Raw genomic sequence first — 333,770 nt, 5'->3', positions numbered from 1 at the left:
AGTCACCCTATTATGCACCATTGCTGGTATAACTAGAAGTGGGTATTACATATTACAAGTGGATAAAGCGGCACTTAGTGCCTTCTGAAAAACAACTAGAGGACACTAAAATCAAGAAAAAGATATTGGAATGTCATAAAAAACTAAGAGGGATTTATGGATATAGAAGAGTGCAAGTGTGGCTGAAAGCCACATATAGCCTTCATTTGAATCATAAGCGCATACAAAGATTGATGAATGAATTAGACATCAAAGCCGTAATTAGGAAAAAGAGACCTTATTACAGAAAAAAAGGGGCATCTGTGATTTCAGATAACCATCTGAATAGGGACTTTCAAGCTTCAAAACCAAATGAGAAATGGGTAACAGATATAACCTATTTGATTTTCAATGGACAACGATTGTACTTATCTGCTATTAAGGATTTTTACAATAATGAAATTATTGCCTATGAAACCAGTCGTAGAAACGACTTAAAGCTTGTATTAGATAACACTTAAAAAGGCAAAGAAAAAACGAAATGTAACGGGAATCCTCTTACATAGTGATCAAGGATCTCAGTATACATCTCGTCAATATAATCAATTACTTACAAAATATCAGATGAAGGCAAGTATGTCTCGAAGAGGCAACTGTTGGGATAATGCTTGTATGGAAAACTTCTTTAGTCACTTTAAGACAGAGTGTTTTCATTTAACCTCCTTCCGTAAAGCGAGTGAGGTTAAACTTGCCGTGCGCAAATATATTTTTTTTTATAATCATCAAAGATTTCAAAGGAAATTAAATAACTTGAGTCCATATAAATATAGAACTCAGGTTACTTAGTTGCGCTTTTTAAATACTGTCTACTTGACAGGGTTCACTGCAGAACCATACTCTCTTATTTATTATTTTAGAATTAATTTTGTTTAAATCGGTATTTGATAACCTAAAATCATATTTAAAGTTAAGAGTATCTTTTGAATGTCTTTTAATAAGAAAATGAATTAGAGTTCAATTGGAATTGTTTAATTTCTCTCTAAAATTATTTTTTAGAGTAGTGGAAAATTAATGCATCCTTAATAATATTAGAGTAATTAATTTCCCTCTAATTTTGTTTTGTATATAACGTTATGTGAATGAAAAAAAAGTTACAGATCACTACGCTATTATTCCGACAGAGCAAGTTACAAATCCAAGTAAACTATCAGGTGATGAAAAGAAAATTTACGATATGATCGTAAGAAGACTGATTGCGGCGCATTATGAAGTAGCAATCTTTGACTACACAACGATTACAACTCTTGTAGACGAACGTGCTGAATTCATTTCAAAAGGAAAACAGCAAATTCAAGAAGGTTGGCGTAAAGTTATTTTCCAAGACGATAAAGATGACGAAACAATTCTTCCAATTGTCGCAGAAGGTGAACAAGGAAAAGTTGTAAAGGTGAAAGTGAAAGAAGGAAAAACACAGCCGCCGAAGCGTTATACAGAAGGACAACTTATTACGTTAATGAAAACGGCCGGTAAGTATTTAGAGAATGAAGAGCTGGAGAAAGTATTAAAGAAAACAGAAGGTTTAGGTACAGAGGCAACGCGTGCAGGTATTATTACGATGCTGAAAGACCGTAAATATATAGATGTGCAGAAGAACCAAGTGTATGCAACCGATAAAGGGAAAGTATTAATTACCGCAATAGGAGACAAAATATTAGCTTCACCAGAAATGACAGCGAAATGGGAGCAGCGCCTTGCGGAAATTGGTGAAGGCACAGCTTCACCAGCTACATTTATGGAACAAACGAAAAAGCTATCAGCTAAAATTATTGAAGATGCGGTAGAAATGTCGGAGAAATGGGATTTCACTGGATTACATGTTGAATCAATTGAACGAAAAGGATCGAAATTTACAACAGGTAAAAAGGTAGGTAGCTGTAAAAAATGTGATGGCGATGTGATTGATAAGTCAACGTTTTACGGTTGTTCTAACTACAATACGACGCAATGTGATTTTACCATCTCAAAGAAAATATTAAGCAAAACAATTTCGCAAAAAAATATGACAAAGCTCTTAAAAGGTGAAAAGACCGATTTAATTAAAGGCTTTAAAAAGGGCGAGAAAACATTTGATGCGAAGTTAGAGTGGAAAGATAATAAGATGAATTTTGTATTTGAGAATTAAGTGGTGTCAATAAATAAAAAAGTTCTTTCTTGAGTAAAAGCTTCTGTAACAGACTAGGTTTGAAAAAATATTTATAGAAAAGAAAAAGCATGACAAATTTATGTCATGCTTTTTCTACAATTAGTCAAGCTATATTTATCTGGAACATCTGGGTATGAAGGTGCATTGTATATGGTGGAAACAATTTTCCACCATATTAATTTAATATAGCTTGGTCCAATTGAAGTGTCCAAAAGGAAAAATTAATTAGACTGGGGAACAATTAACTAGGCTAGAGGAAAATCAGAAGGAAATAATTTTCCGTTAATTCTGTTAAAATTCTGATTTGAACATTAAATAAAATCTCATGAATGGAAGGCTTGATTTCAAAATAAATTATATGAATGGGAGTGTTGTAAATTAGGTAGAAGTATAAATATTAACAAAGAACATGTTTTGAATAAAGCTACGTATTTATTCTGGAAAAAGGGTTATGAAGCTACATCCATTTCATATCTTTTCAACATAGTGACCTAATACATAACAATTGAGATAATTATGATAAATACTGTCTTTAGCTGGTTATTTGTAAATTCTAGGAACTCTCTGACCCAAGTTACAAGCAACTTCATACGATATGGTTCCTAACATATTTGCCACTTCATCTAATGATATGAAATAATCCCCTTGACCTCCATAAACTACCACTTCATCACCAATATTTACATCCTTAATATCAGTAACATCAATCATACAAAAATCCATACATATTCTACCAAAAACAGGAGCTATTTGTCCGTGTATAAGGACATAAGCCGTTCCAGATAATCGCCTCGAATACCCATCTGCATAACCAATTGGAATAGTTGCAATAATTGCTTTATCTCTTTCAACGCTAGTTGCTCCATATGATACGCCATCTCCCTTCTCAAGTGTCTGGATATAGATGACTTTGGTTTTTAACTGCATTGCTTGTTTAAGATTAACTTTTGTTTTATTCACCTCTTTAGATGGATAAAGGCCATACATTGAAATACCAATACGAACCATATCGTAGGTCATATCTGGCATTTCTATTGTTGCAGCACTATTGGCAATATGAAATATGGGAATAGAAACTTTTTGTTTCTCCAATTCTTCCAATAACCTTCTCCATCGGTTCTTTTGCTTTTCTGCATACCGTATGTCGGCTTCATCTGCGGTAGCAAAATGCGAGTAGACTCCTTCTAGATAAAGGCCATCCATTTTTGACACGATATGGATAAAATCACTTGCTCCTTCTGCTTGAAGTCCCAATCGTCCCATTCCTGTATCGACTTTGACGTGAACCTTTGCCTGTTTTCCTAAGATTTGCCCAGAATTTGATAAAGCTTCTGCATGTTCCATATCAAAAATTGATTGTGTTAAATCCCAATAAACAACATGATTCGATGCTGATGGAGGTGTGTATCCAAGTATAAGTATAGGTGCCTGAATATCTGATTTTCGTAGTTTAATAGCTTCTTCTAAACTGGCCACCGCTAGATAATCCACTCCACTATTAATCGCTTTTTGGGAAACCTCGACAGCACCGTGCCCATAACCATTCGCTTTTACGGTGGCCATTATTATTGTTGAGTTAGGTATTATTTTTCGAAATTCACTAATATTATGTGAAATATTACTAAGGCTAATTTCAGTCCATATTGGTCTATACATCATTTCCCCCCACTTTAGGTGAATTTTCAATGATCGTTTCAAGTAGCTCATTAAACCGATTGCCCACTGATTGTGAACTTTTTAAGAGCAGACTTTTTTTCGTCTTCCTAGGGAATTAATTAACTTCCAACGCATAAGGGAGACAATACAGGACGGCCGTCTGTAAGCTTAAAGGCGTTAAACACTATATTCATACCATTGCTAAAATTTTTACATACCTGCACTAATCCAAAAAGGTCCACACAATAAGTATTTTTACGGTCTTATGGTAGGGTGTGGAACCACTATGATAGATGGTAGCTAGAAAATATGATGGTGGGTCATCCCCCTTTAGATTAATTAAATTCAAATAAATTGTATAAGGAGTTATTCTATTAAATGGCCCAATTGTTAAATAACATGACCAGCATTTTTTAAACAAATTTATTATGTTTTAAAAGAATTTATTGTAAATTAAAATTCTTTTTTATCTCTGGACATTTTCATTTTCTCTTACATTTTGAAACTTTGAGTTTTGTTCTTCATCTTAAATATGTGTTAGAAAATAAATTTAGTAATAAAAGAGCTACTATTGCTAAAATAAAAATGTTAACGAGCCTATATCAAGGGTTGAAACCAGAAGTAGCGAAATACTTAGAAGAAAAAGTCTACTTTCATAATAAACAAATTTCTAATGTGGTAAATAAAATGTGATTATTTTAAAAGATACTGATTCATAAAAGAGTAGTAAAAAGCAAATCGAAGTTGCTGTTATCTTATTTAAAGTGGATGAAAATATATAAAGGAAGATTAGATATTTTAGGATTGCTTAGAGTTTATTTTTGGCTAGGAAACTTATATATTTATCATTACTATTTCGTGAGTCATAAGGTACATTTTACAATTTACAGGTGAAAAAATATTCCTTTATAGGTGAAGGTACTTTTTATGTCAGATATTTTAATTTTAAAAAACTATGAAGCATAAAAATTCGGAAGAAAAAGTTCTTTACTTTGGGACAAGTGGTTTCAACAAATAAAAAAGTATGCCAATTAAACTGTACCCTATAGAGTAGACACTGAAAAAATCTATTTTATAGGGAACTTCTTTTATATAAAGGGAAAATAAGGAATTAGAAAATGGAAATAAGCAATTAAGAGCACAACCGAAAGTAGCTTACACTAATATTTGTGAAAATATGCAATAAAAATATCGTATGAATTAATAAAAATTTATTGTAAAACGATAAAAATTATATTAAAATCAAAAACATAATAAATAAGTGTGGTGCTTTTTATGGAAAAGGTAACAACTTTATTTTTTAATTAGAGGAGGTATAAATATGGACATTAACAATTTGATTATTGAAAATATGGATAATCCTCATGAGTTGGAGAGAATGTATAGAAAAGACCCGAAAGCTTTTAAAAAGTCATTCTCACAAGCATGGGATAAAAATCCTGATTCTCAGGTGCTAGCTGCTTGGTATGAAAGGTTGCATTTCAAGGAGACGGCAGATAAAGAAAAAATATCGCTGTTTCAAAAAGGTTTCTTATTCATGGGCATGTTAGCTATTCTAGCTGGGCTAAGCACTAGAATCATTTTCCACTTTGTCGAGCAGGAAGCAATTGCTCCAATTAACTTGGCTTTTGGTGTAATTCCCTTTATTGCTGCTTATTTTATTTACAATAATACTCCGAAAAAAAGTATTATTTATTTCCTTGCAGCGTTGTTCCTAATTGCCGGGTTGTATCTTAATATGTTGCCATTAAATTATAAAGACAGCAGTATCCTTGCGTATTTACATCTTCCTATATTGTTATGGGTCTTATTGGGACTTGCGTTTACGGGAAATGAATATTCAAAAGGCAGTACAAGATTAGCTTATATTAAATTTAATTTAGAATATTGTCTTCTCTACGCGAGCATGGCAGTGAGCGGAATGATACTAGCAGTATTCACCATGAAGTTATTTAGCTTTGTTGATTTGGATATAGGAGAATTCTATTTTAGTAATGTTGTATTATTTGGAGCTGCCGCTCTCGCTGTAGTGGCTGCATACTTAGTATCATTGAATCTTAAACTTGCTAAAAATATTACACCATACATATCTAAAATTTTTAGTCCTCTCGTCCTGATCACATTGTTTATTTATCTTATAACGGTAATTTGGGTCACGAAAAATCCATTCTTGGATCGTGATTTCCTAATGGCCTTCAACGTAATACTCCTTGGTGTATTGGCTGTTACTATATTTTCTATCGTTGAGAGTGATTCAGACGAGAAAAAGAGCATTTCAGATTATATAAATTTTGCCTTAATTGTTCTGGCGCTTATTATTGACACTGTCGCATTATCAGCCATCGTATTCAGACTTTCTTCTTACGGGATTACACCTAATAGACTTGCTGTTTTAGGCGTAAACATACTGATTTGGGCAAATCTCATTTGGATTATGTTTTCCTATATGCGTTTTCTACAAAACAAATCAGGACCGACAGCTATTCAAGATGCTGTTACGAAGTATTTGCCAATCTACGGACTTTGGGCAGCTTTCGTAATATTTACTTTTCCTATAATTTTTAATTAGAAAGACATAGTAAATGTAACGACAAGCTAATTTTCTATCACGTATAAAATCCTTAGAGTCGATAATGATCGTTACTTCTATAAGTTCTCTAAAATAAAAAAACGTCCCAAAGTAGGACGTTTTTTTATTATGTATATTGCTTATTTTTCTTAATAAGTAATAACACTTGTGACACACAAGCAAGTACTGGTAGTTCTATTAATGGTCCAATCACTAATGCAAGTGCAATAAGAGGTTCGTCTGGAAAAGCTGTTACAGCAATAGCGAGTGCAACAGGCGAGTTTCTTGCTAATGTTGTTAAGCTTAGACTAACTGTATCTTTATAAGATAAACGCATCATGCGTCCGATAAATTGTCCAAGTATAAAATTAATGATGAAGAACAATAGAACAGGAATGAGTAATAGTAAAACAACATTCATATTTTGTAGTAAATATTTACCTTGTGATGCAAACATCGCTACAATTGCTAAACTTAAAAATACAATTTGCGCAGAGCTGAAAAACGGAATGAGTTTATTCTCGAGTGTTTCAGTTTGTTTCATTTTATACATAATGAATTTTGTAGCGTGTGCAAGTACAAATGGTAAGACGATTACGATAACAATACTTTCTACTAAAACAGAAACCGCTACAGTCTTCATGACACCAGCAAATAAAAATAAATAAATGGGAAGGAGTAGTACTTGCAAAATTAAATTTACAGGCAAAATGGCAGTAGAAAGTGCTACATTTCCTTTCGCTATTTCAGTAAAGATTAAGTACCAGTCTGTACATGGAGTAACCATTAACATAATAAATCCAACCCAAAGTGCTGGATGGTCGGAAAGAAATAGTGCTCCTAATCCCCAAGCGAGTAAAGGTGTCCATAAAAAATTAATAGTAAGGCTCGTTCCAGCAAATTTTAAATTGCGGAATCCATTTTTTATTTCTTTCAATGGAATGCTGAGGAATAATCCATACAGCATGAAAAATAAGAAGGGGACAATAAATTGCTCTGAATACATATGTATCAAATGAAATTGTCCGAGTACGATGCCGCATGTAACAGCAAAAAGAATAATAAAAGTTTGAATCTTTTCTATAGTGCTCATGAGTAAATCCTTTCTAAATATGAATTGCCCTCTCTACATCCATTATACAAACAATAAAGTTACAATTGGTGTATGAATTGTATTGTGGTCATTATTTTTAATCCGAGATATTATTTTTTATTTAAAGTTACTTGACTAAAGTAAGTTACTGTATTACAATCACTTACATAAGGTAATTAAATAACAAAAAGTTTTTTTGTGTTTTTACTTAAGGTATCTATTGGAACTTTTTACTAGAATAAGAATTTTTATGATGATGAATAATGAATATGATAAGAAAGTTTAGGTGAAGAAAGTGGGATTATTTAGCTCATTATTTGGTAAAAAAGAAGAAAATACAAAAGTAGAGGGGAATAAAACAATGTCAAAAGTATTATTTGTAAAAGCAAACGATCGTCCGGCGGAGCAAGCAGTTAGTTCAAGAATGTATGAAACATTTGTAAGTGCTTATAAAGAAGCGAACCCAAATACAGAAATTACGGAGTTAGATTTATTCGCATTAGATCTGCCGTATTACGGAAATATCGCGATTTCAGGTGGATATAAACGTAGTCAAGGAATGGAGTTAACAGCAGAAGAAGAGAAGGCTGTAGCTAAGGTAGATCAATATTTAAATCAGTTTTTAGAAGCTGATAAAGTTGTATTTGCGTTCCCACTATGGAACTTCACAGTGCCAGCACCATTAATCACATATATTTCATACTTATCTCAAGCTGGAAAAACATTTAAATATACAGCAAATGGCCCAGTAGGTTTAGCTGGTGATAAGAAAGTCGTTGTATTAGGTGCGCGTGGTTCGGATTATTCTTCAGAACAAATGGCTCCTATGGAAATGGCGGTTAATTATGTAACGAATGTGCTTGGGTTCTGGGGAATTACAAATCTAGAGACTGTTGTAATTGAAGGGCACAATCAATATCCAGATCGTTCACAACAAATTGTTGAAGAAGGTTTAGAGAACGTTAAGAAAGTAGGGGCAAAATTTTAATTGATAGTAAATGTAAAAAACCAACATGGATGACCATGTTGGTTTTTTAGTCTATTTCTATGTTAAAAAATGTATATTTATAAAATAAATGAAAAGTTTGAAAATAGTATTGCAAAATATTATATGACAAACTATAATAAGTTCAAGAATAGTTGATAGTCGAATTGAATATTCAGAAAATTCAATTAGTTAAAAATGGAAAATGAGATAAGGAAATTTGAATGGGGGTTATATTATGGCGAATAAAGTACCGTTTTCGTTCATAGTAGTTATTGGATTAATGTTATTTGCACTATTTTTTGGAGCAGGAAATTTAATATTCCCGGCAATGCTCGGTCAATCGGCAGGAGAGAATGTATGGATTGCTAACGCTGGATTTTTAGTAACTGGTGTTGGATTACCACTACTAGGTGTACTGGCATTTGGTTTTTCGGGTAAAGATGATTTACAGTCATTAGCAAGTCGTGCTCACCCAGTATTCGGGATTGTGTTTACAACAGTTTTATACTTAGCGATTGGCCCGTTATTTGCAATACCAAGAACAGGAAATGTTTCTTATGAAATTGGTCTTAAACCGTTTATGCCAGAAGGATTAGGTTCTACACCTTTAATTCTTTTCACAATTGTATTCTTTAGCATCACTTGTTTTTTTTCGCTAAATCCTGCGAAAATTGTCGATATTGTTGGAAAAATCTTAACGCCAATTAAGTTAACTTTCATTGGTATTTTAGTAATCGTTGCTTTTATACATCCGATTGGAGATATGCAAGCACCAGTGGAAGCTTATACATCACATGCATTCTTTAAAGGATTCCAAGAAGGATACTTAACAATGGACACGCTTGCATCATTCGTATTTGGAATCATCATCATTAATGCAATTAAAGAAAAAGGTGCAAAAACGAAAACACAGATTATGATCGTTTGTGCAAAAGCGACAATCATTGCAGCATCTATTTTAGCAATTATCTATACAGCTCTTTCTTATATGGGTGCTTCAAGTGTTGCGAAGCTTGGACATTTAGAGAACGGTGGAGAAGTATTAGCGAAAGTTTCTAACTACTATTTCGGATCATATGGTGGAGTATTATTAGGATTAATGATTACAGTAGCGTGTTTAACAACTAGTGTGGGACTTGTATCAGCATGTTCTTCATTCTTCCATAAGTTATTCCCAAGTGTTCCTTACAAAGCGATTGCCATCACGCTATGTGTATTTAGTGCAATTGTTGCAAACGTAGGATTAACACAATTAATCGCAGTTTCTGTTCCAGTACTAACAGCAATTTATCCACTAGCAATCGTATTGATTTTCTTAACATTCTTCCATTCATTATTCAAAGGAAGAGCTGAAGTTTATCAAGTGAGCTTAATCGTAACATTTATCATCAGCTTATTCGATGGATTAAGTGCAGCTGGAGTTAACATTGAAGTAGTAAGCCGAGTGTTCACTAAATTCCTTCCGATGCAAGAAGTAGGATTAGGATGGATCTTCCCAGCGATTATCGGTGGATTTATCGGATATGGCATTAGCGTTTTAAAAGCAAAAAATCAAGTTCAACCAGCTAGTGCGAATAAGAAAATAGGTTAAATAAAAAAGTTATAGAACTTGTTTCTATAACTTTTTTTGTTACTATTGATAAGGATAGAAAAAATAAAGTAGTAGGGGAAATAAAATGAAAAAAACAATTGATCATATCGGCATCGCAGTTCGAGATATAAATAGTACGATACGTTTTTATGAAAATGTGTTACTAGGAACTTTAATAGATCGTTACGTAAGTGAAGCTCCTGGTGTGGAAAGCGAAGTAGCCATTCTTGAAGTGGATGGAGATAGAATTGAATTACTTGCACCGACGAATAATACGACATCTCCAATTGCCCGTTTTATTAAACAAAAAGGTAAAGGTGTTCATCACGTTGCGTATCGTGTCGATGATTTAGATGTGGCTCTAGAAGAGTTAAAAGAACAAGGTATTCGGACATTAGAGCATACACTTCGGATTAATAAGCACGGTAGAAGATTAATATATCTTAACCCAGCGGATACAGAGGGAACAATCATTGAGTATTGTGATTATCCGGAAGAGAAGTAGAGGAATTTTATGATTGAAAAAGGGTGTTGCGTAATTGCGTGACGCCTTTTTAATTTGTGTATTTTCTTTAGGTGGAACATCCTGCTATAGAGTTCCTTATATTTAATGAGGTTAAATTCTTAGGATGGGAATATAGTTTAGGAAGTATATGTAAGAAAAGTATAGTGATGAAAAATAAGTGAAGTGTGAAAGTAATAAGAAGGCTAGAGGCATAGTTGCTAATAGAGTGCATTTTCATTATAGGGGTACCAAAAAGTGCCGCTGCTCATGGGTATGTTGTGGAATCGAACCCTACTGAAAATGAAATGTTGAAGAAGCGCTAACTGTTGTGAAAATTAAATGCGGTGAGGCTATAACATTTATCATCAGTTTATGTAATAGATTAATTGCAGCTGGAGTTAACATTGAAGTAGTAAGCCATCTGTTCACGATGCAGGTAGTAGGGTTAGACTGGATTTTCCTCGCGATTATCGGTGGATTTATTGGGGAGGGTATTAATGTTTTAGGAGTGAAAAATCAAGTTCAACCAGCAGCTAGAGAGAATAAGAAAATAGGTTAAGTAAAAAAAGGTTATAGCATTTAATCCTATAACCCTTATATATAGAATACATCATCATGGCAGTTTATATTATAGGTAGTTGTATGATAAATGTAGGATTCATATTAGTAGAGAAAGCCAGTAACTGTAGACTACGCTTTAAATGAGAGCATTTAAAGCGTAGTTTTTTAATCATTCTCTTTGTAGAGGAAGAGTGCAGCAGCGAAAAGATCCACCAGATTTTATAATCTCTCCAAAGTCAATTTCAATAACCTCATAACCTCTACGTCTCAGTTCGTTATTTGTTTTAGTATTACTGGGTAAACTAATAATCTTTTCATTGCCTAAAGATAATACATTGGTTGCTAAAGTAAATTGCTCTTTTTTAGATACCTCTATTAAATTATAACGATCTGATAACATGTTTAGTGTACTATTACTAAATGCATGTGGATATATTAAAGCTTCTTCCTGTGAAATGATATTAAAAACACAATCTAAATGTAAAAAATCTTTGGAAAAAGGAACGGGAATTATTTCATAGTGTGTGAGCAACTGTTGAAGTTTTATTACAGAGTTAAATAACGTTCGATTGCTTACGCCAATATATACAATATCTTGATCGATAATGACGTCGCCGCCTTCTATATGACTATTAATACAATCTATATAAGTAATATCTTTTTCTAATAATATTTTCTTGAAAATTTGCTCTTCTCCTTTACGAACTTCATTTTTCATGTTAGAAATGAAAACAGTTTCCCCTACAGTAAAACCGATATCTCTCGTGAAAACTTGTTCGGGAAAGCGTACTTCAGGAGGTAGCATTAAAGTGTGTATTCTATTTTCTTTAAGTATATCAATAAATTTTGAGTATTGTTCTCTCGCTAGATTTACATTAAAGCCTAAATTGATAAAATATTTTTGGGTCTTGTTTATACCGCTAGAAATATTCATATATAATGGTTCGCATAGTACAACTTTTTTTAATGTACTATATTCACTTGAGCAATATGACTTTAAAATACTCATTCTAATAATCCTCCAATATAGGTGATTTTTAAATTGTTATACGATGATTGAAGCTTAAAATATTTTTGGATACAGAAGATAAAACGTAATAAAATATGAACTTAAAAAAGATTGAGCTTATAATAATTAAAGTGATTATTATAAGTTGTAGTTTTCTGTATTTTCAGTTTTTTTGTAACGCCGGGTGTATCATTGTTCTAGAAAAAACGTAAAATAATTATAGGAACTCAGAATAATCTAGTATCTTTATAGATGAATTGTTTATCTGTTCCCAATCTGTATAACAAACCGCGATAGTGTAATTTTGCTCTAACCGATTTAGGTAGAAATAAAATTGACTAAAAGTGGAATTGGTGTTCCGTAATGTTATTTTATTTTGGGACCAATCGTCCATATTGAAGCCGAAACTATCTAATGGATATAGAAGTCCTTTTCCGATCGCTTTAACAAATGATTCTTTTAAAGTCCAAATATCAAAGAAAAACGATAACTGTCTATCGTGAGGAATATGCTGAAAATAGTCAAGTTCTTCTTGAGTAAAGCATAGTTCGGTTATGGAAAAATCTATAGGTTGAATTTTTTCAATGTCTACACCAATTCTTCCATTTGAAGTAAGTCCACATATAATCCATTCTTCAGAATGAGATAAATTAAAATCCCCCTTCCAACCATGATATTTATTTAAAAAAGGGCGGCCTGCTCGATCTCTGTTTATAGAGATAGCATCTGCAGGTATGAGTAAAATTTTTTCTAAACATTTTCTGATGCATAGATGAGCTAATAATGTTCTTTGTTGATCTTCTAATTTATGAAATCTTAAAATTCTTTCCCTTTCATTTTTAGGTAATTTTGTGAGTTTCAGCTCTATGTCTTTGTAGGGTAGTAAAATTCCTAATTTAACTGCAATAATTTCTAAGTAACTATCAATTTTTTTCATAATGACCTCACTAACAATATAAATAATAGTCTCAAGAGAATTTAAATGTATAATTAATTTTATTATTTATCAACTACCATTACATTATAGAGAGTGATATAAGATTTATTGAGAAATCATGTGAATTATATTAAGTGTTATTGTATAGCTATTTTGAAGAAATGAACAAACTTATGTTTTATTTTTTTTTGAAGTCAATTCAATTATTAAAAAAGTTTCTCAAGTTTTGTTATGTATTTTAGATTGCTTTGAAAATTAAATGAAGTTACAATTAATCCTGTTTAATAGTTGGAAAAATCAGAAAAATAAAAGGGGATTGGGTAAGTGATAATTTCTGGAGAAATAAAAGAATTTATAAAGAATTATGATGATAAATTACCATTCTCAGGTGCGATTTTAATTCAAAATAAAAAAAAGATCTTTGAAGATGGATTTGGATATGCGAATAGAAGTGAACAAATTTTTAATACATCACGTACTCGGTTTGGTATGGCTTCTGGGTGTAAAATTTTCACTGCAGTGGCAATATGTCAATTAGTTGAAAAGGGTGTTTTAACTTTTGATACCTGTTTGAAAGAGTGTTTAGAAGACCCATTCCCACATTTTTATGAAGGTATTACAATTCATCATTTATTAACTCATACTTCGGGCATACCAGATTATTTTGATGAAGAAGAAATGGATGATTTTGAAGATTTATGGAAGGATACCCCAATGTATTCTATTAAATCTCCTGCAGATTTTCTGCCTATGTTTCAAAATTATCATATGAAGTTTAATCCTGGAAGTAAATTTTCTTATAGTAATGCAGGTTATATTTTACTTGGTTTGATTGTAGAAAAATTGACAGGGATGAAGTTTGCAGAATATGTAAAAGAGCATATATTTCAAGTTTGCGGCATGTCAGATTCAGGATATTTCCGGATGGATCAACTGCCGGAACGAACTGCACTTGGATATATAGATAATAAAGATGATAACACTTGGAGAACTAATATCTATTCGGTCCCTATAGTTGGTGGGCCAGATGGAGGGGCTTTTACAACAGTTTTAGATTTAGGAGAATTTTGGAATGGATTATTTAATGGGAAACTCTTAAATAAAGAGTACACTAATCAGTTGTTAACTCCTTATGTGAAAAATAATAGTTTACATTATGGATATGGTGTTTGGATTTCAATGGAAAATGATGAGATTCTCAAATATTTTGTATTTGGATTTGATCCAGGTGTGAGGGTTCATTCATCTGTAAATGCAAAGTCTAAGATGCAACTCCATATTATGTCTAATGTAGAACAAAATGTAGTTCCTATTAAAAATGGGATTGATAAATTAATTTCTGAAAAAAAGATTTAGTTTTTGAGATTCATGGATTTTTTTTGATACCTACAAAATAAAAAAGGATATGAATATTTAACTAAGAGTTAATTAGCTTATAAAAACTGTTGGATTGTTCGCTTTAAATGATTAATTAGAGTATAAATTTTGAGAGCCTAAGGGTGTTTGTTAAGGATTTAAATGAAGGATTCCTGATATAAATCAACAGCATTAATTTCTATATAAAGGAGTTAATAATATGATTAGAGGAACTACCGATTTAGGGGAAAGTCAAAAGAAAGAGTTAGAGAAGCATCGTTTTTCGAAAGAAATCAACTTGGAAATTCGCGAATTACAAAAAACCAACAATTGGTATAATTTTTTTGCTATAGGGTTGGATTGGGGTATTGTGTCCTTAGTAATTGCATTGAATTATTTTATCCCTACTATGTGGATGTATTTAATTAGTATTGTTATCATTGGTAGCCGTATGCGTGGCCTTGATATTATGATGCATGAGTCAAGTCATCGTATGCTTTTTAAAAATCGTAAATTAAATAAGTGGGTTGCATGTTTCTTTGCTGCTTATCCGATAATGATTTCTTATAAAGCATATTGTAAGAGTCACATGAATCACCACAGGTATTTATGGAGTGAGATAGACCCTGATAAGCAAAGGTATCAAATTGTTGGGTTAGATAAACCGACTAAAAATAAAATGAAATTTTTTATTCAGCATTGCTTAAAGCCTTTGTTCTTAGTACATGTGCCGAATTATTTGATTGGAATGATCAAAGTAACAGCATATGCAAAAGAGGAACCTAGATTTGATCAAATAATCAGGACTCTATATTGGGGCGCTATCATTATTTGTTCAATTGTTTTCGGTTTCTGGCAAGAGTTGATTTTATTTTGGGTAGTTCCGTTTTTAACAACTTTTCAAATGTTAAAATATTGGGCTGAAATGGCCGAACATGCAGGACTAGAATCGGAAAATGAGATATTTGCATCAAGAAATTCTTTTGGGAATTGGTTTGAGCGCTTTCTCATTCATCCTCATAGAAACTCATACCATTTGGTACATCACTTGTTCCCTGCTGTTCCACACTTTAACATAAAGAAAGCTCATCTTATTTTAATGAAAGATGAAGAATATCAAAAAGCGCATCATTGTACAGGGTTCTTTTTTTCCACTGCACCAGGATTCTCCTCTGTAATAGATGATATACAAGGACGGATACCATTTTGGAATAAAGTGAAAGGGAAATAGATCATTATACGTGTTGTGCTACATAGGCTGTATGGAAATTTAATGGTTTACCAAAGATAATTCCTGATTGCACCCTAAAATATAAATGGGAGCTAGATTAATAAAAAAATTGGGAGATGTTAGGTGGCTAATTAAGTTCTATAGAGCCTTTTAAAATTTAGTAAATAATTTTGATTCATAGGAAAGGAGAGTATATGAATAACACGATGCTTTTTTGTTTTCCTTATGCTGGTGGATCCGGTTCGATATATAGTAAGTGGAAAAATTACTTACATCCTAGTATTGAATTGAAACCAATTCAATACGCAGGAAGAGGTAAAAGATTTCAAGAAGATTGTTATGATGATATGAATCACGCGGTTAACGATATATTTGAATATGTATATAGAGTTGTAGGTAATTGCGATTACGCGTTTTTTGGTCACAGTATGGGAGGGCTTATCGCTTATGAACTTTGTAAGGAAATAGAAAGTAGAAATCTTAATGCTCCTGTGCATATTTTTCTATCAGGTGTAAAACCGCCTAATTTTATTAGAGAACAAAAAGTGTCTAACTTACCAGAAAAAGAATTTAAAGATGTGATATTAAATTTAAATGGTACTCCAAAAGAAGTTCTTAATAATCAACAGTTAATGGATATGTTTATACCAATTTTAAGATCTGACTTTAAAGTGATAGAAGAATATAAATTCAGTAATGAATTGTACAAGTTAAATACGTGTATTACTGCAATGTACGGTAAGATGGACGATGTTACTGAGGAATACATGGAAAAATGGTGTGAGTTTACTTCGAGAGATACTGTTGTTTATGGCTACCCAGGAGATCACTTTTTTATTAATGAAAATTACATTGATATTATAAATCTTATTAATTCAACATTGGTTGGGAGAGGAGATTATTATGAGCAATGATGTTTATAATACAGATTTGTTAACTAAAGAGGAGAAATTTTGGTTGGATCAACTATCAACGGATTTAGAAATGAGTAGTTTTTTAAATTTTAATAAAAAAATTGGTGTGAAAAATCAGGGAGAAAAAGTATTTACATATAGATTGTCAGAAAACATATCACATAAAATTAGTGAAATAAGTAATCATTCTGAATATGGAATATTTATCATTTTGATTGCTAGTGTGAAATATTTACTCTCAATATACACGGATAGTAAAGATGTTTCTATTGGAACGCCAGTAATTCAATCAAAATCTGGCACAGCATATTATGATCATCTTTTGATTATAAGAAGTAATGTCCATAGTAATATGACATTTAAGGAGCTTCTATTAAAAGTACAACAAAACATTTCAGAGGCAAATAAAAATCAGAAAGTATCGCATAAGCGATTAGCAAAACTTTTAGGAGATGAGAATGCAAATTCTAATAAACTGAATCCTCGTACAGTCATACAGTTTGAAAATATTCAACATAATATTTCTAATCATTATACAAATGCAGATACCGTCTTTAATTTTAAATGGCATGGAGATAAAATAGAGTATTGTGTCACTTGTAAAGAAAGTGTAGAAGACTTGATTGGAAGAGTTATAGATCAACTGACTCATTTGTTAAAAGTGGTAGTAGCTAATCCTAGTATAAGGCTCTCTGAAATCGACATTTTATCCAATGAGAGAAATCGTATTCTAAATGAGTTTAACAACACAACATCAAGTTTTCCTAAGGATAAATCTGTTGTTGATTTGTTTGAATTTCAAGTAGCTAAAAGTCCACATAAGCTAGCAGTCTTTTATCAAAATCACAATTTAACTTACGAGGAATTAAATAGAAAAGCAAATCATATAGCACATAAATTAGTTGAATTAGGAGCTAAAAAAGATTCTGTAATAGGAATTATGTTGGATAGATCGCTTGAACTTCCAATTGGTATATTAGGTGTTTTAAAGGCAGGAGCTGCATATTTACCCATTGATCCAAACTATCCAAATGAACGAATTAATTATCTCCTAAGTAATTCTAATGTAGATATCATATTGAAGTACAGCAATAATGAATTTAATTTTATAAATGAAAACACTAGATTTATTGATATAGATACAACTTTAAGAGACGGTACACCTATAGAAATGAGTGGGAATTTAGAATTGAAAATCCCATTAGAGAGCTTAATGTATGTTCTTTATACATCTGGAAGCACTGGTGAACCTAAAGGAGTTATGGTGAAAAGAAATTCATTTATGAATTTGCTCAATTGGTATACCAATGAATTTGATATGAATCCAACCGATAATGTATTATTAATTGCCCCAATTAGTTTCGATACAGCACATAAAAATTTATTTGCTCCATTGATAAAAGGCGGGCGATTGCACCTTTTTGAGTCAGGTATGTATGATTACAATAAAATGTCTGATTATATAAATGTTCATGAAATTACGAGCGTTAATTGTACCCCAAGTGGTTTTTATCCATTGGTTGAGTATAATGAGAGAACTAATTTTAGTAGGTTAATCACGTTGAAGCGTATTTTTTTAGGTGGTGAATCGATAAATTGTAAAAAACTCAAACCTTTAGTTAAATCAATAAATTTCAAGGGCGAAATTATAAATACGTATGGTCCCACGGAATGCACGGATTTAGCCACTTTCTATAGAATTAGTAATCAAGAGATAGAACAATTGAAGGTGATTCCAATCGGAAAGCCTCTTAATAATGTCGAAATATACATTGTGGATCAAGAAATGAATCTTGTACCTATTGGTGTAACGGGAGAACTGTGTATTGCTGGGGTTGGATTGGCACGTGGGTATTATAATGCTCCAGATTTAACGAGAGAAAAATTTGTAGAGTTTCCGAAAATTACCGAAAAAAAAGTTTATAAAACAGGCGATATGGCAAGGTGGATGCCTGATGGGAATATTGAATTTATTGGAAGGAAAGATGATCTTACGAAAATAAGGGGGTTTCGGGTAGAAGTTGGGGAGATAGAGACTTGTCTTATGAAGCATCCAGATGTAGATGAAGTTGTTGTTGTTGCAATCGAAGATACTTTCGGTACGAAAGTATTAAGTGCTTATTTTGTTGCCAATGTGCATATAACAAACTCAGAATTAAGAAATTTCCTTATTAAAAGTTTGCCGAATTTCATGGTGCCAACCTACTTCACTCAACTGAAAAAAATGCCACTCAATCAAAACGGGAAAATTGATCGTAAAGCATTGCCAGTGTCCAACTTGGATCCAGTATCAGACTTCGACTATATTGCACCAGAAGGCGAATTGGAAAAAAAGGTTGCACATATATGGAGAGATGTTCTTAACATTCAAAAGATAGGAGTGTATGATAATTTTTTTGAGTTAGGTGGGCATTCTTTAAATGCTGCTTCAATCATATTGAAAGTTAATCAAGAATTTGACGTGAATATACACTTGAGTGAAATGTTTAAAAAGCCAACTATAAAAGAATTTACAACTCTAATACTGGATGGGGAACAACATAAAAGTTCAATTATATTACCTGTTGAAGTAAGAGAATCCTATCCTGTTTCATCACAGCAAAAAAGGCTATTTATTATGTGGCAACTTAATCGTGATTCAGTAGCTTATAATTTACCGTCTGGGACAATTATAGAGGGTGATCTCGAATATGATATGTTGGTGAGAGCTTTCCAACATCTTGTTGATCGTCATGAATCTTTACGTACATCGTTTTCATTCATCAATGGACAAGTGGTGCAGTATGTACATCCTACATTAAAGGTTATTGTTGATATCGTGGAAGCATCGGAAGAAGAATTAATGGAGTATGTACATGGGTTTGCTACACCTTTTAATCTGGAACAACCGCCTCTATTTAAAGTTAAAGTTATTAAAATCAGAGAAAATAAGCATTTACTGTTAACTGATGCTCATCATATTGTCTTTGATGGTATATCGATGGACATAATTATGGAGGAATTTTATGATAGTTATTTAAATAAAGACTTACCTCCGGTTAAATTACAATATAGAGACTACGCAGTATGGCAGGGAGAATTTTTTCAGACTGATGATTTTAAGAGCAAAGAAAAGTATTGGCTAAACATATTTAAAGATGAACCTCCATTGTTAGAGTTAAATACAGATTATCCACGACACCCGGTGCAACTTTATGATAGTGATTATGTACCAATTATGGCGGGATACGATTTGACAAAGCGTTTGAAAAGGATAGCGAAGGAGAATGGGACAACCCTATATACGGTGCTACTTGCTGCTTTAAATGTATTATTTTTAAAATATACGGGTCAAGAAGATATTACGATTGGTACCCTTACAGCTGGCCGATCTCGTCCAGGTTTGGAACGGATTATTGGTATGTTTGTGAATACGGTAGTAATAAGAAATTTCCCATGTCGCAAAAAGACATTTCTGAATTTTCTGAACGAAGTGAAGGATAATACAATGAAAGCTATCGATCATGAAGAATATCCATTTGAATTGTTAGTAAATGAAGTTGATGTTTATCGAAATACAGGGAGAAATCCAATATTTGATATTATGTTTTCTTTGGATAATGATGAGTATTTCTTTAAGGATACAGGGGGGATCACTTTACGTAAATTCCCATTTGAAAGTAGTATGACTCAATTTGATATGTTCATTCATGTATTGGAAATTAATGAAGATATGCATTTTAAGTGGAAGTATCGTAAGGATATATTTAAGAAGGATACAGTACAAAGATTAGCAGAACATTTTATTTATCTACTTGATGAGATTACCAAAAAGATGGATATACCATTACAAGATATCCAGATGATGTCTGAAGCAGAGATGAAAACCGTTCTTTATAAATTTAATAATACGACGGATGAATATTCGTATCAAATGACGGTGCATGAGATATTTGAGCAGAAAGCGAAAGAAAATCCATCAGAAAATGCCATCGTATATAAAGAGATGACACTAACGTACTCTGAGCTAGATGCAAGGGCAAATCAACTGGCCCGCACTTTAAGAAAAAAGGGAGTGCAAAGAAATAGCGTTGTTGGACTTATTGTAGAGCCTTCCTTAGAAATGGTCATAGGAGTTCTCGGTGTGCTAAAAGCAGGAGGTGCATTTTTGCCGATTGATCCCACTCTTCCAATAAATAGGATAAAATATTTTTTGGGAGACAGTGATTGTCAGTTGGTTCTGGCCCGAAATAATATGAAGGAACGCTTTACTTTTGAACAGGAAATAATTAGGTTGGATGATGAATTAAACTGTAAAAAAGATGGTTGTCATCTTGAAAGCATAAACCAGCCCGACGATTTGGCATATGTAATTTATACCTCTGGAACAACCGGTAACCCTAAAGGGGTTATGGTCGAACACAAAAATATTGTGAATCAGTTGATAGGACTCATTCAAAAATTAAAATTTAATCAAGAAATGAATCATTTATTACTGGCGAAAATCACATTCGATGTTTCTGTTCAACAAATTCTTCTCCCGATTCTCTCTGGGGGGAGGTTATATATTCCTGAGGAAGAGCTAATCGCTGAGCCAAGAAATATGTGGAACTTTATTGAGAGAAACAAAATTAATGTCTTGGGAGCTGTACCTACCCATTTGAAAGTGTTGATAGATAATATTGTCACAAGTCAATCTCTTAACTATGTTCTTGTAGCCGGTGAGGTCTTTACAAAGAGTCTTTATAATCAATTAAAGAGTACTGTTAATGCAGAGATGATTATTAATCTGTATGGTCCAACCGAGACGACGATTTTTTCAACATACTATATTTGTCATGAAAATGAAGAGAGTTCGAGCATACCAATAGGTAAGCCTCTAAGTAACTATAGGGCATATATTTTAAATCAAGATTATTATCCTGTACCTATTGGTGTGACTGGGGAGTTATATATCGCTGGAGCAGGTGTAGGAAGGGGATATATCAATAAGTCAGATTTGACAGATGAAAAATTTATGCCTGATCCATTTATTCCAGGTGAGAAAATGTATAAAACGGGAGACCTTACAAGGTGGCTTTCTAATGGGGACATCGAGTATATTGGAAGGGTTGACCATCAGGTAAAGGTTAAGGGAGTCCGAGTAGAGCCAGATGAAATAAAAACCCATATTTTAAATCATAAATCTATTGAGAATGCAATTGTTGTTGCAAAACAAAATCAAAGTAATGAAAGCTATTTGTGTGCGTATCTAATTGCAAACCAAGAGGTTACCAGTACAGAATTAAGGAATTATTTGAGGAATAAGTTACCTGAATATATGATTCCTTCACATTTTGTGCAATTAGAGAGTATGCCTTTAACGAATAACGACAAAGTCGACGTAAGGGCCTTGCAAGAAAGGGATGATGAGAATTATATATCGTTAGGTACTACTTATATAGCACCTGGAACGAATCTAGAAAAAATGATAGCGGAGATCTGGAAACAGGTACTTGGGGTAAATCAGGTCGGTATTTATGATCATTTCTTCGAACTTGGTGGGAATTCACTGAATATTATTCAAGTAAATGAACGGTTGAAAAATGATTTGAACATTGACATAACTGTGATGATGCTATTTAGATTTCCTACAATTTATTCTCTATCCCAGCAATTAAAGATGACCGCTGAGAGCAGGGGACAGGAAGAAGTGAACTCAAATAGAGTTCAGGTAATAAAGGAATCAAAAAATAGGTTGAAACAGAGACGTCAAAGAAAGAGGGATTCGAATGAATGATAGTGCACAAGAACCGATAAGAAATGGTATAGAGATTGCTATTATTGGAATGTCTTGCAGATTTCCTGGTGGAGATACTATAAATGAATTCTGGGAAAATTTGAAGAATGGTGTAGAATCGGTAACTTTCTTCACAGATAAGGAGTTACAGACAGGAGGAATTGATCTAGAAACGATCCAGAGTTCCAATTATATAAAGGCTGGTGGGGCTATTACAGGAACAGAATGGTTCGACAATAAATTATTTAATTACTCACCTAGGGAATTAGAGGTAATGGATCCACAGCTGAAAATTTTGCACGAGTGTGCTTGGGAGGCATTAGAGAGTAGTGCTTACTTTCCGGATACCTTTAATGGTTTAATTGGTACTTATATTGGAGCAGCAACAAACTTATATTGGTTAGAAACGGTATATCATGGAGCGAAAGATTTTATAAAAGAAGCGGAATTTTTAAATGGTTCTCAATTTTTCGGCACCAGATTATCACATAAATTAAATTTGAGAGGTCCTAGTTATACAGTTCAAACTGCATGTTCATCTTCGTTGGTTGCTGTGCACTTGGCATGTCAAGCGCTATTAAGTGGAGATTGTGACATTGCTTTGGCTGGAGGAGTTTCACTTACATTACCTGAGAAAAGAGGATATTTATACAAGGAGGGTATGATTCTTTCACCAGATGGGCACTGTAGACCTTTTGATGCTAATGCTAGAGGAACGGTCAATGGAAATGGAGCGGGAATTGTTGTTTTGAAGCGTATGGAGGATGCGATTGCCGATGGAGATTTCATCCATGCTGTTGTGAAAGGATCCGCAATAAATAATGATGGCGCTGATAAGGTTAGTTTTAATGCGCCAAGTGTAGAGGGACAAGCTGCTGTTATTAGAGCAGCCCATCACATGGCCGAGGTAGAATCTGAAAGTATATCATATGTAGAGGCTCATGGTACGGGAACAATGCTAGGTGACCCGATTGAGGTTGAAGCTTTGAAGTTGGCATTTAATACAGAGAAGAATAATTTTTGTGGTATTGGATCGGTTAAAGGGAATATTGGACATCTTGATAACGCTGCAGGTATAGCAGGTTTGATAAAAACTGTAGTTGCTTTGGAGCATCGCATGATTCCACCAAGCATTAATTACGAGAAAGCAAATGAAAAAATTAATTTTGGTAATAGTCCATTTTATGTACAGGATACATTGGCGGGATGGAAGAACCGAGAGTTTCCTTTAAGAGCGGGAGTAAGTTCATTTGGTATGGGGGGAACAAATGCCCATGTTGTACTTGAGGAACCTCCCCAAAGAGAAGCTTCGGAGCGGAGCAGGAGATATCAATTGCTTTCTTTTTCTGCACAAACGAAAAAATCTCTTGAAGAGCAAACTAAAAGGTTAGCTGAATATTTAACTCACAACAATAATGTGAATTTGGCTGATGTAGCTTATACACTTTTAAATGGAAGGAAAAATTTAAAATATCGAAGAGCATTAGTGGTTTCGGATATAGAGGAAGCGAAGCAAGAATTTTTTAATCAAAATTCTGCTAAGGTTCAAACTAATCTTTGTGATGGCGGTAGTAAGCAAATAATTTTCATGTTTCCCGGGCAGGGTGCGCAATATGTAAATATGGGATTGGATTTATATAAAGAAGAGAAGAGATTTCGAGATGAAGTGAATCTTTGTTGTGAGATTTTAGAAGAGATTAGTGGGGTCGACTGGAAGGAAGTCTTATACCCAAAGGATTTGGACGTTAGAATGAGAGATGATATAAATCAAACCTCTAATACTCAGCCTGCAATATTTATTTTTGAATACTCATTAGCAAAAACACTAATGGAATGGGGCATCTACCCGGACGGCATGATTGGACATAGTATAGGGGAATATGTGGCTGCTTGTTTGGCGGGAGTGTTCTCATTAAAGCAAGCGCTTCAGTTGGTGTATGAGCGGGCGACCTTAATGCAACAATTACCTAAAGGAAGCATGATAAGTGTAATGGCTTCGGAAAATGAAATTTTACCACTAATGAATCAAGATGTATCTATTGCCGCAGTGAATAGTCCAATATCATGCGTAATCTCAGGTTCTGATGAGGCAATCTATACTTTTGAGGGGGAATTGATTAGGGAAGGTTTTCAGTTCAAAAAACTTGCAACCTCCCATGCCTTTCATTCATCCATGATGGACTCAATTTTAGATACCTATGGAAAGAAGTTAAAAGAAATTAATTTCCATGACATTAAAATACCGTTTATATCCAATTTGACAGGAGAATGGATTACGGAAGAACAAGCAAAAAGTGCAGATTATTGGGTGAATCATCTGCGACATGTAGTGAAATTTTCTGAGGGCGTTAAGCATCTACTATCGGGTACGGAAAATGTTTTTGTGGAAGTTGGACCAGGTAGAACATTAAGCAGTTTTGTTAGACAACATACTCAAGGAAAATCTATATGCCCGATTGTAAATACTGTAAGGCATCCAAAAGAAAAAACTTGTGATGACAAGTACTTGCTTCAAAGTATTGGTAAGTTGCATATTCATGGCGTGAAGATTGAGTGGTCCAAGTATTTTTCGCAAGAAAGAAGATATCGTGTTCCGCTCCCTACGTATCCTTTTGAACGGCAATTCTTTAGCCTGTCTAAAGATATTGAAATGGAAGAGAGTTCCCCTTTATCGCAAAGCGACTATGTAGAAGAGCTAAAGAGGAATATTGTTCCGAAAGATGATAAACAGCGGAAAATTATAGAATCATATAAGAGAGTTACGGGAGTAAAACAAGTTAGTATCCATGATGATTTCTTTGAATTAGGAGGTAGCTCACTAACGGCTATCAATGTTGTTTCGAGCTTGCAGAAGGATTTTGATATTTCTATTAATCATTTATTTGAATACCCTAGAGTTTCTGATCTAGCGCAACATATGACATATAAAAAGGAGAAGACTATTCCAGATGCATTAGCAACTTATCTGATTGCTAGAGGAGAAAGGCATCGGTTGATGGAGGAGAAGGTAAGAGGAGACATAGCGATAAGAAGTTTATATGATGATAGAAACAAAAAGTATTACGAAATCAACCTTTCTTGCCAAGTCAGTTATAAAGAAGTTCTATTGACAGGAAGCACGGGATATTTGGGTGTTTACTTATTACATGATTTATTAACTGAATTAGATTGCAATGTACATTTAATTGTAAGAAGTGACAATTGTATACAAGCAGAAAATCGCATTAAAGAAAAAGTTTGCTCTTATTTTGGAACATCTTTTTATGATAAGTATAAGAAAAGAATTTTTGTATATAGTGGCGATCTGACAAAAAAATATATGGGCTTAGATCTGCCGAACTATCAATATTTGAGTGAAACAATCCAATGTATTATACATTCAGCAGGCAGTGTTAGTCATTATGGGAAATATGAAAAATCCTATGAAGCAAACGTTCTAGCCACGAGAAATGTAATTGATTTTTCGCTTAAGGGAGTAAAGAAAGATGTGAATCATATTTCTACATTAGCTGTAGCTTCTGGTGTGGTAAAGAATAACGAAGACATATTGTATACGGAGTATGATAATGATTTAGGGCAAATTATTGAAAATCCTTATCCAAAGACAAAGTTAGAAGCTGAAAAGATTGTACTGGAAATGAGGGGTAAGGGAATAAATGTAAATGTTTTTCGAGTGGGAAACATTGGTTTTGATTCTAAAACAGGAAGGTTTCAAGAAAACATAGAGCAGAATGCATTATACTCAATGATGAAATCATATATAAGAATTGGATTGGTTCCAGAAATGGAAAGAGATATAGATTTTGCATGTGTGGATGATGTTAGTCAGGCAATTATTAAGTTGTTTAATAAAAAAGAATTAATGAATGAGACTCATCACATTTTCAATCCTAACTATGTAAGCTTATCAGCTCTTTTAACAACGTATGGATTAGACATAGATGTAAAAGAAACTTCAATTGATAAATTTATAGATTATATCTTTGATGAAAAGCAATTTAATCAATATGCATCAGATATATATAATTTACAGCTGCATTGTATAGGAGATGAATTGAAAACATTTAATGATGTCGAACAAACATTGTTCCATATAATGGGGGATAAAACGAATATGCTGTTAAGAAAAACGGGTTTTGTATGGAATAATATTACGGATGAAATGACGAAAAAAATGATTAGATATGGTCAAAAAGTGAATTATTTCGAAAAACATTAAATATAAAGTGGTGATAATTTGAAGTATAGAGAATATTTTTCACTAACTCATCCTCAACAAAGGATTTGGTATATGGAGAAAATTAATCCTCATCAGCCATTGCATAATATTGGGGGAACAGTAAAGATACAAGGAGAAGTGGATTTTGTTTGTCTTGAGAAAGCAATTAATTATTTTATAAAAAAAAATGATGGAATCAGGCATCGATTTGTAGAATCGGATGAGAAGGTTCATCAATATGTGGAGGAATATCATAAATATCAAGTTCGATATACTATTTTTAATAGTCAGAACGATTTAGATGCCTGGGTTCAGCAGGAAGCTGCAAAACCTTTCGATATCAATGAACAAGACTTATTTGATTTTGCTTTGTTCAAGTTACAAGATACTAAAGAAGGGGGATATTTCGTTAAGGTCCATCATATTATTTCTGATGGTTGGTCTATGAATCTTTTAACTGAACAGATTTGTAATGCATACACTCAAATTTTGAAAGGTGAAAAAATAACAGATCAGCTTAATAGTACCTATATGTATTGCCTTGAGAAGGAAGAATCCTATTTAACTTCAAAAAGATTTATGAAGGATAAAAATTTTTGGAATGAGAAGTTTAGTAAGCTCCCAATTGTGAAGCGGAAGAACGAAGTAGATTGTGCAAAGGCAAATAGAAAAACATATTCTTTAACAAATAATCAATCGGATGAAATTAAACAATTTGCTACTGGCATAAATGTTTCTGTGTACGCATTCTTTGTTGCCCTATATTATATTTACTTAAATAAAGTAAATGGGCAGGATGATTTAATTATTGGAATGCCTGTGCTTAATCGAGCGGGGAAAAATGAAAAAAATATTGTGGGGATGTTAACAAGTACTATGCCATTTCGTCATACTGTTGATAGTAAAATGACAGTCTTAGATTTTATAAAAAGCATTAATCGTGAATTGGTTCGCTGTTATTATCATCAAAAATATCCATATGATGTATTGGTGAAAGATTTGGAATTAAAGAAAAAGGGATACGGTGATTTATTTGATACATGTATTAACTATTACAATACAAAACTTCCTACTGAAATTAATGGTACACCAATAGAAAATGAAGAATTTTACAATAGGAATCAGATTTATTCAATTCAATTGATTATTCGAGAATGGTCTAGATTAGGAGGATTCAATCTAGATATAGATTATAAGGATCATATGTATACAGAAAAGCAAATTGAACAAATGTATCTTGGAATCAGTCATTTACTGAATCAGATGTTGGAGTCGCCTAATAAAAAGTTGATGGAATTAGAAATTTTACCAGAAGATATGTGGGATAAGTTGGTATATGAATTTAATGCAACGAATAGGGAGTATCCAAAGGACAAGACAATCCATCAGCTTTTTGAAGAACAAGTAGAAAGGACACCAGATAGAGTTGCGATTTGCCTGGAAGATAAGGAACTTACGTATCGTGAATTGAATGATAGATCTAATCAATTAGCGAGATATATATTAAAGAAAAATGTAACAAAAGGTACAGTAATAGGAATATCAACTACGCATTCTCTAGAAACAATTATTGGAATTTTAGGGATTTTAAAAGCAGGAGCGGTATATTTACCTATTGATCCACAATATCCATCTGAACGGGTCAATTATATGCTGCAAGATTCAGATATCAATATTCTGTTCACTAATTTTGATATTTCGCATCAATGGGATCTTTCTTTGTATGCGGTTGAGGTTATCCATATAAATGCAGCTCATATTTATATGGGAGATACTTCTAATATTAAAAATAGAAGTGAGCCGACTGACCTTGCTTACATCATATATACATCGGGTTCTACGGGAAACCCTAAAGGTACAATGATTGAACAGAAAGGATTGGTTAATTATATTTCTTGGGCAAATCAAGTATATGTAGGCGCAAGTGAAAATGAAGTTTTCCCATTGTATTCATCTCTTGCTTTTGATCTTACTGTTACAACTATATTTACCCCATTAATTAGTGGTAATCAGATTATTATTTATCCTGCTGATGCAAACGAATATGTATTATATAGGATATTTAAAGAAAAAAAAGCAAGTATTATTAAATTAACTCCATCTCACCTTTCTTTATTGAAAGATTCAGACTTTTTAGGGTGTTCAATTAAAAAAATTATTGTTGGTGGAGAAAATTTAACAGTAGACCTTGCCGCAAACATACAGAAAAAGTTAGGTAGAGAAACAAAAATATATAATGAATATGGGCCCACAGAAACAGTTGTAGGATGTATGATTCATCAATTCGATATTGAAAAAGATAAAGGGGTATCTGTCCCTATTGGTGTACCTGCACAAAATATGAAAATATATGTGTTGGACTCCGATCTTCGCCCAGTACCAATGGGAGTTGTTGGAGAAATTTATATTTCTGGGGAAGGTGTTGCAAGAGGATATTTTAACAATCAGGATTTAACAAGAGAGAGATTTATTGTAAATCCATATTCGGCAAAAGAGCAGATGTATAAATCGGGTGATTTAGCTAGATTTATTGAAGGAGATAAGATTGAGTATTTGGGAAGGAAAGATGATCAAGTAAAAGTTCGTGGGTTCCGCATAGAACTAAAAGAAATCGAAATAAACTTGCAAAAATATCCGAGCATTAAGGAAGTGGTAGTGATTGATCAAGAGGATTATGATGGAAACCGCTATCTTTGTGCCTACTATACTGAGAATGCTAAGGTGAAGACATCCGAACTATTTAGATTCTTAAAAGAGATCTTACCAGTTTATATGATTCCTTCGTATTTTATTGTGTTGAAAGAAATACCGTTGACGTTTAACGGAAAGCTGGATAGAGAGGCCTTGCCGAAACCTGAAGTTAAAATAGAGAAAAAAACTGAAGGTGAGATAGAAAGTGATTTAGTAGGTATTATACGTGAAGTATTAAATGTTGAAAAAGTAAGTATAAGAGACAACTTCTATCATCTAGGCGGGGATTCCATTAAAGCAATTCAAATTTCTTCTAAGATACGTGAGAAAGGAATTAAAATAAAAACAAAGGATATTTTGGCTAATCCAGTTATTGAAGATATGATTTTATATTTAGAAATGACTAGCACAAAAGAGCAGAAGAGTAATCAACAATGTGTTGGTAGTATTGAAACGATACCATCTATCTCATGGTTTTTTTCGCAAGATTTGAACAATATAAACCATTATACACAGTCAGTGTTAGTCAAAGTAAAGGATGACGTTGAGGTTGGGATACTTGAATCGGCATTTAACTTATTAGTTTGTCATCACGACGCTTTTCGCTTGAGTTACCGGATGGAAACGAAGGAATTATTTTATAATCAAAATAATTACAATAAAAAAATAAAAATAGAATCATTTGATTTATCTGAATTATCAAAAACAGAGCAAAGTATTCGTATTGCTAGTATTGGAGAAATATTGAAATCGAGCTTTAATATTGAAAATGAAATTCTTCTTAAAGTTTGTATATTTGATTTAGGTGATTTTGGTAAAAGACTATTGATGACAGCTCATCATTTAGCTGTTGATGGTATATCTTGGCGAATTATTTTTGAAGATATAAATCAATTATATAAACAGATAGAAAATAAGCAGAAAACTTCTTTGCCGCCAAAAGATAATTCGGTACAGGATTGGGCAATTGAGTTAAAGAGAATGAGTAAAAAAATTCCAGAATCAGAAAAGCGATACTGGGAGCATGTATATCAATATGAAGAGAATTCATTTCATGATTTTGATTTAGGATTGGATCGTATGGAATTTTGCGAGAAAATGATTAAGAAGTTAACAGAAGAAGAAACTATGCAGCTGTTACAAAAAGCAAATGAAGCTTATCGAACAAAAGGTAATGAACTAATGATTATAGCGCTATCATTGGTAATGGCTAAGTATATTAAAACAAATGATGTGATTATTGAAATTGAAGGGCATGGGCGTGAAGAATTAAATGATGAAATTGATGTATCGCGAACTATTGGATGGTTTACGAGTCTATTTCCAATTCGGTTACAATTTGAGGATGTAGATATATCACAACAAATTAAACAATTAAAAGAGCAATTGCGTAGCGTTCCAAGTAAAGGTCTAAATTATGGAGTTTTAAAGTATATTTCGAAGGAATTAAGTTCCGAATCTCGAAAATATGTTCGTTTTAACTATTTAGGTGATTTTAATGCTACATTTTCCAATGGAATTTTTGAATTTGCGTATGAAAATTCCGGTCAAGATAACAGCAATAAAAATGAGATGGATTGTTTGCTAGATATCGTTGCGTATACAGTAGATAAAAAGTTGAATTTGTCGATTACGTATAGCAAAAACAAATTTAAACAAGAAACAATATCGCAATTTTTCATGGAGTATATGAATCAATTGAGAGATTTGATTCAACATTGTTGTCAGAGAAAACATGCTGAATTCACCCCATCTGATTTTGAAACGGCAAACCTCTCGAGTGAAGATCTTGAAAATATATTTAATATATGATATTAGAGAGGAGTCATTCAATCATGATGAGAGTAAAAATTGTTTTGATTACCCTTGTAATATTATTAAATGTACAGATGCTATTTGGGATTCAAATAGCAAATGCAGAGAATGATAGAATGTTTACGGAAAACGATAAAGAACAACTAGACTCGCTTATAAAAAAACAAATGCAAGAAGCCAAAATTCCTGGAATGTCAGTGATAGTAGTCAAAGGTGATCAAGCTGTATATAAAAAAAGTTTTGGCTATTCAAATCTTGAGACAAAGCAACGTGTAACGGAAAAAACATTATTTGAAATCGGTTCGAATAGTAAGGCGTTTACAGCTCTCGCAATATATCAACTTGTTCAAAAGGGGTTAATTGATTTAAAGGACCCTGTTAGCAAATATTTGCAGTGGTTTCAAATGATATATGAAGGTAATTATAAAGGACAACAACTTAATAAAAATGTTGAAATAACTCTTGAACAGCTTTTATATCATACGAGTGGGATCCCTTTTCATACCATTGGGGACATACCTATCTCAAATGACAATGATGCGTTGGAAAATACAGTTAGAGAAATATTAAATCAAAAATTGGAGACATATCCAGGAGAGCAATTCAATTATGCCAGTATTAACTACGATATTCTAGGATTAGTTATACAAAAAGTTACCAATCAATCTTTTGAACAATACGTTCAGAATAGTATATTAAACCAATTTAATATGGGTAATACTTTTTTGTTTAGAAAAGATGTCGCTAAATATGATATGTCAAAGGGATATAAAATAGGTTTTTTAAAGCCTATAGAGTTTAATGCACCTATTTATCGAGGAAATACACCCGCAGGTTATTTTATCTCAAATAATGAAGACATGGAAAAGTGGCTTCGTATGCAGCTTGGGATATATGGACTAAATGATGATCAGCAAAAGGCAATTTATAGTACACATATACCAAACAGATCAGTTCCACCATCTGAGGATGGCTCTTCTTATGCCGGAGGGTGGCAAGTTTTTCAAAATGGTCCTGGTGAAATATCACATGCAGGAAGTAATCCGAATTTCTCTTCTTTCGTTGTATTTCATCCTCAAGAGAAGTTAGGAGTTGCGGTGATGGCTAACATGAACTCCGATTACACTCAAAATATTGGCCAGGCTATTATGGACACACTTGTGGGAGAGAGTGTGGTGACAAACGGTAAAGATACGTATAAGAGTATTGATGCCTTTTCTGTTACTGTACTTTTGTTTATGGTTCCTTTTTCAATTATTACTCTATACTTCATTTTCATAGTTATGATTCAGGTGTATAAGAAAAAAAGGAAGTTGGAAAAAAATAAATTTAAAAGTATTTGTATTCCCTTTATAACGTTTCTATTTGCGTTCTTAGCTGGGTATGCCCTTTATAAAATTCCATTTGTATTTTTCGGGAGACTTTCTTGGGATTTTGTTAATGTTTGGTTACCTATCAGTATGAGTTTTGCGGTATGGGCTACTTTAATTAGTATTGTACTGTTCTGCCTATATTTATCTTTAATAACTGTTTTTCCTTTGCATAATAAGAAAAATTTTTTTTCGATTTTTGTGTTGAGTGTAACCAGTGGTTTTGGAAATGCGATGATTATTTTTATTATTAATGAAGCTTTAACTAGAAGTAATTATTCAAGCAACAATAGTTTGTTTTTATATTTTTTGCTAGGAATTATTACTTATGTATTAGCGCAAAAATTGGTACGGACGCAGTTGATTACCATTACGAATAATCTGATTTATGAAAAAAGAATCCAGTTAATTAACGATATATTAAAAAATCCTTATGAAAAAATTGAAAAAATAGAGTCAGAAAGAATTCAAACCACCTTAAATAATGATACAGAAGCTATCAGTAATTATGCTGCCACCATCATTACTGGTTTGACTGATTCAATTACACTTTTATGTTGTTTGGTTTATTTGGGAGTAATTAATGTTTATGGACTGCTTGTTTCTATTGCAGTTATTTTGGTTGCAGCAGGTATGTATTATGTAGCTGGAAAATCAGCTAATAATCTTTGGGAACAAACAAGAAACATCCAAAACACTTTTTTTAGATATATAAACGATCTCATTGGCGGTTATAAAGAGTTAAGCATAGGAAAGTCAAAACGAGAAGAGTTTGGACAAGGGATGCAAGAGAGCTGTGAGGATTATAAGGATAAGCGGATTCAAGGTGGTCTTAAGTTTGCTAATGTTTTTATTATTGGTGAATTGCTGTTTGTTATGGTAATTGGGGCTGTTACATTTTTATTTCCGCTTTTATTTAAAGGGGTACAGAGTGAGTTTTTAAGAAGCTATGTTTTTGTTTTTCTTTATATGACAGGACCTCTACATAGTATACTCAATACGATCCCTAATGCGATTCAAATGAAAATTAGTTGGAAGAGAATAAATGATTTTTCAAGGTATTTAAAAACCGAAACTAATAAGACAGACGTAAACAGTACTTTGATACCTCAAAGTAAAATAAACATGGAGATTAAAGAGGTAGTATATCAATACGAAAGTGAACATGGAGAAGCTTTTCAAGTTGGGCCAATTAATTTTGAACTTAAATCAGGAGAGGTTGTATTTATAACCGGTGGCAATGGTAGTGGTAAATCAACTCTTGCTAAACTAATTACAGGTTTATATTCTGCAAATAGCGGAAACATATTTGTTAACAATCAAGAAATAAATCAGGAACAGTTAAGAGAGCTATATTCCGCAATATTTAGTGATTTTTATTTGTTTACAAAAGTCTATGGTATTGACTATAGCTCAAAGGAAGAAGAAATAAAAAAATATTTGAAAATATTACGTATCGATGAAAAAGTACAAATTCAAAATGGAGAATTTAGTACAACTAAACTTTCAACAGGACAACGAAAAAGACTAGCACTATTAATTAGCTATTTAGAGGATAAATCTATTTATCTATTTGATGAATGGGCGGCAGATCAAGACCCTGAATTTAGACATTTTTTCTATACAGAACTATTGGCTGAATTAAAGGAAAAAGGAAAAGCTATCATTGCTATTACTCATGATGATAGGTACTTTCATATCGCGGATAAAGTTATCAAGATGGAAAGAGGAGAAATTATAGAAAATATGAAGAAGCATAATTATTTAGATTCATTTGATTGTCTCAAGGAGGAGCTCAATGATGATAAAATTGGATAAACAAAATTTGGAAGATATTCTTGGTTTAACACCAATGCAGGAAGGGTTGTTATTTCACTACTTAAAAAATCCTCAAAGTGATGAGTATTTTGAACAGATATGTTTGGGGATTTTAGGTAGTGTTGATGCAGGATTGTTTATGAAAGCTTGGGACGCGGTTGTCCAAACAAATGAGCAGTTACGTACACTATTTCGTTGGGAAAAAGTGAAAACTCCTGTTCAAATAGTATTGAAAGAACATACCCCTCATATTAAAATAATTGATCTTACACACAAGAGTGAAAGTGAAAAAAATATTTTACTAGAAGAGATAAAAGTTAAAGATCGTGAAAAAAAGTTTGATCTTCAAGAAATACCATTTAGGGTTACTTTGTGCATATTAGCAGAAGAAAGACATGAAATGATTATAAGTAATCATCATATTATATATGATGGCTGGAGTAATGGAATTATTTTAAAAGAATTCCTAAACGCATATCGATGCCTTAGTGAATCAGAAACTTACAATCTGCCTACTAAAAAAAAATATAAAGATTTTATTAAATATATTCAAAAACAGGATAAAGAAAGGCAGAAAGTATTTTGGCAAGAGTATTTAAAAGGATTTAACTCGCAAAATAGTTTGGAAGTAACAAAAAAGAAACATAAATCAATTCGAAAAGATCATCAGTATCGCATTCAATTTTCAAGGGATAAGTTGGAAGGATTTGCGAAGGGAAATGAAGTTACTCTTGCCGCCCTTGTTTATAGTTTATGGGGAATTGTGCTACAAAAGAATCATAATATCGATGACATTATTTTTGGCGCAACTATTTCGGGTAGAGCAGGAACATTTAATGGGATTGAAGAAATGGTAGGCCTATTTATAAATACAGTTCCATTAAGAGTTAAAAAGGATTCTGGCGAAACATCTATAGAACTTATCAAAAAGTTAAATAAGACATTGCAGGATTGGGAATTGTATGGGACATCATCTTTAGTAGATATAAAAAAATATAGTGAATTGGATACGGAAATCGATCTTTTTGATACTATTGTTGTTTTTGAAAACTACCCTTTAGATCAGACGATACTGACAAACAAAAATAGAATCGCTTTGAACTCATATTCCACCTTTGAAATGACTAATTATGGCTTATCTATTAGTATAAGTTTGCACAAAGATATTGAGATATGTTTCAGTTACAACGAACAATTATATGAATCATCTAAAATTGAGCGTTTAGCTCAACATTTTACTAAAATTGCAGAAGCAGTCATAAAAAATCCTCATAAAAAAATAGAAGAGATTGATATCGTATCTATTGAAGAGAAAAAACAAATCCTTTTGGAATTTAATAATACTCGTAAAACATATTCACATCAGTTGACGATTAGTCAGTTGTTTGAGCAACAAGCGATGAAAACCCCGGATAATGTTGCGATTGTATATAAAAATAGGACTATGACTTATGAAGAATTAAATAACATATCCAATAACTTATCAAATGAACTGCTTAGAAAAGGAGTGAAAAAGGGTGAGATTATTGGAATCATGACGGATCCATCAATTGAAATGCTAATAGGGATAATTGCTATTTTAAAAGTCGGAGCTGCATACTTGCCAATTGATCCAGAATATCCAGAGTCAAGGAAAATGTATATGATACAGGATAGTCAAACAAAGTTCATATTGACCAGTAAGGATGTAATTAATAAAAACGACTATGTAATTGGAAAATTCAACAATGATTGTGTTTTTATATTGGATAATAGTAGAAAATTTTCGGGTGAGACTCTTCTACCGAAAGTAAACCTTAGTCCGAATGATTTATTTACGGTTTTGTATACTTCAGGTACTACAGGAAAACCTAAAGGTGTAATGATAGAAAATCGAAATGTTGTTAATCTTGTTCAGTGGTTTGGAAAAACATTTAATATAACGGAAAAAACAAATCTATTACAACTAACAAATTATGTGTTTGATCCGAGTATTGAGGATTTTTTCGGTACATTACTTTATGGAGCGACATTACATATAGCCGAAAAGAATTTAATTTTAAATAAGAAGCATTTTTGTGATTATGTTGATCAACATGAAATTCATATTATTAATTTCATACCGACTGTATTAAAAGAATTATTATGTCATGATCGCAAATTACAGAGTTTACACACAGTTATTTCAGGGGGAGAAAGACTAGAAGAATCATTAAAAGATGCACTGATTGATAGAGGATATAAATTATATAATAATTATGGTCCAGCAGAAACAACAGTGGATGCTTTAAGTGTTGAATGTTCAGAAAATGCCGTCTCTTTAGGGCGGCCGATTTCAAATGTTAGATGTTATATATTAGATAAAGATAAAAATATTAGTCCAATAGGTGTTCCTGGTGAGTTGTATATTGCTGGGGACGGTGTAGGAAGAGGGTATTTGAATCTACCAGAATTTACAAATGAAAAATTTATGAATGATCCCTTTAATCCAAATGATCGTATGTATAAAACAGGGGACTTAGGAAGATGGCTTCCAAACGGAGAAATCGAGTTTCTTGGAAGAGAGGATCATCAGGTGAAAATCAGAGGGTATCGGATTGAACTTTCAGAAATTCATAATTTAATATTAAAAAGGAACTACATTGAAGATGTTGCTGTAATTGATTGGGAAATTAATAATGGGAAAAAAGTTATCTGTGCATATATCGTTTCCCATGTTCAGGTTAACATGGAGGAACTTAAGGGATTTTTAGCAAAAGAATTACCAGATTATATGCTTCCATCATACTATATTCAGCTAGAGAGTCTGCCCTTAACTTCAATAGGAAAGCTTGATCGAAGGAACTTACCGGCTCCTCAAATTCATACTTATAAAGGTTACGTTGCTCCAAAAAATAAAGTTCAAGAAGAACTAGTAGAGGTATGGTCTGCAGTATTGGGTCTACATCAGGGGGAAATTGGTATACATGATAACTTCTTCGAGTTGGGAGGAGACTCAATTTTAAGTATTCAAATAGTAGGTAAAGCGCTTCAAAAGGGTATAGAGATTACCGTGAGTCAGATGTTTGAGAACCAAACGATAGCAGAACTGGCGGATTGTATTGCAGATATTAAAGAAAGCTATAGTGAAGATCAAATAGAAGAACCTGAGACTGGAGAAGTGCTTCTTACACCGATTCAAAAGTGGTTTTTTGAGCAAGATTTGGAAAATTATCATCATTGGAATCAATCTGTGCTATTGGAAACACGAGCAGGTATAAATCCGAATTTGTTGCATGAAAGTTTTCGTATACTTACAAATTATCATGATAGTTTTAGGCTCCGTTATTATCAAAGGGCTGGAGAATGGATTCAAGTTTATTCAGAGTCCGATGAGAATGTGTTATTTGAATTACATGATTTTAATAATAGTCATATGCATGAAATTTTATCAAAATTGCAGTATGAATTAAATATTACAGATGGTCCATTAATTAAAGTTGCATATTTTGATTCTGGGGATCAGGAAAAAGGAAGGTTGTTTATAACAGTACATCATCTTGTAATAGACGGATATTCATGGAGACTTATGCTGGACACTCTACAGATGATATATGAACAGCTTACAAATAGTGGATCTGTTCAACTTCCAGTGAAAGGCCTCTCTTTTAAAAAATGGTCTGAGCATCTCTATGAATATGCTTATTCCAATCAATTAAAAGATGAACTTGCTTTTTGGAAGAACAATGTCTCTTCTTCTGTAAATACTATACCTATTGACATGGAAGGGGGGAGAAATGATGAAAAATCTGCTCGTACACTTTCTTTTATGTTGACGGAGAAAGAAACAAAGTATTTACTGCATGACACGTATCAATTATTTAAAATGAGAATTGATGATATTCTGCTTTCCGCACTTTCTAGTACATTAGCAAATTGGAGTGGTGAAACACTAGTTGATTTGGAGGGCCATGGTAGGAATCCTTTGTTAAAAGAGTACGACACTTCAAGAACTATAGGATGGTTTACTTGTGTATATCCTATTGTTATGGGCGACATTGAAAAAGAGAAGGGCATAGCAGAAATATTGAAGCAAGTAAAAGAGCGGTATCGTGCTATACCAAATGGTGGAATTGGTTATGAAATTTTATATTACTTAGCAGAGAAAGAGATGCGAGGGCAAATTTCGTCTAGGAAAAGGGCACAAATAAGCTTTAATTATTTAGGACAGTTCGAACAAGCAATTAAAAAACAGCAGTTATTTAATATATCGGATGTGAATACAGGACCAACCCGTGATTTGAATGGAATTAGAAGTCACTTGCTTGAAATTGAATGTATGATCGTTGATAAAAAATTATGTGTAGAATGGAAATATAGTACGAATAGTCATTTAGTTGAAACCATTCAAGGCTTGGCAAAGGACTTCGTCAACAATTTGAAGGATATAATTGACCACTGTCAAACAAAAGAAGGTACATATTTGACGCCTTCAGATTTCCCACTTGTCTCCATAGATCAAAAGAAAATTGATGAATGGCTTGAGGTATATAAAAATATAGAAGATATATACATGCTTTCACCTGTACAACAAAGTATGGTTTTTCATCATATCTATTCACCAAAATCGTCAGTAACTGTGGAGCAAACAATATTTTCAATAAAATCAAAACTAGATATTGAGATATTTGAAAAGGTTTGGCAAAAACTTTTAGATAGACATGAAAGTTTAAGAACATCATATCATTGGGAAGGACTAGAAGAACCTGTACAGATTGTTCATAAAAATCTGAAAATCCCTTTTCAAGTTTTAGATTGGACAAATGTTTCGAAATCTGAAGGATTGCAAAAGTTAGAACAACTTATTGAGGAAGATCGTAAGAAGGGATTCGACCTTTCAAAACCACCACTTATGAGAATTTTGGTCATTAAGCAAGACGAGTATGCCTATGATGTAGTATGGACGCATCATCACCTTCAGTTAGATGGTTGGTGTAATAGCATCCTCTTTAAGGAACTGGGTCAGTGTTATGAAGCGTTATGCGTTGACGAAAAGATAACATTTGGACATGTATATTCATTTAAAGATTATATCGACTGGTTACGTAGGCAAGACAAGAAGAAAGCGGAACAATTTTGGAGAACCGAGTTAGATGGATTTAAAACACCTATACGATTCAATAATATTTTTCCTGCAAAAAATTCAAATCAGTTATCTGCTTTTGGAGATGTAGTATACGAAGTGTCTGAAGACAAACAGCAGATAATTCAAGACTTTACTAGAAAGAATCGGATTACACTAAATACTATGATTCAGGGGGCTTGGGCAATTCTTTTAAATCGCTACTCCCAAGAAACAGATATTATTTTTGGGGTAACTTCATCAGGGCGTCCAGCTGAGTTAGAAGGTTCGGATTCAATAATTGGTTGCTTTATGAATACTCTTCCTTTTAGGGTAAAGATAAATAAAAATGTAAATTTGATTAAATGGCTTAAAGATGTACAACTGAAGCAGGTTGAAATGCGTCAATATGAATATACCTCACTCGTTGATATAAGAAGTTGGATTGATATGCCAAGAAGCTCTGCCTTATATGATTTGTATGAGAGTATTGTAATTGTTGAAAACTATCCATTCGATGTGAAATTGAAAGACGGAATTGGTTCATTACAAGTGAAATCAGTACGTATAGATGAACAAATGGATTATCCTTTGGTTGTTTATTGTAATCTACAACCAAAGCTTCAATTGAAGCTACTATTCAATAGTTCCTTTTTAAATGAAACAGAAGCAAATCAGATACTTTCACATTTAATCAATATTTTGTGGGAAATACTTGTTAGCGAAGATGGTAAGTTAGAGAATATCTCAATGATTTCTGAGAAAGAACTTACACATATTTTAAGTGATAATAATTCTACTTCATTGGATTATCCTAAGAATCAATGTTTCCAGGATTTATTTACTGATCAAGTAAAATTAAATTTAAACAAACCTGCTGTTATACAGGGGAATGAAAGTGTATCTTACACAGAATTAGATATACTTTCAAACCAGTTAGCGCATAAGCTCATTAAATTAGGAGTAGGGCCTGAAATACCTGTGGGAGTGTATGTTGAACGTTCACCTAAAATGATTGTAGGAATTTTAGCTGTTTTAAAAGCTGGTGGAGCTTTTCTACCTATAGATATGGATTATCCTGGCGAAAGAATAAATTTGATGTTGAAAGATGCCCAAGTACCTATATTACTCACCCAAAATAATTTACAGTCGAAGATTAGAGATTATCAGGGGCATACTGTTTGTCTTGATATAGAATGGGATTCAGTGCTCGAAGAACCAAAAAACCAACCGAGTGTTAGAATTGAACCCCAGAATTTGGCATATATCATCTATACTTCGGGTTCTACTGGTCGACCAAAAGGTGTAATGATGTCTCATGAAGCAGTTGTAAGCCACTCCATTGATATTTGCAAACGTTATGAGCTGACACCGGAGGATCGTGTTCTTCAGTTTTCTTCGATAAGTTTTGATATTTCACTTGAACAAATTTTTACAACACTAGCTGCAGGAAGTTCTCTTGTTTTGCGTGATAAGAATATATGGACTCCTTATCAGTTTTCTCAGAAATGTGTTGAACTTGGACTCTCAGTTGTTAATCTACCTACAAATTATTGGGGCGAAATTGTACAAGAATGGTATACAAGACCAGAAATAATTCCAGATAGTAACCTCAGACTCGTCATAGTTGGTGGGGAACAAATGCCAGCGGAGAAAGTAGGGATGTGGGAACAGTTACCTTTAGAAGATATTATTTTGTTAAATGCATATGGACCTGCTGAAACGGCGATGACAAGTACTTTATATGAAGTGTCTGGAAAAGGAACTAAAAGTGCCGACTTAAAAGTTATTCCCGTGGGAAAACCACTTGCTAACAGGCGCATTTATATCCTTGATGAGAACATGCACCCTTTGCCGATTGGAGTGAAGGGGGAAATATTCATAGGTGGCATACCTTTAGCTAGAGGTTATATTAACAATTCTAAGTTGACGAAGGATAAGTTTATTCGAGATCCGTATTATCATAATTATGGAAAAATGCTTTATAAAACAGGAGATATGGGGAAATTACTTTGCGATGGTAACATTGAGGTTCTGGGGCGGAAGGATGACCAAACAAAAATACGAGGGCATCGAATTGATATAGGAGAGATTGAAGTTGTGTTAAACAAATGTGATAACATAAAAAACTCTATAGTTGTCGTGAAGAATGGAGTAGCAAATGATAAGTATCTTGTTGCATTCTATGATTCCCCCTCGCATGGTACAAATAATCAATGCAGTATAAGGGGGTTTTTGCGGAAGAAACTTCCTGAATATATGATTCCTTCTTATTTTATTCAACTAGGAAGTCTTCCGCTCAGTCCGAATGGAAAAATTGATCGGAAGTCCCTAGAAAATATGGAGATTAAAGTAGAGTTTGATGAAGAGTATCAAAAACCTTATAATACGATACAACAAAAACTTGTAAGTATTTGGAGAAAGATACTGGGAATTGATGGTGTAGGTATTAATCATCATTTCTTTGAAATTGGGGGACAATCATTAAAAGCAATAACACTTGTTTCTGAAATTCATAGGGAATTTGAAGTTGAACTTCCACTTGGAAATATATTTGCATTTCCTACTATTAAGGAATTGGCTGTAATCATTGAAGAAATGATGGGGAAAAAAGAAACATATGAAGCGATTCGTTTAGCACCACCACAGGAGTATTATGAAGTCTCTCCAGCACAAAAAAGTATGTATATTGTTAGTCAATTGAATGATGCATCTACAAACTATAATATTACCGGAGCAGTATTTCTTGAAGGGGAAGTTAATATAGTACAGATAGAAAAGGCATTGCAAGCTTTAATTAATCGCCATGAAAGTTTGCGAACATCATTTAAACAAGTACAAGGGAAAATAGTTCAAAAAATCCATCAAAATCCTGAATGGAATATGCAACACTTGTATGCAGATGAACAAAATTTTGAGAGTGTTGTTGAAACATTTATTAGACCATTTGATTTAGAGAAAGGGCCCTTGTTCAGAGCAGCAATTGTGGAGGTGCTACCATCATCGAAATATTTGCTTGTTTATGATATGCACCATATTATATCCGATGGTTTATCAATGGGAATTTTAATTAGAGAGTTTGCATCTCTTTATCAAAAAAATAATTTGCCAGACGTAAGAATTCAATACAAAGATTTTTCAAACTGGCAAAACAAAATGATAGAATCCGGGAACTGGAAACTAAAAGAACTGTACTGGCTTGAAATATTTTCAAAAGAAATACCATTACTCAATTTACCAACTGATTATCCAAGATTAGATGAGCCAATGTCTGAAGGTGATGTAGTTCAAGTTAATTTGGATGCATATTATACATCTAAATTAAATGAAATCTCAAGCCGAAAAGGAGCTACTCTGTACTCATTATTACTTTCGGCATTCAATATACTATTGTTTAAATATAGCGGACAAGAAGACATTATAATTGGAAGCCCGGTAGCAGGAAGACTGAATTCTGAATTAGAGAATGTGGTAGGTATGTTTGTTAATACACTTGCGCTCAGAAATTATCCTACTTCAGAGAAACGGTTTGAGGATTTTTTGAAAGAAGTTGCAAGCCACACACTTCAAGCTCTCGAACATCAGGAGTATTCATTTGAGATGCTCGTTGATAAGCTACAATTGCAAAAAAATGTGAATCGTCATCCTCTGTTTGATGTGATGTTTGCTTTTGAAAATGTTGATGCAGTAAGGGCGGAAATAGGTGATTTTGAAATTAAACCGTACGAGTATACGAATCGTACATCTAAATTTGATTTAGAGCTGAAAGTAACTGAGCAGGATGGACAACTTCGTTTTATATTTGAATATAGTACAGGTTTGTTCCGTAAAGAGACGATTGAACGAATGGCGGAACATTTCGTTAAAATTATTGATACTATCATAGAGGACATTACTATTCCAATTGAGGAAATTGATCTAGTAACCATGATAGAAAAAAATAGAATAGGTGTTTTTAATAATACTGATACTTTGTATCCAGAAGAAAAAACGATTAAACGTATATTTGAAGAACTGGTGGAAAAACATCCGAATCGTACTGCTGTAGTGTTTGGACAGAGAACGATAACTTATAAGGAATTAAATGATAAAGCAAATCAATTAGCTAAACACTTGATAAAGAAGGGGGCAGGAAGTGATACAGTAATCGCTTTATTAGCTGAGCCTTCTATTGAAATGATCATTGGACTATGGAGTATTATTAAAAGCGGGGCAATTTATTTACCTCTTGATCCGGAGTTTCCATTAGAACGAATAAATAGCATGATTGAAGACAGTGATACAATTCTTCTTTTGACCCAGTCTCACTTAGTAACTTCTAATGATTTTACTTGTGAGGTTATGGAATTGGAAGATAAGAGCTTATTTTTTGAATGTCCTTCAAATATAGAGGAAAGAAGTACAGTTGATAATCCAATATATATTATTTATACATCTGGTACCACTGGGCTCCCAAAAGGGGTACCGATTAAGAATCAAAGCTTGGTAAATTATATTTCATGGTTCACACGAGAAGCAAGTATAACGCATAGGGATAAAACACTACTATTATCTTCCTTCGCATTTGATTTAGGATATACAAGTTTGTATACAGCTTTATTAAATGGGTGTGAGTTACATTTAATTCCAAAAGAACATTATATGCTCCCAGAAACCCTTATCACATATTTGAAAGAGAAAAAGATCAGTTATATAAAACTGACTCCTTCACTATTTAATTATTTAGTTAACCATCGTATGGTTGAAGATTATGAGAATTGCATGGCGCTAAGGTTAATCGTATTGGGCGGTGAAGAAGTGAAGTCAGCTGATATTAGTAAGTTTAATAGGGTGTATCCGCAAACTGTAATTATGAATCACTATGGACCTACAGAAACTACTATTGGCGCTCTATTTCATAAATTTAATGCTACTGATTTTGACCTTGTATCCAAGGGAACGGTTATTGGAAAACCAGTAGATAACACGAAAATATTCATTTTGGATAGAGGTCAAAAACTTGTTCCACTTGGAATGGCTGGTGAAATTTGTATTGGGGGAGTAGGAGTGACAGAAGGTTATTTGAATCAAATTGATTTAAATAGCGAAAAGTTTATTACGGTTTCACCTTTGGGACATGAAAAAATCAAACTCTATAGAACGGGAGACTTAGGGAGGCTCACATGCCATCAAGAAGTAGAATTTCTCGGAAGAATCGACAATCAATTAAAAATTCGAGGATATAGAGTGGAGTTAGAAGAAATAAATTCAGTACTGTTGCAACATGATATGATACTTGATGCAATTGTTGTTCCAAAAAAAGATAAAGAAAATAATAATATACTATGTGCTTATATTGTGTTGAAAGAGAATGAGAATGGGTGGGGAATAAGGGAATACCTTTCAAGTAAGATTCCTTACTACATGATGCCCTCTATCTTTATTAAGTTAGATAGAATTCCTTTGACTCCAAATGGTAAGCTAAATGTTAAAGCACTCCCAGAAATTAAGGATGAATTATTGATAAAAACTAATTATGAACTGCCTGAGGATCCAATTGAAAAAACTGTTGCACAAATGTGGGAAGAAACTCTTAATGTTAAGCAAATTAGTATGAATGACTCGTTTTTTGAAATGGGTGGAAACTCATTGTCGTTAATGCTTTTAATGGCAGAAATTCATAAAAAGTTTAGTGTAGATATATCGTTAAGAGAAGCGTTTAAAGCACCAACAGTAAGAGGTATAAGTAAGCATATAAAGAAAAGATCTGAAAATAAGTATGTGTCATTACAACCTGTGGAAAAGTGCGAATATTACGACCTTTCTTCAGCCCAGAAAAGGATATATACACTACAACAGATGGAGGGGATTGGAACTAGTTACAATATGCCAAGAGCAACCTTACTAGAAGGTGAAATCAATCTGGATAAATTGGAAAAAGCTTTTTGTGAGATTGTAAAGAGACATGAGGCATTTCAAACATCTATTGAAGTAGTAGATGGTGTGCCTAAACAACGAATTCAGGGAGACGTGGATATAGAAATTAGTTATTCTGTTTTAGATGAACATTTATGTTCTAATCTATCAAGGAAGCTGAATGTCGAACTGGAAAATATAATTGATGAATTTATTGAACCTTTTGACTTAAGTAAAGCACCTTTAGTAAGAGTTAAGATCATTCGCTTAAGTAGTCATAAACATGTGCTTTTAACAGATATGCATCATTTGATTTCAGATGGATATTCAGTCAATATTTTACTGCAGGAGTTATCGGAATTATATCAAGGAAAACTGTTACAGGAAAACCCTATTCAATATAAAGAATTCGTTTATTGGCAGAATGAGTTTTTAAAGACAAGTGCTGCAAGTATACAAGAAAAATATTGGTTAGATGTACTTTCAGGGGATCTTCCAGTATTAGATATGCCTACGGATTTTCCTAGACCAATTATACAAAGTTTTGAAGGAAATAGTTTTATTTTTGAAGGAGGAAATGAATTAAAGCAACGTTTAGACAATTTAAGTTTAGAAACAGATACGACATTGTACATGATTTTGTCTGCAGCTTATAGTATTTTGTTATCAAAATGTTCCTCGCAGCACGATATAATTGTAGGAATGCCTATTTTAGGGCGGACACATTCTGATTTGAAAAATATCATTGGTATGTTTGCAAATACTATTGCAATTAGAAGTTTCCCTATTGAGAAAAAAAGCTTTACAGAATTTTTGTCAGAGATTAAAGAACAGTTAATTAAAGCGTATGATAATCAAGATTATCAGTTTGATATGATTATTGATAAGTTAAAAATTAAGAGAGACTTAGGGAGAAACCCTATATTTTCTACAATGTTAGCTTTTCAAGAATCTCAAATCAATGAAAGTATAATGGGGAATTTGAAAATGACGCCTGTTGAATATAGAAATAAAATTTCGAAATTTGATTTAACCTTATTTGTAGAAAAAGGAAAAAAAGAGTTGTTTTTTGAATTTGAATATGCGAGTAGTTTGTATAAAATGGAAACCATTAAAAAATTAGCGGAGAATTTTTTAGGTATCTTAGACGCGATTAGCTCAAATAAGGAAATAAAATTAGAAAATATTAAGATTGAAGGGTTAGTAATCGAGAATACAGAAATTGAAAATGTCAAATTTAATTTTTAAGCTAGATAAGATATTTTTTATTGAGGCTATTCCTAATGCGATACTTTAGGAATAGCTGTTTTATGTAAATGGATTCTTTAAATATATATGAAAAATAAAAGGATATATTGTATAGAAAAGATTGGCTTTTAATTATAATTAAAACGATGATATAGAAGTAGCGATATAAAGGGAGCCCTCTATCATGGAGAGACTTAAAGAAGTGTTTTGGGGATAGCGGTATCGCAGTAGTACTATATGTTTTTACGAAAAGGTGTTACGTAATAACGTAACACCTTTTTATTTATGTATTTCACATTTTCTTCACAAATGATTCACGATAACTTTTCTTCTTCAGGAACTTACATAAATATATTTTATGATATAATAACAATCGACTTTAAAAATGTAAGTTGTATCTATGAAGATAGTTACTATTTTATTAGAAGTTTAGAGGTGAGAGAGAAATAAAGAGTTCTACTGTATAGAAGTTTATATTTAATCAGGTTAATATTTCTTCAAGTAATCGACTTGGGAAGTAGATGTAATGAAAATAGAGCGATGAGGAAGAAAGAAGTGAAATGATTGTGAAAGTAATGAGAAGGTTAGGGGCATGGTTATTAATTGCATGCGTGCTTATCATAGCAATACCGAAAAGTGCATCTGCTCATGCGTACATTGTGAAATCAAACCCTGCTGAAAATGAAACGTTGAAGAAAGCACCAGCTGTTGTGAAAATTGAATTCGATGAGGATATACAAGTTTCACATTTTAATACATTGTTTGTAAGAGATACCTCAGGTACAAGAGTAGATCTAAAAGATGCTTATATCGATAAGAAAAATAAAAAAATATTAGAAGCAGGGTTAAAAGAAAATTTGAAAAACGGACTCTACTCTATTCAGTGGAAAGTGATTTCTGCTGACGGGCATCCTATTCAAGGGGTTATTCCGTTCCGAATTGGATCAGCAGAAGCGGGAGCAGACGATATACAAGTAGAAGAGATGGGGTATGTCCCGCAAATAGATATGATTATGGAACGTGGAATTCTATATACAAGTTTCTCACTATTTATAGGCGTGCTATTCTTTAATCTTATTATGTATAAAGGGAATGCAACCTCGGTTCGGTCAAGAAGTAAAAAAATAATATGGATCTCATTAATTGGCATATTCATTAGCTTACTATTCACTCTACCGCTGCAAGCGAAAATAAATGCTGATGTTTCATGGTTAGAAGCATTCCATCCTTTACTATTAAAAGAAACGTTACAACTTTCTGTTTTTAGTTACGTATGGCTCACTCAAATGGCTCTTATTAGTTTGCTTATAATCGTTACGTATTTTGCGATGAAGCGCGAGAAGCTGTCATCGTTTAAAGTATGGAGCATTCCAATAGTATTGTTTATCGGGATACTTGTTATGAAAGCCTTTAATAGCCATGCATATGGTTTGAAGTTTAAAGATATTGCTGTCGTTATGGATTTTTTACATTTATTCGCAGCTTCATTATGGATTGGTGGTCTATCATCCATTATTCTTCTTTTACGTAAAGAGGATGATAAGTGGAATATGTATTGGGATATGATTAAGCGTTTTTCACCGTGGGCAACAGGTGCTGTCATCGTGATTTTAATAACAGGTCTTTTTAACAGTACATTCTTTATTCCAACAATCCATTCGTTATTTGATACGAAGTATGGATTAGCTTTATTAGCAAAGATACTTTTATTCATTTTCATGGGGATATTGGGAATTGTTCATTATGTGAAAGGGAAAATGAGAGCGGAGCAACGATTAGGCGCTACGGTGAAAGTAGAGTTTATCATTGGAATTATCATTTTCGTCATCGTAGCTTTTATGACAAACGTACAAACACCACCGATGCCTCCTACGGGACCTTTTACAGAGAGTAAGCAATTAGATAATGGGTATGAACTTACTTTACATGTAAGTCCTAATAAAGTAGGACAAAATACATTCCATATTACTTTAAAGGATGAGAACGGACAACCTGTTACCGATATGGAGCAACTTATTTTAACTACGCAATCATTGGATATGAACATGGGAAAAGGTTCATTTAAAGTTTCGGCCGTTTCACCAGGAGAATATGAAGCGGAAGGTATGTATATTAACATGATAGGAAACTGGAATATAAAAGTGCACGGATTAACAAAATCTCTTGATAGCTTTGATGCGGATTATAAATTTATAGTAGGCGGCAGGTAAAGAGAAGGTATAGATAAAAAGGAGCGAATAGAAAATGAAACGTATAAAAAAATTTGGCACAACAATGATCGCAACAATAATTGCAATGGGGATTTTTTCGTTACCTGTTAGTGCGCACGTCACTGTGAAACCAGAAGCTTCGGACGTTAATTCTTGGGAGACTTACACGATAAAAGTACCAGTTGAGAAGAATGTAGCAACGACAAAAGTTACATTAAAAATACCGTCTGGAGTAGAGTTCCAACAGTATGAACCAGTGCCAGGATGGAAAGTGGAAGAGCAGAAAGATAATGCCGGAAAAGTTAAAACTGTAGTATGGGAAGCAACAGGAGAAGGGATTTTACCTGGTCAGTTCCAGCGATTTACTTTCGTCGCTAAAAACCCTGATAAAGAACAAAAAATAGCTTGGGATGCATATCAACAATATAAAGATGGAGAAATTGTTGAATGGACAGGCGATGAAAAAGCTGAAAAACCACATTCACTTACTACAATTGCAAAAGGTACGTCATTAACAGGAGAACATGGTGAAGTGTCTAGTGTAGAAAAGAATGAAGGCACTAGTAATATGCAAGTAATAGCGATTGTCTTATCTATTTTGGCGATTGTATCGTCGGTTGGTGCGTGTGTTTTTGTAGTACGTCGTAAAAGATAAGTAAGATTGAAAGGTCTCATCGTAAATAATGAGACCTTTTTTATTAGGTCTATGGATTAGAAGGAATGAGGATATCGGCACTATTATAGCCACTCTATAATGAAGTTTATCGATGTCTGGAATTTAATTGATGATTATGAAGTCTTCCGGCAGGATATCATGTTCGAGCCAGTTTTCAATTATAGTATTAAATAGTATGGGATTTGCTAAAGAGATTCCATGACCAATTTCAGGAATGATAATACCTGTGCAATTCGTATTATTTTCAAGGATTTCAGTCATTGAGTCCTTCATAATTCTTTTTTCTTTGTCTCCAACAGTTACTAATATATTACTATTAGCATCTTTGAAACTTTTTGGTATTGTAAACGACATATTTTCTTCTAATATCCTTACAAATGTATTTTTGTTTATTTGACAACTGTCATGATAATAGTTATCAAGCTGTGTTTCATCTATGTACATTGATTTTGCTTGTATTTTGGAAAATCTCTTACTCTTTATTAAGAAGTAGGTTAAGCTAAGAGAGCTTATTAATGTTTTAGCGAAAGGAATTGGTTTAACTAATGCGCTATTGACCATAGCATATTGAATTAAGTTTGGTTTCATGCTTAGCATAGCAATTAATACTTGAGCGCCTAATGAAAACCCAATTACTATAACAGTCTTCCCTTGTCCTTTTTCTTCAATTAGTTCTATGATTTTTTCAGCACTAAAGTTTATTGAGAAATGTTCTTTACTTCTGTTTTTTCCTTGCTCAGGTAAATCAGGAACAAGGCAGTGAAAGTTAGTAAAATGTTTAATTTGCTTGTCCCACATCCATCCACTGACTCCGCCCCCATGAATAAAAACCATAAGTGGAGAGCTTGAATCTCCAAATTCTTTATACTGTAAAACCATATAATTCCCCCTTATGATTAGAATTGTTAGTTCATCCATGTATAGTAGAAGTAATATTTTTATTACTTAAGTATTATCATACAATAAGAAAGAGCCTACAAATAGTAGGCTCTTTCTCATATTTATTTCACTTCAACTTGCTGCCCTACAGTAAGCGTTTTTGGCTTTATATTTACGAAACAAATACTTACCACAATAAATAATAGTCCGATGAATAAGCTAATAGTAATGGCCTCATGTAAGAAAATTGAACTTACAATAATAGCGATTAATGGAATAAGAAATGTATAAGCCCCAACTTTACTTGCTTCACCAGCTCCAACAAGAGTAAAGTATGCAAGCCATCCCATTGCAATAACAAAGAATGAAATAAAGAGTAGTACGCTAACAAATGGTATACTCCAAGCGATACTAGACCAGCTTTCAAACTCTGAACCAAATCCAATTAAGCAAAGCCCGCCAATAATGAGCTGAAGTGTTACCATCCAAATGGAATTAACGCGGTGCCCAGTCTTCTTAATAAATACTGTTCCAAGTGCCCAGCCAATCGCGCATCCTATCGCGAGAAGGATTCCGATAATAGAAATATGTCCAGTTAAACTACTAGAGCTAATGACACCCACGCCAATAAATCCAAGAACAAGCCCAAAAATTTTTAAGCCGTACATAGATTCTTCAAGCCAAATCCATGAGAAAATGCCGAGTAAAACAGGTTGTAGAAATACAATGGCGGAAAATAACCCAGCGGGCATATATTGAAGGCCTACAGTTTGTAATCCGTAAAATATAATGATGTTAAGTAAAGAAGAAATAACGTATAAATGCCAAGTTTCTTTTAAGTGTAACTCTTTGTATTTCGGTAATGCGAAAAGGAGTAAAATGAATCCTCCAATTAAAGTTCGAACGCCTGCAAATAAAACGGGTGGTGTATAATGCAGGGCAAACTTAGATAAAGGCCAATTGATTCCCCACATGAAAACGAGAAAGGTAAGGATTATGGCCGTCTTAGTTCGAGAAAGCTGTGTCACGGTAAGACCTCCTTGTTGTTATTCATTTCACTATGATATGATATCGACTGTAATAAATAAAATGAATCTTTTTTATGGGGAGTATAAGTGATTAGTTATGACCATTACAAAACTGCAAGTATTAATAAAAACTGTTGAGTTAGGTAGTTTTACGAAGGCTGCTCGGGTGTTAAATATGACGCAGCCAGCTGTAAGTCATGCAATTTCAAGTATTGAGTCAGAGTTAGGAGTTACGATTCTTATACGTGATAAACGAAAAGGGCTAATCGTGACGGATGTAGGAAACAGAATTCTTGTGCATATTAGAGAGATTTTGAACGGTGTAGAGAAAATTGAGCAAGAAGTTGCGATGGAGAAAGGACACGAAGTTGGGACGATTCGAATTGGGAGTTTTCCGAGTGCCTCTGCACATTTCTTACCCAAAATGATAAACCTTTTTAAGGAGAAGTATCCGAACTTAGAAGTCGTTCTTTGTGAAGGAGCGATTAAAGAAGTTGAAGATTGGTTAGTATCGAGGGTTGTTGATATAGGAATTGTTATTTTGCCTAATAAAGAGATGGAGATTGTCCCATTAACGAAGGGGAAAATGGTTGCTATCTTAAGAGATGATCATCCTCTTTGTAAGAAGGACTCTATTACAATTAGTGATTTAGAGAATGAACCGATCATATTATGTAAGGGTGGATACGAACCACCCATTATTGATATGTTTAAACAAGCAAACGTACCACTTCGGGCTGAGTATGTAATATCAACCGTTACTACAGCTTTAAACATGATTCAAGAAGGGCTAGGTATTGCAATATTAGCCGAATTATCTTTAACGAATTTACCACAGAATGTGCAAACGAGAGAATTGGAACCACAAGTATGGAGAGAAATTGCTTTAGCTGTTCCTTCATTAAAGGATTCCTCAATCGCTGTGCAGCTATTTATTGAAGAATTTCAAGCGCTATTTGCAGAATAAAAAGAGGTGTCTCATATATCATAATGGGACACTTTTTTATTTGCTTATAAAAAATCTATGAAAAGGATTGACTTATCTTTTTGTTGTAACTATAATGATTACATCAGGGTGGTGATCACGATGAAAATTAGTAGCCGCTTTTCTATAGCTGTTCATATTTTATCTATTTTGAAAAACAATCCATCTTCACTTTGTACTTCAGACTATATAGCTGAAAGTGTAAACACAAATCCAGTAGTCATTCGTAAAATTATGTCGTACTTGAAACAAGCTGGTTTTGTATATGTAAATCGCGGTCCAGGTGGTGCGGGATTATTAAAGGATTTACATGAAATCACATTGTTAGATGTATACTATGCAGTAAATGTAGTCGAAGAAGACAAACTATTTCATATTCACGAGCAACCAAATCCAGATTGTCCAATTGGAGCAAATATTCAAGCGGTGTTAGAAGTTATATTAATACAAGCGCAATCCGCGATGGAAGAAGTTTTGAGAAATATTACGATGGGGCATTTGTTTGAAATTTTGCAAGAAAAAATGAATGCTTAAATCATATTTATATTTTTTTGTTATCGATGTAACTGATTTGATTACAACTATAAAGGTAAGGTGTAAAAGTATGACTGTAAAAATGAAAGTATACTCAGATTTTATATGTCCATTTTGTTTTTTAGCAAAAGGTCCATTAGATGAAGTAGCGAAAGAGAAAGATGTAGAAATTGAATGGATGCCATTTGAATTACGTCCAAGTCCATATTCAAAAATAGATCCATGGAATGAGCCAGAAAAATTAGGCTCATGGGATGCTTTTATTCTTCCAACTGCGAAGAAGTTAGGAATCGATATGCGTTTGCCACGTGTTTCTCCGCATCCATATACACATTTAGCTTTCGAAGGGTGTCAATTTGCGAAAGAACGTGGACTAGGAAATGAGTATCATCACCGCGTATTCACAGCATTTTTCCAAGAAGAGCAAAACATTGAAGATATTGATGTTTTAACAAAATTAGCGGTAGAAGTAGGTCTTCCTGAAGCTGAATTTAAAGATGCGTTAGTAACTCGTAAATATAAAGAAAAGCATCAAGAAGCAATTCAGCATGCATATGATGAAGCGAATATTATGGCTGTTCCAACTGTCATGATTGGAGATGAAGTCATTCAAGGGCTAGCTAGTAAAGAAACGCTACAAAGAGTCATTGATAAAGAAATTGAAAAGGATAAAACAAATTCATTTGAAGGTATGCAATGTAATACAGATGGATATTGCTAATTCGCTTGTTATGAAATAACAAAATAAATTATAAAACAAATATTTGGAGGAATTAAAATGTCAGCAACTACAACAAACTTAAAAGAAGCAATTGTGAACCGTCGTTCTATTCGTAAAGTAACAAAAAACGATGCAATTACGAAAGAAAGAATTGAAGAAGTTTTAAAAACAGCGTTACACGCACCAACATCTTTCAATATGCAAAGTGGTCGTATGGTTGTATTAATGGATGGAGAGCATGAAAAGTTTTGGGATATTGTTAAAGAAACACTAAGAGCTCGCGTACCAGCAGAAAACTTTGAAGCGACTGTAGAAAGATTAAAAGGTTTCCATACAGGTGTTGGGACTGTGTTATTCTTTGAAAATCAAGCAACAGTAGAAAAAATGCAAGAAAATGCACCATTATATAAAGATCAGTTCCCATTCTGGTCTCATCAAGGAAATGCAATGTTACAACATACTGTATGGATGTTATTATCGGCTGAAGGAATTGGTGCATCATTACAACATTACAATCCAATCGTAGATGCTGAAGTGAAAGAAACTTGGAACATTCCAGCAGAGTGGAGTTTAGTAGGACAAATGCCATTTGGTGAGCCAAATGAACAACCAGGAGAAAGAACTTTCTTACCTACTGAAGATGTAGTGAAATTTTATTAAGAAATTTAATGTATAAAAAGTTAAATAAAAGGAGAGTACATATTAGCCATATATGTACTCTCCTTTCGTATGCAATGTTAAACTCTTACTGCAAGAACGATTTCCTTCATATGAATTGAAGTTTTTCCGTACAATTAAAAATCTGTTATGTTTATTGTTTTGTAATGACAGTAAACATCCCCGTCATGTTTGGTGAGTAATCCTTAAAATCAAATTTTTCATAGAACGATTCTTTACCTTGTGATGCAAATAAACCGACAAACGCCTTATCAGGGGCATTCTCATGTAAGTATGCAGCTAAACGATACATGATTTCTTTCCCGATACCATGTTTCTGATAATCTGGATGAACTACTATATCTTGAATATAGAAATAGATAGATCCATCGCCGACAATTCTTCCCATGCCGATAATTTGTTCATTATCTTTGACTGTGATGCAGTGAATAGAATGCTTCAGTGAAGTTTCCGCCACTTCAAAATTCATATAATTAGACCAACCAACAGAATCACACAAATATTTATACTCTTGTAGAGTTGGAATGTTATGTTTAAACTCATATGTATTCAAAATATATCCTCCAAGTCCTTAAATTCAACAAGTATATAAATTCGACATTTTTTTGTCTTTTCCTCTTACGTAATTGCCTTCACCTATTGAGTTTCGTACAGTTTCCTTATTTATATTTGTGTTAATTTATAAGAGTTTAGGGGAAAAATATAAGAAATAATGCAGTAGAAAGGGAAGTGGAAAAATGAATGATGAGAAAAAATATACAGTGGTAGGTACTAATGTTGAGGAAGTAAAACGTTTAAATAAAGATTCAGGATTAACGTATAATCAAGTGAAGGAATTATTAGCGAAGCAAATGCAAAAAAGAATGAATTAAATTGAAATTCTTCATTTTTTCATTTAGCATTTTAATAAGAGAGGGTTATAAGGATAACTCTCTTTTTCAATACAATTTATCAACTTTTAGAGCGGAGGAAACAGCATGAAAAAGTGGGTAAAGATAACGCTGTCAATTGCTGGGGGTATTGTCCTATTGGCATGTGCCGGAGGATATTACGTGTATAAAAATTATTTTCCAAAGGAACCTGAGCGTATCGTATATGATAAAGATAGAGTGTTAAAACCGATACATAATCAGCTGAAAGGAATCAACATAGATAAAGTAAAGATAAAAGAAAAAGAGGTTGTAAATGCGACTGTGAACGAGCTTCAAAAAATGATTGATGATGGAAAATTATCATATGAAGAATTAACGAGTATTTATCTTTTTAGAATACAAGAACATGACCAAAATGGAATATCATTAAATGCTGTTACAGAGATTAATCCAAATGCAATGGAAGAAGCGCGAAAGTTAGATAAAGAAAGGTCTTCAAATAAGAAATCGAACTTATACGGTATGCCGGTTATCGTAAAAGATAATGTACAAACAGAAAAGGTGATGCCGACAAGTGCGGGCACGTATGTGTTAAAAGATTGGATTGCAGATAAAGATGCGACAATCGTGAAGAAGTTGAAAGAAGAAGGTGCTTTTGTTTTAGGGAAAGCGAATATGTCTGAGTGGGCAAATTATTTATCCTTTACAATGCCTAGCGGATATAGCGGGAAAAAAGGAAAAAATTTGAATCCATACGGTCCGATTACGTTTGATACATCGGGATCAAGTTCTGGATCTGCTACAGTAGTTGCGGCAGATTTTGCACCACTTGCAATCGGGACGGAAACGACTGGGTCAATTGTAGCACCCGCGACGCAACAATTAGTAGTTGGGTTACGTCCATCACTAGGTATGGTGAGTAGATCTGGCATTATTCCGTTAGCTGAAACACTTGATACAGCAGGGCCGATGGCAAGAACACTGAGGGATGCGGCAACGTTATTTAGCATAATGGTAAGTTATGATGAAAAAGATGCTATGACAGAAAAAATGAAAGATAAAGAAAGAGTTGATTATGCGAAGGATTTATCGATAGATGGATTGAAAGGGAAAAAATAGGAGTTCTTTTTTCAATAGATCGACAAGATGAAAATAGAAAAGAAGTAGCAGAAAAAATTAGAAAAGACCTTCAAGATGCAGGTGCAATATTGACTGATGATATTCAGTTAAACGCTGAGGGTGTAGATAATCTACAAACATTAGAATATGAGTTCAAACATAATGTTAAGGATTATCTTTCACAGCAAAAAAATGTGCCGGTAAAATCGCTAGAAGAGATTATAGCGTTTAATAAAAAGGATAGTAATAGACGAATAAAATACGGACAAACATTAATTGAGGGATCTGAAAAATCTGCTATAACGAAAGATGAGTTTGAAAAAATAGTGCGATCGAGTCAAGAAAATGCAAGAAAAGAGCTAGATAGATATTTAGTAGAAAAAGGTTTGGATGCTTTAGTTATGATTAACAACGAAGAAGTTCTTCTATCAGCTGTAGCTGGCTATCCAGAATTAGCGGTGCCAGCAGGATATGATAACAATGGAGAGCCGGTAGGTGCAGTGTTTGTCGGGAAGCAATTTGGTGAAAAGGAACTGTTCAATATGGGATATGCGTATGAGCAGCAGTCTAAAAATAGAAAATCACCAAAACTGTAAAAGGATAAACGAAAAATAGAGCTCCACTGAAATATGTTGGTGGGCTAATATGAAAAGAATCTAACAATATAAAAAGAAAAAAAGGATTCTTCTCAATTAGTAAGAAAGATTGTCTATAGAAGTTCATAAAATGTAATATATTCAATTTCCATCCATTGAAGGGGGAGGTTAAATTTTAATGAATGAAGTGAAAAATTTCTTTCGAAGTAGAGGGTTCCAACGGTTTCTCGTTTTAATAATAGTAGCGCTTGTATTATATGGATTAAAAAGTATGATCAATTTAATATTAATTACGTTCATACTGACATTTTTAATGGATCGGTTTCAACGTTTTATTTCAAAGAAATTGAAAGTGAATCGGAAAATTGTTATCGCATGTTTGTATATAATATTAGTTACTTTTATCGGCACAACATTATATAAATATTTACCTGTGCTAACGATACAAATTTCCCAATTGATTTATCAGTTTAGGTTGTTTTTTCAAAATCCACCTGATAATGAAATCATTAAATATGCACTTTCAACAATTAATGGGATGGAAGTATCAAAATATGTAGAACAAGGTGTAGATGTCATATATCAATCGATTGCAAATATAGGAAAAGTCAGTTTGCAAATACTACTTTCTCTTATTTTAAGTTTATTTTTCTTATTAGAAAAAGAACGCATAATATCATTTACTTCGAAATTTAAAGATAGTAGTCTGAAGGTTTTTTATGAGGAGATTGCATATTTTGGTGAAAGGTTTGCAAGATCGTTCGGTAAAGTAATTGAAGCACAGTTTTTAATTGCGGTTGTCAATTGTGTACTCACTGTAATTGCACTTGTGATTTTAGGATTTCCGCAGCTTCTTGTATTGGCCGTCATGGTCTTTCTACTCGGTTTGATTCCAGTTGCTGGTGTTATCATTTCCTTGTTTCCACTTTGTATTATTGCTTATAACGTAGGCGGAGTAATGTACGTTGTATACATACTTGTGTTCATTACAGTAATCCATGCTCTTGAAAGTTATTTTTTAAACCCAAAATTCATGTCTGCGAAAACGAATTTACCAATCTTTTATACATTTATGATTCTCATCTTCTCAGAACATTTCCTTGGAATATGGGGGCTTATTATAGGGATACCAATCTTTATCTTTTTATTAGATGTACTTGATGTAAACAATGAGGAACAGTTTAAAAAATAGGAAAAGATAGAAAATAACTGATGTTTTTAAGGAGCAATCAAAAAAAGCAATCCAAAATAAATTGGATTGCTTTTTTGCATACACGATTACAGAACAGGAGCCATTGTTTCTTTCAAAACTTGAACAGAGTGATCGAATTTTAATTCTTCTTCTTCACTTAATTCCACTTCTAAAATTTCACGAACACCGCCGCGATTTAATACAGCAGGTACACCGATATAAACATCTTTTTGACCATATTGACCTTCTAAGTAAGCTGATACTGTTAATACGCTATTTTCGTCGTTTAAAATCGCCTTTGTAACACGTAGAAGTGACATACCAATACCATAGTAAGTTGCACCTTTTCGCTCAATAATATGGTAAGCTGCGTCACGAACGTTTATGAAGATTTTGTCTAAATCTTCTTGCGTGTATGTGTTGTCTTTATCAAGAAGCGTTTGTAGTTTTTGAATACCAATTGATACGTGACTCCAAACAGGAAGTTCCGTATCACCATGTTCTCCGATAATATAAGCATGAATGTTGTGTGGACCAATATCGAAATACTCACCTAACATATAGCGGAAACGAGCAGAATCAAGAGTTGTACCAGAACCGATTACGCGTTCTTTTGGTAAACCAGATTCTTTCCAAGTTACGTAAGTTAAAATATCGACAGGGTTAGTTGCGATTAAGAAGATACCATCAAATCCGCTATCCATAATACTACGAACGATTTGTTTAAAGATTTTCGCGTTTTTCTCAACTAAATCTAAACGTGTTTCGCCTGGTTTTTGTGGTAATCCAGCCGTAATGACTACAAGGTCAGCATCTTTACAATCTTCGTAGCTACCTTTCCATACTCTAGTTGGAGCTGGTGCAAAAGGAACAGCATGACTTAAATCCATTGCTTCTCCTTCAGCTTTTGCCTCGTTTACATCAACTAAAACAAATTCTTCAGCTACAGCTTGGTTAATCATACAGTAAGCATAACTACATCCAACTGCTCCTGTTCCTACTAATACTACACGGTTAATACCCTTTTTCATTTCAAAATTCCTCGCAATTTCATTGATTTTATTATGTAAGATAATACGTCTTACTTCTATAGATTCATATCTAGTTTATTACATTTTATAAAAGATATTCAAGTTTTTGAAAATGTATCCGTGCAATTTCGTGCACGAAACATAGGAAGTAAGTGAACCGAATATAATGCAATAAAATCCTTTATCGAAGGGGAAAAGGGCATGATGCAGCCATTAACGATGGAAAGAATGCTTCATATTATTAATGTGGGACTCGTAAAAACGAAGAATCCAAAGCAAATTATTATTGCTGGTGCAGGAATTTCAGGATTAGTTGCAGCCTCGTTATTGAAAGAATCAGGGCATAGCATAACAATTTTAGAAGCGAATAACCGAATAGGCGGTAGAATATATACGATCCGTGAACCGTTTAGCAGAGGCTTATATTTTAATGCAGGGCCAATGCGAATTCCTGAAACGCACGAGTTAACTTTAGCTTACATTCGTAAATTTAAATTACCGTTAAATCTTTTTATAAATAAAACCGCTTCAGATATTATTTATACGAATAATATTAAAACGAGATTGAATGTGTTTGAAAAAAATCCAAGTATACTTGGATATCCAATTTTAGAGAACGAAAATGGAAAAACGGCAGAAGAGTTAATGTTAGTAGTATTAGAACCAATACTTAATTTTATAAAAAAAGATCCTAATAAAAACTGGATCATCGTTGAAAAAAAGTATAAAACATATTCACTCGGATCATTTTTAAGTGAGTATTATTCAGATGGAGCAATAGATATGATTGGGGTACTTCTAGATATGGAAGCATATATGGGAATGTCTTTAATCGAAGCATTACGTGAAATGATCTTTTTTACTTCAACGACAAAATATTATGAGATAACGGGCGGAATGGATACATTACCAAATTCATTTTTACCGAAGTTAAAAGATAATATTTTTATGTCTTATAAAGTAGAAAAAATTATACAGGAAGATAATAAAGTGATGATGCAAGTAACAAATGAACAAACGTCACATCCATTTATGGTAACAGGCGACATTGCTATTATCACAATTCCATTTTCAGCGTTACGATTTGTAGAAGTTCAGCCATATCATTTATTCTCTTATTTTAAAAGACGAGCAATTCGTGAATTAAATTATATTGCTGCAACTAAAATTGCGATAGAATTTAAAAGTAGATTTTGGGAGAAAGCGAGACAATGTGGTGGAAAATCTATTACAGATTTACCTATACGATTTACATATTATCCGAGTTATGGTATTCATACACAAGGGGCAGCTATCGTTTTAGCGAGTTATACGTGGGCAGATGAGGCGTTAACATGGGATAGTCTCCCGCAAAGAGATCGTATTCGTTACGCATTGAAAAATTTAGCGGAAATATACGGTGACATCGTCTATAGTGAGTTTGTTACTGGAACATCTTTTAGCTGGAGTCAAAATTCATATTCTTGCGGCGCATTTACAGCTTTCGAACCAGGCCAAGAGTTAGAGTTATTTCCGTATATTACGCCGCCAGCTGGCAAAGTACACTTTGCAGGAGAGCATACGACATTAACGCATGGATGGATGCAAGGAGCAATAGAGTCTGGAATTAGAGTTGCTTATGAAGTAAACGAACAGTGAAGATATATTTACAAATCACAATTCTTTTAATAAAATAATAAATATAAATCGTAATTATTACGCTTTGAATACGTTTGAAATAAAGAAATGGATGGTCGATCAAATGAAAAAAGTAGAAATTCATATATTAGGTGGCTTTTTAGGTAGCGGAAAATCAACATTATTACAAAATTTATTGTTAGCGGAGAAAAAGAAGAATAGAAAAGTTGCAGTATTAATGAATGAAATTGGTGAATACTCGGTAGATACGGATATTATTGGAAAAGAGAATGTGTTAAGAGAACTTCTGAAAGGATGTATTTGTTGTACGCTAAAAGAAGAGCTTGAAATACAATTACACTCGTTATATCAGCAAGAAAGACCAGATGTCATTTATATAGAAACGACAGGTGTTGCACATCCAATTGAAGTGTTAGATGCATGTGTATCACCCATTTTAGCACCTTTCTTAGAAGTGAAATCAATTGTAGTCGTTTTAGATGCAGTAAGATGGTTAAATCGAAGAGTATTAAGTGCAAACGTTCAGCAATTACTGCATGAGCAACTGAAGTTTGGTAGCCACATTTTAATTAATAAATCAGATTTACTAACAGATGCGGATAAGAACAAAGTAATTGAAGAAGTGAAAGCAATAAACAATCATGCGAAATTGTTTGAAACAAAATATTGTAATATATCTTTAGAAGACATAGAAGAAGCTGAATTTACGAATGATGGGGAACATGAGACACTACATGTCAAACAGCATTTACATATACAAACGATGACGTATCAATTTACGAAATCGATTGATCAAGATAAATTATACGAATGGCTTTCGAATGTACCAGATAGTATTTATCGCGTAAAAGGATTTGTGAAATTCCATGGAGATAAATACCCGCACCTATTCCAATATTCGTTCGGGGTACCGACTTTATTGGAACAAGACTTCGGTTTCCCAACGAACTTGGTAGTAATAGGAGAAGGGCTAGATAAGAAACAATTGGCTAAAGGATTAGAGAAAGTGGAACTTAATTCTAATTAAGATTAAAGGAGCTGCCCCACAAGTCGTTGAAACCGACTTGTGGGGCAGCCTTTTTATTTCTTATGAGAGCTACTTGTATTCATGTTAAATAGTCACTCTTTTAGTATTTTTGTTTTCCAAGATAAACATTTACACTAGTACTAGAGTCTCTACTAAATTCAATTTTGCGACCATCTAATTTTATTGTTCGAGAGCTTGTAGTAGGATTTTTAATTAGACTATACAGATAATCTGCTTTAGTTGGTAGTAGTGTATTTAGGATTTTTTTCACCGGCTCGTTTAATACAGGATCATCACTATGAATAGACATTCTATATGCGCTGTCATCATAGGGAGAAAAATTAAAATACATAATGCCATCATATGTTCGACCAGTTTTAGTATATACATAGTTATAATCTGTTTTTAAAAATCCAGAATCAATCAGTATATTCTCAATTTCTTTATACTTATCCTCATCTTTCGCAGGAATAGAATCAGGAACAAAATAAGGGTTTACATTAATTGCGTTATACATAAACGTTGCAAATTGTTCTCTTGTTACATTCATTTCTCCGCCGTATCGATAGTTTCCAATTCCTTTTGTAATTCCATTACTATACAATGAACGAACAGAGTCTGTTGCCCAAAAATTATTTGGAACATCATAGAAAAGGTCGTTTGTTTTTACAGGTAGATGAAACGCTTTTTGTAAGATAACAGCCATTTCGTATCGAGTTAATGTATCGTCTGGTCTAAACTTGTCAGTGCTATTGTCCCCTGTCATGAGTCCTTTTTGAGCAACTGCTTTAATATTGTTTTCAAACATATGCCCATGAATATCAGAGAAATGTTTAATTGTAGATCCAGTATTTTCTAATTTTAAGTATCTTGAAATAATCGCAGCTACTTGCCCACGAGTTACATTGTCCCCAAATCCAAATTTTCCGTTGCCATAGCCACTAATGACCTTTTGTTCAGTTAAGTAGTTAATCGAATCTTTAGACCAATGTTCCTTTGGTACATCAATGAAATGTTCAGTTTGTGCATGAGCATTCGTTGCACCAAATAGTGTGGCGGTAATTAAGCCTGTTGCAAGTACATGTTTAAAATTCATTATGATTCCTCCTAAGTATGTAAAACAATATCTTCTCACTTATATCAGTTCCTTTTAAGTGATAATCACTTATCTATTATATTAGCATATTTTGTTTTTGTAAAATATGGATTTACCTTCGTAATGTTGTTTAAATATATGTGGTGTTATAAGAAGGAGGGGAGTGCAAAAAGGTTAACTGACGGGGGCGTTTATTCATTTTGATTAGGGATATGCTATAAAATTCTGATAAATTAACAGATGGTTCATTTCATGACGATGTTCGTATTCCAGCTGGTGGATCGAAGTAGGTTGCGAGCTATGATACAGTTGAGAATCGACAACATTATATTGATGTAATAGATCCTAATAGTATGAAAGAACGTCTAGACCGGGTTTCAATCCCTAATTTTGACAAGGTTATTAGGGAGGCGTTAAGAAAAAGTGGATGTACTCCTAAAGATATTAAAGTATTGTTACCACTGCATACAAAACGTTCCATGTTAATAGAATTGATACAGGGACTAGGGCTAGAAGAAGAACAAGTTGTATATTTAGATCATTATGGACATATGTCAGCGCTTGATCCTTGCATTGGTCTTCACTTTGCAAATGAACAGGGAAAATTACAGGCCGGAGATATTGCAGTAGTAGTTAGTGCCGGGACTGGGTATACATGGGCAGCGACTGTAATTAGGTGGTGAAAAATACTAGATGAATATATGATAAATGGAGGTATTTGGAAAGAGGCGGCGAATGTAAAGGTACTTCATTAAATTTTTCAAACAGCTGTGTTTGTATGATTCAAAGGAAAAGTCATAATTACGGATGGGTAACTTTGGCGTGTTTGACTCTATCAGAAAGTAAAGTATGGGGAGGATCACAATGTCGATAAAAAAACGTAAATGGCTAAGAATGGTGGCTACTGGTTGTGTGTTAGGTTCGTTATTAATAACGGCAGCTTGTTCAGGAAAGAAAACAAGTACTGAGGATGAAAAGACGATTAAGGTAGGGGTTCTTGCTTCATTAACAGGTCCATTAGAATCATATGGAAAACAAACAGTGAATGGATTTGAATTAGGGTTAGACTATGCGACGGATGGAACGGGGAAAGTGGAAGGGAAGAAGATTAAGTTTGTTGTAGAAGATACGGAAACGAAAGCAGAGGTAGCAGTTAAAAAAGCTACGAAATTATTAGAAGAAGAGAAAGTGGATTTTTTAGTCGGATCGTCTAGTTCAAGTGATACATTAGCGGTTTTACCACTAGCTGAAGAATATGAAAAAATAATGGTTGTAGAACCGGCAGTTGCTGATAGTATTACCGGAAAGAATTGGAATAAATATGTTTTTAGAACAGGAAGAAGCTCTTCGCAAGATGCGATTGCAGGAGCAGCTGCAATTGCAAAAAAAGATATAAAGATTGCGACGTTTGCCCCGGATAATGCATTTGGCCGTGAAGGGATTGCAGCGTTTAAAGCTGGAGCGAAGAAATTAGGTGCGAATATTGTAAACGAGCAATATGCAGATACAAATTCGACTGACTTCACTGCAAATATTCAAAATATCATTAGCTCAAAACCAGATTATTTATTTATCGTTTGGGCAGGGGCAAACTCACCTTGGAAACAGTTAAAAGATATGAATGTGGAAGCACAAGGTATTAAAATTTCTACAGGTGCACCAGATATACCGGCATTAAAAACGATGGATGCGTTAGTAGGAATGCAAGGTTTTTCTGTTTATTATCATACACTCCCGAAAAATAAGGTGAATGATTGGTTAGTTGAAGAACATAAAAAACGATTTAATGGTGCGGTGCCAGATTTATTTACAGCGGGTGGAATGTCAGCGGCAATTTCTATTGTAGAAGCTTTAAAGAAAACAAAAGGTGATACAGATGTAGATACATTGATTAAGAAAATGGAAGGAATGGAATTTGATACACCGAAAGGAAAGATGAAGTTTAGAGAAAAGGATCACCAAGCGATGCAGACACTGTATTCTATCACATTGAAAAAGCAAGATGGTGTTGACTATCCGGTGCCAGTATTAGAGCGAGAATTAACGATCAAAGAGACAGAACCACCAGTTCAGAATAAATAAACTGAATTTTCTGCTGATTTTGTATAAAGAGGGGGACGCCCTCTTTATACGTATTTCTTTTGTACTTAAAGCTTTAAAAGGAGGGATTTCGTGACACATTTGCTAGAAACGAAAAATCTTTGCGTATCTTTTGGCGAGCATCATGTTATTAAAGATGTGAATGTAACAGTACAAAAAGGAAAGCTCATTTCCATTATTGGACCTAATGGTGCAGGAAAGACAACGTTATTTAATTTACTAAGTGGACAAATTTCTCCAACAAAGGGGGAAGTATATTTTAAAGGACGAGAGATTACAAAATTATCAATTTCGGATCGAACTCGATTAGGAATTGGTCGTTCTTTTCAACTTACAAATATATTCCCAGAGTTAACGGTACTTGAAAATGTTCGTTTAAGTGTTCAATCATTTGTGCAAGATTACTATAGTTTTTTTCCGAGTTCGGCAAAATTTAAGCAACAAGTGGGAGAGGCGAGACGTGTCTTAAAAACTGTATTACTTCAGGAAAAAGAACATGTATTAGCGAAAGATTTAGCGCATGGAGAAAAACGAAAGTTAGAGCTTGCAATGTTATTAGCTTTAAAAACAGATGTGTTACTACTTGATGAGCCGACGGCAGGTATATCAGTTGAGGAAGTACCGGCTATTTTACAAGTGATTGAAAATATTAAGAAACATCCAGAGAGTACAATTGTACTAATTGAACACAAAATGGATATGGTACTAGGTTTGTCAGACCATCTTATCGTTTTATTCCATGGAGAGCTATTGGCTGAAGGTTTGCCCGAAGAGATTATGAAAGATGAGCGTGTACAAAGTGCTTATTTAGGGGGATTATATAGTGGCACTATTACAAGTGAATAATATAGAGACGTATTTAGATCAGTTTCATATTTTACAAGGGGTATCTCTTGCTGTTGAGAAAGGAACGATTACTGTACTGTTTGGAAGAAATGGGGCAGGGAAGACGACGACATTACGTTCGGTTATGGGATTTCACCATATCGCACATGGTGAAATTTATTATGATAGTACACAAGTAAATGGATTATCTACACATTTAATTTCAAGAAAAGGAATAGGGTATGTACCAGAAAATCAAGGTATTTTTCACGATTTGACAGTAGAAGAAACATTCGCTCTTGCTAGGGGTAAGGGAGAAGAAGCGGAAGAGAAAATTGAGTGGATGCTTGAACTATTTCCAGATTTAAAGCAGTTTTGGCACAAAAAAAGCGGACTATTAAGCGGAGGACAAAAGCAAATGCTAGCAATTTCAAGAGCATTTATTAATAGTGATGGTTTATTACTTATCGATGAGCCGAGTAAAGGCTTGTCCCCTATTATGATAGAAAAATTAATGATAGCCATTTTGAAAATGAAGAAGAAAACAACAGTTTTACTCGTTGAACAAAACTTTATGATGGCTAGTCAAATTGGTGATTACTTTTATATTATGGATAACGGAAAAATTGTTCATAACGGTTTTATGCATGAATTAAAAGAGGATAAGGAAATGTGTCACAAATATTTAGGAATCTCTTAACATGAATCCGAGGTGAGAAGGATGGATGTGTTAATCAATTTATTTGTAAATGGGATTTCAACAGGGATGCTCATTTTTTTATTAGCATCAGGTCTTTCACTGATTTTCGGTTTAATGAGCGTTCTAAACTTCGCACATGGTGGTTTATTTGCCTGGGGAGCGTTTACAGGTGTTTGGCTATTTAATATGACAGGTAGTTATGTATTAGCGTTAATTGGAGCAATTGCTATGGGAATGTTTCTTGGATTCATTTTAGAAAGATTCCTTATTAGACCGGTATATGGAAATCATGTTCGCCAGCTTCTTGTGACGCTTGGAGGAATGCTTGTACTTAGTGAATGTATTAAAGTATTTTGGGGGCCAAATCCAATTGGTGCTAAATTACCGTTATGGTTACAAGGTAGTTATACATTTGAAGGTATTATATTAATTAAATATCGTCTATTCGTAATTTTAATTGGGATCATCATTTATATTGCCTTACTATTATTGCTTAAAAAAACAAAGATAGGTCTAATGATCCGTGCAGGTGTAATGGATAAAGAAATGGTTCAAGCGCTCGGTATTAACGTAAAAGCGATATTTTCTTTCGTCTTTTTATTAGGAGCAGGGATGGCAGCGTTGGGAGGCTTCTTATTAGCGCCGTATTCAGGAGTTATTTTCGCCGAGATGGGTATGCAGTATGCGATTTTAGCTTTCATAGTAGTAATCATTGGAGGATTAGGAAGCGTACAAGGTTCAGCAATCGCATCTTTAATTGTCGGATTAGCTGGTGCTTTTACAGCGTATTTTATACCGGATTTCTCACTTGCAATCAATATGTTAATGTTACTATTTTTCTTAATCGTGAAGCCAAATGGACTTGTTAGTGAAAAGGGGTGAAATGGTGAACAGCACTTCAAATCGAATTAAAGTATACTTCGGAGTATGTATGCTCATTTGTTTAAGTGTATTTCCATTCGTAAATGATTCACGGAGCTTGTTAATTTTGTTCACTCAAATCTTCATCTTTGCTATTTTTGCAATGAGTTTTGATGTATTGCTTGGATATACAGGAATTGTATCATTCGGTCATTGTATGTTCTTTGGAATAGGGGCATATGGCGTAGCACTTTTATTTGATCGGCAAGGAGTATCCATAACGAACTTTTTAATAGGGCTAGTAGCTGCAATTATCATTTCAGCAATTGTTAGTTATATAATCGGTTTGCTTTCGTTACGACTGAAAAGTCATTTTTATGCAATGTTAACACTTGCTATTTCACAGTTGTTTTTCGTACTTGCTGAAAAATGGCGTGGGCTCACTCACGGAGGGGACGGTTTTACATTTGGTGTACCAGACTTATTCCGTGATCGTTTTACGTTTTATTATGTAACACTTATATGTTTAATTGTCATTTTTATTCTGTTACGTCTTTTCACAAAATCTTCTATCGGAAAAGTATTAAAGGCAATTTCACAAAATGAACAACGTGTTGAAGCATTAGGATATAAAGTTCTTCATTATAAAATTATTGCTAGTATTGTTGCAGGAGTAGTTGCTACGATTAGCGGTGGTTTATTTGTTATCACACTACGCTTTGTTAATACAACTGTATTTTCAATTGAAATGACATTAAATGCATTATTGATGACAATGATTGGAGGCGTTGGAACGTTAATTGGAGCAATTGCTGGAGCTGGAATTATTGAATCACTGAAATATTATTTATCAGAATTAGCTACAGCGTATCCGATTTTTGAACGATGGACGATTATTCTTGGTTTATTGTACATTATCGTCTTGCTAGTTTTCCCGAAAGGATTAGTTGGAACGGTAAAGAGTTTGAAGAATATGAAACGGAATAAGAAGGAGAAAAGTGCAGAAGTGGAGCAAAATGTGTGAAAAATCAATTGTATAGAATATGAAAATCCCTCTTTTAGATTCGTAAAGGAGGGATTTTTATTGGTGTATGTAATTAGTTTATAGCTATTCTATTAATTAAATAGTTCATCAGGGATTTGTTTTAAAGAGTGTTGATTCGTAAAAAAATGAACAGCTAATTTCTCAATTGGAACATCTTCAATTGGTACCAATGTATCATTTCTAATCGGCAAAAAGGCTATTCCTTTTCCATCCTGAATAAACTCTTCCATAAGCGAATAAGAATCTAATTGTTGAAGTTGACGCTGAGATAAATTATTTTCTTTTAAAAATTGTATTGTCTTATTTCTAAAAGGGCACCTTTTGTCATTACTAACGAAGAAGAGTTCCTTTGAATAGTCAATGGTAGGCGTTTCTTTCGCTTTTAATAAGCCTACAGAAATTGAAGCAGTAAATACTTTTTTAAAAGCTGCGTCGGGATCATCCTCGTAAGTAATGACCATATCAACTTTTTGTTGTTGCAGTAATTTTTGCAAATGACTACTATTTTCTACATATATTTGATAATTCCTGAAATTTTCTTTAATGCGCTTACTTACATAATTAGTCAAAATAGATTGTGACGTCGCGATTATATAAGAAGAACTACTCGTTTTAATTTTATCTTTCGCTTCTTCTACTAGAGTTAATATTTGATTCGTGTAGTCTAATAAAATATCACCAGAAGGTAACAAGGATACTCCTTTGTTATCTCTATGTAGTAAAGGCGTTTCTAATTCTTGTTCTAATTTTTTGATTCGCTCAGTTACGTTCGGTTGAACATATCCTAACTCTTTCGCAGCTTTACTAATAGAACCTTCGCTGGCTACAGTTTTGAATATAATAAGATCATTTATGTCCATATATCACAGCCCCTTATTTGATATCATTATAAATGATATCAAATATAATTTATACCTATTTTACGTTAGTCAATCATCGGTTTATCATTGTGTATATAAGATTGAAAGTGAGTGATAAACATGATTGGAATGCAATATAAGGTCATTTTGCCAAAGGATTATGACATAGAGATTATTAAAAAAAGGGTAAAGGATAATGGATATAAAACGGATGGTTTTCAAGAATTGAATTTCAAAGCATATTTAATTACTGAGACAGGTAAGGATGGGAATTTCTATAACTGTTATGCACCTTTATATATTTGGAATGGCCATGAAGGAATGAACAAATTTATCTTTGAAGGGTATTACGATAATATTTTACAATCTTTTGGGTGGCAACAAATAAATATAGGTGTTCCATTAGTTGTTAATCTAAGTGATGATTTTAAGAAAAGTAAATATGCTGTTGAATATGTAGGGAGTATTTCTCAAAGTAATTCACTGAGGGAGACTCAATTAAAAACTATGAATGTGTACAAAATATAGAAAAGTGTTTAGGAAATGTAATGATTTATAATCCAGATAAATGGAGGTATAGTCAGTTAAATTTTTATGAAGAAAAGCCTGAAATGGTAACAAATAAAGGTGTTACAGTATATGAGATTTTGCACATTTCACGATGAAAACTTGTTGAAGTTAAATTAGGAAAAAGGAATGAAAATGTATGCCTTTTGTGAACGTTTATTATCATGAAAATATATTAAATAAAGAAGAGTTGAAAAAGATAGGTGAATGTATTCATCTGTCATTAATTGAACATTTTAACATCCTTGAAAATGATTTTTTTCAAATGTTTTTACCTTATCAACAAAATCACTTTTTATATAATCCATATTATTTATTAGAAAGAGGAGAAAAGAGAACAGAGAAGATGATTTATGTTTCTATTACATGCGGACCGGGAAGAACGATAAAACAGAAAATGAATCTATATCAGTCGATATCCTTGAAGATTTCTGAATGTTCTAGTATAAAAAGTGCAGATATTTTTATTACGCTAAATGAGACATCTGCTGAAAATTGGTCATTTGGTCAAGGATTGACACAATTGGTAAAAGTGAAGGGAGAGTGAAATGATGAATGAATCAATTAAATATTGTATTCAAGAGAGAATGAAAGAAATGGCACCTGCATTTGCTCATTATAGTGAAGAGATATTGTTCGAGGAAGTGTGGCGGGATGACACTTTAACATTAAGAGAAAGAAGTTTATGTACAGTGTCGGTATTAATCAATCTTGGTCATACAGAACAATTACCATTTCATTTGCGACTGGCCAAGCAAAATGGAATTGGAGAAAATGAAATGATCGCATTAATAACACATATGGCTTTTTATGTTGGTTGGCCCAAAGCAGTGGGAGCTTTAAATATAGCAATGAATGAAATGGAAAGTTAAGAATAACGATAAGAAAGAATTCATTTAAATATGAATTCTTTCTTATCGTTATTTATGCAATACTCTAATCAGATTATTTTTCACTTTTTCTCTTGCTTTTTTATCACTTGCGTAGTAAAGTGATAGTAAGATTCACGATAGGAAGTGATCAAACATGCGTGATAATACGATAGGGTCATTAATATGGTTACGCTTAATACGATTTACGAACCAAAGTAATCAGATGTCAAATGAGTTTTTAAAACGGTTTGATTTAACGACAGCTCAATTTGATGTGCTTTTGCAAATACGTACGTATCAGCCACTCACACAAATGGAGTTAGCTGAAAAGGTAACTGTTACACAAGGCGGTATTTCTCGAATGTTAACTCGTCTTGAAAAAGAAGGATATATTGTACGAAAACAAGATTGGAAAACGAAAACAATTAGTCTTACAGAGCAAGGGGAAGCAGCTTTAGAGAGAGCATTGCCAGAGCAACTTGCATTTCAATCATCGTTTTTTGATGATGTATTAAATGAAGAAGAGCAGAAAATATTATACGAGCTAATGACGAAAGTTCATAAGCATAGCGAAAAAAAAGAATTGCCGCAAGAGTAATTTTTTTTACACTATCAATTGACTAATCAAGTGAAAAATAATTGAAGAATATGAATACGACTGAATTAAAGGAGAGAGCAACTATGGAAAAATACCGTATGGATACAAGTAAAGGAATAGAGTTTGGATTATATTCAATTGGGGATCATGTTTTAAATCCGCATAATGGAGAGAAAATTAGTGCAGAACAAAGAATTCATGAATTAATTGAAACAGCTAAGTTAGCGGATGAAGCTGGACTTGATGTATTTGCTGTCGGTGAAAGTCATCAAACTCATTTTACAACGCAAGCTCATACAGTTATTTTAGGAGCTATTGCACAACCTACGAAAAATATAAAAATTGCAAGTTCAGCAACGATAGTAAGCACATCTGATCCGGTACGAGTATATGAGGATTTTGCTACAATTGACTTGATTTCTAATGGACGTGCAGAAATCGTGGCTGGTCGTGGATCTCGTATTGGGGGATATAGTTTACTTGGTTATGACGTGAATGATTATGAAGAGTTATTTGAAGAGAAGATGGATCTTTTATTAAAAATTAATAACGAGGAACATGTAACATGGAACGGACAGTTCAGAGCGCCGCTTGCACATGCATCGGTGATTCCGAGAGCGAAGAATAATAACTTACCAATTTGGCGTGCAGTTGGTGGCCCGCCAGCTAGTGCGATTAAAGCAGGACGTGCGGGTGTACCTATGATGATAACAACACTAGGTGGTCCAGCTATTAACTTTAAAGGGTCAGTAGATGCTTACCGTGAGGCTGCGGCGCAAAGTGGATTTAATCCAGCAAGTTTGCCAGTTGCAACGACGAGTTTATTTTATACAGCAAAAAATTCACAAGATGCATTTAGTGAATACTATCCTCATATTAATGCTGGTATGCTTACACTGCGTGGTGGTGGGTATCCGAAGCAACAATTTACAAATGCAGTAGATTACCGTGACGCATTAATGGTTGGTAGCCCGCAACAAATTATTGAAAAAATGCTTTACCAATATGAATTGTTTGGACAACAACGTTTTATGGCACAAATTGATTTTGGTGGTGTACCACTTAATAAAATTGAGAAAAATATTGAATTAATTGCTACTGAAATTTTACCGGCTGTTAGAAAACATACAGCGAAATAATTTAAAAAATACCGAGAGTCTAATCGATTCTCGGTATTTTTTATGTATGAATTCAGTTTGAAAAAATGATAAAAAATGAATTTTCAGTCTAGAAAGAGGGAGGGGATTTTCTATTTTCGAATAACAATATTTTGTGTTTGAATTTTAAAAATACATTTTCTTCTTGACAAAAAACTAACTGATTTCTCCGTTAGTTTAGAGGACATTTTTCTGCGTGAAAGTCAAGTGTATGAAGAGGGAAATGATTATTTTATTGATATGGAAGTAAGTCTTATATTAAAAAAATACATTTTATTAATGAGAAAAATATAATTCAAAAAAATGACAAAAGACATATTTCAGACAAAATGATGTCAATAATACGTCAAAAATCAGTTGAATTTACTATGCAGGTATATTATACAATTCGATTAACGGATAAAACACTACTGAAATAGTGAAAAGGTAAATTTTATGAGAAAGTTCTTTTGTAATGATTTTGAAAACTGAAAATTTATATTTTCTAAAAGTACATAAACAAATTTATCTTTCTATATTTCTAAGATTTGAGTTGTTTTATTCATACAACTCAATCGAAAATACGATATAAAAAATTATGAAGGAAGTGATTGTAGTATGGAAACGCTCGAATTGGCACGAATACAATTCGCATCAACAACGATTTTCCATTACTTTTTTGTTCCGCTGTCTATTGGTTTAGCTTTTATCATTGCATTAATGCAAACGTTATATGTGGTAAAGGGACAAGAAATTTATAAGAAGATGACGAAGTTTTGGACACAAATATTCCTTGTAAACTTTGCGGTAGGTGTAGTAACTGGTATTCTACAAGAATTCCAGTTTGGTATGAACTGGTCAACCTATTCACGTTTCGTAGGTGATGTGTTTGGTCCATCACTTGCGATTGAAGGTTTATTAGCATTTTTCATTGAGTCTACATTCCTAGGTTTATGGGTATTCGGTGAGGATAAATTGCCGAAGCGTGTTCACCTTTTATGTATTTGGCTCCTTTCAATTGGAACAATGTTATCAGCATTTTGGATTTTAACTGCAAGTGCATTTATGCAATCGCCAGTAGGGTATGAAATGGCAGCAGATGGACGTGCACAAATGAATGATTTCTTAGCGATTATTCAAAACCCACAATTATGGGTACAATTCCCGCATACAATTACAGCGGCAATTGCAACTGGTGCATTCTTTATTGCAGGTGTGAGTGCATGGAAAATAACAAAAGCTCAAGAAACTGAAGTGTTTAAAAAATCGTTCCGCATTTCTATCATTGTTGGAACACTTACAACTGCGCTAGTATTATTCTTCGGTCATGCGCAAGCACAACAATTAATTAAGACACATCCAATGAAAATGGCAGCAGCGGAAGCGTTATGGAATACGAGTGAGGATCCAGCGCCATTTACAGTATTTGCGAAAATTGATGCAGAGAAGCAAGAAAATTCGTTTGAAATTCAAATCCCTTATATGCTAAGTCTATTATCATTTGATAAATTTAGTGGTCAAGTAGAAGGAATGAATCAAATTCAAAAACAATATGAAGAAAAATATGGGCCTGGAGATTATATACCGCCAGTACACACTATGTTCTGGAGTTTTAGAGCGATGGTAATGAGTGGAACATTTATGCTTCTTCTAGGAGCATACGGATGGTTCTTATCAAGAAAAGATCGTTTAGCTGAAAAAACTTGGTATTTAAAATTAATGGTGTATGCAATTGCACTACCGTTTATCGGTAATACAGTAGGATGGATTATGACTGAAATGGGACGTCAGCCTTGGGTAGTTTTCGGTGTTATGAAAACGGAAGATGCTGTATCTCCAAATGTTACGTTCGGAGAAGTATTATTCTCTTTAGTTTCGTTCACATCACTATATTTAATTATAGGTGGAATTACTATTTACTTATTCGTTCGTGTCATTAAAGGACATGAGAATAAGAAAACGAAACAGGATTCTCAAAGCCATGATCCATTTGATAAGGAGGATGAGTATGTTATCTCTTAATGAGTTGTGGTTTATCATTATTGCAATTTTATTCGTAGGCTTCTTTGTACTTGAAGGTTTCGATTTCGGTGTAGGTATAGTTTCAAGGTTTTTAGGGGAAAACGATTTAGAGAAAAGAATATATTTAAATACAATTGGTCCATTTTGGCACGCGAATGAAGTATGGCTTGTTTGTGCTGGTGGAGCTATGTTCGCAGCATTCCCGCACTGGTATGCAACTTTATTTAGCGGGTTTTACATTCCGTTTGTATTTATGCTTCTTGCTTTAATTATAAGAGGGGTTTCCTTTAAATTCCGTGCGAAAATAGATAATCATAAATGGAAAGGTTTTTGGGATTGGGGTATGTTTTTAGGAAGTTTACTACCACCTATCCTTTGGGGAGTTGCAATTGCTAACTTTATGGTAGGTATTCCAATTGATGAAACGAAAAATGCTGTAGGTGGATTCTTACCATTACTACATCCATTTGCATTACTTGGAGGAGTTATGTTCCTTCTGCTATGTATTGTTCACGGATTGCAATTCCTTACTATACGTACAACTGGTAAGTTAAGAGAACGTGCACGTATTGCTGCGTTGAAAATTGCACCGCTTGCAATTATAGCACTCCTTATTTTTGCCGGATTGGGATTATGGAAAACAGATATTTTCACTGCCCATGGTACAGAGTGGATTATGGTTCCGATTGGAGCTTTTGTAGCATTATGTGCGTCAACATTATTAAATAAAAGAAGAAGAGATGGTTGGGCTTTCGTTATGACGAGTTTAACAATCATTTTACTAAGTGCGAGTGTGTTCGCCGGCATGTTCCCACGTGTCTTAATTAGCTCGTTAGGGTCAATATACGATTTAACAATTTATAATGCAGCATCAGGAGATTATGCACTAAAACTGATGACGTATTTTTCAATTGCTATATTGCCATTTGTTTTGGGAAGTCAAATATGGAGTTTCTATGTGTTTAGACAACCTGTTAAGTCAGATAAAGATTTGGAGTACTAATGAAAAGAAAAAGAGGACTTCCGTCGTATCCTGGTAGCCGAGTTTTATATGTAGTGTTAACAATCATTAGCATTTTAGAAGCTGTAAGTATTATTGCGCAAACAGTGTTTTTAGCGCGGGCTATTACGTTTTTATTTCAAGGAGAAACTGTGCAATCTTTGTTAAATGAAACGGTTTATTTTGGGATCACGTTTGCAGTACGTCATATGCTAGTGCGAATATCGCAAATATTAGTGGAACGTTTCGCTGAAAAAACAGGATCACTACTGAGAAAACAATTAATAGAGGCGTATTTCACATTAGGTCCACGTTATGTTCAAACTGCTGGAACTGGTCATCTGGTTACCTTATCGATAGAAGGTATTGAGAAGTTTAAAACATATATAGAATTAACAATTCCTAAAATGATTAGAAGTAGTATCGTACCGGGGCTAATTGTACTATATGTTTTTACGCTAGATATTGAGTCTGGAATCATTTTAGTTGTAACGATTCCTATCGTGATTATATTTATGATCCTACTAGGATTAGCAGCGCAAAAGATGGCGGATAGTCAGTATGAGTCGTATCGTGTACTTTCTAATCATTTTGTAGATACGTTAAAAGGGTTAGAAACATTAAAGTATTTAGGTAAAAGTAAACAGCACGAAGGAAAGATTGAAAAAGTAAGTAAAAGATATAGAAAAGCAACGATGCGTACTTTGCGAGTTGCTTTTCTTTCTTCTTTTGCATTAGATTTCTTTACGAGTTTATCAATCGCATTTGTGGCGGTCGGATTAGGGATACGTTTAATAGATGGGACAATTGTACTATTGCCAGCCCTTACGATTTTAATTTTAGCTCCGGAATATTTTCTGCCGATTAAACAAGTTGGAGCGAATTATCATGCTACGTTAGATGGACAACTTGCAATGGAGCAAATAGAAGAGATTTTACAGCAACAAAAAGAAATAGGAACGAAAGAATCAAATGTAGGTCTAATATGGAATTCCTCTAGTAACTTGAAATTACAAGATGTAAAAGTAAAGAATGATGAATCGGAAAAATCTATATTAGAGGGAATTGATTTTACTTGGAAAGGTACCGGTGCTATAGGTGTAATTGGTGAAAGTGGGGCAGGGAAATCGACGTTAATTGACGTATTAGCAGGATTTTTAACTCCTTCGGGTGGAAAGCTGATAGTAAATGGTGTGGAAATTGACGGGGCTACTCGAGAAGATTGGCAAAAGAATATTGCATATATTCCACAGCAACCTTATATTTTCCCGCTTTCATTAAAAGATAACATTTGTTTCTATGAAACAAATACAACTGATGCAGAAGTGGAAAGAGTTATTAATGAAGTTGGTCTTCGTTCACTCGTTACATCGCTTCCGAACGGGATGTATGAAAGAATTGGAGAAGGTGGACGTATGCTTAGTGGCGGGCAAGAACAACGTGTCGCTATGGCGCGTGCTCTTTTAAGTAAAAAGCCAATTATTCTATTAGACGAGCCTACAGCACATCTTGATATTGAAACTGAATTTGAAATAAAGCAAGCGATGTTACGTCTGTTTGAAGGTAAGTTAGTATTTCTTGCAACACATCGTCTTCACTGGATGAAACAGATGGATCATATTCTTATTTTAAATAAAGGGGAAATGATAGAAAGCGGAACGTATGAAGAACTTTTAAAGAATGAGGTATTACATTTTCACAGGAAAGAGAGGGGATAGAGATGAGTAACTGGATTAAACCTTATATACAGCAAAATAAAGGTAGAATGACTTTAACTATTTTCCTTGGTCTTCTTGGAGTTAGTTCAGGTGCGATGTTACTTTTCATTTCAGGTTATTTAATCTCTAAATCTGCTCTTAGACCAGAAAATGTAATGGCTGTATATGTTCCTATCGTTGCAACACGTGCGTTTAGTATAGGACAAGCGGTATTTCATTATTTAGAGCGTTTAGTTGGACACGATGTCGTACTACGCATATTAGAAAAGATGAGAACGAAACTATACAGAATAGTAGAACCGCAAGCGTTATTTTTCCGTTCACGATTTCAAACGGGCGATATGTTAGGTATATTATCCGAAGATATAGAGCATTTGCAAAACCTATATTTACGTACAATATTTCCTAGTCTATTAGCATTAGTTGTATATAGCATATTCGTACTTGTTATCGGTGCATTTGACGTAGTATTTGCACTTATTGCAGCATGTATGTTGGCTATTATCGTTTTTCTGCTTCCGTTTGTATCATTACTTTTAATGAAGCAACATCATGTTACTTTAAAACAAGGAAGAAGCCGTTTGTATCAACAATTAACAGACGCTGTTTTTGGATTATCAGATTGGCAAGCAAGTGGTAGAAAAGATGAATTCATCGATAAGTATGTAGAGCAAAATAATGAGTTGTTAAAAACGGAAAAAAGAATGAAACGCTGGAATCATATTCGGGACAGTATCATTCAATTAGTAGTGGGGATTGTAGTTATTTCAATGATCATATGGACTGGAAATGAGGCGGCAAGTGAACAGATTGCACCTACCGTTATTGCGGCTTTCGTCTTAATGACGTTATCAGTCACAAACGCGCTTATCCCTCTTTCAGATGCTATCGATCGAATTCCATCATATGTAGAATCTGCTCATCGTCTAAATAAAGTAGAAGCTAATGATGTTTTACAGGATGAAAAGGAATTACATGAGGATAAAGATTATGTTGCATCAAAACATATAGACATTGAATTAAATAATGTATCGTATCGTTACCCAGATAGTAATGAATTTGTATTGAAAGAAGTATCACTGCAAATAAAGGCAGGAAAGAAAATCGCCATTTTAGGAAGAAGTGGAACAGGAAAATCTACTTTGTTAAAATTGTTAGCAGGTGCGCTAAGCCCGTTACATGGTGAAGTTTTATTGAATAGTGAACATGCTCATACGAATCTTTTATCAAAATATATCTCTGTATTGAATCAAAAGCCGCATTTATTCGATACGACAATTGGAAATAATGTGCGAATCGGTAAACCAGAGGCTACGGATGAAGAGATATGGACAGCTTTAGAGAAAGCACAATTAGCTTCGCATATAGCTTCTCTTCCAGATGGATTGCAAACAAAAATGCATGAAATGGGAAAAAGGTTTTCTGGTGGAGAAAGACAACGGGTTGCTTTTGCTAGAACGCTAATGCAAGAGGCTCCAATTATTGTACTTGATGAACCTACGATCGGCTTAGATCCAAAGACAGAACTATCTTTAATAGAAACAATGTTTTCTGCAACAGAAGAAAAGACTGTTATTTGGATTACACACCACCTTGTAGGAATTGAACATGTAGATGAAGTTATATTCCTTGATCGTGGCCAAATTGTGATGCAAGGCAGTCATGAACAACTTCTGAAAGAAAACGAGAAGTATCGTAAGCTGTATGAGTTAGATAAAGGAATATAGTTTGAATAAGTAATAATTGTAAAATAGCTACGCCTAATGGTGCAGCTATTTTTTTGTTAAGAAATATATTCTTTTTAAGGTATAGATTTATCTCGCTATTTGCAGGGCAAGATCCGGCTGATGTGAGGAAGTTAGGCGGGAGATTAACTGTACGTAAAAGTCCGATTGGTGAGGGGGATAATCAGAAGGGATGGAGAAGCTCCCCTGATTAAAGTTTCGTTTTATTTGTCTTACATTATTTTATGATAGAAATCAAATGTATAAAAAACAGCTAATCAAATACTTAAATTATTGAATATGTATATTTTGGAGTGAAAAGTAGGATATTTTGTTATGGGCTTGCATAAAAGTATAAAGGTTTCATACGGTTTAAGTAATGTGATATTATGTCGCGTATATAAATAATATGCGAAAAGGTGGAGGGAAAAGATGGGGAATCGTTTTGAAAAAAGTGAAGAGGCGATAGAGCGAATTCCGTTGGTAAGTGTATTAATTCCTACTTATAATCGTCCTGGCTACTTTGAAAAAGCATTGTGTAGTGTATTACAACAAACATATTCTAATATAGAAATTATTGTTGGAGATGATAGCACGAATGACGAAACGGAAAATGTGTTACAAAAATACTTATGTGATCATTCAAATATTATTTATATAAAAAACAGGTCAACTCTCGGACAATTTGAAAATGCGCTAATGTTATTTAATGAAGCGAACGGTGAGTATATAAATTTTTTAATGGATGATGATATATTTCATATGAATAAAATTGAAAAAATGATGAAGTATTTTTTCAATGATTTAGATAATGAAATCAAGCTTGTAACATCTCATCGTCAAGTAATTGATGATAAAGGGAAAGAACTACGACATATTTATTCAACTGTCCGTTTATTTGAAGAGGATACGATTATAGAGGGAACAGAATTAGGAAATAGGGTAATTGTGGATCAAAAAAATTATATTGGAGAACCGACAACAGTTTTATTTCGTAAAAATGATTTACAAGAACCGTATGGGATTTTTGATAAGAGGAGGTATCTATGTAATGTAGATATAGCCTCATGGTTATCTTTATTAAGTAAAGGAAAAGCAGTATATATAGCAGAGACACTTAGTTACTTCCGATTACATTCAGGTCAACAGTTGAATGAATCTAATAAACTTATGGATGGAGTAGAGGATTTTTCACATAGTATTATAGTTGGAGAAAAGTATGGTTTTTTATCTACTGAAAAAGAGTTATATAAAGCGATAACTAATTTCCTAGACTATGCAAAAAAATTAGTTCCATCATCAATATTATATACATTAGACTACTACCGACAAATTAAGCGAAAGGAAATAAATATAGAAAAGAAAAAACAGTATCGGAATAACAACTCTCATTTACCGAAAGTCAGTATACTTATTCCTGCCTATAATAAACCTCATTACTTGGAATTAGCTCTCAAAAGTGCTTTGAATCAAACATATGAAAATATTGAAATAATAATTTCTGACGATAGTACAAACGGTGAAATTCAAGCGATGATCCAACCATATTTAAGTGAATATGAATGTATTACATATGTTAAAAATAAACCTCGATTAGAAGCAGAGAACTTTAATAAGTGTATAGAACTTGCAAATGGAGATTATATAAACTTTTTATTAGATGATGACTTATTTCATCCTGAAAAGATTAAAAGAATGATGAACTGTTTTTTTAGACTAGAAAACATTTCATTTGTGACGTCATATCGGGAATTAATTGATGAGAATGGAAAAGTATTACCACCATCAACATTGAATATGAAAATTGCAAAAGAAACTACACTTTTTAAAGGGAAAGAATTAGGTAATTATATGTTAAAAAACTTAAAAAATGTAGTTGGTGAGCCTACAACAGTTCTGTTTAATCGGAAATTTTTTGAAGGGGCTTTTGGGTGTTTTAAGGGAAAGGGTTATTCAGCTATTAATGACATTGCAACATGGCTAGATATGATGAAGAAAGGAAATGTAGTTTATATAGAGGAACCTCTTAGTTATTTTAGACAACATGGTGGGGAAAATCAAAAACAAATGCAATTTACATTAAGGGCAATTGAAGAATGGACTGAATTAATAATAGATGCATATAATAGTGGGTTTTTAAATCGTGAGCAAGATTATAAAACGTGTTTAACTCATTGTTTGGAAAATGTGGTGTCAATAATTAAGGATGCGGTAAAAAATGGACAATTAAATCAAATTGATAATGAAAAGATGGAGAGGGAATTAAATAAGTTAGTTAATCGTATATTTGAGGAAGAAGTATGCTATTGTCAATTTTGCAATCAACAATTTAAAAAATTTTCTCCTTGGCCAGAACATTATGATTTTCCAAAATATAAATTTGAGATGTGGAATAAAGATACGGGAATTTGTTCGGTATGTGATTCGATGGATCGTGAAAGGTTATATCGTGTATATATTGAAATGGAAACGGAGTTATTAAGTGGAAATGATACTATGCTTCATATTGCACCTGAAGCGAAGTTAAGAAGTTGGTTTGCCCAGTATAAAAACATTACATATGTATGTGGAGATATTGAACCAAAGGATCCATTAATGCAGGAAATTGATGTTACTAGAATTCCATATGAAAATGATACATTTGATGTGATTTTATGTGGTCATGTATTACAGCACGTTCAAGATGATGAAAAAGCGATGAGAGAGTTATATAGAGTATTAAAGACAAATGGATGGGGAATTATTCAAGCGCCAATCGTAATGAATGTAGATAGTATTATAGAGAATGAATTAATTTTAACGCCAAAATTGAGAAGATTAGCTTTTGGTCATGAAGAACATGTAAGGATTTATAATCGATCAGGATTTATACAACGATTAATGAATGTAGGATTTAAGGTGGAATTGTATAACATAGCTGAAAAACAAGGAATGAGAAGTGCTAGGAAATTTGGTTTATCTGAAACTGATGTACTCTATATTGTCCGGAAATGAAGAATTGAGAGGAATTGAAATAATTCGCATAATACGGATTATGGGCAGTTAAATCGAAGTTTTGAAGAAGCATTAACCTTAAAAAAAGAATTAATGCTTCTTATTTTAATTATAGAGCGATGTGCATCTTATTTTTAGGTTTTAAATTTAGCTGATAAAGGCAATACTGAGCCATAGTGAATGTAAAGTTGGAGGGCGAGCGTATATGTTTGATGAGGATGGGATTGTTTTAATTATGGAACCAGCTGATGAAAGAAACTTGAGGAGATTTATTTTTTCGGTGCCAAAGTCAGTGTATGAAAAAAAGGGGCTTACATTACACTATGGAGCAGCTATAGGACAAGGATATATGGATATAATTGAAGATATTATTAGCGTACACATAGAAGTAGATGTGGTAACGATTATAGGACATGTAAGAGTCTAGATAGTTATTTAAAAAAGGGTATAGGCAATTTGGCTAGAAGTTATGATAGAGAAAATTGTAGACAATTATAAAGACGAAGGGAGTCTAAAATGAAAATCAAATCAATTTTATTAGTATTTATAGTTTCAATTGGTTTAATGGGATGTTCACTAGTAGAGCAAGGAAAGAACTCTTTAGATTATGCTCAGAAAGCGACAGACTACGTAAATGAAATAAGTGCATTTGCAAATGATGCACCAGCATTAGCTGAAAAAGCCGTTAATGATAGCGAAGCTCGAAAAGAATTAGAAACGAAGCTTAGTGAAATTAAACAAGATATACCCGCTTTCAATGAATTAACGCCACCTGATGTAGCAAAGGATCTTCATCAGCAAATCGTCGGATATAACGAAAAGTTAAACACATTAATTGATACGGCGATGGCAAAGATAGAAGAAGGGAAAGTGGATGTAGAGCAATTTAAAAACTCTGAGCTTATGCAGACGATAGATCAAGTTCGTGATTTGAAAGACAAGGTTCAAAATTTAGGACAATAATAAAAAGGCTCCGTTTGTGATGAACGGAGCTTTTTTCTGTTTTCTAATGGAAAGTTTATAATATTTTCTTCCTATAATATAAGCGTTTTTTAATTCTTCCATTTCTCTAAAATATGTATTGTTTTATTGGTTGCATCCATGTTCACTTGAACACCTATCGGCATAGTGATCATCGGATGGGTATGACAACAATCAAAGTCAGCTAGTAAAGGGATTCTTTGATTTTGCAGTACTTCCAATAATATTTCGTAAGGTTTGCGATTTGTACCACAATCATCAAACTGCTCATGTTTTCCAAGAATAATACCTGAAACTTTATCAAATACGCCGTTAACCTTAAGTAATGAAAAGCTTCTTTCAATAGTAGCTGCATCTTTTGAGCTATCCTCAATAAATAAAATATCGCCTTCTTGAATGCTTGGCATATAAGAGCTACCCCAAATTCCTTCTATTGTATTTAAGTTCCCACCAATAATACGTCCAGTAGCTTGTCCGTTTGTTACAGAAATCCAATTGTTTGGTCTAAGTTCTTTTTCTTTCGTCTTCTCTTCCCAATTAATAAATTCATCTGACCAAAATAAAGGTTGTTTTATGTTGTAAGGAAGCAATTGATCATGTAGTAATGTTTCTACAAAATATTTGTATGTATTATCTACAAAAGGCTCAAATTCTCCAAAGGAGGGAATGAGTGCTGGACCGTAAAATGTAGGGATTCCTGTTTTTGCATAAATCCCTAATAATAAAGCTGTTGCATCTGAATAGCCAATCATTATTTTAGGGTTATTTTGAAAAGCATCATAATCAATATAAGGTAATAAGGAATTAGAATTCATACCGCCAATTGTTGACATAATACAAGATACATTAGGATTCCTTATTAAAGCATTCAGTTCCTCGGCACGCTCTTGTATACTGCCAGAGCGATAATAATCATATCGACCTGTTAGGGAACCTTCTAATATGTGGAATCCTTTCTGTTGTAAATAAGATTTCGCTCGTTCAAATCTTTTTGGAGAAGTGTATGTTGCTGGTGAAGAGGGCGAATAAATGCCGATTGTGTCTCCGTATTTTAATGTTTTTGGAAGTAGCATCGTAAGAATCCTTTCTATTAAGTAGTTAAATTAAGATAATATAACATTGAATATTCTTATATTTCGGTATTTTAATTGTAACATAAATGTATTAGATGAATAAATATGCCTTTTGCCTTGACGATATAAAGTAATTATTGTTATGGTTAAACGTGAGTGTATAAAAGGTTTGCTAAAGGAGTTTTGAAATGAAGCGGTTAAAATGGGGAAGGCTGACGATCCTAGTAGTCATTATTTTAGGGATATGTTGGTTCTTATTCCAAGGAACTCAAAAGAGTGCAACAAATATAGAGGGACAACCTTTACAAGTGGCAGAACTACCTCAAACAGGATTAGCTGAAAAAGTAGTGCCACCAAAGTACATACCACCTGAAATTGATGCAAAAGCAGCTATGATTATCGATGCGAGTAATGGAGATATTATTTATCAACATAATGAAAATGAAGCTTTTGCGCCAGCAAGTATGTCTAAGATGATGACAGCGTACCTTCTATTAGAAAATGTACATAATGGGAAAGTTCGCTGGGAAGATCCGGTGAAAATGAGTGCGAAAGCGGCACAAACAGAGGGTGCGAGAATCCCAGTCCAAGTGAATGACACATTAACTGTTAAAGATTTGTACCATGCATTAATGATTGAATCAGCAAATAATTCGGCTGTAGCTCTAGCAGAACATATGGCTAAGACGGAGAAAGATTTCGTGCAGCTTATGAATGAAAAAGCAAAGCAGTTAAAAATGTCGGATTATGCTAAATTCGCAAATGCATCAGGACTACAAGAACCTGATGGAAGTGAGACGAAGATGACAGCTGCTGATGTAGCAAACTTGGCGTATCATCTAATAAAAGACTATCCAGAAATATTAGAAGTGACTCACTTACGTCAAAGTCAGTTAGCATTTAATAATATTAATGTTGTAAGTACAAATGATATGTTAAACAAAAATAATAAAGCTTTATATATAGAAGGAATAGACGGATTAAAAACAGGATTCACAGATAGCGCAGGGTATTGTTTTACGGGTACAGCAAAACAAGGTGATACTCGTATTATTACAGTTGTAATGGGAACGAAAGGTAAAACGAAGCGTTTTACAGAGACGAACAAGCTAATGTCTTATGCATTTGGCTTAGTTAATTAAGTGAAATACTGAGTTGGATCATCATATAAGAAAGGCAATTTGTTGTTACTTATTATCGGTAACAATAAATTGCCTTTTTATTTTTAGCATTAGGAAGTAAAAATGTGAGTGTAATTATTTGAGTTTATTATTGTTTGTTGATAGTCTAAAGTTAGAAACTTATTAATGATAAGTTTTAAGAGGCGAAACATGATGTATACATATGAAAAAGCCTCAAATGAAAATTGGAGGGAATTATGATGGCAAAAGATTTTTACACAGCAATTGAAGACAGAAGATCTATTTACGCGATTAGTAAAGAGCAAGTAGTTTCTGATGAAAAAATTCAAGAAGTGATTTATCATGCTGTAAAACATACACCTTCAGCTTTTAACTCTCAGAGCGCTCGCGTTGTCGTCTTGCTAGGAGAACAACATGATAAGTTATGGGATATTACGAAAGAAACGTTACGAAAAATTGTACCTGAAAATAACTTTGCATCTACCGAAGAAAAAATGAATGCATTTAAAAGTGGTTATGGAACGGTTTTATACTTTGAAGACAGTCAAGTAGTGGAAAAACTGCAAGAAAACTTTGCATTATACAAAGAGAATTTCCCAACGTGGTCACAGCAATCCTCAGGAATGTTACAATTTGCAATTTGGACAGCTTTAGAAATTGAAGGATTTGGTGCTACATTGCAGCATTACAATCCATTAATTGATGAAGAAGTGAGAAAAGAATGGGAAGTTCCAGAAAGCTGGAAACTTACTGCGCAAATGCCGTTTGGTAAACCGGTGGTACCTGCAGGTGAAAAAGAATACCAACCTTTAGAAAATCGTGTAAAAATTTATAAATAATGTAGGAACTATAAAAGGTGAACAGGGATACAACCTGTTCACCTTTTATAAGTAATAAGGATTTTTTTGATAGGAATTTTTCATCTGATTTTTTAATTCGTTTTTACGTGTTTCAATAGTTGATACTTTTTGTAAGGTAATAAATGAAACGAATTGGAAAAAAGCATAGTACAATTCTATATTTTTATTTATAGGATCATCTATTATGTTTTTCATAAATATACCTCCTTTTTTAATCCCAATATTTGCGGGCAATAAGACTTCCATCTTAAAATTCAATGTACCGACCTGTAAAAGTTCGATAGGTTTCAGTGTAGGGTAAATAAAATTTGTATTGGTTAACATACCACTATATATATGATAATATAAATATCCTAGAAATTCCATAGTTGGTGAAAAGTAGGTAGTGAGGTGTGTGTTTTCGCCAAATTAGAACAGGATTCTTGAAGTTAAATCTTACAAATCGTCAAATCTTTTAAAAGCGATAGATAGTATCAAAAATAGTTTTCTAAAAATATTATACTATTGATAAAAAAAGTATTTTTTGTCATGATAAGAGTATGCTTCATGGAAGGAACTTTACTAGGAAATACATTCATTGCATTGGATTAGATAAATAGAGTTTTTCAAATTGGATAGAAAATGTATATTAAGATAATGAATGAAATGTCGAATTTTCAATAAAATACATAAGAGAATTGAAAAAAGCATTGCAAAAACAATAAGTTTAATGGTAAAGTTCACATGAAGTTCACACGGAATTCACTTCATTCGTTTAAAATGAACTCTGTGTGAAAAATAAAACTCTTGTTAAAAAATGGAACTTAATGAATATTTTACTTTGATAATATTGTAATGTATTAAGTTTATAAGTTTTTTTAAGAGGATAGTAGGGAAAGGAAGTAAAGACAACTTATGAAAAAAGTAATTGCAGGTTTAGCAGCAGCTTCTGTAGTGGGTGTTGCAGTTCCAGGTATGGATTCTGCTCAGGCACAAGTTTCAAATGAGGCGCTAAAAGAAATTAATGGACAAACTCAAACTCAAACTCAAACGACTGTAACTGAAACAAAAAAGGTAGAAACAACTTCTGAATTAAAATACACGGTAACAGCTGATGTATTAAATGTACGTTCAGGTGCTGGTACAGGACATAACGTTATTTCTAAAGTGAAATCAGGTCAAGTACTACAAGTAATTGGACAAGAAAACGGTTGGTTCAAAGTAACTGTAAACGGTCAAACTGGTTATGTAAGTGGTGACTTCGTAACGACTGGTGGTAAAACAGGAACTACTGTTCAACAAGGAACTGGTACTTACACAGTAAACGTTTCTTCACTTAACGTACGTACAGGCCCAAGTACATCTCATACAGTATTAGGCTCTGTAAATAAAGGTAAAACAGTACAAGTTGTAGGTGAAGTACAAGATTGGTTTAAAATCAACTTCAATGGTGGAACTGGATACGTAAGCAAAGACTTCGTAACAAAAGGTGGTTCTGCTGTATCTAACGAAACAAAACAACCAACTACAAACAACAATACTACTACAGTTCAAACTGGTGGTTCTTATGTTGTTAACACTGGTGCTTTAAAAGTACGTACAGGCCCAGCTACATACAACGCTGTAATCGGTGGCGTAACAAACGGTACAGTATTAAACGTTACTGGTGCTGAAAATGGTTGGTACAAAATTAACCATAACGGCCGTACAGGTTACGTAAGCGCAGACTTCGTTAAGTTTGTAAAAGGCGGAGTAAACAACGTTACGAATAACAATAACAATAACAATAACGTTACAAATAACGTTCAACAACCAGGTAAAGACGTACAAAAACCAACAACAGGTGGAGATACATCTTCAATCGCTGGATTCGCTAGATCTTTAAATGGTTCACCATACAGAACTGCTGGTACAACACCTGCTGGTTTTGACTGCAGTGGATTCATTCACTACGTATTAAATCAAACTGGTCATAAAGGCGCTCGTCAAACAGTTGCTGGATACTGGAGCTCTAAAACAAAAACTAGCAATCCACAACCAGGTGATTTAGTATACTTCCAAAATACTTATAAATCAGGTCCTTCTCACATGGGCGTTTACTTAGGAAACGGTCAGTTCATTAGTGCAGAAACTGATGCAACTGGTGTACGAATTAGTTCTGTAAGTAACTCTTACTGGAGCAAGCACATGTTAGGTTACACAAAAGCATACTAAGAAAAAGTAGTTTTATATACTTTTCGTATAGAGAAAAGGCTTTCCAGGGAAACTTGGGAAGCCTTTTTATAGTTGAATAAATTGGGAGTGTAGTAGTTTTTACTGTAACTTCCCATTTAAAAATCGAGCGTATAGGTCATGAAAGTAGTTCGGACGAAATAAGTTTGCTGCATGTCCTGCAAGCGGTATTTCTTTATATAAAACGTTAGGAAGAATGGATTTTAAATCAAAAAGACAAGATTTATAGAGATGATCATGTTCACCCATTACCCATAGAATAGGATGGGGAAGTGATTTTAATTTAGATTTCAAATCAAATTCTAACCGGTGTCGTAATGATTGGGCAATAATTGATGAATGTAATTGCAATCCGAAACGGTAATAAATATTTCTTGAAATGACTGCGAACGGATTTGCCTTTAATATGCCACTTGGAAAAATAGTATTTGCGTATTGAGAGAGCCATTTAGAGTAATCGTCTCCTCGCTTCTCCCAAAACTTTTGAAATACGTTATATAAAAGGGAAGGGTTATTATAATGTCCACCAATATGACAAATGCTCAAAACTTTTTCTGGGTGCATTTGTGCAAAAATTGTAGAGATATAACAGCCGTAGCTTAAAGCGCAAATATGGGCCTTTTTAATGCCTTCTTTTTCGTATAAATTCAATAATTGATCTACGAGACGCTGTAATGAAAATTCGATAGCTTCTCCTTTATCGTCGCCGTGACCTAATAAGTCATAGGTAATAATGTTGTAAGAGGTGGAAAATCGTTTATGCTCTTTTTTGAAGGCACGACGATTGCCAACTAATCCATGAATAAAAATGATTGTTTCTTTTTCGGAATGTATACTTGTTTGCAAAAAGGATACTCCTTTCAATAACGGGAGATTTATATAGTATCGTAAATTGGTTATTTATAATTCACATAGAATAATATTTAGTACTAGGTAATAATATCAGATGTTTATATCTGTTGTAAAGATGCGTTTTTATGTATATTTTGTAAAAATAGAAAAAGTGTGTTTACATTCAGTTTACATTCGTATTGTATTCTATTTTTAGAAAGAACAGTTTGGTTTAACACGAGGAGATGAACAGGAATGGAAGTTAGAAATGAGATGAAGAAAAAAGGGAGCTGGAGGCAGTTTTTACGCCTTATTCAAGATACAAATCCTCCGAAAGGGATTCTTGCTTTTGCATTATTAATGAGTTTGCTTTCTACGGGAGCGAGTTTATTTATTCCGATGTTAACGAAGGGGTTAGTAGATAATTTTTCACTTTCTTCAATTAGTACAGGGCAAATTGTTGGGCTAGTTGCATTCTTTATTATGCAAACTATAGCTGCAGGATTGTCTATATATTTATTAAATTATATTGGACAGAAGATTGTAGCTGGACTGAGAGAACGTTTGTGGAAAAAGGTGCTTATTTTACCGGTAACTTATTATGATCAAAATAGAACAGGCGATACAATTAGTCGTATGACAAATGATACAGGAGTTGTGAAAACGTTAATTTCTGAGCATTTGTCAAATTTATTAACAGGCGGTATTTCAATTGTTGGATCATTAATTGTATTATTTGTTTTAGATTGGAAAATGACACTTTTACTTTTAACGGTTATTCCATTATCAGTACTCATTTTAGTTCCGCTTGGACGAAAAATGTATAAAATTTCAAAAGCACTTCAAGATGAAACAGCATCTTTTACTAGTGTATTAACACAAGTGTTATCAGAAATTCGTTTAGTGAAATCTTCGAACACAGAAAAAAAGGAATATGAAACTGGAAATAAAGGTATTGAAAAGCTATTACAATTTGGTTTGAAAGAGGGAAAAGTGCAAGCGTTAATTTCACCAGTTATGTCGTTTGTTTTAATGGCATTGCTTGTTATTATCGTAGGGTATGGTGGAATGCGAGTTTCTAGCGGTGCATTAACAACAGGAGAACTAGTAGCGTTTATTTTATATTTAGTTCAAATTATAATGCCAATGAGTCAATTATCTATGTTCTTTACACAATTTCAAAAGGCGATTGGTGCAACGGAAAGAATTAATACAATTTTAGAATATGAAGTAGAAGATCATGAAACTGGTGTGAAGGTCACAAATGCTAAGCAGCCGATCGTTCTTGAAAATGTACATTTCGAGTATAACGAAGAAGAGCAAGTTTTAAAGAATATTGATTTCACAATTGAATCAGGAAAAGTAACAGCAATCGTAGGACCAAGTGGTAGCGGGAAAACGACGTTATTCTCACTATTAGAACGTTTTTACGAGCCAACTAGCGGTGCTATTAAATTAGGAAAAGACTCAATTACGAGTTATTCATTGCAATCATGGCGACGTCAAATTGGTTACGTTTCACAAGATAGTCCGTTAATCGATGGGACAATTCGTGATAATATTTGCTACGGTGTTGAGGGTGAAGTGACAGATGCAGAAATTGAAAAAGTAGCAGCGATGGCATATGTTGATGCATTTATTCATGATTTGCCAAACGGATACGCAACAGAAGTTGGAGAACGTGGTGTGAAGCTTTCAGGAGGGCAAAGACAACGAATTGCGATTGCTCGAGCGTTACTTCGAAATCCACAAATTCTTATGTTAGATGAAGCAACTTCAAGTCTAGATAGTAAATCAGAGTCTGTCGTTCAGAAAGCGTTAAATAACTTAATGAAAGGCAGAACAACGTTAGTTATTGCACATAGACTTTCTACTGTTGTGGATGCAGATAAAATTATCTTTATAGAAAAAGGGAATCTTACAGGAAGTGGTACACATGATGAATTATTACAGACACATGATATGTATCGTGAATTTGCAACGCAACAATTGAAAATTAAAGAGGGCGTATTATAAAATGAATCATCAGTGGGGTTTTTACTCCACTAATGATTCATTTTTAAAAGTTTTATAAAGGATGCGAATTAGAAAGGAAATGGTTTCTTTGATACCTAACATTTTAATAGTAGACGATGATCCGCATATTAGAGAACTTGTTTCTGTATTTTTAGAACGAGAAGGTTTTCAAACATATGAGGCAATTGATGGACTAGATGCACTTCAGAAAATAGACGAAGTAAAAGTTGATATGGTTATTCTTGATATTATGATGCCAAATATGGATGGATTTGATGTATGTTTTGAATTAAGGAAGTACTATGATATTCCGATTTTGATGCTAACTGCTAAAGGGGAAACGTCTCAAAAAGTAAAAGGATTTCACCTTGGCACCGATGATTATCTTGTAAAACCATTTGATCCTATAGAACTAGTAGTGAGAGTTAAGGCGTTATTGAAACGTTACCAAATTACAGTGTCGCAATCGATTCAAATTGGGAATGTACTGTTAAATCGTAAAACATTTGAAGTTACAGCCGGAGAACAAACGGTCACATTACCGCTAAAAGAATTCGAATTGCTCTTTACTTTAGGTTCTAAAGCAGGAAGAACATGTTCGAGAGAGCAGTTAATTGAAGATGTATGGGGATATGATTTTGAAGGGAATGAACGTACACTGGATGTTCATATTAATCGTCTACGTGAGAAGTTTCAAGAAGAGAAATCGAAATTTAGTATTAAAACGATAAGAGGATTAGGGTATCGCTTAGAGGTAAGTAAATGAGGAAAAGAAAACGAATGAGTAAGGTGAAGATGTTGAAAGTAACGGGAGCGGTATTAGCGCTTTTTTCTTTTCTCACTATAATTTGGTCTATCGCATTTTATGTAGCAACTAGTATATTGAATGCTTTTGAAGTAAACGTATCGTCGTTTGTTGCCTTTCTAATTAGTGATATGGTCGGTTTTATATTTATTGTTCTTATCTGGACATTGATTGGGATATTAATGAGACCAAAACGAGAGGCAATGATTTGGACTATTATTGAACCGATACAAAAAATTGCAAAAGGAGACTTCTCCGTAAAAATACGAAATGAAGAAAAGTATGATGGAGAAATTGGTGTACTCGTAAAAAGTATAAATGATATGACAGATGAACTGAATGCGATGGAGAAAATGCGCCAGGAATTTGTATCGAATGTTTCTCATGAAATACAGTCACCTTTAACTTCTATAAAAGGATTTGCTAGAGCACTACAAGATAACAATCTTTCGGAGGAAAAAAGAAAGCATTATCTTACCATTATTGAAACGGAAACGACGAGATTATCTAAACTAAGCCAAAATTTACTGAAACTAACTCTTTTAGAGTCAGAGGAGTATACACCAGAAAAAGCGACTTATCGATTAGATCAACAGTTAAAGCAAATTGTGTTAAATAGTGAACCGCTCTGGGCTGAAAAAGAAATTGAATTAGACCTTGATTTAGAAAAAGTGCATATAACTGCCGATCAAGAAAGTATGAGTCAAGTGTGGATTAATTTAATTCATAATAGTATTAAATTTACTCCAAGTCGTGGCACAATTACAATTCAGTTACAAGAACATGAGAAATTCGTAGAAATACGTATTCGTGACACTGGAATTGGTATATCTGAAGAACAGAAACAACATATTTTTGAGCGTTTTTATAAAGCGGACTCTTCACGAAATCGTACTTATGGAGGAAGTGGATTAGGTTTAGCTATCGTAAAAAAGGTACTCGACCTTCATCAAGGAAAAATAAAAGTCGAGAGTGAAGAGGGGAATGGGACAGAATTTATTGTTTGTATTCCAAATTCTGAAGAGAAATAGTGTTAGGAGGATATCTTCTAACACTATTTCTCTTTAAAAATACATTTTCCATTACTGCAACTATATTGATAAGCTTTTCCTTCGTTATTCATACGGTGTGAATAATCTGATTTTTTATCTTTCTTAAAGTCAACATATGCTTCTGCACCGTTTTTATCATTATCGATATCAATGAATTGAACGTAGCGTATAGAATAATCTTTCTTTTCACTTAAACCTCTTTTTTTGCAGGTTTGTATGAATACCGTCTACTAACTCGTCAAACAATGACCAGTTTAAATTAAGACTTTCAAATGACTCAGTATGTCTTCCTAAAATGCCGTTGTCTTGTATTATTTTCTTATTCTTATCGTATGTATAAGAGTATGTAAAATAAGGTTCGTCTTTATATACGACCTCTGCATAATAGCCGATATTATAAATGAGAGTATATTTTCCGGTTATGCTTTGTATTTCTTTTTGCTTATAGCCTTTTATAGTATAGAGGTAGTCGCTAGTATCTTTTTCTATTACTTTATAATGTAATGGATTACCAAATATAAAGTACATAGCCAAAAATATGATACATAGTCCGACTGCAGTTAGTGATAAGAACCATTTTTTTCTTTTCATACACATGCACTCTCCTATGCAGGATTTATTTTTATTTTACATGAATTATGGCAAAAACATGAGACTTATCAATAAAAACTTTCCATAGTTACCTATAAGTAACCTACGCACATGAAAGTGCATCATTGCCTTTTTACATAAACACAGATACAATTTTAATATAATACATAACTGAGATGATTAAGGAGTGTTATACTTGGCAGAATTATTACAAGGTAAAAATGCTTTAATTACAGGAGCAGGTAGAGGGATTGGTCGTGCTGTAGCGATCGCATTAGCGAAAGAGGGCGTAAATGTAGGTCTTTTAGCTCGTTCAGAAGAAAACTTAAAAGCTGTAGCGAAAGAAGTAGAAGCAGAAGGCGTAAAAGCTGTTATTGCGACTGCTGATGTATCTTCATATGAAGAGGTAACGACTGCAATTGAAACGTTAAAAAATGGTTTAGGATCTATCGATATTTTAATTAATAACGCTGGTATTTCTAAATTCGGTAAGTTTTTAGAACTAGATGTTGCTGATTGGGAAAAAATCATTCAAGTAAACTTAATGGGTGTATACTATGCAACTCGTGCAGCTTTACCAAGCATGATTGAACAACAATCTGGTGATATTATTAACATTTCATCTACAGCAGGACAAAAAGGTGCACCTGTAACAAGTGCATATAGTGCTTCTAAATTTGGTGTTCTTGGCTTAACGGAATCGTTAGCGATGGAAGTTCGCAAACATAACATTCGTGTAACAGCTTTAACTCCAAGTACTGTAGCAACTGATATGGCTGTAGATTTAGGATTAACTGATGGGAATCCAGATAAAGTAATGCAAGCAGAAGATATTGCAGAGTTTATCGTAGCGCAGCTGAAATTAAATAAACGTACATTTATTAAATCAGCAGGACTTTGGTCTACTAATCCGTAAGGGATAAATGTATAAACAAAAGAAGGGATATTTATTCTGTAATGGAGTAGATGTCCCTTCTTTATTTTTGTTTATGAGACGGAATTTTCGGTATAATCAAATGTGAATAGTAGAAAAGTATTGAAAGGGATGGTATTTACATGAGTACGATTGAGAAATGGACGGCTGTTGATCAATATGTGAGTGATGTATTAATACCGAAAGATTCTACATTAGAAGAAGTACTTCAAGCAAACGCTGCAGCTAATTTACCAGCACATGATGTATCGCCAACGCAAGGGAAGTTTTTGCAACTATTAGTACAAATTCAAGGAGCTCGAAACATTTTGGAAATTGGTACTCTAGGTGGATATAGCACGATATGGCTTGCAAGGGGATTGCCACCTGGAGGCAGAGTTGTTACATTGGAGGCAAGTGAAAAGCATGCTGAAATTGCACGTAGCAATATTGAGCGTGCAAATTTGAATGATATAATTGAAGTGCGAGCAGGATTAGCTTTAGATTCTTTACAGCAAATCGAAAATGAGAATTATAAACCTTTTGATTTTATTTTCATAGACGCTGATAAACAAAATAACCCTACCTATTTTGAATGGGCACTGAAACTATCACGCCCTGGTACTATAATTATTGGTGATAACGTAGTACGTGAAGGAGAAGTTATTGACAATACGAGTAACGATCCTCGCATACAAGGGATACGTCGCTTCTATGAATTAATAGCTGCAGAGCCACGTGTAAGTGCTACTGCGCTTCAAACTGTCGGAAGTAAAGGATACGATGGGTTTGTAATGGCAGTCGTAAAAGAGTGACACGGTTCGAAAGTCTATTACACTTATAGTAGAGTTTAGGGGAGTGAGAGATAATGAATGAAGCAGCGCAACAATACTGGACGGAGTATTGGAAAGATGCTGAGATACCAAAATCGGTGAGTGCATGGAAATTTGGTGATACCCCAAATCGTCTTGCTAAGCAAGTAGTTGACGGAACGAAAACCGCAACTTGTTCTGCATATCTCTTCTATGAATTAAAGAATATACCGTTACCAACTACAGAGGACTACTCTGTTATTTTGGATCACGATGAAAATCCGGTAGCAATTGTAAAGACGATTGAAGTAACAATAGTACCTATGAATGAAATTACAGAAGAATTTGCAATTGCTGAAGGGGATGAAAGCTATAAAAATTGGAAGGAGATCCATGAAAGATATTTCAGAAGTAAATTGAATGAAGTGGGTCATGATTTTTCTGATGATATATTGCTTGTATGTGAACGATTTAGAAGAATAGATATAAAAAAATAGGAGGAGAGAAAATGAAAAAGATGTTTCAAAAATTATAACATGTATCGTGTACAACACAGCTAGCTCGTGGACCTCCAATATACTTGAAAATATAAGCTTATATAAAAATTGGAGGTTAGGAATAGATGAGAACTGAAAAAGACATGCTAGACTTAATTATTAATACAGCAAAAGAGGATGAAAGAATTCGAGCTGTCATCATGAATGGATCACGTGTAAATCCAAATGTGAAAAAAGATTGTTTTCAAGACTATGATATTATGTATGTTGTAAATGATATACAATCTTTTACGTCTAATCATAATTGGATACGTAGATTTGGAGAAATAATGATTGTACAAATGCCAGAAGAAATGTCATTAGTTCCAGCGGACGAAGACGGGAAATTTCCGTATTTAATGCAGTTTATGGATGGAAATCGAATTGATTTAACGCTCGTTCCATTTGATTTGATAAATAAGTTTGTTGGACAAGATAGTTTAAGTGAACTGCTTCTGGATAAAGATGATTGTATTGATGAATTTCCACCAGCAAGCGATAAAGACTACTTAATAAAAAAGCCTACAGAAAAAGAGTTTTTAGATTGCTGTAATGAATTTTGGTGGTGTAGTACGAATGTGGCAAAAGGACTATGGAGAGAAGAACTTTCTTATGCGAAAGGAATACTTGATGGCCCGGTGCGGGATATGTTTATCGTAATGTTAGAATGGCATATTGGTATGAAAACAGACTTTACAGTTAATGTAGGGAAGTTTGGAAAGCTTTTCGAGCAATATATTGAAAAAGATATGTGGGAGCAATTTAAACGGACCTATTCGGATGCTGAATATGAAAACATATGGGAGTCATTTTTTGTAATGGGCGATTTATTTAGAAAAGTTGCGAACGAAATTGCTAACACATATGGGTATCAATACCCGCAAGGTGATGATGACAGAGTGACAGGCTATTTAAAACATGTAAAAGCTTTGCCGAAAGATAGTGCATCGATTTATTAATTGTATAAAGCAGTAAGACTGTCCTAATTATGGACAGTCTTATTTTTGTTCATGAATAATAATTTCTCTAACAAAGTGCAGATGAATCACATATGAAATTTTAGGGAGGTTTTTATCATGTATTATTTTTATTCGTCAGAAATGTTTGCCCCATATCAATGGGGACTAGAACGAGATGTTTCGTACGCCTATATGCCATATCACTCATTTTATTATGGAGACTATATAAGCTCATTGCCATACGCATATATCCCTCAAAACTATACAGTACAAATGAAAGTATATGAGCGTGGATCGTGGACACCATTTTCTTGGGTCGAAAAATATGCGTATGCATTTTCAGGGTCGTACAATAAAGCGGAAGTCGCTCTTACATTTGATGATGGACCAGATTTAGAATTTACGCCGAAAATTTTAGATAAGTTAAAACAACATAATGTGAAGGCGACTTTCTTCTTGCTTGGTGAAAACGCAGAAAAGTATCCGAATGTAGTAAAACGTATTGCAAATGAAGGGCATGTAATTGGTAATCATACGTACAGCCATCCAAATTTAGCGAAAGTAAATGAGGCGGAGTATCGTAATCAAATTATAAAAACAGAAGAAATATTAAATCGTTTAGCTGGTTATGCACCGAAATTTATTCGTCCGCCATACGGTGAAATACTTGAAAATCAATTGAAGTGGGCAACAGAGCAAAATTTTATGATTGTACAATGGAGTGTTGATACGGTTGATTGGAAAGGAGTAAGCGCTGATACGATTACAAATAATGTGTTAGGGAATTCATTTCCAGGTAGTGTCATACTTCAGCATTCAACTCCAGGCGGGCATTTACAAGGATCTGTAGAGGCGCTAGACAAGATTATTCCGCAGTTAAAAACGAAAGGGGCACGCTTTGTAACGCTGCCAAGTATGTTCCAGACATCGAAAGAGAGAAAATAAAATGGATTTTAAATCACTCGGATTGTGTCTGTTATCTACTGATTATTAGCCCACTCGTACGGGCGCCCGACTTCAAACTCACTCATTGCATTTACAGAAATTTGAGGTGGGATTCTTATTGCACGCAAATAGCAGGATAAAGAATAGGAGTCCCAAGTACTTTAAAATGGGACTCCTATTTTATTTATAAACTATTATTTTTTAGTAATTCTTTTCCTTGTTCTACAACGAATTCATAGTATGCAAGATCATACGGATAAATATCTTCAAATGTTATCGTTATCGGTGTATTGCTTAAAACAGAAATAGCCGTAAAAGATGAAATCTCTCTTTTTAATAGTTGTAGAAAAGGAGTTGCATGTATTTTCATCACATCGTCTACTTCTTCACCTGGTGCAAATGGAAGTGTATTGATGACATTATGAAAATACATATGACAAAATTCACGATCAGTAAGATTTGAAATTTCATAATCTATTTTAAAGATTCCTTTGTATGCTAAATCGGTAGTTTGAAAGAAAAGCCCTAGTTCTTCTTCAATTTCACGAAGACCGCCAATTTGTACATCTTCATTATGCATAATATGTCCAGCTGAAGTAATATCCCATATACCCGGAGCTTCTTTTTTATTTTTAGAGCGTAATTGGAAATATAAAAACATATCTTCAGCATCTTTTTCTACAAACCAACAATGAAATGTTTCGTGCCAATCACCGTCGCGATGCACTTCATCACGTAATTTCTTCCCAAGTATATTATTTTCAGTATCAAATATTGTTAACCACTCTGTCATTTAAATTCCCCTTTCTGCCAATTATATTATACAATATTTGTATTGGATTTTGGGAAAATAAAGAAAAAGGGGTGGGTATAAGTGGGGATAGAGAATAAGGAAATAAAATCGATTATTTCAACAGAGGAAGAGTTACGAAAAATATTGGGGCGACCAAGTGAGCGAGCTTTGAAAAAAGTTATTTCATCATTAGACCATCATTGCATAGATTTTCTGTCTAAATCTCCTTTTCTAGTATTATCTACTGCAAATAAATTAGGAGAGTGTGATGCTTCGCCGAGAGGAGACGCACCTGGATTTGTATACGTATTAAATAATAATAAAATTATCATTCCAGAAAGACCAGGCAACCGTCGTATAGACTCCATTTTGAATATTATTTCAAATCCGCACGTAGGGTTACTCTTTTTGATCCCTGGTCTTGGGGAGACACTCCGAATAAACGGCCGAGCATTCATTACAAACGATGAAGAAATTTTGCAAGAAATGCAGGCAAATGGACGCAATCCGTTACTTGGAATTGTTGTTGAAATAGAGGAATGCTATATTCATTGCGCAAAAGCTTTTATTCGTTCTAAGATGTGGGATTCAGAGTCATGGCTAAATAAAAAAGAGTTACCTTCAGCAGCAAAAATGTTGTTGGAGCATGCGAAAGTGAATGCTTCAGAAGAAGATATTGCACGTTCTTTAGAAGAAAGTTATACGAAAAGATTGTATTGAAAAAAACTTTAGTAATATATTTTTAAAGGCGGATTTCTAATCGTTTTGGAATGGAATATTTATATATGAACTGTTGATTTACAAACTGGAGAAATAATGAAATAGGTAAATCGAGAGGTAGTTACATAATGTTATTGTGAAATATAATAAAATAGTATCTTGAAAATAGTTAGTAAAAATAGGCTTGCTTTTTAAAAAGTTGATAACTATAATAAGTTAACAAATAGACATGAACGAAAAGTAACGATAAGGACACGGAATCATTTTTACGGTTTACAGAGAGGGGAGCCAAGGGTGTGAGCTTCCTAACACGAGAAATGATTTTACCACCTTTGAACTTCAATAGTGAACGAGTAATCTAGTAATTATTGACGGAATCAGCCGTTATCTGAACTTGAGCAATCTAGAAGGAAATAAGTCTGGATTGGAACAAGGGTGGAACCACGAAAACACATTCGTCCCTTTCCTAGGGATGAGTGTGTTTTTTTATGGAATTAGAGATTGAAAATTAAAAATAATTAAAAAATAGTATTGATTTTGTTGTTTATACGAGTATAATGAGTTAACAAATAAACATGAACGAAAAAGTAACGATAAGGACACGGAATCATTTTTACGGTTTACAGAGAGGGGAGCCAAGGGTGTGAGCTTCCTAACACGAGAAATGATTTTACCACCTTTGAACTTCAATAGTGAACGAGTAATCTAGTAATTATTGACGGAATCAGCCGTTATCTGAACTTGAGCAATCTAGAAGGAAATAAGTCTGGATTGGAACAAGGGTGGAACCACGAAAACACATTCGTCCCTTTCCTAGGGATGAGTGTGTTTTTTTATTACTTTGAAAGGAGGTGCTGTAACATGAAACGATTTGTACGTACGGAAATAACCACCACCTGCATGATTAAAAAACAGAGCAAGGTGATTGATAGAGATAAAAAATAAAATTGTAGGAGGAGATTAGAAGATGAATAACGTTATTAATATTGGAGTGTTAGGCTTAGGTACGGTCGGAAGTGGTGTTGTCCATATTTTGAAAGAACATTATAAAAAAATTGCACTTGATACAGGGTATGAAGTGAAGGTAAAGACAGTCGTTGTACGTGACTTAGAAAAAGAACGTGATGTTTGCATTGATGGGATCGTAGTAACAAGTCATGTTGATGAAGTTCTAAATGATTCAAATATTGATATTGTAGTAGAGGTAATGGGCGGAATTGAAGAAGCAAAGCAACATATTGTTAAGGCTTTACGAAATAAGAAACATGTCGTGACAGCAAATAAAGATTTAATGGCTGTATACGGTGCAGAACTTCTTCAATTAGCGAACGAAAATGATTGTGATCTATGTTATGAAGCAAGTGTAGCGGGCGGTATTCCGGTGTTAAGAGGATTAACAGACGGATTAGCTTCAGATCAAATTGAAAAAATAATGGGAATTGTAAATGGAACAACAAATTACATGTTAACAAAGATGAGTCAAAAGGGATGGTCGTATGAAGAGGCTTTACAGGAAGCGCAAAAATTAGGTTTCGCAGAATCGGATCCAACAGCGGATGTAGATGGGTTAGATGCGGCGAGAAAGGTAGCCATTCTTGCAAACTTAGGTTTTTCGATGAATGTTTCTTTAGATGATGTGCAAGTAAGAGGGATTCGAAAGGTCGAAAAAGAAGATTTACAAATGGCTGAAAAGTTAGGATTTACTATGAAATTAATTGGTAAAGCAGAGAAACAAGGGTCAGCCATTCATTTAAGTGTAGAACCGACTCTTTTACCAAGTCATCATCCATTATCGAATGTAAATAATGAATTTAATGCAGTATATGTTCACGGTCAAGCAGTAGGAGAAGTAATGTTTTACGGGCCTGGAGCTGGGAAGTTACCAACTGGTTCTGCTGTAGTAAGTGATATTATTTCAATCGTTAAAAATATGAATCAAGTTCCGAAAAGTAAAAGTGCGTTAAAAGAACCAGAGCCATATGAGTTACAAGGGGATGAAGAAGTCGTTTCGAAATATTTCTTACGTATTTCATTACGAGATGAACCTGGGATGTTGCAAAAAATAACAGAATGTTTCGTTAATTATTCTGTAAGTTTAAAAGAAGTGATTCAATTACCTTTAAATCGCGAACTTGCAGAAGTCGTTGTTGTGACACATCAAACTTCAAAGTATCAATTTCAACGAGTACTAGGAGCGATAGAAGATGTCGCAAGTGAAATAAACAGTTATTACATTATTGAGGAGGAAAAACAATATGTATAAAGGATTATTAAAACAGTATGCTTCTTATTTACCGGTGAATGAAAATACACCTGATGTTAGCTTAATGGAAGGAAATACACCTCTTATTCCGCTATTAAATATATCAAAACAATTAGGGATTAAGTTATACGGTAAGTACGAAGGAGCGAATCCGACAGGTTCTTTTAAAGATCGTGGTATGGTAATGGCAGTCGCGAAGGCGAAAGAAGAAGGGTCAGAGGCAATCATTTGTGCATCAACAGGTAATACATCAGCATCGGCCGCAGCATACGCGGCACGCCTTGGAATGAAATGTATAATCGTAATCCCGGAAGGAAAGATTGCACATGGAAAATTAGCGCAAGCAGTCGCTTACGGAGCTGAAATCATTTCAATAGAAGGAAATTTTGATGATGCACTTAAGGCTGTAAGAAATATTGCTGCGGAAGAGCCGATTACATTAGTAAACTCAGTGAATCCTTATCGAATTGAAGGGCAAAAGACAGCAGCATTTGAAATTTGTGACCAGTTGCAAAGTGCACCAGATGTTTTAGCGATTCCTGTTGGGAATGCTGGGAATATTACAGCGTACTGGAAAGGTTTCTGTGAATATGAGAAAGAAAAAGGCTATAAGAAGCCAAGAATTCACGGATTTGAAGCGGAGGGAGCAGCTGCTATTGTAAAAGGACATGTCATTGAAGAACCTGAAACAATTGCAACAGCGATTCGTATCGGTAACCCCGCAAGTTGGTCATATGCAGTAGAGGCTGCTGAACAGTCTCACGGTGAAATAGATATGGTATCAGATGAAGAAATTTTACATGCGTATAGATTATTAGCAAAAACGGAAGGGGTTTTCGCTGAGCCGGGATCAAATGCTTCATTAGCAGGTGTAATTAAACATGTTCAATCTGGAAAAATCAAAAAAGGAGAGACAGTTGTTGCAATTTTAACTGGAAACGGCTTGAAAGATCCTGATATCGCAATTTCTTCTAATACATTAGACATTGCAAGTGTTTCAAATAATATAGAACAAATTAAAGAGCATATTAAAGGGGTGATTATGTCGTGATACCATTAAGTATTCGTGTTCCTGCTAGTACAGCGAATGTTGGACCAGGATTTGATTCAGTAGGAATAGCTTTGTCATTATATTTAGATGTGGTGGTAAAAGAAAAAGCTGATAGATGGCAAGTAATCCATTCCTTTGAAGAATCAATTCCGACAGACGATAAAAATTTAATCGTTAGCACGGCATGTAAAGTATGTCCTTCTTTATCACCTCAAATAATAGAAGTTACTGGTAATATCCCGCTTACAAGAGGTCTAGGAAGTAGTGCATCAGCAATTGTAGCAGGGATAGAGCTTGCGAATCAACTTGGTAATTTGAACTTAACGACTGATCAAAAAGTTCAAATTGCAACAAATTTTGAAGGGCATCCAGATAATGTTGCGGCTTCTATATTAGGAGGAACTGTAATCGGAGCACTTGATGGAAAGAATGTTTCGGTTGTAAGAATTGAAAGTAAGGAATTAGGTGTAATTTCTCTTATTCCAAATGAAGAGTTAAATACAGAGGAAAGCCGATCTGTATTACCAGATGTGTTTCCTTTTCATGAAGCAGTTAAGGCTAGTGCAATCAGCAACGTATTAGTAGCTGCGTTTTGTCAAAAGAAGTGGGAAGTTGTAGGGGAAATGATGGAAAGAGATCATTTTCACGAGCCGTATCGTTTAGAACTCGTACCGCTATTACCCTCAATTCGTAAATGTGCAAAAGAGTTTGGCGCATACGGCACAGCGCTTAGTGGTGCAGGTCCATCTATTTTTATATTAACGCCATATGATAAACGTCAAGAAATTGCTGAACAGTTAGCGAGAGTATTTACGTCTATGAAAGTGTGTGAGCTAGAAATCGATCATAGAGGAATTACTGTAAATAAAGAAGAACATATAGAACTATAAAAAAGCTAGCATTGCTAGCTTTTTTTGTTGTAAATATCTTTTCAGTTGGCATATATAAGAAAAGTAATAATGTATAATTTAGTAAAGCGTGTATTAATTTGGAGGTGATTATATGAATAAAGAGTCACCAGAAGAAAAAAGAGAACGTGTAAGGCAAAGTGAATTGAAAAATAATCCTACCGGTTCTTTACATGATGGACTCAACAGAGCTGAAACAGGTAGTCCAGTTGATATGGCGGGTGGTATGAATTGGAAAGGTACAGCGCTAGTAATTTTAGTGCTAGTTTTAGGGTATATTATATACACTTATTTTTTTAGTTAAGAAATGCATGTTAAAGCTTCGAATTATTTGCTTTTATATTTAGTGGAGATGAAAAAACACGGTTATTGTACTACATATACTTTAAGCAGATTATAGGTGTTCATACACATTTATTTATAATACTCAAAATAGAGCTAGCATTATGCTGGTTCTATTTTTTTGCCACATTCCTGTAACAAAGCTCCTGTATATTCAGTGGTGGAGGTGCAGAAGATGAAAAAAATGATAGCAATATGTCTTCTTACAACGATGCCATTTTCGACTTTAGTCGGGTGTGATGTAAAAGGTAGCAATACTGTACAAGAGTCTAAGGTAAAGAAAGCGACCTATAAAGAGTTCACTTACGATGTAAATCCAGAGACTTTCACGTTAACTGTAGAACATGATGGTGTAAAGGAACAGGCATCACAGCCGTTACCGAAAATGAAGGTGTCGAATGTAAAAAAAGACAAGGGTCGCACATCTTGGGAATATCCAGATCAAAAAGTAAAAGTGAATCTAGAAAAGAAAAAAGATCACTTAAATATTGAAGTGGAATCGACTGGTGCAGAAAGTTTTACATGGCCGAAAGTACAAGCTGAAAATTATACACTTCCGTTATGGGAAGGAAAGCAAATTCCGAGTAATGATGAAAATTGGAAGAAGTTTTTAAAGGATGATGCATATTCATTTGCTGAATCATTTTCTATGAAGTTTTTTGCGTTAAATGGTTCGAAATATTCCATTGTATATATTGCGAACAATATGTTTAATAATGAATTGAAATTTCATTCCGATCCGAAAATAGGATTTGATTTTATACATGAATTCCCGCGTATAAATAAAAATAAAGCATATGGATTTCAATTATATGTGACAAATAATGATGCAGTCAGTATTGCTAAACTGTATAAGGATAATATTGCTCAAAAAGGTGAATTTAAAACATTACAAGAAAAAGCTAGAAAAAATAAAGAGATTGAAAAACTTTATGGTGCGGCTCATTTTTATTTTTGGAATCAAAATGGTTTGTCTGACAGTAACATAAATTGGCCGAAGATAAGAGAACAAATAAATAGTCCTGTGTTTAGTCATATAAAAGGGCTTATTCAAAAGAATAGTTCGGAGCCTGGAGAACTGAGTGTGTTTGAGCAAGTAAGTAAACAAGATTTCATTGATAAGTACCAAAAAAATGTTATTTTGCGTTATGTAAATGAAGTATTATCAATGAAGGAATTGTATAAAAAGGATATTTTCCAAAATGTTGATCAGAAGGCTAGTGAGTTATTAAACAAAGGGGTAGATCACTTATCGAAGATGGAGTTATATAACTTAAATAAGCATGTATTAAAGTCGGCGCTCGGTGATGCGGTTGAAGAAGTAAGTAAATGGGGTAAGGCAGATGGAACGGATATTATAAAGGAAATGAAAGAATCAGGAATAGACAATGCATGGATTGGGCTACCGAACTGGGAACAAGGGTATATGCAGCCTGATTTCGTGACAGAAGCTAAGAAAATAGGATATTTAGTTGGTCCGTATGATTCTTATCATTCTATTCACGAAAAAGCTGATAAAAATTGGAATACAGCTTCTTTTCAGGATTCATCGCTATATGAAGAGGCAACTGTGACGAAGAAAAATGGAGAAAAAGTGCAAGGATTTTTAGGTAGAGGGCGAAAATTAAATCCAACTTTATCTCTTCCTAGTGTAAAAGAGCGAATGAACGAGATATTACAAAATGGACCTAAATATAATTCATGGTTTATTGATTGTGATGCAACAGGTGAAATTTATGATGATTATTCGGCCAAACATATAACGACACAAGAACAAGATTTAAAAGCAAGGTTGCAACGAATGGATTATATTGCGCAAGAAAAAGGTATGGTAGTTGGCTCAGAAGGCGGAAATGACTTTGCAAGTAGCACGATTGCATTTGCTCACGGCATTGAAACGCCTGTTATTAAATGGGACGATGAAGATATGAGGAAAAATAAAACAAGTCCGTATTATGTGGGCGGATATTGGTCGCCGAATCAAAATGTTCCAGAAAAATATGCAAAACAAGTACCGTTAAAAGAAGAATATAAACAAGTATATTTAAATCCAGTATATTCGGTACCGTTATATAAATTAGTATACAACGATTCTGTAATTACAACGCACCACTGGGAATGGGGAAGTTTGAAAGTAAAAGATGAGGTAGGAAACCGAATGTTATATGAGTTATTGTATAATGTGCCTCCGTTGTACCATTTAGATGAAGTAGAGTGGAATAAACATAAACAAGAAATTACGCAGCATCTAAAAGTTTGGAATGAAGTTCATGAAAAGGCAGTAAAAGAAGAAATGACGAACTTTGCATATTTGTCAGAAGATAAATTAGTCCAATCTGCCTCATATGGAAAAGATATTAAAATTATTGTGAATTTCTCAAATGAAGAGATAGAAATAGATAAGGTGAAACTAAAAGCAAAATCCGCTTTCATTTATAATCATGGGAAGAAAACAATGTATACACCGTTCGAGAAAAAATAAAATGCAATGTATTGTTGCATTGCTGATTTTTTAGGTGAAAATTGAAGGATTCGAAACGGATAAATTTATAAATCTGTAATTTCGGATGTTGCGAAGTGTTAAATATTTGAAGTTGGAAAATAGTGACTTGCCAAAAATAAGCACGAGAGTATAATGTGAAATGGAATACATATTGGATTCATCATGTAACCTTACAAAAATGTAAGGTGTTTGAAAGGAAATTCAATATGAAGAATACTAGACATACATTATACTAGGGAAAGAGAAAGAGAGGCGAATGAAGATGAGCTCTGAATTAGAACAAAATACGAGAAGTAATAAAAAACGTTCTAAAAGAAGGTCAATAAAATGGTTCATTTTAATTCCATTTTTCCTACTTATTTTTGGAGGAGTAGGATATGGATCATTAATATATAATAAAGCAAAAGCTGTTGTAAGTGATGCGTATGCACAAATTGATAAGTCATCGAAGCGTGATAAAGAAGTTGAACCTTTAAAGGATAACATTTCAATTTTAATCATGGGTGTAGATGGTAGTGAAATGCGAAAAAGTCAATATGGTGAAGCTGTTCGCACAGATGCACTTTTATTAGCAACAATTAATAAAGATGATAAATCAGTTAAATTAGTAAGTATTCCGCGTGATTCACGTGTATATATCCCATCTAGAAAGAAATTAGATAAAATTACACACGCACACGTATTTGGTGGTGTTGAAAGTACACGAGATACAGTGGAAAGATTTTTAAATGTTCCTGTTGATTATTATGTGAAGTTTAACTTTGAATCATTCGTACAAATTGTCGATTCACTTGGTGGTATTGATATTGATGTACCTGTTACTTTCACAGAGCAAGATAGTAAAGACCAAGCGGGTATGATTCATTTAGAAAAAGGCTTCCAACATTTAAATGGAGAACAAGCACTTGCACTTGCAAGAACGCGTAAAATTGATAGTGACGCAATGCGTGGACAAAGACAACAACTTGTAATAGAAGCAATTGCAAAAAAAGCGATGTCTGTGCAATCAATTAGCAAAATGGGCTCTTTACTTGATGCGGTTGATAAAAATATGAAAACGAACTTAACTTTCGATGATATGCTTGCAATTACAAAAAATATGGCAGGATCTAATTTGGAAATGGAAAAAATGCAAATAGAAGGTACGGATAAACGTATCGGAGGTATTTATTATTACATTCCAAACGAAAAAAACGTAAAAGATATTTCGAAAAAATTAAATGAGCATTTAGGTGTAACGCCAAAACCAGTTCGAAATGAATAATAAAAAAAGATTGGCTTTCGCCAATCTTTTTTTATCGGAATGGATTTGTAACTTTTCTGTAACGATTTTTTATTTTAGAAAAATTATACTCATATGTATGAGAATATTGGAGAAGCAAAAAGTAAAGAGAAATAATGAAAATCTGTAATAAGGAAAGATATCATATGCAGAAATGGATAGGCATTATGGGAATCATTTTTATGTTGACTGGATGTAAAATGTCTGAAGCTCCAACAAGTTTAATGAGTGCTCCCGCCAATGAAAAATGGATTAATGAACTAAAAGAGCAAATAGATAAAGATTTGCCTGTTAATTATCGATTGCTTACTCCAATGTCTAATAAAGATAAACAGATGATTTGGTCAATGGATTTTAAACAAGATAATAAGAAAGAAGCCATCTTATTTTATAAATTACCGAATGAAGATCATAGCGTATATTTAGCTGTCTATGAAGAATTTGGAAATGGCTGGAAAGTAAAGTCCACGCATAGATTTGATGGTGGAGATGTAGATATCGTTGAAGTCGGTGATTTTACAGGGAACGGGAAGCGAGAGTTATTAATCGGAATTTCTGTAAGTCGTGAATCGTTAGAACATGTTATGTATGTTTTTTCGGAAGAAAATGAAGATATGAAGGAAATATATAATCGAAGTTATACGAAGTTATTCATAGAGGATTTAAATAAAAATGGACTGAAAGATATAAGCCTTGTTACGTATGAAAAAGATGAGAAGTTGACAGTTGAGTTTATGGAACAATTTAAAACTTTATCTGAAGCATCATTCGATCCATTTATAAATAGCATTCAAAGAATACAAATGGGCCGCATTTCTGAATCACTAAAGGCGGTTGTAATTGACGCAGGTGTTGGCGCTCATTCAGGGATAACATATGTAGCAAAATTTGATAAGGGTCATTATGAGGTATTGCCTATAGATGGGAAAGAAGATTTGTTCAATGAATATGTTGTAGAAAGTAAAGATGTTAATGAAGACGGCATTATTGAATTTGTTCGTACAGTGCGTCCGCAAGGTTGGGAAGATAAATCACATGGTGATAGTCCGCTTTTTGAACGTTACATACAGTGGAGTGAATCTGGAATTAAACCAATTGAAGAAAGATATATCGATATAGAAAAAGGATATTATGTGAAAATTCCTGAAGAGTTAATTGGAAAAATTACGATAGCAGATGAGCAAAAGGAATCAAATTCTCAAAAGTTTTTGGAGACAAGTACAAATGAACTATGGCTTGAAGTCCATATATTTAAGCGGAAAGAATGGTTCAAAATAAAAGGATACGAAGCAACAGTTAAAACAGCTTCTCACGTATATGCTGTACCGAAACAATCACATTTTGAAAAAGTGAAAGCATATGTAAAACCGCTAGCGGATTATCAACAAGAGTAGGGAGGTGGAAATTATGCCAACAATTTTAGTTTTAGAAGATGAAATGCCTATTCGTAGTTTTATCGTCTTGAATTTGAAACGTGCTGGATTTTATGTGTTAGAAGCTAGTACGGGAGAAGAGGCGTTACAGATTTTATGTGAACATACTGTTGATGTAGCATTACTTGATGTAATGTTACCAGGAATTGATGGTTTTCAAGTTTGTAAATCCATCCGGGAAGAAAATAAGAAAATAGGTATTATTATGTTAAGCGCACGCGTACAAAATGAAGATAAAGTACAAGGACTAGGAATTGGTGCAGATGATTATATCGCAAAGCCGTTTAGTCCAGTGGAACTAACTGCACGTATACAATCGTTACTAAGAAGAATAGAAGTACATGATGAAAAAGCGAATACGATCATATCTGGCCCGTTTTCGTTAAATGTTATAGAAGAAAGATTATATAAAAGTGGACAGTTAGTTGATTTAACCCCTACAGAGTATATGATATTACAGTATTTGATGAATCAGGCTTCAAAGCCGGTTTCACGTGATGAAATTTTAAATATGATTTGGGGAACGAATTATGTAGGTGAGACGAAAGTAGTAGATGTAAATATGAGGCGGTTACGCCAAAAGATAGAATGTAATCCATCAGAACCTGAATTTATTCTTACTGTGTGGGGAAAAGGATATGTGTGGAAGGAAAGTATAAGATGAAAAGAAAAGTGACTTTATATTTTATGACGGTCATTATACTTATGCTTGTATTATTTGAAGTCGTATTTTCAGTCTCCATTTATCGATATTATTATAATGGTATTGTGCAATATATAGAATCTCATGCGAAGACAAGTACACGATTTTTCTCTGAATACAATTCCCTATACTTTATTCGTTTGCAAGAATACAGCGGGGATATAATTGAGAGCTTTCAGTTAGAAGGAACTGAATTACAATTAATTGATCGACATGGTACGATTATACAATCGTCAAGTGGACAAAAGGTAGAAGGTAAAGTAGTTATTCCGTATTCGTTACTAGAAGGAGAAATGTATCATCAAGTGACTGCTACGAAAGAAAATGTGAAACAATTAGAAGTGATTAGTCCACTTATTCATCAAGGACAAACGATAGGTGTTTTGAAATATACGACTGTTTTAACGAGTGTAAATGCAAAGATTATTGAAATTATTATGTTTACTATTTCAGTTGGAATTGTCATTTCTGGTATCGTATTCTTAATCAGTAGACGATTAGCGAATTCGTTTGTTAAACCTATCGAATCTATTATTCATGCTTCTTCACAAATTGCAGAAGGTACATTAAAGAAGAAAATTAAAGAAGATTATCCAGGTGAATTAGGTGAGTTAGCATATAGTTTAAATCATATGTCTAATAAAATAGAAAAAGCGGAACAGATGAAAAATGAATTCATTGCTTCTATTTCTCATGAAATACGAACGCCTTTAACTGGAATTAAAGGTTGGAGTGAGACGTTAAAAACGGTAGATCATTTAACAGAAGAAGAGATAAAGCAAGGCATGGGAATTATTTCAGGTGAGACAGACCGATTGATTCATTTAGTAGAAGAATTGCTAGATTTTTCAAGATTACAATCAAATCATTTTAATTTATATAAACAAAATGTACAAATGTACGATATACTAGAGGAGACGATTTGGCAATTAACTCCAAACGCTGAAGAGAAACAAATTCAATTTATTAATACGATAGAAAGAATTGAATTGATGGGAGATCGAAATAGGCTAAAGCAAATTTTCTTGAATATCGTTCAAAATGCTATTAAATATTCACATGAAAAAGGTACAATTCATATTGAAGCGACTAAAAATGAAGGACAAGCAGTGATCAAGGTGAAAGACGAAGGGATTGGAATTGCTAAAGAGCATTTACCGTATATAGAACAGTCATTTTACCAGATTAATAACAATGCTACAGGTGCAGGTCTCGGTTTAGCCATCGTTAAAAAAATGATAGAGCTTCATGGAGGCACACTTAATTTTATAAGTAAAGAAGGAATAGGAACAACCATTTTGATAAAACTCCCACTATAATACATATATAGGTCTGTTTATATAGTGTAATAAAATAAATAGATGTATAATTATATTGGGTGATTTATATATAAGATTAATAGGGAGAGGAATTCGATAGAATGGAAAAAGCTTTTAAAATTAAACGAGTAGTAGTCGTTTTAATAGCGATTGCAGCAGTAGCTATTGGGTATTTCATGTTTCAATCCATTACTTCACCAGCAAAGGCTGTTGCAAAACAAGAAAACGTAGTACAGCTTGCAAGTGAACAACCGAAAGTAGAAATGAATAAAACGGCACCAAGTCGTTTTAATGGAAAAGAAAGAAAAGTTGCTTATCTTACATTTGATGATGGCCCAGGGAAATATACGGCTGAATTGTTAAATATGTTAAAACAGCATGATGCGAAGGCGACGTTCTTTTTAATTGGAGCGAATGTAAAAGAATTTCCGGATATAGTGAAACGTGAAAATGCAGAGGGTCATTATGTAGGTATGCATAGTATGACACATAATTTTGCGAAGTTATATAAAAATGGCGAGTATGTAAATGAAATGAAAGAAAATCAAAGCTTAATCGCAAATATTATTGGAAAATCACCTAAATTAACACGTCCACCATACGGTTCGAAGCCTGGATTAAATGAAGGTCTTCGAAATAAAGTGGTAGAGGGCGGTTTTAAAGTATGGGATTGGACAATTGATTCATTAGATTGGAAATATAACAAAATGCAAGTTGATGCAGCGGCAGCACAAATTGCTCAAAACGTATTAACAAATGCAACAAAACCACAGGAAGTTATTTTAATGCATGACATTCACCCACAATCAGTTGCTGCTGTGCCAGCAATTTTAAAAGGGTTAAAAGAAAAGGGTTATGAGTTTGAAGCTTATCATGAAGAGAGTCACTTCCCAGTGAATCTCTGGCATGATAACCGTATGTAATGGAGGAATGAACGTTGAAGTATGGAAAAGTAGCAGTAGTTGGAGCACTATCAGTAGGACTATTAACAGGTTGTTTCGGTGAAAAACCAGAAGAAAATCTATACACAGCTTTTGAAACAGCAGCGACACAAGAAAAATCATTAGTTGATGAAGCGAAGAAATTAGAGAAATTAGAGAATGAAGGTCAAGAGCTATATTCTCAAATTTTACAAGAAGGTAAAGATCATAATGACGCTGTTATGAAGAAAATAGAGCAAGCTACTGCAAATGTAGATGACCGTGAAAAAGTATTGAAAAATGAGAAAGAAATGCTAGAAAAAGCTCAGAAAGAAACAAAATCTGTTCAAGGAAATATAGAGAAGCTTGAAGATAAGAAGTTACAAAAACAAGCGAAAGCGGTAGAAGAGTCGTATAAAAAACGTTATGATGCATTCCAAAAGATGAATGAAAATTATACGAAGGCGTTAGCGACTGAAAAAGAACTGTATGAAAAATTAAAAGTAAAAGAAACGAAATTAAAAGAGATTGGTGAAAAAGTTAAGGCTGTTAATGAATTAACTGTGGAAGCACAAAAATCAAAAGAGCAATTTAACAATTTTACAAAAGAGTATAATGACAGTAAATTAGCATTCTACAAAGATGCAGAGATTAAGATTAAAGATCAGAAATAAAGAAGAATCTTAAGCATAATAAAAAGCCGGAGAAACATCGTTACAAATGTTTTTTCGGTTTTTTACGTTGAATGAATAGAAAAGACTGGAATTGATATCATAAAAGAGTTATAGTGAATTATTCCAAGGGGAATATTGTAAAGTAAGGAGAATGGAAATATGTCATATGAATTTTTACTCAAATTAGGTTTAGCACTCTTTTTAGGATTATTCATCGGGATAGATAGGCAGCTAAAGAATAAACCGCTTGGTGTGAAAACAAGTATGGTTATTTCTGTAGCAAGTTGTTTAATTACGATGGTTTCAATTGAAGCCGTACATGTATATTCTGTTCCAGGGCATACAAATATGGATCCAATGCGTCTAGCTGCTCAAATTGTGAGTGGGATTGGTTTTCTTGGGGCAGGTGTTATTTTACGAAGAAGTAATGATGTTATTTCTGGATTAACGACAGCTTCTATGGTGTGGGCTGCTTCAGCTTTAGGTATAGCAATTGGGGCAGGCTTTTATTTACAAGCGACGGTTGCAATGATTTTAATTATTTTAGCAATTAACGTACTTCCACAACTTGTGAAAATTGCAGGTCCGTATTCATTAAGACAAAAAGATTTATCTATAAAAATTACTGTAAAAGAGCATCATGAGTTAGATGGTATATTTAAGCAAATTAAAAATTTAGGTATGCATGTGAAACGCGTGAAAATTAAAGATATAGATAGTGGAGCATTTCAGCAACTGGAAATGGTTATTTTAGCTCCAGAAGATTTATATACAACAGAGTTATATAGTTCCCTGAAAGAGATTGATCGTGTTGTTTCAGTTGAAGTGGAAAGTAGATAATTGTGATAAAAAAGAGTGAAGTGCATTCACTCTTTTTTATTTGGATTTTTAAGGGAAAAAATTGATATAATGATGAATAACAAGGGGGAGAAATGATGGAAATACATATTAGAAGAGCGATAAAAGATGATATACGAGGTATAGCAAAGGTGCATGTTGATAGCTGGAAAACAACGTATAAAGGGATATTTGCTGACGAATTTTTAGAAAATATAACATATGAGCAACGAGAAAAACAATGGGAAAACATTTTTCAACAAGAAGATAAATACCAATATAGATTTGTAGCAGAGACGTCAGATGAAACAATAATCGGATTCATTGACGGGGGAGTGGAAAGAAGTGGTGCATATAATTGTGATGGGGAATTATATGCGATCTACCTTTTACAAGAGTATCAAGGAATGAAAATAGGACAAAAGTTATTTCAATCTCTATTATCAGAATGTATAAATAATGATATGCAATCACTTTTAGTATGGGTTGTTACGAATAATCCTTCTAAAAATTTTTATGAAAAATTTAATCCAGAAAAAATTGATACAAAATTTTTAGAGCGAGTACAGGTAGAAGAGACAGCCTATTGTTGGAGAGATATAAATAATATTATTATGTAAACTTATTCTTTGAAAGAGGTATGCCAATTAAGGTATATCTCTTTTGTTTAACTATTTTGGATGGATTACTAATGAAAAATAGTAAGTATGTAGTTTGAAATTGAGTATTTTTTTCGTGAATTTTTAACTAGATTAAAGAAAAGAGAGAAAACAAGAAAAATTAAATTAGATAAAAAAATTCTGAAATATACTATTGAATTGAATATCGTTATCAATTAGAATCATAATTGATAACGATATTCAATTGTTGTTTATTATATAAAATTTCGATAGCTTTAATATAAAGAGGAGGACCAATATGCAGCATGCGAAACAAATCGCAGAACATGCAACATTACAAAGTTTTTTAAACTGTTATTTAAGAGAAACAGGGAGTGGAGAATGGATTACAGAGGATGAAAAAATGAAAAGTATCTTCAGTAATACGTTGAATAGAGATATAGTCCCCACATATTTATATTGTCGGCTATCGGCACAACACATTACTTTGTATGGAGAAGTTATATATAAATCAGCAACAGATCGCCATTTGTTTGGAGAACAATTTTATTATCAAATGGGAGAAAATAAGAATGTTATAAAAGCAGATTATGTTACAGTTATTACGTTCTTAATAAAAGAGATGTCTATCAACTACGGAGAAGGGACGAATCCTGCTGAACTTATGCTTCGAGTTATCCGTAGTTGTCAAAATATTGAAGAATTTACAAGGGAGAGAATAGAAGATACATCTGCATTATACGGTTTCCATACATCCTTTATAGAAGCGGAGCAATCTTTATTATTTGGACATTTAACGCATCCAACTCCAAAGAGTAGACAAGGTATTTTGGAATGGAAAAGTGCCATGTATTCTCCAGAATTAAAAGGAGAATGTCAGCTTCATTATTTTAGGGCACATAAAAGTATAGTAAATGAAAAATCATTATTGTTAGATTCTACAACAATAATTCTAAAAGAAGAGTTACGTAATGATGAGATGGTTAGTAAAGAATTTATATCGAAGTATTGTAATGAAGATGAATATTCATTACTTCCAATTCATCCGCTTCAGGCAGAATGGCTATTACACCAATCATACGTACAGGATTGGATAGATCAAGGAGTACTTGAATATATCGGTCCTGTCGGTAAGTATTATATGGCAACATCATCACTTAGGACGTTATATCATCCCCAATCAAAATATATGCTTAAGTTTTCATTTCCAGTAAAAGTAACAAATTCAATGCGTATTAATAAATTGAAGGAACTAGAGAGTGGTCTTGAAGGAAAGGAAATGCTAAATACAGCAATTGGTGAAGTGTTAGAGAAGTTTCCAGGTTTTGATTTTATTTGTGATCCAGCATTTATTACATTAAATTACGGGGCAAAAGAATCTGGATTTGAAGTAATTATACGAGAGAATCCTTTTTATGGTGAACATGCAAATGACGCTACTTTAATTGCTGGATTAGTGCAAGATGCTATACCTGGGGAACGTACTCGTTTATCGAATATTATTCATCGACTAGCAGATTTAGAAGGTAGAAGCTGTGAAGAAGTAAGTTTAGATTGGTTTAGACGATATATGAATATTTCTTTAAAGCCGATGGTATGGATGTACTTACGTTATGGTGTTGCATTAGAAGCGCATCAGCAAAATAGCGTTGTTCAGCTAAAGAATGGTTATCCGGTCAAATATTATTTCCGTGATAATCAAGGGTTTTATTTCTGTAATTCAATGAAAGAGATGCTTAATAATGAGTTGGCTGGCATTGGAGAGCGTACTGGAAATTTATATGACGATTATATTGTAGATGAGAGATTTCGTTACTACTTAATTTTCAATCATATGTTTGGTCTCATTAACGGTTTTGGCACAGCAGGATTAATTAAGGAGGAAATTCTTCTCTCTGAATTAAGGTCTGTACTTGAATCGTTCCTTCCGTATAACCGTGAACCTTCTACCTTTTTAAGAGAATTGTTAGAAGAGCATAAGTTGGCATGTAAAGCAAATTTATTAACGAGATTTTTCGATGTCGATGAGTTAAGTAATCCTTTAGAACAAGCAATTTACGTACAGGTACAGAATCCGCTCGTTAGAGAAGTGGCTGTACGTTCATAAATAACGTTAAAATTTCACGTAATACAAATAATGGTATTTTTTCGTAAGGCGGGGGAGTTATGAGAGTGGACATATATCATACGAGAATATTGAAAGCGCTTGAATCAGAAGATTACATTTCAGTACGAAGAAGAGTGTTACGTCAATTAGTAGAGTCGTTAATTTATGAGGGAATTATTACGCCAATTCGCATAGAAAACGAAGAACAAATTCTTTTTCTTATACAAGGACTTGATGAGGACAACAAAAGTGTCACGTACGAATGTTACGGAAGAGAACGAATGACATTTGGACGTATCTCTATAGATTCATTAGTAATAAGAGTTCAAGAAGAAAAACAAGAAATACAATCAGTTTCGCAATTTTTGGAAGAAGTTTTTCGGATTGTTAACGTGGAAAAAACGAAATTAGATTCTTTTATTCATGAATTAGAACAAACGATATTTAAAGATACAATTGCACAATATGAAAGACATAATAAGGTGAAATATACTCAAAAATCGTACGATGACTTTGAAAGCCATTTAATAGACGGTCATCCATATCATCCTAGCTATAAAGCGCGCATTGGATTTCAATATCGTGACAATTTTCAATATGGATATGAATTTATGAGATCAATAAAAATTATATGGATTGCAGCGCATAAGAAATATGCGGCTGTAGGTTATGAAAATGAAGTGATTTATGACAATATTTTAAAAGGTGAGATAGGCGCGCATACATTAGAAGCGTATATGGAACAAATTCACAGTGCGGGATGCGATTCAAAGCAGTACGTGTTTATACCTGTTCATCCTTGGCAGTGGGAGAATTTCATCATTCCCAATTACGCTGATCATTTACAGGATAAAAATATTATTTATTTAGGAAAATCAGAGGATGATTATTGCGCGCAACAATCGATGAGGACGTTAAGAAATGTTACGAATCCAAAGAGACCATATGTGAAGTTATCGCTGAACATACTTAACACTTCAACACTCCGTACGCTGAAACCATATTCAGTTGTGAGTGCACCAGCTATATCGAATTGGTTAAGTGATGTCGTAAGTCAGGATTCTTATTTAAGGGATAAATCGCGCATTATTTTGCTAAAGGAATTTTCGAGTGTAACGTATGATACGAATAAGAAAGCCACATATGGTTCATTAGGATGCATTTGGCGTGAAAGCGTTCATAAATATTTAAATGAGAAAGAGGATGCGGTTCCCTTTAACGGCTTATATGCAAAAGAGAAAGACGGGACACCAGTTATTGATGCATGGTTAAACAAATATGGGATAGAAAATTGGCTACGATTACTGATTCAAAAAGCGATCATACCAGTTATACATCTTGTTGTAGAGCATGGAATCGCATTAGAATCACACGGACAAAATATGATTTTAGTTCATAAAGAAGGGCTACCTGTCCGTATTGCATTAAAGGATTTCCATGAAGGACTTGAGTTTTATCGTCCATTCTTAAAAGAAATGAATAAATGTCCAGACTTTACTAAAATGCATAAAACGTATGCGGATGGAAAAATGAATGATTTCTTTGAAATGGATCGTATTGAATGTTTACAAGAGATGGTATTAGATGCACTGTTCTTATTTAATGTAGGAGAATTAGCTTTCGTACTTGCAGACGAATATGATTGGAAAGAAGAAAGTTTTTGGATAATAGTTGTCGAAGAAATTGAAAATCATTTTAGAAAATATCCACACTTGAAAGATAGATTTGAAAGTATTCAGCTATACACTCCTACATTCTATGCTGAGCAATTAACGAAGCGTCGATTATATATGGATGTGGAATCGCTTGTTCATGAAGTTCCAAATCCATTGTATAGAGCAAGACAACTTATGAAACAAAAATCAGTTGTTACAGGGGGAAATTATGCTAATCGTTAATAAACAAGAGTATAGCAAAAGTGATTTTGATTTGAGATTACAAGTTTATGAGGAAATGGAACAATTTAAAGAAGCAGAAGGAAATAGATTTGCGCTTTGTCTGAAAGATCCATTCGATATTATTACGCTTGTGTTTTTCTTAAAAGAAAAGAAATTATCAGTATTGCTTATACATGAAGATACGCCAAAAGAAACGGCTATTGAAATGGCAAAGCGTGCAAATTGTATCGGGATATTATATGGAGAATATGGCGATTTTACGAAATTAGAAGTAGTGAACGCTTTACTCGAAGAGCCTTCTTTATTGCAATATAGTTCTGGAACTACGGGAGAACCAAAACTGATTCGTAGAGCATGGGCGGAAGTGGATACAGAAATTACGGCTTATAATGAAGCTTTAAACTGTGAAGTAGATGAAGTGCCGATTGTTATGGCTCCTGTTTCACATTCATACGGACTAATATGTGGTACGTTATCTGCAATTACGCGGGGAAGCAAACCTATCATCATTACAAATAAAAACCCTAAATTCGCCTTAAATATAGTTCGCAATACAGAAAAACATATCATATATGCAGTACCACTTATGTTACATATTATGGGGAGTTTCCCGCAAGGAACGTTTCAGTTTCATAAAATTATGACATCCGGAGCGCCTTTGCCAGAAGCATTGTTTTATAAACTAAAAGAAACGACAACATATATGATGCAGCAATACGGTTGTTCTGAAGCAGGTTGTATTAGTATATGTCATGATATGAAAAGCCATTTAGATTTAGGAAATCCACTACCTCATGCGAGTATAAGCATAGGTTCAGATGAAAATATGCCTGAAGAAATCGTAGTGAAAATGAACGATAAGGAAATTTTCACGAAAGATTTGGGGTATAAATCTGAGCGCGGCCTTCATTTTATGGGGCGCATGGATGATGTGATTAACGTTTCAGGATTAAAAGTCTTTCCTATAGAGGTAGAAGAAACGATGCTTCGACTAGAAGGTGTTAAAGAGGCAATTGTATATCGAGGGAAACATCCTGTGATGGGCGAAATAGTTAAAGCGAAAGTAATCTCTCATATTGATCCGGTTCGAATAAGAGAATGGTGTATACAGCATTTACCAGCTTATAAAGTTCCACATGAGATTGAAAGTGTAACTGAAATTCCGAAAAATAAAACTGGAAAAGTAAGTAGAAAGTTACTAGAGATGGGAGAGGTTACAACATGAGACGTGAAACATTAAAAAATGAAGTATTGAAAATTATGAAAGAAAAAATGGAACTAAAAAATGTAACGCATTTAGAAGAAACGATGCGTTTAAACCAAGATTTATATATAGATTCGGTAATGATGTTACAACTCATAGTTTACATAGAAATGGATGTAAAGCTATGCGTTCCAGAGGATGAGGTAGATCCAAAGGCATTTCTTACTGTAGGATCTTTACTTGATTTTATGGAGGAGCTACAGCCGGTATAAGAAGTAAATGTGAATAATTAACCTTTAGGAAAGTGGATGAGAATATGACTTCAATTAAAGTTCACTGTTTAGTGAGTTGTTTTTGTGAAATTATAAAAAGGCGTAGCGATATAGATTTCCGTCCATTTTATTTTGGATTATGGGACGGCGATTTTGATATAACAGAAGGCGGAATTATTTCGTATCACTCTGAAAACATTAACCATGATAATTACTTACTATGGTATGAAAAATTGTATGGTATGAAAGTGAACGAATGGTATGATCATGCAAAAGATAAAGATATCAATGTAGAGACGTTTTTACAATTAGTAGAAAACAAGCCAGAAAATCGCTATGTCATTGTAATGGTTGATATGTCTCTATTGCCAGAGAGGGAAAATAAATTCCATCAAAAACCGTTTCCGCATTATTTAATGATATCGAAGACAGAGAAAGAAGAAGAATGGTTCATGCTAGACCCTGATTTTCGTTGGGAAGGGAATATGGAAAGAGAAAAAGTGCTTCACTCTGTTCAAGATAACCCATTTGGTGGAGGGTATTTCATTGATGTAGAAGAAATTCAGGAGCCAACAGAAGAAATGGTAGCGAGTTATTTCATAGAAACTTTCAAAAGAAATGACAATGAACTGACTATGGAGCTGAAAAATTTAATTATAAAAATGGCAAATGAAGAAGATGGGTATTCGCTTTCTGGTCTTGTAGCGGCAGTCAAACAAATACCAGTACTTGCGATTCGTAAATATAGTTATGAACATGCCTTTGCATACTTCCGTGAAACGTTGCAATATTCGGAGCAAGAGTTTGATTATTGGTGTGATCGGGTAGAGGATATTGTACAAGGATTTACAAATGTACAGTATCGAGCAATTAAAATGGCAATGACGAATAATAAAGGTATGTTATTATCAATTGTTGAAAAGTTGGATGAAATGAATGCAATTGAACTGCAAATTAAGGCTGAATTAGAGAGACAGTTTTTATCATGGAAAGAAATGAAAACAAACCAGTCTGTCTTAGCATTTTAAAAACCTAACTGAATTTAAGATAAGGGAGTTCAAACCTATGAAATATTCATTATGTACTATTTCCTTTCGTCATCAATTAATTTCATTTACTGATATTGTTCAATTTGCATATGAAAACGGTTTTGAAGGAATTGAATTGTGGGGGACTCATGCACAAAATTTGTATATGCAAGAGTATGAAACGACAGAACGAGAATTGAATTGTTTAAAGGATAAAAACTTGGGAATTACGATGATAAGTGATTACTTAGACATATCACTATCGGCAGATTTTGAAAAAACGATAGAGAAATGTGAACAACTTGCAATATTAGCTAATTGGTTTAAAACGAACAAAATTCGTACGTTTGCTGGACAAAAAGGTAGCGAAGATTTCTCGGAACAGGAGAGAAAAGAGTATGTGAATCGTATTCGCATCATTTGTGAAGTATTTGCTCAGCATAATATGTATGTACTTTTAGAAACACATCCAAATACGTTAACGGATACGCTGCCTTCTACTTTGGAATTATTAGGAGAAGTAGATCATCCGAATTTGAAAATAAACCTTGATTTTCTTCATATATGGGAGTCTGGTGCAGATCCAATAGACAGCTTCCATCGACTAAAGCCGTGGATACAACATTACCATTTTAAGAATATATCGTCAGCAGATTATTTGCATGTGTTTGAACCACATAATGTATATGCAGCAGCGGGAAGTCGAATTGGTATGGTTCCATTATTTGAAGGTGTGGTAAATTATGATGAGATTATTCAGGAAGTGAGAGATACTGACCATTTTGCTTCACTCGAATGGTTTGGACATCATGCGAAAGATATATTAAAAGAAGAAATGAAAGTATTAACAAATAGAAATTTAGAAGTAGTAACTTCTTAATATAAAATGATGTAAGAGTCTCTCATTGTAGAGACTCTTTTTTAAAAAATATAAATAACCAAAAATTACCATGTATTTAAATTGAAATTTAACACAATTTATATATAAATAAGGAGGTGATTGGTAATGGCTAGAAATCGTAATTCTAATCAATTAGCATCACATGGAGCACAAGCAGCTTTAGATCAAATGAAATATGAAATTGCACAAGAATTTGGTGTACAACTTGGAGCTGACACTTCTTCACGTGCAAACGGTTCTGTAGGCGGTGAAATTACAAAACGTCTAGTAGCGATGGCAGAACAACAACTTGGTGGCGGATATACTCGCTAATTGTAGAAGGTTATAGGAGAAAGGAAGGATTCTTCCTTTCTTTTTTTTTCAATTAATTGGTATGAATATATTGCGAACTGAATTCAAAGAATAGGAATAATACTATATTTTCCCCAATTTCTTTTGTTGTAAATGGGAAGTAGTAAAGATGTAATAGCCCTGGTGGAATGAAAAATTACGTTCCAGCAGGGCTATTATATGGTCAGAAATATACGATGAAAGGGTTCCGAAGCCAACATGTTAAAAAAAGAAAACTGTTGTTTAATTGCGCTTGCATCAGTTCCACTTGTTATGACATTAGGGAATTCAATGCTCATTCCAATCCTACCGACTATCGAAAAGGAATTACATATTTCATCGTTTCAAGTATCCATGATTATTACAATTTACTCTATTGTAGCCATTTTACTTATACCGATTGCTGGTTATTTATCAGATCGATGGGGACGAAAGATGATAATGGTTCCGAGTTTGCTGATTGCGGCTATAGGAGGAGCGATAACTGGTTGGGTATCATGGAAAGTTGATAATCCCTACACTTGGATATTGATTGGTAGAGCGATTCAAGGTATTGGTGCTGCTGGTGCAATGCCAGTTGTTATACCGTGTGTTGGTGATTTATACAAAGATGAAAAACAAGTTAGTACAGGTTTAGGAATCATTGAAACATCCAATACATTTGGAAAAGTGCTGAGCCCTATTTTAGGATCTGCTCTTGCTGCCATTGTATGGTTCTTACCATTTTGGGCGATTCCAGTTTTATGCGTAGTATCAATTGTTTTATTACTTGTTCTAGTAAAGGCAAAGAAACAAGAAGGAGAAGTACCGCCACTTAAAGAGTTTATAAAATCTATTATCTCTACGTTTCGAGAAAAGGGAAGATGGTTAATTGCCATTTTTGTATTAGGTGCAATTATTATGCTTATTTTATTCGGAATTCTCTTTTATTTGTCGACTATACTGGAATCAAAGTATGACATACATGGTATATGGAAAGGTTGTGTACTTGCCATCCCGTTACTTGTACTGTCACTTAGTTCATATATGGCGGGTAAAAAAATTGGAGATAATCAAAATGTAATGAAGAAGTGTATTTATATTGGTTTTTTAATGGCAGCTGCATCAGTCATCATTCCTTTATTTATAAAAGGGATCTATTTACTACTTCTTTGTCTCGTTATTATGGGGATAGGAATTGGTATGGCACTCCCATGTTTAGACGCCCTAATTACACAAGGAATTGAAAAGGAGCAAAGGGGGACAGTTACGTCATTTTATAGTTCAATGCGATTTATCGGTGTAGCAGCTGGACCACCTCTATATTCTTTTTTCATGAAGGGTGCTGACCATGAAGTGTTTTATGTAACTAGTATTTTCGCTGGTATTGGTGCTGTTATAGCAATGATTTGGATTAAACCAGCAAAAGATGCAAAGACGGTAAAACAGAAAACGGAACCTACTTCATAATCTGTAAGAGAATTGCATGGTGTTTTAAGGAACATGCAATTCTCTTTCGTTCATTAAGAATACATAACTTGTTTTAACATATAAAGCGCGACGCCCCAAATGATGAGACCCGAAAACTTATTTAATAATACGATTGTCTTTCCAGTTGAGTCTATTCTTTTTAGAAATTTCCCCGCTAAGGCTAAGCTTATAAACCAAATCCAAGAAACGATAATAGTTGCAAGTGTGAAAGCCCATTTTTCACTTCCTATGTATTGAATAGAATTTGTTCCGATTACACCGATTGTATCTAAAATTGCATGTGGATTTAATAACGAAACCGATGCAGCAAAAAGGATTTGCTTTTTTAATGGCATACTGTTTTCTTTTTTTATATCGTTGGAAGGGTTACTTCTCCAAATAACAAAGCCCATATATAGGAGAAAGAAAAATCCAATTATATATAACGTGTTAGTTAGCCAAGAAAAAGTAAGGAGTATAAGGGAGACACCCTGCACTGCAATCAATATGAGTAACGTATCACATATAGAGGCAGTTAATACTACAGGGGCTGCCCTCCAAATGTTTGGTTGGCTCGCACCTTGGTTAAAGACGAAAATATTTTGGACACCTAATGGAATGATAAGACCAAATGCAAGAATGATACCATGAATAATTGCTTCACTCATCATATTACCTCCTATTTTAATTCAGTATGATAGTGTATATTGTATAGAAGAAATGAAAATTTGTATCCATCCATATGGTTGGAGAGGTTACCAACCAAAAAGAATATAAGGTGATATGATGGAAAGATTCGTTTGGAAACCGAATATGTCTCTAGCGACTCCTCTGTATAAACAAATAGAAACGTATATAAAAGAAAGAATCGTTAATGGAGAATGGACTGTTGGAACGAAATTACCTTCACAAAGAGATTTGGCACATACATTCGGTGTGAACCGGAGTACAATTGTAATGGCTTTCGATGAACTAGTGGCAAAGGGATACATTGAAGGAAATGGCAGGAAAGGAACAATTGTTGTAAATAATAATGAGAATGCTTCAACGTACGCGCCCCCACCTAATTGGCAGTCTTATGTAGAAACAGGACTTCATTATCCGAATCTGCCTGCTATTCAAGAGATTAATCAAGCTGAATTTTATCCGCATGTAATTCGTTTAGGAACCGGGGAGCTCGCGCCAAGTCTTTTACCTGAAAAAAAGATGAAAGAGATTATGAATAAGCTTTTAGCATCAAAGGTGACACTTGGCTATGAAGAGCCGAAAGGAAGTCTCTCTTTAAGGGAAAAGATTGCGGACTATTTAAAAGGACATGGTATAGATGTAACTCCTGATTCTATATTAATTGTTTCAGGAGCGATTCAAGCGTTGCAACTTATTTCTATGGGGCTTCTTCCAAAAGGGGCATCCATCTTATTAGAAAAACCATCTTATTTATATTCTCTTAATGTTTTTCAATCAGCAGGAATGCGTTTAATTGGTATACCAATGGATGAGAACGGTTTACATGCATCATATATTACGAAATATAAGAAGCAATTTAATGCATCTATTTTATATACAATCCCGTCTTTTCATAATCCGACGAACTTTAGTATGAATGCGAAGAAACGAATAGAAGTGATGGAAATATGTAACGAAATTGGTTTGCCTATTATAGAAGACGCGGTGTACCAAGACTTATGGTTTGATGAGCCTGTTTCAAAGCCTTTAAAAGCATATGATAAAAACGGAATTGTACTACATATTGGGAGTATGTCTAAAGTTATTAGTCCAGGGTTAAGAATTGGATGGATTGTTGGATCTGAGCCAGTCATTCAAAGATTGGCAGACATAAAAATGCAAACAGATTATGGTTCAAGTTCTATATCCCAGCAAATTGCAGCGGAATGGTTTGCAGATGGATTGTATGATGAACATTTACAGTTTGTAAGAACTAAGTTGAAAAAACGTAGAGATTTTATGTTGCAAATGTTAGAGAAATATTGTCGTGATATAGCAACATGGTATGAACCGACAGGTGGTTTTTATATTTGGTTACATATGAATGTACCCGTTTCGAACCGTAGCTTATTCGACAAAGCTTTGAAAGAAAAGATTTTATTAAATCCAGGTACTTTGTATGATAGAAGTGCAAACCAATTTTTGCGTCTATCCTATTCATACGCAACGTTAGAAGAAATTGAAATAGGTATCAAAAAACTTGCACAACTAATGAAAAAGTAAGAGGAGAAAATAATGAAACAATACGTAATTTGCCAAATTATCAATGGAGAAAAATATTTAGCTGCTTATGCGGAGTCGAAGCAGGATGCAATTGAAAAAGCAGAATTGTTAGGATTACGAACGGGAAATCGATACACAGTTATTACTGCGGAAGAAGCTGAAGGGTTAACGTATCCTTAAGCAACGAATAATAATGATGCAGCAGGAAGTAAATAAGCCTAGTAATCTATGATATTACTAGGCTTATTTTTTTGAAAGCGTTACGTGTTCTCGTATGAAAAATAATAGTATTATGAGTCAAGTTGACGGAAATACCGATTTGTTTTTCGGTCCTGATTTCCGTTTCTATAGTCATCAATATATTGTCTGAAGTTCCAAGATTGTAAAAACTTATTTGCGGCGTTATAACCAGAATTGTAAAGCCACTCTTTTTCTTCCTTTGTTAACTCAAAGTTTGTACTTGTAATGGATCCTGTTGGAATTGTAATTGTTCTTGCTTTTGATTCCTTATCTAAATGACGTAAATCATGGGCTTGCATCATTGTTTTAAAAAGTCCTTTGAACATGGAGATAGGCTCGTTATAATGGGCAGGATCAGCTTGAATCTCATCTTTTACGAAATGAAATCCAAATGTTGGCCAGCGAGGAGAGGAAGGTGAGTCGAAAATCCAAATTGGGTAATTGCTTAAAATCCCTCCATCAACCATATAACAAGGTTGCTTCCATTTTGGGGTTCTCCATTTTACCGGTTCAAAGAAGAAAGGGATTGTACTACTCATTCTTACAGCTTTAGCAATAGAGAAGCGATAATTTAAAAATCCGTAGTTTGGTAAGTCATCAGGAAAGATAACCATTTTACCATTACTTATATCAGAAGCGATAATTTTAAGTTTATTTAAATCAGGTAAATCTGTAAATAAGTGAACTCCTTTTTTTCGAAGTAATTCTTCAATCCATTCTTCTATAAATATATTAGAGTAAATACCAAGAGTAGTCCATGCGCTTAATCCTTTTCCGATAAAGGGGATTCTGTCAATAAAGGTTCTCTTCGTAAATGTATTATAATCGATATCAGTTATAATCGTTTTTAACTCTGAACAAGAATATCCTGCTGCTAGGAGCGCAGCGATAATGGAACCAGCTGATGTTCCAGCTACACGCTCCCATTCATAGCCTTTTTCAGCTAACGCGCAAATTGCCCCTACATGTGCAATCCCGCGTACACCGCCTCCTTCAAAAACACCATCAATCTTCATCAATCATACTTCCTTTCGAATAAAAGATTTGAAAATGGAAAAAAAGCACGTATTGTACGTGCTTTTTTACAATAGTTTTTAAATTTACTAGCAGCCTACAAAGCCGCCCCAACAGCTAGCTCCGATGATGATTAGAAGGATAAATAAAACGATTAATAAAGCGAAACCTCCATAACCACATCCACCACAACTACCGCCGTAACCGTAACCGCCGCAACTATATCCGTAACCCATGTGGAATTCCTCCTTAAATTAAAAATAAAAATGAACGAGGGGAAAATGTACTGGAAGAAATAATGAACTATCGTGTTTGTAGGAACAATGTATACTATGCTTTTTTTAACTTGTTCGCGTATGAAGGAAGAGCCCGTTTTTTTGGAGGCTTGTTGTTTTTACAAAGAATGGAGTATAATTTTTGTGCGATGATACAAATAAGTATGTAAATATAAGGAGAATTTATGAATAAACAAATTGAAGTATTAATTGATAAATATGGGCTGACACATTTAAAAGAAGAACTTATTAATACTGTATTTCCTAGTGTGAAAGTTGTGCCAAAGCAGGAGGAAACAGTTGCGGTAGGTAGTTCGAAAATGGGAGGAGTTCCTGATTTACCATCTGCATTTGAATACCCAATGTACAAAGGAAACCCGTTACAGTTTATCGCTCAATTTAATTTAAATGATTTACAAAATGTTGGTATGGAGTACAATCTACCTAAGACAGGAATATTATACTTTTTCAGCGTTGAAAATTACTTTGAAGAAGATGTGAATCCAACTGAAGCGGGACGTGTACTTTATTATGATGTTCCTGTAGAGCAATTACGAAGGGCCGATGAATTGCAAACAAATTATAACCAGTGTGCAACTACTTTTGAACTGACATATAAATTGCCAGAGCTTTTCATTGAAGATGAGGCTGATTCAGATCGTTTCTTACAATTGCTTGAAGAGTTAATTCCAGATAACTACGATAACCATCAAATGTTTGGTGAGCCATTCTCTGTACAAGAGGAAGTATTATATGAGACAGGAGAATATATGGGGATCGACCCGCAGCAAATGACACTTTTATTCCAAATTGACTCAGATACTAAAAATTGTAATATGATGTGGGGAGATTTAGGGATGCTTTATTTCTGTATTGGAAATGAAGACTTGAAAAATCAACGTTTTGAAAATGCATGTTGCGTATTACAAACTTGTTAAGAAAAAAGGTTGTTCTTGTAAAAAGAACAACCTTTTTACAATGTTAAATATGCATAATCTCATATGACCTATACGAAAAAGTATTGTATACTCTGAAACTATACGATACTTTTTTCGTATAGTTATAGAATGTAAGGAGTGACGAGATGGGAAAGACAAGTAAGTATGTGACAGCTACCCTGCTTTGTTCAACAATAGTAATGGGAGGCTTACAGGCGTCATCTGTATCTTATGCAGCTACGAATTCAACTGTAGCGACATCACAATCAGATGCAAAGTTGTTAAATGATGTTAGAAAAGAATTAAAACAACAGGTTGATAATCGAGAAGAAAATATTACAATCACATATAAATCAAAAGATAGAAATGCTAGAAATGTTATGGACCAATTGTATGGCGAGTTTAATAAAGTTGTAGACGCAGATGAGTATGTAAAATATAATGTAGCGTCTACTAAATATTCTATTAAAGGGTTACCAGGAAACTATACGTTTACACTGCAAGTGAAATACCGTGAATCAAAAGAGCAAACACAATATGTGAAATCTCAGGCAAAAGCAATTATCGGTTCAATTGTAAAACCAGGAATGGATGAGCATGAGAAAGTAAAAGCTATTCACGATTATGTTGTGAAACATGTATCTTATGATACGTCTTATAAAGCGTATACAGCATATGAAGCATTAGCGAATCGTTCTGCCGTTTGCCAAGGATATACGTTATTAACATATGAATTGCTACAAGAAGCGGGTATCCAAAATCATATTGTAACAGGTACAGGAAATGGACAAGCTCACGCATGGAATATAGTGAACATTGAAAACAAATGGTACCACCTTGATACGACATTCGATGATCCAGTACCGGATAAAGCTGGGCGCGTAACATATTCATATTTTAATATGTCTGACGAGCAATTAAGTAAAGATCATGAATGGGATCGTAGTAAATACCCGGCGGCAACTACAAGTTACTTTAATGAATTAACAAACAAAATAAAAGCGGATAGTTCAAAAACTGCTACGTATGAACAAATGTTAAAAGAAACAAATTTAAAATATTTGTCTGCACAATACGGAGCAGATAATTATAGTGAATTTAAGAAAAAATTACAGCAACAATTCGCTTCTAAACCAGAAAAGGTAGAAGTACGATATAAGCAATCTATGGATGGAACGATGCAAGATATAAAGAAAGTGTTAAATGAAATAAATTGGCCAAAAGGTGCAAAACGTGTATCTTATGAAGTAGCACCATATAGTGCAATGGCAGATTATTCATTAGCGACAATTACATTTACTTATTAATTAAGAAGAGCATCTTGGAAAGGTGCTCTTTTTATATTTTATCACTTTAAAAAACAGAATTGTGTGATAAAATATAAAAAGGAAGGATGTGGGATTTGAATGGATTTGTTCGAAAGTAATATTTTTACATTGATATATACTTGTTTAGTAATCGGACTTATCGTTTTGTTTTTCCTATCATTTACTTTGTTCCATAGAAGATTATTGCAAAACAGCGCTGCAAAAAAACAACATGTAATTAATATGAATAAGAAGCTAGATCGAATGATTGAATTGCTTGAAAAAGATAAGAAATAATGATAGAAGATGTATGAAAAGGGGAAGAGGATGGCTAATTATATAAAAGAATTACGTGAAAAAGTAGGTCACGACTGTGTTCTCATAAACTTTGCGGGTGGTTGTGTGTTGAATGAACATGGAGAAGTATTACTACAAAAAAGAGGTGATTTTAACGCTTGGGGATTTCCTGGCGGTGCAATGGAAATTGGAGAATCTGCCGCAGAAACCGCGATTCGAGAAATAAAAGAAGAAACAGGTTATGATGTGAAAATAAATGAGCTTATCGGGGTGTATACAAAATATTTTCAAGCATATCCAAATGGAGATAATGCCCAGTCAATTTTAATATTCTTTTCATGCTCAATTGCCGGAGGAGAGCAAAAAGTAGACGGTGATGAAACGTTGGAATTGAAGTTTTTCCCGCTAAACCAAATGCCACCATTGTTTAATCAACAACATGAGGATTGTTTACAGGACTTACTAGAGAAAAGAGTAGGGGTGTATCGTTAACATAAAAAAGAAGCTAATGAGGTTAGCTTCTTTTTTTATATAATTTATTTCCACCAATCATCAAACATAGACGCTGGTACTTGTCTTTTATGTTCGCTCACTGTGTAACGTTTTTCAATTTTTTCTGCAACGTCAGCTGGAACTACTTTACCTTCTAAATAATCATCTAGTTGATCATATGTAATGCCTAACTCTGTTTCATCAGCTTGACCTGGTTTTTCATCTAATAAATCAGCTGTTGGCATTTTTAAGTAAAGTCGCTCGTCTGCATCTAATTCTTGTAATAGAGCGCGTCCTTGGCGTTTCGTTAATCCCGTTAATGGTAATAGGTCTGCACCACCATCTCCGAATTTTGTAAAGAATCCTGTAACAGCTTCTGCCGCGTGATCAGTTCCAATCACAAGTAGCCCTTGTTGACCACCGATTGCGTACTGCGTAACCATACGGATACGTGCTTTCACGTTACCTTTATTGAAATCTGTTAATGATTCACCTAGTACGTTTTCGTATTGATTTGAGAAAGTATCAACTGTTGACGCAATATCAAATGCAACAGATTGATCAGCTTGAATAAATTGTAATGCTAATTGCGCATCATCTTCGTCTTTTTGCACTTTATAAGGAAGGCGCACTGCGATAAACGTTGCGTTACCACCTTCATTACGAATTTCCTCCACTGCAAGCTGAGCTAAACGTCCAGCTAATGTAGAGTCTTGTCCGCCACTAATTCCAAGTACAAATCCTTTCGCACCCGTTTTTTTCACATAATCTTTTAAGAAATCAACACGTTTACGGATTTCTGTTTTCGGATCAATTACAGGCTGAACATGTAATGCTTTCATAATCTGTTCTTGTAATGTCATTATGTTTCCTCCTATTCGTATTAAAGCGGTAAATAAGTTTATATGTATATTGGCACATACTTCTATCCTTTATTATTTCGCAAAACTAACGAATATACAATAGGATGCGTGTATGAATATGAATGTAGTCATTATAATGAAACTGCTTCATTTAAGCAATTTTTTTGAAACCTTTCAATAATGTAAGGTTTTTGTCATTTGAATCGATGGAAGCTATTTCCGCATTTTACTAATATAAGAACATAGTTAGCAGAAGGGCGGAGAAGTAATATGAACATTAGAGAACTCGCATACCGGAATGTAACACGAAATAGACGAACATACTCAGCATATTTTTTAAGTAGTGCATTTGCAATTATGGCCTTTTTTGTGTACTCATTTTTTGCGTTTCATCCGGCATTAAGCGCTGGAGAATTGGGGCAGTATGTATTCGTAAGTATGTCTTTTGCACAGTCCATTATTTACTTATTTACGTTTTTCTTTATTTTATATTCGATGGGAATGTTTTTAAAAACGAGAAAGCGTGAATTAGGAATTTTAATGATGTTAGGTATGACGAAATATCAATTAAAGCGTCTTATCTTCTTTGAAAATATTATGATTGGAATAGGGGCCATTATTTTTGGGATACTTGCTGGAATGCTGTTTTCCGGAATATTAATATTTGTAGCTCCGATGATATTAAAGTTAGATATTTCCTTAGCTTATTACATACCAATGAAAGCCATTGTTGTAACGAGTATTATGTTTTTCGTATTATTTATGATCATTTCATTGTTTAGTGCAGGAATGATTCGGAAAAATAAAATTATGAAATTGTTTAGAGGATCAGCAGAAGCGAAGCCGGAACCGAAAGCTTCCATTATTTCTTCTATATTAGCAGTCATATTGCTTAGTGCGGGATATGCAGGAGCGCTTCTGTCACACGGCGCAATGGTATTTGTCATGATGATTCCTGTTACAACGGTAGTCATTATTGGTACGTATTTGCTGTACAAGCAGTTGAGTGTCTTTATTATTAGACTATGTAAAAAAAGTAAACGTTTCTATTGGACACAGACAAATATTGTTACGTTATCAGATTTAGCTTACCGTATGAGAGACAACGCCAGAATGTTCTTTATTGTAACTATTATTTCAACTGTAGCATTTTCAGCAATAGGTACATTAGTTGGTTTTGCATCAATGACGAAAGGAATTATGGAGAGACCAATTGCGTTTCAGTATCATTCTAAGCAAGGAAATAGTAATGAATCACAACATTTGAAGCTGATTGACGAAGGATTAAAGAAGCATAGTATAGCAGCTGTTAAAGCTACTATTTCAACGAAAAGGACAGAGGAGCAGTCGCTAAGAAGCGTCATTTTCATAAAAGCATTAGATTATAAGGAGTATGCAAAGTTAACAGGAGAACCATTTCAAACTGTTGCAAATAAAGAAGCTTTATTTTTATCAGTCGATATACCAGGACCACCGATGAAAGAAAGAAAAGAAATTACTTTACCACATTTGAATGAATCTTTAAAAGTGAAAAAAGTTAATACTTCTTCATTAAGTAAAATACTAAGAGGTAACGTTTATGTAATCTCTAAAAATCAATATGACGCATTACAAGATGGATTTAAAGAGGAAAAAGATTATGTGTACAAAACAGAAGGAACGAAAGATGAAATAGAGGTTGGTAAAGAACTTACTCATCAAATGAAGACTTATGAAGAACATGCAACGTTTAGTGCAGAAGAGTATGAACAAAACCAAAGTTTACAAATCGCAGGACCAATTCTATTTGTAGGTTTCTTTATCGGTATAGTATTTTTCGTATGTGCAGGAAGCTTCCTTTACTTCCGTTTGTTTTCTGATTTGGAGGATGATACTCGTTTGTTTGAAATGATTCGAAAAGTAGGCTTAACGAGTGGAGAATTATCGAAAGTAGTTACAATTCGATTGGCACTTTTATTCTTCGTTCCAATAGGTGTTGCAACATTACATGGAGCAGTAGCGTTAACTGCTCTGGGACAGATGTTTGAGTATTCACTATTTAAAGAAAATGCGATTGTATTAAGTATTTTCGTAGGAATTCAAATTGGTTACTTTTTACTGATAAGATCCCGTTATTTAAAACAATTGAAAGAGAGATTACGCATTCGTTAAATGTGTTTTTTTAACTTGAGTACAAAATTTTCTAAAAAGAGACAAGTATTACCAAAAAGTGATAAAATGGAAAGAGCGAGGTGGAAAAACTAATAGAAAGTAAGGGGGAATTAATATGAAAGCAACAGGAGTTATTCGAAAAGTAGACGAATTAGGACGAATTGTTATTCCTAAAGAATTACGTGATGTATTGGGAATACAAATCAAATCACCACTTGAAATTTTCGTAGAAGAAGATAAAGTCATTTTACAAAAATATCAACCTTACAATGCTTGTCAAATAACAGGTGATGTTTCAAATCAAAACATATCATTAGCAAATGGAAACATTACTGTTAGTATAGATGGAGCGAAACATTTAATAAAAGAAATAGAGAAGTTTTTAAATAAGAGTGAGGTTTAGTCTTAATTTAATTTATTTTTAAAATTTCATATCATTCTTTAAAAACTATAAAAGGACCATTAAATTGGTTCTTTTATTTATCTCGTAATTTTTCGTGTCTAAAAATTACGAGATAAATAAAAGAGTAGTATAAAATTAGTAAGCTATATTGAGAAATATTTTTAAGGAAGGAAAACGAAACGAATAAAACGAATGTTACATTTAAACCTTTTCAAAAGTGGTCTGAAATGAAAATAATATATTTTCAGGAGGGATTACGATGAATAGTAGTACAGCGAATAAACAAAAAGGTATACAATTGATTCCTTTTACAGTAGATAAGGTGGTTGAACAAGTAAATGAAATTCCACCAGGTGTACAACTCATTCATGCTCCACAAGTATGGGAGAAGAGTGCGAAAGGAAAAGATATTGTTGTTGCCGTATTAGATACAGGTTGTGATGTGAATCATATAGATTTAAAGGATCGTATTATCGGTGGAAGAAATTTCACGAAAGATTACGAAGGGGATCCAAATATTTATCTTGATAATAACGGACACGGTACTCATGTAGCGGGGACAATTGCAGCGACTGAAAATGGGGTCGGTGTTTTAGGAGTCGCACCACTTGCTAAAATGTTAGTGTTAAAGGTTTTAGCGGGAGATGGTTCTGGAAGTTATGAGCAAATTATTGAGGCGATTCATTATGCTGTAAATTGGAGAGGACCTAATAAAGAAAGAGTTAGAGTCATTTCAATGTCACTTGGTGGCCCGCAAGACGTTCCAGAATTACATGAAGCAATTCAAAATGCGGTAAGGCAAGATGTTCTCGTCGTATGTGCTGCTGGGAATAATGGAGATTGTAATGATAACACGGAGGAACTGGACTTCCCAGGTGCGTACTCAGAAGTAATTGAAGTCGGCGCTGTTAATTTAGAACGGAAAATCACATGTTTTAGTAATTCGAATCAAGAAATTGACTTAGTGGCGCCAGGCGATGAAATTTTATCTACGTATCCTGAAGGGAAATATGCGGTATTAAGTGGAACTTCTATGGCGACACCGCATGTCGCTGGAGCGCTCGCATTGCTTATTAAGCAGTGTGAGAGAGAATATGGTAGAAAATTATCAGAGCCAGAAATATATGCACAACTTATTAAAAGAACTATACCTTTAGGGTATGAACGTACATCTGAAGGGAATGGATTAATAGATTTATTAAAAGAATAGCAAATACGAAAAAACATCTCATATGAATATGAGATGTTTTTTCGTATGGTTCTGTCGCATATACAAGGGAATCTAGTATTTAATTCTTTTTCATGCAACGTATATTAGAATGGTGGTTATCCCATACGTCTGTTCATAAAATTATAAAAGGTACATAAGAACTTGCATCGTAACAACGAAAACCGCTATAAGGTTAGAGGAGGTATATACGGATGATATATCAAGCTATCCAGCAGTTAATTGATCGTGCTATTGAAGTTCAATTGATTGAAAAAGAAGATGAAATATATACAAGAAATCAAATCCTTTCCTTACTTCGTTTAGATGACTTTGTAGTGGAAGCGTCAGCGCCCGCAAAGAAAGCAATTTCGGAGTTATTGGAAGAGTTAATTGAATATGCTTGTATGCATAAAGTCATTGAGGCAGTAATGGACGAGAAGGAGATTTTAGCAAGTGCAATTATGGATGTATTTATGTCCAAACCGTCCGTTATCAATTCGCTATTTTATGAAAAATACGAACAAAATCCGAAGGCTGCGACAAATTACTTCTATGAGTTAAGTAAAAACAGCAACTATATCCAGATGAAGCAAATTTCCAAAAATATAAATTATAAAGTAAATACGGAATATGGACCCATTGATATAACGATTAATTTATCAAAACCGGAAAAAGACCCGAAACAAATTGCTAGAGAGAGAGTATTGGAAAGTACAAATTATCCAAAATGTTTACTCTGTATTGAGAATGAAGGATATAGAGGCAGAATTGGACATCCAGCACGCTCGAATCATCGTATGATTCGTATGAATCTTACAGATGAAAGCTGGTTTCTACAGTATTCTCCGTATATATATTTCAATGAACACTGTATTGTATTGTCTTCAGAACACCGTGATATGAAAATTGACCGTCAAACATTTTTACGTTTGTTAAAATTTGTAGAAAAATTCCCGCATTATTTCCTTGGTTCTAATGCAGATTTGCCTATTGTAGGAGGATCTATTCTAACACATGACCATTATCAAGGTGGAAATTATGAATTTGCTATGGCAAATGCATCAATCGACTTAATTTTTGAACTCACTAACTTTCCAGAAATGCAATGTTCTATTATTAAATGGCCTATGTCAGTTATTCGCTTAAGAAGTAACGACATAGAACAAATAGTAAATGCAGGGGAGTACATATTAGAGAGGTGGAAGGGATATAGTGATCCTTCTGTTCATACATTTGCATTTACGAATGATGTTCCACATAATACGATTACGCCGATTGCCCGCTACCGGAATAATATGTACGAATTGGACCTTGTTTTGCGAAACAATCGTATAAGTGAAGAACATCCGCTAGGTATTTTCCACCCTCATGCAGAAATACAACATATTAAAAAGGAAAATATCGGACTGATTGAAGTAATGGGGTTAGCTGTACTTCCGGCGCGTTTAAAAACAGAACTTCAGGAAGTGGAAAAATTCTTACTTAACATTCCAAGTGATATTCCAACGCCTCATATACGATGGGCAGAACAATTAAAAATCAAATATGAAAATCGGATACATGAACAAAATGTACAGGAGATTATAAGAGAAGAAGTGGGACGGAAATTTATACAGGCGCTTGAAGATGCTGGTGTTTTTAAACGAGATGACGAAGGGATATCGGCATTTAAACGTTTTATTCAGAAGTTAAATAAGGAATGAACTTAGTAGTGATGGTGATTACAAAATGACCTAATTATATGATAAGGGAGGTAATAATATGGAGGAGTGTGAGCATAAGCAACTACAGGAATTGAAACAGATAGGCGGCCCTATATTAATGATGTGTATAAAATGTAATCAAATAATTAAAGTGTCCAAAGGATCCAGTACAAAAATAAAGTGAAAAAGAATGAAGTGTGTATATTCCTAGTGTGTGATGAACAAAGTTCCTGCTGATTAAAATTGCATTTTATTAAAAGAATAGAAAAAACTAAAAACATCTCATATGAATATGAGATGTTTTTAGTATGGTTCTGTCGCATGTAATACGACGTCTAATAAACCGGGAAATCTAGCATGTAAGTCATCTTCACGAATTGAAATGAAACGCTGTGTTCCTTCAATGCGTGTATACATAACACCGGATTCACGTAAAACCTTGAAATGGTGAGATAAAGTTGATTTCGCAATTGGAATGTTTAACGCACCACAAGATTGTTCATTTTTCTCTAATAGCATCGTTACAATTTGTAAACGAATTTGATCGCTAAGTGCGTATAAAACAGAAGAGAATTGAATTTCTTCTCGATTTGGATGATAGAGAGTACGCATTTTTTCACCTGCTTGTATAAGTTAATATAGTTTGCACTATAACATATAAAGTGGTATATTTCTATTGTTCGAATATAATCGAACAATAGAAATATAGGGGGAGAAAAAATGAAATATACCAAATTGCAAAAGGCAGGACTACATATTTCGAAGTTGGGGTTAGGAACAAACGCTGTAGGGGGACATAATTTATATGCTGATGTGAATGAGGAGGAAGGAAAACGATTAATAGAAGAAGCTATCCAGCAAGGGATTACATTTTTTGATACAGCAGATTCATATGGTTTCGGTAGATCAGAGGAATTAGTAGGAGAAGTATTGAAAGGAAGACGCCAAGAATTTGTACTTGCTACAAAAGGCGGAATACAGCCGTTATTAAATGGAGAGGTTTATATTAATAATGAACGAAGCTATTTAAGAAATGCTGTGGAAAATAGCTTAAGAAGATTACAAACTGATTATATTGATTTATATTATTTACATTTTACAAATCCAGAAACAAGTTACATAGATTCAATTGGAGAGCTTGCTCGTCTAAAAGAAGAAGGGAAAATTCGTGCAATTGGAATATCTAACGTAAACGTAGAGCAATTAAAAGAAGCGAATCAGCATGGACAGATAGATGTTGTACAAGCACCGTATAATATGTTGGATCGTGCTGTTGGGGAAGAACTTTTGCCGTATTGTATAGAATCAGGTATTTCATTTATTCCATACGGGCCTCTTGCTTTTGGGATATTAGGTGGTAAATATACAGAAGATTTTAAATTGAATGAAGGAGATTGGCGTCAAAGTGTAAGTTTATTTGAAGAAAATACATATAAGAGTAACTTTAAAAAAGTTGAGAAGTTAAAAGGCGTAGCTAGAGAAGAGAGTGTCGAAGTATCGCATTTAGCTTTAGCGTGGCTATTAAACAAAAAAGGAATTGATACTGTTATTCCTGGTGGGAAACGGGCGGAGCAAATAAGAGAAAGTGTAAGAGCGGTGGAAGTTTCATTGAATGAGAAGGTTATGAAAGAAATTGCATCTATTTTAGAAGATTAGTTGAGAAGAGGGGTACTTCCCTCTTTTTATCCCGCATTAACGGGCAGTAAGACACCCACCTCAAAATTTAGCGGAAGCAAAGAAGTTAGGTGGGGGATCAACTGCCCGTAAAAGCCCGATTGGTTCAACTAATAATCAGTGGGGGATGAATAAAACCCCCACTGATTAAAGTTTCACTTTATATAAAAGGAGAAGGTTTAAATGAAAAGAGTACTAGCTGTATTCTTTATGATAATGTTTATGATAGGTACAGATACTTTCTTAATTTCGCCACTTTTACCGACATTACAACAGGTGTATCATGTTTCAACTGAGCTATCAGGATGGATGGTGAGTTCATATGCTTTAGGATACGCTGGATTTGCGCTTATTGCTGGTCCTATATCAGATGGCTTAAATAGAAAAAAAGTGATGGTAATAGGAATGAGTTTTTTTGCGTTAAGTACGTTTTTATGTGGAATGGCACCGAGTTTTCTATGGATGCTAGCATTGAGATTTTTAGCAGGTGTAAGTGCAGCCTTTGTATCTCCACAAGTGTGGGCATCTATTCCGCTCCTTATAGAGAAGGAGCAAATTGTAAAGGCAATTGGAATTGCAACAGCAGGGTTAGCAATCTCTCAAATTTTAGGGCTGCCAGTTGGATCGTATTTGGCAATGATACACTACACAATACCATTCTTCATCATCGGTATATTATCAGCACTACTTGTCGTTCTTATCTATGTAGTATTACCAGAAATACAACCGGTTTATATAGGTGGAAGTAAAACAAACATCTTAAAGCGCTATAAACAATTACTTACAGATTCAAAGGTTTCACTTTCTTATTTTGCATATTTTGTTTTTCAAACTGGTAATTTTGCTGCATTTTCATTTTTCGGTGTATGGCTTTCCATTCAATTTGGTTTACAAGTTCATGAAATAGGAACAGCTATGCTTGTATTAGGGTTAGGAAATTTAACAGGGAATATTTTTGGCCCAAGAATCGTAAATAAAATTGGTTATAACCTTTCTTTCTATGGTGGAATTATATTTACAGCAGTGCTATATGTAGTACTTCCTCATGTAAAGAACATTATATTTGTGGAGCTATTATTCTTTGTTTTATTTTTTGTGACAGGAATTTTGTTTGTATTGATGATGAGGCACTTACAAAACCTGTCTAGTGTAGCAAGAGGAACAGGAGCCGCGCTTGCTAATGCTTCTATGTATATTGGTCAAATGATTGGAGCGGCAATAGCAGGACTGCTATTTGCAGCATCTCACAATTTTATACTTATAGGTAGTTTTACTGCGTTACTATATATAAGAGCTTTATTTTTGTTTAGAAAAAGTGAAAAGCTTAATGAAGATAGTGAAACAGGAATTGCATCATAAAGCCTGTATAAATATTTCGCAAATCAGAATTAATCAGAGTGTGAATACATGAATGTGCTTTTAATTACAGTGGTTACTAAAAGTATAGAAATAGTAGAAGAAATGTATTGTAACAATGTTATGAGGACTTCAAAAATAAAAAATCCCTACAAAGATAGGGATTTATATATCGGCATATAGTTCCTTGGAAAAGGATATATGTAGTTTAACATATAGGACTACTTATATTTGTGAAATAGATGTGAAAGTAATGTGAAAAATGCTGAAAGAAAAAACTATTTAAATAGAGGATAATTTAGATGAGGATATGGATTTTACATAAATGCTGTGTTATATTTCTACTTATCTGTTAATAATTACATGTTTTAATTTTATTGGGGATAAAAGGGAGAGATTTAAATGCAATGGTATTTGAAAGCTCTAAAGAATTATGGGAATTTTAGTGGTAGAGCTACGCGAAAAGAGTACTGGACTTTTAGTTTATCGAATATCGTAATTTTTTGGTTATTGGTATTTTTCTCATCATTTTCAGAGGTGTTAGTTGCTATTATTGCGTTGCTATTTATGTTAGTAATGATTATACCAAGTTTTTCGGTTGGTGCACGACGATTGCATGATATTGGGAAAACAGGATGGTGGCAACTATTAAATTTTGTACCGTTTGGTAGCGTTGTTTTACTTGTATTTTTTATCATTGAAAGTGAAGAAAGTGACAATCAATACGGACCAAATCCGCATTCAGATTTAAAAGAAGCGATTTAATAAACCTATTATTAAAATGGTTTGCACAGGCTAATATTATATAGCATAGCAAGAAGAAAAAATTCTAAATAAAAAGCACTGTTTTAGTTAATGTAACTAAAACAGTGCTTTTCTCTTTGATTGAACTGTTGCTGCATTTTCATCATGTATGCCTGCATCTTTAATAATTCGTTGTTTTGCTTTATTTAATAGATGGTCTACTGCTTCACCAAAATAATTAGCTTCGCTTTTTGTGCGGGCTTCTCGTAAACATTTATAGTTTTCTAGCAGTTCCTCTTTTTCAGTGTTTGTTAAGAAATCTTCTATTTTCTTTTTTGTCATACGAAACACCCTTTCTTCTGACAAACGACGCAATAGAAAATATTTATTGTTTATTATAGCAATAATTTTTAAAGAAAGTATAGACTAACGTCGTAATAATTTGTCAATTTCTTGAATCTTCTCATCAGCTTTCCCAATTTGTGTATTTTTAGCCTGTTCACCACCAAGCGCTTGGTGCAGTAAGAAAGTCTGACCGGAAATAGCAGTCACAATGGATACTTTTATAATTTCTTTTATTAAGGTGACATCGAATAGAACGAGTCCAAGTAGTGCAGCTAGACTACCAGTGAAAATATCAGTCAAAAACCCAAAGTGAAAAAAAGTTTTCAAACGGCGTGGAAGCAATAACTTGCCTTGGTTATTGATAAGATGGGAAACGAAACCAGTAATGCCACCAACGAGAACAGCAGTTAGCCATTGATACATTTCCATCGAATCCACTCCTTTTAGTGAATAAGATTCGATTCTTTTATATTGATTCCTTTTAATATTTCATATAAACATATTGAGAAAGTTTGTTTGGGTTTATTACGTATTCAATTTAATTATAACAGAAAAATCTGATATTTTTCAGTCTATTATATGAAGCGGTTATTCCTTAATATGAATGTAGAAAGGGGTGCGTGATATGAATATAGATTATCGAATAAGAAGTGTAGATGGTTATACAAAAAATATAGGGGAATTAGTAAGCATGCTGGAGCATACGAGGGCTGTAACATTACAGGAAATAAACGATCTATCTGTTGAGCAATTAGATTTCATTATGACGAGTGGAGGGAATTCCATCGGAGCGTTACTAAAGCATATAGCAGCTATAGAAAAAGCCCATCAACTTATTTCATTTCAAGAGCGCGACTTTACAAAAGAAGAATTAGAAATATGGGAAGACGCACTATATTTAGGGGAAGCGGGGAGAACAATCCGTGGTCATGAAATACAGTATTATGTACAACTTCTACAAAGTGTTCGAGAAGAATCTCTGAAGTATTTGAATGAACAAAATGATGAATGGCTTATGTCAGAAAGAAAGTGGCCCAACGGTGTAGCGTATAACCAGCACTATCTGTGGTTTCATGTGCTAGAAGATGAGGTTAGTCACCGTGGACAAATTAGAATGATGAAAAATAAAATATTTGAAAATTGCGTTAAATAAGGTAGCTTTTTGAAAAAATATTCCATATAATGAGAGTAATTAAAATGAGAACGGGGTGATGTATTATGGCGAAAATAACGTATATGAATAATAAACCAAATACAAAGGTGGATGGAAAGGGCGAGACTGTATAAGTGAGCGCACGATCCTTCCGCTTAGCTTAAACTAGGGAGGATATCAATTTGAATCAAAATATTTTAGAATCGTTCGGCTGGGATTCTTTTTTTGAGGAACAAGCTGTAGAGAACTTTGAAGTAGGGCGTATTTTACTTGAGCATAAACATATATATCGAATTATTTGTAATGATGGTGAATATATGGCAGAGCTGTCTGGAAAGTTTCGGCATGAAGCAGTAACGAAGGGAGATTATCCAGCGGTTGGTGATTGGGTGTATATAAAGAAAATAGAGAATGAAAAGAAAGCAATTATTCATCGTATTTTTCAAAGAAGAAGCTCTTTTTCTAGACAAGAGGCTGGTAATCGAACGGAAGAACAAGTAATAGCAGCAAATGTAGATTATCTATTTTTAGTAAATGCACTTAACCATGATTTTAACGTAAGAAGAATAGAACGTTATTTACTATTAGCGTATGAAAGTGGTGCAATGCCTGTTATTGTTTTAACAAAGAGTAGCTTATGTGAAGATGTGGAACAGAAAATTGTTGAAACGGAAGCTGTGGCAATTGGTGTTCCGATCTTCATCGTGGATAGTTTAGAGCATACTGGTATTGAATCGTTGCAGCAATTTGTTTCATCTGGGAAAACAATTGCTCTAGTCGGATCATCCGGGGTTGGAAAATCGACTTTGCTAAATGCACTTATAGGAATTGAAGTAGCAAAAACGGGAGATATTCGTGAGGAAGATAGTAAAGGAAGGCATACGACAACTCATCGTGAATTGTTCCGATTACCGAGTGGTAGTTTAGTTATTGATACTCCGGGTATGAGGGAACTGCAGCTTTGGGAAGGTAGCGATGCAATTCAAACAACATTTTCTGATATTGAAGAATTAGCAAAAACGTGCCGTTTTAGGGACTGTAAGCATGAAAATGAGCCAGGATGCGCAGTGCATCATGCAATTGATAACGGAATTGTTACGATAAATCGTTTGCAAAGCTATAAAAAATTACAAAAAGAACTGGCGTATTTTATGAGAAAACAAGATGCTGTTCTTGCAAGAGCAGAGCGTGATAAGTGGAAAAAGATTTCTAAACAGCATAAAAAAATGTAAAAAGCCAAAGGGTGGTTCCCTTTGGCTTTTTTTTGTATTTGTAAATTTTATAATAATATTATTCAAATATATAGACAAAGGGAATTTAATTGTTTAAACTTTACAAAGTATTCATCGTAATAGATTATGAAAATAATAATTTAGGGATGGGAAATGTTTAGAACTCGCTAGATTTAACTTTTGAAATTGAAAAGCAGGAGGTTTGTAATGGGTAGACTATTAAATTGGTTTCGTGATATGAAAGTAGCAAAAAAACTACTAATTTCGTTTTTTATCATTTTAATTGCGGCTGTCTCTATTATTGGAGGTATGTCTTATCAAACAGCTAAAAAGAATTTTGAATCACAAATTACGAGCAGTGCTCACGACAATATAAAAATATTAGATAATTTAATCAATCAAATGATTGAGGCGAAATTTAATGATGTGAATAACTTTGCACGGGTGATTCAAGGTAATATGTATCAAGGGGATAATCAAGAAGAATTAAGAAAGATGTTATCTCAATATATCAATTTGAATAAAGATGTTGAACAAGTATACGTTGCTGGGAATGATAAGAAATTTGTGCAAGAACCAAATATACAAATGGCAGCAGACTATGATCCAACAGAACGTTCTTGGTATAAAGATGCAGTGGCAAAACAAGGTGGTATTGTAATTACTGAGCCCTACAAAGCGAAGGGGAATGGACATATTGTCGTAACGATTGCAAAACAAGTAGAAGATAAAAACGGTGTTGTAGCGGTAGATTTAAGTTTAGATAATTTATTAAAAACAACAAAGTTAATCAATATTGGTAAAAAGGGATATGCTTTCATTTTAGATGGGCAACAAAAAATAATTGCACATCCTCAAGAAAAATCAGGGGGAAAAGCAGCTGATTCTTGGGCGAAGAAAATTTATGAAGATAATCATGGCGCTTTTTCATATATGTATGATGGCAGCGAAAAACAAATGGTATTTGCTACAAATGTAAAAACAGGTTGGAAAATCGGTGGGACGATGTACTCAAATGAAGTAATTGAAGCTGCGCAGCCTGTATTTTACAATATGTTAATCGTTATGTTCATTTCATTAGTTATAGGTGGGTCACTTATTTATTTTGTGACACTTTCTATAACGAAGCCATTAAAGAGATTAGTTATTACTTCTAAAGAAATAAGTGAGGGAGATTTAACGCAAACAATCGAAATTTATTCTAATGATGAAATTGGCCAACTTGCAAAAGGATTTAATGAGATGACAGATGCATTGCGAACGTTAATTGGAAGAATTAATACTTCGGCCGGGCATGTTGCAGCAGCATCAGAAGAGCTAACGGCAAGTGTAAGACAAGCGAGTGAAGCGACTGAGCAAATTACAATGGCAATGGATGAAATATCGAGTGGGGCAACTACGCAAACGACAAGTGTAGAAAATGGTGCAATGTTACTATTTGATGTAACAGAAGGAATTCAGCATGTAGCAAATAGTTCATCATCAATTAGTACGGCTTCTGCTCATACTCGTGAAAAAGCAGAAGATGGTGGAAAACTAGTCGGAAAAACAGTAAATCAAATGCAGTCTATTGCAGAATCTGTTTCACAATCAGATGAAGTTATACAGTTGCTAAATAATAAATCAAAACAAATTGGTGACATACTAGAAGTCATTCAAAATATTGCAGATCAAACAAATCTTCTAGCTTTGAATGCGGCAATTGAAGCTGCAAGAGCAGGAGAGCATGGAAGAGGATTTGCAATTGTTGCAGATGAAGTACGTAAATTGGCGGAGAAGTCTAGCGAATCTTCTAGTGAGATTAGTAAATTAATATGTGAAATACAAGATGACATGAGTAAGACGGTAAAATCTATGGGTCATGTAAATGAAGAAGTTCAATCTGGACTTGTTATTGCGAATGAAACGAAGCAAAACTTTACTGAGATTTTACAATCTACAAATGAAATTGCAGATCAAATTAAAACGATGGTTGAAACGGCTAATGGGATGTCGAAAGGTGCAAATGAAGTGTCTATTTCAGTAGGTCAAATTGCAATGACAGCACAGCATAATGCGACGAGTACCCAAAACGTTGCAGCATCAGCAGAAGAACAACTAGCGTCCATTGAGGAGATTAGTTCTGCGGCGGGTACATTATCTCAAATGGCTGAAGAGTTACAAGGATTAATTGAAAGATTTAAAGTGTAACAGAGGACAGACTACTCCAAAATAGCAGTATGCGATTTTGGAGTAGTCTGTTTTTATTATGTAACATGAAATGGGATAGAGAGTATTTTTATGATGTTTAAAGGTATATCATGTATAATATTTGTCGAAAAATAGAGGTATTTGTTAACTTTATGTATAATTATAATCATATAGAATGCAAATAAAGGAGATTATTAATATGGGAGTGTACTGGGGGACCAAAAGACATTCTTGGCTTAGTTATGTCTCATTTTGGTTAAGTATTTCATTTTTTATTGTTTTTCTAATTGAAGTGTTTATTTTAAAAACACTTTCGAATAGTTCGGTGCAAATTGTTAAATATTTTTATTTTATATTTGTACCAGTAAACATCTTTCTTAGTTTAAAATTACTCTTTAAGAAGAATGAAAAGAAAGCATTACCTATTTTTAGTTTCATTGTATCATTATTATTTACAATTTTAATACTAGTATTAGCGTTAGCAGCTACTGGGAAATTCTTTTAAGGAGAGTGATATAAGTCACTCTTCTTTTTTGTTGTTGCAAGCAAATAATAAGTGGAGGATGGACAAAAAGTGGATTTGCTTAAGTGTGATATTATTTGAAAGCTATAGAAGAGTATTAAGAAATGAAATAGGAGATAACTCACACCGCAATGAAGAGAATCAGGTATTTTATATGCATCTATGAAGCAAATGAATACGGTAAAAACGGCGATATATGGTACAATACATATGGAAAGTGATAGAGATAAAGGGTATATAAAATACTCATCGTTTTTTAGTAAGAGAGGGGTTATCTTATGCTATACGAGGATTTGATGACATTATTTCAAGCAGCTCCGAAAGAAGAAGGTAGAGGCGGCTGGAAATATATAATCCAGGAACGAAATGATAAATATGAAATTGTTGATGAAATGTTGAAAAATCAAATGAGTGTTGAAGTGTATTTTAATGAATATGATGAGGTGAAAATCACTTTATATAAAGATGGAATGCCTATTTCTATTATGCAAAGAATTGCGATTGCAAAAGTTGAATTAGACGAAGATGAAGAAGGGATTCAATTCGTTTTAGAACGTATGCCTAGTCGGATGATTCGCTTGCAATTAAAGCCATATTTAGCACTCGAAATGGGGCCGTACTGGGAAGTATGCGATGATTGTGAATGAACATAAAAGAAGCATCCAATAACATGGATGCTTCTTTTATGTTTTTTGAAGTTGTTTAAAAGCAATAATTGGCAGTAAAATGATGCTGACCCACCCGATTATAGGGTATAGAATGTGGAGTAATTCACTGTAACCAATGTAACTAAAGCAATAACTAATTAGTAAAATGAAGAAAATAATATTGTTACTTTTCCATCCGGTGATGGATTGCATTTGTTTTGTCATTCCGAACACATTACCAACTAAAGTTGTGAACACTTCACCGAAAATGATAAGAACAAAGAAAAAGTGAAAAGTTGCATTGAATTTTCTTATGACTTCAGCCATTGGGATATTATATTGATAAAATTGATCGACTGATAAGATAGCTAAATGGCTACATAATAAAATTAAAGAAAGTCCTGCACCGCCTAAAATACCGCCCCATAAAATGGCCTTTCGATCTTTTACTTCACTGGCTAACGGGACGAGAACGCTTTGGGCGAGAGAAAGATTTAAGGCGACATATGTAATAGGACTAGTAATCCACTTCATATTCCAGCTTTCTGCAGGAATAGTGTCACTAATAGAAGTTGTACCGTGAAAAAAAGTTGTAATAGCAAGTCCGATAATAAAAATCATCATAATAGGTACGACAAGTGTATTAACTTCAAAAACCCCTTGTAACCCGCGACTACCTATAATGAGACAGGCGATCAATATAATGAAAATACCAAGTTGTCTTGGTAAACGAAGTTGCTCTTCAAATACCGCCCCCGCTCCTGATAACATAACGCTCGTTACACCAAATAATACGAGTAATAATAGTGTGTTTACAACATTGCCAAATACATCCCCAAATAAATATTTGTTAAATTCTTGCGCTGAAAATGCACCAATTTGTGATGAAAGTAACATCATCTTTGTGCCAAGCCAAATAAAAAAAAATCCACTTACACATATGCCAATTGTTCCATATAATCCGTTCACTGTGAAAAATTCAACAATTTCTCGTCCAGTAGCAAATCCAGCTCCAACGACTGTTCCAATATAAGTAGCAGCGACTTTCTTTGCCACTTGCCATTGTTGATTGTCCATGTTATCCCTCTTTCTACTACGATGAGCTTGATTTACTATTATGCATATGTATGAGCTTGGACAATTAGACGTATGAAGTGTTTGAAAACATACATGAATTAAAAGATATTAGGGAAGTATTAAAGGTGTTAAAACTTTGTTACATATGAGCCAATCGTTCGAAAGGATAGGAAATGTATGGTAACATGTAACTAGGTTATTAAAAGATAAACATTATGAAATGATAAGAGGAGTGGATTGTATGAGTACGAAAACAAATGTTGTTGAAGTATTAAACAAGCAGGTAGCAAACTGGAATGTGTTATATGTGAAACTACATAATTATCACTGGTATGTGACAGGACCACACTTCTTTACGTTACATGAAAAATTTGAAGAGTTTTACAATGAAGCTGGAACAAATATTGATGAATTAGCAGAACGTATTTTAGCGTTGGAAGGTAAACCGCTAGCGACAATGAAAGAATATCTTGTAACATCTAGTGTGAATGAAGGGACAAGCAAGGAATCTGCAGAAGAAATGGTGCAAACATTAGTGAATGATTATTCTGCACTTATTCAAGAATTAAAAGAAGGTATGGAAGTTGCTGGTGAAGCTGGCGATGAAACATCAGCGGACATGTTGTTAGCGATTCATACAACATTAGAACAACATGTATGGATGCTAAGTGCGTTCTTAAAATAAATATAAGTATATAAAGAAAAAAGGCATTGAAAAATTCTTTCAATGGCTTTTTTTGTAATTTTTCAGTTTTCTTTTATGCTATAATATAGTAAAAAGGAGGCGATGCGATGTTTCGCTTTTTCAGAACTGGAAAAGAAGAGCGTGAAATTACGAAAGATGAATTAGAACAAGCGATGGCTAAGTTTCTAGAAAAGAATGCTAATATTGTTTATACAGTATTAGTAAATGATAATTATACAGTAAATTATGATTTGTTAAAGCCGTATTTACTTGCATTTCCAACAAATAGTTTTCTTATTACGAAGGAAACGCTTGAGGTATTTGAACATACAGAAGAAAACCTAAACCTAGTTAAAGAAATTGATATCGTACAAAAAGCAGTAGATCAGTACGTAACAGAAAAAGAAATGTTTCCAATTGTTGAAGGTAGTGAAGAGCGTCTTATATGCGGGATGAAATTAGGACCGTATTTAAATCGTATATTAAAAAGAGATTTATATATTTCAGAAAAACATTATTTAGTTTCAAGTAAACCAGACAGAAAAAAACAAAAGAGTGGGTAGATGTATTGAAAACAACAATAAATATATTGTTGTCTTTTTTTGTTTATAAAAATATTGATTTTTCAGTCTATTCAATTTTATACTAAACTTATTGGACGAAGGGGAGTAATGATTAAGTATTGTTAGCTTGAGTTATATACAGTGATTACAGAATGGTATAAAGGTTTGAGAACTAAATATTATAAAAGATTACGGGGGAATGGGTGTATGAAAAATAGTATGACTTACATTCAATTATTAAATGAAACGTTACATTGTTACGCAAATAAAGGAAGTTTGGAAGCATACACTTATATAATGGAGCATGCGAAAGGCATAGTGGGGAATGAGGCGCAAATATATAATTTCAAATATGCACTAGCGAGTGCAGCGGGGCTTGAAGAAGAAGCGTTACAGTTAATGAAGGAAGCTATTATAGACAATGGATTTTGGTACGGAAATGAATATTTAATTACCGACGACGATTTAAAATCACTACATAAATTTGAAGAGTTTCATAAAATGGTTCAATTATGTAAAGAGAGAGAAGAATTAGCAAAGAAAACAGAACGAGCAGACGTGAAATTTATAGATGGTAAGAAAAAAGAAAAACTATTTATTGCAATGCACGGAGATCAAGAAAATATAGAAATAATAGAACCATATTGGAAAACTGTTTTGACACAAGACTATACGTTAGCTTTACCACAGTCTTCGCAAATTCAGTTTTCAGATGGGTTTGTTTGGGATGATATACATAGAGGGAAAGAAGAATTAAAAGAGCATTACGTTAATTTTAAAGAAAATCATACAGTAGAAAGTGTAATAATTGGTGGTTTTTCTGCTGGTGCAAGAGTAGCTTTGTATACGATTTTACAAAAAGATATAGATGTAGATGGTTTTATTTTTGTGGCGCCGTGGCTTCCAGAGATTGAAGAATGGAATGAGTTGTTAGGAGTGCTACAAGATAAAAATATAAAGGGATATATAGTGTGTGGGGAACAAGATGAAGATTGTTTCGAATGTACGCAGCAATTTGTACAATTATTAAAAGATAGGAACATTGAACATAAGTATAAAGTTGTACCTAACTTAAATCATGATTACCCTAATCATTTTGATGAGTTATTAAAAGAGGCTATTGAATATATAGAAAATGAAAACAAGAAGTAGTAAGAAAGGGAGATGCATCGTAATTGATGTATCTCCCTTTTATCATTATAAATGAAAAGCATTTGCTAGTAAGCGATAGGAATTCAATTTATCTTCAAATCGATGGGTAATTGTGACAATCATAAATTCTTCAGTATTGTACGCTTTGCTTAAGTTTACGATTTTTTCTTTCACAGAAGATGGATCACCGACGATCATACGTTGACGATTTTCTTTTATACGGAATAAATCATAAGCGCTGTATGAATAATTTTGTGCAGTTTCAATAGAAGGAGTACCAGTTGTACGCTTTCCTTGTTCTAGTAATAAGATTGATAAATCTAAACTAGAAGCGATTTTTTCAGCCTCTTCATTTGTTTCTCCGCAAATAACAAAAATAGCGACGATTGATTTTGGTTTATCTCCTAAATAGGAAGGTTGGAATTGTTCCTGATAAGCTTCCATTACTTCAGGGCCACCGTATCCGTTAATGAACTGTGCGAATACAAAAGAAGCACCTTGTTTTGCAGCAATCATTGCACTCTCTCCGCTAGAACCGAGCATCCACATCTCAGGAGATGTTGTAATTACAGGAGTAGCCTTTAAATTTGCATAATGATGGTTTTCTGGTACTTGATCATGTAAGTACATTGCCACATCGGCAATTTGTTCTGGATATTGATCAAGTGAGACCATTTTCCCTTCTTGAAGTGCGCGAGTTGCAATTGGCATACCACCAGGTGCTCTGCCGACACCAAGGTCAATACGATTTGGATAAAGCGCTTCTAAAACGCGGAAATTCTCAGCAACTTTATATGGGCTATAGTGCGGCAACATAACACCACCTGAACCCACTCTCATACGATCTGTTTTTGCTGCAATATGAGAAATAAGTATTTCAGGACTTGAACCAGCAAGGCTGACAGAGTTGTGATGCTCCGATACCCAAAAGCGTGTATATCCGAGTTTTTCAACTTCTTGTGCAAGCGTAACTGTATGTGAAAAAGCTTGGGCTGCTGTACTTCCATCTGAAATAGGTGATTGGTCTAATACACTTAATTTGATCATAGAATATACCTCTCAATCTTAATGTACATCCTATTATATATTTACTTACGAAAAATGCGTAATAAAATGCTCAAAATATAAAGTGGATAAATTCTATATTTACTTTTAACGAGAAAATCCTCGTTCATAATGATTCATTTCAACTAAATTTAAAATATATTCGTAGTTATCAATCTCAAGTTTTAGTTGTTCACGCTCTTTTTTAGATAGATGCTTACAACTAAGTTTGTTGCATAGTTGGTGTTTCTTTCCTTCTAAATATTTCTTTGTAGCGTGGTAGTCGTAAGTTTGTTTCATTTTCAACCACTCCTTCTTTGCTGTTGCTATATTATACGAAGCGTGAAGAGATGTGAAAGCTACCTCTTATGTACTTTTAGTGAATATTCCACTTGCTATGTTGTTATGTTTATAGGAATTTATGAATAAAATGCACTAAACCACTAATGCCCATTTTATGAAGTAAGGGGTGGAATTGTGCAGAAAGATATAATGTATAACATTGAGATGGATGAAGTGTTGAAAGTGATAAATCAAGGGTTAAAGAAGACGACACGTTCGAAACAAATTATAGTAGTAGGGGCCGGTATGGCTGGGTTGGTTTCGGCATCTTTATTAAAGGCTGCAGGACATGATGTGAAGATTTTTGAAGCAAACAACCGGGTAGGTGGCCGCATAGAGACGGTTAGAATGGAAGATACCGGATTATATTTAGATGTTGGGGCAATGAGAATTCCGTATTCGCACACATTAACGATGGCATATATAAGAAAATTTGGGCTACAGGTGAGCCCGTTTATTAATAGGAATGAGACGGATATCATTTTCGTAAATGGCCGGAAAACGACATTAAAACAATACGAAAAAGATCCAAGTATATTAAAGTATCCTGTAGAAATGAATGAGGTCGGAAAAACGTCTGAGGAGCTATTATTGCTAGCGGTACAGCCCATTATAAATTTTATAAAAAAGAACCCAGAGAAAAATTGGGATGTTGTAGTAAAGGATTTTGGGAGATACTCTACAGGACAATTTTTAAAGTATCATCCTTATCAATATAATACGTATTTCTCGCCAGTAACAATTGAGATGATCGGTGTTCTATTAGATTTAGAAGGTTTTTTGGAAAGGTCATTTGTTGAGACACTACGCTTTTTATACATTATGCAGGAGGAGAGTGGATTTTGTGAAATAGTAGGCGGGAATGATAGATTACCAAAGTCTTTCTTACCACAATTAGAAGAAAATATTATATATAATCAAAAATTAATGAAGCTACATCAACACAATAACGGTGTGACAGCTTTCTATCGAAACGAGGAAACTTTTGAGTATAGTAGTATTACAGGGGATTTAGTTATTATTACAATTCCATTTTCGACAATGCGCTTTGTGGAAGTAGATCCATTTGATTCTATATCTCATGAAAAATGGAAAGCAATTCGTGAATTGCATTATATGCCAGCGACAAAAATAGGAATTCAATTTAAAAGTCGATTTTGGGAAGAACAAGGACAGTTAGGTGGCAGGATTATAACGGATTTACCAATTCGTTACGCCTATTATCCAAGTCACGGAATTGGAGAAAAAGGACCTGCTATGATGTTAGGCAGCTATACATGGTCTTATGATGCGTTGTTATGGGATGGGTTATCAAAAGGTGATCGTATTTATTACACATTACAAAATTTAGCGACAATATTAGGCGGTCAAGTATATGATGAGTTCATGTCTGGCATATCAAAAAGTTGGACATTGGATCCATATGCACTTGGAGGGTTTGCGCTATTTCAGGCAGGGCAAGAATCTGAGCTACAACCAGCGATTATAAAACCAGAGGGGAGATTATACTTTGCAGGTGATCATACAACGTTATATCACGGATGGATACAAGGTGCAATTGAATCTGGAGTTCGTGTAGCGGTAGAGGTAAATGGTTAAAATGTGTAAAATTCAGAAATTTCTTTACTGTATGGTTTGAGATGGATATTATTATATATAAAAGCATTAAAAGGAGTGTTGAAAGTGAATCCGTTATTATTCGATTTTCCTTCTGAATTTTATACTGATAGGCTATTTATTCGAATGCCGAAACCGGGTGACGGTAAAGCTGTATACGATGCAATTCAAGCTTCTATGAAAGAATTAAAACCATGGATGGTTTTTGCACAGAAAGAGCAAACAGAGGAAGAAGTAGAGATGAGTATTAGAAAATCGCATATTCAATTTTTGCAACGTGAGGATTTAAGATTACTAGTTTTTTCGAAAGAAACAGGTGAATTTATTGCATCAGCTGGATTGCATCGCATTAATTGGGATATACCTCAATTTGAAATTGGGTATTGGATTGATTCAAGGTTTAGTGGAAAGGGTTATATGCTAGAGGCTGCAAAAGGTATAATGGAGTTTGCTTTCACTGAATTGAAAGCAAACCGCGTAGAAATTCGATGCGATTCTTTAAATAAGAAGAGTAGAGCGATACCTGAGAAATTAGGCTTTAAGTTAGAAGGCACATTGGAAAGTGCGAGTGTAGCGGTAGATGGAAATGGATTAAGGGATATGTGTGTATTTGCCATGACTAGAAATACATATGAAAAAGAAGAGCTGTAAAGAAACAGCTCTTCTTTTTGTGTATTATGGTACAGGATGTCCATTAGAGCTTTCGAAAATTGTAAACCATTGTTGACGATCTAAATTAACTTTTGTAGCAAGAGCGGCTGTTTTAACACGGTCTAATTTACCAGATCCAACGATTGGCATCATGTTAGCTGGATGAGCAAGCAGCCATGCATACATAACTGTATCGATGCTAGTAACATCTAGTTCAGTAGCAACCTTTTGTAACGTTTCACGTAAACGTACGGCACGTTCTGATTGACCAGTAAAGATTTCTCCGCCAGCAAGAGGCGACCAAATCATAGGATTGATTCGCTTTTCTTGGCATAAATCAATTGTCCCTTTTTCGAAATGTTCAAGCTGCATCGCAGATACTTCAATTTGATTTGTAATGAGCGGGAAATCTAAATAAGAACTTAACATATTAAACTGTGAAGGTAAAAAGTTAGATACACCGAAGTGACGGACTTTTCCTTCTTGCTTTAAGCGTGAGAACGCTTCTGCTACTTCATTTGGATCCATAAATGGATCAGGGCGATGAATGAGCAGTACATCAATATAATCAGTATGTAAGTTTCGTAATGAGTCTTCCGCGCTTTTTATTATATGTTCAGTACTCGTATTGTAGTGCGCAACATATCGCTCTGGAAATTTTGGTGATGGGGGAGCGATTCCACATTTTGTGATAATTTGCATGTCTTCGCGTAAGGAAGGCTTGAGTTGTAATGCTTCTCCAAATAATCCTTCACACGTATATCCGCCATAAATATCAGCATGATCGAAAGTAGTAATTCCCATATCCATACAAGCTTCCATAAAAGAGAGTAACTCTTGCTTTGTCATATTCCATTCTCCTAAACGCCAAAAACCTTGAATAATACGAGAAAATTCTAGTGTTTCGGCCATTTGAACTCGTTCCATTATAAGTACCTCCTTGATGAATGAATCATTTTTTGAAAAGGCTTTCTTGCTACATATTATTATATAGTTACAGTGTCGTACATACAATAAATATGTTTTGCTACAAAAACGATTTTCCCTATATGCTATAATGTAAAAACATATAGCTATAAGGAGATGTACGAAATGATTCCAGTAACGATATTAACTGGTTTTCTTGGATCAGGGAAAACGACATTATTAAATCGCATTTTATCAGAAAATCACGGTCATAAATTAGCAGTGATAGTAAATGAAATAGGGCAAATTGGTATTGATAATCAGTTAATTATGAATGTCGAAGAAGAGATTATGGAGATGACGAATGGATGTTTATGTTGTACTGTACGTGAAGATTTACTAGTCGCTTTAAAACAATTACTGGACGTAAAAGCAGAAGGTAAAATGGAATTTGATGGATTAGTAATTGAAACGACTGGTCTTGCAAATCCAGGTCCGATTATTCAAACATTCTTTTTAGATCCTGTGATTCAATCTGCATACCAAATTAACGGCGTTGTAACAGTAGTAGATAGTTACCATATACATAAACATTTTGAAAAAGGACTAGAAGCAAAGGAACAAATTGCATTTGCTGATGTCGTTTTAGTAAATAAATTAGATTTAGTGGATGAAAGTGAAAAGGAAAATCTATTGCAGGAACTGCAAGGTATTAACCCAACTGCAGAGTTAATCGAGGCGACTAACTGTGATGTAGATATTCCATCGTTACTACAAATTCAAACGTTTAAAACGAAAGATACGTTACAAATTTATCCTCATAAAGAGCATAATCATCTAGAAGGGGTAAAGTCGTTTGTACTACGCGAAGAGCGACCGTTAGATTTACAAAAACTAAATGAGTGGATGTCAGCTGTCGTTCAAGAGCTAGGGGAGTATTTATATCGCTACAAAGGAATTTTATCGATTGATGGAGTAGATAAACGTATCGTTTTCCAAGGTGTGCATACACTGTTTGCTGCATCATATGATAGAGAGTGGCAAGAGGGCGAAGAACGAGTAAGTGAAGTTGTGTTTATCGGAAAAGATATTAATAAGGAATGGTTCCAAGAACATTTCGGGGAGTGTGTGAAATAAGTCTGCATATATTGCAGGCTTATTTTTTTGACTTAACTAAGTATTTTGTAGAAAAATGCTAGATTGCAAAAAACGAAGGATAATAAAAAGCCTGTTTTCACAGGCTTGTATGTTCATCTAATAGTAACTCCATTACAACACCTACAACTGGACCATCGTCATCAATATCACCATTTAAACGGAAACCAAATGACTCGTATAACCCCATTGCGAGTTTGTTGTCTGGATGTAAACTTAAATAAATTATTTTACATTCATATTTATCTTGTAAGAATTGAATGAGTATGCGAAGGAAACGTTTTGCATATCCTTTTCCTTGATATTGTTGGTCAATCATAAATCGATCTAACCATACGCTTTTGCGTTTTTCCAAATACCATCCATACATTGCATACCCTACAAGTGTTTCTCCATCATATAAACCTACTGACGTTCCGTTTCCTTCAAATAATGATTCTGCTAGAGAAAACGCATTGCTTTCAATAAATTGCTGCTGGTCTTTTGCAACGTTTAAAGCAGCTACTGAACGCCAATTTTTTTCTGTTACTTCACGAATGTGAAGAGTCATAATTCCAACTCACCTTCTAAATTAATAAAGCTTAAAAGCTAATATGGATAATTTTACTTGTTATTTTAGTCAAGTCAAGTAAGAACAAATAAAAAAGAAGCTGAATGAAATATTCAGCTTCTTTTAAAAATTTGATTAGTTAGTAGCTTCTTTTAATGTATTTACGTTTTCTTCCATTAAAGTGAAGTAATCTTTATTGTTCTTCGCATCATCTTCAGAAATAGTAGCAAGATGATTTAAGCGTAAAATTTTTGTACCTGTCTCTTTCTGAATTACGGATGCTACCTTTGGTGTAGAGAATGTTTCAAATAAAATATATTGTAGATTATGTTCTTTTACTGTTTTTGTAATGTCAGCAAGCTGTTTTTGAGATGGTTCATTAGAAGCTGAAATACCAGCGATAGCAATTTGTTTCAGGCCATAGCGTTGTTCCCAGTATCCATAAGCCGCATGAGAAACTAAAATATCTTTCGTTTTTGCATTCGAAACAGCTGCTTTAAATTGATCATCTAAATCAGTAAATTTTGTTTGCAGTGCTGCGAAATTTTTTTCGAACTCTTGTTTATGATCAGGCTGTAATTCTACAAGTGCATTTTTTATTTTTTCTGCCTGTTTCATTGCTAGAGTAGGGTCTAACCAAATATGTGGGTCTTTATCGTGATGATGTTCATCCTCTTTATGGCCGTCTCCGTGATCATGATGCTCTTCTTCAGTAGAAGTACGCAGTTCAATACCTTTTGATGCATTTACAATTTTAACATTCTCTTTTTGTAATGCTTTTTCCATTTTTTCAGCAAATGGTTCTAATTCAGCGCCGTTATAAACGAATAAATCGGCTTTTGCAACTTGTACTGTTTGTTTTTGACTTGGTTCAAATGTATGTGAATCTGCACCAGGTGGGTAAATCGCTTCAACAGTTACATAGTCGCCACCAATTTTTTTTGCAAAATCTGCAAGAGGAAAAATAGTAGTATAAACAGTTAGCTTTCCGTCTTTCTTGGCATTACCTTCTTTTTTATTTGAGCAGCCAGTAAAAATTAAAGTGAAAATAAGTAAGAATGAAAATATAGTCAATCTTTTAGGCATGAAGTTCTCCTCTTTTCTTTTTTTACGGATATATTTTCCCCAATTATAGAAGAAAAATATCATTTTAATACAAAACGGAATAATTACGTTTTAGTTTGCGAACTTAGTATAATACATCTTTTATAAAGTTGCAATAAATAATAATCATTCCGATTTGTTTTTGTTATAAAGTTGTCAAATTTGGATGTATTATTTTTAGGAATGCATGCATATGTGACAACGCTACGTTCATATATTTGAAAGGAGGGTGTAGAGGGGGATGAGTGTTTGGGTTACTTAATGGAAGCTATTTTATTGATATTAGCGGTAGTATTACCATTAGTCTTAGTCTTAATTTTTTTAAGAAGATTAATAAGTAATTTAGGAGATGCATCAACAGTAACAAAATTGCGAGAGAAAGATGAGAAAAAAGAGTGAGTAAAGCACTATGCGTACGCATAGTGCTTTACTTGTGGTAAAATGAGAGAAGGAAACTCCTAAAAGTTGTATTTTACTGAAGGAGAGAAAAGTAAAATAAGAGGTATATGCATATATGAATAAGCGAACAGCGTTAGTACTTGGTGCAAGTGGTTTAGTTGGACAAGAGATAACGCGTCTATTACTTGAATCAGATTACTACGATTCGGTTACTATTTTTGTAAGGGAACCAATGCAATGGCAACATGAAAAGTTACAGCAAAAGCAAATAGATTTTTCGATGTTAGAGGAATATAAAGAGTTTTTTGCTGTAGATGACGTATTTAGTTGTCTAGGAACAACAATCAAAAAAGCAAAAACAAAGGCAAATTTCAAAAAGGTAGATTATGAATATACGTTACGAGCTGCTTGTTTAGCTGAAAAACAAGGGGTACAAAATTTCCTTGTTGTGTCCTCAATGGGAGCAAAACCTAAATCGTTCTTCTTTTATTCGCAAGTTAAAGGGAGAATGGAAGAGGAATTACAAAAGTTAGTCATTGGTGGTATTCACATTTTTAGGCCATCTTTATTAGTAGGAAATCGACAAGAATTTCGTTTCGGTGAACGAATGGCTGAAAAGCTGTCTCGTATCATTCCTTTTATATTTAAAGGGGCTTTCAAAAAGTATAAACCAATTTCAGCGAAAGATGTGGCGAAAGGGATGTATATCACTGCATTGCGAGAAGAAACGGGTATTTATATTTATAACTCAAATGAAATTACAACGATAGAATAAAAAACGAAAAAATGGCATGTATTTAAAAAAAGTTTGAATCTTGAATGAATAGTAAATACATGTAGTTTAACAATTATAAGAAAGTAAAAAAGGAGTGGGAAGCCCACTCCTTTTTTACGATAATTTATTATGCAAATCGCATTTTTATCCCGCTATTTGTCGACAGCAAACCCCCGCGGATTAAAGTTTCACTTTATACGCCTCCAACACTCTTGATCTTATACGACAAGTGACCTCGTTTATTGCAATGCTATTTTTAGAGTCGTATTATACAAACGGATGATTTCGTGTTATAAGAATGTTTCACCTCATTTGAAAATATACTACTATTATATATCCATTGTTTGTAATGCCAATAAATCAAATAGAATATACTTTCTATTTGGAAATAATCTGTTTTTATATCTGTTTGAGTAAAACCTGAAGGGAACTGGGTTCCGAAGATATAAAAGTCCTATATGTACTATTCCGTATTTTGGGGAGATTTGCAAAAGGAGGATATACGAATGAGTAAAAAAGAAATGGTGCAAAATGGAATTAAGCAAGTGTTTTACGAAGAAGAATGGTATCCACCTTGTTCATGGCCAGTGCATCGTTCTTATTTGTAAATGATAATTAAAATTGTTGGAGTTTCAAACTAAACACACGAATTAATATGTAGAATACTACTATATCAAAAAACAATTTCTCACTTAATCTGAGAAATTGTTTTTTTCGTAATCACGATTGTGGAATTCGATTTTTAACTCTGTCACATATTCAGAACGGGAGATAAATACATAAAAAAATAGGTGTATCAAGCAAAATGTTGATTCACCTTAAAACGATATTATGAAATAACATACGTTATCTTATAGTATACTTTTTATTCTTCTAGATTCAGTAGTACATATTATTCTCGGTTTTATTTATTCGTATGGATTTTCCCCGGTGCTCGTTTGTATTGATACGGTTCTTCTAACTCAAAGCTAAGTTCATTGGCGGCTATTCTTGGGAAGTAAGGATTGCGAAGTAACTCACGTCCGATAAAAATTAAATCTGCTTCGTTATTATTTAAAATTTGTTCTGCCTGTACTCCAGTCGTAATCAAACCAACAGCCCCAGTTGCAATGTTAGCATGTTCTTTAATATGTTTAGCATATTGCACTTGATACCCGGGATATACATCGATGTGTGCCGGAACAACAGCTCCAGAACTACAATCAATTAAATCTACTCCTTGTTCTTTCATCCAGTTTGTATATGGAACGTAATCTTGAACCGTTAAACCGTCAGGATGATAATCGTTTGCTGAAATACGAATAAATAACGGTCCGTTCCAAACTTTATTTATTGAGTCAATGATTTCACGTAAGAAACGATAGCGATTTTCAGGTGAACCTCCATATTCATCAGTCCGTTTATTAGAAAGTGGAGAAAGAAATTCATTAATAAGATAACCGTGAGCGCCGTGTATTTCAATAACGTCAAATCCAGCTTGTTTGGATCGTATTGCAGCCTCTTGAAAAGCTAATATGGTCTTTTTTATTTGCTGTATACTCATTTCTACCGGGATTTTCATAGTTTCATTAAACGGAATTGCGGATGGAGCGAGAGCATCCGTTTCTAATTCAGCTTTTCTTCCGGCGTGAGCAAGTTGAATGGCGGCTTTTGCGCCGTTATCATGTATAAAAGTTGTCGTTTTATGTAAGCCTTCAATTAGGCTATCATCCCATATACCTAGGTCTTTATTAGAAATTCTTCCTTCAGGTAACACGGCTGTTGCTTCGATCATAACTAAACCAACTTGACCAGCAGCTCTTGTTCCGTAATGAACGTGATGGAAATTAGTTACTTGGCCATCCTCGTTTTCTGATGAATACATGCACATAGGTGACATAACGATACGGTTTTTTAATGTAACGTCCTTAATTGTATAAGGTGAAAAAAGTTCAGAATTCATCATAGCCTCCTAGATCGAATTTTCTTACATTGTATCATTCTTGTTTTTGTTTCCCTAATAAAACGCTTATACGAAAAATTTTGTCTATTCGTGTTACAATAATTAATATGAATTGAATTGGAGGATGACATATGTACCAGGCTTATTATGAAAGTGAATTAGGCTTGCTGGAAATTACAGCGAACGATAAAGGAATTACGTCTGTTATATTTGTTGATGAGAGACAAGAAGAACATAAAAATGAAATAATAGATCAATGTATAAATGAGCTAGATGAATATTTTAAGGGGAAAAGAAAAGAGTTTACGGTCCCGCTGTCTGCTGAGGGAACAGCATTTCAAAAAAATGTATGGGATGCGCTCTATACTATCCCTTATGGCGTAAGTGCTTCATATTTAGATATTGCAGAGAAGGTCGGAAATACGAAAGCTGTACGAGCGATAGGAGGAGCAAATAGTCGTAATCCAATTTCAATTATCGTTCCGTGTCATCGTGTAATAGGAAAGAGTGGGAAGCTTGTTGGGTATGCGGGCGGTTTATGGAGGAAAGAGTGGTTATTAAATCACGAAGGTATTTTGAAATGACGTATGGATGGGAAGAGGGATTGTTTTGAAATGTATAAATTGTGGGCAACTTTGTGAGGGAGATCAGTTGAATTGTGAAAGTTGCCAGTGGACTTTGCATTCTGAACAAGGTGAAGGATGCTCGCTAATAGACAAGGAATTAGAAGTATATGTAGGTAGACAATATCGGTATTACAAAAAGAAATGGGAACTTGAGGATAAGCGGATTGCTAGGTGGAGCTGGAATGGTTGGGCTGCTATTTTCAATGTGGGTTGGCTTGGATATCGTAAGTATTATGTACCAGCAGCATTATTTTTACTGTTATTAGTAGCATGTGATGCGTTTTCTTATTATATGGGCTTCAACGTAGCGTTACCAATCATTAATATGGTGCCTCTTACGTTTCTATTACTCGTTTTTATTTTATTTGGAATGGCGATTTTTGCGAATGGATTATATTATCAATTTGCAGAAAGGCGTATATATCGAATAAAAGCACGAGAAATTCAAGATGAATCGGTTGAAAATTATCTCATCCGTGATAGTGGTGGAACGAGTAAAATGGGAGCAACGATCGTTACGATTTTAGCGGTTGCTAGTATTTTTTTCAGCCATTTCTTTTTCCCGACGGATCGAGATATTATTCAAAAAGTTCGTACAAGCTCGCTTTATGAATATCCGTTCTTTTCCATTGGTGAATCGTTTGAAAGTTACTTTAGAAATCCAGGTTGGGTATATTATCGTGGAACGGAAGGGTTAGAATTAGTAGAATTTCAAGGGACTAGTCCTGATATGCCAAGGAAAAAGGTGAAAATCCAATTTATTGTTGATTATAAATTGGGTGAGATTGAGCCGTACTCACTTACGATTAACGGCGAATCTAAAAATGAGGAAGAATTTTTGAAGATAATGGACGAAATATTTAAAGTTCAAAACCCATTTGATATAGAGGATGGATTACAAGTAAAAGAAATAGAAAAAGAAGTGGATAGAAGAGTTTTCTATCAGCTTCTTTTTTTACTGTACAAAAATAATATTTGAAATAATCTGAATCTTTTGTATAATAATATATATTATACTGGCTTTCATTTATACATATAGATTGGGGGAAGGAAGAATGAAGAGAAAGACAACAACAATTGCTGCACTTGCGTTAACGACGAGTGTATTGGTTGCAGGATGTGGGAATGGTGAGAAGGCTTCGACAACGAAGAAAGAATCGAATAAGGGAGCAGCAGATAAGCAAGTATTAAACTTACTAGAAACAGCAGAAATCCCTTCAATGGATACGTCAAAATCAACAGACTCTGTATCATTCCGTGCCTTTGTAAATGCAATGGAAGGGTTATATCGTTTAGATAAGGATAATAAACCAACACCAGGCATGGCAAAAGATGTGAAGATTAGTGAAGATAAAAAGACATATACATTTGAATTACGTGATGCGAAATGGTCAAATGGTGATCCAGTTCGAGCACAAGATTTTGTATATGCATGGCAACGTACATTAGATAAAGCAATAGCGGCAGAATATGCATTTATTTTATTTGATGTGAAAAATGCACAGAAAGTAAATAAAGGAGAATTACCGCTAGATCAATTAGGAGTGAAAGCGAAGGATGATAAAACGTTAGTAGTAGAATTAGAACAGCCAGCACCATATTTCCTTGAGCTTACTTCATTCCCTACATTTTTCCCTTTAAATGAAAAATATGTGAAAGAACAAGGGGATAAATATGCATTAGAAGCAGATAAACTATTATATAATGGACCATTTACGATGAGTGAATGGAAACATGAACGAAGTTATCAGTTAAAGAAAAACCCTAATTATTGGGATAAAGATACTGTGAAGTTAGAAGAAATTAATGTAAATATTGTGAAGGAAACGAGCACGGGAGTAAACTTATATGATAGTGATCAAGCGGACCGTGTTATTTTAAGTTCTGAATTTGTTGATAAGTATAAAAAGAATAAGCCGGATGAATTTAAAACGAAGTTAGATCCACGTATGTATTTCTTACGTTTTAACCAGAAAAATGCAACGTTTAAAAACCAAAAAGTTCGTGAAGCGATTGATCTGGCATACGATAAAAAAGGAATTGCAAATGTTATTTTAAATGACGGATCATTACCAGCATATTTCTTAGTACCTGAGAAATTTACGACAGGACCAGATGGGAAAGATTTCCGTACTGTAAATAAAAATTTCCGTGACAGCAAAGATAATGCTGAAAAAGCAAAAAAATTATGGGAAGAAGCGAAGAAAGAGCTTGGCCAAGATACAATTACAGTAGAATTTCTAAATGATGATAACGGTAGCCGTAAAAAAGTGGGTGACTTTATTAAAGAAGAGTTAGAGAAAAATTTACCTGGTATTAAAGTGAATTTGAAACAACAACCATATAAGCAAAAGCTAGAGTTAGAAAAGAAATTTGAATATGAATTCTCATTATCTGCATGGAGTCCGGACTATCCAGATCCAATGACTTATATTGATATGTTTGTTACTGGAAGCTCATTTAATGAAATGGATTATTCTAATCCGAAGTATGATGATTTAGTAGCGAAATCAAAAGGAGAGCTATTAAAAGATGATAAAGCACGCTGGAATGCCCTTGCAGAAGCTGAAAAAATCTTAATTGGTCAAGATGCTGCCATTTCTCCTACGTACCAACAAAGTACGGCTTACTTAGAGAAGCCATACGTAAAAGGTATTGCGAATCATACGTTTGGTGGGGACTTCAGTTATAAATGGGCATATATTACAAAGAAATAGTATAATAAAAGATGAGTGAATTTTCGCTCATCTTTTATTTGTATAGGAGGAATTAGAGTTGTTAAAGGGAATCAATCATCTTTGTTTTTCAGTGTCTAATTTAGAAAAATCTATTATATTTTACGAAAAAGTACTAGAAGGAGAATTATTAGTTAAAGGGAGAAAACTTGCGTATTTTAATATATGTGGGGTATGGGTAGCACTTAATGAAGAAACACATATTCCGAGAAATGAGATTCATCAATCTTATACGCATATTGCGTTTTCAGTTGAACAGAAAGACTTTGAACGTCTACTGCAACGATTAGAAGAAAACGATGTTCATATTTTACAAGGAAGAGAACGGGATGTAAGGGATTGTAAGTCTATATATTTTGTTGATCCTGACGGCCATAAGTTTGAATTTCATTCAGGGACATTGCAAGACCGACTGAACTATTATAGGGAAGATAAGTCTCATATGACATTTTACTAAGGGTGGAAGAAGTTGCATGCGCTAGTAATTGGTGGAACAGGAATGCTAAAGAGAGTTTCTATGTGGCTTTGTGAGCAAGGATTTCATGTTTCTATTATTGGACGAGATAAAGTGAAATTAGAAAATGTTAAGCGAGAGAGTGCTGCGCCAGAAAGTATCACATGTCTTCCGTTAGATTATCATAATGATGACGATGTAAAGCTAGCTATTAAAAGTACAATTGAGCGGAATGGCCCCATGACATTAGTTGTCGCATGGGTACACGCAAGTGCGAAGGATACGTTGTCATTCATTTGTAGAGAAGTGGATTTGTTGTCTGAAACATACAACGTTTTTCATATTTTAGGTAGTAAAGCGTCGCGTATACCCGCACAAAAAATAGGTGGTACGCGATGTAGCTACCATAGAATAATATTAGGTTTTATATTAGAAGATACATACGGGAGATGGCTTACCCATGAAGAAATATCGGATGGGGTAATAAAAGGAATTGAGAATAAATGTGATGAATGGATTGTAGGACGAGTAGAACCGTGGGAATTGCGGCCAAAATGATAAGGGGGAATGTGAAATGAAGACAACTGTATATGTAACAAGGCACGGTGAGACGGAATGGAATGTATCGAAACGAATGCAAGGCCGGAAAAATTCTGCTTTAACTGAAAATGGTATGTTACAAGCAAAGCAATTAGGAGACCGAATGAAAGATTTATCTATCCATGCGATCTACAGTAGTCCGAGTGAAAGAACCCTTCATACTGCAGAGTTAATAAAGGGCGATCGTGATATACCGATAATAGCGGATGAGCATTTCTATGAAATTAACATGGGTATATGGGAAGGACAGACAGTCGCTGATATAGAAAGGGAATACCCAGATGAAATACAATTGTTTTGGTATGAGCCACATCTTTTTCAGTCAACATCAGGAGAAAATTTTGAGTCTGTTTATAAAAGGGTAATTGAGGGGATACAACTTCTTTTAGAAAAGCATAAAGGAGAAAGTATATTAATTGTTTCCCATGCGGCAGCGGCAAAACTACTTGTAGGACATTTTGCAGGTATTGAAATAGAAAATGTGTGGGATGATCCATTTATGCATAGTGCTAGTCTAAGTATAATAGAATTTGAAGAAGATAAAGGTGAAGTGAAGCAATTTGCAGATATAAGTCATTTTCAATGAACGTAAAAAAGGCCGCAAAACGGCCTTTTTTTGTAGGCATAAAAACTAGCAATTACGTTTTTTATACCAGAAGTGATCGAATTTCTTGTTTTTGCAAGATGGGAATTTATGTCCGCCTTTGCAATCATTCCATTTGTGTCCATTATCGTGACAGTCTCTGCCATGATCACATGAATCATCGCACGAGTGACCGTCTCTATGCGGGAAGAATTCGCATTTTTTACAGAAACTTCGTTTTGTCCAGAAAAATTTCTTTTCAAAGCGTATGCATTTTGTAACGAAAGTACAATGTTTTCTACGAGTACGTTTTGTAACTAAAACGCATTCTTTTCTACGAGTCACTTTCGTAACGAATGTCCATTTTTGAACGCGCACACGAGTACATTTTGTAACAAATGTCCATTTTTTTACGTGCGTACATTTTGTAATAAAAGTACAATGTTTCACGCGAGTACATCTTGTTCTTGGACATTTACCCCCAGTTGTACATTTACAACCTGTTGTACATCGATGATGAGAGAATTTATCATCATCGCACTCAAAAGTACTTGGATCTTGGTGTAAGAAATCCTCCATCCCAGCACTTTTGATTTCTTCAACAGCTTTTCTAATATCACGTTTCATAGAAATCCTCCTTATCATGTATTCAGGTGAAAAGGTATTCTTTTTCCTTAACATGATATGAGATATGACGTCTTTCTGAACAAGACAAGAGTGTAATTTTATATAAATGGATGATAGCGGATGTATGGACAAGACAAGGCGCATACATTGAATGAAGAGAACTGAGAAGGGATGAGAAAACATGCTACCTTCATATGATTTTTTTATTCATCCAATGTACTTAGTGGAATTAAAAAAAGACATTTGGTCAGATAGTCCAGTGCCAGCAAAATTAACTTATGGAAAAAAGAAGTATGATATTGATATCGTATACCGGGGGGCTCATATTCGTGAGTTTGAGAAAAAGTCTTATCATGTTATGTTTTATAAACCGAAAAAATTTCAAGGTGCGAAAGAAATTCATTTAAATTCTGAGTTTATGGATCCGTCTCTCATACGAAACAAATTATCTTTAGACTTTTTTCATGATATTGGTGTACTTTCACCAAAATCACAACATGTATTTATAAAAATTAATGGTCAAATTCAAGGTGTATATTTACAGTTAGAATCAGTTGATGAAAACTTTTTGAAAAATAGAGGATTACCAAGTGGTTCTATTTATTATGCAATAGATGATGATGCGAATTTTTCTTTAATGAGTGAGAGAGATAAAGATGTTAAGACCGAGCTCTTTGCGGGTTATGAATTTAAATATTCGAATAAAAATAGTGAAGAACAACTGAGTGAATTTGTATTTCAAGCGAATGCTTTGTCGAGGGAAGCTTATGAAAAAGAAATTGGAAAGTTTCTACATGTTGATAAATATTTAAGGTGGTTAGCTGGCGTTATTTTCACACAAAACTTTGATGGTTTCGTTCATAACTATGCACTATATCATAATGATGAAACAAATTTATTTGAAGTGATACCGTGGGATTATGATGCAACTTGGGGGCGAGATGTACAAGGGAGACCACTTAATCATGAGTATATTCGCATTCAAGGCTATAACACGTTAAGTGCAAGATTGTTAGATATACCTGTATTTAGAAAGCAATACCGAAGTATTTTGGAAGAAATACTAGAAGAACAATTTACCGTTTCGTTTATGATGCCGAAAGTTGAAAGTTTGTGTGAATCGATTCGTCCATATTTACTACAAGATCCATATATGAAAGAAAAATTAGAAACATTTGATCAAGAAGCTGATATGATCGATGAATATATAAATAAAAGAAGAAAGTATATACAAGACCACTTACATGAATTAGATTAATTTTGAAAGAGATTGGAACATTATCAATCTCTTTTTTTGTATAATAAAGATGTATCAACAAAACTGACTTACTATTCACTTAAAAGAGTATGGGGGATGTGGAAACATGACGGTAAAATGGATTGATTGGGTAAAACAAATACAAGCTATAGCCCAAGCGGGTTTAACGTATTCTAAAGATGTGTATGATATAGAGCGTTTCCAACAATTACGGGATATTTCCATTTCGATGATGTCACATTACACAAAGACAGATTGGGAAATAGTAGAGAAATTATTTGCAAGTGAGACAGGCTATCAAACACCAAAAGTTGATATAAGAGCAGTCGTTTTTCAAAATGAAAAGTTATTATTTGTGAAAGAAAAAAGTGATGGGAAATGGGCATTGCCAGGTGGATGGGCCGATATCGGTTATACGCCAACAGAAGTAGCAGCAAAAGAAGTTTTAGAGGAGACTGGTTATGAAGTAGATGATTTTAAGCTATTCGCTATATTTGATAAAGAAAAACATCAACCATCGCCTTCAGCAACACACGTATATAAAATTTTTATTAGCTGTAAGATTATTGGTGGCGAAAAGAAAACTAGTATTGAAACAGAAGATGTGGAGTTTTTTGGTGAGAATGAATTGCCTAATTTATCGATTGCTAGAAATACAGAAGAGCAAATTAAAGAAATGTTTGCCTACATGAAAGAACCTCAAAAAGACACTTTAATAGATTAATCATGCTTATGCCGATAATATTGTTGAAATGAAGATATTGGCAGAATGCGACCTTTATGTAATAATGGGATGGTATGTGAAGAAAAAAGGAGATAGAAAATAAAATGTTAGCAAGCATAATAGATCAGTTATTGCAATTTTTTGCAAGCTTAGGTTACTTTGGAGTAGCGCTAGCTTTAATGATTGAAATTATCCCGAGTGAAATTGTACTTTCGTATGCTGGATTTTTAGTAGCGGATGGTAAAATTAGTTTTGTTGGTGCAGTTATCGCCGGAACTATTGGTGGTACTTTAGCCCAAATCTTTTTATACTGGCTTGGATATTACGGAGGGCGTCCGGTTGTAGAGAAATATGGGAAATATCTACTTATTAATAAACACCATTTAGACATAGCGGAAGGTTGGTTTAAGCGTTACGGAGCAGGAGTAATCTTTTCTGCACGCTTTATCCCAGTAGTACGTCATGCAATCTCTATTCCAGCAGGATTAGCTAAGATGCCATTAAAACTATTTACACTGTATACTGTGGTTGCGATTATTCCATGGTCAATACTATTTATCTACTTAGGTGAAAAGCTTGGTGGAAATTGGAGACACATTAAAGAGTATGCATCTGATTACACACATTACATAATTATAGGAGCTGTTCTCTTTGTTGCTTTATACTTCGGTTTAAAGTATTTCAAAAAGAAAAAAGCAGCGCGTTAAAGTCAATGATTGTTCATTGGCTTTTTTTATTTGTTTCGGTTCTAAAAAAAAGGAGTTGTCCATAATGTGTAATAATAAAGCGTAGCGGAGGAATGTGATGAAAGGGTCACCGTTTATACGTGGAACGATATTTTTAACGATGGCAACGATGATATCTAAAATGTTAGGGTTTATATATGTTATACCGTTTACAGCAATGGTCGGTACGAGTGGGTACGTTTTATACACGTATGCTTATCGCCCATATACGATTATGCTCAGCATTGCGACGATGGGACTACCACTTGCCGTTTCAAAAATGGTATCAAAATATGATCAACTGAATGATTATCATACAGTTAAGAGAGTACTTAAGAGTGGTATCTTTTTTATGTTAATAATGGGAGTCATCTCATGTTTAGCGCTATATATATTAGCTCCACATTTAGCTAAACTTGTAATCGATGGAAATGATCAAACGGGGAATAGTATAACAGCGGTTACTAATAATATTCAAATTGTAAGTTTTGCGTTAATACTTGTACCAGTAATGAGTTTATTAAGGGGCTTCTTTCAAGGGTTTCAATCGATGGGGCCTTCTGCTTTAAGTGTAGTTGTTGAGCAATTTTTTCGGGTCTTAACCATATTAATAGGAAGCTTTGTCGTTTTATATATTTTAAAAGCTTCTATCTCGCTAGCGGTTGGTATTTCAACGTTCGGTGCTTTTATGGGAGCGATAGGTGGATTAACAGTTTTAAGTGCGTATTACATAAGGAGGAGAAAGCACTTAAAGAAAAAAGAGATGGCAAGTATACCGCAAACAACGAAATCTTTCTTCTCGCTGTATAAGGAGCTCTTTACATATTCAATACCGTTTGTTGTGGTTGGTTTAGCAATTCCGTTGTATCAGACGATTGATACATTTACAATTAATAAACTACTTATACAAATAGGGTATATGCAAGGAGAAGCGGAGAAGATTAATGCAATAATTGGTCTTGTCCAGATGGTTGTACTTATCCCGGTTTCCGTTGCGACTGCTTTTAGTATGTCTCTCGTACCTGAGATGACAAAAGCCTATACAGCAGGGAATGTGAAGTTACTGTACAAACATTTTACGAGGACGAATGTATTAGTAGTAGCAATTACGGTACCAGCGGCAATTGGAATGATGTTGTTAGCAAAACCAGTATATACTCTTTTATTTGGTGCCGGAAATGATCCGGAGATGGGGAGAGTTATTTTACAGTATTATGCTCCTGCCTGTATACTATTTTCGCTTTTTACAGTTACAGCTGCGATGTTACAAGGAATTAATCAACAACAGAAAACAGTGCTAGGATTAGTAATTGGTATTATTGTGAAGATAGTTTTAAATATCGTATTGCTTCCTTATTTCGATTATGTAAGTTTTATTATTTCAACATACGCTGGTTATACGATTTCAGTTGGCTTTAACTTGTGGATGCTTTCTAAATATGTTATAAAGGCAACATAAGCTTTTTAAGGCAGAGAGCACTCTGTCTTTTTCTTTGTTTAGAATATTTTTCTTATAAAAACGTTTTCAAAATAATTTTTCTATTGAAATTTAAACGTATGTTTCATATGCTGAGAATGGCGGTTCAAAAACTGTTATGTAAGAGAGGTAGATTCCTACATGTAAAAAGAATCGGGGTGATAGTATGTTAAATATTTATTTAACAGACCGAAACGGAAAACTACAAGAGGTTGAGGAAATGCAAAAGGGTTGCTGGATTAATGTACTTCATCCAACGGAAGAAGAAATTCAATATCTAGTACAAACTTTAAATGTAGACTTAGATTTCATTAAAGACCCTTTAGATGATGAAGAACGCTCTCGTATTGAAAAGGAAGACAATAATACTTTAATAATCGTGGATATCCCAACAGTTAGACATGATGAAGAAGGAAATTCGATTTATGACACGATTCCAATAGGTATGATTGTAATGCCAGATTGCTTTGTGACAATTTGTTTAGAAGAAAACCCAATTTTTGAACGTTTTATTAATCAACGTATTAAAGAATTTTATACGTTTAAAAAGACACGCTTTGCACTTCAGCTCTTATATACGATTTCTACTTATTATTTAAGATACTTAAAGCAAATTAACAGAAAAACAATCGATTTAGAGCACCAATTAAATAAGTCGATGAAAAATAAAGAGATTTTCACATTGCTAGGCCTTGAAAAAAGTTTAGTTTACTTTACAACATCATTAAAGGCGAATAAAATTGTAATTCAAAAATTAATGCGTAACAGTACATTTTTAAAAATGTATGAAGACGATCAAGATTTATTAGAAGATGTATTAATTGAAAATAAACAGGCTATTGAAATGGCGGAAATATATAGTCACATTTTAAGTGGAATGATGAATACTTTTAGCTCTGTTATATCAAATAATTTAAATAGTGTTATGAAACTGTTAACGTCTATTACAATCATTTTATCGTTACCAACGATGGTTTCTAGTTTCTTTGGAATGAACGTAAAGGTTCCGTTTGAAGGGGAAGCACATGGTTTTGTAATTGTACTCATAATATGTGTAACACTATCTTTCACATTAGCATTTGTTTTTTGGAAGAAACGTTACTTTTAACGAGAAGAAAGCTGCTCTAGCATAGTTGTGTAACTGCGCTAGAGCAGCTTTTTTGCTATGAAATCCAAAGTTTTGAATAGAATATAACTTATAAAATGTAATGTATATGAAAGGGGTGAATTCCGTATAAGTCTTGTCCAATTCATAAAATGGGGTTAAAATTACATATTGTTAATGAAAAGTTGGAGGAAATACATCATGGAATTGTTTCAATTACCGAAAGCATTCCTGCAAATGAATACAATTTTTATCTCCATATTGATCGAAGCACTTCCTTTTGTGCTCATTGGTGTATTTATTTCAGGATTCATTCAAATGTTTGTAACAGAAGATATGGTAGCAAAATGGATGCCGAAAAATCGATTTCTGTCTGTTTTAATGGCTACTTTTTTAGGGATGATGTTTCCGGGCTGTGAATGTGGAATCGTTCCGATTGTTAGGCGATTAATCGGAAAAGGGGTTCCGCCATATGCCGGGATTGCATTTATGTTAACTGGACCAATCATTAATCCAGTCGTATTATTTGCAACATACGTTGCCTTTGGAAGTAGTATGCACATGGTATGGTATCGTTCTATTGTAGCGATTATTGTAGCAATAATCGTTGGAATTATATTATCATTTATGTTTAAAGAACATCAATTACGAGATGATCACTTCCCAGAAGTGAATCATAAGCGTCCATTACGTAAAAAAATGTGGGATGTATGTACGCATGCTGTTGAGGAATTTTTCTCGATGGGAAAATATTTAGTATTAGGTGCGTTAATTGCAGCGGCAGTTCAAACGTTCGTACAAACTTCAACACTTCTTGCTATAGGACAAGGGCCGTTCTCTTCACCAGCTGTTATGATGGGACTAGCTTACATTTTATCACTTTGTTCAGAAGCGGATGCATTTATTGCTTCGTCATTCCAAAGTACATTTTCAACAGCGTCACTTGTCGCGTTCCTCGTATATGGACCGATGGTGGATATTAAAAATATGTTTATGATGCTTGCGACATTTAAAACGAAATTTGTAATTGTCGTTACAGTTACAGTTACACTTGTTGTTTATGCAAGCTCACTACTCATTTATGCGATGGGGTGGTAGGTTATGTTTCGAGCATATATATTATTAGGTTTTACAATCTTAATTGCGCAGCTTCATATTTCAGGTAATATTACGAAGTATATCAATATGAAGTATGCCTATTTATCAAAAACAGCAGCTATTATTTTAGGATTTTTAACGATTGTTCAAATTATTATCGTTTTCCAGAAAGAACATCAAAAAGAAAAAGAAAAAGAACAGCACAATTGTGGTTGCGATCATAGCCATTGTGGGCATGATCATTCAAAAGATGAGAATACATGGTGGAAAAAAGCATTTTCGTACACATTGTTTTGTTTTCCGATAGTCTCAGGATTGTTTTTCCCGATTGCAACGTTAGATTCAGATATCGTTAAGGCGAAAGGATTTCATTTTCCTGTTGCGCAAGCAGAAAGTACAGATCCATTTATGACAAGGCAATTTCTAAAACCTGATACGAGCATTTATTACGGGAAAGAAGGATACCGTGGTGTAATGGAAAAGGGGAAAAAAGAGTTTGTTACGAAAGATAGTATTACTTTAAAAGATGAAGATTTTCTAAAAGGGATGGAAACAATTTATAATTATCCTGGCGAGTTTACTGGGAAAAAATTATCTTTTAAAGGGTTTGTTTTCAAAGATGACTCTTCTCAAAAAGAACAATATTTCTTATTCCGTTTCGGGATTATACATTGTGTAGCGGATTCTGGTGTATATGGTATGTTAGTAAAAAAACCAGAAGGTGTAGAATGGAAAAATGATGATTGGATTCAAGTTGAAGGAGAAATATCAACGGAATTTTATCAGCCGTTCCATGCAAATATCCCTGTATTAGAAGTAACGAAATGGAATAAGGTTGAACCGCCAAAAGAGCAATATGTATTTAGAGGAGCCGATTGATAACATCGGTTCTTTTTTGTGGACTAAGAGTTCTGAATGTTGTTAATATTAAATGTGTAGTGATAGTAAGCTCATACCGTTCTAGTGTTAATTGGAAATAGAACTCTTACCGAACTTCTTTGCTCCAGCTGAATTTTGTGGTGGGAGTCTTAATGTCTGCAAATAGCGGGTTAAATAATCAAAGAGGTGATAACAATGACTGAAGTGAAAGGGAAAACAGCGAATGAGTCTAGAGTGTTTAAAACGAGCCGAGTATTTCCAACAGATTTAAACGATCATAATACGCTATTTGGTGGGAAGATATTAGCCGAGATGGATATGGTTGCTTCTATTTCAGCAACGAGGCACGCAAGAAAAGAATGTGTCACAGCATCTATGGATTGGGTAGATTTCTTACATCCTGTTCGCTCTTCAGATTGTGTTAGTTATGAATCCTTTGTAATTTGGACGGGTAGAACTTCGATGGAAGTATTTGTGAAGGTAGTAGCAGAAGATTTAATTTCAGGTGAGAAGCGTATAGCAGCAACGTCATTTGTTACTTTTGTTGCGCTTAGTAAGGAAAATAATCCAGTTCCAGTGCCGCGAGTAATCCCTGAAACAGAAGAAGAGAAAGAATTACATCGCATTGCTGTGTTACGTGCAGAACAACGCCATATACGTAAGACGGAGAGTAAGAAAGTAGCTACATTATTAACTTTTTGAGTTGAATATGTAGTCGTTAAAGGCACAATAACAAACGGAAATGTTTTTCATATGAAAAGCGGACACCTAAAAATAGGTGTCCGCTTTTATAGTTTTTTCATCCACATATCATATGACGATAACTACTTAGCAGAAGCAAGCAGCACCGACGATGATTAAGAGGATAAATAATACGACTAATAGCGCGAATCCATTACCATGTGCGAAGCCCATTGTTATTTCCTCCTTTTATTTTAAGATACAACATACAATATGCAAATGAGCTATCGTTTGATATGGACATATATCATGTAATGACATATTTTCTTGAATGATATTGTATTAAAAAAGGGAAGATATAGAAATAACAGTAAGTGGAGGAAGGAAAATATCCATGAAACACTTTTTCGTTGTAATCCTTTGTTTAATAGGTGTATTCATATGGATGAACATCGATGTGGAAATGGGGAAAAAAATGGCTAGTGAATATGAATTAGGACAAGTTCGATTAGGTGAATTTCAACTTTATACGAACGGTGAAGAGTTATATAAGAAATTATTTGAGGATATACGTAATGCAGAAAAGTACATATATGTCCATTTTTACATTGTAGGTAAAGATGAAATAAGCCAAGAGTTTTTGCAGTTGCTTGAGAAAAAGGCATCGAGTGGAGTAGAAGTAAAATTGTCAGTTGATCGAATAGGTGGATATAAGCTGAAGAAAAAGGTAATTCGTCAACTAAAAAACAATGGTGTCCAGTTTACGTTTAGTAAAAAACCTAAATTGAAACATTTATTCTATTCGTTGCATCAACGAAACCATAGACGCATTGTTACGATTGACGGAAAAGTATCATATATCGGCGGCTTTAACATTGGAAAGGAGTACCTTGGACAAGATCCGAAATTTGGCCCGTGGCGTGATTATCATGTAAGAGTCAATGGGAATGGTGCTACGGATATGGAAAGAAAATTTGCTGCTGACTGGAAAGAAGATACGGGAGAAAAAATGCCTGTACATGAAAGTTTACCTGAGATAGGGAATGTAAAATATCAATATTTATTTTCAGATGGAAAAGGGTTATGGCAAAAATATGGAGCGCTTTTAAAGCAAGCTAAAAAGTCTTTAATTATTGCTACGCCATATTTTGTACCAAGTAAAGAAATGATAAAAGAATTAAAAGGTGCATTAAACCGAGGTGTCAATGTGAAAATTCTCGTACCATTTAAAAGCGACGCAGTATTGTTAAAACAAGCCGCCTATCCGTATTTGAGAGAGATGAACCATGCTGGAGCGGAGATCTATCAATATCGGAATGGTTTTTTTCACGGGAAAGTAACAATCATTGATGGAGAAATTGTTGATATAGGTACAGCGAATTTTGATAATAGAAGTTTTTATTTAAATTGTGAATCAAACTGTATCGTATATGATACAAGAGTTGTTGCTGACGTATGGAGCCGATTAAAAGAAGACTTTCATAAATCAAAAAGATTTTCAGAAGAAGACTTTGAGAAAATTAGTAAGTGGAATTGGTTTTTAGCAAGAATAGCAAATGTTATAGCATCATATTTATAACATATAGACAAAAGAGAAGGGAGGCATTTTCATGGATTGTATGAAAGAATTAATGAGGTATAGTTATATGCTTATTTATAAGGTTGGGGAGTATACAGGAAAGGTAAGAGACGAAGAATTAAAGGAGCTATTACAGCATCATTTACCATATATGTTGCAAGCGTATAATGAACAAGTGAATTTTCAAGAAGGAGAGAATGTACAGCATATAACTTGTGAACCAATTTCATCTCATTTTCATGAAATGGAAAAGGAGACTGATAGTAAATATACAGGGGATGTCCATATTGCAACTTGTTATATTTCGCATTTAAAACGGTTAGCACTAAAGTTCGCTCAAGTAGCAGTTGAAGTTGCGAATCCAGAATTCCGCTCGTTTTTAGAAAATTGCTTCCTGAAAATGAATCGTTATGCCTATAGTGTATGGCAATATGTTGTGAAGAAAGAGTATAAGATTAAACATGTATATGAAAATGAGGAGTTTGCATAAGAAACTAAGGCGGAAAGATAGGCGCCTTAGTTTTTTTACTTTTCATGGAGAAAAAAAGAATAGGTGTCTGTATTTATTATCAGAAAATTTACAAATATTTACCGTTTATTTACTATTTTTCAATCTTTCCTTTAAAAATAGAGAGTAATATGGGGGTTGTACATATTCTATCTAAAGGAGGAAACGCAAATGAACAAATGGGTTAAATCATTAACTGCTATGGCACTTGCAAGTTCTTTATTAATGGTAGGTTGTAGTAAAGGTGAGGACAAGAAGAAAGAAGACGATACAACAACACAACAAGAGGACAAAAAGGATAAAGAAACAAGTGGAACTGAGAAATCTACAGATTCTAAAGAAAAGAAATAAAATAATAATAGAGCTTCCTCTTATATATGAGGAAGCTTTTTTGTTGAAAATTGATTAAAATTATTGAAAAATAGAGAAAGAATGAAAAAGGGGGAAAACAAATGAAAGTATGTATATTGGGAGCAACTGGTCGAGTAGGTTCAAACATAATAAAATTAGCATTAAAGGATGCAGCTGAAGTGACTGCATTAGCGCGTGATTTAAATAGAATAGAAATAAATCATGAAAGGTTACGAGTTATAGAAGGTAATGTATGGAATGAAAATGATATAAAGAAAGTGATAGAAGGAAGCGATATAGTAATTAGTGCACTTGGAACGGATCAAAATGGGACATTGGCGAAGAGTATGCCACATATTATAAAGAAAATGGAAGAAGTAGGGGTTCATAAGATCATTACAATAGGAACAGCTGGTATTTTACAAGCAAGAACAAATCTAAATTTATATCGTTTTCAATCAGCTGAGTCAAAAAGGAAAATGACAACAGCAGCAGAAGATCATTTAGCTGCATATAAGATACTTAGTAGTAGTAATTTATGTTGGACGGTCGTTTGTCCGACGCATTTAATAGACGGTGATGTGACAGGAGTGTATCGAACTGAAAAAGATGTATTACCAGAAGGGGGAGCGAAAATAACAGTTGGTGATACAGCGCAATTCACGTGGAATCTATGTAGTGAAAACAAATATGAGAATAGTCGAGTAGGTATTTCATATTAAAAAAACCATCCCGAAATTGGGATGGTTAAAAGATGATATAACATACAAATATGAGAATCATAATGATTTGGAGAATAGCTTTCGCTACTGTACTGCTTAAAAAACCAACTACAGTAGCAACTCCTACTAGAAAGGCGTCTTTTGGCGCTTTTTTATGCATGAGTTCTGTAATAAATACCGATAAGAACGGTATGATAATTAAACCGAATGGTGGGAAGAAGAAAGATCCGACAATGATAGAAATCATACCGACACGCTCTCCCCATTTAGAACTCCCGTATTTCTTTAAGAAATATCCATTTGCAATAAAATCAGCTATGAAAATAAATAGTGTGAAAATGACTTGAATAATCCAAAAGGAAGTTGTTAGTTCTCCGCCATTTATACCAAAATGGTAAATTAAATATCCAGCCCAGACAGCAAGGATGCCTGGAATGATAGGATAAATAAAGGCGAGAAATGAAACAATGAAACAGGCAATGATACAGATTGTTAATAATACTGTCACTTTATAACTCCTTCTTCGTGTCTAATTTATGTACCGCAATTTTTTTCACTTGATGTCCATCAAGTTCTAGAGCTTTAAATTGAAAACCGGCAAATTCAATGGAATAACCAGCTTCAATATTTAAATCAACTGCTTGAGAGAGAAGCCAGCCTCCGATTGTATCTAAATCGCTATCATCAATATGCAGGCCAAACATATCATTTACTTCAGAAATGAGCACCTTCCCATCTAAAACAGTAAGCTTCGGCGTACGTTTTTCAATCATAGGTGATTCATCCGCATCAAACTCATCTTGAATTTCTCCAATAATTTCTTCAAGAATATCTTCCATTGTTAAAAGTCCAGCAGTACCACCATATTCATCCATAACGATTGCCATCTGAACGCGATTCTTTTGTAGATGTACTAATGTTTTGCGAATTGGAACAGTTTCAAATACAGTTAGTACTGGATGTATGTAAGATTCAAGTGGTTTATGAATGCCTTTCGTTTGATCGTGAAAGACTTCTTTCGTATTGATCATACCGATAATATCATCTTTATCTTTTTCGATGATCGGATAGCGTGTATACTTTTCAGTTGCGACGATATCCATATTCTCTTCTAACGTATTTTCAGTAGATAAGCAAATCATTTCTGTACGAGGGACCATAATTTCTTTCGCGACCCGGTCGTCAAATTCAAAAATATTATTTACATATTTATATTCGGTTTGGTTTATTTCTCCGCTTTTGAAACTTTCACCTAAAATGAGTCGTAGTTCCTCTTCAGAATGGGCAAGTTCATTTTCTTTCGCAGGCTCTAAACCGAGTAGTTTTGTGAAAAAGATTGCCGTACTATTAAGTAGCCAAATGAATGGATACATAATTTTATCAAATAAAATAAGTGGTCGTGCAAATTTAAGTGTTATTGCTTCTGCTTTTTGAATGGCGAAAGACTTTGGAACTAGTTCACCTAATACAACATGGAAAAATGTAATAACACTAAAAGCTATAATAAAGGATAAAGTATTCGCCATTGTTCCAGTAATATTAATCTTTTCAAAGAGCGGTCGTAGTAAATGTTCCACAGTCGGTTCACCGAGCCAACCGAGGCCTAAAGAAGTAATCGTAATCCCGAGCTGACAAGCTGATAAATAAACATCTAAATTAGATAGGACACTTCTTGCAGCTAAAGCTTGTTTATTGCCTTCGTTTGCAAGTTGGTCAATTCGACTTTTTCGTACTTTTACAACAGCGAATTCTGATGCAACGAAAAAGCCGGAAATAAGGATGAGTACAAAGATGAGAAAAATATTTAATATGTCCAAGTGTGTTCCCTATTCCGTAGTTTGGAATAAAGATGTCACCTCCTGCGTTTATGTTATACTTTTATAATAAATCCAAACGAAAAGAATAGTCAAAGAAAAAGGGTAAATATTGGTATGTTTCTGCAATTGTTTTTGAATTTGCTGTTATTTTGTCCGCTATACAAAAGGAATAACCCCCTACTTTCAGATTATAGAGGGTTATTTCAAATTAAGGTTTTGGAATACTTCTCGTTAAAGCGTATGATTGTTGTTTAACGTGATTTGTCGTCCATAGTGTTTGAAGGAAAGAGAGTATGCAATATGGGATATACAAAAGTAATAAGCTAATTGTAACAATAACAGGTGCATTTCCGCCGAATTGAACGATAAATTGCAATAGTCCGCTTGCATGAAAAACGCATTCCATAATAACGAATGAAAGAATAATGGAACCTAGAATAGATTTGTGATTCGAAGTAAGCGCTAAAAACAATGTATCTACAAGGAAAGAAGATTGTTTTATTTCATATTCATTTGTGTTACTTAAGAAAGGAACCCACTTTTTAATTGTTTGCATAACGATAATCATGGAAGTACTACAAACGATGATAAAAGATGAGTAGTAAGGAAGCTTTATCAATTTTGTGATGTATAGGAGTAGTAATAAGACTGAGCATTGTAATAATACAGTACAAAAAGAGTACGGTATCCATTTTAATAAAGAAGTGAACTTCTTAACCGATTGAGGTGCTTTAAAAAATAAATGGCCGATCCCTAAGCTGATAAAGAATCCGATTGCAAGAGTAAAGGTAAAACGAACAGCCGATAAAAAATATATTTCCCATATGTAAGGGAATAACGGTGTTGAATGATTAGAAGTATGAACCATTTGATTTGCTGAGAAAAAGATAGATTCGTGCATCCAATCAATCTTTGGAATTGTCATAGAAGAAAGTTGTGCGAAGTTATGAAAAATACTTATAAAGCCAGTTATGTATGAGTATTTATGTGTAATGAATAATGCAGGAATAGGACTAATGATAAATATAATGAGAACACCAACTATAAATTTACATATATGTGAGCGCAATAAAGACATGTAATCACCTACTCTTAGAATATTCAGAAAATTCTTATTCTTATTTTAGCTTTTTTTGGCGTAAGTTACAATATATTTTCTTAAAGAAGTTTAGAGAGAATGTTTCGTATTGTAGGGGATAAAAGTGAATGAAACGTGAATAAATTATGACAAGAAAATGAATAATTTTCAGAAAAGTGAAATAAATTATTTATTTTTTTTCTGAAAATATAATATAGTTATGGCACAGAAAGTATTTTAACATAAGGAGGCTGTTTATGAGGATTAAAGGGAATTATGTGCCGAAAAGGGAAGTTTTATTTTGCTCAAGTTCAATTACGATAGGGGAAGCACTGGAGCATTTAAATAAAACTGGGTATCGTTGTGTACCAGTTTTAGATGAAAAAAAAGAGAAATATTTAGGAAATGTATACAAAGTAGATATTTTAGAATATAAAGGTTCGCTGGAAGAGAGTGTAGTACAATTATTAAACGATAAAGAAGGTTATGTTAGAGAAGATTCTTCGTTCTTTAAAGTATTTTTTACAATAAAAAAATTACCTTATTTATCAGTAGTTGATGAAAATGGAGTCTTTCTTGGAATTTTAACGCATAAAAAGGTTTTCGAGTTATTAGAAGATGCTTGGGGCGTTCATTCTAGTAAATATTCTGTCATGATTGGGACACAAGATTATAATGGAGCCATTCAAAAATTATCGACAGTATTAAAAAAATATACAGGTATCCAAAGTTTAATGACTTTTGATAATGATGCCTTATTAGTTCGTAGAATTATGTTTACATTAGGAGAAGAATTTAACGACGGTGAATTAGATACGTTATTGAAAGATTTAGAAGACCATGGATTTAGAGTTGTGTATGTGGAAGAGATGAAAAATCCACGTGAAGTTGAAACAATAGAATAACATACAAAAGCCATCTAATAATGTTGGATGGCTTTTGCTATGTTCGTGTATAAAATTATTTGAAAATAACGATAGGATAAAAGTTGAGATTGTAACAATATTTGTGTGAAAGAATGAAAAATGTAGATAATTTTGATTTTCAAAAAAATCAATTTGAAAATATGTTTTTATTTTTCAACTAAATATGTTACTATATGTGTGATAAAAACAAAGAGGTCTGACAACTATACTCCACGCAATACCACTCTAATGAGTTAAAAATTCAAAAAAATCAAAAATTAATAGTTGGAGTAAGAATAAGGGGAATGGAGAAATTATGGAGAAAGACACTGCTTTGTAAGGGGCATATTTTATCATCTTGAGCAGAGAGGAGGATGCATAGCATATTGTGAAAATAAAGATAAACAATGAAAAAGTGCTATGCAAATGAAAAGTATGAAGGGACGTTTAAGGCCAGGTGATACGATAGCAATTGGTTTAATGTTATTTGCACTATTTTTAGGAGCAGGAAATTTAATTTTTCCGCCAGTTTTAGGGCAACAAGCTGGAGAGAATGTTTGGATTGCTACAATTGGATTCCTAGTGACGGGAGTCGGATTACCCCTATTAGCTGTAACAGCTGTCGCGTTTGTAGAGGGGGACTTGAAAGCGCTATCTTCTAGAGTTCACCCTATATTTGCGTTTATTTTCCCATTGATTAGTTATTTAGCGATTGGACCATTTTTCGCGATTCCGCGTACGGGAGCCGTTTCATTTGAAATGGGTATGAAGCCGTTTTTATCAGAGGCAATGGTTTCAGAGTGGTATATGCTGTTTCTATTCACAATAGTTTTCTTCGGAATAACGTGGTATTTATCATTAAATCCATCTAAATTAGTGGATTGGTTCGGAAAATTCCTTACACCATTGTTAGTATTGATTGTTGCTGTTATTGTCGGAAAGGCAATTATTGATCCAATTGGAGAACCAGCTGCGCCGCTAGCGGCATATCAAGAAAATGCTTTCTTTGGTGGATTTATACAAGGATATTTAACGATGGATGCAATTAGTGCGCTTGTATTTGGAATTGTCGTTGTACAAGTTATCCGCTCTAAAGGGATACAAGAGAGTAGTGAAGTTGCAAAAATAACAGTAGTATCAGGTATTATTGCTGTACTTGGTTTAACGTTAATCTATTTATCACTTGCTTATCTTGGTTCAACAAGTACATCACTTGGTGTTTCCGAGAATGGTGGACTTATTTTAACGAATGTTGTAAATGAGTTATATGGAACAAGTGGTAAAATTTTATTAGGACTTGTTATTATACTTGCTTGTTTAACAACTTCTGTTGGATTAACATCAGCTTGTGCTGGCTTCTTTACAAACATATTCCCAAAACTTTCGCATAAAATGATTGTTACGATGGTATGTGTGTTTAGTTTAATTGTATCTAACCTAGGTTTAACACAATTAATTGCAGTCACTTTACCAGTGTTAATGATCATTTATCCAGTTGCAATCGTATTAATCGTACTTTCTTACTTCCATAAATGGATAGGGAAGCGTAATACCATTTATATTGGAGCTATTTTAGGTGCATTGTTAATTAGTTTCTTTAACGGTTTAGAAAGTGCGAACATTCAAATTGACGCGATTTCTAACGTATTACAAATGCTACCATTATATAAAGAAGGAATAGGATGGTTAATCCCATCATGTATTGGCGGGATTCTCGGTTTCTTCTTCTATAAATCAAATGAATCAAGTGAATTACAAAAGAAAGGTGCTTAGGCGCCTTTCTTTTTTTAAAAGGGAATTTTTGTGTTTTGTCTAAGTAATAATTGGGAGGAATGATAAAATGGCTAATTTTGAAGATTTTTTAGCTTTGGATTTACGAATTGGAACTGTAACACATGCAGAGGAATTTAAAGAAGCGAGAGTTCCGGCAATTAAACTTGAAATTGATTTTGGAGAGCTTGGAATTAAGCAGTCAAGTGCTCAAATTACGAAGAGATATAATCCAGAAGATTTAATTGGTCAGCAAATCGTTGCGATTGTAAACTTTCCACCGAAGCGCGTGGCTGGATTTAAATCAGAAGTACTTGTTTTAGGCGGAGTACCTGAAGCTGGTGATGTCGTATTACTTCAGCCTAATATGGAATTACCAAATGGAACAAAAATTAGTTAGTGTAAAGGCGGGGGTAACATGGATATTCGACGAGAATATTTACAATGTGCCATATCGAATTTTGAAGCAACAAAGAAACAAGGGGAACGGGTGCTTTCTCAATTATCATATGAACAGATCGAATGGTCTTCTCATGAAGCAACAAATAGTATATCGGTTATTATAAAGCATCTGCAAGGTAATATGCGTTCTAGATGGACGGATTTTTTAACATCTGATGGTGAAAAAATAGATCGTAACCGAGATGCTGAATTTGAAGGTGGTTATCATTCTAAGGAAGAGGTTCTAGCAGCATGGAATGGCGGATGGGAATATGTTTTGAAAACGATGCATGTGCTAACGCCAGAAGATTTATTACAGACGGTATATATTCGTGGTGAAGCACATACGGTCATGCAAGCAATTGAAAGACAAATTTCTCATTATGCTTTGCATATAGGACAAATTATTTACATTGGTAAAATGTTAAAAGAAAACGAGTGGGAATGTTTAAGTATTCCTAGAGGACAGTCTGCACGTTATGTAGAGAAAAAACGTTCAACATAATAATAGGAAAGAAAACGATATAAAATGGGAAATAAGAAAACCACCCAAATAATAGATGGTTCTGTAATCATAAGCATGCTGCCAAAAATAAGTCCATATATAATAAGAAAGAAATTAAAAAGCGTATTTACGGGGATAAATCGTGAGATGAATACTTGCTGTCGTTTAAAGCAATCACTGTGAAATAAATAAAAGCGGAAGTACGATGTGGCAGTAATAAGATCTTTCTTTCGCGCAATTCTTTTTTTGCATGTATGACAGATGAATGGTGGTTGCATTTCATTACGCTCCATTTTTTATTTTCGTAATAATGTAAGACAAGATTAAGTGCAAGGAGTATATTCCTATATACGCTCCTGATATAAGAAAAAATGGGTTTAGTAAAATTCCATGAATGCTTGTCATAAAAACTAAATCTTGTATTAAAACGTCATATATATTAATAGAAATAATTGTACCGAGTACATAAAGTGCTACATAAGCTGAAATATGTAACGCAACACGGATTGTAGGATGCTTAGTAAGCCAATAAAAAATAAATGATAGTACAATGGGTAATGTTCCTATTAGTAGCTTCAATTCATTTCACCTCATTAACAATATAGCCGGAATTTAGACGGTCTATTCTCTAGAGCTTGTACATAACTTGAAATAGAGAGGGTGATAGTATGAATCGAGGCTTCTTTTATGTGAAGTTCACAAGTGTACGTAAGTTAGTTTTATTTATTATTACTACAGTACTAGCGACTTTTTTTCTTATTAGTATGATGGTAACCTCTATGAAAGAGACAAAGTCAACGTATTTATATAATTGGTTAAATGAGTTATCGATGAATGGTTACATGTACGTTCTTGGGAAAGAGAATCATTATTTTACACAGGAGTATCGAAATTTAAATCAAGATTTTTCAATTTCTTCGTTTCTCTTTTCTATGGCTACGAATATTCGTTTTAACGATGTACGCAGTTTTGTCGGCAAAGAGTTACCTGGTTTTGGAAAGTACGATACAGAAATTGTTATTGCGGGTGAAGGGACAAATTATTCTAACTTACCGATAGAGTCGAGCGTTCCGCTTGAAGAAGTGGTAAAAGAACGGACTGGTGAAGGTGGACAGGCTCAAAAGCCGGATACAAACAAAGAGAAAAAGCAACCGGCTCAAACGACAGGAAAAAGACAAGTTGCGCTTATTTATCATTCGCATAGTTGGGAATCTTATTTGCCGTTACTAAATTTAGCAAACGATCCAAATCCGAATAAAGCAACAAGTTCCGTTACGAATATTTCAATAGTCGGCGATCGATTTCGTGAACAATTAGAAAGTGAAGGGATAGGAGCTACTAATGACAAGACTGATGTCGGCCAAAAGTTGATTAGTAAAGGGTTAAATAGTAATAGTTCTTACAAAGTGTCACGGGAAATTGTACAAGAAGCAATGACAGGCAATAAAGAACTGCAGTACTTCTTTGACTTGCATCGTGATAGTGCTCGGAAAAATGTCACGACAAAAGCAATTGGAGATAAATCATATGCAAAGCTTGCTTTCGTAATAGGGAAAGGCAATAAAAATTATGAAAAGAACTTACAATTAGCAACAGCTCTTCATGAGGAAATTAATAAGAAATATCCAGGAATGAGTCGTGGTGTCATTCAAAAAGGATTCCAAACAGGAAATGGTGTCTACAATCAAGACTTATCAGGGCAAGCGATATTAATTGAAGTTGGTGGCGTAGATAATACAGAGGAAGAACTAAATCGATCAATTGATGTACTTGCTAAAGCGTTTGGTGAATATTTCTGGCAGGCAGAAAAGGTGAATGGATAAAATGAAACATAAATTAGTGGGAGAGTCTGAAAAAACGTGAGTGTAAATCTTGCGTTTTTTCTTTGTAATGATGAGGTGTCACAGAATAGACAAAATTTGCCGTTGTTATGGTAATATCGAAATTTGTCAAATAATACTGGGAGATTTACAAAGGGATTTTCGGAAAATTAGAGAAAATCTTTTTACAAGGAAAACTTTTTATTATAAAACTGGTAGGGTGATAGAAGTGATTAGGGAGATCAAAATAGAAGATGCAGCACCATTTTTGCAATTAAGTAAGCAACTAGATGAAGAAACGAAATTTATGTTATATGAACCAGGAGAAAGAAAATTTACAGTCGAGCAACAAGAACAAATGATTCATCGCTTTATAGAAAATGAATATGCAACAATATTCGTAGCAGTTGAAGAAGAACGTGTAGTAGGGTTTATTTTAGTGAATGGAAATCATATTCAAAGAAAGAGACATGTAGCAAGTATTGTAATTGGTATTTTGCAAGAGTATAGCGGGCGAGGTATTGGGACGAGATTGTTTAAAGATGCTGAGAAGTGGGCAAGATTACATGATGTATGGCGTTTAGAATTAACGGTAATGGCCCACAATACAAGAGCTCAGGCACTATATAAAAAAGCTGGATTTGAGAAAGAAGGTGTCAAAAGAGCTGCTCTTATTATCGATGGAGAGAACATCGATGAGTATGAAATGGCCAAATTATTAAAATAAGAGGTCGTTATATGAAAAAAAGATGGACACTACTTGGTATCGTAGCGATGATACTCATTGTTGGAGTAGCAGGAATCAATTATAAAATGTATAAGGATAAGCAGGCTCGAGAGGTAAATGTGAATAACATATTTCCGAAAGCGAAAGAAACGATTGCGAATATGGATGGTGATATTGCGGTAATTAGTAATCCGAATTCGATGCTTGTACTTGTGAATAAAAGTAGACGCTTACCAGATGGATATAGACCGCCAGATTTAGTTATTCCGAAAGTGCGCTATTCTAGTGAAGGTGATCAAGAAAAGAAAAAAATGAGAAAAGAGGCAGCGAGTGCGTTAGAGGAAATGTTTCAGCAAGCTGATCAGGAGCGCATTTTCTTGTTTGCAGTCTCTGGATTTAGATCTTTTGATCGACAAAAAGCATTAAATACGATGTATAAAAAGCAAGATGGAGAAGCAAAAACAGCGATGTCTAGCGCGGTTCCTGGTACGAGTGAACATCAAACAGGGCTTGCTATGGATATTACATCTCAAGCTGCTAAGTTTCAGTTAGAGACAATTTTTGGTGAAACGAAAGAAGGGCAGTGGCTGTCTGAAAATGCCCATAAATTTGGCTTTGTAATTCGATATTCAAAAGAGAAAGAATCGCTTACGGGCTATCGATATGAACCATGGCACGTAAGGTATGTGGGGAACCCACAAGCTACATATTTATATGAAAATCAACTGACACTTGAAGAAGTAACGCAGTGAACAATTGAGGGGAGAGAAGGATTATGACGGTGCTATATAAGAAAAAAGTACACGCATATGTGACAAGAGAAAAAGAAGGAGTAATGCAACTGCTTGTTTTTAAACATCGTGATATACCTGAAGCTGGTATACAAGTACCAGGGGGAACAGTTGACGAAGGGGAAACGTTAGAAGCAGCAATTTTACGTGAAGTACAAGAAGAGTCTGGATTACGTCATTTATGCATAGAAAGATTCCTAGCCGATTACATCATACTTGTGAAAGAGAAAAAGGAATATCAAAAGCGGCATTTTTTCCACGTAACGTTACTAACAGATGTAAAAGATGATTGGGAACATATTGTAAGTGCCGGTGAGGAAGATCAAGGATTAGCATTTTGCTACGAATGGATTGATATTGCAAAATGCCCTGCATTAGCTGGGAAACAAGGTGAGTTTTTACATTTGTTAGATGAGGTATATGTAAAGTAATAAAAGAGTCTGAAGCGGAAATCCAATCGTTTCAGACTCTTTTTATTTTTCAGGAAATAAAAGGTTTTTACATTGGTAAGTTGAATTCTTTGAAAGGGATTGTAGTTGTATATGCGAGGAGCGGAGAAAATGAAAAAGTAATAGATACACGTTATCAATAAAAGCTTTTAAAGAAGGAGAATGAAGATGGAGATTCAGTTCAATGCACGATTACAAAAAGAATTAACAATTCATGATATACAAGTAGCGATGAAAGCTGGGCAATTAACTTCAAAAGAATTAGTTATGTATTATCTTCATAGAATCGCGAAATATGATCAAGAAGGACCAAAAATCAATTCTATTTTAGAAATCAATCCAGACGCTATCTTTATTGCAGAAGCGTTAGATTATGAAAGAAAGACAAAAGGTGGACGGGGACCATTACATGGTATACCTGTTTTACTTAAGGACAATATTGAAACGAATGACTCTATGCATACCAGTGCAGGTACGATTGCCCTGGAACAAAATATTAGTAGTGAAGATGCATTTCTTGTTACGAAACTACGAGAAGCAGGAGCAGTGATAATAGGAAAAACAAATATGACAGAATTAGCAAATGGAATGTCTTTTGACATGTGGGCTGGATATAGTGCAAGAGGTGGACAAACAATAAACCCTTACGGTACAGGTGAGGATGATATGTTTGTTGGAGGCTCAAGTACAGGATCTGCGATAGCAGTTGCTGCTAATTTTACAGTAGTATCTGTTGGAATGGAAACAGATGGTTCTATATTGAGTCCAGCTGTTCAAAACTCTGTAGTCGGTATTAAACCGACTGTTGGTCTAATTAGTCGTAGGGGAATTATTCCGCTTACTTATTCACAGGATACAGCGGGACCATTTGCTAGAACGGTAACAGATGCTTCTATTTTGCTAGGGAGTTTAACTGGGGTAGATGAGAAGGATGTAGCTACTCATAAAAGTGAAGGTATGGCAGAGCAGGATTATACAAAATATCTTGATGTTAATGGCTTACATGGCGCAAAGATTGGTGTATTTAGCAATGCACCTAAAGGTTATTATGAAACTGGTGAGTATGATGAAAAATTGTTTAAGGAAACGATTGAAGTGTTGCGTAGTGGGGGTGCGACAGTAGTAGAGGATATTAATATTCCGTCTTTTCATAGAGAATGGAGCTGGGGTGTATCGCTCTATGAATTAAAGCATAGTTTAGATAACTATCTTTCAAAATTACCTTCTACTATTCCAGTGCATTCTATTTCAGAGTTAATGGAGTTTAATGAAAATATAGCAGAAAGAGCTTTGAAATATGGACAAACTAAGTTGGAGAGAAGAAAAGATGTTCCTAATACGTTAAGAAATCCAGAATATTTAAATGCAAGATTAGAAGATATATATTTTTCTCAAGAACAAGGCATTGATTTTGCACTGGAAAAATATAATCTGGATGCGATTCTGTTCCCTTCTTATATAGGCTCCACTATATGTGCGAAAGCAGGTTATCCGTCTATAGCAATACCTGCGGGATATATGGATAATGGGAGACCGTTTGGAATTACTCTTGCAAGCAATGCTTTTTCTGAGGGGACCTTGATTAAACTAGCATACGCTTTTGAACAAGCGACAAAGCATCGGAAAATCCCTAACTTATCATGAATAAAATAAATAGGACAGGAATTCCTGTCCTATTTATTTTGTTCATTAAAGTGAAATATCTTTTTTCTCTGTTTTATCATATTTTAATAAGTTAAATGATAAACAAGCAGAGCACAATATAAGGAAAGAAGCGAGAATATAAATAGTACGAACACCGAACAGGTCGGTAATAATTCCAACGCTAAGCATAGAAAGACCAGAAGCTGTCGAGAGGATTGCACCATGAGCTGTATACATTTTTGATAATAAAGTAGGGGCTACACTAGATTGTAGTACTGTCGTTTGAGAAATATCTCTAATTTGATAACATGGCCCCATTAGAACGCATAGAAAAAGCGCAATAAACCCGCTACTTGTCATACCATATAAAAATGTAAGAATACTAAACATAAGAGAGCCTATCGCCATGGAGCGTATTAAATTGTTTTGAATGTATGTACTCATTTTCCATGCTAATATCCCGCCAATTAACGTCCCTACATAATAACTTGTATTAATATATCCCCACCATTCTTCTCCTTTATGAAGAACAGTCGTTACATAAGCCATTGTAATAGCACCGATCCAGATTGTCCCTGCGAAAGTTTCAATTAAGTCCATACATGTAACGATACGGAGAGACGGGTTTTGAAATAAGAGTCTCCAACCTTCCAATAAAGCAGCGCCTTTTGAAGAAGAAGGCTCTATTACTCGTTCAGTATGTATGGAACGTAATGAAAGGTGTAGTGCAACACACCCAAAAATCATCAAAATGTTATTCATCATGAGTGTAGAAGTAGCATCGATAAGAAGAACTATAACACTTGTAAATGAATAAGCAGCGGCTTGCGCAATTTGTGTGGAAAAGGAAAAAATACTATTTACTTTTACTAATTGTTCTTTTCGTGTAAGGCGAGGAAGGATACCGTATAATAACGGTGCGCTCCAGCCGCTACATAAAGAAATGAAAAAAATGAAAATGAATAGTGTTACAACGTTTGAGGAAAGGGCCGGGAATAATATCATTAATAAAAATAATAGAACAGTTTTTGTCCATTGTAGTGTGAAAAGTAATGAATAAGATGAAAAACGATTCATTATAAGTGGTGCAGATGTATTTGCTATAAGATTAGTTATGACTTGTGCTAATGGAAAAAGAGCGGTTAATGTAGCTGATTTCGTTGTGATATACATATGAGTTGTAATAATCATGATGTATACGATGTCAGCGAGAGTAATGCATATTTTAGAGCCTAAATAGTAAGTTAATGAACGACTTTGCAACAAGCACACCACTTTCCTAAAAAATAATATTTTAGTAGTTAAAATAATTATAAATTGAAAATTAAATTTTCGAAAGAATTTCATTTTTTTGTCGCTTTTTGAAAGGGATTTTCATATATAATGAAGAATATATTAATATAGTATTTTATTGATGCTTTTTATAACAGTGAATATGTACAATAGCTTGTAGTAAATGCCCCGGTATAAGAAAGGGCGGATAAACCATTCTTTTCTTCATATACATATAGAAAATGAGAAAGAAAGTGAGGGTTGCATATGGCTGCTTGGGTAATTTGGTTTGTAATAGCTGGTATTTTATTTATTGCGGAAATGTTGTCGATTACGTTTTACATGCTTTGGCTTGGAATTGGAGCTGTTATCGGAGGTCTAATTGCCTTGTTTGCTCCTGAAGCACTACTGTTACAAGTTGTTGCTGGTGCGATTGTAAGTTTAACATTGACTTTCTTTACGAAAAGAATTTCAAAAAACTTTCGAGAAGCAAAAGGTTTTACTGATACAGTAGATATGCTTGTCGGTAAAAAAGGCATTGTTATGCAAGCGATTACAAAAGAAGCGAATGGTATTGTGAAGGTGGATGGAGATATTTGGACAGCTATTGCAGATGATCCAATTGATGCTGGAGAAAAAGTTATTGTTATAAAGAGGCATAGTACTATATTACAAGTAAAGAAGGAGAGTGAATAAATATGGCAGTAGCATTAACATTAACGATTATTTTCGCACTAATTGTTGTTACATTTATTGCATTAACAATTAAAATTATTCCACAGCAAAAAGTTGGAGTCGTTGAAAGATTTGGTAAGTTTCAGCGTATTATGGAGCCGGGATTAAATTTATTAATACCAATTGTAGACCGTGTTCGTGTATATCATGACTTACGTATTCAACAAACGAATGTACCACCACAGAAGGTAATTACGAAAGATAATGTACAAGTAGAAATTGATACAATCATTTTCTATCAAATTGTGGAACCAGAACTTGCGACATATGGTATTTCGAATTATGAATATGGTGTTCGTAATATTACTTCTGCAACGATGCGTCAAATCATTGGTAAAATGGAACTGGATGAAACGTTATCTGGTCGTGAAAAAATTTCAACAGAAATTCGCTTAGCACTTGATGAAGCAACAGAAAAATGGGGCGTTCGCATTGAGCGTGTTGAAGTTGTTGATATTAATCCGCCAAAAGATGTGCAAGCATCGATGGAAAAACAAATGAAAGCAGAACGTAATAAACGTGCGATCATTTTAGAAGCTGAAGCTGCAAAACAAGATAAAGTCCTTCGTGCTGAAGGTGAAAAGCAAAGTAAAATCTTAATGGCTGAAGGGGATAAAGAAGCACGTATTCGAGAAGCTGAAGGTATAAAGGAAGCAAAAGAACTAGAAGCGCAAGGGGAAGCAAGAGCGATTGAGGAAATTGCAAAAGCAGAACAAAATCGAATTGAATTACTTCGTGCAGCAGATTTAGATGAACGCGTACTTGCCTATAAATCATTTGAATCATTGATTGAGGTTGCAAAAGGTCCAGCAAATAAAGTCTTTATTCCGTCTAATGCAATTGAAACACTTGGTACTCTCGGGGCAATTGGAGAAATCTTTAAAGAAAAACAAGCGAAGAAATTGCCTTCTTCCGATACACCAAAAGAACAATAAGAGTGAAAAAGAGAAATGGGATGCCATTTCTCTTTTTATTTTTGAGTAGGATAAAAAATATTAGTCCTTTGCCATTATGGATAGGGCTTTTTTGTTTGTCACTTTTCAAAGAATTATAAGTTTAGAGTGTTTGGAATTGTTAAGTGGAATAACACGTTTACTAGACGGTTAAAAAACTGTCAAAGTAATATATTTTTGTTAAAGAAAATTTAAAATATGATATAATGGGATTTTGTGGATATTAAACAAGGGAGTGGGAAACAAGTGCAAATATTATTAATACGTCACGGTGAATCCGAAGCAGATATTTTACATGTACATGAAGGACGAGCTGACTTTGAATTAACAGAAAAGGGTAACTAACTGTTACGATTTATTTAACCAATTATAACGAAAGTTAATTAAATATATCAGTAAGCCCTGCTAGTCAAGTGATTGGCTAGTAGTGAGGGTTAACTGCGGGCAATCCCTAAAGCTGATTGAACTACAACGTGGCTAGAAATAGCGAGCGTGAATGTCGCGAAAGCAGAAAAAATCAATCAGATCGTGCAAGGTTAAATCCTAAACACTAGAACAATGGGTCTTCCGCCTCGAATCATCTAAGTCAAAATGGATAAGATGAACGTTCAACGACTATCTCGTATAACTGACGAGAGTACATCACAAGCCTATGGTGATGGAAAAATCCTCTATCTTTAAGTAGATAAACATATAGTCTGCGCTCATGTGAAAACATGAGAAGTTCATAAGAGAACTGGCTAAGGAATTGCGCCCTTAGTTGAACAAGATAAATTTTATTGAATCTATCAAACTTTATTGAAAACACCGAACATACGCGCTATGTTAGGTTCAATGAGGTGAGAATAATAATGAAATTTTCACGAGTTAGTCAAGTATCAGAATTAACAGGTTTGCATCCGAGTAGTCTAAGGAGAATGCTGGTGGAACACGCTACTATTCAGAAGAACAAATCTTTCATTAAAGGAGTTAAATTCTGATGATATTGGCGAAGAAAGTCAGACTAATTCAAACGCCTGAACAAGAAAAAGTGCTTAGAAACCATGCTGGTGCTGCAAGATTCGCTTATAACTATTGTAAAAGAATGAGTGATAGATATTATAAGCTATTTGGAAAATCTGTTTCACAGTTAGCTTTACAGAAACGATTTACAAGGATCAAGAAGCGAAAGAGATATGAGTGGTTAAAAGACATCAATGCACAAGTTCCTAAACAGGCTTCAAAAGATTTTGATACGGCGAGAAAAAATTCGTTCAAAAAGTACAAAAATGGTTCTCACACTTCTTATAAATCTAAAAAAGATTTAATCCAAGGATTTTATGCCAATTATGAAAGACTGGTTATAGGAAAGAAAGTAGTTCATATTCAGTCTATTGGAAAAGTGAAAACAAGCCAACAACTACCAAGAAACAAAAAACCATCCAATCCAAGAGTTACCTTTGATGGTCGTCACTGGTGGATTAGTGTAGGATTCCAAGAAGACTTTGAATTACAAGAACTAACCGATGAGTCGATTGGTGTGGATGTTGGTTTAAAAGAGCTGTGTGTAGCTTCTAATGGTACGAAAGAACGAAATATAAATAAAGATGCTAAGGTTAAAAAACTTTTGAAAAGGAAAAAGTTAGCACAAAGAGATATGTCTAGGAGATTTAAAAAAGGTGTAAAAATTCAATCTGCCGGATATGAAAAAGCGAAAGCTGAGCACCTGCGGTTATCTAGGAAAATTACGAATATCCGAAATAACCATATCCATCAAGCAACAGCAAAATTGGTGAAAACCAAACCAATGAGGATTGTTGTGGAAGACTTACCTATCTCAAACCTGTTAAAAAACAAAAAACTATCGAAAGCATTTTCATTTCAAAAATTAAACTTCTTCTTTCAATGTTTGTCATACAAGTGCGAGAAGTATGGCATTGAGTATGTAAAAGCTGATAAATGGTTCGCCTCAAGCAAGATTTGTTCATGTTGCGGAGTAAAATACGACCATTCAGTTCAACCAGAAGGACAGTGGAGTTTAAAAATACGTGAGTGGTGTTGTGCTGGGTGCAATAGCCACCACGATAGAGATTTAAATGCTTCGATAAATTTATCAAGATGGGTAAAATAAATGCTTGATAATAGGAGGTAACGATACTGCCTCGTGTGGAGTGTTATACCCCTCGTCTCTTCGGGGTTGCGAGAACACGATGAAGCACTAACTCGTGTAAATTTGATTGAATTGTATAGATTTAGTTAAGTTTATCGTATCGGAAGACAGCAAGTGCAAAGGCTTGTAAAGAAAGTGAAAGCAGATTTTCCACCAGATTTCATTTGGGCAAGTACATTAAAGCGTGCTCGTGAAACTGGTGAAACGTTAGCTGAAGGAATTGGATGCCCAATTCAACTAGAAGAGGAATTAATGGAGTTTAATAACGGAGTGCAAGCAGGCTTATCTTTTGAAGAAGCAAAGAAATATCCAGAGCCAAAGTTTCTTCATGACCGTTTTGAAAATGGGGAATCATTTATTGAATTTAGAATGAGAATAGAAGGAATCTTTTCTAAAATCGTGACAGAGAATACATATGACCGAATTGCAATCGTTGCACACGGTGGTGTAATAAATAGTCTATTACGTGCGTTTTTCAAAATGCCAATTTCAATGGATTATTATTTTAAAATGGGAGATACGGGAATAAGCTTAATTGAAATTGATGGTGAACAAAAAACGGTGCATTTTATTAATGATACGAATCATTTGGACGGGATATAAAGACCTATGTACAAAGTAGTGTTTTTTGATGTTGACGGTACGCTTTTAAGTGAGATTGATAGAAGTATGCACGAAAGTACAAAAGAAGCAATACAAAGATTAATAGATAAAGGAATTCACGTAGTTGTTACAACAGGGAGACCATATGGCTTATGTTCGCAATTTAAGGAACTAGGCATACATACATTTATTTCTGCAAATGGTGCACATATTAAGTGTGAGGAAACAGTTATACATAAATCAGTACTTTCCAGTGAAATCGTTCATGATATCTCAGAGTTTGCAGAATTAAATGGTCACGGCGTTTCTTATTTTACTGAGGGTTTTACAATGAACGGAATAGCCTCAGATAATGAGCGTGTAATGCAAGCGCTTAGCGAGACGTTAAATTTAGGGGAGTACCCTGAAAAAAGCAAGGATTTGTCTGAAGAGATCTATTGTTTATGTCTGTATGCGGATGAAATAGAATCTCAAAAATTTATTGAAAAATACCCAATGCTTACATTCGACCGTTTTCATGGTTATGTCATAAATGTATTGGAAGATAATAAAGTATCGAAGCTCACCGCAATTCAAAAAGTATTGGATCACTTAAACATTTGTAAATCAGAAGCAATTGCTTTTGGTGATGGTGGAAACGATATTGAGATGTTGCAATATGTAGGATTAGGAATTGCGATGGGGAATGGCGGAGAAGTACTAAAAACAAAAGCTGATTTCGTTACAAAGAAGGCGAGTGAAGGTGGTATTTCCTTTGCCTTAAAGGAGTTTCGTATTATTGAAAAATAATAGCTAGTCAGTTTGAAAAATCCTGTTTTCATGACAGGATTTTTTGTTTAACAATATTCTTGCAATAAAAGTAAAAATGTGAGTATAATGAAAAAGTAGTTAGGTAAGCTAATTAATTTAAGGGAAAGGAGAGTGAAGATAAATGGGTTCAAAAAATGATTCTCTTCCTTTAGGGATTGGGCCGTATACAGAGTTAATAAAAAAGACAGCATCAGCGGATACGGATCCAATCGCAGCAAAACTTGGTTTGTTAATGTTATGGACGTCTGATAATGTTCTTGATGCTGTTGATGTAGATTTAGCTCCGCTTGGTATATCGGAAAGTAAATTAGATTTTTTACTGTTGTTTATTTTGCGTGAAATGGAATCAAATGGGGAAGAAGTGAATATGAGTCCTTCTGATATTGCGAGTCGATTAGGGATAACACGTGCTTCTGTCACTGGCTTATTAGATTGGATGGAGAAACGAGAGTTAATCGTAAGATTCCATCATTCTGAAGATCGAAGAAGACTAAAAGTGAAAATTACTCCGAAAGGAAAAGAGCTAGTTACGCACTCTTTACCAACCTTTTGGTTATCTTGCGCTTCGTTAGTTGATGACTTTAATCAAGAAGAGCGTCAAGTTTTAGAGAAGCTATTAAATAAAATGCAAGTAAATATGCAGGTGAAATTAGGTGAAGGTAGGTAAATAAGTTGATTATAAGGGTCAACTTATTTATTTGGGAATATAATTAGCATACCTTATTATATGTTTAGCTAACTTTAGAGGCAATCATACTTTTTACGATGTAATTAAAATAAGTAAGCGTACTTTAGAGGTTTTAAATAGAAAAAATCGTAATAAGGGAGTGATATTATGATGGCAATAGGAAAGAAAATAAATAGTGAAAAGAATTACACAATAATGACCGTTGTATTATGTTGGTCGGGTATGGTAGTTATGTCTAGCTTATATGTAACAATCCCTTTAATTGCACTATTTTCAGACCTTTTTAATGTTTCACTAGCGCAATCTGCAGCTACAGGCAGTATATTTTCTGTTGGCTTTGCTATAGGTTGCTTGTTATTTGGGGCAATCTCTGATAAATATGGGCGAAAAAAAGTGATCTTCATTGGATTACTTGCTCTGTCGATTATTTCGTTTTCCTTAGGGTTTGTGGATAGTATATTGTGGCTTGTTATTTTTAGGGGCTTACAGGGTATTGCAGCATCTACATTTTCTCCGGTAGCGTTAGCTTACGTTGTAGAAATATTTCCAGTAGAAAAAAAGGTTACAACAATAGGATTTGTTAGTACCGGTTTTTTAGTAGCTGGAATTGTAGGTCAGGTAATAAGTACGGTTGTTAGTCAACATTTTGGATGGCATATGGTGTTCTTTCTTCTTAGCGTTCTCTACATGATTACTGCTGTATGGGTTCATTTTTCACTTCCGAAAGGGGAGATATCTCAATCCTATACTGATATTTTGGGACCGTTTAAACAGATGGGCAAAGTCTTTACACATAAAAGCTTAGTATTGAGTTATATGATTGCGTTTGTTTTATTGATGGCTTTTGTTAATATGTACACTGTTTTAGGAAATTATTTGAGCTCTTCTACTTACAATTTAACTACAGAACAAATCCTTTATTTTCGCTTAGCGGGGTTATTTGGTATGATTCTATCACCAATTGCGGGTCGTTTAACGAAGAGGTTCGAAGTAAGGAAAGTTCTTCAAGGTGGATTGCTGGTCGCTATTTTTAGTCTAAGTGCAATGGGCTTTGTTTCGTATCTGCCTCTTCTAGTCATAATGAGTGTTTGTTTTGTAATTGGTATTGCTATATCCGTTCCGTCTTTAGTTGCTCTTGTCGGCCAATTAGGAGGGAAAGCAAGGGGAATAGCAGTTTCTATCTATACCTTTGTTTTATTTTTAGGTACTAGTATAGGACCCCTCATTTCTATTTATCTTATGAAAATAGGAAGTTATACTCAAACGTTTATTTTATTAGGAATGTTACTTTTTATTGGATTTATTGCTTCTCTATTTATTAATAATGAACGTGTATTTGATGATATGTAAATTGGATAATGAATGAGTGGAAAATCACTCAAATAAAGGAATGCGAGGATCTTTCATATGCTCGCACAATAAAATATGAACTTGCCCACGATGATGATAAAAATGTGAGAGAATTTCAAGTAACCATTCAAACCGAGAATAAGAAACACCCCAATAGGCAGTCATAACTTCTGCTAATTCTTCTTGGGAATAGGATAAAAAAGTTTTAGAAAGTAAATCGTAGCCCTGTATCATCGTTTGTTGCATTTGCGTAATTGTTTCGGGTGTTTGTTCTTTATAGAAAGTATGTAGTTGTTTTTCTGTAATACCATTTAAAATGAGTAAATCTGCATGGCAAATAAGAGAAAGATGTGCACACATTTCAAATACAGATCGCTTTGCGTGAATGGGTTGTATTTTTAAACTATCTTCATTATATTGGTTAAGCATTTGAATAGAAGTATCAACAGCAACTTGTAGTTGATGCAAGGCAGATTGTACAAACATTGTAATTCTCCTCTTCTCCGTATATAATAGTTTCTTAAGAGTATTATATCATACTCAAAATTCCGAAAATTCTAGTAGTTTGACTAGCATATTGAAAAGTATTATATTGTAAAAGGTCATATGAAACGTGAAATAGAATGGAATGCAATTATTGAGTTAGGAGTTAGACCAATGAGTTTGAAATATGGAAGAGATACAATTATTGAAATTGACTTAAATGCAGTAAAACATAATGTAAAAGAATTTAAAAAGCGTGTGAATGATGAAAATATTGCAATGATGGCTGCTGTAAAAGCAAATGGGTATGGCCACGGGGCGGTTGAAGTTGCGAAAGCTGCTATTGAAGTAGGAATAAATCAGCTTGCAGTTGCATTTGTAGATGAAGCGATAGAGTTAAGAGAAGCAGGAATTAACGTGCCGATTTTAATTTTAGGTTATACATCAGTAGCAGCGGCGGAAGAGGCAATTCAATATGACGTTATGATGACTGTTTATAGAAGTGAAGATTTACAAGGTATAAATGAAATCGCAAACCGTCTTCAAAAGAAAGCGCAAATTCAGGTGAAAATTGATACAGGAATGAGTCGTATCGGTTTACAAGAAGAAGAGGTTAAACCATTTTTAGAAGAATTAAACCGTATGGAGTATGTAGAGGTAGTAGGAATGTTTACACATTACTCTACGGCAGATGAAATTGATAAATCATATACGAATATGCAAACAAGTTTATTTGAGAAAGCTGTCAATGCAGCAAAAGAATTAGGAATTCATATTCCATATATTCATAGTTCAAATAGTGCAGGTTCAATGGAGCTTAGCAATACATTTCAAAATATGGTTCGTGTAGGTATTGGAATATATGGAATGTATCCTTCAAAAGAGGTAGATCATGCAGTCGTTTCTTTACAGCCTGCGTTGTCGTTAAAATCAAAAGTAGCTCATATTAAACATGCGAAGAAGAATCGCGGTGTAAGTTATGGGAATACGTATGTAACGACTGGTGAAGAATGGATTGCAACTGTACCGATTGGTTATGCTGATGGCTATAATCGTCAGTTATCTAATAAAGGGCATGCATTAATAAATGGAGTTCGATTACCTGTTATTGGCCGTGTTTGTATGGATCAGCTCATGTTAGACGTTTCAAAAGCAATGCCAGTACAAGTTGGGGACGAAGTAGTATTCTACGGTAAACAAGGTGAAGAAGAAATTGCGGTAGAAGAAGTAGCGGATATGTTAGGTACAATTAACTATGAAGTTACATGTATGTTAGACAGAAGAATCCCGCGTGTTTATAAAGAAAATAATGAAACGGCTGCTGTCGTAAATATACTAAGAAAAAACTGAATCGTTATGATTCAGTTTTTTTATTTTTGACAAATGAAAAATGCTCTATTTGTACCGTGTAATTGAATGTTCTTAAAACCTACAGATTCCAACGAAGAAATTATTTCTTCATCGGAATAACAAGCTTCCTCAAAAGAAAAGTCACTTCTTGTCCAAGTATTATCTATGTCATGTTGAAATAGTATAAAGTTCATTTCTGCTTTTTTATTTTCGTTATCATAGGTAGAATCAATCGTACATACATATTCTTCCACTGAAATATGAAATGAAGCAATCCAATTTTCAAGAAAACCTTTCTCCATATTCATATCAAATACAAATGTACCTTTGCTATGTAATACGGAGTAAACATTACGAAAAACATTTATTAATTCATCTAATTTTAAAATATGGTTTAAGCTATCGCCAGTAGAGATAACATAGTGAAATTGCTCATTTATATTGAAATAACGAGCATCATCGACGATAAAGGTTGCATCCGGCGCGTTTTGACGTGCGTATTCAATCATTTGAGCAGAACCATCTATACCAGTTACTACAAAAGTATTATCAATTAATTTCTTAGTAAGGTGACCAGTCCCGCAGCAAAGATCTAAAATATGAGAATGTGGTGGTGCATATTGTAAAACGATTTTTTCCAAAAGTAGATAGGAGTGTTCAGCATAATGCCCCCAATGTTTATTATAAATGGATGCGAAAATATCATAATCAGAATAAATTAGTTTTTTACACATATGTATTCACCTCAAGATTCATTACATTATAATAGTCATGCTTCGTTTTCATTTCAAAACCACATTGTGTATATAGTTTTAAAGCATTGTTATTTTTCGTTTCGACGTCTAATTCAATTGTTGAAACTCCTTTTGTAATAAGGGTATGTACCATATAACTAAGAATATCTTTACCATATCCTTTACCTTGATAAGAAGGATGAACGGCGAATCCTGATAGTGTAGTAGATTGTTCTTGCTCAGAAACCGTAATCGTTCCTATCACTTTTTCGTCGATAAGGGCACTGTAAACTTGATGGGAAGGTAAATTCATCATTTTTTGTAACCATATAGCGGTATTTTCTGCTGAATCTCCAAAAGCTTTACTGGAAATTTCAATAAGATCAAGAAGTGATTCTGAAGAGGCAAGAGTAAGCTGTATAGTATGCTTTGGTGTTTTTTGTACTTCTTTTGTTTTGAACTCCATACTATATTCACTATATAAATAAGGTAACTTCATATGTTTTGCAAATTCTTTCCCGGAAATAGAATCTCCATTCGTAATAAGAAGAGCTTCATCTGCCTCTCTTATTCGTATTTCTTTTATTGCAGCTTGTAAAAGAGTAGTGCCTATATGTTGTTTCCTATAGTTCGGATGAACAAACCCTATTAACTCCAGTTTTGTCGGTCTTTCAAAATCATACATACTTAATGAACCGATTAATTGAGTATCGTCATAAAGTAGAAAATCATTTATCTCTTCATTAGTACGAGCAGTTAAAAAGTTTATATGTAAATGTGACGAATAATCAATTTGATCGTATTCCCCGCAAATATGAGCTAAATCTTTCATTTGCTGAATTGCATTTGCTGTTAAAGATTTCTTTTGTTCAATATTCATTTCATAATCCCTCTCATTCGTATTTAAAAATAGACTGGATGACTTAGCCACTTTTCTAACTCCACGCTGCCCTGAACAGATAATAATCGGTACAAATATCGATAGGGATGTCTACATTCTTCAAGACGGGGAATGGGCATAATGGTTTCGTAACCTTGTTTAAAAGCATGAGCCTCTTTTTCAGTAAATATATATTCTAAGCCGATAAAATCAAACTCCCGGGGAGCAACTGCGTAGGCTTCTGTATCTACTAATCCCGTAATAGTTGTACCATCTGATAAAAACTGAGTAGGGTCCATATCAATTAAAACGAGCGTTGATTCCTTTGGTGCTGGTAAGGAAGAAAGTTGTGATTCAAAAGTAGGAAATGCATTTTGTATGCTTTCATTATCGGAATAAAACATATTCACAATCTCTTTACTCACATTCAAAATGTGTGATTGGAATTCATCTAGTGTAACTTGAAATGAGCCTGGTACATTTCCTATGTAATCGGTTTTAAATTTATGTATTTCTGCAAGCCCTTTTCCTAGATTGAATAAAATAGAATCTGGTTGCCCGATAAAAGATTGAACTGTGTTACCTACTAACTTTTCGGCTACAACGAACTCACGACCATTTAAAATATGTTTTTCTAATATTGCGGGGATAGGAAGATTAGTATGTGCTAGCAACAATGTATGTACAGCTTCTAAATGATGTACGTTCCTTGGGTCAATTCCAAATAGGTTTTTACATCCCCACCAAAAATCATTGTTTGGCTCTTCCGTTATTTTTGAGGAACGAACAATAACTTCTTCAGCTGCTGTTTTAACAAGAAACACATCGCTTGCATGGTCTTCATAACCTGGGTGTAAAGTTTGGACAGATAAAATAGGTGAAGTGAATAGTTGTTGTAGCATAAAAACGCTCCTTTTTCTGTAAATTCTATAAATTCATTATATAACAGAATATGTTCCAAGTGGATAATGATAGGGACAACATAGAACTTAAATAAATTTATAGTGAGAAATCAGTGTGGAAATTATATTTTTCTACTTTTGTATGAATTATCAAAATAATATTTCTGATGATAAATCTGTAAAAACACCCGAATGTAAATCTCTTATTTTCAGTAAATGAAGAGTTAAGCGCTCTTTTATAAGAATTATAATGTTGGTTATGAAAAATATTTCTCAATAATAAAATGAAGAGAAAAATGTGAAGAAATAGAATAGATTCCTTTATAATAGTTTTAAATTAATTAATATAATTAATTATTAATAATATTAGATAGGAGAGAATATGATGGCAAATGTACTCGTAATAAATTTCCCTGGAGAAGGTCATATAAATCCGACTTTAGCTATTGTAAGTGAGTTAATTCGGCGAGGGGAGACAGTTGTTTCGTATTGTATTGAAGATTATAGAAAGAAGATTGAAGCAACAGGTGCAGAATTCCGAGTGTTTGAGAATTTCCTCTCTCAAATTAATATTATGGAACGAGTAAATGAAGGTGGGAGTCCTTTGACGATGCTATCTCATATGATTGAGGCATCAGAGCGTATTGTGACTCAAATTGTAGAAGAAACAAAAGGAGAAAAGTACGATTACTTGATATACGATAATCATTTTCCCGTAGGAAGTATTATAGCCAATGTTTTAAAATTACCTAGCGTTTCTTCTTGTACAACATTTGCTTTTAATCAGTACATTACTTTTAATGATGAACAAGAATCAAGACAAGTAGATGAAACGAATCCATTATATCAATCTTGTTTAGCGGGAATGGAAAAATGGAATAGGCAGTATGGAATGAAATGTAATAGTATGTATGATATTATGAATCATCCTGGTGATATTACTATCGTATATACTTCAAAAGAATACCAGCCGCGTTCAGATGTATTCGATGAATCGTATAAGTTTGTCGGCCCATCAATTGCTACTCGAAAAGAAGTAGACAGCTTTTCTATGGAAGATTTAAAAGATGAAAAATTGATTTTCATTTCTATGGGAACAGTTTTTAATGAACAACCTGAACTATATGAAAAATGTTTTGAAGCGTTTAAAGATGTAGAAGCGACAGTCGTATTAGTAGTTGGTAAGAGGATAAATATAAATCAATTTGAAAACATTCCGAATAACTTTAAGTTGTATAATTACGTACCGCAATTAGAAATATTACAGCATGCTGATGTATTCGTGACACATGGTGGTATGAATAGTTCGAGTGAAGCACTATATTACGGTGTCCCGTTAGTTGTAATTCCTGTAACAGGAGATCAGCCTTTAGTTGCGCAACGAGTGACTGAAGTAGGGGCTGGAATAAGGATTAATCGTAAAGAATTAAGTTCTGAATTGTTACGTGAGACTGTAGAGAAAGTAATGGATGATGTAACGTTTAAAGAAAATAGTCGTAAAGTTGGAGAGTCACTTCGAAATGCTGGTGGGTATAATAGGGCAGTTGATGAAATATTAAAAATGAAAATGAATTCATACTCAAAACTTAAATAAATGTTTGGAGCACACTTACTGTAATATGTAAGTGTGTTTCTATAAATAAATTACATAAAAAATCACTGTAAAGGTGAAACTTTTGTGTATATAAACTCATATCTTTGAATCAGTAGTAAAATTACGTTAAAATAATACTAAGAAAATACATAAGTTTTGGGGGTAATGAATGAAAAGAGTATTTGAATACGTATTATTAACAATTGGATCGATTATTGTAGCGGGTTCATTAGAGCTTATTTTAGCACCTAATGGATTAGTAGATGGCGGGGTAACGGCCATTGCTATTATGGCAAATAAAGTTGCTGGATTACCGCTTTACGGAGTGTTTTTAGGACTTAATATTCCTATCCTGCTATTTACCGCAAAAGTAATGGGGAAGAAGTTCTTCATCCGTACATCTTATGCAAATGTAGTTACAACACTCGGATTAATCTATTTAAAACCATTTCCAGCGATTACGACTTCTGAACTATTAATTGTACTTTATGGTGGCGTACTGTTTGGAATAGGCGTTGGGATTGTTGTTAAAATGGGTGGAGCAATAGATGGATCAGAAATGTTAGCGGTTTGGATGAACAAACACTTTAAAGTACCGATTAGTACATTTTTACTTGCTGTAAATGCAGTTATTTTCACATTTGTAGCGATTTTATTTTCAATCGAACAAGCGATGTTCTCATTAGCAATTTTCTATATTGTTACGAAGATGATTGATTTCATATTAGATGGTATTAATCAAGGAAAGAGCGTCATGATTATTTCTGGTAAAAATAAAGAAATAGGCGATCTGCTTATGAAAGAATTGCAATTATCCGTTACGTATCTACATGGAGAAGGTGGTTTTTTAGGAGAACATAAGAGAATCATTTATTGTATTACAAACCGTTTCATTTATCCAAAAATGAAAGATCTCGTTCTCTCTGTAGATCCAACTGCTATCATTGAAGCTTCCTATTCAACAGAAACAACTGGTGTCAAACGTCCGGGAAGGGCAGCGAGATCAGAAAAATAGTGAATGAAAATAGCTCCACGTAAGTATAACTTGCGTGGAGCTATTCTTATTTAGGGAACCAGGCCTTTTTCAGTAATTGAACTACAGTTTCGATACAATTCTCTGGAATACTGCCAAAACCGAGCAATACATACGACTCATCCATTACATTATGAACAGAATCGTATGTGGAGAGAGGGTATAACTTAATACGTTCTTTTGCGGCTGCATGAATAAGTTCTTGTTCATTCATTCCGTTATGAACGTGAAGTACAATATGAAGTCCGGATTGTTCACCGAGTATATGAACGTTATTTCCCATCTCGTTTGTAATAGATTTAATTAAAGAAATATGTTTTCTTTTATATAACGTCCGACTGCGGTTAATATGACGTTCCCAATCACCATTTTGAATAAAGGTGGCAAAGGTAAGTTGTTGCAGCGTAGAAACTGTTTGTTTAAACATACCACCAAGCTCTTCATAGGCTCTTAACAGATGAGGTGGTAAAACAATATATCCCATTCGTAAAGAAGGTAAAAAAGATTTCGAGAAAGTTCCCATATAAATAACGCGTTCATTTGCATCTAGTCCTTGTAAAGAAGGAATAGGTTTTCCTATATAACGGAATTCCCCGTCGTAATCATCTTCAATAATATAGCCCTTACAATCATTCGCCCATTTTAATAACTCGAGTCTTCTAGATAACGGCATAATGATTCCAAGTGGAAATTGGTGAGATGGAGTGACATACGCTACATTGCAACCCGATTCACGTAAAGCGGAAATATGAATCCCTTTATTATCTAAAGGGATGGGGTGAACGGTAAGACCAGAACTTTGAATCATAGCAGGAATACGGTGAAATCCAGGGTTTTCGATTCCGAATTCCTTTTTTGAACCAAGTAGTTGAAGTAGTAGCCAAAGAAGAGGCTGCGTACCTGCTCCAATAATAATTTGATCAGGTGAAGAATGTACCCCGCGAGCATGATATAAATACTTTGAAATATGTTCTCGTAGAACGAGCTCACCTTGTGGATCTTCCTTAGCAAATAATTCATTTTCATACTGAAATAAAGTTTCGTGTATTGCTCTTTTCCAGTTTGTTATTGGAAAAGCTTTTTGATCAATAAGTCCTTGACTACAATCATAATCATATTGTTCGTCTTTTTTATTGTTAGCACTGTTTGACGCAATTTGCTGTTTCTTTTGAATGACATCAATATCAACTTCTGCAACAAAAATCCCACGTTTCGGTTTGCTTTCTACATACCCTTCAGCTAGTAATTGTTGATAAGCGGATTCCACTGTAATACGGCTCACATTAAGTTGCATAGCTAAATTTCTGTGAGAAGGAAGGCGTGTACCGGCACATAGTGACCCATGAGAGATTTCTCGTTTCATATATTCATAAATTTGTAAGTAAAGGGGTGTTTTACTTTGTAATACTAATGGGATAGTCAGATCCATTCGTGGACGCTCCTTTTCATACTGGCCTTATAAAAAAGAATAAAACTGTCACTTAAGCTAAGGGCAGTGGCTTTCTATAATGATGATATAACATTTAGAAAATTTTATAAATAGTAAGGGGAGAATCAAAATGAATATTAGAGAAGTAGTAACAGAAGCGGATTTACATGATGTATTTCCCGTATTACAGCAGTTACGAACGAAACTTTCAAGAGAAGAAGCAAGTTCTTTGTTTCAAAAAATGAAAGAAGAGAATTATAAACTATTTTCGCTACGTAATGAAGAGGATGAAGCAGTTAGTCTAGCTGGTGTAGCGATTTGTACGAATTTTTATAATGAGAAACATGTTTTCGTATATGATCTTGTAACTGCGGAAGCACACAGATCAAAAGGATATGGTAAAGTTCTGCTGTCATATGTAGAAAAATGGGGGAAAGAAAAAGGGTGCAGCTCTATCGTTCTTACATCTGCGTTTCAAAGAATGGATGCACATCGTTTTTATGAAAGAGAGGGCTATGATAAGGTAAGCTATTCTTTTTATAAAGAGCTATAATATTAAATAGGTTCCATGTTTAAAAATATATGGAACCTATTTTCTTTTCTGGATTTGAGCTAGCAACAGGTCCAGTAATATAATTTGTCGAATATTAGAAAATAACAAGGGAATATTGAATTTGGAGAATGTTAGGAGCGTTTATACTTGGAAAAAATAAAGAAATTATCTATACCAAATGATGGAAGAGTCATCATTATTTCTGATATTCATGGAGAATTAAATCTTTTTAATGAACTACTACATAAAATTAATTTTAAAGATGAGGATTATTTAATTATTAATGGTGATCTTTGTGAGAAAGGAAGAAATAGCATTGGCGTCGTAAACTATGTGATGGATCTAGTAGTTAGCAAGCCAAACGTTTATGTAATTGAAGGGAATTGTGAAGTTGTAGTTGAAGCACTTGTAAATGAAAATCCCGCGCTAATACATTATTTATGTACGCGAAAGAATACAATTTTTAATGAGTGGCTAGCGGAATTGAGTGTTACCGTTAATGAAGAAAGTGATATTTGTGAAGTGAAAAACATATTGATGGGTCATTTTTCAAAAGAAATAAAGTGGTTAACAGAATTACCAACAGCGATTGAAACAGAAGATTATATTTTTGTACATGCTGGCCTTGATGATAAAGAAGATTGGAAAGAAACAGAGCGCAAAAATGCGATAGCAATGCCAGAGTTTTTCAATAAATCACATAGAGCAAATAAGTATGTAGTTGTCGGTCATTGGCCTGTTGTAAACTATTCAGACAAGGCACCGTCTAACAATCCAGTTATTGATGAGGAGAAAAAGATTATTGCGATTGATGGGGGAAATGCGATTAAAGAAGCAGGACAATTAAACGCATTTATCATTCAGAGGGAAAGTGGAAGGGATACGTTTTTTTATACATATGTAGACTATTTTCCAGAGTATGAAGTAATAGCTGATTTTAATGCGAACACATCAATGCAGGGCGGGGTGACCTATCCGTACTATTACATAGAGCCTATGGAGAAGATGAAAGATTATACAATATGTAAGCAAAAGGAAACGAATAAATTACTCTCTGTGAAAAATGAATATATTAGGCAACTTGAGACAGGTGAATACACAGTGAAAACCGATATTTCTTGTGCACAAATAAGCGTAAGAAAAGGGGACATTGTTTCTCTCATTGATGGCAGCTGCTCAGGATATGATTTAATTAAAAGAGATGGAGTAGAAGGCTGGATAGAGAAAGGTATTTTAGTTGAGATAGAAAAGATGAAATAGGAGGTATGGAGCCTCCTATTTTTTTATTATCTTTTTAAATGAGTAGATTGTTTACTGTCTTTCAGAAGTAAGTAAATCGTACTCGGTAAAATGACAAGCGTCATTCCTAAAAAAATTGTGAGTATAGCATAACCTCTATACGGAGCAGGAATGATAAATGGAAGCCCGGCTAGGAAAATACCTGCTATCATCATTGAAATACTACAAATATTTGAAGCTCTTTTTTCAAGATGCTTATCATTCCATTCCAATGAAATTGTTGATTTAGTCGTATCAATTTTTGAACTGAAATAGCCTATTAATATAAATAAAAGCCCTAATGCTAAAAATATTAAATGATCAAGAGGGAGTGCGAAGCCAAGAGCAATGAGAGCGATGACAATATCGACAAAAAATAAAAATAGTAAAATTGTGTTGCCGATCCAAAGGGGAGATTTCTGGTTACTCGCTGCTTTAAATAAAGCTAAAAATAAAAAGAATAAGAAGGAACAAATAATTATATTTACGATAACAAAAGTGCTTTTATCCATTGTTGATGTAGGCGTTCCATTGAAGTCCCATTTTGTAACAATACGTAATGGTAAGAAGAAATAGAGAATAATATTTGTTGTAATAATAGTGAGAAATAAAGTAATACTAAATCGATTATTCATTGAATCACCAGCTTTCCACATGAATAATTGGTATCTTATAACAAAATTATACAATATAATAAAGGATATTTGTTTTGATTTTTCTGAAAAAATATTATAATTATATATGAAATAAAGAGGAGTGTAGGAGGAAATTATGCAAAACGTAAGAGTAAAAGGGGATAAAGTTACAATTCGTACAATTGAAGAATCAGATATAAAAACATTATGGAGTCTCGTATTTAAAGAAGAAAATCCAGAATGGAAAAAATGGGATGCACCGTATTTTCCGTTTTCAATGCAAGAATACCCGTCTTATAAAGAAAAGATGCAAACTCGTTTAAAAGAAGAACCTCTATCTAAATTAATTATAGAAAATAACGGCCAAATTATAGGGACAATCGGGTTTTATTGGGAGCATAAACTGACGCGTTGGTTGGAGATGGGGCTTGTTATTTATAATCCAAATTACTGGAATGGTGGCTACGGTACAGAAGCGTTAACGTTATATCGAGATTTAATATTTGAAAAGATGGAAATTGGTAGGGTAGGAATCACGACTTGGTCTGGTAATAAACGAATGATGAAAGTAGCGGAGAAAATAGGAATGACATTAGAAGGTAGAATGCGCAAATGCCGTTATTATAACGGAACATACTATGATTCTATTAGAATGGGTATGATTCGTGAAGAATGGGAAGCGCTATATGTAACGAAGGGGTGAGGAAGTATGTACGCTATTATTGCTACATTTGATCGTGTGTTTACTAATAAAATTATAGAATTGCAAAATGAAATAACAAATATCATTGGCACGAATCAATTAGCAGGAGTAGAACCTCATATTACATTAGCTGATTACCATGAGTTAGACGTTCATTTATATAAGGAGAAATTAGAGGTGTTTGTAGCTGTTCAAGAGAATATGGCTGAGGTAACTTTTCCTTCTGTTGGAATTTTTCCTACTAACGGAACGGTCTTTTTAGCACCGACCATTACAGATGAATTGTTAAAACTTCATCATTCTTATCATGATAATTTTAAAATTTTTCATGATAATTTAAATTCATATTATGTGCCAGGAAAATGGGTTCCACATTGTACAATTGCAAATAAGTTACATGTAAATCAGTTTTTAATTGCAATGGAATATATTTATGAAAAATTTGATCATGCAACAGCTTCCATTGAGAAATTAAAATTAATTAAAGTAAATTATGAAAATGGTTCTGCCATTTCTTCTAGTATATTAGCAGAATATAATTTTAAGAGAATGGAGACAACGAGATGACATATGTAATTAGAGAAATGAAGCAAGAAGACATTCACGCTGTACAATCAGTAGCGAAAATAGCTTGGCATGATACATACGAAGACATTATTCCGAGAAAGATTCAAGACAGTTTCTTAGATGAGGCTTATTCTGATGAAAAAATGAAATATCGTCTTGAAAATACACATTTATTCGTTGCGGAAGAAGAGGGAGAAGTAATTGGCTTTGCGAATTTTTCACCCGTTAGATTGCAAAACGAAGCAGAATTAGGAGCGATTTATTTGTTACCAGATCAGCAAGGGAAAGGGGTAGGAAGTGCTTTATTACAAAAAGGGTTAACGGAATTAAAAGGAATTCGGAAACTATACATTCATGTAGAAGCAGCGAATGAAAAAGGAAAACGTTTTTATGAAGCGAAAGGTTTTGCTCAATTAGAGGAATTTGAAGAAGATTTTGAAGGACATATGATGCAGACAGTAAGGATGGTTTTATACGTATAGGGAGGACTAGTAATGAAAATTTTTGATTTTAGTGAAAAAGTGGGAAAGAAAATCTCAGCATTTTAATCTAATTTCATAATGTCAAAAATATTAAACCATAAAGGAAATGTACATATTGGTGCTATGCATTTACGAGAGAATGGAATAATTGGATATCATGAAGCAGTTGTATCACAGCTGCTTCTTATTGTGGACGGAGAAGGATATGTATGCGGAGCAGATAAAGAAAAAGTGAAGGTGGAAGCGGGACAAGCTGTGTTTTGGGAGAAGGACGAATCTCATGAAACGAGTACGGAACAGGGATTGATGGCAATTGTGATTGAGTCGGAGGAACTTGAACGAGCAATATTAATGCCTATTAAAGAGGAGAGTTGTGAAAAATGATAGAAAAGGCGAATCGGGAAGAAACGGACGAAATAATACAATATGCAGCTCAATCGCTTTTTGAAGGAACGAGGGGAAATTGTCAGTTAAGTACAGAGAAAGCAATTGAAATTACAAGGCCGATTGTAGAAAAGGGAGCATATTATTTAGTCGTTAAACAAGAAAACAATGTAATGGGGTGGATATTAATAGGGGAAAATGCAGACTATTTTTCTCGTGAAAAACTTGGATTTATATATGAGCTATACGTTTTTCCAGAATATCGCGGGAAAGGACTGTCGAGAGAACTGATGGAAGCTGGTATTAAGGAGTTGAAGGAGACGTTTTCAGAAATTCGTTTGAATGTATTTGCTGGGAATTTTGCGAAAGAGATGTACGAAGAGTTTGGTTTTGTTGAAAGACAGGTAATTATGACTTTGAAGTGAGAACATTAAGTAGGAGAATAAATAAAAAAGGTTATTTAATGTGAAGTGCCCTTGAATTGTTAGAGACATCCATACAATTCAAGGGCATTTTTTTGTTTTTGCTGAGATTATAAAAATATTTTTGAAATCAATATAAAATTTTATGTTTAGTTCACAAACTTTCGGAAAAACTAGGAAAGATATGACAAAGGAGGTTATGAACGGTGGATCATCCAATTCAAGGGTTAATGAAAGCGGCAATGGAAAATTTAAAAGAAATGGTCGATGTAAATACGATTGTTGGAGAGCCTGTTCAAACGGCTGACGGTGGTGTGGTGTTAACGGTTTCTAAAGTAGCGTTCGGGTTTGGAGCAGGAGGTTCTGATTTCCAAACGAATGATGGACAAAGAGCGAACGGTAACCCTGCATTTGGTGGCGGTAGCGCGGGTGGTGTTTCTATTACACCAGTAGCATTTCTTGTAGTGAATAAAGATGGAGTAAATATTCTGCATCTACAAAATGCGACACATTTAGCAGAAAAAATGATTGAATTAGCTCCACAAACAATTGATAAAATTCAATCGATGTTCCAAAAAGATGAAAAGAAAGAGGGAAATCATCACCCTCAAAACCCAGATGAAATCCTTTAAAAACGCCTGCTCACGAGCAGGTGTTTTTTCTTGTAATCACTATGTAATAAAACACATGAAATTGTAAATAGTTTTTGAATTTTTTTCTATGTTTCTAAAATTTTTCATGTTAAAATATGCTATAGAATTGAAACATATAAAACGAAGGTGGCTAGGTGCTTTGTCTGGAGGATCTGACCAAGTAAAGAATATGATATATATTAATGGTAATCGTCGGGGTCATTGTTTTATTACATCAGGAATTACGTTTAAAGAGTTTGCAAGTAACATCCCTTCACCGCTTCATCAAGTGTTGCTTTTGAAGCATAACTTTGAATGGACAGATTTTCATTATCATACTTTATTTGAATATGTTGAGGAAGAAAATATACATAAGCTAATTCAAGCAGAGATTGATGAATTTGATGAATTTTGTTGGGTAGATTTTGATGATGCAAGCGATTTAGATGAATTAGAGCCAAAAGAAATTGCAGAGCTTTTATATTTGGCTCACAAAAAAGAACCACTTGCAAGAACATTCTTTCCGCTATTGAAAAATAGATTTGTTTATTTTTCACATGATGATGGATGGTACAACAAAGTGTATTATCGTAGAATTGCTGACTTTGTAGGGATGTTAAGTAAAGTCATTCCTTATAAACTCGGTGCTTTCGGTAAGAAACGTTTTTCTTTGTTCCAAAAATCAAAAATTTTCCCAGCAATTTCGAAAGAAGTGATCATGGGGCTTCTTCCATTAATGGAGGATGGTCTTTATATTGATCTAGCAGGGAAAATTGAGTCAAGAAGAGGTCTTGAAATTCCGGTATATGTAGTTGGTTCGTATGAAAGCACGGATGAGGTACTAGATAATATTGATGAATTGAAAGCAGAAGCAACAGAGACAGGTTGGCTCATTTTTGATAAGAAAGAACAAGAATGGCAATGGGTTGTGGACTAAGAAAACTTGGCGCATGAAGTCAAGTTTTCTTGTCATTTGAAAGGAGTACAAATGAAGAAATATTATACAATTGTGGGTATTGTAAGTATTATTCTCGTAGCGATTTTACTTATTACTTGTCCGAAAGAATCGGATTTTAAAGTATATGTAGAGGATAAGTATGCATTGAAATGTGATGAGAGTAGTTTTGAATGCACACAAAATGTAGATGGTAAAAAAGAAAAATTACAATTTGAAAGTACAGATGCACGAAATGGTGTATTCTTTATGACTGCAAAGCAAACATTTAAAACAGAAGCTGGTGTTACGAAAGAATATAGCGGAGTAGGAATGTTTGGTACATTTCTTTTTGTTTCAGAGAAGACTTTCTAGTAATAGAAGGTCTTTTTTTTATGCTTATGTTCATATAGATGAAGTAAGACAAGCATAGGAGGGGTAGTGATGAAGAATACATGTATCGTTTGCGGTGGTGAGGAGTTTTTTTCCTCAACTTTGTATGCACGGACGAAACAAGATTGGGCATATGCACCAAATATGTATCGATTTGAAAAGGTGTTTATTGAGCATCGGGATGAAGAGAATTATCCAGTGTTTCAAGAAATTACAGCGAAACATTGTTGTGGATGCGGTCATATTATGTTGTACCACGAATGAACACACCAAGTATAACTTGGTGTGTTTTTTTTAAAACGCTGACAAAGCAAGCGGATAGAGTAAAGTAAATAAAACAGAAAAACTACCAAAACCGATTGCTGTATATCCAAGTGTTCTTGCGCCGAAATTGACAGCTAATAAGCCGACTAAAATCGCAAGAGAGCCGAGTGTAACCGGATAAAATGCAATTGAGAAAAGCGAAAGAAATAAAGCGACATAGCCTACCATTGCACCGGTATTTGTACCTTCTATTTCATTTGCAATTTCTGTACGCTTATGTCTAATTGGTATGCCAGCTGGTGATATTTCAGCTGCATACTCTTCGTTTTTTTCACCACTTTTAAAATGATGATTTCTCTTTCTTCGCATGTACATCCCTCTCTTTCAATTGGGTGTACCTATAGTATCTTACATAAAGAGAAGAACATGAGTATGAGTTAAACCCAAGTAAAGCAAAAATTGGAGAATAAAGATTCCATTATTAGCTTGTACATCTCCTAGTGAAGATAAACAGGAATTTTGGAAAATGATGTAGAATGAAATGAGTGATAAAACGTGAAGGCAGGGGAATGTATGACGAAATTTAATTGGCATGAATCAGCAGAGAAAAAATGGGATAGTAGTGCAGAATTTTGGACTCAAAATAGTCAAGAGATGTGGGACAGCGGGAGTAGGAGTACAATTATTCCATTTTTTGAAAAATACGTGAAAAAAGAAGCTCAAGTGCTCGATGTTGGTTGTGGTGATGGATACGGTACATATAAATTAAGTCGCGCGGGCTATAAAGCAGTTGGAGTAGATTTATCAGAAGTGATGATTCAAAAAGGGAAGGAGCGTGGAGAAGGACCGAATTTATCTTTTATAAAAGGGGATCTTTCTTACTTACCATTTGAAAATGAGCAATTTGAATCAATTATGGCAATTAATTCTTTAGAATGGACCGAGGAGCCATTACGGGCATTAAATGAGATAAAGCGCGTTTTAAAAAGAGATGGGTATGCATGTATTGCAATTTTAGGACCGACAGCAAAGCCTCGAGAGAACAGTTATCCTCGTTTATATGGCAAAGACGTTGTTTGTAATACGATGATGCCTTGGGAGTTTGAACAGTTAGCGAAAGAACAAGGTTTTGAAGTTGTAGATGGCATCGGTGTATATAAGCGCGGAGTAAATGAGAAGATGCTAGGTCAACTACCTATCGAGTTACAACAATCGTTAACATTCTTATGGGTATTTATGTTAAAAAACGTATAAAGAAATGAAAGAATTTTTAGGAGGTAAATAAGTGCAGAAAATACAAAAAACTGATACAATATCATCAGAACCAATTAAAGGGGGACTAGGGTATATGACAACTACTACAACAGTTAAATCCGACATTGAAATCGCACAAGAAGCGAGTATGAAGAAGATTCAAGAAATTGCAGCTGAATTAAATATTTTAGAAGATGAATTAGAGCCATACGGACATTATAAAGGTAAGTTATCTCTTGACATTTTTAAGCGCTTACAGGATGAGAAAGACGGTAAAGTTGTTTTAGTAACAGCGATTAACCCAACTCCAGCTGGAGAAGGTAAATCAACAGTAACAGTTGGTTTAGGTCAAGCTTTTAATAAAATTGGTAAGAAAACAGTAATTGCACTTCGCGAACCATCTCTTGGACCAACGATGGGACTAAAAGGCGGAGCAGCAGGTGGTGGTTTTTCACAGGTTGTACCTATGGAAGACATTAACCTTCACTTTACTGGAGATATTCATGCGATCACAACTGCTAATAACGCGTTAGCGGCGTTTATTGATAATCATATCCAACAAGGAAACACACTTGGGATTGATACGCGTAAAATCGTTTGGAAACGCTGTGTTGACTTAAATGATCGTGCCCTACGTAACGTAGTAATTGGTCTTGGTGGACCAGTTCAAGGTGTACCACGTGAAGACGGTTTCGATATTACAGTGGCATCTGAAATTATGGCCGTATTCTGCCTTGCAACAGATATTCAAGATTTAAAAGCGCGTCTATCTCGCATCGTAGTTGCTTATAACTTTGCAAATCAACCTGTAACGGTTAAAGATTTAGGTGTAGAAGGTGCGTTAACATTATTATTAAAAGACGCATTAAAACCAAACTTAGTGCAAACGTTAGAAAATACACCAGCTATCATTCACGGTGGACCATTTGCGAATATCGCTCACGGTTGTAACAGTGTTATCGCTACAACAATGGCCGCAAAATTAGGTGATTATGTTATTACAGAAGCTGGATTTGGTGCTGATTTAGGTGCAGAGAAGTTTTTAGATATTAAAGCTCGTGCTGCTGGCATTAAACCAGAAGCAGTTGTTATTGTTGCGACGATCCGTGCGCTTAAAATGCATGGCGGCGTAGCAAAAGATCAATTAAAAGAAGAAAATGTAGACGCATTAGCAAAAGGTATGGAAAACTTACAGAAGCATGTTGAAACAATTCAAAGCTTCGGTGTACCTTTCGTAATTGCAATTAATAAATTTATTACAGATACAGATGCAGAAGTTGCATACTTACAAGAGTGGTGCAATGAGCGTGGTTATGCAGTATCCTTAACGGAAGTTTGGGAGAAAGGTGGCCAAGGCGGAGTTGACCTTGCTGAAAAAGTATTAAAAGAAATCGAAAAAGGTGAGAACAACTACGCACCACTTTATGAATTAGAATTACCATTAGAAGAAAAAATTCGTACAATTGCTCAAAAGGTGTACGGTGCAAAAGATATTGAGTTTGCTCCGAAAGCACGTAAGCAATTAGCTCAATATGAAGGAGAAGGATGGAGTAACCTACCAATTTGTATGGCTAAAACACAATACTCTCTTTCTGACGATGCAACAAAATTAGGTCGTCCATCTGACTTTATCGTTACAATTCGTGAGCTAAAACCATCTATTGGTGCAGGGTTTATCGTTGCGTTAACAGGAACAATGTTAACAATGCCAGGCCTTCCAAAACAGCCAGCAGCACTACAAATGGATGTAAATGAAGATGGAAAAGCAGTAGGTTTATTCTAAAAGGTTGTAATTCATCTCGTTTATCTGTAAACTATATATACATCAAGTGGCGCCTTTCCATCGAAAGGCGCCTGTTTTTTGGAGGAAATTATGTTTGATCCAACTGCTTTTGATAATTTAAAAGTAATCGTAGAAGGTGCTGTTTATGATTTTGATTTACATGGAGATATTCTTGTAACAGATCGAAAAGATATGATGGACCTTGCCTCATTAAGTCGTATATACCATATTTCATTTCAATTAACAGAACCGTTCGAACCGGTAGTAAAAGCAACATTTTCACTATCTGTAGATGCAAAGAACTTGTCTGGTGAAATATTGGAAGTACCACAATTTACACCAGGTTGTGAAATGAAGTTAGCATTTTCATTCCCGATAGAAAAGCCAGAGGTAGTGTGTGAAGAAATTGAAACTTTCATGCATTCTATATGGGGAAAAGAAAGAATGATTACGCAGAAAATTTCATACGAATATAATAAGCAAGCGATTTCATATCATAATAAGGTAGAGGTTCTATTTCAAAAAGCGATTACAGAAGACCATGTTGATGATTTAATAGCTGTTATTTCACACATGATAGAAACGGTGCGAACAATACAACATTTTCTTCAAAAATAGAGATAAAGGAGAAAAACAAATGATAAAAGATATGCAACCATTTTTACAACAAGCTTGGGAGAAGGCTGGTTTTAAAGAATTAACTGAAATTCAAAAACAAGCGATTCCAACTATTTTAGAAGGACAAGACGTTATAGCTGAATCTCCAACTGGAACAGGAAAAACATTAGCGTACTTATTACCCCTTTTACATAAAATCAATCCTGAAGTAAAACAACCACAAGTTGTTGTTTTAGCGCCAACACGTGAGCTTGTCATGCAAATTCACGAAGAGGTTCAAAAGTTTACAGCAGGGACTGAAATTTCAGGGGCATCTTTAATTGGTGGTGCAGATATTAAGCGCCAAGTTGAAAAATTAAAGAAACACCCGAGAGTAATTGTCGGTTCACCAGGACGTATTTTAGAATTAATTCGAATGAAAAAGCTAAAGATGCATGAAGTAAAAACGATTGTATTTGATGAGTTTGATCAAATTGTAAAACAAAAGATGATGGGCGCAGTACAAGATGTAATTAAATCTACAATGCGAGATCGTCAATTAGTATTCTTCTCGGCGACAATTACAAAAGCGGCAGAAGATGCTGCACGTGATTTAGCAGTTGAACCACAATTAGTACGTATAACACGTGCAGAGTCAAAAAGCCTAGTTGAGCATACGTATATCATTTGTGAGCGACGCGAAAAAAATGATTACGTAAGAAGAATTATGCATATGGGCGATGTAAAAGCTGTTGCTTTCTTAAATGACCCATTCCGTTTAGATGAAATTACTCAGAAATTGCAATTCCGTAAAATGAAAGCAGCAGCTCTTCATTCAGAGGCAAGTAAGCAAGAGCGTGAAGCAACGATGCGTGCTTTCCGCAGCGGGAAATTAGAAATTCTACTTGCTACTGATATTGCAGCACGTGGAATAGATATCGATGATTTAACACATGTAATCCACTTGGAGTTACCAGACACAGTAGACCAATATATTCACCGCTCAGGACGTACAGGACGTATGGGTAAAGAAGGAACTGTCGTTTCTCTTGTAACACAACAAGAAGAGCGTAAATTACTTCAATTTGCAAAAAAATTAGGTATCGTGTTTACGAAGCAAGAAATGTTCAACGGATCATTTGTAGAAACGAAACCGAAAGCACCAAAGAAAAAGAAACCAGCATTTACTGGGAAGAAAAAACCTAGATAAATAATTAGGGAGACGTAACTATTTGTAGTTACGTCTTTTTTGTTTGTAATTCAATAACAAAGGGAATTTAAATGTACCTATATTATAAGAAATATCGATAAAGGTAAATTATTTCTCATTTAGTTTTGTACAAGGAAGTAATATAAAGAGAGTCGAATATTAAACTGATGCGAAATAATAAAAAGAAGGTACATATATGGATAGGAAATTAGGAATGTTTTTAAATACGAAACATATTGAAGTAAATGAAGGAATAAATAAGGCGAGAGAATGGAATGTAGAATGTATTCAATTATATGCTATGAATAAGAACTTCAACATAGCTAATATTCCAAGGGTAGAATGGAATACTTTAAAGAAAAGCTTATCTTTTAATGGAATAAAGGTTCCATCATTAGCAATTAGCTTTGGAGAAAATGGAATTGTGGGAACGGAAGTTGACAGTGAAATAGATCAGTTTAAATACATTACTGACAGAGGTTTGGATCTAGGAGCAAAGATAATAACAGCTCATATCGGGGGAATTCCAGATGATGAAAAAAGTGAGTATTATAATAAAATGGAACGAGTTTGTTATGAGATAGGGGAATTAGCACTCAAATTTGGAGGGATTTTCGCAATTGAGACTGGTTCTGAAAAAGCGATAGTGTTAAAAAGATTTTTAGAAAATATAAATTTAAAAGGACTAGCGGTTAACTTTGACCCAGCAAATTTAATAAGTAATGTAAATGAAAATCCGGTAGAAGGTTTATTACTATTAAAAGATTATATAGTACAAACTCATATTAAAGATTGTAAAGAAGTAAAAAGTGATAGTTCGAGTAAGTATATAGAAGTAGCAGCAGGAAATGGTGAAGTCGATTTCGATATATTCTTCAAGGTATTAGATGAAATTAGATTCGACGGATATAACATGATTGAAAGAAATGATTACTTTGACGAATTGGATGGGATGAGTCAGTCGATAAATTTTGCAAAGAAGTACATATAAATTCAAAAGGAATAACGGTAGCACCTGTAGAAACCTACATAGAATATAAAAACCATTAGGGGGAAATGAAATGATCCATAAAGTTGGACAAATTATGTTGTATGTAAATAATCAAGATGAGGCAGTAAATTTTTGGACGGAAAAGGTAGGGTTTCATGTAGTTGCAGAGGAAGATAACAAGCAAGGAATGAGATGGATTGAAATCGCTCCGACTAACGGTGCAGAAACGAGTATCATACTACATAACAAAGAAGTTATTTCTAAGATGAGCCCAGAATTAAATCTTGGTACACCATCTTTAATGTTCTTCTCAGAAAATCTTGATCAATTATATACAGATTTAAAAAATAAAAATGTTACTGTTGGTGAAATGGTAACTATGCCTTCTGGTAAAGTATTTAACTTTGCTGATAGTGAAGGCAATTATTTTGCGGTTATGGAAAAGAACAAATAATAATATTGCTATGTGAAAATCCCCCTCAAATATATTGAGGGGGATTACATGTTTGAAGTGGATTTTTCATTAGAGAGTTGATTAATATAAAATACGCCTTTTTCAATAGCTGTCTCAATATAACCAATGATTTGATTAAACGTAAATACTTGTAAGTCTTCATGCAAATGTTGCTCCGGATACAACATATCTTCAAAAAGATACTTCCGAAAAGCTAATATGTTTTCTTTAGAAACTTCTTCAATATCCACAATGTGAGCCTCTTGGTTGAGAAGAGAGAAGAGCTGCTGTTCTGTATCATAATGATGAAGCAACTTTGCATTTAACAATTTAAAATCGTTATAGTACATAGGTGCGATCGTTTCGTCATTTTCTATTCTATTTTTTAGCCATGGTAGAAAAAAGCCACTTAGCCAATTGTCATCGGCAATGAGATGGGTGTAATAGCCAAGAAGAAAAGGGGAATCCATATGAGCTTTATATTTTTGAAAAAAAGAATTGAAATCTATCCTTCTCGTATAGTTTTTCGTTGTGCCAGCGTAAAAGTGTGAAGTTCCTTTTTCTTCTGCTGAATGAACCGCATCAGGGGCCACACCTCCAAGTATGAAAGAAGTTTTATCTTGAATAGATAATTTCTCGGCAATCCTGTTAGCGATAATAGCATGCATAATTCGTGATCCCATGAATGACACCTCGGTTTCAAGTATTCATTTCAGGAAGAGGACTGAACAGTTAGTATTACTTTCCCTGTACTTTTTCTACTTTCGACCCATTCATGTGCTTTCCCTGCATCTTGAAGTGGAAAAGATTTCGTGGCTTTAATTTGTAAACTTCCGTCACGCAAATAGCGGAAAACTTCATTTGCAGTTTCTTGGAGGAGTTCAGGACGTTTTTTTCGTGTAGTGCCGAAGCTAAAACCGAGTATAGAGCGGCAACTTGCGTGTAAATCTTTCGTTTGAAAGTTACCAATTTCACCGCTTGCATTACCGAAATGAACGAGGCGACCGTAATAAGCAAGACATTTTAAACTTCTTTCCGAAACCGTTCCAGAAATAGAATCTAAAATTACATCGACCCCTTCGCCATTTGTCAGCGCATTGATTTTCTCTACAAAACCCTCATCTTGATGACAAATAACATAATCAGCTCCAGCATCTAAAGCGATTTTACCTTTCGCTTCATTTCCAACAGTACCGATAATTGTTCCAGCCCCTAATCGTTTTGCAAGTTGAATTGCTGTCGTACCAATTCCACCAGCCGCTGCATGAATGAGTACAGACTCACCTTGTTGAAGCCTTGCAACATTTGCGAGTAAATTATAGCTTGTAAAAGATACAATCGGACAAGCAGCTGCAGTTTGAAAATCGACGTTATCAGGTAAAACGAAAGTAAGGTTTTCGTTTGCGAAAACGTATTCTGCGTAAGATCCATTTTGAGGAAAAGCAATGACACGTTGTCCAGGATAAATATTTTTCACTTGAGAACCGACACGTTCTACAATACCAGCGGCATCTATCCCTGGTATAAAAGGTAGTGCTGTATTTCCTTTTTTACCATAACGGGATTTAATATCGGCGAAATTTATACTAGTAGCAACAACGCGAATCAAAACTTGATCTTCTGAAATAGTCGGCATATCCACATCTGTATATTTCATCACTTCAGGACCACCGAACGACGTTACAATGATAGCTTTCATATACATCCTCCTAAATTTGAATATATATATTATTTTAAATCTTTATTAGAAATTGGAAAATTATATAATTGTTATGCAGGGTTATAAGTGAAGCTTATGAAGTCATTGCATCATTATATTAATTTATTTGAAAAAACTTTGAAAGAAATCGAACGAAATATCGTTTTCTTGCCAATATATAGTGTAGGACAAAGGAGGGATGGTACATGAAGGGGGAAACAGTGTATTCAGATTTAATCCAATTAACTTTATCAGGCAATAAAGAAGCGTATAGCGAATTGTATGATAAAACGATTCAAGAAGTATATAAAACAGCACATTTTTTAATAGGTGATAAAACGGATGTAGATGATGTCGTTCAAGAAATATACATACAACTATATGAATCGCTTCGTAAGTATGATGGTGAGAAGCCATTTCGTCCTTGGCTAATTGGACTTGCGATTAAACAAATTCACTCTTATAGAAGAAAGAGGTGGATGCGACTACGCATTATAAAAAAAGCAGAAGAACAAAGAAAACCAGTGCAAATTGATTTTTCTAATGATGTTGTAAGTAAAATATCAAATCAAAAACTAATCAAACTCATTCATAAATTACCGTATAAATTGAAACAAGTTATTATCTTAAGATACTTACACGATTACACTCAAGAAGAAGTAGCACACATATTACATATTCCAATCGGTACAGTGAAGTCTAGAATTCATGCGGCATTAAAGAAACTACGTCAAAAAGAGCAAGTAGAAGAAATCTTTTTAGGAGAGGTAGGGAATGTGAAATGAGCTTAGATTGTAGAGTTAGAGAATCTATACAAGAAGAAGCGAAGGGGATTATTGCTCCGCCGGAGTTAAAGGAAAAAGTAATTGTCCAAATAAAAATGAAGAGCGGGGGAAGTAAAAGGAAGAAGCGCCTTATCGCAGGGGTGCTTGCGGCAGCATTTTTACTCCCAACGACTGGTTTTGCGTATCAATCTATTATGGCGGATGGTATATACGGATCGTTTGAGAATTTAAAAAAACATGCTGGAGCAATGACGTTAGAAACATATATGCGTTTTAATGCAAAATTATCAGAAGCGAAAGATGAAATGGGTGCGAAGGAATATGAAGAATTTACAAAAGAACTAAAAAAATTAACAAATGCAAAGCTTGCGTACGGGGATTCGAACGGTAATATTGATTATGATCAATTATCACCAGAAAAAAGAGAAGAAATGAAAAAGGTAAGTATGGGCCTTCAACCATACTTTGATAAATTAAATGGTCATAAATCTAGTAAAGAAATATTAACGAAAGAAGAGTTTGATCGCTATATGGAAGCTTTAATGACACATGAAATAGTACGAGTGAAGACTAAATCGACTGGTGGAATAAAAGTAGAAGATATACCTGAGGCGTACAAAGAAAGGTTTATGAAAGCAGAGCAGTTTATGGAGTATGTAGATGAAAAGGTGCGATAAATAAAAAAGCTCATAGCCTAAGCTGTGAGCTTTTCTTATTGAAACGTAAATATATTAACCACCTATTCCTTTTGCTAGCAATAAGAAATATACAAATACTAATATTACTGCATTTAATGCTGTACCAACTATTCCGAATAACCAATTTTTTGATGCGATCGCAAAAATAATTCCGAGTAATGAAAGTATGCCTAAAATCGTAATAATTAAAGTTAAATTTGCATGAGGTCCTCTTAAAATAAAGAAAGAACATATACTTGCGAGAAACGTTAGAAACGAGAAAGTCCCTAATTTCATAATAAGTCTCCCTTGTTTGAAATATATTTTGACTTAGTGCACGACTTTCTTAATTTTAACATAAATTTCCTATTGTCAATTAAATATATGAACAATAAAAAACGAGTATAAAATCTATGCGATTTCATACTCGTTTTGTTATTACATAAATTTCCTTACCACATATATAGCAACTCTTACAAGGAGTATTGCACTTATAAATAAACTACCATAACCAACGACACTTAAAAATTGAACATTAAGTTCTTTTGCATACAAGTCAGGGCATAATTATCTTGATTTGCTTAATAAAGTAAAAGTGGGAAATCACTTAGTTATATTCCTTACTATTCTCCTTGTCTTTTTGTATAAAACAATCTAAAAGGGAATAACCAGCTATTAAACTAATTATCGTAACAAAAGTTGTATTTATAAGAATAATATTAGCTAAATAAGGTAGGTATGCACCAACGGGTGAAAAGAGTAGAGCTGGAGAAAAGGAAATGAATAGCGTAGGCAACGTAAGCGCGATAAATTTATCCGGTTGAAAGCTCCAGTTTTGTTTACTCGTTTCGCGATTAATGGATTGAAGGAATCGTAATAAAATGCCAACTATAAGAGGGAAGAGTGTAAAGTAGAATAACCTTGGATACACGTTAAAGTTCACCTGCGCGTCTGTATCTAAATAAAATTGAATTTTCACTCCGACAAATAATAATAAGATGATAAATAAGGTGAAGCAGAGATATAGCATCACTTTTTGCATTACATTCCACCATCCTTTACTCAAAATATATTCAAAAAAAGAAGAGATATACAATAACTACCGTTGTATATCTCTTCTTTTACGGTTATTTAATAGTGGAATTTACTTTTTCTTGCTTCGTGAAATAATCTATAATGCCCATCGCGCTAATTTCTATATCTAGATGTAAAATGTTATAAACGGAATGATCTGATGGAACCTTTAATTTTGTAAGGTGAGAAGAGATCTTATCCATTAATACAGTTTGTAATGCTTTAGTAGCCTCATCGAAATCATTATACTGTTCAAAGACCTCTTTACCAGTATGAACGAAAATAGGTAACCAATGTTCCAGTTGGTTATATACTTCTGTAACATTGGATGATGCACCGTAATGGCCGAAATAAATAGTATCTACATTCATACTTTGAATATGATTTTTAGAAGCAATCATCGCATCTGGTTGGAATTGTGAAGGGGACGTTGATGGTAAATATAGTTCTACACCAAGGTCTGCGAGTTCTCTATAGTAAATTCCTATTGTATCGCCAGTAAAAATGCCATTTGTTAATGAATCGTGAATGCTAATATGGTGCTTAGCATGTCCCGGTGTATCGTAAAATGTAAGTGTACGGTCTTCGGCAATTTTTAACGTATCACCATTTTGTACAATACGAACACGTTTTTCTTCTATAGGAAGAATTGGATCAAATAGTTTATCGAAATCTTCTTTGTATACAGCTTTTGCGCCTAAAATGAGTTTTGTTGGGTCAATCATATGACGAGCACCGCGAGAATGCACATATAAAGTAGCATGTGGACACTTTTCCATCATTAAACCAGCAGCCCCGGCGTGATCTAAATGAACATGTGTAACAACAATGTTTTTTACATCGCTTAAATCAATATGTAATTGTTGTAAGCCGTCTAAAATATACGGAAGAGAAGGGGCTGCACAAGTTTCAATTAAAGTAATATCGTCACCTAATAAAACGTACGTACCAGTTCGTTCGTTATGTTGTAAATCGAAATCATCAATAAGATATAGGTGAGAAGATAATTGCTCTACTTTTTTCATCATTACCACTCCTTAGTTACTGCATGTTTCTATTATACGCTAAAATAGAAAAAGGCAGAAAACGAAAGCTCGTCTTCTGCCTTTTTAAAGTGTTGTTATTTCGTTTGTTCTTTATTGATAGACATAACGAACAGTCCAACTATGCCACCAACGATTGGAAGCATAATTTCTCCTGCTAAATTAAAGTAGGAGCTTAAAAATAAACCATTTACATCGATTACCCAGCCAATCACATACAATAACATCATATATAGTACGAAATAAAACTCGCGATTTGAAATCATTTCATGTTGTGCAGTTTTCATAATGAACACCATCCTTTTCTTTTATAATGGAATATAAACTGTCACATTTTGTTCACAATTTAATTGTAAAACTTTCCATCATAAAAGTCTAGTAGTTTGTGTCGAATTTTCGAACGGAAATAAAGCGCTATCATTTGAGGGTGTAAGTACGTAAAAAGAGCTGTATATTCATGAATGTAGTATAGTATAAACATAGAATGATAGTGAAGAGAGGAGCAAGGACAATGACAATTTATGATTTTTCAGCTAAAACGATAACAGGAGAAGATAAATCGTTAAAAGATTACGAAGGAAAAGCACTTCTTATTGTAAATGTAGCTAGCAAATGTGGTTTTACACCGCAATATAAAGGATTACAAGAAGTATATGATAAATATAAAGACCAAGGACTAGAAATACTCGGTTTCCCTTGTAACCAATTCGGAGGACAAGAACCAGGTACAGAAGCGGATATTACTAGTTTTTGTGAATTAAACTACGGTGTAAATTTCCCGATGTTTGCAAAGGTTGATGTGAAAGGTGATAAGGCACATCCGCTTTATACATACATGACAGAACAAGCACCAGGTTTACTAGGTATGAAAGCAGTGAAATGGAACTTTACTAAGTTTTTAATCGGAAAAGACGGGAAAGTAGTAGGGCGTTTTGCGCCACAAACGAAACCGGTGGATTTAGAGGTTGAGATTGAGAAGGTACTTGGAGAATAACTAGGAGTTTCACTTTATTAAAAAAAGCCTCAAAGAACAATGTTGTTCTTTGAGGCTTTTTCTTTTAACTCACATTATCAAGATTAAATCGCTGAATGGAAGTCATTTGATTTAGGCGGAGAAGCTGCCTTTTTCATAAGAATTTCCCATAAGTGTACGGATTTTTTCCATTCTACTGCAGCCTGTCCTTTTTGATACATAGCGTTCTCATAACTGAAAGTAAGTTGTTGCATATCGGCCGAGTTGTAAAGTGTATCGATGTGGAGAGCGTATTCTCGGAACGTTTGACTTTCCCCACGTGGTATACCGGTTCGCGCAAATTGTTTTAAAAGTGCGCCATAAGCTTTGTTATAAACAGCATCATCTTTTCGGTATTTATAGAAAAGAATGATAAAAAATGTAATCCATTTCATTCTAGTAGCGAAGAGAGTGTATCCTATAATACTAATTAGTATCGAAGAGAGGAATATGTACCACCAAGAAAATCTATTTTTAGCAGTTGTAATCTTTTTAGTAGGAGTTTCTTCTGTATCTTCTATTAAACTTTTGAGCTTTGCTTCATTGTTTCTTTTGTGCATTTGCGCGTTTTGAGAATTAGTTTCTTCGCTATTTTGTGTAGTAGGAGCAGGCGTATTATTTGTAAAATTATAGGGATTCGTAAATCCTTTTGTTGGTTCGAATGGAATCCATCCGTATCCAGGGAAATATACTTCGACCCAAGAGTGTGCGTTATCGTTCGCGATTTTATAAACATCCTCACCTTCTGCAGAGGCAAGCGTATTATCAAGAGTTCCTTCAGTATAACCTTTTACCCAGCGAGCAGGAATACCGGCAGAACGAAGTAACACGATCATAGACGTCGAAAAATTATTACAGTAGCCACTTTTTGTATCGAAAAGAAATTGATCAACATAATCTTGGTTTTTGGCAGGGAACGAGACATTCATTGTTTCATATACAAAAGAATGGTCGGTAAAGTAGTTTTCAATAGCTAATACTTTATCATATCGGTTGTCTGTATCATTTGTTAGATTAGCAGCTAAGTCTTTTACTCGCTGCGGTAATGATTCGGGAAGTTGCGTGTACTTTGTCATGAAATAAGGATTTGTTTCTTGGCCTTCATTTGTCTTTACAGCTTTCAATTTTTCTATGGAAAACTCGGGAATCTCATACGTTACTTTATATGAATGTAAAGTAGTAGAGGAGTCTCCGTCCATCGTATAGATTTTTTCTGTAAATGGGTCAATGCTGTATTCTACATTAGAAGAAGCCTCAACAGATATTAACCCTGCTGGATAGGTAAGGTGAGGATAACTTTTTTGCATGTTGATTGTTGCCTTAGTTGTTTCCGTTTTTGTATGTTGTTCGTACCAGCTCACGACGTCGTTTTTATTTTTAAAAGAAATCTTTTTTTGATTTTCAGAAATTTCCCAGCCTTTTCCGGTATAAAAATCTTTCGTTTCAACTCTCCAATATTGTTTATTTTGCGTTTGTGCTGTGAAAACAATTGTAGGGTCAGCCTTAAAAGGACCGCCTAATCTCGAGTCATCTAAACCATACCCAATTTTAGAAACTTCTTGTTTTTTACTTGCTTCGGATGTGTTGAATTTTAAAAAATCCATTGGGTTTGGCCATTGAGGACCAAATTTTGGAGCGAAGTATGCGATGGTTGCTGACAATACAATAAATACTGTAAGAGGTCTAAGTAATTTTGAGATTTCTCTAGCATAATTTTGTAAGTGTTCCAGCTCTTTTATTCGTTCTATGCGAAGAAGACTAAGCATAATAAAGCCGATGACAACAGTACGAATAATAGCGTAGTTTGCATTGTATAAATGTAAGTTATGAAAAACGGTGATATAAATAATAGTCAATATAAGAAATAACAAACCGCGTTTTTTATGAATCATCCAAAAAGAGATGAAAGCACTCAAAAACCAAAATGATAAAAAAAATAAAAGTGTTGGAAAAACTGGAGAGATATCTAGTAAATTCCCCTGAAATAACAGGGAGAAATTTCGAGAAATATCAGTAAAAAATTTCGTTAGCCAAGATGGATTTATAAAAGCATTTTTATAATACAGGAAATGAATGATGAATAAAATCGTGATGATCTTTATTGGAATCTGCCATCTTGTTTGAAAAAAAGAGAGAGTGAGGCAAATTCCTATAAATATTACAAAAATATCTAATCTACCTACGTTTGTAATACCTATAAGAGGCCTTAGCCATTCTAATAAAAGTAAAAATGCACACGCATGCATAAAGAATCTATTCATATCCAATTGTTTTTTTGCCTGGAATGTTATCATTTGTTCACCTCAAAAAACACGTTTGTATACTGGTTTCCATAAACCGCTTTTACAAATATTTTTCGTTTTTGTAGAGTTTCTAGAATACTGAGTTCTCGATGTGAGAGTTGATTTGCTTTTTCTTTTACGACAAACACCATTAATTTTCTATTTTTAACAGCAGCATAGTCAGCCGCCTTTTGAATATCGGGAGATAGATCGCTTGTCACGAGTATAATCGTGACGGGCTCATAAATTTTTCTTAATTCCATTTCTACACTTCGGGAGAGCGGGAATACACTATCTGCTTGTACTTTCGCTAAATGACAAAAGATTTGATGCAACTGACTATCTCCATTGTCTAAAGGGAAAAAAGTTCGTTCTTTTCCGACAGATACGAATGACGCAGGTGAATTTTGCTTCAAGACAGACCTGACAATAGAGGCAGTAAATGTGACGACTGATTCGAATAGAGGGGATGGGGTTCTGTCCATGAATATCATAATATTATGGCTGCGCTGTTGTTCAAACTCTTTCGTCATAATGTTGTTTGTTCGGGCAGTTGCTTTCCAATCAATCCATGAAAAGCGGTCACCAGGTTTATAGTCTCTCACACCGACAGAAATGGTAGAGTCTTTTACTAAATTTATATTTGCTGAAAGTGCTCCTTGTTCGAAATGATTTTCCATTTGTCGATATGTTATATCTACATACTGGGGATAGACTAAAAATGTATCTGGAACTGAAAAAGTTATTTCTTTCTCCATCATACCGAATAAATCACCAGTTTTGACACGTACGCTTGAAAAAGAGTGCTCTCCTCTAGGGATTGTATCAATTGCATATTGAAACGAAATATTTCGTTTCAATCCTGGAAAGAGTATTACTTTATTCATCTTTGTTTGTTTACAATTTGTAAATTGTGATGGCAGTACATCTTCTATAATTAAATAAAGTAAGGGAAAAGGAAAACTTCTTTTTATTGTAATCGTACTTAAAAATGGTTCTCCTGCTACATATTCGTCTTGATTTGTTATTCGTTTTACCTCGGCGTTCCGTAAAGCATAGAAGGGAAGCAGTAGTGAATAAAGTCCAATAGGAATCATACTGTAAAACAAAAACCAACTTACAAATCCTCCTTGAAGCATAGCGTATACAAATGTTAAGACTAGGCATAACGGAATAAGTGATAACTTAGTAAAATGATAGAGTGCTCGTAGTATCCGTTTCATCAAAGGTTCATCTTCCTTTGAGTCGGAACGGTAGTTCGTGCAACGATTTTTGCAATAACTTGTTCTCCTATTATCCCTTCAAATTTTGCCTCCATTTTTAGAATGAGTCTGTGAGCCAATACGTAAGGAGCTAAAAATTTAACATCGTCTGGAATAACATAATTTCTGCCATGGATGAATGCATAAGCTTGTGAAGCTTTCATTAAAGCAATCGAGCCACGTGGACTTGCACCTAGTTGTATAGAACTATAAGAACGAGTCTGACTAACAAGCTTTACAATGTAATGCTTGATTGCTTTGTCCATGCTTATTTCCCGTACGCTTTGTTGTAAATAAAGTAATTCTTCTATTGTTGTAATAGCTTGTAAATGGGAGATGGGATTTGTTTTTTCCATCCGGTTTAAAATTTCAAATTCTTCTTCTGGTGTAGGATACCCCATTTTTAGTTTTAATAAGAAACGATCGAGCTGTGCTTCTGGTAAAGGGTATGTTCCCTCATATTCGACCGGATTCTGTGTAGCCATTACAAAGAACGGTTTTGGTAACGGTCTTGTCCTGCCATCTATTGTAATATTGCCTTCTTCCATACTTTCAAGTAAGGCAGATTGTGTTTTTGGAGATGTACGATTAATTTCATCAGCAAGTATAAAATTCCCCATGATTGGTCCAGGTTTGAACTCAAATTGGAGCTCTTTCGGATTATAAATAGAAACACCTGTTACATCTGACGGCAGTAAATCAGGTGTGAATTGAATGCGCTTGTAATCAGCATCAATAGATTTAGAAAGAGCACGTACTAACATTGTTTTCCCAACGCCAGGAACATCTTCTAATAGTACATGACCTTCAGCTAAGAGAGCTGTCAAAGCTAAGATCGTTTCTTTTCGTTTTCCAACCATTAATTTTTCAATATTGTTGATTATTTTTTCTATAATGGGATGTAATGAATCAAGCTGGTGCATCGTAATCCTCCTAATGTGTTATTATCGTTTTCTAATCTATTTGGTGAAAAATAGAACGTACCTCTCTATGTGCGAGTATAAAACTATTACCTTTAATTCTAAGAATATTCAGATTATTTATTCTGGTTACATCTAGTATAATTGTTTCAGTAACTAAGGGCAATATGGTAAATAATGATTTCTCTTTTTATGTGAAATATGTCTTGATATAGAATAGTATCGTCGGTAAAAGTAGAAGAGGAGAAGGAAAGATTGACCTCAATGAGCAAAATAAATAGCGTAGGAAACCCTACGCGTAAAGTTTGGAACATATATTAATACGCCTTGTGAATAAAATGTATATGAATAAAAAATAAAGTCGACTTCTCATGAAGAGGCCAGCTATTTAAATTATTACACTCCTTTATTTTTTATCTTTCTTATATTCTTTTCGTTTATTTAACCAAATATGAATTAATTCTACCAATTCCATTGTTTCAATCTCACAATATTCTCCTTTACCATCTTCGGCTAAATTGTCTAACACAGTAGTTGTGTCGTTCCGAATTTCTAAACTGCAAATGTTGCCATTTACTACTATATAATTTTTTTCTCCGTTTAAAACATTATGTATTTCTTCTAAAATCCAATCTCCAAAAGATGTAACTTCAATTCCTAAAAAAGTTTCAACAAGTTTAATTTCTTGAGGAAGTCTCATAACTAAATCACTACTGTTAAGCACTTCAAAACTATATGGATATTTCATGACTATTTTACTCCTTTATTTCTGGCTTTAGTGACTCTATTTACTTCTCTATTAATCTCATAAGCTCTATTAAGGTAATAAATTCTTATACTATCATCACTATTTCCTACTTAAATTATAGTAAAAGTAGATTATTATTAAACTTATCTATCCAATATTTCTCTGATGTAGGTATGAATTCAGTGAAATCTTCATATGTACCACTCCAATCTTTTGGTACATAGTTTTCGTATGATGCCGGTTCTGGAAACATTGAATATAGTATTTTATTATCAAAGTTAATTAATAAGATTGGACTAAAATCTAATAGATCTTCTCCTGCATTTTTCCTTTTAATATTTTCAAGTAGTAAATAATTTAATTCTTCTTTAGTTGTTTTATATTGATTAATCCTTACTAAAAATACTTCTACATTTTCATGATCTAATACTTTTATTCCATTTCTTTCTTCCGTTTCGTCATTATCTTCAATGCTTATACCTAAATTTTTATATGCATTATCTAATTTATTATAATCTAAAAACCATAGTTCTTTATCTGTTACATACCATCTAAACTCATTTTTATATATGACGGCTACTATAATGTTTTCTGCATAAAGCGGTTCTAATTTCATAATATACTCCTTGTATTATTATCTTAAAATCCTGCCATTCTTGGTTTATTCTTCTATTGATTCAATCCAAGTTGCTGACAATTCATATGGATTTCCTTGCGTTTTTTGTTCAACTATTTTCAGGATAGTTGCCCTTGATATGGTGGATTTAAAGTATTGTATTTTTATTTATTAACTCATCTAACGATTTAGGTATACCAAATTTAACTACTCCCAAATTACTTCCTCTATTATATAAGAAATTTTTTGCAAGCTCATTATTATCTGTACTTCATCTTAAACTTTGCTAGAAGCAAGGAAGTAATTTAACAGTCAGTGAAGGATGTGAGCCCTCCACAATGATTAGATTTTCACTTTTTTATATTTTTTCCGGAATTTTTGACAATCTCTTGAACTGTGCGAAATGTCACATCTGAATTTTACAACCTCTCTTATAGTAAGGGTATGTAAGAGAGACGTATTAAAGGAGTGAACAGTATGAAGAAGAAACCTTCAGCACTAATGAGACGTTTAAAATATTTTTCACCAATAGATCGTTATAACGATAATCATACACAAGAAACATATGAAGATCGCGAATGGGAGAATGTGTACAGAAAGCGTTGGCAGCACGATAAAGTAATTCGTTCTACACACGGCGTGAACTGTACTGGTTCATGTAGCTGGAATATATATGTGAAAGATGGAATTGTAACTTGGGAAGGACAAGAGCTTAACTATCCGACTACAGGTCCTGATATGCCTGATTTTGAACCGCGAGGATGTCCACGTGGAGCAAGTTTTTCTTGGTACATTTATAGCCCGCTTCGTGTGAAATATCCATATGTACGTGGTGTTCTTTGGAATATGTGGCAAGAAGAACTGCAAAATAACGAGTCACCATTAGACGCTTGGAAAAGCATTGTGGAAAACCCTGAAAAGGCACGTACGTATAAGCAGGCGCGTGGTAAAGGGGGATTCATTCGTGCGAATTGGGATGAAGTATTACAACTCGTTTCAGCTTCTTTACTATACACAGTAATGAAATACGGTCCAGACCGAAATGTTGGTTTCTCACCAATTCCAGCTATGTCGATGTTAAGTCATGCAGCTGGTAGTCGCTTTATGCAACTTATGGGGGGACCGATGCTTAGCTTCTATGATTGGTACGCAGATTTACCACCAGCTTCTCCGCAAATTTGGGGTGATCAAACAGATGTACCAGAAAGTAGTGATTGGTATAACTCTGGTTACATTATGACATGGGGTTCAAATGTACCGATGACGAGAACACCAGATGCTCACTTTTTAGCAGAGGTTCGATATAAAGGAACGAAAGTTGTTTCTGTAAGTCCTGATTTCGCTGAGTCTACAAAGTTTGCGGATGATTGGATTAGTGTGAAACAAGGTACAGACGGTGCACTGGCGATGGCAATGGGGCACGTAATCTTACAAGAATTTTACGTAGATAATCAAGTGGAATACTTCACAAAGTATGCGAAGCAATATACTGATTTTCCTTTCTTCGTCACATTGAAACAAAAAGGGAATCAATTCGTTGCAGATCGTTTCTTAAACGCTTCTGATATTGGACGCGAAACGAAGTTAGGAGAATGGAAACCTGTACTTTGGAACGAGAACACGAATGATTTTGCAACACCTCACGGCACAATGGGGTCACGTTGGGATAACGAAAAGAAATGGAACTTACGTTTAGAAGATGAAGAAACAGGTGAAAAGATTGAACCACGTCTATCTTTACTTGGAATGGAAGATAGTGTTGAAACGGTGCAAATTCCATACTTCTCTGATGACGGAAATACAATATTAGAACGTACAATTCCAGTGAAAAAGGTTATGACAGAAGAAGGCGAAGTGTTCGTTACAACTGTATACGACTTAACGTTAGCAAATTACGGTGTGAACCGAGGGCTTGGCGGACAAGAGCCGAAAGACTTCAATGATGATGTACCGTTTACTCCTGCTTGGCAAGAGAAAATGACAGGAGTGAAACGAGAGCTTGTTACTCAAATCGCTCGTGAGTTCGCACAAAATGCTGTTGATACAAATGGTCGCTCAATGATTATTGTCGGAGCTGGTATTAACCATTGGTTTAACTCTGATACGATTTATCGCGCCGTTTTAAATCTTGTTCTTCTCGTTGGGGCACAAGGTGTAAACGGCGGTGGTTGGGCGCATTACGTTGGTCAAGAGAAATTACGTCCAGCAGAAGGATGGCAAACAATCGCGATGGCAAAAGATTGGCAAGGGCCACCAAAATTACAAAACGGTACATCTTTCTTCTATTTCGTAACAGATCAATGGCGCTATGAAGATACACCAGTTGGACATTTAGCATCACCAGTGGAAGGCAACTCTCGTTATCAACATCACGGTGATTACAACGTATTAGCAGCGCGACTTGGCTGGTTACCTTCGTATCCGACATTCGAGAAAAATGGGATTGAATTATATAAAGAAGCTGTTGCTTCTGGTGCAACAACGCAAGAAGAAATCGGAAAATACGTTGCACAAAAATTAAAAGATAAAGAACTGAAATTTGCGATTGAAGATCCTGATAATAAAAATAACTTCCCGCGCAACTTATTCGTATGGCGTGCAAATTTAATTTCAAGTTCTGGTAAAGGGCATGAATATTTCTTGAAACATTTGTTAGGTACAACGAACGGATTAATGAATGACGATAGTGATTCGTTACGACCAGAAGAAATAAAGTGGCATGAAGAAGCACCAGAAGGGAAGTTAGATTTACTCATTAATTTAGATTTCCGTATGGCTGGAACAGCGCTTTATTCTGATATCGTCTTACCTGCTTCAACTTGGTATGAAAAGCATGATTTAAGTAGTACAGATATGCATCCATTTGTACATCCATTTAATCCAGCAATCGGTTCACCGTGGGAAGCACGCTCTGACTGGGACATTTTCACTTCTCTTTCTAAAGCTGTGTCTGATTTAGCGAAGAAAATAGATCTTGAACCAATGAAAGAAGTTGTTGCAACACCACTTCTTCACGATACACCACAAGAATTAGCGCAACCACTTGGCAAGATTAAAGATTGGAGCAAAGGTGAGTGTGAACCGATCCCAGGTAAAACGATGCCACAAATTCATGTTGTCGAAAGGGATTATAAAACGATTTATGACAAAATGACTGCGCTAGGACCAAATACCGGAAAACAGCCAATTGGTACGAAAGGGATTTCTTGGTCTGCGGAAAAAGAATATGAGCAATTAAAGAGCCGATTAGGAGTCGTTCGAACGGATTCTATTGCGAAAGGTTGCCCAGACATAAAAGAAGCAATTAATGCTGCTGAAGCGGTATTAACACTTTCTTCTACAACAAACGGTCATATGGCTGTAAAAGCATGGGAAGCACTTGAAAAACAAACGGATTTAAAACTACGTGATTTAGCAGAAGAACGTGAAGAAGAATGCTTCACATTCGAACAAATTACAGCGCAGCCGAAAACAGTAATTACTTCTCCAGCATTTACAGGTTCAGAAAAAGGTGGACGCCGTTATTCACCATTTACTACAAATGTAGAACGTCTCATTCCTTGGAGAACGATAACTGGTCGACAATCTTTCTATTTAGATCATGACATGATGAAAGAATTTGGTGAAACGATGGCAACATTTAAACCAATTCTGCAACATAAGCCGTTCCGTAAATCACGGCCTGAAGTAGAAGGGAAAGAAATTACTTTAAACTATTTAACACCACATAATAAGTGGTCAATTCATAGTATGTATTTCGATTCATTACCGATGTTAACGCTATTTAGAGGTGGTCCAACTGTTTGGATGAATAAAGAGGACGCTGCAGAAGCTGGCGTTGCAGATAATGATTGGATTGAGTGCTTTAACCGTAACGGAGTTGTTGTAGCACGTGCTGTTGTAACGCACCGTATACCAAGGGGAATGGCATTTATGCACCATGCACAAGATCGTCACATTAACGTGCCTGGTACGAAATTAACAAGCACCCGCGGAGGAACGCATAATAGTCCAACCCGTATTCATGTGAAACCGACACATATGATTGGTGGATATGGCCAATTAAGCTACGGATTTAACTATTATGGTCCAACAGGGAACCAGCGTGACTTAAACGTTGTAATTCGCAAACTGAAGGAGGTAGATTGGCTTGAAGATTAAAGCACAAGTCGGAATGGTAATGAACCTAGATAAATGCATCGGCTGCCATACTTGTAGTGTAACGTGCAAAAACACCTGGACAAATCGTCCAGGTGCTGAATATATGTACTTCAATAACGTAGAAACGAAACCGGGAATTGGTTATCCGAAGCAATGGGAAGATCAGGAGAAATATAAAGGCGGCTGGGAATTGAAAAATGGTGAAATTCAACTGAAATCCGGTTCAAAAATGAAGCGCCTTATGAATATTTTCCACAATCCAGATCAACCAACAATTGATGATTACTTTGAACCTTGGAACTATGATTATGAAACGTTAACAAATAGTCCGCAGCGTAAGCATCAGCCAGTTGCTCGTCCGAAATCAGCAATTACAGGTGAATTTATCGACAAAATTGAATGGGGTCCAAACTGGGAAGATGATTTAGCTGGCGGACATATAACAGGATTGCAAGACCCGAACGTAAAGAAAATGGAAGAAGAAATTAAAACGGATTTTGAAAATGTCTTTATGATGTATTTACCGCGCATATGCGAACACTGTATGAATCCATCTTGTGTATCTTCGTGTCCATCGGGTGCGATGTATAAACGTGAAGAAGATGGGATTGTCCTTGTAGATCAAAATGCATGTCGTGCTTGGAGATTTTGCGTATCTTCTTGTCCGTATAAAAAAGTGTATTTTAACTGGCAAACAAATAAAGCTGAAAAATGCACAATGTGCTTCCCGCGTATTGAAGCGGGTATGCCAACAATTTGTTCGGAAACATGTGTAGGACGTATTCGATATATTGGGGTAATGCTATATGACGCTGACAAAGTAAAAGAAGCGGCGTCTGTTGAAGATGAAAAAGATTTATATGAATCTCAGCTTACTGTTTTCCTAGATCCAAATGATCCAGAAGTAGCAGCTGAAGCGAAAAAACAAGGGATTCCTGAAGAATGGATTAAAGCGGCACAACAGTCACCAATCTATAAAATGATTATTGATTGGAAAATCGCTCTACCTCTTCATCCAGAGTATCGTACAATGCCGATGGTTTGGTATATCCCGCCGCTTAGCCCAATTATGAACATGGTGGAGGGGAAAGGTAGTAACTGGCAAGCAGAAGAGATTTTCCCTGCTATTGATAATATGCGTATTCCAATTCAATATTTAGCGAATTTACTCACTGCAGGAGATGAATCACATATTCGTCTTACATTGAAAAAAATGGCTGTTATGCGAACACATATGAGAGCATTGCAAATTAATAAAGAACCAAATGAATCGGTATTAAAAGAACTTGGCTTAACGAAACAAGATGTAGAAGATATGTATCGTCTTCTTGCTATCGCGAAATATAAAGATCGCTTCGTCATCCCGACATCTCACCGCGAGCAAGTTGCAGATTTATATAACGAACAAGGAAGCTGTGGTTTATCTTTCGCAGGTGGCCCAGGCTCTTGCACGACAATTTCTTAAATAATGGGGGCGGAAAAATATGAAACAAAGTTTACAAACTGCTTTTTCATGTTCTTCATTCCTTCTTTCCTATCCGGAACTCGGGTGGAGAGAAGCTTTAACTGAATTGCAAGAAGAGATTGAAGCGATTGAACAGGAAGACGTTAAAGCATCACTTACAGCATTTATAAAGCAAGCGCTGGATAAAATGGATGATCAATTAATTGACTGTTACGTATATACATTTGATTTTGGTAAAAAGACAAATATGTATTTAACTTATATGAACACCGGCGAACAAAGAGAAAGAGGTATTGAATTACTAGAGTTAAAGCAGCATTATAAAAAATCTGGTTTTGAAGTAACAGATAAAGAACTACCTGATTATTTACCGTTATTACTCGAGTTTTTTGCAAATGCAAATGAGCAAGACAGTGAACCAATTATGAGTAAATACAAGGAGAACATACAAGCATTACACGTTCAGTTAAAAGAAGCAGGTAGTATGTATGAACCGATTCTTGCGGCTGTTCTACTCGCTATCGATACATGGGGTGTACAGACAAATTAGAAAGGAGAGTTGTCAAAATGATGGATCAATTTCTATGGGTATTGTTTCCCTATATCATTTTTGCGATCTTTATCGGTGGACATATTTTCAGATACAACTATGATCAATTTGGATGGACATCAAAATCTAGTGAACTATTAGAAAAGAAAATGCTACGAATTGGAAGTCTATTATTCCACTTTGGGATCATGTTCGTAATTGGCGGTCATGTTATGGGGATTTTAATTCCAGAGGCTGTTTATCGTTCAATAGGTATTTCGGAGCATATGTATCACATAATAGCAATTAGTTTCGGACTTCCGGCAGGTATTGCTTCTATCATCGGTTTAATTATATTAACGTACCGCCGTGTAACAGTAAAACGCATCATTGCAACGAGTACAAAGGGAGATTATATTGCGCTTATTTTATTACTTATCGTAATGCTAGCAGGACTTTCTTCAACTTTTTTAAACATCGACTCAAAAGGGTTTGATTATCGTACAACGATCGGTCCGTGGTTCCGAAGTCTCTTTATTTTCCAACCGAAAGTTGAATATATGATGGAAGTGCCTGTATGGTTTAAAATTCATATTCTCGCAGGGATGGGGCTTTTCGCAGTATGGCCATTTACAAGACTAGTACATGTTTTTAGTGCCCCAATTAAATATTTAAGCCGTAGTTATGTGATTTACAGAAGACGTATTCCAAATGAATTGAAAAAATGATTTAGTTTTATATGTTTAGTAATTTATAAGGAAAGCCGAGATCTAATTGGAGACCTCGGCTTTCCTTATAGGTATAAGTATCTAAATAAGATGCTAATCAATACTACAAACAGAGGCAGAGCAATCTTCACATGCAATTTCACATTTTAAAAATTGTAAATCGTGGATTGTAATCTTTCCTTTATGAATAGAAATTGTGCCTTGCTTTTTTAATTCATTTAACATTCGATTTACACTTTCACGTGAAGTTGCACAGAAATTAGCAAGTTCTTGATTCGTTAATGGTAAATCGATGAGAATACCATTTTCCTTTAACACACCATAACTATTTGTCATTCGTATGAGAGTAGAATACAGGGCACCTTTTTTGCCGTGTAATACTAAATCTCGGAACTTCGTTTGCATTCTTCTTAAATGTTCACTAATCCATTTCATAAATTCAAATACAAGTGCGGGTTTTTGGAGTAATGCTTTTTCTAAGGTTTCACGCTTTATTACTCCTACTTCAACATCTTCAAGGCATTTTGAATTTAATAAATACTTCGCATTGTCCGTGAATAATGTTAATTCTCCAATAATGTCGTATGCCGAACAAATACGGAGTGTTAATTCTTGCCCGTCAGCACTTAGTTTACTAATTTGTACTTTTCCTGAGTGGATGATATAGAGTTCTGTTGCTTCCATACCTTCTTGAAAAATAAAACTCCCCTTTTTAATCTGCATTTTATATTCAACAGATGCAAGTAATTCCTTTAAATCTTGAGATAATGTCATACTGTTTGCCACAGCAATCACCTTTCTTCTTATAAGCAATACATTTCCTATTTTGAGTGTAAATATGCTGGAAATGCAAGAGCTATTTTAAAAATAAAGTGAAATTTCAATGACCGTAAGGAGGAGAGACTGAAGATGTGAACAAAATTCGAACGGATTTGTGAAAATTTTTTGAATGGGGAAAGTGATGTGAGAAATGTCACATTGAATATGTAGCTTCTTTTTTATAATAAAGGCAAATAAAAAATTGAAAACTTACTAAGGATTGCAGTAGAAAAGAAGGGATATAGATGCACGAGAAAATGAAAGATTCTTTAAAGCGGCCACTTCAAGATTTACGTATTTCAGTTATTGATCGTTGTAATTTTAGGTGCACATATTGTATGCCCGCTGAAGTGTTCGGACCTGATTACGCTTTTTTACAGGAAGAGTTTTTATTAACGTTCGATGAAATAGAAAGATTAGCACGATTATTTATAAGTATGGGAGTCAATAAAATTAGGCTTACTGGCGGTGAACCGTTATTGCGTAAAGACTTACCGCAGTTAATCGCAAGACTTGCAAAGATAGAAGGTTTAAAAGATATTGGGCTCACAACAAACGGTATTCATTTAGCAAAACAAGCTAAGGAGTTAAAAGACGCGGGATTAAAACGTGTAAATATTAGTTTAGATGCGATAGAGGATCACGTCTTCCAAAAAATCAATGGAAGAAATGTAAGTACAAAACCTGTATTAAAAGGAATTGAAGCAGCAAAGGCTGCAGGATTAGAAGTGAAAGTAAATATGGTCGTAAAAAAGGGAATGAATGATAGTCAAATCCTTTATATGGCTCGTTATTTTAAAGAACAAGAAATTCAGCTCCGCTTTATTGAGTTTATGGATGTAGGCAGTACGAACGGATGGAATTTTGAACAAGTTATTACGAAGGAACAATTAATAGAGAAGATTAATCGCGTATATCCGATTGAGCCTGTTCAACCTCGTTACTTTGGCGAAGTTGCGAAATTGTATCGATATGTAGGGAGCGATGCCGAAGTTGGATTTATTACTTCAGTATCTGAGTCATTTTGTTCTTCTTGTACGAGAGCTCGTATTTCGGCAGACGGCAAGTTTTATACGTGCTTATTTGGAGAAAAAGGAACGGATTTGCGAACGCTTCTTCGAGAAAATATTTCGGATGCCTCACTATTAAAAATTTTACAACATACATGGCGATATAGAACAGATCGATATTCAGATGAAAGAACGGTGGAAAGTACAAATAAACGTCCAAAAGTTGAAATGTCTTACATTGGCGGATAGTGAAAGGAGGATTCTCTATGCAAGAGCGATATTCAAGGCAAGTATTGTTTTCTGGAATTGGTGAAATGGGACAAAGAAAAATAAGAGAAAAGCAAGTGCTCCTAATCGGTGCGGGTGCACTAGGAGCTGCAAATGCGGAAGCGCTCGTTAGGATGGGAATTGGGAAATTGACAATTGCCGATCGTGACTACGTCGAATGGAGTAATTTACAGCGGCAACAGTTATATACAGAAGAAGATGCAAAGCAGTCTAAACCGAAAGCAATTGCAGCGGCAGAACATGTAAGAAAGATTAATTCTGAAGTGGAAATTGTACCAGTTGTAACGGATGTCACAATGCAAGAAATAGAAGAGTTAACAAAAGAAGTAGATCTCATATTAGATGCGACTGACAATTTTGATACGCGCCTACTTATAAATGACATCTCACAAAAAGAAAATATACCTTGGATATACGGAGGATGCATTGGAAGTTACGGTGTAACGTATACAATTCTTCCTGGGAAAACACCATGTTTTCGCTGTCTAATGGATCATCCTATGGGCGGTGCAACATGCGATACAGCCGGAATTATTCAGCCAGCTGTACAGATGGTTGTTGCGCACCAAGTGACAGAGGCGATGAAAATATTGGTGGATGATTATGAGTCGCTAAGAGGAACGATGTTATCATTTGATATTTGGAACAATCAATATCTCTCATTAAAAGTAAATAGACAGAAAAAAAGTACATGTCCATCTTGTGGGAAATCACGAACGTATCCAAGTTTAACATTTGAAGCACAAATGAAAACGGAAGTGTTATGCGGACGGAATACAGTTCAAATCCGTTCAGGAATAAAGAGAAATCTTAATTTAAACGAAATTCAAAAACGATTACAAAAAAGTGTACATGTCCAAAAAACGCCTTACTTACTATCATTTCTAATTGATGAATATCGTTTCGTTTTATTTACAGACGGTAGGGCATTTATTCATGGAACAAATGATGTGAAAATAGCAAAACGATTATACGCAAAATATATAGGATGAACAGAAAGAACGTTGCCCCTTATTAAAACGAGGTGAAAAAGAATGTTAGCAAAGCGTATACCAATTCCGGTGGCAGAAGCAGTGGCACGTGTAATGAAATACGCTCATCAAGGTGAAATAGAAGAGGTTTCTCTTATAGAAAGTTACGGAAGAATTCTTGGAGAAGATGTTATTGCAGATCATGATGTCCCTCATTTTGATCGCTCTCCATACGACGGGTTTGCGATTCGAGCAGAAGATACAAAAGAAGCAAGTAGCAGTAATCCCATTCTGTTTGAAGTGATTGGTGAAATTGGAGCCGGTTTTGTTTTTACAGAAGAAGTGAAAGCATTTCAAGCTGTCCGTATTATGACAGGAGCCGCAATTCCAAAAGGGTGTAATGCGGTTGTTATGTTAGAGCTAACGGAAGGATTTGAAGAAAAAGAAAAGACGTATATGAAATTAAAACGCTCCTTCGCCGCCGGTGATAACATTTCTTTTAAAGGTGAAGATGTAAAACAAAATACCATCCTTGTGAAAAAAGGGACTGTTATTAACCCTGGAGTAGTGGCGCTTCTTTCTACGTTTGGTTATAGTACCGTTTACGTTGTAAAACAGCCGGTTATCGGAATTGTAACGACAGGAAGTGAACTGCTTGAAGTACATGAACAATTAAAGCCAGGGAAGATTCGAAATAGTAACTCCTATATGATAGCTGCTCAAGTTGAACGAGCGGGCGGAGTTGTACAGTATTATGGACAATTCGCTGACGATTTTGAGACGTGTTATAACACTGTGAAAAAAGCGATAAAAGAAGTCGATATTTTAATTACAACTGGTGGCGTTTCGGTAGGAGACTATGACTATTTACCTGCTATTTATGAGAGATTACGAGCTAATGTACTTTTCAACAAAATAGCGATGCGACCAGGAAGTGTGACAACTGTAGCTGAGCTAGAAGGAAAACTATTATTTGGTCTATCTGGTAATCCTTCAGCTTGTTATGTCGGTTGTGAATTATATGTTCGGCCAGTCATTGGAACATATTTGCATAGAAAAGATTCGCACGTATATCGTGCAGAGGCAATATTACAGAAAGACTTTCTGAAAGCAAACCCATTTACTCGTTTTGTACGAGGGAAAGTGGAAATTGTAGATGGAACATTGCAAGCTACACCAGTTGGTTTAGACAAATCTAGTGCAATTTCTTCACTTGCAGAGGCGAATGCATGTATCGTCCTGCCGGGAGGAACGAGAGGATTTAAAGCAGGAATAACTGTCTCGGTACTGTTATTAGAATCAAGCGCCGGAAGTGAGTGGACGTGGGAAGGACAGTTTCGATCATACAAATAATAGAAAAATAGATTGCTAACTTATACAAAGATAAGAGGTGCAAGATGACACATACGTATTATGAAGTAATTGATACACCTATTTCAATTGAAGAAGTTACAAACAAAGTAATTCGTCGTGAATGTGGCGCAGTTGCGACTTTCATTGGTACTGTTAGAGAATTTACGAAAGGCCGTCGTACGCTATATTTAGAGTATGTAGCATATAAGTCAATGGCGGAGAAACAGCTTAAGAGAATTGGCACCGAAGTAGGAGAGAAGTGGCCTGGGACAAATGTCGCCATTACACATCGCATTGGTACATTACAAATTTCTGATCTTGCTGTTGTCGTCGCTGTTTCTACACCACACCGGAAAGCTGCCTATGAGGCGAACGAATATATTATGGAGCGTATAAAACAAATGGTTCCAATATGGAAGAAAGAGTTTTGGGAAGATGGTGAGTCATGGATAGGTGATCAGTTAGAGAAGGTAGCGTATGCAAATGGTGAGCCTAGAAAGGAGATGAGAATATGATTGAAGTACTATTATTTGCACATTTACAAGAAGAAGTAAGTAAGTCAGCATTACACATAGATTGTGAAAATATTACGGTTGCTGAACTAAAGGAAGTCCTTATTACGAAATACAACGTAGCAATTTCAAGTGAGATAATGGTCGCTATCAATGAAGAGTATGCAAATGAGGATGATATCATTCAAACTGGCGATGTCATAGCAATGATTCCGCCAGTAAGTGGTGGTTGATTCTTTTCAGCCTAATCATGTTAGGACGTGATTAGGCTGGAGGGAATGAATATAACTATGCATACATAGGAGGGAACAGGATGAAAGGTCCTAATTTTCAATTAAGTTTACAAACTTCTAATCTAGTTATCGGTTTTATGGTATGGGTTATTTTATCATCATTAATGCCTTATATTAAAGCGGATATTCCATTAACTGCGGGACAAATTTCTATGGTAACAGCAGTACCGGTTATTTTAGGTTCTGTTCTTCGCATTCCAATTGGTTATTGGACAAATCGTTTCGGAGCAAGAAAATTATTCTTTATTAGTTTTATTCTATTATTATTTCCTGTCTTTTATATTAGTGTTGCCAATTCAATGATGGATTTAATTATTGGTGGCTTATTCGTCGGAATCGGTGGGGCCGTATTCTCCGTAGGGGTAACTTCTTTACCGAAATACTTTCCGAAAGAGAGTCACGGTTTTGTAAATGGTATTTACGGTGTCGGTAACGCCGGAACAGCAATTACTTCGTTTTTAGCACCTGTCATTGCAACTTCAGTTGGCTGGAGAACGACAGTACAGTGTTATTTAGTTTTACTTGCAGCATTTGCACTTATGAACTTTTTATTAGGTGATCGTAAGGAGAAAAAGGTGAATACACCATTAATGGAACAAATAAAAGGTGTATATAAAAATGAAAAACTTTGGTTTTTATGTATCTTTTACTTTTTAACATTCGGATCATTTGTCGCATTTACAGTATACTTACCAAACTTTTTAGTATCTCACTTCGGATTAGAAAAAGTAGATGCAGGTATGCGGACAGCCGGATTCATCGTATTAGCAACAATGATGCGTCCGATTGGTGGTTGGCTTGGTGATAAGTTTAACCCGTTTAAAATATTAATCTTCGTATTTATCGGTTTAACACTTTCAGGTATTATTTTATCATTTATGCCTAGTATGAACGTGTATACATTTGGTTGCCTACTAGTCGCATTTTGCGCAGGTATTGGTAATGGTACAATCTTCAAACTCGTTCCAATGTATTTCTCAGAACAAGCTGGTATTGTAAATGGACTCGTTTCAGCTTTAGGCGGACTAGGAGGGTTCTTCCCACCCCTAATTTTAACTTTACTATTCCAACTAACAGGTCATTATGCAATTGGATTTATGGCATTATCAGAAGTCGCACTTGCTTGTTTAATCATTACAGTATGGATGTATAGTCAAGAAAAGCTGTTAGTGATGTTAAAGAATCATTAATAAAGAAAAAGAACCCTCCTAAAGTAATCTAGGAGGGTTCTTTTAGTAATAGGCTTCGATATGTTTTTTATTGCTAGCTTAACAAACACTTGTATTCTAAAATAATGTGGTTTAAAAATGAAAAACAGAAGTTTTATGGAATTTTATGTTAAAATATAGATATCAGATGTTATTCAATTAAAGGGTTAGTTAAAGAAATTTTAAATCTCTTCCAAAGATCGAACTAATTTTTAGCATACAAATATTTAATCGGATCGGGGGTGTTTAGATGAAAAAGTTATATAAGTCTACTCAAGATAAACAAGTATCAGGTGTATTAGGTGGCTTAAGCGATAAGTATGGAATTGATGTAAGTATCCTTCGTATAGTAACTGCATTATCAGCCTTTTTTACTAGCGGATTTACAGTGTTACTTTATATAATAGCTGCAATTGTTTTGCCTACAGATAAAGAAATTAAGAGATAAATGTATGAACTCAAATAATGGGACCTTTAACAGAACAAGTAGATAAAGGCATTCCGCCTCTTATACGACTAGGATATGAGAAAAGAACTTCCACTGACGTGAGTCATAGCTGTAGGAGTGGCAATTATTTGTTTAATAATAAAAAGAACAAACGTCTTTAAAAAACGTTTGTCCAAATTAAATTACGATTTATGTGTACGAGAAAGCTTTTTTATAAGTTTAGGAAACATAGATGTTAGTTCTTGCTTCATACGCTTTGTAAACGATGGATCTTTACCTGAGGTTGAAATCGTTACAACATATTCATCATATCGAATGATACCCGGTGTGTGAAACGATGATTCTGTACCGTCACTTACAACGTTAACCCATTGAAAATCAAGTGCGGCTTGTTTGACCATCATATTTATATCATGTTGATTTGTAGCTGCATAAATAAGATGAGCATCTTTAATATCATCATCACTAAAAGTTTTTTGCTTCCAAGTAATATAAGGCAGTTCTTTCAATTCCTCGCAAATTTCTGGGCTGATAATGGTGACAAAAGCGCCTGTATCTTTTAATCCAGACGCTTTTCGATATGCGATTTTACCTCCACCAATGATAACGACCACTTTTTTATTTAGATTAAACATAAGAGGGTACATGTTATACATACACACATTCCTCCATTCGTTCTAATAATGTTAACTTCATATATGTATCAAACTGAAGGCAGTTACAAGTCGTAACGTGATCATATTTTTTTGTATGCAATTTAATTTTTTGAAGCAACAATCCGGTAAAGAGAAGGTACGGCATGACATATACATGGGGCGCAGTCGATGTTATAGCCTTGAGATCAGCAGTAAAAGAGGGCTCTCCTTTCGTTAAAAAGGAGCACGATACTTGCATACCGAGTTTTCGTTCGACAGCTGCTCCGATTTGTTGTAACTCATGTATCGGCTGTGGATCACTGCTACCTCGTCCTACGAGTAAAATACTACTATCTTGCATTGGCATAGTTTCACGTATTCTTTTCACTACAAGTTCCACCATATGTGGATGCGTACTAAAAGGTGGTACAACTGAAAATGTTATTTGTGGATATTTCTTTTGTAGTTGCTCTATTTCAAAAGGAATATCACGTTTATAGTGAGCTGCTGCAAATAATAAAACAGGTACAATCATTATTTCAGTTGATCCCTCCAGTATCGCTTCTGTAACTGCATCAGAAATGGTAGGTGTCGTTAGCTCTAGAAAAGCTATTTTTTGAATTCTTTCGTTACGTTCTTTCATAACAGATTGAATAAAGTGAATGAATTGTTCGTTCCCTTCTTGTAAGCGACTCCCGTGTCCAACATATACAATTCCTTTCATCGTACCACCAAATCTTTCTTCATAATCATGTCTTGTAATTGCTCATCTACATTATGAAATCCGACTTTATTCGCATAGTGTAAAGTTGGAATGTCGGTATACGAGAAGGGGAGAGTAAGAATATCGATAAAGCCAAGGCGCTTTACTTCTGATAGAAACGTATCAATTGAAGCACGGCCGTCAAACACAATGCTATCCCATGAGAATTCAGAAAGCATACGAGAATGGACTTCATCGAAACGATGATCAATTGTATACGCATGAGTCATCATATATGACCCGGCACCAATTTTCTCTTGAATAAAAGCAATCCGATTAATATTTCGTCCTAAATAAATAGTAGTATCGGAAGAGAACTCTGCTTGTTTACTTAGTAGCCCATATTGCATCAGTTTTTCTTGAGTGGCAACGTTCAAATATTGCAGTTGCGCCTGTAAGGAACGAATATCTTTCTGATGTTTACTACATGATCGCATCAATATTTCTACACTTTCAGCTGAACAAAAAACAAGGCGATCAACGTTAAAAATTTCATTGATTTGTTCAAATGTTAATGTGTATTCTTCCTTTTTGAAAGTTGGAATTTGATATATTTCTGCACCGGCTTCTTGTAACTTTTGCACCATTGAACTTGTTTTATTTGTTGCGGATGCAAATAAAACTTTTTTACCATGCAATGGTTTACGTTCTTTCCAAGCGATTTGATCCCGTAAGGAAACGACATCACCAACAATTGTCATGGATGGATTAGAAATATTTTCGTTTTTGACGATAGAAACAATGCTTGAAAGTGTACCTGTGACGACGCGTTGTTTACCAGTTGTACCCCATTCAATGACTGCTACTGGCGTATTGTCTTTCTTTCCTGCTTGTAGTAAGGTTTCACAAATTGTAGGTAAGTTTTTTATACCCATGTAGTAGGCGATAGTGTCGCTATTGTGAGATGAATTATATTTTCCATGATCGGTTAAAGGACCTTTTGCATGCCCAGTTAATAAAGTGACGCTATTACTGTAGTTACGGTGGGTGAGGGGGATACCTGCATAGCTACTAGCGGCGATGCTAGATGTAATACCTGGTACAATTTCATATGGAACGTTCACTGCTGCTAAAGTTTCTGCTTCTTCACCAACGCGGCCAAAAATAGATGGATCTCCGCCCTTTAAGCGGACAACGATTTTTCCTTCTTTCGCAAATTGAAGGAGGTGGGCGTTAATCATTTCTTGTCGCATAGTATGATTCTTTGGCATTTTTCCGCAATAAATAAGTTCACATGTTTCTTTTGTATAACTAAGAAAGAAAGGGTTTAATAAACGGTCATATAAAACGATATCTGCACGCTTTAAACAATCTATCGCTTTCTTTGTAATAAGCCCTTCATCACCTGGTCCTGCACCAACTAAATATACATATCCGTTCATAATCGCACCTCTTCTATTTTTATGTAAAAGGAAGCCAGGGGGAGGCTTCCTTTTTTAAAAATTACATGTATATATAAATGTCACCCTTAATAACTTCTACTTCATAAGTTTGAATACAACCGTCATCAGGTTTTTGAACTTCACCTGTTAGTAATGAAATTTTCCAATCATGCAGTGGACAAAAGACGAATTCACCAGATACAATTCCTTCTGCTAACGGTCCGTTTTTATGAGGACAACGATTTTCTACAGCTCGAATATCGCCATTTGAAAGACGGAATAGGGCGATAGACATACCTTTCATTTGCACCTCTTTACCGATTTGTATAGGAAGGTCTTCTGCACACATAACTTTTATTTTTTCTTTCGTTTGTATCATTTAAATCACAGCTCCTTATTTCACAGTTTCTACTTCATACATCGCTTTTAATGACTTAATTTCTAGTGCTTGTCCCCACGCTTCCGTATATGTGCTACGAGCTGTTTGGAAGCGTTCATTTAGCGTAGTAACCATACTTGTATCTTGCAGTATTTCTTTTATGTGATCGAAGCCTAAACGTTCTGTCCAGTAAGCAGTACGCTCTCCGTAAATACCAGTTTCACGATAATATTGCATGTAAGCTGTAGCGATGCGAAGGACATCATCTTCAGTAGGCACGATCATTACAAAATCAGCTTCGCGTACTTCTGTACCACCATTTCCACCAATATAAAGTTGGTATCCATTTTCGACACATACAACGCCAAAATCTTTCGTCAGTACTTCCGCACAGTTACGTGGACAGCCCGTTACTCCCATCTTCATTTTATGGGGTGTATCTACCATTTCTAATGATTGTTCAAGTAACATACCAAGTCCTAATGAATCTTTCGTGCCGAAACGGCAGAAGCGAGAACCAACACATGATTTTACATTACGAAGCGATTTTGAATACGCATATCCCGAAGTCATATGTAAGTCAGCCCATACGTTAGGTAAATCTTGTTTTTTAACACCATATAAGCCGATTCGGCTCGCACCTGTAATTTTCACAAGAGGAACATCGTACTTTTTCGCAACTTCAGCAATTTTCATTAAATCATCTGCTGTTGTAACACCACCGTACATACGTGGAATAACAGAGAATGTACCATCGTGCTGAATGTTCCCGTTCATTCTTTCATTAACGAAACGGGACGCTTTATCATCTTCATATTCTTCTGGAATCGCCATCCGTAAGTAGTAATTTAAAGCAGGGCGACATTTTGAACAGCCATCTTCATGTACAAAACGAAGAACATTTCGTACTTCTTTTGGAGATTTTAAACCTTTCTCGTGAATGGCGGCTACGACTTCATCACGTGATAAAGTTGTACATCCGCACATACCAGCAGACTGCGCGGAAGCATCAAAAGCATCTCCGAGTGTATGAGATAAAACTTGCTCCACAAGCGGACGACATTTACCACAAGATCCTGCGGCTTTCGTGCATCCTTTTACTTCTTCAAAAGTAGTTAACTCTTGCTCTAAAATGGCATGAACGATTGTACCTTTCGTAACACCATTACATCCACAAATCGTGTCATCTGCACTCATTGTAGCAACGTCAAGTTCACTTTCTTCACCAGCTTTGTGAAGAAGGGAAGCGGCTGTATATTCTTGTATATCTTCTTCTTTCTTTAACATGCTAAAGAGGCGTGTACCGTCAGCTGTGTCACCATATAAAACGATACCGACGACTTTATTATCACGAATTAATACTTTTTTATAGGAACGTTTACATTCATCAAAGATTGAAATTGCTTTCGTTTGATCATCTTCATAAATTTGGCCAGCAGAGAATAAATCACAACCAGCAACTTTTAATTGCGTACCAACGATACTGCCCATATATCCATTCGTTTGTAAATTCGTTATATGTTTTGCTAATATTGTGCCTTGTTCATAAAGAGGGGCAACAAGTCCATATGCGATACCATCATGTTCTGCGCATTCGCCAACTGCATAAATGGCTTCATCATTTGTTAGCATATAGTCATTGACTACAATGCCGCGATTGACAATGAGACCAGCATCTCTGGCTATTTTCGTATTTGGTCGTATTCCGACAGCCATTACGATTAAATCACAATCTACAACTTCACCATCTTCAAATTGAATGCCAGCAACATAGTCTGTACCAAGAATTTTTACAGTTTTCTTTTCCATTAAAAACTTCATGCCTTGCGCTTCTAAATCTTCACGCAATAAAGAAGCTGCTTTCGTATCTAGTTGTTGCTCCATTAAGTTTGGCATTAAATGAACAACATGCACGTCCATTCCTAAGTCAATTAGACCTCTTGCGGCTTCTAAACCGAGTAACCCGCCACCAATGACAACGGCCTTTTTCTTTTCTTTAGCGGTATCTATCATAAATTGTGTATCTTCAATAGTTCGAAATCCTGTTACACCAGGAAGAGTGGAACCTTCAACAGGTAAAATAAAAGCACTAGAACCTGTTGCAATAATGAGCTTGTCATATGTAAGAGTACGATTCTTTTCTGTAATGATAATTTTTTCTTCTCGGTTAATACTTTGAACTCTTTCGTTTGTGTATAAAGTTATTTCGTTTTCTTCGTACCAACTATATTCATTCATAATGATATCTTGCATATTTGTTTTGCCTTGTAAAACATGAGAGAGCATAATACGGTTGTAGTTTGGATGCGGTTCATCTCCAAAAATAGTAATCTCATATGAATCACTATCATGTTTTAATATTTCTTCCATACAGCGTATGCCAGCCATACCATTTCCGATCATAACTAAACGTTTTTTCATTTTCGTTTCCCCTTTTTATGTGAAATGTTGAACAAAGGATTATATTTCTATTATAGAAAATCAAAAAAGCGGGAGATGTGATATTTATCACATTTCTATAATGATTCACAAATTATTAAAATTCGGGTTAATGTGAAGGGGAGAAGTGTGGATGTTATTCACGTAATGAAAAAGCAGGACATGAGTAGAAATACTCATGTCCTGCTTTTATTTATGCTCTCGTAATTGCACGTGGAAATAAAATATTATTTTCTAAATGAATATGCTCAAATAAATCAGACTCTAGCGCTTCAAGACGTTGATAAACAAGTCGATAAGTGCCGCAAGCTCCTTCTGGAGGAGTAAAGTCATTTGTCACTTTACGAAGTTCTTTTATAATATTTCCGGCATGATTGTGCTCATTTTCTAGTTCATCTACTACTTTACGTAATTTTGCATAGTTTTCATCAGTTGGATTTTGTTCAAATTCTAAAATTAATGGAAAATCTTCTGTTTCTTCTTTAATTAAATGCTGTTCTAATTCCATTTTAAGTTCATGAAACAGCTTATGAATTTGAGCTAAATGAGGCTGATTTGCTCCATGAACGCGTAATACTTTCGTCACATATGGACTTAACTGCGGTAACTCTTCATTTAAATAACGATGATGCTTATTAATTACATAATCAATCAATTCGCGATAAGAAGCATTTTTCCAATCAATTTCAGATTCATTTAATAGTTTCGTATTATGATAAAGCGTATTTAACTCTGTAATTACTTCAGAAGCTGATAAATTTCTTTCATGAATTGCATCAATAAGTGGCTTATTACCACCGCAACAAAAATCTATTCTATACGATTTAAAAAGATCACTAGCTTTCGGAAATTGTGTAACAATCTCACCAACAATTGAAGTTTCAGTAAATGTATGTTCCATATGAATGCCTCCATAAAGTTTAAATGTAATATCTAAATTAAGAATAGCGATAAATGAAAAACAATGTGGTGATTGAAATCACTTATAATGTGTCAGTTTTGAGAATAATAGGAGTGTTATAAACGGAAGAGAGAGGAGGTAATTAGTCGCAATACTATTTGATAAAAAAAGAAGCTTACTAGAAGCTTCTTTTTTATTACTATTTTTCACATGCAACTCCATCACCATCACGATCAAGTTTAGAGCTATAACCTGGTTGGTCTTTATATAATGGAGCTTTTCCAGCATTTTTAACTTCAGTACAATTTTTGTAAGTTACATTACTATTGTTACTTGCAGCTGGTTGTGTTTGAGCTTGCTGTGCTTTTTTTTGTTCCTCTTGTTGTTTGCGAGCTTGCTCATCAGCTTGGCGTTTTTGTTCCTCTTGTTGTTTACGAGCTTGCTCATCAGCCTGACGTTTTTGTTCTTCTTGTTGTTTACGAGCTTGTTCATCAGCTTGGCGTTTTTGCTCTTCTTGTTGTTTACGAGCTTGTTCATCAGCTAGACGTTTTTGTTCTTCTTGTTGTTTACGAGCTTGTTCATCAGCTAGACGTTTTTGTTCTTCTTGTTGTTTGCGAGCTTGCTCTTCGGCTTGGCGTTTTTCATCCTCTTGCTTACGAGCTTGTTCATCGGCTAGACGCTTCTCATCTTCTTGCTTTTGAGTTTTCTCGTCCGCTTCTTTCTTTTTATCATCTTTTTTCTCTGCATTATTAGAAGCGACTTGTTTATTTGTTGCTGTCGTCTTTTCAGAAGAAGGAGCTGAAATACTTGATAATGCAACAAAAATGACAAATAAAATAGCAGTGATAATAAATTGTTTTTTTGCTACACCTGTCTTTTTAATTACGGATAAGATTGCTAACACAAGGAAGAAAACAAATAAAACAAAACTTAAAATAGAAAAGAATTCAACAATGGGGTTATTAGAAGTCTCAGCACTAGTTATTATGAATACAATCGAAATCATAAAAAGAATAACGGCAGGACGACCATATTGTTTTGCTTTTCCATTTTTCTTAAAGATTGAAATGATACATAAAATTAAAAGAATAAAAGCAATAAAAAATAAAGCTGCACCAATATTACTCAAAATCGCCATTTTTATACCTCTATTTGTAAGATTTTCACTATTGATTATATAGGAACTTATTGGATATTACACGATTTATATAAATTTAGAAAATTAGTATTTTTAATAGACTTATAAACATTTATTTTATATATAAAGAAAAATAGATATATTTCCTATTACGTTTTTAAAGAGAATTCATAAAGTATAATATATCGATTGAAAGGAGGGGGTTTAAATGGAATTTCAATTATTGGTAACTTGCATATTACAAGAAGGTAATGCTTTCTTTTTAGTAACGAAAGTAGACGATGTTATTACGTTAAAAGTACCGATTACTGCGGGAGTAGCAGGTTTATTCTTAGCTTTAGGTGTACCAAGATGTTCTTAATTTAAATTTCTAGAGTAGAAGGGAAGGGATATACCTTTCTCTTCTACTATTACATAATATGATTATGTAAACTAAAATATTATTTTGTAATAGCACGTTTAAAATGGACATGCATATACTATAATGTTTCATTGGATGTTAGTGATGAAAGGTAGTTTTCACACGTGCATGTAATGATGTTCATTAAGTTATGAAATTAAAGAGGTGCTATTATATATGAAAAGAAGAACATTTGATATTCCAGTTACATTGCGAAGAGAGTGGTTTTTAATAGAATTAGCTCATTTAACGAAAAAATATGGAATTGAAATTGCAACTAGCAAAATGGAAGCTGCACCGTTTTTAAGAGATCAAGTAACGGAATCAAAAATAGGATCAGGGCTCCAATACGATAAATATGATGATGAGTATATGATTGAAAATTAAAGGATAAGAGCAAAACAAATTTCTTTATAACAAAATATAAAATAAAGCAGATTCTAAATATGGAATCTGCTTTATTATGAAATACTTCTAGTCAACTAGCCTCTTTCTAGTGTTTTTCCTACATATTTCACTTGCGTTATTCCAAAAGATTCATGAAGAATGCGAGCATAATCTTTTGATTCTATTGGACGTTTATTTTTGATGCCTTTAAAGGTTTCTGTATAATTTTTATTTGTTAATGATACGTGACCATAATCAGTTAATTTACAAGTGATAGCTCCTTTATTAAAAGGAGATTCTTTATGTTCTACAATCACTTTTTGAATGTTATTCACCTTTTTCTCATCTATTGGATCTAAAGTAAAGGCATAGCCTATTTTCCATTCATGTGAAGGTTCAGATTGCAAGAAATTTGTAGATTCCCCGTTAGCTCCTTTTCTCATTTCTAAAATGTGTGTACCTTTTCGGGTAGTTCGTTTGCGAATTCGATATTCACCCGTTTGAGAAGAGATGACTTCTCCGTTAAAAGGGACTGGATGTAAAGGTAGATGAGAGGCAAAACCGGCATCTATAACATAATCTTTATTATTATGATTTAATATGATAATGACATGACCATCATCGGGTTTCCATTTATTATCATAAAGGTCATAAACAGTACCAGCTACTTTATATACTTGAAATCCACAATCAATTAAAAAGTAATACAATAAGGAGTTTAATTCATAACAAAGACCGCCTCGTTTTTGAATAAGTAACTTTTCTACTAAGTTCTTTTTTGAGATGTCTTTAAAAGTACCAGCCATAATATCAAGATTTTCATAGGGCAGAATCAATCCCATTTTTAAGAGGATTTCATCTAAATCATCAAATGTTACTTCTTCTGCAGGAATTTTTAATCGTTTAAAAAACTCCTTTTGTAACTTGGTCATCATAAAGCATTCTCCTTTCTTGTTACAGAATTTTCTTCTGCTCATCGCTAGGTTAGTACTTCTAAAAGTTTAATTCAAGTCTGCAGAAATTATCATAATATATGTTTCTGGAAATGTTATTTTCTATTCTGAAATTTCAGTTTAATTTTTAATGTTAGGAAAGTCTTATAGTATAAGCCTCTATTTTGTTTAGTTTGTATTTAATTAAATAAAAGTACATATCTTCATTAACTTTTTTATAATTAGCTGGTAATAAAGTGTTTTTTTACTAAAGTTTTTTCAAGATTTGTATGCTTTATATAAACAATAATAATTGGAGGATATTTGGATTCAGTAAAGTTAACAATTGTTGAGAAACTTTTTTGTAGCGCTCTCTCAAAAGGAAGAGATTGAATCAAAGAGAATAACGTGTGTTAAGGAAGAAGGGGTACTAGTAATCTCTTGAGAATAGGGACAAGATCTTGTTTAAGTAAAAAGATTATCTAGTATTAAGAGAGAAGATAAAAAAAATTACAAAGAGCACCTTCTTTCAAAAAAAGTGGGGGGAGTAACATGCGATTGATGAGAAGATGTGTTGCCTTACTAATTGTATTTTTTATCATGGTTCCAATGATTAGCACAAATGTGCGAGCAGAAGTTGTAAAAGAGCTTGGAAAGGGATTTCCTGATACAGAAGTATTTACACCTGGAGAATGGTTTTTAGGTCAAAAACCTGCTAATTACGATGAGAATAAGCCTCCAATTCTTTTTGTACAAGGAAGGAATGGGAATGCTGATAGTTGGTATGGAAAGACAGTGTATCACGATATAAATGATATGTATGACTATGCTTTAAAAGCAGGTTATCAAACAGTATTTATCCAATTATATGATGCTGCTGGGAAAGGGTCAGCTAGTCAGTGGGATAACGGAAAATTGTTAGCACAAAAATTAGAAGAAATATATAATCACTTCGGTAAAAAAGTTAATATTGTAGCACATAGTAAAGGCGGTATCGATACACAGGCTGCATTAGTAGGATATGGTGCAAATCGATTTGTTGGAAATGTTATAACGCTTGCGACGCCACATCATGGATCAAACTTGGCGGATTTATCATATAGTTGGTGGGCAGGATGGCTTGCTTCTATATTAGGTCAAAAAGATGATGGTACGTACTCATTACAAATGGGGGAAATGGCAAAATTTCGTTCAACGATTGATAATAATCCAGCAGCTAAATTAAACCGTTACTATACGGTTACCGGTACTAGCTGGGGACCAGTATTTTCTGCGTTATCTATGGGCGGGTTCTATTTGTCATCATACGGTTCAAATGATGGACTAGTAAATGAGTGGAGTGCTAAGTTACCGTATGGAACGCATTTATTTACAGATTCCAGATTTGATCATGATAATATAAGAAAAGGATCTGCTGTTTTCTCTCGAATTGAACCATATTTACGTACATCAAATGTAGCTGTACCAGCTTTAGTAGCATCCAGCACTAGTTCAAATGAAAATATAGAACAACTAAATACAACTTCAAATCAAAACATTTTAGGAGGAGAATTGCCACAAAATCAGTGGATAGAGCAAACCGTTACGGTTGATAAAAAAGCTGAAGGAATAGTTTCTATCTTAACAGCGTCTTCTGATGTAGAAGTACAAATGATATCTCCAAAAGGAAAAATGTATACAAATAAGGATAGCGTTATTACTACTGGTGAAGGTGAATCTTTCTTTGGTGGTGCGACAATTAGAACATTTAAATTTGATAAAATGGATGTAGGAGAATGGAAAGTTAAAATGATGGCGAAGCAGTCGAAAGATGCATTTTTAATTGTAAGCGATTACAATAGTGGCGCACCATTTGTTCTCCAAATGCCTACAAAAGTTAAAGTGAATAAATCTGAGTATAAATTGAAAAAATCACCTGTAGCACCTGAAATGAAAGGGGATCTTTCCATAACAGTAAGAGTAGTTAATAAAGAAGGGAAACTAGTCTCTGAATATAATGAATTACAAAATGTTAATAATACTACATTTACTGGTGCTTTGAAGGACATAAAGCAACCAGGAGTATACAACATTACGATGGATATAAAAGGGATGAATAAAGAAGGACAACCGTATAATCGTACAATTGTTAAGTCGGTTTATGTGGAGAAGTAAGAAAGAATGAGAAGTTTTTAATATAAAAAGTACCGAACTTTTGTAGTAGAAGAGTTCGGTACTTTTTTCATGTTTATTAGATTAACAGAAACGTACTATGGAATTTATGTTTGATTATAGGAATCAAAAGAACATTATTCAATAAAAAAGATGCTGAAATAGCATCTGAATGTGAAGAGGATTATTAACTTAGTTTTATAACTGTTAATTCAACGGAATTAATACCATTATCACAAGTTGTAATACTTTGACGATTAAAACCACTATTATTTTTCAGTTGAAGAGTGGAATTAGCTGTCACTGTAACAATTGTTTCGCCTGCTAGTTGAAGACATTCGTTATTTGATGAAGTATTCATTTGGAAAGCGAAATCACCTTGACTATTAGCAAGTGGATTATTATTTAAAAATATAGTCATGACTGGAATATGTGGAAAGACAGGATTTGAATTAGTGTTAATAGTTGAAATGAAAGAAACTCTATAATCACCAGTTTGACTAATTTGTATAGTAGTAGGATTTAGTAAGGAAACTCCTCCTGCTATAGGGCCAACGTGATTAAATGGAAAAGGATCTCCAAAAGGAACAGTTATAAACTCAGTTTGCCAAAAAGTGCCGTATGCTGGACAGCTTTTTTTATGTGAATGGTCGCATGAACATTTTTTATAGGAACTGGAAGAAGAGTTACATGAACATTTTTTATATGAGCTGGAAGAAGAGTTGCATGAACATTTTTTATTGGAGTTTGAAGAATGATAGTATGAACCCAATATATTACCCCCTATTATGAATGAAGTGTATACTCATAGTATTTTATGCTTGTCTTATATAAAAGGTGATAGATTTGGAGTATAAAGTGCTAATACGATGAAATATAGTAATAGAATAGTAGTTGTAACAATTTTTGAAGAAGAAAAGGTTAATGATTTGGTAAAAATATCAGTGGAATATCTTGAAATGTTAAAGTATAGTGGGAATGCTTATTTTAATTTCACATGTAAAAATAAAACCAGTAGCCTCAGTTGCAATGATGTGATCGTTTAAGTGAATGTCTATTTTTGAAATGTTTGCATATTAGAGTTTATGGTTGTTTTCTTTTATTTACGTAGTGGGGCAGGAAGAAGACGAAAAGTATCGAATGAATGTACATATGTAGCATTGTTTGCTTTTGGTGTGAATAGTAGTAAAAGATACGTTGAAATATTTTAAACCGTAACAAAAGAGCGATTAAATAATAGAGGGAGCAACTTACATGGAAAATATATTAAAAGTATCTTCAAAATCAAAACCAAATTCAGTAGCAGGTGCAATAGCTGGTGTACTAAGAACAAGTGGCAATGTGGAAATTCAGGCGATTGGGGCGGGTTCTATAAATCAAGCGATTAAAGCAATTGCAATCGCAAGAGGATTTGTTGCTCCAAGTGGTATTGATTTGGCCTTTGTTCCAGCATTTCAAGAGGTTACTATTAATGATCAAGAAAGAACGGCAATTAAATTAATTGTAGGTCCTAGAAGGAAAAGGTAACTGCAGTAATTCAGTATTGAAATGATATTTAACATAACAAACAAAAAGTGTCACAAATGCTTATGAAATAGGCATTTGTGACACTTTTATAGTTTTGTGAGAATAAAAACCCCTAAAACTGCTCATTCTTCTCCCAAGATTCCACAATATAGCATGAGAAACCTTATTATATCAAGGTTTGTAAGTGGTGATTTACCTCGATGCTCACATTTTGCTCACATTAAATCTTTTCATTTGTTATCAGGTGTTTTCATTAGATTTTATTATGCTCTCGAAGTTTTCCGCCGCTTGTTGCTGCATGTTCTGTGTGATGTGACTATACTTGTCTAAAGTCATTTGAATAGATGAATGCCCTAAGTGGTCTTGTACGATTTTAGGGTGTTCTCCAGCCTGAAGCATGAGTGTAGCGTGAGTATGTCGCAAGTCGTGTATACGAATTCGAGGAACACCAGCTTTTTTATAGTGATCGTTCAAAAAGCGATGAGGAGCATCTATATGTAAGGGCGAGTGTATCGTATTGCCGGTAGGTCCAGTGTTACCAGTAGGCCCAGTGTCGCCGGTAGATCCAGTATTGCCGGTGGGCCCTGTAGGTATTGTAAAAGTTGGAGTAGGTGGTAATGTAGGGCTGATAGAACTTGGATCTAATGTAGCTCCTTGTAAGATTTCATACGAATTAACTTGATTTTCTTTTGACATATTTCACCTCCAAAAATTAAATCACTATTAGTAAATGAAACTTGTAAGTGAAATATGAAATTAGAGAAGGAAAATAAATAGTAATGTTTAAAATTAAAAATTAAATAAAAGCGGTATTTGATATGTAAATTATGCATAATTCCTCCGGAAATTTCAGCTATAAGTTAACATAGTGTTATCAAATGTATCTGGAGAAATTTAATAAATTCCCTTCAGGGGATCTAAAGGGAATTTTCGTTCGGAAAATCAGTATTATTGGTATTTAATTAGGAGTAATTTCTTCGGCAGTGAAGACAACATTGGTTATGCGTTCGTTATTCGTACCTGGAGGAGTAGTTACACGTATTAAACTTGCACTTAGTACATAAGTAAAAGTTCCTACTCCAGGGTTATCAAAAGCTGTAAAAGTAGTAGTTGTAAAGTCAAAATCTGTATTAGCAGCGCCGGAAACAGCTATAGGTGGTGCAACACGATCAATTCGATATGATACTAAAGTCCCATCGAGTGGGTTGCTACTTACGCTTGAAAACGTAGTCCCCGAATTTATTGTTACTATAAACCTGACGGTATTACCAGGGACATCTATGGTAATTGTTAATTGTGAAAGCGGAACAAGCAAATCTAGAGTTGATAATGTGGGAAGAGGTGTAACATTAGTCCCCACTGTAACCCGATTAAATCCAGTCGGTCCAGTGTCACCGATGGGTCCAGCAGGTCCAGTAGTCCCAGTCGGCAGTGTGAATGGAGGAATTGGTGGTAAAGTAGGTCCGACTAAGTTAGGATATATTGAAGCAGAAGATAAAAAATCGTCCATTATATTTTCACCTCTGAAAAATTCGTATTACTAATAGTAAATGTGAAGATAGAGTAAAGTGAAATGGACAAACGAGGAATTAGGCAATGGGATTAAAAAAAAACGTTATTTGAATAGAAAAGGGGCAAGCAAAGATAAAATAAGACCGCTCCTTTTATAGGGACGGCCGTACAAATATCATGTGCTGGAGGTCGCTCCAAATGGCATAAGATGTTTTCTCTAAAAAGTATGGACAAGAAGTTTTACGATTATACGTAAAAACGGCAGGCAACTAATTAAGTTACCCGCCTGTCCTCAAGTGGTACGGAGGAGAGAGCTCCGTTTGGAAAGAGTACAGCCGTGGGAAATCGGCTTGCAGATAGTATGTACGATATAAAAAAGATTATTCGTAAAGTGAAATATGAATGATTTTTTAATGAAAGTATTATTTTGTAGGATATTAATTAAATTGGAATTTTGTTAAGAGATGAAATGTTGAACAAATGTAAATGATTAGATGATACTAAGGTAAAAGAAAAAGAACCCTTTATAAGGATTCTTTTGGGGAGTCAATCTAACATTCACATTCGTAATCACGGTAATATTCATCGCACGAATCATTTCTATCATTGCAGCAGATACAAAATGTCTTTTTAATCAACACTTCAATGAAATTAAGGAATTCGGTATTATTTGTGAGAGTAAGGCTTTGAAAATCTTCTACTTGAAATACTCTTGTTTCATTTGTAGCAAGAGTCACGATAATTGGTGTAGGAGATTTTCTTGTTTGAATAGTGACTTCGATGGGGGAGACATCTTCGGGAACAGATATTTGAAGTAATGTTTTGTTGTGATTATTAGTGAAATCTTCAAAAACTCTTCTTGAAGTGTCAGGGGGTACGATAATAGTTAAAGGTGCATTTTCGGTTGGGGTAGTTTCTGAACCAGCTACGGTATGAGTTTCGATGAAACAGTTATCTTTTTGATAGTGAGAATTTGATTGTTCTTTATAATACTTGTTACGAGAATCATTTTGATTATTGCAACAGATACAAAATGTTTTTTGAATGAATATACCAATATTGCTATTGATATTAGTATCATTTGTGAGAGTGAGACTATGGAAATCCTCTACTTGGAATACCTTGGTTTCACCTGCAACTATTGTTACAGTAATCGGCAGACGAGAACTTCTTGTTCGGATAGTTACTTCAATTGGTTGGGAAGTACCGGGAATGCGAAGATCAAGTAATGTTTTATTGTGGTTATTGGTGAAATCTTCAAAAGCAGTTCTTGTAGTGTTAGCTGGTACGCTGAAATTTAAAGTTGTATTAGAACCAGATAATGTATGGGTTTCAATAAAACAGTTGTCTTTTTGGTGGTGAGAATACGATTGTTTTTTGTAATATTTTTTACCATCTTTATAAAAATAATCAGCCATACTTATGTCGCTCTCCTTTCTTTGAGATATCTATATATTTTATTAAAAGAAGAATAGAGTGATTGTACAAAATAATAAAATCCGCTCTCGTAATTAATTAAAAACGTTATTTGATATGTAAATGTAAGAGCACTTCGGGAAGTGCTCTGTAAAGACTATTCATTCTAAAAGAAAAGAATATAAAATATTTTATGAATTTATTTTTGATTTTGTGTGTATTCTTTGTACAAAAATTTCATTGGAAATTGCAAACTAGATGCCATAATAACACCTAGTTTTAAAGGCGTACTTGTACTAGTTTAATTTGATAATGTTTAATTCTAAAGCATTTATTCCATTATCGCATGTACGAATGGCTGTTTCGCCTACAAAGCTATTATTTATAAGTTGAAGTGTTGAGTTGGCTGGGACTGATAAAATAGTGTCTCCAATGAGTTGAGCGCAATCTACATCCTCTGGATCTAGTATTGAAAGACCGAAAGTAGCTTTGAAATTTGGAATCAGACTGTTATTTAATAGTATAGAAATGGTAGGCGAATAAGGAAATGAAAGGGCTACAGTCAAGTTAATCGAGGAAATGAAAGAAATTCGATAATCCCCAGCTTGTTTGATATTAATTGTGGTTGGATTTAACAGAGAAATTCCCCCCACCATAGGGTCAGCCTGATTAAAAGAAAAAGGGGATTCGAAAGGGACTGTAATGATTTCCGTTTGCCAAAAAGTTCCGTAAGCTACTGATAGTGATCCAGTCGGTCCAGTCGGCCCAGTCGGTAGTGTGAATGGTGGAACGGGTGGTAAAGTAGGTCCAACTAAATTAGGGTTTATTGAAGTAGAAGATAAAAACTCGTCCATTATATTTTCACCTCTGAAAAGGTCAGTTCTTATTACTAATAGTAAATGTAGGGGTAGAACAAAATGAAATGGACAAGCGCTTGTATTTTATAAATTAAATAAAATAGTTATTGTATAGATAAAAATATACAGAACCCGCTAGTTATAACGGGTTCTGTGTACAAGGAATACAAGGAATACAAGGAGGCTGGTCCAGGGCGACCTGTGTATTCACTTGGATGATAATACTATATTCAAAGTGGATAAAAAGGTTAATGGCAACTAAATAAAATTCTTATTTCATAGCAAATACAAAAGAGCACACATATAAGCGTGCTCTTAAATAAGAAAGGTAGAATGCTATGAATGGGAAGCTTCCATAAAATAACATATGCTTGTCTGGTTTAAATGTGAAAAGTTTTAAACAAAAGCGTTATTTTAATTAAAAGAGCAGCTAGCAAAAGCTAACTGCTTGTTAAAAAAAGAATCCACTCTAGGTTATTAACTGCTAGAGTTTCAAGAAATAAATCATTAAATTAAATTAATCTTTCAATTACAATCGAAGCATTTATATTCGTTTGTGTTCCACCTGCCAAAGTCTGCAAAGTAACTGCAGCAGCGGAAGTATGATTATTAAGGGTAATAATATCACCTGCAGCTAAAGCGAGGATTGTTTGGCCGTTGTTTGGTTGAGTTCCTGCACCTGATCCATAAACTGCGCTGGTAACCGGAGCACCATTTAAAAAAAGTGTGAATTGATTAGGCTCAACTCCTGATACAGAAAAAGAAATTTTATAATCTCCTGCATTAAGAACCATTAATTGAGAAGTTCCCAGTGTATGAGTAAAACCAGATGTCATTCTACCATGTGAATTAAAAAGAATAGGTGCTTCTAAGGCAACAACTTGAGCTGCTGTATTGAAAACATAAGCATAATGAGATAACCCAGATACTGTAAGTCCGGTAGGCCCAGTAGGGCCAGTAGCTCCAACAGTTCCTGGCAATCCGGTAGGTCCAGTAGGCCCTGGAGGTCCATCAGAAGGCCCAGTTGCTCCAGTTATTCCGGTAGGCCCCGGAGGTCCAGCAGTTCCTGGCAATCCGGTAGGTCCAGTAGGCCCTGGAGGTCCACCAGAAGGTCCGGTTACTCCAGTTATTCCGGTAGGCCCAGTAGGCCCCGGAGGTCCAGCAGTTCCTGGCAATCCGGTAGGTCCAGTAGGCCCTGGAGGTCCACCAGAAGGTCCGGTTACTCCAGTTATTCCGGTAGGTCCAGTAGGCCCCGGAGGTCCACCAGAAGGTCCGGTTACTCCAGTTATTCCGGTAGGCCCAGTAGGCCCCGGAGGTCCACCAGAAGGTCCGGTTACTCCAGTTATTCCAGTAGGTCCAGTAGGCCCCGGAGGTCCACCAGAAGGTCCAGTCGCTCCGGTTATGCCGGTAGGCCCTATTTGAGGTAAAGGAAAGGCACATGGAAAGGGTATGTGACAATTCTTTTTAAATTTACTCATTTTTTCACCTCCCTTATAAATTAACTACCAATTTATATTTATACTTTAACAACTTATGAGTAAACAACCACACGGGTGTAAGGAAAAATATAATAATTACATAAAAGGTTTTAAGAGCAAGCCTTTATTTCACATTCCATACCAAAAAGAGCACTATATATAAGTGCTCTTCGGATCAAATCTCTTAGTGTAAAAGAGTACGTGATACCAAATGTAATTTTTTCATGTGCGTGAAGTATTTGAAGAAAAAGCTATTTTAGTAGGGAACAAGTTTAAAAGGCCCTGGTTGACACAGGACCTTTTAAAAGGGAACAACACTTGACATGTTAATAATTATGACTGAAAGTTACTTTCATATTACCATTATTGGGATTTTAATTCTAATAATGGTTGTTGAGAAATAAAAAATTATTTGGCACAACAAAGCAGCTAGCTGAAGTAGCTAACTGCTCCATTGTACGCTTTTAGAAGTAGCATAGGATACAACTATAGTATAAACGGATATCGAAATATTATGCAGGAAAGAAAACTAAACAAAAATTTCATTTTGTAGAAATATAGAAACTAAAAAAGAGCACCATGCATAAGTGCTCTTTAAGATAGGAGGTAACACTTTGAGCTGGGGCTAGGTTAGAAGCATATGGTGTAAAAAAAGAAATAAGACCTAAATTTTATTATTAAATCAATATAAAAGAGCAGCTAGCAAAAGCTAACTGCTAAGTCTTAAATAAGATCTAACTGGTTACAGCACATTAAAGATGGGTTATCTATAGTATGGATGGAATATTGAGTTTTATTCAGTGGATAGATGCATTTAATGAAAGAATGCAGACCACCATATTCCGAATAATGCAATCCAATCAATGCTAAGTAATATGTATAAAAGCAATATAGAATTACGTTTAATAAATACGTATAATTCCTAAAAAGGTACTTTTATAAGACATTATTATAAAAAAGGAGATGGTAAAGAGACATTTGAAATTATTACCAGTGAGATGAGTAATTGAATAGGATTATATTAATTACTTAATGCTGGGATATGTTTTAAATGGAGAACCAATTTAAAGAGATATTTGGTGCATGGGTTGCAGCAATAGGAACAATTACTTCCGCTATTGGAAGTACGCCTTTTGATTTTATAAGCAGTAATGTAAGAAAGGATTTAAATGTTTATGGAAACGTATTACAGGCTGTTGGAAATGCCTTAGAGGCTGATGGTCAAGGAGAAGTTTCTCTTGAACAAATTGGTAATGAAATCCAATCGATTGGTAACGTCACTGTAATATCTGGATTAATTATTGATTTTAAAGAGGAAACACAAATTAAATTAGTGATTGCCGGGAATTGGACGCAAGCATTGGGTGGACTTACAGCATTAGCAGATGAATTTGAGGATACATCCGATAAAGATGAACACTTAAATATTATAGGAAACTTATTACAATCAATTGGGAATTCATTACAGGCAATAGGGGGTATTGACGAATTAAAAAGTATCAGAAATGAGGACCAGTCTAATAAAGAAGGTAATGTAAATGATGTGGAGAAAGATACAAACACTCAGGTAAACAACGAAACTAATGAAAATGAAGAAGGAAAGCTAATAGATATTATAGGAAGTTGGGTTCAAGCAGTTGGTTCTGTAATTTCATTAATTGGACAAATACGTGAAGAGAGTGAGGAATTGGAAGGGAACGATGAATAGAGTAATTTAATAGAACAGTTAAAACAGTAATTCTTTTAAAGTGAAAGCAAACAGAATATAGTCCGGCTAGAAAACTAGAGGACACCAATTCATTAAAGCAGTAATTAAAGCTGTTTTAAGAATAGGTGTCCTTTTTATTTTAAAAAAGGGGATGGGGAAATGAAGGTGCTAAGAGATCAGTTACGTGAGTGGGAAAAGCAATCAAAACAAGCAAAGAAGAAAAATAAGAAAAAACGAAAAGAGAAATTAAGCAATCGTGACATTGAAGATTTAATGGGATTTTATGGGCCGCGTTATGAGCGTAGACGTGGAGCTTTAAGACAAAAGTAATTAAAAAATAAAAAGGAGTGGTCTTACATGACTAAACAATTATCTTTCTTACCAAAAATCGATAGAACGGCAACACAAGAGGAATTAGAAGGCGTGTTGGAAAGTGTACGTATACATAGGCAATTTGGGATGATGCGTAAAGAAATGAAAGTCACTCCTTCTTATGAAATGCGTGAACACGGGCCTACACATGCAGTTGGTAAGCCATTAGAACAAACATTCAACAAAGCAAACGAGAAGAGTGGCTTGAAAGAATATCATTACGTATAGATCAATTTTTAAATCGATTAGGGAACGGACGTGCAGGAAGCATTCAAAGAGATATTATTTATAAACGCTATTTAGAAGAAGAGGACGTATGTGATTACATGGTTTATAACGAAATAGGGATGTCAGAGCGTACTTATCGACGTTGGAAGTCCAAAGCGTTTTATAAACTTGCTTTTGCACTTGGATTAGAAGTTTACGAGACAGAAGAAACGGGAGGTAATAAATAATGAATTTTGTTCAACCGATACGTGATCCAGAGCAAATACAACAGCTAAAAGAGTACTTTAAGGAAAAAAGCTTACGTAATTACATTCTCTTCATTATGGGTATTAATACAGGTCTTAGAATCTCAGATATTTTGAAACTAAAAGTAGGGGATGTCAAAGGCAGTCATATATCTATGAGGGAAAAGAAAACAGGGAAACAAAAACGAATACAAATTACTGCAGCACTGAAAAGAGAACTTAAATGGTTTATGGAAGAAAGAGAAGACAATGAGTATTTATTACAAAGTAGACAAGGGAAGAATCGTCCAATTGGTCGTAGCATGGCATATAAGATATTAAGTGGAGCAGCGGCAGAGTTTGGGTTAGATGAAATAGGAACCCATACGTTAAGAAAGACGTATGGGTATCATATGTACATGTAAACGAAAAACATAGCATTACTTATGGAAATATTTAATCATTCGTCAGAGAAGGTTACGTTATATAGGTGTAAATCAAGATGCAATGGATAAAGCAATGATTAGGTTTAAAATCTAATCATTGCTTTTTTCTTTTTAAATCTAGGGGTATTGCCAGCATTGTTGAAAAAACCACGCTAAGAGCATACAAAATTTTATACAGTTTTCGACTAATCCAGTAACAAACGAGAACTCGAAAACCCGCACCAGGAGTAGGTCCCCTTGTCAGAGTAAGGGGCCACTTTTTCCTTGCTACCGATAATAGGACGTTATATTAACTAGTTTTGTATAGAATATTCATGTGTTCCTTAGAAAACTAAAGGGCCAGTTTATCATTCACAACTGTACTTGAACTTAGGTTCTGTCTGAATATAAAAAGCATTTCTTACTTGTGCACTCCAATTTGCAAAAGCTGATCTCCATTCAGGAGTGTTAAAGAATTGGTCTACAGTTTGAGTTTCAGAATGCCAAACTATAAATAGGTTAAGTGGGGCAATTCCGCCTGCCCAAATTCCATTATTTACGTCAGTATCTTCTTCTCTTACTAATAATAAGGGTAGACCAAATTGAAAAGCCATTGAAGGTTCTACTTGTGAATAAACTGATCCTACCCAGAATGGAGTTGATGGTGGAAGAGGTCCTACATTGACGTCAACTGTTTGAATTTTAAAACGACGAAGGTTTACTGCCAACATTCCATAGCTTGATGAAACTAGACGACGAATATCAGTTAAAATGGATTCCGGATAACTTTCACTTAAAGGCAATGTACGTGGAAAAAGCAAAGCATACTCAATTTCTAAAATTAGACGGTTTAGAAACCGTTGTTGGTTGTCATTTAAATGAGTTGTCGTACTTAAAAATATGGGAATACGATAAGCACGGTCAATACACTCTTGATGTGCCGATTCTATTTTCACTTTATTTTTACTTAAAGATTTATGCTCATTATTACTCATTTTCTCACCTCCTTTTTTAATACTATATAGAAAAGGAATTAGTTAGTTTGGACATAATTGCCTTTATGGGAACCTAAAGGGTTTTTCTTAATTAAAAAAATAAGTTATAAAAATTAATACAGGTACTCAAAGAAGGAAAAACTGATAAAATTTAACTTCCAATAACGAGAAATATGTAAACAAGCTGTCCATATGGGCAGCTTATTTTATTTTTTTACACAGCGTAGGTTATTTTGCAAAATGTTGGTGGTATCCCTATACAGTTACTCATAATTTTTGTACTGTGTAACTCAAAAGAGAAAGTGAAATGAAATCAATGATAGCAAGGGATTTCACGCTAGGGTCAGTTACACACAATATAAGATATGGGTAAGTGAAGAAAAGGCATAAAAAAGGAGCGTAGTTCGTCAAATAGATGTAATGTTCTATTACTATTAAGTTGAGAAATTCATTGTTTCCGATTAATTGCATCTGTTTATTGTGATTCTTATTGATTTTAAAAAATAAAAAATCGCCTTATTAAAGGCGATTCATTTTGTATTCTTTTGATAAATAAATATCTTTTAAAATTAAATGCAATGTTCTACATTAACGTGTTTCTGGATCTTTGTCTTTTTTTCTAAGACCGAATAATCCTACTAGTCCCAATAAACCAAGCCAAGCCCAATTATTATTTTTATCACGATTATCATTTAAATCATTTGTCGTATTTACATTTCGAGTTCTCACATCATTATTAACTCTATTCATGTTATAGTCATTAACTCTATTCGTGTTATAGTCATTAACTCGAGTTGTAGTATTATTATTGTTAACTCTATTCGTATTATATCCATCGTATTCAGCATGGACGCTTGTACCAAAAACCGTAATAGTTAGTAATAGGGCACCTAAAATAGATGAAAGTTTTTTCTTCATAGTTTTCCCCCTCCTTTCATATTCAGTAATGTCTCCAGTTTTTTAGGCAATATTCGTTTGAAAATATATAAAACCATTTGAATTGAAATGTATTTATTATTTATAAGAATAAATTTTTGGTAACTGTACATTCTATGAGAGGTAATTACTATATTTGGGTAAGGTGTTCCTTATGAGTTATAAGAACTTATTTTCTTTAATCCAGAACATGGTTAGGAAAATTTTTTCTATAGTAAGTATTGTTGCTAAAAGTCTAATTTCTTTAAGGAGGAATATTTTTATGGGTATTTTAAGTGGAAATCCACAAAATGAACCAATGCACTATGGAGAAGTCTTTGGGATTTGGAGTTACCTTGCGGCGGCACAAGGTGCAATTGCTGGATATCAAGTTCTTATTAACCACACAGGAGACGAGGATTTAAAGAAATTTTTAGAAAACCTTGTAGAGAATGATATCCAATCAGAAGTTGAAGAATTAAAAAATATATTAAAATTGAATGGTGTTGCATTACCACCAGCACCTCCAGAAAGACCAGTTGCATCTATTGAAACGATTCCTCCTGGTGCTCGTATTAATGATGCGGAAATTGCAGCTAAAGTTTCTATGGATCTTGCTGCTGGGTTAGTAGCATGTAGTCAAGCTATGGGACAATCTCTTCGAGAAGATGTTGGAATGATGTTTGGTCAATTTCATATGAAAAAAGCACAAGCTGGAGCTATATTACTTCGTCTAAATAAGAAAAAAGGTTGGATTATTCCACCTCCATTACATGTTCTACAATCAGATCAAGCATAATACCTAAATAAAATTCAATCTATTCTTTATGACTGTTGCAGTGAAGTTGTCTAGAAAAATAAAGGTTACTAGTGAATTAAAATAAGTGGCAGAGTCGTGACCGCTTTTTGGCAGTAAATGTGCCGGCTGTTTAGGAATCAACGTGATATATTTGTATTGTGAGTAGTGGCGGAAAACATCACTTATAAAATTCCTGATAACTGAAAATGGATCGTCATAACCGGTGGCGATGGTTGCAGATTGGATGAACAGTTGTTTCTTAATTTTACATTCAATTGCAATTTACGTTGTATAAACGGAGAAGGGCTTTAGCTCTTCTTCCAGTTACTTAATAATGCATAAAAAGATTTGTGCAGCAACATTAGGTGATTGGAAGAAGGGTAAAACTTCATTTACCGTAATTAAAATACAAATAAATAATTGATATCAGAGCATCCATTCAGGTTCTTTTTATTTTGGAGGAGATTGTACTTTGAAAATACCATTTAAAAAATGGTGCTTGAATAAAAGTTGTGGATTTAAAGAGGCTTCTCATACGATACGTGATGGTTGTAAATGCCATGAACGTAATGGGTCAATGATGAATCAAATTGGTGCAAATGAAAGATAAGAAAATAAAAAAGAGGGCTGAATCCCTCTTTTTCTTTTGATATGCTAATTAATCACAAATCGGTATTCCAAGCACTCTTAGAGCTAATGCTACTTGAAGAGAAATCTCTAATCTAGCAATCTCGATACCTGCTACTGTAAGAACTAAAAAAGGTTGGCCATTTACAAACACAACGCAACTTTCCATGGTTACGCCTCCTTTCTAGCAAACTACTACAGTATATGAATTGAATATGAATATGTAATAGTTAAATTGATGGATTTAATAGAATTGATAGATTTACCTTGTTCTAACAAAACAAACTCAACTCAACCCATTTAATGGAAAGATAGTTAAAATACCATCTAATGTAACACATCATATATTATCCAAGACTTGCCGAAACAAGCGTATCGCAACGGTGTAGGCGCGTATGAGGGCGTTGTAGCACATAGTACAGCAACACCAGAAGCACCAGCAATTAATATTCAAAAGTATGAGTCTCATACATGGCGCTCTGCCTTTGTTCATTATGCAGTAGATTGGGATGAAACAATCCAAATTGCTGATACAAAATATATCGCTTATGGTGCTGGACCAGCTGCTAACAAACGATTTGTTCACGTAGAGCTTTCTGAAACTAGTAATCCAGCTAAATTTAAAGCTTCTTATGAACGTTATATAAAACTATTAGCTAAAATTTTAAAAGATAGAGGAATTCATCCAAGCAAAGGATTATGGACACATAAAGATATTACTTACAAATTAGGTGGAACCGACCACGAAGATCCGCTTGATTACCTTCGTAGTCATGGTGTATCAGAATCACAATTCAGAGCGGATGTACAAAAGGCGTATGAAGGCGAAACAGTTACAGTTAAACCAAAACCACAAGAACCTTCTCAAAACGTAACATGGACAACAGGGCTTGCTTATATCGATGGATATAATGTAAACCTTAGAAATGGACCATCAACAAATTACGGTATTATCCGTCAATTAAGTAAAGATGAATCCTATCAAGTGTGGGGAAAGCAAGGTAATTGGTTAAATCTTGGTGGTAATCAATGGATTTATAACAATCCATCCTACATTAAATATCAAGGGGAACAAACTTCTGCTGCAAGTTCTGAAGTAGGAAAACGCGTTGTTTCTAAAGTGGACAACCTTCGCTTCTATGATTCTGCTTCTTGGTCTGATAAAGATGTAGCTGGAACTGTAGATGAAGGACTTGGTTTCATTATCGATGCCAAAATAAGTGTTAATGGCTCACCGCAATATAAAGTACACAACAGCCAAGGGAAAATATACTATGTAACTGCATGTGAAGTCTACGTATATATGAAGTGAAAAAGTATGCCCAAGTTTAGACATACTTTGGATGATGAAGAATTAGGGTTTACTGTGAATCTAAAAGTTAAAGTAAATGGTTTGCCCTGATATGAAATTCAAAATAGTAAAGGCGTTTCGTGTGCCGTTTATGTTCACATATTTGCTCACATTTTGTTCACGTATTATATAAAAAAGTATGAAAATCCATAAAAATAATTATTCTAATAAACTATATTTTGGATACTAAAAAGCGCCAAACCCCTTGTGGTATAAGGGATTTGGCACTTTTATATTTTTTATGTTTTATCAAATGAACACCCTTAAAACTGCTCATTCTTTTCCCAAGATTCCACAATATAATGTGCAATCGTCGGGTTGAATCCTTTCCCAACTAAAAACATAATCGCAGCAACTTCTGTTAAAGCGTGTTTGTGTGATGTATGTTTTGCTTCATTTAAACCGTAATCTACCCAAGGTTTTACGAAATCTAGTACAGGTTTCTTTAAAGGTAAAAACTGTGTACCGACCACTTGCTGGATTTGTTGTTGTGTTGGTTCTGTAATTGGTCCAGGGGGTAAGATTTGAGGTTGTGTAATATCGAGTGTTGGTCCTGGTGGCAAAATTTGTGGTTGTGTTGGATCGATCGTTTGAGGTGCCGGTGGTGAAACACGCGCGTCATAGTTTGGTTGATACATTTGCGGCTGAGTTGTGTATGGATTTTGTTGAAATTGTTGTTCTTGATTTTGAGGTGCTACATATGGATTTTGCGGGTATTCATAATTAGGACGTGTGTCGTATAAGTTTTGTTGATATTCAGTTTCATGATTTTGCGTTGTTGCGTATGGATTTTGTTGAAATTGTTGTTCTTGATCTTGTGGTGCTGCATATGGGTTTTGAGGATATTCATAATTAGGACGTGTGTCGTATGCGTTTTGTTGATAATTAGCTTCTTGATTTTGTGGTGTTGCGTATGGATTTTGTTCATATTGTTGTTCTTGTTTTTCATATTGTTGTGTGTATCTTTGGTCCTGTTGCTGAGGGTAAAATGGTTGTTGTGGATAAGGCGGTTGGTTATTATAGAACATATTTATTCCTCCTTCATGATGATGCCTACCACCCAGTGTATGGGCGGACAAGAAAATATGTGATGAAAAAATGCGGGCGTGTTACAATAAGTAACTGGGTGAAGATAAAATGACAAAACAAGAAAAGATTCAAAAAACAATTACTTTTGTAAAACATATTTTAGAAAAAGATGCGAGTGGGCATGATTGGTATCATATTGAACGCGTACATAAACTGGCGATTTCTTTATCCGAGCAAGAAGGGGGAAATCGTTTTATAATTGAAATGGCAGCATTACTTCACGATGTGGCAGATGAGAAGTTAAATGAAAGTGAAGAAGCAGGAATGAAAAAAGTTTCTGATTGGTTAGAAGAGTTACATGTTGAAGCAGAGGAAAGTAAACATGTTCTTCATATCATTGCCAATATGTCTTATAAAGGTGGTCATGGCGGTAAAGTGGATTCACTTGAAGGGAAGCTTGTTCAAGATGCGGATCGCTTAGACGCTCTTGGAGCAATTGGAATAGCTCGCACATTTGCGTATGGTGGAGCGAAAGGGAGATTAATGTATGATCCAACTATTCCTCCACGTGAAGTGATGACGAAAGATGAATATAGAAAAAATAACGATCCATCTTTAAATCATTTTTATGAAAAACTTTTGAAACTAAAAGACTTAATGAACACGAACGCAGCAAAGCAAGAGGCTGAAGTTCGTCATCGTTATATGGAACAGTTTATTGAACAATTTATGAAAGAGTGGAATGCACAAATATGAAAATGTTAACTGTGGAAAACTTATCGAAATCATACGGAGAAAAACCGTTATTTGATGGATTATCATGTAGTATTACAGAAGGACAACGTGTCGGAATTATTGGTGTAAACGGTACTGGTAAATCGACATTATTAAAAATTATTGCAGGGTTAGAAACTCCTGATACAGGTGATATGACGCATTCCCGTGGGTATACAATTAGTTATTTATCACAGCAACCAGAGTTTGATGAAAAACTAACAGTATTAGAGCAAGTGTTCCATGGTGATACACCTTTAATTCGTCTTCTTCGTGATTATGAACAATCGTTATTAAATATCGAAAAAGATCCAAGTAATGAAAAAGTACAGGAACAATTATTTGCAGTGCAGCAACGTATGGATGCGATGAGTGCATGGGAAGCAAATGCGAATGCAAAATCGTTATTAACGAAATTAGGAATTACTGATTTTACAGCAACTGTTGGAAACCTATCTGGTGGACAAAAAAAGCGTATTGCAATGGCGCAATGTTTTATTGAAACACCTGATTTATTAATTTTGGATGAGCCTACGAACCATCTTGACCATGAGACAGTTGAATGGTTGGAAGAATATTTAGCAAGATATAATGGTGCGGTATTACTTGTAACCCATGATCGTTATTTCTTAGATCGTGTGACAAACCGTATTTTTGAATTAGACAATGGTAAACTATATAGTTACGAAGGAAACTATAGTACATTTTTAGAAGCGAAAGCACTTCGTGAAGAACAAGAAATTGCGCAAGAATCAAAACGTCAAAACTTATATCGCCGCGAACTAGCATGGATCCGCCGCGGTGCAAAAGCTCGTTCGACAAAGCAAAAAGCACGTATTCAACGATTTGATGAGTTAAAAGGTCAAGAAGGACCAGCTGCAAAACAGTCAGTTGATATTGCGCTTAGCGGCAGTCGCCTCGGTAAAAAAGTACTTGAGTTAAAAGATGTAACGAAAAAATTCGGTGATAAAACGGTATTACACAACTTTAATCATATTGTGAAACCAGGAGATCGTATCGGAATCATTGGAGCGAATGGAAGCGGAAAATCTTCTCTATTAAATATGCTTGCAGGCAAGTTAGCTCCTGATAGTGGTGAAGTTGAAGTAGGACAAACTGTAAAAGTTGCTTATTATACGCAAGAAAATGAAGAGATGAATTTAAATCAGCGTATGATTGAATACATTAAAGAGATTGCAGAAGTTATTCATACGACAGATGGAAAAGTAATTGGTGCATCTCAAATGCTAGAACGTTTCTTATTCCCGACGCACTCACATGGTACACCGCTTGGTAAACTATCTGGTGGGGAAAGAAGACGTTTATATTTATTACGTATTTTAATGGGAGAACCAAACGTACTATTACTGGATGAACCTACGAATGATCTAGATACACAAACATTAACAGTACTGGAAGATTATTTAGAAGATTTCCCAGGTGTCGTTTTAACTGTATCGCATGACCGTTACTTCTTAGATAAAGTAGTAGATGAATTGTTCATCTTTAGTGGTGGAGGCGAAGTGCGTGAATTCCTAGGTAGTTATACGGACTTTTTAGAAATGGAAAAGACGAAAGAACTTATTGAGAAGGCGGAAGTTCAAAAAGAGAAAAAAGTGGTAGAAGAAGCTCCGAAACAACAACGTAAACGTAAACTTTCATACAAGGAGCAGCGTGAATGGGAAACAATTGAAGATACAATTGCCGAACTAGAAGAGAAAATTGAGTCAATTGGAGAAGAACTTGCGAAAGTTGGATCTGACTTCACAAAGGCACAAGAATTATCTGAAGCACAGCAAAAAACAGAAGAAGAGCTAGAAAAAACGATGGAAAGATGGAGTGAACTATCAGACATCGTTGAAGGATTAAAATAAAAACAAGCTGCATATATTGAAAAGTAAAGAGAAAAACTTTACACTATTGGTAGAACCTATTTTAGGAGGGAAAAAATGAGAACATCTAATCCAATGTTGAAAAAAGAGGCATTCCGTAAAGAGGGAGCAAGTGCTTCTGCGATGACGATTGGCGGAACAGTAGGCAAAACGTTTATTATGCTTATCTTGCTACTTGCAACGTCTGTCTATTCATACATACAGATGATGCAGGGGACGATGAAGATGCCAGTACTAATTGGTGCTTTAATCGTTGCGGCAATCATCGCATTTGCGTCTATGTTCTTCCCACGTATTTCACCTTTTGGTGCACCAATCTATGCGGCAGTAGAAGGGGTTGTATTAGGTAGTATTTCAGCGGTTTATACAATGAAGTTTGGCGATTCTATCGTTTTAAATGCTGTATTACTAACAATCTCAATTCTATTTGCAATGTTAGTGTTATATGCAACGCGTGTAGTAAAGGTAACGGATAAATTCCGTACAGGCGTGATGGCAGCAACACTTGGAATTATGGTTATGTATTTAGTCGTATTTCTACTAAACATGTTTGGTGTAACTGTTCCGTACATTCACCAAGGCGGTACAATTGGTATTATTATTAGTGCAGTTGTTATCGTAGTTGCTGCATTAAACTTATTACTAGATTTCGATTTAATCGAAAATGGTGTACGTAGTCAAGCTCCGAAATATATGGAGTGGTACACTGCGATGGGACTAATGCTTACATTAGTTTGGTTATACTTAGAAATTCTTCGTTTCGTTTCTTACTTTACGAAAAATGACTAATAAAAAAATCCTGCATGAAAAATGCAGGATTTTTTTATTTTCAAAGATAGAGTGAAATTTTAATCAGTGAGGCTTATACTGCCTGTTAATGCAAGTTAATTTCGGTAATGGTATAATATGGTTGTTGGTAACTCAAATTGAAGGGGGATGGAATATGATGAAAGAGAAGAAAAGGATTATGAAAAAACTATTTTCTAAAAGTTTTTTCATAGAACTAGAAGATGCTTTAACGTATCCATCATCAGAAGTTATTATTTCCGCTATCGAAAGGTATGTGGTTGAATGTCAGGAACAATTGAATTTTGAGAGTAAAGTTAAACCGATTACTTTTTACTTAGAAAATGTAATGTATCGTGTTGAGATAAAGATGGCTCGCGGTGGATATTACATTTCCTGTAGTGAAGTATAAATTTTGAAACCTTACATGTTTAATATATGTAAGGTTTCTTTTTTTCTTTTACAGCATATAAAATAATATTTTTTACTTTAAAATATATTATTTTACGTTTTTTACCCTTCATACATTTTTCTTTACAATAAAGAAAAATATGTGAGGTGGTATAACATATGATGAATCGAGTTGTATTAATCGGTAGATTGACAAAGGAGCCAGAATTATACTACACAAAGCAAGGGGTCGCTTATGCACGAATATGTGTTGCGGTGAATAGAGGTTTTCGAAATAGTTTAGGTGAGCAACAAGTAGATTTTATTAATTGTGTCGTTTGGCGCAGATCGGCTGAGAATGTAACTGAATATTGTACGAAGGCGTCTCTTGTTGGAATTACCGGACGTATTCATACGAGTAATTACGAGGATGATCAAGGTAAGAGAATATATAAAACGGAAGTTGTAATTGAGAGCATTACATTTTTGGAGAGAAGGCGGGAGGGTGCATCGCAATAAGATGGGATTTTAAACAATGGGTTTGGGGGAATTAGGTGGAAAGAGAAAGAATGAAAAGTATGATGATTGAAAGAAATCAGCAAGATAAAGCATCCGAGTAGGTTTAAAGAGGTGGAACATGTTACAATACAGCTAAGAACATGCAATAAAGGAGAGTTTTTTACGTGAAGATTAAAGCAATTGAACCGACGCCAAGTCCAAATACAATGAAAGTTATTTTGAATGAAGTATTACCATCAGGAGCGCGTAATAATTATACAAATGAAAATAAAGAACAAGCACCAATGCAAGTGCAAGAAATTTTGAAAATTGAAGGCATTAAAGGTGTATATCATGTAGCCGACTTTTTAGCAGTGGAGCGAAATGCAAAGTTTGATTGGAAAGTTTTATTACAACAAGTTCGTGCTGTTTTCGGCGAAGAGGTAGTAGAAGAGAGTGAAGGACAACAACTTGCTCATTTTGGAGAAGTGAAAGTGTTTGTTCAAATGTTCTTTACAATTCCAATGCAAGTAAAGTTAACAGATGGAACAACAGAAGAACGTGTTGGCTTACCAGATCGTTTTAAAGAATCAATTATGAAAGTTCAAATGTCTGCACCAAACGTTGTAAAAGAACGTAAATGGGTGGAACAAAGTACACGTTACGGTAATTTTGAAGAAATCGGGAAAGAAGTAGTGGAAGAGATTGTTGCTGCTTATTCAGAAGAACGTGTAAATGAAACAGTTAAAGAATTATTAAACCAGGCAGGTGCTGTTGAAGTAACGATTCAAAAGCGTGAGCCATATAAAGTAACAGAAGAGATGATGAAAGATGCTGACTGGAAAAACCGTTTTGCGGCATTAGAACAAATGGATCCTACTGAAGAAGATATGCTAGTGTTGCAGATGGCGTTAGATGATGAAAAAGTTTCGATCCGCCGTTTAGCAACAGCGTATTTAGGTATGGTAAAAGGTGATGGAGTATTGCCGTTATTATATAAAGCGTTATTAGATCGTTCAGTAAGTGTTCGCCGTACAGCGGGCGATTGCTTATCTGACGTAGGTGATCCAGCAGCGATGTTCGTTATGATTAAATCTCTGAAAGATTCAAGTAAATTAGTACGCTGGCGTGCAGCGATGTTCTTATTTGAACTTGGAGATGAAAGTGCGATTCCGGCATTAAAAGCAGCGCAGGATGATCCAGAGTTTGAAGTAGCGATGCAAGCGCGTCTAGCATTAGAGCGTATTGAAGGCGGAGAAGAAGCAAAAGGTTCTGTATGGAAACAAATGACGGAGTCTCGTAAAGGAGAATAATGTATGATTGTTTTCTATGATAGTTGGTGCCCGATGTGTACGGCGGTTGCAGAACGTACGAAAAAATTAGATAAAAAGGGTAAGATGAAATTTGTTTCATTTCGAGATGAAGATGTAGTTGAGAAGTATGAACTCTCTCAAGAACTACAAAGCAAGATGGAACAAAGATTGTATATTTTAAAAAATAATAAGTGGTATGACGGGATTCATAGCATACATGTATTAGCAAAGGCTGTTCCATCTTACTGGTTTGCCGTGCCTTTTATCAAACTATCTATTGTACTTGGATTTGGAAGTAAAGTATACGATTATATCGCTAACAATAGAAAACTTGTCCCAGTTGGACATTGCCGTGAAGGGGTTTGTGAAATCCCTACAAAAAAATGAAATCATCGTAATCTTTCTTTTGCACCTAGTAATAGAGCGTGATATGATGAATTTGGAATGAAAGTTGAAGGAGAGATTACAAGATGTCAAATGCTTATGAAGAATACATGCGTCAAATGGTAATCCCAATGCGTCAAGAATTAGTGCGTTCTGGGTTTGAAGAGTTAACTACAGAAGAAGCTGTAACAGAATTTATGGAAAACACGGCAGGTACAACTTTAGTAGTTGTAAACTCTGTTTGTGGTTGTGCAGCTGGTTTAGCACGTCCATCAGCAGGTCAAGCGGTTGTTCGTGCTGAAAAACAACCTGATCATCTTGTAACTGTATTCGCAGGCCAAGATAAAGATGCTACTGCAAAAATGCGTGAATACTTCGGAGAAATTCCTCCATCTTCACCATCTATGGCATTATTAAAAGGAAAAGAAGTTGTTCACTTCATTCACCGTCATGAAATTGAAGGTGCAACTATGGACGAAATTATTACGAACTTAGAACAAGCTTTTGAAAAGAATTGCTAAAGAAGGGGGAGAGTAAATCTCCCTCTTTTCTTTATATAGAGGTGAAATAATGATCGTAACAACAGCAGGAAGAACGAACAAAGAAATGACAGATTATGCAAACAAGGTAGCAGCAGAATTAAATCGTTCTTTCGTTAAACGTAATGACGTAACAGTACATAAACTGCATGAGCAGTATGAACAAGATGTACTTGTTGTAGGGAAAAACCGATTAGCTATTTATCCGAGAGGAACGGAAGAGTCGTTTTTCTTTCATCCAAACTCAGCGATGTTTCGTGTGAAAAGGTTAATGCGCGGAGAACATGATCCGTTTGTACAAGCCACGCAATTAGAGAGCGGAATGACAGTGTTAGATTGTACGCTTGGCATGGCATCAGATAGTATTGTAGCTAGTTATATTGTTGGTGAAAGAGGAAAAGTAACGGGACTTGAAGGCAATGAGTATATGGCTTATATTATGGAAAATGGTTTGAAAACATGGTCTTCATCTGTTTCTGAAATTGATGAGGCAATGCAACGAATCGATGTGAAGCAAACGGAGCATTACGCATTTTTAACACAATGTGAAGATAATAGTTATGATGTCGTGTACCTTGACCCAATGTTTGAAGAAACTGTTATAGAATCAGATGGAATAAAAGGATTAAAACACTTCGCTTTGTATCATGATATTACTGATGAAACAATTGCGGAAGCGAAGCGTGTGGCGAGAAAGCGTGTCGTTTTGAAAGATCATTTCCGTAGTTCTAGATTTGAAAAACACAATTTTCACGTATACAAAAGAAAAAGTGCTAAGTTTCACTTTGGTGTAATTGACCCTTGCTAATTGTTTGAAAAGATGTATAATAAGCAATAATTAATTAAATATACTGTCGGTGACGAAGAGAGTAGTCTTTTTTTGAAGGAAAGCGAGCTAGGGGTGGTGTGAGCCTAGTGCAGAAGAAAAAGATGAAGCGCACTTCGGAGATGCTTCTTGAACGAATAGTAGAGTAAGCCGAGGCCCCCTGTCCTCGTTATAAACGGGAAAGTGGTTCGTAATGAACAACAAGGGTGGTACCACGGGTTAAAACTCGTCTCTTTTTAGAGACGAGTTTTTTGTGTTTTAAAAATTAAGGAGGTTGTAGTATGGATTATAAAACGCAGTTTGCGGAAAGTTTATCTAATATTTTCACGAATGAATTAACACAAAACCAAATTTTAGATTTAATCGAAACGCCGAAACAAGATGAATTCGGAGATGCGGCATTTCCATGTTTTTCACTTGCGAAGCAATATAAAAAATCACCAGCTATTATCGCAAAGGAAGTTGCGGAGAAATTACATGATCCGTTCTTTACGAAAGTAGAGGCTGTTGGTCCTTACGTAAATGTATTTTTTAATCGTGAAACTGTAAGTGATGCAGTGTTAAAAACGATTTTAGCGGAGAAAGAAAAGTACGGTCAAAATCACTTTGGATGTGAAAAGACTGTAGTTATCGACTATTCCTCTCCGAATATCGCGAAACCTTTTTCAATGGGGCATTTACGTTCTACAATGATAGGGAATTCATTGAAACATATCGCTGAAAAATGTGGCTACGAAGTTGTAGGAATTAATTATATTGGAGACTGGGGCACACAGTTTGGAAAGTTAATTACCGCTTATAAAAAATGGGGAAATGAAGCAGTAGTTAAAGAGGATCCAATCCGTGAACTATTTAAGTTATATGTTCAATTCCATGAAGAGGTAAAAGACGACGAAGAACTAGAAGAAGATGGACGCGCTTGGTTTAAGAAATTAGAAGAAGGTGATGAAGAAGCGGTTGAGCTTTGGAATTGGTTCCGTCACGAATCCTTAAAAGAATTTTCTCGTATTTATGAACTTCTCGGTGTTGAATTTACTAATTTTCAAGGAGAAGCTTTTTATAATAACTTAATGGAAGATTTTATTGGAATTTTAGAAGAACATGATTTGCTTGAAGAGTCTGAAGGCGCGTTAGTCGTTAATTTAGAAGAAGAGGGAATGTCGCCTTGCTTAATTAGAAAATCAGATGGTGCGACGATTTACGCAACACGTGACTTAACGGCAGCTGTATACCGTCAAAACACATATGCATTTGATAAAGCGTTATATGTAGTTGGCCCAGAACAAAGTTTACATTTTAATCAATTTTTCACTGTATTAAAAAAGCTTGGTTACAATTGGGTTGAGGGCATGGAACATGTACCGTTTGGGTTCATTTTAAAAGACGGTAAGAAAATGTCGACACGTAAAGGAAGAGTTATTTTACTTGAAGAAGTACTTGAAGATGCAATAGACCTTGCAATACAAAATATTGAAGAGAAAAATCCAAACTTAAAACAAAAAGAAGAAGTAGCAAAGCAAGTTGGTGTAGGGGCAGTTATTTTTCATGATTTAAAAAATGAGCGTATGCATAATATTGAATTCTCATTAGAAAATATGCTGAAATTTGAAGGTGAAACAGGACCGTATGTACAGTACACACATGCACGTGCTTGCTCTATTTTAAGAAAAGAAAGTGTAGAATTTGAAACGTGTACGTTTGCATTAAAAGATGATCATAGCTGGAGTGTCGTAAAATTACTTAATAAATTCCCACAAGTAATTGAGGCAGCCTTCAACAAAAATGAGCCATCAATCATTTCGAAATACGTATTAGATCTAGCACAATCGTTTAATAAATATTACGGAAATGTACGTATATTGGAAGAGAGTAAAGAGAAAGACAGCAGACTTGCATTAGTGTATGCTGTGACAGTTGTCTTAAAAGAGGGGTTACGATTACTTGGGGTGGATGCTCCTGAGGAGATGTAAAATAAATAGGTATACGTATCATAGTAGATATGTATGCCTATTTATTTTTATAGAAAATATGAAAGCAGAAGTTTTATTTTATTAAATCTAAATTTTTCTAGAATTGTTTCAGGTGTAGGAATGTCCTTATTAAATGGAGAATTGTAATGTCATATATAAAAAGGAGGTGTTAAACTTGGAAACATACGATTGGAACAGTAAATTAAAATATTTAAAAAACACGAGAGATTTATATTACAATGACGATTATGTCAGCTTTTTAGTAAATACAGTTTGGAAGATTACTAAGCCATTACATATCGTTGATTATGGTTGTGGATATGGTTATTTAGGCTTAGTATTAATGCCTTTACTTCCAGAAGGATCAAAGTATACAGGCATTGATAGTGGAGAAACATTACTAGCTGAAGCGAGAGAGTTGTTTCGTTTACTTCCGTATGAGACAGAATTTCTTGAGGGAGATGCTACAGAAATTGAATTGAACGATACATACGATATAGCAATTTGTCATGCTTACTTATTACATATGAGTTCGCCAAAAACGATGCTACAAAAAATGATACATTCAATTAAAAGGGGCGGAAAAATAATCTGTTTTGAACCACATTGGATATCAAATATGTCTTCATACTCTTTAGATGGAGAGAATCAACCGGAAATTATTAGACTAGGTGCTTTGCAGAAGTTATTTGAAAGTGACATGCAGAGAAGCGGAAAAGATGGAAATATTGGTATGAAAATACCGATGTTTTTAAGTGAACTAGGCGTAAAAAATATTGAATGTAGAGTAAGTGATAAAGTGAACTTTTTAGATTCTAATATGCACCGTAATGATAAAAAAAGGTTGTATCATTCATTAAAAGAAGAGGGGGTTGCAGGGCATCCAGGTGATAAACAGCAAGTTATAGAACGTTTAATGACTAGAGGATTAACATATGATGATGCGCTAACTCAATATGAAGCTGAACTCCGATTTTTTAAAGCATTTCAAATGCACTCTTCTTTAGTATATGCTCCGAGTATGAAAATTACATTTGGTGAAATAGAATGTTGAAAGATAGCGATTTATTGAGGATTGTCATTTTTTGTCGGTAAGTCGATATGCACCGTATAATCGCTGATATATTTGAATTATCGCCGATATAATTCCATGTACGGATTTCGGCTTCCAAAAGATAAGATCCTCATGTTACGTTATTCCATTTAATTAAACAAAATATGGAGAAAAACAATCATTTTTACTATATTTTGTTATAAATTTGAATAATATTAATTAATACCATCCATTATAAGAGATTTTAGTTGAATACCTACAATATGATGTGTAAAATCTAAGCAAGTAGCAGTATAAATAAATATTCGAGGTGAATACATGCTAGATTTTAAGCAGTTAGATGCTTGTTTGAAAGACAAGAGATTTATAGATGGATTACAGGAAATAAATAATGAAATTTCATATATAAAAGAAAAGAATACTTTATCTTATTTGAAGAATTGGCTTGCTAGTGTTCCTTCGCATAAGGAGTTTGACATATTAATACGTCTTACTGATGAAGGGCTTATGCACCAATACAGTTCATTCCTCATTCGCTACGCCTACAAAAAATTCCCAAATATGAGAACGCTCTCTTTATATTGTGATGAGTTAATTGATGAGCGGAAAATACTTGAAGTAGAACAGTTGTTAAAAGACTCATTAGAAGAGGTAAATAAAGAAGAAATAGAAGCTGATCTTTTAGCGAAAACATATTTTACGTTAGTACGATGTTTGTTGGAAATGAAACGAAATGAAGAAGCACTAATCTATATGCAAAAGGCAGAGGAGTACAGTTCACGTGCCGTATTTGATAAATGGGGCTACGTCTATATGCATACAGGTGAATGGGAGAAAGCAGAAGAACAATTTATAGCTGGCATGCAGCATAAAGATTGTGAAGAGTTATCTACCTATTTATTATCACAGTTATATGCGAATCAAGGAGAACAAAAACGTGCTTTACAGCTAATTGATGATGCGATTGTAAAGTTCCCGCAAGTACCATATTTTCATTTTGAAAAGGTAAAATATTTATTAGATTTAAGGAAGTATGAAGAAATGTTAGCGGTAATAGATAATATAAATAATCAACTTCCTTATCATGCGTATAAAGCTTACTTTGTACATTTACGTGCAGAAGCGCTTTACAAAATGAATAAACTTGTAGATTTACAACAGTTATTAAAAGAAGAAAAAAGTTTAAAAGAGTCTTTATATCATAATTTAGAAAAAAATCCAGATGGAAAAAAGGTGCACTTACCGATAATTCCGATTGTACAAAAGGATAATTATTGTGTTCCGACAAGTTTAGAAATGATGTTGCAATTATGGGGAGAAAAACGTACACAAGATGAAATAGCAGAGTTTATTTTTGATATGACAGGCTCAAAGTTTTCAGATACTGTTTCTTATTTAGAACAATTAGGTTATGAATATTGTTATTTTAAAGGTAATGAAGAAAATTATAAGAGACTGCTGGATGAAGGGATTCCGGTTTTATTAAGTATAGATATTGAGCATGCTTCACATGTACAAGTACTATCTGGATATGATGATACGTTACAAGCTTTTTATGTTCAAGATCCGAACTTTATAGAACCAGTTATTGTGGAATATAGTAAGTTACAAGAAAAATATCGTTACACAGGTTGTTTAGCGATTACGTTTGTTCCGAAAGAAAAGAAGGAGCGATTAGCATTTTTAAATGAAGAAGAAAATCATTATTTTAAATCTGTTTTTTCTCTTACGGATCATTTAGATGAACATGATAAAGAGGGGATTCATAACTTAGTACAATTTTTAAAAGAGACGAGTGATAATCCGAATACGTGGTTATATACGGTTAAGCATTTAGATGTTGAAGTAGATAATGAGTTTATTATATGTTGTATTGAAAAGTTAATGGAGAAGTTTCCAAACTCAGATTTTGTTAAATTGCATGGTGCGCAGTGCTTTATTCGCCTTCAAGAATTAGAAAAAGCCGGGCAAATGCTGACAAGTGTTGAGAAGAAAAATAATCGTGCTTTATATCATTTAATAAACGGAAGATATGCTTTTGAACAGGAGAGTTATATAGAAGCGATTTCAAGTTTTCGTTCATCATTACAATTAGACGCAGATCAGCCGATTACTTGGAGTTTTCTCGCTTTATCATACATGTATATCGATCAATCTGAAAAGGCGTTGCAGTTTTCTCAAGTTGCTTTAGAACGTAGTCCAGAAAGATTCACTTTAACGAATCACGGATTAATATTAATAGATTTAGAAAGATATGAAGAAGCGTATGAAATTTTTAATGACCTATTAAGAGAGAATAAAAATGAGGCACATGTATGGTATGAGCGCGCGAGATGTGCGCATCATTTAGGGAAATTACATTTAGCGATAAAAGGGCTTAAAGTAGCGATTTATTTGGATAGTAATGCACCTTACATCTATACGAAACTTTCGGAAATATACGAGTCTGATTTGAAGGATGAGGAAAGTACGAAAGAAATTTTATTAAAAGGTATTGAGAATTGTGACGATAAGGCACCTCTATATGTAAAACTCGGTGACTATCATTTTCAAAATGATAGTCTGGAAGAAGCAGAAACATTGTATAATCGTGCATTAGAAGAAAATCATGATGATGTTTATTCTCACTTTGGACTTACGCAAGTTTATATGGCGAAAGAACAATACAAGGAAGCGAAACAATATATTCTCGGTATTGAAAAACAAATTGAAAAGAGCCAAGATTTTCTTATGAATGCGGGAATGGTTCTATGGGATGCTGAGGTTGAACTTGGTGGAAATGAAGAAGGGTTTAAAGTAGCTTTGTCTAAGTTAGAGAGTGGTATAAAGCAGAGCGAATATAATGTGGCAAGTGCGTTAGATGAATATGTGAATCGAATTAAAGGAACGGTATTTGTACAAAGAGGTATAGCATTCTTAAGAACGTTACACAAAGAAAGAAATGAAATAAGCGAATACGGTTGTTATACAGGTATTTTATATGAATCTATTGGGCAGTACGGCCAAGCGATGAAAAGGTATAATAAGGCGATAGAACAAAAGGAAACGGCATTACCTTATTACCGAATGGGTGAAACACTTATGGTATTAGGGCAATTGACGGAAGCAAAACAAGCGTATGAAACATGTTTAGAGCTTGATGAGAATTTCGAAGGTGTACATTTACAGCTTGCAGAAATATACGAAAAAGAAGAAAATCGTTCTAAAGAACAAAGTCATATGGTTCAGGCTATGAAAGAAGAGCCGATGCATATTAATATGGAATATTTGGCGCAGCTTTCAGTAGAAATGAGTCTTCAGGAAGAGTTACTGACAGAACTAGAACAATTAGCGGACGAAGCACCTGAAATATGGCGATTAGATGCGATTGCATATGTGTATGGAGCGATGGATGAAATAGATAAAGAACAAGCACAGATTGAAGAGGCACTTCAATTAGATAGTGAGCATATAGAAGTTCTATATCATTATGCCAAAGTGTTAGTGAAAAAAAGAGATGAAAAAGCAATTGAAATTGCAATGAAAGTTATACAAAAAGATGCAAATAATGAACGAATATTTGATGTGTATGTAAAAGCGATAGAACAACATAAGAAATTGTCTAACATACGAGATTTTCTTCATACATTAAAGGTGAAGAAGGCAGAAAGAAGTATGGCATTTATGTATGCTGCATCTGCGGTGACGGAAAGATGGATTGAACGTCAACAAAATGAACAGCCGAAGAAATCCATAATTACGAGAGCTTTTTATCGTATGAAAAACCGTGCGAAAGAAATTTCGATTATTACTACAATCATTGATTTGTATGAAATTTCGTTAAAATTAAATCAAAAAAATAGTATGGCAGCGCAGCGATTTTCACTATTTTACGAGAATGTGGCGATGTATAAAGAGGCGAAAGATGTATTGCAAACATCGTTAGAAAATAAATGGGATTACGATGTAGCGAAGCAACTTGTAAATCTTTTCATAGTGTGTGAGGAAGAAGATATGTTACGGGATGCTTCAGAAATAACGAAGCAAATGGTTCGAGAGTTACCAGATGATTATGATACGCTTCTTTTACAAGCGCAAGTATTCTTTAAAATAGGAGAAGAAAGAAAAGCAGAAAAGATTACCTTACAATTAACGGAGCAAACACCGTTTGTAAGTAGAGCGTTTCTTGCTTTAGGAGAAATGTATCAAAGTCAAGAAAGGTTTGAAGAGGCAATTCATATACTAGAAAATGCTTCTATACATCATCCAAATGAAGCAGCAATTCTTCTTTCTTTAGCATCTTCATATCATGATACCGGCCAAACACTAAAGGCAGAAAAAATAACAAATGATGTATTAACAATAGATGCGAGTGATTTGTTAGCAAGATACGATCGCGCTTGTTATTTAGCACAGTTAAACAGAATTGAAGAGGCGAAGGAAGAGCTTGAAATTGTTCTTCGTGAGGATGAATCAGGATTCTTTGCTGAGCTTATTGAAGAAGATGAAGATTTAGCTGGAATACAAGAATTTGAGAAATAATTGTATAGGAATAGTGAAAAAAGGATATAAATAAATATATATTTCGAATTAGTTGACAATTCATTGCCCAATGGCATAAAATAGCTTTTAATAAAGTATACAAATCTGAAGACGAGAACGAGTAAAATAATGAATTGTTCCCCAGAGAGCCGGTGTATAGCTGAAAGCCGGTGTGCAGACATTATTTGAAAATCATCTCCGAGGAGCCGAGGCTGAAAATAAGTAAGCCCGGACGGATGTCTACCGTTACAAAGAACACGTATGATAGTACGTTGCTAAGTGCTATTAGCGAAGAGCTAATAGAATTAGGGTGGTAACGCGGTTAAACCCGTCCCTACTTCATAGGGACGGGTTTTTTGTGTGCTTTTAAACATTCAAAGGAGTGATTGTAGATGAAGAAAGTAGATGTAAAAGAGTCAGCTGTAGGGAGAGAAACACGTATTCGTAAGCAGTGGAACGAGCAAAGTATTTTCGAGCAATCAATTCAGAATCGAGAAGGCGCACAGTCTTTCGTATTTTATGAAGGACCACCAACGGCGAATGGATTACCGCATGTAGGTCATGCGCTTGGACGGACAATTAAAGATGTAGTAGCAAGATATAAAACGATGGCTGGTTATAAAGTGCTACGAAAAGCGGGATGGGATACACACGGTTTACCTGTAGAATTAGGTGTTGAGAAGCAACTCGGTATTTCTGGTAAACATGAAATCGAAGAGTATGGAATTGAGCCATTTATTCAGAAGTGTAAAGAAAGTGTATTCACATATGAGAAGCAGTGGCGTGAATTCACTGAAAGCATCGGTTATTGGGTAGATATGGATGATCCATACGTTACGTTAGAGAATCCATATATCGAAAGTGTATGGCATATTTTAGGAACGATTCATGAAAAAGGATTATTGTATAAGGGACATAGAGTTTCACCATATTGCCCAAGTTGTCAAACTTCACTAAGTTCACATGAAGTTGCACAAGGGTATAAAACAGTAAAAGATTTAAGTGCAACAGTTAAGTTTAAAGTGAAAGATAGTGAAAATGAATATTTCCTAGGTTGGACAACAACGCCTTGGACACTTCCAGCAAATGTTGCGCTCGCTGTACATCCAAATATGGAATACGTGAAAGTGAAACAAGAAGGTCATGTATACATTGTTGCGAAAGAACGTGTAGAAGATGTATTAAAAGAAAACTATGAAGTATTATCTGTTCATAAAGGTGAAGAATTAGTAAACACATCTTATATGCCGCCATTTCCAATGAAGGAAGTTACAAATGGCTATCGAGTTATCGCAGCCGATTTTGTCACGGCAGATAGTGGTACAGGACTCGTTCATATCGCTCCAGCATATGGGGAGGACGATTATAGAGTCGTTCAAAGTGAAGGATTGTCATTCTTGCATGTTGTAGATGAGAAAGGTGAATATACAGAAGCAGTACCATTTTTGAAAGGGAAATTTGTAAAAGATTGTGACGTGGATATCGTTCGTTATTTAGCGAAGGAAGGCTTACTATACCATAAAGAAAAGTATGAACATAGCTACCCACATTGTTGGCGTTGTGATTCACCACTTCTTTATTACGCAGGAGAGAGTTGGTTAATCCGAACAACTGCAATTAAGGATACATTTTTACAAAATAACGATTCTGTTACTTGGTATCCAGACCATATGAAACATGGACGATTTGGTAAGTTTTTAGAAAATATGGTGGACTGGAATATTAGCCGAAATAGATATTGGGGAACACCATTAAACGTATGGGAATGTGAAAGTTGCGATCATCAATTCGCGCCGAAAAGCATTGCTGACTTAAGAGAGCATAGTACGAAAGAAACACCTGAAGATTTGGAATTGCATAAGCCGTATGTAGATGAAGTGCAAGTTTGCTGCGAAAAATGCGGAAGTACAATGAATCGTACACCAGAAGTAATTGATGTTTGGTTTGATAGTGGTTCCATGCCATTTGCGCAATATCATTATCCATTTGAAAATAAAGAGTTATTTGAAGAACAGTTTCCAGCGGATGTTATTGCAGAAGGCATTGATCAAACACGCGGCTGGTTTTATAGTTTATTAGCAGTATCAGCACTATATACAGGAAAAGCTCCATATAAACGAGTGTTATCACTAGGGCATGTATTAGACGAAGAAGGACAGAAAATGTCTAAAAGTAAAGGGAATGCACTAGATCCAGTTGATTTAGTAAATCAGTTTGGTGCAGATGCATTAAGATGGGCGCTACTCGTGGACAGTGCTCCGTGGAATGCGAAACGTTTCTCGGAAAGAACAGTACTGGAAGCAAAATCTAAATTTGTAGATACATTAGTCAATGTGTATAGCTTCTACGTCTTATATGCAAATTTAGATGAGTATAACCCGAATGAAACGTATGATGTAAAGCGAACGAAATTGGATGAATGGGTATTATCAAGATTGCATAGCACAACGAAAAAAGTGAGAACAGCACTTGATGATTATCAATTTACGAATGCAGCTCGTGAAATCGCGGCGCTTGTAGATGAAGTAAGTAACTGGTATGTAAGACGATCACGTAATCGTTTCTGGGAATCTGGTATGAATGCTGAAAAAGCAGCTGCATATGAGACACTACATGAAGTACTTGTAACAATTAGTAAATTAATCGCACCATTTACACCGTTTGTCGCTGAAGATATTCATTTGAATTTAACTGGAAGTAGCGTTCATTTAGAGGATTATCCAGTTGTAAATGAATCACTACTTCAGCCGGAATTAGAAGTGGAAATGGATGCTGTTTTACAAGTTGTTGAACTTGGAAGAAGTAACCGTAATCAACATTCTTTAAAAGTAAAACAGCCGTTAGCAGAACTTGTATTACTAGCGCATAATGAAAATGATATGGATTGGGAATCTTATCGTGATATCGTCATGGATGAGCTAAATGTCAAAGCATTTCATGTTGAACTCGATGAAACGAAATATACGTCCTATCAATTAAAGCTGAATTTTAAAACAGCTGGGCCGAAGTTTGGTAAAAATGTGAATGCATTAAATGGATGGTTAAAACAATTATCAAAAGAAGAAGTACAACACTTTGTATCTACAGAAAGAGCAGTTTACGAAGCAGCATCAGGAGAAGAAGTAGTTGTAACAGCTGAAGATGTACTAGTAGAGAAAGTCGCAAAATCAGGATTTTCTAATACGACTAACGGACAATATACAGTTATGTTAGATACGAATGTAACGGAAGAGTTGTTACAAGAAGGAGTAGCGCGTGAATTTATTCGAGCGGTTCAAGAATATCGTAAGCAGTTGAATTTACCAGTTAATTTACGAGTCGATGTTATTCTTGATACAGAGGAAGAACTAAAGCGAACGTTAACGAATCATAAAGAGTTGTTGGAAGAAAACTTACTCGTTAAGCAATTTACATTTGGAAACTTAACGAATGAAGACGATGAACTATCTTTAGGTGAAGCGAAAGTTCGAATTAAATTAAGCGCGGCTCATTAAAGAAAAAAGGAAGTTGGAATCATTCCAACTTCCTTTTTGTATGATTAGAATTTCCTCATAATTCATGCGATAGGACCGCTAGCAAAGGTCTTTCTTCATAGCATACTAAATAAAATACTGTAGAAATATATTTCTACAGTATTTTTCTCATTTTATACATAAATATTGAGAAAATTTCACTCACCCTAAATGGAAAGGTAATAGAATTGTTTATAGAGAATTACTCGTAGATTCAATTTTTATCCTCCCATTTTGTGGGGAATGATTGCCTAGTGGTAATGGGATAAGGTTGAGCTACTTTATTAGGGGGAGTGGTTCTATGTTTAATAAAAAAATGGTGGCAATGGCAATGACTGTGCCGTTAGTAATGGGGACGATTTCTACGGTTTCGGCATTGGAAAAACAGCAGCAAGTAAAGCTAGAAGCTTATTCGCCGCAGAAAAAAGCAACTGAATATTTAAAAGAAAATGCTGCACAGTATGGATTGAAAACAGACCTTTCAGACTTGCAATATATTTCTACAACAGAAACGTCAGTAGCTTCATATGTTAGATTCCAACAAGTTGTTAATGGTGCGCCTGTATTTTCAAAACAAATTACAGTTACTCTTAACGGAGAGGGAAAGGGAGTACTTGCTGTATCTGATTATCAATCCGTTAAAGGTGTGAAGGAAGTAACGACAAAAATTAGTGAAAAAGATGCAATACAAAAATCAATGGCGTATGTTGGAGAAGCAAGTGAGCAAAACTTATGGGCTCCTACAGAGAAAGAATTCGGATATATTGTGGAAGAGGGAATTGCTCGTCCAGTATATAAAGTTGTAGTCCATTCTAATAATCCATTTGGTGCATGGGAAACATTTATTGATGCAGAAAATGGGAAGTTAATTAAAAAGGTTGATATAAACCGAAAAGCTGAAGGGACAGGAAAAGTATTTTTACCTAACCCAGTCGTATCTAGCGGTAGCAAAGTAGGCTTAAAAGATAATAACGATGCAGATTCAACAGCGTTAACGAATCAATTGAAGGCTGTTACGTTAAAAGGTTTAGATGGGACAGGATTTTTAATTGGAGAGTATGTAACGATTTCTTCAAAAGCAAAAACAAAATCTACAAATTTACAATTTAACTATACACGTGCAAATGATAGCTTTGAAGATGTTATGTCGTATTATCATATCGATACAATACAACGTTACATTCAAGGGTTGGGTTTTAAAAATATTAATAATCGCTCTATTAAAGTGAATGTGAATGGAACGACAGATGATAACTCATTTTATTCTCCGACAACGAAAGCTTTAACTTTTGGTACTGGCGGAGTAGATGATGCAGAAGATGCTGGTATTATCGCACATGAATACGGACATTCAATTCAAGATAACCAAGTTCCTGGCTTTGGTAGTTCAGCAGAAGGCGGAGCGATGGGAGAAGGATTTGGTGACTTCTTAGGTGCTACGTATGAAGATGCAGTATCGACAACAGGCTACGGAAAAGCATGTGTTGGAGAATGGGATGCGACTGCTTATTCTAGTTCAGATCCAACGTGCTTACGCCGTTTAGATACGAATAAAGTGTATCCGAAAGATGTTACAAATGAGGTACATGATGATGGGGAAATTTGGGCACAAGGCCAATACGAAATGGCACAAGCTTTTGGACGTGATGTAGCAACGAAAATTATTTTACAATCACACTGGTCATTAACACCAAACTCTAAATTCAGTGATGGAGCAAAAGCGATTAAGCAAGCGGATGCTCTTTTATATGGCGGACAACATGCTGCTGATATCGATCGTATTTGGACAGCAAGAGGAATTAGTACGAATTAATATAAAAAGTCGTGGCGTTTATAAGCCACGACTTTTTAATTTGCTTAAGCACTGGTACTAGTAAAGTAAGCTATAGGAATGATAGTGTGAATTTATCCGCATTCTATTTATTTTTTTCATCTTTAAAAACAAAATGCTCTTTAAATTTTCTAGACTCAACTTTTTGACCGTTTCGCATCGAGCGGAAAGGGTGTTCTTGCCAAGTAATGATTACATCAACTTCATTTGATTTTGTGGCAACGGGAAAATTAGTATGTTCAAATCCAGTTTTTCCACTTGCTAAGCGACTTTCCTTTCGTGAGAAAAGTTCATATTTCGTTTTCGTTTTTGGCTCGTTGCGGAATACTTCGACTTGTACGTTATATACTTCACTGTTACCAACATTTTTTACTGAAAATTGATATGTTTTAAATTCATCTTCTTTAGCTTGAAGCATATTTTTATCTATGTTCTTCGGTTCATCAATATTCACTTTCCATTGATCAGAGTTTTGGGAGATTGGTAAAGATTTTGGTGAATAGGCGTATGTTTCATTCACTGCAATTAGGCATAACAAAAGAAGAAAGAAACTAATCGCTTTTTTCATATAAACACCTCGCTATAAAATTTTTATCCCGCATTAACGGGCAGTAAGACCCTCCACCTCAAAATTCAGGGAAAGCAAAGAAGTTAGGTGGGGGATCAACTGCCCGTAAAAGCCCGATTGGTGAGGGCTGATAATCAGTGGGGAGGAACAAAATCCCCACTGATTAAAGTTTCACTTTATCAATATGCGTAAATGAAACGGAAATTATGTAATAAAATAGAAAAAAGGTGATAGTTTGATTCAAATGAATTTGAAAAAACTTGAAGAAGTAGTAGGTGGTGAAGGGTTACAAGAATCGTTTCATCACATAGAGATACATGGTGTCTGCATAGATTCCAAAAGCATTAAAGAAGGAAATTTATTTGTTCCAATCATTAGGGTGAAAGATGGACATGATTATGTGAAAGAGGCATTCGATAATGGAGCTGTCGCTTCCTTATGGAAAAAGTCTTACGGCACTCCGCCAAAAGGGATGCCAATTATATTTGTTGATGACACTTTGTTTGCTTTGCAACAATTGGCACAATTTTATCGAAAAGAGCTAAATGTAAAAGTAATTGGAATTACAGGTAGTAATGGTAAGACAACGGTAAAAGATATAATAAGCACGATTTTAAGTACAACTCATCGTGTGCATAAAACAAAGGGCAATTTTAATAGTCAAATCGGTTTACCATTAACAATTTTAGAGATGAAACGAGATACAGAGTTTTTAATTCTTGAAATGGGGATGAGTGAAAAAGGACAAATTCGAAACTTATCAATAATAGCACAGCCAGATGTAGTGATCATTACAATGATTGGACATTCTCACTTAGAGACGCTTGGATCAAAAGAAGAGATTGCGAAGGCTAAATTAGAAATTATTGACGGGTTAAAAGGAAATGGTTTGTTTTTATATAACGGTGATGAACCATTGCCTTTGCAAAATAAAAATCTATCGAGTATAAATTGTAAGACATTTGGTGAAAAGTATACAAATGATTTGTTTCCAACAAACGTGCAATTAGATGAATATGGTGTTCATTTTAAATTAAATGATTCAAAAATACAGTACGATGTTCCCTTGCATGGAAAACATAATATTTTAAATACGATTGTCGGAATCGCTGTAGGTCAATATTATAATGTCCCTACAGAAAAAATACAGGAAGCATTACGACAAGTAAATATTACCCATATGCGCTTTCAATTTTTAACTGCTAAAACAGGGTTTACAATTATTAACGATGCATGGAATGCCAGTCCCTCTTCAATGAAGGCTGCAATTGAAACGTTACAGACATTAAATGCCTATAAGAAAAAAATGATAGTAATTGGGGATATGTTGGAGTTAGGGAAGAATGCTGAAACATATCATAGAGAAATTGGTAAAATGTTAAATGAAGAGAGCATTCAATATGTATTCACTTATGGAGAGTTAGCTGAAATTGTAGCGGAAGAAGCAAGAAAGAAATATGATACAGGAAAAGTACAGTCATTTAATAGTAAAGCCAAGATAGCAGAGGAAGTATTAAAAGTTATAACGAAAAAGGACATTATATTATTGAAAGGCTCACGTGGAATGGCTTTAGAGGAGATTGTACAAAATTGGATATGAAAAATCAAAATATATTTAAAAAGGCTTGCGTTTTATAAAACAAAGAGATAGAATACTCTGTAAATATAAAAAGTGAGGATCAGGAAAAGTACATGATGCAAAGGTCTACAGAGAGCAATCGGTTGCTGAGAAGATTGCGATACCGCATGATGGAAAGACACCTGTGAGTGTTGCTTTGAACGTGATAATTAGTAAAAGCAAACGGTACCTACCGTTATCAGGGCTAAGATGGTCATTATGACAATTTGGGTGGTACCGCGGAAAAATCCGTCCCTATTTATAGGGGCGGATTTTTGTATTCTTTGAAAGGAGGTGAGTGACCGTGGATGATGACGATGACAACAATAACGTAAATAAATATAAAATTACTGGAGGGAAAAATAATGGAGTCAATAATGAAGCGTGCACTCACAAAAGATTGTACGGAGCAAGGTGGAAAGGTTGTATTACTTCAAGGATGGGTAAAAAAGATTCGTCATCTAGGTAATGTTAGTTTTTTATTAATAAGGGATCGATCGGGAGTTATGCAATGTGTATTAGAACATGAGTTAGCTGGATTTAAAGTAGATGTGGAAAGTGTTGTGCAAGTCGTTGGTGAAATTGTAGAGACTTCGAAAACAGAGTTAGGGGTTGAAGTGCTTGCTCACGAAGTGAAAATATTAAATGGCGCAGAACCACTTCCGTTTGAAATAAATAAAAAGAAGTTACAAATTGGTTTAGATCAACTACTGAATGAGCGGGTATTATCATTAAGGCATGAGCGAACCGCGGCGATATTTAAAGTGAAATCTACACTCGTTCAGAGCTTTAGTGAATTTCTTATAGAGAACGATTTCACACGTATATTTACTCCGAAAATTGTTTCACAAGGGGCAGAAGGAGGAGCGAATGTTTTTAAACTTCCATACTTTCAAAAAGAAGCTTATTTAGCACAATCACCACAGTTTTATAAACAGATGATGGTAGCTGGAGGGTTAGAACGTGTTTTTGAAGTTGCACCTGTTTACAGAGCGGAACATCATAATTCTTCCCGTCATTTGAATGAATATATATCGTTAGACGTAGAACTTGGATTTATTCATGATTTTTATGAAGTGATGCAATTAGAAACGGATGTTTTACGATATATGTTTCGACAAGTAGCAAAAAACTGTGAAAAAGAACTACAACTATTACAAATAGAAGTACCTGCTATTACAGAAATACCGAAAATTACATTGTTAGAAGCACAAGAAATTTTGAAAAATAAATACCGGAAAGAGTCGCCAAGTGGGGATTTAGATACAGAAGGTGAAAAACTACTAGGGAAATATGTGAAGGAAACATATAAGAGTGAGTTAGTTTTCATTACACATTATCCGAAAGAAGCTAGGCCGATGTATACGATGCCGAGTAATGAGAATCCGTCTATTACTGATTCGTTCGACTTACTATATAAAGGATTAGAAATAACATCAGGGGCACAACGAATTCATGAATATGAAATGTTACTTGCTTCTTTTAAAGAAAAGGGATTACATCCAGATACATTTCAATCTTATTTAAATACATTCCGATACGGTTGTCCCCCGCATGGTGGTTTTGGAATTGGATTAGAGAGAGTTGTATACAAACTATTAGAATTAACAAATGTACGAGAGGCGAGTGCCTTTCCGAGAGATTGTATGCGTCTTATACCGTAATAATAAACCCCTTCTATAGTATGAAGGGGTTTATTCCTTTCAACATATGTTAAAAGGAATAAATTTTTTGTGTGAAAATATGTAAATTACATTAAGAACATTTTATAATGAATTGAGAAAAAGAAAATTCATAAGTTATAATGAAATATGAATATAAAAAAAGTTCATATAATAATGTATGGAAGGGTATGAAACATGTTATATCAAACTCAAGCAACACAGCAAACACCAGCTTATATAATTTATCTTCTTGATGTAAGCGCATCAATGAACCAAATGATGGATGCAGGCGGAGAAGAAAAAAGAAGAATTGATATTGTAACGGATGCTCTTTCTTTAGCGATTCGTCAAATGGTATTTCGTTCAACAAAAGGTAGTCGCTTGCTTCCGAGATATAAGTTATCTATTTTAGCCTATAGCGATCATGTTTTTGATTTATTGGGTGGTGTGAAAACAATAGATGAGGTAGCAAGACTTCGCCCACTAGAAAAAATCCAAACGCATCGTTTAACTGATACAGCAAAAGCTTTCTCTGTAGTGGAGAAGTTATTGCAAAAGGAACTACCAAATTTACAAGACGGGCCAGCTCCTATTGTCTGTCATATGACAGATGGGGCATCAACTGGTGAAGATCCAGAATTAATTGTACGAAGAATTATGAATATGTCTGTACCTGATGGAAACGTACTAATTGAAAATATTTTTATTTCAGATGAAATTATGCAAGAACAAATTTCTAATATAAAGAAGTGGGAAGGAATTATGCCAAATACAGAGATTACAGATGAATATGGTGCAAAGTTGCAAAGACTTTCATCGCCTATCCCTCAAAGCTATCGTGAGATGATGATGGAACATGGGTTTCATATTGCAGATGGTGCTGTGATGATGTTTCCTGGGACAAATGCGGACTTAGTATCACTTGGATTTCAAATGTCTGCTGCAACGCCGGTTCGATAGGAGAGAAGTATGATGAAATATATTCTATCTCAAGAGAAAGAAACGGTATTGCAAGAAAAGGAAACGAAACATTTTACTTATCGATATAGCTATGTAAGAGCAAAAGAAACGCAGGATTTAAACGAGAGTGGAGAAGACTTTCTAGTATTTCTAGATAATGGAACTAGTTTCATATTTGCGTTATGTGATGGTGTAGGGCTGTCTTTTCATGGTGAAATTGCTGCGAAATTTCTTGGTATGAAGTTAGTAAACTTGTTTGAAACATGTCAAGAAAGTGGACTGGATATTGCTAAATTATTAAATGAACAGTTAAAAAATTGGATAGAAGAAGCTTCAGAGGAAGTGAGTGCATTTCGATTGCCAGAAGAAACACCGTGGTTACTACGCGATGTTTTGGAAGAAAAGCGAAAACAAGGTAGTGAAACGATGTTTATTGGAGGGAAAATAGAACTTATTTCAAATCAAGATAAAGCAAAGATAACGATAGTTACACATGGCGATTCATTTGTACAGTTGTTTCAAGATAAGGAGAATTGTTCGAATGTAATGAAGTTTAAGAGAAATATAGAGAAAAGATGGTCTACACAGCGAGGCATTATTGGTGTGGAATTGGCGGTTTTTTCAAAGACATTATCAAGACAAGAAGCTAATCGGATAGTTATTCATTCAGACGGACTTGTACCGCTTAAGCAGTATAACTTTGAGGAAGTGTTAAAAGAAATTGAGAGGGCACAGAACTCTCCGACAAGCGATGATATTTCATTTTTAGATGTTTCTTGGTAACAAACATGATGGAAAAAAGGTGAATAAACGTGGAAGAGATTATTGTGACATACATAAAACAGTCAAATGAAGAAATTGATATTGCAATTCCAAATGACGTGAAAGCGGTACAAATTATTGAAGCAATTTTACATCATGAAAAAATAGATGAAGCATTAAGCGGGATCTATGAAATTAGAGTGGCAAAAGATAAAGAAGAGTGGCATTCTATTCGAAATGATGAAACGTTGCGCGATAATGATGTGTGGGATGGACAATATGTAATACTACATAAAAAAGGGACAATTATCCCTTCTTTTGAAATGATGCCGGCAGAAGAAGTTTATAATGAACCTGTTAAACAAGGTATGTCTTCTAGTGAAGAAGATTATGTATGGAAAATCATTGAGTAATAGTTTTTGGATGGGGAAGGAGAAATGTTTTGTGCAAAAATCACCGTATTTTCAACGCTCTCCGCGTGTGAAAGTAGATATACCGACAGGGGATGTTATTATTCATGATCCACCGAATATACCGGAGGAGCCGAAGTTTTCAATTGAAACAATGTTACTGCCTGCAATGATGACGGTTTTAACATTGGTATTATATTTTGTAATGATGAAATTTATGAAGATGAATTCAAGTTATATGCCATTAATGATGGTTTCAAGTATTCCGATGTTGGGGTCATATATAATTACAACGATGGGGCATTTCCGTAAAAAGAAAGAACATCGTCAAATGGTTGAACAATTACAAACAAGGTACTTAGAGCAAATTCAAAAGCATCGAGTGGAATTAGATACGTTAAAGGTTGAACAAGCAAAATATTTAATTACACAAAACCCAAGCCCATTAAAAAGTGTACAAAGAATTGAAAATCGGGAAAGTAATTTATGGGAGCGTACACCTGAAAGTCCAGACTTTTTAGATATTCGTATTGGTACAGGAGAAAGACCATTCCTTGTAGAATTGAAGGTGCCTGAGCAGAAAGGTTATGAAGAAAATCCATTAGTTACAGAAGCGCAAAATGTGAAAAGGGATTTCAATACGATACCAAATGGACACATTTCAATTTCTTTGAAAAAAAACGATGTAATTGGTGTAGTTGGAAATAAAGAAGATAGACTAAACTTTATTCGAATTGTAACGACACAAATTATGACGCATCATGCACCAAATGAAGTGAAAATAGCAGCATTTTATCATGAAAAGGAAAAAAAACAATGGGATTGGATGAGGTGGCTTCCTCACGTATGGGATGAACAGAGAAGTATGCGCTTTTTATCTGAAAATCAACAAGATGCACAGAAACTAGCAGAAGTATTATTTACTCCACTTAATATGCGCAGAATATATAATTCTTCTGCGCAAGCAGATGCAAAAGTTCCTTTAATTCCGATGTATGTCTTTTTCTTATCAGCGAGAGAATTTTTAGAGGATGATCCTTTAACTCCAATGTTACTTAGAGAAGGTGAAAGTGTAGGAGCTTCTACATTTATTTTTGCAGAACAAAGGGAAAGGTTACCGATGGAATGTGATCTTGTAATAAGCTTAAATGGAGAAAATGGAGAGTTAGTAGAAACGTTTTCAAGTTCAGCTGAAAACAATGGAACAACGCGTGCGAGTTTTAAAGTAGATCGACTTTCATTCGAACGATGTGAGCTAGGAGCGCGAAACATTGCTCCAATTCGAATGAAAAGTTCTACAGCAGCCAACATTCCGAAAGTATTAACATTTTTAGACTTGTTTCAAGCTAAAAACATGGAAGAGTTACAAGTGCTAGAGAGATGGAAAGAAAATCGGTATCCGACTTCATTACCGGTTCCAATTGGTGTAAGAGAAGGAAGTAAACCTGTTTTTCTAAATATTCACGATAAAATAGAGAAAAAGGGGCATGGTCCGCACGGTCTAATGGCTGGTACAACTGGATCAGGAAAAAGTGAAGTGATTCAGTCTATAATAGCCGCGTTAGCGGCAACCTATCATCCTCATGAGATGGCATTTATGCTTATCGACTATAAAGGTGGTGGAATGTCAAACACATTTGCGGGATTACCGCATATTATTGCATCTATTACGAACTTAGAAGATCCAAACTTAATTGAGCGTGCCAGAATTTCATTAAAGGCAGAATTAGAGCGGAGACAAAAATTATTCATTCAGGCTGGAAATGTTCAGCATCTAGATGAATATTATGAAACAAGCTGGCGTGAAAAAGAACCTTTACCACATTTATTTATTGTTATTGATGAGTTTGCTCAAATGAAAAAGGAACAACCAGACTTTATGGACGAGCTAATTAGTGTCGCTGCAATAGGAAGGACGTTAGGAGTTCATTTATTATTAGCAACTCAAAAACCTTCAGGGGTTGTAAATGACAAGATTTGGAGTAACTCGCGTTTTCGAATTTGTTTACGTGTACAAGATGATGCGGATAGTCGTGAAATGTTAAAGATTCCAGATGCATCTAAAATTAATGTACCAGGACGAGGGTATCTCCAAGTTGGTAGCAATGAAGTATTGGAATTATTCCAGTCTGCATGGAGTGGAGCACCTTATAATCCAGATGAAGAGAAAGTTCTTGATATTGTTGATTTTACAGAAGTTAAGCTCTCGGGTGAAAGAATAAAAGTGAAAAAGCGTCCAAAACCAATGACAAATAGTCCGAAACAATTACAAGCTTTTATTCAATATGTACAGAGCGTATCAGAAAAAGAAAATATTAAAGCATTACCAGGACCTTGGCTGGATCCATTACCGGAAAAATTATTGTTAAAAGAATTTTATGCTATGGAAGATTGGACAATTGGTGAGTGGAATAAACCGAAAGAATATTTACAAGTAACAGTTGGATTAATTGATGATGTTGCAAAACAAGCACAATTTCCGCTGAAGTTAGATTTACAAGAAGGGCATTTAAATATTTATGGTATGCCAGGTACAGGAAAAACAACGATGTTGCAAACTATTATTATGTCTCTAGCTGTATCTCACACACCAGAAGAAGTGAATTTCTATGTTATTGATTTTGGTCGTATGTTTTTAGATTTTAGAGATTTACCTCATATTGGCGGGATTATACAAGAAGGCGAAAATGAGAAAATGAAACGTCTATTCGGATTTTTAAAGAAGGAAATCACGCTTAGAAAAGAGAGCTTTTCTAATATCGGTGCAAAGTCATTCTCTATGTATAACCGAATGGTAGAAAAGAAAATACCAGCTATAGTAGTAATGGTAGATGGTTATATAAGGTTCAAAAATGAATTCGAGAAAGAAAATGAAGTATTAGAATTATTATTGCGTGAATCAAGTACATACGGTGTATATTTCTATTTCTCTCTGAATCAAACAATTGATATGTTTGATCGTGTTCGTAATAATATACCGATGGCACTTACATTTGAATTACAAGATGGAACAGAATATCATAACTTAGTTGGCAGACCTAAATTCCCATTAATTGAAGTTCCTGTTGGCCGTGGGTTAATGAAAGGACAACCACCGGAATTATTCCAAGCAGCATTGCCGTTTATTGGTGAAAGTGAACTTGAGTACTCTCAACAATTAAAAACAATTATTCGAAAAATGAATGGAGAATGGGATGGTGAAAAAGCAAAAGCCATTCCAATGGTACCTAAAGAAATATTTGTAGAGCATATGGTTGAAAAATTGGAAACAGCCCAAATTTCAGCAGGTATGGAAACAGAGGATATTCAATTACAAAGTATTTCTTTAGATGAAATGAGTCATATATTTGTTGGGGGAAGAATAGAAGGTGGAAAAACATCGCTTTTACAAACACTTCTGTTCACTACTACATACCAATACTCTCCTGAAAAGGTTGAGCTATACTTAGTAGACCTTGGTGAAAGACCTACAGGCATATTAGCTCTTGGAGATTTACCTCATGTGAAGAAGAAAGTTACAGATGGTATGCAATTAAAAGAAATGTTAGATGAATTGTTAGAGCTAATAAATAATAGAGAACCAATAATGCCTTCTATAGATCCAAACGCAACAGTGGAGATTCCATATAAGAGAATAATCATTGCGATTGATGATATCGATCAAATGTTAACTATATTATCTACTGATTATGAAGCAAAAAACAAAATGGAACTAATTGTCCAAAACTGTAAAAATAAAGGGATTCACTTTATGACAGCTGCTACAACGTCTAGCTTAAATAGCTATTCTCATGAAAAATGGTTTGCGGAAATTAGAAAGAGAAGTATTGGATATTTATTGGGAACGACACAAAATAATGATGTGTATTTCTTTAATATGAAACTGCCACATACTGAAATGGATCAAGAATTATTAAGTGGGGATGGGTATTGCATACGTAGAAAGCCAATAAAAATAAAATGTGCATATACACCATTACATTTACTTCGCACGATGACAGATAAAATTAGTGTGAAATGGTCTGAATTAAAAGTGAAATAATATTAAAATAGGGTTAAATTACTAGAAAATAGAATATTTTTGTAATTAAACCCTTTAAAAATTGTATGAATATAGTTTATAATCTAATTGTTGTATCATTTATGATTTGAAAGGGGAAATTATTAAGATGGCAGAAATTAAAATCACACCAGAAGAACTTGAAAGAATCGCAGGAAACTTTAAAAACGCAGCAGGAGAAGCACAAAGTCAAATTAATAGACTTGAAGGCGATATTAATAGTTTAGAAGGACAATGGGCTGGGGCAACACAAGCAAAATTCCGTGGAGAATTTATGCAATCTAAACAAGCAATGCAACAATACATTCCAATTTTAGAAGGTATTTCAACAGATTTAAAACGTATCGCTGATAAATTCCGTAATACAGATAACGCATACTAAGAATAGAACAATTGCAAAAGACCAGGAGCTATTGTTCCTGGTCTTTTTTTGAAAAATTGTTATACGAGAGTAAGGGGATAAAATGGGATTCCGACCAGAAGTAGGAGAAAAAATTAGCCTTAATAAAGATGTTTATCGTTTTGAGAAACACCCAGCTGTAATTGGTATTGAGATGCCCTATGGTCAAGAGGGAAGACAAGGAACAGTTTATCAATTACAACAGGAAAATGGTGTTGAACGAATTGCATTAAAAGTTTTTAAGGAACGCTATCGCGAAGAAAAACATCAACTAGCATTTTTGAAACCACTATCTTCCTTAGTGGGTCTGAAAGTATGTTCACGTTATATCGTTACTAAAGAAGAACATACATCTGCTATCGAAAAATCAGAAGATCTTGCTAATAGTATTGTAATGCCTTGGATTGAAGGTCCAACATGGGCTGATATAATACAAGAACAAAGAATGTTATCAAAAGAACAATGTTTCTTTATTGCAGAAGCATTTCTTACAACACTTAAAATGATGGAAGAAAATGAAGTTGCTCATAATGATTTATCGTCTAGCAACGTACTCGTACCTTTCTTAAGTGAAAATCCAACTGAAGGTCAACACAATATCGAACTTGTTGATGTTGAGCAAATGTATGGCCCGAAAACGAAAAGACCTTCATTATTGCCAGCAGGTTCAGCGGGCTACGCACCGATGTATTTAAAAAGTGGAGTATGGCAAAAAGAAGCCGATCGATTTGCAGGTGCTATTTTATTAGGAGAAATATTAAGTTGGTGTAGTGAGGAAGTTCGAAATAAAAAATGGACGGATGCAAGTTACTTTAAAACGGAAGAAATGCAGAAAGAATGTGAAAGATATACGTTACTTCAGCAAGTATTACATAATCAATGGAACGGGGAGATTGCAAAATTATTTAGGCAGGCATGGAGTAGTAACTCTTTCGCAGAATGCCCAAGCTTTGCGCAGTGGTACGATGTATTTAATAGCGCGAGAGAAAGAATGAAAATTGATGCGGAAAGGCAGTCAGCAGAAGAACACTCTCTTTTTGTATCAAAATGTTTGGAAATTGCAAGATTATTAGAAGAGAGAGGATTTAAACAAGCGGCATTATATGAATATAAAATAATTTTCAATTCACTCAATCCATCAACAGCTCTGCAAAAAGAACTCGCATATATCATTCAAACTATGGAGAGTCAAGAGCCTGAAATAAATAATAAAATGGTCCTACAACATTATTTGGAATTAGCTACTGAATTGGAACGAGAAAACAATGCAGCATTTGCTTGTTTCGTCTATTCACGAATCGTACAATTTCCAAACATTGACCAGGCGTTAAAACAGGAAATTGAAAGCATTATTGAAGAGATAAAAGAAGAGCAAGGAACACAGTCGCAGCAAGAAGTAGCAGCTACAATTACAGTGCCAACTAGCATTCTACAGAGCCGGAAACAAACGAAAAAACAAGTGGAATATGATGTAGATGATGAGATTTTAAATGCAAAAGCATCAAATCAACCACTTACAATAACGCATGAGCAAAGTGAACCGTCGGCCTTTTTTAAATGGTGGAAAAAGAATAAAAAACGGATTTTGATTATTGGCTCAACTGTAGTTGTTGTTATAGGTGGTTCAACGTTATTTTATTTCTACACAACAAACGCTAAATATCAAAAGTTTATGGAACAAGCACGACAAGCCTATCATGATAAAAAATATACAAAAGCTGAAGAAGCTGTTGAACATGCAATTGCTGTAAAGGGTAAAGACGAGGCTTATCTTCAATTAGCAACGATTTACGTTGCTGAAGGAAAAAATAAAATTGCAATCGATTATATTACAAAACTAATAAAAGATAGAGAAATCGATAAAGAAAATAATGAAGCTGCTTATCTATTAGCTTCAGCAAATTTCCGCATTGGAAAATATCAAGAAGCAGTGCAAAATTTTGAACAAGCGTTAGCGAATAATGCAAAAGGAATTGAACCATACAAAAAAGATGCAATGCGAGATTTAGCTGTATGTCATATGAAAATGAAAGAATTTGAAAAAGCGGAAGATGTTATTGTCAAAATGAGTACGAAGACAAATGAAGATAAAGCAATTGTTTCGTATTTAAAAGGTCAATTATCAACCGCAACGGTACAGTTAGAAAAAGCAGAATCTTTCTTTAAAGAAGCTATTATGCAAGATTCAAAGAATGCCATATATACAATTGAACTTTCAAATCTATATGTGCTTTGGAATAAAACAAACCTAATTGATAGTGCGAAGAAAGAAATGAATTATCAACAAGCATCTCACATTTTACAAGTAGCGATTCAAAAAGATATGAAAAATATTGAGTTGTTAAATCAACTAGGAATTGTGTATTACGAAGCGGGTCAATTTTATGAAACGCGAGATGGTGCAAAGAGTACTGCCGCATATCAGCAAGCGTTAGAAGCTTACAATAGAGTTGTCAGCAGTGGAACACGCGACATAAATACGCTTGTAAATATAGGGATTTTATACGATAAAGTGGGACAAGGAAATGAAGCAGAGAAGCTTTTCACAGAAGCATACTCACAAAACGATGAAAATCCACATGTGAATTTTGCATTCGGGATGTTTAAAATTAAACAGAAAAAATACGAGGAAGCAAGTCGTTTCTTAAGAAAAACAGTTCAAGCAAATGAAAATGAATCCGAAGTAAGAGCTGCGCAAGAAAAACTAACAGAAATGAAAACAAACGGTTGGATTCAATAAAGATAGGAAAAGGGGAAAAGGACATGGAGGAAAACAATAATAACTTAGGGAAAAAAGTCGCTATATCAGTAATGTCGGTAGCATTACTAGGAACATCAGGATATCTTGTGTATGACAAAGGCTTTAAGACAGCAGGAAAAGAACAAGTAAAACTAGCAAGTAATACAGAAGAGAAAAAAGATGATCGTATTACAGGGGGAGATTTACAGTCTATGTTCCCAAATTTAGTCGCTGATCCTGCAAAAAAAGATGAAAAACCTGGCGAAAAACCAACTATTAATTTAGCAGACTTAATTGGAAATAATAAATCACCAATTACGCCAGTAACATATAAACCAGATGAAGTATCGGTGGAAAAGAAAGATCCACAAATCAAATTATCGGATGCACCAACTCCACAAAAACTAGATTTGCCAACGAATATGGGGGGGCCTGTGGTGGAACCGAGTAAAAATTTTCCGGATAGTTTGGTGGACCCGGGGAAAACATCAGGTGGTGATAAGGAACTAGAAAAACCAAAACCGGATGGCGATAAAGAACCAGAAAAACCAAAACCGGATGGCGATAAAGAACCAGAAAAACCAAAACCGGATGGCGATAAAGAACCAGAAAAACCAAAACCGGATGGTGATAAAGAGCCGGAAAAACCAAAACCAGATGGTGATAAAGAACCAGAAAAACCAAAACCGGATGGTGATAAAGAGCCGGAAAAACCAAAACCGGATGGTGATAAAGAACCAGAAAAACCAAAACCACCAGTGCCACACGATCAAATTACAGTATCACCAATAACGGGAGATATTTTAGTTGAGTGGTATGCTGGAAATGGAGAGAAATATTCATCTGTATTCTTTAATGAGTATTACGGGAAAGAGCAAGACTCTAATAAATTAGATATGTTAGCTGAATATTCCGAGGAACTGAAAGATTTGACACTTATATCTCAATTAAATAAGGAGTCAAATGCAAAAACGTTGGCTAATCATAGATTAACATTGGAAAATTTGGGGGAAATTTTAGCTAATAAGGATAATCATTCCAATCAAAGTGCATTATTCTATTTACGTAATCAAATGAATACACTTAAGGAAAAAGTTACAACACAACAAGAGTTACAAAAGTATTTAAATGAAAACCAGAAAGAGTATATTCAATTTGTTGGAAAGTTAACATATGATAAAGCTGTGTATGAGGAAGGGATTTGGTTGGAAGATCCGTATAATCCGGAGAATCTAGTCTATTTAGAACAAGCTTTAAGTAAATATTATTTAGTCACATCAGTGCTCGAAAGTGTGGATCCCAAAATAGTAGAATCTGCAAATCAACGTGTAGAGAAGATTTTTTACAAACTATTAGAAGAAGAATTAAAGAATATTAACATCGACAAACCGGTAGTGACATCTAATAATGATACCAAGGAAAACGTAGGTACAGAGGAAGCACTTGTAACTAGTAGTAATGGAGAAAAAGCGGTTAAAGAAGATAATAAGGTTGAAATTGAGGCGTCAGAAATAGCTAGTGAAAAAGATAAAAAAGATCAATTAATTGAAAGTGAAAAAAGCAATATAGAAAACAAGGAAAAAATAGAGCATAAAAATAAAGATAGCAAAGATACAGTTGATCAAATGAAACCGGAAAAATCAGAAAAAGAAAAAAGAATTGATCAAGCAATTGAGCAAATCGAAACATATTTAAATTCTGAAAATCCACAATATGAAAAGACATTAATATTAGTAAATGAATCGATTGCTGATGCAAACAATCAACAAAAAGAAAAATTAGATCAGCAATTTAGTATGGCTGTAGAGGGACTTCAAGGACAAATAAACGCTCCTACTACTTCAGTGGAAGTTGCTCTAAATAAAGCAAATTTATTAGCAAATACAGCAAAGGTTGAAAAATCCGTTCAAGATGAAGCTAAAAAATTATTAATGCCACTTATGTTTGAAAGAAAAGCAATTGAGGCTGCGAATATGGGAGAGTATTATACAGCTGTATTGAATATTGCGAATGCAATTCGCACAAAACACCCATTAGAACGTTCAAGAGAAGAAATGGTTAATTATTCGAATAAATTATGGGTAAAGACAGAAAATGAATGGAATGAAATGAATGGAACAACAGGGTGGCAAAATAAGGTAGAAAAAACAGTGCTACCATCATACACATTACTGGCACAATTAAAGGATATCGATAAGACTATTGGCCAAATTAACGGAATGGGTATGATTGATAGTGCATCAAGAAAGATGGAGGGAATTCAGCTAATACAAATAGCGAGTGCAAAAGCGAATGAGCCAGGAAAACTTTTTGATGCTTTACATTACTTCGGACAAGCTTCAAATCGCGGGGTAGACGATGAAAAAGGATTCACTAAAGTTGCAAATGAAGTATTATATGCAGCGGAGCAAGCGGAAAAAAGTAATTATTTATCAGCATTAGAAATTTATCAAATTCTTTATAAGACGCCAGGTATTGAACTGACTGGAATGAAAGATAAAGCCAAAGCTGCCATTGAATATTTAAGTGCATTTGATGCTGCAAATAAAAGGGCTAATCATGTAAGCACTATTGAAGATTTAGCATCAGTAATTGAATTAACACATCAATCAATCATGCTAGGGTATCAGCAGGAGCCTGTAAATAAATTTATGAAGGCTGTTTCTGAAGAAATGTTAGAGACAGGTGAAAAGTATTTAAAGAAAAATGATAGTAATAATGCATATAAATGTTTCGAGTTTTTAACTCGACCAATATATTCAGCTACAATTGATGGAGAATTGCGCCAAAAAGCAATGAAACAATTAAACGAAATTAAAGCTATAAACGTTCAAAAATAATTAGATTTAACATTCGCCATCTTACTTTGCGTAAGATGGCGAAATTATTTCACATAAGGAGTGAAGTTCAATGAGTTTACTAGAAATTTGTCCATTAGATGGGGCGCTAGTGGAAGCTTTACAGAATGAAGAAAAAAGATTTCGTTTTTATGAGATATTACAGAAATCAAATTTGTACGTTGTTGCTTCTGTAGAGGGAGATACAAATGTAGATGAAGAAGGGAATTTGATTTCAACTGAAAATACACAATTGCAAATTCATTATTTTGAAATGGAAGAAGGATTAATGTTACCACTGTATTCTGATTTGAAACATTTAGAAATGGTTATTCCAGAAGAATGTCCATATGTCTCTATGAATGCGATTGAATTATTAAAGACGATAGATTTAGAAGCAAATGTAATATTAAACCCAGGAACAAAATTTCAAAAATTATTTGTGAAGGAAGAAATTGAAGCGATTTGTGATAACAGTATTTTTGATGTTTTTTCTAAAGGGAACAAGTAAAAATTGATGCAGTTTTATTTCTTTTTGGTATAAAATAGAGGAAGGTGGGAGAGGGTTTGGAGATCAAGGTCAAACCTGAACAACTCGAACAAATTGCCAAAAACATATCAGAGATGCAAACACACAGCCAGAACATACAACAAAATCTCAATCAATCTATGTTTAGTATTCAAATGCAATGGCAAGGAGCAACGAGTCAGCATTTTTATGGGGAATATATGAGATCAATGAGACTCATGGAATCTTACATACGTAACTTACAAGTTACAGAAAAAGAATTACGGCGTATCGCTCAAAAGTTTCGTCAAGCAGATGAAGAATATCAAAAGAAACAAAATGAAAAATTGAAAGAAACCCATAAAACAGAAAAGAAACATGTAAAATCATGGTGGGAAAAGGGAGTAGAAGGAGCAGCTGAATTCATTGGAATAAATGATGCAATTCGTGCAGTTACCGGTAAAGACCCTATTACAGGAAAAGAATTATCATCAAAAGAAAGACTCATCGCCGCAGGATGGACGCTCCTAAACTTTGTTCCTGTTGGAAAAGTGGCAAGTCTTGCTGGAAAAGGAATAAAGTATGTCGCTTCTAGCTTTGGGAAGACAATTGTAAAAGCAGGAAAAAGACTAGGCGAAGGCGTAACAATGGTAGCCGGAAAAGCTGGAAAAGCAGCTGTTGATGGCATAAAAACAGCCAGCCACAAAGTAACAGAAGGTGTAAACTTTGTAGCCTCGACAGCAAAAGGCTTTGCCGATAAAATCGGAAGCCTATGGAACAAAGGTGCCACAACCGTAAAAACAACTTTCTTGCAGGGAAATGAAAAGATCCAGCACGCAGTAAAAACATTGCTGGAGTACAAATGGATCCCAGGTGAGGGAAAAGGCTTCGCCATGGCTGGAGTAGGAAATTTCTCAGGAGGAGGACAGTATTCTCTGAAAGAGGCTTATCAGTATATGGAGAGTAAGGTTGTTAAGGGTACGGGTAATCCTCCTAAGATAACGGAAATACAAGAGGGGGACCTTGGGAAGCACATTATTAAAGGGAAAAATGGAAGAAAAGAACTGGCACCAAACGTGCGTTATGTTACCGAGGATGGTTATAAATATACAACAGATGAGCTTGGTAGAATAGTAGATGTTGAGGCAGGAGAATTAATACTTCAAAAAGGAAAACGAAACAAAGGAATGCAAGTGGCAGCAGGCCGTGAAGATAGGTTACCTGATGATGATGGTGGCCACTTGATAGGAACTCAATTCCATGGTTCTGGAGATATAGATAATTTAATTGCTCAAAATAGACAAATTAATCGCTCTGGTGGAGAGTGGTATAATATGGAGCAAGAGTGGGCTAATGCGTTAGGTGGAAAGCCTCCTAAAAAAGTAACAGTAAAGATTGAACCAGTTTATCAAGGAACGTCACTAAGACCAAATTATTTTGAAATAGTTTATGAAATAGAAGGAAAAGGGATATTTGAGAAAACGATTAGAAATCGCGCAGGAGGTTGATTAAAGTGGAAAAAGAAATGAACAAGTTGTATAGAGAAATAGCTGAAACGGTTAATGAAATGATTCCAGAAGAATGGGAGAAATTTTATTTTTATGCTCAGATATCGGAAACTGGAGGGGGGACGTACTTTTTTTATAATACACCTGAAAATAGACAATGCTTTAATTATAGTGTGAAAATCCCATTTAACTATGCTATTGATAAAGAAGAATTTAAAAAAAATAAAAGAAAGCTGTTTGAGTTGAGCGACGAACTAAGAAATGTTTTTAAAGATAATCAGCAAGAACTTTGGTATTCCTTTACAATGACTCTTGAGAGTAGTGGGAAATTTAAGATGCATTATGATTATACAAATTGGTTCGATACAGAATATGGTTTTAGTGACCAAATGATTATTTGGAAAAATAAATACTTAGGAGAAGTACCAAATGATAGAGAATATAAAGCGTTAATCGATAAATATCATAGTGAATTTCCGAATAATCCTATTTAACTAAATGAAAGACAGAAAAAATAATAGGGCGTTTGAAAATAAATACTCCATGATGGTTGTACCATCATAGAGTGTTATGTGCAATGATAGAATAGAAAATAAAGTACGAGCTTAGGCGAGATGACATTTTACCGAGCGATAAATATAAACACATGGAATGTATATTAAACTAACAAGCTCGTACAAACTCGTAAGTTTTAATATAGTATTTGTCATGATGTACAAAAGGCGTCATACTGTTACTACAAAAGTTACAAATTTACGCTACTTAAAAACATATGAACTTAAAGCACTTGATTGTCAATTAAAGGCAACAAGTGCTTTTTTGCGTTTTAGCGTAGAAATTTAAAAGAGCACTATAATTTTATAAGTGCATTAAGTGTTAAATTTTTATTGTTGTTTTATAGACTGTAGTGGCTGTGAACAGTGTACGACGATAGTAGAGGAAAAAATAAAGGGTTGTGTTACTTTTTGAAGTCATCGTAAAGTACGTTTTAACGGATGGACGTTATGCACATGTTATCCGCAAAAAACGGGTAAACGTTACAGGGACTTTAATTGCTGTAACGGGAAGGGACTTAATATGGAAGAAAAAGTAGTTGGTTATGTACGAGTTTCAACAGAAGGACAAGTACGTGAAGGGTATAGCCTAACGTATCAAGTAGAAGAAATTGAACGGTACTGCATTGAAAATAAACTACAGCTGCTTCACATATACGAAGATAAAGGAATTAGCGGAGCGACAGTAGATGAAGATGGATTAACAGTTGAACGTGAAGGCTTACAAGAATTACTGTCAGATATGACGTGTCATCAAGTAAGCAAAGTTATTGTACTAAATACATCTCGGTTATGGCGCTCTGATATGGCAAAAGTGTTAATACAACGAGGGCTAAAGAAACATGCAGTTGATGTGAAAGCAATTGAACAACCGAATTATAGTATATATACACATGACCCAAATGATTTTTTAGTAAATGGTATGTTAGAGCTATTAGACCAATACCAACGTCTTGAGATTGTATTAAAGCTAAGTCGAGGTAGAAAGAAAAAAGCGGAACAAGGTGGATATGCAGGTGGCGGTGTGATGTTTGGTTATAGAGTAAAGAAAGGACAAAAAGTGTTAGAAGTGGATACTAATAAAGCAATCGTTGTACGTAGACTATTTGAGCTACGACACTTTTGTAAGCATTGGTCACTTACTCAATTGGCAGAAAGACTGAATATGGAAGGCTATTGTACAGAGAAAGGGAAGCGGTTTACGAAAGTACAAGTTAAACCCATGTTAGACCGAGAGAACTTTTATCGAGGGGTATATACATACGGGCAAATACAAACAAATGGGAAACATCCAGCAATTATTTTATAAACTCACTTAAAAAATTAGCTCATTTTACTATACATACTACTAGAGTGATGAAAATGGATAGGCTTGCGTACCTATGCGCATCGAAAGATGAACGCTCGAACTAAGGTTGCCGACATTTTTATATATGACTAAATCATTGAATAGAGGGATGAGTTATGCATAATAGACAAAACTATTTGTATGTAGGAGTAGATTTACATAAGGAGCATCACACGGCTGTTATGATTAATTGTTGGCAAGAGAAATTAGGAGAAATACAATTTGATAATAAACCATCTGCATTTTCAAAGTTCTTATTAGAAGTAGAGACATATGTGTGTGATGGGATAATTGTTGTATTTGGTTTAGAAGATGTTGGTGGTTACGGAAGAGCCAAGTGATGATACAAAAAAATGATAGTTGGGATGCGGAATGTGTGGCACGCATATTGGTAAACAAATTTAATCAATTGCCAGATGCAAAGCCAAACGATTTATTTTGGTCGATACAACAATTGGTTTCAAGAAGGAATGCATTAGTAAAAGCACAAAGTGCATTAAAGAACCAATTACATATTCAATTAAACCACCATTATCCAAGTTATAAAAAGTTTTTCTCAGAGTTAGATGGAAAAACAGCATTAGCGTTTTGGCAGCAATATCCGTCACCCTCTTGTTTAGAGGGGGCAAATATAAAGCAATTAACAGCTTTTTTATTAGATGTTAGCAACAATACATGTTCAGTAAAGAAAGCAAGCGAAATATTAAAACTTGTAAAAGAAGATGGACATACAATGAAGGAATATCAAGAAACACGAGACTTTTTAGTAAGAAGTATTGTACGGGATATTGAGTTTAAAAAGACAGAAATGAAATACATCGAGAGAGAATTAAAACAGCTAGTAAAACTACTAGATTATCAATTAGAAACGATGCCGGGAATAGAACTTGTGACGGCATCAGCATTAATTGCAGAAATTGGGGATGTAAGGCGATTTCCAAATGCCAACAAATTAGCACGATTTGCGGGGATTGCGCCTGTTTACTTTGGTTCTGGTGGGAAAGGTAAGACACACAAAAGCAAACAAGGCGCTACACGCTTTATTTTATAATTTAGCAGTACAGCAAGTGCAAGTAGCAAAAGGCAGTAAGATGCCACGAAATCCAGTGTTTCATGCGTACTATCAGAAGAAACTAAAAGAAGGAAAAACAAAGGGACAAGCATTGGTATGTATTATGAGAAGGCTTGTAAACATTGTATATGGCATGATGAAATATAAAACAGCTTATGAGTTGCCAGTAGTGGAAGAAAAAGAAGTAGTTTAATAAGGGTTTACATGGTTTGCTTTTTTATTGTGAGGGTTTAAGATTACAACATAGGGTACGGGTAAAATTGATTACGATTTAGCTAAAGATTATATTAGAGATGTAGAGTCAAAAACAGGATTGAAGCTTCATAAAAACCAAGTAGAATAATTAAAGGCTGCTCTAAGGGAACATAAGTATGAAAAAATGACGCCATTAGAAACGTTAAAACACAGAAATAAATTTAACAGTGTGAAAAACAAATTGATAAGTGAATGGGAAGAAAAAACAGGGCAAACATGGCCAAGATATACTGAGGAAGTTTATGATAAAAAAGGTAGAGTAGTAAGGGATATTGGGCAACCCTATGATGCACATCATATTATAGAGAATAATTTTGGTGGGCCTCATGAATGGTGGAATATACATCCTGCTAAATTTCCTGATGAACATCAGGCAGGAATTCATGGTAAAGGGTCACCATCAAATAAATTATTTCCAGGGAGGTAGTTTTAATGGCTGCATTTGATTTTATAAAAAATAGTCATCATAAGTTTTTTAAATTACAAGAAAATGAACTTATAGTGGCAGAAAAGAGACTTGGATTTGCGTTTCCTAATGAACTTAGAAATTTTTACTTAGAAGTTGGCTATGGTTTTATAAAAGGAAATAATGTGGATGCAATAAATAGAATAATGGATCCAGATACTATAGCAGATATTACATTGAGAGAAGGTATTTACGAGTTTGATCCAGATTTAGAGGGGATATACGAGGAAGAAGATAAATTGGTTTTTTATGAAGTAAACGAGGGTGTATATTTAACACTTGATTTGAATACTCCTCAACAAACTCCTGTATATTTTTTTGAGACTCAAATAGCTGATTCATTGGAGGAATTTATACGGAAAATTAATCAGGATACTGAATACTTTGTGAATATGGTTGATTAATACTCTAGTATAGATTAAAAGTCTACAGTAATGAGTAAACAAACGAGAATGACGAAGTTCGTGGTGCTAAAGTTAAATATACACTGACACATAAGACAAGCAAACGAAAAAGCACTTATTTTTGAAGTGGACAGAAAAAGAATAGGCTGTTAGAAAGTACGTACTTCATGATGGTTGGACCATCATGGGGTACTGTGTGCAATGATAGAATAGAAAACAAAGTACGAGCTTAGGCGAGATGACATTTTACCGGGCGATAAATATAAACACATGGAATGGACATTAAACTAACGAACTCGTACAAACTCGTAAGTTTTAACGTAGTAGTTGTCATGACATGTAAAAGGTGTCATACTGTTACTAAAAAACTTACAAATTTATGCTACTTAAAACATATGAACTTAAAGCGCTTGATTGTCTCTGAAAGGCAACAAGTGCTTTTTTCGTCTTAGTATAGAAATAAGATATAATAAAAAAGTTAATATTTTGTTAGATTGAGAAAATAAAAAGTATCTACTAAAAAGCAGCCGTCGATGGTATAAAAACAGCTAGCCACAAAGTAACAGAAGGTGTAAACTTTGTAGCCTCGACAGCAAAAGGCTTTGCCGATAAAATCGGAAGCCTATGGAATAAAGGTGCCACAATCGTAAAAACAACCTTCTTGCAGGGGAATGAAAAGATCCAGCACGCAGTAAAAACATTGCTGGAGTACAAATGGATCCCAGGTGAGGGAAAAGGCTTCGCCATGGCTGGAGTAGGAAATGTCTCAGGGGGAGGACAGTATTCTCTGAAAGAGGCTTATCAGTATATGGAGAGTAAGGTTGTTAAGGGTACGGGTAATAGAGAGGCTGAAGTTCCACCTGCTTTTAGACAAACTGATTTTGCTAGTTCTTATGAAGCAAGGTATAATCAGACACCTTCACCAATTAATTCGAAGGTTGAATTTGAAGGAATCAGAGGAGAATCTTTAAGTACGCTTAAACCACCACCAGACCCTAAATTGAAACGTATATTAGATGAAGCTGGCATTAAAGGTATTCAATATAAAAACGGAGTTCCTGATTTTTCGCCAGTATCAAAGGCTCAAATTGAAATTGACTATATGCTTGGAGGAAAAGGAAATTATGGTACAAAGGCTAGGACATACAATTTTGCTCAAGCAGACCAAAAGTTAGCAGATAAGCTAAATGACTCAGTTGAACTAGCTCGCCAATTTGGAATGGAACCTGGTGGGATTACCGCGAAAGACATAGACAAATATCGAACAAAAAATCAATTAACATGGCATGAAGTAAATGATGTGAAAATAATGCAACTTGTACCGACAGAGATAAATAAAAGATTTGGGCATCTTGGTGGAGTAGGTGAGATAAACGCAGGGGCGTTTGAGCCAGGAGGATTTGCTAAAAAATAAAAAGGAGAAGTAAGATGAAAATAAATGATGCGGTTTTTGGTGAGCTTGAATATGATTTTGTGTGGTCTAAGGATACTAGCATTAACTTTTTGGGAAATGAAGTCGAGATAGCACTAATAGTAAAAGGTGATGAGGATGGTAAGTTTGATGAAGAACAATATGTAGCATATACTTCACTTATGCAAAATTGGGAACAATTACAACAAAGCTTTTTGCAATCAATATTAGACTATTACAAACAAGAGCGTCAGGAACTAGGTTATGATATTGAAGTAAATGAAAACTATCCATTAGTTGAAACAACTAATGAAATATTAGAAATGATAAGTTTAGATGGGATTGTTGTTCCCTATGCAGGTATTTTTGACGGTCGGGATATTGGAATTACATTTAATTGTACATGGGATACAGAAAATGGGCTAGGGATTCGTTTGTTAAATGAAAAAGTAACTGAAGTAGGTTATCAAGACGTTGCAATTTAAAATAGGCTGTTAAAAAGTACATACTTCATGATGGTTGTACCATCATAGAGTGTTATGTGCAATGATAGAATAGAAAACGAGGTACGAGCTTAGGCGAGATGACATTTTACTGGGCGATGATGATAAACACATGGAATGTATATTAAACTAACGAACTCGTACAAACTCGTAAGTTTTAACGTAGTAGTTGTCACGACATATAAAAGGTGTCATACTGTTACAATAAAACTTACAAAATTAATGCTACTTAAAGCACTTGATTGTCGACTAAAGGCAACGAGTGCTTTTTTGTGTTTTAACGTGAAAGTTTAAAAGAGGATTATAATTTTATAAGTGCATTAATTGTTAAATTTTATAGATTGTAATGGCTTTGTACAGTATACGACGATAGTAGAAGAAAAAATAAAGGGTTGTATTATGTTTTGAAGTCATCGTAAAGTACGTTTTAACGGATTTAAGTTATGGACACGTTATCCGCAAAGAACAGGTAAACGTTACAGGGACTAAAATTACTGTAACGGGAGGGAATTTATAATGGGAGAGAAAGTAGTTGGTTACGTACGAGCTTCAACGGAAGGACAAGTACGTAATTGGTATAGTTTAGCGTATCAAGTAGAAGAGATTGAACGTTACTGTAACGAAAATAATTTAGAACTACTTCGTGTGTATGAAGATAAAGGAATCAGCGGAGCGACAGTAGATGAAGATGGATTAACAGTTGAACGTGATGGGCTACAAGAGCTATTGTCTGATATGGCGTATAAACAAGTAAGCTATGTTGTTGTGTTGAATACATCACGATTGTGGCGCTCTGATATGGCGAAAGTATTGATACAATGAGAACTAAAGAAACACGAAGTAGATGTGAAGACAATTGCTTGTTGAGTACAAGAAACGCGAAATCATACAAGTATTGTCCCGTAATAGAGAAATAAAATTGAATAAAGAGTAAAGGAAAAAATCCGTTGTGCTATTTCATAGTACAACGGATTTTTTAAATCACAAAACTCAGCACTTTCTCACCAAATTTTAATGTAAGCTTAATTGTGCTCTCTTTTTTCACCTTTAGTATAAGCCTTAGAAACGAAAGAGATATACAAGGTGAAGGGAGAAATATTACATGCGTATTTTAGTTGTACCATCGGGATTTAAAGAAAGTTTAGGGGCGAAGGAAGCTGCTGATATAATGAAAGAGGGGATTTTAAAAGTCATGCCGTTAGCTACTGTAGAGACTTTACCAATGGTTGATGGCGGGGAAGGTTTTACAGAGGCAATTATAAATATTACTGATGGAAAAATGTATAAAGTACAAGTAACGGGACCTGTTGGAGAAAAGATACAATCTTATTTTGGAGTTTTTGAAACGAGACATGGTGAGCGTACAGCTGTTATTGAAATGGCTGCTGCTGCGGGGCTACGACTTGTACCGAGAGATTTACGTGATCCTAGAAAAACGACTACTCATGGTGTTGGGGAGTTAATAGAATTAGCCTTAAATAAAGGGGTAGATCGTATATTAATTGGATGTGGTGATTCAGGAACATCTGATGGAGGAGCTGGTATGGCTGAAGCTTTAGGTGTAAAGTTTTTAAATGAAGCTGGAAAGGAAATACAAATTCATGGTGGAACCTCTTTATTACAAGTTTCAAAAATAGATACATCACAAGTAGATCCTAGATTAAGGCATGTTCAAATCGATGTTGCCTGTAATTGGTTTAATCAATTATGCGGCGAACAAGGAGTAGCGCGAGTATTCGGTCCGCAAAAAGGTGCTAACAAAGCACAAGTAATAGAACTAGAAAAAGCACTGGAGCGCTATGCTTCTGTTATAAAAAAAGATATGGGTATAGATGTACATCATACACCAGGAAGCGGTGCATCTGGTGGGCTTGGTGCTGGATTACAAGCTTTAATTGGTGCAACGCTTCATCCGAGATACAATATTATTATGAAGTATATGGATTTAAATAAACTATTGTTAGCGTGTGATCTTGTATTTACTGCGGAAGGAAGTATAGATTTTCAAACACCACGTGGGAAAATTCCAGCTGAGGTGGCTAAATGTGCAAAAAAATATGGATTACCAGTAATCGCATTAGTAGGGACAGTCGGTAAAGGTGCACGTATCAATTACGATTATGGAATTGATGCATATACAAGTATATTGCCAATGCCATCTTCATTAGAAAATGCATTTTCTAATGCGGAGAAATGGCTTCGTGATTGCACAGAGAGTACGATGCGTACAGTTTTAGTCGGTTATCAAATCGCTTCTCGGTTGAATAACAGTGGGTACGTATCATGATTGAAAAAAATGTAGTGGAATTACATGTGAATAGTACCGATAATCCGAAAACTAAGCCATCTTGGGTTTTGCCCGTAGCACTTATAGTAATGGTAGAAATAGTTCTTTTGCTTCCATCGTCATTAACGATGGAAGCAAAATGGAGTTTGTTTGGATTTTGCTGTGCAATTATTTTATGGACAACAACAACGATAAATTCGGCCTATATCGCACTAGGGTCTGTCTTATTTCTAATTATTTCAGGAACAGCAAAGCAAGATCTTTTATTCGATTCGTTAGCTTCAGATGTTATTTGGCTGATGATCGGTTCCTTTATTTTAGGAAGGGCACTTCAAGTTACCGGTTTAGCTGAGAAAATGACGTACTTTGTTGTAAATCGTGCTCGGAATATAGCCGGTTTGTGCGGGATTTTGACAATGATTATTCAAATACTCGCCTTTTTTATTCCATCAACATCTGGACGCGCAGCGGTTGTATTACCTGTTTTTCAAGCTATCTCAAAAGAAATTGGGAGTAGAAGAATTACGAAAGCATTAGCAATTTTAATGCCTACTGTTATTTTAGTATCAACAAGTTCTACAATTATTGGGGCAGGCTCACATTTAATCGCCCTAGATATGTTAAAAGAATTTAATAATAAAACCATTACATTTGTAGAGTGGTTAATATGGGGGTTCCCATTTGGAGTCATAATGAGCTGTATAAGTTGTCGCGTAATATTATTTTTATTTTTAGACAAAGAGGAAGTAAAAACAAAACTGAAACAGAAAAAAATTAAGTTTGAATTATCGCGAAATGAGAAGTATACAATTAGTATTTTAATAGCGATGGTCGCTTTTTGGTTAACAGAGTCGCTACATGGTTTGGAAATTGCAACTGTTACGATAATCGGAGTATTTTTATTAACTTTACCAAAACTCGGCGTGATGCAGTGGAAAGAAAGTTTAAAAGGTGTCTCGTGGAACTTAATTCTATTTGTTGGAGCAGCAATTGCATTAGGGAAATCTTTAATGGAGAGTGGTGCAGCGCAATGGATTATGCAAAAGTTATTTTTAGTAACAGAACTAATTAATAAGCAATCCATTTTTATCGTGTTACTCGTAATTGTTATTCTTTCAGTCACATCACATTTATATATTACATCTCACACGACGAGAGCGGTAATTTTTATTCCGCCATTACTATATTTTGCTAGTAGTCTACAGCTTAATGAAGTAGCTGTACTATTTTTAGGGATTGTTGGCATGAATTATTGTTTAACCTTTCCAGTCAGTTCTAAAGCTTTACTTTTATTTCAAGAAAGTGATAGAGAAACTTTTCAATCGCAAGATTTATTAAAGTTAAGTAGCTATTTAAGTGTTATATATATGCTTCTAATGGTCTTATTTTACTATGCATATTGGCAATGGGTTGGATTGTCTCTCTAACAATCAGGAATATATTTCGTTCCTCATTTTTTTCATTAAGTCGGACAGAATACTGGGCATTATTTCTTTTTGAGGAAAGTATTACTTGTTATACTGGAATGGTATGAAAAGATTATATAATGCGGGAGGCTTTTATGGGAGAAAGGATTTTAATTGTTGAGGATGAAGAAAAAATTGCGCGTGTCGTACAGTTAGAACTAGAATTTGAAGGATATGAAAGTGAAATTGCTAAAACAGGAACAGAGGCAATGGAAAAGTTTCACGATAGTAAATGGGATTTAATTTTACTTGATGTAATGCTTCCAAACATAAGTGGATTAGAAGTACTTCGAAGGATACGTTTGAAAAATGCTGTAATACCTATTATTTTATTAACCGCTCGTGACTCAGTTGTTGATAAAGTAAGTGGCTTAGATCAAGGAGCAAGTGATTATATTACAAAGCCATTTCAAATAGAAGAACTTTTAGCGAGAATTCGTGCATGTTTAAGAATTTCAAACGTAAGAAAAGAAGAGGAAAATAGTAGTTATCAAATTGCAGATTTATATTTAGACGAGAAAACACGAGAAGTGAAAAGAGGGAATCATTTAGTGGAATTAACACCACGAGAGTTTGATTTATTACTATTTTTAATGAAGCATGAAAATCAAGTGTTAAATCGAGAACAAATCGTAACGAATGTTTGGGGATTTGATTATTATGGTGATACAAATGTTGTCGATGTATATATTCGATATATACGTAAAAAAGTAGATTGTAATGTGGACGTACCACTTATTCACACTGTTAGAGGTGTTGGGTATGTCTTAAAGGTATAGTATATGAAAATTAAAAATAAAATATATTTATTCTCTACAGTATGGTTACTACTTATTTTGTTACTTATTAATAGTTCTATATACTTTTTGTTTTATAAAGTTACAACGAACGGAGAGTTAGAACGTTTAAAACGTGAGGCAGTACATATTATAGAAGGAATGAATGCTGAATCAGCAAAAGAAATAGACGCAGTAAATCTACTACAGCCATACTTACCTTCAAACGGTATGATTAGAGTTATTAATGAAAATTCAAAGGTAATGATTAGACAAGAAGTGGATAGTGCAAAACCAATCCCAGCAGTAAATGCGAAATTTGAAAGAAAAGAATCGGCGGGAATTTATGAGAAGAATGGTGGGAAATTCGCTTATATAAAAATGCCAATTATTTGGAATGATGGGAAAATCGTTTCATTAGAAATGACAGAACGTTTAGATAGTTTGCAAGAGAATTTAAATATGTTAAAAAATGTATTAGTTATTGCATCGCTTTTCGTTTTAATTCCGTCTTTTTTTGCGGGGAGAATGTTAAGTAAACTCATTTTAAAACCTGTAAATTCTTTAATACAAACAATGGAGCATATACAAGATAGAGGGATATTCAAAAAAATACCACTTGAGAAAAAATCAAAAGATGAATTGCATAAAATGGGGACAACATTTAATAAAATGATAGATTTATTACATCAAAACTTTGAAAAGCAGCAGCAGTTCGTTTCAGATGCTTCACATGAATTGAGAACACCGTTAACAGTTATTGAAAGTTATGCAAAATTATTAAAAAGATGGGGAATGAAAAAACAAGATGTTTTAGAAGAATCTGTAGAAGCGATATACTCCGAGGCAGTAAGAATGAAAGGCATGACAAATCAAATGTTACTGCTTGCCAACAGTAGTGCAGAGTGGAAGTTGGAAACGAAAGAATCAGATTTAGTTCGGTTATGTAAGATGACTGCGGAACAACTAGAAAAAACATATAATCGGGATTTTCGTGTTATTACAGAGGAAGAAAAGATTGTTGTAAATATTGATGAACAAAAAATAAAACAAGTATTAGTAGTATTATTGGATAACGCAATGAAATACAGTAAAGATTCAATCGATTTGATAGTAGGAATACAAAAGGAAAGAATCTTTTTTTCTATTCAAGATTACGGTATGGGAATTCCTAAGGAAGTTATTCAGAAAGTGTTTGATCGCTATTTTCGAGTTGATAAAGCGAGGAGTAGGGAAACAGGAGGAACAGGTCTAGGATTGTCGATTGCGAAACAGATTATTGATGCTCATGAAGGAAATATACAACTGGAAAGTGAAGAGGGAGAATGGACGAAAGTTACCGTATATTTGCCTCGTTTTTTATAAAGAGATAGGAGTTTGAAAATGAAAAAGAAATGGAAGGTTGCATTGTTACTTTGTTTTGTGCTTGTAAGTGTAGCTTTTGTATCACAACGTATTGTTTCTAAGCAAGGAGAAAAAATATTATCTGAAAAACAAATTCAGAATATTGTGTCTGAGCAGTATCCTGGAAAAATAAAAAATATGAAATTAGTAAAAAAAGGGGAACAAGATGTATATAAGGTAAATCTTTTAAATGAAAAAGGCTCATATGAAATAATAGTAGATGCTCAAAGTGGTAACATAAAACGTGCAAAAGAAATATCATTAAAAAGTAATACAATAACGAAAGAAAAAGCGGAAGAAATGGCACTTCAGAAAGTACAGGGGATCATTAAACAAACTATATTAGAAAAAAGAAAGGGGATAGAGGTATTTGTAATATCGGTAGAAACAAATGCTACTCAAAGTACAATAGTTGAGATTGAAAAAACTACCGGGAAAATTCAATTGTTACAGAAACAAACGACAAAAGTTACAGAGCAGCAAGCAAAAGAGATTGCAGTGCAGCAAGTACAAGGGAATGTGAAAGGGATAAGACTAGAGAAAAAGAACGAAAAAAATGTATATGTAATAGAGATAGAGAAAAGTGCAAATGAGAATGTAATGGTAGAAATTGAAGAAGCGACGGGTGCTTTTATTGGTACTTCACAAATACAAAAAGTCGTTACAGAAGAGCAGGCGAAAGAAGTTGCGTTACAAAAAGTACCAGGCGGTTTTATCGAGAAGGTAAGTGTAGTCGATATAAATGGTATGTCTACCTACCAAATTATAATAAAAAAACAAACAGAAACGGTTGATGTAAGAGTACATACAATAACAGGTGAAGTCATGTCTACTACAGCGGTAAATAATGCTATTCAGCAAAAGGAGTCATCTCAACAACAAGATGACGATGATCAAGAAGAAGGTACTGATGATCACGGTGATGATGATGAAGGATAATGAAAAATAAAAGGGGTTTCTCATCAAATTTTAATATAGCCCTTGACAGTTATAAATATAACCGATATACTTCATATTAATTTCAAAAGAAAATATATTCTAAATATTAAAATGTGTTGAATAGGAGTAGTAAGGTCGTATATTTGTACAGAGAGCTATGGGTTGGTGTGACATAGTCAAATGACATCCTGAACTCGCCTAGGAGCAGTAAGGTGGAACGGAATCACATTCTTAGTAAATCTTAACGGTTAACCTTCGATATTAGGTTTGTAATCAAACGATTACTACTAAGGTGGATTCATAATGGAATCAATAAGGGTGGTACCGCGTTAAGTAAATGGCTTAGCGTCTCTTTATATAGAGACGTTGAGCCATTTTTTTATTTTATGGAAATAGAAATGGAGGGTTTATTCGGATTGGTTTAAAAAATTTAATTATTTATATAAAGTAATTTAACTAGGAGGAAAATAAGATGAAACAGACGGAGCAATGGACTTCGAAATTAGGTTTTATAATGGCTGCAGCAGGATCAGCAATTGGACTAGGCGCAATATGGAAGTTTCCTTATATCGCTGGGAAGAGCGGGGGAGGAGCATTCTTTTTAATCTTTATATTATTTACGGTATTAATTGGACTACCACTACTTATAGCTGAATTTATGATTGGGCGCAGTACACAGAAACAAGCAGTTGGAGCATTTAAAAGTATCGCACCTAATACAGGATGGCACTGGATTGGACGCCTTGGCGTTGGAACATGTTTTATACTACTTTCGTTTTATAGTGTTGTAGGTGGATGGGTGTTAATTTATTTATTCAGAGGAGTAACGGGACAACTTATTACTCCGGGACAAAATTATGGAGCATTATTTACTGAAACAATTGGAAATCCCGCTTGGGCGATTATGGGACATTTCGCTTTTATGTTCATTACGATTTGGGTTGTATCAAAAGGTGTACAAAATGGAATTGAGAAAGCAAGTAAATATATGTTGCCAGCATTGTTCGTATTATTTGTTGCTCTTATTGTTCGCTCACTAACACTTGATAACGCAATGAAAGGTGTGAAGTTTTTCTTACAACCAGATTTCTCAAAGATTACTTCAGAAAGTATTTTGTTCGCAATGGGCCAATCATTTTTTGCGATTAGTATCGGGATTTCGATTATGGTCACGTATAGTTCCTATTTAAATAAAAAAGAAAGTTTACCAAAATCAGCAATAACAATTGTTGGATTGAATTTATTTGTTTCATTATTTGCGGGTCTTGCTATTTTTCCGGCCGTATTTTCATTAGGAATGGAACCAACAGAAGGGCCTGGGTTACTATTTATCGTATTACCATCTGTATTTAGTCAAATTCCATTCGGTGGGTTGTTCTTAACGGTATTTCTTGCACTATTTACATTTGCGACATTAACATCGGCATTTTCTCTACTAGAGACAGTTGTTTCAGCATTAGCAAATGGTGAACAAGAAAAGAGAACGAAATTATCATGGATGATCGGTTTCGGCATTTTCTTAGTAGGTATACCATCAGCATTATCATTTGGAGTATGGGGTGATATTACGATTTTCGGAAAGAATATTTTTGATGCAGTAGACTTCTTATCTAGTAATATATTAATGCCACTTGGAGCACTATTTATTAGTATTTTCGTTTCATTCAAAATGGAAAAGAAGGTGCTAGAAGCAGAGTTTTTTGTAGGTGGAAATTATGGAAAGAAAGTATTTATTTGTTGGGCGTTTTTACTTCGATTTGTAGCACCACTTGCAATAATCGTTGTCTTTTTAAATGTAATAGGGATTATTTAACAGAAAATGTTATAATATTCAGTAAAAAAAGAAGGTGATGATTATAAAGACGAATTTGATAGAAGTAGGGAAACACATGAACATTAGAGGGAAAAAGCTATACGTTGAAACGCATGGAAATCCTAAAAATAAACCGGTCTTATACTTGCATGGTGGACCAGGAGAAAGTTGCTATGATTTTTCATTTTATCAAGCGGAACGTTTAAAAGATTCTTTATATGTAATAATGATAGATAAAAGAGGTGTTTGTCGCTCAGAAGAAATTACTGAGGACGAAGCTTTTGGATTAAATGATTTGATTGAAGACTGTGAGGAACTAAAAAAAGTATTACAAATTGAGAAATGGTCTGTCATTGGACATTCTTTCGGTGGATATGTAGCATTGTTATATGCGTCGATATATCCAAGTTCAATAGAGAAAATCATATTTGAAGGGCCAACTTTCGATTTTGCGTTAAAAAGTAGAGCTTTGTTACAAAAGACAGGGAATTTATTACAAAAGTATGAAAAAGAAGAAGTAGCAGAGGAGTCCCTTACTTATTCAGCTAGCGATGCTACTTCAGAAGAGTTGCTAGAAGCCTATATAAGATTAAGCGATGAATTAAAAGAAAAAAGAATGGAGATTTACAATTATAAGGAAGATGTGACAGATGAGAGTTTATATAGTGATGATGAGTGGGAAGTATTTTCAAATCGTTCCAAAATTCATTTTGATAGATTGAAATTAGAAGGAGTATTCCACACTTCATTATTACCTAAGATACAAGATATACAAAATCCAATGTTATTAATTGTAGGAAAACATGATGTAGTAACGTGTGAAAAACAAATTGAAACATTTAATAAAGATGCTCAAAATGGGGATTATATTGTATTTGAAGAGAGTGGTCATACACCGCATTATGAAGAAGCAGATCAATTTGCTGAAATAGTCATTCAGTTTTTGAAATAAAGTAGAAAAGGAGCTTCGTGTAATGCGAAGCTCCTTTTCTTACATTTTGGGATAAGTGATTGTAATATTAGGCCATTTGTTTTGCCAGTTCTTTTTATTAACTCTAGTGTTGTATATATGTAATCGTTCTTTTGTTTCAAGAAAAGGAGCTGTTGGTCTCACTTGTAAGGAAAGAACATCTTCAATACCGCATGGGGCTGTTAATATAACTTTGTTTTTTTCGTCTAATGTAACCCCTAAAGCGGTTGCTGTTTCAGGAAATTTAGAAATAGCATCAACAGAAGAAGAGTACGGTGGCATATTATTCACCACATGCATACGAGCTTGATTCTTTACCGACCAAGGGATAGTAGCATCAATATTCTTTAATTTCGTTTCTAATGATTGTTCGTATATCTCATCTTTATGTAGACTATTATAATAAATTACATCAACATCAGGCATAGTTGTTCTAGCTTCATAGTTATGTAAAGTATCCCAAATTTTAGAGCGAACAAATCCGGCGCAAATCCACCAATCAGGTAACTCTAGTGATTTTGCCATTTGTAATACGTTCATCATCCATTCGTCGTTTTCTATTAAGCGAATTATATCTTGCTCTGTTTGTATAGTCATTTGTTATCCCACCTACTATTTTTATAGAGGACTAATTCATCAGTTTAATAATCCATGTGATCCAGTAAGCACCTGGTATGAATAATAGTTGTGCTAATAACGTACCAAAAAGTCTAGAAATCATTAGCCAACCATACATTTTACTCATTGCTTCTGCACCTTCTTCTGATTGAAGAGCTCGCTCTGTTAAAAGAGCGATACGTGGATCAAGCAGCACTGTTAATAAAATAGTAGCAAACCCATTAATAAGGCCAGAAGCTGTAGTAGCTTTTGTTGCGTAATCTGGAAGTAAAAAGGAAGCGTATAGGGCTGAAAGAACACCAGCTGTATAAATAGCAGTAGCAAACATGTTAATAAGCATAATACGTTTTGGAATACCACCAATGCGTAGTCTATGAATCATTTCTAATTTTGGGAAGCGTACATATTTTTTTGTGTACTTTAATTTTTGAATGTTATTTGTTCTCATCATTCGAATGAAAGAACCGTCTGTTTCAAAGTTTTGAATGACATATCCAAATAGTTTGGTTAAAGTTGGATACAGTATAATCGCAATCAATGTACCGACAGAGGCGGATAATAGAACGAGCCGTATAATATGTTCTAAATTAATGGATGCGTCTCGTTTTGCCTCATCGACAAACCCACTGATTAAAAAGGCTTGTAGCATGTTAGATGTTCTTGAAATGAGTAACACCATGCCTACGACAGACAAAGCAACAGCAATTCTCTTTAAACGCACTCCAGCTAATCGAATACTATAAGAGCTTGTTTCAACCGCATGAATAACAATTGTGAAAGCCATTATAACAATTAACGTAATTGACATTAGATTCACCAGTTTCTATTAAAATAATTGTAACTTTTTTACTTTATCATATGTATTACATTTTGTAACTGAAAGTATGTGACATAGAAGAAAAAATTTCGAAAAGATAAATAATGATAGTATAGTAAAAGGTGGCCATGAAAAAGCCTTCCATATAATATGTAAAGTAAATAGGAGCGGGGGATTAAATGTGTATACAACATTTCTATTTGATTTAGATGGAACATTGACGGATCCGAAAGAAGGAATTGTAAATTCAGTATTGTATGCATTAAAAAAGCTTGGAATTGAAGAATTACATGTAAATGAGTTAGACTCATTTATCGGTCCGCCCATCCAACAATCATTCGTAGAGAGGTACAATATGAATGAAGGGGAAGTTGAAAGAGCTGTTTTTTATTTCAGAGAGTATGTAAAGCAACGTGGATTGTTAGAAAATAATGTGTACGATGGTATTCGAAATCTTTTAAAACAATTAAAAGATACCGGAAATCGTTTATTTATAGCAACTTCCAAGCCTACTATATTTGCTGAACAAGTACTAGATCATTTTCAACTAACGAATTATTTCGAAAGTATCATTGGAAGTAACTTAGATGGTACGAGAATAAAAAAAGAAGAAATCATTGCTCATATTTTACAAACAAATGAAGATTTTAATAAAGAAGAGATTGTTATGATTGGAGATAGAAAACACGATATAATCGGTGCGAATTATAATGGAATTTCCTCAATAGGCGTTTTATATGGCTATGGTAGTGAAACAGAATTGACTGAAGTTGGTGCGACTTATATAGTAAATGATGTAAAAGAACTACGGCATTTTTGTGCAGAAAATAGTTTGGTAAAGAAGTAAATATAGAGACTAACAATCCCTTTATAACGTATGACGATGAAATCGTTTATGTTTAAAGGGATTTTTCATATGTAATCGAATACTTATAATTAGACATTTTTAGCATGAAAAATTTGTATGAATAAGAGGAGGGATGTCAAAATCAAAAGATTAGTAGAATTATATTTATAAAAGTTTGAATTTTCTGTTTAAATGGAGGGGTATAATTGGAGCTAGTTATTATATTATTAGCACTTAGTTTACTAATGTTTGTAGCATATAGAGGGTTTTCTGTTATTTTATTTGCACCGATTTTTGCTTTATTTGCGGTATTTTTGACAGAACCTAGTTTTGTATTACCTTTCTTTTCGAATATCTTTATGGAGAAAATGGTAGGTTTTATTAAACTATATTTTCCTGTATTTTTACTTGGTGCAATATTTGGTAAAGTAGTAGAAATGTCAGGAATTGCGGACTCGATTGCAAAAACAATTATAGAGTTAGTTGGTGAAAAACGTACGATTTTAGCGATTGTATTAATGGGTGCTATTTTAACGTATAGTGGTGTTAGTGTGTATGTAGTAGTGTTTGCTGTATATCCGTTCGCAGCTAAGTTGTTTCGCCAAGCGAATATTCCAAAGCGTTTAATCCCTGGAACAATTGTTCTTGGAGCAGTTACGTTTACAATGGATGCGCTACCTGGATCACCACAAATTCAAAATGTAATACCTACAACCTTTTTTAAAACGGACATTTATGCTGCGCCGATACTTGGTATTGTAGGGGCAATTTTTGTACTCACGTTAGGTTTACTATATTTAGAGAGTAGACGTAAGAAGGCGAAGGTAGCAGGAGAAGGGTATTTTGGTTTTAACGATGGGAATACTGAAATGGCAGCTTCTTTGCAAGTAGAACAAAAAGATATGCCGATGCTTAAAAGTATTGAAATTACAAGAGTACAGCAAGTGATTGCTTTTATACCACTTATTTTAGTAGGTGTAATGAATAAAGTTTTTACTATTATGATACCGAAGTGGTATCCGAATGGTTTTGATTTTTCTGCAATTGGTATGAGAGCATTTGGAAAAGTAGAATTAAGTGCAGTAGTTGGAATTTGGTCAGTAGAATTAGCACTTATTATAGGTATTGTAACAACGTTATTATTATATTGGAAACGAGTAGTAACAGGATTTCAAGCTGGATTGAATACAAGTATTGGTGGAGCGTTACTTGCAACGATGAATACAGGTGCTGAGTTTGGATTCGGTGGGGTAATTGCAGCACTTCCAGGTTTCGCGATTATGAGAGACGGCATTTCTGCCACATTCACGAATCCTTTAGTGAATGTGGCAGTAACGACGAATATTTTAGCTGGAATTACAGGTTCTGCATCAGGAGGAATGGGAATTGTTTTAAGTGCGATGGGAGATAAGTTTATTGCAGCGGCCAATCAATTTGATATTCCATTAGAAGTAATGCATCGTATCGTGTCAATGGCATCGGGAGGAATGGATACATTACCACATAACGGGGCTATTATTACTATTCTTACAGTCACAGGTTTAACACATAAACAGTCGTATAAAGATATTTTTGCTATTACAATTTTGAAAACGGTTGCTGTATTTTTAGTAATTGCATTCTATACTGCAACAGGAATTTATTAAGTCGGTATTTTATAAACTAAAATATAAATTAGGGTAAGAAGGGGTGGAGTACTTGCAAGATGTTGCTGAGTTTCGTATGCCGAAGTCTGTATTATATGGAAGAAATTCGCTTGAAAAGCTGGGGGAACAATCTAAGAAGTTGGGGAAAAGAGCGTTTATAGTTACGGATACAATTATGGAGGATTTAGGATATGTTGAGAGGTGTATACAACAATTAAATACGAAAGGTATAACTGTTATTACATATAATAAAGTAAATGCTGAGCCTACAAATATACACGTGTTAGAAGCGTTAACACTTTGTAAAGAAGGAAAGTGTGATTTTATTATCGGTATTGGTGGTGGAAGTTGTATTGATGCTGCGAAAGCAGTTGCGGTGTTATATACAAATGGTGGAGAAGTGGAAGATTACGTCCAAAAAGATATGGAAATAGAAAACGATCCGCTACCACTAATTGCAATCCCAACAACTTCTGGTACTGGATCGGAAGTAACAAGTGTAGCAGTAATTACGAATAAACGAACAGATGTAAAAATGATGATGAAGCATCCGAGTTTTACCCCACAAGTAGCGATTATTGACCCAATTTTAACGCGTTCGGTACCACCTCATATTACAGCAGCAACAGGGATAGATGCATTATGTCATGCAGTCGAAGCATATATATCTAAAGTTTCACAATCGCTTACCGATGTACTTGCACTTTCCGCTATTGAAAGTATTATGAAATATTTACGTATTGCATATGAAGATAGAGAGAATATGGAGGCAAGAGAAGCGATGATGATTGCTTCCTTACAAGCTGGAATCGCATTTTCAAATGCATCTGTTACGTTAGTTCATGGAATGTCAAGGCCGGTAGGAGCGTTATTTCATGTACCACATGGTATATCGAATGCAATACTATTACCTACAGTTTTAGAATATACAAAAGTTAGTGCAGTAAAAAGACTAGCAGAAATTGGACGTTGTATAAATAAAGATTTGTATTCCTATTGTGATGAAGAAGTAGCCGACTACACGCTGAGGGAAATAAAAAAACTTTGTTTTGATCTTCGTATCCCAAATTTAAAAGAATACGGAATTGGTGAAGTTGAATTTGAAACAGCTATTTCTAAAATGGCATTGGATGCAATTGAAAGTGGAAGTCCAGCAAATAATCCACGTGTGCCATCATATGATGAAATTAAACAGTTGTATCGAGAATGTTTTCATTATCAATATGAAGATTCTATAAAAACATCCAATAATTAATTTCAGAATATTCTTATAAAATTTCCTTGGAAATAGTTAAAACAAGACTTTATATTATAAACGTAAAGTCTTGTTTTATTATGTATAATATACATAATAAAATGTTGTGATTAGTTTTATAAAACAGTATAAGGTGGGTTTGTTGTAATGAAAACAATAGGTTTAATTGGTGGTATGAGTTGGGAATCAACTTCTGAATATTATCGAATCATAAATGAAGAAATAAAAGAGAGATTGGGAGGGTTACATTCAGCAAAATGTATGATTAATAGTGTGGACTTTGAAGAGATTGAGCGATTCCAGTCTAACGGAGATTGGAATGGAGCAGGAGAAATATTAGGAAATGCAGCATATTCGTTACAGAGGGGAGGAGCAGATTTTATAATTATTTGCACAAATACAATGCATAAAGTAGTTGAGAAAATAAAGAAGAATATTCATATTCCAGTCTTACATATCGCTGATGCAACTGCGAAAGAAATTAAAAGGAAAGATATTCAAAAGGTTGGTTTGCTTGGAACTAAATATACAATGGAGCAAGATTTTTATAAGTTACGCATAGAAGAGAATCATATAAAAGTAATGGTTCCATCAGAAAAGGATAGAGATAAAATAAATGAAGTAATATATAAAGAATTGTGTTTAGGAAAGATAACATCCCAATCTAGAGAGTATTATAAAAGAGTTATAGAAGAGCTAGTAAAAGAAGGGGCACAAGGAATCATATTAGGTTGTACAGAAATAGGGTTATTAATAAAACAGGAAGACATATCCATTCCGGTATTCGACACAACTTATATACATGCAGTTGAAGCAGTTAATTTCGCTTTACGAAATAGATCATAATTATATTATGTAATCTAGTTCGTGTTTGTGGAAAACATTCTGAAAATACTTTATAATGTAAGTGGTTACATTTAAGGAGGAATGCGTATGTTTTCAGTTCAACCAATCGCATTTGTACATAATAAAAGAAAGGAAATAAAAGATGATGAGTGGGGAGAAGTAAGATCCTATATTACTTTAACTGAAATATATACAGAGGAAAGTATACAAGGGATTGAAGATTTTTCTCATATTGAAGTTGTTTTTTATTTTCATAAAGTAACTGATGAACAAATTCAATATTTTGCTAGACATCCTAGAAATAATAATGATTATCCTAAAGTAGGCATTTTTGCACAGCGCGGGAAAAATCGTCCGAATCGCATAGGAACCACAATTGTAAAGGTGATCAAAAGAGAAGGTAAATCAATTATTGTTGAGGGATTAGATGCTATTGATGGCACCCCTATATTGGATATAAAGCCGATAATGAAAGAGTTTATGCCGAAAGAAGAAATTGTACAGCCTAAATGGGCAACAGATATAATGAGAGAGTATTGGAAGGGGAATGGAGTAAAATGAGAATATATGAGGCAACAATTGCAGATTTAGATGGACTAGCATCAGTTTTTAATAACTATCGTATGTTTTATAGACAAGATTCCGATTTAGAAGGAGCAAAAGTATTTTTGCGAAATCGAATAGAGAGAAAAGAATCCGTTATTTTTGTAGCAGTTGAAGACGGTGAATATATAGGCTTCACACAATTATATCCATCATTTTCTTCCATTTCGATGAAAGAATTATGGATATTAAATGATTTATTTGTACAAGCCACTAAGCGCGGAGCAGGAACAGGTAAAAAATTACTAGAAGCTGCTAAAGAATTTGCATTAGAAAATGGTGCAAAAGGTGTAAAATTACAAACGGAGATTGATAATTTATCAGCACAGCGATTATATGCTGAAAATGGTTATTTGAGAGATAATCGTTATTTCCATTATGAATTAACGTTTTAAAAAAATATAAGATTAAAAGAGATGCTTTCATTGTGAAAACGTCTCTTTTAATTTGTATTATTGTTGATTTAAAATCCAATTTGTAGCATCTTCAAAGTTTTCTGCAATGTAGTTTGGTTCAATATGTGCCCATTTGTCTCGGTACGTATGTAAAGCATCATATCCAGCGCCTGTTCGAACTAATATCGTTGTCGCATGTACTGTTGCTCCTGCAACGATATCAGTCCAGCGATCACCAATTACAGCGCATTTTGTTAAATTAAGCCCGTGTTTTTCAGCCGCTTGCAGCAGCATACCTGTACTTGGTTTACGGCATTCACAACCATCACCGTGTTTATGAGGACATACGTATATATCATCAAAACCGAAGCCTTCTAATTCTTGTACAAAATCAGCTACAGTCGCTATCCCATCTGCGATACCTGGTTGATTTGTGAAAGAGAAAATTTTTATATTTTGAGCTTTTAGTTTTTGCAGAGCTGCTTTTGTGAAAGGAAATAATGTAAAAGAGCCTGGATAATGTATTGTAGTGTCACCGCCAATTGTACCGTCACGATCAATAAAAATAGCTTCGATGTTTGTCATAGTTTTAGTCCTTTCCATTTATAAGTAGTTTAAAAATGTTTTACAAATCGATATCCATTTACTTCATATCCTAATTTTTTGTAAAAAGGA

The 333,770-nt window shown here is 34.4% G+C and carries 293 protein-coding genes, 20 pseudogenes and 6 other annotated features (1 of these 319 running past the window's edge); of the genes and pseudogenes, 233 read left to right on the top strand and 80 right to left on the bottom strand.

The genetic code is table 11. From position 1 onward, the window contains the following. Nucleotides 1-77: 77 nt before the first annotated feature. From ILT06_RS20090 to topB, 3 genes and pseudogenes are all read left to right on the top strand, one after another. Nucleotides 78-500, top strand: a complete 423-nt coding sequence (locus ILT06_RS20090; protein WP_222655403.1) for an IS3 family transposase — start codon at nt 78-80, stop codon at nt 498-500. Further along, nucleotides 490-825 (top strand): IS3 family transposase, encoded by a 336-nt coding sequence (locus ILT06_RS33130; protein WP_374453202.1) that lies wholly within the window; start codon nt 490-492, stop codon nt 823-825. Before ILT06_RS20090 ends, ILT06_RS33130 begins: the two co-directional genes overlap by 11 nt. Nucleotides 826-1,108: 283 nt before the next feature. Then, a pseudogene (topB, locus tag ILT06_RS20080) lies at nt 1,109-2,161 on the top strand (DNA topoisomerase III); the annotation flags it as partial. 561 nt (nt 2,162-2,722) lie between these two features. On the opposite strand, the gene alr (ILT06_RS20075) reads toward topB, so the two are convergent. Next, nucleotides 2,723-3,838 carry an alanine racemase gene (gene alr / locus ILT06_RS20075; protein WP_064476393.1) on the bottom strand — a complete coding sequence of 372 codons (1,116 nt, stop codon included), beginning with the start codon at nt 3,836-3,838 and terminating at the stop codon, nt 2,723-2,725. A 1,321-nt stretch (nt 3,839-5,159) separates the two neighbouring features. Here alr (ILT06_RS20075) and ILT06_RS20070 point away from each other — a divergent pair. Further along, nucleotides 5,160-6,407: a DUF4153 domain-containing protein gene (locus ILT06_RS20070; RefSeq protein ID WP_098102305.1), complete on the top strand. Its 1,248-nt coding sequence runs from the start codon at nt 5,160-5,162 to the stop codon at nt 6,405-6,407. A 127-nt stretch (nt 6,408-6,534) separates the two neighbouring features. Here the strand turns inward: ILT06_RS20070 and ILT06_RS20065 are convergent, their stop codons facing one another. Then, nucleotides 6,535-7,500 carry an arsenic resistance protein gene (locus ILT06_RS20065; protein ID WP_098102306.1) on the bottom strand — a complete coding sequence of 322 codons (966 nt, stop codon included), beginning with the start codon at nt 7,498-7,500 and terminating at the stop codon, nt 6,535-6,537. Nucleotides 7,501-7,795: 295 nt separating this feature from the next. Between ILT06_RS20065 and ILT06_RS20060 the strand changes: the two genes are divergently transcribed. From ILT06_RS20060 to ILT06_RS20045, 4 genes and pseudogenes are all read left to right on the top strand, one after another. After that, nucleotides 7,796-8,488, top strand: coding sequence for an FMN-dependent NADH-azoreductase (locus ILT06_RS20060; RefSeq protein ID WP_222655401.1), 693 nt, complete (start codon nt 7,796-7,798; stop codon nt 8,486-8,488). A 235-nt stretch (nt 8,489-8,723) separates the two neighbouring features. Then, nucleotides 8,724-10,079, top strand: a complete 1,356-nt coding sequence (gene brnQ / locus ILT06_RS20055) for a branched-chain amino acid transport system II carrier protein (protein ID WP_064476390.1) — start codon at nt 8,724-8,726, stop codon at nt 10,077-10,079. Nucleotides 10,080-10,164: 85 nt separating this feature from the next. Continuing rightward, on the top strand, nt 10,165-10,584 hold the full coding sequence (locus tag ILT06_RS20050) for a VOC family protein (RefSeq protein ID WP_064476389.1): 420 nt from the start codon (nt 10,165-10,167) through the stop codon (nt 10,582-10,584). 352 nt (nt 10,585-10,936) lie between these two features. Then, nucleotides 10,937-11,143 (top strand): annotated as a pseudogene (locus ILT06_RS20045) (branched-chain amino acid transporter); the annotation flags it as partial. A gap of 171 nt (nt 11,144-11,314) precedes the next feature. Here ILT06_RS20045 and ILT06_RS20040 read toward each other — a convergent pair. Together ILT06_RS20040 and ILT06_RS20035 are read right to left on the bottom strand one after the other, a co-directional pair. Continuing rightward, a complete protein-coding gene (locus ILT06_RS20040; RefSeq protein WP_064476387.1) occupies nt 11,315-12,154 on the bottom strand; it encodes a dimethylarginine dimethylaminohydrolase family protein in 840 nt (279 codons plus the stop codon). A gap of 217 nt (nt 12,155-12,371) precedes the next feature. Further along, complete coding sequence (locus tag ILT06_RS20035; RefSeq protein ID WP_064476386.1) at nt 12,372-13,091, bottom strand: 4'-phosphopantetheinyl transferase family protein; 720 nt, start codon at nt 13,089-13,091, stop codon at nt 12,372-12,374. Between the two features lie 324 nt (nt 13,092-13,415). On the opposite strand from ILT06_RS20035, the gene ILT06_RS20030 reads away from it, so the two are divergent. The 10 genes from ILT06_RS20030 to ILT06_RS19985 all read left to right on the top strand — a co-directional run bounded on the left by ILT06_RS20030 (nt 13,416) and on the right by ILT06_RS19985 (nt 49,351). Then, a complete protein-coding gene (locus tag ILT06_RS20030; protein WP_098111938.1) occupies nt 13,416-14,447 on the top strand; it encodes a serine hydrolase domain-containing protein in 1,032 nt (343 codons plus the stop codon). A 220-nt stretch (nt 14,448-14,667) separates the two neighbouring features. Continuing rightward, nucleotides 14,668-15,678: a fatty acid desaturase family protein gene (locus ILT06_RS20025; protein ID WP_002189230.1), complete on the top strand. Its 1,011-nt coding sequence runs from the start codon at nt 14,668-14,670 to the stop codon at nt 15,676-15,678. Between the two features lie 194 nt (nt 15,679-15,872). Then, nucleotides 15,873-16,592 carry a thioesterase II family protein gene (locus tag ILT06_RS20020; RefSeq protein WP_064476384.1) on the top strand — a complete coding sequence of 240 codons (720 nt, stop codon included), beginning with the start codon at nt 15,873-15,875 and terminating at the stop codon, nt 16,590-16,592. Then, a complete protein-coding gene (locus tag ILT06_RS20015; RefSeq protein WP_222655400.1) occupies nt 16,582-22,350 on the top strand; it encodes a non-ribosomal peptide synthetase in 5,769 nt (1,922 codons plus the stop codon). The genes ILT06_RS20020 and ILT06_RS20015 overlap by 11 nt, the downstream gene beginning before the upstream one ends. Then, nucleotides 22,343-26,569, top strand: coding sequence for a type I polyketide synthase (locus ILT06_RS20010; protein WP_098102311.1), 4,227 nt, complete (start codon nt 22,343-22,345; stop codon nt 26,567-26,569). Before ILT06_RS20015 ends, ILT06_RS20010 begins: the two co-directional genes overlap by 8 nt. Nucleotides 26,570-26,587: 18 nt before the next feature. Next, complete coding sequence (locus ILT06_RS20005) at nt 26,588-31,072, top strand: non-ribosomal peptide synthetase (protein WP_222655399.1); 4,485 nt, start codon at nt 26,588-26,590, stop codon at nt 31,070-31,072. A gap of 23 nt (nt 31,073-31,095) precedes the next feature. After that, entirely contained in the window at nt 31,096-34,263 is a 3,168-nt protein-coding gene (locus tag ILT06_RS20000) for a cyclic peptide export ABC transporter (protein WP_222655398.1), read from the top strand. After that, nucleotides 34,247-46,486: a non-ribosomal peptide synthetase gene (locus ILT06_RS19995; protein WP_222655397.1), complete on the top strand. Its 12,240-nt coding sequence runs from the start codon at nt 34,247-34,249 to the stop codon at nt 46,484-46,486. Before ILT06_RS20000 ends, ILT06_RS19995 begins: the two co-directional genes overlap by 17 nt. A 560-nt stretch (nt 46,487-47,046) precedes the next feature. Beyond that, nucleotides 47,047-48,696 (top strand): copper resistance CopC/CopD family protein, encoded by a 1,650-nt coding sequence (locus ILT06_RS19990; RefSeq protein ID WP_103654957.1) that lies wholly within the window; start codon nt 47,047-47,049, stop codon nt 48,694-48,696. 34 nt (nt 48,697-48,730) lie between these two features. After that, nucleotides 48,731-49,351 (top strand): YcnI family copper-binding membrane protein, encoded by a 621-nt coding sequence (locus ILT06_RS19985; protein ID WP_064476378.1) that lies wholly within the window; start codon nt 48,731-48,733, stop codon nt 49,349-49,351. 123 nt (nt 49,352-49,474) lie between these two features. Here ILT06_RS19985 and ILT06_RS19980 read toward each other — a convergent pair whose 3' ends face one another. Continuing rightward, nucleotides 49,475-50,251, bottom strand: a complete 777-nt coding sequence (locus tag ILT06_RS19980; RefSeq protein ID WP_064476377.1) for an alpha/beta fold hydrolase — start codon at nt 50,249-50,251, stop codon at nt 49,475-49,477. A 122-nt stretch (nt 50,252-50,373) separates the two neighbouring features. Further along, on the bottom strand, nt 50,374-51,279 hold the full coding sequence (locus ILT06_RS19975) for a DMT family transporter (protein WP_064476376.1): 906 nt from the start codon (nt 51,277-51,279) through the stop codon (nt 50,374-50,376). A gap of 97 nt (nt 51,280-51,376) precedes the next feature. On the opposite strand from ILT06_RS19975, the gene ILT06_RS19970 reads away from it, so the two are divergent. The 4 genes from ILT06_RS19970 (at nt 51,377) to ILT06_RS19955 (ending at nt 54,179) form a co-directional block, all read left to right on the top strand. Further along, complete coding sequence (locus ILT06_RS19970; protein WP_222655396.1) at nt 51,377-52,246, top strand: LysR family transcriptional regulator; 870 nt, start codon at nt 51,377-51,379, stop codon at nt 52,244-52,246. A 120-nt stretch (nt 52,247-52,366) separates the two neighbouring features. Further along, nucleotides 52,367-52,798: an Rrf2 family transcriptional regulator gene (locus ILT06_RS19965; protein ID WP_064476374.1), complete on the top strand. Its 432-nt coding sequence runs from the start codon at nt 52,367-52,369 to the stop codon at nt 52,796-52,798. A gap of 70 nt (nt 52,799-52,868) precedes the next feature. Further along, nucleotides 52,869-53,519: a DsbA family oxidoreductase gene (locus ILT06_RS19960; RefSeq protein ID WP_000216675.1), complete on the top strand. Its 651-nt coding sequence runs from the start codon at nt 52,869-52,871 to the stop codon at nt 53,517-53,519. 57 nt (nt 53,520-53,576) lie between these two features. Then, nucleotides 53,577-54,179, top strand: a complete 603-nt coding sequence (locus tag ILT06_RS19955; protein ID WP_064476373.1) for a nitroreductase family protein — start codon at nt 53,577-53,579, stop codon at nt 54,177-54,179. Nucleotides 54,180-54,330: 151 nt separating this feature from the next. Here ILT06_RS19955 and ILT06_RS19950 read toward each other — a convergent pair whose 3' ends face one another. Then, nucleotides 54,331-54,750, bottom strand: a complete 420-nt coding sequence (locus ILT06_RS19950; protein ID WP_064476372.1) for a GNAT family N-acetyltransferase — start codon at nt 54,748-54,750, stop codon at nt 54,331-54,333. Nucleotides 54,751-54,934: 184 nt separating this feature from the next. On the opposite strand from ILT06_RS19950, the gene ILT06_RS32575 reads away from it, so the two are divergent. From ILT06_RS32575 to ILT06_RS19940, 3 genes and pseudogenes are all read left to right on the top strand, one after another. Further along, nucleotides 54,935-55,069 carry a hypothetical protein gene (locus ILT06_RS32575; RefSeq protein WP_064476371.1) on the top strand — a complete coding sequence of 45 codons (135 nt, stop codon included), beginning with the start codon at nt 54,935-54,937 and terminating at the stop codon, nt 55,067-55,069. Nucleotides 55,070-55,174: 105 nt separating this feature from the next. Beyond that, nucleotides 55,175-56,784: pseudogene (locus ILT06_RS19945) on the top strand (amidase family protein). A 178-nt stretch (nt 56,785-56,962) separates the two neighbouring features. Then, nucleotides 56,963-57,976 (top strand): AI-2E family transporter, encoded by a 1,014-nt coding sequence (locus tag ILT06_RS19940; protein WP_064476370.1) that lies wholly within the window; start codon nt 56,963-56,965, stop codon nt 57,974-57,976. A gap of 86 nt (nt 57,977-58,062) precedes the next feature. Here the strand turns inward: ILT06_RS19940 and ILT06_RS19935 are convergent, their stop codons facing one another. Beyond that, nucleotides 58,063-59,007, bottom strand: a complete 945-nt coding sequence (locus ILT06_RS19935; RefSeq protein ID WP_064476369.1) for an L-lactate dehydrogenase — start codon at nt 59,005-59,007, stop codon at nt 58,063-58,065. 201 nt (nt 59,008-59,208) lie between these two features. Between ILT06_RS19935 and ILT06_RS19930 the strand changes: the two genes are divergently transcribed. Both ILT06_RS19930 and ILT06_RS19925 read left to right on the top strand, forming a co-directional pair. Next, the gene (locus tag ILT06_RS19930) at nt 59,209-60,645 is read left to right on the top strand and encodes a flavin monoamine oxidase family protein (RefSeq protein WP_064476368.1); all 1,437 of its coding nucleotides are present in this window, start codon (nt 59,209-59,211) and stop codon (nt 60,643-60,645) included. A 103-nt stretch (nt 60,646-60,748) separates the two neighbouring features. Next, nucleotides 60,749-61,672, top strand: a complete 924-nt coding sequence (locus ILT06_RS19925; protein WP_064476367.1) for a CobW family GTP-binding protein — start codon at nt 60,749-60,751, stop codon at nt 61,670-61,672. Nucleotides 61,673-61,772: 100 nt separating this feature from the next. Here the strand turns inward: ILT06_RS19925 and ILT06_RS19920 are convergent, their stop codons facing one another. Next, nucleotides 61,773-62,768: an S-layer homology domain-containing protein gene (locus ILT06_RS19920; RefSeq protein ID WP_149174108.1), complete on the bottom strand. Its 996-nt coding sequence runs from the start codon at nt 62,766-62,768 to the stop codon at nt 61,773-61,775. Between the two features lie 233 nt (nt 62,769-63,001). Between ILT06_RS19920 and ILT06_RS19915 the strand changes: the two are divergent. The 6 genes and pseudogenes from ILT06_RS19915 to ILT06_RS19890 all read left to right on the top strand — a co-directional run. Then, nucleotides 63,002-63,451 (top strand): annotated as a pseudogene (locus ILT06_RS19915) (3-oxoacyl-[acyl-carrier-protein] synthase III C-terminal domain-containing protein); the annotation flags it as partial. Between the two features lie 181 nt (nt 63,452-63,632). Continuing rightward, nucleotides 63,633-64,850, top strand: a complete 1,218-nt coding sequence (locus ILT06_RS19910; RefSeq protein ID WP_222655395.1) for a substrate-binding domain-containing protein — start codon at nt 63,633-63,635, stop codon at nt 64,848-64,850. Between the two features lie 90 nt (nt 64,851-64,940). Next, on the top strand, nt 64,941-65,714 hold the full coding sequence (locus ILT06_RS19905) for an ABC transporter ATP-binding protein (RefSeq protein ID WP_064476364.1): 774 nt from the start codon (nt 64,941-64,943) through the stop codon (nt 65,712-65,714). Continuing rightward, entirely contained in the window at nt 65,692-66,393 is a 702-nt protein-coding gene (locus tag ILT06_RS19900) for a branched-chain amino acid ABC transporter ATP-binding protein (protein WP_064476363.1), read from the top strand. The genes ILT06_RS19905 and ILT06_RS19900 overlap by 23 nt, the downstream gene beginning before the upstream one ends. Nucleotides 66,394-66,414: 21 nt before the next feature. Continuing rightward, nucleotides 66,415-67,275: a branched-chain amino acid ABC transporter permease gene (locus ILT06_RS19895; RefSeq protein WP_064476362.1), complete on the top strand. Its 861-nt coding sequence runs from the start codon at nt 66,415-66,417 to the stop codon at nt 67,273-67,275. A 49-nt stretch (nt 67,276-67,324) separates the two neighbouring features. Further along, the gene (locus ILT06_RS19890; RefSeq protein WP_064476679.1) at nt 67,325-68,278 is read left to right on the top strand and encodes a branched-chain amino acid ABC transporter permease; all 954 of its coding nucleotides are present in this window, start codon (nt 67,325-67,327) and stop codon (nt 68,276-68,278) included. Nucleotides 68,279-68,370: 92 nt separating this feature from the next. Here the strand turns inward: ILT06_RS19890 and ILT06_RS19885 are convergent, their stop codons facing one another. Next, nucleotides 68,371-69,159 carry a LysR family transcriptional regulator gene (locus ILT06_RS19885; RefSeq protein ID WP_103654959.1) on the bottom strand — a complete coding sequence of 263 codons (789 nt, stop codon included), beginning with the start codon at nt 69,157-69,159 and terminating at the stop codon, nt 68,371-68,373. Between the two features lie 120 nt (nt 69,160-69,279). Between ILT06_RS19885 and ILT06_RS19880 the strand changes: the two are divergent. From ILT06_RS19880 to ILT06_RS19820, 13 genes and pseudogenes are all read left to right on the top strand, one after another. Next, nucleotides 69,280-69,824, top strand: a pseudogene (locus tag ILT06_RS19880) (DUF4865 family protein). 41 nt (nt 69,825-69,865) lie between these two features. Continuing rightward, nucleotides 69,866-70,273, top strand: a complete 408-nt coding sequence (locus ILT06_RS19875) for a tautomerase family protein (protein WP_064476359.1) — start codon at nt 69,866-69,868, stop codon at nt 70,271-70,273. Between the two features lies 1 nt (nt 70,274). Continuing rightward, nucleotides 70,275-70,598 (top strand): carboxymuconolactone decarboxylase family protein, encoded by a 324-nt coding sequence (locus ILT06_RS19870; RefSeq protein ID WP_103654961.1) that lies wholly within the window; start codon nt 70,275-70,277, stop codon nt 70,596-70,598. A 154-nt stretch (nt 70,599-70,752) separates the two neighbouring features. Further along, nucleotides 70,753-71,196, top strand: coding sequence for a MarR family winged helix-turn-helix transcriptional regulator (locus ILT06_RS19865; RefSeq protein ID WP_001205523.1), 444 nt, complete (start codon nt 70,753-70,755; stop codon nt 71,194-71,196). 83 nt (nt 71,197-71,279) lie between these two features. Further along, complete coding sequence (locus ILT06_RS19860) at nt 71,280-72,335, top strand: LLM class flavin-dependent oxidoreductase (RefSeq protein ID WP_222655394.1); 1,056 nt, start codon at nt 71,280-71,282, stop codon at nt 72,333-72,335. Between the two features lie 615 nt (nt 72,336-72,950). After that, entirely contained in the window at nt 72,951-74,354 is a 1,404-nt protein-coding gene (gene cydA / locus ILT06_RS19855; protein ID WP_064476356.1) for a cytochrome ubiquinol oxidase subunit I, read from the top strand. Beyond that, nucleotides 74,341-75,357, top strand: a complete 1,017-nt coding sequence (gene cydB, locus ILT06_RS19850) for a cytochrome d ubiquinol oxidase subunit II (RefSeq protein ID WP_064476355.1) — start codon at nt 74,341-74,343, stop codon at nt 75,355-75,357. The genes cydA and cydB overlap by 14 nt, the downstream gene beginning before the upstream one ends. After that, entirely contained in the window at nt 75,357-77,072 is a 1,716-nt protein-coding gene (cydD, locus tag ILT06_RS19845; RefSeq protein WP_098111622.1) for a thiol reductant ABC exporter subunit CydD, read from the top strand. Before cydB ends, cydD begins: the two co-directional genes overlap by 1 nt. Before the next feature lie 2 nt (nt 77,073-77,074). Continuing rightward, entirely contained in the window at nt 77,075-78,799 is a 1,725-nt protein-coding gene (gene cydC / locus ILT06_RS19840) for a thiol reductant ABC exporter subunit CydC (protein ID WP_064476353.1), read from the top strand. Nucleotides 78,800-78,852: 53 nt separating this feature from the next. Continuing rightward, a complete protein-coding gene (locus ILT06_RS19835; protein ID WP_179194478.1) occupies nt 78,853-79,011 on the top strand; it encodes a hypothetical protein in 159 nt (52 codons plus the stop codon). Nucleotides 79,012-79,228: 217 nt separating this feature from the next. After that, on the top strand, nt 79,229-81,790 hold the full coding sequence (locus ILT06_RS19830) for a glycosyltransferase (RefSeq protein WP_222655393.1): 2,562 nt from the start codon (nt 79,229-79,231) through the stop codon (nt 81,788-81,790). A gap of 205 nt (nt 81,791-81,995) precedes the next feature. After that, nucleotides 81,996-82,217 (top strand): hypothetical protein, encoded by a 222-nt coding sequence (locus ILT06_RS19825; protein ID WP_048543215.1) that lies wholly within the window; start codon nt 81,996-81,998, stop codon nt 82,215-82,217. 89 nt (nt 82,218-82,306) lie between these two features. Beyond that, entirely contained in the window at nt 82,307-82,753 is a 447-nt protein-coding gene (locus ILT06_RS19820) for a DUF6376 family protein (protein WP_103654963.1), read from the top strand. A gap of 89 nt (nt 82,754-82,842) precedes the next feature. Here the strand turns inward: ILT06_RS19820 and ILT06_RS19815 are convergent, their stop codons facing one another. Further along, a complete protein-coding gene (locus tag ILT06_RS19815; RefSeq protein WP_064476351.1) occupies nt 82,843-83,844 on the bottom strand; it encodes a S66 family peptidase in 1,002 nt (333 codons plus the stop codon). 188 nt (nt 83,845-84,032) lie between these two features. On the opposite strand from ILT06_RS19815, the gene ILT06_RS19810 reads away from it, so the two are divergent. After that, on the top strand, nt 84,033-84,986 hold the full coding sequence (locus tag ILT06_RS19810; RefSeq protein WP_064476350.1) for a D-alanyl-D-alanine carboxypeptidase family protein: 954 nt from the start codon (nt 84,033-84,035) through the stop codon (nt 84,984-84,986). A 236-nt stretch (nt 84,987-85,222) separates the two neighbouring features. Then, entirely contained in the window at nt 85,223-85,825 is a 603-nt protein-coding gene (locus ILT06_RS19805; protein ID WP_176713072.1) for a nitroreductase family protein, read from the top strand. Nucleotides 85,826-85,870: 45 nt separating this feature from the next. Here ILT06_RS19805 and ILT06_RS19800 read toward each other — a convergent pair whose 3' ends face one another. Further along, nucleotides 85,871-86,041, bottom strand: a complete 171-nt coding sequence (locus ILT06_RS19800) for a DNA mismatch repair protein MutT (RefSeq protein WP_141537796.1) — start codon at nt 86,039-86,041, stop codon at nt 85,871-85,873. Nucleotides 86,042-86,740: 699 nt separating this feature from the next. Between ILT06_RS19800 and entFM the strand changes: the two genes are divergently transcribed. Then, entirely contained in the window at nt 86,741-88,039 is a 1,299-nt protein-coding gene (gene entFM / locus ILT06_RS19795) for an enterotoxin EntFM (RefSeq protein ID WP_222655392.1), read from the top strand. A 99-nt stretch (nt 88,040-88,138) separates the two neighbouring features. Here entFM and ILT06_RS19790 read toward each other — a convergent pair whose 3' ends face one another. Further along, the gene (locus ILT06_RS19790) at nt 88,139-88,903 is read right to left on the bottom strand and encodes an alpha/beta fold hydrolase (protein WP_064476347.1); all 765 of its coding nucleotides are present in this window, start codon (nt 88,901-88,903) and stop codon (nt 88,139-88,141) included. A 240-nt stretch (nt 88,904-89,143) separates the two neighbouring features. Here ILT06_RS19790 and ILT06_RS19785 point away from each other — a divergent pair, with 240 nt between their 5' ends. The 3 genes from ILT06_RS19785 to hitS all read left to right on the top strand — a co-directional run bounded on the left by ILT06_RS19785 (nt 89,144) and on the right by hitS (nt 92,740). Then, nucleotides 89,144-90,904, top strand: coding sequence for an ABC transporter ATP-binding protein (locus tag ILT06_RS19785; protein WP_064476346.1), 1,761 nt, complete (start codon nt 89,144-89,146; stop codon nt 90,902-90,904). Nucleotides 90,905-90,992: 88 nt separating this feature from the next. Continuing rightward, the gene (hitR, locus tag ILT06_RS19780; protein WP_064476345.1) at nt 90,993-91,670 is read left to right on the top strand and encodes an envelope stress response regulator transcription factor HitR; all 678 of its coding nucleotides are present in this window, start codon (nt 90,993-90,995) and stop codon (nt 91,668-91,670) included. Continuing rightward, entirely contained in the window at nt 91,667-92,740 is a 1,074-nt protein-coding gene (gene hitS / locus ILT06_RS19775) for an envelope stress sensor histidine kinase HitS (RefSeq protein WP_064476344.1), read from the top strand. Before hitR ends, hitS begins: the two co-directional genes overlap by 4 nt. A 23-nt stretch (nt 92,741-92,763) precedes the next feature. Here the strand turns inward: hitS and ILT06_RS19770 are convergent. Continuing rightward, nucleotides 92,764-93,352: pseudogene (locus ILT06_RS19770) on the bottom strand (DUF3139 domain-containing protein). Nucleotides 93,353-93,548: 196 nt separating this feature from the next. On the opposite strand from ILT06_RS19770, the gene ILT06_RS19765 reads away from it, so the two are divergent. From ILT06_RS19765 to ILT06_RS19745, 5 genes are all read left to right on the top strand, one after another. Then, nucleotides 93,549-94,268 (top strand): 3-ketoacyl-ACP reductase, encoded by a 720-nt coding sequence (locus ILT06_RS19765; protein WP_000818985.1) that lies wholly within the window; start codon nt 93,549-93,551, stop codon nt 94,266-94,268. 140 nt (nt 94,269-94,408) lie between these two features. Next, nucleotides 94,409-95,080, top strand: coding sequence for an O-methyltransferase (locus tag ILT06_RS19760; RefSeq protein WP_064476343.1), 672 nt, complete (start codon nt 94,409-94,411; stop codon nt 95,078-95,080). Nucleotides 95,081-95,133: 53 nt separating this feature from the next. Next, entirely contained in the window at nt 95,134-95,574 is a 441-nt protein-coding gene (locus ILT06_RS19755; RefSeq protein ID WP_064476342.1) for an ASCH domain-containing protein, read from the top strand. Between the two features lie 125 nt (nt 95,575-95,699). Next, nucleotides 95,700-96,572: an aminoglycoside 6-adenylyltransferase gene (locus tag ILT06_RS19750; protein ID WP_064476341.1), complete on the top strand. Its 873-nt coding sequence runs from the start codon at nt 95,700-95,702 to the stop codon at nt 96,570-96,572. A 117-nt stretch (nt 96,573-96,689) separates the two neighbouring features. Continuing rightward, nucleotides 96,690-97,517, top strand: a complete 828-nt coding sequence (locus tag ILT06_RS19745) for a peptidoglycan-N-acetylglucosamine deacetylase (RefSeq protein WP_064476340.1) — start codon at nt 96,690-96,692, stop codon at nt 97,515-97,517. A gap of 184 nt (nt 97,518-97,701) precedes the next feature. Here the strand turns inward: ILT06_RS19745 and ILT06_RS19740 are convergent, their stop codons facing one another. Further along, nucleotides 97,702-98,310, bottom strand: a complete 609-nt coding sequence (locus tag ILT06_RS19740) for an NUDIX hydrolase (protein WP_064476339.1) — start codon at nt 98,308-98,310, stop codon at nt 97,702-97,704. 81 nt (nt 98,311-98,391) lie between these two features. Between ILT06_RS19740 and ILT06_RS19735 the strand changes: the two genes are divergently transcribed. The 22 genes from ILT06_RS19735 (at nt 98,392) to bcbE (ending at nt 123,074) form a co-directional block, all read left to right on the top strand. After that, a complete protein-coding gene (locus tag ILT06_RS19735; protein WP_098354699.1) occupies nt 98,392-99,030 on the top strand; it encodes a pyridoxamine 5'-phosphate oxidase family protein in 639 nt (212 codons plus the stop codon). A gap of 234 nt (nt 99,031-99,264) precedes the next feature. After that, nucleotides 99,265-99,496: a binding site (T-box leader), on the top strand. 115 nt (nt 99,497-99,611) lie between these two features. Next, nucleotides 99,612-99,843: a binding site (T-box leader), on the top strand. A gap of 154 nt (nt 99,844-99,997) precedes the next feature. After that, entirely contained in the window at nt 99,998-101,293 is a 1,296-nt protein-coding gene (locus ILT06_RS19730) for a homoserine dehydrogenase (RefSeq protein ID WP_064474237.1), read from the top strand. Then, a complete protein-coding gene (gene thrC / locus ILT06_RS19725; protein ID WP_064474236.1) occupies nt 101,286-102,344 on the top strand; it encodes a threonine synthase in 1,059 nt (352 codons plus the stop codon). The genes ILT06_RS19730 and thrC overlap by 8 nt, the downstream gene beginning before the upstream one ends. Next, nucleotides 102,341-103,234 carry a homoserine kinase gene (thrB, locus tag ILT06_RS19720; RefSeq protein ID WP_048559639.1) on the top strand — a complete coding sequence of 298 codons (894 nt, stop codon included), beginning with the start codon at nt 102,341-102,343 and terminating at the stop codon, nt 103,232-103,234. The genes thrC and thrB overlap by 4 nt, the downstream gene beginning before the upstream one ends. A 112-nt stretch (nt 103,235-103,346) precedes the next feature. After that, nucleotides 103,347-103,556, top strand: a complete 210-nt coding sequence (locus tag ILT06_RS19715) for a DUF6366 family protein (RefSeq protein WP_064474235.1) — start codon at nt 103,347-103,349, stop codon at nt 103,554-103,556. A gap of 213 nt (nt 103,557-103,769) precedes the next feature. Further along, nucleotides 103,770-106,076, top strand: a complete 2,307-nt coding sequence (locus ILT06_RS19710) for a glycoside hydrolase (RefSeq protein ID WP_064474234.1) — start codon at nt 103,770-103,772, stop codon at nt 106,074-106,076. Nucleotides 106,077-106,359: 283 nt separating this feature from the next. Then, complete coding sequence (locus ILT06_RS19705) at nt 106,360-107,361, top strand: LCP family protein (RefSeq protein ID WP_000093639.1); 1,002 nt, start codon at nt 106,360-106,362, stop codon at nt 107,359-107,361. A gap of 164 nt (nt 107,362-107,525) precedes the next feature. Continuing rightward, nucleotides 107,526-108,773: a hypothetical protein gene (locus ILT06_RS19700; protein WP_222655391.1), complete on the top strand. Its 1,248-nt coding sequence runs from the start codon at nt 107,526-107,528 to the stop codon at nt 108,771-108,773. Between the two features lie 13 nt (nt 108,774-108,786). Beyond that, nucleotides 108,787-109,476 (top strand): response regulator transcription factor, encoded by a 690-nt coding sequence (locus ILT06_RS19695; RefSeq protein ID WP_064474232.1) that lies wholly within the window; start codon nt 108,787-108,789, stop codon nt 109,474-109,476. Beyond that, a complete protein-coding gene (locus ILT06_RS19690; RefSeq protein ID WP_222655390.1) occupies nt 109,473-110,834 on the top strand; it encodes a sensor histidine kinase in 1,362 nt (453 codons plus the stop codon). The genes ILT06_RS19695 and ILT06_RS19690 overlap by 4 nt, the downstream gene beginning before the upstream one ends. A 101-nt stretch (nt 110,835-110,935) precedes the next feature. After that, nucleotides 110,936-111,757, top strand: coding sequence for a peptidoglycan-N-acetylglucosamine deacetylase (locus ILT06_RS19685; RefSeq protein WP_222655389.1), 822 nt, complete (start codon nt 110,936-110,938; stop codon nt 111,755-111,757). A gap of 14 nt (nt 111,758-111,771) precedes the next feature. Then, nucleotides 111,772-112,428 carry a YkyA family protein gene (locus ILT06_RS19680; protein WP_064474229.1) on the top strand — a complete coding sequence of 219 codons (657 nt, stop codon included), beginning with the start codon at nt 111,772-111,774 and terminating at the stop codon, nt 112,426-112,428. Nucleotides 112,429-112,587: 159 nt separating this feature from the next. Further along, entirely contained in the window at nt 112,588-113,268 is a 681-nt protein-coding gene (locus ILT06_RS19675; protein ID WP_000119503.1) for an MgtC/SapB family protein, read from the top strand. 95 nt (nt 113,269-113,363) lie between these two features. Further along, a complete protein-coding gene (locus ILT06_RS19670) occupies nt 113,364-113,885 on the top strand; it encodes a GNAT family N-acetyltransferase (RefSeq protein WP_222655388.1) in 522 nt (173 codons plus the stop codon). 298 nt (nt 113,886-114,183) lie between these two features. Next, the gene (locus ILT06_RS19665) at nt 114,184-115,992 is read left to right on the top strand and encodes an IucA/IucC family protein (protein WP_098102688.1); all 1,809 of its coding nucleotides are present in this window, start codon (nt 114,184-114,186) and stop codon (nt 115,990-115,992) included. Between the two features lie 59 nt (nt 115,993-116,051). Next, on the top strand, nt 116,052-117,890 hold the full coding sequence (locus ILT06_RS19660; protein WP_222655387.1) for an IucA/IucC family protein: 1,839 nt from the start codon (nt 116,052-116,054) through the stop codon (nt 117,888-117,890). Next, nucleotides 117,877-119,115: a 3,4-dihydroxybenzoic acid-AMP ligase AsbC gene (gene asbC / locus ILT06_RS19655; RefSeq protein ID WP_064474226.1), complete on the top strand. Its 1,239-nt coding sequence runs from the start codon at nt 117,877-117,879 to the stop codon at nt 119,113-119,115. The genes ILT06_RS19660 and asbC overlap by 14 nt, the downstream gene beginning before the upstream one ends. Continuing rightward, a complete protein-coding gene (gene asbD, locus ILT06_RS19650) occupies nt 119,112-119,366 on the top strand; it encodes a petrobactin biosynthesis protein AsbD (protein WP_001250755.1) in 255 nt (84 codons plus the stop codon). Before asbC ends, asbD begins: the two co-directional genes overlap by 4 nt. A gap of 44 nt (nt 119,367-119,410) precedes the next feature. Continuing rightward, nucleotides 119,411-120,394 carry a petrobactin biosynthesis protein AsbE gene (asbE, locus tag ILT06_RS19645; RefSeq protein WP_222655386.1) on the top strand — a complete coding sequence of 328 codons (984 nt, stop codon included), beginning with the start codon at nt 119,411-119,413 and terminating at the stop codon, nt 120,392-120,394. Nucleotides 120,395-120,431: 37 nt separating this feature from the next. After that, the gene (locus ILT06_RS19640; RefSeq protein ID WP_064474223.1) at nt 120,432-121,274 is read left to right on the top strand and encodes a sugar phosphate isomerase/epimerase family protein; all 843 of its coding nucleotides are present in this window, start codon (nt 120,432-120,434) and stop codon (nt 121,272-121,274) included. 126 nt (nt 121,275-121,400) lie between these two features. Then, nucleotides 121,401-121,607, top strand: coding sequence for an alpha/beta-type small acid-soluble spore protein (locus tag ILT06_RS19635; protein ID WP_000113545.1), 207 nt, complete (start codon nt 121,401-121,403; stop codon nt 121,605-121,607). Nucleotides 121,608-121,844: 237 nt separating this feature from the next. Continuing rightward, nucleotides 121,845-123,074 (top strand): bacillibactin exporter BcbE, encoded by a 1,230-nt coding sequence (bcbE, locus tag ILT06_RS19630; RefSeq protein WP_098102692.1) that lies wholly within the window; start codon nt 121,845-121,847, stop codon nt 123,072-123,074. 53 nt (nt 123,075-123,127) lie between these two features. On the opposite strand, the gene ILT06_RS19625 is transcribed toward bcbE, so the two are convergent. Beyond that, nucleotides 123,128-123,742 carry a LysE/ArgO family amino acid transporter gene (locus ILT06_RS19625; protein WP_222655385.1) on the bottom strand — a complete coding sequence of 205 codons (615 nt, stop codon included), beginning with the start codon at nt 123,740-123,742 and terminating at the stop codon, nt 123,128-123,130. A gap of 118 nt (nt 123,743-123,860) precedes the next feature. Here ILT06_RS19625 and pdxR (ILT06_RS19620) point away from each other — a divergent pair, with 118 nt between their 5' ends. Next, nucleotides 123,861-125,303 carry a MocR-like pyridoxine biosynthesis transcription factor PdxR gene (gene pdxR, locus ILT06_RS19620; protein ID WP_064474220.1) on the top strand — a complete coding sequence of 481 codons (1,443 nt, stop codon included), beginning with the start codon at nt 123,861-123,863 and terminating at the stop codon, nt 125,301-125,303. Nucleotides 125,304-125,315: 12 nt separating this feature from the next. Further along, nucleotides 125,316-125,483, top strand: a complete 168-nt coding sequence (locus tag ILT06_RS19615) for a DUF3933 family protein (RefSeq protein ID WP_000816376.1) — start codon at nt 125,316-125,318, stop codon at nt 125,481-125,483. A 110-nt stretch (nt 125,484-125,593) separates the two neighbouring features. Here the strand turns inward: ILT06_RS19615 and ILT06_RS19610 are convergent, their stop codons facing one another. Both ILT06_RS19610 and ILT06_RS19605 read right to left on the bottom strand, forming a co-directional pair. Continuing rightward, on the bottom strand, nt 125,594-126,559 hold the full coding sequence (locus tag ILT06_RS19610; protein ID WP_064474219.1) for a patatin-like phospholipase family protein: 966 nt from the start codon (nt 126,557-126,559) through the stop codon (nt 125,594-125,596). Between the two features lie 87 nt (nt 126,560-126,646). Beyond that, nucleotides 126,647-126,793 carry a YjcZ family sporulation protein gene (locus ILT06_RS19605; protein ID WP_000540425.1) on the bottom strand — a complete coding sequence of 49 codons (147 nt, stop codon included), beginning with the start codon at nt 126,791-126,793 and terminating at the stop codon, nt 126,647-126,649. A 224-nt stretch (nt 126,794-127,017) separates the two neighbouring features. On the opposite strand from ILT06_RS19605, the gene ILT06_RS19600 reads away from it, so the two are divergent. From ILT06_RS19600 to ILT06_RS19585, 4 genes are all read left to right on the top strand, one after another. Further along, nucleotides 127,018-127,770: a YwqG family protein gene (locus tag ILT06_RS19600; protein WP_088048525.1), complete on the top strand. Its 753-nt coding sequence runs from the start codon at nt 127,018-127,020 to the stop codon at nt 127,768-127,770. 146 nt (nt 127,771-127,916) lie between these two features. Further along, nucleotides 127,917-129,077: a transglutaminase domain-containing protein gene (locus tag ILT06_RS19595; protein WP_088048526.1), complete on the top strand. Its 1,161-nt coding sequence runs from the start codon at nt 127,917-127,919 to the stop codon at nt 129,075-129,077. A gap of 99 nt (nt 129,078-129,176) precedes the next feature. Then, the gene (locus tag ILT06_RS19590; protein WP_088048527.1) at nt 129,177-129,374 is read left to right on the top strand and encodes a DUF4083 domain-containing protein; all 198 of its coding nucleotides are present in this window, start codon (nt 129,177-129,179) and stop codon (nt 129,372-129,374) included. A gap of 30 nt (nt 129,375-129,404) precedes the next feature. Next, a complete protein-coding gene (locus ILT06_RS19585; protein ID WP_088048528.1) occupies nt 129,405-129,866 on the top strand; it encodes an NUDIX hydrolase in 462 nt (153 codons plus the stop codon). Nucleotides 129,867-129,910: 44 nt separating this feature from the next. Here the strand turns inward: ILT06_RS19585 and nadE are convergent, their stop codons facing one another. Then, the gene (gene nadE / locus ILT06_RS19580; protein ID WP_064474214.1) at nt 129,911-130,729 is read right to left on the bottom strand and encodes an ammonia-dependent NAD(+) synthetase; all 819 of its coding nucleotides are present in this window, start codon (nt 130,727-130,729) and stop codon (nt 129,911-129,913) included. A gap of 270 nt (nt 130,730-130,999) precedes the next feature. Here nadE and ILT06_RS19575 point away from each other — a divergent pair, with 270 nt between their 5' ends. The 4 genes from ILT06_RS19575 (at nt 131,000) to galT (ending at nt 136,196) form a co-directional block, all read left to right on the top strand. After that, complete coding sequence (locus tag ILT06_RS19575; RefSeq protein ID WP_222655384.1) at nt 131,000-132,880, top strand: FtsX-like permease family protein; 1,881 nt, start codon at nt 131,000-131,002, stop codon at nt 132,878-132,880. A gap of 115 nt (nt 132,881-132,995) precedes the next feature. Then, complete coding sequence (locus ILT06_RS19570) at nt 132,996-133,283, top strand: AbrB/MazE/SpoVT family DNA-binding domain-containing protein (protein WP_064474212.1); 288 nt, start codon at nt 132,996-132,998, stop codon at nt 133,281-133,283. A gap of 259 nt (nt 133,284-133,542) precedes the next feature. Next, the gene (locus tag ILT06_RS19565) at nt 133,543-134,493 is read left to right on the top strand and encodes a serine protease (RefSeq protein WP_064474211.1); all 951 of its coding nucleotides are present in this window, start codon (nt 133,543-133,545) and stop codon (nt 134,491-134,493) included. Between the two features lie 212 nt (nt 134,494-134,705). After that, nucleotides 134,706-136,196, top strand: a complete 1,491-nt coding sequence (galT, locus tag ILT06_RS19560; protein WP_098102695.1) for a UDP-glucose--hexose-1-phosphate uridylyltransferase — start codon at nt 134,706-134,708, stop codon at nt 136,194-136,196. 303 nt (nt 136,197-136,499) lie between these two features. Here the strand turns inward: galT and ILT06_RS19555 are convergent, their stop codons facing one another. Next, entirely contained in the window at nt 136,500-136,808 is a 309-nt protein-coding gene (locus ILT06_RS19555) for an ArsR/SmtB family transcription factor (RefSeq protein WP_064474209.1), read from the bottom strand. A 108-nt stretch (nt 136,809-136,916) separates the two neighbouring features. Between ILT06_RS19555 and ILT06_RS19550 the strand changes: the two genes are divergently transcribed. The 4 genes and pseudogenes from ILT06_RS19550 (at nt 136,917) to ILT06_RS19540 (ending at nt 139,991) form a co-directional block, all read left to right on the top strand. After that, entirely contained in the window at nt 136,917-137,852 is a 936-nt protein-coding gene (locus ILT06_RS19550; RefSeq protein ID WP_098102696.1) for an aldo/keto reductase, read from the top strand. 201 nt (nt 137,853-138,053) lie between these two features. After that, nucleotides 138,054-139,229 carry an MFS transporter gene (locus ILT06_RS19545; protein WP_222655383.1) on the top strand — a complete coding sequence of 392 codons (1,176 nt, stop codon included), beginning with the start codon at nt 138,054-138,056 and terminating at the stop codon, nt 139,227-139,229. A 48-nt stretch (nt 139,230-139,277) separates the two neighbouring features. Next, nucleotides 139,278-139,485 (top strand): annotated as a pseudogene (locus tag ILT06_RS32920) (hypothetical protein). 143 nt (nt 139,486-139,628) lie between these two features. After that, nucleotides 139,629-139,991, top strand: coding sequence for a DUF805 domain-containing protein (locus ILT06_RS19540; protein ID WP_222655382.1), 363 nt, complete (start codon nt 139,629-139,631; stop codon nt 139,989-139,991). A 96-nt stretch (nt 139,992-140,087) separates the two neighbouring features. On the opposite strand, the gene ILT06_RS19535 is transcribed toward ILT06_RS19540, so the two are convergent. Continuing rightward, on the bottom strand, nt 140,088-140,312 hold the full coding sequence (locus ILT06_RS19535) for a hypothetical protein (protein ID WP_000162604.1): 225 nt from the start codon (nt 140,310-140,312) through the stop codon (nt 140,088-140,090). A gap of 84 nt (nt 140,313-140,396) precedes the next feature. Then, nucleotides 140,397-140,744, bottom strand: coding sequence for a DUF4257 domain-containing protein (locus tag ILT06_RS19530; RefSeq protein ID WP_000426320.1), 348 nt, complete (start codon nt 140,742-140,744; stop codon nt 140,397-140,399). 196 nt (nt 140,745-140,940) lie between these two features. Between ILT06_RS19530 and ILT06_RS19525 the strand changes: the two genes are divergently transcribed. The 6 genes and pseudogenes from ILT06_RS19525 to ILT06_RS19505 all read left to right on the top strand — a co-directional run bounded on the left by ILT06_RS19525 (nt 140,941) and on the right by ILT06_RS19505 (nt 146,060). Beyond that, nucleotides 140,941-141,468: a DinB family protein gene (locus ILT06_RS19525; protein WP_222655381.1), complete on the top strand. Its 528-nt coding sequence runs from the start codon at nt 140,941-140,943 to the stop codon at nt 141,466-141,468. A 182-nt stretch (nt 141,469-141,650) separates the two neighbouring features. Continuing rightward, nucleotides 141,651-142,700 carry a ribosome small subunit-dependent GTPase A gene (rsgA, locus tag ILT06_RS19520; protein WP_222655380.1) on the top strand — a complete coding sequence of 350 codons (1,050 nt, stop codon included), beginning with the start codon at nt 141,651-141,653 and terminating at the stop codon, nt 142,698-142,700. Nucleotides 142,701-142,907: 207 nt separating this feature from the next. Then, a pseudogene (locus tag ILT06_RS33125) lies at nt 142,908-143,948 on the top strand (cache domain-containing protein); the annotation flags it as partial. After that, entirely contained in the window at nt 143,943-144,890 is a 948-nt protein-coding gene (locus ILT06_RS33120; protein ID WP_374453200.1) for a methyl-accepting chemotaxis protein, read from the top strand. The pseudogene ILT06_RS33125 and the gene ILT06_RS33120, both read left to right, overlap by 6 nt. 199 nt (nt 144,891-145,089) lie before the next feature. Next, the gene (locus ILT06_RS19510) at nt 145,090-145,395 is read left to right on the top strand and encodes a hypothetical protein (RefSeq protein WP_064474202.1); all 306 of its coding nucleotides are present in this window, start codon (nt 145,090-145,092) and stop codon (nt 145,393-145,395) included. A gap of 296 nt (nt 145,396-145,691) precedes the next feature. Continuing rightward, the gene (locus tag ILT06_RS19505; RefSeq protein WP_064474201.1) at nt 145,692-146,060 is read left to right on the top strand and encodes a DUF3979 family protein; all 369 of its coding nucleotides are present in this window, start codon (nt 145,692-145,694) and stop codon (nt 146,058-146,060) included. A gap of 36 nt (nt 146,061-146,096) precedes the next feature. Here ILT06_RS19505 and ILT06_RS19500 read toward each other — a convergent pair whose 3' ends face one another. Then, nucleotides 146,097-147,137 (bottom strand): YkvI family membrane protein, encoded by a 1,041-nt coding sequence (locus ILT06_RS19500; RefSeq protein WP_064474200.1) that lies wholly within the window; start codon nt 147,135-147,137, stop codon nt 146,097-146,099. Between the two features lie 241 nt (nt 147,138-147,378). Between ILT06_RS19500 and ILT06_RS19495 the strand changes: the two genes are divergently transcribed. From ILT06_RS19495 to ILT06_RS19485, 3 genes are all read left to right on the top strand, one after another. Then, a complete protein-coding gene (locus ILT06_RS19495) occupies nt 147,379-147,822 on the top strand; it encodes a Dps family protein (protein WP_064474199.1) in 444 nt (147 codons plus the stop codon). A gap of 107 nt (nt 147,823-147,929) precedes the next feature. Beyond that, nucleotides 147,930-148,385: a DUF3939 domain-containing protein gene (locus ILT06_RS19490; protein WP_064474198.1), complete on the top strand. Its 456-nt coding sequence runs from the start codon at nt 147,930-147,932 to the stop codon at nt 148,383-148,385. 207 nt (nt 148,386-148,592) lie between these two features. Then, nucleotides 148,593-149,537 carry an alpha/beta hydrolase gene (locus tag ILT06_RS19485; protein ID WP_064474197.1) on the top strand — a complete coding sequence of 315 codons (945 nt, stop codon included), beginning with the start codon at nt 148,593-148,595 and terminating at the stop codon, nt 149,535-149,537. Nucleotides 149,538-149,582: 45 nt separating this feature from the next. Here the strand turns inward: ILT06_RS19485 and ILT06_RS19480 are convergent, their stop codons facing one another. Beyond that, complete coding sequence (locus ILT06_RS19480) at nt 149,583-150,584, bottom strand: LLM class flavin-dependent oxidoreductase (protein ID WP_064474196.1); 1,002 nt, start codon at nt 150,582-150,584, stop codon at nt 149,583-149,585. A 105-nt stretch (nt 150,585-150,689) separates the two neighbouring features. Continuing rightward, nucleotides 150,690-150,881: a DUF3896 family protein gene (locus tag ILT06_RS19475; protein ID WP_064474195.1), complete on the bottom strand. Its 192-nt coding sequence runs from the start codon at nt 150,879-150,881 to the stop codon at nt 150,690-150,692. A gap of 177 nt (nt 150,882-151,058) precedes the next feature. On the opposite strand from ILT06_RS19475, the gene ILT06_RS19470 reads away from it, so the two are divergent. Together ILT06_RS19470 and ILT06_RS19465 are read left to right on the top strand one after the other, a co-directional pair. Next, nucleotides 151,059-152,522 carry a flavin monoamine oxidase family protein gene (locus ILT06_RS19470; protein WP_064474194.1) on the top strand — a complete coding sequence of 488 codons (1,464 nt, stop codon included), beginning with the start codon at nt 151,059-151,061 and terminating at the stop codon, nt 152,520-152,522. A gap of 84 nt (nt 152,523-152,606) precedes the next feature. Next, complete coding sequence (locus tag ILT06_RS19465) at nt 152,607-153,191, top strand: GNAT family N-acetyltransferase (protein ID WP_064474193.1); 585 nt, start codon at nt 152,607-152,609, stop codon at nt 153,189-153,191. A gap of 24 nt (nt 153,192-153,215) precedes the next feature. Here ILT06_RS19465 and ILT06_RS19460 read toward each other — a convergent pair whose 3' ends face one another. Next, entirely contained in the window at nt 153,216-154,118 is a 903-nt protein-coding gene (locus ILT06_RS19460; protein ID WP_222655378.1) for an aldo/keto reductase, read from the bottom strand. A gap of 165 nt (nt 154,119-154,283) precedes the next feature. Here ILT06_RS19460 and ILT06_RS19455 point away from each other — a divergent pair, with 165 nt between their 5' ends. Further along, entirely contained in the window at nt 154,284-155,234 is a 951-nt protein-coding gene (locus ILT06_RS19455; protein WP_064474191.1) for a CobW family GTP-binding protein, read from the top strand. Between the two features lie 97 nt (nt 155,235-155,331). On the opposite strand, the gene ILT06_RS19450 is transcribed toward ILT06_RS19455, so the two are convergent. Further along, complete coding sequence (locus tag ILT06_RS19450; protein ID WP_064474190.1) at nt 155,332-155,802, bottom strand: GNAT family N-acetyltransferase; 471 nt, start codon at nt 155,800-155,802, stop codon at nt 155,332-155,334. Nucleotides 155,803-155,937: 135 nt separating this feature from the next. Continuing rightward, the gene (locus ILT06_RS19445) at nt 155,938-156,888 is read right to left on the bottom strand and encodes a metal ABC transporter substrate-binding protein (RefSeq protein WP_064474189.1); all 951 of its coding nucleotides are present in this window, start codon (nt 156,886-156,888) and stop codon (nt 155,938-155,940) included. 267 nt (nt 156,889-157,155) lie between these two features. Between ILT06_RS19445 and ILT06_RS19440 the strand changes: the two genes are divergently transcribed. From ILT06_RS19440 to ILT06_RS19430, 3 genes and pseudogenes are all read left to right on the top strand, one after another. Beyond that, nucleotides 157,156-157,305, top strand: coding sequence for a hypothetical protein (locus tag ILT06_RS19440; protein ID WP_176713054.1), 150 nt, complete (start codon nt 157,156-157,158; stop codon nt 157,303-157,305). 115 nt (nt 157,306-157,420) lie between these two features. Next, nucleotides 157,421-158,080 (top strand): oxidoreductase, encoded by a 660-nt coding sequence (locus tag ILT06_RS19435; RefSeq protein WP_048559679.1) that lies wholly within the window; start codon nt 157,421-157,423, stop codon nt 158,078-158,080. Nucleotides 158,081-158,586: 506 nt separating this feature from the next. Further along, nucleotides 158,587-158,661 (top strand): annotated as a pseudogene (locus ILT06_RS19430) (DinB family protein); the annotation flags it as partial. Nucleotides 158,662-158,984: 323 nt separating this feature from the next. Here ILT06_RS19430 and namA read toward each other — a convergent pair. After that, nucleotides 158,985-160,022, bottom strand: a complete 1,038-nt coding sequence (gene namA, locus ILT06_RS19425) for an NADPH dehydrogenase NamA (protein WP_064474188.1) — start codon at nt 160,020-160,022, stop codon at nt 158,985-158,987. A 131-nt stretch (nt 160,023-160,153) separates the two neighbouring features. Between namA and ILT06_RS19420 the strand changes: the two genes are divergently transcribed. From ILT06_RS19420 to ILT06_RS19395, 6 genes are all read left to right on the top strand, one after another. Further along, nucleotides 160,154-160,606: a methylated-DNA--[protein]-cysteine S-methyltransferase gene (locus ILT06_RS19420; RefSeq protein WP_064474187.1), complete on the top strand. Its 453-nt coding sequence runs from the start codon at nt 160,154-160,156 to the stop codon at nt 160,604-160,606. A 7-nt stretch (nt 160,607-160,613) separates the two neighbouring features. Next, a complete protein-coding gene (locus ILT06_RS19415; RefSeq protein ID WP_081257109.1) occupies nt 160,614-161,627 on the top strand; it encodes a DUF2628 domain-containing protein in 1,014 nt (337 codons plus the stop codon). Between the two features lie 76 nt (nt 161,628-161,703). Then, nucleotides 161,704-163,365, top strand: coding sequence for a peptide ABC transporter substrate-binding protein (locus ILT06_RS19410; protein WP_064474185.1), 1,662 nt, complete (start codon nt 161,704-161,706; stop codon nt 163,363-163,365). Nucleotides 163,366-163,423: 58 nt separating this feature from the next. Then, complete coding sequence (gene fosB, locus ILT06_RS19405) at nt 163,424-163,840, top strand: FosBx1 family fosfomycin resistance bacillithiol transferase (protein ID WP_000911696.1); 417 nt, start codon at nt 163,424-163,426, stop codon at nt 163,838-163,840. 12 nt (nt 163,841-163,852) lie between these two features. Continuing rightward, nucleotides 163,853-164,395, top strand: a complete 543-nt coding sequence (locus ILT06_RS19400) for a short-chain dehydrogenase (RefSeq protein ID WP_222655377.1) — start codon at nt 163,853-163,855, stop codon at nt 164,393-164,395. Between the two features lie 16 nt (nt 164,396-164,411). After that, nucleotides 164,412-165,023, top strand: coding sequence for a phosphoserine phosphatase 1 (locus ILT06_RS19395; protein WP_064474182.1), 612 nt, complete (start codon nt 164,412-164,414; stop codon nt 165,021-165,023). Between the two features lie 45 nt (nt 165,024-165,068). Here ILT06_RS19395 and exsB read toward each other — a convergent pair whose 3' ends face one another. Next, a complete protein-coding gene (gene exsB / locus ILT06_RS19390; RefSeq protein WP_000817494.1) occupies nt 165,069-165,647 on the bottom strand; it encodes an exosporium protein ExsB in 579 nt (192 codons plus the stop codon). A gap of 181 nt (nt 165,648-165,828) precedes the next feature. Between exsB and cotH the strand changes: the two genes are divergently transcribed. From cotH to ILT06_RS19350, 8 genes are all read left to right on the top strand, one after another. Beyond that, nucleotides 165,829-166,905, top strand: coding sequence for a spore coat protein CotH (gene cotH, locus ILT06_RS19385; RefSeq protein WP_000937986.1), 1,077 nt, complete (start codon nt 165,829-165,831; stop codon nt 166,903-166,905). Between the two features lie 106 nt (nt 166,906-167,011). Beyond that, nucleotides 167,012-167,629, top strand: a complete 618-nt coding sequence (locus tag ILT06_RS19380; protein ID WP_222655376.1) for an NUDIX hydrolase N-terminal domain-containing protein — start codon at nt 167,012-167,014, stop codon at nt 167,627-167,629. Nucleotides 167,630-167,733: 104 nt separating this feature from the next. Then, nucleotides 167,734-168,336: an undecaprenyl phosphate transporter UptA gene (uptA, locus tag ILT06_RS19375; protein ID WP_000881202.1), complete on the top strand. Its 603-nt coding sequence runs from the start codon at nt 167,734-167,736 to the stop codon at nt 168,334-168,336. Nucleotides 168,337-168,433: 97 nt separating this feature from the next. Further along, nucleotides 168,434-169,813: a putative polysaccharide biosynthesis protein gene (locus tag ILT06_RS19370; protein WP_002096686.1), complete on the top strand. Its 1,380-nt coding sequence runs from the start codon at nt 168,434-168,436 to the stop codon at nt 169,811-169,813. 184 nt (nt 169,814-169,997) lie between these two features. Further along, entirely contained in the window at nt 169,998-170,939 is a 942-nt protein-coding gene (locus ILT06_RS19365) for a magnesium transporter CorA family protein (protein WP_000932392.1), read from the top strand. A 198-nt stretch (nt 170,940-171,137) separates the two neighbouring features. Then, nucleotides 171,138-172,034: a permease gene (locus ILT06_RS19360; protein WP_000418724.1), complete on the top strand. Its 897-nt coding sequence runs from the start codon at nt 171,138-171,140 to the stop codon at nt 172,032-172,034. A gap of 3 nt (nt 172,035-172,037) precedes the next feature. Continuing rightward, entirely contained in the window at nt 172,038-172,913 is an 876-nt protein-coding gene (locus ILT06_RS19355) for a TIGR03943 family putative permease subunit (RefSeq protein WP_064474180.1), read from the top strand. A 195-nt stretch (nt 172,914-173,108) separates the two neighbouring features. Further along, nucleotides 173,109-173,615, top strand: coding sequence for an acyl-CoA thioesterase (locus ILT06_RS19350; protein WP_222655375.1), 507 nt, complete (start codon nt 173,109-173,111; stop codon nt 173,613-173,615). Nucleotides 173,616-173,741: 126 nt separating this feature from the next. Here ILT06_RS19350 and ILT06_RS19345 read toward each other — a convergent pair whose 3' ends face one another. Continuing rightward, entirely contained in the window at nt 173,742-173,828 is an 87-nt protein-coding gene (locus ILT06_RS19345; protein ID WP_000505094.1) for a YjcZ family sporulation protein, read from the bottom strand. Between the two features lie 160 nt (nt 173,829-173,988). Here ILT06_RS19345 and cls point away from each other — a divergent pair, with 160 nt between their 5' ends. From cls to ILT06_RS19325, 4 genes are all read left to right on the top strand, one after another. Continuing rightward, nucleotides 173,989-175,173, top strand: coding sequence for a cardiolipin synthase (gene cls, locus ILT06_RS19340; protein ID WP_064474179.1), 1,185 nt, complete (start codon nt 173,989-173,991; stop codon nt 175,171-175,173). Nucleotides 175,174-175,204: 31 nt separating this feature from the next. Further along, the gene (locus ILT06_RS19335; RefSeq protein WP_000340554.1) at nt 175,205-175,663 is read left to right on the top strand and encodes a spore coat protein; all 459 of its coding nucleotides are present in this window, start codon (nt 175,205-175,207) and stop codon (nt 175,661-175,663) included. Between the two features lie 189 nt (nt 175,664-175,852). Further along, the gene (locus ILT06_RS19330; RefSeq protein WP_001045960.1) at nt 175,853-176,032 is read left to right on the top strand and encodes a hypothetical protein; all 180 of its coding nucleotides are present in this window, start codon (nt 175,853-175,855) and stop codon (nt 176,030-176,032) included. Nucleotides 176,033-176,133: 101 nt separating this feature from the next. Then, the gene (locus tag ILT06_RS19325) at nt 176,134-176,754 is read left to right on the top strand and encodes an NAD(P)-dependent oxidoreductase (RefSeq protein ID WP_000861614.1); all 621 of its coding nucleotides are present in this window, start codon (nt 176,134-176,136) and stop codon (nt 176,752-176,754) included. A 25-nt stretch (nt 176,755-176,779) separates the two neighbouring features. Here ILT06_RS19325 and ILT06_RS19320 read toward each other — a convergent pair whose 3' ends face one another. The 3 genes from ILT06_RS19320 to ILT06_RS19310 all read right to left on the bottom strand — a co-directional run bounded on the left by ILT06_RS19320 (nt 176,780) and on the right by ILT06_RS19310 (nt 179,649). After that, nucleotides 176,780-177,262, bottom strand: coding sequence for a DUF456 domain-containing protein (locus ILT06_RS19320; RefSeq protein WP_000217333.1), 483 nt, complete (start codon nt 177,260-177,262; stop codon nt 176,780-176,782). 1 nt (nt 177,263) lies between these two features. Then, nucleotides 177,264-178,571 (bottom strand): hemolysin family protein, encoded by a 1,308-nt coding sequence (locus tag ILT06_RS19315; RefSeq protein WP_046959212.1) that lies wholly within the window; start codon nt 178,569-178,571, stop codon nt 177,264-177,266. 208 nt (nt 178,572-178,779) lie between these two features. Further along, on the bottom strand, nt 178,780-179,649 hold the full coding sequence (locus ILT06_RS19310; RefSeq protein ID WP_222655374.1) for a hypothetical protein: 870 nt from the start codon (nt 179,647-179,649) through the stop codon (nt 178,780-178,782). A gap of 257 nt (nt 179,650-179,906) precedes the next feature. Between ILT06_RS19310 and cbpA the strand changes: the two genes are divergently transcribed. The 4 genes from cbpA to ILT06_RS19290 all read left to right on the top strand — a co-directional run bounded on the left by cbpA (nt 179,907) and on the right by ILT06_RS19290 (nt 183,270). Then, a complete protein-coding gene (cbpA, locus tag ILT06_RS19305) occupies nt 179,907-180,554 on the top strand; it encodes a cyclic di-AMP binding protein CbpA (RefSeq protein WP_064474177.1) in 648 nt (215 codons plus the stop codon). A gap of 435 nt (nt 180,555-180,989) precedes the next feature. Next, nucleotides 180,990-182,327 (top strand): branched-chain amino acid transport system II carrier protein BrnQ4, encoded by a 1,338-nt coding sequence (gene brnQ4, locus ILT06_RS19300; RefSeq protein ID WP_396021591.1) that lies wholly within the window; start codon nt 180,990-180,992, stop codon nt 182,325-182,327. A 67-nt stretch (nt 182,328-182,394) separates the two neighbouring features. Next, nucleotides 182,395-182,724, top strand: coding sequence for a chaperone CsaA (gene csaA / locus ILT06_RS19295; protein WP_064474175.1), 330 nt, complete (start codon nt 182,395-182,397; stop codon nt 182,722-182,724). Between the two features lie 18 nt (nt 182,725-182,742). After that, nucleotides 182,743-183,270: a DUF1572 domain-containing protein gene (locus ILT06_RS19290; protein ID WP_064474174.1), complete on the top strand. Its 528-nt coding sequence runs from the start codon at nt 182,743-182,745 to the stop codon at nt 183,268-183,270. Here ILT06_RS19290 and ILT06_RS19285 read toward each other — a convergent pair. After that, nucleotides 183,243-183,548: a permease gene (locus ILT06_RS19285; protein WP_141669099.1), complete on the bottom strand. Its 306-nt coding sequence runs from the start codon at nt 183,546-183,548 to the stop codon at nt 183,243-183,245. The genes ILT06_RS19290 and ILT06_RS19285 overlap by 28 nt on opposite strands. A 4-nt stretch (nt 183,549-183,552) precedes the next feature. Continuing rightward, nucleotides 183,553-183,849 carry a hypothetical protein gene (locus ILT06_RS19280; RefSeq protein WP_064474173.1) on the bottom strand — a complete coding sequence of 99 codons (297 nt, stop codon included), beginning with the start codon at nt 183,847-183,849 and terminating at the stop codon, nt 183,553-183,555. An 89-nt stretch (nt 183,850-183,938) separates the two neighbouring features. Between ILT06_RS19280 and spoIIP the strand changes: the two genes are divergently transcribed. The 5 genes from spoIIP (at nt 183,939) to ILT06_RS19255 (ending at nt 188,701) form a co-directional block, all read left to right on the top strand. Continuing rightward, on the top strand, nt 183,939-185,093 hold the full coding sequence (gene spoIIP / locus ILT06_RS19275; RefSeq protein WP_064474172.1) for a stage II sporulation protein SpoIIP: 1,155 nt from the start codon (nt 183,939-183,941) through the stop codon (nt 185,091-185,093). 226 nt (nt 185,094-185,319) lie between these two features. Beyond that, nucleotides 185,320-185,817 (top strand): GNAT family N-acetyltransferase, encoded by a 498-nt coding sequence (locus ILT06_RS19270; protein ID WP_142315068.1) that lies wholly within the window; start codon nt 185,320-185,322, stop codon nt 185,815-185,817. A gap of 11 nt (nt 185,818-185,828) precedes the next feature. Then, nucleotides 185,829-186,569: a M15 family metallopeptidase gene (locus ILT06_RS19265; RefSeq protein ID WP_064474170.1), complete on the top strand. Its 741-nt coding sequence runs from the start codon at nt 185,829-185,831 to the stop codon at nt 186,567-186,569. Between the two features lie 23 nt (nt 186,570-186,592). After that, the gene (locus tag ILT06_RS19260) at nt 186,593-187,039 is read left to right on the top strand and encodes an NUDIX hydrolase (RefSeq protein WP_222655373.1); all 447 of its coding nucleotides are present in this window, start codon (nt 186,593-186,595) and stop codon (nt 187,037-187,039) included. Between the two features lie 186 nt (nt 187,040-187,225). Beyond that, nucleotides 187,226-188,701, top strand: a complete 1,476-nt coding sequence (locus tag ILT06_RS19255) for an amidase family protein (protein WP_222655372.1) — start codon at nt 187,226-187,228, stop codon at nt 188,699-188,701. 45 nt (nt 188,702-188,746) lie between these two features. On the opposite strand, the gene ILT06_RS19250 is transcribed toward ILT06_RS19255, so the two are convergent. After that, nucleotides 188,747-189,964, bottom strand: a complete 1,218-nt coding sequence (locus ILT06_RS19250) for an MFS transporter (RefSeq protein ID WP_064474167.1) — start codon at nt 189,962-189,964, stop codon at nt 188,747-188,749. Nucleotides 189,965-190,240: 276 nt separating this feature from the next. Here ILT06_RS19250 and ILT06_RS19245 point away from each other — a divergent pair, with 276 nt between their 5' ends. From ILT06_RS19245 to ILT06_RS19210, 8 genes and pseudogenes are all read left to right on the top strand, one after another. After that, nucleotides 190,241-190,669 carry an NfeD family protein gene (locus ILT06_RS19245; RefSeq protein WP_222655371.1) on the top strand — a complete coding sequence of 143 codons (429 nt, stop codon included), beginning with the start codon at nt 190,241-190,243 and terminating at the stop codon, nt 190,667-190,669. 2 nt (nt 190,670-190,671) lie between these two features. Continuing rightward, entirely contained in the window at nt 190,672-191,643 is a 972-nt protein-coding gene (locus ILT06_RS19240; RefSeq protein ID WP_000257391.1) for an SPFH domain-containing protein, read from the top strand. Nucleotides 191,644-191,877: 234 nt separating this feature from the next. Further along, nucleotides 191,878-192,000 (top strand): annotated as a pseudogene (locus tag ILT06_RS19235) (histidine phosphatase family protein); the annotation flags it as partial. Between the two features lie 640 nt (nt 192,001-192,640). After that, complete coding sequence (locus tag ILT06_RS19230; protein WP_222655370.1) at nt 192,641-193,771, top strand: RNA-guided endonuclease InsQ/TnpB family protein; 1,131 nt, start codon at nt 192,641-192,643, stop codon at nt 193,769-193,771. A gap of 141 nt (nt 193,772-193,912) precedes the next feature. Next, nucleotides 193,913-194,413, top strand: a pseudogene (locus tag ILT06_RS19225) (histidine phosphatase family protein); the annotation flags it as partial. Between the two features lie 6 nt (nt 194,414-194,419). Beyond that, nucleotides 194,420-195,202, top strand: coding sequence for a Cof-type HAD-IIB family hydrolase (locus ILT06_RS19220; RefSeq protein WP_064474003.1), 783 nt, complete (start codon nt 194,420-194,422; stop codon nt 195,200-195,202). Between the two features lie 142 nt (nt 195,203-195,344). Further along, nucleotides 195,345-195,890, top strand: coding sequence for a MarR family winged helix-turn-helix transcriptional regulator (locus ILT06_RS19215; protein ID WP_064474002.1), 546 nt, complete (start codon nt 195,345-195,347; stop codon nt 195,888-195,890). 171 nt (nt 195,891-196,061) lie between these two features. Beyond that, nucleotides 196,062-197,261, top strand: coding sequence for an MFS transporter (locus ILT06_RS19210; RefSeq protein ID WP_064474006.1), 1,200 nt, complete (start codon nt 196,062-196,064; stop codon nt 197,259-197,261). Nucleotides 197,262-197,285: 24 nt separating this feature from the next. Here the strand turns inward: ILT06_RS19210 and ILT06_RS19205 are convergent, their stop codons facing one another. Beyond that, on the bottom strand, nt 197,286-197,747 hold the full coding sequence (locus ILT06_RS19205; protein WP_064474001.1) for a DinB family protein: 462 nt from the start codon (nt 197,745-197,747) through the stop codon (nt 197,286-197,288). A 171-nt stretch (nt 197,748-197,918) separates the two neighbouring features. Here ILT06_RS19205 and alr (ILT06_RS19200) point away from each other — a divergent pair, with 171 nt between their 5' ends. Next, on the top strand, nt 197,919-199,094 hold the full coding sequence (gene alr, locus ILT06_RS19200; RefSeq protein WP_064474005.1) for an alanine racemase: 1,176 nt from the start codon (nt 197,919-197,921) through the stop codon (nt 199,092-199,094). Between the two features lie 20 nt (nt 199,095-199,114). Here alr (ILT06_RS19200) and ILT06_RS19195 read toward each other — a convergent pair whose 3' ends face one another. From ILT06_RS19195 to ILT06_RS19185, 3 genes are read right to left on the bottom strand one after another with little or no spacing between them, the layout of a single operon-like run. Next, nucleotides 199,115-199,828 carry a class I SAM-dependent methyltransferase gene (locus ILT06_RS19195; protein ID WP_064474000.1) on the bottom strand — a complete coding sequence of 238 codons (714 nt, stop codon included), beginning with the start codon at nt 199,826-199,828 and terminating at the stop codon, nt 199,115-199,117. After that, a complete protein-coding gene (locus ILT06_RS19190) occupies nt 199,821-200,708 on the bottom strand; it encodes a GNAT family N-acetyltransferase (RefSeq protein WP_064473999.1) in 888 nt (295 codons plus the stop codon). The genes ILT06_RS19195 and ILT06_RS19190 overlap by 8 nt, the downstream gene beginning before the upstream one ends. A gap of 23 nt (nt 200,709-200,731) precedes the next feature. After that, nucleotides 200,732-201,610 (bottom strand): nitrate reductase, encoded by an 879-nt coding sequence (locus ILT06_RS19185; RefSeq protein ID WP_088047474.1) that lies wholly within the window; start codon nt 201,608-201,610, stop codon nt 200,732-200,734. 385 nt (nt 201,611-201,995) lie between these two features. Here ILT06_RS19185 and ILT06_RS19180 point away from each other — a divergent pair, with 385 nt between their 5' ends. Next, nucleotides 201,996-203,204: a macrolide family glycosyltransferase gene (locus ILT06_RS19180; protein WP_064473997.1), complete on the top strand. Its 1,209-nt coding sequence runs from the start codon at nt 201,996-201,998 to the stop codon at nt 203,202-203,204. A 169-nt stretch (nt 203,205-203,373) separates the two neighbouring features. Continuing rightward, nucleotides 203,374-204,219, top strand: coding sequence for a YitT family protein (locus ILT06_RS19175; RefSeq protein WP_000831975.1), 846 nt, complete (start codon nt 203,374-203,376; stop codon nt 204,217-204,219). Between the two features lie 46 nt (nt 204,220-204,265). On the opposite strand, the gene pdxR (ILT06_RS19170) is transcribed toward ILT06_RS19175, so the two are convergent. Further along, a complete protein-coding gene (gene pdxR, locus ILT06_RS19170; RefSeq protein ID WP_064473996.1) occupies nt 204,266-205,666 on the bottom strand; it encodes a MocR-like pyridoxine biosynthesis transcription factor PdxR in 1,401 nt (466 codons plus the stop codon). A 130-nt stretch (nt 205,667-205,796) separates the two neighbouring features. Here pdxR (ILT06_RS19170) and ILT06_RS19165 point away from each other — a divergent pair, with 130 nt between their 5' ends. Together ILT06_RS19165 and ILT06_RS19160 are read left to right on the top strand one after the other, a co-directional pair. Next, a complete protein-coding gene (locus ILT06_RS19165; protein WP_064473995.1) occupies nt 205,797-206,219 on the top strand; it encodes a GNAT family N-acetyltransferase in 423 nt (140 codons plus the stop codon). Nucleotides 206,220-206,366: 147 nt separating this feature from the next. Beyond that, the gene (locus tag ILT06_RS19160) at nt 206,367-207,479 is read left to right on the top strand and encodes a metallophosphoesterase (protein ID WP_064473994.1); all 1,113 of its coding nucleotides are present in this window, start codon (nt 206,367-206,369) and stop codon (nt 207,477-207,479) included. 26 nt (nt 207,480-207,505) lie between these two features. Here ILT06_RS19160 and ILT06_RS19155 read toward each other — a convergent pair whose 3' ends face one another. After that, nucleotides 207,506-208,132, bottom strand: a complete 627-nt coding sequence (locus ILT06_RS19155) for a DUF1648 domain-containing protein (protein WP_064474004.1) — start codon at nt 208,130-208,132, stop codon at nt 207,506-207,508. A 136-nt stretch (nt 208,133-208,268) separates the two neighbouring features. Between ILT06_RS19155 and ILT06_RS19150 the strand changes: the two genes are divergently transcribed. The 9 genes and pseudogenes from ILT06_RS19150 to ILT06_RS19110 all read left to right on the top strand — a co-directional run bounded on the left by ILT06_RS19150 (nt 208,269) and on the right by ILT06_RS19110 (nt 212,913). Beyond that, nucleotides 208,269-208,835: a GNAT family N-acetyltransferase gene (locus ILT06_RS19150; protein WP_064473993.1), complete on the top strand. Its 567-nt coding sequence runs from the start codon at nt 208,269-208,271 to the stop codon at nt 208,833-208,835. A 6-nt stretch (nt 208,836-208,841) separates the two neighbouring features. After that, nucleotides 208,842-209,402, top strand: a complete 561-nt coding sequence (locus ILT06_RS19145) for a 2'-5' RNA ligase family protein (protein ID WP_064473992.1) — start codon at nt 208,842-208,844, stop codon at nt 209,400-209,402. Beyond that, a complete protein-coding gene (locus ILT06_RS19140) occupies nt 209,399-209,884 on the top strand; it encodes a GNAT family N-acetyltransferase (RefSeq protein ID WP_064473991.1) in 486 nt (161 codons plus the stop codon). Before ILT06_RS19145 ends, ILT06_RS19140 begins: the two co-directional genes overlap by 4 nt. Before the next feature lie 12 nt (nt 209,885-209,896). Then, nucleotides 209,897-210,268, top strand: a pseudogene (locus ILT06_RS19135) (cupin). Then, complete coding sequence (locus tag ILT06_RS19130; protein WP_064473990.1) at nt 210,265-210,693, top strand: GNAT family N-acetyltransferase; 429 nt, start codon at nt 210,265-210,267, stop codon at nt 210,691-210,693. Before ILT06_RS19135 ends, ILT06_RS19130 begins: the two are co-directional and overlap by 4 nt. Before the next feature lie 203 nt (nt 210,694-210,896). Beyond that, complete coding sequence (ytfJ, locus tag ILT06_RS19125) at nt 210,897-211,322, top strand: GerW family sporulation protein (protein ID WP_000349987.1); 426 nt, start codon at nt 210,897-210,899, stop codon at nt 211,320-211,322. 160 nt (nt 211,323-211,482) lie between these two features. Continuing rightward, on the top strand, nt 211,483-212,259 hold the full coding sequence (locus tag ILT06_RS19120; RefSeq protein WP_064473989.1) for a hypothetical protein: 777 nt from the start codon (nt 211,483-211,485) through the stop codon (nt 212,257-212,259). A 51-nt stretch (nt 212,260-212,310) separates the two neighbouring features. Continuing rightward, complete coding sequence (locus ILT06_RS19115) at nt 212,311-212,631, top strand: hypothetical protein (protein ID WP_048540982.1); 321 nt, start codon at nt 212,311-212,313, stop codon at nt 212,629-212,631. Between the two features lie 69 nt (nt 212,632-212,700). Then, nucleotides 212,701-212,913, top strand: coding sequence for a hypothetical protein (locus ILT06_RS19110; RefSeq protein ID WP_000798747.1), 213 nt, complete (start codon nt 212,701-212,703; stop codon nt 212,911-212,913). 30 nt (nt 212,914-212,943) lie between these two features. Here the strand turns inward: ILT06_RS19110 and ILT06_RS19105 are convergent, their stop codons facing one another. Continuing rightward, nucleotides 212,944-213,282, bottom strand: coding sequence for a permease (locus ILT06_RS19105; RefSeq protein ID WP_222655369.1), 339 nt, complete (start codon nt 213,280-213,282; stop codon nt 212,944-212,946). A gap of 204 nt (nt 213,283-213,486) precedes the next feature. Between ILT06_RS19105 and ILT06_RS19100 the strand changes: the two genes are divergently transcribed. The 6 genes from ILT06_RS19100 to ILT06_RS19075 all read left to right on the top strand — a co-directional run bounded on the left by ILT06_RS19100 (nt 213,487) and on the right by ILT06_RS19075 (nt 219,202). Further along, nucleotides 213,487-214,167 (top strand): class I SAM-dependent methyltransferase, encoded by a 681-nt coding sequence (locus ILT06_RS19100; RefSeq protein ID WP_064473988.1) that lies wholly within the window; start codon nt 213,487-213,489, stop codon nt 214,165-214,167. 94 nt (nt 214,168-214,261) lie between these two features. Further along, nucleotides 214,262-215,950, top strand: coding sequence for a formate--tetrahydrofolate ligase (locus tag ILT06_RS19095; RefSeq protein WP_046953671.1), 1,689 nt, complete (start codon nt 214,262-214,264; stop codon nt 215,948-215,950). 90 nt (nt 215,951-216,040) lie between these two features. Continuing rightward, on the top strand, nt 216,041-216,568 hold the full coding sequence (locus ILT06_RS19090; protein ID WP_000460226.1) for a hypothetical protein: 528 nt from the start codon (nt 216,041-216,043) through the stop codon (nt 216,566-216,568). A 19-nt stretch (nt 216,569-216,587) separates the two neighbouring features. Further along, complete coding sequence (locus ILT06_RS19085; RefSeq protein WP_000588609.1) at nt 216,588-217,757, top strand: DEAD/DEAH box helicase; 1,170 nt, start codon at nt 216,588-216,590, stop codon at nt 217,755-217,757. A 196-nt stretch (nt 217,758-217,953) separates the two neighbouring features. After that, nucleotides 217,954-218,748 (top strand): sugar phosphate isomerase/epimerase family protein, encoded by a 795-nt coding sequence (locus tag ILT06_RS19080; protein ID WP_222655368.1) that lies wholly within the window; start codon nt 217,954-217,956, stop codon nt 218,746-218,748. Nucleotides 218,749-218,818: 70 nt separating this feature from the next. Then, nucleotides 218,819-219,202, top strand: a complete 384-nt coding sequence (locus ILT06_RS19075) for a VOC family protein (protein WP_064056645.1) — start codon at nt 218,819-218,821, stop codon at nt 219,200-219,202. 44 nt (nt 219,203-219,246) lie between these two features. Here ILT06_RS19075 and ILT06_RS19070 read toward each other — a convergent pair whose 3' ends face one another. Together ILT06_RS19070 and ILT06_RS19065 are read right to left on the bottom strand one after the other, a co-directional pair. Next, the gene (locus ILT06_RS19070) at nt 219,247-219,885 is read right to left on the bottom strand and encodes a zinc dependent phospholipase C family protein (protein WP_061672518.1); all 639 of its coding nucleotides are present in this window, start codon (nt 219,883-219,885) and stop codon (nt 219,247-219,249) included. Between the two features lie 29 nt (nt 219,886-219,914). Further along, nucleotides 219,915-220,901: a quinone oxidoreductase family protein gene (locus ILT06_RS19065; protein ID WP_064473986.1), complete on the bottom strand. Its 987-nt coding sequence runs from the start codon at nt 220,899-220,901 to the stop codon at nt 219,915-219,917. A gap of 206 nt (nt 220,902-221,107) precedes the next feature. Between ILT06_RS19065 and ILT06_RS19060 the strand changes: the two genes are divergently transcribed. Then, complete coding sequence (locus ILT06_RS19060) at nt 221,108-221,686, top strand: sigma-70 family RNA polymerase sigma factor (RefSeq protein WP_088046618.1); 579 nt, start codon at nt 221,108-221,110, stop codon at nt 221,684-221,686. After that, nucleotides 221,683-222,363 carry a DUF3600 domain-containing protein gene (locus ILT06_RS19055; RefSeq protein ID WP_064473985.1) on the top strand — a complete coding sequence of 227 codons (681 nt, stop codon included), beginning with the start codon at nt 221,683-221,685 and terminating at the stop codon, nt 222,361-222,363. Before ILT06_RS19060 ends, ILT06_RS19055 begins: the two co-directional genes overlap by 4 nt. Before the next feature lie 54 nt (nt 222,364-222,417). Here the strand turns inward: ILT06_RS19055 and ILT06_RS19050 are convergent, their stop codons facing one another. The 4 genes from ILT06_RS19050 to ILT06_RS19035 all read right to left on the bottom strand — a co-directional run bounded on the left by ILT06_RS19050 (nt 222,418) and on the right by ILT06_RS19035 (nt 224,767). Beyond that, entirely contained in the window at nt 222,418-222,660 is a 243-nt protein-coding gene (locus ILT06_RS19050) for a hypothetical protein (RefSeq protein WP_002065089.1), read from the bottom strand. 310 nt (nt 222,661-222,970) lie between these two features. Continuing rightward, nucleotides 222,971-223,405 carry a hypothetical protein gene (locus ILT06_RS19045; protein ID WP_142315087.1) on the bottom strand — a complete coding sequence of 145 codons (435 nt, stop codon included), beginning with the start codon at nt 223,403-223,405 and terminating at the stop codon, nt 222,971-222,973. An 85-nt stretch (nt 223,406-223,490) separates the two neighbouring features. Beyond that, nucleotides 223,491-224,462, bottom strand: coding sequence for an MBL fold metallo-hydrolase (locus tag ILT06_RS19040; protein ID WP_064473984.1), 972 nt, complete (start codon nt 224,460-224,462; stop codon nt 223,491-223,493). A gap of 95 nt (nt 224,463-224,557) precedes the next feature. Then, a complete protein-coding gene (locus ILT06_RS19035) occupies nt 224,558-224,767 on the bottom strand; it encodes a DUF3925 family protein (protein WP_064473983.1) in 210 nt (69 codons plus the stop codon). 224 nt (nt 224,768-224,991) lie between these two features. On the opposite strand from ILT06_RS19035, the gene bsaA reads away from it, so the two are divergent. Further along, on the top strand, nt 224,992-225,474 hold the full coding sequence (bsaA, locus tag ILT06_RS19030; protein WP_064473982.1) for a glutathione peroxidase: 483 nt from the start codon (nt 224,992-224,994) through the stop codon (nt 225,472-225,474). A gap of 83 nt (nt 225,475-225,557) precedes the next feature. On the opposite strand, the gene ILT06_RS19025 is transcribed toward bsaA, so the two are convergent. The 5 genes from ILT06_RS19025 to ILT06_RS19005 form a co-directional block, all read right to left on the bottom strand. Continuing rightward, the gene (locus ILT06_RS19025; RefSeq protein ID WP_064473981.1) at nt 225,558-227,786 is read right to left on the bottom strand and encodes a transglutaminase TgpA family protein; all 2,229 of its coding nucleotides are present in this window, start codon (nt 227,784-227,786) and stop codon (nt 225,558-225,560) included. Further along, the gene (locus tag ILT06_RS19020) at nt 227,783-228,997 is read right to left on the bottom strand and encodes a DUF58 domain-containing protein (protein WP_064473980.1); all 1,215 of its coding nucleotides are present in this window, start codon (nt 228,995-228,997) and stop codon (nt 227,783-227,785) included. Before ILT06_RS19020 ends, ILT06_RS19025 begins: the two co-directional genes overlap by 4 nt. Next, a complete protein-coding gene (locus ILT06_RS19015) occupies nt 228,997-229,959 on the bottom strand; it encodes an AAA family ATPase (RefSeq protein ID WP_064473979.1) in 963 nt (320 codons plus the stop codon). The genes ILT06_RS19020 and ILT06_RS19015 overlap by 1 nt, the downstream gene beginning before the upstream one ends. Before the next feature lie 403 nt (nt 229,960-230,362). After that, nucleotides 230,363-230,704, bottom strand: a complete 342-nt coding sequence (locus ILT06_RS19010; protein WP_064473978.1) for a hypothetical protein — start codon at nt 230,702-230,704, stop codon at nt 230,363-230,365. A 115-nt stretch (nt 230,705-230,819) separates the two neighbouring features. After that, nucleotides 230,820-231,320 (bottom strand): hypothetical protein, encoded by a 501-nt coding sequence (locus ILT06_RS19005; RefSeq protein ID WP_044797210.1) that lies wholly within the window; start codon nt 231,318-231,320, stop codon nt 230,820-230,822. A 477-nt stretch (nt 231,321-231,797) separates the two neighbouring features. Between ILT06_RS19005 and ILT06_RS19000 the strand changes: the two genes are divergently transcribed. The 4 genes from ILT06_RS19000 to narI are packed head-to-tail and all read left to right on the top strand — an operon-like array spanning nt 231,798 to nt 238,203. After that, the gene (locus ILT06_RS19000) at nt 231,798-235,481 is read left to right on the top strand and encodes a nitrate reductase subunit alpha (RefSeq protein ID WP_222655367.1); all 3,684 of its coding nucleotides are present in this window, start codon (nt 231,798-231,800) and stop codon (nt 235,479-235,481) included. Then, complete coding sequence (gene narH / locus ILT06_RS18995; protein ID WP_048561721.1) at nt 235,471-236,946, top strand: nitrate reductase subunit beta; 1,476 nt, start codon at nt 235,471-235,473, stop codon at nt 236,944-236,946. The genes ILT06_RS19000 and narH overlap by 11 nt, the downstream gene beginning before the upstream one ends. Nucleotides 236,947-236,965: 19 nt before the next feature. Continuing rightward, complete coding sequence (gene narJ, locus ILT06_RS18990) at nt 236,966-237,496, top strand: nitrate reductase molybdenum cofactor assembly chaperone (RefSeq protein WP_000814221.1); 531 nt, start codon at nt 236,966-236,968, stop codon at nt 237,494-237,496. Nucleotides 237,497-237,513: 17 nt separating this feature from the next. Continuing rightward, nucleotides 237,514-238,203 carry a respiratory nitrate reductase subunit gamma gene (gene narI / locus ILT06_RS18985; RefSeq protein ID WP_000969205.1) on the top strand — a complete coding sequence of 230 codons (690 nt, stop codon included), beginning with the start codon at nt 237,514-237,516 and terminating at the stop codon, nt 238,201-238,203. 93 nt (nt 238,204-238,296) lie between these two features. On the opposite strand, the gene ILT06_RS18980 is transcribed toward narI, so the two are convergent. Continuing rightward, complete coding sequence (locus ILT06_RS18980) at nt 238,297-238,989, bottom strand: Crp/Fnr family transcriptional regulator (protein ID WP_000013863.1); 693 nt, start codon at nt 238,987-238,989, stop codon at nt 238,297-238,299. Between the two features lie 278 nt (nt 238,990-239,267). Between ILT06_RS18980 and moaA the strand changes: the two genes are divergently transcribed. The 7 genes from moaA (at nt 239,268) to ILT06_RS18945 (ending at nt 245,105) form a co-directional block, all read left to right on the top strand. Continuing rightward, entirely contained in the window at nt 239,268-240,281 is a 1,014-nt protein-coding gene (gene moaA / locus ILT06_RS18975; protein ID WP_064473976.1) for a GTP 3',8-cyclase MoaA, read from the top strand. A 17-nt stretch (nt 240,282-240,298) separates the two neighbouring features. Beyond that, nucleotides 240,299-241,312, top strand: coding sequence for a molybdopterin-synthase adenylyltransferase MoeB (locus ILT06_RS18970; protein ID WP_064473975.1), 1,014 nt, complete (start codon nt 240,299-240,301; stop codon nt 241,310-241,312). A 42-nt stretch (nt 241,313-241,354) separates the two neighbouring features. Next, on the top strand, nt 241,355-242,644 hold the full coding sequence (locus ILT06_RS18965; protein ID WP_064473974.1) for a molybdopterin molybdotransferase MoeA: 1,290 nt from the start codon (nt 241,355-241,357) through the stop codon (nt 242,642-242,644). A gap of 44 nt (nt 242,645-242,688) precedes the next feature. Beyond that, the gene (locus ILT06_RS18960) at nt 242,689-243,159 is read left to right on the top strand and encodes a molybdenum cofactor biosynthesis protein MoaE (protein ID WP_064473973.1); all 471 of its coding nucleotides are present in this window, start codon (nt 242,689-242,691) and stop codon (nt 243,157-243,159) included. Beyond that, nucleotides 243,156-243,389 (top strand): molybdopterin converting factor subunit 1, encoded by a 234-nt coding sequence (gene moaD, locus ILT06_RS18955; RefSeq protein WP_000573685.1) that lies wholly within the window; start codon nt 243,156-243,158, stop codon nt 243,387-243,389. Before ILT06_RS18960 ends, moaD begins: the two co-directional genes overlap by 4 nt. 80 nt (nt 243,390-243,469) lie before the next feature. Beyond that, nucleotides 243,470-244,639 carry a nitrate transporter NarK gene (gene narK / locus ILT06_RS18950; protein WP_000678171.1) on the top strand — a complete coding sequence of 390 codons (1,170 nt, stop codon included), beginning with the start codon at nt 243,470-243,472 and terminating at the stop codon, nt 244,637-244,639. Nucleotides 244,640-244,907: 268 nt separating this feature from the next. Then, nucleotides 244,908-245,105, top strand: coding sequence for a PspC domain-containing protein (locus tag ILT06_RS18945; RefSeq protein WP_064473971.1), 198 nt, complete (start codon nt 244,908-244,910; stop codon nt 245,103-245,105). 182 nt (nt 245,106-245,287) lie between these two features. Here the strand turns inward: ILT06_RS18945 and ILT06_RS18940 are convergent, their stop codons facing one another. The 7 genes from ILT06_RS18940 to ILT06_RS18910 all read right to left on the bottom strand — a co-directional run bounded on the left by ILT06_RS18940 (nt 245,288) and on the right by ILT06_RS18910 (nt 252,742). Continuing rightward, on the bottom strand, nt 245,288-245,761 hold the full coding sequence (locus ILT06_RS18940) for a precorrin-2 dehydrogenase (RefSeq protein ID WP_149173278.1): 474 nt from the start codon (nt 245,759-245,761) through the stop codon (nt 245,288-245,290). Then, nucleotides 245,754-246,464: a sirohydrochlorin chelatase gene (locus ILT06_RS18935; protein WP_088046620.1), complete on the bottom strand. Its 711-nt coding sequence runs from the start codon at nt 246,462-246,464 to the stop codon at nt 245,754-245,756. The genes ILT06_RS18940 and ILT06_RS18935 overlap by 8 nt, the downstream gene beginning before the upstream one ends. Continuing rightward, nucleotides 246,461-247,885 carry a uroporphyrin-III C-methyltransferase gene (locus tag ILT06_RS18930; protein ID WP_088046621.1) on the bottom strand — a complete coding sequence of 475 codons (1,425 nt, stop codon included), beginning with the start codon at nt 247,883-247,885 and terminating at the stop codon, nt 246,461-246,463. Before ILT06_RS18930 ends, ILT06_RS18935 begins: the two co-directional genes overlap by 4 nt. Nucleotides 247,886-247,946: 61 nt before the next feature. After that, complete coding sequence (gene nirD / locus ILT06_RS18925; protein ID WP_064473966.1) at nt 247,947-248,264, bottom strand: nitrite reductase small subunit NirD; 318 nt, start codon at nt 248,262-248,264, stop codon at nt 247,947-247,949. 15 nt (nt 248,265-248,279) lie between these two features. Further along, a complete protein-coding gene (gene nirB, locus ILT06_RS18920; protein WP_088046622.1) occupies nt 248,280-250,685 on the bottom strand; it encodes an NADPH-nitrite reductase large subunit in 2,406 nt (801 codons plus the stop codon). A 211-nt stretch (nt 250,686-250,896) separates the two neighbouring features. Next, nucleotides 250,897-251,604: an iron-sulfur cluster repair di-iron protein gene (ric, locus tag ILT06_RS18915; protein ID WP_088046623.1), complete on the bottom strand. Its 708-nt coding sequence runs from the start codon at nt 251,602-251,604 to the stop codon at nt 250,897-250,899. Between the two features lie 199 nt (nt 251,605-251,803). Further along, nucleotides 251,804-252,742 (bottom strand): excalibur calcium-binding domain-containing protein, encoded by a 939-nt coding sequence (locus ILT06_RS18910; protein WP_088046624.1) that lies wholly within the window; start codon nt 252,740-252,742, stop codon nt 251,804-251,806. A 208-nt stretch (nt 252,743-252,950) separates the two neighbouring features. Here ILT06_RS18910 and exsG point away from each other — a divergent pair, with 208 nt between their 5' ends. After that, nucleotides 252,951-253,103, top strand: coding sequence for an exosporium protein ExsG (gene exsG / locus ILT06_RS18905; RefSeq protein ID WP_000395678.1), 153 nt, complete (start codon nt 252,951-252,953; stop codon nt 253,101-253,103). A gap of 216 nt (nt 253,104-253,319) precedes the next feature. Beyond that, nucleotides 253,320-253,529, top strand: a complete 210-nt coding sequence (locus ILT06_RS18900; protein WP_000830254.1) for a hypothetical protein — start codon at nt 253,320-253,322, stop codon at nt 253,527-253,529. A 95-nt stretch (nt 253,530-253,624) separates the two neighbouring features. Here the strand turns inward: ILT06_RS18900 and ILT06_RS18895 are convergent, their stop codons facing one another. After that, nucleotides 253,625-254,464, bottom strand: a complete 840-nt coding sequence (locus tag ILT06_RS18895) for an arylamine N-acetyltransferase family protein (RefSeq protein WP_088046625.1) — start codon at nt 254,462-254,464, stop codon at nt 253,625-253,627. 549 nt (nt 254,465-255,013) lie between these two features. Here ILT06_RS18895 and ILT06_RS18890 point away from each other — a divergent pair. Further along, entirely contained in the window at nt 255,014-256,615 is a 1,602-nt protein-coding gene (locus ILT06_RS18890; RefSeq protein WP_064473961.1) for an esterase/lipase family protein, read from the top strand. Nucleotides 256,616-256,799: 184 nt separating this feature from the next. Here the strand turns inward: ILT06_RS18890 and ILT06_RS18885 are convergent, their stop codons facing one another. Next, nucleotides 256,800-257,384 carry a preprotein translocase gene (locus tag ILT06_RS18885; protein ID WP_103654999.1) on the bottom strand — a complete coding sequence of 195 codons (585 nt, stop codon included), beginning with the start codon at nt 257,382-257,384 and terminating at the stop codon, nt 256,800-256,802. A gap of 482 nt (nt 257,385-257,866) precedes the next feature. Here ILT06_RS18885 and spoVS point away from each other — a divergent pair, with 482 nt between their 5' ends. Further along, nucleotides 257,867-258,139, top strand: coding sequence for a stage V sporulation protein SpoVS (gene spoVS / locus ILT06_RS18880; protein ID WP_000427790.1), 273 nt, complete (start codon nt 257,867-257,869; stop codon nt 258,137-258,139). Nucleotides 258,140-258,379: 240 nt separating this feature from the next. On the opposite strand, the pseudogene ILT06_RS18875 reads toward spoVS, so the two are convergent. From ILT06_RS18875 to ILT06_RS18850, 6 genes and pseudogenes are all read right to left on the bottom strand, one after another. Continuing rightward, nucleotides 258,380-258,664, bottom strand: a pseudogene (locus ILT06_RS18875) (tyrosine-type recombinase/integrase); the annotation flags it as partial. Between the two features lie 90 nt (nt 258,665-258,754). Beyond that, nucleotides 258,755-258,835, bottom strand: a pseudogene (locus tag ILT06_RS33115) (exosporium leader peptide-containing protein); the annotation flags it as partial. A 262-nt stretch (nt 258,836-259,097) separates the two neighbouring features. Beyond that, nucleotides 259,098-259,598: pseudogene (locus tag ILT06_RS33110) on the bottom strand (hypothetical protein); the annotation flags it as partial. A 604-nt stretch (nt 259,599-260,202) separates the two neighbouring features. Next, nucleotides 260,203-261,069: an exosporium protein D gene (locus tag ILT06_RS18860; RefSeq protein WP_088046628.1), complete on the bottom strand. Its 867-nt coding sequence runs from the start codon at nt 261,067-261,069 to the stop codon at nt 260,203-260,205. A gap of 294 nt (nt 261,070-261,363) precedes the next feature. Continuing rightward, nucleotides 261,364-261,921: an exosporium leader peptide-containing protein gene (locus tag ILT06_RS18855; protein WP_088046629.1), complete on the bottom strand. Its 558-nt coding sequence runs from the start codon at nt 261,919-261,921 to the stop codon at nt 261,364-261,366. Between the two features lie 515 nt (nt 261,922-262,436). Beyond that, nucleotides 262,437-263,402 (bottom strand): BclA C-terminal domain-containing protein, encoded by a 966-nt coding sequence (locus ILT06_RS18850; protein WP_222655366.1) that lies wholly within the window; start codon nt 263,400-263,402, stop codon nt 262,437-262,439. A gap of 1,051 nt (nt 263,403-264,453) precedes the next feature. Between ILT06_RS18850 and ILT06_RS18845 the strand changes: the two genes are divergently transcribed. The 4 genes and pseudogenes from ILT06_RS18845 (at nt 264,454) to ILT06_RS18830 (ending at nt 266,474) form a co-directional block, all read left to right on the top strand. Next, a complete protein-coding gene (locus tag ILT06_RS18845) occupies nt 264,454-265,110 on the top strand; it encodes a DUF6944 family repetitive protein (RefSeq protein ID WP_000431217.1) in 657 nt (218 codons plus the stop codon). A 159-nt stretch (nt 265,111-265,269) separates the two neighbouring features. Next, on the top strand, nt 265,270-265,440 hold the full coding sequence (locus ILT06_RS18840; protein ID WP_048563596.1) for a hypothetical protein: 171 nt from the start codon (nt 265,270-265,272) through the stop codon (nt 265,438-265,440). Between the two features lie 27 nt (nt 265,441-265,467). Then, a pseudogene (locus ILT06_RS18835) lies at nt 265,468-265,937 on the top strand (ArpU family phage packaging/lysis transcriptional regulator). Then, nucleotides 265,937-266,474: pseudogene (locus tag ILT06_RS18830) on the top strand (site-specific integrase). The pseudogenes ILT06_RS18835 and ILT06_RS18830 overlap by 1 nt, the downstream one beginning before the upstream one ends. Nucleotides 266,475-266,727: 253 nt before the next feature. Here the strand turns inward: ILT06_RS18830 and ILT06_RS18825 are convergent. Both ILT06_RS18825 and ILT06_RS18820 read right to left on the bottom strand, forming a co-directional pair. Continuing rightward, entirely contained in the window at nt 266,728-267,354 is a 627-nt protein-coding gene (locus ILT06_RS18825) for a hypothetical protein (protein ID WP_000069270.1), read from the bottom strand. A gap of 588 nt (nt 267,355-267,942) precedes the next feature. Next, complete coding sequence (locus ILT06_RS18820; protein ID WP_088046773.1) at nt 267,943-268,272, bottom strand: WGxxGxxG family protein; 330 nt, start codon at nt 268,270-268,272, stop codon at nt 267,943-267,945. 280 nt (nt 268,273-268,552) lie between these two features. Here ILT06_RS18820 and ILT06_RS18815 point away from each other — a divergent pair, with 280 nt between their 5' ends. Further along, nucleotides 268,553-269,068 (top strand): DUF3231 family protein, encoded by a 516-nt coding sequence (locus ILT06_RS18815; protein ID WP_000512143.1) that lies wholly within the window; start codon nt 268,553-268,555, stop codon nt 269,066-269,068. Between the two features lie 658 nt (nt 269,069-269,726). On the opposite strand, the gene ILT06_RS18810 is transcribed toward ILT06_RS18815, so the two are convergent. After that, nucleotides 269,727-269,864: a DUF3956 domain-containing protein gene (locus tag ILT06_RS18810; protein ID WP_000443221.1), complete on the bottom strand. Its 138-nt coding sequence runs from the start codon at nt 269,862-269,864 to the stop codon at nt 269,727-269,729. Between the two features lie 177 nt (nt 269,865-270,041). Between ILT06_RS18810 and ILT06_RS18805 the strand changes: the two genes are divergently transcribed. Further along, complete coding sequence (locus ILT06_RS18805) at nt 270,042-271,007, top strand: N-acetylmuramoyl-L-alanine amidase (protein WP_064473954.1); 966 nt, start codon at nt 270,042-270,044, stop codon at nt 271,005-271,007. Between the two features lie 302 nt (nt 271,008-271,309). Here ILT06_RS18805 and ILT06_RS18800 read toward each other — a convergent pair whose 3' ends face one another. Next, nucleotides 271,310-272,074 carry a hypothetical protein gene (locus tag ILT06_RS18800; protein ID WP_222655365.1) on the bottom strand — a complete coding sequence of 255 codons (765 nt, stop codon included), beginning with the start codon at nt 272,072-272,074 and terminating at the stop codon, nt 271,310-271,312. Between the two features lie 109 nt (nt 272,075-272,183). On the opposite strand from ILT06_RS18800, the gene ILT06_RS18795 reads away from it, so the two are divergent. The 14 genes from ILT06_RS18795 (at nt 272,184) to ILT06_RS18730 (ending at nt 292,347) form a co-directional block, all read left to right on the top strand. After that, nucleotides 272,184-272,831, top strand: coding sequence for an HD domain-containing protein (locus ILT06_RS18795; protein WP_000165957.1), 648 nt, complete (start codon nt 272,184-272,186; stop codon nt 272,829-272,831). Continuing rightward, entirely contained in the window at nt 272,828-274,723 is a 1,896-nt protein-coding gene (locus ILT06_RS18790) for an ABC-F family ATP-binding cassette domain-containing protein (RefSeq protein WP_064473952.1), read from the top strand. The genes ILT06_RS18795 and ILT06_RS18790 overlap by 4 nt, the downstream gene beginning before the upstream one ends. A gap of 75 nt (nt 274,724-274,798) precedes the next feature. Beyond that, entirely contained in the window at nt 274,799-275,530 is a 732-nt protein-coding gene (locus tag ILT06_RS18785; protein WP_001260655.1) for a Bax inhibitor-1/YccA family protein, read from the top strand. A gap of 154 nt (nt 275,531-275,684) precedes the next feature. Beyond that, complete coding sequence (locus ILT06_RS18780; protein ID WP_222655364.1) at nt 275,685-275,939, top strand: DUF4318 domain-containing protein; 255 nt, start codon at nt 275,685-275,687, stop codon at nt 275,937-275,939. 158 nt (nt 275,940-276,097) lie between these two features. Beyond that, on the top strand, nt 276,098-276,436 hold the full coding sequence (locus tag ILT06_RS18775; protein WP_064473950.1) for a single-stranded DNA-binding protein: 339 nt from the start codon (nt 276,098-276,100) through the stop codon (nt 276,434-276,436). A gap of 164 nt (nt 276,437-276,600) precedes the next feature. Further along, entirely contained in the window at nt 276,601-277,728 is a 1,128-nt protein-coding gene (locus ILT06_RS18770) for a conserved virulence factor C family protein (protein WP_064473949.1), read from the top strand. Between the two features lie 3 nt (nt 277,729-277,731). Next, nucleotides 277,732-278,115: a thiol-disulfide oxidoreductase DCC family protein gene (locus tag ILT06_RS18765; protein WP_000634876.1), complete on the top strand. Its 384-nt coding sequence runs from the start codon at nt 277,732-277,734 to the stop codon at nt 278,113-278,115. 83 nt (nt 278,116-278,198) lie between these two features. Next, the gene (locus ILT06_RS18760; RefSeq protein ID WP_000063705.1) at nt 278,199-278,633 is read left to right on the top strand and encodes a BrxA/BrxB family bacilliredoxin; all 435 of its coding nucleotides are present in this window, start codon (nt 278,199-278,201) and stop codon (nt 278,631-278,633) included. Nucleotides 278,634-278,682: 49 nt separating this feature from the next. Continuing rightward, complete coding sequence (locus ILT06_RS18755; RefSeq protein ID WP_088046779.1) at nt 278,683-279,459, top strand: class I SAM-dependent methyltransferase; 777 nt, start codon at nt 278,683-278,685, stop codon at nt 279,457-279,459. A 40-nt stretch (nt 279,460-279,499) separates the two neighbouring features. After that, nucleotides 279,500-279,714: a binding site (T-box leader), on the top strand. 44 nt (nt 279,715-279,758) lie between these two features. Further along, complete coding sequence (argS, locus tag ILT06_RS18750) at nt 279,759-281,447, top strand: arginine--tRNA ligase (protein WP_222655363.1); 1,689 nt, start codon at nt 279,759-279,761, stop codon at nt 281,445-281,447. A 133-nt stretch (nt 281,448-281,580) separates the two neighbouring features. Further along, the gene (locus tag ILT06_RS18745; protein ID WP_222655362.1) at nt 281,581-282,501 is read left to right on the top strand and encodes a class I SAM-dependent methyltransferase; all 921 of its coding nucleotides are present in this window, start codon (nt 281,581-281,583) and stop codon (nt 282,499-282,501) included. 318 nt (nt 282,502-282,819) lie between these two features. Further along, nucleotides 282,820-287,022: a bacteriocin-processing peptidase family protein gene (locus tag ILT06_RS18740; protein ID WP_222655361.1), complete on the top strand. Its 4,203-nt coding sequence runs from the start codon at nt 282,820-282,822 to the stop codon at nt 287,020-287,022. Nucleotides 287,023-287,121: 99 nt separating this feature from the next. Next, nucleotides 287,122-287,361: a binding site (T-box leader), on the top strand. 53 nt (nt 287,362-287,414) lie between these two features. Then, complete coding sequence (gene ileS, locus ILT06_RS18735; RefSeq protein WP_064473944.1) at nt 287,415-290,516, top strand: isoleucine--tRNA ligase; 3,102 nt, start codon at nt 287,415-287,417, stop codon at nt 290,514-290,516. 319 nt (nt 290,517-290,835) lie between these two features. Beyond that, on the top strand, nt 290,836-292,347 hold the full coding sequence (locus tag ILT06_RS18730; protein WP_064473943.1) for a M36 family metallopeptidase: 1,512 nt from the start codon (nt 290,836-290,838) through the stop codon (nt 292,345-292,347). A gap of 103 nt (nt 292,348-292,450) precedes the next feature. Here ILT06_RS18730 and ILT06_RS18725 read toward each other — a convergent pair whose 3' ends face one another. After that, nucleotides 292,451-292,933: a hypothetical protein gene (locus ILT06_RS18725; RefSeq protein ID WP_064473942.1), complete on the bottom strand. Its 483-nt coding sequence runs from the start codon at nt 292,931-292,933 to the stop codon at nt 292,451-292,453. A 244-nt stretch (nt 292,934-293,177) separates the two neighbouring features. Between ILT06_RS18725 and ILT06_RS18720 the strand changes: the two genes are divergently transcribed. From ILT06_RS18720 to ILT06_RS18595, 26 genes and pseudogenes are all read left to right on the top strand, one after another. Beyond that, nucleotides 293,178-294,533 (top strand): UDP-N-acetylmuramoyl-tripeptide--D-alanyl-D-alanine ligase, encoded by a 1,356-nt coding sequence (locus ILT06_RS18720; protein ID WP_222655360.1) that lies wholly within the window; start codon nt 293,178-293,180, stop codon nt 294,531-294,533. Nucleotides 294,534-294,599: 66 nt separating this feature from the next. Next, nucleotides 294,600-294,811: a binding site (T-box leader), on the top strand. A gap of 105 nt (nt 294,812-294,916) precedes the next feature. Then, on the top strand, nt 294,917-296,215 hold the full coding sequence (gene aspS, locus ILT06_RS18715) for an aspartate--tRNA(Asn) ligase (RefSeq protein ID WP_064473940.1): 1,299 nt from the start codon (nt 294,917-294,919) through the stop codon (nt 296,213-296,215). A 195-nt stretch (nt 296,216-296,410) separates the two neighbouring features. Next, entirely contained in the window at nt 296,411-297,175 is a 765-nt protein-coding gene (locus ILT06_RS18710) for a vWA domain-containing protein (protein ID WP_064473939.1), read from the top strand. A gap of 9 nt (nt 297,176-297,184) precedes the next feature. Next, nucleotides 297,185-297,958: a hypothetical protein gene (locus ILT06_RS18705; protein WP_088046781.1), complete on the top strand. Its 774-nt coding sequence runs from the start codon at nt 297,185-297,187 to the stop codon at nt 297,956-297,958. 29 nt (nt 297,959-297,987) lie between these two features. Continuing rightward, nucleotides 297,988-298,350, top strand: a complete 363-nt coding sequence (locus ILT06_RS18700) for a ubiquitin family protein (RefSeq protein WP_064473937.1) — start codon at nt 297,988-297,990, stop codon at nt 298,348-298,350. A 31-nt stretch (nt 298,351-298,381) separates the two neighbouring features. Beyond that, nucleotides 298,382-302,389 (top strand): type VII secretion protein EssC, encoded by a 4,008-nt coding sequence (essC, locus tag ILT06_RS18695; RefSeq protein WP_142289300.1) that lies wholly within the window; start codon nt 298,382-298,384, stop codon nt 302,387-302,389. Between the two features lie 127 nt (nt 302,390-302,516). Continuing rightward, entirely contained in the window at nt 302,517-302,789 is a 273-nt protein-coding gene (locus ILT06_RS18690; RefSeq protein WP_064473935.1) for a WXG100 family type VII secretion target, read from the top strand. An 82-nt stretch (nt 302,790-302,871) separates the two neighbouring features. Further along, nucleotides 302,872-305,547 carry a tetratricopeptide repeat protein gene (locus ILT06_RS18685; RefSeq protein ID WP_064473934.1) on the top strand — a complete coding sequence of 892 codons (2,676 nt, stop codon included), beginning with the start codon at nt 302,872-302,874 and terminating at the stop codon, nt 305,545-305,547. Between the two features lie 23 nt (nt 305,548-305,570). After that, the gene (locus tag ILT06_RS18680; protein ID WP_222655359.1) at nt 305,571-308,387 is read left to right on the top strand and encodes a hypothetical protein; all 2,817 of its coding nucleotides are present in this window, start codon (nt 305,571-305,573) and stop codon (nt 308,385-308,387) included. A 70-nt stretch (nt 308,388-308,457) separates the two neighbouring features. Next, complete coding sequence (locus ILT06_RS18675) at nt 308,458-308,895, top strand: SseB family protein (protein ID WP_222655358.1); 438 nt, start codon at nt 308,458-308,460, stop codon at nt 308,893-308,895. Nucleotides 308,896-308,951: 56 nt separating this feature from the next. Next, nucleotides 308,952-310,400: a WXG100 family type VII secretion target gene (locus ILT06_RS18670; RefSeq protein WP_222655357.1), complete on the top strand. Its 1,449-nt coding sequence runs from the start codon at nt 308,952-308,954 to the stop codon at nt 310,398-310,400. Between the two features lie 5 nt (nt 310,401-310,405). Beyond that, nucleotides 310,406-310,894, top strand: a complete 489-nt coding sequence (locus tag ILT06_RS18665; RefSeq protein ID WP_061663665.1) for an antitoxin YezG family protein — start codon at nt 310,406-310,408, stop codon at nt 310,892-310,894. Between the two features lie 583 nt (nt 310,895-311,477). Then, nucleotides 311,478-312,263, top strand: a complete 786-nt coding sequence (locus ILT06_RS18660) for a recombinase family protein (protein ID WP_098103682.1) — start codon at nt 311,478-311,480, stop codon at nt 312,261-312,263. Between the two features lie 155 nt (nt 312,264-312,418). Continuing rightward, nucleotides 312,419-313,567: pseudogene (locus ILT06_RS18655) on the top strand (IS110 family RNA-guided transposase). 54 nt (nt 313,568-313,621) lie between these two features. Next, a pseudogene (locus ILT06_RS18650) lies at nt 313,622-314,056 on the top strand (hypothetical protein); the annotation flags it as partial. 5 nt (nt 314,057-314,061) lie between these two features. Then, on the top strand, nt 314,062-314,499 hold the full coding sequence (locus tag ILT06_RS18645) for an SMI1/KNR4 family protein (RefSeq protein WP_064477386.1): 438 nt from the start codon (nt 314,062-314,064) through the stop codon (nt 314,497-314,499). A gap of 808 nt (nt 314,500-315,307) precedes the next feature. After that, nucleotides 315,308-315,913: an HNH endonuclease gene (locus ILT06_RS18640; protein ID WP_222655406.1), complete on the top strand. Its 606-nt coding sequence runs from the start codon at nt 315,308-315,310 to the stop codon at nt 315,911-315,913. A 14-nt stretch (nt 315,914-315,927) separates the two neighbouring features. Beyond that, entirely contained in the window at nt 315,928-316,395 is a 468-nt protein-coding gene (locus ILT06_RS18635) for a DUF2004 domain-containing protein (RefSeq protein ID WP_002141600.1), read from the top strand. Between the two features lie 534 nt (nt 316,396-316,929). Beyond that, nucleotides 316,930-317,232, top strand: a pseudogene (locus ILT06_RS18630) (recombinase family protein); the annotation flags it as partial. Nucleotides 317,233-317,515: 283 nt separating this feature from the next. After that, nucleotides 317,516-318,700, top strand: coding sequence for a glycerate kinase family protein (locus ILT06_RS18625; protein WP_222655355.1), 1,185 nt, complete (start codon nt 317,516-317,518; stop codon nt 318,698-318,700). Beyond that, entirely contained in the window at nt 318,697-320,127 is a 1,431-nt protein-coding gene (locus ILT06_RS18620; protein ID WP_098111642.1) for an SLC13 family permease, read from the top strand. Before ILT06_RS18625 ends, ILT06_RS18620 begins: the two co-directional genes overlap by 4 nt. 134 nt (nt 320,128-320,261) lie before the next feature. After that, on the top strand, nt 320,262-320,945 hold the full coding sequence (locus ILT06_RS18615) for a response regulator transcription factor (protein WP_064477383.1): 684 nt from the start codon (nt 320,262-320,264) through the stop codon (nt 320,943-320,945). 3 nt (nt 320,946-320,948) lie between these two features. After that, nucleotides 320,949-322,307, top strand: a complete 1,359-nt coding sequence (locus ILT06_RS18610; protein WP_222655354.1) for a HAMP domain-containing sensor histidine kinase — start codon at nt 320,949-320,951, stop codon at nt 322,305-322,307. A gap of 18 nt (nt 322,308-322,325) precedes the next feature. Continuing rightward, nucleotides 322,326-323,285, top strand: coding sequence for a PepSY domain-containing protein (locus ILT06_RS18605; protein ID WP_222655353.1), 960 nt, complete (start codon nt 322,326-322,328; stop codon nt 323,283-323,285). 107 nt (nt 323,286-323,392) lie between these two features. Continuing rightward, nucleotides 323,393-323,641 (top strand) — a binding site (T-box leader). Nucleotides 323,642-323,757: 116 nt separating this feature from the next. Next, nucleotides 323,758-325,098, top strand: a complete 1,341-nt coding sequence (locus ILT06_RS18600) for a sodium-dependent transporter (RefSeq protein ID WP_064477380.1) — start codon at nt 323,758-323,760, stop codon at nt 325,096-325,098. A 37-nt stretch (nt 325,099-325,135) separates the two neighbouring features. Next, on the top strand, nt 325,136-326,050 hold the full coding sequence (locus ILT06_RS18595) for an alpha/beta fold hydrolase (protein WP_222655352.1): 915 nt from the start codon (nt 325,136-325,138) through the stop codon (nt 326,048-326,050). A 39-nt stretch (nt 326,051-326,089) separates the two neighbouring features. Here ILT06_RS18595 and ILT06_RS18590 read toward each other — a convergent pair whose 3' ends face one another. Both ILT06_RS18590 and ILT06_RS18585 read right to left on the bottom strand, forming a co-directional pair. Further along, nucleotides 326,090-326,665: a nucleotidyltransferase family protein gene (locus tag ILT06_RS18590; protein ID WP_000155288.1), complete on the bottom strand. Its 576-nt coding sequence runs from the start codon at nt 326,663-326,665 to the stop codon at nt 326,090-326,092. A gap of 31 nt (nt 326,666-326,696) precedes the next feature. Then, nucleotides 326,697-327,494 carry a lipid II flippase Amj family protein gene (locus ILT06_RS18585; RefSeq protein ID WP_000028920.1) on the bottom strand — a complete coding sequence of 266 codons (798 nt, stop codon included), beginning with the start codon at nt 327,492-327,494 and terminating at the stop codon, nt 326,697-326,699. A 190-nt stretch (nt 327,495-327,684) separates the two neighbouring features. Here ILT06_RS18585 and ILT06_RS18580 point away from each other — a divergent pair, with 190 nt between their 5' ends. The 6 genes from ILT06_RS18580 (at nt 327,685) to ILT06_RS18555 (ending at nt 333,095) form a co-directional block, all read left to right on the top strand. Further along, on the top strand, nt 327,685-328,350 hold the full coding sequence (locus tag ILT06_RS18580; protein ID WP_064477379.1) for an HAD family hydrolase: 666 nt from the start codon (nt 327,685-327,687) through the stop codon (nt 328,348-328,350). 206 nt (nt 328,351-328,556) lie between these two features. Beyond that, entirely contained in the window at nt 328,557-329,996 is a 1,440-nt protein-coding gene (locus ILT06_RS18575; protein ID WP_222655351.1) for a GntP family permease, read from the top strand. 52 nt (nt 329,997-330,048) lie between these two features. After that, complete coding sequence (gene eutG, locus ILT06_RS18570; protein WP_064477377.1) at nt 330,049-331,251, top strand: alcohol dehydrogenase EutG; 1,203 nt, start codon at nt 330,049-330,051, stop codon at nt 331,249-331,251. A 147-nt stretch (nt 331,252-331,398) separates the two neighbouring features. After that, nucleotides 331,399-332,097 (top strand): aspartate/glutamate racemase family protein, encoded by a 699-nt coding sequence (locus ILT06_RS18565; RefSeq protein WP_088046794.1) that lies wholly within the window; start codon nt 331,399-331,401, stop codon nt 332,095-332,097. A gap of 87 nt (nt 332,098-332,184) precedes the next feature. Beyond that, on the top strand, nt 332,185-332,658 hold the full coding sequence (locus ILT06_RS18560) for an SAM-dependent methyltransferase (RefSeq protein WP_064477375.1): 474 nt from the start codon (nt 332,185-332,187) through the stop codon (nt 332,656-332,658). Further along, nucleotides 332,655-333,095 (top strand): GNAT family N-acetyltransferase, encoded by a 441-nt coding sequence (locus tag ILT06_RS18555; protein WP_061679521.1) that lies wholly within the window; start codon nt 332,655-332,657, stop codon nt 333,093-333,095. Before ILT06_RS18560 ends, ILT06_RS18555 begins: the two co-directional genes overlap by 4 nt. Nucleotides 333,096-333,152: 57 nt before the next feature. On the opposite strand, the gene ILT06_RS18550 is transcribed toward ILT06_RS18555, so the two are convergent. Together ILT06_RS18550 and ILT06_RS18545 are read right to left on the bottom strand one after the other, a co-directional pair. Then, nucleotides 333,153-333,680 (bottom strand): HAD-IIIA family hydrolase, encoded by a 528-nt coding sequence (locus ILT06_RS18550; protein ID WP_064477374.1) that lies wholly within the window; start codon nt 333,678-333,680, stop codon nt 333,153-333,155. A gap of 29 nt (nt 333,681-333,709) precedes the next feature. Continuing rightward, a protein-coding gene (locus ILT06_RS18545) for a GNAT family N-acetyltransferase (protein ID WP_000009770.1) crosses the window boundary here: on the bottom strand, nt 333,710-333,770 show its 3' portion. Its footprint extends 371 nt past the window's final position; only the last 61 of its 432 coding nucleotides appear in the window; its start codon lies beyond the right edge, outside the window; its stop codon occupies nt 333,710-333,712.

Source organism: Bacillus sp. 17RED48, from assembly GCF_019837545.1.
GTDB lineage: Bacteria > Bacillota > Bacilli > Bacillales > Bacillaceae_G > Bacillus_A > Bacillus_A wiedmannii.
The sequence above is the reverse complement of the archived record's forward strand: the minus strand, read 5'-3'. Positions and strand labels throughout refer to the sequence as shown.

What these genes read in the sequence shown, in the direction of transcription:
- ILT06_RS19085 (WP_000588609.1), top strand. Translation starts at nt 216,588, where the DNA reads ATGATAAAAGATATGCAACCATTTTTACAACAAGCTTGGGAGAAGGCT.
- galT (WP_098102695.1), top strand. Translation starts at nt 134,706, where the DNA reads ATGATATATCAAGCTATCCAGCAGTTAATTGATCGTGCTATTGAAGTT.
- ILT06_RS19750 (WP_064476341.1), top strand. Translation starts at nt 95,700, where the DNA reads ATGAGAACTGAAAAAGACATGCTAGACTTAATTATTAATACAGCAAAA.
- ILT06_RS19420 (WP_064474187.1), top strand. Translation starts at nt 160,154, where the DNA reads ATGTACCAGGCTTATTATGAAAGTGAATTAGGCTTGCTGGAAATTACA.
- ILT06_RS19395 (WP_064474182.1), top strand. Translation starts at nt 164,412, where the DNA reads ATGAAGACAACTGTATATGTAACAAGGCACGGTGAGACGGAATGGAAT.
- ILT06_RS18745 (WP_222655362.1), top strand. Translation starts at nt 281,581, where the DNA reads ATGGAGAATTGTAATGTCATATATAAAAAGGAGGTGTTAAACTTGGAA.
- ILT06_RS19330 (WP_001045960.1), top strand. Translation starts at nt 175,853, where the DNA reads ATGAACAAATGGGTTAAATCATTAACTGCTATGGCACTTGCAAGTTCT.
- nadE (WP_064474214.1), bottom strand. Translation starts at nt 130,729, where the DNA reads ATGACATTACAAGAACAGATTATGAAAGCATTACATGTTCAGCCTGTA.
- ILT06_RS18970 (WP_064473975.1), top strand. Translation starts at nt 240,299, where the DNA reads ATGCAAGAGCGATATTCAAGGCAAGTATTGTTTTCTGGAATTGGTGAA.
- ILT06_RS19710 (WP_064474234.1), top strand. Translation starts at nt 103,770, where the DNA reads ATGAAAAAAATGATAGCAATATGTCTTCTTACAACGATGCCATTTTCG.
- ILT06_RS19055 (WP_064473985.1), top strand. Translation starts at nt 221,683, where the DNA reads ATGAGCTTAGATTGTAGAGTTAGAGAATCTATACAAGAAGAAGCGAAG.
- ILT06_RS19585 (WP_088048528.1), top strand. Translation starts at nt 129,405, where the DNA reads ATGGCTAATTATATAAAAGAATTACGTGAAAAAGTAGGTCACGACTGT.
- brnQ (WP_064476390.1), top strand. Translation starts at nt 8,724, where the DNA reads ATGGCGAATAAAGTACCGTTTTCGTTCATAGTAGTTATTGGATTAATG.
- ILT06_RS20020 (WP_064476384.1), top strand. Translation starts at nt 15,873, where the DNA reads ATGAATAACACGATGCTTTTTTGTTTTCCTTATGCTGGTGGATCCGGT.
- ILT06_RS19145 (WP_064473992.1), top strand. Translation starts at nt 208,842, where the DNA reads ATGTACGCTATTATTGCTACATTTGATCGTGTGTTTACTAATAAAATT.
- ILT06_RS19690 (WP_222655390.1), top strand. Translation starts at nt 109,473, where the DNA reads ATGAAAAGAAAAGTGACTTTATATTTTATGACGGTCATTATACTTATG.
- ILT06_RS18645 (WP_064477386.1), top strand. Translation starts at nt 314,062, where the DNA reads ATGGCTGCATTTGATTTTATAAAAAATAGTCATCATAAGTTTTTTAAA.
- ILT06_RS19450 (WP_064474190.1), bottom strand. Translation starts at nt 155,802, where the DNA reads ATGACTCTTCACATTCGTGAAGTAACAGAAAAAAATTGGCGTTCAGTA.
- ILT06_RS19500 (WP_064474200.1), bottom strand. Translation starts at nt 147,137, where the DNA reads ATGGACAATCAACAATGGCAAGTGGCAAAGAAAGTCGCTGCTACTTAT.
- ILT06_RS19745 (WP_064476340.1), top strand. Translation starts at nt 96,690, where the DNA reads ATGTATTATTTTTATTCGTCAGAAATGTTTGCCCCATATCAATGGGGA.
- ILT06_RS19985 (WP_064476378.1), top strand. Translation starts at nt 48,731, where the DNA reads ATGAAACGTATAAAAAAATTTGGCACAACAATGATCGCAACAATAATT.
- ILT06_RS18945 (WP_064473971.1), top strand. Translation starts at nt 244,908, where the DNA reads ATGAAAAAGTTATATAAGTCTACTCAAGATAAACAAGTATCAGGTGTA.
- ILT06_RS19230 (WP_222655370.1), top strand. Translation starts at nt 192,641, where the DNA reads ATGATATTGGCGAAGAAAGTCAGACTAATTCAAACGCCTGAACAAGAA.
- ILT06_RS18620 (WP_098111642.1), top strand. Translation starts at nt 318,697, where the DNA reads ATGATTGAAAAAAATGTAGTGGAATTACATGTGAATAGTACCGATAAT.
- ILT06_RS19010 (WP_064473978.1), bottom strand. Translation starts at nt 230,704, where the DNA reads ATGAAATATCCATATAGTTTTGAAGTGCTTAACAGTAGTGATTTAGTT.
- asbC (WP_064474226.1), top strand. Translation starts at nt 117,877, where the DNA reads ATGCTAATCGTTAATAAACAAGAGTATAGCAAAAGTGATTTTGATTTG.
- ILT06_RS19590 (WP_088048527.1), top strand. Translation starts at nt 129,177, where the DNA reads ATGGATTTGTTCGAAAGTAATATTTTTACATTGATATATACTTGTTTA.
- ILT06_RS19890 (WP_064476679.1), top strand. Translation starts at nt 67,325, where the DNA reads ATGCTCATTTGTTTAAGTGTATTTCCATTCGTAAATGATTCACGGAGC.
- ILT06_RS19805 (WP_176713072.1), top strand. Translation starts at nt 85,223, where the DNA reads ATGATGGCAAAAGATTTTTACACAGCAATTGAAGACAGAAGATCTATT.
- ILT06_RS19165 (WP_064473995.1), top strand. Translation starts at nt 205,797, where the DNA reads ATGAATATTAGAGAAGTAGTAACAGAAGCGGATTTACATGATGTATTT.
- ILT06_RS19695 (WP_064474232.1), top strand. Translation starts at nt 108,787, where the DNA reads ATGCCAACAATTTTAGTTTTAGAAGATGAAATGCCTATTCGTAGTTTT.
- ILT06_RS19700 (WP_222655391.1), top strand. Translation starts at nt 107,526, where the DNA reads ATGCAGAAATGGATAGGCATTATGGGAATCATTTTTATGTTGACTGGA.
- ILT06_RS18860 (WP_088046628.1), bottom strand. Translation starts at nt 261,069, where the DNA reads ATGGCTGATTATTTTTATAAAGATGGTAAAAAATATTACAAAAAACAA.
- ILT06_RS19660 (WP_222655387.1), top strand. Translation starts at nt 116,052, where the DNA reads ATGAGAGTGGACATATATCATACGAGAATATTGAAAGCGCTTGAATCA.
- ric (WP_088046623.1), bottom strand. Translation starts at nt 251,604, where the DNA reads ATGGAACATACATTTACTGAAACTTCAATTGTTGGTGAGATTGTTACA.
- ileS (WP_064473944.1), top strand. Translation starts at nt 287,415, where the DNA reads ATGAAGAAAGTAGATGTAAAAGAGTCAGCTGTAGGGAGAGAAACACGT.
- ILT06_RS19990 (WP_103654957.1), top strand. Translation starts at nt 47,047, where the DNA reads ATGATTGTGAAAGTAATGAGAAGGTTAGGGGCATGGTTATTAATTGCA.
- ILT06_RS19935 (WP_064476369.1), bottom strand. Translation starts at nt 59,007, where the DNA reads ATGAAAAAGGGTATTAACCGTGTAGTATTAGTAGGAACAGGAGCAGTT.
- ILT06_RS19070 (WP_061672518.1), bottom strand. Translation starts at nt 219,885, where the DNA reads ATGGGATCACGAATTATGCATGCTATTATCGCTAACAGGATTGCCGAG.
- ILT06_RS18965 (WP_064473974.1), top strand. Translation starts at nt 241,355, where the DNA reads ATGTTAGCAAAGCGTATACCAATTCCGGTGGCAGAAGCAGTGGCACGT.
- ILT06_RS18815 (WP_000512143.1), top strand. Translation starts at nt 268,553, where the DNA reads ATGGGTATTTTAAGTGGAAATCCACAAAATGAACCAATGCACTATGGA.
- ILT06_RS18940 (WP_149173278.1), bottom strand. Translation starts at nt 245,761, where the DNA reads ATGTATAACATGTACCCTCTTATGTTTAATCTAAATAAAAAAGTGGTC.
- ILT06_RS19600 (WP_088048525.1), top strand. Translation starts at nt 127,018, where the DNA reads ATGAATAAACAAATTGAAGTATTAATTGATAAATATGGGCTGACACAT.
- ILT06_RS19830 (WP_222655393.1), top strand. Translation starts at nt 79,229, where the DNA reads ATGGGGAATCGTTTTGAAAAAAGTGAAGAGGCGATAGAGCGAATTCCG.
- ILT06_RS19490 (WP_064474198.1), top strand. Translation starts at nt 147,930, where the DNA reads ATGTTTCGCTTTTTCAGAACTGGAAAAGAAGAGCGTGAAATTACGAAA.
- ILT06_RS19545 (WP_222655383.1), top strand. Translation starts at nt 138,054, where the DNA reads ATGAAAAGAGTACTAGCTGTATTCTTTATGATAATGTTTATGATAGGT.
- ILT06_RS18595 (WP_222655352.1), top strand. Translation starts at nt 325,136, where the DNA reads ATGATTATAAAGACGAATTTGATAGAAGTAGGGAAACACATGAACATT.
- ILT06_RS18790 (WP_064473952.1), top strand. Translation starts at nt 272,828, where the DNA reads ATGAAAATGTTAACTGTGGAAAACTTATCGAAATCATACGGAGAAAAA.
- ILT06_RS19730 (WP_064474237.1), top strand. Translation starts at nt 99,998, where the DNA reads ATGAATAACGTTATTAATATTGGAGTGTTAGGCTTAGGTACGGTCGGA.
- moaA (WP_064473976.1), top strand. Translation starts at nt 239,268, where the DNA reads ATGCACGAGAAAATGAAAGATTCTTTAAAGCGGCCACTTCAAGATTTA.
- ILT06_RS19335 (WP_000340554.1), top strand. Translation starts at nt 175,205, where the DNA reads ATGGATTGTATGAAAGAATTAATGAGGTATAGTTATATGCTTATTTAT.
- ILT06_RS19195 (WP_064474000.1), bottom strand. Translation starts at nt 199,828, where the DNA reads ATGTGTAAAAAACTAATTTATTCTGATTATGATATTTTCGCATCCATT.
- ILT06_RS19925 (WP_064476367.1), top strand. Translation starts at nt 60,749, where the DNA reads ATGAAAAAAGTAGAAATTCATATATTAGGTGGCTTTTTAGGTAGCGGA.
- ILT06_RS19635 (WP_000113545.1), top strand. Translation starts at nt 121,401, where the DNA reads ATGGCTAGAAATCGTAATTCTAATCAATTAGCATCACATGGAGCACAA.
- ILT06_RS19365 (WP_000932392.1), top strand. Translation starts at nt 169,998, where the DNA reads ATGTTAAATATTTATTTAACAGACCGAAACGGAAAACTACAAGAGGTT.
- cydC (WP_064476353.1), top strand. Translation starts at nt 77,075, where the DNA reads ATGAGTAACTGGATTAAACCTTATATACAGCAAAATAAAGGTAGAATG.
- ILT06_RS19665 (WP_098102688.1), top strand. Translation starts at nt 114,184, where the DNA reads ATGCAGCATGCGAAACAAATCGCAGAACATGCAACATTACAAAGTTTT.
- ILT06_RS19130 (WP_064473990.1), top strand. Translation starts at nt 210,265, where the DNA reads ATGATAGAAAAGGCGAATCGGGAAGAAACGGACGAAATAATACAATAT.
- ILT06_RS19480 (WP_064474196.1), bottom strand. Translation starts at nt 150,584, where the DNA reads ATGATCAAATTAAGTGTATTAGACCAATCACCTATTTCAGATGGAAGT.
- ILT06_RS19670 (WP_222655388.1), top strand. Translation starts at nt 113,364, where the DNA reads ATGGAAATACATATTAGAAGAGCGATAAAAGATGATATACGAGGTATA.
- narK (WP_000678171.1), top strand. Translation starts at nt 243,470, where the DNA reads ATGAAAGGTCCTAATTTTCAATTAAGTTTACAAACTTCTAATCTAGTT.
- ILT06_RS19360 (WP_000418724.1), top strand. Translation starts at nt 171,138, where the DNA reads ATGGAATTGTTTCAATTACCGAAAGCATTCCTGCAAATGAATACAATT.
- ILT06_RS19895 (WP_064476362.1), top strand. Translation starts at nt 66,415, where the DNA reads ATGGATGTGTTAATCAATTTATTTGTAAATGGGATTTCAACAGGGATG.
- ILT06_RS19980 (WP_064476377.1), bottom strand. Translation starts at nt 50,251, where the DNA reads ATGGTTTTACAGTATAAAGAATTTGGAGATTCAAGCTCTCCACTTATG.
- ILT06_RS19460 (WP_222655378.1), bottom strand. Translation starts at nt 154,118, where the DNA reads ATGGAACGAGTTCAAATGGCCGAAACACTAGAATTTTCTCGTATTATT.
- ILT06_RS19175 (WP_000831975.1), top strand. Translation starts at nt 203,374, where the DNA reads ATGAAAAGAGTATTTGAATACGTATTATTAACAATTGGATCGATTATT.
- ILT06_RS19380 (WP_222655376.1), top strand. Translation starts at nt 167,012, where the DNA reads ATGACGGTAAAATGGATTGATTGGGTAAAACAAATACAAGCTATAGCC.
- ILT06_RS20000 (WP_222655398.1), top strand. Translation starts at nt 31,096, where the DNA reads ATGATGAGAGTAAAAATTGTTTTGATTACCCTTGTAATATTATTAAAT.
- ILT06_RS19785 (WP_064476346.1), top strand. Translation starts at nt 89,144, where the DNA reads ATGGAAGTTAGAAATGAGATGAAGAAAAAAGGGAGCTGGAGGCAGTTT.
- ILT06_RS19485 (WP_064474197.1), top strand. Translation starts at nt 148,593, where the DNA reads ATGAAAAATAGTATGACTTACATTCAATTATTAAATGAAACGTTACAT.
- ILT06_RS19825 (WP_048543215.1), top strand. Translation starts at nt 81,996, where the DNA reads ATGTTTGATGAGGATGGGATTGTTTTAATTATGGAACCAGCTGATGAA.
- ILT06_RS19970 (WP_222655396.1), top strand. Translation starts at nt 51,377, where the DNA reads ATGACCATTACAAAACTGCAAGTATTAATAAAAACTGTTGAGTTAGGT.
- ILT06_RS19810 (WP_064476350.1), top strand. Translation starts at nt 84,033, where the DNA reads ATGAAGCGGTTAAAATGGGGAAGGCTGACGATCCTAGTAGTCATTATT.
- ILT06_RS19370 (WP_002096686.1), top strand. Translation starts at nt 168,434, where the DNA reads ATGAAAGGGTCACCGTTTATACGTGGAACGATATTTTTAACGATGGCA.
- ILT06_RS19215 (WP_064474002.1), top strand. Translation starts at nt 195,345, where the DNA reads ATGGGTTCAAAAAATGATTCTCTTCCTTTAGGGATTGGGCCGTATACA.
- ILT06_RS18660 (WP_098103682.1), top strand. Translation starts at nt 311,478, where the DNA reads ATGGAAGAAAAAGTAGTTGGTTATGTACGAGTTTCAACAGAAGGACAA.
- ILT06_RS19595 (WP_088048526.1), top strand. Translation starts at nt 127,917, where the DNA reads ATGGGAAAGACAAGTAAGTATGTGACAGCTACCCTGCTTTGTTCAACA.
- ILT06_RS18765 (WP_000634876.1), top strand. Translation starts at nt 277,732, where the DNA reads ATGATTGTTTTCTATGATAGTTGGTGCCCGATGTGTACGGCGGTTGCA.
- ILT06_RS18840 (WP_048563596.1), top strand. Translation starts at nt 265,270, where the DNA reads ATGAAGGTGCTAAGAGATCAGTTACGTGAGTGGGAAAAGCAATCAAAA.
- bsaA (WP_064473982.1), top strand. Translation starts at nt 224,992, where the DNA reads ATGACAATTTATGATTTTTCAGCTAAAACGATAACAGGAGAAGATAAA.
- ILT06_RS20010 (WP_098102311.1), top strand. Translation starts at nt 22,343, where the DNA reads ATGAATGATAGTGCACAAGAACCGATAAGAAATGGTATAGAGATTGCT.
- ILT06_RS19685 (WP_222655389.1), top strand. Translation starts at nt 110,936, where the DNA reads ATGGAAAAAGCTTTTAAAATTAAACGAGTAGTAGTCGTTTTAATAGCG.
- ILT06_RS19190 (WP_064473999.1), bottom strand. Translation starts at nt 200,708, where the DNA reads ATGAATATTGAACAAAAGAAATCTTTAACAGCAAATGCAATTCAGCAA.
- ILT06_RS18585 (WP_000028920.1), bottom strand. Translation starts at nt 327,494, where the DNA reads ATGTCAATTACGTTAATTGTTATAATGGCTTTCACAATTGTTATTCAT.
- ILT06_RS19610 (WP_064474219.1), bottom strand. Translation starts at nt 126,559, where the DNA reads ATGAAGATTGATGGTGTTTTTGAAGGAGGCGGTGTACGCGGGATTGCA.
- ILT06_RS19615 (WP_000816376.1), top strand. Translation starts at nt 125,316, where the DNA reads ATGAAACAATACGTAATTTGCCAAATTATCAATGGAGAAAAATATTTA.
- cotH (WP_000937986.1), top strand. Translation starts at nt 165,829, where the DNA reads ATGCTACCTTCATATGATTTTTTTATTCATCCAATGTACTTAGTGGAA.
- ILT06_RS19550 (WP_098102696.1), top strand. Translation starts at nt 136,917, where the DNA reads ATGAAATATACCAAATTGCAAAAGGCAGGACTACATATTTCGAAGTTG.
- ILT06_RS19050 (WP_002065089.1), bottom strand. Translation starts at nt 222,660, where the DNA reads ATGAAATTAGGGACTTTCTCGTTTCTAACGTTTCTCGCAAGTATATGT.
- ILT06_RS19965 (WP_064476374.1), top strand. Translation starts at nt 52,367, where the DNA reads ATGAAAATTAGTAGCCGCTTTTCTATAGCTGTTCATATTTTATCTATT.
- ILT06_RS19920 (WP_149174108.1), bottom strand. Translation starts at nt 62,768, where the DNA reads ATGAATTTTAAACATGTACTTGCAACAGGCTTAATTACCGCCACACTA.
- ILT06_RS19930 (WP_064476368.1), top strand. Translation starts at nt 59,209, where the DNA reads ATGATGCAGCCATTAACGATGGAAAGAATGCTTCATATTATTAATGTG.
- ILT06_RS18795 (WP_000165957.1), top strand. Translation starts at nt 272,184, where the DNA reads ATGACAAAACAAGAAAAGATTCAAAAAACAATTACTTTTGTAAAACAT.
- ILT06_RS19875 (WP_064476359.1), top strand. Translation starts at nt 69,866, where the DNA reads ATGCCTTTTGTGAACGTTTATTATCATGAAAATATATTAAATAAAGAA.
- ILT06_RS18910 (WP_088046624.1), bottom strand. Translation starts at nt 252,742, where the DNA reads ATGGCGATTTTGAGTAATATTGGTGCAGCTTTATTTTTTATTGCTTTT.
- ILT06_RS19075 (WP_064056645.1), top strand. Translation starts at nt 218,819, where the DNA reads ATGATCCATAAAGTTGGACAAATTATGTTGTATGTAAATAATCAAGAT.
- ILT06_RS20015 (WP_222655400.1), top strand. Translation starts at nt 16,582, where the DNA reads ATGAGCAATGATGTTTATAATACAGATTTGTTAACTAAAGAGGAGAAA.
- thrC (WP_064474236.1), top strand. Translation starts at nt 101,286, where the DNA reads ATGTATAAAGGATTATTAAAACAGTATGCTTCTTATTTACCGGTGAAT.
- ILT06_RS18625 (WP_222655355.1), top strand. Translation starts at nt 317,516, where the DNA reads ATGCGTATTTTAGTTGTACCATCGGGATTTAAAGAAAGTTTAGGGGCG.
- ILT06_RS18555 (WP_061679521.1), top strand. Translation starts at nt 332,655, where the DNA reads ATGAGAATATATGAGGCAACAATTGCAGATTTAGATGGACTAGCATCA.
- ILT06_RS19705 (WP_000093639.1), top strand. Translation starts at nt 106,360, where the DNA reads ATGAGCTCTGAATTAGAACAAAATACGAGAAGTAATAAAAAACGTTCT.
- ILT06_RS18890 (WP_064473961.1), top strand. Translation starts at nt 255,014, where the DNA reads ATGCGATTGATGAGAAGATGTGTTGCCTTACTAATTGTATTTTTTATC.
- uptA (WP_000881202.1), top strand. Translation starts at nt 167,734, where the DNA reads ATGTTAGCAAGCATAATAGATCAGTTATTGCAATTTTTTGCAAGCTTA.
- ILT06_RS19625 (WP_222655385.1), bottom strand. Translation starts at nt 123,742, where the DNA reads ATGAGTGAAGCAATTATTCATGGTATCATTCTTGCATTTGGTCTTATC.
- ILT06_RS18800 (WP_222655365.1), bottom strand. Translation starts at nt 272,074, where the DNA reads ATGTTCTATAATAACCAACCGCCTTATCCACAACAACCATTTTACCCT.
- asbD (WP_001250755.1), top strand. Translation starts at nt 119,112, where the DNA reads ATGAGACGTGAAACATTAAAAAATGAAGTATTGAAAATTATGAAAGAA.
- ILT06_RS18895 (WP_088046625.1), bottom strand. Translation starts at nt 254,464, where the DNA reads ATGATGACCAAGTTACAAAAGGAGTTTTTTAAACGATTAAAAATTCCT.
- ILT06_RS19325 (WP_000861614.1), top strand. Translation starts at nt 176,134, where the DNA reads ATGAAAGTATGTATATTGGGAGCAACTGGTCGAGTAGGTTCAAACATA.
- alr (WP_064476393.1), bottom strand. Translation starts at nt 3,838, where the DNA reads ATGTATAGACCAATATGGACTGAAATTAGCCTTAGTAATATTTCACAT.
- ILT06_RS18960 (WP_064473973.1), top strand. Translation starts at nt 242,689, where the DNA reads ATGACACATACGTATTATGAAGTAATTGATACACCTATTTCAATTGAA.
- ILT06_RS19455 (WP_064474191.1), top strand. Translation starts at nt 154,284, where the DNA reads ATGATTCCAGTAACGATATTAACTGGTTTTCTTGGATCAGGGAAAACG.
- ILT06_RS18775 (WP_064473950.1), top strand. Translation starts at nt 276,098, where the DNA reads ATGATGAATCGAGTTGTATTAATCGGTAGATTGACAAAGGAGCCAGAA.
- ILT06_RS19540 (WP_222655382.1), top strand. Translation starts at nt 139,629, where the DNA reads ATGCAATGGTATTTGAAAGCTCTAAAGAATTATGGGAATTTTAGTGGT.
- ILT06_RS19885 (WP_103654959.1), bottom strand. Translation starts at nt 69,159, where the DNA reads ATGGACATAAATGATCTTATTATATTCAAAACTGTAGCCAGCGAAGGT.
- ILT06_RS19565 (WP_064474211.1), top strand. Translation starts at nt 133,543, where the DNA reads ATGAATAGTAGTACAGCGAATAAACAAAAAGGTATACAATTGATTCCT.
- ILT06_RS18725 (WP_064473942.1), bottom strand. Translation starts at nt 292,933, where the DNA reads ATGAAAAAAGCGATTAGTTTCTTTCTTCTTTTGTTATGCCTAATTGCA.
- ILT06_RS19910 (WP_222655395.1), top strand. Translation starts at nt 63,633, where the DNA reads ATGTCGATAAAAAAACGTAAATGGCTAAGAATGGTGGCTACTGGTTGT.
- entFM (WP_222655392.1), top strand. Translation starts at nt 86,741, where the DNA reads ATGAAAAAAGTAATTGCAGGTTTAGCAGCAGCTTCTGTAGTGGGTGTT.
- ILT06_RS19410 (WP_064474185.1), top strand. Translation starts at nt 161,704, where the DNA reads ATGAAGAGAAAGACAACAACAATTGCTGCACTTGCGTTAACGACGAGT.
- ILT06_RS19355 (WP_064474180.1), top strand. Translation starts at nt 172,038, where the DNA reads ATGTTTCGAGCATATATATTATTAGGTTTTACAATCTTAATTGCGCAG.
- ILT06_RS18600 (WP_064477380.1), top strand. Translation starts at nt 323,758, where the DNA reads ATGAAACAGACGGAGCAATGGACTTCGAAATTAGGTTTTATAATGGCT.
- ILT06_RS18610 (WP_222655354.1), top strand. Translation starts at nt 320,949, where the DNA reads ATGAAAATTAAAAATAAAATATATTTATTCTCTACAGTATGGTTACTA.
- ILT06_RS19265 (WP_064474170.1), top strand. Translation starts at nt 185,829, where the DNA reads ATGAAAAAAAGATGGACACTACTTGGTATCGTAGCGATGATACTCATT.
- ILT06_RS18935 (WP_088046620.1), bottom strand. Translation starts at nt 246,464, where the DNA reads ATGAAAGGAATTGTATATGTTGGACACGGGAGTCGCTTACAAGAAGGG.
- pdxR (WP_064473996.1), bottom strand. Translation starts at nt 205,666, where the DNA reads ATGGATCTGACTATCCCATTAGTATTACAAAGTAAAACACCCCTTTAC.
- ILT06_RS33120 (WP_374453200.1), top strand. Translation starts at nt 143,943, where the DNA reads ATGACAGATGCATTGCGAACGTTAATTGGAAGAATTAATACTTCGGCC.
- ILT06_RS20065 (WP_098102306.1), bottom strand. Translation starts at nt 7,500, where the DNA reads ATGAGCACTATAGAAAAGATTCAAACTTTTATTATTCTTTTTGCTGTT.
- ILT06_RS19715 (WP_064474235.1), top strand. Translation starts at nt 103,347, where the DNA reads ATGAATAAAGAGTCACCAGAAGAAAAAAGAGAACGTGTAAGGCAAAGT.
- ILT06_RS19155 (WP_064474004.1), bottom strand. Translation starts at nt 208,132, where the DNA reads ATGAATAATCGATTTAGTATTACTTTATTTCTCACTATTATTACAACA.
- ILT06_RS19530 (WP_000426320.1), bottom strand. Translation starts at nt 140,744, where the DNA reads ATGGAAATGTATCAATGGCTAACTGCTGTTCTCGTTGGTGGCATTACT.
- ILT06_RS19640 (WP_064474223.1), top strand. Translation starts at nt 120,432, where the DNA reads ATGAAATATTCATTATGTACTATTTCCTTTCGTCATCAATTAATTTCA.
- ILT06_RS19415 (WP_081257109.1), top strand. Translation starts at nt 160,614, where the DNA reads ATGGGAAGAGGGATTGTTTTGAAATGTATAAATTGTGGGCAACTTTGT.
- namA (WP_064474188.1), bottom strand. Translation starts at nt 160,022, where the DNA reads ATGAATTCTGAACTTTTTTCACCTTATACAATTAAGGACGTTACATTA.
- ILT06_RS19575 (WP_222655384.1), top strand. Translation starts at nt 131,000, where the DNA reads ATGAACATTAGAGAACTCGCATACCGGAATGTAACACGAAATAGACGA.
- cydA (WP_064476356.1), top strand. Translation starts at nt 72,951, where the DNA reads ATGGAAACGCTCGAATTGGCACGAATACAATTCGCATCAACAACGATT.
- ILT06_RS18780 (WP_222655364.1), top strand. Translation starts at nt 275,685, where the DNA reads ATGATGAAAGAGAAGAAAAGGATTATGAAAAAACTATTTTCTAAAAGT.
- aspS (WP_064473940.1), top strand. Translation starts at nt 294,917, where the DNA reads ATGGAGTCAATAATGAAGCGTGCACTCACAAAAGATTGTACGGAGCAA.
- ILT06_RS19065 (WP_064473986.1), bottom strand. Translation starts at nt 220,901, where the DNA reads ATGAAAGCTATCATTGTAACGTCGTTCGGTGGTCCTGAAGTGATGAAA.
- ILT06_RS20070 (WP_098102305.1), top strand. Translation starts at nt 5,160, where the DNA reads ATGGACATTAACAATTTGATTATTGAAAATATGGATAATCCTCATGAG.
- brnQ4 (WP_396021591.1), top strand. Translation starts at nt 180,990, where the DNA reads ATGAAGGGACGTTTAAGGCCAGGTGATACGATAGCAATTGGTTTAATG.
- ILT06_RS19110 (WP_000798747.1), top strand. Translation starts at nt 212,701, where the DNA reads ATGAAGAATACATGTATCGTTTGCGGTGGTGAGGAGTTTTTTTCCTCA.
- ILT06_RS19940 (WP_064476370.1), top strand. Translation starts at nt 56,963, where the DNA reads ATGAATGAAGTGAAAAATTTCTTTCGAAGTAGAGGGTTCCAACGGTTT.
- ILT06_RS18820 (WP_088046773.1), bottom strand. Translation starts at nt 268,272, where the DNA reads ATGAAGAAAAAACTTTCATCTATTTTAGGTGCCCTATTACTAACTATT.
- ILT06_RS18635 (WP_002141600.1), top strand. Translation starts at nt 315,928, where the DNA reads ATGAAAATAAATGATGCGGTTTTTGGTGAGCTTGAATATGATTTTGTG.
- ILT06_RS19820 (WP_103654963.1), top strand. Translation starts at nt 82,307, where the DNA reads ATGAAAATCAAATCAATTTTATTAGTATTTATAGTTTCAATTGGTTTA.
- ILT06_RS19180 (WP_064473997.1), top strand. Translation starts at nt 201,996, where the DNA reads ATGGCAAATGTACTCGTAATAAATTTCCCTGGAGAAGGTCATATAAAT.
- moaD (WP_000573685.1), top strand. Translation starts at nt 243,156, where the DNA reads ATGATTGAAGTACTATTATTTGCACATTTACAAGAAGAAGTAAGTAAG.
- ILT06_RS19285 (WP_141669099.1), bottom strand. Translation starts at nt 183,548, where the DNA reads ATGCAACCACCATTCATCTGTCATACATGCAAAAAAAGAATTGCGCGA.
- nirD (WP_064473966.1), bottom strand. Translation starts at nt 248,264, where the DNA reads ATGATACAAACGAAAGAAAAAATAAAAGTTATGTGTGCAGAAGACCTT.
- ILT06_RS19185 (WP_088047474.1), bottom strand. Translation starts at nt 201,610, where the DNA reads ATGCTACAACAACTATTCACTTCACCTATTTTATCTGTCCAAACTTTA.
- ILT06_RS18710 (WP_064473939.1), top strand. Translation starts at nt 296,411, where the DNA reads ATGTTATATCAAACTCAAGCAACACAGCAAACACCAGCTTATATAATT.
- ILT06_RS19035 (WP_064473983.1), bottom strand. Translation starts at nt 224,767, where the DNA reads ATGAAAACTGCACAACATGAAATGATTTCAAATCGCGAGTTTTATTTC.
- asbE (WP_222655386.1), top strand. Translation starts at nt 119,411, where the DNA reads ATGACTTCAATTAAAGTTCACTGTTTAGTGAGTTGTTTTTGTGAAATT.
- ILT06_RS19435 (WP_048559679.1), top strand. Translation starts at nt 157,421, where the DNA reads ATGAATAAGCGAACAGCGTTAGTACTTGGTGCAAGTGGTTTAGTTGGA.
- ILT06_RS19260 (WP_222655373.1), top strand. Translation starts at nt 186,593, where the DNA reads ATGACGGTGCTATATAAGAAAAAAGTACACGCATATGTGACAAGAGAA.
- exsG (WP_000395678.1), top strand. Translation starts at nt 252,951, where the DNA reads ATGGAATTTCAATTATTGGTAACTTGCATATTACAAGAAGGTAATGCT.
- narI (WP_000969205.1), top strand. Translation starts at nt 237,514, where the DNA reads ATGATGGATCAATTTCTATGGGTATTGTTTCCCTATATCATTTTTGCG.
- ILT06_RS18850 (WP_222655366.1), bottom strand. Translation starts at nt 263,402, where the DNA reads ATGAGTAAATTTAAAAAGAATTGTCACATACCCTTTCCATGTGCCTTT.
- ILT06_RS19815 (WP_064476351.1), bottom strand. Translation starts at nt 83,844, where the DNA reads ATGCTACTTCCAAAAACATTAAAATACGGAGACACAATCGGCATTTAT.
- ILT06_RS19095 (WP_046953671.1), top strand. Translation starts at nt 214,262, where the DNA reads ATGACAACTACTACAACAGTTAAATCCGACATTGAAATCGCACAAGAA.
- ILT06_RS20025 (WP_002189230.1), top strand. Translation starts at nt 14,668, where the DNA reads ATGATTAGAGGAACTACCGATTTAGGGGAAAGTCAAAAGAAAGAGTTA.
- ILT06_RS19140 (WP_064473991.1), top strand. Translation starts at nt 209,399, where the DNA reads ATGACATATGTAATTAGAGAAATGAAGCAAGAAGACATTCACGCTGTA.
- ILT06_RS18720 (WP_222655360.1), top strand. Translation starts at nt 293,178, where the DNA reads ATGAATTTGAAAAAACTTGAAGAAGTAGTAGGTGGTGAAGGGTTACAA.
- ILT06_RS19995 (WP_222655397.1), top strand. Translation starts at nt 34,247, where the DNA reads ATGATAAAATTGGATAAACAAAATTTGGAAGATATTCTTGGTTTAACA.
- ILT06_RS19345 (WP_000505094.1), bottom strand. Translation starts at nt 173,828, where the DNA reads ATGGGCTTCGCACATGGTAATGGATTCGCGCTATTAGTCGTATTATTT.
- cls (WP_064474179.1), top strand. Translation starts at nt 173,989, where the DNA reads ATGAAACACTTTTTCGTTGTAATCCTTTGTTTAATAGGTGTATTCATA.
- ILT06_RS19535 (WP_000162604.1), bottom strand. Translation starts at nt 140,312, where the DNA reads ATGACAAAAAAGAAAATAGAAGATTTCTTAACAAACACTGAAAAAGAG.
- ILT06_RS19510 (WP_064474202.1), top strand. Translation starts at nt 145,090, where the DNA reads ATGGGAGTGTACTGGGGGACCAAAAGACATTCTTGGCTTAGTTATGTC.
- ILT06_RS18675 (WP_222655358.1), top strand. Translation starts at nt 308,458, where the DNA reads ATGAGTTTACTAGAAATTTGTCCATTAGATGGGGCGCTAGTGGAAGCT.
- ILT06_RS20050 (WP_064476389.1), top strand. Translation starts at nt 10,165, where the DNA reads ATGAAAAAAACAATTGATCATATCGGCATCGCAGTTCGAGATATAAAT.
- ILT06_RS18605 (WP_222655353.1), top strand. Translation starts at nt 322,326, where the DNA reads ATGAAAAAGAAATGGAAGGTTGCATTGTTACTTTGTTTTGTGCTTGTA.
- narJ (WP_000814221.1), top strand. Translation starts at nt 236,966, where the DNA reads ATGAAACAAAGTTTACAAACTGCTTTTTCATGTTCTTCATTCCTTCTT.
- ILT06_RS19220 (WP_064474003.1), top strand. Translation starts at nt 194,420, where the DNA reads ATGTACAAAGTAGTGTTTTTTGATGTTGACGGTACGCTTTTAAGTGAG.
- ILT06_RS19475 (WP_064474195.1), bottom strand. Translation starts at nt 150,881, where the DNA reads ATGAAACAAACTTACGACTACCACGCTACAAAGAAATATTTAGAAGGA.
- ILT06_RS19210 (WP_064474006.1), top strand. Translation starts at nt 196,062, where the DNA reads ATGGCAATAGGAAAGAAAATAAATAGTGAAAAGAATTACACAATAATG.
- ILT06_RS19045 (WP_142315087.1), bottom strand. Translation starts at nt 223,405, where the DNA reads ATGCAAAAAGTGATGCTATATCTCTGCTTCACCTTATTTATCATCTTA.
- ILT06_RS19675 (WP_000119503.1), top strand. Translation starts at nt 112,588, where the DNA reads ATGTCATATGAATTTTTACTCAAATTAGGTTTAGCACTCTTTTTAGGA.
- ILT06_RS19205 (WP_064474001.1), bottom strand. Translation starts at nt 197,747, where the DNA reads ATGTTTGTACAATCTGCCTTGCATCAACTACAAGTTGCTGTTGATACT.
- ILT06_RS19760 (WP_064476343.1), top strand. Translation starts at nt 94,409, where the DNA reads ATGAGTACGATTGAGAAATGGACGGCTGTTGATCAATATGTGAGTGAT.
- ILT06_RS19495 (WP_064474199.1), top strand. Translation starts at nt 147,379, where the DNA reads ATGAGTACGAAAACAAATGTTGTTGAAGTATTAAACAAGCAGGTAGCA.
- ILT06_RS19080 (WP_222655368.1), top strand. Translation starts at nt 217,954, where the DNA reads ATGGATAGGAAATTAGGAATGTTTTTAAATACGAAACATATTGAAGTA.
- ILT06_RS19015 (WP_064473979.1), bottom strand. Translation starts at nt 229,959, where the DNA reads ATGCACCAGCTTGATTCATTACATCCCATTATAGAAAAAATAATCAAC.
- bcbE (WP_098102692.1), top strand. Translation starts at nt 121,845, where the DNA reads ATGTTAAAAAAAGAAAACTGTTGTTTAATTGCGCTTGCATCAGTTCCA.
- spoIIP (WP_064474172.1), top strand. Translation starts at nt 183,939, where the DNA reads ATGAATCGAGGCTTCTTTTATGTGAAGTTCACAAGTGTACGTAAGTTA.
- ILT06_RS18705 (WP_088046781.1), top strand. Translation starts at nt 297,185, where the DNA reads ATGATGAAATATATTCTATCTCAAGAGAAAGAAACGGTATTGCAAGAA.
- ILT06_RS18550 (WP_064477374.1), bottom strand. Translation starts at nt 333,680, where the DNA reads ATGACAAACATCGAAGCTATTTTTATTGATCGTGACGGTACAATTGGC.
- ILT06_RS19025 (WP_064473981.1), bottom strand. Translation starts at nt 227,786, where the DNA reads ATGATAACATTCCAGGCAAAAAAACAATTGGATATGAATAGATTCTTT.
- ILT06_RS19870 (WP_103654961.1), top strand. Translation starts at nt 70,275, where the DNA reads ATGATGAATGAATCAATTAAATATTGTATTCAAGAGAGAATGAAAGAA.
- ILT06_RS19040 (WP_064473984.1), bottom strand. Translation starts at nt 224,462, where the DNA reads ATGAAAAAAGTAGAGCAATTATCTTCTCACCTATATCTTATTGATGAT.
- ILT06_RS18755 (WP_088046779.1), top strand. Translation starts at nt 278,683, where the DNA reads ATGATCGTAACAACAGCAGGAAGAACGAACAAAGAAATGACAGATTAT.
- ILT06_RS19005 (WP_044797210.1), bottom strand. Translation starts at nt 231,320, where the DNA reads ATGAAATTAGAACCGCTTTATGCAGAAAACATTATAGTAGCCGTCATA.
- ILT06_RS20035 (WP_064476386.1), bottom strand. Translation starts at nt 13,091, where the DNA reads ATGAAAAAAATTGATAGTTACTTAGAAATTATTGCAGTTAAATTAGGA.
- spoVS (WP_000427790.1), top strand. Translation starts at nt 257,867, where the DNA reads ATGGAAAATATATTAAAAGTATCTTCAAAATCAAAACCAAATTCAGTA.
- ILT06_RS19605 (WP_000540425.1), bottom strand. Translation starts at nt 126,793, where the DNA reads ATGGGTTACGGATATAGTTGCGGCGGTTACGGTTACGGCGGTAGTTGT.
- ILT06_RS19755 (WP_064476342.1), top strand. Translation starts at nt 95,134, where the DNA reads ATGAATGAAGCAGCGCAACAATACTGGACGGAGTATTGGAAAGATGCT.
- ILT06_RS18615 (WP_064477383.1), top strand. Translation starts at nt 320,262, where the DNA reads ATGGGAGAAAGGATTTTAATTGTTGAGGATGAAGAAAAAATTGCGCGT.
- ILT06_RS18825 (WP_000069270.1), bottom strand. Translation starts at nt 267,354, where the DNA reads ATGAGTAATAATGAGCATAAATCTTTAAGTAAAAATAAAGTGAAAATA.
- ILT06_RS19960 (WP_000216675.1), top strand. Translation starts at nt 52,869, where the DNA reads ATGACTGTAAAAATGAAAGTATACTCAGATTTTATATGTCCATTTTGT.
- ILT06_RS18560 (WP_064477375.1), top strand. Translation starts at nt 332,185, where the DNA reads ATGTTTTCAGTTCAACCAATCGCATTTGTACATAATAAAAGAAAGGAA.
- ILT06_RS18845 (WP_000431217.1), top strand. Translation starts at nt 264,454, where the DNA reads ATGGAGAACCAATTTAAAGAGATATTTGGTGCATGGGTTGCAGCAATA.
- nirB (WP_088046622.1), bottom strand. Translation starts at nt 250,685, where the DNA reads ATGAAAAAACGTTTAGTTATGATCGGAAATGGTATGGCTGGCATACGC.
- ILT06_RS19020 (WP_064473980.1), bottom strand. Translation starts at nt 228,997, where the DNA reads ATGAAACGGATACTACGAGCACTCTATCATTTTACTAAGTTATCACTT.
- ILT06_RS18930 (WP_088046621.1), bottom strand. Translation starts at nt 247,885, where the DNA reads ATGAACGGATATGTATATTTAGTTGGTGCAGGACCAGGTGATGAAGGG.
- ILT06_RS18810 (WP_000443221.1), bottom strand. Translation starts at nt 269,864, where the DNA reads ATGGAAAGTTGCGTTGTGTTTGTAAATGGCCAACCTTTTTTAGTTCTT.
- ILT06_RS19525 (WP_222655381.1), top strand. Translation starts at nt 140,941, where the DNA reads ATGAATATAGATTATCGAATAAGAAGTGTAGATGGTTATACAAAAAAT.
- ILT06_RS19245 (WP_222655371.1), top strand. Translation starts at nt 190,241, where the DNA reads ATGGCTGCTTGGGTAATTTGGTTTGTAATAGCTGGTATTTTATTTATT.
- ILT06_RS19955 (WP_064476373.1), top strand. Translation starts at nt 53,577, where the DNA reads ATGTCAGCAACTACAACAAACTTAAAAGAAGCAATTGTGAACCGTCGT.
- ILT06_RS19555 (WP_064474209.1), bottom strand. Translation starts at nt 136,808, where the DNA reads ATGCGTACTCTCTATCATCCAAATCGAGAAGAAATTCAATTCTCTTCT.
- ILT06_RS19090 (WP_000460226.1), top strand. Translation starts at nt 216,041, where the DNA reads ATGTTTGATCCAACTGCTTTTGATAATTTAAAAGTAATCGTAGAAGGT.
- pdxR (WP_064474220.1), top strand. Translation starts at nt 123,861, where the DNA reads ATGGAAAGATTCGTTTGGAAACCGAATATGTCTCTAGCGACTCCTCTG.
- csaA (WP_064474175.1), top strand. Translation starts at nt 182,395, where the DNA reads ATGGCTAATTTTGAAGATTTTTTAGCTTTGGATTTACGAATTGGAACT.
- ILT06_RS18730 (WP_064473943.1), top strand. Translation starts at nt 290,836, where the DNA reads ATGTTTAATAAAAAAATGGTGGCAATGGCAATGACTGTGCCGTTAGTA.
- ILT06_RS18680 (WP_222655359.1), top strand. Translation starts at nt 305,571, where the DNA reads ATGGAGGAAAACAATAATAACTTAGGGAAAAAAGTCGCTATATCAGTA.
- exsB (WP_000817494.1), bottom strand. Translation starts at nt 165,647, where the DNA reads ATGAAACGTGATATTAGAAAAGCTGTTGAAGAAATCAAAAGTGCTGGG.
- ILT06_RS18565 (WP_088046794.1), top strand. Translation starts at nt 331,399, where the DNA reads ATGAAAACAATAGGTTTAATTGGTGGTATGAGTTGGGAATCAACTTCT.
- ILT06_RS19255 (WP_222655372.1), top strand. Translation starts at nt 187,226, where the DNA reads ATGGAGATTCAGTTCAATGCACGATTACAAAAAGAATTAACAATTCAT.
- ILT06_RS19150 (WP_064473993.1), top strand. Translation starts at nt 208,269, where the DNA reads ATGCAAAACGTAAGAGTAAAAGGGGATAAAGTTACAATTCGTACAATT.
- ILT06_RS18855 (WP_088046629.1), bottom strand. Translation starts at nt 261,921, where the DNA reads ATGGACGAGTTTTTATCTTCTACTTCAATAAACCCTAATTTAGTTGGA.
- cbpA (WP_064474177.1), top strand. Translation starts at nt 179,907, where the DNA reads ATGAGGATTAAAGGGAATTATGTGCCGAAAAGGGAAGTTTTATTTTGC.
- ILT06_RS19865 (WP_001205523.1), top strand. Translation starts at nt 70,753, where the DNA reads ATGCGTGATAATACGATAGGGTCATTAATATGGTTACGCTTAATACGA.
- ILT06_RS19350 (WP_222655375.1), top strand. Translation starts at nt 173,109, where the DNA reads ATGACTGAAGTGAAAGGGAAAACAGCGAATGAGTCTAGAGTGTTTAAA.
- ILT06_RS19310 (WP_222655374.1), bottom strand. Translation starts at nt 179,649, where the DNA reads ATGTCTTTATTGCGCTCACATATATGTAAATTTATAGTTGGTGTTCTC.
- ILT06_RS18760 (WP_000063705.1), top strand. Translation starts at nt 278,199, where the DNA reads ATGTCAAATGCTTATGAAGAATACATGCGTCAAATGGTAATCCCAATG.
- ILT06_RS19105 (WP_222655369.1), bottom strand. Translation starts at nt 213,282, where the DNA reads ATGCGAAGAAAGAGAAATCATCATTTTAAAAGTGGTGAAAAAAACGAA.
- hitS (WP_064476344.1), top strand. Translation starts at nt 91,667, where the DNA reads ATGAGGAAAAGAAAACGAATGAGTAAGGTGAAGATGTTGAAAGTAACG.
- ILT06_RS19290 (WP_064474174.1), top strand. Translation starts at nt 182,743, where the DNA reads ATGGATATTCGACGAGAATATTTACAATGTGCCATATCGAATTTTGAA.
- ILT06_RS18685 (WP_064473934.1), top strand. Translation starts at nt 302,872, where the DNA reads ATGGGATTCCGACCAGAAGTAGGAGAAAAAATTAGCCTTAATAAAGAT.
- ILT06_RS18690 (WP_064473935.1), top strand. Translation starts at nt 302,517, where the DNA reads ATGGCAGAAATTAAAATCACACCAGAAGAACTTGAAAGAATCGCAGGA.
- ILT06_RS18590 (WP_000155288.1), bottom strand. Translation starts at nt 326,665, where the DNA reads ATGACTATACAAACAGAGCAAGATATAATTCGCTTAATAGAAAACGAC.
- ILT06_RS18740 (WP_222655361.1), top strand. Translation starts at nt 282,820, where the DNA reads ATGCTAGATTTTAAGCAGTTAGATGCTTGTTTGAAAGACAAGAGATTT.
- ILT06_RS19115 (WP_048540982.1), top strand. Translation starts at nt 212,311, where the DNA reads ATGAAGAAATATTATACAATTGTGGGTATTGTAAGTATTATTCTCGTA.
- ILT06_RS19740 (WP_064476339.1), bottom strand. Translation starts at nt 98,310, where the DNA reads ATGACAGAGTGGTTAACAATATTTGATACTGAAAATAATATACTTGGG.
- ILT06_RS19800 (WP_141537796.1), bottom strand. Translation starts at nt 86,041, where the DNA reads ATGAAAAACATAATAGATGATCCTATAAATAAAAATATAGAATTGTAC.
- alr (WP_064474005.1), top strand. Translation starts at nt 197,919, where the DNA reads ATGAGTTTGAAATATGGAAGAGATACAATTATTGAAATTGACTTAAAT.
- ILT06_RS19100 (WP_064473988.1), top strand. Translation starts at nt 213,487, where the DNA reads ATGACGAAATTTAATTGGCATGAATCAGCAGAGAAAAAATGGGATAGT.
- ILT06_RS19240 (WP_000257391.1), top strand. Translation starts at nt 190,672, where the DNA reads ATGGCAGTAGCATTAACATTAACGATTATTTTCGCACTAATTGTTGTT.
- cydD (WP_098111622.1), top strand. Translation starts at nt 75,357, where the DNA reads ATGAAAAGAAAAAGAGGACTTCCGTCGTATCCTGGTAGCCGAGTTTTA.
- cydB (WP_064476355.1), top strand. Translation starts at nt 74,341, where the DNA reads ATGTTATCTCTTAATGAGTTGTGGTTTATCATTATTGCAATTTTATTC.
- ILT06_RS19505 (WP_064474201.1), top strand. Translation starts at nt 145,692, where the DNA reads ATGCTATACGAGGATTTGATGACATTATTTCAAGCAGCTCCGAAAGAA.
- ILT06_RS18640 (WP_222655406.1), top strand. Translation starts at nt 315,308, where the DNA reads ATGGAGAGTAAGGTTGTTAAGGGTACGGGTAATAGAGAGGCTGAAGTT.
- ILT06_RS32575 (WP_064476371.1), top strand. Translation starts at nt 54,935, where the DNA reads ATGAATGATGAGAAAAAATATACAGTGGTAGGTACTAATGTTGAGGAA.
- ILT06_RS19860 (WP_222655394.1), top strand. Translation starts at nt 71,280, where the DNA reads ATGGAAAAATACCGTATGGATACAAGTAAAGGAATAGAGTTTGGATTA.
- ILT06_RS18785 (WP_001260655.1), top strand. Translation starts at nt 274,799, where the DNA reads ATGAGAACATCTAATCCAATGTTGAAAAAAGAGGCATTCCGTAAAGAG.
- ILT06_RS19000 (WP_222655367.1), top strand. Translation starts at nt 231,798, where the DNA reads ATGAAGAAGAAACCTTCAGCACTAATGAGACGTTTAAAATATTTTTCA.
- ILT06_RS19570 (WP_064474212.1), top strand. Translation starts at nt 132,996, where the DNA reads ATGAAAGCAACAGGAGTTATTCGAAAAGTAGACGAATTAGGACGAATT.
- ILT06_RS18900 (WP_000830254.1), top strand. Translation starts at nt 253,320, where the DNA reads ATGAAAAGAAGAACATTTGATATTCCAGTTACATTGCGAAGAGAGTGG.
- ILT06_RS20040 (WP_064476387.1), bottom strand. Translation starts at nt 12,154, where the DNA reads ATGAGTATTTTAAAGTCATATTGCTCAAGTGAATATAGTACATTAAAA.
- ILT06_RS19445 (WP_064474189.1), bottom strand. Translation starts at nt 156,888, where the DNA reads ATGCCTAAAAGATTGACTATATTTTCATTCTTACTTATTTTCACTTTA.
- ILT06_RS19060 (WP_088046618.1), top strand. Translation starts at nt 221,108, where the DNA reads ATGAAGGGGGAAACAGTGTATTCAGATTTAATCCAATTAACTTTATCA.
- argS (WP_222655363.1), top strand. Translation starts at nt 279,759, where the DNA reads ATGGATTATAAAACGCAGTTTGCGGAAAGTTTATCTAATATTTTCACG.